The following is a 441182-nucleotide window of genomic DNA, read 5'->3' on the forward strand; positions in this document are numbered from 1 at the left end:
CCGGCGGCGTCGTCCTTGGCGCTGTTGATGCGCGAACCGGAGGACAGGCGCTGGATGGTGGTGGCCAGCGAGCTGCCGCTGGTGCTCAGGTTACGCTGAGCATTCAACGACATCGTATTGGTGTTGATGACTTGTGCCATGAGGAGAGGTCCTTGAGCGGTTGCACGTGAGTTGGGTTAGACGCCCCCGACGTGCCCCGGGGGCGGCTCATGTCAGCGCTGCAACAGGCTGAGCACGTTCTGCGGTACCTGGTTGGCTTGGGCCAGCATGGCCGTACCGGCCTGCTGCAGGATCTGGGTGCGGGTCAGTTCGGCGGTTTCCTTGGCGAAGTCGGTATCGCGGATGCGGCTGCGCGATGCGGACAGGTTCTCCGAGGAGGTCTGCAGGTTGGCCACCACCGAGGTGAAACGGTTCTGGATCGCGCCGAGGTCGGCGCGCACGCTGTTGACCGACTCGAGGGCCTTGTCGACGATCGACAGCGCCTTCTGCGCACCTTCGGCGGTGGTGACGTTCAGGTCCTTGACGAAGTTGGCCGTGGCGCCGGTCAGCAGACCGCCGTTGGTGCTGGTTTCGGTCAGGCCCAGGCCGGCGATGGTCGCGGCGGTGGCGCCGGCCGGCGGGGTTGCGGCACTGACGCCCAGGGTGAAGGTCTGGCCGTCCTTGACCGAGGCCAGGCTGATCACACCGGCATTGACCGAGGCCATGACGCCGGTTTCGCCCAGCTTGTTGTTGATCGCGGCAGAGGTGGCCGAAGTGATCGATTCGCCCGCCTTCACGGTGAAGTCGTTGATGGTGACCGTGGTGGCGGTGCCGCCCGGCGGGGTCACCGAGATCTGCAGGCCGGAGTAGGTGGTGTCGGCGGTGGCCTTGTCGGCGGCGGCCAGGCTGGTGCCGGTGTAGCCGTTGGCGAAGGTTGCCGCGCCCAACGAATCGGCCTTGGCGTTGACCACGCTGTTGATGGCGATGGCCTGGCCGGCGTTGGCGCCGACCTGGAACAGCTGGCTGGTGAAGGAGCCGTCCAGCAGCTTGGTGCCGTTGAAGTCAGCCTGCTTGGCCACGCGGTCGACTTCCGAGACCAGCTGGGTCACTTCAGCCTGCAGGGCCTTGCGGTCGCTGGCCGAGTTGGTGGCGTTGGAGGACTGCACGGCCAGTTCACGGATGCGCTGCAGGTTGTTGCCGACCTCGCTCAGCGAACCCTCGGCGACCTGGGCCAGCGAGATACCGTCGTTGGCGTTGCGGATGGCCACGTCCAGACCGCGGATCTGGGTGGTGAAGCGCTCGCTGATGGCCAGGCCGGCCGCGTCGTCCTTCGCGCTGTTGATGCGCAGGCCGGACGAGAGGCGCTGGATGGTGGTAGCGAGCGAGCTGCCGCTGGTGCTCAGGTTGCGCTGAGCGTTGAGCGACATCGTATTGGTGTTGATTACCTGTGCCATGGGGTCGTCTCCTCTTATATGGAACCCGTTGGTGAATGAAACGAAGCGCCGCCTGTTTTTTTGTGTGGCTGTGTGCTTCGCTGTTGCCAAATGAATAACGGCGCTTTGTCAACAACCTTTAGCCGTGAATTCCGTCGATGCTGAAATCCGGTGCCGGAGGCTGTTTTTCCCGGGTTTTCCAGCCCTGGCTGGGCGTGAAGGCGACCCCGGAAAGGGCGGTTGGGCATGCCCAACCAGCGCTGATGAAGGTATCGGCGGGGCAGGGCCGGGCTTGATGGGCAATCACGGAAAATGCGTGCAGCACGTTTCCGGTAGCGCCGGGCCACGCCCGGCGAGCGCGACGGAACGGGCAAGCAGAAACGAAAAAGGCCGCGATGCAGGGCATCGCGGCCTTTCAGGGGTGACGCAGGAGATGCGTCAGCGGATCTTGTTGAACAACGACATCGACTGCATCTGCGAGAAGATCGTCTGTGCCGCCTGCAGCGCGGTGCTCTGCAACTGGTACTGGCTCAGTGCATCGGCGTAGTCCAGGTCGCGCATCTGCGACAGCGTGGTCTTCAGGGTCACGCTGTTGGCTTCGCGCATGTCGGCGGCATTGTCCAGTGCCTTCAGCTGCGCACCGCCGGCCGCACGCGAATCGATCATCCGTTCCGACGCACGGGCCACATCGCGCAGGGCGCTCTGCAGTTCGTTCTGCTGCGCGCTCATCCTGGCGGTGGTGCCGGTGTCGGCATCCAGCGCGGCAATCAGCTTGTCCATGGTGTCGAAGATGTCGCGACTGGTTGCCGGCTTCACGTTGAAGCTGTCACCGGCAGCGGGTCCGCCGGTAATCTGCAGGCGGACACCGTTGACTTCCACGTTGTCACCGGCCTTGAACGTGCCGGTGCCGGTCACGTTGCCAGCACCGTCCAGTACCTGGTACTGGTCGGCGGCGGTGAATCGGATGCTGAAGGACTGGCCGTTCCAGCTGTCGCTGCCATCGCGGGTGATGTTGGTCAGCACGCCATTGCCGGTATTGCTGGCTGCGGCAACACCATCGACGAAGCCGTCGCCGGTAGGAATGCGCATGAAGATTTCGCTGCCGGGCAGGGCATCCCGCACATAGGTGTCGGGGCCGACTTCAATCTGGCGCTGGGTCTGGTCGCCACGGTAGACCACCTTGCCATTGATCTTGGCGAACGGCGGATCGCCATCGTTGGTGCCGCCGAACACGTAGCGGCCGGTGCCGTCGTCGGCGTTGGCCAGCGACAGCAGGCCCTCGCGGATCTGGTTCAGTTCGGTGATCAGCGTTTTCTTGTCGGCGGCGCCCAGTGCCGGATTGCTGGCCTGGATGGTCAGGTCGTTGACGCGCGCCATCAGGTCGTTGACCTGGGCCAGGGTGTTTTCCTGTACGCCCAGTCGGTTCTGCACGTTGCCGGCATTCAGTTTCATCCGGTCCAGTGCGGCCAGGCTGCGGTCAAGCCCGACCGCCGCACCAGCGGCAACCGGATCGTCCTTGGCGCTGACGATCTTGCTGCCGGTGGCGATCTGCTGCTCCAGGTGGCTGAGCTTGGCCTGCTTGGCCATCATCAGCGACACGGACTGGTTGAACATCATGCTGGTGGAGATACGGCTGCTCATCGACGGACGGCTCCCAGGATGGTCTGGAACATGCTGTCGGCGGTGGAGATCAGCTGCGAGGCTGCCTGGTAGGCCTGTTGCAGGCGCAGCATGTCGGCCGCCTCCTCGTCCAGGTTGACGCCGGATACTTCATCGCGTGCTTCCTGCGCCTTGTCATTGATCACCAGCTGCGCTTCCAGCGAATACTCGGCCGAGCGGGCGGCTGCACCGACCTGGGTGGTCAGGCCCCCCAGGGCGCCGTTGAGGGTGACCGTGCCGCTGTTGAATGCCTTGGCGCTCTCCACCTTGGACAGCCTGGAGGCGTTGCTGTTGTCCGACGAGCCCGCCGGAGTCGGGGTGATGTTGAAGGTGTCGCCAACCTTCGGCGCACCGTCCAGCACGAAGCTCCAGCCATTGGCACTGATGGTCTGGCCGGGGGTGTAGATCTGCGGCGGCCCCCCATCAATGGTGTAGGTGGTGGCCGAGGTGAACACGATCGCGGCCGGATTGCGCAGGTTGGCGTTGGTCGAATCGCTGACGGTGACACCGCTCAGCTTGCCGGTGCCGGTGTTGGACGTCGCCGCCGCGCCCTTCACTGCCGCAGCAGCGGCGATGCGCGACGGATCGGTGATCGCCACTTCCATGCTGCCAGCCACGCCTGCGGTCGGCTGCAGCAGGAAGCGGTCGTTGGCCGCCGGAGTACCGCCGACCACCAGCTTGACGCCGTTGATCACCAGTGGATCGGCGGCCGTACCGGTGCCGGTCAGCGGAACGTTGGCACCGGTGTCGGCACGACTGGCCTTCCAGTTGGTGCCATCGAACTGCAGCACCACGTTCTGCGCGTCCAGCTTGCCGAGGTCGCCGTAACTGGCGCTGAGGCTGGCGGTGCCGGTGTTGGCATTGTTGGCGGTGACGCGCGGGTTGCCGATGTTGAAGAAGTCACCCCCCAGCTGGCCATACAGGTCCACGCCCTGGTGATGCACCTGGTTGAAGCTCTCGGCCAGGCCTACCGCCAGCTTGCCCAGTTCGGCCTGGGCAGGCGTCAGCACGGTGTCGCGGAATTCCAGCAGGCCGCCGATCTGGCCACCGACCGCCTTCGGGTCGAGCCGGATGGTGTTGCCCTGCGTTTCCAGCGCCAGCTGCAGCCGCTCCGGCTGGTACGGGTCGGCCACGGTGGTGACCTTGGTCGCCGTGGTGCCCACCACCAGCGCGTTTCCGCCAGCGGTATAGACATTCATGATGCCGCCGTCCTGGATCACTGCGGTGCCACCGGTGTAGCCGATCAGCTGGGTGATCAGCTGGTCGCGGCGGTCGAGCAGGTCCGGTGCGGCGGTAGCGATGTTGGTGCCGATCGCACCGTTGATCTGCGCGATCTCCTGCGCCAGCCGGTTGACCTCGGTGGCGCCGGCCAGCAGGCCGTTGTTGACCTCGCTGTTGAGGTTGTTCAGGTGCGTGTTGAGCTGCACGAAGCGGTTGGCCAGCGCCTTGCCACCATCCAGCATGTTCTGGCGGTCGGCGGTGCCGGCGGCATTGGAGGACAGGCCGCTGACCGAATCGAAGAACTTCGACCAGACGCCGGACACGTTGGTTGCCGCGTCGGAGAACAGCGAATTGACCCGGTCGGCCATGCCGGAGAGCTGCTTCAGGCGCGCCAGCTCGCCGCTGCTGTCGAGCAGGCGCGAGATCGCCAGCTGGTCGGCGGTACGGCGGATGTCGGTGATGCGGGTGCCGTTGCCGACCGTGCCGTAGCCGTAGTTCTGGGGATCAGCCGTGGCGAAGTTGACCTTCTGCCGGCTGTAGCCGGGGGTATTGAGGTTGGCCACGTTGTGGCTGGTGGTCGCCAACGCACGCTGGAAGGCGAGCAGGGCACCGGTACCGGTGGAAAGTACGCTGGACATGGGGTTCCTCAACGACGGGTGATACCCAGCGCCGCGGTTGCGGTGCTGGCGAAGGTCTGGCCAAGGCGCGAGCCGGCATCGGCCACGGCGCTGACGGCGCGCTCGATGGTCGGTCCGCCGGCGATCGCGGCGATCTTGGCCGCGTAGCGCGGGTCGGTGGCATAGCCGGCGCGCTGCAGGCCACGGGCGAAGCCCTGCACGTCGGTGCCGGCCTGCAGGGCCTGCTGGTAGCGCGGGCTGGTCTTCAGCAGGCGCACGTAGTCGGCAAAGCTCTCGGCCGGCGAACTGTAGGCACGGAAGCTGGCGGTTTCGTTGCGGCGCACGCCATCGACGTACTCGTGGGTGCCGGCCACGGCGCGCTGGCCGTTCCAGCCATTGGCCTTGATGCCGAACAGGTTGTGCGAGGTGCTGCCGTCAGCATGCTTGATGTGGCGCTTGCCCCAGCCGGTTTCCAGCGCCGCCTGGGCGACCAGGGCGCGGGCATCCACGCCCAGTTCCTTGGCCGCACGCTGCGCGTGCTGCCAGATGCTGGCGACGAAGCCTTCCGGGGTGTGTTCGCCCAGCTGGGCGACGGCGGTGCGGGTCGCCATCGCATCGGCCGGGCTGATGGCCGTGCCGCGGTTGCTGGCGGTGGCCGACCACTGGTCGCTGTTGGCAGCCCAGTCCTCGCCTTGCAGGCCACCGATGTACGGATCCTCGGTACCCAGCGAGCGGTGCATGCTGCTGCTTTCGCGCCCGGCGATCAGGTCCAGCGCCTGTTCCATCGGTGCAACCGCCGCGTGTGCGCCGGACTGCGCGCCGGCGGCCATCTGCTGCAGCAAACGCACGGCCTGGCTACCGTCTTCCAGCGGCAGCGACGGTGCCGGCTTGGCCGGTGCATTGAGCTGATAGGCACGGCTGGCCTTGGCCGGGTCCACGCGGGTATCCAGCGCCGGGCCATCGACGGCCTGGCCGGACAGCTGCCGGCTGATCATGCCGGACAGGCCAAGGCCCTTGCCGCGGGTCATCGCCTCGGCAATCTTCTGGTCGTACATCTCGCGGAACATCTTGTTTTCGCCGGGGAACAGCGAGTCGCCGAAGCTGGCGTCACGCATGCTCTTGACCAGCATCTGCGCGAACTGGCCTTCCAGCTGGCGCGCGACCTTGTCGATCCTGGCCGGATCGTTCTGTTGTGCCGGGTGCAGATCGAATGCGGGATTGATGCGCATATCAGATCACCTCGAGCTCGGCACTCAATGCGCCGGCCTGCTTCAGGGCTTCCAGGATCGCGATGAGATCGCCTGGTGCTGCGCCCACGGCATTCACCGCGTGCACGATCTCGTCCAGGGTGGTGCCGCCGCTGAACTTGAACATGCGGCTGCCGTCGTTGGTGGCGGTGATGGTCGACTGCGGGCTGGCCACGGTGCGGCCGCCGGACAGCGCATTGGGCTGGCTGACGTTGGTGTTTTCCTGGATGGTCACGGTCAGCGAACCGTGCGAGATCGCGGCGGGTCCCACGCGCACCTGCTGGCCGATGACCACGGTGCCGGTACGCGAATTGACCACCACCTTGGCCGGAGCGCTGCCCGGGGTCAGTTCCAGGTTCTCGATGCGCGCCAGCAGGCCGATGCGTGCGCCCGGATCGGTCGGCGCGGTAACCGCCACGGTCACGCCGTCGACCGCACGCGCCGCACCGTCGCCGAACGCATTGTTGAGCGCAGCGACCATGCGCGAGACCGTGGTGAAGTCATTGTTGTGCAGGTTCAGGGTGATCTCGCCGCCGTTGGCCAGCGGATCGGGCAGCGCACGCTCCACGGTCGCACCGTTGGGAATGCGGCCGACGCTGGGCACGTTCACCGAGACACGGGAACCATCCTTGCCCTGTGCACCAAAGCCGCCCACGATCAGGTTGCCCTGGGCGATGGCATAGATCTGGCCATCGGCGCCGCGCAGCGGGGCCATCAACAGCGAACCGCCACGCAGCGAGACCGCGTTGCCGATCGAGGACACGGTGATGTCGATCGGCTGGCCCGGCTTGGCGAACGGCGGCAGTTCGGCGTGGATCGCCACGGCGGCCACGTTCTTCAGCTGCGGATTGACGTTCGGCGGAACATTCACGCCCAGCTCGCCGAGCAGGTTCTTCAGGCTCTGCACGGTGAAGGGTGCCTGGCTGGTGCGGTCGCCGCTGCCGTCCAGGCCGACCACCAGGCCATAACCCACCAGCGCATTGCCACGCACGCCTCCGACCTGGGCCAGGTCCTTGATGCGCTCGGCGCTGGCCGGGGCTGCCACGACCAGCAGCATCAGCGCGACGAACGACGCCACGCGGCGCTGCCAGGAAGAAGAGGAGAAGAGTTTCATGGCCATACTCAGAACGGCGTCAGGCCGGAGTTGAAGAAGCGGCTCAGCCAGCCCATCGCGTTGGACTGCGCGACCGGGCCGCGGCCGCCGTAGACGATGCGGGCTTCGGCCACGCGGCTGGACGGAATGGTGTTGTCCTGGCTGATGTCGCCCGGGCGCACGATGCCCTGCACCTGCACCAGTTCATCACCCTGGTTCAGGCGCAGGTTCTTCTGCCCCTGTACCACCAGGTTGCCGTTGGGCAGGCGCTGGATCACCGTGACCGTGACGCTGCCCTGCAGGCGGTTGCTCTGCGCGCTGTTGCCCTTGCCGGTGAAGTCACGCGCGCCCTTGGCCGTCGCACTGAGGATGTCCTTGCCGCCCAGGGTGACCGGCGCACCGAGGATGGACGGCGTGCCCAGGCTCAGGTTCGATTCCTTGTTGGTGGCAGTGTTGGCACTGGTCTGCGCGGTGGTGTTTTCCAGCAGGGTGATGGTCAGCAGGTCGCCGACATCGCGCGCGCGACGGTCCGAATACAACTGCAGGGTCGGGCCGGCCGCGTAGATCGCGCCGGCGGTCGGTTCGGCCTGCGGTGGCATGATCGGCTGGATCGGTGCCATTGCCGGATAGGGGCGCACATCGCCCGCGATCACGCAGCCACCGAGCAGGGCAGCCACGGTGCAGGCGAGGGCAGTGCGGGCGAAGTTGGAAATGGGCGACATGGCGGTTTCCCGGGTTGGCCGGTCAGAGCTTGTTGTTGAGGTAGCCGAGCATCGAATCGGTGGTGGAAATCGCCTTGGCGTTCATTTCGTAGGCGCGCTGGGTTTCGATCATCGACACCAGCTCTTCCACCACGTTGACGTTGCTGCCTTCCAGCGCGCCCTGCACCACGGTGCCGAGGCCGTTGAGGCCGGGGTTGCCGTTCTGTGCCGGGCCGGAGGCCGTGGTCTCGAGGAACAGATTCTCGCCACGGGCCTGCAGGCCGGCCGGATTGACGAAGTCGGTCAGGGTCAGCGCGCCGACTTCCACCGAGGCGGCGCCGTCGGCCATCTTCACGCTGATGGTGCCGTCGGTACCGATGGTTACCGACTGCGCGCCTTCGGGAATCTGGATGCCTGGCTGCACCGGGTAGCCGCTGTTGGTGACCAGCTCGCTGTCCTGGTTGATCTTGAACGAGCCATCACGGGTGTAGGCCGAGCTGCCATCAGGCATCTGAACCTCGAAGAAGCCGCGGCCATTGACCATCACGTCGAGGGCGCGGCCGGTCTGCTGCTGGCCACCCTGTTCAAAATTCTTGGCGGTGGCGACCACGCGCACGCCGGTACCCAGCTGCAGGCCGGTTGGCAGCTGCGTCTGTGCCGAGGAGGAGCCGCCGGGCTGGCGCACCTGCTGGTACAGCAGGTCTTCGAAGCTGGCACGGTCCTGCTTGAAGCCGGTGGTGTTGGTGTTGGCGAGGTTGTTGGAAACCACCGACATGCGCATCTGCTGCGCATCCAGTCCGGTTTTCGCGATCCACAATGCCTGGTTCATCTTCGGTGTCCTGTCTGGTGAAGCCGGCCGCGTGGTGCGGCCCTTGTATGCGGGTGTGCAAGCGGTGTGCCAGCGCCGCTGTCAGGCGGCGCCGGAATTCCGTCAGCTGCCGAGGCGCAGCATGCTGTTGGCGCTGCGCGCGTTGTCGTCGCCGTGCTTGATCACCTGAACCTGCATTTCGTACTGGCGCTGCAGCTGGATCATCTGCACCAGCGCGCCAGCGGCGTCCACGTTGCTGCCTTCCAGCTGGCCGCTGTGCACGGCCGTGCCCTGTGCCGGGGCGAACGGCTGGCGCGGGTCGGTGTTGCGGAACAGGCCATCCAGGCCACGCTCAAGGCGCTCGTCCGGCGCCTGCACCACCTTGATCCGGCCGATCTGCGCCATCGTCTGCGGGCCTTCGCCCTGCGGGATGATCGAGATCGTGCCGTCGGCACCGATCTCCATGGCCTGGTAGGGCGGAATGGCGATCGGGTTGTTGTTGTCATCCAGTACCGGACGGCCGCTGGAGGTCACCAGCTGGCTGTTCGGCGTCACCGACAGGGCTGCGCCACGCGTATACGCTTCGCTGCCATCGCTCGCCTGCACCGCCAGCCAGGTGCCGCTCTGCAGTGCAAGGTCCAGCGGTTTGCCGGTGATGTGCTGCGCGCCGGGCCGGCGGTTGAAGCCGGCGTCGACGTGCAGCGCATCCACCCGCGAGGCAAAGCCCGGACCCTTGATCGGGAAGGCTTCGGTGTTGGCCAGCGCTTCCTTGAAGCCAGGAGTGTCCGAGTTGGCGAGGTTGTGGCTGAGCGTTCCCTGCGCCTGCAGGGAGGCGCGGGCACCGGTCATCGCCACGTAAAGGGCTTTATCCATGCGGGGAGTTCCGTGACAGGGTCAGCAGCTCATCAACGGATGTTGATGACGGTCTGGGTGATCTGGTCCTGCGTCGTGATCATCTGCGCGTTGGCCTGGAAGTTGCGCTGCGCGGTGATCATGTTGACCAGCTGCTCGGTGAGATCGACGGTGGACGCTTCCAGCGAGCCGGCCTGGATCTTGCCGAGATTGGAGGTGTCCGGCATGCCGGTGCGCGGCGTGCCTGACTCGAAGGTCTCCACCCACAGGTTGTTGCCCTTCGATTCCAGTCCCTGGGTGTTGTTGAAGGTGGTCAGTGCGACCTGGCCCAGCGGCTTGTCGTCGCCGTTGGAGTAGCGCGCATAGACCACGCCCGACTCGGACACAGTGATCTCGTTGAGCTTGCCGGCGGCATAGCCGTCCTGCTGGGTGTTGCGCAGGGCGAACTTCTCGCCGTACTGGGTCGAACCGCTGATGTCCAGCGTCATGTTCAGCTGGCCAGCGCCCGTGGTCGGGGTGAAGGTGCCGAGGCCAACCTTGCCGTTGGCCGGGGCGGTCAGCTTGCCGCTGTTGTCGAAGGTGACCACGGTCGGGGTGCCAGCGGGCTGGCCATCGACATAGTTGTGCACGGTCCATTCGTTGGGGTTGGCGCCCTTCACGAAGTACGAGACCTGGATGTGGCTCACGCCCAGCGAGTCGTACACGGTGATGCCGCCGCTGGAGTGGTTGTAGCTGTTGGAGTCGGTCGGGTCGAACGTGGCCACGGTCGGCTGCTTGGCGTTGGCCGGCAGGGTGAAGCCCACCTTCACTTCGCTGGTCTGCTTCGGCGGGCTGTCGGTGGTCAGCAACTGCAGGTCGACCAGGCGGCCGGCGTCGAAGTTGGTGCCATCGGCATTCGGCGCGAACACCTGCAGGCGCGCGCCCTGCGGATTGACCACGTAGCCGGCCGAATCGGTCTGGAAGTTGCCGGCACGCGAGTACACACGCGAACCGTTCATGTTCATGGTGAAGAAGCCCTCACCGGAAATGGCCATGTCCAGGCTGCGCCCGGTCTGCTCGTTGTGGCCCTGGATGAACTGCTGGGCGACGTTGGAGACGCGCACGCCCGAGCCGGTCTGGTTCTTCGACAGGCCGTAGCTGGTGGAGGCGAACAGATCGGCGAACTCGGCGCGCGACTGCTTGAAGCCGGTGGTGTTGACGTTGGCGACGTTGTTGGCGGTGACGCTCAGGTCGGTGTTGGCGGCATTGATGCCGGACAGCGAGACATTGAAGCCCATGGGATGCTCCTGGTTGATGCGGGATGTGCGGCTCAGCTGACGCGGAGCACGTAGTCGATCGGGGCCGTGCCCAGGCCCTTGAGGTTCAGGTACAGGCCGTCGGATCCGACGGTCACGCTTTCCACCGGCGCCTGCACATAGGTGGACAGCTTGGTGCTCTTGCCGGCGGTATCGACGTGGTTGGCAACGATGGAATACTTGCCCGGCTCCATGCGCTTGCCGTTGGCATCCTTGCCGTCCCACTGGAACGCAGTCTCGCCGGCGGCCTTGGCTTCCACGCTCAGCGAGGTGACCTTGGCGCCGGTGGCATCGGTGATGTCGACGGTGATGACGCCGGCCGAGGGCGCGGCCACCGTGCCTTCAACGTTGCCTTCCTTTTCCAGCACCAGCTTTTCCGACGGCACCAGCACCTGGTGGCCGACCAGCGCCGCACCACGCAGCACCTGGTCGCTGGCCATCGATTCCTGGAAGCCCTTCACCGTCTTGTTCAGATCGGTGATGCCCTGCACGGTGGACATCTGCGCCATCTGCGCGACCATCTGCGTGTTGTCCATCGGCTTCAGCGGATCCTGGTGCTGCAGCTGTTCGGTCATCAGGCGCAGGAAATCGGCCTGGTCCAGCGTGTTCTTCTTCTTGGTGGCGTTGCTGTTCGGGGCGTTCAGACCGAGTGCGGTGTAGACGTCCTGGTTGGTCTGGTTGTTGACGGCGGTGGTCATGGCGGTATCCGGTACTGCGGGCCTCAGCGGCCCATGGTCAGGGTGGCCAGGGCCAGTTCCTTGGCGGTGGTCAGCATCTCCACGCCGGCCTGGTAGTTGCGCGAGGTCGAGATCAGGTTGACCATCTGCGCCACCGGGTCGACGTCGGGCTGGTAGATGTAGCCATCGCCATCGGCCAGCGGGTGGCCCGGCTCATAGCGCTTGATCGGCGCCGCATCGCTCTGGGTGATCTCCTTCACCTTCACCGAGGTGATGTTCGGATCGTTCTTGCTGGTGACGGCCTGGAAGATCGGCTCCAGCGGCTTGTACACCGCGTCGGCGGAACCGGCGACGGTATCGGCGTTGGAGAGGTTGGAGGCGATGGTGCTCATGCGCACCGACTGCGCCTGCAGCGCGGAGCCGGCGATATCGAAGATCGGCAGGTTGCTCATGGCTTATTGCCCCGTGATCGCGGTCAACATGGAACGCACCTTGCTCTCGACGAAGCTGAGCGAAGCGCGGTACTCGAGCGCGGCGCGGCCATAGGCCGCACGCTCGGCATCGGGATCGACGGTGTTGCCGTCCAGGCTGGGCTGCACGCCTTCGCGCGCGATCTGGAACGGGTTCAGGCCACTACTGATTTCGTAGTGCTGCTCATGGGTGGTGGCCATCAGGCCATTGGCATCCTGCCCCTGGGCATGGCGCAGGGCGGCGTCGAAGTCCAGGTCCTGGGCCTTGTAGCCGGGAGTGTCGGCATTGCCGAGGTTGCTGGCGATCAGCTTCATCCGCTGTTCGCGCAACGGCATGGCCTGGGCATGGACGCCCAGGTAGTCGGTAATCAGGTTGCGCACGGTGCACTCCCACGGGAACGTTGCCCGGGAAGCTGCAAGGGGTGTGCCAAATTCGAGAGGGTAGTGCCGGCCGCTGGCCGGCTCCCCGATGGATCTGCGGTTGCCGGCCAGCGGCCGGCACTACCGGATCAGTGGCCTCAGGCCGCCAGCGCCACCTTGCGCAGGCGGTCCAGCACGAAATCGGCCAGCTCGTGCGGCGAGTACTTGGCGACGAAGGCGTTGGCGCCCACGCGCTCGACCATGGCGTTGTTGAAGACGCCCGACAGCGAGGTGTGCAGCAGCACGTACAGCCCGGCCAGGCCCGGATGGCGCCGGATTTCCGTCGTCAGCGTATAGCCGTCCATGGCCGGCATCTCGATGTCCGAGATGACCATGGCATAGCGCTCGGCCGGGTTCTCGCCCGAGGCGTGGATCTGCAGCAGATGGTCCAGCGCCTGCTTGCCGTCCGAGAGCAGGGTGGCACCCACGCCCAGCTGGTCGAGCACGCTGCGGATCTGCTGGCGGGCAACGCGCGAGTCATCCACCACGAGCACCTGCAGCTGCGGGCCGTCGGAGGGCATCGCCATCGCCGGATCGAGCACCGCTTCGCCGCGCACCTGGGCGATGTCGGCCAGGACGCTTTCCACGTCGATCACCTGGATCAGTTCACCCTGGAAGCGGGTCACTGCGGTCAGGTAGCTCGATTCGGCGCCCAGTTCCGGCGGCGGGTGGATGTCTTCCACCGCGATGTTGACGATGCGCTCCACGCCGCTGACCAGGAAGCCCTGGATCGAACGGTTGAATTCGGTGACGACCAGATAGCCGGGCGAGGTGTCCGCATCGGGCTCGCGCTCGGGATGGCCGATCGCCAGCCCGAGGTCCAGCACCGGCACCGAACGGCCGCGCACGTCGGCCACGCCGGAGAACTGGCTGGGCAGCCCGGGCACCTGGAACAGTTCCGGGCGCCGCAGGACTTCCTGCACCTTGAAGACATTGACGCCAAAAAGCTGACGTCCGCCGAGACGGAACAGCAGCAGCGCCAGGCGATTGTGGCCGGCCAGACGGGTCCGCTGGTCGATCCGGTTGAGCAGGTCATGGGACATGGCTGCTGTATCGGCGGGGTAGGCGCCGAACTTGAGGGCGCTCTGCCGCCCACGCGCTCCACACCGCTTCTGTAGAATCGACTGTGAGTCGACTGCTCTTATAGTCGACTGCTCTTCGCGGTCGACTGCTCTTGTCCGATCGCGGGAGATCCCGCGCTTCGCGCGAAAGTCGACTAACGGTCGACTCTACACATCCCCATCCCGAGACCTCGTCTCTGGCACACACCTTGCACGCAGCTGGGCCAGGTCCCATCGACAGGAGGCGCCATGCGCCGGGTCACATCTCTATTGGCCATCGCGCTTGCTGTGGCCTCGCCGTGGGCGGCGGCCGCCGACTGGCAACCCGTAGCCAGCATCCGCACCGCAGCGTTGTCGACGCTGCCGGCCGGCAGCGAGGGTGAGGCCCAGGTGGCCGATGCGCTGCGCCTGCCCAGGTGTGGCGGCGCGCTGCAGGTGCAGCCTACCGCCAACACCACGGTGGAGGTCAGTTGCCCTGATGCGGGGGGCTGGCGCCTGTTCGTGCCGGTGAAGGTGCGGCGCAACCAGACCGTGCTGGTGCTCAATCGTGGAATCGGCACTGGAGAAACCCTCACCGCCGCCGATATCACCACTGCCCAGCGTGACGCTGCCCGGATTGCCGGTGCGGTGCTGGCCGATCCCAATGCAGCGATCGGCCGCATCGCCCGCCGTCCGTTGCAGGCCGGAGCCCTGCTGTCGAACAACGACCTGGTGGTTAAGCGTCTCATCAAGCGAGGAGACAATGTGGCCCTGGTGTCGCGTCGCGGTTCGGTCGAGGTCCGCATTGCCGGCCGTGCGATGGGTGATGCCGGTGAGAACGAGCGGGTCTCGGTCGAGAACCTGTCCTCGCGGCGGATCGTGCAGGGCACGGTCGATGCCGCAGGTGACGTAATCGTGGCGCGTTGAATTACCGCAAAATATCCCTAAAGATCACGGCCCTGCGGCCGTTATCCCTTGTGAACGGCAACTCCAGGACACCCCATGAGCCAGAAAATCGACGGCAACCTGCAGGTCCCCCAGGCACTGCGCAGCGTGACGACCCCGGCCAACAAGCCCGGCGTCAGCACCGATGCGGCAGCACGTCCGGTCGAAGCGGCCGACAGCCTGCGCCTGACCGGCGAGGCCACCAATCTGCAGGCCATCGAGCGTGAGCTGACCACCGCCCCGGCGATCGACGCCCAGCGCGTGGCCGCCGTGCGCGAGTCGCTGCAGAACGGCACCTACAAGATCAATCCGGACGCGATCGCATCGCGCATGCTCGATCTGGACCAGCAGCTGCACGGATGACCGCGGCGATGAGCGAGCCGCTGCAGCGCCTCGCCCAGGCCCTGGACGTTGAACGCCAGGCCCTGGTCGAGCACGACGTACACGCCTTGATCCGGGCCACCGGCGCCAAGCTGGAAGCGCTGCGTGCGCTGGAAGGCGCGCCGCCGGTGGGGCAGGGCGAGCAGCTGCAGGAACTGGCCGAGCGCAACCGCGCCAATGGCGTGCTGCTTTCGCGGCGCCGACGCGAAGTCAACTGGGCATTGCGCCAGTTGGGCCGTACCGAAGACGCCTCGGCCTATGACGCCAAGGGCCAGTCACACACCGTTACTGCCCGCCGCCCACTCGCCGTCGCCTGACGCGACGGCGGTCGCACTACCCACCCCCGCGGGCTGAAGCCCGCTGCGTGACCGCGTATATTGGGCGCCTGTTCGAACGTCCCGAGTCGCCGTGTCCGCTGCCAACGCCCTGGTTACCGCCCCCCTTCCGCCGCAGCCGGTGCTGCAGGCCCTGCTTGAGCGCCTGCGCGAAGGGCTGCTGCTGTTCACTGAAGACGGGCAGGTGGCGCTGGCCAATCCGGCCGCGCAGAACCTGTTGGCCGGTGGGGAGGACGGTGCACTGCCGCCGCAGCGGCTGCGTGAGCTGCTGCCACCCGATGCGCTGGAACAGGCGCGGCAGCATGGTCACTGGAACGGCAGCCTGCCGCTGGGGGAGGGGGTGGTCATCGCCCACCTCTACCACCACGGCCCGGTCGGCCAGGGGCACTTCCTGGCGTTGTTCCGCCATATCGAAGGGCAGGAAGACTACGAGCGCGAGCTGCAGCAGCGCCATGCCGAGCTGCGCCAGGCCTACCTGCGCCTCAACGGTACCCAGGAAAAGCTGCTGCAGTCGGAAAAGATGGCGTCCATCGGCCAGCTCGCTGCCGGCGTGGCGCACGAGATCAACAACCCGATCGGCTACGTGCACTCCAACCTGGGCAGCCTGCAGGAGTACCTGCGCAGCCTGTTCACGGTGATCGAAGCCTACGAACGCGCCCTTCGTGCGCCCGACCCGAAGGCATTGATTCCGGAAATCGACGATATCCGTGACCGCCTGGACATCGATTTCATCAGCCGCGACCTGCCGCAGCTGATGGCCGAATCGCGCGAAGGCATCGAACGGGTCACCCGCATCGTGCGTGACCTGAAGGACTTCTCGTATTCCGGCCGCGACGAATCGTGGAAGCTGGTCGACCTGCACGCAGGGCTGGAATCGACCATCAACATCATCTGGAACGAGCTCAAGTACAAGGTCACCCTGGTGCGTGAGTTCGGCCAGCTGCCGCTGGTGGAGTGCCTGCCGTCCGAGTTGAACCAGGTCTACATGAACCTGCTGCTCAACGCCGGCCACGCCATTGCCGAGCGCGGCACGATCACCGTGCGTACCGGTGTCGACGGTGACCAGGTATGGGTCGAATTTGAAGACACTGGCGGCGGCATCTCGCCGGAACTGCGCCAGCGCATCTTCGATCCGTTCTTCACCACCAAGCCGGTGGGCAGCGGTACCGGCCTGGGCCTGTCGATCTCCTACAGCATCATCAACAAGCACCATGGCCGCATCGACCTGGACAGCACCCCGGGCGTGGGCTCGCGCTTCCGCGTGGTGCTGCCGGTGAAGCAGCCGCGCTGACCCCTTCGGGTAGTGCCGGCCGCTGGCCGGCAACCCCATTGAACCGGACACCCAAGAGCAGCCGGCCAGCGGCCGTCTCTACCAGGGCTTGTCCCCCACCTGGGTTCGCGCTTCGGGTAGTGCCGGCCGCTGGCCGGCAACCCCATTGAACCGGACACCCAAGAGCAGCCGGCCAGCGGCCGGCTCTACCAGGGCTTGTCCCCGACCTGGATTCGCGCTTCGGGTAGTGCCGGCCGCGTTGAACCGGACACCCAAGAGCAGCCGGCCAGCGGCCGGCTCTACCAGGGCTTGTCCCCGGCCTGGGTTCGCTCTTCGGGTAGTGCCGGCCGCTGGCCGGCAATCCCGTTGAACTGGGCATCGAGAGCAGCCGGCCAGCGGCCGGCTCTACCAGGGCTTGTCCCCGACCGGGTTCGCGCTTCGGGTACTGCCGGCCGCTGGCCGGCAACCTCATTGAACCGGGCATCGAGAGCAGCCGGCCAGCGGCCGGCTCTACCAGGGCTTGTCCCCGACCTAGAGTCGCGCTTCGGGTAGTGCCGGCCGCTGGCCGGCAACCTCGTTGAACCGGGCATCGAGAGCAGCCGGCCAGCGGCCGGCTCTACCAGGGCTTGTCCCCGACCTGGAGTCGCGCTTCGGGTAGTGCCGGCCGCTGGCCGGCAACCTCGTTGAACCGGGCATCGAGAGCAGCCGGCCAGCGGCTGGCTCTACCAGACGGGATCGTTACCGCAGCGGGCGATCCTCGCCGCCATCCCCGCTCTCGGCAGGCGCCGGACCGGCGTTGCTGCGCCGCTGCTCCTCATAGGTGCGGAACGCCTGGTGGATGTGCTTGCGCAGCTCATCGTCGTTCCACGGCTTGGTCAGGAAGCGGTAGATCGCACCACGGTTGATCGCGTCGGTCACCGTGTTCAGATCGGTGTAGCCGGACAGCACCAGCCGGATCGTGTCCGGGTACAGCATCTTCACCCGGCCCAGGAACTCGGTGCCGCTCATGTCGCTCATGCGCTGGTCGGACAGGATCACCTGCACGTCGTTGATCGCCAGCAGATCGAACGCATCGCGCACGTTGCCGGCGGCCAGGATGCGGTAGCCATCGCGCCGGAACAGGCGCACCAGCGAGCGCAGCACGTTCTCCTCGTCGTCCAGCAGCAGCAGCGTGCGGTCCGGGCGGGTCTCGGCGAAGGCTTCCGGGCGCAGGTAGCGGCGGCGCAGGGTCATGCCGGCGGCATCGGCCGACATCGGCTCGCCGAACAGGTAGCCCTGGAACACGTCGCAGTCGTTGCGGCGCAGGAAGCCCAGCTGCGCCTGCGATTCCACGCCGTTGGCAATGACCGTCATGCCCAGCTGGTGGCCCATGGCGATGATCGCGCGTGCGATGGCCGCTTCGCGGTTGCCGGCTGGTGCACTCTTGATGAAACTGCGGTCGATCTTCAGCTTGTCCACCGGGTAACGCACCAGCGCACTGAGGCTGGAATCGCCGGTGCCGAAGTTGTCCAGGCTCAGGCTGATGCCTTCGTTGCGCAGGTTGGCCAGTGTCTCGTGCACGAAATTGACATTGTTGGTCAGCGCGCTTTCGTTGATCTCCAGCGTCAGCATCTGTGCCGGCACGCCCGCGGCCTGGATCAGGCCCATCACTTCAGCGAAGAAGTTCGGCCGCAGCAGCTGCAGGGTGGAGACGTTCACGGCAATGGTGAAGTCGTCGAAGCCCTGGTCGCGCCACAGGCGGGCCTGCTTGAGCGCGCCCTCCAGCACCCAGGTGCCGATCTGCACGATGATGCCCAGCCGCTCGGCGGTGCGCATGAAGCGCTCCGGCACCAGCATGCCCAGCGTGGGGGACTGCCAGCGCAGCAGCGCCTCCATGCCCACCACGTGGCCGTCGCGGGCACTGACCAGCGGCTGGTAGCGAAGCTTCAGCTCGCCGTTGGGGATCGCGTCGACGATCTGGCGCGCGATGATGCTTTCGCTGTGCGCGCTCGGCGGGGTATCCACTGCATGGATGCGCACCGCGTTTCCACCTTCGCGGGCTGCCTGGTACAGCGCATCCTCGGCGTGGTCGAGCAGTCGCGAGGCGTTACTGGCGTGTTCCGGGCACAGGCTCACCCCCAGCTTGCCGGTCATGAACAGCGTGTACGGCAGCACCGACAGGGGCAACTCCATCTGTTGCCGGATCTCCTCGGCGAAGTCCTCCGGCAGCGGCACGTCGGCGTTGCGCGGGACCGCGATCAGGAACTCGTCGCTGCCATGCCGCCACAGTTTGCCGCGACCGCGCAGGTAGGACTGCAACCGCTGCGCCACCAGCACCAGCGCCTGGTCACCCACCTCGGCGCTCATGTTCTCGTTGACGGAAGCGAAGTGGTCGATGTCCACGTGCATCAGCATCAGCGCGGTGCCGCCGGAGGCCGCTTCGGCGACCATCGCCTGCAGCTCGGGGTTGCCGGCACCGAGGCGATCGGGTGCATCATCGATGCTGACCGGCGGCTGGTTGGGATTCCACATAGGCTCAGTATTCCGGTGACTCAACGGCGGCCATGCTGGCCGCCTGGTAGGGGAGGTGAACGTCGATCAGGGTGCCTTCGCCCTGTGCGGACTCGATGCGCACATGGCCGCCGACACTCTGCGCGCGCTCGCGCATCACGATCAGGCCCAGGCCGCGCGGGCCGTCCGGGTCGAAACCTTCGCCGTCGTCGCGGATCTGCAGGTGCAGGCTGCGCTTGCCGATGTCGCGCAGCTGCAGGTGTACCTGGCTCGCGCGTGCGTGCCGCAGCACGTTGGTCAGGCTCTCCTGTGCGATGCGGAAGCAGGCCTGTTCGATGCTGTTGTCGGGGCGATGAGGCAGGGGCTCGATCTCGGCCAGCAGCTCCACCTGCGAAGAACGGAACAGGACCCGCGCCTGCCAGCTGAGGGCCGCTTCCAGGCCCAGCGCGTCCAGCTGCGGAGGGCGCAGCAGAGTGGAGATGTCGCGCAGCTTGGCTACCGTGGTGTCGGCCAGGCTGACGATCTGTGCCAGGTCCTCGGCGCGGCGCTGCGGATCGTGCTCGTCCTGCGCGGCATGGGCGGACAATTTGATCGCCGTGATCGCCTGGCCGATGTCGTCGTGCAGATCGCGCGAGATCGCGCGGCGCTCGTCTTCCTGCAGGGAGAACAGGCGGCCGGCCATCGCCTGCAGTTCGCGGTTGCTGGTTTCCAGTGCACTGCGCGTCCGTTCGGAATCACTGAGGTCGCGCACGATCAGCAGCTTGCAGTCGCGGCCACCATAGCGGACCTCGCCCACCGCCAGGCCGGCATGGAAGCTGCGGCCGTCGGCGCGCTGCATGGCCACCACGCTGCTGTGGCCGGGGCCCAGGTGTGGCTGTCCTGCACGCAGCTGGCCGCGGACGCGGGCCAGATCACCGGCAGCGACCAGCGCCGACAGCGGCTCACCCAGCAGGGTATGGCTGCCATAGCCGAACAGGCTGGCCGCCCAGGCGTTGGTGTACAGCACGTGCTCGTCGGAGAGGATCACCACGCCATCGGGCAGCACCCGCACCAGCTCTCGGAACTGTTCTTCGCGCTCGCGCAGCAGGCGTCGCGATTGCTCCCGCTCGGTCACGTCCTGCAGGGTGCCCAGTACGCGGCTGCGGCCGGACTCATCGACACCACTGGCGGCACGCAGGTGCACCATCAGGGCGCGTCCGTCCATCGACAGCAGGGGCAGCAGTACGTCGACCTGCACCGGATCACCCGAGCAGAGATCGGCCAGCAGCTGTTCAGTCTGGGTGGCGGTGGCAGGGTCGGCGGGAACCAGCAGCTCGTCGAAGCGGTGCCAGCGGCGGGCTTCCGGCGGCCGGCGGCCAAGCAGTCGGTAGACCTGGTTGGAATAGCGGCCCATGCCGGTGGACGGGTCCAGTTCCCAGGCGCCGATGCGCGCCAGTTCGTGGGCTTCTTCCACCCGCGCAAGCGCCTGGTCACGGCGCAGCTGGGCCAGGTCTTCGGCGGTGCGGTCGATGGCAATCAACAAGCGCGCGTTGTGGCCGTCATAGCTGATGGCGTTGGAGCGCAGTTCCATCTGCCGCAACGAGCCGTCACGCAGCTGCAGCTGGGTGCGCAGGATGCACAGTTCCTCCGGCGCCTCGCGGATCGCCTCCAGCTTGGTCTGCAGCGCCTGGTCCTGGCCTGGCGGCCACAATGCGTCGATGGTCTGCTCCAGCAGTTCGTCACGCTCCCAGCCGAAGGCGGTACAGGCAGCCGGATTCGCATCGAGGATCGCCAGCGTGTCCAGGTCGTAGACCAGGATCGGGCCGGGGTTGCCCTCGAACATCTGCCGCAGGCGCAGCTCCGAGGCCTGCTGGCGCGCATGGGTGTGCAGCACATGCTCGGCCAGCGGCCGCAGCAGCAGGTACAGCAGGCCGGCACTGGCCAGTGCGAAGAACGAGCCCTTCACGCTCTGCCACATCGCCGCCTGCTGCGGATCCGGCACCAGCGCCTGCACGGCACTGTCGGAAGCGATCATCCAGGCCAATGCCATCACCAGGTAGCTCAGGACCACCCGTCGCCGGTCGCGGCTCAGCGCCTGCGCCATCCGCGGATCGGGTACAAGGGCGGTGCCGGTCGGTTCTGCAGGCATGGACGGGCTGGTTGAAAGGGGCGCCGGCCATCTTACCGCGCAGGTGCGCCCAGACCACTCAATTATCCGCCGCAGGCGCCGTTAACCACTGCGTGCCCCGCTGACGGGCGTGTCATCCGGAGCAAGATCGCGTGGACCAAGGGATCATCGCCAGCCTGCTGCAGCACCCGCTTGCGTCGGCGCTGGTCATCGTCGACCGCACGGGTCGCCCGCTGGCGGCCAATCCGGCTGCGCGCGAGCATGGCCTGCCGGCCACCGTGGCTGCGTATGCGCCGATGCTGGAAGATCTGCGCCTGATGGCTGCCGATGGCGGCATCGTGGCCTGCACGCTGCCGGGTGGCCCGAACGGGCACTACGATGGCCACCTGCGCGCCGTGCACGATGGCGCCGGCAACCTGCTGGCCTTCACGCTGAGCATTCCCGAACCGGTGCCGCTCGGCGGCGGTGGGCGCTGGGAGCTGGCGCTGGACAGTGCCGGCCACAGCCTGTGGGACTGGGACATTCCCAGTGACCGTGTGGTGCGCACCCCGGCAGTGGGCGATGAAACCGCCATCGAGATGCTGGCCCGCGTGCACGGCGAGGACATCGCCCAGGTGCGGGCCGCACTGGACGAGCATCTGCGTGGCTTGAGCGAGCAGTACAGCGCGCAGTTCCGTTTCCGCCAGGCCGATGGCCAGTGGCGCTGGGTACTGGACCGGGGCCGCGTGGTCGCGCGCACCGCCGATGGCCAGCCGCTGCGCATGGTCGGTACCCATACCGATATCGAACAGCAGAAGCAGCTGGAAGGGCTGCTGCAGGAACAGCAGCTTCACCTGAGCGAGGCCCAGCGCATCGCCAGCATGGGCAGCTGGTCGTTCGACCCCAGCAGTGGTCATTTCTGGTGGTCGCCGGAGCTGCGTTCGATGCTTGCGCTGGAGCAGGGCGCCGTACCCGGCCAGCGGCGCTGGCTGAAGCAGCTGCACCCACGTTCACGTGGCGCATTGCGTGCGGCGTGGCGGCGGTTGTGGCGCGATGGCCGTGCCGCCAATCTCGAACTGGAACTGACCCGGGGCAACGAGCCGTCGCAGCACCTGCGGCTGTGGATGCAGCCGTTGCTGGACATGGACGGACAGCCCAAGCGACTGCTCGGACAGGTGCAGAACATCACCGAGCAGCACCAGACCGACGCGTTGATCCGCTGGCGCACCGAGCTGCTCAACCGCGTCTCCGCGCTGGGCCGCATCGGCGGCTGCGAGATCGAGGTGAAGACCCGGCACATGCAGTGGACCGAGGAGTGCTATCGCATTCACGGCCTGCGCAAGGAACCGATCACCCTCGACCAGGCGCTGGCGTTGTACACCGAGGACTCACGCAACGCCTTCGAAGCGGCGTTGGCGCGCATCGCCAACGGCGGGTTGCCCGAGCAGCTGGACCTGTGCTTCTACCGCCAGTCCGGCCTGCGCGTCTGGGTGCAGGTGCTGATCGAGCTGGACCGCCGTGACGGCCTGCCGCCGCGCTTCGTGGTGCTGTTCCGTGACATCACGCGTGAGCGCGAGGCCAACGAGCGCATCGAACTGCTGGCCCACTACGATCTGCTGACCGGCCTGCCCAATCGCGTGCTGCTTGGCGAGCAGACGGCAGAGGCCATCGAGGAAGCACGTGACCGTGGCACATCGCTGGCGATGCTGTTCATCGACCTGGATGGCTTCAAGACCATCAACGACAGCTTCGGCCACGCCACCGGCGATGCACTGCTGAAGGCCGCTGCGACGCGCCTGCACCAGAACCTGCGCAACAACGACCTGTTCGGCCGCTTCAGTGGTGATGAATTCATCGTGGTACTGCGCGACCTGGCCGAGCCGGAAGACGCCGGCCACGTCGCGCGCAAGCTGATCGCTTCGCTGGCCGAGCCGCTGCGTCGTGGCGAGACCACGTTGAAGGTCGGCGCCAGCGTCGGCATCGCGATGCTGGGCGATGCACAGACCGATTTCGATTCATTGCTGCGTGCCGCCGATGCCGCGATGTACGCGGCCAAGGAAGCGGGGCGCAACACCTACCAGTACTACAGCCAGGACGCATTGGCCCGCATCCAGCGCAAGCTGGAGCTGGAGCATGCCCTGCACGGCGCCATCGAGCGCGAAGAGTTCAGCCTGGCCTACCAGCCGCTGCTGCACGCCCACCACGGCGAGCCGCCGGCGATCGAGGCACTGTTGCGTTGGCACCGCCCCGGGATCGGCTACTGCAGCCCGGCCGAGTTCATCCCCATTGCCGAAAAATGCGGCGAGATCGTGCGGATCGGCGACTGGGTGCTGAATGAGGCCTGCCGCCAGGCAACCGCCTGGGACCGTGCCGGTCTGCGTTTCGACCGCATTGCGGTGAATGTTTCTGCGGTACAGCTGCGAGACCGCGGCTTTGCCGAGCGCGTGATCGAAATCTGCCACGCCCATGGCTGGCCACCGCAGCGGCTGGAGCTGGAACTGACCGAGTCGGCGTTGATCCGTGACACCGACATCCTGCGCCATTGCTTCGACGTGCTGGAACGGCACGGCGTGCCGCTGGCGGTGGATGACTTCGGTACCGGCTTCTCCAATCTCAACTACCTCAACCGCTTCCCGGTGGGGCGCCTGAAGATCGACCGCAGTTTCGTGCAGGGCATGCTGCACGATTCGGGTACGGCCGAAGTGACCCAGGCCATCGTGCACCTGGGCCACGTGCTGGGCATGAAGGTGGTGGCCGAGGGTGTGGAAACGCACCAGGAAGAGGACATGCTGCGCCGCCAGGGCTGCGACGAGATCCAGGGCTACCTGTACTCGCGCCCGCTCAGCCCGCGTGACCTGGCGCAGTGGCTGCGCCAGCCACAGCCGGTTTCGCTGCGCACCGATGCCAGTGGGGAAGTGATGCTGGTGCGGTGAGTAGATGATTCCTCAGTTGCGCATTATTTCATCAGCAGGATCGGGCGAGGATTGCGACGCGAAGAGTTTGCCTGTTCGCTTCCGGGAATGGATCGACGATCCTTCCCGAACTAGCGACATGCGCATGGTCGAGATGTTCGTTGTCGTCGCGCTCTGCACTTGGGGTGGGCTCAGTGAGCTTCAGGCACGGCTGCCGGAGGCGCGTTTCATCACGGCCGACGGTAGTTTCGCCAGCGCAATTGCGTCGTTGGTGATCAATTGCTACCTGGTTTTCTACCTCTTCTGCAGAAGAAACGTACATGGCGATCATTCGAAATGTGTGTTTGGAAGTCTCCTGATACTCAGTGCAAGCGTGAACTATCTGAGCTTCGAGCTGCTATCTGATCGGCTGCAGGACATTTCCAGGTGGTTACCTCCTACCGCGTGGCAACTGAACTTCGCGCTGCTCATATCGACCGTCAGGAATGTCATCGCTTTCGGTTTCGGCGCGATTGGCGCGGGGATTGTCTCGGGTGTTCTCAGTCGGCACGGAAAGGGTGTCTCGGATGCCTAAGCAGGCGCCGCATGGCGACCATCCATGCATGGCGTGGATCTACCGCAACCCGCTTTGGTGGGGGCCGACCGTTGGTCGGCACGGATGCCTGTGCCTCTCGATCATCCACGCATGGCGTGGATCTACCTCGGAAAATCCGCCTTCAACTGCATGCGCAATGCCTCGACAATGGCCGCATAGCGCCGCTTCTGGACCAGATAGCTGGCCAGGAACAGCGGAAGCACCAGCAGCATCGGCGCCACCACCGGGCGCATCGCCACCAGTGGCAACAGCAACAGCGACAGGATCGCCACGAACCAGCTGCACAGGCCGATCACCCGCACCTCGTGCCGTCGCGCGTTGAGTACGATGCGACCGCGCATCACCGGGAAGTAGCGCAGGCCGAAGCTCGGCGCGAAGCTCTCGCGGAACGCCACGCTGCCATCGGGCAGCGCATGGAAGGCCAGTTGCAGCCATCTGTCCTGGGGCAGGTCACGCTCCAGGCTGCCCAGCGAGAGCCGGGCCTGCATGGCCGGTGACGCCGCGATGCGTTCGTTGAACAGCGTGATGCCCCAGCTGAAATAGCTGGCCACCCACGCCATCAGAAGGACGGTCTCGATCAGCAGGAGTGCGATCAGGGCGATGGCCATCGGTCTTCCATGAACGGGATCGGTGGATCATGCCACAACGATTTCGCCACCCCGGTAGATCCACGTCATGCGTGGATGTTGCGGCGAGGGCCAGGCGTCACACCGGCGGATGAAAGCCGTCCACGCACGGCGTGGATCTACTTCAGCGCTTCCCCGTCCAACCCCAGGTCCCAGGCCAGTCCCAGCAGCGCCTCGTCCGCCCGCGACGGGGCAGAGCGCGCATCCGCCAGCTGCTGCAGCTCGCGGATCTCCTCGCGTGCCACATCCTCCAGCTGTTGCAGCTGCTCACGCACGCTCGCGTTGCGCGGGCGCTCGGTGTCGGTGAGGGCGGGCAGGGCGCGGATCAGGGTCATGGTGCGCGTACAGGATGCATCCAATGGCGGGTTACAGGCAAAGGCCCCGGACGAACCGGGGCCTTGCGGGCTGCCGGCGAGGGCAGCGGACATCAGGATCAGAACAGCTCGACGGTGCCGGCGCCCATGCTCTGCTGGGCAACCGGCTTGTGCGGCGGGCGTTCCCATTCGCTGCGCAGTTCGCGCAGGCGGTTGCCGGTGCGCTGCAGGGCGGTGGCGATCTCTTCGTCGAACACGCCGCCATTGCGGTGCAGCAGTTCCTGCAGCGCCACCGCTTCACGGTTGATCGCGGTCAGGCGGTCCAGGTGGGTGTGCACGCCGCCCAGCGCCTGGGTGGCGATGTCTTCGAACTGCAGGGCGCGCACGGCCTCGGCCACGCTGCCATCGATCGCACGGGCGCACTCGGACACTTCACGCATGCCGTCGCCGAGCGAGGCATTGATCTGCGCGACATTGTCGAGCATTGCCGCCGCTTCCTGGCGTGCTTCGCGGGAGCGGTCCATGTCACGCGAGGCCATGTGCGAAACCGTCTCGCGCACCTTGGCGATGGCGTCCTTGGAGCTGTGCGCCAGCTTGCGGATCTGCTCGTTGAAGGTGGTCGAGCGCTCGGACAGGTTGCGCACTTCGTCGGCGACCACCGCGAAGCCTCGGCCGGCTTCACCGGCACGCGCGGCTTCGATGGCGGCGTTCAGCGCCAGCAGGTTGGTCTGGTCGGCGATCGACTTGACGTCTTCCAGCAGCGCGAAGATGCCATCCAGGTGCTGCGCCATCTGGTCGATGTGCTGCACGGTGGTGCTGCTCTGGCCGCTGACCTGTTCCAGTGCTTCCACCAGCTGCTCCATGCGGTGGCTGGCGTGCTGGGCGAAACGGGCAACGTCGAGGCCGGCATTGCCTTCATCACCGGCGCGGTCGACGATGCGCGACAGGGCCTGGCTCTGCTGGCGCGACTTGCGGTTCATCGCATCGAAGCTGCCACCGAGGCTGGAGACGGCCTGGCGGATCAGGTCACGGGCGCGTTCCACTTCGCCGCGCGAACCCTCAATCTCGTTGCCGACGAAGTTGCGCAGTTCGGTCAGCAGCTGGTCCTGCTCACGCAGGACACGGGCATGTTCCGGGGAACGGTGCGCCTGGGCGCGGGTGGTCCACCACGCAAAGCCGAGCCAGCTCAGCGTCATCGTGGTCAGGATCGCCCAGCGCAGGGCGGCCGGCCATTCGAAACCGATGGCGAAGGGGAGCAGCAGGGTCAGAGCCAGGGGGGCGGCCAGACGGATGAAAATGCGTGAGTACATGGACGTTCTCGGGAGGTGCACGGAGGATGTATCGGCCGTACCCCCTTTCTCTTTAACGTCGATGTGCCTCGAAGTGCATTCTGAATGCGCCGGTTTTCCGGCGCCTTGGCGGCTTCGGGGTCAGAGTCCTTTCCGTGCCGGAAAGGGATCCGACCCCGCACCCTCAGGCCAGCTGCCGGTCCACGGCCTCGATCATCGCCTTGCGGCTGAACAGGAAGTCCCAGTAGCTGCCGCCCAGCTGCCGCCACAGCACCGCAGCGCGCACCGCGGCCAGCAGCAGGGCACGGATTTCGGCCACCACGCCAGCCTGGCCCAGGTAGTGTGGGTTGCCCTGCACCATGACCCGCGGCTTGAGGTGGCTGATGGTGTCGGCGTAAAGGCCTCCCAGATTGGCCAGCACGTCCGGGTGGCCGCTGTCGCCCAGTTCGGTGGCCTGGCGCTGGGCGCGCTCGATGCCGGAGGCGACCTTGTTCACGGTGGCGCCATCCTGAACGAAGCGGCGCTCCAGCTGCAGCACCGACAGGGCCAGCTTGGGCAGGATCGGGTCCTGGCCCTGGCTGCGGAAGTAGTTGTGCAGCAGGCGCAGGCCGGACTTCAGTGCATGGCGGTCACCGAACACCTCCTGCGGCGAGGACGCATCGACACGGAACACGCTGTCCACGGCGGTGCGCACGGCGGCGGCGTCGGAATGGCCGGTATCGGCGATGCGGCGTACCTGCTGCAGGGCCTGGGCAATGCCGGCCAGGGCCAGGACGCGGTCGTCGACAGTGAAACTCATGCAGCGATTACCTCAAAAGGGGAAGGGGTGGTGCGCAGGCGCTGTTCCACCGGCGCATCGGTGGCGGCGATCACCGCGCCACCCAGGCACACGTCACCGTCATACAGCACCAGCGATTGACCGGGGGTAACGGCGCGCTGCGGGCGCGCGAAGGTGACCAGCACGCTGCCATCGTCCAGCACCTGGACCGTACACGGCTCATCGGGCTGGCGGTAGCGGGTCTGGGCGGTGCATTCGAAGCGCCGTGCCGGCGGCGAACCGGCGATCCAGTGCGCGGTTTCCGAACGCAGGCGCTCGGACAGCATCCACTTGCTGTCGCGGTCCTGGTCCACGTACAGCACGTTGCTGGCCACATCCTTGCCGACCACGTACCACGGCGCGGCCGGGCGTCCACGCACGCCGCCGATGTTCAGGCCCTCGCGTTGGCCCAGGGTGAAATAGAACACGCCCGGATGTTCGGCGATCACGCTGCCGTCGGCCGGGTCGAGGATCTGGCCGGGCCTGGCCGGCAGGTAGCGGCCAAGGAACTCGCGGAAGTCACGCTCGCCGATGAAGCAGATGCCGGTGGAGTCCTTCTTGGCGTGGGTCGGCAGGCTGACGTCACGCGCGATCCGCCGCAGGTCGGTCTTTTCCAGGTCGCCGATCGGGAACAGGGTGGCCGCCAGCTGCTCCTGGCCCAGCTGGTGCAGGAAGTAGCTCTGGTCCTTGGAACGGTCGGCGCCGCGCAGCAGCAGCCACTGGTGGCCGCGCTGGGTCACCCGTGCATAGTGCCCGGTGGCGATGCGTTCGGCGCCCAGCTCGCGGGCGGCATCCAGGAAGTGCTTGAACTTCACTTCGCGGTTGCACAGCACGTCCGGATTCGGGGTGCGCCCGGCGGCGTACTCGGCCAGGAAGTGCTCGAACACGCCCTGCCAGTACTCGCTGGAGAAATCGCGGAAGTGGAACGGGATGCCGAGCAGGCCGCAGACGGCCACCGCATCGCGGCGGTCGTCCTCGGCGCGGCAGTCACCGCTGCCGTCGTCGGCCCAGTTCTGCATGAACAGGCCGGCCACGGCTTCGCCCTGCTGTACCAGGCGCCAGGCGGCGACCGAAGAGTCGACACCTCCGGAGACGCCCACCATCACGCGCGGCGTGCTCATGCGACCTCCCGGACCAGCGAAAGCGGATGGCGCTGGCCACCCAGGTAATCAGCCACCACCTGCCAGACCAGCGGGCTGCGCTGGCGCTCGCCGGCGGCCTGCAGTTCGGCCGGGGTCAGCCACAGCGCGCGGTCGATGCCGGTGTCCAGTGGCTGCGCCGGGTCGTGCGAGACCGGGCGCGCCGCGTAGCAGAATCGCAGGAAGGCGGTGCCGTCGCCGGCAGTCCACTGGTAGCAGCCGATGAAATGGGTCAGCTGCACCGTCCAGCCGGTTTCCTCGCGGGTCTCGCGCAGGGCTGCCTCGGCCAGGCTTTCGCCCGGCTCGAGGTGGCCGGCCGGCTGGTTCAGCACCTGCCGGCCATCGATGGTCTCTTCAACCAGCAACACGCGGCCGCCGTCGACCACCACCGTGGCGACGGTGGCGTGCGGTGCCCAGCGCGGGTCCGGCGTGGCGTTCAACTCAGAACTCGTCCTTCTTGGTCAGTTCCAGCTCCATGGCGTCGGCGGTGCGGATGGCCGCATCGATGGCGTCGCTGAGCTGCTCGGCAGTGGCATCGGCGTCGATCTTGACCACGAACATGGCGGTGGTGTCCTGCTTTACCCAGCCGCCCATCTTGGCATCCTGCGAATCTTCCAGCAGGCGGTTGGCCACGGCCACCGGGAACTGCTTGGTCTTGGCGTTGTAGGCCGGGGACCAGATCTCGCGGATGTTGTGGGTACCGAAATCTTCCACCGACGAACGCACGTAGACCATCTGGGTGCGGTCACCCTCGACGTCGAAGACCATGCGGTAGTCGCCGTCCTCATCGACTTCGTAGGTGTAGCCCAGCTTGTCCAGATGGCGGGCCACGGCCTTGTCGGCGTCTGCGGCGGCAGCGGAGCCGGTGGCAGCCAGAGCGATCAGGAAGGCGGGGAGAAGGGTCCTTTTCATGAAGATCCTGTGAAACAGTGTTGAGAGAGGGTGCAATTGTGACGGTGGGCGTGCGTGCCGTCCAATCTGCGGCAGGCCGACGCAGGCGCGCCCGAGCCTCTATAATGGCCCGATGCCCCATGAGTCTTCCCCCGATTCCCAGCACGAGCACGGCGTCGCCGTAGAGGCCGCGCGCCCGGAAGTGGCGCCGCCGCCGTTCTACCAGGTGATGCTGCTCAATGATGACTACACCCCGATGGATTTCGTGGTGGATGTGCTGCAGCAGTTCTTCAGCATGGACCTGGACAAGGCCACGCAGGTGATGCTGCACGTCCATACCCGCGGCCGCGGCGTGTGCGGGGTGTTCACCCGCGAAGTGGCCGAGACCAAGGTCGCCCAGGTCAACGAGTACTCGCGGATGAACCAGCACCCGCTGCTGTGCACGATGGAAAAGGCCTGACCAGCTGCCGATTCTCGTCCGGGCACATCGATCCCGGATGGGTGTGCCCACCAAGGTGGGCACCTACCAAGGCAGAAGCCCGTATCGATCATGGGTGGCGCGTGCCCACCAGGGTGGGCGCCTACGGGGTGGGTTTCACGCTTCCGCCAGCGCCTCCAGGGCCATCCGGGCGACTGTCTCGTCGATATCGGCCGGGTCGCCGTCATCCCTGAACCACACTGCCGACAGCGCAGTGCTGGCCGCGATCCAGCGCAGCAGGCGCGTGCGTTCCAGTTCGGCCAGCGCACAGACCTGCTCAAGGCGGATCGCAAACCGCTCGGGTCGCGTCGCAACGTGGATGCCCGGACCACAGAGGTCCGGGTTGCTGAACATCGTCGTGTAATCGAACGCACGGTCCCCCAGCAGTCGCTTCGGGTCGATCGCCAACCAGCCGCGCGGGCCGAAATCCAGCACATTGTCATGATGCAGGTCGCCGTGCAGCGGCCGGATCTCCTGTTCGTCACGCAGCAGCCCCTCCGCCAGTGATCTGCACTGTTCCAGCAGTGGCGGCAGCACAGCCCTTGGCTGCAGCAGGTCGGCGAACCATGTACGCAGGCAGACCAGTTCCGCTGGCGGCGCCCTCCGTGGCCGGTGCAGCCGCTGCAGGACCTGGCACAGGATCGCGGTGCAGGCGTCATCGTCGCCCTCGATCGAGCGTTGCCGCAGCGAGTCACCGCGGGCACGCTCGATCAGGATCGCAGGCCCCTCGTGGGCCAGCAGGCGGGCGGCGCCATCGCCGTTCCACCAGCGTAGCAGGCGATGGCTGTTCTGCTCCTCGGTCTCGCTGCTGATCTTCAGCATCGCTGGCTCGCCCGCAGCGGTCAGCACCGGCCAGAGCCGGGCGTGGGGCGTACGGATGGCCGGGCCATCACGCCGCAATCGCCAGCGGCTCAGGTAGGGTTCGCTCATGCTGGGTGGGCTGTCCTGGAGTGAATGAAGATCAAGCGATCTGTACTGCTAACGCCATCTGAACGCAGCAATCCGCTAGGGTGATGGAAATCGCGTAGTCAGGCCGCATATTGTCCCCATCTGCCGCCGGAGTAATCCATGTTCAGCAAAGACCTCGAACACACCATCGGCCAGTGCTACAAGCGCGCCCGTGAGGCCCGGCATGAGTTCATGACGGTCGAACACCTGCTGCTGGCACTGCTCGACAACCCGTCAGCCCAGGCCGTACTGAAGGCCTGTGGTGCCGATGCCGACCGCCTGCGCCAGGAGCTGGAGCAGGCCATCGAGGCCTCCGTGTCCCGCCTGGCGGAAGACGATGGCCGCGACACCCAGCCGACCCTGGGCTTCCAGCGTGTGCTGCAGCGGGCCGTGTACCACGTGCAGTCCTCGGGCAAGAAGGAGGTCACCGGCGCCAATGTGCTGGTCGCCATCTTCGGCGAAAAGGACTCCCACGCCGTCTATTACCTCAACCAGCAGGATGTGACCCGGCTGGATGTGGTCAATTACCTGTCCCATGGCATCGCCAAGCTGGGCGATGAAGGCGAGCAGTCTTCGTCCCCGGAGGGCGAGAGCCGCATGGAAGGCGGGGAGGGCGAGCCCAAGGGAGATGCCCTGACCGAATTCGCCAGCAACCTCAACGACCAGGCCCGGGCCGGTCGCATCGACCCGCTGGTGGGCCGTGCCGACGAGATCGAGCGCACCATCCAGGTCCTCTGCCGCCGCCGCAAGAACAATCCGCTGTACGTCGGTGAGGCGGGCGTAGGCAAGACGGCCATCGCCGAGGGCCTGGCCCGCCGCATCATCGAAGGCTCGGTGCCCGACGTGCTGGCCGACGCGGTGATCTACTCGCTCGACCTGGGCGCACTGGTGGCTGGTACCAAGTACCGTGGCGACTTCGAGAAGCGCCTGAAGAGCGTGCTGACCGCGCTGAAGAAGGTGCCCAACGCGGTGCTGTTCATCGACGAGATCCACACCATCATCGGTGCCGGTTCGGCGTCGGGCGGCACCATGGATGCGTCCAACCTGATCAAGCCGGCGCTGGCGTCGGGCGAGCTGCGCTGCATCGGCTCGACCACGTTCCAGGAATACCGCGGCATCTTCGAGAAGGACCGCGCGCTGGCGCGCCGCTTCCAGAAGATCGACATCGTCGAGCCGACGGTGGGCGAGACCTACGAGATCCTGCAGGGCCTGAAGTCCAAGTACGAGCTGCATCACGGTGTGACCTACTCCGACGAGGCCCTGCAGGCCGCAGTGGACCTGTCGGTGAAGCACATCGGCGACCGCCTGCTGCCTGACAAGGCCATCGACGTGATCGACGAGGCCGGTGCCCGCCAGCGCCTGCTGCCCGAGGACCAGCGCAAGGAGCTGATCGACGTCGAGGAGGTCGAGGCGATCGTGGCAAAGATGGCGCGGATCCCGGCCAAGCAGGTCAGTGCCACCGACAAGGATGTGCTGCAGCACCTGGAGCGCAACCTGAAGATGGTGATCTTCGGCCAGGACCCGGCCATCGAGACGCTGTCCTCGGCGATCAAGCTGGCCCGTTCGGGCCTGGGCAACCCGGAAAAGCCGATCGGCAACTTCCTGTTCGCCGGCCCGACCGGTGTCGGCAAGACCGAAGTGACCAAGCAGCTGGCGTTGCAGCTGGGCATCGAGCTGGTCCGCTTCGACATGTCCGAGTACATGGAGCCGCATTCGATCAGCCGCCTGATCGGCGCGCCTCCGGGCTACGTCGGTTTCGACCAGGGCGGCCTGCTGACCGAGAAGATCGTAAAAACGCCGCATTGCGTGCTGCTGCTGGATGAGATCGAGAAGGCGCATCCGGACATCTTCAACATCCTGTTGCAGGTGATGGATCGCGGTGTGCTGACCGATACCAACGGTCGCGAAGCGAACTTCAAGAACGTGGTGCTGGTGATGACCACCAATGCCGGCGCCGCGCAGGCCTCGCGGCGGTCGATCGGCTTCACCAAGCAGGACCATGCCACCGACGCGATGGAGACCATCCGCCGCAGCTTCACCCCGGAATTCCGCAACCGTCTTGACGCGGTGGTGCAGTTCCAGGCGCTGGGCTTCGAGCACATCCTGCGCGTGGTCGACAAGTTCCTGATCGAGCTGGAGATGCTGCTGCAGGACAAGCACGTCAGCCTGTCGGCCACCCCGACCGCGCGCGACTGGCTGGCCCATCATGGTTTCGACCCGCTGATGGGTGCCCGTCCGATGGCCCGCGTGATCCAGGACAAGATCAAGCGTCCGCTGGCCGACGAGCTGCTGTTCGGCAAGCTGGTCAACGGCGGCAAGGTCAGCATCGACGTGCGCGACGACGAGCTGGTGGTCGAGACCCAGGCCGAGCCGGAGCGGCTGCTGCCGGTCACGGTGGAATGAGCTGACGCCGCAGGCTTGGCGTGAAAGACTGGAAATGACAAGGGCGGCTTCGGCCGCCCTTGTCGCATGCACTGCAACTCAACGCCCCTGCTGCGCCAGCCGCCTGAAGGTCGCCGCATCGATCGGTTCGATCCGGGTCACGGTGCAGTGGTTGCTGTCGGTTTTCAGTGTGCTGCGGGCATCGCCGCAGATCCGTTCAGGGGTACTGGGCGTGAAGAAGACATAGCTGGCCGAGGCGGCAGCGCCCAGGCAGCGCTTCTGCAGGTGCACCCGATAGTGGTTGTCGCCGTCGCGCAGCAGCACCTCGCGTTCCGTGCTGGAGGGGCGGATATCGCGATTGGCGCCGAGGGCAATGCACTCGGACGCGTTGGAGGGCTTGCTGGGTTCAGCGGCGAATGCCGCCAGGGGGAGGCTGACCAGCAGAACTGCCGGCAGCAGGACGTGCGGGAGCAGGGCGTTCATGATCGGGAGGGGGTGGCGATCCGGACTGGATCGGATCCCACGATGCCGCGGCTGCTGCAGGCGCGAATCTGCCGCAAGCGGGGCTGACCGACGCCACGGTGAGCTCGGTCACGGTGACCTCCGGCAGGGCCGGATTCCGGGCATGACAAAAGGCCAGCAACCAGGGCTGGCCTTGTCGAGTGGCGCCAGGCGCCGACCGCTTACTTCATGCGGTAGGTGATACGACCCTTGGTCAGGTCATACGGGGTCATTTCAACCTTGACCCGGTCACCGGTGAGGATGCGGATGTAGTTCTTGCGCATGCGGCCGGAGATATGGGCGATGATTTCGTGCCCATTTTCCAGGCGAACGCGGAAAGTGGTGTTCGGCAGCGTCTCGCTGACGGTGCCCTCGAACTCGATGGAATCGTCTTTCGACATGTAGTCCTGTGCGGTTCAGAAAACGGCCACGCTGGGCCTAAGGCGCGGTATTTTACGCGTGACGGCGCCAGCTTGCAAAGTTTGTGTTAACCCCCGGCCAAACGCCGTGCTGGCAGGCGTCCAACCGCTTGGGTCCACGGGCCTTCCCGGCCGTCACCGCGCACGGCCCGGCGCACTTGCTGCAGGAATTCCTCGCGCGGCAGGTGCTCGGCGCCCATCCGCAGCAGGTGCGGATTCTCCACCTGGGCATCGATCAGTTCCCAGCCCCAACCATGCAGGGTGGATGCCAGGGCGGCCAGGGCGATCTTGGAGCCGCCGCTGGCACCACTGAACATGCTTTCGCCGAAGAACATCGACCCGATTGCCACCCCGTAGATGCCACCGACGAGGGTCTGCCGGTCCCAGACTTCAAACGAATGGGCGAAGCCCAGGTCGTGCAGCTGGCCGTAGGCCTCGACCATCGCCGGGCTGATCCAGGTGCCGTCCTGGCCGGGCCGCGGCGCTGCCGCACAGGCGCGCATCACGCGGTTGAAGGCGGTGTCGGCGGTGACCTCCCACGTACTGCTGCGCAGCTGGCGGCGGAACCGGCTGGACAGATGCACGCCCTCGGTGCGGAACACCATGCGCGGGTCCGGCGACCACCACAGGATCGGCTCGCCCTCGCTGAACCATGGAAAGATGCCGCCAGCGTAGGCATTGAGCAGGCGCACCGGGTGCAGGTCACCGCCGACGGCGAGCAGGCCGTCGGGCTGGCGCAGCGCGGTCTCGGCTGGAGGAAAGGGGGCGTCCGGCGCATCAGCCAGGCGCCAGGGCAGCTGGCGGGTCATGCCCTCATTGTATTCGCCGTGGTGACCGCTGATGTCTGGCACCATCAGTGTCCAACGGCAAGGAGCCCACGCATGAGTGACGCGATCACCGCCATCCTCGATGTGCACGACAACCCGCGCACGTGCAACGACAGCCAGAGCATGCTGCTGGCGCTGGCGACTGAGCAGCCGGGTCAGCTCGGTGCGCTGATGCGGCTGGCCCTTGCCCGGCGTTCACCCAGCTCGGCCTTTCTCGACATGACGCTGGATCTGCTGCCCGACGAAGCGGTTGCGCCGGTCTGTGCCGAGGCCTGGCGTCGCTATCGTGATGGTGAGCGCGGTGAGCTGCTGGCCAGCGTGATCGAATTCGCCAGCTACCAGGCGCCGCAGGTGCTGCAGGACGACTGGGAAGCCTTGCTGGCGGTGGCCATTGAAGATGAGCTGCAGCTGGCCTCGCAGGTGTGGCGGGGCCTGCCGTCTGCCACTGCCGTGCAGTGGGCGCAGATTCTGGCCGAAGCCGATGACGATCGCGAAATGGCGCGGGCCAGGGCGCTGCTGCTCGCGGCGCAGCCCGAGAGCTATGCCGTTGCCCGCGGCTACCTCGCTGACTGGGGCGCGCTGGATGCTGAGGTCTGGGCGCATTGGGCCGGCGTGGCTGATGGGCCGCTGCCGCGCCGCCTGCATGGGGAGCGGCCGCTGCACATCCGCTTTGGCCGCGAGCAGCATCGCGCGCAGCAGGCGGACGAACCGAGCTGGCGCAAGCGTATCTGGCGCCTGCACCCGACCTGGAATGGTGGGCGGGTGCACCATGCGGGGCAGATGGGAGGACCGCTGGAAGCGTTGTGTGGCAGCTGCCATGCATCGCTGCAGCGCCTGCTGCGAACCGACGCTGCCGCGCTGCAGCCGGGCGCGGCGGGTGAGATCACGCTGGGCCTGTGCCTGGACTGCTGCGGCTGGGAAGACCCGCCCGTGCGCTTCTATCGCCACGATGCCGTCGGCCTGCCCAGCTGCCACCCCAGCCAGCGTCTGGAGGTGCCGGCCACGCCGACCGACAGCGGTGACCTGATGCGTGCCGAGATCGGCCTGGTCGCCATGGATACCCTGCGGTGGCAGCAGCAGGACTGGGGCCAGTCCAACCATCGGCAGAACCTGTCGCGCGTGGGCGGCGCGCCCAGCTGGGTGCAGAGTGCCTGGTACCCGGCGTGCATCGATTGCGGCGAGGAGATGCCCTTCGTGATGCAGCTGGATTCGACGCTGCCCACCACGAGTGAGGGCACGCTGCTGTGGGGCAGCGGCGGCATGCTCTATACGTTCTGGTGTGCGAAGTGCCGGGTGAGCGGGCACTTCTGGCAGTGCACCTGAGCACAGCGCCCTCGCCATTGTCCTGATAGGTGCCAACGTTGGTTGGCGCGCCCCACTGCCCTGGTAGGTGCCAACCCTGGTTGGCACGCTTCTCGGTGCCGCGCCAGTCGAGCCAGCTCGGCACTACGGCTCTACGCGGAACGGCCCATGCCCCTGCAGCTCCCGCTGGTAGCGCCGCACATCGCGCCGTTCCTGCCGGCACCAGTCCTGCAGTGCTTCTGCGAAATCCGCATCAGCCACCCAGTGCCGGCTGCGCACCAGCGTCGGCAGGAAGCCCCGCGCCAGCTTGTGCTCGCCCTGTGCACCCGGTTCGAATCGGGTCAGCCCTTCGCGCAGGCAGTATTCGATACCCTGGTAGTAGCAGGCCTCGAAGTGCAGGCCGGGCAGGGTGGCGCCGCCCCAGTAGCGGCCGTACAGGGTGTCGCCACCGCGCAGGCACAGCGCGCCGGCAATCGGCTCGCCGTCCTGTTCGGCCAGGAACAGCACCAGCCTGCGGCCCAATGAAATGGCCAGATGGCGCAGGAAGGCCTCGGTGAGCGCCGGAGCGTTGCCGTACTCGAGGAACGTCTGCAGGTAGAAGCGATACATCGCCTGCAGGTCGGCACGGCTGGCTTCATCGCCGTGCACCACGCGGAAGGTGATGCCCTGGCGGGTGACCTTGGCCCGTTCCTGGCGGATGTTCTTGCGATGCTTGTGGTTCATCGCGCCAAGGAACTGCTCGAACGTGGCCCAGTCACCCGGGTTCTGCCACTGGAACTGCACGTCTTCGCGCAGCAGCCAGTCATCGCCGAACAGCGCCTCGTCCACTGCGGTGTGGAAGTTGATATGGGCCGAGGACACGTCCAGTGCCGGCAGCGCCTCGCGCAATGCCGACAGCAAGGTGGCGCGATCTGAATCGTGACGGGCCAGCAACCGCGGGCCGGTGACCGGTGAGTACGGCACCGCGCCCAGCCACTTCGGATAGTAGTCGCGGCCATGACGGGCATACGCGTTGGCCCACGCATGGTCGAACACGAACTCGCCGTGCGAATTGGTCTTCAGGTAGCCCGGAATGGCGCCGACCAAGCTGTCGCCTTCCCAGAGCGTGAAGTGCCGGGGCTGCCAGCCCCAGTCCTGCCGCAGGCAGCCGTGCTGTTCAAGGCCTGAGAGGAAAGCGTGGCTGACGAAGGGGTTCTGCCCGTCGTGCAGGGCATCCCAGTCGGTGGCGGGGATGGACTGCAGGGAGTCGAGGAAGCGGGGGGAAGGCATGAGGGAAGGATAGGGCAGATGAAACAGAAAGGCCGACGCACTGGCGTCGGCCTTTCATCCGGAGTCGGGCGTGGCTCGGCCCTACAGGAGCGGGTCAGCCTCTCAGCTGGCCTTGCCCTGCGCGTCCAGGTAGCGCTCGGCATCCAGCGCGGCCATGCAGCCGAAGCCGGCCGAGGTGATCGCCTGGCGGTAGTGCTGGTCGGCCACGTCGCCGGCGGCGAACACGCCTTCCACCGAGGTCTGGGTGGCATTGCCGCCCAGGCCCGAACGGATTTCCAGGTAGCCGTTGTTCATTGCCAGCTGGCCGTCGAACAGGGTGGTGTTCGGGTGGTGGCCGATGGCCACGAAGAAGCCGTGGGCGTCGATGTCGCGGGTGCTGCCGTCCAGGGTGGACTTCACGCGCACGCCGGTCACGCCGGCATCATTGCCCAGCACTTCTTCCACCTGGTGGTGCCAGACGGTCTCGATCTTGCCTTCGGCCACCTTCTTGAACAGCTTGTCCTGCATGATCTTTTCCGCCTTCAGTGTGTCGCGGCGGTGGACCAGGTAGACCTTGCGGGCGATGTTGGACAGGTACAGGGCCTCTTCCACGGCGGTGTTGCCGCCACCGACCACGACCACGTCCTGGTCGCGGTAGAAGAAGCCGTCACAGGTGGCGCAGGCGGACACACCGCGGCCCTTGAACTCGTCTTCGGTCGGGATGCCCAGGTACTTGGCGGTGGCGCCGGTGGCGATGATCAGCGCATCGCAGGTGTACTCGTGGCTGTCGCCGATCAGCTTGAACGGACGCTGCGACAGGTCGGCGGTGTGGATGTGGTCGAAAATGACCTCGGTCTCGAAGCGCTCGGCATGGGCCTGCATGCGCGCCATCAGGTCCGGGCCCATCAGGCCGTGGGCGTCACCCGGCCAGTTGTCCACCTCGGTGGTGGTCATCAGCTGGCCGCCCTGCTGCAGGCCGGTGATGACGACCGGCTTCAGGTTGGCGCGGGCGGCGTAGACGGCGGCGGTCCAACCGGCCGGGCCGGAACCGAGGATGACGAGGCGCTGGTGGCGGGAGGGCAGGCTGGTGCTCATGTAAACTCGCGAAAAGGTAGATGGGACAAGGCGCTGGCGATGTTTGCGCAGCATCCTTGGCTGGTCATAGAGTGGCGGCTGGGGCAGGGCGATTCAAGCCGATGAACGGAACGCCGTCATCCAGCAGTGGTTTCGGCCCCCGGATTGGCCTGCCGGACGTCGCGTAACTGAAAACTGACGCCGTCTCGTTTATTATCAATCACTAACAGCGCATTCCAAAGGTATGGTCTAAGGTGGCGAAGCAGGTCCCCGAACGCTCCAAGTCCGACGACAGCAAGGCGTCACGTCGCACGGCCGCGGCGGCGACGACCGACAATCCACGCCGCCAGCGTCTCTGGCGCGATCTGGGCCTGATCGCCATCGCGCCGGCCCTGCTGTACCTGGCGGCCAGTCTTTTCACCTATTCAGCGACTGATCCGGGCTGGTCGCATACCGGCAGTGTGGTCGCGCCAGTGCACAACCTGGGTGGCCGCGCCGGGGCCTGGATCGCCGACGTGCTGCTGCAGCTGTTCGGCTACATCGCCTTCCTGCTGCCGGTGGTGCTCGGCGCGCTGGGGTGGATCGCCATGTTCGGGCTCAAGCGCGAGAGCAAGGGCGAGAACGACCTGGATCCTGCGCTGCGCCTGGTCGGCCTGGTCGGTTTCCTCATCGCCGGCACCGGCTTCCTGCACGTGCGCCTGTTCAGTGGCGACGTCTCCAGCGCCGGCGGCATCCTCGGCAAGCTGGTGGGCAATTCGCTCACGGTGGGCTTCGGCGCGCTGGGCGCCAACCTGTTCGTGCTGGTGCTGCTGCTGGCCTCGATCACGCTCGCGACCGGGCTGTCCTGGTTCACGGTGATGGAGAAGATCGGCCGCGGCGTGATGTCGCTGGCGCCGTTGCTGGAACGCAAGAAGGAAGAAGTCACCGAGTGGAAGCAGACCCGGGTGATGCGCGAGGAGCGCCAGGAAGTGCGCAAGGCCGACGCCGAGGTGCGCGCCAAGCGCGAGCCGGTGAAGATCGAGCCGCGTCCGGAGCCGGTGATCGAGAAGAGCGATCGGGCCAAGCGCGATACCCAGATTCCGATGTTCCGCGGCGTCAACGGTGATGGCTCGGACCTGCCGCCGCTGGCGCTGCTGGATGATCCCAAGCCGCAGCCCAAGGGCTACGACGAGGAGACGCTGGAGACCCTGTCGCGGCAGATCGAGTTCAAGCTGAAGGACTTCCGCATCGATGCGCAGGTGGTCGGCGCCAATCCCGGCCCGGTCATCACCCGCTTCGAGATCGAGCCGGCACCGGGTATCAAGGTCAGCCAGATCAGTTCGCTGGACAAGGACATCGCGCGCGGCTTGTCGGTGAAGTCGGTGCGCGTGGTCGACGTCATTCCGGGCAAGTCGGTGATCGGCCTGGAAATCCCCAACGTCACCCGCGAGATGATCTTCCTGTCCGAGCTGCTGCGCTCGAAGGAATATGACAAGTCGGCCAGCGTGCTGACCCTGGCGCTGGGCAAGGACATCGCCGGTCGCCCGACCGTGGCCGACCTGGCGCGCATGCCGCATCTGCTGGTGGCCGGCACCACCGGTTCGGGCAAGTCGGTGGCGGTCAACGCGATGGTGCTGAGCCTGTTGTTCAAGGCCTCGCCGAAAGACCTGCGGATGCTGATGATCGACCCGAAGATGCTCGAACTGAGCGTCTACCAAGGCATCCCGCACCTGCTGGCACCTGTGGTCACCGACATGAAGGAGGCCGCCAACGGCCTGCGCTGGTGCGTGGCCGAGATGGAGCGCCGCTACAAGCTGATGAGCGCAGTGGGCGTGCGCAACCTGGCCGGCTTCAACAAGAAGGTGAAGGAAGCCCAGGACGCAGGACAGCCGCTGATGGACCCGCTGTTCAAGCCGAACCCGGAACTGGGAGAGGCGCCGCGCCCGCTGGAAACCCTGCCGTTCATCGTCATCTTCATCGACGAATTCGCCGACATGATGATGATCGTCGGCAAGAAGGTGGAAGAGCTGATCGCGCGCCTGGCACAGAAGGCACGTGCGGCCGGCATCCACCTGATCCTGGCCACGCAGCGCCCGTCGGTGGACGTGATCACCGGCCTGATCAAGGCCAACATCCCGACCCGTATCGCCTTCCAGGTCAGCTCCAAGATCGACTCGCGCACCATCCTCGACCAGTCCGGTGCGGAAACCCTGCTCGGCCACGGCGACATGCTGTACCTGCCGCCGGGCACCGCGCTGCCCGAGCGCGTGCATGGTGCGTTCGTGTCCGACGATGAAGTGCATCGCGTGGTCGAGCACCTCAAGGCGATGGGCCCTGCCGACTATGTGGACGGCGTGCTGGACGAAGTGCAGACGATGGGCGACGGCGTGGTCGTCGGCGCCACCGGCCTGCCCGAGAACAGTTCGTCCGGCGACGAGTCCGACCCGCTGTATGACGAAGCGCTGCGGGTGGTCACCGAGACCCGCCGTGCATCGATTTCCGGCGTGCAGCGCCGGCTGAAGATCGGCTACAACCGTGCAGCGCGACTGATCGAGGCCATGGAAGCGGCCGGCGTGGTCAGCCCGCCCGAGCACAACGGCGACCGCACGGTGCTGGCACCGCCGCCGCCGAAGTAAGACCCGACGTATCCCCCACGACGTCCAAGGAACCGACGCATGCTTCACCCCGTACCAAGCGCGCTGGCGCTGGCAGCCTTCCTGGCTGTCGGCCCGGCACTGGCAGACACCGCCACCTCCGCGCCCGCCACGGCGCCGCCTTCCACCAGCGGCGATACCGAAGCCAGCAATAATTTCAGCATTGTCCGTTACCGCGCCGACTACCAGGTGCGGCCGGATGCCGGCAATGTGCAGACCGAAACCTACGAAGTGCTGCTCAAGACCAAGGCCTCGGTCGAGCAGTTCAGCCAGGTGCGGCTGAGCTACAGCGAGAAGATGGAAACCCTGGAGGTGCTTGGCGCCTACACCATCACCGCCGACGGCCAGCGCCGCGACGTGCCGGCCGACCGCATCTACACCCAGGAAAGCTACTCCAGCGCCTCGGCGGCGATGTATGCCGACCGCAAGGTACGGGTGATCGTGTTCCCGAACCTGGCCCCGGGCACCCGCCTGTACTACCAGGTGCGCCGCACCCAGGCCACGCCGTACTTCCCGGGCTATTTCGGCCTGTGGGAGACCTTCAATGTGTTCACCGAGTACGAGGACGCCGAAGTCACCCTGAGTGCGCCGGCCAACCTGCCGATGTTCATCGACAGCCGCGGCGTGCAGGGCAGCGATCGGCCGACGGTGAAGAACGGCCAGGCGCAGTGGCGCTGGCGCTACCAGCGTCGCGAGGCGATGCCGGCGCAGAACTGGTCGGCGGCGGGCTGGGAGTTCGGCCCGAACATCATGGCCAGTACCTATCGTGACTGGTCGCAGATGGGTCGCGCCTACCAGCTCAAGGCGGGCCCGGCGGCCGAGGTGACCCCGGCGCTGCAGGCGCTGGCTGATGAGATCACCGCGGGTATCAGCGACCGCCGCGAGCAGGCTGATGCGCTGTACCGCTGGGTTGCGCAGAACATCCGCTACGTGGCGGTGTACCTGGGCAATGGCGGGCTGGAGCCGAACAGCGCGCAGAGCATCCTCGACAACCACTACGGTGACTGCAAGGACCACGTGACGATCCTGGAGGCGCTGCTGGCGGCCAAGGGGATCGCCAGCTCGCCGGTGCTGATCGGTGCGGGCGGTGGCCCGACGTTGCCGAAGATTCCGGTGCTGGGCCGCTTCAACCACGCCATCACCTACATTCCCGAGTTTGATCTGTACCTGGATTCGACCACCGCGTGGGCGCGCTTCGGTCAGCTGCCAGAGGGTGACCTGGGTGCACCGGTGATGCGTACCCGTGACGCCACGCTGGCACGCACCCCGGCCAACACGCCGGAGCGTAACGCCACCTCGATGGAAGTACGTTTCACCTTCGACGCCAACGGCAACCTGCGCGGAGAGACCATTCCGAAGCTGGGCGAGAACGCCGAGATCGGCATGCGTGCCCAGTTCTCCCAGCTCAACGCGCAGAACCGTGCGCGCGCTGAAGAGCAGATCATGGCCGCCTCCGGTTTCGATGGGCGAGGGCAGCTGCAGATCCAGGGCGTGCCGGTCGATCTGACCCGGCCGTTTGGCTATCGCATGGCGTTCCAGGCCGAGGACTACGCCGACTTCAGCGTGGCCGGCGGCATGGCCGTGCCGGACCCGCCGGGTGGCGAGTCGGTGCGTGGCTTGTACGCCACCGCCTCGGCGCCGGCCAACGAGACACCGTTCTACTGCAATGCCAGCCTGCGCGAGGAGACCTATCGCCTGCAGTTCCCGGCCAATGCGCCGATCATCGCCATCCCGGCCAGCCAGCGTTTCGCCAATGCCGCCGGCGAGTACCGGGTGGACTGGAGTCGCGAGGGGCAGGAGGTGATCGTGCGACACCGCTTGCAGCAGAATGCAGTGCGTGGGCCAGAGGCGTTGTGCCAGCCGCAGGACTATCCGGCGTTCCGCGCGCTGTATCGCGAAGTGCGGCGTGGCTTCCGCGGCCAGGTGCTGTACGGCAAGCTGCCGGGATCCGGTGGCTGAATCGCCGATGGACGTTCAGGGCGGCATAATGTCGCCCTGATCGCCCATTCATCTTTCCCCGGGCACACTGGCAACCACCTTTCCTGGCGCCCGCGCCCACAGGATTCCCGCATGAACTTCCGCTTCCGCCGTTTCCTTGCCACCACCACCCTGGCCGTGGCCTGTGCCGCCGCCGGCAGCGCCTGGGCTGGCGCCCGCGATGACCTGAAGGCCTTCACCAGCGGCCTGAAGGGCTTGGATGGCCAGTTCAGCCAGCAGGTGTTCGACAGTCGCGGCAAGGTGAAGGAATCGACCAGTGGCCGCGTGGCGCTGTCGGCGCCGCGCCTGTTCCGTTGGGAATACGTGCGCCCGCACGAGCAGTTGATCGTGGCTGACGGCAGGAAGGTCTGGATGTATGAGCCGGACCTGGAGCAGGCCACCGTGCGCGAGCAGGGCAAGGAAGAGCAGAACAGCCCGCTGACCGCGCTGATCAACCCGGCGCTGCTGGAGCAGCAGTACGACGTCAGTGAAGAGGCCGCGCAGCGTGATGGCCTGCAGTGGCTGTCGCTGTCGCCGAAGCGCGAGACCGAGGCCAGCTTCCAGTACGCCGCGCTGGGCTTCAACGCCCAGGGCCTGGCCAAGATGGAAATCACCGATGCGGTTGGCCAGCGTACCGTGATCAGCTTCAGTGGCTGGAAGCGCAACCCGGGCTTTGCTGCGGGCACTTTCAGCTTCACCCCGCCGAAAGGCACCGACGTCATCGGAAACTGATCTGTGGGCGGAGGCGCTTTGGTGGGTGTCAACCGGGACCGCCTTGGTGGGTGTCAACCTTGGTTGACATGCTTTTGATCTGCCGGCCAGCGGCCGGCACTACCACCCGTGCGGCCTGATCCGCCGGGCATGGCTTGGCCCTACCTGCTCTGGTGGGTGCCAACCGGCACCGCCCTGGTGGGTGTCAACCTTGGTTGACATGCTTTTGATCTGCCGGCCAGCGGCCGGCACTACCGAATCCTGTGGCCTGGCGCCAACTGCTCTGGTGGGTGTCAACCGGGACCGCCCTGGTGGGTGTCAACCTTGGTTGACACGCTGTTGATCTGCCGGCCAGCGGCCGGCACTACCAGACATCGCATCCCACCCGCCGGGCACGGCCCGGCGCTACCGTTTGGCGGCGCGGTACAATGACCGGGTGCCAAGACATCGCTCCACTTCATACCCCGGACCCGATCTGCTGAGCGTCGATCGGGAACACATGCGCCCGCTGGCCGAGCGCATGCGCCCGCGCACCCTGGACGAAATGGTCGGGCAGAAGCGCCTGCTGGCGCCGGACAGCGCGCTGCGCCGCGCGGTCGAATCCGGGCGGGTGCATTCGATGATCCTGTGGGGGCCGCCGGGCTGCGGCAAGACCACGCTGGCGCTGCTGCTGGCCGAGTACGCCGATGCGGAATTCCGCGCCATTTCTGCCGTGCTGTCCGGCCTGCCGGAAGTGCGCCAGGTGCTGGCCGAGGCGGCGCAGCGCTTCGCTGAAGGCCGTCGCACCGTGCTGTTCGTGGACGAGGTGCACCGCTTCAACAAGGCACAGCAGGATGCGTTCCTGCCGCACATCGAACGCGGCACGATCCTGTTCGTCGGTGCCACCACCGAGAATCCGTCGTTCGAGCTGAACTCGGCGCTGCTGTCGCGTTGCCGCGTGCATGTGCTGGAAGGCGTTTCGCCGACCGACATCGTCGAGGCGCTGCAGCGTGCACTGGGCGACCGCGAGCGCGGCCTGGGCGAAGAGGGCATCGAGGTCGCCCCCGAGCTGCTGCTGGAAATCGCTACCGCCGCCGACGGCGACGTGCGCCGTGCGCTGACCCTGTTGGAGATCGCCGCCGAGCTGGCGGGCGGGGAGGGGGGGCGTATCACCCCGCAGACCCTGACCCAGGTGCTGGCCGACCGCACCCGTCGCTTCGACAAGGGCGGCGAGCAGTTCTACGACCAGATCTCGGCGCTGCACAAGTCCGTGCGCAGCTCCAACCCCGATGCGGCGCTGTACTGGCTGACCCGCATGCTCGATGGTGGCTGCGATCCGTCCTATCTGGCACGGCGGCTGACCCGCATGGCCATCGAGGACATCGGCCTGGCCGATCCACGCGCGCAGAGCATGGCGCTGGAGGCCTGGGACATCTACGAGCGGCTGGGCAGCCCGGAGGGCGAACTGGCCTTCGCCCAGCTGGTGCTCTATCTGGCCAGCACGGCCAAGTCGAATGCCGGCTATGCGGCCTTCAACCGGGCCAAGGCCGACGTGCGCGAGCGCGGCACCGAAGAAGTGCCGCTGCACCTGCGCAACGCGCCGACCAAGCTGATGAAGGAGCTGGGCTATGGCGCCGAGTACCAGTACGACCATGATGCCGAAGGCGGCATCGCACTGGACCAGACCGGCTTCCCGGATGCGATGGGCGAGCGCGTGTACTACAACCCGGTGCCGCGTGGGCTGGAAATCAAGCTGAAGGACAAGCTGGACCGGTTGCGTGCCGAGCGCGAGGCGGCGCGGGCGGCAAAAGGCAGGTAGCCCGCATTTTCGTACTTGTTGCATGGGCAGCGTAGCCCCGGCGTGGGATAAGACATCCTTGTCTGTTTGCTGGAGGTCTCCATGCCGTTGCCGGGTTGCACGGGCCGATGCGGGTGCGGTCGGAAGGGGCGCAGCGTATCGAGCTGCACACCGGCCTGCCGTCTCCCGCGGTGGGCGTGGTTGCCGCTGTGGGCGCTGCTGCTGTTGGCCGGTAGTGCCACCGCCAGCGAAACCATTGCCGGCCGCTTTGCGCCGAAACTGGGCGAGGGCCGTCCGCGCGTGCAGTGGACCGAGATGAACCCCGCCAATCATAGGGGGCCGTGTAGTGACGGAGGCTGGCGTGTCGGCGCCACGCCGGAGGCCTGCCGGGCGATGGGCATGGCGACGCGTTCGTTTGCGGCCGGTCCCAACTACCAGAGCCCGGGCGTGGTGATCGGCCGGCAGACCCTGGTGGCGGGCAGTACCGTGCTCACCTCTCGCCCGCACATCGAGCTGGATACCGGTCTCCAGGGCGTATACCTGGCCCGCGAGAACGGCGAGTGGTTCAGGATTGAGGTCGAGCTGATCGGCGCAGCGGTGAGGTACCAGGTGGCGGAGGGGCGCAATCCGCGTGCCCGTGCGAGCGACAGTGGGGAATGCCGTACTTCCGATGTGGGAAGCTTCGGTCACGCCGGGCCGCGCAGCTGGAGCAATCTGTATGTGCTTGCCAGCGCAACGGGGCCGGCGCTCTGCCTTCCGCAGCCGATCACCGGCATCGGCGGCGAGTGGGATAACGTCGTGCCGGGAGATGAGATCGATGCAAGCGTCGAGCTGACCGCGTTGACGTTCCGCATGACTGCGCCTGGATTGGCTGGCGTGGGCAACGGCATCTATCGCGGCACGCGGCGCATCCAGGTCGGCCGTACCGGTGATATCGACGTGGGCGCGGACGGCGCGACGACACTCGAGGTGGAATTTGAAGTCGAGGTCGTCAACCAGGTGGTGGTCAGCTTCGGCGATGGCGCCGCCTCCGCGCAGGTCACCCTGGCCCCGCAGGGCGGCTGGCGTGCCAATCCGGCGCCCCAGCGCCTGTTGCAGGAGGTGCCGCTGCGCTTTGGCAGCACGGTGCCGTTGTCGATCAGGCTGCGCTGCGGGCTGTATGCCGGCGAGCGCTGCGCGATCGCGCCGGCGGGCGCCGGGCCGGCACCGGTACCCATCGACCTGAGCGTGAACCTGGCCGGCTACGCCCGGTATGAGGGTGGGCCGGTACACTACGCGCGTATCCCTGCCGAGGCCTCGTCAGGGCCGCCGCTGGTGGTCGAGCCTGATCGGTCGATGGGGGCGCAGCTGTCCCCGCATGCACGGTTGCGGGTGGAGACCGATGCCGAGGCCACCGCCGAGCTGTTGCGCCACCCCGGCACGCACTACCAGGGCAGCGTGACCGTCATCTTCGAGCCCTGGCAGCGTTGAGGCACTGCACGACGGCGCCGGGCCGTTGCCTGCTCGGGGCGTGTTTGGCAGACTGCGCGGCTTCTCTTTTCAAGGATCGATGCCGTGCAGGAAATGATTCTGCCGTTGAAGCGCTACGCCCAGTTCGAGGGCCGTGCCAACCGCCGCGAGTACTGGATGTACCAGCTGTTCCTGTTCCTGGTCGCAACTGCGGTGACGCTGCTGGCTGGCGTGCTGGCGATCCTGCTGCGCAATAGCCCCGATGCACTGGCCGCCATCCTGATCGGCATGGTGGTACTGCTGTGTGTGATGTGGCTGGCCACGATCGTGCCGCTGATCGCTGTGACCGTACGTCGCCTGCACGACTGCAACCAGTCGGGCTGGCTGTTCCTGCTGGCGCTGGTGCCGGGCGGTGGCATTGTGATCATGATCTTCTCGCTGCTGCCGGGCACGCCGCAGGAGAACGTGTATGGTCCGGTGCCTTCGGGGCCGTGATCTTGCATGCGTCGAGCATGGCTCGACGCAATAGAGGCAAAGAAAAGAAGCCGGCGTTTCGCCGGCTTCGTCTTTACTTGATGGCGCAATCGCCGAAGGACAGGTAGTCCGTGCCCGAGCTGAACTGCAGCGTGCAGCTGGCGGTGAACACGGCGCCTTCTTCCAGCGCGCTGAGCTTGGCGGCCTGCTGCGCATCGTCAGTGGTCAGCCGGGCCAGGACATTGCCCTGGTCGTCGCCGGCCTCAATGAGCGGTTCGCCCGCCAGGTTGCTGGAGACGCCCAGCGCCACAGCACTGAAAGTCACCGTCTGGTTGAGTTCTTCCATGCTCAGTGTCGAGTTGCCGGCCTCTTCATAGGCCTGGTAGAGCGTTGGCAGGTCCTGCGCGGCCTGTGCGGCCAGCGGGGCGAGCAGGCCGAGGGTAAGGGCGATCAGTGCGGTGTGCTTCACGGGTTCTCACAATCATGGGATCCAATCCCATGGCGGTCATGGCGCGGATGAACGCGACCGGACCGACGGCAGACTGCCCGCCTTCCGTGGCCGCGCTGTAAGCGGGGCGATCCAATGCCCCGGTGGCCGGCAAAATAGGGGAAATGCCGTGCCCAGCGCAACCGGTCGTCGCGCGCGTGATACACAGCGTGACGTTCGATCGATGTGATAATCATTCGCGTTTAAGGTAGACTGCGGTCCCCTGTGAACCGGCGGCCCTGGGCCGCTTCTGCCGCCGCTGATGAAGCATTTCGTCCCGCCTTTGCGCCGTGGTCCGCTGGCCTGCGGCGTGGCCGCCTTGATGATGGGTCTGCTCCTGGCCACCCCGTACGCCCATGCACAGCAGCGCAATCCGCTGCAGAAGATCGGCCACACCGTGCTCGACGAGCCCGCGGCCAGCTATCGCTTCGAGCATTTCGTGGTGGACAGTCCCGACCAGCAACGCCGTTGGCGGGTGAACCTGGCGATCCCGGCCAAGGCCGGCAAGGCGCCATTGCCGGTGCTGTACGCGCTGGATGGCAATGCCGTGGCCATGGTGCTGGATCAGCCGCTGCTGGCCGAACTGGCCGCGCGCAAGGCGCCGCCGGTGCTGGTGCTGATCGGCTACGACAATGACCTGCGCATCGATTCCAAGGCGCGCACCCGCGACTACACCGCGTGGATCGACCGCGCCGACGATGAGAGCGGTACGACCCAGGCGGTCGGCGGTGGTGCTGCGGCCTTCCTGGATGTGATCGAACGCCGCATCAAGCCGGAAGTCGAGCGTCGCGCACGCATCGATACGCAGCAGCAAGCGCTGTGGGGCCACTCGCTGGGTGGGTTGTTCGTGCTCAATGCGCTGTACACCCGTCCCGCCGCCTTCCAGTCCTACCTGGCGGCCAGCCCGTCGCTGTGGTGGAGCCAGGGCGCGGCGCTGGGTGATCCGGAACAGCAGTTCGTGCAGAACGTGCATGGCCAGCCGGCAAAGCTCTGGCTGATGCTGGGTGGCGCCGAGCGTGTTGGCGACCGTGGCAAGCGCGACATGAGCAATCCGCGCGTGGTCGCGCACCTGCGCCGCATCGGTGGCGCCACTCCGGATGCGGCGATGCAGCTGTCCGAGCGGCTGGCCAAGGTGCCGGGCATGAGCGTGCAGTACCGTGAGTTCGACGGTCTCGGTCACGGCCCGATGCTGCCCGCATCGTTCCATGCCGCGCTGCATGAGCTGTACGGCGTGACCGACCGCAGCGCCGGTGACGGTGCCGCCACGGGTGGTGACAACGCCGCCGAGTGAATCCCTTCGCACGCGATGTCGTGCGACCCCACTACCCAGGCGAGGCTGCCGACGTGCAGCGGCCCAGGCAACCGATGAATCCCGCGCTACGTGGCGCGGCCTACGTGTGCAAGGAGCCTTTCATGTCGTTCCGTCCGTCTTTCCGTCTTACCTCCCTCGCCGCCGGCCTCTTGCTCGCGGTGACTGCCACCGCTCAGCCGGTGTTCGATCAGCCGGCCAACGCCACCTTCAAGGGTGAGGTCGTCTCGCGCGGTGAGAACGTGGTTCCTGGCAGCACTGCCGACGTGGTCGGTCGCGGCTTCGTGCCGGGCCAGAAAGTCAGCCTGCTGCGTGGCGACAGCGTGCTCAACACGCAGCCGCTGGTGGTCGATGCCGATGGCAACTTCAAGACCCAGCTGAGCATTCCGGCCGACGCGGTGCCGGGTACCCACCCGGTGGTGGTACGCGCCAGCCAGCCGGCTGCAGCCACCGTGCTGAAGCTGCGCGTCTCGCCGCAGCTGCCGCTGTCCGGCCAGGCGCAGTTCGCCACCCAGTCCAACAAGCTGGTGCCGGGCCTGTACCAGTCCGCCTACAGCGCCGCCAGCAATGCCGTGTTCGTGACCTCGGCCGTGGGCCGCCCGCCGGTGACCCAATCGCAGCTGCTGAAGCTGGACCCGAAGTCGCTGAAGGTGACCAAGGCGATCACCCCGGCGCAGGTGCCGGGCAGCACCAATGGTGCGGTGTACGCGGTCTATGGCGTGGGCGTGGATGACACCAACGGCAATGTGTGGGTGACCAACACCCGCCAGAATTCGATTGCGGTCTATCGCCAGAAGGACCTGTCGCTGGTCCACCAGTTCCCGGTCGACGCCGTGCCGCATGCGCGTGACGTGGTGGTCGACGGCACCCACGGCAAGGTGTTCGCTTCGGCCACCGGCGAGGACCACTTGTCGGTGTTCGATGCGAAGACGTTCAAGGAACTGCCGCAGGTGACGCTGGAGTCCGGCGTGGATGATGGCAAGTTCACCCCGATGAGCCTGGTGCTGGACGAGAAGGGCGGCAAGCTGTTCACCGTCAGCATCGGCACCCCGGAGGCGGCAGTGATCGATGTGGCCAGCGGCAAGGTCGAGAAGGTCATCGATCTGGGCAATTCGATCAGTGCCTCGGGCGTGGCCTTCGACGCCGCGCGCAACCGTCTGTACGTGGCCTCGCAGGGCACCGACAACCTGCTGATCGTTGATGTGGCCGCCGGCAAGGTGCTGCACGATGTGCCGGTGGGCGCCGGTGCGCTGAACGTCGCTTTCGATGATGCCTCCGGTCTGGCCTACGTCAGCAACCGTGGCGCTGGCACGGTCACCGTGGTGAATGGTGACGGCAAGGTGGTCGCCAATCTTGATGGCGGCACGCTGCCGAACCACGTCCGCGCCGATGGCAAGGGCAACGTGTTCGCGGTGAACAAGTCGCGCGGCGCTGAAGACCCGAAGGGTGACCGCATCACCCGCATCACCCCGAAGCAGTAAGTCACAGGGCAGGGCGGCGTGCGCGTCGCCCTGCCAGCAAGGAGAATGTGCATGAACATCGCGTCCCGTCTGCGCCTGTGTGCGCTTCCGTTGGCTGTTTCGCTGGCGCTGGCTGCCTGTGGCGGCTCGTCGGCTCCCTCTGATGACAATACGCCTGCCGAGGCGCCCGCAGCAACGGCGGCCGCTGCGGAAGCCGCGCTGCCGGCAGGCTGGCAGCGCGTGGCAGGTGCCGAAATGCCGGCCGTGCACGGCCAGAAGGCGGTGCTGCCGGCCAAGGTGCATTCCGACGATGGCGCTGACATTGAAGTGGCCGATACCAGTCGCATCATCGCCGGTGGCGACGACGTCATCGCGGTGATCGAAGCACTGGGGCTGGGCAAGCAGGTCTTTGCCGCCCCGACCAACACCACCACCCAGGCTGGCCTGGCGGCGCCGCACCAGTTCCTGTTCAACCGAACCACTGGCGTGGAGGGCGTGCTGAGCCTGCAGGGCTCGCTGTTCCTCGGCAACAGCCTGCGCCGCCATACCGAACTGGCCAAGAAGCTGCGCGAAGTGGGCGAGCCGGCGGTGGTCATCGATGACCTGCAGCCGGCGCCGGACAAGGTGCGCAAGGTCGCCGCTGCACTAGGGCTGGCCGAGGCAGGGCAAGCACTGGCCACGCAGGTGCAGCGCCAGCTCGACGAGGCTGCAGCGATTGGCAAGGGCCTGGGCCATGCGCCACGACTGATCCACGTATCGGCCACCGGCGCCGGCGGCTCACCAACTGTTGCCGGTGCCGACAGCGCCTCGGCGCAGCTGATCGCGTTGGCTGGCGGCGTCAACATCGGCACCGAGGCGGGGGTGAAGAACTACTCGCAGCTGAGCAATGAAGGCGTGGTCGCCGCAGCACCGGAGGTGATCCTGGTGACCGAGCATGACCTGCAGCTGTTCGGCGGTGCCGAGGGCCTGTGGAAGGCGTACCCGACGCTGAAGCAGACCCCGGCTGGGCAGGCCAATCGGGTCTGGGTGATGCCGGACGTGCAGCTGAAGTACACCAGTGTCGGTTCCGGTGCTGGCGCGCTGGCGCTGGCCAAGGCCCTGGCGGCGTTGCCGAAGGCATGAGTCCGGCGGATCGGCGCCGCCGTCGCGGGCGGACGATGTTGCTGGTGGCGTTGCTGGCACTGCTGGGTGCGGTGCTGGCCTCGTTCGCTGTGGGCCCGTTGCGGCTGCCGCCGCTGGAGGTGATGCAGGCGTTGGCGGTGAAGCTGGGCCTGCTCGATCCGCAGGCGGTCAGCAGCCGCGACCTCGCCGTGGTCTGGCAGCTGCGTATTCCGCGTGCCTTGCTGGGTGCGATGGTCGGTGCGTCGCTGGCGATGGCCGGTGCCAGCCTGCAGGGCCTGTTCGGTAACCCGCTGGCCGATCCCGGCATCGTCGGTGTCAGCCAGGGTGCTGCGCTGGGGGCAGTGGCTGCCATTGTTCTCGGCGCTGCGGGCGCAGCCGCCTGGCTGGTGCCTGTGGCCGCGTTCGTCGGCGGTGCGCTGGCGATCGGCCTGACCTACGCGCTGGCGCGGCCCGGGAAAGGCAGTGGCAATGCCACGCTGCTGCTGGTCGGCATCGCGATGGCCGCGTTCTGCTCGGCGCTGATCGGTTTCCTCACCTACATCGCCAGCGAAAGCGAACTGCAGTCGCTGGTGTTCTGGCAGATGGGCTCGCTGGCGCGTGCCAACTGGGCTGATGTGGCGGCCGTGGTGCCGTTGTTCGCCATTGGCGTGTTCGCGTTGCAGCGGCTGGCTACGCCGCTGGACATGCTGGCGCTGGGCGAACGCCAGGCACAGCACCTCGGGCTGGATGTCACCCGCACGCGTCGCCGACTGGTGGCGTTCAGTGCGCTGCTGGTGGGTGCGGCGGTGGCATTTGCCGGTTCGATCAGCTTCGTTGGCCTGGTGGTGCCGCACGTGGCACGCCTGCTGGTCGGCCCCGGTCATCGCTGGTTGCTGCCGTTGTCCGGCCTGCTCGGTGCGCTGCTGATCGTGGTGGCCGACACCGCGGCCCGCACGCTCGATCCGCCCGCGGAGATTCCGCTGGGCCTGTTCTCGGCCGCACTGGGTGCGCCGTTCTTCCTCTGGCTGGTGCTGCAGCAGCGCCGCAAGGCGGCGCCATGAGCGTGCTGTTGAAGCTGCATGAGGTGGTGGTGCGCCGCCAGCAGCGCGAGATCCTGCATGGCATCTCGCTCGCGTTCGAGCCGGGTACCGTGACCGCGCTGGTTGGCCCGAACGGCGCAGGCAAGTCCACCTTGCTGGCGGTAGCGGCCGGCGACCTGCGCGCCGATGCGGGCGAGGTGAGCCTGTTGGGCAAGCCGCTGGCCAGCTACAAGGCCGGGCCGCTGGCGCGCGAGCGCGCGGTAATGCCGCAGGAGCACGGCGTTCGTTTCGCCTTCAGCGTAGAGGAGGTGGTGGCGATGGGCCGGTTGCCACACCCGCCGGACCCGGTCACGGACGAAGCCCGGGTGGAAGCGGCCATCGATGCCGCCGAACTGCAGGCGCTGCGCCTGCGCGAGGTGCAGCAGCTGTCCGGTGGCGAGTCCGCCCGCACCACGTTCGCGCGCGTGCTGGCGCAGGACACGCCGTTGCTGCTGCTGGATGAGCCGACCGCCGCGCTGGATCTGCGCCATCAGGAGCGCACGCTGCGCAGTGTGCGCGCCTGTGCCGAAGCCGGTGCGTGCGTGATCGTGGTGCTGCACGACCTCAATCTTGCCGCCGGCTATGCCGACCGCATCGTGCTGCTGGAACAGGGCAGGGTGGCGGCCGACGGCACGCCGTTGCAGGTGCTGACCGAAGACAACCTGCAGCGGGTCTACCAGCAGGATGTGGTGGTGCTGGAGCATCCGCGGCGCGGGGTGCCGCTGGTGGTGGTGACCTGAGCGAGGGCCCGCCAGGTTGCTCCGGGTATCATGATTGCTTCGTTTTCTTCAATGGACTGATGCCATGTTCCGCACCGTTACCTGCAGCGTGCTGCTCGCCGCAATGATTGCTTCCGCTTGCGCTGCCAATGCGGCTTCGACCGCTCAGGTTTCGCTGACCGACGCGGCCGAGAACGCCTCGCTGATCGAGACCCGGCATTCCAGTAGCGACGGTGCCGCTGTGACGTCGATGAAGACGCAGTACTTCGCCAGCGAGGAAATGTCGGTGAGCTGGGACGACCAGCAGGTGCTGGTGCTGTGCAGGGAGGCGGCGTACCTGAAGATTCCTGCGACCAAGCTCAAGGCCGGTGCGTTGACCTCCGAACAGCGGCAGATGATCGTCTATCAGGCGCTGATGTCAGGCCTGGGGGCTGTCGCGGGCGTCATCGGGCCGGCAGGCGAGGTGGTGACCGTGGCCGATGACGGCAGCGAGACCCGCAGCGTTGGCGAAAGCAGCTGGGCGTATGGTGTTGAGCGATACGAGGTGATCACCCAGCGGCTGCCGGACGGTGCACTTCGGGTCCGGACCCGCAAGACGGAAACCGTGAATACCACGCCTCCGGCGGGCCCGGACGACATGTTCAGTACCGAGGACGATCAGGCGGCACGCCTGTCGGAACTGGCGCCGGTGGGCAGCTGGACCGAAGTGGTGGTGCGCGGTGGCGCGCGCCAGCCGCATGTAGATCCGGCGATGTCGCTGCAGGGCTGGATCTCGATGGGGGATGACCAGGCTGCGACGGTGGCCGAGGCGCGCAAGCTGCACGGCTGCAAGTGAGGGCCGCCAGGGGTCAGATCCCTTTGCCAAGGGCAAAGGGATCTGACCTCGATCTTTGTTGGCCTCATCGTTCTATTTATGTTTGCAATATTCACTTGCGCGCCAGATTGGCAGGTCTAGAATGCGCGCCATGAACCGGATGCCGCTCCTGACGTTTTTCACCCTGACCCGCGCAAGCGCGGAGCGGGCGTGTCTGCCTGGAGCCCCACGAGGCCGTTGAGACGGCCATCGCTGGACCTTCGACAGAGCGCCCTCCGGGGCGCTCTTTTCGTTTCCGCAGTTCCATTTCCCATAACCCGCTGTACCGCAAGGAGAACGTGCCATGCACCAGATCGCCGAGACCGAACGCTAGCCGCGCACCCTGTCGCCAACCGGGGTGTGCGGCCCCTGAAGTTGGCTTTGCAGGAACCTCTTTATGAACACCCAAGTCCTTTCCCGCCGTCGCAACCTCGGCATCATTGCCCACATCGACGCCGGCAAGACCACGTTGACCGAACGCCTGCTGTGGAAAAGCGGCGAAATCCATCGCGTCGGTGAAGTGCACGACGGCAACGCGACCACCGATTTCTCGGCGATCGAACGCGAGCGCGGCATCACCATCGGCGCGGCCGCCGTGCAGGCGCAGTGGGCGCCGCGTGACCTGCCGCCGCATCGGCTGACCCTGATCGACACCCCGGGCCACATTGACTTCGCGATCGAAGTCGAACGTTCACTGCGCGTGCTCGACGGTGCCGTGGCCGTATTCTCGGCCGTGGACGGCGTGCAGCCGCAGTCCGAGACGGTGTGGCGCCAGGCGCGTCGCCATCGCGTGCCGCTGATTGCCTTCGTCAACAAGATGGACCGCGTCGGCGCTTCGTTCGAGCGTGTGCTGGAGCAGCTGCAGGACAGGCTGCGGGCGCGACCGTGGGCGCTGGGCGTGCCGTTGGGCAGCGAAAGCGGCTTCAACGGCTGGGTCGATCTGGTCGATGAGCGCGTGCTGCAGTGGCAGGATGGTGCCGCAACCATGGTAACCCCGTGGGACGACGCCGCGCGGGCCCAGTGGCAAGCCCAGCGCGATGCGCTGGTGGAGACCGTGGCTGATCACGACGAACAACTGGCCGATGCCTGGCTGGAAGGTCGCGTAATCGATGCCGGGATGCTGCGCGCGGCGATCCGACGGGCGACGCTGGCCGGTGCGGGCGTGCCTGTACTCGCCGGTGCGGCCTTCAAGGACAAGGGTATCGAGACGCTGCTGGACGCCGTGGTCGATTACCTGCCGTCGCCGCTGGATCGTCCTGCCGTCACTGCTGAAAGCGAAAGCGGTGAGGTGGTGCTGCCGCCGGATCCGGACGGTCCGCTGGCGGGCCTGCTGTTCAAGATCACCCACCAGCAGCACGGCGCACTGAGCTTCGTGCGGCTGTACTCGGGCAGCTTGAAGGTGGGCGACGCGGTGGCCAGTTCGCAGCATCCACAAGGGCGGCGTGTCAGTCGCCTCGTGCGGGTGCAGGCTGACCAGACCCACGACATCGAACAGGCCGTGGCCGGCGACATCGTGGCGGTGCTGGGCTGGAAGGATGCGGTCAGTGGCGAAACGCTGAGTGGCCGTGCGCAGCCGCTGCGCCTGGAGAACATCCAGGCCCAGGCGCCGGTGCTGGCGTGGCGGCTGGAGCCGGCGCGTGCGGCCGACCTGATCAGGATGGCGCAGGGCCTGGCCAGCCTGGCCCAGGAAGACCCGTCATTCCGCGTCGAAACCGATCGCGACACGGCGGAAACCCTGGTCTGGGGCATGGGCGAGCTGCACCTGGAGGTGATGGTCGAGCGCCTGCGCAGTGAGTGGAAGGTGGACGTGGGCGTAGGTGCGCCGCGCGTGGCCTACCAGGAAACACCGCTGCGCGCGATGTCCGGTGTAGTCGGGCGGCTGGTCAAGCAGACCGGCGGCCAGGGCCAGTTCGCGCACGTGGTGCTGGATGTGGCGCCGCGTGAGGACGACCAGGTGGTGTTCAACGACCGCATCGTCGGTGGCGTGGTGCCGCGCAGCTTCATCGCAGCGGTGGAGAAGGGCGTGCGTGCCGCGCTGTCGGAAGGTCCGCAGGGTCATCCGGTGGTCGGCATCGAGGTCAGTCTTGTCGATGGCCAGACCCATGCCAAGGACTCTTCGGAGATGGCGTTCCATCGCGCGGGTGCCGAGGCGATCAAGGCCGCGCTGGCTGAAGGTGGCACGCAGTTGCTGGAACCGGTGATGGCGGTGACGGTGCATTCGCCGTCGGCGTCGGTGGGCGATGTGGTCGGCGACCTCAACCGGCGCCACGGTCGCATTGCCCGCATCGAGGACCAGGACGGTCGCGCTGAGGTCAGTGGTTTTGCGCCATTGGCACAGCTGGTGGGTTACACCACGTCGCTGCGTTCGCTCAGCCAGGGGCGGGCGAGTAGCGAGGCGCACCTGCACGGCTACGAGCCGGTACGCGCTGCATGAGGAAAGGTGGGGAGCCCGTTCGCGGGCTCCCCTTTTTTGTGTTCGGGGCGCGCATCCACGCATGGCGTGGATCTACCGCGCGATCGGGTCGCGAGCTCTGCAGCAGATCCACGCCATGCGGGGATGGGGCCCTCGGGATGCGATTTTTTGCATTGCATCGCAACAAAACTGCAGAAAAGGCTGGATTAAAGTGATGCCTCACGATAAATTGCGCACCCCCCGTTGCTCGCCGCCGCCCGCACCCTTCTCATGCGTGATGACAAAGACCCCGGAACCCTGGAGCTGACCCTGCCGCGAAAGCGCGGCCGTCCGCCCAAGTTCGGGTACGCCATGAGTGACGCGCAACGGGCCGCGCGCTACCGCGCGCGCCGGGCAGGGCAGGCCAACCATGCCGACGTGCGCTCCTGCAGCGACATGGTGCTGCTGGACAAGATCCGTGCCGCGGTGAGCGCGCGCGACACCGAACTGGCTGGGTTCCTGGTCCACGTGCTCTGGCAGCGCTACCCCCTGCAACTGAAATAGGCCGTCGGTGGGGTGGCCGTTGTCATCGAGCTTGTTGATAATGCGGGATTCAGGTTGTTCCCGCTGGCGCGCCCGGGATGGCAGGCGCGCATGATCGAACGGTTCCCAAGATGACCACCACCAGCGACACCACCACCGAAGCGGCGCCGAGCGGCGCCCCCCTGTTCTACACCCGTCCGGTGCCGCTGCAGGCCGATGTGCACGCCGATCTGCGCATCCTGCCGGGCAGGCTCGAGTTTGCTGCTGGCAACAACGCCATTCCGCTGGTGCTCGGCGAGTTCTCGCTGGCGCTGCACCACTTCCCGATCCTGTTCGCTGGCCCGACCGCCGTGCCGATGGCCGCCGTTGGCGTATCCGACCAGAACCTGTTCATCAAGGACGGCCTGTGGGAAGACGAGGCCTATATCCCGGCCTACCTGCGTCGCCACCCCTTCATCTTCATCGACACCGGTGCGGACAACGACTTCCTGCTGGGCATCGACGAAGACAGCTCGCGCGTGGTCAAGGGCGGTGACGAAGGCCAGCCGCTGTTCGTTGATGGCAAGGCCACCGAGATGGTGCAGCAGGCGCTGGAGTTCTGCGGCCAGTTCACCCGTGAGCACGAGCAGACCCAGGCCTTCTCCAAGGCCCTGATCGACAACGGCCTGCTGGTCGAGCGCAACGCCACCGTGCGTACCCCGGATGGTCGTGAATTCAACCTCAATGGTTTCCAGGTCGTCGACGTCGAGAAGTTCGTCGCGCTGCCGGAAGCGACTGTGATCGAGTGGCACCGCAGTGGCTGGTTGGCGCTGATCCACCAGCACCTGATGTCGCTGGGCCGTTTCAACGACCTGACCCGTCGCCAGGTCGAGCGTCTGGCGGCCTGATCAGTCAGGCGGCATGGCTTCCGCAGCGCGGGAGCCATGCCAGCGCTGCAGTATCTGCAGCAGGCACCGCACATCAACCCGTCGGGTGCGGCGTCGTTCCCGAGCTCCCATGGATCGGCCGCGATTCCGACCTGATCGGTTGCACCGCAGAACTGCGGCGTGCCCTGCAGGCGGCGCGCGCGATCACGCAATGCCATCGCCGTGCTTTTCGATTGGCCTCGGCGATGCCGCTCGGCCCGCATTTGTTGTCGGCCAGATGGACCGGGGCCAGCGGCACGATGCGCCCGGGTCGGCAGCGGGGCGGAACCGGCCAGTGCCGGTGGCAACGGGCGCAACGACGGCGCAGTGGCCTCGCGCACCTCACGGCCGGCGGCCCACTGATGCGACTGCGCGTCCCCGGCCGAAGCGGCCGGCAGCAGAGGCAGGGCCGGCAGCAGGAGGGTGGGGGCGTGCGGCTGTGAGTGACGTGGCGGCCTCATGGTGCATCCGGCGGGCGCCGCAGCGCATAGATCTCCGCATCGTTGCGCAGCCCAAGCTTGCGCAGCACCGCGACTTTCTGCGTGCTGATGGTCTTGACGCTGCGATGGCGTCGCTGCGCGATCTCGGAGACGGTCAGGCCGGACAGCAGCAGGTCCAGTACTTCACGCTCGTTGCGGCTGAGCTCAGTGTAGTCCGCCGGGATGGAGTAGTCGGGCGGCAGCCGCTCCAGTCCCTGTGAAACACGAATGATCGCTTCGGACAGCATGGGAAGGGGCTCGGCTTTGCTGACGACGCCACTGATGCCGGCCATGAGCAGGTGGTGGAGACGGGTGCAGGGGGAGAGGGTGGCGAAGGCAAGCAGCGGCGTCTCCGGGAATGCCGCGCGCAGGAGGGGGATCAGCTCTGTGCTGCTGCGGTCGCCACGCGCCAGCGTCAGATCGATGACGGCGACATCCACCCGCGTCTGTTGCAGCGTCTGGATGAAGGCGTCGCTGTGCCCATGGCTGGCGATGATCCTGAAGCGGGCGTCCTGCGACAGGTGCAGGACGGTGCCACGACGAACGATCTCATGGTCGTCCAGAAGTGCCAGGCGCAGTCGGCGCGGTGCGGGATGTCCTTTCATGCGCGGGGAGGTGATCGGCGCCTGGGGGCGTGGCGATCATTCTGGCGCTGGCGCCCTGCTGATCATCGAATTTGCAGGTTTTTTGCGATTATTCCTAAGAATCGATGGATTGTGACCATCGATTAACACCGATTGATTGAACTGATGGATCGCCAGGCCAGCAGCAAGCGAGTCGCGGGCAGCACGTAGGCGCCCTGCTTCTGGATGAGCGGGCAAACAAGGATGCGTTGTCTCACAAAGAAACGTACTTGCGTGGTGAGGCGCATGTTCCATGCGAGCCGATGGCTTTTTGCATGGAAGTGAGGCGTGTCAGCGTGACGCGTCATGTCGGGCCGAGCGCCTCATGCACGGTTGCCATTCCTGTGCAGTGCACGCGCCATCTCACTGGTTGCCACCCAGCCCAACTCGGCATACAGCGGAGTCGCCTGGGCAGTGGCATGCAGGATTATGTAGCTCACCTTCCGTTCGGCGAACGCGTCATCGGCCAATTGCATCAGCCTGTGGGCGACGCCCCTGCGCCGATAGCCGGGGTCCACATAGACGTTGAGCACGTAGCCGCGCTTGTCCTGCAGGGGGTGGGCCGGGTGCGGCGGCCAGTCGATCAGCATCAGGCCGATGCCCGCGATGGCGCGCCCCTGGTCCGTGAGGGCAAACCCGAAATAGTCGCCGGAGGCCAGGCGCGGCGCGAGCCAGGCACGGAAAGGGCCGGCCATCTGCTCCAGCACCTCCGCGGGGCGACCACTCTCGCGGAACATCGCTTCGCGGTGGGCGCAGATCAGATCCAGGTCATCGGGGTACAAGGGGCGAATCGCAAGGCCGTCCCATGCCTGCGCGTCTGTCTTGTCGGGGTGTTCGCTCATCGTCCGCCTCATCCGTTTAAACCTTTCTGGCAACCCCTGCATCGTATCTGCATGGAGCATGGCGAACGCAGGGGGATGCACCTTCCATGATGGACTATTACCTGAAGCTGGCGCTGCACAACGCCAGGCGCAATACGATCATTACTGCATTGATGGTGCTGGCGGTTGCCGTGGGAATCGGCGCCAGCATGACCACGCTGACCGTCACCCACCTGCTTTCCGGAGATCCGCTGCCGGGCCGGAGCGATCGGATCTTCTACCCGCAGGTGGATGTCGATCCCGGATCGAAAGGGCGCGAACCCCACGACGTGCTCGACTATCGGACCGCGCACGATCTCTGGTCATCCGGCCAGGCGGACCGCCAGACCATGGTGGTGGTCAATCCGGTGAAGCTCCGTTCGGATCTGGCTGGGATGGCGCCGCTGATGGGATCTTCGATCTCGACCACGGCAGACTTCTTCCCCATGTTCGAGGTGCCCTTTCAGTATGGCCGCGCCTGGACAGCCGAGGATGACCAGCGTCGCGGCCGCGTCGCGGTCATCTCGGCCCGGTTGAACCAGCGCCTGTTCGGGGGCCGCGACAGTGTCGGACAGACCCTTCGGGTCAAGGACACCCATGTGCAGGTCATCGGCGTGCTGGATCACTGGCGGCCCTCTCCCTTGTTCTACAAGATCAGGGGAGGGCGGTTCTCGGGTGGCGAGACGTCAAGCTTCTACGCCGCGGCCGATGACATCTATCTGCCGATGTCGACCAGCCTGGATATCAACGAGGGCGACTTCCAGCCCTTTACCTGCTGGGCGATGCCCGAGACCCCTGGGGTACTGCAGAACTCGCCCTGCGTGGCGGTCGCGGTCTGGGTGGAGCTCGGCAGCCCGGAGAAGGTGGCCAGCTATCGTCGCTACCTCTCCAACTACGCGGGCGAACAACAGCGCCTGGGACGCATCCGGCACGCGGACAACACCCGGCTTCGTTCGTTGATGGAGTGGCTGGACTTCAATCAGGTGGTGCCAAGCGACGTGAAGGTGCAGACGGTGCTGTCCTTTGCGTTCCTGGTGGTCTGCCTGGCCAATGTTGTCGGGCTGCTGCTGGCGCGCTTCCTGCGCCACGGCGGAGAAATCGGCCTGCGGCGCGCGCTGGGCGCCAGTCGGCGTGCGGTATTCACGCAATGCATGCTGGAAGCCGGGCTGATCGGTGTCGCCGGAGGGGTGGGCGGGCTGCTGCTGACCCTGCTGGGTCTGTGGGTGATCCGTGCCCAGCCGGTTGCCTACGCGGACCTGATGCATCTGGACCTGACCATGTTCATGGCCATCTTTGGCCTTTCCCTGTTGGCCAGCCTGGCGGCAGGCGCGATTCCCGCCTATCGCGCCAGTTCGATCCAGCCTGTGGCGCAGCTCAAGCTGCTGTAAAGGAAACGATCATGCAAACCGGACTGATCATCGCAGCGCTGCGCAAGCACCGGCTGGCCACCCTGTTGATCGCAATGGAGATCGCGCTGGCCTGCGCCGTGCTGTGCAATGCCATCTTCATGCTCACGGAGAAGGGGCGTGCACTGAACCTGGACAGTGGTATCGCCGAGTCGTCGCTGGGCATCGTGCAGCTCTCCGGATTCGACGCCGCCCAAGCCGCCGATCTCACTGCCCGGGTGACCGGCGCACTGCAGGCGATTCCGGGCGTAACGTCGGTCGGCATCATCAGCGCCGTTCCGTTCGGTGAACCGGGTGTCCGCGCGGGCGTCCATACCGATGAGAGCGGCAAGGTCTTCGGTGGGGTCCTCGATTTCTACCTGGGTGACGCGGCGGCGATCCAGGCGCTGGATCTGAAGCTGTTGGCCGGGCGCTTGCCGGACGTCGCCGAGTACGCACCGATCGGGCAGCACGTGCCCGCCAATGCGCCGATCCTGGTAACGCGGCAGCTGGCGGAGCGCTACTGGCCCAATGCGCCGGCAGTCGGGCGCAGCCTGTGGTCGATGGACAGCCGCTTCACCGTTATCGGCGTGGTCGAGCACCTGGCCGTATCACAACCCGGTGGAGGGGAGGCGCTGGGGAATGACTGGTCCGTGCTGATGCCGGCCAAGCCAGGTCCGCAGTTGGCGGGGCGCTACCTGGTGCGGGCGGCGCCCGGAGCGCTGCCCCGGGTGATGGCCGGCGCACAGCGGGCGGTGGCCGCGGTGGCGCCCGACGTGGTGTTCGACCAAGCCGCCAGCCGTACCGTCGCCGAGCTGCGCGCGGACTATTTCCATGGCGCCAGGTTGATGATGGCGCTGCTGGCGGGCGTGATCGTCGCGCTGCTGGGAGCCACCGCGCTGGGCATTGTCGGCCTGGCCAGCTACTGGGTAGAGCAGCGGCGCAGACAGATCGGCATCCGCCGTGCACTGGGCGCAACCCGCCGCGACATCCTGCACTACTTCCAGCTGGAGAACTTCCTGGTCGTGAGCCTGGGTGTCGTCGTTGGTGCGCTGCTGGCCTATGCATTCAACCTCGGCCTGATGCGGTTCTACGAACTGCCACGGCTTCCACTGGCGTACCTGCCGATCAGTGCGCTGGCGCTGTGGCTGCTGGGGCAGGTGGCGGTGCTTGCACCTGCATTGAGGGCGTCCGCGATCATGCCCGTGCAGGCCATCCGGTCCGCCTGACTTCCGGTGCAGCATGCTCAGGACGCTCGACGAGGCATCGACATCGTGGGTTCGCGGCGTCAGGTTGGCGCGCAGTGTCGCCTGCATTCGCCGGTTTCTGGCGCGGGGGCATCATCGCACCGACTGCGGCACGCGTCTCAGCTTCTGGGTGTCATAGCCCATCGCGGCAATGCGTTGCACCGCCTGCTGGTAGTCACTGTCCGACACCTGCGGCGTACGCGCCATGTACCAGACATAGTCGCGCTTGCTGCGTGCCACGATGGTCTGGCGGTAGTCGTCATCCAGCCAGGCGATCACATACTCGGCCTGGATCGGCCAGATGAACTGCATGCCCCAGATCGCGCCATTACCCTCCTTCTCGACACGGCCAATGGGGTGCATCGACTTCTGCGGCGCATCGAAGCTGCCCTTGCGATAGGTGAAGGTGGTCTGGATGCGCCCGTCGGGCTTCAAGGCATAGCTTTCCACCGCATCGTAGGCATCGCGTTCGGGCCAGGACGGAATATGGGCGATCACGTACCAGTCGCCCATGAAGCGTGGCACATCCACCGACGGCGCACGCGGAAGCGGCCGGGTGTCGCTGGAGGAGCAGCCCGAGCCGAACAGGCCGACTGCGATCAGCGGAAGCAGCGAGAACATGCGCATGGGGCACCTCAGCGGGGTCGGAACAGATAGTGGGCGACCAGCCACTGCTGGCCGTCGTCGTAGCCGAACAGTTCGGCACATGCCATCCAGAACATCCGCCAGCGCTGCCACCAGACCTTCGCCGCAGCGTGGCCGTAGGTGGCGATCAGTACCGGCATCACCTGCTCGCGGGCGGCATCCTGGTTGGCCAGCCAGTGGTCGGCCGTGCGCTGGTAGTGGGTGCCGTCCAGCAACCAGCGTTGATCCAGGCGAAGGTCGCGCTGGAAATGCAGCAGCGTGTCGGCGGCCGGCATCAGTCCGCCAGTGAAGAAGTGGCGGCCCATCCAGTTGTCGCCACCCTCGGTCTCGAACGGGTACATCAGTGTGCGATGGGCGAAGATGTGCACGAACAACGCGCCATCCGGTTTCAGCCACCGTGCGATGCCTGCCAGCAGGCGCTCGTAGTTGCGTACGTGCTCGAACATCTCCACCGAGACACAGCGGTCGAACCGGGCTGTCGGCAGATCAAGTTGGTTGACGTCACAGGTCAGCACCTCGACGTTGTCCAGGCCGCGCGCCTGGCACTGCGCCATGATGTGCTGGCGTTGGCTGTGCGAGTTGGAGACGGCAGTGATATGCGCCTGCGGGTAGCGTTCGGCCATCCACAGGGTCAATGAGCCCCAGCCGCAGCCCAGCTCAAGAATCTGCTGGCCATCGGCCAGTCCGGCGCGCTGGCCGTACAGTTCCAGCATGGCGTCCTCCGCCTGGTCCAGCGTTTCGCGCCCGGTGGGGTAGTAGCAGCTGCTGTACTTCAGTCGCTTGCCCAGGCAGGCCTGGAAGAAGGCTGCCGGCACTTCATAGTGTTGGCGGTTGGCTGCGTCGGTATGCAACGCGAGCGGGCTGTCGGCCAGCTCGGCGATGCGCCGGCTGAAGCGTGCCGATTGGCCTTCGATGCCACCCTCGCTTTCCTCATGCAGGCGCTGCGCGCACAAGCGGCGGATGCCCGAACGCAGCGCCGCATCGGGGACCAGCCCGCGTTCGGCCCAGGCGATCAGCCCGGTTTCCGCATCTTGGGCTGGGTTCAGTGACGGGATCGCGCTCATGCGGAATGCTCCTTGGAAGAACGGGGAAACCAGGGAAAGAACATCGGTGTACTGCGCTGGTAGGCGCGATAGTCGTCGCCGCGGCTGCGCAGCGCCTGTTTCTCGGTGAATGGAATGCCGCTCAGATAGCGCAGGAACACGTACATCAGCAGCGGGCCGGCCCAGGCCAGCCACCACAGTGGCGAGCCGACCGCGAGCAGGACATAAGTGAACCAGTGCAGCCACTCGAAGAAGTAGTTGGGGTGGCGGGAATAGCGCCAGAGCCCAGCGCGGCAGGTGCGGCCCTTGTTCGCCGGGTCGGCGCGGAAACGCGCCAGCTGGCGGTCGGCCAGGCTTTCGCCGCCGACGCTCAGCAGCCAGGCCAGCGCTGCGGCCACCACCCACAGGGTCAGGTCGGTCCGAGGATTGGCAGCCACCGCCACGAAGGGCAGGGCGAACAGGACGATCAGCAACGCCTGCGCCATGAAGAAGCCGAAGATCTTGCCCTGGTGGCCGTGCCAGTATTGGCGCAGGTAGCGGTAGCGTCCGTCCTCTTCTTCGTGACGGACCCGGTGCCACAGATGCAGGGCGAGTCGACTGCCCCACAGGCCGCCGAGCACGCCCAGCGCGATCCGTGGCATCACCGCGCCGTCGCCCAGCAGCGCCAACAGCAGTGCCGAGGCACCCACGCCCTTTGCCCAGAGCACATCGACCACGCCAATGTTGTGGTGGCGGCGCTGCCAGGCCCAGCCCCAGCACATCACCAGCACGGCGTACAGCAGGACCCACATCAGATTGATCATGACGACGCTCCTGCGAAGGGCGGCTGCGGGATGTGCATGCCGCGACGGGCGGTCCGGCACAGCAGGGAAAGCGCAATGCTCCAGCCCGCGCCCAGCACCAGCAGTCCTGGCCATGCGGGATCCGCGAACCGCACTGCGTCGAAACCGCGTGCGGCAGAGAGATAGGCCAGCGGTGCCAGCAGCAGGCCGAACAGGGCCGGCAGGGCCGGGTGGTGCTGCAGGAAGCGCATCGACGTGGTCAGCGTCATCGCGAACGCGGCCCACAACGCCATGATCCACGGCGGTGGCGCCCAACCCAGTGGGGCCGCCGCGTAGCGCACCGTGCCGCTGGCGGCGGCACTGGCGTCGACCAGCCATGCGCAGGCCAGTGCCAACATCAACAGCCGCAGATCCAGCCGGGGGCGCGGTGAGGTCAACAGCTGGCTGCCGACGTAGAGCGAAGCGGCCAGTAGCGCGGGCCACTGCCAGCCGCGGCCCGCGCCGGCCACGGCACACAGCCAGACCAGCTGGTTGCCGAGCAGATTTGCCCAGAAGCGATGCATGTCAGTGGCTGCCGGTCGCAGCGAAAATGGGCCGGTGGTCCGGACGGGCCAGCAACAGATGCGAGACGCCGATCGAACGTTCCAGGAAGCCACCCTCGCAATAGGCCAGGTAGAATTCCCACAGTCGGCAGAAGCGCGCGTCAAAGCCCTGCGCCTGCACTGCCGGCAGCTGGGCCAGGAAGCGTTGGCGCCAGGCGCGAAGGGTCAATGCGTAGGAGTGGCCGAAATCCTGCTGGGCGATCAGCTGCAGGTCGCTGGAGCGCGTTTTGGCGGCCATGATCGCGTTGATGGACGGGATGAAGCTGCCCGGGAACACATAGCGCTTGATGTAGTCGACGCTGCGCCGGGCCTGTTCGTAGCGGTGGTCCTCGATGGTGATGGCCTGCAGCAGGGCAACGCCATCAGGCTTGAGCAGGCGCTGCAGCGTGGCCATGTAGGTGTCCAGGTATTCGGCGCCGATCGCTTCGATCATCTCGATCGACACCAGCTTGTCGAACTGGCCCTGCAGGTCGCGGTAGTCCTGCATCAGCAGCGTGACCTGGTCCTGCAGGCCTGCCCCCCGTACGCGCCGGGCGGCCAGCGCATGCTGTTCTGCAGAGATGGTGGTGGTCGTGACATGGCAGCCATAGTGCCGGGCGGCATGGACCGCGAAACCACCCCAGCCGGTGCCGATTTCCACCACGCGGTCGCCGGGTTTGAGCTGCAGCTGCTGGCAGATGCGGTCCAGCTTGCGTCGCGAGGCCGATTCCAGCGGCTCGGACTCACAGGCGAACAACGCCGACGAGTACATCAGGTCCGGCGACAGGAACAGGGCAAAGAAATCGTTGCCCAGGTCATAGTGCGCGGCGATGTTGCGGCGGCTGCCCTCACGGCTGTTCCGGCGCAGGCGGTTCCAGCCCCGCAGCAGCCAGCCACCCACGCGGGCCGGGCCACGCTCCATGCCGTCCAGTAGGTCGCGATTGCGTACCAGCAGCCGGATCAGTGCCACCAGATCATCACAGTGCCATTCGCCCTGGATGTAGCTTTCACCCGCGCCCACACTGCCTTGCGCTGCAACCTTGCGATAGAACCCCGGGTCATCGATGGTGACGGTGACGTGCAGTTCGCCACGGGCATCGCCCAGCCAGACCTCGCCCAATGCGTCACGCACGCACAGGCGACCATCGCGCATGGGGGCAAGCTGGGCCAGCAGGCGGCGGCGCAGGAACGCATCCAGGGCGCCGGGGCGCGGCAGGGCGACCAGAGGGGTCATCGAGTTCATCGTGGTTTCTCGGCAAGAGCAGGGTGGTCGTGCACGGGGTTGCGTTTCATCCACAGCCGAAGTGCATGCCAGTGGATGGCGGCCACCACCTGGGTGGTCATCAGCGGATAGCAGGCCAGCACCCGGGCCAGCCCACGGCCGTTCAAGGCATGTCGCTGCATGGCCTGGGTGGCATCAAACTGGCGCACCCCGTCGCGCCAGACCTGCATGTGCACGCGCAGGTCCTGGTCCGGGCGGTTGAAGCGCCAGTCGTAGCGGCAATCCATCGGCATGAACGGCGAGACATGGAAGCGCTTGTCGAACTGCCAGCGCAATGACGCCCCTTCGTGGAGGGCCGTGGCGACCGGCAGCACATAGGCGTGCCGTTCCTTCCAGGGGGTATTGGTGATCTCGGCCACGATGCAGTCCAGCGTGCTGCCGTCGGCCTGGTAGCAGTAGTAGAAGCTGACCGGGTTGAAGACATGCCCGGCAAAGCGGAGATGGGTGAGCAGGCGAACCGGACCGGTTGGCCGGTAGCCAAGCGTGCCTGCAGCGTGGTCGCGCACCGTATCGGCCAGCGGCCGCGCGGGATCACCGAAGTAGTCGCTGCGGCGGAACTCGGCCAGGTTGCGGCGATTGACCGACCACAACCAGCGCCCGGCGAACACCGTGTCGAGTTCATCCAGGTCAAGCAGCAGCTGCGCGATGGGGTAACGGAATGCATGCGGATGCGGCTGATGCCGGCGATGCATCACCTGCCCGATGTAGAGCGCGCTGGCACTCATGCCGCCACCTCATCCGAGGCGGATACGTTCCGATGCGGAGCGCAGGCCTGCAGCGCATCGACCACGTGGCGGGCACTGCGGATGCCATCCTCGTGGAATCCCCAGCCCCAATAGGCGCCTGCAAACCATGTGTGGCGGCGGCCCTGCAGTTCCGCCCAGCGCTGCTGTGCGCGCACTGCAGCGTGGTCGTGTACCGGGTGCGCGTAATGCAGGGTCCGCAGCACCTTGGCCGGATCGATTGCCTCGCTGCGGTTGAGGGTCACTACCAGGGGGATGTCGCCCGGCAGACCCTGCAGCAGGTTCATGCAGTAGCTGACCGTGCAGGGCGCCGCGCGATCCTGTGGTACGTGCGCGTTCCAAGCCGCCCACGCCTTGCGGTTGCGCGGCAGCAACGACGCATCGGTATGCAGCACCGCTTCGTTGGACTGATAGCGGATGGCGCCGAGGACCTCACGCTCGACGGCATCTGCGTCGGCAAGCAACGCCAGTGCCTGGTCGCTGTGGCAGGCCAGGATCACTTCGTCGAAGGCCTCCACGCCGGCGCTGCTGTGCACGCGTGCACCCCAGGGCATGCGCTCGACCCTGCTGACCGGACATTGCAGCCGCTCACGCACGCGCCAGCGGCGACGCAGCGCATCCACGTAGCGCGTCGATCCCCCGCTGACCACCCGCCAGCTTGGCCGCCCGGTCATCTGCAGCATCTGGTGATTGGCCATGAACTGGGCCAGGTAGCGCGCCGGGAACGCCTGCACGGTGGCCGTCGGCGAGGACCACAGCGCCGAGGCCATCGGCAGCAGGTGCTCGTCGATGAATGCCTCGCCATAGCGCTGGCTGCGCAGGTACTCGCCGAGCGTGGGACCGTCTTCTTCGGCCAGCAGTAACGGCGCGTCGCGATAGAACCGGCGCAGGTCGGCCAACATGCCCCAGAAACGCGGCGACACCAGATTGCGGCGCTGGCAGAACAGCCCATCCAGTGAGGTGGCGTTGTACTCCACGCCGCTGCGCTCACTGTGCATGGAGAAACTCATCGTGGTCGGTTGCGAGGCCACGCCCAACTCGTCGAACAGCGCCGACAGCAAGGGATAGTGCTGGGGATTGAAGACGATGAAACCGGTATCCACCGCCATGCCTCTGCCCGCCACCTGCACGTCGTGGGTATGGGTGTGGCCGCCGAGGTAATCGTTGGCCTCGAACAGCGTGACGTCGTGCTGGCCATCCAGCCACCAGGCACTGGCCAGCCCCGCGATACCCGAGCCGATGACCGCGATGCGCATCTCAGTACCTCGCCTTGGCCAGAACCCACCCGGGGATGGGCTTGAGCCCTTTGACCAGACCCAGCGCCGCCATCGCGCGCAGCCCGTACCAGGTCAGGTCCACTTCCCACCAGCGGAAGCCCTGGCGCACGGTGCCGGGGAAAAAATGATGGTTGTTGTGCCAGCCCTCACCGAAGGTGAGCAGCGCCAGCCACAGGTTGTTGCGGCTGTCGTCGCGGGTCTCGAAGCGGCGGCGGCCGAAACGGTGGGCCAGCGAATTGATGGTGACGGTGGCGTGGAACAGTACGATGGTGGAGATGAAGAAGCCCCACACCAGCAACTGCGGGCCCGTGGTGTGCAGGCTGGGCGCCCAGCGTTCCAGTGCTGCACCCAATGCATACAGTCCGATGGCCAGCAGCACGGGAATGGCGGTATCGAAACGATCGAGCCAGCGCAGTTCGGGGAAGCGCGCCAGGTCAGGTACCCGCGACAGATCGGTGGCGAATGCCTCGCGGGTGAGGAACCAGCCCATGTGGCTGCGCCAGAAGCCGCCTTCGCGCGGTGAGTGCGGGTCCAGCGGCTGGTCGGCATGCCGATGGTGGTGGCGATGATGGGCAGCCCACCACAGCGGACCGCGCTGCACGCTGGACGCGCCGATCACCGCGAACACGAACTGCACCGGACGCGATGCCTGGAAGGTGCGGTGCGAGAAGTAGCGGTGATAGAACGCCGTGATGGCGAACATGCGCACGGCGTAGAGCGCCGTGGCCACGACGACCGCCGTCCATGACACGCCCACCCAGATCACCGCGATGCAGGCCAGGTGCATCAGTGCAAAGGGTACCGCGCGCACCCAGTCGATGCGTCCTGGCTGTTCGCCGGTGGTCTCTGTGGCGTTGCTGGTGTCCACCCATCGCTGCAACGTACGCAGCAGGTGCAAGCGTCGACGGGGGAGGGGCGCTACAGAGGCCATGGCGGATCTCGGCGGGTGTCGTGTCTTCCTTTACGCAGCAGGGGGCGCAATGGATGCGCCACTTCGAACTGAATTTCGCTTCACCTGGGCGTCACGGCGCAACGCTCGGCCAGGGGTTGCGCCCACGCCTGTTGCCAGTCACCTGCCGGTCGCTCGGCAGCTGGCGACCGGAAGCGCACCGTCACCTGCGGATAAGTGCCGCGCGCATCTCGCAGGTTGCTGGTGCCGCGGAACTCCAGCAGACGACGGTCGGCCGTGGCGTAGACCAGGGCCAGGCGCGGCGCGATGCCGCCGTACCAGGTGTCCAGGCTGACCTCGATGGCCTGGGCGTCGATGCCCTGCCAGCGTACCGGGCCGATGCGCCGCACCTGCACCGGGAAGTAGCGCTGGCGTGCAGGCACCAGGAACGGCAGTGTGATGCGCTCGCCGCGCAGCAGCGCCGGCCAGTGCAGGCGTACTGCGGCATCAAACCCCGCATCGATCACCGCGTCCGGCGGCTGTTCAAGCCGGCGCCTGCGCAGCTCACTGGCGGCATCCTCCTTCCATGCAATCGACACCGAGTCGCCAGCGGCGTCGACCTCGGCGGTCTGGCCGCTGCGGCGGTCCTCCAGCGAATATCCCCGTGCCTGTGGGCGGGCGCTGGCGGGCAGATGCTTGCGGGCGAAGGGTTGGCCATCCGGGCACTGGTACAGCACCCAGCGCTCGGCGCCCTCCGTTGCCTCGCGTCGCCAGTGCACTTCACGGTAGAGGAGGTCGCCCTGCGCGGAGGTGGCCACGCCCTCGCTTCGCAACCAGGGTGCCGCCAGCGCGGCTTGGGGCAGGCACAGCAGCAGCCAGGCAGTGCGCATGGGTCTTCATCCGGAAGAGGAGGGCCCAGGTCATACGGCGGGGGCGGCCGGTTGGATGCGTCGTGCCGTCTGCATCCAATTGCTGCCCCTGCGCGTACAGAGGACAGACCTTCACCCGCCCGCCGCGAACCCAGATGTATCCTGACGCCGCCAGCACACTCCTCAACTTCGATAGCGCACGCACCGTGTCCAGTTCCCAGCAGCCGAGCAGCGAGCCGACGAACTGGGCCGGTGACATGGACGGCGTGGCGCGCCTGCGCGACCGCGACTGTTTCATGCGGATCTATGACTACTTCGTGCCGCGGCTGTGCGTGTACCTGCGTGGCCTGGGTGCACCCGACGGCGTCGCCGAGGAACTGGCCCAGGAATGCCTGCTGCGCCTGTGGCTGCGGGCCGCCGACTACGATGCAGCCCAAGGCGCCCTCAGTACGTGGCTGTACCGCATTGCGCGAAACCTGCATATCGATCGCATCCGTCGCGAGCGCAGCTGGATGCAGGTGCAGGCAGCGGTGGAGGACGCTGCAACACTGGATGTGATCGAGCGCAGCAGTGCCGAGCAGTTCGCCGACCAGGCGCGTCTGCGCCAGCGCATCAACGAACTGCCCGCGGTACAGGCGCGGCTGGTGCGGATGTCCTATTTCGAGGCCAAGAGCCACAGTGAGATCGCAGAGGCGCTGGGGATGCCGCTGGGAACGGTCAAATCGCACTTGCGCCGCGCCTTTCTGCAGCTTCAGGCCAAAGTGGGAGGTGCGCTGTGAACCCGCACCACCATCTGCACGAATCGACCCTGATGAGCTATGCGGCCGGCGCGCTGCCGGCGCCGTTGAGCATCGTCGCCGGTGCCCATCTGGAGCAGTGCTCGCATTGCCGTCAGCGCCTGCGCGACGCCGAAGCGATCGGCTCGGTGCTGCTGGAGCAGACCCAGCCACCTGCAGCGGAGACGCGACGCGAACAACTGCGCGAGGCGATGCTGATGCAACTGGCCACGGAAGCGCCGGTGCCCATGGCTGGGGTCGCACGCCCCGTGCCGAAGGAGCGCCCTGAGGCCAATCCGGACCATCTGCCTGCATCGCTGCATCCGTACTTCGGCGCCTCGCTCAGCGACCTGCGCTGGCGCTGGATGGCGCCGGGCGTGCACTGCATCCGTGCAGAGCAGATGCCTTCGCTGATCATGCTGAAGATCGCCCCGGGCAAATGCCTGCCCATGCACAGCCATGGCCGCAGCGAACTGACCCAGATCCTGCGGGGTTCGTACAACGATGCGCTGGGGTTGTTCGCACCGGGTGACGTGGCAGATCTGGACGAAGACGTGGAGCATCAGCCGGTGACTGCGCCCGGTGTCCCGTGCATCTGCGTGTCAGCGCTGGATGCGCCGCTGGTGTTCAGTGGCTGGCTGGCGCGGAAGATCCAGCGTTTCGTGAAACTCTAGCGGGGACGACGATGGCCGGGACGGGCGCATTACGGATTCTGTTGACCGGTGCCGCAGGCCTGGTCGGGCAGGGTGTGGCGTTGGCGTGCCAACGCTCACCACAGGTGTCCCGCCTGACAGCGCTGGTCCGCCACCCGGGAAGTCTGAGTGGTGCCGGCAGCGAACTGATCGTTCCGGACTTCCTGCGCATCCAGGACCGGTCGGATGAACTGGCCGGGTTCGATGCGTGCTTCTACTGTGCCGGGGCGCCACCGGTCGGCACGGCGGAGGCCGAGTACCGACGAGTGACCCTGGACACCACTCTGGCGGTGGCCCGTGCCTGGGCAGCTGCGAATCCCGAAGGGTGCTTTCTGTATGTATCCGGTGCCGGCGCGGACCCTCGGAGCCGGCTGATGCCGTTGAGGATCAAGGGCGAGACCGAGGTCGCATTGCAGGGCCTGCCGGTGCGCACCGTGATGCTGCGCCCGGGCGGTGTCAGGCCGGTCCCGGGCACCGGCACCCGTCATGCCCTGTTGAAGCCCCTGTACTGGGGCGGTGCGCCGTTGATGAAGCTGGCCAGCGCGATTGCGCCATCGCTGATGACCAGCAATCTGGCTCTCGGTCAGGCGATGATTGCACTGGCCGGCAGGGAGCATCCGCCGGCCACGGTGGAGTGCGCGGACATCAACCGGATCGCCGCTGGCGTAGGCGACCCGGCCTCCTGAGCTCAGTGTGGCGCGGCCTCCAGCGCAGTGCGTACCGCCAGCGCCAGGTCACTTCGCGTAAACGGCTTTGGCAGCAGGGCAACCGCGCGTCCCTGGCTGCCCGCCTGATCGTGGTCACGTGGATAGCCCGACGTGAACAGGACGGCGACTTCCGGCCAGCGTTCGCGGACTTGACGGACCAGCTCCCAGCCCAACATGCCGGGCATCACCACGTCCGAGAACAGCAGGTCCACCCTGGTATCGGGGCGCTCCAGCAACCGTAGCGCGGAGGGGCCATCGTGGGCTTCCAGTACGCGGTAGCCGAGCAGCCGCAGCGAATCCACCGTGTGGGCGCGGACATCGTCGTTGTCCTCGGCCACCAGAATGGTTTCCTCGCGCGGTGAGTAGCCGGCCAGGCCGGTCTGCGGGGTGCGTGTCTCGCGGGGCAGGGCCAGCGGCGAGCGCGGAAACATCATGGTGATGCTGGTGCCGCCGCCTTCCACCGAATCGATCAGCACGTGGCCGCCGGACTGTTTGACGAACCCATGTACCATCGACAGTCCCAGCCCGGTGCCGCGGCCGACCTGCTTGGTGGTGAAGAACGGTTCGAACACGCGGGCCAGGGTGGCCGCGTCCATGCCATGGCCGTTGTCGCGCACCCGCAACATCACGTACTGGCCTGGTGTTGCATCCGGGAACAGGGCAGCGTAGTCGTGGTCGAGGTGGCTGTTGTCGACCTCGATCACCAGCCGGCCGCCGTGCGGCATCGCGTCGCGGGCATTCACCGCCAGGTTCAGTACGGAGGCCTCCAGCTGGCTGATGTCGATCTCCACGCACCAGATGTCCTCGGCGCTGCGGATCTCCAGCTGCACCAGCTCACCCAGTGCACGCTGCAGCATGTCGTGCATGTCCAGCAGGCGCTCGTGGAGGTTGGCGGCCTGGCTGTGCAGCGGCTGGCGTCGGGCAAACGCCAGCAGGCGCTGGGTCAGGCTGGCGGCACGCCCGACACCCTTCAGCGCGTTGTCCAGGGCCCGGCTGACCGTCGCTCCGGCTTCGCCCGCGCGCTCGTTCAGCAGCATGGCGTGCTCGATGTTGCCGGAGATGACCGTCAGGATGTTGTTGAAATCATGCGCGATGCCGCCGGTGAGCTGGCCGACCGCCTCGATCTTCTGTGATTGGCGCAGTGCGTGTTCGGCCTGGAGGCGCGCCGTAGTTTCCACGGCCTCGGAGACCACGGCGGTGACCACGCCTTCGGCATCCAGCAACGGACGGAACGAAAAATCGAAGCTGCGCGGCCCGGTCGGGAGTTCCAGCTCCAGTGAATGCAGCGAACTCCGGCCCTGCACGGCTGCAGCGACGGCCCGATCGATCAGCGCGCCGATGCCATCGGTTGTGGCGAACCAGAGCGATTCACCGAAGCGTTGGCCAACGACGTCCTTCTTGTCCGCCAGTACTGCGGCCAGTGACGCGTCATTGGCATCCACCACGCGCCCGGACAGATCCAGCAGCATCTGATGCTGGAAGCTGGATTCGAAGATCGCCTGCAGGCGCCGCTTGCTGGCGCGCAACTCGGCCGTGCGCGACTGCACCTGCTGCTCGAGCAGCTGGTTGTCCTCGCGCAGGGCCAGCTCGGCCTGTTTCAGCTGCGAGACGTCGCTACCCAGGCAGATGTAGCCGGCCACGCTGCCATCGGCCGCATGCTCCGGCACGCAGTCCATCTGCACGAATCGTGATTGGCCGCTGCGGTGCACCAGTTCGACCTGGAAGCTGGTGCGTTCGCCCTGCAGCACCCGTTCCAGGCTCGGCAGGGCGTGTTCGAAGGCGGAAATGCCGCTGACATCGCGCGCTGTCCGGCCCAGCAACTCGGCCAGGCTGAATCCATGCCAGTCCAGGAACGCCTTGTTGGCGAACCGGTAGCGATGCGCGTAGTCGAGCTGGGCGATCAGCGCGGGCACGGCATCCGTCACCTGCTGCAGCTGCGCCTGGCTCTCATTCAGCGCAGCCTGCGCATGAAGCAGCTGGTTGCGCTCATGGGCTTCCTGACGGGCGCGACGGATCGCATCCGGCAGGCGCTGCAGGCGCTGCTTGACTACATAGTCGCGCGCGCCACGGGTCAGCGCCTGCACCGCCAGCTCTTCGGTCAGCGTGCCGGAGACGAAGATGAAAGGGGTCTGCGGAATCCGCTCGCGTGCCAGTGCGAGGGCCGCATCGCCATCGAACCCGGGCAGCACGTGGTCGGCGAGGATCACGTCGAACGCACGGCTGTCGATGGCCTCGATGAACGCGTTGCGGGTCCACAGGCGCTCGGCCTCGAAATCGAGGCCGGCACGCTGCAGCTGCGCGGTGATCAGCTCCGCATCAAGCGCGCTGTCCTCCAGCATGAGGATGCGCAGGCGCTCGCTGCGGCGCGATCCATCACGCATTGTTATGCTGCCCCGAGCCATTGGGCCGATGCGGTGGTGGCTGGTTGGTGATGCCCCAGAACATGCCCAGCCCCTGGATGGCGTCGAAGAATTCCTTGAAGTCGACCGGCTTGACCACGAAGGCATTCACGCCCAGCTCGTAACTGCGCACGAGATCCTGTTCTTCGCGCGAGGAGGTCAACATCACCACCGGCGTGCTGCTCAGCTGCGGGTCGCCACGCACCTGTTCCAGCACCTCCAGGCCATTGACCTTGGGCAGCTTCAGGTCCAGCAGCACCACCACCGGGCCGCCGTGCATGGCGCCGGCGAACTTGCCTTCGCAGCGCAGGTAATCCAGCGCTTCGGCGCCGTCGCGTACATGGATGACATCGTTCAACAGCTGGCAGCGCGCAAGCGCGGCCATCGTCAGCTCTGCATCCTTGGGGCTGTCCTCTACCAGGAGGATCGGCCGCAGGTCCCTCATGGGTGTTCTCCTGTGAAGCGGGGTAGGGTGAAATGGATCGTGGCGCCCTTGCCGGGCTCGCCCTCGGCCCAGGTACGGCCGCCATGGCGGCCGATGATGCGGCGGACATTGGCCAGGCCGATGCCGGTGCCTTCGAACTCTTCGACGTGGTGCAGGCGCTGGAACACGCCGAACAGCTTGTCCACGTAGCGCATGTCGAAGCCGCAGCCGTTGTCGCGCACGAAGAAGTGGTCTTCGTCGTCGTTTCTCTCGTGACCAACCTCGATCACCGCGTGTTCGCGCTCGCGGGTGAACTTGATCGCGTTGGCCAGCAGGTTCTGCCATACCAGGCGCAGCATCGTCGGATCGGCCTCGACCTCCGGCAGCGGTGCGAGCGTCCACTGCACGTCGCGGCCGGCGTAGTCCAGGGCCAGGCTCCGGCGCACATCCTCGGCCAGCGCGGTCATGTCCAGCCGCACGCGCCCCAGCGTGGAGCGCCCCATCTGGGAAAAGCTGAGCAGGTCATCCACCAGTGTTCCGGCGGACTTGGCCGATTCCACGATCGTGTCCAGGAATCGGCGCTCGGTATCGTTCAGGCGCTCGCCCGCCGAGCTGCCCAGCAGTTCGGAATAGCCGACAATGTGACGGAACGGAGCGCGCAGGTCGTGGCTGACCGAATAGGAGAAGGCTTCCAGTTCCTTGTTGCTGCGGAGCAGCTGCTCATTCAGTTCGGCCATTTCCTCGGCCTTGCGCAACACGATATCGACGATGGCCGTGCGCATCTCGTGTGCCGCGTCGCAGTCAGCGTCGCTCCACGGCAGACTGCGCTGCTGCACGGTCTCCTTCCAGGCCTCGAACGAGTTGCGCGGGGACAGCGCCACGCCCGGTGCTGCTTCCTTGCGGGGATCGCCACCCCAGCGCACGGTGCGCACCACTTCCGGGCGGAACCACATCAGGTAACTGTCATGCAGCTGCGAAATGGACACCGCCAGCAGGCCGCTGGCGACGTCGGCCAGGTGCGCGGCAGGCGACCAGTCGGCTGCCAGGTGATCGGTGCAGTAGGTTTCCTGGCCGGCCTGCTGCGTGGCCAGCCAGTTCGCCAGGGCCAGCACGTCGCTGGCGGAAGGGCACTGGCCGACACGCAGGCAATCGCCCTTGTGCACGATCGCCGCGCCGGCCGCGCCGGTCAGCGACAGCAGGCTGGCCTCGTCCTCGCGCAGGGCCGCCATGAAGTCCTCGTCGCCGGCCATGCGACCCAGTAGCTTGACCAGTATGGAACGACGGGCAACGCGCTCTTCGATCGCACGCGCACGCTCCTTCAACGCAATCTGCAGCGACAGGATCTGGCCCATGAACTCGCAGGCAGTGCGCACGTGGTAGGGCAGGCGGCGTGGCTGCACGGTGTGGCAGGACACCAGGCCCCACAAGCGGCCTTCATGCACCAGCGATACCGACATCGACGCGCCGGTCCCCATGTTGCGCATGTAGTGCAGGTGCACCGGCGAGACGCTGCGCAGCACCGCCATGCTCAGGTCGGTGGGCGGCGCGTCGCGTTGATCCTCGGCCCGCATCAGCGGGGCCGGGGTGTAGCTGTTGTCCGCGATCAGGCGTACCCGGTTGCGGCGGTAGAGTTCGCGGGCCTGTGCTGGAATATCCGATTCGGGGAAGCGCAGGTCCAGGTAGGACGGCAACAGGCCGTTGCCATCCTCGGCCACCACGATGCCGTTCCAGCCAGCATCGAACTGGTAGACCAGGGTGCGGTCGAAGCCGGTGAGCCGGCGCATGTGCGCGGCAGCCAGCTGGCAGAGGTCTTCCACGGTGCTGGCCGACTCGATGCCGGCCATCAGCTCGCGGATGGCCGGGTACAGCTCTTCCAGCGAGCCGGGCTGGCCCGGAACCGGTGCTTCCAGCTCGACCAGCAGATCGGTGGCGGAACGGTGCACCAGCAGCTGATGCCGGCCGTGGCCGTCCAGATGCACGGCACCGACATGGGCACTGCTGCCGATCACGGCCTGCTGGAACAAGCCCTGGAACGGCGCCAGCACGCCGCCGAACACCTCGCTGACGTGCCGCATCAACGGTTCGCCGAACTGCTGCAGCAGCCCGGGCTGGCTGATGGCGCGCTCGCGCACCTGCAGGGACTGCGGCTCAACGACCAGAAGCACACCATAGGGCTGGATCGCGCCGGGGGTGTGGATCGGTTCGCGCGCGCAACTGGACAAGGCAGTGTCGTGCGCGGACTCAGCAGAAGGCATCAAGGGCGGGACTCATCATTCGTGGATGGCTGGAAAGGCCCAGTGGTACATCCGGTACCCCTCAATGGTGAAGCAAAATCGTGCATTCGCCTACCAGTGTATGCGTGTGAAGCGTGCTTCTGTCCAAGCTGAATTCTTCATGTGGGGACGAGGTCGAGCACTTGCAGTTTTCGCGAAGAATACATATCCGCTGCACATCAGCTCGACAGGTCATTGCCTAGAGTGGATCCACTTCCCCGAGCGACCGCCCCGTGAACCTGCAGCCCGCGCCCCTGTCCCCGTACCGCATGCTGGCTGACAGCTGCCAGTTTGAACTGCTGGATGTGGATGCGCTGCAGGACCCGGCCAGTGGCCGGCTGCTGCACCTGTATTCGCTGGTTGCCCGCTGCCTGTCCTGCGAGACGATCTTCAAGGCCGAAGAAGGGCAGGGCCTGGTCAGCCATACTGCGGCGCGGGTGGTGCGATGCCCTACCGGCTGCGGGCAGCAGGCGTTCAAGCCGGCCCTGCTGCGGACCTGGCGCCCGCAGGCCGTTGCCCAGGCGTAAGCGGCGGAGATCACAGCAGCCCGGGGTTGGCTCGCCATACCGCGAAGTTGAGCGCCGAGGCGAACGAGATCCAGGCCAGATAGGGAAGCAGCAGCGCCGCCGCAATCGGACGGATGCACGCAAACGCGACGATCGCCGCGCAAACCAGCGCAATCAATACAAGAATGTCAACGAAGGCCAGGGCGCCCAGCTTCCAGCCGAAGAACAGCCAGCTCCACAGCGCATTGACGGCAAGCTGCACCAGATAGAGCATCAGCGCCGGTCGTGCCCCGCGCCAGCCGCGTTCGCGCCACACCAGCCACGCGGCAATCGCCATCATGGCGTAGAGCAAGGTCCACACCGGACCAAAGACACCGGCTGGTGGTGCCCACGGGGGAAGATCGAGGGTGGCGTAGAAGCTGGCCGCGGATGTGGACGCCCACGCGCCCAGGGCGGCTGCGACGAAGGTGATCGCCACCCATCCCAGCAGCCCGAAAACCTGCGAACTCCGCTTCATATCGTCCAGCTCCCTGATGCGCATGATCGCGTATACGCGCAGAGGCCGCGAATGGATGCAGGTCGCGGGCCTTCAGTCTGAAGATCCGGCGGCAGCCGATCCCTGGCTTGCTGGCAGCAGGGAAGGCCGTTGATCAAACCACTCGCGCGCCTTGGCCAGATGCCATTGGCGCTGATCGCCGTCCAGCTCGATGCCCGCACCCAGCAGCCCCCACCGGAGATAGAGATCACCGCGTTTGCGCTGTTCCAGCAGATCCAGCCGCGCGCGTACCGACAGCCGATCGTTCTCGGCCTGCAGGCCATCGATGACCAGATGGCCAGGGCGCCAGCGCAGCGTCGCCTGTGCCTGTACCTGTCCGGAATCCAGCAGGGACAAGGTCCAGCGCGGATAGTCGGTGCGCTCTGCGAACAGCGCCAGCAACGGTCGCGCATCGCTGAGATCCAGGTCCGTGGTGGCATCCACCTGGAAGGGAGACTGCGCATCGATACGGCCACGCTTGAAGGCGACGCGGCCTTTCCATGCCGTCGAGCCCTGCGTGTCCGCCACCTGCACGTTGCGCAGCTCGACCGTGGTGCCGGACAGATCGAAATGACGCTGGTTGAAGTCACCGCGGCGCAGCGTTGCGTTCACGTCGATATCGCCGCCCATGTCCAACCCTGCCACCTTTGCACTGGCGTTGCGCCCCAACAGCCGGGCCGTGCCATGGCCGACGCGCCCGTCGGTATCGAGGGTTGCATCACCGCTCACGGTGCCAGTGCCACGCAGCAGCCGCACCTGCGGTGAGCCGAGGTAGCGGTTGTAGGCGGTCAGATCAGGGATGGTGGCTTCACTGAAGCGCAGCTGCGCGCGGACGCCTTTGCGCAGTTCCTGCAGGCGGCCATCGCCGGTCAGGTCCAGGGCCAGATCCCGGCCGTCGAACAGGCGCACGCCCCTGGCATCGGTCGGCCGCGCAGTGAATCGCGGCAGCCGGACGGACAGCTGGGCCTGGCTGGGGCTGCCGGTCTTCAACTCGCCATGGGCGCTGGCCGTGCCCGCCAGGCGTACGCCGGCGACTTCGGCTACGGCCTCGGCAGCCGGAATGTCCACGGTGCTGCCTTCGATCAGTTCGCCATTGCGCAGGCGCAGATCCGCTTTCAGCGTGCCGCCGCCGTCCAGCTGCAGCCACGGCTTGCGGACGAACAGGGCAGGGATCCAGTTGAGCGAGGTGAACGTCCATTCGCCGCGCACTGTGCCGGAGCTGCGTTCCAGCAGCTGTGCGGGCTGCTGGAAGGGAATGTCCCGGCCACTGATATGCAGATCGGCATCCACCTCGCTACCTGAACCGGGCTTTGGTGGCAGGCGCGCCTGCAGGCGCAGGTCCTTGGCCACATTGAGCTGCAGTGCCAGCATGCCGCGATCGGGGGCGCCATCGCCCAGATGGAGCGGCACCTGCCACAGCGCGTGGTCACCGGGCTGCAGCTGGCTATCGATCAGGTGGAGCGCCAGCTGCAGGCGCCCGGGCACGGGCGCGCTGGATATCTTCGGCGTTGTGGCATCGGTGTCCATGCGCAGGCCCTGGCTGCGGGCATCCACCTCGAGCTGGGCATGCAGCAGCTTCAACTTGGCCAGGCCGGGCGCCTGGTCCCGATAATGGCGCGGATAGCTGAAGCGCGCGGTGAGATCCATGTCGCCCAACAGCTGCACGCCGTCAAAGCTGGTGTCTGCCTTGCTGAACGAGACCTCGGAATCGAACAGTTCGGATGGGCCGCCACGCAGCTGCTTCAGGAACCCCACGGTACCCTGGCCCTTGCCGATGATCAGCAGCTTGCCGAAGCGTGCGCTGCGGATGCTGTCGCTGTGGATGGCGTCGAAGCGCAAGGTCCAGCCCTGGTCGCTGCGCGGCGGTGAAGGGATGGCCTCTTCGACGCGGCTGATCTCGGCGGAAACCCCGGTGGCCTGCAGCCTTGGCACCCGCACCTCGCGCTGGAACAGGGGCAGCACCGCCAATCGGGCGCTGGCGCGGTCTGCATGCAACACGTAGACGGTGTGGTTCACGTGGCCGCGCATGTGCACGTTCCAGGCGATCACGTGGCCGGGCAACAGCGTAATGGCCGGCCCAGTGGTCATTACGAACTTGTGCGGCTTGCGGTTGGTGACCTGGTCGAACAGCGGGGTATTGAGGAAGATGTTGCCGGCCAGCAGATACAGCAGGTAGATGCCCAGCAGGACGTAGGCAGGAACGCGCCATCGACGAAGCCGGTGCGGGATGTGCGCGGAAACAGGGGGCATCTATTGCTCAAAAGGTTGGAATTTCCGCAACTATTACGGAGCGGATGGCGGTGGCGCGTGAAGCAGCTACGGGGCCGGAGCTCGATTCTGGTAGTGTGCGGCCTGGTCATGACCACAGATCTGCAGGAGACGCATGGAGATCCGGCCCGCCCGCGCAGGCGATTTCGACGTGATGTGGGGCATGTTCAAGACGGCCATTGCGACGCAGGATGCGCTGCCCTTTGCCGGCTCTTTCGCCGTCGAGACGTTTCGCGCGCATTGGTTCCAGGCCCAGGCGCCTCATGTAGCTGTGCTGGAGGGCCGGGTGGTGGGCATGTACAAGATGGGCCCGAACTTCCCTGATCTGGGGGCGCATGTGGCCAGCGCCACGTATGTGGTGGATGCGCCGGCACAAGGGCAAGGCGTGGGCCGGGCGCTGGTGCAGCACAGCCTGGAGCGGGCGAGGGCGGAAGGATTCCTGGCCATGCAGTTCAATTACGTGGTCAGTACCAACGGCCCGGCGGTGGCGCTGTACCGGAAGCTGGGGTTCGACGTGGTCGGGACGTTACCGAAGGCGTTCCGGCACGGTCAGTTGGGGTTGGTCGATGTCTTCGTGATGCACAGGTTCCTGTAGTGCCGTCGCCGGGCCGGTCGCCTCAATCAGCGTTCTTTGGGAGCGTGATGACGAATGAAGTGCGACCATTCCGCCATCGTCCCTGGACCGTGCCGCGGTGCGCGTGGCAGATTTCCCGCACCAGGAACAGGCCGAGGCCCAAGCTCGCGTGTTCGCCTTGTGACGCGTTGTGCGAGCCTCTGCGCAAGGGATCGAACAGATTGTTGAACGCTTCGTCCGATAGTTCGGCGCCGGTGTTGCTCACCGTGATCATGATCTGGTCGACGAGGCCCTCAAGGCTGATCCGCACATCGGTGCCGTGTTCGCCGTACTTTGCAGCGTTGGTCGTGAGGTTGTGAACCGCCTCGCGCAACGAAGAGGCATCGAAGCAACCGCGGGCATCGCCTTCAACCTCATACGTGATAGGGACGTGGGGCAGGGCAGCGCGAAGCAATTCGACTTCCTCGCCAAGCGATTGGGCAAGATCGCAGTCCACCGGATGAATGGCCATGCCATCGCCCAGCTTGCTGCGGCTGTAAGCCAGCAGGTCGTCGAGCAGCTTGTTCATGCGCATGCTGCCATTGATGATCCGCTCGGCCTGCCTGGACAATGCCGGATCCTGCAGCCCACTGGCCAGAGCGTCCGCCGAGAACATGACCGCTGCCAAAGGACCTCGGAGATCATGCCCGAGCGCTGCCAGGAAGATCTGCCGCCAGGATTCGACCTCTGCAGAGAACTGAGCAAGGGATTCGGCGACCGCCTGGTCGATGGCCTCATTGAAACGAAGGATGTCATCGATCGATGAAGCGATCAGCTGCTGGTCGGATGCCCATCGCCGAAGTACCGAAGCCCGGAGTGCTCGATACTCAGCCACCATCTGGTTGAGACCAAAGCCGGCGATGGCGCGGGTTCGGCCATGATAGGACGCGGCGGACTCGGGGCCGGGTTTCAACGGTGCAAGCCCGTGGGACTTTGCGAGCTGCTGGGAGGCTGTCTGCGGCGATCTGAGATCGTCTACAACTGCCTGAAGAATCTGGGGAAGATGATTCCGAAGTTGCTTTGCGCTGAACTCGACAGTATCGGGTGCCTGCGTCTTGGCGAATGCCACCGCGTCTTCCAGGATTTCCCGCGCATTCCGTTCGATAAAATCAGCCAGGCGCATCGCCAAACCCGTCCTTAAGTGGTGTGTCGAACCTACACCGGCGGGCCTGCATGCTGGGTGAGAAGTTGGCGCCGTGGAGCCTGGTTCTGCGGGCGTTGGGGGTTACTTAAAGGGGAGCAGCTTGCGGCCAGGACTGGACTGGTTGGGGTTCGTATGGGTAGACCTCTTGGTAACATAATATACATTATGCGAAATTTCATATCCGTCGAATCTGGGCCTTTGTTGGCTAAGTCCCCGGCTCGCCGGGTACACCGCGACGAGGGCCGTTAGTTGCAGGCGCAGCCAGGTGGTTGACGAAGCAGGTAAATCTGTTACCAAGCGCCAGGTAAAGGTGTTACGTGTTCGAACACAGCGCCTTTGGAACATGAGCCTTTGCTCATCATCCTACGATCCTATCCCGCCTGGCATGCCGAGTGCTTCAAGCCAAGATGTAGCCATGCTGCCCGCGCTTGGGCGGGCCCAAGCTAAGGATTCTTTCGAAAGAACTTCAAATGCAGCCATCGCGCCCGCACTTGCACTAAGAAGCGTCAGGTACCATGGCATAGACGCTAAGGCTCAACTTCCGAGACTCCCTCAATGAACGACACTGATCGAGAGATCATGCTGGTTGCCATGGTAATCGTCGGATTTGCGGTCTCATTCGTCTGTTGGGCTGCCTGGCTAGCTCGGAGAACGCGACTTGCGCGGAGTCAGCGGACTGGCCTCCGGCGCAAATGAAGCCGGCTCGTTCTTTCGTGTGCCCCGGAAGGCGGCACAGCGCTATTGTTTTGGGCGTCTGCGAGCCGCAGGCGGACGAACTTCTTTGGATCGCTTGAGCGCCACTTCCAGCTGCGCTGGCAAATTTCGAAGCCCTGAAAGTTGCCCCTCAAGCGCGTCACATTTGTCGCGCAGGATATCGGCAGACTGACTGGCCGTGGCGGCCGCTGATTGGGCGGCCTGAATGTCCTGACGCAGCTGCTTCTCAAAGGCGCTGTGTTGTTCGTATGCCTTGCTTTGCTGCACCTGGAGTTCCTTCACCTCCTGGCGGGCTCGATCCACATCGCTGAGCGCTCGATTCTCGACAGATCTGACGTACTCGGTCCAGTCCTCCCGCTCAGATTTCGCCGTCTCTAGGGCCTCGTGAAGCCGGATGTCGAGTTGCTGTCTCGCTGTCTCGGTTCGGTCGGCTCTTCGACGCTCGAGGTCGCGCTGCTCTGCAAGTTCAGAGATCTGTAGCTGAAGCTGGTCGACGAGGTGCTGTAGCTCTGAAGCTTGGGTCGTTGCAATTCTCTCCCCGGTGATTGCAACGTCACGCTCTGCACGCATTTGCGCCAGCTCTTCAGCCGCAAGTCGGGAACTGGCCTCCAGCGCATCACGCTCGGAAGCTAGGGCCAGCTCGGACGATGCAAGCTCTCGGCGGGCGGCCTCCTGGGCATGCTTCAGCGCCAACTCCCACCATTGCCCGGCGAGTTCCACCAACACCGCTGGCGCATCTTCCAGGTCCGGACGCGCTGGCTGCAGGCGCGTGCCAAGTCGGTTCCACCATGTTTCCAGCCAGCGGGTCACCGTGTTCGGCGAGCCGGTGCCCAGGTGAGCCCGGATCCGCTCTACGGTTGGGCGTTCTCCCTTGGCGACCAACTCGTCGGCGGCGGTATGGACGTCAGTTTCGGTGATGCCGCGGGCCATGCGAAGTCTCCTGTACTGGCACCCTACTCTGCTGATAACGTACTCGCGATAAATCTCCCTAATCCTAAGATTGGATAGCGGCTCCTCTGCCCTACCCGGTGGGCAAAGGTCCGCTCTCGGCCAGAGGCTGACATCCATCTATACGCCTGATGGCGCCGCCGTAAAGATCCCTGCAGGAGAACCTCTGCAAGGAGCAGAGGTTCTCGATTCCAGCGGAAACTGAGCCTAGCGGCTCAATCTCCGTCTACAGCACCCCTCACGTGCGGCGCTGCCAATCATCAAGCCATTACGACCGTCTTCGATTCCATGAAGGCAACCAGACCTTCAACACCGCCTTCGCGGCCAACGCCAGACTGTTTGAAGCCACCAAAACCAATGGAGAAGTCGGTGCGTGGGCCATTGTGGCCCACGGTGCCTGCACGAATCTTCCGGGCGACGTCAAAGGCCTTCTTCGGATCGTTGGTGAACACCGCCGCATTCAGCCCGAAGCGGCTCTCGTTGGCGATCCGGATCGCGTCTGCCTCGTCGTTGGCAGGAATGACGCAGAGCACCGGCCCGAAGATCTCCTCCTGGGCAATGGTGGACATGTTGTCGACATTGCCAAAGACGGTTGGCTCGAAGAAGAAGCCCTTCTCGATGCCTTCCGGTCGCTTGCCGCCTGCGGCCAGCGTCGCACCTTCGGCAACACCCTGGTCCACGAAGAGCTGCACCGTGTCACGCTGGCGTGCACTGGCCAGGGGGCCCGATCCGGTCCCTTCCGCAAGCGGGTCACCCAGGGTGATTCCCCGCGCAATCTTCGCTAGCGCTTCCACCATCTGATCGTGCTTGGCGCGCGGAACCACGATGCGGGTCAGGCTATGGCAGATCTGCCCGGTGTTGTAGGTGAAGTAGGAATTGCCAAGTATCTTTGCAGCCTCTTCGATGTCGAAGTCATCCAGGATGACCGCGGGCGACTTGCCGCCCAGCTCCAGCGTGACCCGCGCGACGCGATCCGAGGCGACGGCGGCGATGCGCTTGCCGGCACCAGTGGAGCCAGTGAAGGTGATCTTGTCCACGGCCGGATTGGCGACCAGTTCTTCGGATACGTCACGATCGGGGGTAACCACGTTGATCACGCCCGGCGGCAAGCCCACTTCCTCGCAGATCTCGGCCAGCATGTAAGCCGAGCACGGCGCTTCAGGCGAAGACTTGATCACCAGTGTGCAGCCAGCCAGCAGCGCCGGGGCGGTCTTGTAGGCCATCAGACCTGCCGGACCGTTCCACGGAATGATCTCTGCAACCACACCCACCGGCTCGTAGACGCGGTAGCCCAGGTTGCCGGTCACCGAGCGATGCTCTTCGGTAAACGGGAACGTAGACGCCATCTCTGCGTACTGGCGGAACGCGCCGCTGATGAAGAGCCCGATGCGAGGCTGAGCGACCTTGAAAACGATACCGGTCTCCAGGGACCAGACGCGCGCGAAGTCGTCATTTCTCGCTTCCAGGCGTGCGGCAATCTTCTCCAGGTAGCCTGCCCGCCCCTGCGGCGTCATACGCGCCCACGGTCCATTGTCGAAGGCATCACGTGCCGCGTCGACGGCGCGCTGCATGTCGACAGAGTTTGCCTTGGGTACTGATGCAATCACTTCTTCGGTAGAGCAGTCCAGAACGTCGAACGTTTCCTTCGAATCGGGGGCCACCCACTGGCCGCCAATGTAGAGGCGGTCCGGATGCTTGAGGTCGATAGTGCGTTTCATGTGCTTCTCCAGGTTTGATGAGTTCTGTTGAGTGTCGTTGAGGGGGTCAGAAAAGGAACACGCCTTTTCCACTGGCCTGTTTGTTGAAGTCGGCATAGGCCTCGGCAGCCTGTTCCAGGTGCCATTCGCTGGTGAAAAGGTCGTCGACCTTTACGCCATGGCTTGCAATGAAGCGCGCGCATTCGTCCATGGCCACCTCGGACAGCGTGAAGGAGCCGATGACGTTGCGCTGCTTGCCGATCAGATCCCGCATGACGTCGATCTTCAGTTCACCGCCAACGGCCACCAATGCGGTGCGGCCCCACGTGCGCGTGCTTCGAATGGCCTGCGCGCGGGGAATCGGCCCGCCGGCGCAATCAATCGAGCAGGACACGCCGCGCCCGGCCGTGAGCTTGTGGATCTCTTCAATGGGATCCGAAGCGCTCGCGTCGATGGCATGCGTCACGCCGAAGCGCTTCGACTGGGCAACGCGGTCTGCGTTGATGTCCACACCGAAGACTTCCACCCCCATGGCCGCGGCCATCTGTGCGACCGAAAGCCCCACCGGGCCCAGCCCGTACACGGCCAGCGTGTCTCTGGCACTGATATCCAGGCGCTGCAGCGCGCCGTAGGCGGTGCCGGTACCACAGGCGATCGCTGCACCAGCCTTGAAGCTGACATCGGCGGGCAGGTGCACCAGCGAGGTCACCGGCACCTTCATGTAGTTCGCGTGCCCACCATCACCCAGCACGCCGTAGATCTTTGCGCCCTGGTCGCAGAGCTGGGTCCACCCTGTCCTGCAGTGCTCGCAGGTGCTGCAGCCGTCGTAGTGGAAGACGATGACCCGATCGCCCTTGCGGAACGAGCCGCGTTCGCTGCCGGGGCCGATCTCTGCGATGACTCCGCAGGGCTCATGCCCACCGATGATGACGTCTGACGTCATCCTGCTACGCATGCCAAGCATGTCCAGCGCTTCGGCCATGCCATGGCGATAGTAGTGGAGATCCGTGCCGCACATCCCCGAGGCCTTGATCTCGATGATGGCCTCGCCTGGGCCCGGCACGGGGTCTGCGAAGTTCATAACTTCCACTTCGCAGTTTCCCTTGAATACCATTCCGCGCATTGCTCTGTTCCTCTTCTTCAGTGGATGAAGCGTTGGAGGTTTCCCATGCATGACGATGCTAGGCAGCTCCGGCGCTTCGAAAAAGACGGGCGGGATTGACGCAGTGTCAATCCGCAATTGCCAATTCGTTTTCTGAGGTTGCGTTGGGCCATCCCGTGCCGGTTTCTGGCACAGGTGTGTAAGGCTTTTGATTTCTGATGCGATCTAGCGAATCGATCTCTGCGCCAGGGCAAAGACTCCCGAGAACGCAATGACGATTGCCAGCAGCACGTAGCCGTCCTGGATGCTCAGGAAATCGACCTGCCGCATCAGCTCACGATAGATCTGTGCAGTGGCGTCCATCCTGGCCCACGCCAGATCGCCGCCATGAATAACCAGGCTGGTTGCCAGCCGGTCGAGATGTTCGTTGAAGTTCGGGTTATAGATGCTCACGTTCTCCGCAAGCCGCGAATAGTGAAGCTGCGATCGATGCTGTTCGAGCGCGATGAAGGTTGCCGTCGAGAACGACAGCGTCAGTTGCTTGACAACGTTCTTCAGCCTGTAGGCGTGACTGTAGTCATCGGCCTCGAACATGCTGAAGGTCACGGACGCCACGGGCAGCGCCATGGTCAGAAGCAGCGCGCCGCGGAAGAACAATGGCGGCACGAGCCAGTCCTGGCTCGTGTTCGGAGGAATTGCGGTAAACCAGGCGCAGACCAGGAATGCCACAACGTAGCCGGGCAGGATCAGCCATTTCTTCCGTGGCAGCAGCGGCGAGACGCGGAAGTAGATGAAGACCAGCGGCAGCGCAAGCAGTGCGGTTGCACCCACAAGTTGGCCGGCCTTGTCGACGGGGTAGCCGAGACCGCCTTCCAGGAAGCGCGAGGTGAGAAAGTTCAGCGCATTGTTTGCGTAGTAGAAGCAGACATACATGACCAGCCCGGTGCGGAAGGTCTGCTGCCGGACGGCATGGAGCCGCAGCAGCGGCCTTTGATGGTGCCACTGGTGATGCGCGAACCAGCTGAGCGCTGCGATCCCTGCCAGCGCGCTGACGACCAGTGACGGCGAGCTGGCAAACAGCTCGAACCGCACCTGCTGCATAGAGATCTGCAGCGCGGAAATGGCAATGGCGAAGAGAATGTAAGGGCCGGCATGGCTCTCGCCATGTTCCTCCTGGGGAAGAACGCCCAGGTCAGGCAGTGCGACGTAGGCCAATAGGGCAATCGGCATGGCGGCAACGGCGGTTGCGATGAACAACGCGCTCCAACCCGCCTGTACCACCAGATAGCCGCCGACCAGTGGCGCAAGTGCGCTTCCAAGAAGGATCAGGGAGAGGAACTTTCTCAGTCCTTTCGCCCGTTGGGGGCCTTCCGTGCCCCGCTGCAGTGCGATACGGCAGGCGCTAAGCATCGGGCCCATGGCATAGCCCTGAAGGCCACGCGCAAGCATCAGCTGGAAGGCAGACTCTGCGATGCCGGCGAGCGCCGCGGTGACGGCAAAGAGCAGCAGCGAGGCGGTGATGTAACGTCGATAGCCCAGCCGCTCCACCCACCATTGCTGCTGGACGATTCCCAACACGGAGGTGATGGCGTATGCACTGCTTGCCCAGACCAGCTCGGATGCGCTGGCACTGACGCCACCTGCGATGTGGCTGGCGAAATAGGTAAAGGCGGCGTGGTCGAAGTAGTCCAGCGCCACGGTCAGCGCCAGGGCCCACGTCATCCAAGCGGAGACCGATTCGCGCCTTGGTGACTCCCCGTCCTCAGACAGAGCAGCGTCCACAACTTATCCCTCCTGCCCTTCGCCCGCTGCCCTCTTGCTCCGGGCGAGAATCCGCTTGCCGCGCATTGCGTCCTGGCTCTGGCCAGCCAGTCGCTCGTTGACATAGTCCAGATCGTCATTCAGTTCGGTCCGCAGTGCTTCGGCCTCTTTCAGCTCCTTCCGTGCGGCCGCGATGCGCGCATCCAGCGCTGCCACCTGCTCACTGAGGCCCTGGGAGATCTCGCGAAGCGAGGCGTCCGCATAGATCGTGCTGCCGTCATCCAGCGTCTCCACTGGGCGCTTGAGCATCTCGGCGATGCCCTGCAGCGAGAAACCGAGGGAACGCAGGCGAAGAATCCGCGCCATGCGCGCGAGGTCTTCCTCGCTGTACAGGCGGTAGCGGCCGTCACTGCGCTGCGGAACGAGCAGGCCGCGCTCCTCGTAGTACTTCAGCGTCCTTGCGGTCACGCCGAGCCGTTCGGCTGCGTCTCTCACAGTGATCGAGGGCTGGGTATCGCTGCTGGTCATGACAATGGCCCGATGCAAGGTGCACGTAAACGTATACGTTCACGTACACCTTTGCAACGAGCGACGGTTCACACTTTGGATCCAGACAGCTTCGTGAGGGCCCTGCCCGGCGCTATGCCGCTCGCATTTCGACCAGCAGATCGATCAGCGCCCTGACCTTGGCCGGCATCTGGTCGCGGGAAGGGGCATAGATGTAGAAGCCAGGGAATGGCCGTGACCAGTCCTGGAGGACCGGGACCAGTCGCCTAGATTCAAGGTGACGGCGGAGTGCGATGTCCATGTGCTGAACCAAGCCGACACCCTGCAGTGCGGCATCGATCATGGCTTCGTCATCGTTGGTGATGAACGATCCCTGGGGTGAAACCGAAAATTCGTGGGACTCCGGCTCCGGGCTGGTGAACTCCCAGCCGTGAATCGCCCCGGTGGCCATGCTTCTGAACCCGACACAGTTGTGCGAAGCCAGGTCCGTGGGCGTTCTGGGAATGGGGTTGCGCTCGAAATAGGCCGGCGATCCTGCAACCACCAGCTCGATCTTGGGCGAAATGGGGACGGCGATCATGTGCTCGGCGAGGCTCTCACCCAACCGGATTCCTGCGTCGGCCCCCTCGGCCACGATGTTGGACAGACGATCGTCCATCATCAGCTCCAGCTTGAGCTCGGGATAGCGCCTGCCCAACTCCGCCAGATGGGGCTGAATCAGGTACTTGGCCGCCACGTGGGACGTGCTGATGCGCAGCAGGCCAGACGGCGCGCTGCCCGTAGCACTCAGTTCCCGAAGCGAGCGTTCGATGATGTCCAGCGCGGGGCTGACGCTGTCAAAGAGACGCTGCCCATCCTCCGTGAGGGACATATCACGCGTCGTTCGATACAACAGCTTGACGTCCAGTTGCCGTTCCAGCGTCTTGAGGCTTTGTGACAGCGCGGCCTTCGAAACGCCAGCCTCGTTGGCAGCCTTAGTGAAACTACGGTGCGTGGCGATGTGCGTAAACCATGCCAGGGCCGGGAGCAGCGAGGGATCCATTGAGACGTCTCTACTGTAAACAAATGATTGACTCTGCGGTCGGGATTACAGTCTTGTTCCGACTCAATCGCCTTCTTACTCTTTCCCTGCCGGCGACGCAATCCCTCTCGCCGAAGCGATGCAACGACCACAACGACGGCAGCCCCTACCTGAGGACTCACCATGGAAAGCGTAAAGATCCGCAACTCCGACATGTACTGGGATATCGCCGCTGATATCCACTTCCCTCCGGGCTTCGACAAGTCCAAGCGCTACCCCGCCATCATCAGTGCGCACCCGATCGGCAGCTGCAAGGAGCAGACCTCCGGCAACGTCTACGGCGCAGCCTTGGCCCAGGAAGGTTTTGTGGTCATCGCCTTCGATGCCAGCTTCCAGGGCGCCAGCGGCGGCGAGCCGCGCTTCATCGAGGACCCGACCCTGCGCGTGGAGGACTTCCGCCACGTGGTCGACTATCTCGTAACGCTCCCCTACGTTGACGACGCGCGTATCGGCGTCCTGGGAATCTGTGGCGGCGGTGGCTATTCGATCAACGCCGCGATGACCGAGCGCAGGATCAAGGTGGTGGGTACCGTGACCGGGGCCAACTACGGTCGCCTGTTCCGCGAAGGCTTCAGCAACTTCGATCCGATCGGTGCACTGGAAGCGATCGCCGCTCAACGCACAGCTGAAGCCCGCGGCGAAGCCCTGCGGGTTGATGATCTGCTTCCGCCGTCCGTGGAAGCAGGCCGGCAGGCCGGGATCAAGGACATCGACGTCCTAGAGGCGACGGACTACTACCGGACGCCGCGCGGCCAGAAGCCGCACGGGCTGAATCGATCGCTGTTCTCGCATCAGAGCGCAGCAGTGGGCTGGGATGCCTTCCATCTGGCCGAAGTCCTGCTGACTCAGCCTCTGATGGTGGTCGTGGGCGACAAGGTCGGTGGCTTCGGTGCCTACCGCGACGGCTGCGAAATCATCGGCCGCGCCGCCTCCAAGAAGAAGGAACTGGTTGTCGTCGAGGGCTGGTCGCACTACGACCTCTACGACAAGCCCGAGCCGGTCGGCCAGGCACTGGCCAAGCTCATCCCGTTCTACAAGGACAACCTGTAACGGGAACCGGCGAGCAGCGTTTGATCTCCGGCCAGGGCAGTGCTCAGGCCGGAGATCCGGACGGTGTCAGGCGCTTCGCAACGAGGCGCCGTAATCTGAATCCAGGAAAGAACACCCATGGCACGCATCGAACAAGATCGCCTTCACAAGGCGATGCAGCAGCTTGCCGCCATTTCGCCGGAAGACCACAGCATGGTCAAAGCGCTGGCGGGCATCATTCGACCCCTTCGCAGCTTCCTGCACAAGGATCCCTCGGACCACGGCATGACCGAGTGGGAGGATCTGTCGATCCCCTCCGAAGATGGAACGCCACTGGAGGCCTGGCTGATTCCTGCCAAGGGCGGCATGAGCGACAAGCTGATCATCTTCAATCACGCCTCGCCGATGTGCCGCTCCGGTTTTCCCGGCCATTTCGGGCCGCCTTGGAGCAACGTGGACGATGGCGAAATCGACTTCGTCCTTCAGTACAAGCATCTGACCGCTGCGGGCTACAACGTGCTGACCTACGATTTGCGCAACCATGGCAACAGCTCGGCTGCCAACAATGGTGTCAGCGGTCTGGGCCAGTGGGAGTGGCGCGATTGCGTGGGCGTGAAGCGCTTTGTCGATGCGCACCCGCTGCTCGGAAAGATGAAGGTGGGGCTCTTCAGCCAATGCCTGGGAGGCATCTCCCAGTACGTCGCCATCTCGAAGCACCCGGAACTGTTCGAGAACGTGCTGTGCATGTGCAGCCCGATGGTTCCCACGCCCGAAGGGCTGGTGAACAGGGCCACCGAACGAATGGGAATCGAAGGCTATCGAGAGCTAGTTGACCTTGAGTTCATCAAGATGGGCGGCTTCCCGGCCGCGGCGATGAGCCCTCGCCCCTACGCGCCGGACGTGCAGATGCCGGTGCTGATGTGGCAGCTGACCGACGATGCCTCAGCGCCCAATCCGCAGGATGCCCAGGGAACCTTTGACCTGATCGGCAGCCCTGACAAGCAACTCATCTGGATCGACGGCACGTCGCGTCGCTTCAAGGATGGCTATAACTGGTTTGGCCGGCACCCGGAACTCGTCCTCCAATTCCTGGGGAAGCACATGCGCTGAGGTATCAGTGCATGGGTTCCGGAACATTCCATACGAAAACGCGAGAGCAGAAAGCATGAACAACGTACTTGTACTGGGCGCTAGCGGCCAGATCGCTCGCTGGGCAGTGGAGATGCTGGGCCAGCTTCCGGACGTCGAGCAGACCCTCTATCTGCGCAACCCCAGGAACGTCACCGGCACTGAGCCCACCAACGCAAAGGTCGTCATCGGTGACGTGCTGGACAAGAAGGGCCTGGCCCTGGCAATGCACGGCAAGGACATCGTCTACGCCAATCTTGCCGGTGACGTGGACAAGCAGACCGAAACCATCATCTCGGTGATGAAGGCACAGGGCGTGAAGCGCCTGATCTTCGTCAATTCGCTGGGCATCTACGATGAAGTTCCGGGCGCCTTCGGTGAGTGGAACCGGAAAGAGATCGGCCAGTACCTGCCGCCTTATCGAAAGTCGGCTGACCTGATTGAAGCCTCGGGACTGGACTACACGATCATTCGTGCTGCGTGGTTGACCGACGAAGACGAGATTGACTACGAAACGACCGGGAAGAACGAGCCGTTCAAGGGCACGGTCATCTCCCGCAAGAGCGTCGCCGACCTGGTGGTGAAGATCATCCAGGATCCCGCGCTTTACAGCAGCGGCAACATCGGTGCGAACAAGCCTGGAACCGATGGCGACAAGCCCTACTTCATGTGAACGATCGCATCGCCCAGTCCTGCCGTTCGGGACTGGGCGATTGCGCCTGCCCAAGCGTGCAGCACTCCCAGGGACAACCCTATGCCCAGCACACTCCCCAAAGCTGCTGCGATCGGACTGCTGACCGCCGCCCTCCCCCTTGCCGCCCAAGCGGCCGAACAATGTGGCCCGGACGCGATGCGCGACCACCCGCCGCAGATCAACTTCCGCGTTGACAACGACCTGTTTGGTGGCCGCCACCAGGACCAGGGCTATACCAACGGCGCGCAGCTGACCCTGGTTTCGCCCAATCTGGTTGACTACACCGACGACCCGTGCCTGCCACGTCTGGCACGCTGGGTGAACAGCCATTTGGAGGCGCTGCACCCGGGCAAGTTCGAACAACAGAACATGATTTTCAGCATCAGCCAGGGCATCTTCACCCCGACCGACCCGACCCGCCGCGACCTGATCGAGGATGATCGCCCATATGCCGGCGTGCTGCTGGCCAGCTTCGGTTTCAACGCACGCAGCGGCGATCGCCTGCAGACCACCCAGCTGGCCGTGGGCGTGGTCGGGCCGTGGGCCCAGGGCAAGCAGGTGCAGAGCGCCGTGCACGACGCGCTGGGCGACGAGAAGTTCGAGGGGTGGGACAACCAGCTGCACAACGAGCCGGTGTTCATGCTGACCCACGAGCGCATGCGCCGCTGGCCCGCCGATGCCAGCGTCAATGCCGGCGGCTGGGGCTGGGATGCGATCACCCACTATGGCGGTGCGATCGGCAACCTGGAAACCAAGGCCAACGCCGGTGCCGAAGTGCGCTTCGGCTGGAAGCTGCCGGACGACTTCGGTAGCACGCCGCTGCGTCCGGCCGGCGAGAACACCGCGCCGACCCGTGGCGGCCGCCCCAGCGGCTGGTCCTGGCACCTGTTCGCGACCATCGACGCGGCATGGGTAATCCGCGACATCACCCTGGACGGCAATACCTTCCGAAACAGCCACAGCGTGGACAAGCGCCATGTGGTGGCCCAGGGTGGCTACGGCGTCGCGGTGACGCGCGGGCGCTGGAAGTTCGCAGTGGCGCGCTACCACAGCACCCGAGAGTTCAATGGCCAGCGCCAGGCCCCAGTGTTCGGCAGCTTCACCATCAGCCGCTCGCTCTGATGAGCGTTGGCCCATGATGCTCTGGACCAAGTTCGTCGTAGTTCTTATCGCGCTTGCTGCGCTGATCAAGGCCATCGACCTCTGTGCAACGCAGGTCGCCCGACGAAAGCTGAGGAAGCTGGAAGCGATAGAACCCCATGTTCCTCCAGCACCTGATCAAGCCAAGGTGCTCGTTGTCTACTTTTCCCGCAGCGGAAGCACCGCCCTGCTGGCGAGGCGCATTGCAAGCAGGCTGAACGCCGAAATGCTCACAATCGAATCGATCGACTACCCCTTGGGCATGGCCGGATGGTTAAACGCGATGGCGGATGCTGGAATGGACGACGCATGGATCACCCCGGCGCACGTGGACCTTGTTCGCTACGACACGGTTTACGTGGGGGTGCCCGTCTGGCGCGGCCATCCTGCACCGCCAGCCTGGGAGTTCGTCAGGAGCAACAGGTTCCCCGGGAAGAGAGTCGTACTCTTCACTACATCCCGCGGTGCATGGAGGCAAGCCCCCGTCGATCTTCTGCGCAGCGAAGTATTGCGACGGGGTGCACGCTCATTCGAGCATTGGCACCTGAAGGGCGGCGTCGTCGGCTTCCAGGGATCGGACCCTCAGCGGATCGACCCGCAGTGAGCTGGTGCCTCCATGTATCTCCTGCGGATCTGCCCACGCACACGAAATTGATGCATCTGAAGTTGCCGCAGCCACTGCCTGCGCGGCGCTCTCTGTGTGTGGTGGTCAAGTATTTTTGGACACTCCCAAAGGGAGTTCAGGCCACCTGCTCTTCACAAAGCGCAGGTGGCACAAGGCCGCCCCGAACCAGACAACGTTCGGGGCCGGCCCAGACCTTCAGGAGACTTCACCCGGTGGGCAGTGCCTTGGGGCGGCTGCCGTGTCGCTTCTTTGCGCGACGATCTTCGGCGACCACGCGCCTGCGCTGCGGAGAGGCCAGCTGCTCACGCCGCTCGACCAGGAAGTCCATCAGCGCCCGAACCTTCGCTGGCATCTGGGCGCGTGATGGGACGTACAGGAAGAAGCCGGGAAAAGGGCGGCACCACGGCGCCAGCACGCGCACCAGTGCACCACTGGCCAGGTGCTCACTGACGCACAGATCGATGTGGCGAATCAGTCCCACACCCTGCAGCGCGGCCCGGAGCATGCTGTCGTCGTCGTTGAACACCGCGTTGCCCTGCGGTTCGAAGACCAGCTTTCGGCCTTGGCCATCCGGTGCAGTGAACGTCCAGTGATCGATCGTCCCACTGGACGTGAACCGGTAGGCCAGGCAGTTGTGCCGGATCAGATCCGCAGGGCTCTTGGGTATACCGTGCTCCTCAAAGTAGGCCGGGGAGCCGACAATCGCCATCTCCAATGGGGGCGTGATGGGCACGGCCACCATGTGCTCGTCCAGGCTCTCGCCCAAGCGGATGCCGGCGTCCAGGCCGTTGGCCACAAGATTGGAGAAGCCGTCATCCATGATCAGTTCAAGCCGCAGCTTGGGATAACGTGCCAGGAACTCGCCCATGTGCGGCTCCAGCAGAAGTCGTGACGCGATGCGCGAAGAGTTCATGCGGATCACACCCGAAGGCTCTGCATGGACCTCCCCCAGTTCCTCCACGGCTTTCTCGATCGCCGTCAGTGCCGGCTGCAGCACGTCCAGCAGCTGCTGTCCTTCTTCGGTCAGCGACATGTTTCGGGTGGTGCGGTGCAGCAGCCTGACATCCAGCCGCTCCTCCAGTGCTTTGAGGTGCTGGGAGAGCGCTGCCCGTGTGATCTCCATCTCGGTGGCCGCCTTGGTGAAGCTGCGATGCCGGGCGATATGGGCGAACCAGGTCAGGGACGTTACGAGCGAGGGTTCGATGGGCATTGTTTAGTTCTTCTTACGGCTCATGTATCCGGAAGACTATTTATTGGACCCAATCCGGTCAATAGGATGGGCTCTGTCGGCAGCAGAGCCGGCCACCTCACACCCACACCGGAGCACGTACATGCGCAACGTCACGTTCAAGAATCTCAATGGCCAGGGCGTCACCACGGCGGCCACCCTGTACTTCCCGGAAGGCTTTGACGAAGCCCGAAAGTACCCGGCAGTCGTCGTGTCCCATCCCGGTGGTGGCGTGAAGGAGCAGACCGCCGGACTGTACGCCAGGAAGCTGGCCGAAGCAGGCCTGGTCACGATTGCCTTCGACCGTTCGTACCAGGGCGCGAGCACCGGCGAACCGCGGCAGCTGGAGAACCCCTATGTCAGCACCGAGGATGTGAGTGCGGTCATCGACTACCTAACCACCCTCCCCTACGTGGACCAGGACAAGATCGGTGCGATGGGTATCTGCGCCGGCGCTGGTTACAGCGCCAACGCCGCCATCAACGATCGTCGCATCAAGGCACTGGGCATGGTCAGTGCGGTCAACATCGGCCAGATGTTCCGCAATGGCTGGGAGAACACGGTCAAGGACGCCGATGCCGTGGGCTACCTGGACTTCGGCTCCAATGCGCGCACCACCGACATCGCTTCGGGCGAGTTCGCGACCATTCCTCTGGCACCGCTGCGCGAAGAAGACGCGCCCAATGCCGAGCTGCGCGAAGCATGGGAGTACTACCACACCCCGCGCGCCGAACATCCCAATGCCCCGGGCTTCGCGCTGACCCGCAACCTCAACCAGATCATCACCTACGACGCCTACAACAAGGCCGAGGCATTCCTGACCCAGCCGATCCTGGCGGTGGCCGGCAGCGTTGCGGGGAGCAAGTGGATGAGCGATGACCTGCTGGCCCGGGCCGCAAGCAAGGACAAGTCCCTGCATGTGGTTGAGGGTGCAAATCACATGTCGCTGTATGACGTACCGAAGTTCGTCGATGAGGCGGTTTCGGTCCTGGCCCCGTTCTTCCAGACCCGTCTGAAGTAATCCAGATGCCCGGTGAGGCGGCTACGGCAATGCCGGGCCGCCTGGGCATCCCATCGAATACGTGAGCAGAACATGACTACATCCACATCATCGAAGGACAAGGCACCTTCGGCGGCCCAGGCGGCCTGGGGCGATATCGCCCCCGCGCTGGCGGACTACACAGACCGCGTTCTCTTCGGCGACCTGTGGGAGCGGCCAGGCCTGTCCCCCCGCGATCGCAGCCTGATCACCGTGTCTTCGCTGGTCACGCTCTATCGCATCAACGAACTGCCCTTTCACCTCGGAAAGGCTCTGGACAACGGCGTGACACGGGAAGAACTGGTCGAGCTGATCACCCATCTCGCCTTCTACTCCGGCTGGCCGACCGCATCCACCGCTCTCGGCATCGCCCGTCGCGTCTTTGAAGAACGCGGCATCTGACCAGGAGAACGCCATGAGTTCCATTTCCATCAAGACTGTCAGCTATCAGAACCTGGGCTGGCAGACGGCTGCCGACCTCTACCTCCCGGCGGATTTCGACGAGAGCAGAAAGTACCCCGCCATCGTCAGTACCCATCCCATCGGCAGCTGCAAGGAACAGACGGCGGGCAATGTCTATGCCAAGGGCTTGGCCGAACAGGGCTTCGTGGTGCTGGTGCACGATGCCAGCTTCCAGGGCGCCAGCGGCGGGGAGCCTCGCTTCATCGAAGATCCGTCGATCCGCGTTTCGGATATCCGCTTCGCCGTCGACTACCTGCAATCGCTGCCGTACGTCGATGCAGGCCGCATCGGTGCCATCGGTGTCTGCGGTGGCGGTGCGTACACCATCCACGCTGGCATCACCGACCACCGCATCCAGGCGCTGGTGTCCATCACCGGCGTGAACTACGGCCGCCTGATCCGCGAGGGCTTCGCACAGTTCAAGCCGCGCGAGCTGGCAGCTAACATCGCCGCCATGCGCACGGCCCAGGCACAGGGTGCCGAGCGTGATGTAGCCAACCTGTTGCCGGATTCGGTTGAAGCGGGCAAGGCTGCAGGCATCACGGATATCGACGTACTGGAAGCCACCGAGTACTACAAGACGGCTCGCGGCCAGCAGCCCAATGGCGCCACCAGCCAACTGATGTCCTTCAGCGGTGCGGCGATGGGGTGGGATGCGTTCCTCAACGCCGAAGTGCTGCTGACCCAGCCACTGATGGTGGTGATTGGCGACAAGTTCGGTGGCTTCGGCGCCTATCGTGATGGCTGGGAGATCTACAGCCGCGCGGCCTCCGAGAACAAGCAGATCGTCGTCGCTGAAGGCTGGTCGCACTACGACCTGTACGACAAGCCGGAGCCGGTCGCGATTGCGATGGCCCAGGTGGTCCCGTTCTTCAAGGCCAACCTCTGACCGACCGGCAGGTCGTCCATCAGCAAGCAAAGGAAGTGAACATGAAACCCCTACTGTCTGGAAAGACCGCCATCATCACTGGCGCCAGCAAGGGCATCGGCCTTGCTACGGCCAAGCTGTTCGTCTCGCAGGGCGCGAATGTCGTTCTCACCGCTCTCAAGCAGGCCGACCTTGATGCCGTGGTGAAGGAGATCCAGGACGCCGGTGGCAATGCGCTGGGCATCGTCGCGGACTCGGCCGATCCGGCAGCGCCCCGGCTGGTGTTCGCCAAGGCAATCGACGCGTTCGGGCAGGTCGACATCCTGGTGAACAACGCCGGGTATGGCGACATGATGTCCATTGAAGAGTACACGGACGAGCACTTCGACGAAGTGGTGCAGGTGAACTACGCCGGCGTATTCCGCTTCTGTCGCGAGGCCGTCGGTCACTTCATGCCGCGAGGCACCGGCGCCATCGTCAACGTTACCTCCGTGAACGGATCACTGCCGCTGGGCGGCCTGGCGTACGTCTCCACCAAGGCCGCCGTGAACGCGATGACCACCAACATCGCAGTCCGCTTCTCGGGCACCGGCATCCGCTGCAATGCGGTGGCCCCGGGCAATACCGATACGCCGATGGCCCGTGACTGGGCGGCCGGCAAGCTCACCGGGGGATCGACGATGGTTCCCTACATCACCAAGCACACCGACCAGTCCCTGCCGTTCACGCAGCCTGAGGATCAGGCGAACGCCATCCTCTATCTGGCAAGCGACATGGCACGTGCCGTCACCGGGCGAGTTCTGGTGGTAGACAACGGCGCCTACATCGGTGCCTGACAACAAGGAGTCGTGATCATGAAGAACGTTCTCATTCTGGGCGCAAGCGGCCAGATCGCCCAATGGGTCATCAGATCGCTCGCTACAGAGAAAAACATCCAGCAGACCCTGCTTCTTCGTGACCCGAAGAAGCTGACGGGCAAAGAACCTGCCAACGCGAAGGTGGTCATCGGCAACGTCTTGGACAAGAAGCTGCTGAAGGATGCGGTCGCAGGACAGGACATCGTCTACGCCAACCTGACCGGCGAAGACCTGGACAAGCAAGCACAGGCGGTGATCGCCGCGATGAACGCCGCAGGCGTCAAGCGCTTGATCTTCGTCCTCTCGCTGGGCATCTACGACGAGGTCCCGGGCAAGTTCGGCGAGTGGAACAACGACATCATCGGCGAGGACCTCAAGCCGTTCAGGCGTGCAGCGGACGCGATCGAGGCCTCCGGCCTGGACTACACGATCCTGCGCCCGGCCTGGCTGACGGACGAGGACGAGGTGGACTACGAGACCACGGAAAAGGGCCAGCCGTTCAAAGGCACTGTGGTTTCCCGCAGGAGCGTGGGTGACCTGATCAGCCAGATCATCGTCGATCCGGCTCGCCACGCCGGTGAGAACCTGGGGTTGAACAAGCCAGGAAGCGACGGCGACAAGCCGTACTTCATGTAACCGCGACGGATCCCGGGCGCCCAGTGAGAATCCTGCACCTTGATGCCAGTGGTCGCCCGGGCCTGCGAGCCATGTGTCCTCCCGGCCATCATGGCTCCTACTCGCGTCGGCTCAGCAGACATTTCGTCGAATGCTGGTTGGATGCGTGGCCAGAAAGCGAAGTGGAGTACAGGGATCTGGGAGCGGCACCACCAAAACAGGTGGGTCCGCGCTGGATTCAGGCGGTGTGTGATGGCGGTCCGCTGTCACCCGCACAGCTCGACGCCGTGGCTGAGAGTGATCTGATGGTGGATGAGTTGTTCTGGGCAGACATGGTCGTCATTGGCACGCCGTTGTACGACCTGACGATGCCATCGTGCCTTAAAGCATGGCTTGCCAACGTTGTACATCAAAGCCGGACCGTGCCGGATGACGCAGAAAACGCCGACCCTCGACGAGCCTTCTGCGAGCGGTTCTTTCCCGTGGTCGTGCTGAGTGCACGCGGTGGCCACGGCATGGATGAAGGCGGCGAGTTCGCGCACCTCAACAAACTGGAGTCCAGCCTGCGCGCGGCGCTGGGCCGCATTGGAATCACCGAGATACATGCCATCGCGGTCGAGCATACAGCCGAGGGGGGAGAAGCACTGTTGCGATCCCTGGCCAACGCGATCTCGAGGATGGAGTGCCTGGCAGCCGCACTGCTTGATCGCTATCAGCACGATCGGCAGCAGATGACAACAACCCAATTCTAAAGAACGAAAGAGGCCAACCCATGGGACGTCCCCACATCATCTGTCACATGGAAACATCCATCAATGGCAAGGCCTACGGCCCGTTCATGGAGGTTCCGCTTCGCGCTGCATTGGCTCGTGCCTATGACGAGACGCATCTGAGCTTTGGCAGCCAGGCCTGGCTCTGCGGCCGGGTAACGATGGCGTACTTCGCCGGTACTGGGCCCCCCCGCTTTGATCCCAAGGCCCCCCGCGTGGCTCGACAGGACTACATCGGTGACGCTGGCGCGCGTGATTTCGTCGTCTCCATCGATGCTTCCGGAAAGCTCCCCTGGAACAAGAACACCGTCCAGTATGGGTTGCGGCCAGAGGCGCATCTGATTGAAGTGCTGACGGACCGCGCCTCTGATGATTACATCTCGTATCTCCACCAGCGAAAGATCTCGTACATCTTCGCCGGTGGCGATGAGCTCGATCTGGCCTTGGCGGTGCAGAAGCTGAAGGTCTTGTTTGGCATCCAGACACTGGTCGTATCTGGAGGCCCCATCGTCAATGGAAGCTTCCTCCATGCGGGACTGATCGACGAGATCAGCCTGGTGACCGTTCCTGCCCTGGATGATGCCAACGACACCCCGACCTCGTTCCAACGCCCGGCGAGCCTGAGCTCGCAGCCACCACGCACCTACACGCTGAAGTCAGCGCAGGTTCTTTCGGATGACGTGTTGTGGGTGCGCTACGTCACCCCCTTGAAACGGTCGAATCAATCCGGTTCGGCCCCTGAAGAGATGCTCTCGTGAAACTAAGTAGCATTGAAGGAAAGATCGCCGTGATCACCGGTGCCTCGAGTGGCATTGGCGAAGCCGCGGCGAGAGCACTGGTTGCAGAGGGCATGTCGGTGGTGCTGTCCGCGCGCCGGAAGGACCGCATTGAGGCCTTGGCGACCGAACTCGGACCGCAGGCACTTGCCATTGCAGCCGACGTAGCAGATCCAGACCAGGTGGCGGCCCTCTTCAGCGAAGTCCGCCAGCGATTTGGTGGCTTGGACTTGTTGTTCAACAACGCCGGCATGGGTATTGCGGGCCCTTTCGAAGGCAGTACTCCTGACGACTGGCGCCGCCAGATCGATGCAAATCTCTATGGCGTGCTCCACTGCACGCACGCCGCTCTGCCGCTGATGAAGGGCCGGCCCGGGGCAATGATCTCCACGGTCTCAAGTGTCGGTGGCAAGACGAGCGCCCCCAACTGGGCCGTGTATTGCGCGACGAAGTTCGCTGTCAGCGGGTTCTCAGATGGGTTGCGCCAGGAGCTTGCAGGGCAAGGCATCCGGGTCTCGCTGATTCATCCGGGTGCGGTGCACACCGAGTGGGGCCACAACGTGCCTTCGGACGTGATGCGGGAGCGTCGTGAAGCGATTGACGCACTTCTTCCGGAAGACGTCGCCAACGCACTGGTCTACACCTTCGCTCAGCCGCCAGGCGTGCTGCTGGACGACATCGTTATCCGCCCTACCCTGCAGCTGACCCTCTGAGCTTGGCGCTTCAGGAGAATTGACATGAACAGAATCTGGTTTATCACGGGTGCATCGCGAGGCATGGGTCTCGAGATCGCCAAGGCCGCGCTCGCAGACGGCGATAGTGTCGTGGCCACGGGGCGCAGCATTGAGCAGCTTCGTGCTGCCTACGCGGACGCGCCTCAGGATCGTATCAAGCTTCAGGTCCTTGACGTGAGAAGACAGGCGCACAACCCGCAGTCGATGCAGCCATTGCTCGCTTCGGGAAAATTGACGTGCTGGTCAACAACGCCGGCTTCTGCCTGCTGGGCCGCTTCGAGGAGGCAACCGCCGCGCAGATCGAGCAGCAGTTCGCCACGAATGTCTTTGGCATGGCGAATGTCCTCAGGGCGGTGCTGCCGGTGATGCGTCGTCAAGGCCGTGGGCGCGTAATCAACACCTCGTCCATTGCAGGCGTGAAGGCTGTTGCCAACGCAACCTTCTATTCGGCGTCGAAGTTCGCCGTTGAAGGAATGACGCTGGCGCTGGCAGACGAGGTGGCGCCGCTTGGGATCCAGGTCACCGCGATCGAGCCGGGCTTCTTCCGTACCCAATTCCTGAATGACCGATCCGCCAGGTACGGTGACGTGTCGATTGCCGACTATGCACCGTTTGGAAACGCCCGAAGCCTGCTGGCATCGGCAGATGGCCAGCAGCAGGGAGACCCGGCCAAGCTTGCACAGGTCGTCCTTCAGGTCGCCGGCATGGCGCATCCGCCGCGGCAGCTGCTCATCGGCAACGATGCAGTGGACTTCGTCATGCCGACGCTGGAAGGCCGAATTGCCGAGACGGGCAGGTTCGAGGAGCTGACCCGCTCCACTGACTTCTGAGCAACAGGAGGTGAGGCGCATGTCCTGGATCCAGATCATCGGCGCCTTGATCGCAGTGGCGTCCCTCGCGGCGCTTGCCGTCCTGCTTGCGGTAAGCGTCATCGAGCGACGGCAGGCCGGCGAGACTGCTGGGATCGAGCCCTACACGCCGAGCGCAGACGCGCGCGTATCCCGTGTTGCAGTGGTGTACTACTCCCGTTCCGGAAACACGGGTCTTGCAGCCCGGCATGTCGCCAGGCATCTACAGGCGCGGCTCTACGCACTGAATGTGCCCAACCATGAAATTGGTGTCGGCAGTCTGGTGGGGGCGTTGAAAGCCGCAGTGGCGTTGAAACGGGACGCAGGGGCGCTGCCGAGGACGTGGCCGAAGACCATTGACCTGGCGTCCTTCGACACAGTCTGGCTGGGCTCCCCGGTCTGGCTCTACAGCCCCGCTCCGCCCATCTGGTCATTCGTCGAGAACAACCGATTTGATGGCAAGCACGTGGTGCTGTTCAACACGTACAACAGCCACATTGGCGATGAATACATCTCGGCGTTCCGGGACAAGGTGATGAGCCGCGGAGCGCGCTCGTTCGAGCATCGGCAGCTGCTCCGTGGCCGTATGACACGGCAGCTGTCACCTGAAGAGATGCTTGGGGCGATCGACCGGGAATGGTTCGGAATCAACCCGGACTCGCCTCTTCAATACGAGTGGAAATTGAAACCATTGTGCGCCCCATCAGTGGGGTGCGCCAACCATGTGAACGCAATGATGAATGATCTACTGTTTGAACCCTATGTGTTCAGCAACGGCACGGTGCTGCGCAACCGAATCGTGATGGCACCGATGACAACCTGGTCGTCTAATCCGGACCAGACAGTTTCCGAAGACGAGCTGTCCTATTATCGTGCGCGCGTGAAGGGCGTGGGCCTTGTGCTGACGGGCTGCACCCAGGTGCAAGCCAATGGGGTCGGCTTCACCGACGAGTTCGCGTCCCATGATGATCGATTCATCCCAAGCTTGCGGAAGCTTGCACAGGCCGCAAAGAGCGGCGGCGCTCCTGCAGTCCTCCAGATCTTCCACGCGGGTAACAAGGCGGTGCCGTCGCTGATCCCGGAGGGTGAGCTGGTAAGCGCAAGTGCCATGGCCGCGCCGAAGGGGCCCTTCAACAATGGAGAAGTGGCCAGCCGCGCACTTGACCCTGATGAGATCCTGACTGTCATCCATGACTTTGGCGAGGCCACCCGTCGCGCGATCGAGGCGGGATTCGATGGCGTGGAGCTTCACGGGGCACACGGCTTCCTGATCCAGAACTTCCTGTCGCCGCTGTTCAATCAGCGCTCCGACGAGTGGGGAGGTTCGCTGGAGGCGAGGATGCGCTTCCCTCTGGAGGTCGTTCGCGAAGTGCGTCGCGTGATCTCGCTTCGCGCCCAGCGCCCCTTCCTGCTGGGGTATCGGATTTCGCCGGAGGAACCGGGTGACGGTGCGTTGCGTGTCGGGGATGCACTGGCATTGGTGGACACGCTGATTGAAGAGGGCAACCTCGACTACCTGCATGTATCGCTTTACAACGTCCTGGCAGGCAAGCCTCTGGATGCGGATGATGAGCAAACCACCGCCGAGCTGTTCATTGAGCGCGTTGGCGGACGCCTGCCATTGATGGCCGCAGGCGAACTACGACTGCCCCGGGATGCTCGCACCGCTCTGGACGGAGGGTTGTCTCTTGCTGCGGTTGGACGTGGCCTGGTGCTGGATCCGCAGTGGGTGGAGAAAGCGGTGGCGGCGCGCGAGGGTGACATCGTGACGGCGCTGGATCCTGACGCGGAGGCTGTTGGTTTGAAGATTCCGGCCAAGCTGTTCGGGGTGATCCGTTCGAATCCAGGGTGGTTCCCTGCGAGATCGGTTGCAACGCCGGAGGCGGCGTGCAGCTAAACGCGGCTCCGCACCCTCGTCGCGTAGACAGCTTGGCATCGCAGCGACCGATATTGCCCACTCATGTCATATGAGCCGTACCAGCCTAGCCTGCTCTGATGGGTTGGATACTACAGAGGTAGATGCCTCACGGGGCGATGCAGGCATGTGGATGGGGTCTTAAGCGGCTATCCGATTGGTGCATCGCGACCATGGGTGCTCCGGCACCCTATCCACGCCGCCGACCCGCGTCAACGCAGGTCAATCGCCTCCCCCCCGCGATGTCCGCTTTCGACCAGAAGTGGACACTCGCCCTACCCCCGATAAACATCCCTTATCGCGAGTCGCGCGGCGCGCGCGCTCAGCAGAATTTGATTCAATTAACGTGACGCGTCACGCCCGGTCACCCCGCCCATTGGCGCCCCACCCCTCCCCAACTATAGTTCCACCCCTCACAAGGACGAGGCGGCACACATGCCCTATATCGGAATCGGACTCCACGTACTGGCCGCCATCTACTTCGCGGTGCACGCCATCCGCTCGGGCCAGAGCCTCTACTGGCTCATCCTGCTCTTCTCGTTCCCACTGCTCGGCAGCGTCGTCTACTTCCTGGCGATCTACTTTCCGGAAGTTCGTCACTCGCGCGGCGCCCGGCAGGTCGTCCGTTCCGCCAAACAGCTCATGGACCCGGGCCAGGACCTTCGCAACGCCCGTGCCGAACTGGCGCGTACGCCCACCGTGCAGAACCGGGTTCGCCTGGGCATGACGCTGCTGGATGCCGGCCAGGCCGAGGAAGCCAGAACCCTGCTCGAGCAGGCAGCCAGCTCGCCGCTGGGCGACGATCCCTACATCCTGACCGGCCTTGCCCGTGCCCGCCTCGAGTCCGGGCACGCTGCGCTTGCGGTGGAGACGCTGGACGGCCTGTTCGCCCGCCATCCGGACGTGCGCCGCAAGCCGGAACAGACGCTGCTGTACGCGCAGGCACTGGCAGCTACCCAGGCGCCCGGCACTCGCGCCGCGTTCGAGCGCGCCGTCGAATGCGGAAACGATGCGGCCGCTCGCTGCCTCTACGCCGAATGGCTGATGGCGCAGCCGCAACCCGACGATCGCGAGCAAGCGCGCAGCCTGTTCGCCAGCATCATCGACGATGCCCAGCACTGGTCGCGCCACGCGCGCAGCCACAATGCCGCCTGGTTGGAACGGACCAAGGCGGCGTTGAAGGGCTACTGACGACCTGGAAGCAGGTGACAGGCTCGAACATCGGTACTTCCAGGAAACTATCGCAGGGGCCTAGCGCGAGCCCAGCTTGGGGAAGAGCAGCTTGGGGGTTCCGATAAACAGCAGCCATGCACCCAGGGCCGCTCCGTAGGCGAGCACCGTTCCCACAAGGAACGTGCCGAACAGATTGCCGGTGAACAGCTGATACAGCCCTTTGCCGCGACCTGCAGCGCTGCCTCCAACAGTCAGCACGATGACCGGCAGCATGATCATTCCGCTGCAGAGGACCAGGGAGAACGCGCCCAGCAACCAGCGCTTGAGTGGCGGGTTCCATGGCATGGGGTAGCCTGCGAGCAGTCGCCTCATCCAAAGAAACAGTACTGGAAAGGCGATCAGGTACATCAATGCCACATACAACCAGGTTCGAGCATCAGCGCTGCCCGCTTCGAAGATGGCTCGCGGGTATACCCCTGTGCGATAGAGCGTTTCTGCGCTTGCCGCCAGCGCCGCGCTAATAATCATCGCAGGCTTGAACAGGCGCGACACCTTGCCCCATTGCGCGTTGCGTAGTTGCTGCCCGTCAGTCATGCCAGACATGAAAACCTTCTTGGGCGGGTGCGTCCATTAGGTACCAAGGGGCATTGTGGAGATGATTCGTCCGCCACATGGTGACATGCAGCGCCTTGCTTCGCAGATTTCACCTATTAACGTGACGCGTCACACGCAATCGGCAGCGCATTGTTGGACGGCATGTCGCATCTGCCTTGCTCACAGCCCCACCGGGCGGATGCCGACAGCGCGCAGAGCTGCACCACCGACATGGTCGATAGCGTTGCAGCGCAAGGCTCCAGCTTCGTTGCGTCGTATGCAACGATTCTGAAAATCTTGAAAGTGGTGTCGGCATCGGCCTTACTGTATTGGCATCACGGACGACCGCGCGTATTCCTTTTCATGCCACCAATTCATCGGTGGCCGGGGCTCGAAATCCCGGTAACGCGACTGTAGTTTGCGCTTGCCAGCCGGCACCACGCCTTGTGGTGCCGGCTGGCAATCCGTCGGCCGGCTATGGCGGGCGGTGCGTGGGGGCCTTGTGCCCCCCGGTCATAGTCGCGTACCGGATTTCGAGCCACGCATCGTCCGCCACCTTTATCGGTGGCGGCTTCTGCATGCACGCAAGGAGCCCCGCCATGACCCAGCCCCACTCCCCTGCCCCGCACCCGATCCACGACGCGCCTGCGAATGGCCCTGCGCTGGACCCGAACACCCTCATCGCTCTGCTGCACAGCATCGGCTCCGGCGCCGCCTCCGATGGTCAGCCGTGGCCTGAACGCCATCAGATGCCCGGCCGGCGCATCGCCTTGGCGGACACCGACTGCTCGCTGGCCGGGCTTCGCGTGGTCCTGGAGATTCTGCTGGCCGCGCAGCGCGCCCGCGAGAACGGCGAGCTGGAGCAATACGTCGGCCCGCGCGTGATGGAGGGGCTGATCATGGCCGGAATCGGCCTTACCGCACACGCCAGTACCCGACTGCATCCGGAGGGCTGAGTGGCCTGGTGGCGCTGGGCGGCCACCGCGCTCTGTCTTGTGGTGGTGGTTGCGGCACAGACGCAGTGGCCGGCGCCGCCGGTGCCCTCGCCTGTCGCGTTCCAAAGCATCAACGATGATCGATTCTCACAACTGCGCCGCCAAGCCGTGCAGTTCGTGGAGGCTCGGCCACGACAGGGCTTCCAGTTCGTTGAGCGGCATCGAGATGCCGCGTTCCAGGTTCATTGCCGAGGCATACCCGTGCTGTGGCTGGAGAGGCGCCCGCAACATCTGCTGTTGCAGGTCTCACTGGACGCGAAGCTGCGGGCGCCTGCCGTTGTGCGGTTGCGGGCGCTCCTCCAATGGCAGTTGGAGCCGTTGGATTACCTGGAGCAGGTACTGGCTGGCGTGCCGGAACCTGTTCTGTTGGATCGGGTGCTGCAGATTCTTGCTGGTGATGTGCCTGATGGGGCGCGATGTGGCGTGCCGTAGTCGAGCATGGCCCGACTCTACAGGGTTGCGGGCAGCGAGGGTTCGGGCTGCAGCTCTGCCGCTCGTCACCTGCGCGACAGGCATTGACCCAGTGATCATGCGAGTCACCTCCCGGCATCGATCCAGCCCGCATCGCGCGCACGCGCAAGATCTTCTGGCGTATCGATATCCAGGCCCAGTTCCGGTGCCTGTAGGACATGCACCGTATCGACAGGAAGTTGCCGCAGGCGCGCTCCGAAGCCGCGGTCAACGGTTGCATACGCAGAGTTGAACCATGCACGCGGCACTACTGCAGGAATGCCAAGCGCGTCTCCATGATGGGTACCCGCGCACCCTGACGCTGAGACGCCGGCACCCGAAAGCAGCGCCTGCAGATGGGAGCGCTCGATTGCGGGCTGGTCGCATGCCACGACCATCACCGCAGTCACGGTGGGCAGCAGGTGTGCGCCGGCAACCTGCAGGCTGCTCGCCAGGCCGCGTTCCCAGTGCTGGTTGGTTACCGGAGTGGCATCCAGGCCGGCAATGCTGGATGTCACGGCCTGTGCGTTCGCGCCCACCACGACCAGCACCTGCGCTGGCGCGAGCTCCCGCGCCAACCGCACCACGCGATGTACCAGGGTCTCGCCCTGCCGGGTCAGAAGCTGCTTGGGCTGGCCAAGTCGGGTGCTCCCGCCGGCAGCCAGCACGACGACCGCATGCGCGTCAGTCACCTGCCGTGCCCGCTTCGCCATTGCTGCAGCTGCGCGGCGATGCTGAGCGAAATTGCCTCGGGCCCTCGGCCGCCGATGTCCAGGCCGACCGGTGATCGAAGTCTCGGGGAAAGGCGGTGGCGCTGATCCGGTGTCAGCAACTTGAACAGGTCCTCGCGCCTTCGCCGCGGACCCAGCAGTCCAATGAACATAACTTTGGTATCAGCCAGGGCCACCAGCGCCTCCCGGTCCAGTTCGAAATCGTGATGCATCACCAGTACCGCGTCGCACGGGTCGCCATGAAGGGCCTCGGCCGGGCTGGTCTGAAGATGCGCATCTGCGCACTGCCCGGCTGAGGCCCAGCGCGCTCGCCGTTCGGCCACGCTGACCCGCCACCCCAGGCCCCGCAGCAACGGAACGAGGAAGGGCGTTTCGGGGCCGCCCCCCAACACCAGGGCCCGCGGAAGCCGGAGCAACGGCAAACGCCACGCACCCTCGCCAAAGGGCTGCGTACCCTCCATCGGATGCAGCTGCCACGCCTGCTCGCGATGGCCGGCGCGGAAAACGACCTGCCCCGACGTGCGAAGGTCGCGCTGGAGTGACACGCCCTCGCGGAGCCAGGCCTCGATGACGTCGTCGATGCCGGCCATGGCACGCAACGGCAGGAGCGCAATCCGCAGCCGGCCGCGGCACCCGAGGGCGGACCCACTCAACAGGTCGTCGTCACTGCGAGTGTCGATTTCGATCCAGTCGACCTGCCCTGCCGCGCTCACCTGCTCCGCGCGTCGCGCGAGCTCGGGCTCCAGGCATCCGCCGCTCAGCCAGCCGACCTGGCTGCCGTTGCAGAACAGCACCATGTCGCCGGCACCGGCGTAAGTGGAGCCATCGGTTTCCAGCACCAGCGCGAGCACGGCGTGCTCCCCCGCGCGCACGCGCGTCAAGGCCGCCTCGAGTACGCCGCGCGGGCTGCCTTCGGCGAGGAAGCCCGGCGCTGCCGACAGGTGCTCGGCAAGATCGCAGGGCTCCCCTCCGCCTGCGGCGGACGCCTCCAGAGTGGGCGAGGCTGCGGGACGGTCCATGCGCAAGGGTCAGCCCACCTCGGGCAAGCCGGGCAGCAGCTTGTCCAGGGTAATGGGATAGTCGCGCACGCGCACGCCGGTTGCGTTGTAGACCGCATTGGCGATCGCGGCGCCGACCCCACAGATGCCCAGTTCACCCACACCCTTGGCCTTCATCGGCGAGATCACCGGATCCAGCGTGTCGAGGAAGACCACTTCCTGGTACGGGATGTCGGCATGCACGGGAACCTCGTAGCCGGCCAGGTCGTGGTTGATGAACAAGCCAAGCCGTTTGTCGACCACCAGCTCCTCCATCAGGGTCGCGCCCGCACCCATCACCATCCCGCCGATGACCTGGCTGCGTGCGGACAGCGGATTGAGGATCCGGCCGCCATCGCATACGGCAAGCATGCGGCGGATGCGCGTCTCTCCCGTGTAGGCATGCACGGCGACCTCGCAGAAATGCCCTGCATAGGTGCCGACGTCGTAGCCTTGCTTGAAGTCGCCGAAGGCAATGCCGTCCTCCGCCGACAGTGTCCCCGCCTCCGCCAGCTTGATCGTCCGCCCGCCCACCTGGATGCGGCCATTGGCGAAGTCTGCGGTGTCGCCGTCGAAGCCCAGTTTCTCGCCCACCTTGCGGCGCAGGCTGACGCACGCCGCGTACACGCCCGCGGTGGAGCTTGCTGCGCCCCACTGGCCGCCGGAACCGGCGGAGGCGGGATGACGGGAGTCGCCGAGGGTCACCTGGACCCGGTCCAGCGGCACGCCCATGGTCTCGGCTGCCGTCTGCGCGATGATTGTGTAGGAGCCGGTGCCGATGTCGGTCATGTCGGTCTCCACAATCACCCCGCCCTGGCCGTCAAGCCGGACCCGCGCCGCCGACTTCATCGTCGGTGCGCCGCGATAGCCCGCAGATACGCCCATGCCGATCAGCCAGTCCCCTTCCCTGACCTGCGCCGGCCTGGGGTTGCGCTTGTTCCAGTTGAAGCGCTCCGCGCCCTCGCGCAGGCAGCGCACCAGGTTGCGGTCGGAGAACTTCTTGGACGGATCGCCGGGCACGACCTCGGGCTCGTTGAGGATGCGGAACGCGATCGGGTCGAGACCCAGCTTCTCGGCCATTTCGTCCATCGCCACTTCCAGCGCCATGTGGCCCGGTGCTTCGCCCGGTGCGCGCATCGCATTGCCTTCGGGCATGTCGAGCGTGGCGATGTAATTGGCCACCAGGCGATTGGCGCCTGCATAGAGCTTGGGCGTCTGCAGGGTGCCGTTTTCGCCGTCCTCGCCGTTGATGTTGCCCGACCAGTTCTCATGGGCGATGGCGGAGATCCGGCCATCCTTTCCGCAGCCGATCCGCACGCGCTGGAGGGTGGCGTGCCGGTGCGTGGTGTTGTTGGGCATCAACGGGCGTTGCAGCGCGATCTTCACCGGCCGCCCGACCTGCTTGGCCGCCAGCGCGGCCAGCACCGCGTCGGCACGGATGAACAGCTTGCCGCCGAAGCCGCCGCCGATATAGGGCGAGTCCACGCGCACCTTGGCAGGATCGATGCCGAGGATCGCCGCCATGCCCTGCCTGGCCCAGTCGATCATCTGGTTCGCCGTCCACAGCGTGAGCGTGTCGCCCTCCCAGGCGGCGATGGTGGCGTGCGGCTCCATCATCGAATGACTTTCGTCGGAGGTGTGGTAGGTCTCGTCGAGCTTGACCGCCGCGCTCGCGTAAGCGGTGTCGAAATCGCCGAGCGTCTGCCGGTCGGGCTTGCCACCGCGCCCCTTTGCCAGCGGCGCGGACGGCGCCAGGGCCGTGAAATCGAAGCGGCCCTTGCTGCGTTCGTAGCGGGTGCGGATCAGCGCTGCGGCGGCGCGGGCCTGCTCGAAGGTCTCTGCCACCACGCAGGCGATGGCCTGGTGGTAGTGGGCCACTTCGGGTCCGCCGAACAGCGGCGCATTGTTCCAGTTCGATTTGCCGACCGGCTTGGTTTCCGGTGCGGTGATGACCGCCAGTACGCCGGGCGCGGCACGTGCGCGGGAGGCATCCATCGAAATGATTCGCCCCTTGCCGATGCCCGCACCGACGATGTAGCCGTAGGCCTGGTTCGGCGCCACGTCATGGCGCTCGTAGGCATAGGGGGCGGTGCCGGTGGTCTTGCGTGGACCGTCGATGCGCGGCGTCGACTTGCCGACGACCTTGGCCTTGTCGAACAGGTTGTCGCCGGCGGGGGCGTTGAATTCAAGGGGCATCAGCGCTCTCCTTCCGCCAGCACGGCTGCGAGGGTGCGCTCGGCGAGCGCGATCTTGAACGCATTCTCCCGCGTCGGACGGGCACCGGCGAACACCTGCCGGGCCGCGGCCTTTACGCCGTCGCGCAGCAGCGGTTCGGCTGCCTCGACGCGCCACGGCTTCGGCGCGACCCCACCGAAGGCAAACCGCGCCGAGCCGTCACGCTGCACGACCGCGGCGACCGACACCAGTGCGAACGCATAGGACGCGCGGTCACGTACCTTGTGGTACACGTGCCGACCGCCCAGGGGTTGTGGCAGCGTGACGTGGGTGATCAGCTCACCGCGCTGCAGCACGTTGTCCTGCTGCGGCCTGTCGCCGGGGGAACGATGGAAATCGGCAATCGGGATGCTGCGCGTACTGCCGTCGCCCCTGACGGTCTGGATCGAGGCGTCCAGCACCCGCAGGGCCACCGCCATGTCGCCCGGATAGGTCGCGATGCAGCTGTCCGAGGTGCCGATCACGCCCATCTGCCGGGAGGACCCCTCGAGTGCGCCGCAGCCGGATCCGGGCAGGCGCTTGTTGCAGGGCAGATTGGGGTCGTAGAAATACGGACAGCGCGTGCGCTGCAGCAGGTTGCCGCCGGTGGTGGCTTTGTTGCGCAGCTGCCCGGAGGCGCCTGCCACGATCGCGCGGGTCAGCACCGCGTAGTCGCGGCGCACGCGCTCATGCGAGGCCAGCGCGGTATTGGTGACCAGCGTGCCGATGCGCAGGCCGCCCTCGTCGGTGGGTTCGATCCTGTCCAGGCCGATGTCCTGCACATCGACCAGGTGCGCTGGCGTCTCGACCTCCAGCTTCATCAGGTCGAGCAGGTTGGTCCCTCCGGCCAGAAACTTCGCGCCCTCGGTACCGGCGACAGCCTTGGCGGCCTCGGCCGGGGATTTCGCGCGTTCGTAACTGAAGGCCCTCATGAGCGCCTCCCTGCAGAGGTGACGCCAGCGACCTCTTCCATCGCCTCGGCAATGTTGGAATAGGCCCCGCAGCGGCAGAGGTTGCCGCTCATGCGTTCGCGCATTTCCATGTTGGTGGCCCGGGGCCGTGCGCTGACGTCCGCCTGTACATGGCTGGGGACACCCCGCTTGATCTCGTCCAGTACCGCCACCGCCGAGCAGATCTGCCCCGGCGTGCAGTAGCCACACTGGTAGCCGTCATGCTTGATGAAGGCGGCCTGCATCGGATGCAGATCATCGGGGGTGCCGAGGCCTTCGATGGTGGTGATGGCATCGCCCTGGTGCTGCACCGCCAGGCTGAGGCAGGCATTGATGCGCTCTCCGTTGACCAGCACGGTACAGGCGCCGCATTGACCGTGGTCGCAGCCCTTTTTCGTTCCAGTCAGCTTCAGATGTTCGCGCAGGGCATCGAGCAGCGTGGTCCGGGTGTCCAGTTCAAGTTCCCGCCGCTTGCCGTTGACGGTCAACGCCACCGTGCTGATGACCGGCGGCCTGGGCGGCGGGGGCGTCGCCAGTTCGGCGGCGAGCGATGATGCCCCCGGTGCGGCGGACATTGCCACGGTCGTGACACCGCCGGCGATCACCTGCCGGCGCGTCAATTTCATTCCTTCATCACAACTTGGCACAGTGACCTCCTGGCGTTCGGGGAAACCCCGTGGCTGGATGGACGCGCTCACACTACCGAAGGGCCACTATGCCCATCTGCGGGGTACAGATCTGTGAAGTCGGCGAAATGTACGACCCTACCAACTTGGGCCATGCGTATGCCTCACTGGATGGCTCACAATCCTGTTTGTCCCTCAACATGAAGAACACGATGGGCCGACGCTACAAGGGCGTTGGCTGTGAGGGTTCGGGCTCGTGGATGGAGCCCTCCAACAAGGCAACGTAGGTATCGAGCCTGGTGCGAAGGCCGATCAGCATCCAGCCCAGCACGTACAGCAGCACCATGGCGAAGATGAGCAGTGTGCCTAGCAGGCCAACATCGAAAGCGCCCGCCCAGTCACCCCATTTCCATCCACGGAACTGCAGGTAGAGGGCAATCAACAGCGGGAATGGTCCCAGCCGCTGCAGGCCGCCATACATCATGCCCATGCGCTCAACCATGTTTGTGCGCAAGGTGCTGACGAACTTGAGTCGCCGCTCGCGCTGGACGCGCGGGAATCCGCGAAGCTCGGTCACCACCGCTTGCCAGTGAGCGAAGTCTTCATCCATCTCCCGGGCGTGCGAGAGCCGCGGCTGGCTGAACTGGCGAATGCCCCTGCGGGCGGCCAGGACGCCACCGACAATGAACCCTCCGATTTCGATTGCCAGGCAGGCAACCACCACCTGGAGCACTGCGCCAACAGGCAGCCATCGATCCGGAAGCTGACCAATGAGAATGCCGATGATCGCCGCACCCATGCCGATGCGGAACGCCCACGTCTCCACCCTGCCCGCCTTGGGGTAGATGCTGTGCTCAACCAGCCCCTGCACCCGCTGGTAGAGCCAGTGGAACGTGAGTTCTTGCGAATCGGTCTTCGCGGGCGGAACGAATCCGCCCCGTGCCTGCATGTCCATTGCGCCCCCTGCCCCGCCGGCGCGGATGCCGGCCGCCCCATCGTACCTGAGCGTGCTTCGGATGGCGCCTCAGCGGGAATCACATACCCAGCTCCGACAACCCCGGATGATCATCCGGGCGACGCCCCAGCGGCCAATGGAACTTGCGGTCGCTTTCCTTGATCGGCAGATCGTTGATGCACGAGAAGCGGCGCTGCATCAGGCCATCGGCGCCGAATTCCCAGTTCTCATTCCCATAGGAACGGAACCAGTTGCCGGAGTCGTCGTGCCATTCGTACGCGTAGCGGACCGCAATGCGGTTTTCGGTAAAGGCCCAGAGCTCCTTGATCAGGCGGTACTCGAGTTCCTTGTTCCATTTGCGTGCCAGGAACTGCCGGGCTTCCTCCCGGCCGTTGGTGAATTCGGCACGGTTGCGCCACTGGGTGTCGAGCGAATAGGCAAGCGACACCTTGTCGGCATCGCGGGAATTCCAGCCATCCTCGGCAAGACGCACCTTCTGGGTGGCGGATTCGAGGGTGAACGGAGGAAGCGGCGGACGGGGTTGTTCTGCGGACACGGGGAGACCTCCAATCGAAATGGATACACGGATTGCTTCAAAGAATCTGGCGTGCCCAGGCGCTAACGCTTGGCCTGTTCCAACAACAGCTTCGCGACATCCTTCGCGGTGTCTGCGGCGTCGTAATCACCCATCACGCGCGACAGGGTGATGGCGCCTTCCATCAGGACCAGCAGCTGACGGGCCAGGTCCGCCGGCTGCTCCACCTCCAGTTGTTCGGTAAGTTCCAACGTGTAATCGAGCAGCTTCTGCTTGTGATGACGCGCGATCTGCCGGATCGGATCAGCCGGGTCACCGATCTCCCCCGCGGTATTGATGAACGCACAACCGCGATAGCCCTCGGACTGGAACCAGCTCTTGAGCGCGGTGAACATTCCGAGGATGCGTGCTTCCGGGGTGTCCGCCTTGTCGCACTCATGCCGGAACCAGGCCAGCCAGCGCACATCGCGCGCCCTGAGCGCAGCAGCGGCCACCTCGTCTTTGTTCTGGAAATGGCGGTAGATGCTCTTCCGCGCCACGCCCGAGGTCCTCACCAGCAGGTCCATGCCGGTGGCGTGGATCCCGTTCTGGTAGATCAGTGCCTCGGCCGTGGCCAGGATCTTCTGTTGGGTGTCGGTGGTGGCCTTGCTCATGGCCACAAGGTAGAACGCTCATTCTCCCTCGTCAACAGGCGGTGGCGGGCGATTCGTGCGCGCACATCGGCGCAAGACGATCTATCAAGAAATCCGGACAGTGCATCACCCGGACGCCTGATTGCAGGCGCAAAGTACGTCTCACCACCCACCCATGAGAGTTCCCGCATGAATACCCTCGCCCGCTCACTGGCCGTTGCCGCCCTCGCCCTCTCGGTCCAGGCCGGCCTGTCCGCACAGGCCGTCGAGCCGGCCAAGCCGGCGGCGGTCACCGCCATCGCGCGCACCGCCAGCTACATCACCACCGCCGATGGCGTGCAGCTGTACTACAAGGATTGGGGTCCGAAGGACGGCCCGGTCGTGACCTTCAGCCACGGTTGGCCGTTGAATTCGGACAGCTGGGAATCGCAGATGCTCTTCCTGGCCAATCATGGCTACCGCGTGATCGCGCATGACCGTCGTGGCCACGGTCGTTCCAGCCAGCCGTGGGATGGCAACGACATGGATCACTACGCTGATGACCTGGCCACGGTGATCAATACGCTGGGCCTGCACGATGTGACCCTGGTGGGCTTCTCCACCGGTGGCGGCGAAGTGGCGCGCTACATCGGCCGGCACGGCACCGGGCGGGTGAAGAAGGCCGTGCTGATCAGCTCGGTGCCGCCGTTCATGCTGAAGACCGCCGCCAACCCCAACGGCCTGCCGATCGAAGTGTTCGATGGCATCCGCAAGGCACAGATGGACAACCGCGCGCAGCTGTACAAGGACATCCCGTCGGGCCCCTTCTACGGCTTCAACCGCCCGGGTGCGAAGGTGTCGCAGGGGCTGATCGATGCGTGGTGGGCGCAGGGCATGCAGGGTGGCCACAAGAACACCTACGATTCAATCGCCGCGTTCTCGGCCACCGATTTCCGCGCGGACCTGAAGAAGTTCGATGTGCCAACGCTGGTCATCCACGGTGACGACGACCAGATCGTGCCGATCGACATCTCAGGCCGCCAATCGGCAAAGCTGATCAAGGGCGCAAAGCTGATTGTCTACCCGGGTGCGCCGCACGGCCTGACCGACACCCACAAGGACAAGGTCAACCAGGACCTGCTGACGTTCCTGCAGGAAAAGTGAGCAACAAGGGGCTCCGGCACTGCGCCGGAGCCCGTTTCATCCTGCAGGGGCGGCCTCCATGCGGGCCTTTCGTTTCGGACATCGGTAGCCGGGCATGGCTCGGCTCCGCACAGGTCCCCGCAAAGACGAACTCAGTCCGCCCCGCCCCGCGCGTTGCGCCGCAGGGACTGCGGGGGCTGACCGAAGGCGCGCAGGAACGCTCTTCGCATGCGTTCGGTGTCAACGAAGCCCGTTTCGGCCGCGACTTCATCCATCGTGTAGCGGCTCTGCTCGATCAGCACGCGAGCGGCCTCCACGCGCAGGCTCTCCACCGCCTTCGCAGGGGATTGCCCGGTTTCTTCGCGGAACGCGCGACTGAACTGACGGGTGCTGAGATGTGCGGCCTGCGCCAGTTCTTCAACCGACAAGGTGGCGCGCAGGTTGCCACGCGCGAAGGTCAGCGCATTCTGGATGCGATCGGACCGGGCATCCAGCTCGAGCAGCACCGAATGCTGGGACTGCCCGCCTCCACGGCGGTGGTAGACCACCAGCTTCCGGGCCACCGCCCTGGACAACTCCGCACCGAAGTCGTTCTCGATCATGCCAAGCGCCAGGTCCAGTCCCGCGCTCATGCCGGCGGAAGTCCAGATCGGGCCATCGGTGATGAAGATGCGATCTTCCTCCACCTGCGCGGCGGGAAAGCGCTGCTTGAGCGCACGGGCGTGGAACCAGTGCGTGGTGGCGCGCCGCCCGTCCAGCAGCCCCGCTTCGCCAAGAATGAAGGCGCCTGTGCACACCGACGCTGTCCGGCGCGTGCGCGTGGCCGCCTGGCGGATCAGTTCGATCAGCGTGCCGGTGGACGGGGCTGGCTCCAGCAGGCCGGCCACGATCAGAGTATCCAGCGGCTGCTGCGCCAGCGGCGCCGTTTGCATGGCCATGCCAAGCGAGCTGGGCACCAGCCCGCCCTGTTCGGAGAGCATGTGCAGATCGTAAAGGCGCGCGCCTTCGGTGGCATTCGCCAGTTCGAAGGCGGACGCAGCCGCGATCGCCATGGTCTGGAACCCGGATGGCAGAACAAATCCAACACTGAGCATGGCGGTTTTTCAGGGATGGCCGTAAACGAGGTATATACGACATTTACGCCATTCACAAGCCGGCCTAGATTTGGCCCTGACCCCGGCGACGCCCGCCGCTTCGGACTGACCACCGTGAACAACCCTACCCCTCAAGGCACCGCTCTCATCACCGGCGCATCGTCAGGCATCGGCGCGGTCTATGCCGATCGCCTGGCCCGCGCCGGATACGACCTGATCCTGGTTGCGCGACGCGGCGACCGCCTGCGCCAACTGGCCGAAGCACTGGCCCGCAGCACCGGCCGCGCAGTGGACGTTGTCGCGGCCGACCTGACCACCTCCGACGGGCTTGCCGAAGTTGAGAGCGTCATTCGAGACCGAGCGGATATCCGACTGCTGGTCAACAATGCCGGCATCGGCGCCACGGCTCCCCTGCTGCAGTCGGATATCGGCGAGATGGAGCGCATGATCACGCTCAACGTGAACGCCGCGATGCGCCTGGCCTACGCCGCCGCCCCGGTGTTCGTGGCCCATGGCCAGGGCACGATCATCAACATCGCCTCCATCGTCGCATTGGCGCCCGAGTTGCTCAACGGCGTCTACGCAGGAAGCAAGGCGTTCGTTCTGGCGTTTTCGCAGTCGCTCCACCATGAGCTGGCCGACAAGGGTGTGCGCGTCCAGGTTGTGCTGCCGGGGGCCACCGCAACGGACTTCTGGCACCTCTCCGGCCTGCCGGTGGAGCACTTGCCGCAGGACATCGTGATGAGCGCCGAGGACATGGTGGATGCATCCCTGGCCGGGCTGGCGCAGGGCGAACGTGTGACCATTCCGGCGCTTCCGGACATCGCTGAGTGGGACGCCTTCGAGCACGCACGCAAGGCGATGGCGCCGGGGCTTTCGCGGGCGCAGCCGGCACAGCGCTATATGAGCAGGGTCTGACCGGCGAACGGGCTACAGACGCCCGGTGCAGGGGATGGAGCGATGGCCGGGCGGCGTCGCGTTGAGCGCTACGCTGCCCCGCCCTGCTGATTGTTAACGCGTGTTGCCTGAAGGTTTGACGCCACGTTGCCCCGCCCTTGATGGGGCCGCTCACAGCGCACTCCTATGCTGGGCCCGCCACCTGAGGGGTGGTGATCAACCTGGAGATTCACCATGCAACGCGATCAGAAAGACCTCCCCCACCCCGACGCGGAAGCGCAGCGCCCCGATCCTGTCAGCCCGCTGCAGGCAAAGCTGCACAACCACCGCAATCATGACGAAGCGCTGCAGGAGACCTTCCCTGCCAGTGATCCGATCTCCCCCTTCGTCGCCGCGCCAACGCCGGAAGAGCAGGCCAAGCGCCTGGGTGAGCGGGTCAGGCTGCCAGATCGTCGAACGGATGAGGAGGCCGCGGGAGGTGACGAGTGATCCGGCGCGGCTTCGCCCGGGTCGCGGCCGCGACGGCACGATTGTCCGGCAGCCTGGGCGCATTCGTCGCGGCGCTGGGGGTGATCATCATCTGGGCCGCCAGCGGGCCGGCCTTCCACTTCAATGATACGTGGCAGCTGGTGGTGAACACGGGAACGACCATCGTGACCTTCCTGATGGTGTTCCTGATCCAGCACACGCAGAATGCCGATACGGCCGCGCTGCACATCAAGCTGGATGAACTGATCCGGGTCAGCAAGGACGCCAACCAGGAGTTGTTGAACCTGGAGTCGATGGAACCGGCGCACCTTGAAGAGATTCGCCAGCGTTACGAGGCACTGGCGAAGACCGCTGCAGACATCAAGTCCAAGAAGGAACGCTGCATGCCCTGCGAGGCGGATGCGGCCGCCGAAGCCTGAGGGTCACCGCTGCAGCGGCTGCTCTGCCTGCAGCGGTTCTGGCGTGAGGCCCTGCCGGGCGGGGCCTTCCAGCAGCGCCCCGGTGGCGGAAAAGCGGCTGCCATGGCATGGGCAATCCCATGTGCGTTCATGGCCATTCCATTGGACAACGCACTTGAGGTGCGGGCACAGCGCCGACATCGCATGCAGTTGACCGTGCTCATCGCGGTAGACGGCGGTCCGCTTTCCATCCACGTCCAGCAGTGCGCCACAGCCACGGCTTAACTCGCTGGGCGAGTGCAACGGCGCAGCACCAAGGCGATCTCCCACCATGTGCCGTGCAACCGTGCCATTGGTACGGGCCCAGCCGGCCGCCGAACGCACTGGCGTGAAGCGCATGGGGCCTAGCAGCTTCTCGATCTCGCTGGTCGTGCCCATGATTCCCTCGGTGATCGCACGAGCGGCCACGCCCGCCCAGGTCAAGCCATCGGGACCATAGCCGGTGGCGACCCACACATTGTCGTGCGCGCTGCTGCCGATGTAGGGCAGCTGGTCGGCTGCACGGAACTGCTGCGCCGACCAGCACAGCGGTTCGCCCTGCACGGTGAAGTTGCGACGCGCGTCGGCGACCAGATGCTGTGCCGGATCCATCACCGGGGTTTCGCCGGTGCGATGTGTCTCGCCGACCAGCACCAGCCAGTCGCGGCCATCAGTACCGCGCACCCCGCGCAGCGAGCGGTGCCGATCGGCGATCCAATGAATACCTGCCGCTGGCGGATTGGCAACCGGCACCGCCACGCCGTACTCGCGGTGCACTTCCATCTCGGCCTGCACCAGGTTGAACCCTGCCGGCGAGTGGGTGGCGAGCACGAAGTGCCTGGCATGGATGCGGCCGCCAAGAGCGGTGGCAACGCCTGCTGAGGCCTCGATGCTGTTGATCTGGGTCCAGTCGTGGATGCGCACCCGGCCCACCAGGTGTCGCGCCAGCTCCCTGCAGAAGGCCGCCGGATCCAACTGCGCCTGATCAGGAACACGGAACGCGTGGCCCAATGCGAACGGTAGACCGGACTGCTGGTGTTCGCACTCCAGGCCCACGTGCTGATAGGCCTGCAGCTCACGCTCGAATCGCGTCGTCACCTCGCGCGTGCGCTCCTGCATGCCGTACTGCATGGCCACGCGTTCGAAGCCGCAACGCAGATCGTAGCGATGAACCAGCGTCTCGATGGCGCGCAGCGCCTGCTGCCGCCACTGCACGATGCGACTGGCCGTGTCGCCGCCCCAGCGCGAGACCAGTTCTGCCAGCCGGGAGACGGGCGCGTAAAGATTGCCCGTGGACATCACCGTATTACGCCCGCCGATCGGCCCCGCATCGACCACCAGCACATCCAGGCCGCTATCCGCCAGGCGGGCCGCTGTCAGCAGGCCGGTCATGCCGGCGCCCACCACCAGCACGTCCGCGCGCGTCGTGCCGGCAAGGGGGCGGAAGCAATGCGACTCGGTGTCAGCTGACCATAAGCTGGCGCGCGGGAACGGTTCGGACATGAAAGGGATCCTTGCAGCTTCAGCTGGGAGGCCTCTCTGATACGCCTTGCCGGGTGAAACGAGGGTGGCGCGGCCGTGCAGATGATGCTCACGCGCTGCGACGATCAACGCCATGGTCAAGGCCAGGTGAGCGCTGCGTGGGCAACACGCCTGTGTCGCCTCTGCGAACCGCAACTCTCTGCTTGCAGCGTGGTCGCTAACGTGCCTGGAAGGAGGATCAGGCAGTGAGCACGCACCTGGAAATCGATCTGATGATCGCGCAACTGGACGAACTGCTGCCGACCTGGGCAGCGTTCTACCCCGAGCAGCAGTTCGTCCGCATGCTTGCCGAGGCACTGGACTACATTGCTGCCAGTGCAGACCCGGAGGCCCGGCTGTATTGCGTGATGCGCACCGGGCACCTCAACGCGTGCAGCGGAGAGATTCCATGCGCGGCGCGCTATGGAGGCCGCTAGGCCGGTGGATCACGCCGCGACCGCGTAGGGTTCCACCAACCTGGCCAGGATATCCATCGCCGTCTCGGTTGGCGCATCGTCACCGCTGTGCTGGGCGAACCCTGACCAGTCCGCGCGGGCAAGAAGCTTCAACTGCTCGGGTTGGGTGGGCAGCCAGCGCATCGGCCAGAACGGGAGCCGCCGGTTGCCCACCCTGCCGCGCTGCAACTCGATGAGCCCGGTATGGCTGGAGGCGCCCATCACCCGCGAGTACGCCACCCTCAAGCCGTCTTCGGGCCCCTCCATGTACTGCAGGAAGCGGCTGCCGTCGAACAGCATGACGCCGGTGACGCCGGCACTGCGGTTGAAGCGGGCGGCATCATCGACCAGATCGTCGAGCTTTCCGCTGCCCAGGCCGAACGGATCACCAGCAACGGCTGGGCCCGCTTCGCTGACGTATGCGACTGCCCTGATCGGCATTAACTGCTCCTGTAGCGAATCCCCCCAGATTCCGTGGCCGTAGGATAGGCCACCTGCGCCCCGCAGTTGTTCCCATCATGTGCATTTTGTGAATCAGTTGGGTTCCAGCTGACAAACGGCATGCAGGACGCCTACACCGCCCATGCCGTGGATCGTTTACGCTTGGGCCAGATGACTCGGGAGCGCCCCATGCCCAATACCGGCCTTTTCCATGTTCTGGAGCTGGACGCTGTTTCCGGCGTGCAGGGTATTGAGCGCGTCAGGTCCATTCGCGTGCGCTGCAACACCTGCGGCGGGATTACACAGTTGTCGGGGGACGCGTTGGGGGCGGTGCCCGGTGGAACGACGCTGGTGTGCGGCGCTTGTCCTTCGCGCCAGACGGTCAGCAACGCGCGGCTGGTCGAATGCGATCATGTCCTGCCCGGCAGCGCGCAGGGATCCGACGCGTAGGCGCGGGCTACGGGTCTGCCTGCGCCCAGCGCGCCAGATTCTGTTTCACTTTCCCGATGCCGGCCCAGGGGTCTTTGCGCCGCCGCTTGAGCTTTGCTGGCACGTCCTTGATCGTGAACGCGTCTGCGCGCTTGAGTTTCGCCAGATCGCCCCAGGCGATCGGCAACGCGACCGGTGCGCCCGGCCGCGCCCGCAGCGAGTAGGACGCGACTGCCGTGGCACCGCGCCCGTTGCGCAGGTAGTCGACGAAGATCCGCTTGTTGCGGAGGCTTTTGGTGGCCGTTGCCAGGAATCGCTGGGGCTCGGATTGCGCCAGCGCATCGGCGAAGCCCTTCGCAAAGCGCTTGGTCAGGTCCCAGTCGCATCCCGGGTTGAGCGGCACCACCACGTGCAGGCCTTTGCCGCCGGATACCCGCAGGAACGATTCCAGCTGCAGCTGCGCCAGCAGTTTGCGGATGTCGGTTGCCGCCTTCTTGACCTCTGCAAAGGGTACGTCCGGTCCTGGATCCAGATCGAACACCACCCGATCGGCGTTGTCGGGCGCTTCTGCGTGGCTGCCCCAGGGGTGGAACTCCAACGCGTTGAACTGCACCAGTTCAAGCAGGCTGGCCGCGTCACGCACCACCAGGTAATGGGCGTTGATGCCGCTTTCCTCCTTCAGCCTTACCCGATCGACCAGTTCCAGCCCGGCTGTGTGGTGTTTCTGGAAGAAGCAGGGTTTTGCGGTGCCACTGGGGCATCGGATGATCGACAGCGGACGATCAACCACCTCGGGCAGGAGGTGCTCCATCACTGCTGCGTAGTAGTCCCATACCTCCTGCTTGGTGTAGCCATCGCCAGGAAACAGGATCTTGCCGGGGGACGAAAGCGCGGGCGGTGTGCGGCCGGTAGCGGGTGACTTTTTCGTATCGCGCGCAGGACGCGTGGATGCGGGCTGTCCACCAGAGGGCATGGCCGGTCCGGAGCGATCGGAATCTTCGAGATCGGCGATGTCCTTGTCCGCCCGTACCGCCTTCAGCGATGCCTGGCGCAACAGCTTCTGCCCGCCAATCCCGCGATAGAAGACCTCCACCACGAAACGCGGTGCGAACCAGGTCGCGGCGCGAAGGTCGGTGTCCTGGGTGGGCACGTGCGCCGTCGGCTTGCGGCCGCCGCCGCCTTCGATGCGCTTGCTGACTTCGCCGATCAGTTCGTCCGAGAACCCGGACCCGACGCGGCCGACGTAGAGCCAGCCATGTTTCAGGTCTGGCCTCGCCAGCAGCAGCGAGCCGAACCCGGTGCGGCTGCCCTTCGGCGCGGTGTATCCGACCACCGCGAACTCGTCGCTGGCCAGCTGTTTGGTCTTTCGCCAATCCTCACTGCGGCCGCTGTGGTAGCTGCGATCGGCGCGCTTGGAAATGATGCCTTCGAAGTGCTGCTCACCGGCCAGGCGATAGGCCTCGTCGCCATCCCCCTGCACATGCGAACTGAACGCCAATGGCCTGCCCTGCCCCTCCAGCACGGAGTGCAGCAGGGCCTTGCGTTCCAGCAAGGGCGCATCGGCGATGTCCACGCCATCAAGATGCAGCAGATCGAACAATGCATACGTCAGGACGCCCTGCCGCTCGCCGGAGAGCGTGGCCTGCAGCAGGTTGAAGTCTTCCTTGGTGCCGGCGCCGGCGATGAGCTCGCCGTCCAATGCCGCCGAGGTAAGGCCCAGTGCCGCGATCGCGTCACGTATTTCAGGCAGCTTGCCGGTCCATTCCAGTGCGTTCCGCGACCACAGCTGCACGTTGCCCTCAGCCACCGTAGCAAGGATGCGGTATCCATCCCATTTGATCTCATGCACCCACTGCCCGCCCTGGGGCGGCGTGTCGCCCAGCTTGGCCAACTGCGGCTCAAACGGCCCGGACGGCGCTGCCGCCTTTTTCGCCTTGCTGAGCGCCAGGGCCTTCTTCGCCCAGTTCTTTCGTCGGGTGCGTGTGGGGGGTACGACCGTGAGTTTCTTCTTCGCGCTCTTTCCGGCCCCGGCACGCTTCAGGTCCTCCGGGGGCGCTACAGCAACGTCCGCCAGCAGATCGTCTGCCTCGATGTCGCTGGCAAATTCATCGTCATCCTTGAACAGCAGCCACTGTGGCTGGCGCGCAGGCTTGCCGGAACGGACCAGATGCCATCCACCCTTGAGCTTGGCGCCGAACAACTCGAAGCGTAGATGGCCCTTGGCGAGCTGGGCTTCCGGGTCGCCCTGCGTGGCCCACACACCGTGGTCGAACTGGGCGACATGTCCGCCGCCATACTGGCCTTTGGGAATCTCGCCTTCAAATGCTGCGTAGTCGACGGGATGATCCTCCACCTCCACCGCCATGCGCTTGACCTTCGGGTCGTAGCTGGGGCCCTTGGGAACGGCCCAGCTCTTCAGCGCGTCACCCACCTGCAGACGGAAGTCGTAGTGCCTGCGGCTGGCATGATGCAACTGCACCACGAAAATGGCGCGTTGGCCTTCTGGCAGCGCCTTGCCCGGTTCGGGCTCCCTGGTCTGGTCAAAACGACGCTTGCGGCGGTACTCGACCAGTGACATGGCAGCTCCGCGCTACTTTCCCAGGTGCTTGCGTACAGCAGCGGCGGTGGGCCCGACCTCGGCGACCGCGGCCCGAAGCTCCTCGGCTGACACACCCAGCGTCGTGGTCCAGTACTGCAGTTCATAGTCTTCGTTGACGTTGATGCGATCCCGGTCCGGGCTGCCGGTGTTCTTCTTGTCATCGCTCATGGGAGTCTCCACACGTGATCGGGCGTGAAGTGACCGTACCGGCCGGCCCATGGGCACCAGGCGACGCCACCGTGAAGCGATGGCGAAGGCCTGCCGGTATCGGGACTGCGGCAGGCGGGCGACAGACGCCACCTCGTGAAGACAACGCGCAGGGCTCGCGTTGGCGTTCACATGCCGCCTTCACCTGGCCCCCGCCTGATCGCAACCGGGCGGGACCTACGCTGAGCGCTCCACTCACAGCGGAGCCCAGCATGGCTATCAAGACAGCGGAAGACCTGTTCATCCACGAACTCTCGGATATCTACAGCGCCGAAAAGCAGCTGACCAAGGCCCTCCCGCGCCTGGCCCGTGCGGCCGAGAACCCTGACCTGGCCACAGCGTTTGAAACGCACCTGGAAGAAACCCAGGGCCAGATCGAGCGCATCGACCAGGTGGTGGAGGTTCTCGGCATCCGGCTGAAGCGCATCAAGTGCGCGGCGATGGAAGGTCTGGTGGAGGAAGGCAAGGAAGTGATCGACAGCATCGACAAGGGCCCTGTGCGCGATGCCGCCCTGATCGGCGGCGCACAGAAGGTCGAGCATTACGAAATTGCGTCCTACGGCACCATCGCCGCGCTGGCCAAGCAGCTGGGCTACAAGGACGCCCTGCCGCTGCTGCTGGAGACGCTTGAGGAAGAGAAGGCCACCGACGAGAAGCTCACCCTGCTGGCCAAGGGCGGCGACAATGCCAAGGCGGCACAGGCCGCCTGATCGACGCGCGCCGAAGCCGGCCGCCATGGACGGCGGCCTCAGGGTTGGTACAGCACCTGGTCGTTCGGGCAGAAGAACGTGCGCCGCCGGGTGGTGCCCATGTAAAGCTTGCTGATCGGGCCGCCGCATGCCGGGCAGATCCTGCGCGTGTGTACCTGCCAGTGCTTCTTCAACTCGAAACGGCGCTTCCACTGCAGGAAATCAAAGCTGTAGGCGCGGGCCTGCGTGATCAGCGCGGTGAGCCTGCGCGGTGGCAGGTCGCCCAGCCGCGTGGCGGGGTGCACGCCTATACGGAACAGCACCTCGTTCTTGATGATGTTGCCCACGCCGGCAAAGACCGTCTGGTCCAGAAGCGCATCGCAAACCATGACGTCCGGCATTGCCTTCAGCTTGCGCTGGGCCAGCTTCGGATCCCATGCATCGTTCATCACGTCCGCGCGCCAGTCGTAGACCTCGTCCAACGGCTCGTCGATCAGCCGCACGGAACACGCATAGAAGTTCAGATCGCCATTGTCGAACCGCAGGGATACACGCGCCGGGGTTGGCTTCCGTTCGTCGATGCGCCAGCTGCCGAACATCATCAGATGGACGCGCAGCGTGTGGCGGCTGAATTCCAGCAGGAAGTGCTTGCCCCAGCTGCGGACCGCCTTGACCCTTCGGCCCTGCAGCGGCGACAGGTCGACCCGGCTGTTCCCGGAGACGGCGCGGACCACGTGCCCCTTGAAGTGGCTCGCTGCTTCGCGCAGCAGGACGATCGAAGGGCCTTCAGGCATGTTCCTTCTCCTGCAGCAGCGCCTGCAGGTGCAGGGCGTTGCCGGTGGCGTGACCCAGTGCGGTGTTGTCCAGTACGAACCAGGCGGGTCGTTTCGCGTCGGCCTCGGCCAGCAGCTGCCGCGCAAGGTGGGCAAGGGTGGGTTCGTCGTAGGCGCTGCGATAGATCTGTGGCTGGCCGTGCCAGCGCCAGTAGCTCCACGCGCGGTCACCGCCGGGCGTCGCTGCCGCCGGCACACGTGCCGGATCCGCGGCAACCCGTGCCACGCCATGCGCGCTCAGAAGCGCATCCACTTCTGGCGTGAACCAACTCGGGTGGCGCGGCTCGCACGCCATATCGGCTTGGGTGCGCGCGCGCAGGCCCCGCAGGAATGCTCTGGCCGTGGCCGTGTCGTACACTAGGCTCGGCGGCAACTGCAGCAGTAACGGCCCGAGCTTTTCACCCAGCTCCAGCACGCCTTCAAGGAACCGCTCGAGCGGTTGCATTGCGTCGCGCAGCCGACGCTCATGGCTGATCTCTCGCGGCAGTTTCACCGCGAACCGGAAGCCCTCCGGCACGCTCGCCGCCCATCGCGCATAGGTCCTGGCCTGGTGCGGTCGATAGAAGGATGAGTTGATCTCCACCATCGGCAGGCGTGTGGCGTAGCGCTGCAGCGCGCTGTCGCCCGCGCCGAACGCTTCCTGATCCGCGCGCGGCAGCGACCAGCCCGCACAGCCGACACGCAGTGGAGCGGATGCACGCGGGGCGGCCGCCGCCGTCATCGTACCAGCTGCCCGTACGGTTCCAGGGTCTCTCCCGCACCTGCATCCGTCTGCAACTGCGAGACCGACAGCAGACGATCCAGTGCGCTGGCGCCCGACTCCAGCGCCGACGCGCTGCGCACGAAGCCGGTCCAGTCGGAGATGGCGATCTTTCCCAGCGCGAGCTCATCCACCCGCACGCTGCGCATCCGCCAGTGCGGAAACTGCCGCCGCCCCACCCTGCCCCGGTTCAGCTCGACGATCCCACTGTGGCTGCCGGCCGCGAGAATGCGCGTGTACGCCGCATTGATCCCGGCCTCCGGGCCCTCCAGATACTGCAGGAAGCGCGAGCCGTCGAACAGCAACGTGCCGGTGACATCGACGGATTCGTTGAACTGCACCGCTTCGGCCACAAGCCGTTGCAGCCGCTCTTCGGTCAGGCTTCGGGAAGCTTCACTCACATAGGCAATCGCACGAAAAGGCATGGCACCACCGGATGTTGCAGACAGCTCTACCTTAGCGATGCGGGTCGTATGTGCAGTGAGGCCGGCGTAGAGGCTGCGTCGAGTTGAGGCGCGGGCCCGCCGCATCGCTTTGACACGTGCTAGAGCGCGGCGGGCGCGCCTGCGGGCGCACACGCGCGTGCACGACGTTTCGTGGAGAGCGGATGAGGAATCGTGGGCTTCCGGATGACGCCACGTTGGCGGTCATGCCACCGCCGTCTAGCGCCGGATCTGGAAGATGGTCCCTGCCGCCAGTCGGGCGGCTCAACCCAGGGAGACTTTCCATGGCCAACCAGAACCAGAACCAGGGCAACAGCAACCGCGGTTTCGCTTCGATGGACGAGGACAAGCAGCGCGAGATCGCCGCCAAGGGTGGACGTGCCGCGCACGAATCAGGCAACGCCCATGAATTCAGCTCGGAAGAAGCACGCGAAGCCGGCCGCAAGGGCGGCGAAGCGGTGAGCCAGGATCGACAGCACATGGCGGACATCGGCCGCGAAGGCGGCCAGAACAGCCGCGGGGGTGGAAACCAGGGCGGTAACCAAGGCGGGGGGCAGCAACAGCAGGAACGCGGCGGCGGCAACAACCGCGGTGGCCAGCAGCGCTGATCGCGGCTGAAGGCCGATGCACCTCTTCGTGGGCGGACGTGATGTCCGCCCACTTTCGTACGCCTTGACGCTGATCAAGGGCTTCGCCACTGGGGCGCCGCAGATGGGCGCCCCAGCTCTTTCACGGCTCGCGTGGTGGCAGGTCCAGTGCTCCCGCGCCCGGGCCGGCCCCCAGCTCGGCCCCGGTGGTCGGCCGCGCTTCCGGGTCGGAGAGTGTACGCAGGGCCATGGCCTGCACCGCCGCTTGTTCGCGCGCGTCCAGGCCCACCGTGCCGCCGCCGTCGCCACCATCCACAGCGGTCTGTGCCTCGCGGTCGCTGACCCGCTCCCATAGCTCGCCGCTGTTCCAGCTGCCCTGCAGGTCGTCGGCGCCGTCGCCCTGCGACATGTCCATGTACAGATCGGTGAACGCAGGGTCCCCCGGCAGCTTGCCCGGCGGGAAGTTGGGCTGGATGCTGTGCAGCGCCTTCTCGAATGACTTCATGTGCGCGATCTCGCGCGTCATCAGGAAACGCAGCGCATCCTTGATGCCGGGGTCGTCGGTGACGTTGATCAGGCGCTCATACACCAGCTTGGCGCGCGCTTCCGCAGCGATGTTCGAGCGCAGATCGGCGGTAGGTTCCCCGATCGAGTCGATGTAGGCCGCTGTCCACGGCACCCCGCTGGAATTGACCAGTGCCGGCCCGCCACCGTACAGGATCTGCTCGGTATGGCTGGTGCTGTTCTGCCCCAGCAGCCGCATATCCTCGGCCTCGGCAAGCCCTTCGGACTGAATGGCCTTCGGCCCGCGGTTGAGCATGGCGATGATGGTGCCGATGATCTCCAGATGGCTGATCTCTTCGGTGGCGATATCCATCAGCAGGTCCTTGCGGCCTGGATCGCATTCGCCGAGTCCCTGGGTGAAGTAGCGCATGGCGGCAGCAAGCTCGCCCTGCGGGCCGCCGAACTGTTCAAGCATGAGGCTGGCGAGCTGCGGGTTGGATTCGCGCACGCGCACGGTGTACATCAGCTTCTTGTGATGAAAGAACATGGGGTTTCTCCAATGGCTGGCTGTGCTGGCGTCGGGGTCAGCGCTTGGCTTGCGCGCCCGGCGTTTCGTCGCGATTGAGGAACGCACCGACCAGGCCGTCCTGGTGGTCCTCCAGCCAGCGCGCCATGGCGATCTCTTCCTGCAGGATCTGGCCACAGACCGCGGCGATGTCCGGCGCTGCGGCACGCTCGGCAGCAATCACCAGCGCCCGGTAGGTGGCGATCTCGGTGTTTTCGAAGCCGAACGAGAGCCCTACGCTCTTGACCATCTCGTCTTCCATCAGGCTTGTGCCGGCCGCGTGGAGAGCCGCAGTCATGCTGGCGAACAGTCCCTTGGCGGTCGGCACGCTTCCTCCAAGCGCTTCAATGCACTGGCGCAGCGAGGCTGCCTGCCCCTGCGTCTCCTGGACGTGCTGGGCGATCCGTGCAGCGAGGTGGGGATAGTTCTGGATCCGCGAAGCCATGGCCTTCATCATGGTTTCCGCCTCCTGCTCCATGGCGTAGGCGTCCTGCAGCCACTTCAACAGGCGCTCGCTTCGGGCGTTGTTCTGGTCTGCCATTTCGATCTCCGGTGCGGGGCGACATGCCTCCGGAGACCATGGTGGAGCGCCTGCAATCACCGCCCTGTCGGCCGGTGTGAGCCGTCGAAGGTGGGCGCTGCACGCAGTGGTGATGCGGCGATAACATCCGCAGCCCTGTGTTGCACCCAGGGGGTGCTCTCAGGTCGCCAGTGCGCTGGATACGCCCACGCCGGCTGCAGGTCGCTGGCGCCCGGCGTTCGAGGCGCACGCGCCGCCCGCCGCCATCACGGCCTGCATTACCCGATGTTGAGCACGATGCCCGCCACCATCCACGCCCACGACATAGACGAAGCGCCCATCGAACTTGGCCTGTGCGCCTTCCATGGCGTCGTCGGCCAGCAGTGCTCGCTTCAGCGACTTCATCCAGGCCCGTTCAGGCGCCCGGTCCAGCTCCACGACGATGGCGGCACCGCCGCAGTCGAGTGGCATGCACTCGACACGCAGTACGCCTGGAGCGACAGAATCGGTTCCGGATAGCGGCATGACAGAATCTCCGATGCGGGGGACGGCGGCAGTATCCACAGCGAGTGCCAAGACGCCGTCAACGAAATCCAGGGCGCCTTCCACACCTCCTCCACCCGGTTGGCGACGCGCTCGCGGGGGCTTCGCGCCGGGCTGACAATGCACACGCATGGCGTTGATGCGGCACAGCACAGACTGCAGTTCCCAGGACAACACAGGCGTGCACGTATGCAATCCGGAATGAGCCAGCGCAGATGCAACCTGCTGCTGGTGGAAGACCAGCTCGACCTGGCTGCGCTGATGGAACAGGCGCTGGAGGACGCAGGCGATCAGGTGACGCATGCCTACAGCGTGTTCGATGCGCTGGGGCTGCTGGACAACCAGCGATTCGACGGCGCCGTGCTCGACGTCGAGCTTCGCGACGGCGTGGTCTTCCCGGTGGCTGATCGCCTGACGGAACTCGGTATTCCGTTCCTGTTCGTATCCGCGGTCTATGACCAGTTGGTGCCGCAGCGTCACCGTCGCGCCGCTTTCGTGGCCAAACCGTTCCACGTCGGCGAGTTGCAGGAGACGGTTCGGCGCGTCATGGGGGATGTCTGCGTGCAACCGCCGGCGCATTGATTGCCATGGGGTGGTCACCCCAGGTGCGGGGCCACCACCAGGCTCAGCTGGCGCAGCGCGCCGCCACGGGAGAGCCCATCCCAGTTGCTGCGCGCCACGCTGCGGATCTCGGAGGCGTCAACCTACAGCAGCCGCATTGACCAGTAGGGAAAGAACCGGCCGGAAACCCTGCCCCGGCCCAGCTCGATCAGCTCGCAATGGCTGCGGGCACTGAGGATGCGGCTGTACACCACGTTGATGCTGTCTTCCGGTCCCTCGATGTACTGGAGGAAACGGAGCCCGTCGTAAAGAAGTACACCCGTAACGCCGGCTTCGAAGTTGAAGCGGGCGGCGGCCCTGGCGAGGTCATCCACATGGTCCATGGAAAGCCCCGATGTCGCCTCACTTGCGTAGGCGACTGCACGGAGGGGCACGTTCGTTCCTTCTGACGCAGGAAATTTCCTGCTCGTCCATCATCGCTTCGCGGAGGTAGGCAGGGATGAGGGCCTTCGTGGCCTGCGCTGTCCCAACGCTCTCCTCAACCGCACGCTCCGATAACACGGGGCGCTTGCGTGACGGTGTGGCTGACCCTCAGGTGATCAGGGCCGATGCTTCCGCGCCGGAGCGCTCGCCACCCAGCGCCGCCAGATAAGCGGAGAATCCGCCTGTAGCGCGCCCCTGCAGACGCGCACTTGTCATCACCACGGGAGCGCCGGCCCATCGCACCACCGCACCGCAGCGTTGCAGCGCTCTGACAAGCGCCACGTCTTCACTGCAGTGCAGGGGAGCAAAGCCGCCAACGGCCCGATAGGAACTGGCAGAGACGCCGAGGTTGGCACCGTGGATGCGCCCATGATGGTCGCCCCACTGCTGTCTTGCCTGGAATGCCCTGCGCAGGCGCCGTTCACCCTGGCAGGTCGTCGCTATGTCCACCAGTCCGCAGAAAGCGTCACAACTGCCCTGAACCTGTGCGGCCAGCCACTCGGCAGGCACCTCGCTGTCAGCGTCCGTGCTTGCCAGCCACCTGGCGCCCCGCCCCAGCAGTTCAGCAGCGGCTGCGGCCCGGGCGACACCGACGCAGCGTGCATCCAGCTGTACGCTGCCGACCTGGTGTTGGCGGCAGATGGTGCCCGTTGCATCCGTACACGCATCGAGCGCGACCATCACCTCCACTGCTTCGCCGCCGAGGCCCGGGTGAAGGGCCGCCACCCGGATGGATTGCAGGCAGCGCGCGATACTGTCCGCCTCGTTGTGGGCGGGTATCAGGACGCCTATCACCGCAGGCCCTCGTTGCGGGCCAATGACAAGAGGCCCCGTGTCCATCCCTGAAGCACGAAGTCCGCATCGCGGTAGTGGAAGGCTTCCTGCAGGCCTTCCCCCAGGCATCGATGCACCACCTCGGTCCGGCTCGCGCGTCCGGCGAACGAGGGCAACCAATGGCAGGCGACCAGCAGGCCGTCATCGCGAAGTGCTTCATCGATGCCACGGCGCAGCTCGCGCAGTGCGCCTGCCCCCAGGTAGTAGCCCATTTCGCCGCAGACGATCAGGTCGAAGCGTCCTGGCGGCCATTGCTCGGGATGGCTGGCGCAATGAACCTGCACGTGCGGCAGATGGGCCAGGTTGCGGCGCGCCTGGAACGCCGCACGTGGGCTGATGTCGGTTGCCAGCAGGCGTTCGCAACGTGCGGCCAGCGCCTCGGTCAGTACGCCGTTGGAACACCCCAGTTCCCAGCCGCGAGCGAACTGGCGCTGGCTGAGGCTTGCCAGCAGCAGCGCACGCTTGCGCTCTTCATACCACCGGCTGCGGTAGCCGAACGGGTCGTCCTGCTCATGCAGGTCATCGAAGTACGGTTGCGCGCTCATGCAAGGAATACCTCGTAGTTTCGGAAGAATCGGGCGAGTACATGTGCGGGCAGCACCGGCGGGCTGTTCAGGCCCGCCACGTCGCCGGTCTGCGTACGGAAATGCGCGATCGCGTTTCGCTTTGCGGACGCCACTGCTGAAATGTCGACCAGCTTCGGAACCTCCCACGCCATATGTGCGCAGGCAGGGTCAAGCCAGTGCCAGCCCCACACCGGGTACTCCAGCCGGTGGCAACCAACCGCCCGCGCGGCGCGGCAGGCAGCGCGTCCTGCCGCTTCGTGATCGGGGTGACCATCAAACCGCCATGGCGCCAGGACCAGGTCGCGCGGTTGCAGATACTGCTGCAGCCAACCTTCCAGCCCCTGCTCATGCGCGCTGACCGCGCCGTCGGCGATACCCAGGTGGAAGATGGAGCCGACCGGAATGCCGAGTTCGCCCAATGCCGCGGCAAGCTCCGCTCGGCGCGCTGATCGCAGGCGTTCGGGCGTCCACCACGGCTCGCCCGGGTAGCATGCTTCGCCGTCGGTCACGGCAACGACACTGACGTCGATACCCTGTCCCGCAGCGTGATGCAGCAGTCCGCCACAGCCGAGGATTTCGTCGTCCGGATGCGGCGCGACCACCACCATGCGGTCATGCCCGCTGCAGAGTGCGGTTGCCGATGTGGTCGGTTGCTGCCAGAGCCAATCGCAGTGCAGCCAGGCCTGCTCCTGGGTTCCTTGCCCTTGCAGGGGTGTCCTGGCTACAGCGCCCATGTTGCCTCCTGTGCTGCGCGCTGCTCGCCCAGCCATTCCCAATCGCGGTCGGCGTGGCTCTGGCGAAGGAACACGGTCAGGTCCGCGCAGCGCCGGGCATGGGCGTCCTCCAGGCACATCGGGCCCGGGCCCAGCGCCCGACCCGCCAGGTCCAGCACACGCGTTGCCGCGCGCTCAACGACACAGCGCACGCGCACTACATCTTCGCGATGGGCCAGTTCGGGCGCGGCGTCGATGTGCGCCGCCAGTTCGCGAAGCAGCGCGGCTGCCGGGCCCAGGGCGAGGTCCACTTCACCCAGCAGCCGCGCGCGATTTCCCTCGGTGCAGGCCGGTCGCATGCGCTCGGCCAAAGCGGCCGCTGCACCAAACCAGACCGACGCGATGCCTGCCCCGCCGTGCCAGAAGCCCGGGCGCTGCAGGTAGTCATCGCGCGTCCCCAGGATCACCATCGGTGCGCCGTCAAAGCGCACCGTGGTGGAAGGGATTGCGGCCATGCCCACAGCAGGCCATGGCTCGCCCGCAAGTGTGTGCCAGTGTTCCGCCGCTACCTGGCATAGCCACACGCCCTGCGGGTTGCGAACCGTTACCAGTGCCGCATCCACCCATGCGCTGCCGGAACACCAGGGTTTGTCACCGTACAACCCACCGCCGGCATCGATGCGAACGGTGTTGGCCGGACCCTCTGCAGCCCATACCGCCAGCAACGTATCTTGAGCAGGGATGGGCGCCCTCAACTCGGCAGCAATCGCCTGGGCGTCATAGTGGGCCTCCAGTACCTTGGCCAGGCAAAGATCCTCTGCCCCCCAGGCTGCCAGCGCCTGCCAACGCTGCAGCGTCTGGCCGCCACCGGGCAAAGGCAATGCCGGTTGCTGCACCAGCACCTGGCGTGCGCGATTGAACAGCGAAGAGGATGACGTCACATCCCGCATGGGTGGCAGACCTGCAATGGAGATACGCGATGAACGTAGGCGGCAGGCGGTCACATGTCTGTCTTGATGGCGTGGCGGGCACATGAATGCCCGGTACCATGATCCTCACGGACCCGTCTGCGTGCGCTGTCTTGCACGCACGCACTGCCGCAGTTCCCAGAGCCATGGCAGCACTACCAGGCCCAGCGCCGGCAGCAGGGCGAGCCACCAGACGTCCGGTGCTGCAGGCTTCACTTCGAGCGACCACCGCGGGTGGACCTGCCAGCCCACCCAGGCCAGCAGGACCCACGGCGCGGCATCCAGCACGCTGTGCACATGCTGTTCCGCCGGGCTGATGCGTCGACAGCCGTCCGCGCTGACGGTATCGAGATAGCCGGCGACCGCGTGTGCGATGACCAGACCTGCCAGAAGCGCGACCAGCGACAACGTGTTCTCCAGCAGGAGCCAGGCAAGCATGCCGCTGCCGATCAGCAGCAGCTGCACCCCATGCAGCAGGCTTTCGCGCATCGCGGAAGTGTGCGGAAGATCGGTGCGCCGGTGAAAATGGAAATCCAGCGATCCCGCAGCCAGCCACAGGGCGTAGACACAGGCGATGACAATCGCGCTCATGGCGGCACGCTCAGGGTGTCAATACGATCTTGCGGCAGTCATCGTCCTTGGCGTCGAACATTGCATAGCCTTGAGCTGCATCGGCCAGGCGCATCCGGTGCGAGATGATGTCACCCGGCTGCAGCTTTCCTTCCATGATTGCGTCGAGCAGTTCCGGCATCAGTCCCTGCACGTGGGTCTGCCCCATCTTGAACGTCAGCCCCTTGTCGAACGCATCACCCAGCAGAAAACCATGGATGAAGCCAGCGTAGACACCCGGGATGCTGACCACGCCGCCGCGGCGTGCTGCCGCGATGCACTGCCGGATCGCCACGCAGCTGCTGCCCTCCAGCTTCACGGCAGTCAATGCTGACTCCAGCGCGCTGCCCTCGGCCTCGAAGCCTACCGCCTCGATGCAGGCGTCCACGCCCCGCCCACTGGTCTGGGCAAGGATGTAGTCCGCCGGGTCTTCGATCTCCTTGAAGTCGATGGGCGTCACACCGTAGGTACGGCGCGCGTAATCCAGACGGTAACGAAGATGGTCGACCATGAAGATGGTTTCTGCGCCCAGCAGGCGGCAGCAGGCCGCGCTCATCAGCCCCACCGGGCCCGCACCGAAGATGGCCACCGTCGAGCCCGCCTTCACCCCTGCGTTCAGCGCAGCCTGGTAGCCTGTGGGGAGAATGTCGGACAGGAACAGCACCTGCTCATCCGCAATGCCTTCCGGAATGCGCAGCGGGCCTACATTCGCCTTCGGTACGCGCACGAATTCGGCCTGGCCCCCGGCCACGCCGCCATACAGATGGCTGTAGCCGAACAATGCGGCCGGAGGCAGCATGCCCTTCTGATTCAGTGCGGCGCCCTTGCCGGTATTGGTGGATTCGCAAGCGGCATACTCGGCCAGGCGGCAATGGAAGCACTCTCCACAGGCGATCACGAAAGGGATCACCACACGATCGCCCGGCTGCACCTGGGTCACGCCGCTGCCGACCTCTTCCACCACGCCCATGAACTCGTGGCCGAGCACATCGCCATCGTGCAGATCCGGAATCTTGCCGCGATACAGGTGCAGGTCCGATCCACAGATGGCGGTGGCAGTTACCCTCAGGATCAGATCATCCTCGGCCGCCAGTACCGGGTCCGGTACGGTCTCGACTCGCACATCCTTGCGGCCGTGATAGGTCAATGCCTGCATCGTGCTTCTCCAGGAGCTCGGGACGCCAGCATCGCAAGGCCGCCATCCCGCTTCGGTGACATCCCGGTGTGCACGGCGTTCATTCTAAGGGGTCATGGTGTTAACCCGGCCCGGTGCAGTCTTCGGTCTTTCGACGCAGGAGCTGCCCATGAACGACAAGCTGCCCTTCAATCCGACGACAGACGTGGACGATCAGTCGAAGGCGCACACGCCGGACAAGCGGCGCAACGATCGAGCCAAGTGGAAGGAGCACGACATGCCCGACGACGGCGATGGCCCCAAGGCCGTACCGGAAGACTACGAACGTCCTGATCCTGACCCGACCGGAAAGCGTTGAGTCCGCCTCACATTCTGGGTGCGCCGGATTCACGGGTCATGGCCTGCTACCCGCGCAAGCTTCGCGCACGGCCTCTGGAACAGACTGAACGAGGTGTTGCATGTGGAAACGCAACGGTCTCTCGCTGGTGCTGCTTGTGCTCACGCTTGTGTTCATCGTTGGGCAGGCGGTTGCCGGGCATCACGTGCACAACCAGGAACTGGTCGAGCACGGACGCGCGCCGATCGATCTCTGGCACTACCTCGCGACGGGGCACTTCGTCAGCGCCACGTTCGAGAACTGGGAGAGCGAGTTCCTGCAGATGGGGATGTATGTGCTCCTGACGGTCAGCCTGCGCCAGCGCGGCTCGGCCGAATCGCGGCCGCTGGACCCTGCGCAGGAACAGAATCGCGTCGAGCCGGGGCCCACGCCGTGGCCGGTAAGGCGCGGTGGTCCATGGAAGACGCTCTACGGTCATTCGCTTGCGATCGCGTTCGGGCTGTTGTTCCTGTTCAGCTTTACGCTGCATGCAGTGGGAAGCTGGCGCGCCGAGGAAGCCGAACAGCAGTTGAAGGGATTGCCGCCGCCAGGCTTTGTGGAGCACCTCGCCAGCAGCACATTCTGGTTCGAATCCATGCAGAACTGGCAGAGCGAATTCCTGGCCGTGCTATCCCTGGTGGTGCTGACGATTTTCCTGCGCCAGAAAGACTCGCCGCAATCCAAGCCGGTTGAAGCCCCACACGCGCAGACAGGTGATTGAGCCATGCGAGATGATCCATCGACGGCCCTGCTGATCATCGACATGTTCAGCCGATTCGACTTCCCTGGCGCTGAAAAGCTGGCGCCGGCGGCAGAGCGGGCGGCCCGGCAGATCCGGCGCCTGAGGGATCACTTCGACGAACGCGGTTGGCCGGTCATCTACGCCAACGACAATTTCTCGGAATGGAAGCGCGATTTCCGCCAGCAGGTGGAACAGTGCCGGCGCGACGGTGGCCCGGCGGGGCGAATCGCCGGCCTTCTCTCGCCTCTGCCAGGTCACTACTTCGTGCTCAAGCCCAAGCACTCGGCCTTTCTGGCCAGCCCTTTGCCGATTCTGCTGGCCAAACTGGGAGTGCGCCGCCTTTGGCTGTGTGGCATGACGGCCGATTCGTGTGTCCTGGCTACAGCGTTGGACGCCAACGCCAGGGAATTCCACGTGGTGTTGGCGTCGGAGGCCGTGGCGGGAATGCCAGCGCAGAAGCGGCGGGCACTGGCGCTGCTTGCTGGTTCGGGCGCAGCGCGGGTCGCGCGGGTTTCTTCGCTTGTCTCTGGGCAGGAGCGGGATGGCGCTGACGGCGACTCAGGCCCGGTCGGCTAAACCCTGTACACCTGAATGACCAGCGCAGTGTGCGCAGCAGAAGATCTGGCCGTTTCCTTCAACACCATGCCCGATAACAGCGCAATCGCAGTGTGCGCAGCGCGGTGCGAATGCGTGGATCGCGCATTCGAACGAGTCGAACGTGCCGCTGCGTCCGCCCTGCTGGAGGGTGAAGCTCTTGTCGTAGTTGTTGCCGCAGACATCACAGGTGGCCATGGGGCACCTCGTGCTGTGGAAGGAACATGCAGTGTGGACAGCGCGGGTGTCGGTGGCCGTGAATGCACCGTGTCGCGAGGGTGTAGGACGTTCGCGTCGTCACGCGTTGGGCGCGGCCTGTCCTATTCGTCTTTGCCGGGCTCGGCACTGCCACCCCGTGACGCGCCGCCACCACAGGGAAATGCGGTCCGCAGCGCTTCGGCAACCAGTGAAGACGCGCCCTGCTGCAATCGCTCGCGGGGCAACTGCCGGATATGGGAAGACACACGGTCGACCAGCTCATGCGGAAGAATCCTGCCTTGGCCACACCACTGGCCGTGGCTGGCATCGGCAACGCCCTGGATATAGACGCTGGCGCGAGCGCTGGACAGGTTCCGGCACTGCTCGCCGTCGCAGAACCCATCAGCGCCTTTGCCCTGCAGCAGGGTGATGAGTTCGGCTCCACTGACAAGCCAGGTGCGTGCCGGTTGCGTTGTTCCGGCGAGGGCGGATCCTGCCAGGGCGCAGAGGCCAAGTGCGAGGAGCCGACGCATCAGGCGGCGCGCCTTGGGTTCGTGATATCCATTCATGTCGGGGTCCTTGGCGCGTTCCTGTGGGGTGCACACAGCGTGGGTCAAAGTCGATCAAGCTGGTTGTGGACGGATGGCTTGTAACAGACAGGGGTTGGCCCGCCAACACCCGGGTGGCATTTCCAGGCTTCGCCGCGATCGGGCGCCGAGCTATCGCGCTGCTGTCGACCCTCTGACCACGCACCGGCCCGTCATTACGAGTCGGCGTACCGGCAGCTCCGGCGTGCGCAGGCGCTCAAGCAGCAGCGACATCGCGGCCCGCCCCATCTCCTCAACCGGTTGCTCGATCACGGTGATGCCCGGCTCGACCAGCTCGGTCCAGCGTTCGTTGTCGAAGCCGGCCAGTGCCAACGCCTCTGGAATCGCCAGCCCTGCGCCGCGGGCGGCTTTCAATGCGCCCATCAACAGCAGGCTGTTGCTGGTGACCAGTGCTTCGGGGCGGGATGGCGTAGCGAGCCACTGATCGACCGTCGCGATGGCGGCTTCGGCCGTGGGTTCAACCTCACGGTAGTCCGGCTGCAACCCATGCATGCGCATCGCAGCAAGATAACCGTCACGTCGCTCGGCCGCGGTGGTACTGGTGCTGCCGAACAATCCGCCGATACGCCGATAGCCGCGCTCGACCAGATGCTCGACCAGACCTGCCATCGCTGCCGGATTGTCGAGTACCACGCTGTCGATCGGACCGCCAGGCGCGGCACGGTCCACCAGCACCGTCGGATAGTCCAGCGTGAGCCGCTCGAGCCGGCCCACCGTGGTCCGGGTTGGCGCGAAGATCAGGCCACTGATGCGCTCTTCGTGCATCAATTGCAGATACAGCGCCTCCCGCTCGGGGTCCTCGTCGGTGTTGCAGAGGGTGACCCGAAGACCTTCGCGATAGGCCACCTCTTCCACGGCGCGGATCAGCGCCGTGAAGAACGGGTTGCGGATATCCGCCACGATCAAGCCGATGATGCCGGTGTGCCGGGAGCGGAGCCGTCTTGCCTGCAGGTTGGGTCGATAGCCGGTCTGGCGGATCGCCAGCTCGACCCTGCCGCGCACGTCCTCGCTGACCGGACCGCCCCCGAGCACCCGTGACACCGTGGATTTGGACACCCCCGCCACGCGTGCGACGTCGTTGATGCTGATGCTCATTGGAAACGTTCCCGAAAACGTACGCTGTTCATGGCCGGATGGCTGTTCAGGACAATGCTAACGCCAAAGGACTATTGGCTTTTTGTGCAGTGCACATTGAAATGTGCAGTGGGAACGTTCCCAATACGCCCCAGCCATCCCTCCCGGAGCCCGCTTTGTCGCCCCTGACCTCCCCTTCCCCCGTCAGCCGGGAACTGATCCGCCTGGACGCGCGGGCACAGGACAAGACCGATGCCATCGCCCAGGTGGCCCAGATGCTGGTCGCTGCCGGCTGCGTGGCGCCGGGTTACCAGGCCAGCATGGAACGCCGCGAAGCGCTGGCGAACACCTTCCTCGGCCATGGCGTGGCGATCCCGCATGGGCTCGGCGAGGACCGCCACCTGGTGCGTCGCGACGGCATTGCGGTGCTGCAGTTGCCGGAAGGCGTGGAATGGAACCCCGGCCAGGTCACCCGCCTGGTGGTTGGCATTGCCGCCCAGTCCGATACCCACATCACCCTGCTGCGCAGGCTGACCCGCCTGATCCAGGACGAGGCCACGCTGCAGCGGTTGTTCACTACCTCCGATGCAAGCGAAATCGTCAATGCGCTGGCCAGCGACGTCGCAGTCTCTGCCACTCACGTCCCAGTGGCGGACCTGGCCGAGCGTTTCGACTGGACCATTGCTTACCCCAGCGGACTGCACGCGCGCCCGGCCACGCGCTGGGCCGAGACGGCGCGGAGTTTTACGGCCCGCGCCCAGGTGCGCGCGGGCGATCAGGCGGCCGACGCCAAGAGTCTGGTGGCGCTGCTGCAGCTCGGGCTTCGCGAGGGCGATGCCGTGCGTGTTTCTGCCGAAGGCGCCGATGCCCCCGCACTGCTGGCTGCACTAAGCAAGACCATGGACGGGCTGGTCGCGCAGGAAAAGGCCGATGCGGAGCGTGCAGCACAGCGAAAGGCGGCGCCGGTCGCGGGCTGGAATCCGCCCGAAGCGCAGGCAGCGATCGTCGGCATCGGCGCCAGCCCCGGGCTGGCCATCGGTCCGCTGCATGTACTGGCCAGCGCGCAGGCCGATGTTGCCGATCGCCCTGCCCCGCTTGGCGAGGGCGGCGCGCGCCTGCAGGATGCACTCAGCCGTACCCGCCAGCAGTTGGCCGCGCTGCAGGACGACACCCAGCGCCGCCTTGGCGCCTCGGATGCGGCGATCTTCAGGGCACAGGCTGCGCTGCTTGACGACACCGACCTGATTACCCGCACCTGCCAGCTGATGGTTGAAGGTCATGGCGTCGCGTGGTCCTGGCACCAGGCCATCGAGCAGATCGCCTCCGGGCTGGCGGCGCTGGGCAATCCGGTGCTGGCCGGGCGCGCTGCCGACCTGCGCGATGTGGGTCGGCGCGTACTGGCGCAGCTTGACGCCTCTGCGGCCGGTGGCGGCCTGGCAGATCTACCGGCGCAACCGTGCATCCTGCTTGCCGCCGACCTGTCACCCTCGGATACCGCCAACCTTGACACCACCCGCGTGCTCGGCCTCGCCACCGCACAGGGCGGCCCCACGTCGCACACTGCGATCCTCTCGCGCACGCTCGGCCTGCCGGCGCTGGTTGCCGGTGGCGCCGAACTGCTGGCGATCAAGGCCGGCCGCGAAGCGATCATCGACGGCAGCAGCGGGCGGCTCTACCTGTCCCCTTCCGAGGCCGATCTTGCTTCGGCACGCGCCTGGATCGCCGAGCAGCAGCAGATCCGCGCGCGCGAAGCCGCACAACGCGCGCAGCCGGCGCAGACCACCGACGGCCATCGCATCGACATCGGCGCCAACGTGAACCTGCCTGAGCAGGTGCCATTCGCGCTGGAACAGGGCGCGGAAGGTGTCGGCCTGATGCGCACCGAATTCCTGTTCCTCGAACGCGGCAGCACGCCCAGCGAGGAGGAGCAGTACGCAACCTACATGGCGATGGCCAAAGCGCTGGAAGGCCGTCCGTTGATCGTGCGTGCGCTCGATATCGGTGGCGACAAGCAGGTCGCCCACCTGGAGCTGCCGCACGAGGAGAACCCGTTCCTCGGCGTGCGCGGCGCGCGCCTGCTGCTGCGCCGCCCGGATCTGCTTGAGCCGCAGCTGCGTGCGCTGTACCGCGCAGCCAAGGACGGTGCACGCCTGTCCATCATGTTCCCGATGATCACCTCGGTGCCTGAACTGGTCGCACTGCGTGCCATCTGCGAGCGCCTGCGCGCCGAACTCGAGGCACCCGACGTGCCGATCGGCATCATGATCGAAGTACCGGCCGCGGCCGCCCAGAGCGATGTGCTGGCGCGCCACGCCGACTTCTTCTCGATCGGCACCAACGACCTGACCCAGTACGTGCTGGCGATCGATCGCCAGAACCCGGAGCTGGCCGCAGAGGCCGACAGCCTGCACCCGGCCGTGCTGCGCGCGATCCGCACCACGGTGGACGGCGCACGCACGCAGGGGCGCTGGGTGGGTGTCTGCGGCGGCCTGGCCGGCGATCCGTTCGGCGCGATGCTGCTGGCAGGGCTGGGCGTGGACGAACTGTCGATGACCCCGAACGACATCCCGTCCGTGAAGGCACGCCTGCGTGGCAGCGCGCTGGCCGATCTGCAAACGCTGGCTGCGACGGCGCTGGACTGCGAAACCGCCGAGCAGGTGCGCGCCCTCGACGGAGCCCGCGCATGAACGCCCGCGCCGTCACCGTTACCTTGAACCCGGCGATCGACCAGACCGTGCGGCTGGCCAGCCTGCGGCCGGGCCATGTGCACCGCGCCCGCAGCAGCCGCGACGATGCGGGTGGCAAGGGCATCAACGTGGCCGCCTGCCTGGCCGACTGGGGCGTGCCGACCACCGCGCTGGGCGTGCTCGGTGGCGGCAACGACGTTGTGTTCGGCGCGCTCTTCTCCACGCGCGGCATCGTGGATGGTTGCCTGCGTATCCCCGGCAGCACCCGCACCAACATCAAGCTGGTTGACGAGGACAACGGCGAAACCACCGACATCAACCTGCCCGGCCTGGCCCTCGACGATACCGCTCTGGACGCAGTGTCGCGCAGGCTTGGCGCCTTGCTGCTGCCGGGCCTTCCGGTGGTGCTGTCCGGCAGCCTGCCGTCTGGACTGCCGTCCGATGCATGGGCGCGACTGCAGGCGCAGGTCGTCGCCGCCGGTGCGCGCGTGTTGCTGGACACCAGCGGCGACGCACTTGTGGCTGCATTGAGTGACACCGCCGGTGCACTGCCCTACGCGGTCAAGCCCAACCGCCAGGAGCTGGAGGCCTGGACCGGCACCCCGCTGCCGGACCGCAGCGCCCTGCGCGTCGCTGGCCAGGCCTTGGTCGAACGTGGCGTTGCGCTCGTAGCGATCTCGATGGGCACCGACGGCGCGCTGTTCATTGATCGCAGCGGCGCGCTGGTCGCACGACCGCCGCGACTGGCCCAGGGCAGCACGGTCGGTGCGGGCGACGCGATGGTGGCCGGCATCGCTGCCGCCCTGCTGGAGCCTTCCATCGATCTGGACGGCTGCGCGCGGCTGGCGACCGCGTTCTCGATGAGCCGGCTGCAAAGCGGTGACGCACGACGGCTGGACCCGGCGCAGGTACGCGGTTGGACCGGCGATGTACTGATCGAGCGGTTGGATTGACCCCCCTGCCGGGAGCACGGCGGCGGCTTCGGGCCGACCGCAGCGCTTTCGGCAAGCACGAGCCCGAAGAATTCCAGGAGTTTCCATGCACGCTTTCACCGTAGTCATCGCCGTCGGCGAACGCAGCATCGAGGCGGTTCTTGCCGCCGAAGCGCTGCGCCGCGCCGCCCGCCAGCGCGGGCTCGAGCTGATGATCGAGATCCGCAGCGACCAGGGCGTGACCGGCGCACTGTCTGCCTCGGACGCCGCCGCCGCGACGCAGTTGCTGCTGGTGGGTGAGGGTGAGGCGGACATCGCGCGCTTCGCCAATGCCGGGATCGTGCATGCCAGCCTGGGCGAGGTACTGGACGACCCGGTTGCGGCGCTCGCACCGCTCGCGGCCGCGGTGTCGGGCAACGCCGGCACGCATGCGGGCAAGCGCATCGTCGCCGTCACCTCCTGCCCCACCGGCATCGCCCACACCTTCATGGCGGCGGAGGGCCTGCAACAGGCCGCCAAGGCGCTGGGCCATGCAATCCGGGTCGAAACCCAGGGCTCGGTCGGCGCGCAGGACGCATTGAGCGACGAAGAAATCGCCGCCTCAGACCTCGTCCTGATCGCCGCAGACCGCGAAGTCGATCTATCGCGCTTCGCCGGCAAGCGCCTGTTCAAGAGTGGCACCAAGCCGGCGATCAACGATGGCCAGAACCTGATCCGCAAGGCGCTGGCCGAGGCCGGCGTGCAGGCCGGTACCGCGACTCCGGGCCGCACGGCCGAAAAAACCAGGGCCACCGGCCCCTACAAGCATCTGATGACCGGCGTGTCGTTCATGCTGCCGTTCGTCACTGCCGGTGGCCTGCTGATCGCACTGGCGTTCGCACTCGGCGGCATCTATGCCTTCGATGACGCGCACAAGGGCACGCTGGCCTGGTCGCTGTTCCAGATCGGCGCCAAGTCCGGCTTCATGTTGATGGTGCCGGCGCTCGCCGGTTACATCGCCTACTCCATCGCCGACCGGCCCGGCATTGCGCCCGGCATGATCGGCGGACTGGTAGCAGTGAACATGGACGCTGGCTTCATCGGCGGCATCCTGGCTGGCTTCATCGCCGGTTATGGCGTGCACTGGATCAACCGTGCGCTGCGCCTGCCGCGCAGCCTGGAAGGGCTCAAGCCGGTGCTGATCCTGCCGGTGCTGGGCACGCTGCTGGTCGGCCTATTGATGATGTACGTGATCGGCACGCCGGTCGCCGGGCTGCTGGCGTGGCTGACCGACTGGCTGCGCGGCATGCAGGGCGGCAGCGCGATCCTGCTTGGCCTGCTGCTGGGCGGAATGATGGCGGTGGACATGGGCGGGCCGGTCAACAAGGCGTCCTACGCGTTCTCTACTGCATTGATTTCCAGCCAGGTCTACACGCCGATGGCGGCGACGATGATCGGCGGCATGACGCCGCCGCTGGGTATTGCACTGGCGACATGGCTGTTCAGCAACCGCTTCACCGCCGAGGAGCGCGGCACGGCCGGTGCCGCCGGCGTGCTTGGCCTCAGTTTCGTGACCGAAGGCGCGATCCCCTACGCCGCACGTGATCCGCTGCGCACCATTCCGGCGCTGATCCTTGGTTCTGCCGTGGCTGGTGCAATCTCGATGGCCGCTGGCGTCGAGCTGAAGGTGCCGCACGGTGGTGTGTTCGTGCTGCCGATCCCGAATGCGGTCACTCATCTCGGCATCTACCTGCTGGCATTGCTGGCTGGCGTGGCCGTCACCGCAGTCGCGCTGCGCATCCTCAAGAAGCCGGTGACGGCCGCGGCCTGATCCCCCTGCCCTCACGGTCCTTTTGCGGTCCCTGCGCGCGTAGGGGCTCAACGACCTACGCCCTGCACACGGAGCCCCGCCCATGACCTCCCCTTCCCGCCGCCTGCTGCCGACAGCGATCCTGCTGGTCCTGCCGTCGCTGGCCGCAGCCGCCGACGCGAGCGATGTCCTCATCCCCAAGCTTGCCTACACCGGCGAAGCCGCCGCCACGCTCGACGGCGGCAAGCGCAGCGGTACGGCGTATGCCGGCCAGCTGATGTTCGGTGCCGACGTGGACCTGGACGCCGCGTTTGGCTGGAGGGGTGCGACGATCAAGGCGTACGGCATCAACCGCCACGGCACCAATCTCGCCAACAGCAGCACGGGCAACAGCACCTCGGTGCAGGAAATCTACGGTGGCCAGGGCACGCGCCTGGCCAACCTGACGCTGGAGCAGAAACTGCTCGACGACCGGCTGGTGCTGGAAGCCGGGCGCAGCGTCGCCAACATCCATCATCTTGGTTCGGAGCTGTGCCAGTACTTCCAGGGCAACTCGGCCTGCGGCAACCCGACCTATGTGTTCCGCACCAGCAGTTTCACATGGTGGCCGGTATCGAGCTGGATGGCCGATGCCACGGCCTGGGTGACGCCGGATGTCTACGTGCGCGTCGGCGCCTACCAGGTCGACCCGAGCCAGGCCGAGGACGGCCAGCACGGCCTGAAATGGAGTACGAACCAGGCCACCGGCTGGGTCGTGCCCTACACGATCGGCTGGCGCAGCCCCGCGTCGGCGCGCTTGAAGGCCCGCTACGAACTGGGTGGCTGGCAGGACAATTCGACCTACCACGACCCGCTGCGCGATGCCAACGGCATGCCGGCGCTGCTCAGTGGCCAGGAGTACGCGACCCGTCATGGTCGCTCCGGTGCGTTCGCCCGCTTCGAGCAGCAGCTCAGCAGCGATGGCAGCGGTCGTGGCCTGACCCTCTTCGGTGCCGCACTCAGGGGCACCTCCGGCCAGTTGATCGAGGATCACTTCCTGCAGGCCGGCCTGGTGCAGAAAGGCACGTTCGTCAGCCGACCGCAGGACAGCATCGCCTTCGTCGTGACCCAGCAGAGGTACAGCAGCATCGCGCTGGAGAACCTGCGCCTCGCCCGTGCCGCGGCGGGTGGCAGCGGTACCCCGCACGGGAGCCAGGTGATGATGGAGCTGAGCTATGGCATCCAGGTCACCCCGCAGCTTCGGGTCGCCCCCAACCTGCACTACATCGTGCATCCGGACCAGTTCAACGAACCCGCACGCCAGCGGGACCTGCCGAATGCGCTGATCGCCGGCCTGCGGGTCGATTGGAGTCTGTAGGAGAATCCGTTTTCGTCCACGCGATTGCCGCTCAACGGCTCATCAAGTCTCGAAGTGGGCTTTCAGCCAGTCGTCGACACCCTCCAGTTTCACGCCAATGCTGGCATTGAACGTCCCGTCCAGGCTCCAGGAGACGCCCCTGCCCTGGGCGAAGGCAGCACGGTACTTCCTGAACATGTTTGATGGGTCACTGGCAAGCTCCTCCATCAGCTGGGGAACGCTCCACACGATCAGCTTGAAGGGAACACCGAACTTTTCCTCAAGGATGGCGGGCAGCTGCTCATAACGGACCGTGTCTCCCGCAAGATAGACGATCTCGTTTCGAAGGGGGGGCGAGTGGAAGACAATCTGTGCAGTCATTGCACCGATGTCCTCTGGTGTGGTCAGCGTAACCGCATTGGAGGCTGTGCCAAGTGCATTGACCTTTCTGCCGGGAAGATCGATCACGCCAAACTCCGGCTCGAAGAGGTAGCTGGTGAACATGCCGGTGGAAATGACCACCCAGTCCATTTCGGCCTGTGAGCGGAGATAGTCGCGTACATCCAGCTGGGCGTCGAAAAGATCCTGTGGCCCGCCGCGTCCGATGGCGTCAAAGTCGACCCCGAATTGCCAAGGGAAGTACCTGGTAATGCCCGACTTCACGGCGGCGCGCGCTACCTTCATGGGAGTGTCGCGGCCAGCGGCGTAGCCGGTGCAGCCGATGACCGTGTCATAACCGGAAAATAGATCAGCCAGCTCATCGACCGTGGCAGTGACCAGGTCGCCAGGAACGAGGGCCACTCCCAGCGAGCGGATCTGGTCAATGACCGTACGCTTGTCCGGTAGTGTGGATTCAATCGACGCAGGCCTCAGCATCACGCTGATGGTTGCGTCATGCACAACCGCGAGCTGGGCCAGGTTGCGGATGACGGGCATTCCGAGTTCGCCGGCACCCAGGACCAGGATTGAGCGGGAAACAATCGGGGGAGACATTGAAACCACCATCTGTGTGTACGATGGCGGCGATTCTGCGCCCCTCCCTAGTTGCCACGTAAGAAGGCACACCGATGATACCGACCGCACCGTTCATGAGCACCGATGAGCTTCTGCGACATTCACAATCGATATGCGACGGCATGAGCGCGGACGACGACGGTCTGCGCCGCGAGGTGCTCGCGCATGCCGGCAGCCGCTGGTCGCTGGGCATCATTCACGCCCTGGGGGTCTACGGAACACTGCGTCACGCCGATGTGGCGCGGCGGATGAAAGGAGTCACGCAGCGTATGCTGACGCGTACCCTGCGTCAGCTTGAAAGGGACGGACTGATCCATAGGCAGGATTTCCGTGAGGTTCCGCCGCGCGTGGAGTACACCATCACTCCGCTGGGCAGGGAGCTGCTGGTTCTTATGATCCCGATGTGGACCTGGGTAGTGGGACACGCCGAGGAATTCCGCCGCTGCAGGGAGAATTTCGACACGCATCACGGCCCTCCCCCTGACTGACCCGGCCTGCATCCGGTGCATCCAGGCGCTCCCGCCAGCCGTATGTAGGATGCCCGCGCTGTGCGGGCATCCTATCGAGGAACGCACCGTGAACGCTCTTCAGCGCATCGCCGCCGCAGTCAGCTTCGCCGTACTCGTCTCAGCCGCTTCCGCCAGCTTCGCCGCAGATCCGGTAATGGTTGGCGGGGCCGAGATGTACCCGACCAGGACCATCGTTGAAAACGCCGTGAACTCCAGGGATCACACCACGCTGGTGGCAGCGGTCAAGGCCGCAGGCCTGGTCGAGACCCTCAATGGCGCCGGTCCCTTTACCGTCTTTGCGCCCACCAATGCGGCCTTCAACAAGCTTCCAGCAGGCACGGTCGATACACTGGTGAAGCCTGAAAACAAGGCGCAGCTCACCCGGATCCTCACCTACCACGTGGTCCCAGGACGGTTCAGTTCCGCCCAGCTCCTGGCCGATGCCAGGAAGCACGGTGGAAAAGCCACGCTGAAGACAGTGCAAGGCGAGCCGCTTACCGTGGCGCTCCACGACGGCAAGCTGTGGGTGATCGACGCCAAGGGTGGCAAAGCAGGCATCAGCATCGCCGACGTCAACCAATCCAACGGCGTCATCCACGTTGTTGATGCTGTGCTGATGCCGAAGTAGTGGCACGCCCTGCCACTCCGGCCAGCAGCATGAAGTAGCGGACGAGGATCCGGGCACAGGCCCGGCTCCTCCCTTCACTGAAGCGCCTGGGCCAGTTTGAGTACATCCGCCGGGAACGTCGCGTAGTCATCCAGGGGAACGCGATGCCGTCACGGACCGCGCCGCGCCAAGGCATTCGCTGGGCAGCCGGCACGGTATGATGCCGCAACCCCGGCACTTGCACTGATCGCAGCGGGCGCCTGCACGCCCATCACATGCGCCGGAGAACCGGCGACGCGGTCGATGGACGGCACCGCGCACGCCCCCTACCCCATGCTCGCTTCCCATTCTTCCCTCATCATCTGGATGGCGGTGGCCGTTGCCACTGTCGGCCTGCTGTTCCGTCCGTTCCGCATTCCGGAGTATGTGTGGGCGCTCGGTGCGGCCGCGCTGCTTCCGCTCAGCGGCACTGTGTCGTTCGGCACTACCTGGCACGCAGTCGCCGAGGGCCGCGATGTCTACCTGTTCCTGGTCGGCATGATGGTGCTGGCCGAGCTCGCACGCCGCGAAGGGCTGTTCGACTGGCTGGCGTTGTACGCGGTGCGGCACGCGGGCGGATCCGGGCGACGCCTGTTCGACCTGGTGTTCCTGGTCGGCACGCTGGTAACGGTGTTTCTTTCCAATGATGCGACAGCCGTGGTGCTGACGCCGGCGGTCTATGCGGCCTGCAAGGCGGCCCGGGCCAATCCCCTGCCGTACCTGTTCGTCTGTGCCTTCATCGCCAACGCGGCCAGCTTCGTGTTGCCCATCTCCAACCCGGCCAATCTCGTGGTGTACGGCCAGCACATGCCGCCGCTGCTGCAGTGGCTGGCGCAGTTCGCACTGCCCTCGCTGGCGGCGATCGGTGCGACCTATCTTGTGCTGCGCTGGGTGCACCGTCGCGAAATCGCACAGCCGCTGGTGGCCGCGCCGGTGCATCGCCCGTTGACCGACGGCGGCCGACTGAGCGCACTGGGCGTGCTGTTCACCGGCACGGTGCTGCTGGTGACGTCCGCCTTGAACGGGCCGTTGGGCCTGACCACGTTCTGCGCGGGCACGCTAAGCGTGGTGGCAGTGGCCATCCGCCAGCGACGCAGCCCGCTGCCGCTGCTGCGCCACGTATCCTGGGGGGTGCTGCCGCTGGTGGCTGGGCTGTTCGTGCTGGTGGAAGCGGTAGCGCAGACCGGTGTCATCCAGAGTTCGGCCGGCGCGCTGCAGGCGCTGGCGAAAACGTCGCCGCACCAGGCCAGCTGGCTGGCCGGCGGCGCCGCTGCACTGCTGAGCAACGTGGCCAATAATCTGCCGGTCGGCCTGGCGGCTGGTTCGTTGGGGCAGATGGCGGACCTGCCGGCGCAGACCCGTGCCGCATTGCTGGTCGGCGTGGATCTGGGCCCGAACCTGTCGGTGACCGGCTCGTTGGCCACGATGCTGTGGCTGATGGCATTGCGTCGCGAAGGCGAGCATGTCAGCGCGCTCGACTTCCTGCGCGTCGGCGCGCTGGTGATGCCACCTGCACTCATCGCAGCGTTGTTGCTGCTGTGACCAGAGTGCAGGCGGCGCCCCTGCCCTAGAAGACCAGCTGCAGGCGGGTATTGAAGGTGGTGCCTTCATCCCTGCCCATTGCACTGCCGCTGCGGTGACGGGTCTGCCAGCGCACGGCTTCGAACATCACGCGACTGAAATCGTTGAGGTACCAGTTCGCGCCCAGGGTCCACGCGTTACCCGTACCGCCACTGGGCAGCTCGGCATAGTCCACGTCTTCATAGCGGCCCTTCAGCTCCCAGGCACCGCCGCCGCCGCGCGTCACCGGATCGGCGACATTCACCTTCCCCCAGGTACCGGCCTTGCCCGAGTACGACGGCAGCGCCCCCGCCAGGAACCAGCCGGCAGAAATCGCCCACGCCGCGTGGTCGCGATCGTAGCGACCGCCGGCATCGGCCCCGCGCAGGCTTCGCGTACCCCACTCGCCCGTTGCCCACGCCGGGCCGAAGAAGCCGGCCAGTTCGGCACCGTAGGCGGTGCTGCGCTCGGCGCCCAGCAGTGTGCCCGGCGTGATCCTGACCAGATCGTTGAAATGCCCCGCGATGGCCGAACTGCGCACCACGCCGCTGGCCCCGGCGGGAATCTTCTCGTGGAACGCCCATGCGCCCAGATGCAACGTGGTACCAGCAGTGTCCAGCGGATTCCAGTGCACGCGCGCGGCCCAGGTCTGGCTGTCGCTGTCGGTGCCGGCGTTGTTGAGATCGTTGCCGGCCACCGACAGGCTGGCATGCCAGCCCTTTCCGTACACCCGCTCGGTCAGCCCGACACCGAACAGGCCGCGCTGCGGCAGCATCAACGTGCCGACCACGTTGCGTTCCTGGAACGGCGTGTTGGAGGTGCTGCAGGAGCCATCGATACCGCGATCGTTCAAGCGGTTGCCCATCGTGAGATCGGCCGGCAGGCCGAACAGGGTGTGGTCCAGCGTGGCGTAGACCGACTTCCAGGCCACCGCGTTGTCGGCGAAGTCACCCTCCACCACCCAGCCCAGGGTTGCGTAGCGTCCCTCGGCCCCCAGGCGCACCGAACGGACCTCGGTGCCCGAAACGTTGCGATCACCGACCGCCGAACCGTCCGTACTGGAGGCATCGACGAACAGCCGGCCGCGGGGACGGAACACCGTCGTGCCGTCGGCGCTGCTGAACTCGGGTGCGCCCTTGGCCCAAGAGACCTTGGGCTGCCTGGACTGGCCGGATTCCAGTGCGGCCACCCGCGTTTCCAGCGCGGGCGCGGGCGGCGCGGATAGTGCGGCCGCAGTACCCTGCCCGCCCTCGACGGCGCGTAGGCGCGCTTCCAATTGCTGGATCTGCAGCGCCTGCTGCTGCACCAGGCGTGACAGCTCGGCCTGGCTCAATGGCGCGGGCGGGGATGAAACAGACTGGGCGTCGGCGTGGCCACTGGCCAACAGCAGGCCGAGCGCGACCGGCAGCGCTGCCAGCGGCAGCACGGTGGAAGGGTTCATGGACTCTCTCTCCGGCCAGCCGGCCCCCTGGCCCGGCGCTGGCCTGTTGCGGTGGTGCGAGGGAAAATCGGGGGAGGAAGCTCGCGCCGCCGGATCGGACCGGCGGCGCGGCAGGCGGGCTCAGCCCGGCCCGGTCAGCTGGTGGCCTGTGCCTGGGCGTTGGGACGCCAGGTGATCAGCTTGTTCTCGACCACGTCCAGCAGGGCGTCGATGACCAGCACGAAGGCGGCCAGGATGATGATGCCGGCGAACACACCCACGGCATTGAAGTTGCCCTCGGCCTGCGCGATCAGGTAACCCAGGCCCGCCGAAGCGCCGAGGTACTCGCCGATGATCGCGCCGACCACGGCAAAGCCGACCGAGGTGCGCAGCGAGGACAGGATCCAGCTCGCCGCTGCCGGGAAGTAGACATGGCGCAGCAGGTCGCTGCGGCTTGCGCCCAGGATGCGGGCATTGGCCAGCACCACCGGATTCACCTCGCGCACGCCCTGCATGGCGTTGAAGAACGTGGTGAAGAACACCAGCGTGACCGCCAGCGCCACCTTCGACCACAGGCCCAGCCCCAGCCACAACACGAAAATCGGCGCCAGCACTACGCGCGGAATCGCGTTGAAGCCTTTGATGAAGGGATCGAGGATGCGCGCCGAACGGCGGCTCAGGCCCAGCCAGACACCGCCAGCCACGCCCAGGCCGGTGCCGATGATGTAGCCCAGCGCGGTTTCAGTAAGGGTAATGTAGACATGCTGGTAGAACGAGGTATCGGACAACCAGGTCCAGGCCTGCTGCACGATGGCCGTCGGCGAAGGGAAGAAGAACGGATCGATCACGCCCAGCGCGATACCGCCTTCCCAGCCGCCGAAAACGGCGACTACCAGGGCCAGCTGGATGAATTTGTCAGTCTTGGCGTGCATAGCTCTTCTCCACTTCGCCGCGCAGGCAGGCCCAGATGTCGCGGTACAGGTCGGTGAAACGGTCATCCAGCTTGATCTCGGCCACGTTGCGCGGACGTTCCAGATCCACGTCGAAGCTACGCACCACGCGGCTGGCTGGGCCGGAGGACAGCACCACCACGCGGTCACCCAGCGCGATCGCTTCTTCCAGGTCATGGGTAATCAGGATCACCGAGCGGCGATCCTCCTGCCACAGGCGCAGCAGCTCGTTCTGCATCAGGTGGCGGGTGTGGATGTCCAGCGCCGAGAACGGCTCGTCCATCAGGATCACCTTCGGCTCGACGATCAGCGCCTGCGCCATCTGCACACGCTTGCGCTGGCCGCCGGACAACTGGTGCGGATAGCGATGCTCGAAACCGGCCAGGCCGACCTTGGCCAGCCACGCGTTGGCCTTGGGCTTGCGTTCGGCTTCGGGCACGCCGCGGAAGCGCAGGCCCAGCTCGACGTTCTGGAGAGCTGTCTTCCACGGCAGCAGGGCGTCCTGCTGGAACAGGTAGCCGACCGACTCCTGCACGCCGCTGACCGTGCGGCCATCGATGGCCACGTCGCCCGAGGATGGCTTCAGCAGGCCCGCCACGGAATTGAGGATGGTGCTCTTGCCGCACCCGGTGGGCCCGACGATGGCGAGGAACTCGCCGTCACCCACCTGGATGTCGACATCGCGAACGGCGGTGAACTCGCCGAAGGACATGGTCACCTTGTTGATGGCGACCATGGTCTGTGCAGGCTCCAGCTGCGGCGCGCCGTTGAGTTGGCGCACGGTGGCATTAAGGGCCATGGGGTCACCTCCGCTTACGGTTGGGCAGCCGGCGCCGCAGCGTTGGCACGCTCGACGAAGGCATTGGTGTAGGTCCTGGACAGATCGATGTTGGCCTTGGCCACATCGGTATTGAACTCACGCAGCACCTTCAACGGCGTCTCCAGGTCGGCTGGCGTGAAGCGCCCATCGCGGGTGAAGATCGCGCGCGCGTTCTCCACCGCGCGGGCATAGGTGGCGCGGTCGCCGGAGACGTAGCTGTCCGGCAGCGCGGCAACGATCTCCTCGGCACTGTTGTCGGCGATGAACTTCAGCGCCATCTGTTCGGCACGGGCGATCTTCTCGGCCGCTTCGGGGCGCTTGTCCAGGAAGCTCTGGTTGGCGTACATCACCGAGGTCGGGTACAGCCCGCCATAGACCTGGCGGGCGCCTTCGTCGCTGCGCGCGTCAAGGATGATCTTCCCGACCTTGCGCTCGGTGATCAGGGTTGCAGCCGGATCGTAGTTGACCAGCAGGTCGATCTTGCCCTGCTCGAGCGCGGCGACTGCAGCAGCGCCGGAGCCGACGCCGATCAGCGAAATGCTGTCGGCCGGAATATCGTGCTGCGCCAGGAAGTGGCGGACGAAGAAGTCGGACGAGGAGCCCGGTGCGGTGATGCCGACCTTCTGGCCCTTGATGGACTCCGGTCGCGCAGGATCAAACGTGGCATCTTCGCGCCCGGCCATCACCAGGCCGGAATTGCGCGAGAGCAGCACGAAGGCCACCACGTCCTTGCCCTTGGCCTGCATCTGGATGGTGTGGTCGTAGAAACCGACCGCCACGTCGGTGGAATTCGCCACCAGGGCCTGCAGCACCTTCGAGCCACCCTGGGCGAAGTTCTCGGTTTTTACGTCCAGGCCGACGTCCTTGAAGTAACCCTTGGCATCGGCAATGAAGAACGGAAGGTTGTTGAGGTTGTAGGAGCCGACGCTGATGCGCACGGGTGCATCGTCACCGGTGCCGGTGGATGCGCCTTCCGCGCGCCCGCTGTTGCTGCAACCGGCCGCGGCCAGACCGGCCGCGCACAGCGCGGCCATGAAGAACTGCTTGTACATCATCCCTCCCAGGAGTGAAGCATCTACGTTGTAATGGCAGGCATGCGCGTCTGCACCGGCCCTGCCGGGTTCAGATCATGCCGCTGACGTCCATTGGCGGGCTTGGGTGGAACTGGCCATGGCAGGCACTGGCGTTGTCGCAAACACGCGACCTTCGAACAGTCGGCGTGCGGTGCGGACCACGCTGGCAATCACCGGTGCGTCATCCGAGCTGCGACTGAGGCCCACCTGCAGGTCCCCGCTCGGATGTTCGAGGGTAATGCTGCCGGGAACGGACAGGCACCCGACCAAAGTGTGGGCCAGCGTGCCCGGCGTGACGGCGGCGGTAGCCAGGCCGACCGCACCGGTGATCGCCAGTGCGGTGTGGCATTGGTGCGGCATGAAGTAACGCACCTGCAGATCGCCGCCGTGTTGCGGCGCCGACAGCAGCACCGGCTTGGGAATGACCTTGTTGCCGGCGTCGGCGATGCCCATGCGGGCGCCCGCCTCGATGCGCAGCGCTTCCAGCCGGCGCATGAACGCGGCATCCGCGTTCAGTTCGGCGGGCGAGGCATCACCGCGCACCTCCAGGTCCTCGGCACGCACCAGCATCATCGGCATGGCGCAGTCCACCAGGCTGACCGGCACGCCATCGATGGTTTCCCGGGCGTGGCCGCTGGGCAGCAGCTTGCCGGTGCGGGCGCCTGCGGCATCGAGGAAGGAAAGCCTGACCGGCGCGGCCGAGCCCGGTGCGCCGGCAATGCGCGTATCACCGCGGTAGACCACATGGCCACCCGGCGTTTCCACCGTGGCGATGATCAGCTTGCCGGTGTTGACGTTGTGGATGCGCACCTCGGTCTGCGGATCCTGAGCCTGCACCAGCCCCCGCTCGATGGCGTACGGGCCCACCGCCGCCAGCATGTTGCCGCAGTTGGGGGACGTGTCCACCACCTGCTGCTCCACCCGTACCTGGGCGAACAGATAGTCCACGTCGGCGTCTGCCCGGCTGGATCGGCCGATGATGGCCACCTTGCTGGTCAGCGCGTTGCCGCCACCGATGCCATCGATCTGCAGCGGATGGCCCGACCCCATTACTTCCACCAGCAGGCGATCGCGTTCAGCAATGTCCGCCGGAAGATCGCTGGCCAGGAAGAACGGGCCCTTGGATGTACCACCGCGCATGAGTACGCAGGGAATGCTGAGCAGATCGTTGGACATACGTGTGCTAGATTGATGCGTATAGGGGATGAATGACCCCTCTGTGATTCGATACTGGCATGGCCCCAATTGATCTGTGAATTGCTGATTTTTTGATGATTGATACCCAATGAGCATCAATTGCGAAATCCTGGATCTACGCGCGTTCCTGCTGGTGTCGGAGACGCGCAGCTTCCACCGCGCCGCGGAGATCCTGCACGTCTCCCAGCCGGCACTCAGCCGACGGATACAGAAGCTGGAGCAGGCTGTGGGTTCGCCACTGCTGGAGCGCACCACGCGCAGCGTCAGCACCACCGCCGTCGGCGAGAACCTGCTGCCGCTGGTGCGTCGCATGCTGGAGGAATTCGATGGGTCACTGTTCTCACTGCGGGGCCGGGACGATACGCGGGGCGCTACCGTCACCATCGCCTGCCTGCCCACGGCGGCGTTCTACTTCCTGCCCAGCGTGATGGCGCGTTTCCACGAAGCGCATCCCAACGTGCGCTTCCGGATCCTGGATATCCCGGCCACCGAAGGCCTGCAGGCGGTAGAGCGTGGCGAAGTCGAGTTCGGCATCAACTTCATGGGCGCCAACGATCCGAATCTCGATTTCGACGTGCTGGCCGAAGATCCCTTCGTGCTGGCCTGCCGACGCGATCATCCGCTGGCCCGCAAGCGCAAGGTTGAATGGGCGGATCTGGCCGAGCACCAGCTGATCACCGTGCATCGCACCAGCGGCAACCGCACGCTGCTGGATGGTGCCCTGGCGCGCGAGAACCTCAAGTTGAGCTGGCACTACGAAGTGACCCACCTGTCGACGTCACTGGGCATGGTCGAGGCCGGCATCGGCGTGTCGGTCCTGCCGAAAATGGCCACGCCGGACGGGGATCATCCGACCCTGGTGACGCGCACGATTGGTAACCCCGTGGTGTCGCGCACGATCGGCATCGTCCGTCGCCGGGGCGCCCTGCTCTCGCCTACTGCGGAACGCTTTCTGCAGATGTTGATGAGCCAGTGGCGCGGGGAGGCCTGAGCATCGTTTGCTGGACAGGCCACCCCCGGATCTGGCCGAGGGTGATGGCCGGGCATGGCTCGGCCCTATAGAGGAGCCAGTTCGCGCGCAAGGAAAGGCGCTGTCCTGCTTCCCCGCGCGCGGGCCACCTGTTGCGGCGTCCCCTTCGCCACGATGGTGCCACCCGCGCTGCCTGCGCCCGGCCCGACGTCAATCACCCAGTCCGCCTGGGCGACCGCCCGCATGTCATGCTCGATCATCACCACCGTATTTCCTGCGTCGACCAGCCGCTGCAGCTGAACCAGCAGCCTGTCCGCATCCGACGCGTGCAGGCCGGTGGTGGGTTCGTCCAGAACGTAAAGCGTGCGCCCGCGCTGGCTGCGCTGCAGTTCAGTGGCCAGCTTGATGCGCTGGGCCTCGCCGCCTGAAAGCTCCGTGGCCGGCTGGCCCAGCCTCAGGTAACCCAGGCCGATGTCCTGCAGCAGCTGCAACGGCCGGGCAATGACCTCTTCCGCCATGAAGAATGCATGCGCCTGGTCCACGGTCATCTGCAGGACCTCGGCGATGTTGCGGTCGTTCCACAGCACCTTCAGCGTGGCCTCGTTGTAGCGGGCGCCGTGGCAGGTGGGGCATGGGGCATAGACGCTGGGCATGAACAGCAGTTCGACGCTCACGAAACCCTCACCTTCGCAGGTCTCGCATCGGCCCTTGGCTACGTTGAACGAGAAACGACCCGCATCGAAGCGACGACGACGTGCGGCGTGCGTCGCCGCGAACAGTTTGCGCACGTGATCGAACAGCCCGGTATAGGTGGCGAGGTTGGAGCGTGGCGTGCGGCCGATCGGCTTCTGGTCGACCTGCACCACGCGCTGGATGGCGTCCAGATCACCGGCCAACTGCCCTCGCGTCGTTTCGATTACGGTAGGCCCGTCGGTCGGCGAGGCCTCGGCGCCATCGTCCGCAGGTTCATGCCCCAGATGCAGCAGCATCAGCTCTGGCAGCGCCTGAGCCACCAGGCTGGACTTGCCCGAGCCGGAAATGCCGGTCACTGCCGTGAGCAATCCCAGCGGCACCTGCGCGTCTACACCGTGCAGGTTGTGGCGATGGATGCCCTTCAGTTCCAGCCAGTTCGCGGCGCTTCGCTGGCGGCTGGCAGGCGCAGGCACCTGGTCGAACAGATACCGGGCCGTGCGCGAATCCTGCACCTGGCGCAGGCCATCGGGCTCGCCGCTGTAGAGCACGCGCCCTCCCCGCTCGCCGGCCTCCGGGCCCACGTCCACCAGCCACTGCGCGCGGCGCATCAGCTCCAGATCGTGCTCGACCACGAACACCGAATTTCCGCCATCACGCAGCCGGTCCAACGCGTCGTACAGCGCCTGGCTGTCGGCGGGATGCAGTCCGGCCGAAGGCTCGTCGAGCACGTACAGCACACCAAACAGCAACGAGCTGAGCTGCGTGGCCAGCCGCAGGCGCTGCAGTTCGCCGGCGGACAGCGTGGGCGTGGCGCGGTCCAGCGAGAGATAGCCCAGGCCAAGCTCGCGCAGTTGCCGTACCCGCCCCATGACTCCGCCCGCCAGCCGCTGTGCGGCCAGCCGCTTCTCTTCGGACAGGGCCGAGGTCAGGCGCACGTCGGGGGCGCCCTCGTGCGTCGCGCGGCCACTCGCGGCGCGCCGGGCACGATCGCGGGGTGTTGCATGCCTGCTGATAGGTGCACCCTTGCTGTGTGCGCCGAAATCACCTTCCGCGATGGGCTCCAGCAGATCCGCCAGTTGATCCAGGGGCAACCGCATGAACTCACCGATATCCACGCCCGCGAAGGTGACCGAGAGCGCTTCCGGCTTCAGGCGCTTTCCGTGGCAGGCCGGGCACAGCTTGCCTTCCATGTAGCGGGAAACCCGTTTGCGCATCAGCGCGCTCTGGGTGTTGGCGAAGGTATGCAGCACATAGCGACGCGCGCCGGTGTATGTACCCATGTAGCTCGGCTCGAGCTTTCGCTTGAGCGCAGCCCGGGTCTCGGCAGGCGTGAAGCCTGCATAGACCGGCACGGTGGGCGTTTCTTCCGTGAACAGGATCCACTCCCGATCCTTCTTCGGCAGCTTCTTCCACGGTACGTCGATGTCATAGCCGAGCGTGACCAGGATGTCGCGCAGGTTCTGGCCATGCCAGGCCGGCGGCCAGGAGGCGATGGCGCGCTCGCGGATGCTCAGCGACGGATCCGGCACCATCAAGGCTTCCGTCACCTCGTAGACGTGCCCCAGCCCGTGACAGGTGCTGCAGGCGCCCTGCGGGGTATTGGGCGAAAAGTCCTCGGCGTAAAGCATCGGCTGGTTGGCCGGGTATGCACCTGCACGCGAATACATCATGCGCACCAGGCTGGACAGCGTAGTGACGCTGCCCACCGATGAGCGCGCGTTGCTGGCGCCGCGCTGCTGCTGCAGGGCCACTGCGGGCGGCAACCCGTCGATGGCGTCCACATCGGGCACGCCGGCCTGGTCGATCAGACGCCGTGCATACGGCGCAACCGACTCAAAGTAGCGCCGCTGCGCCTCCGCGAAGATCGTGCCGAACGCCAGCGATGACTTGCCGGAGCCCGAAACACCGGAAAACACCACCAATGCATTGCGCGGGATGGAGACGTCGACATTCCTGAGGTTGTGCTCGCGCGCGCCGCGCACCTCGACGCAACCGCTGGCAGCGGCGGCACATGACGATTCACCAAAGGGGGGATTGGACATCTTCGCGATCCTGCGGGCAGTGAGCGGCGCGCGTAGGGGCGCGCCCGATGGTGCATTTTCGCTGCTGCGGGGTGAATGCGGGTGATGGCGCGGTCACACCACGGTGCGCCGATACGACTGATCGAGCGTAACGGTGCGAACCAGGCGGCCGCGATTGTAGAAATGCAGCACCGGCTCACTCAACGTCACGTCAGCCGGAACCAGGTTCATGCCTTCGTAGCCGACCACGACCGACCCCCCATCGTCCGACGGGAACAACCCGCGATGCCATCCGGGTATCAGCCAGGCATCCTGGCCCGATGCCTGTGGCGTTACCCGCGTTGAATTGACGGCTGGATCCGAATCGGTACAGAGATTTCGCGTGGAGGAGCATGCCGTGAACCTCTCTGGCGGCGGCAGCGGGGAATCGGCAAGCGCCGGGCCCGCAGCAAATGCGGCGATGAGCGTGATGAAAGCCTTCATGTCGCTGCGCATCTCAAAGGACGCGGCCGCCGAACCGCAAACTAAGCGGCGTGCACGTAGGGCTCAATCGCGGCGGCCAGCACATCGATTCCCCACGCGGAGCCTGCGATTTCCTCGGGCTGGCTTCTCTTGAAGCGTGACCAGTCGGCCCTGGCAAGCCTGCCGACCAGAAGCTGGTCGGCAGGAAGCTGGTGCATCGACCAATAGGGGAACTGCCGGGTAGAGACACGCCCCCGGGCCAGCTCCACCACATCCGTGTGGCTGGTCGATTGCAGCACCCGCTCGTAGACGCTGGCCACCCCATCTTCCGGCCCTTCGAAGTACTGCACGAATCGCGTGCCGTCATACAGCAGCACGCCTGTCACCCCTGCGAGCTTGTTGAACCTCGCGGCATCGGTGACGAGTGCTTCCAGGCGGTCAATCGAAAGGCCTTCAACGGCCTGGCTTGCGTATACAACGGCCCGGATGGGCATGGACTTCGCCTTGAAATGTGGGGCCACGTCGGCACCTGTTCACACTCTAGCACCCGGCGCAAGTCCGGGCCGTGATGCGTATTCTTAATTCTTCAGAATACGGTTCGCGCCTTGCGGCGCGGCAGGCGGCATGATGAACGCCCCCATACGTTCAGGGCTTTATTCATCTTCATGCGCGACATCGGACAGTTCTATGTAGACAGCGTCGAAGGAGTGGCGCGTGAGGATGGCACCCTGCTGCAGGTCACCCGGATCGATTGTTCCTGCCTGAAGTGTTCAAGGCAGTTCCGCGCCATTCCTGATCATGGTCTCGTCGACCTCAACGGCGCTGCTTCGCTCAGTTGCCCGGGCTGTGGCAACCACCAGTCCGTCAGCCGGGCGCGGCTGGAGGAGTTCGTGCTGCGTAGTGATCCATGAGCTGAAACGCGTCGTTTCTCGACACTGTGCCAAACCCTGTCGACACCTTCGCCTCGCATCTTCCCGTAGTGCACCCACAACGGCGTTCCAATGAGTCATACCGGCCTATTCAAGATCAGGGACCTCATCTACAGGTCAGGCGCGGAGGGCGATCTGGCCCGTGCCCTGCAGATCGAAGCCACCTGCACGGCCTGCGGTGCAACCAGCGTCTGGGGCGAGCAGGAAATGGAGCATGTGCGAGGAGGAACCGTGCTTGCGTGCCGGGCGTGCGGTACGCGCCAGGCCATCAGCAATGCGGGCCTGATCAGTACCCCGTCAGGGATACGCCACCGCCGGGGCTGAGCGGGGCGGCACCGGGCCATGCGCTGCCCGGCAGGCGTGATTGATGGCCTGTCAGCGGCGGGCAACCGATGGCAGCACCCGCTGCTGTTTGATCCAGTCCAACGACTGGGCAATTCCACCGAACGGAAAGAAGTGCGGGCTGACCAACCCGTGGGCATCAGTCAAACCGTCCGCCAGACGGTCCACGAACACCTCCGGGCCCGCGCTGCCCAGCAACCGGCCGATCGAGATGCCATACCGTGACAGCATCAATGCACTGGCCCCCACCCCACACATTGCGGCGTAACGTACCAGCCGCGCGATGCTTGCCGGGCCCGGCACGCCGACCAGCACCGGAACGTGGATGCCACGGGCACGCAGCGCGTGCAACCAGGCCAGGACGATGTCGGCATCGAAGGCGAACTGCGTGATGATCATTGGCGCCATGCCGCGCGCTTCGATGGACTGGCACTTGTGTTCCAGTACCTGCCAGCACGCGTCACTGCCCAGGACCGGATGGCCATCGGGGTGACCGCCGATGGCGACGACCTTGATACCGGCCCTCTCCAGAAGGCCGCTCTCGATGATCGAAGCGCTGTCAGCAAATGGGCCGGCGGGCGTGGCCAGATCGCCAGCGATCACCAGGCACTGCGCTGCTCCGGCCTCGTTGGCGGCGCGCTGCAGGAACCGTTCAAGCACCGTGCGCGACCCGATGCGGCGGGCCGAAAGATGCGGCATCGGCTCGAAGCCAAGCGCGCGCACCGTGCGCGCGGCAGCGAGGCGTGCGTCGTCATCCTCACTGGCCAGGTAGGGAATGGAGATCGTTGTCCCGCGCGGTATGCGGTCGGCCTCGGCGCGCAGCGCGGGCATGGACTTCGCGCTGACCTCCAGTGAAAAGGTGTTGATGAAGGCTTCCGCCCGCAGTGATCCAGGTGCAGCCATCAACGGGCTCCGCCTGCATTGCCGGCCAGCGGCGTGCTGTTCCGCGCCAGTTCGATGAAGGCCTGCAGGTAGTCGATGCTGGTATCGGCTTCGCGCGCACCCAGATAGATCTGTTTGGGAATGCCCTTCGCACCGAGGCGCACCGGCACCACGTCCATTCGGGTGGCGTACTCTTCCACCAGCCAGCGCGGCATGGCGGCCACGCCACGACCGCTGGCCACCATCTGCATCATGATGTCGGTGGTTTCAATGGCCTTGTGCCGTCGCGGCGTGATGCCAGCCGGCAGCAGGAACTGGTTGTAGATGTCCAGGCGCTCGAACGGCACCGGATAGCTGATCAGCACTTCCTGGCCGAGCTGGCGCGGCTTCACGTAATCCACCTTGGCCAGGGCGTGGTTGCTGGCCACCACCAGCACCTGCTCGTAGTCGAACACGGGAATGAACTTGAGGCCTGGCTTCAGCAGTGGATCGGGGGTAACCAGCAGGTCGATCTCGTAGCCGAACAGCGCGCCGATGCCGCCGAACTGGAATTTCTGCTTGACGTCCACATCCACATCCGGCCACGCGGCCAGGTACGGCGAGACGATCTTCAGCAGCCACTGGTAGCAGGGATGGCATTCCATGCCGATGCGCAGCGCGCCGCGCTCGCCCTGTGCGAACTGGCCCAACCGCTCCTCGGCCAGATCCAGCTGCGGCAGCACGCGGTTGGCGACGGCCAGCAGGTATTGCCCGGCCTGGGTCAGGCGCAGGCTGCGGCCTTCGCGCAGCCATACATCAGTGCCCAGCTGCTGCTCCAGCTTCTTCATGCTGTGGCTCAGGGCCGACTGGGTCAGGTTGAGTACGCCGGCGGCCGCGGTAAGCGAGCCCTGCTGCTCGACCTGCTGCACGATGCTGAGGTGGATCCGCTCCAGCATGACGATGAATCCTGCTCATGGATAGGTGAAGTAATACCATTTTACGTCATGGAACGCCGTGGCTAGCATCGGGTCATGCTTTCACCTGCCCGCCCCCTTCGAATCGTCGCCGTGTCCGGCGGATTGCAGCGCCCCTCCAAGGCCGCCACCCTGGCCGAGCATCTGCTGGGCCTGATCGGCGAGGACATCCACAGCGAGCAGCACCTGGTCGAACTGGGCGAACTGGCCCCGCAGCTGGCCGGTGCGCTCTGGCGTTCGCAGTTGCCCGACACCGTGGAACGCCAGTTGACCACCGTCGAGCAGGCCGATGTGCTGGTGGTGAGCACGCCGGTCTATCGCGGCTCGTACACAGGGCTGTTCAAGCATTTCTTCGACTTCGTCCACCAGGACGCACTGGTCGACACCCCCATCCTGCTGGCCGCGACCGGCGGCAGCGAGCGCCACTCGCTGGTGATCGACCATCAGCTGCGCCCGCTCTTCAGCTTCTTCCAGGCGCGCACCCTGCCGCTGGGCGTCTACGCCACCGACCGGGATTTCGCCGACGGTCGCGTGCACAACGACGCCCTGCTCGAGCGCGCACGGCTGGCGGTGCGGCGGGCCATGCCGCTGCTGGACCTGCCTCGCCAGCGCGCCGCCGACCTGGAAGCGGCCGCAGCACTTTGAATGCCGGATGCCCTCGCCCGCATCCGGATGTCACCCCGCACTACGGAACGCCACCCATGACGACCGACACCTTCACCTTCAGCATCACGCAGATCCCCTTCAACGAGGATTACCAGCCTGCTGACGGGACGCGCATCACCACCAATTTCGCCAACCTGGCCCGCGGCGCGTCCCGCCAGGAAAACCTGCGCAACACGATCAGCATGATCAACAACCGCTTCAACGATCTGGCGCACTGGGACAACCCCAGCGCGGATCGCTACGCGGTCGAGCTGGACATCATCTCGGTGGAGATGCACATCGGCAACAGCGATGGCGGTGATCCGTTCCCGCTGATCGAGGTGCTGCGCCCGACCATCGTCGACACCCGCACCGCCGCGCGTACCGAAGGCATCGTCGGCAACAATTTCTCGTCCTACGTGCGCGACTACGATTTCAGCGTGGTGCTGCCGGCCAGCAACGAAGGGAAGGCCACCTTTGGCATTCCGGAGGGCTTTGGTGACCTGCATGGCAAGTTGTTCAAGCATTTCCTGGAGTCCGAGGCCTACCGCGCCAACTTCAGCAAGGGGCCGGTAATCTGCATCAGCGTATCCAGCAGCAAGACCTATCACCGCACCGAGAACCACCACCCGATCCTGGGCGTGGAATACCGCCAGGGCGAGTTCTCTCCCACTGACCAGTACTTCGACAAGATGGGCCTGCAGGTGCGCTACTTCATGCCGCCGGGCAGCGTCGCACCGCTGGCGTTCTACTTCCAGGGCGACCTGCTGGGCGACTACTCGAACCTGGAGCTGATCGGCACCATCAGCACGATGGAGGCCTTCCAGAAGATCTACCGCCCGGAGATCTACAACGCCAACTCCGTGGCCGGCAAGGTCTACCAGCCCAGCCTGAAGCACCAGGACTATTCGTCCACCCGCATCGTCTACGACCGCGAAGAGCGCAGCCAGCTGGCGGTCAAGCAGGGCAAGTTCACCGAAGAACACTTCATCAAGCCGTATCGCGCCGTGCTTGAACAGTGGGCTGCCCGCTGATCCATCGATTTTCCATTCGCCCCCAGGAAACAAGACGCAATGTCGACGAAGAAACTGCTTCCCACCTCCACCGCCGGCAGCCTGCCCAAGCCGTCCTGGCTGGCCGAGCCCGAGAAGCTCTGGTCACCCTGGAAGCTGCAGGACGAAGGCCTGACTGAAGGCAAGCAGGATGCACTGCGCCTGTCCCTGCAGGAGCAGCAGCACGCCGGCATCGACATCGTCAGCGACGGCGAACAGACCCGGCAGCACTTCGTCACCACGTTCATCGAGCACCTCAGCGGCGTCGATTTCGAGAAGCGCGAAACGGTCCGCATCCGCAACCGCTACGATGCCAGCGTGCCGACCGTGGTCGGCGCCGTGAGCCGTCCGAAGCCGGTGTTCGTCGAGGATGCGAAGTTCCTGCGCCGCCAGACCACGCAGCCGATCAAGTGGGCCCTGCCCGGCCCGATGACCATGATCGATACGCTGTACGACGCGCACTACAAGAGCCGCGAAAAGCTGGCCTGGGAGTTTGCGAAGATCCTCAACGAGGAAGCGAAGGAGCTGGAAGCCGCTGGCGTCGACATCATCCAGTTCGATGAGCCGGCCTTCAACGTGTTCTTCGACGAAGTGAACGACTGGGGCGTGGCCGCGCTGGAGCGTGCGGTTGAGGGCCTGAAGTGCGAGACGGCGGTGCACATCTGCTACGGCTATGGCATCAAGGCCAACACCGACTGGAAGCAGACACTGGGCTCGGAATGGCGGCAGTATGAAGAATCGTTCCCCAAGCTGCAGACCTCCAGCATCGACATCATCTCGCTGGAATGCCAGAACTCGCACGTACCGATCGACCTGATCGAACTGGTGCGCGGCAAGACGGTGATGGTGGGCGCCATCGACGTAGCCTCCAATACGGTCGAAACGCCGGAAGACGTGGCCAACACCCTGCGCAGGGCGCTGCAGTTCGTGGATGCCGACAAGCTCTACCCGAGCACCAACTGCGGCATGGCACCGCTGGCGCGTGAAGTGGCACGCGGCAAGCTGCGCGCGCTCAGCGAAGGGGCCAGGATCGTGCGTGAGGAGCTTTCGGCGTAACCCTGGCTGGGGAGGTGTTCCCGTTTCGGTGCGGCGAGGATGGATTCTGGCCGGGTACAGACCAGGTTCCACCTCGTCCCTGCACCTCGGGCCTGGCGGCCATCACGCGCGGCCGTGGCGCCAGCGCTTCCTTGATCCGCCCCATCTCGCTTGCGCCGGCCTCGGCCAGGCGCCGGGCCTGCTGCCGCTGCTTTCGGGTCAATGGCGGCGCGGACACGGCGCCCGGTTCGGGCGCACTCTGCACCAGTCGGGCGACGGCGTCACGCAGTGGCAGTTGTGGGCAGAGCCGCGCCGCGCACCAGCGCTCGGCGTAGCGCTTCGCCTGCCGGGCGCTGGCGACGGACACGACCTTGCTCTGTGACATCCTGCGTGCGTCCAGTTTCAGGCGGAACCCGAGCACGGCATGCGGCACGATACTGGCCACCGAACGGCCGTTCCACCACAGATCCCAGCGCTCACCGCTCTGCACCCAGCCGGACGGCCGGGTGACGATCATGAAATCTGGACGGTGAAATGATGAGCCCATGATGGGAAGCATACGAACGCCCGTCTCACCGGCTGAGATCAGGGCAACGCCCCCCCTGCACTGCTACGCCTCCACGAAAAGCAATCAATGTGACGCGTCACGGCGGATGCTTTCGATCCAGTCGATGTAGCGCGATACGCGAACGTTGTAGACCACCTGGCCATAGAACCCCGCCTCGAGCGCATGCTCTGGAACCGCAGTGATCCACGAACCAAGCCCCACCAGCTGCGGCGTTCCGTGATCATCAATCACCAGCGGACCGCCGCTGTCACCGTTGCCGAGAACTCCCTCCAGCGGCAGGGCCCGCGGAGGCGGATCGAACCGATACCAGAGATACCGGTCGTTGCCGCCGGTAAGCGCGTTGTATGCACGCCGCAGGGTCGTGCGATGCGGGCCGCCTGGCACCAGCCCTACGGCGCCATTGCCAGTAGCCCCCTTTCCTATCAGGGCCGCGATCTGCGCGACTTCGGCAGCACCGCGATAGAGCGCTACGGGCTGTACATCCTTTACAGCAGTGGCAAGCCTGATCAGTGCGATGTCATCCGACGCTGCCAGGAACGCGTGGATCCTGGAGGGATTTCCCGTCGCCAGCGCCTCCTTGCCCAGGGCCTCCGGCATTCTTCTGAAACCGGGATGCACGAAGACGCGCTCGACCGCATAGGCGCGTCCATTGATGGAGATGGATTCTTCCATCCCTTCCATGGGTGCCGCATGCGCTGCGGTCAGCACCCAGCGCGGGGCGATGAGAACGCCATGTCCTTCGCCCGGCATGTCGGCCAGCGCCGGGAAGACAGAGGCATCGATCTGATACCGGGCGTCGTCAACGTCATCACGGATGACCACGGCACCGGCTGTGAACGGGAGCGCAGCAAGCGCCAGGAAAAGCCAGCGGTTCATGGGGTCGTCATCCCTGCGGTCGATCGCTATAGCCTAGCCGAGGGCATTGCCGCGGCGCAGACCATGCGACCAACGATGATATCCAGCGACGAACGCCAGGAATGCGAGCGCAAAGCCCTGCGGCCGACAGCCGCCGGGGCCGAGCAGTCTGTCCAGATCGGTTCCAGGCTTGTCCGACACGTCGTCCTGCGAAGCCACATTGGTGCACGGACCGGGCCGCGTGGGCCCGAGCCTCAGCGGGCGGTTCAACGCGCCGCGATTCTCCCGACCAGGGTATCGATCGCCGCCTCCATGGCACGCGCGGTCCGGTCGCCGCTCTGGTTGGTGATCACGAAGATGCCCAGATCGTGCTCCGGCATGATGTAGATGTAGCACTGCGAGCGTGGAACGCCACCGTGGTGGGCGTAATAGACACCCTTCTGGCGATCGCCAGCGACGATGTTCCAGAAATAGCCGATGCTGAACTCGTCGTCGAATCTGGCCAGAGTGCGATGCGATTCCTGCACCACCGGGCCGTTGGCCAGCTGGAACTGAAGGTATTTCACCATGTCGGGCACTGTTGCCTTGACGTTGCCGGAAGCGCCCCATGGCAACTGTGGCATCGGCGAGGTCGGCACCGGATTGTCGCTGTGGTAGCCGATGGCAAGACGGTCTTTTTCCGCATTCCCCAGCTTGATCCCGATGCTGGTCATTGCTGCGGCGTCGCTGAAGAAGCCATCCAGCAATGACGCGTAGTCGGTCTTGTAGACGCCTTCCAGAATGTGGGCCGTCAGCTCCGTCCCGGCACTGGAGTAGGCGTACTCTTTCCCGGGCATCCGTGGGATCCGCACGGCGTGCAGATCCCGCAGGAAATCCGGCTTGCCGTAATGCGCATAGAGGGCACTGAGTTCACCGGGCACGCGGTGATCGGTGAAGTCCTCCAACACGGTGTTCGCCCGCTCCGGCAGCATGTTCGGCAGGCCACTGGTGTGTGACAGCAGGTGACGGACCCGTATGGGATGGCCCTGGTACTGCAGGTTCGGATAGTCGCCCTGCAGGTAGCTGCGAACGTCATCCTCCAGGCCCACCCTGCCCTCAAGCACCGCACGGGCCATCAACGTGCCCGCCAGGGTCTTGCTCAGCGAGCCGATCTCATACAGCGTTGCGTCGGTCGGAACATCGGGCTTGCCGGCTACCATCTCGCCGCGGTGACGGATGAAGGTCTTGCCCCGGTACACCACGCCGATGGAGGCCGAGTGCAGCAAAGGCTGTTCGATCAGGGCATGGGCCGCCTCGTCGACCGCCGCCCCCACATCGTTCGGCGGTGCCTTCCTGCCCTCGCAGCCGACGGCAAGGAGCACTGCGGATAGCACGACGGCATTGAGCCATTGCCGGTTTCGGGCAGTCGTTGACATGGATTCCATGCGCCGGCGCTTGAAGGTCGTGGGAACGGGCGCTCACGATAATCGATTGCCATGAGCGGCTGAAGGTGCCATCCGGCACCTCCGGTCGCGCCCCTCCCTGGAAGGCCCCCTGCCCCCCGTCAGCGCTGGTAGTCCTTCAGGAACAACCAGGTGATCAGCGTGGCGTCCGGCCCCTTCGGGTCGGTGAATGGCAGGCCCGACTGGCTGCCGCTCCAGGCATGCCCCATGCCCTGCACCACGTAGTGCTGGACCAGCGTCCTGCCACCGTAGGCGTAGGTGTCGACGGTATACCCGCGGCCGCCCGGCACCTGTCCGTGATAGGTGCTGGTCGGCACGTATTTCACCGAGTCGTTGTCCAGGCCGTCGTCGGCCAGGTCATTGGTCTGCAGGAACTGGCGCACGGCCTGCTGGCCGTTCACCGGATTGACGGTGAGATCGGCGCTGCCATGGAACACCAGCACCGGCAGCGGTCGCGGCGACGGCGAACCCGAGCACTGCCACGCCAGGCGGCCATTGCTGTCCGGCGAATAGATGCTGCCGGCCAGCAGTGCGTAGGCGCTGCCGGAAATCGTGGTCGCGCCCTTGAACATGCCACCGGAGTGGATGGCGCCGGCAGCGAACACATCCGAATAGCAGGCCAGCATGATCGAGGTCATCGCACCACCTGCCGAAATGCCGGTGACATAGACCCGGCGCGGATCCACGCTGTAGTCCGCTTTCACCTTGTCCACGATGCCGGCCAGGATCGACGCTTCGCCGCTGTCGCGGGCCTGGTTGATCGGCAGCTGCCAGTTCCAGCAGCGGGCCGGATTGGAGGTGACGTTCTGCCGGGGGTAGACCACGATGAACCCTTCGGTGTCGGCCACATCATTGAAGCCTGACGCCTCCCCCATCAGGTTGGGCCCGTTGACGCAGCCGTGCAGCACCAGCAGCAACGGTAGCGGCTGCTGGTCGTCGTAGCCCGCCGGCACCCACACCTGGTACTCGCGGGCGCCGAACAGATTGCCGTACAGGCCAATGTCCCAATGCCCGGCCGGGCCTGCGGCAAGGGCACTGCCCGCCATCGCCAGCCAACTGCACAGCACCAGCAGTACAACCTTGATCGAATCGATTCCGGATTTCATGGCCAGATCCTCATGCGTGAGTCGTGGATGAAGTGGTACCGGGACGCGCTTCCGGCTGGGGGCGCGCCCAGTATCCGCATCCAGCGGCCGCTGCCGACTGGACCTAGGTCCACTCGCCGCTGCGTGATGACACCGCTAGCCTTGGCTGCAGGATGGCAATGGGCCATCTGCAAGCAGCTGCCTGGGGGAGGACCGAATGAAACGGAATTGCCTGAGTCTCATGATCGGCGCATTGCTGGCCTCCGGGCCGGTACTGGCACAGGAAACGCCCCAGGCCACGCCGACGGCGGCCAGGACTGCATCACCCACCAACCTGGACAGCATCAAGGTCACCGCGCGCAAGCGCGAGGAAACCCTGCAGGAGGTCCCGGTAGCGGTTACCGCATTTACCTCCGAAGCGCTGGACAAGATGAATGTCCAGGACATCAGCGACCTGGATGCGCAGGTGCCCAACCTGACCATCTACGCCGCCCGCGGTGCCAGCAGCACGGTCACCGCCTACATCCGTGGCATCGGCCAGTCCGACCCCACCTGGGGCGCCGATCCGGGCGTGGGCATCTACCTGGATGACGTCTACATCGCGCGCCCGCAGGGTGCGCTGCTGGATGTGTTCGATGTCTCGCGCATCGAGGTGCTGCGCGGCCCGCAGGGCACGCTCTACGGCAAGAACACCATCGGCGGCGCGATCAAGTACATCTCGCGCGGCCTGCCGACCCAGACCGAGGGCTTCGCCCAGGTCACCGTGGGCAACTACAGCCAGTTGGATGCCAAGGCAGCCATCGGCGGTCCGATCGGCGGTGCTGACAGCGGCCTGCGCGCCCGCGTGGCGGTGGCCAGCATGAACCACGACGGGTTTGGCGAGAACACTTTCAACGGCCAGCCGGTCAGTGACAAGCAGATCAACGCGGCACGCCTGAACCTGGGCGCGTATGCGGGCGACGACTTCGACGTGCAGTTCGCACTGGACTGGATCGACGATCAGTCCGGCATGCGCGGCTCGAAGATGCTGGCACCCAATCCGTTCCTGCGCGCCTACCCGCCGATGGACAGCCGCTATGACATCCGCTCGGGCATGCGCAACCTCAACAACGTGGAGAGCAAGGGCGCCTCGGCCACGGTGAACTGGCGGCCGAACGAAGACATCGCGCTGAAATACGTGGTCGCCAAGCGTGAATCGGACAGCGAGGCCAACATCGACTTCGATACCGCCCCGGTCAAGCTCGCCGACGTGGGTGGCACCTACCACGACGACCAGGTCAGCAACGAAGTGCAGTTGAACTACGATGCCGGCGGCCGGGTGCGCGGTGTGGTCGGCCTGTACCAGTTCAGTGGCGAGGCTGGCGGGCAGATCCAGAACAACTACTTCAGTGCCCAGTTCGCCGACAACCAGGGCAAGGTGCTGACCGACAGCATCGCGCTGTATGCGGACTGGACCTTCGACCTGACCAGCAGACTGAAGCTCGATGTCGGCGCCCGCTACACCGACGAGGACAAGCGCGCGATCGTGCTCAACCGCCTCTACGCCGACCCGGGCTTCAGCCGGCCGGTGGCGGTGACCGCCGATTTCGACAAGAAGACCAATTTCAGGAACGTCTCGCCCAAGGTCTCGCTGGACTACCAGATCACTCCGGACATCATGGTCTATGGCCTGGCGACGCGTGGCTTCAAGTCCGGCGGCTACAACATCCGCGCCAACGCGGTGGCGGTACCGCGCTCGGCGGAGCCGTTCGATGACGAGACCGTGGACAGCTATGAGGTCGGCAGCAAGATGGCCTTCCTCGACCAGCGCCTGTTCCTGAACCTGTCAGCGTTCTACAACAAGTACAAGGACATCCAGCTGTCGGTGTTCACCGGCCTGGATACCAATGGCGATGGCATCGATGATTCCTTCTTCGGTGATTTCACCAATGCCGGCGCCGGTACCGTCAAAGGCCTGGAAGTCGAGTATCAGTACCTGCCCAGCCAGCACTGGCTGATTTCCGGCAACTTGGCGTGGCTGGATACCAGATACGACGAGTACATGGACCGCGGCATCAACGTGGCCAGGCAGATGAAGTTCACCAATGCCCCGGATATCTCCGGTGCGTTCAACGTGGAATACCGCACCGACCTGGCCAACGGCAGCAACCTGTCGGCACGCGTGAGCTACAGCTACCAGAGCGAAGTGTGGCCGACCACCGACCTCAGCCCGGTGATCCGCCAGCAGGGTTACGGGCTGGTCAACGCCGGCGTCATCTGGCGCCTGGATGATGCGTGGACCTTCTCGTTGCAGGGCACCAACCTGGCCGACAAGGAATACCGCACTACTGGCTACAACATTCCTGCAGTCGGCACGCTGATTGGCTTCTATGGTCCGCCGCGCCAATATAGCCTCAGCGTCCGTTACGATTTCTAGCGCATCCGTTACGATCTTCAGGAAGCTTCTGCATGACGCAGTCTTACGACGACCTGTACTGGAACAGCGACGATGGCCTGCGCCTGCACGCGCGCGACCATGCAGCGGATGCCCGGCAGGCGCCCCGCGGCACCGTGGTCTGCATTCCCGGCCTGACCCGCAATGGTGCCGATTTCGATGCACTGGCCGAAACACTCACCGCCGAGGGATGGCGCGTGATCGCCGTCGACCTGCGTGGCCGCGCCGGTTCAGAACGTGCGCACGATCCGTCCAGCTACAACCCGCGCACCTACGCAGATGACATGGTCGCGCTGCTGCGCGCGCAGAACATCGACAAGGCGGTGTTCGTCGGCACCTCACTGGGCGTGCTGGTGACCATCACCCTCGCTTCGCGCGCGCCCGAGCGGGTCGCGGGCGCGGTGCTCAACGATGCCGGCCCCAGGGTGCCGCGTGAGGCGCTGGCACGGATCGGCAAGTACGCCGGCAAGCCGGTACCGCCGATGGACCTGGTGCAGGCCACGGCCTACGTGGAATCCATCGGCAAGGCTGCGTTCCCTCGCTTCAGCGCCGACGACTGGCGGCAGATGGCGGTGCGCACCTTCCGCCCGCGCAGCGATGGCCTGCTGGAACTGGACTACGACCCGGCAGTGATCCGAACCACCCGGCCATGGCTGCTGTGGCTGTTGCGTCCCCTGCTGTGGCGTGCGGTTCGCGGGCTGACCGCCCGGGTGCCGGTGCTGGTGGTACGCGGTGCGCTGTCCGACATCCTGCCGGCCGATGTGGCGCGGCAGATGGCGGCCACCTCGGAAAGTGCCCGTCTGGTGGAAGTGCCCGATGTCGGCCACGCTCCGATGCTGTCCGAACCAGAGGCGCGTGACGCGATCCTTGCCTTGCTGGAGCGTGTGGTGTGAGTGCGGACAGCGACCGGCCTCCCGCCCTGCAGGCGGTGCAGCAGTGGGCCGCCAGTGAGCGGCTGAGTGGCGTGACCTGCCTGGACCAGGCGCGCATCGATGCCTTTGCCGACGCGACCGGCGACCACAACTGGATCCATGTCGATCCAGCGCGGGCACAGGCGCAGATGCCGGGCGGGCGTACCATCGCACACGGCTTCCTGCTGCTCTCGCTGACGGTGGAGGACGATGTGGCTGCCCTGGCCGGCTTCCCCGGCATCGCCCATGTGCTCAACTACGGCTTGAACAAGGTCCGCTTCCTGGCGCCAGTGCCGAGCGGGTCCGAGGTGCGGGTACGCTCGCAGCTGGTGTCACTGGATGCGCGCCAGCCCGGCCAGTGGCTGCTGATCCAGCGCAAGGCCGTCGAGCGGGTCGCCGATGGCGAGCTGGCACTGGTCGCTGAGCAGCTGTCACTGATCGTGATCACGCCCTAGCACCACCCCGCCCGATTCTCTCCCTACACTGGAGCGATGTTGACGCCCTCCATCGTCCTCTTCGCCTGCATTGCATGGACCGCACTGCTGTTTGGCGTGGCGCTGTGGGGCGAGCGCCGGGGGCACCGGCTTTCGAAGGCATGGCCGCTCATCTATGCACTGTCGCTGGCCGTGCACTGCACCGCGTGGACCTACTACGGTGCGGCCTCGCAGGGGCGGCAATGGGGTTTCCCCATTCCACCCACCCTGGCCGGCATGGCGCTGATCTTCGCGTTCGGCCTGCCGTTCCTGCGCCGCCTCGGGCGGCTGGCCAAGCAGCACAACAGTGCCACCATCGCCGATCTGGTCGTTGCACGACTGCGTGCCGATCGCGGCCTCGGCTTCACCATCACCCTGGTGGCGCTGTTCGGCATCATTCCGTACATCGCACTGCAGCTGAAAGCCGTCAGCCAGGGGCTGGGCACCCTGCTGGGTGATGGGTTCGCGCCTGCCGGTGCGCAGCTGGACATGTCGTTCTGGTTCGCGCTGACGATGGCCGCGTTCACCCTGCTGTTCGGTGCACGCAAGGCCTCGGCCACCGAGCCCAACCGCGGCATCGTGGTCGCGCTGGGCCTGGAGTCCGTATTGAAGCTGGTGGCGCTGCTGGCCATTGGCCTGTATGCGGCGTTGTCCGTACACAAGGCCGGCACACCGCTGCTGGAGAAGATGGCGCAGCTGCCACCACCGGCCATCGTGCCGGACTATCTCACCATGGTCGCGCTGGGGGCGATCTCCGCGTTCACCCTGCCGCACCAGTTCCATGTTGGCGTGGTCGAGCTTCGCCAGACATCGGACCTGAAGACGGCACGCTGGATGTTCCCGGTCTACCTGCTGCTGATCGGCCTGCCGTCGGTGCCGATGGCATTGGCCGGCGCCGCGCAGCTGCCGGCCTCGGTATCGCCTGACCTGTACGTGCTGGCGCTGCCGCAGGCCGGCGGCCATCATCTGTTGGCGCTGCTGGCCTATCTGGGCAGCCTGAGCGCGGCCACCGGCATGATGATCCTGTCCGGGCTGACGCTGTCGATCATGCTGGGCAACCATGGATTCGGTTCGCGCCTGCTCGGTGGCATCGGGGGCGGCGTGGCCAATGCCGATCTGCGCCCGCGCGTGCTGGCGTTCCGCCGTGCCGGCATCCTCGCCGTGTTCCTGATGTCGTGGCTGTACAGCCGCGCGATGAGCGACACCGAGGCACTCAGCGATTTCGGCCTGATGTCCTTCACCGCCCTCTCGCAGCTGGCACCGGCTGTGCTGCTGGCGGTGTATCGCCCACGTACGCCCTCCGCGGCCATCATAGCCGGCATCGTGCTGGGCTCATTGGCCTGGCTGTGGCTGGTACTGCTGCCGATGGTGATCCCGGCCGCGACGCCGTCGGTCAGCGCCGACGGGCTGCACTGGTTGGCGGTGGTCTCGCTGCGCGTGCAGCCGGGGCATATCGCCATCAGCATGGGGGCCAGCCTGGCGGTCAACCTGCTGACCGTGGCCCTGGTGTCGCGGGCCGTGCGTCCGTCATTGCCGCGGAGGCGGGATGCGGTGGCTGCGGCGTCCCTGCGCAGGACCGCCGGACGCTTCCTTGGCCAGGAGCGTGCGCGCCAGCTGCTCGAGGGCCACGCCGGGCAGATGCTGGATGACGACCGGGTCACCGCCGTCGAGCGTGAGCTGACGGCCGTGGTGGGCGCAGGCATGGCACGGCTGCTGGTCGAAGCCGCACGCGAGGGCGGCGCCGCGCCGCTGGATGCGGTGACCCGCGCCGTCGGCGAAGCTACCCAGGTGCTGCGCTTCAACCAGCGACTGCTCGAAGCCGCGCTGGAGAACATGAGCCAGGGCATCAGCGTGGTCGATGCGCAGCTGCAGCTGGTGGCCTGGAACAGCCGCTACGCCGCGCTGTTCAAGTTCCCGCCGGAGCTGCTGCAGGTCGGGCAGCCGGTGGTCAACCTCACGGCGTGGGCACTGGGGCAGCTGAAGATCGGCGATGGCCCCGGCGACACGCCCACCAGGGCGTTGCAGCGCCGCGTCGCGCACATGCGCCGTGGCACGCCGCACCTGTCGGAACGGATATTTCCCGATGACACCATCGTCGAGATCCGCGGCAACCCGATGCCGGGCGGTGGCTACGTGGCCACCTTCACCGATGTCACGGCGTTCCGCCGCGCGGAGGATGCGCTCAAGCGCAGCAATGAAACGCTGGAACGCCGCGTACAGGACCGCACCGCGAGGCTGCAGCAGGCGGTCCAGGAGGCCGAGCGCGCGAACGCGGCGAAAACCCGCTTCCTGACGGCGGTCGGCCATGACCTCATCCAGCCCCTGCATGCGGCCCAGCTGCTGACCGAGGCGATGTCGCAGCACATCGAATCCGAGTTCCTCGACAGTTTCCTGCGGCAGATCCGCGGCGCACTGGATTCCACCGATGACCTGCTGTCCGGCCTGCTCGATATTTCGCGACTGGAAGCCGGTGGGTTGGTGGCCGATCCACGCCCGTTCGCGCTGTCGACGGTGCTGGATCCGCTCGCGCAGGAGTTCGCGGTGCTGGCGGCGGCGCGCGGCCTGCAGTTCCGCCATGTGCGGAGCCAGGCCTGGGTCCATAGCGATCCCCTGCTGCTGCGCCGGGTGCTGCAGAACTTCCTGGCCAATGCCATCCGCTACACCCGCCATGGCGGTGTGTTGCTGGGTGTGCGCCGCCAGGGGCAGGCACTGATGATCGGCGTGCATGACACTGGCCCCGGCATTGCTCAGGAGCAGCAGGCGGTGGTGTTCGAGGAGTTCCACCGGGTCGATCGCAGCAACGGCCAGGGACTGGGACTGGGCTTGACCATCGCCCACCGCATCGCCGATCTGCTGCATGCACCCTTGCACCTGCGCAGCGTGCCCGGGCACGGCTCGGCCTTCTCGATCAGCGTGCAACGCGCAGCACCGCCTGTGGCCCCGCGCAGTTCGGCACCGGCGGGTGGCAGCAACGCCCTCAAGGGTATCCGCGTACTGGCAGTGGACAACGACCCGGACGCGCTGGAGGCGATGCGGCAACTGCTGCTTTCCTGGGGCTGCGACGTCATCGCGGCAGGCAGCGCCGATGCCATCGGGGCCTCAGCGCACGAGGCGGCGCTGTGGCTGTTCGACTATCACCTGGATGACGGCGATACCGGTGTTGCGCTGTCGCAGCGGCTGGCGGACATGCATGGACCGCGGCCGACGGTAATCCTCAGTGCGGATACCGGCAGCGATACACGCGAGGCGGTGCGCGGCGCTGGGCTATCCCTGCTCAACAAGCCGTTCAAGCCGTTGGCGTTGCGCTGGGCGATCAACCACCTGCTGGCGGCCACTGCCACGCGCTGACCGTTCAGGGCTCGGGCAGCTCTTCGATCAGCCGGGACGGATCGGCCAACCCCATTTCGTGCAGCACGCGGATGGCCTGCGCACGGTTGCGCACGCCCAGCCGCTCCATGATGCGTGTCATGTGCGCCTTGACCGTGCGCAGCTGTACGCCCAGCCGGTCGGCAATCTGCTTGTTGAGCAGGCCCTCGGCCACCAGCCCCAGCACTTTGTATTGATGTGCGGACAGGCTGGCCAGGCGCGCGGCGAGGTCGGCATCCCTGCTGAACGGCGCTACCCGCGCCACCGGCTCGCGCAGCAGCGCCGGGATCCAGCGTTCGCCCTCCAGCACGGACTGCAGCGCGGACTGCAGCTCGTTCAAACCCGAGCTCTTGGGCAGGTAGCCCGCGGCGCCGAGGTCGATGGCGCGCCGGATCACCTGCGGCTCCTCGTTGGCGGAGACGATGATGATCGCCAGGCCCGGCTGCAGCGCACGGATGGTCGCCAGCCCGGCCAGCCCATGGTTGCCCGGCATGTGCAGGTCCAGCAGCATCAGGTCGATCGACTGGTTCTCGATCGCCTCCAGCACGCCGTCCAGTGAATCCGCCTCGCTGATCTGCAGATCGGCGACCGCCTCTTCCGCCGCGCGATGCAGTGCCGCACGGAACAAGGGGTGATCATCGGCGATGAGCAGGGTTGGCATGTCCTGGCGAGATTATCAAATCGGCTGCGCGCGGGAACAGGTACCTAGGTACGCTGGTACAGCAGGAAGGGCTTGATAGTGTGGTGCGGAGAAGGCCGGCGACCGCAACGCCGCCCACGAGGAAATGCCATGTCATCCGCCCCCACTCCCGATGCCCATGCCTATCCACTGCTGATCAAGCAGCTGCTGCTGATGCCGCTGGCGGTGAGTCCTGAACAGGAAGTCGTCTATGGCGATAGGGTCCGATTCGATTACCGCACCCTGCAGGCGCGCATCGGCCAGCTGGCCGGCCTGTTGACCTCGTTGGGCGTCGGCCACGGCGACACGGTGGCGGTGATGGACTGGGACAGCAACCGCTACCTGGAGGCCTACTTCGCGGTTCCGATGATCGGTGCGGTGCTGATGATGGTGAATGTGCGCCTGGCCCCCGAGCAGATCGCGTACACGCTGAACCACAGCGGCGCGCGGGTGATCCTGGCCAACCGCGAGTTCCTGCCGCTGCTGGACGCCATCGACGAGCAGCTGCCGGACCTGCGCACGCGCATCCTGCTGGACGATGCCGGTGGCCCGCTGCCGCCTGGCTTCGCCACCGAGTACGAAGCGGGGTTGCGCGGTGCCACGCCGGTCGTCCGCTTCCCGGACTTCGACGAGAATGCCCGTGCCACGGTGTTCTACACCACCGGAACCACCGGATTGCCCAAGGGGGTCTATTTCAGCCACCGGCAGCTGGTGCTGCATTCGCTGGCGGCGATGGCCGCGCTCGGCGGCGCACCCCGCCAGGGCCGCCTGCATCGTGACGATGTCTACATGCCCATCACCCCGATGTTCCATGTGCACGCGTGGGGCCTACCCTACGTGGCTACCGCGATGGGCATCAGGCAGGTCTATCCGGGGCGCTACCTGCCTGCGAAACTGCTGGCGTTGATCGCCCGCGAAAAGGTGACCTTCTCGCACTGCGTGCCAACCATCCTGCACATGCTGCTGGAGCACCCGGACGCGGCGCAGACCGACCTGGAGGGCTGGAAGGTGATCATCGGTGGTGCCGCCCTGCCCCGTGCCCTGGCGCAGCGCGCACTGGCGCGGGGCATCGACATCTTCGGCGGCTATGGCATGTCCGAGACCTGCCCTCTGCTCACCATCGCCCAGATCGACGTGGACAGCGTGACCGATGCCGACGAGGTGCTGTCACTGCGCACCAAGGCCGGCATTCCGGTGCCGCTGGTGGACCTGCGCATCGTCGACCCGGACATGGGCGATGTCGCCCATGATGGCATCGCCACCGGTGAAGTGGTGGCGCGCGCCCCCTGGCTGACCCAGGGCTACCTGCACGATCCCGAGGCTTCGGCAACGCTGTGGGCGGGCGGCTACCTGCACACCGGCGACATCGGCAACATCGACGAAGCTGGCTACCTGCGTGTCAGCGACCGCATCAAGGACGTGATCAAGACCGGGGGCGAATGGATCTCCTCGCTCGCGCTGGAAGACATCATCGCACTGCACCCGGCGGTCAGCGAGGTCGCGGTGATCGGTATCGCCGACACGAAATGGGGCGAGCGGCCATTGCCACTGGTGGTCAGGAAGCCGGGAAGCCATGTGGCCGAAGCGGAGATCATCGAACTGGTCGCGGCGCGCAGCCGTTCCGGAGACATCTCACGCTATGCGATCCCGGAGCGCGTGAGCTTCGTGGATGCAATCGAGCGGACCAGCGTGGGCAAGATCAACAAGAAGAAGCTGCGCGGGCTGCATGATCCAGTCCTTGGCACCGGCGGGCGATGACGGCCTCTGCCGGCACCGCTCAAGCGCGCGACGCCCCACCCTGCAGCAGCTGGACCCAGCTCTGGAATCCCTCCAGGAAGCGCTGCAGGCGCTTGCGCGTCGCCGCGTCGAAATCTTCCGCGTCATCGTCGTAGGCGGCCGCTGCTTCCGCCACATAGAGCTGTGGCGAGGCCATGGTCAATGCGCCCATGGCGGTCAGTGTATGGCGCAGCTGCGACTGTGCCAGTTTGGTGCCCCAGTGACCCGGCGTAGCGCCGATGATCGCCACCGGCTTGGCCGAAAGGACCGTGCGGTACTCGGCATCGTCGCGGGACAGCCAATCGAGCGTGTTCTTGAGTACGCCGGGCAGTGACTGGCTGTACTCCGGCGTGGCGATCAGCACGCCGTCAGCGGCCGTAATGGCCGCGCGCAGGCGCTTGACCCCGGCAGGGCCGGCCGGGTCGGCGGCTTCCAGGTCTTCGTCGAACAGCGGAATATCGGCGATGGTGTCATGCACGGTCAGCAGCAGGCCCGCAGGCGCGGCGCCTGCTGCAGCCCTGACCAGGCGCCGGTTGTAACTGTTGCTGCGCAGGCTGCCGGCAAACGCCAGGATGTTCAGCGGTGGAGGGTTGTCGGACATGCGGGATTCCTGGAATGAGTCGGTGCGGGGTCACGGGCCAGGCATCGACAACGCGGGTGGGCCAGGGCCAGACTGGATCTGCAGAGGATCTCGGTTCCGGCGGTGTAGTGCCTTCGTTCTTGCTGCTCCCTTTTCCAGGGCGAACAGGGCGCGGCGGGGCGATCCAGCACGTGCCACTGCCCGCGTTGCGGCCCCTGTCCTGCCACATCGTACGCCTACTGCACGGGCTGGCTGGCTTCAGTGATGGACACAGGTCGTGCCATGCTGTCGAACGTATTGACCTTCCAGATGTAGCGTACGCCATCCTGTTCGATGACCTTCTGCAACAACGGTATCTGCTTGGCTGCGATGATTCCGCTGGCACGCTGATATGCCGGTCGCCCGGCCAATGCCGGATAGCTGCCGGAAGCGTCAAGCTGATAGCTGAGGGTGGTGGCGCGGCCCGGCTGGACCGAGGAAAGCAGATAGCCTTCGTCCACATTGAATCGATTGCCAAAGGTGTGCCGGGTGGTGACACCCTCTGCATCCTTGACGTCCACCCACTTCGTGGCCGGCGAATTCGCCTGGCACAGTTCCTTGCTGCCGTCGGCATAGCACCCGTTGGCCGGGCCGTAACTGTAGGCCCACGTATAAGGCTGGTCGATGCCCGGCCCGGTGACTGTCCTGGAAACCAGCGACCACGTGTAGTACCTGGCGGGCGTGTATTCGATCGAGTCGAGGAACCCGCTACCGGTGCTGTCGGGCATATTGCAGCCATAACGCGCCCACGAGCGGCCATGCAGCGTCGGCTCGAAGCGATACTTCGCCACTGCACCACTGGGATGGCGGATCGAACCGGAATGGCCGTAGGTCACCACACCCGGATTCCGGCAGAAACCCCGCTCTGCGGGAACGGCACCGGCACCCATGGTGCCTACGTTGAACCCCGTAGTCTGCCAGTAGGACTGGTCCGGGAAGGTGACCTTGTAGCCACCCACCACGGTACCGTAGGTCCACGTCCTCCCACCCGCACGGACCGCGCTCACTTCGCTTGGCAGCGTGCTGGGCGATCCAGCCGTCCATTCGAGATCGACGGTGCGGCCATCGTTGGCTGCGATGCGCAGCAACTGCCGTGGATTTGCCGGATCCCACGTGTAGGTCACCGAATTTCCAAACCGGTCTCGGGCACTGGTCGGAAGAATATGGAACTCCTGCCGGAAAAGAACGAACTCGAACTCCGTAACCGAGCCGAAGTTTCCCCGCGAGTATCCCTTCTTGATCAATGGCGGTCCGCTACCAAGGCTGGCCATATGATTGAGCGTATAGGTGATACCGGCAGGCGTCGTGACTTCGAAGCCCTCGCCTGCCCCATCGTCCATGGCGACGCAGCGGATGACATTGCCGCTCTTGGTTCGCATCGGGTACGCATGGCCTGTACTCGGCACCGGCCATTCGCTGCTTTGCGCGAGTAGATCCTCGTCACCGGTCTCTGGCAGGTAGAGCTGCGTTCCATGCCAGAACTCGTCGGAGTTGAAGTACTCGGTGAATGTCCCCGGCCCTGTCGGCGTCTGTGCCTTCACCGTGACGATCTCGGTTGGAGGCGGGGTGAACTTCGAACAGCGGTTGAGCGGCTCGGCCACCACGTAATTCTTCCATCCCCCCTGGGTGCTGAACGTTCCATGCACCCTGGGCAGGGCCAGGTCCCACACCCCGAACATGCCCAATCCCTGCCGGCCCTGTGCACCTGCCACCAAGCGCCGCTTGATGCCCACCTCCAGCGCACTGTTGCCCGGCAGGTCGACGTCGGTCTGCAGAAATTCCACCGAGCCGGTAAACAGCCCGATCCTCTCCCCGAACATATCACCGGTATCCAACTGCAGAATCTGCCCGCGGGCATTCAGCGCCGCCGCGTAGTCCTCCATCACCGTCGAGCCGCGGTTGGCGCTCGACGCAGGCAGGGCCGTCATACACAGCAGCGCAGCTGCCGCGATCCTTGCGTACATGGTGTCCCCCTCGTCGACGAAGCAGAGCTTACTTCGCGCTCGTCGGCACCGGCAAGGATGATTCCCCGCACGTCACAGCGTCCTGACCCGCCCCGGCGGCCCTGGAAACGCCGTTACTCAGATACGCGTCGTGGCCATGAACCGTTCGCGGTCCTGCTGCGTGCGGCGGCGGATCTCCTCCAGCGCCTGGCTTTCGGTCGCCTGCAGCATGGCCTCGAACAGACGCTGGAAGTGATGGCGCATCGCATTGCGCGCGGCCACCGGATCACGCGCGCGCAGGGCTTCGAAGATCGCCATGTGCTCGTCGGCACGGCTGGCGCCATCATCATGGCAGACCCGTGCATAGACCTCGGTTACCCGCGGCAGTTCGCTGCGCATGCGCCAGATCTGCTGCACGAAGAACTCCACCACCGGGTTACCGGAAAGCCGTGCGATGGCCAGGTGGAAACGGCGGTCGTACTCGCCGGCTTCCGCGTCGCTCAGGTCGCGACGGCACAGCGCTTCGGCCAGCGCCTGCAGCTCGGCAATGCCGGCATCATCCAGATTGCTTGCCGCCAAAGCGGCGGCCTCGGCCTCGAATACCGCGCGGGCAGCGGTGAGGTCAAAGGCGCTGACATCCGGCAGCCCGCCGGGCGCCGGCGTCGGGCGCGGCTTTACATGCACGCCCGAACCGATGCGGATCGCGATCCAGCCCTGTGCTTCCAGTGCGATCTCGGCTTCGCGGATGGTGACCCGGCTGACACCGAACCGTTCGGCCAGTTCACGCTCGCCCGGCAGCCGCGAGCCCGGCGGGAATTCGCCGTCCTCGATCAGCTTGCGGAGCTTGGCAGCGATGGTCTGGTAAAGGCGGTTGGCGGACATGCGGCTGACCCTTGGCGATTCCTTCCCGGTCCCTGCCCTGCCACCGCGGCCGGCAAGGGTCCGGTTGGAGCGACGGCGCGACCACTGGCCGCGCCGCCCTGTTCAGAACTTGTATCGTACACCGAAATACGCACGCCGCCCGTAGGTCACCACTTCGCGGAAGTTCCCATAAAGCGGCTGGTAGGCCACGCGCGGCTCGTTGGTCAGGTTCATCAACTCCAGCGACAGCGACAACCGCTTGTTCACCCGGTAGCGCAGGCGCAGGTCCACGCTGGTGTTGTCATCGTAGTAGCGGTTCTGCTGTGCGGTGTTGCCGGTGAAGTCCTGGTAGTAGTGCGAGCGGAACTTGCCGATGGCCTGGATGTTGAAGCGCCCGACGTCCCAGTAGATCGAGCCGGACAGGACGTGCCGCGAGAAGCCGCTGAGGCCCGCCGGCGGCACGATCGCCGGAATGATCGTGCCGTCACTGGCCAGCTGCTCGCCCAGTCGCGAGTCCTGGGTCCGGTAGTCGGCATCGGCGTAGTTGTAACTGACCTTGAAGCCCAGTCCGTCGAACGGCTTGGGCAGGTACGACAGTCGATGGGTGGCGGTCAGCTCGAAGCCGGTCAGCGTGCTGTCCTCGTCGGTGGTTACCTGCTGGCGTACCGGCACGGTCACGCTCTGGCCGTCGATGGTGTAGGTCTCCGGCACCAGCGCAGTGGCGGTGCCGCCGTTGAACTGCTTCCAGTACACCGCGCCGGCCAGCATCGTGTCCGGGTTCGGGTACCACTCCAGTGACAGGTCGCCGTTCCAGGACATCAGCGGCTGCGCGGCGGGGTTGCCGCTGGCGCTGATGTCATCCAGCGCGTCGGCCAGATTGCCGTAGGTGGCATCACTGCTCACGTTGATGGTGCGCCCGGCACCCAGCGCGGCGATGTCCGGCCGTGACATCGCGCGGTATGCACCGACCCGCAGCAACACGTCCGGGCGCAGTTCGAAGGCCGCGTTGAGGCTGGGCAGCAGCTTGTCGTTGCCCGCCTTGAACACCTGCGTGCTGTACGCACCGGTGGGTTGCAGGCGGATCGTGCCGTCACCATTGTCCTCGATACGCAGCCCGGTACGCACGCCTTCGGAGCGAACGTCGGTCTTGACCCAGCGCAGGCCGAGGTTGCCGGTCACCGGCAAGCCGAACAGGCTGCTGCTGAACTCCCCCATCAGATAGAGCGCGCGTGTCTTCTCGGTGATATCGACATTGTTCGGATCCTGGAAACCCGGATCCAACCCACTGTCGAGGCTGCCACGGAACGACTGGTACAGGCAGTTCGGATCGAAGTACGCCCACGAGGAGATCGTGTTGCCGCTGGCGGCATCCATGAAGTCATCCTGTGGGAACGGCGCGCGGCAGGCCTGGTTGGCGGCGATGATCTTCGCCTTGTCGGCCGCCACGCGCTGGTCGTAATCGCTTACCAGGGTGTTGTCGCGCAGGCGGTAGTCCGCCTGGCTGGCACGCACGCCACCCTTGATACGGGTGAAGAAGCCGGACTCCGGCATGAAGCTGGCATCGAAGCGGCCGGCCTTGATCCTGTGGTCGTTCTCCGTTGCGCTGGAGGTGACGCGCGCCGCGCCGGTGTAGGCGTCCCAGTTGTTGGGGTCGAAGTTCGGCGCCAGCGCGACACTGGGCACTTCGCCGTGCCAGTCCCAGTCATAGTCCACGTAGCCGGTGGCACCACTGCTGATGCCCGGCACGATGGCATTGTTGACGTCGCGCTGGTTGGCACGAAGGCGGGTCATGCGCTCGCTGTCGAGGCGATTGGTGTGCGAGTACGAAAGATCGGTGGACAGTTCCCAGGCCGGGGTCGGTCGCAGGATCAGGTTCAGGCCACCCCCGGTGTACTCCTCGCCACGCCAGTAGCGGTTTGAAGTGGAATCAATCGAGGTGCTGCCATGCAGGTGGCGCACGATGCCGTCCTCGTCCACCTCGCGCCGGGTGATGCCACGGCGGGCGTTGGACAGGCTCAGGTCGCTGCGGTTCTCGTACCAGTTGCGCTCGGTGTGTTCGAAGTCGAGGTTCACTTCAACCACGTCATTGGGCCGCCACTGCAATGCGGCGAACTCGCTCTGCCGGTCGTTGCGCTCCTGCTTGAGCCGGTAGATGCGGCTGCTTGGCACCAGGTAGTACGGCGCGCCGTTGGCGATGGCCTGCGCGGACACTTCATTGCAGTTGGCATTGCCCACGTTCTGCGTGCCATCGCAGGCATACCAGGTGGAACCGCTGGTGATGCTCTCTTCCGGGTCGGTGCCGTCCAGGCGCTGGAAGCCCAGCGAGATGCCCAGCTTCTGCCCGTTGCCGAACTCGAACTGGTCGATGTAGCTGGCGGTGCCGCGATAGCCGATGCCGTCGTCGTCGCGGTACTTCTTGTCATACTCGGCCCAGCTGCCGCGCAGGTCCAGCTGCGCCGCACGCTTGCCGTACTCCAGTGGGCGCACTGTTTCCAGGCCGATGGTGCCAGCCACGCCGCCTTCGATGATGTCGGCGCGCTGGGTCTTGTAGATGGCCACCGTATTGATCAGCTCGGCGGGGAACATGTTGAAGTTCACCGAGCGGTCGCCGCTGCCGTTGGTGATCTCGCGGCCATTGAAGTTGGTGCTGCTGAGGAAGGCACCCAGGCCACGGATGGAGATTTCCGAGGCGCCGGTCTTGTCGCGGGTCGAAGCGGCGCCGGTCAGGGTCTCGATCGCATCGGCCAGCGAAGGCGCCGGCAGGTCGCCGATGTCATCGGCCGAGAGCACGTCGGCAATGACCGTGTCATCGCGCTTCTTGTTGATCGAACTCTGCATCGATTCGCGGATGCCGGTGACCTGCACCTGGTCCAGCGTGGTGGGATCCTGCCCTGCCGCGTCCTTGCCGGATTGCGCCTGGGCCGTGGGCAGCCCCGCCAGCACGGCGAGCAGCGCCACCATCAGGGGTGTGGGGGACAACGAGATGCTGTGCACTGCTCCGGCGGGTCGCCGCATGGTTTCCTCCTCCCAAACGATCGCCTGCATGCCAGGCGTGGGACGCAGCTTCGGCACGGCGACATGAAAATGTCAACCAATTGGTATGCGATTGTTCAAATGCCTTTGATCCATACCACTTGATCGCAATTTAATGTGCTCATGCAGCATGACTTTGCGCGAAAGCTGGCTTACAACAGACCCGAAAGTGGTATGCAGGCCCACCCTGAAACGACAGCCCGGCCGTCCCTGGAAGGATTTCATGCGCATTCACTCGCTCGCGCGTCACCGATCCAATGATTCATGGCTGTTTTGCCTGACCACTGGTCTGGCAATGTGCCTGACCACTTCAGCAGCAAGTGCAGCCAGCTGGCTCGTCCACGATGTCGCGGAGTTCACTAGCGCCGCCTCGGCGCTGCAGCCTGGCGATGAGATCGTGCTGGCTGACGGCACCTGGACCGATGCCCGGCTGCTGCTTAAGGGTCAGGGCACGGCAGCCGCACCGATCGTGCTGCGCGCGCAGACCGCCGGCAAGGTCGTCCTCAGCGGACGCTCGGACCTGCGCCTGGCCGGGAACTACCTGCAGGTGTCCAACCTGGTGTTCCGCAACGGCTATGCGCCGGGTGATGCGGTGGTGGCGTTCCGCGAGTCGAGCAAGGCAGTCGCCAGCAACAGCCGCGTCACCGGCCTGGTGATCGATGACTACACCAACCCGGATGCCAGCGACCAGGACTACTGGGTATCGCTGTATGGCAGCAACAACCGGTTGGATCACAGCCAGTTGCGCGGCAAGACCAACGCTGGGCCGACCGTGGTGGTGGTGCGCGATGCCACCCAGGGCCTGGACAACCAGCACCGTATCGACCACAACTGGTTCGGGCCGCGCCCGGCGCTGGGCGTCAACGGGGGCGAAACGATCCGCGTCGGCACCAGCGACAGCTCACTGAGCGATTCCAACAGCACGGTGGAGAACAACTGGTTCGAAGGCTGCGACGGCGAGACTGAGATCATCAGCAACAAGTCCGGCGGCAACACCTACCGCGGCAACGTGTTCTACCGTTCGGCCGGCGCGTTGACCCTGCGCCATGGCAACGGCAACCGGGTGATCGACAACGTCTTCCTCGGCGATGACAAGGCCGGCACCGGCGGCGTACGCATCATCAACGCCGACCAGACCGTCAGCAACAACTACTTCGAGCGGCTGGCCGGGTCCAGCAACCGCTCGGCACTGGCGGTGATGGATGCGCAGGCCAGTCCTCCGCTGTCCGGCTATGCGCCGGTGGTGAATGCCACGATCAATCGCAACACCTTCGTGGACGTGGCGAAGATCAGTTTCGGCGTCGGCCACGATGAAGCCAAAGGCATCCTGGTCGCCGCCAGCAGCAGCCGCTTCACCGGCAACCTGATCGTCAACCGCAGCAGCAGGAACCCGCCGAATGCCGCCAGTTCGCTGGCCGGCATCGACTTCAGCGGCAACGTGCAGTCGCCGGCAGCCAGCACCGTGTTCCCGGGTGGCGTAGAGGGCCGTGGCGTCAGCCTGCAGCAGGCTGCCAGCGGATTGTGGGTGGCCACGCCTGCCCTGCCCGCCGTGGGCGCCGATCCTGCCCTGGCGATGACCGCGCGCGAGGCGACCGGCGTCGACTGGTATCCCAAGGTGGGCGAAGTTGCCCTGTCACGCACCCGCAATGGAGTTGATCGATGAGGTTGCAGCCGCTGTTCGTTTCCCTGGCCCTGGCCGCCCCCTGCGCCCTGCTGCCGACCGCGTCGCTGTCCGCAGCGCCCGCTGCCGCCGCGCGGCAGGCCGACACCGCGCCGGTGCTGGTCACCGCTGCGCAGTGGCAGCAGATGGCCAGCGAAGGCCGCCGCTACCCGTGGTTCGCCAAGGAGCAGGCGCGCACCGAGGCAACACTGAAGAAGATGATGAAGGCCGGCATCGACGTGCCGGTGCCCAGGGACAAGGGCGGCGGGCGCACCCATGAACAGCACAAGCGCAACTACCAGGCACTGTTGGCGGCGGGCACGCTGTACCGGTTGACCGGCGACAGGGCCTACGTGGACTACGCGCGCGACATGCTGCTGCAGTACGCCCAGCTTTACCCCACGCTGGGCCCGCACCCGGAGGGTCGCGGCCAGATTCCCGGCCGCGTGTTCTGGCAGGTGCTCAACGATTCGGTATGGCTGGTCAACGCCATCCAGGGCTATGACGCGATCCGTGACGTGCTGTCCGCCGAGGACCGCAACACCATCGAATCGAAGGTGTTCCGGCCGATGGCCGAGTTCCTCGTCAGCGAGCCGAAGAACTACGACCAGATCCATAACCACGCCACGTGGGCGGTGGCCGCCACCGGCATGACCGGCTACGTGCTGCGCGACCAGGAACTGGTGGAGAAGTCCCTGCGCGGCAGCCAGAAGGACGACAAGTTCGGCTTCCTGCGGCAGATCGACCTGCTGTTCTCGCCCGATGGCTACTACGAGGAAGGCCCCTACTACCAGCGCTATGCACTGGCGCCGTTCCTGCTGTTCGGCAACGCCATCGAACGCAATGAGCCGCAGCGGAAGATCTTCGCGCGTCGCGATGGCGTGCTGCTGAAGGCGGTGGATGTGCTGGTGCAGTCCAGCTATGGCGGCCTGTTCTTCCCGATCAACGATGCGATCCTGGACAAGGGCATCGACACCGAAGAGCTGGTGGCCGGCATCGGCATCGCCTATGCGCGCACCGGTGATGACCGCCTGCTGTCGGTGGCCCAGCAGCAGAAACGCCTGCTGCTTTCGCCCGAAGGCCTGCAGGTGGCGCAGGCACTGGCCGCCAACAAGGCCAAGCCCTTCGACTACCGCCCGATGCTGCTGCGCGATGGCCCCGACGGCGACCGCGGCGGCCTGGCGATCCTGCGCATGAACGGCGAACGCGGCCAGGCACTGGTGCAGAAGGACACGATGCAGGGCATGGGACACGGCCACTTCGACAAGCTCAACTGGCTGTTCTACGACAACGGTAACCCGGTGGTGACCGATTACGGCGCCGCCCGCTTCCTCAACGTGGAAGCCAAGCGCGGTGGCATCTACCTGGCCGAGAACCGCAGTTGGGCCAAGCAGACCGTGGCCCACAACACCCTGGTGGTGGACGAGCAGAGCCACTTCAACGGCGACTGGAAGCGTGGCGAGGCGCATGCCCCGCAGGTGCGCTTCTTCCAGGCCGATGCCGATACCCAGATTGCCTCGGCAACGATGCGCGATGCCTATCCCGGCGTGGCGTTCACCCGCACCCAGGCGCTGCTGCGCCACCCCGACCTGGGCTTGCCGGTGGTGCTGGACCTGCTGCAGGTGCACGGCGACAAGGCCGCGCGCTACGACCTGCCGCTGCACTTCAACGGCCACATCGTCACCACCGGCTTCGAGGCCGAGCACTTCCCCAGCCAGCGCCCGGTTCTGGGCAAGGACAACGGCTACCAGCACCTGTGGCTGGATGCACGCAGCAAACCCGGCAGCGAGCCGCGGTCGCTGGCGTGGCTGCTGGACGGGCGCTTCTACACCTACCGCTTCGGCAGCAGTGCGCCGGCGCAGGCGCTGCTGGTGGAAAGCGGCGCGAACGATCCGGAATTCAACCTGCGCCGCGAGCCTGCCCTGCTGCAGCGCGTGGACGGCCAGAAGGACGTCACCTTCTTCAGCGTGCTGGAGCCGCATGGCGAGTACAACGGCACCGCCGAGTACGTGCATGGCGCCGACAGCCGCATCAGGGAGATCGTGCGTACCCGCGGCAGCGATGCCGAGGTGATCGAGCTGCGCCTGGCCAGCGGTGCACGCATCGCCTTGGGTGTCGCCGATAACAGCGCCACCACGAGCGAGCACAGCGTGACCGTCGACGGCCACGTCTACCGCTGGAACGGCAGCCATGCGCGCCTGGACCGCAGCAAGGGTGACGGCAAATGAACGGCCCTGCGGTGGTGGCCAAGCTGCGCAAGGTGCCGGTGCGTTCAGCCGTGCGCTGGCTGATCGTGGGCCTGATTGCCGTGGCCACGGTCATCAACTACATCGACCGCAACGCACTGGCGGTGATGTGGCCGGAAATCGCCAGGGAAGTGGGCGCGACCAAGGATGACTACGCCCTGCTGGTGACGGTGTTCATGCTGTTCTACGCCGCCGGCCAGTTCCTGTTCGGCCGCCTGTTCGACATGATCGGCACGCGCCTGGGTTTCGCCCTGTCGATCAGCGTGTGGTCGATCTCCATCGCCCTGCACTCGATCACCCATTCGATGCTGTCCTTCAGCCTGGTGCGGGCGATGCTCGGCATCAGCGAAGCAGGCGCGTGGCCGGGCGCGGTGAAGGCCAATGCCGAGTGGTTCCCGGCGCGCGAGCGCGCATTGGCGCAAGGCGTGTTCAACGCCGGCGCGTCGATCGGCGCGATCGTGTCCGCACCGGCCATCGCCGGCTTGTACCTGTGGCTGGGCTGGCGCGGCACCTTCGTGCTGGTCGGTGCAATCGGTTTCCTGTGGCTGCTGCCATGGCTGTTTGTCTACCGCGCCGGCCCGGACAAGCACCCGTGGGTGAGCGATGCCGAGCGCCGGCTGATCCAGGAAGACCAGGCCGGGCAACAGGCGGTGGTGGCGCCGAAGGCCAGCGTTCGTGAGCTGCTGGCCCACCGGCAGAGCTGGGGCATGCTCGCCTGCCGCTTCCTGCTGGACCCGATCTGGTGGCTGTTCGTGTCCTGGCTGCCGATCTACCTGGCTGAAACCTTCGGCTTCGACATCAAGCAGATCGGCCTGTTCGCCTGGGTTCCGTTTGTCGGCGCGATGCTGGGCAGCCTCAGCGGCGGCTGGCTCTCCGGGCGGATGATCCGCGCCGGGCACAGCGTGGACCGCGCCCGCAAGCTGTCCATAACGCTGGGCTGCGTGGTCATGGCTCCTGCCCTGCTGGGTGCCGTGCTGGCCAACCAGCCGCTGCTGGCGGTGCTGGCAATCGCTGCGGTGCTGTTCGGCTTCCAGGTGGCCATCGGCAACATCCAGACCCTGCCGGGCGACCTGTTCGACGGCCGCTCGGTGGGCACGCTGGCAGGCCTGGGTGGCCTGGCCGCCGTGGCCGGCACCTTGATCACCACCTGGCTGGTGCCGGTGCTGACCCGCCACTCCTATGCCCCGATCTTCATCCTCGTTGCCGCCCTGGTGCCGCTGTCGCTGGCCGCGCTGTGGTGGTGGACCGGCCCTATCCGGAAGCTCGACCGCCGCGGCGGTTGAGCCCACGTTTTTCATTCCCCCGCAAACCAAGGAGTTTTCCGCATGTCGTTCCAGGACAAGGTGGCCATTGTCACCGGCGGTGGCCGCGATATCGGTCGCGCCGTTTCGATCAAGCTGGCTGCCGCCGGTGCACGCGTCTGCATCAACTACGCCAATGACGAGGCCAGTGCCCAGGAAACGCTGGCACGGATCCAGGCGGCCGGTGGCCAGGCCATGGTGCATCGCGCCGACGTCACCGATGCCACGGCCGTCGCCGGCCTGGTCGCTGCGGCACAGGCCGCGTTCGGCGAGCGCATCGACCTGCTGGTGAACGTGGCCGGTGGCATGGTGCAGCGCCGGCCGCTGGCCGACATCGACCCGGTGTTCTTCCACACCGTGATGGACCTGAACCTGACCTCGACCTACCTCACCACCCACGCGGTGGTGCCGCACATGCGCGAAGGCGCGGCCATCGTCAACTTCGCCTCGCAGGCAGGTCGTGATGGCGGCGGCCCGGGCGCATCGATCTACGCCACCGCCAAGGCGGCGGTGATGACCTTCACCCGCGCCATGGCCAAGGAGCTGGGGCCGAAGGGTATCCGGGTGAACGCGCTGTGCTGCGGCATGATCGCCACCCGCTTCCACGATGAATTCACCAAGCCGGAAGTACGCACGGCCGTTGCCGGCGCCACCCCGTTGCGCCGCCAGGGCGCGCCGGACGAAGCCGCCGACGCTGCGGTGTTCCTGGCCTCGGATGCGGCGGCGTTCATCACCGGCGCGAATCTGGACGTCAACGGCGGCACCTACTTCTCCTGACACCTGACCGGACTCCTGCCCATGCAGCGCTGGACACTTCTGTTTTCATTGACGCTCTGCTCCGCCATGACGGCGCCCGCTGCGTGGGCCGCACCCGTGTGGGTCACTGCCTGGACGGCCGCGCCCGCGCCCGACCGCAAGGACGGAACGTCCGATGCGCCGGTACAGTTCGCCGCACAGACCGTGCGCCAGGACATGCGTATCGGCAGCCGTGGCGATGCGCTGCGGCTGCGCATCAGCAACGAGCTCGGCACGGCGCCCTTGCGGGTCGAGGACCTGCGCGTGGGAGTGAAGAACGGCAAGGCCGCACCGCTGCCGGTAACGGTGGATGGCCGCGCGGTCATCGAGGTGCCGGTCGGAGCCGCGCTGCTGAGCGACCCGGTGCGGATGCCGGTGGCGGCGCTGCAGGAGATCAGCGTGAGTGCCTATTTCCCGCAGCCCACCCGCCCCGCCGTGCGCCGCACCGAGCTGCGGGTCGCAGATGGCAGGCAGACAGCCGTCGCCGACAGCGTGCGGCTGAGTTACCAGCAGAACGTTTTCTCGGCAGTGATGGTGCAGCGTGATGATCGTCCCCAGGTAATCGTGGCGCTGGGCGATTCCATCACGGAAGGCGCCACCGCACGCCGCGGCAGCTTCAACCAGTGGCCGGAGCGATTGGCGCAGCGCCTGCAGCAGGCCTGCCCGAACCGGTTCGTGGTGCTCAACCAGGGCATCAGCGGCAACAAGCTGCTTGACCATGGCCGCAGCCACAGTGCGCTGTCACGATTGGATCGCGATGTGATCGCGGTGGCCGATGCCGATCAGGTGATCCTGTTCGAAGGCATCAACGACATCCGCCACGGCGGTGGCGCGCAGCCGCTGCCTGGACGCAGTGCGGCGGACATGCTGCTGGGCTATCAACAGGTTGCGGCGCGGCTGCATGCGCACGGCATCCGCGCCTGGCTGGGTACGCTGACCCCGTTCGGCGGTTCCGAGCGCTACGAGCCCGAGTCCGCCGCCACCCGCACCACGATCAACCAGTGGGCACGCGGCGGCAACAGCGGCTTCGACGGCATCATCGATTTCGATGCCGCGCTGCGTGACCCGAAGGCAGCCGAATCGCTGCCCAACGAGATCACCCGCGACCATCTGCATCCCAACGACGAAGGCTACCGGCGCATGGCCGATGCCATCGATCTGCGCATGCTGGGCTGCACTACCCCCGAGTGAGAGAGAACCGATGAGCCACGTCGTTTGTTTCGGTGAGTTGCTGCTGCGCCTGGGCGCACCCGGTCGTGAACTGCTGCTGCAGACGCCGCAGCTGCAGGTCCATGTGGGAGGCGCCGAGGCCAATGTGGCGGTCTCGCTGACCAGCCTGGGCCACGATGTGCAGATGGTCAGCACAGTACCCGGTAACGCGCTGGGCCGGCATGCCGTGGCCGAGCTGCGGCGGCATGGCGTGGGTGTGGCCGCCGTGCGTGAAGTGGAGGGTGACCGCATGGGCCTGTACTTCCTCGCGACCGGTGCGGTGCAGCGCGCCAGTGAAGTGGTGTATGACCGCGCCGGTTCTGCATTCGCAAACAGCAATGCCAGTGACCATGCGTGGCCCGCCCTGCTGTCCGGCGCGCACCTGCTGCATGTCTCGGGCGTCAGCCCGGCGCTGGGTGCCAACGTGGCCGAGTCGGTGCTGGGTGCCGTGCGTGCGGCTCGCGCGGCCGGTGTGCAGGTGTCCTTCGACGGCAATTACCGTTCCTCACTGTGGCGACGCTGGGATGGCGACGCAGCGGCGATCCTGCGTGAGCTGTTCGCCGAGGCCGACATTGTCTTTGCCGATCATCGGGACATCGAACTGATGCTGGGGCTGCACTTCGCGCAGGACGATGCGGTCGCCCGAACCGAGGCCGCTGCGGCCACTGCCTTTGCCGCGTTCCCGCACCTGCGGTGGCTGTCCTGCACCCAGCGCGAGGTGATCAGCGCCGACCATCACGTGCTCGGTGCGCTGCTGCTGGGACGCGATGGAACCCGCGCGCAGGCTGCTCCGAGGCCGCTGCCCGGCATCGTTGATCGCATCGGCGGTGGCGATGCCTTTGCCGCCGGCATCCTGCACGGATTGCTGTCCGGGCTCGACGCAGAAAGCACCGTGCGCTTCGGACTGGCTGCGGGCGCGTTGAAGCACGCCATTCCCGGCGACTTCAGCCCTGCCCGCGAAGCTGAAGTCCGGGCACTGATGGAGAGCCACCCGTTCGACGTTCGTCGCTGATCTCCCCCCGGGAGAATCCCGCTAGAATCCAACGGGCGCTGGAATCGCGCAGGAATCGCCCATGGATTACACCGGATACACGCGCAAGTTTCCCAACAACCGCCCACTGAATGCGTTTGATCGCGAGCACCGCCTGCTGCAGAAGAAGCGGCTGGATGTCGTGCCGTTGGCGCAGCTGTGCGTGGTGAAGATGAATTCGAACGGCCTGGTTTCGGTGGATCGCTGGTTCGCCGCGCGTGGCTTTGCAGCCCTGCTGGGCGCGATCGGCATTGCCTTCGGGCTGGGCGGCATGCTGATGCTGCTCTGGTTGCTGATCGTGAACAGGCTGCCCAACGAAAACGGCCTGTGGGAGGCGATATTCATCGGCATGGCGATGCTGGCCGCCTTCACTGCAGCGAGCATCTGGGTGGCTTGCCTCGAGCTGTTCCGCTGGACCTACTATCCGATCGCGCTCGATCGCAAGCACCGGCAGATACACGTGTTCCGGCTGGATGGCACCACCCTCAGCGTGCCCTGGGACCAGGTCTATTTCACGCTTGGCCGCGGAACCGGAACCTTCGGATGGTACAACTGGGATGTCCGCGGACTGATCCTGGACGCGGATGGCGTCGCAGTACGGGAGACGTTCGCGTTCTGCATCGCGACCTCTCGCATCGAGAACGCACATGCCCACTGGGAGTTCCTGCGGCGCTACATGGAAGAAGGACCGGCAGCCGTCGTGGACGCGGTGCACTACTGCATGCCGCTGGACGGCAAGCACGAGAGCTTCGCGTCCGGCAAGGAGCGCATCTTCGCCGAAGACGCGCAGCTCCCGGGTTTCATGTGGCTCACGATGCTGCCACTCAACTACCTGCACACGATCATGCGCTGGGTGGTGATGCAGACCAGCAGGATTCCGCAGTTTCCACCGGACATCGAGGCGCGCCTGACACCGGACGCCGGTGATCCCTGTGTCCGCGACGCTTCGATGAATCCACCGGACCTGCGCTGACCCAGCGGTGCGTCCGACAACGGCACGTGGGAATCCCGCGTCATGGGCAGGTGCGTCCTCACAGCGCCAGCAGCCACGCTTCCAGTGCGCGTGTGTCCCGCATGTCGCCGTCATAGCGACGATCCGGCACATGCGGTTCATTCGAACCACGCACCCGCCCCCGGAAAACCTTCATCGGCACCGAAATCCTGGCCAGCCCGCTTGGCAGCCGCTCCGGCCTGACATCCATGTAGAGGCTGTCGGCCGAAGTCTCGACGCCCACCTGCACCGCGCCCAGCCGTTTCCACAGATCCAGTGCATCGAGGCAGGCCGAGCCGCAGGAGGCATCGGCCACGATCACCACCCTGCCCCTGCGCAGCGGAGCGGCCGGGCCTGCGGTTGCAGCTGTATCTGCCCTGGCCTCGGATGGCTCGCGCCACACTGCCTCACCCCGGTCGCGCGCCTGTGCCATGCCCGCCGTCACCGATTCCAGCATGCGACGCAGCTCTGGCGACGCGTCGGGCGCCTGCACCAGCTTCTGCAGGAAGCCGCGCAATTGGGCGATGTTGGCCTCGGAGGTCCGCCACTCCACCCAGCTGGGATCGGACAGCGCGTCCACGGCGGCACGGCCCCAGATCAATCGCGCCAGTTCGATGCTCCACTGCGAAGCACCGTCACTGTTGCCACGCACATCCAGCACGACCGACCGTGCCTGCTGCAGTGCTTCGGCTTTTGGAGCAAGCTGCTCGAGCAGCGCGGTCAGTTCCTTGAAGTTCTGCTCCGTAGGGTCGGCATTGAAGCTGCTTGTGGTGATCCAGTAGCCGCCATTGGGCATCGTGTGCCAGCCATTGGCCGGTCGGAAGCTGCGCCGGGTGTCGGCCAGCCGCTCCTTGCGCTGTGCGGCCTGCAGCGGCTGCCACTGCAGCGCATAGGATTTCTCGCGTCCGTCCACCAGGAAAACGCAGGTGCGCAGTGCCGGCACGTAAGGATTGCCCTGCTCCAGCAATACCTCACCGCCGCCGTGGATGCGGCTCGCCTGCAGGTTCCAGCGCCCGCTGAAGTCCCCGATCCTGCGCGCAGCCAGCGTCTGTGCATCGATGCCATCACAGGACAGCAATCGTGCTCCAAGTGGCGGATGGCCTGGGCCACCGTCCACGGTCATGACCACCTGCGTGTCGCCATCGAAGCCGGTCAGGAAGCCGGGCCACCGCGTTGGCAGCTCGGGAGCCCCGGCAAGCGCATTGAGGCTGACATGACCATCGTTGAAAGAGGCTGCATAGCCCTTCATGGCCCACCAGTAGCCCGCGAAACTCTTAGCCTTTCCAACGCGGGAGCGTGCCAGTGCCAGGGCAGCGTCCAGCTGGGCGCCGAATCCGGGGTTCTGCCGATCAACGGCCCCGGGATGGCTGCCGCGCATCGCCGCATCGGCAGCCTCCAGATCCTTCTGCAGCGTACTCGGCCAGTCGATCGGCGCGTCCTGCGTGGCAGGTGCAGCCAGCACTGCACCCAGCAACAGCCATGCAATGGCCATGGATTCATCCCTCTACCGGACCGACCTGCAGTCTCGCAGCTTTCCGCGCTGGCGTACCGTGCCCGCCGCAACGGGCACGGCGCCACATCAATGCAGCGGCACCTTCAATACCGACGGCGCGTTCGCCGGTGAACTGAAGCTCACCGTGCCACCCAACTGGCTGATGCCCGCATAGCGCAGATCCACGGTATCAACCACCAGGGTCAGGCGGCTGCCGGCTGGAAGGTTCCAGCTGCTCGCTTCCAGCCGCAGGTCGAGCGTCTTCGGCTGGCCCGGCGTGGCACCGCGCAGCGTGTACGGCTTGTGGCTGATCAGCTGGCCGTTGCCCAGCACATCCTCGGCGTACAGGTAGGCATACAGCGTGGTATTGGCGCGGCTGGGCGTGACCGTCAGGCGCACTTCCGGCGTACCGTCCAGCCGTTTGGCGCTCCACTGGATCGGCCCCTGCCAGACGCCGGCAGCACTGCGGCCAACAAACGGCACGTAGGCAACCGGCGGCAGATTGATCATCTGCAGCGCGCCGGAGGCCATCGCCACGCCGGAATTGGCTGCGGTCAGCAGCCCGCTGCCGATGCGATAGTTCCAGCCAGTATTGCTGCCATTCTCGACCAGGCCACCGGTCGGCAGCAGCAGGCCAGAGGGTGCGGTCAGGCCGTAGCTGACCGCACCCTTGCTGGTCGCCTGCCAGTTCGCATACGTGCTCCAGCTGCCCTTCTGTGACTTCAGCTGCACCGCAGGCTGCCGGTCGATGCCATTGGCCACCCCCTTCAGGTAATGGTCGAACCAGTCGCCCACCGAATCGTAGACCTCGTTGGGAACACCCAGTGCGCCAAAGGCTTCGTTGAGCGCGTGATCGCCATGGCGCAACTGCAGCTGCTTGGGGCCCTTCAGGCGGTTGAAGAAATCGACCAGCTGGCCCGGCGGGAACAGGCTGTCGTTGAAGGCGTTGGCCAGGAACACCGCTGGCTGGTTGGCGTTGATCTCGTCGATGCTGGCCCCGGGGCTGCGCTGCGCCGCCACCGGCAACAACGAGTCCACCGCGCCCTGGTAGTTGCCGACCAGCACATTGCGATTGATGGTGGACAGCTCCGGTCCCGGGCGACCGGTGGCCAGGCCTGCGGCAACCAACAGCGCGATGCCCTGTGCGCTGGGGGTGTCGTTGCTGTACAGCGAGGCCTGCAGGTCGGCCCATCCACTCAGTGCAGCCACTGCCTTGATGCGCGGATCGCGTGCGGCCGCCAGCAGGCTGGTGCCGGCCCCATAGGAGATGCCCGATACGCCGATTCGTGACGGGTCGGTGCGGGTGTTGTCCAGCGCCCAGTCAATCAGTGCACTGACATCCTCCACCGTGGCCGGCCCGGCGATGTCGATGCTGCCGCCGGACTCCCAGAAGCCACGCGAGCTGTAGCTGATGACCACATAGCCGCGCCGGGCCAACGACTGCGCCACGCCCACGTACTCCACGCTGGGCACGGCCCAGCTGCTGGGCATCACCAGCAGCGGATAGCGTCCGCTGCCCGCGTCCTGCGGTTCGATGACGAAGGCCCCGAGAGGCGTTCCATCCCAGCTGGGAATGGTGCGATGGGTGGTCTTGACCGTGGCCGCCCAGGCGGTGGGCGCCAGCCCGGTCAGCAGCATCAACAGCAGCACTACCTTGCGCATCGTGTTCTCTCCCCATCGGTGGTGGTGCAACGGGTTGGACCGTACCAGTGCGAATGGTGGGTGGCACCTTGCGACGCAGCATGACCGTTGCTGCACTGTCGCAACCTTTGAATCGATGCTATGACGGGACCTTCCCAAGGACGGATGGATAATGAGAGCCCGGCCGCTTCCACTTGTCGCCCTGTTGCTGGTTGCCGTTGGCCCCGTGTCCGCGGAGGATCCTGCGCTGTCCGACGTGACCGCTGGCGCAGTCTTCGAAGAGGCGCAAACGCTGTGCCAGGCCGACAACGGCCGACTTTGGGGAGCGTCGCTGTGTGGGCCAATGATGCTGGTGGACAGGACCAGTCGCCGGGTCACGGCATCCCGTGCAGATGCACAGGGCAACCTGCAGGCACGTGGAGAGGTTTTCATCGGCCAGCTTCCGCCGGACGCGATCATCGCCAACACCGCCGTCGAATGGTCCGGCACCCGCTGGACGCAGCTGCTCTGGCCGCTGCCACAGGACGAAAGCCGGCGACGCACGCTGCTGGCCCACGAGATGTTCCACCGCCTGCAACCCGCGCTGTCGATCGCAGCGCCGGCAGAGGACGGCAATGAACACCTCGACACGCTTGAAGGACGCTACTGGCTGCAGCTGGAATGGCGCGCGCTTGCAGATGCCCTCACGGGCACCGATGCAGTGGCGCAGCACACTGCGGTGACCGACGCACTCGCATTCCGCGCCGAGCGCCACCGCCAGTTCCCTGCGGCAGCGCAGGAAGAAGCGGCGCTGGAATTGAACGAGGGCCTGGCCGAGTACACCGGCGTGTTCGTGGGCAACCCAACGCGCTCCACACGTACCCAGGCGGCGCTGCATGACCTTCGCGCGCACGTTGCTGATCTCAGCTTCGTCCGCTCTTTCGCCTATGCCACCGGTCCGGCCTATGGCCTGCTGCTGGACCAGGCGGCCCCCGGTTGGCGCAACGATCTCGCCCACCCCGCCCGGGACCTCGGCACGCATCTGGCCGAAGTGACCGGGACCCCGATGCAGCGGAATGCGACCGCGCTGCGAGCCGCTGCTGCGCGCTACGGCGGGCAGGCACTGCGCGAAGCCGAAACGCTGCGCGAACGGCAGCGCCTTGCGCAGCTGGAACACAACCATGCGCGCTTCGTGACAGGCCCGGTCGTGCGGTTGGATCTGCGCAGCATACGCATCCAGTTCAATCCCAACACGATGCAGCCGTTGCCGGGCCGTGGAACGGTATATCCAACAATGCGGCTGACCGATACCTGGGGCAGCCTGGACGTCACCGACGGAGCATTGATGCAGAGCGACTGGAAGGCCGTGTTCGTGCAGGCACCCGCAACTGCCGACCCGCCGCTACAGGGTCCAGGGTGGCCGCTGAGTCTGAAACCAGGATGGTTACTGGTGCCGGGAACACGCAACGGCGATTACGTGTTGAAGACGTCCCCCTGACAACACCCGCAGGCATCGCGATGCTCTAGCACGCGAGCGTTTCAGACACGCCCTGCACCATTTGACACATCTCCAGTGCTTGCGCGCTGTCACAGCTTCGTCTTTTCATCGTTGACCGAAAGACGACAGCTTGTGACGCTTACGACACCGCAAGGCCTCCACCGGCCTGTCATAGCGGCCACGTCCCACCGCAATCCGTAGCACCCGTCCCCGCAACGCCCTCCCATGACTTCGCCTCGGCCTGGTTGTGGCGGACGGCTGCGCCCTGAACTTCTGCTGGAGAACCGCAATGCGCCTTGCAACCTTCTTCTTCGCGTTCGTCCTCAGTGCCTTCGCCGGCGCTGCCCAGGCCCAGGTCGTCACCCTCAACAAGGGCGGCTTCGTGCTCACCTACGACTGCAGCATCCACAGCGCCACCCGCTACGAATACACCCTGACCGCAGACACCGGTTCGGCCGCGCGCCCGTCCAGCTTCTACAAGGATCCGGACCTGCCGGCAGGCTGCCTCGGCCAGACCAGCACCGCTTCCTACGCCAGCATCAAGTCTGGCTATGACCGCGGCCATCTGGTGACGTCCAACCACATGGACTACAACGCGACCTACATCCGCCGCGCCAACTACATGACCAACATCGTTCCGCAGGTGTCCAGCTTCAACCAGGGCATCTGGGTGAAGGCCGAGAACGTGGCCGAGTGCTACCGCGACATCGCGCCGGTGGATGTCTATGGTGGCGTGGTCTACGGCGACGCCTCCAACGACTACTTCCTTTCCAGCCACGGCATCCCGACGCCGGAGTTCTTCTGGAAGACCATCATCACCCGTGACCCGACCACCGGCACCGCCAAGGCGATCAGCTGGATCATTCCCAACGAAGCCAATCTGGGCAGCCTCGACAGCTATCTGGTGACCATCGCCGATCTGGAGGAGCTGCTGGGTGCGAGCTACGTGGCGATCAACGCACCGGCCTCGTTGAAGAACATGCTGCCGGCCACCACCTGGCCGCAGCCGGCGGGCTGTGACCTGGGCTGACCGGCCGGCCGGGAATGGGTGGCACCCAGTCCGGGTGCCACACAGGGATGGCTGTGGGAAAATGGCGGGCAATTGCACCACCGCATTGCCCCCTGGAGCTGTAGATGTCCCGTTTCCCCTTCGATGCCGTGCTGTTCGACTGCGACGGCGTACTCGTCGATTCCGAGCCGCTGGTCGCCCGCGTTCTCTCGGAAATGCTGACCGCACGCGGCTGGCCGCTGACCCCGGCGCAGGCGGGTGAAGTCTTCCTCGGCCAGTCCGTGGCCCATCTGGCAGGGCTGATCGCAGAGCGCACCGGCAAGCCGTTCACCGAGGAATGGCTGGAGGAGTTCCGCCATCAGCGCAACCGGGCACTGGAACGTGACCTTGAAGCGATCCAGGGGGCACCCGAGGCCGTGCGTGCGATCGCTGCAGCCACCGGCGGGCGGATCGCCTGCGCTTCCGGTGCCGACCTGCACAAGGTGAAGCTGCAGCTGGGCAAGGTCGGCATCCTTGATGCCTTCGGTGCCCATGTGTTCAGTGGCCAGGACATGCCGCGCACGAAGCCGCACCCGGACGTGTACCTGGCTGCAGCTGCAGCGCTGGGCGTCGACCCGACGCGCTGTGCAGTGATCGAGGACACCGTCACCGGCGCCACTGCCGGCGTTGCCGCAGGCGCCACCGTGTTCGGCTTCAGTGAGGGTGGCCCGCACCACAGTACACCTGAAGCCCTGCGCGCAGTCGGTGCAAAGGTGATTTTCCAGCGCATGGACCAGCTGCCGGGCCTGCTTGCCGCCTACGCGGTGGACGCCGTCACCTGACTCTGCTCAGCCCGCGGTGCCCAGTGCGGCGCTGCGGCGCTTTCCGGCGTAGTGCAGCGCGAACAGGTACAGGCCGGTGAACAGTTGCAGGAACAGCGGCGGCAGCGGCGAATAGGTGATCCACGCTGCAGGTTCGCCCTGCCCCAGCCCGCGAACGGCGAAGTTGGCGATCACCGCCAGGGTGAACACGATCGAGGTCCAACGATGCACGGGCCGTGCCCAGCCACCGCGGCTCATTGCCGGCGCCTCGCTTCGGAACGGGCTTCGATCATCTTCCAGCCATTGCCTGATGGGTCACGGAATCCGGCGTCGACGGCGCCATAGCGCTCGATCGGCTCCTGGGTGAATTCCACGCCCTGTGCCAGCCATTGCGTGTAGCGCGCCTGGCAGTCATCCACGGCCAGCACCAGCGGCGGCATTGCGCCCTTGGCCACCAGCTGCTGCAGCGAAAGCGCGGTAGCGGCGTCGTGGGTGGGCGGGCCTGGCACGAACAGGCCCAGCTGGAAACCGTCCTGGCCCGGGCTGCGTACCGTCAGCCATCGGTAGCTGCCATTGCGTACGTCGGTATGCACTTCGAAGCCGAGCTTGCCGACGTAGAACGCCAGCGCCTCATCCTGGTCGCGCACATACAGGCCGACTGTGTTCACAGTGTTCGTCATGGGACCTCCCTCAGGTGGGGTCCACGTTAGCAACCGCCTCGCGGCGGCGCTTCTCCAAAACTGCGATCTTCAGGTCCGGGCGCTGCGCGGCGCGTGCATGGCATTCCGGCACGCTGGCCGACGCCGCCTGGCCCGCACGCTCACGCTCACGCACATTGCCCGGGCTGTCACCGGTGATGTCACGGAAGATGCGGCCGAAGGTACCCAGGCTGCTCCACCCGGTCTGCGCGGCGATTTCGGTGACCGGCAACTCGGTGTCACGCAACATCGCCACGGCCCGTTCGATGCGCCGGCTGAGGAGATAGCGGTGCGGTGGCAGCCCGAAGGCCTGCTTGAACGAACGGGCGAAGTGCGCCGGCGACACCGCACTGACCTCGGCCAGGCGCGCGACCGGCCATTCCTCATGGCTGGCGCGGTCCATCCGGTCCTTGGCACGCAGCAGGCGCCGCAGCAGTTCGGGGCTCTGGTTCATGGCACCACCGCCTGGGCCAGGTAGTGGCGTGCCGCGTGCCGCGCCTCAGCGGCCTGCTCGACCAGCCAGTCACGCAATGCAATGACCTTGGCACTGCCATTTCGCGCCGTGGGTGCCACGAACCAGAAGCTGCGACCGTCGCTGGCGACGCCCGGATGCGCCTGCACCAGCCGCCCGCTGTCCAGCTCGGCCTGGAACAGGATCGGCGAGCCAATGGCGATGCCTTGCCCGGCGATCGCGGCGCCGACATCCAGATGCTCGACAGCAAAGGGCACGACGAAACTCTCCGGTGCCGGCGGTGGAATGTGCCCGTGCGCGGCAAACCACAGGGCCCACCAGTCCGGCCGCCCGAGCAGGGGAATCTCCAGCGCGCTGCTGCCCAGCCCACGCGCCTCGTGCAGCAGCGCCGGCGCACACAACGGTGTGAACACGCTGGGAAACAAGGGAGTTGCCTGAAGACCCGGCCATTCGCCCTGGCCATTGCGGATGGCGGCATCGAAGTGACCGGCGGCCAGATCCTGCGGCGCTGCCGACAGGTCCAGTTCCAGCACGAACTGCCGGTGGCGGGCGCGGAACGTGCCCAGCCGCGGCGTCAGCCAACTGGTGCCCAGCGTCGGCAGCACGGACAGGCGCAGTCGCGCCGCATCCCTGTCAGCGGCGCGCATGAAGCTGGCGCGCAGTGCATCGAATGCCCGGGTCGCCTCCTGGGCGACGCTGGCACCCGCCACCGTCAGTTCCACGTGCTGTGCGTGGCGCAGGAACAGGCAGATCCCGGTCTGGACCTCCAGCCGCCGCACGTGGTAGCTCACCGACGCCGCACTGGTGTCAAGCTCTTCGGCGGCGCGCGCGAAGCTGCCCAGCCGCGCCGCCGCCTCGAAGGCACGGATGGCGGCAAGCGATGGCAGCTGGCGTTGGGTGACCATAAGTGTGACTTAGCCTGAGCCCCGATATCTGCGTGGTCAATCCCCCTGGTACGCGCAACGATGGAGGCACCTTCGACAGGGGATCACGCACATGGATCGACGGCAGTTCCTGGCCACCCTGGCCGCCGCGGCGGCATCTACGGCGCTGCCCTCCGGGTGGGCCCTGCCCAGCCACAGCGAAGACTGGCAATGGTTGCAGGGCAACTGGCAGGTCCGGCACCGACGCCTGAAGGAGCGCCTGATCGGCGATACCCGTTGGGAGTCCTTCACGGGTTCCAGCGCGGTCTGGCTCACCTTGGGCGGACTCGGCACCATCGATGACAACGTCATGGCGCTGCCTTCGGGCGCCTACAGGGGCCTGGGCGTGCGCGCATTCGATCCGGTGTCTTCCACCTGGTCGATCTGGTGGATCGATGGCCGCAACCCTGCCCATATCGAAGCCCCTGTGCGCGGCGCTTTCAAGGGCGATGCCGGCAGCTTCCGCGGCACCGACCGGATCGACGGGCGCCCCATCGAGGTCTGGTTCCGTTGGCATGACATCCACGGCGAGGAGCCGTGGTGGGAACAGGCGTTCTCCGACGATGCCGGTGCGCACTGGGAAGTGAACTGGCGCAACTGGTTCCGCCGCACTGCTGCGGTCCCCTCTCCGCTTCCGAAGCTGCCGGATGCACCGGGCGATTTTGATTTCCTGGTGGGCCATTGGAACGTGCGCCATCGTCGCCTGCGCGCTCGGCTGGCAGGCAGCAATGCATGGGACGCGTTCAACGGCACCCTGCACAACTGGCCGGTCCTGGGAGGATTCGGCAACGTGGGTGACAACCTGATGGACATGCCTGAAGCGCCGCTGCGCGGCATGGGCATCCGCGCCTGGAATGCGGCGGAGCGGCACTGGCTGAGCTGGTGGCTGGATGGCCGGGAGCCAACCCGGATCGGCGCGCCACTGCGCGGTGGTTTCCAGGCCGGTGTCGGCCGCTTCTTCGGCGAAGACCAGCACGACGGTCGAACAATCCAGACACGGGTGATCTGGTCACGCATCACGCCGCGCTCGGCGCGCTGGGAACAGGCGGCCTCGACCGATGGTGGACGCAGTTGGGAAACCAACTGGGTCAGCGACTTCGAGCGACAGGCATGAAGGCGCTGCTGGCCATGATGCTGCTGGTTGCTGCGTCGCCTCCCGCGCCTCCATCCAGGGTGCTGCGGATCGTCGGCCCCGCCGAGCGCTTCGCCCCGGGCGTTGCATCCACGCAATACGACGAGATTCGACTGACCTTGAGCCCGGACGGTAGAACCGCACTGTGGTTCAGCCGCAACCGGCCCGGCGGTCCAGGCGGGTATGACATCTGGGTCTCCCGCAACGATGGGCAGCGCTGGCGGCCGGCGATGCCGGTGCCGTTCAACTCGCCGGGGCGCGACTTCGATCCCGCCTTTTCCGCCGATGGCCGCGTGGTGTATTTCTGTTCGGATCGCGCAGGCGGCCAGGGCGGCGACGATCTGTACCGGGTCAGCATGGGGAGCGACGGTCGATTCGGGGAGCCGGTCAATCTCGGCCCGGCAGTGAACAGCGCGGCCGATGAATTCGCGCCGATGCTCTCGCCCGACGCAGCCACGCTGCTGTTCTCCAGCGATCGCGCAGGCGGTGCGGGTGGCCATGACCTCTACGTCGCAGCGATGGTCCGTGGCATGGCGCAGCCGGCACGGCCGCTGCCGGGAGACCTCAATACCGCAGTGCAGGAGTTCGATGCCACCTTCCTGGGCGACGGCCGGGCGCTGGTGTTTGCCCGCGCCCTGGACTTCGGCAGTGCACCGGTACGCCAGTTCATTGCCTACGCGCGTGGAGGCCGGTATGACGCGGGCCTTGCATTGCCCTCCCCCTTGAACGAGGCCTCCGGCGACAGCTACGGCGCGATGCTGGATGGCTCGCAACCCGACACCTTGACCTATTCGGCGCGGCGCGCGGACGGTGCAGGGCTGGACCTGTACCGCATCCGCTATCGGATGATGCGCCCTTGAAGGCAGATGCTGTCGATTTTCGGCGCTCCGGTTCGTCGAGAGGATGAAACCCCAGGAGAAAACGCAGATGGCCTCACACCAGTCCCTTGCCTGCGCCTGCGGCCAGGTGCGCCTGACCGCCACGGGCCAACCCATTGCCACCGTCGAATGCTGCTGCGACAGCTGCCGCAAGGCCGGCGCCATGCTGCAGTCGATGCCCCGAGCGCCGGACGTCCTGGGCCCGGACGGGCAGACGCTCTTCGTAATGCACCGCAAGGATCGCGTCAGCATCGATGCCGGACATGCCATGCTGCGCGCGTTGCGGTTGTCCAGCAGGGGCGGCAGCCGCCGCGTCGTGGCGGGATGCTGCAATACACCGCTGTTCCTGGAGTTCAGCGGTGGCCATTGGCTGAGCCTGTATGGCCTGTTGTGGCCGGCGTCGGCAAGACCCGCCGTGGAGATGCGGACGATGGTCAGTGATCTTCCTGACCCGTCTGTCCTTCCGGACGATGTGCCGAACCTGAGAACCCACTCGCTGCGGTTCTACGCCCGCCTGATGGAGGCGTGGATCGCCATGGGCTTCCGCAGCCCGCGCATCGAAGTCGCGGGAGATACCCATGTCTGAACCCGAGCGGATCGAGATCGAGAGCATCACCACGCCCGGGCACATCCAGCGTGTGGATCGCGCCAAGTATCTCGCCATGCGCCATGCCTTGCTGCGGGCCCTGCCTTCGCAACCGCCCGGCCTGACCGTTGCGCAGGCAAAACAGGCACTGCTGCCACATCTGCCCGCCACCCTGTTTCCGGCAGGTGCCACCGCTGGCTGGTGGTTGAAGGCCGTGCAGCCGGACCTGGAAGCCAAGGGCGTGATCGAGCGCGTCGCGGGCAAGCCGTTGCGCCTGTTCAAGCACCTCGCGGCCGGCTGATCAGCGCTGCGCAGGCAGCTCCAGCCGGTGCTTGCGGCACAGGCGATACACCGTTACCCGCGATATCTGCATCTGCCGCGCACACTCGGAGACGTTGTAGCCGGTCTGGCGCAGGGTCTGCAGCAGCACATCGCGCTCGGCCTGCCCCCGTGCATCGTGCAGCATCGCCGCTGGCAGGACCGCCGCCGATGCGCCCAGCTCCAGGTCACGCTCACTGATCAGCTCGCCTTCGGCCATGATCGCTGCACGCTGCACACGGTTGAGAAGTTCGCGTACGTTGCCGGGCCAGTCGAAGCGCCGCATGGCCTGCACTGCGGCCGGTGCAAAGCCGCGTGCACGCACGCCGTGGCGCAGCCGGAAGCAGCGCAGGAAGTGCTCGGCCAGCAGCTGCACGTCGGCGCCGCGCTCACGCAGCGGTGGCATCAGCAGGCGCAGCACATTCAGACGGTAGTAGAGATCGCTGCGGAACCGCCCCTGCGCCACCGCGTGTTCCAGTTCGACGTGGGTCGCGGCAAGTACACGTACGTCTGCGCGCAGCGGCTGGCTGCTGCCCACGCGCTCGAAGGTTCCCTCCTGCAGCACGCGCAGCAGACTGGTCTGTGCCTCTGCCGGCAGATCGCCCACCTCATCAAGAAACACCGTTCCGCCATGGGCCGATTCGAACACGCCGATCTGCCGCTTGTCGGCACCGGTGAACGAGCCACGTTCGTGACCGAAAAGCTCCGACTGCACCAGATTGGCCGGAATCGCACCGCAGTTCACTGCAATGAAAGGCCTGCCGGCACGCCCCGACAGCGCATGCAGCGCGTGTGCGGCCAGTTCCTTGCCGGTACCGGTTTCACCGGTGACCAGCACCGGCAGCTCCACCGGCGCAAACTTGTGCAGCACCGTGCGCACCGCATGCAACGCGGCGCTTTCGCCAATCAGCGCGTGCGGTCCGTGCCCACCGCAGGTTGCGTCGACAGGCGGATCATCCGCGTCGAACTGCTGGCGCATTGCGCAGACCAGGTCCTGCAGGCCGAACGGCAGCGTGAAGCGCGCGCAGCATCGCTGCAGCAACGGCAGCCAAGCGGCGATGTGGGTCCGGCACCCGGTGGCAGTACCGCGAGCCAGGGTAGATGCTGGTGCTGCTCGATCCACGGCGCCAGCAGCTGCAGCGCGACCGCATCGAGATGGCGCAGATCGAGCACGGCGAGCAAACGATCGCGCCCACGCAGGCCAATCGCCATGGCGGGATCGGGATGGATGCTGCGCACATACCAGCCCGCTGCCGCCAGCGCACTGCGCTCGTTTGCCAGCGGCTCGCCAAACCAGAGCACGCAACGTGACGTAGAAGCCTCCGGGACCGCTGCCATGCTTCCCCCAGCATCCGGACACCGTCGGCGGACTGTCAGCCAATCACCGGCGTGCCGCCCCCCCGCCGGGACCTCTACGGCCACCGGGGTGGCCTTTGTTGGGCGGATCCTAGCGCTTCCCTAAACGGCGGCGCAATGAGCAGTGCGTCAAGAAATTCCTGGCTGAAGCGGCACCGTAGCAGACGGCGACGCCACCTGTAACACCGATGCGACAGTCGCCCGCAACCCTTGCCCTGCGGTGCCTGGCGCTTCGAAATCCCGACAATTCCGCGACGTGCCTGTAACAGCATGGCAGCAACCCGGCCAGGTGCTGCACGGTCACCCTGTTGGCGCGTGGGCGCTTCGAAGTTGGCACGGTTGATGCGTGGTTCCGCCGCACCCCATCGCGGGAGATCGGCATGGACGGCACCACCCTGATTCGCGGCTTGGCCGCAGCGCTGGCAATAGCCCTGCTGTCGGTTGGCACCGACGCGTCCGCATCGGGCGCCCGCCAGGGCGTGAAGGCACAACCGGGCGAAATCGTCCTGTTGCGGGACGTCTCCGCGCGGCCGGCCTATCGCATGGCACCACCGGGCATGGCGCTGATTGCCGACCCGAAGCCGCAGCGCGAGATCGCCGCCGCATTGGGTGTCGGCGGCACGACGACCGGCATGGACGAGTTGAGCGATGAGGACTATGCCGGCATGGGCGCCGGCCAGGCCGCGTCCATCGCGGCGCCGGGCGGAACCACCGTTGAACGGGTCACCCAGCAGGCCTTGGGCGGCACGCTGGGCCGCAGTGGCGACGGCATGGTCGGCAGCAGCCTGGGGGGCGCCATGAGTGGGCCGCTCGGTGCGGTCGGCAGCAGCACCCGCGGTATCGCCGATACCGTGCGCGGCGCACTGGCCCAGTTCCCGCTGCAGGGCACGGCCCCGGCAGGTGGAAAATGAAGCCCCTGCACGGCGTGCTTCTGCTGCTCGCTGCCGCGCCCTCGGCGACCCGGGCCGATGACTACAGCGGCATGCTCGCCTATCTCGACGTGGCCCGGATCGACGGCCACGCACTGGCCGGGGCGAATGGCGCCATCGCCGTGAACCAGGCCGCCGGCGACCTCAATGTGCAGGCCAACCTGCGGGGTATCGCCAAGGGCGATCGCGCCGACGTGGCGATCAATGCGCGGCAACTGCAGCAGGGCAACCGCGTGCTGTCCGGGCCGCTGCGGGCCACTGCATTCATTGGCGGTGACGCGCTGGCCGGTGCCAGTGGCATCGCATCCATCAACCAGGCCAGCGGCATCGCCAACACGACGCTCAACGTCGTCAGCGCGACGCTGGCCCGACAGGGCATACGCGAAACCGACGATACGGCCTTGGCCGCCGAGGGTTCCGCGTTGGCAGGGGGGCGGGACGACACCGGTCGCGGCGTCGCGACGGGCACCCGCAGCGCCGGTGTAGCCAGCACCGCGCTGCGGGGATTCGACGGGGTCCTGCAACTCAATCAGATCGCGGGCAACGGCAACGACACGGCCAACGTACTGGGCCTGGTCGTGCTGGACCGCCCGTGACAACCACCCAACCGATGCACCACCTGATGAGAGAGAGGGCACCATGAAAGCGACCGTCAAACAGACCATGCTCGCCATGGCGATTGCCACTGCCTCGACCGCCGCTGCGGCCAATGGCTGGGACAACCAGAACGCCAACGCGAACATCAACCACAACCACACCGTCAGTGAAACCCGCAACGATACGCACAACCACACCGACAACGACGTGCGCAACCGCACCGTCAACGTCAATGTGCAGAAGCACAGCAACATCCAGGCCGACGAACGCAAGGAGAAGAACAACCACGGCGTCGACGTGAACCTGGAGAAGGACCTGCGGATGAGCACCGACATCAATTTCTCCGGCGATCCGAACATCACCGGCGACATCGACCTCGACTCGGCGGCCATTGCCGTGATCGACAACCGCCAGTCGATCAGCAACAACGCCACCAGCAACAGCCTGGTCACCAACAGTGCGTCCATCGGTGACAGCGTGGGTGCCGGCGCATCGGGCAATCTCGGCTTCAACGTGGTCTCCGGCGACAACAATGCCCAGGACAATGCCGCGTCGTTGTCCGCTGCCGATGCGTCCTTCAGCTTCGGCATGGCTGACGCCGAGGTGTTCGTCAACCAGGCCGGCTTCGGCAACGCCACCATGAACTCCGGCGTCACCAACGCCGCAGGTCTTGGCGGCAACGCTTTCGGCGGCGCGTCCGGCAACATCGGCGTGAACATCGCCTCTGGCAACAACAACGAGCAGAAGAACGCGCTCGCGGCCTCGGTCGCGACCACGGCGGTGGCCCAGTCGAGCATCAGCTCCAACCAGGTCTCCACCGGCAACACGGTCAGCAACGCCGGCTTCGTGCAGTCCTACACCGATACCGTGCAGGTCGGCATGCGTGGCGGCGTCAGTGGCCTGACCCTGGCCTATGGCGCGGGCACCTACCGCGGTACCGGCAACGCCTACCAGATGGCCAACTACTATCTGGATACCTGGAGTGGCGAGCTGCCACACCCGGGTGGCAACAGCACCGGCCACATCGACCTGGACAACCAGATCCAGAACGCCACGATGAACCCCAACCGGCCGGGGGTGGGCGGCCTGGGCTTCGATACGCGTGAGAGTGGCACCAGCCAGTTCGTCGAACTGGGCGTGGCCGACCTGTATGCCAGCCTCAGCGGCACGGTCGGCACCACGCGCTGGGTGAACGTCAACGCGACCAACACCTCGGCATTGTCGGGCAGCGCCTTCTCCGGCGCCTCCGGCAACATCGGCGTGAACGTGGCTTCCGTCACCGGCAACCTGCAGGCCAACAGCCTGGCCCTGGCAGTCGCCCAGCCCAGCACCGGCGGCGGTGGTGGCAGCGGCGAGTAAGCGCAACACCCCGGCCGTCCGCCAATGGCCGGGTTCCCGGGAGCCCCTGTCCCTCCTCCCCCTTGGGGCAGGGGCTCCCCCCTGCTGCCGGAGACTGTGATGATCCGTTGCCGTCTTTCGATGTGCCTGCTGGCCTGCCTGTTGCTGCTGGCCACTGTTCCTGCGTGGGCGGGCGACGTGCGCTTCAGTGGCGTACTGCCCAATGGAGCGCTGCTGCAGCAGAAGGTGGAGAGCATGCAGGAGCGGCGCTACCGCAACGTGGTACGCCAGCACACCGACTACAGCTGCGGGGCTGCGGCGCTGGCGACCATCCTGCGCCACGCCTACCACCTGCAGACCGACGAGGCGACGGTGATTGAAGGGATGATGGGGGTGTCCGATCCAGCGCTGGTGGCCGAACGCGGCTTCTCCCTGCTCGACATCAAGCGCTACGTGGAATCGCTGGGCATGCGTGGCCGGGGCTACCGCATCGACGAAACACGACTGCGCACCCTTCGCGTGCCGGGACTGGTGTTGATGGACGTGCGCGGTTTCCGCCATTTCGTGGTGCTCAAGCAGGTGCGCAACGGCATCGTGGAAGTGGCTGACCCGATCCTCGGCAACCGCAGCCTGGCGCTGCCGGAGTTCCTGGCCGCCTGGCCATCGCGCGCGGTCTTCGTGGTGATCGGCAGCGACTTCGATCGCAACACCGCTCTTCTGCAACCCAGCGAACGGCCCAGTGCCCGCGCGCTCTTCGCGCGGCAAGGGCCGATCACCGATGCCGAACTGGTCGACTTCGGCTTCAGCCACGCCGACCTGTTCTGAGGAGGTACGACCATGTTCCGCCGACACGTATGGATGGCTCTGCTGCTGATGGCCCCTGCCCTGCCCCTGCAGGCCGCCGACGGCAGGACCGGGCGTGGCCTCACGGAAATCCCCGATCCGGAGCTGAGCCTGATGCGGGGGCGCTACACCGTGGGCGGCAACAACGTCGCCTGGTTCGGGGTCACCATGGTGTCGCAGTGGCAGGCCAGCAACGGCACGACCCTGCAGGGCCGCCTGACCCTGGGCATGGACTTCCGTGGCGGTGGCACGCCGAAACTCAGCTTCCAGCCCAGCGTGCATGTCACGGCAGCCGATGCGCCGCTGCCCGATACCCACGGACGCAGCATCGACAGCAGCGGCCTGGCCAACGCCAGCGGTCTGGTGCAGAGCGTGCAGGTGGCCGGCGAGGGCAATCTCGCGCGCAACGTCACCACGCTGACGGTTCGCGAGGGTGGCGTGCCGGCAGCTCTTTCTGATGGCGCAGGCAATGTCAGCGCGCAGCAGGGCGGCGCCAGCGCGACGGCGGTGCTGGAAGGCAACCAGGCACGCCTGCTGCTGCAGGTGGACGGCCAGGGATTGGTACAGCAGTGGATCCGCAATGGCAGCGTCGGCCAGGGCATCGCCCTCGCCGGTGACGGCCAGATCGCCAGCAACCAGTTGCGGCTGGAGCTGGTGCGCAACGCCGTGGGCGGCAATCTGCCGTTGAGCCAGAACGTGGCCCAGGCGATTGCGTTGAACCGCGGCATGGGGCCGGGCCAGTAGCAGGGCCCGGCATTGGGGGAAACGCTCCACAACGCAGGACACGGACATGCACACCCTGATGAGGATCACCCCGTTGGCGCTGGCGGCGCTGGCGGGCACCGCCCTTGCTGCACCGACGACGCCGGACGATGGCGCTGACGTGCAGGCCCTGGCCAACCAGCTGGAACAGCTGAAGGCCAACTACGCACAGGAAGTGCGGCGGTTGCGCGAACTGGACATGCAGGTGCAGGCCATGCAGGCGCGCCTGGGCGGGCGGGTTGGCCCAGCCTCGACCCCGCCGGCCGCGCCATTGGCGCAGGCAGCGGCCGCCGCGGTTCCACCGAGCAGCGAGGGTTACGCCAGTACCGCCGCAGAAGCACAACAGGCCAGGCAGGAGTCGCGCCGCAGCGTGGACGATGTGAAGCAGCAGCAATCGGCCCTGTTCTCGCGCCGCTTCACCATCGAGAACAGCCTCACCTACGCACGCTACGACCGCAAGCAGCTCACCCTCAACGGCTTCCTCGCGTTGGACGCCATCTTCCTCGGCAATATCGCCATCGAGAATGTGGAGTCCGACTCGCTGACCTACAACGTGGCGGCCCGCTGGGGCGTCAGCCCGAACTTGACGCTCAACCTGGATGTGCCCTACCTGGCGCGGCGCACCGTGTACCAGAAAGGCGGCGCCGGCGGTGCAGCAGCCGCCATCGCGCAGGAGCAGACCAACGGCAACGGCCTGGGCGACATTGGCCTGAGCGCGAACTACCGGCTGTTCGGCGAACGCGGCTGGCGCCCGGAGACCGTGCTCACGGCCGGCGTCACCGCCCCCACCGGACGCGCCCCCTACGGCCTGGACTGGAAGGTGATCGAGCGCGATGACGATGACTACATCCGCTTCGCCGTGCCGCGCGAGCAGCCCACCGGCAACGGCGTATGGCAGGCCAACCTCGGCCTGTCGATGGTGAAGACCGCCGACCCGGCCATCCTGTTCGCCAACATCGGCTATGTGCACTCCATCCCGCGCGGATTCAACGACATCGACAGCAATCCGGACACGGTCAATCCGGGCGACGTGAAGCTGGGTGGCTCGGTGTACTTCGGCGCAGGCGTGGCCTTTGCGTTCAACGAGCGGACCAGCCTGAGCCTGTCCTTCAGTGACCGCATCAGCGCCCGCGCCTCCACCCGCTTCCAGGGCGGCAAGTGGATGAAGGTGATCGGCAGTGATGCCAATGCGGCATCCCTGAACCTGGGCGTGACTTATGCGTTGAACCAGCACACCACGCTGGTGACGCTGCTGGGCATCGGGCTGACCCCGGATGCGCCGGACTTCACGCTGGCGTTCAAGATTCCGTACATGTTGTAGCTACTTGACCAGCTCGTCCCAGCCAGTCATCGGCATGGCTGGGCCGGCTGCCCTGCCCTCATTATCGGTATCGGCTGAATACACACTCCAGAAGTGTGTCCATCGGCTTTGAATAGTTTCCCTGCAGACTATAGAGGAGCTTCATCCGGCGAAAGCGCCGCTTGATCTCTTCATCAGAGAATTCAGGCGATCCCGATCGATTCGCGAGGAAGAATCCATCGATCACCGGACTCAGCACTGCCTCGACAAGCTTCACCGGATAACCACGTCCCAGAATGGGCCTGATCTCTTCCCGGAATCGGGCGTAGTCAGGGACGTCTTCAAGTGAGCACTCATCAAGCAGTGCATGGATGTCGTCTGCGAATGCATTGGCCTCGGCGGAGAACCGCACTTCGATGTCTGGCAGCAGATCAGCAGCCCTGGAGAACGCACTATCGATCAGATCTGCAACCAAGACGATCTGTTCGAACGCCGCGTCATCCTCACAGCAATCGCGCAGAGCCCTTCGCATCGCCGCAAGCCGATCGGGGAGAGCAGGATGAGTGCCGGCATCAGCCGCACGATCGCCCAGGCGTTCCAGCAAGGACCACGACTGCAGCGCGAACTCCGCAGCGGCATAGCTGAGCATGTGGAAATTCGGATCATCATCACGCGCCAAACTGGCGTGCATCGAGAGCTGCACCGCGATGTAGTCGCAGACAAGCTCCTCCTCCACGGCGCCGACGGCTTCTGGCCGCTCCTCTCGCAGCTTATCCTCGACGTCACACATCACATGCGCGAGTTCATGTGCAACCAGAAAACGCTGAGCACGCATGGCGAGCTCGCTGGCATAGATGCGCTGATGCTTTGAGATTTCGTAGTCAGGGCCGAAACTGCCCTCGCACTGCCACCAGACAATTTCGCTGAGAATGCGTGCCAGCTCGTCAAGCTCAAGCCCCATGGAAGGATTGCTTTCAAGACGAATGAGCGCACTGGAAAGAGGTCTTGCGACCCGATAGAGGTACTCGGGGAGCGCTGAGGTCATCACGATGCCGTAACTCCCGTCCTGGAACGTCTGGACGTATACGGCAGGGTTGTGCTCGCAGATCTCCGCAGCTGAGATCCGGCCATCGTCAAGGCGGCTGATGATGGACTCCGGAAGAAGCGGCCGCAGATCTCGAAGAACCATCTGAACCCGGCAGATGGCATCTGGCAAGCCAGTTGCCACAGGTAGTTCCAGCTCCTCGGCAATCTCAGCGATCAGTTCGGGACGCACTTTTCCGAGTGGGTGATCCTGTTCCTGCTTCCGACGTTCGATGAAACTGCTGGCTTGAGTACTCATCCCATCAGCCCTTCCGTTTGAGCTTGAGCTTGAGCCCCGCCTGGGTTCCGGCCGAGAACTTCCCGAGCAGTTCAACGCCGCCGCTTGCGGTTACGGCCAACGAAAGTTCGATTTCGTCCACAACGACTGAAGTCGACGCCAGAAAGCCATCCTCCAGCATCTTCGAGAAATGATCGGCCATCTTTCGGACACTATCGTCCATTTCCATGGCGCCTACTTCAACCACACGCGCCATGCCGGAGCGCATCGATGCCAGGCCGTTTCTTACATTGCCCTCGGAAGGCTCTTCAACCAGAACGCGAATAACATCCATGAATCCCCCTGTTCTTCCGTTGATACTCTGAAGTTGATATTGCCTCATTTGAGGCAGGCTGATTATGTCCCGGTGGTGCGCCTGAATGCCAGATCAATCTACTGCCCGGACGCGCTGAGCCGATCTCGGCGCAAGCGGTCGAAGGCACCGACGGCATTCACCCAACGGCACCACAGCCGCCCCCGGCCACTGCTATATTCAGTCCAGCTCGGCAGGCATGGTGCCTGCCCTCGAATCACAGGGAGTTGGACATGGGTCTGGTACAGGCGGTGAAGGGTGCGGTTGGCGGTGTGCTGGCCGACCAGTGGAAGGACTTCTACACCGTGCCGGCGGGCCTGCCGTCCACGGCCGCCCTGTTCGCGGCGGTGCCGCAGGGCACCAATGCCGGCCGCGGCTCCAACACCAGCGGCTCGTCCAACATCATCACCAACGGCTCGAAAATCATCGTGCCCGAAGGTTACGGCCTGCTGCTGTTCCAGGACGGCGCGATCACCGCGTTCGTCGCCGAACCGGGTGGCTACGAATGGCGTTCCGACGATCTGAACTCGCAGTCGATCTTCGCCGGCGACGGCCTGGTCAGCACCTTCATCAAGCAGAGCTGGGAGCGCTTCAAGTTCGGCGGCCAGCCGGGCGCGCAGCAGGCGGCCTACTTCGTCTCGCTGAAGGAATTGCCGGACAACCGCTTCGGCACCCAGTCGGAAATCTACTGGGACGACGGTTTCCTCAATACCCAGGTCGGTGCGATCACCCGCGGCTCGTACACGTTGAAGATCGTCGACCCGATCCTGTTCGTGAAGAATTTCGTACCGGCCAGCTACCTGCGGCCGGGCCAGGTGTTCGACTTCACCGATCTGGACAACGCCGCTGCCAGCCAGCTGTTCAATGAAGTGGTCGGTTCGCTGGCCCCGGCCTTCAGCCTGTATACCAACGATCCGGGCAAGGGCAACCGCATCACCAAGCTGCAGCAGGACTCGCTGGGCTTCGCGCAGAGCCTGTCGGCCGCCGTCGAGCAGGGTTACCAGTGGAAGTCCGACCGCGGCCTGGCCATCGTCAAGACCGCCATCGTCTCGATCGAGTACGACGCCAACACCCGCGAACTGCTGAAGACCGTGCAGCGCGCCGATGCGCTGTCCGGTTCGCGCGGCAATTCCAACCTGCAGGCCAGCGTCGCCCAGGGCATCCAGTCGGCCGGCGAGAACGGCGGTGCGGCGGGCCTGGTCGGTGTCGGCATGGCCTCGGGCATGTTCGGTGTCGGCGGCATGCAGCAGCCGGCCACCCCGGCTGCCGACGATCCGGTCGCCAAGCTGAAGAAGGCCAAGGAAATGCTGGACCTGGGCTTGATCACCCAGAGCGATTACGACGCGCTCAAGGCCAAGGCACTGGGCCTGTAACAGCAGGACGCACAACCGACATGTCCGATCCCCGAAACGGCCCACCGCCGCTGCCCGGATCCACGCCCGCGACGCCGCCGCCCTTGCCGGCGGCGTCGTTGGATGGGCCCGGTTCGCCGCAGGACGCCCCCCCCCTGCCCGGCAGCTTCCCGCTGGACACCTCGAAGCTGCCGCAGGCCATCCGCGATGAAGTGGAAGCGCCCGATCCCGTGGCCATCGATACCTCGGCCAGCGAGCTGAAGGACGGCCTCAACCGCTGCCCGAAGTGCGGCGCCACCGACATCCGGCCCAAGGCCGGCACCGACATCCTCGTCTGCCTGTACTGCCGTCACGAATGGCATGGCGCGCGGGTCGAGGAGGAATTCGGGCTGGGCGAAGCCATCGACCAGCTGCGCGGCACCGTCATCGCGTCCGGCGCACGCGACATCGATGCCGACACCTCGGCGTTGATGACGTTCAAGTGCACCGGCTGCGGCGCCGAAGTCACGGTCAATACCGAAAGCACGATGACGGCGCGCTGCCACTGGTGCCGCCACGTATTCGGCGTCAACGAACAGATCAGCAATGGCGCGGTGCCTGATGCAGTGCTGCCCTTCCATATCAAGAAGGACGACGCGGTCGCGCGCATCCGCCAGTTCGTCGACAAACGCCGCATGTTCGCGCTGAAGGCCTTCAAGGACCAGTTCACCCCGGAAAACGTGGTGGGCGTGTTCCTGCCCTACATGATCGTCGACAGCAATGTCAGCGCGGCCGTGGCCGGCAAGGGCGAGATCAAGACGCGCGAGTACACGGTGGGCAGCGAGAAGAACAAGCGCACCCTGTACGATGCCGATGTCTACCAGGTGGAGCGCCAGGTGGATTTCACCGTTGATGACCTGCCGCTGGAATCCTCGGCCGAGCGCGGGAATCTTGATATCCGCGCCAACACCAACAACATCATCAACACCATCCTGCCGTTCGATACCAAGAACGCGGTGAAGTGGAACGCGTCCTATCTGGCCGGCTTTACTTCGGAGAAGCGCAACCTGGATGTGGAAAAGCTGCGGCCGCGGCTGGAAGACCAGCTGCTGTCGATTGCCCGCGCGCAGGTGGAAGGTTCGGTGAAGCGCTACAACCGTGGCGTGCGCTGGGAGCAGGAACAGCTGGAGGTGCATGGCACCCGCTGGGTGTCGATGTACCTGCCGGTGTGGTTGTACTCGTACCACCAGCCCGGAAAGAACGGCGGCATGCTGCACTACATCGCAGTCAACGGCCGTACCGGCGAAACCATGGGCAGCGTGCCCGTGCAGCAATGGAAGATGCTGCTGGCGGCACTGGCCACCGGCACCGTCATTGAAGCCCTCGCAATTGCCTTCCTGGTGGCATCGACATGAGCGACGACAGTGGCCTCTGGCTGTTGGCGGCAGGTCCAGCCGGCGCAACCGCGCTGTACTGGGCGCTGTACCGCTATTACCGCAACACCGACAAATCACATTCCTTCGAGCACGAGACCGAAATCGAGGCACAGCCCGTGACCGGTTCGGACCAGCAGGTGGGCCGGGTCACCGGCACCGAGGAAAAGCGCATCCGCGGTGACAACGTGTATGAGTACCGGAAACGGGTGGTAAGGGTGAAACCCGACCCGTAGCGCCAGGCCATGCCTGGCTGCGGGAAGTGCCGGCCGCTGGCCGGCATTCCTTCGGTCTCTGGGCGTCAAAAGGGGAGCCGGCCAGCGGCCGGCACTACCCTTCAGCGGACAGCACCTGTTCTTGGCTGGCTTGCCTCAGGGCGCGCCCTCACACCGTCTCCCACCCCACCGGCTCGATACTCGCGCGATCCCCCCTTCCGAGGATCCTGCGATGGCTGCCGTGCTCGCCCGTACCTTCCTGTCCGCGTTGTGCTGCCTGGCCCTGCCCGCCCTGGCCCAGGACGCCTCGTTCGGCTTCGGCGAACAGACCACCCACACCGACCAGACCACGCAATCCAGCAGCACCCAGACCCAGAGCAGTGGCGCGGTGACCACCCAGACCACCACCAGCGGCAGCTCGCAGTCCGAGTCACGCAGCGAAAGCAAGGAGATCGACGTGGGCTTCGGTTTCCACGACGACAACGACGACTGGGGCCACGACCGCCACCGTGGCGGCCGCGATGTGCGCGACAGCGATCTGTTCGGCAGCTGGACGCTGGGCCAGGAGAACGGCAACACCTGCTCCATCGAGCTGAAGAACATCGAGTGGTTCGGCGGCTACAGTGCCTACGTGCCCGCCGGCTGCCCGGATGGCTTCTTCTCGGCCAACCGTTGGATACTGTCGGGCAATCAGCTGCTGCTCACCGACACCAGCAACACCGTGTTCGGGCGCTTCCGCGCGTCCGGCGGTGGGCGCTGGATGGGCTACCGTGAATCGGATGGGGCGCGTTTGTACCTCAATCCCAAGGGGCGCTGATCGCACCGTGCACACAGTAGGCACGCGCTGATCAGGAAGATCAGGAATCCGCCTCACCCCGCCGCCGAAATGTCTGCCCCCACCGGTTCCCGTCTGGTCATCTACGCCGCCCTCGCGGGCAACCTGGCCATCGCCATCGCCAAGTTCATTGCTGCCGGCATCTCCGGCAGCTCGGCCATGCTCAGTGAGGGCGTGCATTCGCTGGTCGACACCCTCAATGAGGTGCTGCTGCTCTACGGTCTGCGTCGAGCCGGCAAGGCGCCAGACCCCGTGCATCCGTTCGGCTACGGCCGCGAGCTGTACTTCTGGAGCTTCATCGTCGCCCTGCTGGTGTTCGCCGCCGGCGCCGGTGTTTCGGCCTACGAGGGCATCCAGCACATCCGCCGGCCGGAGCCGGCCACCAACCACGCGTTGAGCTACAGCGTGCTGGGCATCTCCATCCTGTTCGAGGGGGCTTCATGGTGGGTCGCGCTACGGGAGTTCCGGCGTACCAAGGGCAAACTGGGCTACTTCGAAGCCTTCCGTCGCAGCAAGGACCCGTCCACCTTCACCGTGCTGCTGGAGGATAGCGCGGCCCTGCTGGGCCTGGGTTTCGCACTGATCGGGCTCGTGGCCGCCCAGGTCCTGGACATGCCGGTGCTTGATGGTGTGGCGTCGCTGTGCATCGCCGGCGTGCTTGCCGCCACCGCCTTTCTTCTCGCACGCGAAACCAAGGGACTGCTGGTGGGTGAGCCGGCCCATCCGGCGGTGGCCGAGCGGATCATGGCCGTGGCGGAAACCGATCCGGACCTGCGCCGCGCAAATGGCGTGACCACCATGCAGATGGGCCCTGAACAGGTCGTGGCCATGCTCAGCGCCGAGTTCGAGGATGACCGGAAGACACCGCAGATCGAGGCGTGCATCACCCGCATCGAATCAGCCGTGAAGAGCGAGTATCCGGAACTGGTGGCACTGTTCATCAAGCCGCAGACACCCGAGGTCTATGCCTCCCGCCGCGCCGCACTGGCCGTTCCGCCTGCGCAGGAATGACACTGCGTCTGCGCCCGTTTCACCTGTCTGGTGGCACAGTGCCATCACCGTTTTCCCGAGCCTGCCTCTACCGTGCCGGATTGGTTGCCCGCCGCTCTTCAGATCCTCCCCCGCAGCTTCTACCGGCGCCCGCCCGTCGAGGTTGCGCCCGAGCTGCTCAACAAACTCCTCGTCCGTGACGATGGCCGGGCCGGTCGCATCGTTGAAGTCGAAGCGTACGCGGGCAGTGTCGATCCGGCCGCACACTCCTATCGTGGGCAGACCCCGCGCACGGCCAGCATGTTCGGCGAGGCCGGCCACCTGTATGTCTACTTCACTTACGGCATGCACTGGGGCAGCAACGTTGTCTGCGGCGAAGTGGGTGAAGGCGTGGCGGTGCTGCTGCGGGCCATCGAGCCGCTGGTGGGCCTGGAGCGCATGCGCGAACTGCGTCCCGCCGCGCGCCGCGACCACGATCTGGCCAGCGGGCCCGGCAAGCTCTCGCAGGCCTTCGGGCTGGACCGCAGCTTCGACGGCGCTGATCTGGTGACCGGCAACCACGGCATTGTCATCGCCAGCGACGGCGTGCCGCCGCCGGAGGATCCAGTGGTCGGGCCCCGCATCGGCATCACCCGCGCTGTTGATTTCCCCTGGCGTTGGCACATCCGTGATCATCGTCACGTATCGATCCAGCCACGTCGCGCTTCCGCCTCAGCGAGGAAACGATGATGACCCCGCTCGACAAGCCACTGCGCCGCGAACTGCACATCGACGGCCAACCCTACACTCTCACCGTGGCCCCTGACGGCCTCAAGCTGGTTGAGAAGGGGCGACGCAAAGGCATCACACTGCGCTGGCAGGACCTGGTATCCGGAGACGCTGCACTGGCCACCGCCTTGCAGGCATCGCTCCAACAGCACTGAGCCGGCGCGCCCACCTCACATCGGCATCACCCCGCCGTGGCGATACATAACGGCGCGCACACTAGCGTAGCGCCAGCCAGCCGCCGCAACCGCCCTCGCCACCCAGCCCTGAAAAGCGCCATGGACGAAGCCGAACGACTGCTCGAAATCGAACGACTGCACCTGTTGGATACGCCACCGGAGCCGGTGTTCGATGCCATCGTCGCCGCGGCCCGCGCCGCGACCGGACTGACCATGGGCCTGATCACCGTGGTGGCCGAAGACCGCCAATGGTTCAAGGCCAACATCGGCCTGGAGGGCGTCAGCGAGACCGCCCGCGAGATTTCCTTCTGCACCCATGCCATACGCCAGGACGAGCTGTTCGAGATACCCGATGCGCGCCAGGACCCACGCTTTTCCACCAATCCACTGGTCACCGGTGGGCCGCGCATCCGCCACTACGCCGGCATTCCCCTGGGATCGACGCACGGCGCACGCATCGGCACGCTGTGCCTGCTCGACCCGATGCCCGGTGTGCTGTCACCCTCCCAGCGTGAACTGATGGTGCATCTGGCTCGGGTCACCACCCAGGTGCTGGAACAGCGCAGCACCCTGATGGCGCAGGTTGGCCAGGCCAAGGCGCTGCATCGCGAGCTGAAACGCAGTGAGGACTTCCTGGAGCGTACCAACCGTGCCGCACGGGTGGGCGGCTGGGAGATGGACCTGCTGACCAACGAGGTGCGCTGGACACGGGAAACCAAGCAGTTGCATGGCGTACGCAGCAACTTCACGCCCACGTTGGAGACCGCACTCTCGTTCTATCGCGAGGACAGCCGCAACATCATCCAGGCAGCGGTACAGCGCTGCATCGACGAGGGGACATCCTGGGAAGTACAGCTGCCGATGACCACGGCCGACGGGCGCGCGATCTGGACCCGGGTGGTCGGCAGCCGGCAACAGGTCGACGGCCATCCGCGCCTGGTCGGGGCGATCCAGGACATCACGGACGAACGAGCCGCGCTGGACGCGCTGGAAGCGAGCGAAACCCGCTACCGTCGGCTGTTCCACTACAGCCTGGGCCTGATCTGCACCCACACGCTGGACGGCACATTGACCTCGGTGAATCCGGCGGCGGTGCAGTCACTAGGCTTCGAGGAAAGCCAGATGATCGGGCGCAGCCTGTGTGACTTGATGCCGCCGGAAAAACGCGAAGGTTTCAGGGCCTACCTCGCCCGGATCCAGGCAAACCACACCGACGCTGGCGTGATCGAGCTGATTGCCGCCGATGGTACGCGCCACTACTGGGCGTACCACAACGTGCTCGACAACGAAGCCAGCCCGCCCTACGTGCTGGGGCATGCACAGGACGTCACCGCGCTGAGGATGCAGGAGCAGCAACTGCGCGACATGTCCTTCAAGGATCCGCTCACGCAGTGCTATAACCGGCGTTACCTGCACCGGCTGGATGAACTGATTGACGAGCGCTGGGCCTGCGTGATGTTCGATCTGGACCATTTCAAGCACATCAACGACACCCAGGGCCACCGCCGTGGCGACGCCGTGCTGGTCGAGTTCGCCACCTTCCTGCGCTCGCCGCTGGGCAAGGACGAGACCGTGGTACGGCTGGGTGGCGACGAGTTCATGGTAGTGCTGGTCGCGCCAGCGAATGGCCGCCTGAGCGAACTCGAGCACTGGTACCAGGACCACGCCGCGCTTTCGCCCAGCGCGTTCTCGATGGGTGCGGCCATCAACACGGCCGGTGAGCCCGTGGCCGACACCATCCAGAAGGCGGACAGCCGCCTGTACCGAACCCGCGCGCGCGTGCGTCGGGAGCGACGCGAAGACCCTGCCGCGCGTTGATCACGCCCGTACCGTCACCCAAGCCGGCGCGTGGTCGCTGGCTTTTTCCTGCAGCCGCACCCAACGGTCGACGCCCGCATTCTTCAGTCGCTCGGCCAGTACGGGATTCAACAGCAGATGATCGATGCGCAGCCCACGGTCGCGCTCGGCATGCTGGCGGAAATAGTCCCAGAAGGTGTAGATCGTGGCGTCGCCGTGCACCTTCCGCAGCGCATCGGTCCAGCCCTGCGCCAGCAGTCGTTCAAAGGCTTCGCGCACCTCTGGCTGGAACAGTGCATCGCGCCGCCAGGCCTTGGGATCATAGACATCGGCGTCTGTGGGAATCACGTTGAAATCACCCAGCAGCAGCGCCGGGTGCGGCAGCTCGACCAGGCTGCGTGCATGCCGAATCAGGCGTTCCATCCAGCGCAGCTTGTAGTCGAATTTCGGCCCGGGCTGCGGGTTGCCGTTGGGCAGGTAGAGGGCACCCACGATGACGCCGTGCACCGCTGCCTCCAGGTAGCGACTCTGCGTATCCTTGGGTTCGCCCGGCAATCGGCGGCGGCTCTCGACCGGCATGGTGCCCCGGGCGAGCAGCGCCACACCGTTCCAGCGCGCCTCACCCTGCCAGAGTGCACCGTAGCCGGCCTCTTCCAATGCCGCAGCGGGAAACGCGGCGTCGGTCGCCTTCAGTTCCTGCAGGGCAACCACGTCCGGCGATTCCCTGCGCAGCCAGTCCAGCAGCTGCGGCAGGCGCGTGCCGATGCCGTTGACGTTGAACGTCGCAATACGAAGCGTTTTGCGGCGGGGCATGGATAAAGGTTCCTCGGCGCAGCGGGACGAGCATTCACTCTGCGCGCCCGGGCATGCACGGGCCGTGGATGCCACGTCATGATGCGGTGCCATTCGGTTCACGAACCGCTGCCACGGCGCACAGCAGGCTGGTCACCCGTGAACAGTGCCGGAGAAGCCCCATGGCGGTGCGTCCGCTGCGCGCGATCTACCAGGTCGACCCGTATCTGTTCCGCGACAGCCAAGGCCGCGGCTGGGGCACCCTGGATGGCATCACCGAAAAGCTGGACTACCTGCAGTGGCTCGACATCAGCCATGTGTGGCTGCTGCCGTTCTACTGCAACGCCGGCCGTGATGGCGGCTACGATGTCACCGATCACTACCGCATCGATCCACGCCTGGGCGACGAGACCGCCTTCCAGCGCCTGGTCGATGCGGCCGACGCGCGCGGCATCGGCATCATCGTCGAACTGGTGATGCAGCACACCGCCAGCGCGCACCCGTGGTTCGTCGCCGCACAGCAGGGCGACCCGGCCTGGCGCCGCTGGTACCTGTGGAGCGACCACATGCCTGACGACGGCCTGCAGCCTATGTTCCCGCCGATCGAGGCCGCTGTCTGGACATGGGATGCCGAGGCCGGCGCGTTCAACCGGCACATGTTCTACCGGCACGAGCCAGACCTCGACCTGGCCCATGCGCCGGTACGCGAGGAACTGCTGCGGGTAATGACGTTCTGGCTGCAGCGCGGCGTGGCCGGCTTCCGCGTGGACGCCGCTCCGTACATGGTCGAGCGCGCGCGCCACGCCGACCCGCGCGACGGTGGGCTGTGGCTGCTGGAGGCGATGCGCGCCACGGCAGACGCGCAGCAACCAGGGCTGCCACTGATCGGCGAAGCGGATGTCCGCGCGTCCCACTACGGTGACTTCCTGTGCCACGGGCGGCGGCTTTCGCACCTGCTGGATTTCCACCTCAACAACCATTTCTTCCTCGCACTGGCACGCGGCGATGCCAGCGAAGTGGCGCGGGTCATGGCCGAGTACGGCCCGCACGCGCCGCCGGACACACGCATTGCCTGGCTGCGCAACAATGATGAACTGGACCTTGAGCAGTTGGAGCCGGATGAGCGCGAAGCGGTGATGGAACGCTTCGCCCCTGAGCGTGGCATGCGCATCTATGGCCGTGGCATCCGCCGCCGGCTGGCACCGATGCTGGAGGGCGACATCGCATGGCAGGCCATGGCTTGGGCGGCGCTGCTGTCGCTGGGCCAGGTGCCGGTGATCCGCTATGGCGAAGAGATCGGCCTCGGTGATTGCCTGGAACTGCCAGAACGCAATGCCGTGCGCATGCCGATGCACTGGCATAACGGCCCAGGGGCCGGGTTCACCGACCAACCGCGGCATGCCTGGCGCGCGCCACCGGCAGACGGCCCCTACGGTTACTGCACGGTGAACGTCGAGGCGCAACGCGCGACGCCAGGTTCACTGCTGCTGCGGGTGCGCGAGCTGCTGCAGCAGCGCAATGCACATCCCGTGCTGCAGCAGGGTCCTCACACGCTCGACCCGCCCTCACCTGCGCTGCTGATGCTCCGCTACGGTGAGGCACCCCATCAGGCACTGGCACTGATCAACTTCGGCGACGAGCCGGTCGAGGTGGACGTACCCCTGCGCGGTCCGCTGAACACGCTGGTGGGCCACGGCGCCAAGCTGCAGGGTCGCCGCTGTTACCTGCAGGGCCACGGCTATACGTGGCTGGCTGCCGAAGGTGCCTGAGTGCGCAGCGCGGGCAGCACGTGTTCGGCGAAGTCATCGATGAAGCGTTCCTGCTCGCGGTTCACGTTGTGCAGGTAGATGCGATCGAACCCCATTCCCTGCAGCTCCTGCAGCCAGGCCCGATGCTGGCCCAGGTCTGCCGAGACATGCACGTGCTGGCGCACCGCCTCGGCGCTGACCGATCGGGCCTGTGCTTCGAACTGTTCGGGCTGGTCCAGGCCTTCGGCCAGTTCCGGCGACAGCACGTTGGCACTCCACTGCTCCATCGCACCTTCCAGCGCCGCCTGTTCGGCGCGCGCGTAGGAGAGCTTGGCCTGCAGGTACATCGGCTTGCCCCTGCCACCGCCTTCCTCGAACACCGCAACCACACGCCGCAACTGCGCCAGCGGTTGGCTGATGGTGATCAGGCCATCGGCCCAGCCCCCCATCCAGCGTGCGGTTTCCTCGGTGACGGCCGCCCCCAGCAGCGGCAGGGGAAGCGCCGGTCGGCTGTACAGGCGTGCCTTGCGCACCTGGAAGCCACCGTCGTGGTCGACCTGCTCGCCACCCCACAGCCGCCGCATCACCTCGGCCGCATCGCGCAGTGCCTTCTGCCGCTCCCGCTTGGCTTGCCACGGCTGGCCGGTGATCCGCTCGTTCAGGGCCTCGCCGGTACCCAGCGCCAGCCAGATCCGGCCCGGCGCCAACTGCTCCAGAGTCGCCGCTGCCTGCGCCACCAATGCCGGGTGCTGGCGCAGCATCGGGCAGGTCACCATGCCCAGGGTCAGCGCGCTCTGCACCGCCAGCGCGCCGGCCCACACCCAGCTGTGGCCGGACTGCCCTTGCGCAGTCGTCCATGGGTGGAAATGGTCCGAGCACATCACGGCCTCGAATCCCGCCTGTTCGGCGCGCAGCGCCAGGCCCAGCAAGGTGGCGGGCGGGAACTGCTCATGCGATGCGTGGTAGCCGATGGTCATCACGGATTCCGTGCGGGGACTGGACACGATGGCAACATCCCACCAGCTAAAACCGCGTCATGGAAACGAACGCTTCCTGCATCGGGCATCGACGCTGGGCTATCGCCGAGGGCTACATTCCAGCCTGGAGCAACGGCCCGTCACCGGAGATGCAGAGTCACGAAACCTGCTGCGTACTCAATGCCGGCGACGAGCCCGCGCATGTCACGCTGACCCTCTACTTCGAAGACCGTGATCCGGTGGGCCCCTACCGGGTCACCGTGCCGGCGCGACGCACCTGTCACCTGCGCTTCAACGACCTGCAGGATCCGGCGCCGGTGCCGCGCGGCACCGGCTTTGCCACCCTCGTTGAATCCGACCGGCCGATCATCGTCCAGCACACGCGGCTGGATTCACGGCAACCGGCCAACAGCATCATGACCACGATGGCCCATCCGTTGTGAAGTCTTCCGCGCAGGCGTCCACGCTGCAACGACACCGCGCCCTCCGGCCGTTTACCCGCATGGAGGGAGACTGGCCCCGGTTTCCTTCCGGAGAGTGACGATGGCCCTGCCCGACTACCCACGCCCGCCCTTCCCCGCCCAACAGCAATCCTTCCCCGGCAAGACCGCGCAGATGCAACCGCGTCCGGACCACGGCGAAGACAGCTACCGCGGCCATGGCTTGCTGCAGGGCAAAAAGGCACTGATCACCGGCGGTGACAGCGGCATCGGCGCAGCCGTGGCCATCGCCTTTGCCCGCGAAGGCGCCGACGTTGCCATCGCGTTCCTCGATGGTGAGCAGGACGATGCCCGCCATGTGCAGCAGCAGATCGAACAGGCCGGGCGCAAGGCCGTGCTGGTGCCGTGTGACATCAGCGACCCGGCACAGGCGCGCTCGCTCGTGGACCGCGTGGCCAGCGAACTGGACGGCCTCGACATCCTGGTCAACAACGCGGCGTACCAGCGCTACTACGAGCACTTCGACGACATCACCCTGGATGACTGGAAGCGGACGTTCGATACCAATGTCCATGCCGTGTTCAATCTGACCCGGTTGTGCGTCCCGCACCTGCGCGGTGGCGGCGCGATCATCAACACCGCATCGGTCAATTCCAAGCGGCCGACCCCGAACATCCTTCCGTACTCCGCGACCAAGGGCGCCGTCGCCAACCTGACGCTGGGGTTGGCGGGCCTGCTGGCCGAGCACCAGATACGCGTCAACGCGGTGCTGCCCGGCCCGATCTGGACGCCGTTCATTCCGGCAGGCATGGCCGCCGAGGAGGTCGAGCAGTTCGGCTCGCAGACGCCGTTCGGCCGCCCCGGCCAGCCAGCCGAACTGGCATCGGCCTATGTGATGCTGGCTTCGGACAGCGCCAGTTATACCTCTGGTGCACTGCTGACCATTTCTGGCGGCGCGGCGACGCTGTAGCCTCCATGACCGGATTGCCTGCATGGATCGAGGACTGGCTGACCGTGGTTGTGCCGGTGGCCGAGGTGCTGGCCATCCTGGGCGTCGCATGGGTGATGGTGCGTGCGCTGGCGTGGCTGCTGGTGCAGGCCCGGCAGCGCGGCAGGCTGGCTCCAGAGCTTCATGTGGGCCTGCGCCGCGGCGGTGCCTTGCTGCTGTATCTGGCGGCTGCGCTGCTGATACTGGAGCGGCTGGGCGTTTCGCGCTCGGTGCTGTGGACCGCGCTGACCGGGTTCATGGCGGTCGGTGCGGTGGCGTTCTTTGCCGCGTGGAGCGTGTTGTCCAACCTGTTCTGTTCGTTCCTGATCGTCGCCACGCGCCCGTTCCGCATCAATGACACCATCGAAGTGCTGGAAAGCGTGGACAAGCCGGGCCTGTGTGGTCAGGTGGTGGACATCAACCTGATCTACACCACGCTGAGTGATCGTGGCGAAGGCGCGCGCGGTTGCCTGCTGCGCGTGCCCAACTCGTTGTTCTTCCAGCGCATCACCCGGCACTGGGGCGACAGCGGCTATGCGCAGCTTCCAGCAAGCGTGCCGATCAAAGGCAAGGCGCGCTGAGTCGCTGTAGCGCCGAGCCCATGCGCGGCTCGCTGCGCGCGGCGCAGGGCGCATCGCGGTCTGAACGGAGTGCAGCCGAGCGTGGGCTCGGCTTTACACGTGCCATAGCAGGCGAGCCTACTCCGCCGCCAATGCCTGGATCGGGTCCAGCTGTGCGGCATTGCGGGCCGGGAAGTAGCCGAAACCCAGCCCGATTGCAGACGAACATGCCAGCGCGGCGAGCACCGGCCCAGGCGTGAACAGGAACGGCACGCCCAGTGACAGCAGACTGGACAAGGCTCCCACACCCAACGCGGACAACACGCCCAGCACGCCGCCGAACAGGCAGATCAATACGGCCTCGATCAGGAACTGGCGCAGGATGTCGCCCTGCCGAGCCCCCACCGCCAACCGCACACCGATCTCGCGCACGCGCTCCTTCACCGACACCAGCATGATGTTCATCACGCCCACGCCACCGACCACCAGCGCCACCGCCGCAATCGCCGAAACCAGTGCCGCCATCGTCTGGCTGGACTTCATCACCGCCTTGCGGATCTGGTCCGAGTTGTAGATGAAGAAATCGCGGCGCCCATGCAGCCGCTGCAGTTCCTCACCCAGCGAGGACTCAGCTGCACGGGTTGGTACGTCATCGCGCACGCGTACGGTGATGCTCTCCAGCCGCTGGCTGCCAAGCAGGCGCGAGGCCGCCGAGGTGTAAGGCACGTAGACCGTGGGCGTCGCGCCGCCTGCGAATGCACTGGCACCCACCACCCCGATGACGTCCACCGGCATGCCGCCCAGCAGCACCGTGCCGCCGATCGGATTGCCGTTGAACAATGCCTTGGCCGCCTTCTGGTCGAGCACGGCCACCGCGCGATGGGCATCCACCTCGACATCGGTGAAGAACCGGCCCGCCTTCAGGCGCAGCCCGCGCACGCGGGGTAGATCAGCGCCCACGCCAAGCACCTGTGTGTTGGCGCGCCGGTTGCCCTGCAGAGCGGCCACCGAACTGCTCAGGTTGGGGCTTACGCTGTCTACGTAACTCAATGCGGCCAGGTGATCGGCATCGTCCACGACCAGCGTTTCAATCTCGGCCGCGCGCGGGTCGCCGAAATCCGCACCCGGGAAGATCTCCAGCGTACTGGCACCCAGTTCGTTGATCTGTGACTCGACCTGCGCCTGTGCGCCCTTGCCCAACGCAACCACGGTCACCACCGCAGCCACGCCGATGATGATGCCCAGCATGGTCAGCAAGGTGCGCAGGCGATGGGCCAGCATCGAACGTACCGCCATCCGTGCAGCTTCCCTGGTCGCATCCAGGCGCGCGCGGCGTTCGGCGCCCGGTTCCGTGCTGCGCTCGGGCGCGACGGCCTTGCGTGCGACCGCGGGATCACCCGTACCACGGTCGGATACGACCCGGCCGTCTGCGATCTCGATCACGCGTGAAGCGTGCGCGGCAATCGCCGCATCATGGGTCACCAGGATCACGGTATGGCCCTGCGCATGCAGGCGCTTGAGTTCGGCCATCACCTGCCTGCCGCTGGCATGATCCAGCGCGCCGGTCGGCTCGTCGGCCAGCACGACGGCGCCGCCGTTCATCAGCGAACGCGCAATGGAAACGCGCTGCTGCTGGCCGCCGGACAGCTGGCTGGGCCGGTTCGCGGTGCGCTCGCCCAGGCCCAGCGTTTCCAGCAGCAGGCGGGCACGCGTGGTGCGCGCATCGGCCCCCACCCCGGCATAGACGGCGGGCAAGGCCACGTTCTCGGTAGCGCTCAGGTTCTCCATCAGGTTGTAGCGCTGGAAGATGAAACCGAAATGCTCGCGACGCAGGTGCGCCAGTTCATCGGGCGACATCTGCTCGGTTGCGGCGCCGTGCACGCGGTAGCTGCCTTCGGTTGGCCGGTCCAGGCAGCCCAGGATGTTCATCAGCGTGGATTTTCCCGAACCGGACGGGCCGATGATGGCGATGAACTCGCCCGCCGCGATGCGCAGCGACACGTCCTTCAACACCACCACCTCGCCGGCGGCCGAGCGGTAGGCGCGCGATACGCCATGCAGTTCCAGCAGCGCGTCGGCCATGCTCACATCCCCAGCAGGCGGGTGGGCTCGGCTTCCGCGCCACTGGGCGCCTGCCCGACCACCACGTTCTCGCCTGCCTTGAGGCCGGACAGGATCTGCACCGCAGTAGCGGTGCGCAGGCCGGTCGTCACGGCGCGCTCGCGGGCACGGCCCTTGGCGTCGATCACCTGTACGGTCGCGCGGCTGCCCGCCTTGTCATCGCTCTCGGACACTGCTGTCAACGGCACCTGCAGCGCGTTGGCGGCGCGCGCCAGCTGGATCGTCACCTTCACCGTCATCGACGGCTTCAGTTTCAGGCCCGGATTGGGTACGTCAAACAGCCCGGCGTAGTACACCGCCTTCGGCGTCTGCGCCGATCCACCGGTGTTGCCGGTGGCCACATCGGCAATCGACGATGGCGCAGGTTCAAGCTGCTGCAGATGCGATTCGTAGCGGCGTCCGCCCGGCCCCAGCGTAGAGAACCACAGGGGTTGGCCAGGCGCGATCAGCTCCACGTCGGCCTCCGCGATCTCGGTGCGAACCGTCATCGTGTCCATCTGTGCCAGCATTACGATGGTCGGCGTGGTCTGCATCGAGTTCAGCGTCTGCCCGGCCTTGGTGACGATGGCCACGATGTAGCCGTCGGAAGGTGAGACGATGCGGGTGTAGCCCAGGTTGATCCGCGCCGTTTCCACCTGGGTCAGCGCCTGCTCGATCTGGGCCTGCAGCGCTGCGACGTCAGAGCGCGCCGCTTCGCGCGCCACCCGCGCGGACTCGAAACCTTCCTGCGAAACCAGCCGCGACGCCACCAGCTGCGCCTGGCGCTCATGCACGCGGATGGCCTGGGCGTAGCGCGCCTGGCTGGCCGCGTGCTGGGCACGCAGCGTGTTGGCAGCCGCTTCGGCGCTGCGCAGGGCGATGCGCTGCGGCTGCGAATCCACTTCGGCAATCAGGTCGCCAGCGTGCACACGCTGGCCCAGCACCACATGCAGGCGCTTGACCTGGCCCGACACCTGCGCGCCCACCGCCACCAGTTCCTTGGGGTTGACCCGGCCAACGGCCTGCACGGTCTTTTCCAGGTCCGCCACCCTTGCCGGGGCCGTGATCAGCGCGGCATCATCACCCTCGGCAAACAGCCACCAGCCGGTGCCGCCTGCAAGAAGCGCAACGATTGCGGCAATGATCCAGGTCCTGCGGTTGTTCATCGGAAGGCTCGCATGCACGCAGCCACCGGATGTGACCGCAGAACCTGCAGTCTGGGAGGTGGTGGTGGATGTTTCTTGGAGCCACTGTGGAGATTGCATGGAGGCCGCACATCCGTTCAGTCACGGCGTCCGCTCCTGAACGGCACGGATCGCGTCCATGAAATCTCGACACAATCTCGACCAAGTCTCCATCAACGGCCCCTAGCCTTGTCGGCCTCGCCGACTGCGTCCCCGCCGTGTCCCTCCCGTTTCCAGACCTGCCTCCCATCGATGTCCGCCGCGCCTACCTCGCCTGGTGCGCGCCTTCGCCGTGGCTGATTGCACTGGTAATGGCGTCGACCGGCGCCTGGATGCTTGCCAGCTCGAACCCGGCGCCGCCCCTGCTGGCGGGCGCCGGTGCCGCCGCGCTGGTATGCTTCCGCAGCGAAGGCCCCGCCCATTCGGCGCGCACAGGCACCCTGGCGTCGCTGGTGCTGATCGGCTTCGCGGCCCGGTCCGCCTCCAGCGCTGGCCTGAGTCTCATGCCTGCAGGGATAGCGGCGGTCCTGGTGGCTGCGTTGCTTGCCCTGCGCCTGTGGGCCCTGGTCCGCATGGCCCGCCGCTTGCAGGACCGGGTGGACGCAACGGGCATGCAATCACGGTGGAGCAAGCTGCCTGCGGCCGTATCGGCCCTGCTCGCACAGCACCTGCGCGGGACCGCAACGCTGGCGCCCGCCCTTCAGCACACGCTGGTGCTGGCCACCCTCGCCTGGGCCGCCCACGAAGAAGCACAGACCCTGGAACGGCCACGATGACACCGCCGCCGGCACTCCCCATCTCGCACTTGAAACTGCAGCGTTCAATGAAGACCGATGCACGCACGCGCCAGGCGCCCCTGGTGCTGATTGCCGAGGATGAAGGCGAAATCGCTGACATTCTCGGCGCCTTCCTGACCCGCTCCGGGTTGCGCAGCGCCCGCGCCGCCGATGGCGAAGCCGCCCTCGCCAGCCACCGCCAGCTGCGCCCGGACCTGGTGCTGCTGGACGTGCAGATGCCGAAGTTGGATGGCTGGCAGGTCCTGAGTGAGCTGCGCCGGCGCGGCAACACACCGGTGATCATGCTCACCGCACTGGACCAGGACGTGGACAAGCTCACCGGCCTGCGCGTCGGCGCCGACGACTATGTGGCCAAGCCCTTCAATCCGGCCGAGATCGTCGCCCGCATCCAGGCGGTGCTGCGCCGTAGCGCAAAGCCCATGGCAGAAGAACCCAACGGGCTGATCCGGCAGGGCCCGTTCGAGATCGACCTGCGCAGCCATGAGGTCACCGTGCGCACTGATGACCATGTGCAGGCTTTGAATTTCACACTCACCGAGTTCCGTCTGCTGGTGCACATGGCGCGCGCACCGCGCATGGTGCACAGCCGGCTGGATCTTCTCCAGACCTGCCTGCCGGAAGGCGATGCGCAGGAGCGCACCGTGGACAGCCACGTCAGCAAGCTGCGCCGCAAGCTGGAGGACGTCGGCATCATCGGCATTCCCGCCACCATCCGCGGTGTCGGCTACCGCTTCCTGGACTGAACCGATGAACCGCAAAGGCAAGAGCATCGGGCGCCAGATCACGCTGTCCATCACGGTCGCATCGCTGTGCTCGACCGTACTGTCGATCAGCGGTTTCTACCTGTTCTATTACCTCATGGAGGTGTTCTATCCACGCTGGTATGACGAGCCGGAGACCATCATGCCGTCAGGGCTGGAGTGGCTGTGGATCGGCCTGACCGCCACCGTGGTGGTGGCACTGGCCACGTTGATCGCCTCGCGCCTGACCCGGCGCATCATCACCCCGCTGAACTCGGTGGCCGAAAGCCTGCGTCGCGTCGCCAGCGGTGATCTTGAGGCGCGTGCGCGCGGCGGCGACACCTCGATGACCGAGGCCGCCACACTGGTCAGCGACTTCAACTCCATGGCCGAGCGGCTCAGCCGGATGTCCGAGAACCGCGTGTTCTGGAATGCAGCGATCGCACACGAACTGCGCACGCCGATGACCATCCTGCGCGGCCGCCTGCAGGGCATCGCCGAAGGCGTGTTCGAGCCCGGGCCGGAGCAGTTCGACAGCATGCTCACCCAGCTGGAGGGCCTGACCCGCATCATCGAAGACCTGCGCGTGGTGAGCCTTGCCGAAAGCGGTCACCTGGATCTGCGCCTGCAGCGCAGCGATGTCAGCGTGCAGGTAGCGGCGGTGGTCGAAGCGATGTCCGATGCGCTGACCGAGAGTGGTTTCTCGGTGACCTTGGACGCACGGTCTTCGCTGGCCGACTGCGATCCGGCACGCATCCGCCAGGCGGTGCTGGCGCTACTGGAGAATGCGCGGCGCCATGCGATCCCCTGCCCACTGCGGGTCCGTGTCACGCTGGTCGAAGGCCATTGCACCGTGACCGTTGAGGATGGTGGCCCCGGTGTGCCGGACGACCTTCGCGACAGCATTTTCGAAGCCTTCCAGCGCACCGATGTGTCGCGCTCGCGGCAGAGTGGTGGCTCCGGGCTTGGCCTGGCGGTGGTGCGCGCGATTGCCGTGGCCCATCACGGAACGGCGCAGTGCCGCCCAACCGAGCGCGGCGGCAGTGCGTTCGAGATCCGCTGGCCGGTGCACGCGCGTCGTTGAGGACGCAGCATTGCGGAGGAGGTTGCTCCGGTAGCGGCCCACCTTGGTGGGCACCACGTGCGTGGCTGAACGCCGCCGGTTTCTCCACGCAATCTCCATCGTCCCTCCATGCCCGCTCCAAAGGACTGCAGATACTGGGCGCGACGTGGGAGATGGCAGGCATCCGTCCCCTGCCCTGTCTCCGACCCCCCCCAGGCATCCCATGAAACACCCCCACGATCCAGCGGCCGCCGCCGGCAGCATCGGCCAGCAGAATGCGGCCGCCACCCTTAAGGCCATCCTGCGCACCTACCCCTGGCAGCTCACCGGCACGTTCTCGCTGGTCGCACTGGAGAACGCACTGCTGCTGGCCTATCCGCTGTTCGCCGGCTTCGCGGTGGACGCGATCATCAGCGGCAACATCGGCCATGCCATCTCCTACGCCGGCGTGGTGCTGCTGTTCTGGTTGGTCGGTGCCGCCCGCCGCGCGGTCGATACCCGGACCTTCACCCGCATCTATGCCGATCTGGCAGTGAGCGTGGTGCAGGCGCAGCGCCGCCTGGGCCAGGCCACCTCCACTTCGGCGGCCCGCGTCGTTCTGGCCCGCGAGTTCGTCGACTTCTTCGAAAAGCACGTGCCGATCATCGCCACCGCACTGGTATCCATGTTTGGCGCTGCGATCATGCTGCTCGCAATTGAACCGCTGGTCGGTGGTGCCGCCCTCCTCGCGCTGTTCGGTGCTCTCCTGCTGCTGCCGTCGTTCGCGCATCGCAACGAGCAGTTGCATGGGCGCCTCAACAACCGCCTGGAACAGGAAATCCGACTGGTGGACCGGGTCAGTCCCTCGGTGCTGCGCCGTCACTACACCACGCTGTCGCGCCTGCGCATCCTGCTCTCCGATCGCGAAGCCAGCGCCGTGCTGGCCGTCGGCGCGACGGCAGCAGCCCTGTTCGCACTGACCATCGGCCGCCTTGCCACCACCGATGGCGTTACCCCCGGTCACGTCTATGCGGTGATGACCTATCTGTGGACCTTCGCCGGCAGCCTGGACGATGCGCCGTCAATGGTGGATCAGCTCGCGCGGCTGAAGGACATCGGCCGGCGAGTCAGCCCCGGCATGGACCATGCGGACCACAAGGACGCCGCTTGACCGGTAGATGCCCACCTTGGTGGGCACCGATGGAAGCCAGCGCCAGCCAAGGTTGGCGGCTACCAGGCCTGAGCGGCGTTGCTCTGGTAGATGCCCACCTTGGTGGGCACCGGCGGGAGCCCGCGCCAACCAAGGTTGGCGACTACCGGGCGCGATGGGTACCCATGCGCCGCTTAGCGCTACAGGAACCTCGCCATCCGCTGCAGTTCGTCGTCCAGCGCGCCACGAAATACCTTGTCGCGGGCCAGCGACCTGCCGGCATAGCCCACGTTCGACACCAACTCACCTTCGCGCATGCTCAGGTTGGCCCAGCCCACCACCTGGTCGTGCCACAGTACCGGCAACGCGTAGTAGCCGTATTGACGCTTCGGTGCAGGCGTGTAGGCCTCGAACTTGTAGACCCAATCCCACAGCAGCTCGAAGCGGCGGCGATCCCACACCACCGGGTCGAACGGCGCGAGCAGGCGCACCTGTTCGTCCGGTGCATGGCGGCGCGAACGCGGATTCTCGTCCGCCGGCCAGTACCAGGTGGTGCCGTCCAGCGTGCAGCTGGCCAACTGCTGCTTGGCCAACGCCAATGCCTTGCGGGTCTGCTCGGCCAGATGTGGTGCGCCATAGCCCAGCAGGCGCACCAGATAGGTCAGGCTGGCCGAAGGCAGCGGTGCGTACTTGCGCACCACCAGATCGATCAGGGCGGCAGCACGTTTGATCTGCGCCTGTTCGCTGGAATCGGGCTCGGCATGATCGGCCACCGCGTAGATGCGCGTACCGCTATCGCGCCGTTGCACGCGCAGCAGGCCGCGGTAGTGCATGCCGTCCAGCAGATGGGTACTGGCATTGCTGGTGCCGCCCCAGTAGTTGATCACCCGCCCATGCGCGAACGCCTGGTCGACCTCGCGTGGGTGCACGCTGCCGCGCTCGCGCACGAAGGCCAACACGTCGGCCGCACGGCGATGGGTCTCGGCGTCCCACTCGCGTTTTGAGACACGCGGGTGCATCAGTGCCAGATGCTCGCGCGGCAGGAACCCGTAGTTCACCAGGCAATCCTCTTCCACCGGCAGACGCGTGTAGCGCCGCTCAAGATCCCCTGCGCGGTAATCCTTCACGCGGTGGCGCAGAGTCAGGTCCTGCGCGCGTGCGGGTGCGCGGATCGGGTCGGCCTGCACGAAGCCCAACCGCCGGATCGCGGCCAGCAGCGTGGTCGGCTTGAACAGGGTGCGCGCCACCGCGTAGCGGCGAAGATCATCGAGAGTAGGCGTGGCAGGCATGGCCTCATTGTAGATCCACGTCATGCGTAGGTGGGGCCTTGGCGAACCGTGCAACGGCATCCACGCATCGCATGGATCTACCGAAGCCGCGATACCTCCAGAGAACCGATCACCAGCGCCCGCATGCCCTGCTTGAACTCGGTGATCACCTGCCCCTCCTCGTCATCCGCAATCGCGTAGACGGTGTCGGCGCCGGCGATGCAGTAGAACGCGATCGTGGCCAGCAGCCAGCGCGCCTTGTCCACCGGCAGGCCGAACACCTCGGCCACGTGCGCCTGGTGCGAGGCGATCTTCTCCAGCATCGGCGCGGTCGCCACCGTGCGCCGAAGCAGGTACGGCGGCAGCCCGGGATGCGCCTTCACCACCTCGCACAGCGACTCCACGAACCCCATCAGGTAGGCCTCCAGCCCACCCGGTGCGTCGACCGACGCGCGCGGAATCTGCCAGCGCTGGAACACCGCCTCCGCCACCAGGCGCTTCAACGCCTCTACGTTGGCCACGCGCTTGTACAGCGCCGCCTGGGTCACCGCCAGTTCGGCGGCCACGTTGGCCATGGTCAGATTGGGCAGGCCCAGACGGATGCCGATGTCGGCCAGGCGCTCCGGGGTGATGGTGGGCGGGCGGCCACGGATCGGCGCCGTTGGATCGGGGTGCGTGCTCATGCGGTGCCTGCTCTTACGGTGCGCGTCCATACCCTGCTGAGGGTGCCAGCAAAGGGACCCTCTTGTCCGCTTCGATTGATTTAGTTTATCTTACTCAACTAATTCGGAAGGCGCCCAGCACGCTGCCCGTGATCGAGCCCATGGCTCACCTCCCGCCAGGTCCCCACCCAGCCAACAACCCTGCGCTGCGCCCTCTCCCCGTGCTTGCCGTCGACAGCGCGCCAGGCGCGCTCGCGCCTGCGATTCACAGGACTCTGGCATGACCGTTTACAACTTCACTTCTGCACAGCATCGTGCTGCCGCATTCTCAGGCCTGATGCATCCGCCGGGCATGCCCCTGCGTTATCGGGTGTCCGCCTTGGCGTTAGGGCTGCTGGCCTCGTTTGCCGCCCTGGCCGACACTGCACCGTCCACCCTGCCCTCGGTGCAGGTGCAGGAACAGCGCCGGGTCACTGCAGACTATGCGGGCGGGCAAGTGGCTGCCGGCAGCCGCGTCGGCCTGCTCGGCGACAAGGACTTCATGGACACGCCGTTCAGTACGGTCAGCTACACCGAGTCCTTCATCCGTGATCGCCAGGCCAAGGACCTGACCGACGTCATCGCCGCCACCGACCCTACGGTGTTCAGCAACGGCGTCACCGGTTCGTGGAGCGAAAACTACGCGATCCGTGGCTTTGCCTCCAACACCAGCGACACCACCTTCAATGGCCTCAGCGGCATGGCGCCGTACTACCGCACTTCGCCGGAAGTGTTCGAACGCATCGAGGTGCTGAAAGGCCCCTCCGCGCTGCTCAACGGCATGCCGCCGGGCGGTTCGGTTGGTGGCAGCGTCAACCTGGTCCCCAAGCGTGCCGGCGATCAAGCGCTGCTGCGCGTCAGTGCCAACTTTGCCTCCGACGCGCAGTTCGGCACCCATGTGGATATGGGCCGTCGCCTGGGCGCCGACAAGCAGTTCGGCATCCGCTTCAACGGTGCCTACCGTGATGGCGATGGCGCGGTCGGCAAGCAGCGCAAGAAGGCCCAGCTCGGTTCGCTGGCACTGGACTGGCGCGGCGAACGTGCGCGGCTGTCGGCCGATCTGTACAGCGCCGATGACCGCGTGGACGGCCCGGCGCGCGGCGTCGGTTTGGCACCGGGCGTGGCCATTCCGCGGCCGCCGCGTGGCGATACGCTGATCAACCCGGACTGGGCCTACGTGGACAGCCAGGACAAGGGCGCGATGCTGCGCGGCGAACTGGATATCAACGATAGCCTGACAACCTACCTCGCGTATGGCTCCAGCAGGACCGACTACCGCTACAACGGTTCGATCAGCGCGCAGGTCCTCAATCCAGCCGGCGACTTCACCACGGTGATCGGCCAGCTCGCCTTCGATATCAAGAAGCAGTCCGCAGATGCCGGCCTGCGCGGCAGCTTCCGCACCGGCGTTGTCAGCCACCAGTGGGCCGCCAACGTGACCCACTACCAACACACCCAGAACGATTACGGCCGCCGCAGCGTGCCGGGCTGGGACTGGACCACCAATCTGTATAACCCGGTGTGGGGCCCGGCGGCACCGTTCGTAGCGCCGCACATCTCACACACCGAGCTGCGGCTGGACAGCCTCGGTTTCGCCGACTCCCTCGCCTTCGCCGATGACCGCGTGCAGCTGACCTTGGGCGTGCGCCGCCAGCAGGTGGTCAGTGAGACCTTCAACGTCGCTACCGGCGCACGCACCTCGCGCTACGACGAGAGCGCCAACACGCCGGCAGCGGCGCTGCTGGTGAAGGCCACCGAAAGGGTCTCCCTCTACACCAACTACATCGAAGGCCTCAGCCAGGGCGCCACCGCGCCGATGACCGCCGCCAACGCCGGCGATGTGTTCGCACCGTTTCGCACCAAGCAGAAGGAGCTGGGACTGAAGCTGGACCTGGGCAGCTTCGCGCACACCTTCAGCGTGTACGAGATCAAGCGACCGAGCAGCTACACCGACCCGATCACGAATATCTTCTCGTTTGGTGGCGAACAACGTAACCGCGGCGTGGAATGGGGCTTCTTCGGCGCACCGATGGACGGCGTGCGCCTGCTCGGTGGCGTGGCCTATGTGCAGCCGAAGCTGACCCGCACGGCCGGCGGCGTGAATGAAGGACGCATCGCCACCGCCGTGGCGCAGCGCCAGTCCAAGCTGGGCGTGGAATGGGATGTGCCGACCTTGCAGGGCCTCACCTTGACCGGCAATGCCACGGCGATGTCGAAGCAGTACATCAGTGCCGACAATGGCCTGTCGGTGCGGGGGCGTACGTTGTTCGACGTGGGCGCGCGCTACAGCACCACCGTGGCGGGTCGACCGCTTGCGCTGCGGGCCAGCGTGAACAACGTGACCAACAAGGCGTACTGGGGCATGCCGTTGCTTTCAAGCCTGGCGCTGGGTGCGCCGAGGACGGTGTTGCTCTCTGCGACGATGGATTTCTGAGCCGGACGACAAACTGTCAACGGGATCCACGCCTGGCGTGGATCTACCGACACAAGGCACGACCACGCACGCACTGATCACGAAAGCACGCGCGCCACCACCGCCAGCACCGCCAGATGCCCCACGTAGTACCCATAGAACACCCAGCGCCAGCGCGGCAGTTGCCACGGCACCCGCGTCGCCAGCACGACCACCGGAACAGCCAGCACTGCCCAGCCGTTGCGGTTGACCCCGCACACCGCTGCAAGCCCAACCAGCAACATCCACCACGCCCGATGCTGGAACGCGAGCCAGGCCAGCAGCACGGCGCCAACACCGGCCCACTGGTAGTCCACGAACATCGGCAGCACGCCGGCAACCAGCAACAGCAGCACAGGCCGATTGTTCGCAAGCGCATGCACGGCCACCACCGCCAGGGTGAAGGTGAGCAGGATGTCGAGCGGCAGCCAGGAACCGAACGCAAGTGCGTGCAACGGCTGCGCGATCAGCCCCCATAGCGCGAGCCGGCGAATCGATTTGCGCAGGTCGGCGCCCGGCTGGGCCAGGTTGCAGGCCATCACCAGCGCGAACAGCGGGAAGGCGATACGCCCCAGTTCGCTGACCACCGGCACGTAGCCGCCGAAGACCACCTTGGCCACGTGGTCGCCGGTCATGGCCAGCAGCGCGATCCACTTCAGCAGCTCGCGCGCGCCGCTGCCGAGGGTGAGGTTGAACGTGGACGTCCCGGTCGTGGTCGCTTGCATCGCGGAAGCTTATGCGCAACGGCCAGCCCATTTCCAGCGCCGCGCAGGAGGCCACCGCTGCAAGCCGCAGGTGGCGGCGCTATGCTGGCCGCCCCTGCTTGTGAGACACCCGCCATGCGCACCCTGTACCCGGCCATCGAGCCCTACCGCGAATTCACCCTGCCGGTGAGCGATCTGCACAGGCTGCATATCGAAGAGTGCGGCACGCCGGAGGGCATTCCGGTGGTGTACCTGCACGGTGGCCCGGGCGCCGGTATCTCGCCGACCCATCGGCGCTTCTTCGACCCGGCGCGCTACCGCATCGTGTTGATCGACCAGCGCGGCAGCGGCCGCTCCACGCCGTTCGGCGAGCTGCGCGACAACACCACGCAGGACCTGGTGGCCGACATCGAGAAGGTGCGTGAGCACCTGGGCATCGAACGCTGGCTGGTCTACGGCGGCTCGTGGGGGTCGACGCTGTCGCTGGCCTACGCGCAGGCACATCCCGAGCGCGCCACCGGCCTGATCGTGCGTGGCGTGTTCCTCGGCCGCGAAATCGAGAACCGCTGGTTTGCCGAGGCCAACGGCGGTGCACGCTGGATTTTCCCGGAGCGCTGGGACCGCTATGAGGCCTACATTCCAGAAGCCGAGCGTGGCGACATGATCGCGGCCTACTGGACGCGCATGAATGGCCCGGATGAAGCGACCCGCATCGAAGCCGCACAGGCCTGGCTGGGCTGGGAAGACAACGCCGCCACCCTGCAGCACGACGTGGATGCCGAATCCACCGACGATCCGCTGGACGTGCTGGCCAAGGCGCGCATTGAAGCGCATTACTTCCGCAACGGCATCTTCCTGGAGCCGGACCAGCTGCTGCGTGGCATCGATCGCATCCGCCACCTGCCCGGCGTGATCGTGCAGGGGCGCTACGACATCATCTGCCCACCACGCAGCGCATGGGATCTGGCCAAGGCCTGGCCGGAAGCCAGGCTGGAGATGGTGACCTCCGGCCACAGCGCGAACGAGTCGGCGACGGTGGATGCGCTGGTACGTGCCACAGACGCGTTCGCCGACCGCTTCTGAAGGCTTGGGGTAGTGCCGGCCGCTGGCCGGCATCCCAGCGATCGCCGGTAGAATCGTCTATCGCGCACACCCCGCGATTTCGGCTTCCCACCAAGTACAGTCTCAGGCTCGCTCTCCGCACGTCACGGATTGGCATCAAACACCACCGTCATGTTGCCCTGCCAATGCGAACCGGGTGACTTCAGCATCTCCGTCACCGCGTCACGCCCAGCAGTAAAGCGCAGCGTCGAACGCCGCTACACCAGATAGCCATCCGGCGTGAAACGTGGCGCCCGCGCATCATCCGGCAGCAGCGCTGCGTTCTGCGCAGGCCGTCCATCGCGCACGTTGCTCATGCCCGGAATGGTGACATCCAGGTCCACCGGCACCGCACCATCAGCGCCGGCGTTGCGGATACCGCATCGCCCGCCAGCCTCGAACTCACAGCGCAGCTTCACGCTGAAATCCATCGATGTGGTGAGGTGGAACGGAAGCTCCTGGCGCAACCATCGGGGGGCGCGACCGTGCCCACTCCATTGCGACCAGCCTCCCTCCGGCACCAACTGCACGCCAGGCTGCTCACCAGCAAAGTTGACCTGGAAATCATGGGCGACATGCAGCGTGAAGTTCAGGGAAAGAAGCCTGTCGGACACCACCGCGTTGTCACCGAAGTCAAAGTCTCCACCAGGCCCCATATCCAGGTCCAAGCGTCCCCTGTATATACCATTCTGCATCAACAGTGGATCTGGCGTAACCAGCTCATAGGAGAAGCTGAGCCCGCGGGAAATGCTCAGTTTCCCGGGGATGGCGTGGCGCGCACGCTTTACACAGCTGCCATCGTCAGCGAACTCCCATACGAACAGCGCGCTGAACGCAGTACCCATGATGGGGCCGCCGCGACCCCGGCAGGGTGCGGGCGGCAAGAACAGGCCCCAGCTGCCATCCCATAACGCATAGTGTGCATCATAGGCACCACTGGAAGGATCCGCGCCGACCAACTGCCTTACATCCGCGGGGAGGACGGCATCACCCGCCAGGATTCCAATGCGAATGGCAACCTCGGATTCATGCGAGCCATTGGAGACCTTCAGCGTTCTCTTCCTTGATGGAATTTTCAGATGGAACGATTGCCTGGCATCACCATCTGCAGGCACATCAAGAAAGCTGACATCGATTGGCAGCGCCAGCGAGAAGACACCGTGGGCCTTGCAGTTGTAGTAGCTCGCCCAGATGACAGAGGCCTGATTCCGGCGTTGTGTTCACGAAGCGGTCGTGCGAAGGATTGAGTGCGTTCGGGCGGAACTCCGCCATGATATCCAGCTCCAGCGACCAGGCGCATGGTATTGCCGCGGACAATCCAATGAAGATGGCGGACATGAGCGTGTAGCGCCAGGTGCTGCGATTCATTCGCATGCGTTCGTCCTTCTTTGTATAGACAGCCTCCACTTAGCCCCCAGCCTTCTGCGACGGACACCCCACTCTTCCCACCATCAATACATCCCCCTCGCGCGGATAGCGACCCTCCTCCATCGTCAGCACACAGCTGACCAGGTTCGGGTAGCGCAGCTCCACCACCGGCGCGCGCGCGCTGAGCTCAAGGGTGAAGAACCCTTCTTCCTGGCTGACGCTGCGCCCGGCGTGATTGATCACCTGCACACCGCGCATGCCGTTGCCCTCGGCATCGAGTACCTGACCCATTACGGTGAAGGTGCGCAGCACATCCACGGTGGTGTGCATGACCCCGCCCTTGTTCAGGTGGTAGCTGACGGTGGCAGGCTGCAGCGTGGCGGCGGGCGCGTTCCGACCCTGGAAGTCGAACTGCACATGGCCTGCCCGGTAAGCAGTAACCGGCACGAAGTTGCGCCCCGGCTTCAGTTCCACGCCGCCGCCCCGGCTGTCATCGGCACGCAACGCAATACCAGGGTAGTCGCTACGCACGTCAACGATGATGCCGGTATCCACGCTGCCGCTGCGCCCCTGGCCCAGCACCGCTGCATGGCCACCGCCGATCACCAGCGTACTGTCCAGGTTGGCGCTGCCACTGACACGGCCCGAGCCTGCGCCACGGTACAGTTGCAGGTCGCCCTCCAGCAGCGAGCTCTGCAGATAGGCACCCGCGGTGGCACCGACGCCGCTGCGCTCGGCACTGATCATGCCGTTCACGCTCTGCAGCAGCTTGCCGTCGACGCGTTGCGTCGCTGCCGCGCTGACATAGGTGTCGCGCTGGCCAGCCTCACCGGTGCGACTGCCCAGGCTGCCACTGTAGCTGCGGCGTTCACTGCCCAGCGACACACTGACGGTCAGATCGATACCGCGCTGCCTGCGATAGTGGGTGAAGCGGCTGCCGGGGCGGTCGTAGGCCGAGACCCGCCAGTTCACATCATGCTTGCCGAACAGGGTCTCGCGACGGCCATAGGAGACGTCAATGCCGGTGCCCTTGGTGAAGCCCGAGCTGCGGGCCACACGCAGGGTGGCGTTGTCGCGGTGGCTGAAACGATGGGTGATGGATACCGCCGTGGTGTCCTGCCAGCCGCCACGCGTTTCCCAGCGCGGTGCAGAACCGTCACCAGGCAGGACGCGCTGGCGCTGCTCGGCCCAGCTGCGCGCATGGTTGGCCACCACAGAACCGGCGCGGTAGCGGTACAGCCCCTGCAGGTCCATGCCACGCCCGGCATCACTGGAGGTATAGAAATTGGTGTAGGTGCTGACGCGGTCGTTTGCCTGCCAGTCCATCGACAGGCCAGTCGCACGCCGCGCGCCGATCTGCTGCACCGTGGCACCGGCCACCGCACGGGGATGCACCAGGTAATTGACCACCGCACCCGCGGCCAGCTTGCCCTCCTGCGTTGCGCGACCACTATCGAGCAGGCCGCGCTGTTGGCCGGCAAACACGCTGTAGCGCCAACGGCGGCTGGGGTCGCTCCAACGGCTGGGCTTGTGGATCGACGCAGTCTCACGGGAGGCCTCATGGCCATCTTCGACGACGCGCAGTTCCACGTCGTAGATGCCCCCCGGCAGGCGACGGGTGTCGATTTCCTGGATACCGGGCTTGACCGCCTGCGTGGACAGCAGATTGCCATCGCGCAGGATCTCCACCACGCCTTCGCGGCTCGCGGTGACGTAGACCGGGTACACGCTGTGGCTGCGCGTGTCGGCCAGCAGCACGTCCGACGAGCCGAGCATGAATCCCAGCGCGGTATCGTTCTGCGAACCCGGTGCACGCGGTTGGCGGATGATGCCCTCGAATGTGGGCAGAAAATACCCCGCGCGCACGAAATGGTCGCCCAGCTCGCGCTGCGCATACAGGGCGCTGAGATAGTGCTCGCGGCTGCCCGGTTGGGCATAGTACTGATAGCTGCCGACGGTACTCCAGCGCCCGACGCTCCCCCGCAGTTCGGCACTGTAGCGTGCAGTGGCCTGCTGCTCCTGGCCGCCATGCACAGCCAGGCTGTTGCGCACGATCAGGCCATGGCTGCCTCCCTCCGGCAACGCGACGTGGCGCCCTTCCTTGTGCGCGCCCGCCGGGGTCAACAGGCTGAGAAGGGAGTTGGACAGGCTATAGTGCAGCGCCGCGAGCCCACGGCATTGCTGAGGGCACACCCCGAGCAGCAACGGCTCGGCCAGCGCGTCAGCCCAGCGCGTACGTTCGCTCTCTGGCCACGTGCTCCCATGCGCTTCGCCGAATCCAATCAGCTGCACGCGATTGTCTTCGTGCAACAGAACTTCGGCGTCGCCCAGATAGTCCCCGTCCAGCTCCACCCGCACGGTCAGCGGATTGCCAAACAGGTACTCGCGGAACTCCGCTGGCATGCGCTCGCGCTGCTCCAGCAGGCTGGGCAGCTCGCCGAGCGCTAGGCCGGCGGCCTGGCTCGACGCGGCAAACACCACGGCGCCGATGCCAGCAGCCAGGCGCGCGAGGGCTGGAGATGCGGGACGGATGGGAAGTCTCATGGGCGGATCCCCGTGCCCTCCCTCCGCATCCCTGATGCGGAAGGGAGAGCACGAAGCTGCTTGATCGTCAGATGTCGCTCTCGAAGATCATGTGGAACTGGCCGCCGTAGCGGCCCTGCTTGTAGCCACCGGCCGGCGCAGTCGGGGCGATGGCAAACGCCAGCGACTTGCCGGCCGCCGCCTGCGATTCAGTGGCCACCTCGATCTTGGCTGCCGCGGTGGCCGGCACGACCTTGTTGTCCAGTTTGACGACCAGGTCCACCACGTCTGCCGCCGATGACATCTGCGCCGGCGCGGTGAGATAGGCACTGATGGCCGCCGGTGACTTCACGTTGATGACGCGGCCGGTCAGCTCAATCAGCTCCTGGCGGGCGGTGTCCCACGGCAGGTTCTGCGGCAGGCCTTCCCAGCCGTCCGGTGTGGACACCTGCAGGCCGGACGCGTTCGGCACGTCGGCGGTGACGTTGACGGTGATCGACTTGGTTTCGGGCGCTGCCAGGGCAACGGCCGGGGTGATCAGCAGGGCGGTCGCCGCTGCCAGCAAAGTGGTCTTCAGGGACATCGATGTACTCCAGGTTCAAGAGTGGATATCAAGGTGCCAGGCAAGGGCAATGCAGTCCCAGCGGGCGCCTGGCAGGCCCGTTCGGAACAGATCCATCGGTGGGAGTGCGTTCAGCGGCGTGAGTCGATGCTGCGCTGGCTCTCGCCTTCGAGAAGCTCGAAGCGCAGGAACTGGTGTTCGGCGGCCTGCAGCGCATAGCTGTTGCCGGGACGCACATGGGCGATGATTCCAGGTGTGCAGGTGTCTGGGCGGTCGCGCTCGCACTGGCGCAGGTTGTCCAGCACCACGGTGGCATTGCCACGATTGCGCACCTGTCGCGGCTCGATGAGCGTGTCGTAATGCGGGTTGTCCGGTGCGACGAAGAAAATCGTGCCGTAACCAGTGAACACGCGGATGGCCGAGGTCAGCTCCGACGCCTCACGGGCCTGTTCCTCGCTGAGCGAGAATTCCTCGGCCGTCGGGGCCACCGGAATGAAGCGCAAGCGGTAGTAGCGTTCCCGGTCACGCGCACCGCGATACACCAGGCGTGTGGCCTGCTGCCCGCTGCCGGCGATGATCAGGCGGCTGGGACTGGCGATGACGCCCTGTGCGTCCGGTGCATTGCGGACCAATGCTGTGGTATCCACCGGTGCCTCGCTGGCCTTTCCCTGCGCATCGAAGTGCATCTCGGTGACCTCCACGCGCACATAGGCCGTGGCATCACCGGTGTTGCGGATGCGCTTGAGCAGGTTGCTGTGCGCAGGTTGCAGGTAATCGAACAGCACGCCGACGTTGATCTGGGGTGTCGATGCACGTGCGGTGCCGGAAAGGAGGACCAGAAGAAGCAGTGAGAGAAGACGAGGCATGGTGAGCGCGCAGCAGGAGGCGAGCTCAAATTTTCACGACTGGATCACAAGTTCGATATGCAACAAGTTGCAAAAGTCGACATACGCCAGCTGCTTGAAACAATTCCGAGTCTGCACACCCGGGCACACCGGACCGACACGATGGCGATGAACCGCAAGGCACTTGCCTGCATGCCGGCCTGCATTTTTCGCGCGTCGCTTACGGATCGCTGCTGATGATTGCGTCAGGGTCGCCAGCGTGGCGATTTCCATCACAGGAGCAAGCCATGACAGGTTTCCGCTACCTTCCCGCCGCCCTCATCATGACCGCCGGCCTGCTGCTGGGCGCGTGCTCCAGAAGCCAGGAGGCCGGCAAGGCCACTGCCACCGATGAAGTGACCGAGGTAAAGCTCATCCCGGCCTATGCGGCACTGGACAAGGACAAAGACGGCGTCGTCACCCTGGCCGAGGTGGATGCGGTGGCGCCGGACTGGGCCGGGCGCCTGCACGCCTGCGATACCGACCGCGACCAGAAGCTGAGCCGCGGCGAGTACGACGTGTGCAAGCAGACCAGCACCTCGCACTGACGCAGTGATCAACCCTCGGCTGCGCCAACCTGTGTACGGCTATACCAAGGTATAGCCGGGCTAACCCACGGGCCTCTAGGACTGTCCCATTCAGGGGCGGACAATAGCACCACCGGCTAGGGCAACCCTGGCTGGCACCTTTCCCTCATGGAGACGCAGATGGACCCCGACCCTGCCGGGTGCGCCGCACCCCGGATCACCGCTTGTTGCCTGTTCCTGGCGCCTGCCCGCCTGTCCCTGCCTGCCTGAGTGACGGGGATCGCCAGGCGCCGCCTGCCTGGAGCTCGCCCCCGTGTCCTACAAGATCCTCTACATCACCCTGCGCCGCCTGATCGGCGAGCGCGATGTTGCCGCCCTGCGCAGCCAGCTGCTGCAATACGGCCCGGTCATGTTTGCCCGTTCGCTGTCGCTCGGTTCGCCGCGCGTGGTGGCCGACGCCTTGTCGCTGCTGCCGATCAGCGAGCGCATCGCTGTGCTGCGTCATCTGCCCTATCCCCTGCGCGATGCGATGAAGCCACTGTGCATCGGCGGCAGCCAGCGCCTGCACATGCAGCCGTGGTCACCGGCGGTGCTGGCGATGCGCCACGCCTGAACTGCTTCGTCCATTCCGTTCGTGTTCCGGCCCCGGCCGGCTCTGACATTCGAGGAGAGTCCCATGAGCCTGCTCAACGCCTGGTTCAACGCCTTCCTGCGCAGCCGTCGCGCAGGCAACCTGTTCCGCCGGCGCGCGATGCCCGAGGCCGGCTTCGGCCCGGGCAGTGCCGAAGCGGCGCCGTTCGCACTCACCACCGGCCTGGTCACCCTCGCCCAGCAGGGCGAAACCGAGCTGCTCGCCACCCTTGAATCGCATGCCGATGGTCTCAGCCCGCATGAGGCCGAGGAACGGCAGGCCACGCTTGGCCCCAACGAGGTGGATCACGAAAAGCCGCTGCCGTGGTGGCGGCACCTGTGGCAGTGCTACCGCAATCCGTTCAACCTGCTGCTGACGGTCCTGGCGGCAGTGTCCTGGCTGACCGAGGACATCAAGGCCACCGTGGTGATCGGTGCGATGGTGCTGCTGTCCACGCTGATCCGCTTCGTGCAGGAGGGCCGCTCCAACCGCGCTGCCGAACGGTTGAAGGCATTGGTGGGCAACACCGCGCGCGTACTGCGCCGCAATCCGGGTACCGAAGCCGCCGATGTGGCCGACCAGTACTTCGGCGCCCACCTGCACAGTCGTCGCCCGGCGCGCCTGCTGGACCTGCCGATCCGCGAGCTGGTGCCCGGCGACCATATCGTGCTGTCGGCCGGCGACATGATTCCGGCCGATTGCCGCGTGCTGACCGCCAAGGACCTGTTCGTGGCGCAGGCGGCAATGACCGGTGAGTCGCTGCCGGTGGAGAAGTTCGCGCACCCGGGCGACGGACTGGCCGGCCTGCTGGAACAGCACAACCTGCTGTTCATGGGTACCAATGTGGTGTCCGGCACGGCCACGGCCATCGTGCTGGCCACCGGCAACCGCACCTACTTCGGAACGTTGGCCCAGCGCAGCACCGCCACCGACCGCGCACCGACCGCCTTCCAGGCGGGGGTCAACAGTGTCAGCTGGCTGCTGATCCGCTTTGCGCTGGTGATGGTGCCGTTCGTGCTGCTGATCAACGGCTGGACCAAGGGCGACTGGACCGAGGCGTTCCTGTTCGCGCTGTCGGTGGCGGTGGGCCTCACCCCGGAGATGCTGCCGATGATCGTCACCTCCACCCTGGCCAAGGGCGCGGTGCTGCTGTCGCGGCGCAAGGTGATCGTCAAGCGCTTGGACGCGATCCAGAACTTCGGCGCGATGGAAGTGCTGTGCACCGACAAGACCGGCACCCTCACCCAGGACAGGATCGCGCTGGAGCGCCACACCGATGTGTTCGGCCACGATTCGGAAGACGTACTGAAGTTCGCCTATCTCAACAGCCACTTCCAGACCGGGCTGATCAACCTCCTGGACCGCGCGGTGCTGGAACACGTGGAGCTGCAGAGCTCGCTGCGGCTGTCGCAGGACTACCACAAGGTGGACGAGATTCCGTTCGACTTCGAGCGCCGCCGCATGTCGGTGGTGGTGTCAGAGCGCGAGGACCACCACGAGCTGATCTGCAAGGGCGCGGTGGAAGAAATGCTGGCGGTGTGCAGCACCGTGCGCGAGAACGGCCGGGACATGCCACTGGACGAGCACCGCCTGGCCCGCGTGCGGCAGACCACCGAGGAACTGAACGAACAGGGCCTGCGCGTGGTGGCGGTGGCGATGAAGGAGACCGCCGCCAGCCAGACCACCTATTCGCAGGCCGACGAGTGCGACCTGACCCTGGTCGGCTACGTGGCCTTCCTGGACCCGCCGAAGGAATCGGCAGCGCAGGCGCTGCAGGCGCTGGCCGCGCATGGCGTGGAGGTCAAGGTCTTCACCGGCGACAACGAACTGGTGACCGCCCGTGTCTGCGCACAGGTGGGGCTGGACGCCGACTCCATCCTGACCGGCCCGCAGATCGAGCGCATGGATGACGGCGCGCTGTCGCGGGCGCTGCACCACCACCGCGTATTCGCCCGGCTGACGCCGCTGCACAAGGAGCGCCTGGTACGCGAGCTGCGCGCGCAGGGCAAGGTGGTCGGCTTCCTCGGTGACGGCATCAACGATGCACCGGCGCTGCGCGCAGCCGACATCGGCATCAGCGTGGACAGCGCGGTGGACATCGCCAAGGAGGCGGCCGACATCATCCTGCTGGAAAAGAACCTGATGGTGCTGGAGGAAGGTGTCATCCAGGGCCGGCGCACGTTCAACAACATGCTGAAGTACATCCGCATGACCGCCAGTTCCAACTTCGGCAACGTGTTCTCGGTGCTGGTGGCCTCGGCCTTCCTGCCGTTCCTGCCGATGCTGCCGCTGCAGCTGCTGGTGCAGAACCTGCTGTACGACATCTCGCAGATCGCCATTCCGTTCGACAACGTGGACGAGGAGCTGGTGCGCAAGCCACTGAAATGGAATCCGGCGGACATCGGCCGCTTCATGGTGTTTTTCGGGCCGATCAGCTCGATCTTCGACCTGAGTTGCTTCGCGCTGATGTGGTACGTGTTCGATGCACGCACGCCGGCCGACCAGGGCCTGTTCCAGTCCGGCTGGTTCGTGGTCGGCCTGCTCACCCAGACCCTGATCGTGCACATGATCCGCACGCCGAAGGTGCCGTTCCTGCAGAGCATCGCCGCGCCGCCGCTTCTGCTGATGACCGGCCTGATCATGGCCATTGGCGTGGCTCTGCCGATGAGCCCGCTGGCCGGCTATTTCAAGCTGCAGGCGCTGCCGGCCGGCTACTGGCCGTTCCTGGTGGCGATCCTGTTCGGCTATGCGGTGCTGACCACTGCGCTGAAGCGGTTCTACATCCGTCGTTACGGCTGGCAGTAAGCGCCCGCCGCCTTGTCCAGGGAGAATTACAATGGACATCAATCCGAACCTGCCGGCGTTCAACGCCGGCGCAACCCTGAGTTCGCTGATCAGCCTGTCGGTGGCGTTCGTGCTGGGCACGGCCATCGGCCTGGAACGGCAGCTGCGCCAACGCACCGCGGGCCTGCGCACCAACACCCTGGTGGCGGTGGGAGCGGCGGTGTTCGTCGATCTGGCCGTGCGCTTCCATGATCTGTACGGCGGACCACCCTCACCACTGCATGTGGTTGCGTATGTGATCTCCGGCGTCGGCTTCCTCGGTGCCGGCGCGATCATGAAGGACGGCGCGCAGGTGTCCGGCCTGAACACCGCCGCCACCCTGTGGGGATCGGCGGCGGTGGGCGCCTGTGCCGGTATCAAGCTGCTGCCCGAAGCAGTACTCGCGGCGGTGTTCGTGCTGGCCGCCAATACCCTGCTGCGGCCGCTGGTGAACCGCATCCAGCGGCAGCCGCTGCCGGAAGCGTTCAGCGAGGCGACCTATGCGATCAACGTGGTCTGCCAGCGCGAGCAGCAGGCCGAGGTGCTGGACCAGCTGTTGCTGCTGCTTGAGCAGGCACAGTATCCGGTGCGCGCGGTGGACCAGCGCCCGTTCGGTGAGCGCGATGTGGAGATCGAAGCGGTGCTGTATGCCACCACGGTGGATGCCGGTGAGCTCGATGCCGTGCTGGCCACCCTGGCGACCACGCCCGGTGTGCTGCAGGGCTTCTGGAACGCCAGCCTGGAGGAGTAGTGCCGGCCGCTGGCCGGCAACCTCGTGATCTCCGAAGCACCGTGCAGTTGCCGGCCAGCGGCCGGCACTACCAGGCATCGCTCTGGTTTGTGCCGACCAACGGTCGGCACCCACCGCACGAGAGCACGCCGACCAAGGTCGGCGTCCACCAAAGCCGGCTTTGCTATCCTTTCCGCCCACGCCAGGGAACTGTCCCGATGCCATCGCTGTCGCCCCGCCGCCCGCTGGTGCTGCTGGCCCTGATCATCGTGATGGCGGCGATCTTCCTGATCGATACCGTCACCGATTACGCGGTCGCCGCCGCCTGCTTCTATGCGGCGGTCATCCTCGCCGCAGCGCGCGTACTGAGCGCGCGCGGGCTGATCTCCCTGGCCGTCGCCTGTATCGCACTCACCGGGCTGAGTTTCTTCCTCACCCGCTTCGGCACCTACCGCATCGGCCTGGTCAATTCGGTCATCGGCATGCTGGTGATCGGCATCACCACCTATCTCGCCCTGAACATGGAAGCGGCCAAGGCCGCCGTGCAGGAAGCGCAGGGCCGCCTGCTGCGGGTGGCACGCGCCTCCACCGTGGGCGAGCTCACCACCTCCATCGCCCATGAAGTCAACCAGCCACTGGCCGCCATCGCCAGCAGCGCCGAAGCCTGCCAGCGCTGGCTGGCGCAGGACCCTCCGAACGTGGACAAGGCCCGGCAGACCGTGGCCCGCATCCTGGCCGACGCGCACCGCGCCGGTGACGTGATCGCCCGCATCCGCGGCCTGACCCAGGGCGCGGCACCGGAACGACGCGCCTTCGACCTGAACCAGGCGGTGGAGGAAATGCTGGCGCTGTCGCGCAGCGAGCTGGACCAGCACGGCGTGGCGGTGGCGCTGCTGCTGGACGCCGACCTGCCGCCGGTACACGCCGACCGCGTGCAGGTACAGCAGGTGATCGGCAACCTGATCCTCAATGCGGTGGACGCGATGGAGCCAGTCCCTGCTGCGGACCGGCGACTGTCGCTGCTGACCCGGCGTGACGGTCAGCGGGTCAGTCTCAGCGTGCGCGACCGTGGTGTCGGCCTGCCCGCCGATCATCCCGAGCGAGTATTCGATGCATTCTGGACCACCAAATCACATGGGCTCGGCCTGGGCCTCAGCCTGAGCCGTTCGATGATCGAAGCCAATGACGGCCAGATCCGCGCCGAACGGCCGGCAGGCGGCGGTGCCTGCTTCGTGTTCGACCTGCCCATCGCCTCGGACGTTCAACATGCGTAAGCCCGCTGCCCCAGCCATCGACCCAGCGCCCATCGTCTACGTGGTCGACGACGATCCGTCGGTGCGCGCCGCACTGGAAGACCTGCTGGCCTCGATGGGCCTGCAGGTGCGGGCCTTCGCCTCCACCCAGGCCTTCCTCGAACACGACCTGGAAGACGCGCCAGCGTGCCTGGTGCTGGACGTGCGCATGCCCGGCCAGAGCGGCCTCGAATTCCATCGCACGATGGGCAGCCACGGCCTGCAGCTGCCGGTGGTGTTCATCACCGGCCACGGCGACATCGCGATGGGCGTCAACGCAATCAAGGATGGCGCCATCGAATTCCTGACCAAGCCCTTCCGTGACCAGGAGCTGCTCGATGCCATCCACAAGGGCATCGAGATCGACCGCCAGCGCCGCCGCGACGGCGAGGCACTCGGCGCACTGCAACTGCGCTGGGACACCCTCAACGCTGGCGAGCGCGAGGTGGTCGATGGCGTGGTGCGCGGCCGGCTCAACAAGCAGATCGCCGGTGACCTCGGCGTCAGCGAGATCACGGTGAAGGTGCGCCGTGCGCAGGTGATGCGCAAGATGGGCGCACGCACCCTGGTTGACCTCGTACGCATGTACGACCGCCTGCAGGCGGGGACGCCATGAACGCGTACGTCGCATTGCTGCGCGCGGTCAACGTCGGCGGCACCGGCAAGCTGCCGATGCGCGAACTGGTGGCAGTGTGCAAGGACGCCGGCTTTTCCGACACCCGCACCTACATCGCCAGTGGCAACGCGGTGTTCCGCAGCGGGCTTGATGAAGCCGCCGTGCGGGAGGCCCTCGCCCGACGGCTGAAGGCCTACGCCGGCAAGCCGGTAGGCGTGCTGGTGCGATCGGCCAGCGAGATCGCCGACGTGGTGGCGCGCAATCCGTTTCCGCAGGCCGCCGGTAACCGTGTGGTGGCATTGTTCCTCGATGCCAGCCTCCCCGCCGATCCGTTGGACGGCGTGACCGGCCGGCGTGATGAACAGCTTGCACTCGGCACGCGCGAGATCTTCGTTCATTACGGTGCTGGCATGGCCGACTCGCGCCTGCGGATGTCCTATGCCCAGCAAGGCACTGCCCGCAACATGAACACGGTAGGCAAGCTTGCAGCGATGGCCGCCGCGCTGGCCTAGCCTGCCAGCATTTCTTGTGCAGCGGTGCTGAAGTCGAGTGTCAATCGACTGCTCAGCGCTTGCGTTCGATCGCGGCTGGAGCGCTTTGCTGACGCAACGGATCACGCCCGCTTCAGGCGACGCTTCAACCGCGTATCCATCAAGCCCACGGCCAGCAGCACCGCACTGGTCAGCCAACCGGCGGCCAGCAGATGGGTGTGCGGCAAGACCACGCCCAACACGACCAGCGCCACGGCACCGAACAGATGCGAATACGGGGCGCGCCCGTACACAATGCGCTTGTACAAGGCGCTGCCCAGCAGATAGATCAACGGCCCCGCTACCAGCACCGTGGCGTAGACCGGGGTCACCGCCGCTTCCGGGTGATCCATCACCAGGTCGTTGCCCACCGCAGTGGCAATGATGCCGGCGATCAGCAGCGCATGCACGTAGTGGAAATTGGCGCCCATCCGCCCGGGGTCCTCGGAATGGGTGATCGCTGCGGTGGCGTCTCGGCTGGAGATGCCGAAATACAGCCACCACATGGCGATGGTGCCGGCGAAGGTGGCGAGCACCGCAGACACCACCGCAGCACTCCACTGCTCGACCTCGCTGAGCACGCCACCGGTAGCCAGCAGCGTCTCGCCGAGTGCGACGATGACGAACAACTGGCAACGCTCGGCCAGGTGCCCGCCTTCGATGGTCCACTCGCGGGTGTGCGACCGGCCCAGGCCCGGAAACGCGAAACCGAACATCGGCGAGATGTATTCGCAGGCCACCGCCACCGCCCACAACGCCAGGCGCAGATTGCCCTCGGCGGCGGCGCCTGCCAGCCAGAAGCAGGCCGACACGCTCACCCACGCCAGCATGCGTCGGAAATTGGGCGCCAACGGATGGCTGCGACCGACCTCCAGCAGCACGAACACCGTGCGCCCGACCTGCATGGTGGCGTACGCCCCCGCGAAGACCCAGGCGCGTTCAGCGAAGGCCTCGGGAATGGACGAGGACATCAACAGCGCCAGCAACATGGTGACGAACAGCAGGCTGCGGATGCGTGGCGCCTCGGGATCGAACCAGTTGCTGACCCAGCAGGCGTACTGCCAGCCCAGCCAGACCGCGAACCACAGCACCAGCGTCTGCATCACCCCGACCAGGTCCAGGTGATGCAGCAGATGGTGGCTGAGCTGGGTAACCGCAAAGACGTAGACCAGATCAAAGAACAGCTCTTCGTAGGTCACGCGGGCGTGGTGGCCATCGCGCTGGCGCAGGGCGGGCAGTCTCAGTCGTGTGCTCATGGCCGTCCTTCAGCGCGCCAAGCGCCAGTACAGCAGTCCAGCCAGCAGGGCCGGCACCACGAACACCAGCAGCAGGATCGGCAGTTCCTCCTGCACGGCGTAGCCGGCCTTGCTCACGCCCACCCACATGTTGGCCAGCGTCACCAGCAGCCAGGTGGCAATGAACGCGAGCAGGGCCGTGGGCAGCTGTGACTGGCCTACGCTCCACAGCCGCCCGAAGAGCAGGAATACCCCCAACAACAGCACCCCACCCACCATCACCAGAAGCACGTGCATGGTCCATCTCCTTGAGCCTGCTGGCAGGCTAGCCGCGGCCGATTCTGCGCGACAGACGATGATCGTGGTTTCACCTTCCAGTTCCGACGAACAATCCCGACCCGCGCCCCACATGGCAAACGCGAACGGTTCCCATTAGTATTGCGTCATCGCGCAGGGATGTCCTCCCCGCGCACGCCCCTTGCCCTTGCTTCCGGTCCGGATGTCCCAGCTGCCTTCCCTACCCCGTCCTGCGTTGCCGCTGGTGTCCTCGCTGGTGCGCCATTACGAGGAACTGGTGGAGTACCTGCGCCGCCGTTTCCGCTCGCCGGGGTTGGCCCGTGAGGTGGTGCACGATGTCTGCGTGCGCCTGCTGGAACGCCCGGCCGCCTACGATGCACGGCACCCCATCGCGCTGCTGCGGCGGATCGCGCACGATACGGCGGTGGATCGCTGCCGCGCCGAGGATCTGCGCCGGCACTGGGTGGAGGCGCGTGCCGAGCTGCCCGATGACGCCTGCCCGCGCCCCGGGCCTGAGCAGCAGGCGCAGGGACAGCAGGCACTGCAACGACTGGGCGCCACCATCGAACGCATGCCCTGCCGCCGCCAGCAGGTCTTCATCCTGCACAAGATCCACGAACTGCCACAGGCTGAGGTTGCCCGCCGCATGGGTATCGGCCAGAAGGCGGTGGAGCGCCACCTGCGCCTGGCCATGGCCGATTGCCAACAGTCGGCTGGCCTGCGATGAGCCCACAACCGCCGCCGTCCACACCGCAACCGCCGGTCCAACCCGCAACCACCGACCAGGTGCTGGACCAGCATCGCGATGCCCTGAAGGAACGCTTCCCCATGCCCAGCGCGGATGCGCTGCAGCGTCGTCGCGGTCGGCGTGCGGCGAAGATCGTCCTGCCGCTGCTGCTGATCACGGCCACGGGCGTGTTCATTGCCGACCCGGCATGGCAGGTGCACGACTATCGGAGCGCGGTGGGCGAACGCCGCGGCATCTGCCTGCCCGATGGCAGCCATCTGCTGCTCGACGCCGGTACCCATCTGCAGGTTCGCAGGCACATTCGCTCGCGGCAGGTGGTGCTGGTGCAGGGCCAGGCCCGTTTCCAGGTGCAGCACTCGACCTGGCGCCCGTTCGAGGTCGAGGCCGGGGCAGTGCATGTGCGCAACTACGGCACGGTGTTCGACGTTGACCGGCAGGGCAACCTCAGCGAGATAACCCTGTGGCGCGGCGAGGTGGGCGTGCGTGTGGACGGCGGGGGCGCCGAGCAGCGCCTGAAGCCGGGGCAGCGTGTGCTGGCCCAGCCAGGATCGTTGTCTCCGCCGGAAGCGGTGGACCCGGATCGAGCCGACTGGACCCGTGGGCGGCTGCAGTTCGACCGCATGCCGTTGGCCGAGGTGCTGCGCATTCTTCAGCGATATCACGACCGTCCCATCGTGCTGGACGACCCGGTACTGGGGCCGCTGCAGGTGTCAGGCGTCTTCGATGCCGACCGCGCCGAAACCGTACTCGCGCTGCTGCCCGAGATCCTGCCGGTACAGGTGCACACCGCTTCCGATGGCAGCCTGCATCTGCGCGCCCGCGATTGAATGCCACACCGAGGGTGGGTTGCGCGCCGTCCCATCCGGCAAGTGCTTGAACCCTTCCGAAGGACCCCCGCATGACCCGCCCTGTTCCGCCTGCCGCCCTGCGCCGGTTGGCCCCTACCCTGCTCGCTGCCTGCCTGTGTGCGGCCCTGCCCGCCATGGCGCAGACCGCTGCGTCCGCGCCCGTCGAGCTGCACGTGCCGGCCGGCCCGTTGCAGGCCTCGCTCACTGCGCTGGCGCGGCAGAGTGGCATCCAGCTGTTGTTCGCCGCCGACAGCGTGAGCGGCCGCAGCGCCCCGGCTGTTGATGGCCGCCACACCGCGCGTGAGGCCCTGCAGCGGCTGCTGGCAGGCCAAGGCCTGGCGATGCAGGAACGTTCGCCAGGGGTGTTCGTGGTGAGTGCCGCGCCAGCGCCGGCGAAGCCGCGTACCCCGGCCCGGGCCGCATCATCGGCGCCGTCATCCGCCACAACGACGTCGCTGGCCCGCGTCACGGTCTCGGCCTCGACCGCGCGCATGCCGCAGGGCGAGACCGCCATGCCCAATACCATCACGGTGCTGACCCGCGAGGACATCGCCCAGCAGCTGGCATTGGGCTCGGATGTGTCGCGGGTGCTGTCGTCGCAGATCCCGGCGTTTGCCCCGGCGCGCGAGAAGATGTCCAACTACGGCGAAACCATGCGCGGCCGCGGCATCCTGTACATGGTCGACGGCGTGCCGCAGTCCACGCCACTGCGCGATGGCTCGCGTGATTCGCACACCATCGACCCGGCGATGATCGAACGCATCGAGGTCATCCACGGCGCCAACGCGCTGCAGGGCATCGGCGGTACCGGCGGCATCGTCAACATCATCACCCGCGGTGCGCCCAGTGAGCCGGGCGCGTTCCTGCTCGACAGCAACGTCAGCTACAGCGCTGCCCTGCCCAGCCGCCACGACGACAATGGCCAGCGCGGCTCGGCCCTGGTGGGCGTGCGCGGCGAGCAGTTCGACCTGGTCGCTGGCTTGGCCTATGAGAAGCAGGGCCTGTATCACGACGGCGAGGGCCGATCGATCGGCACCAACGCGCAGGGCGAGCTGATGGACTCGACCTCATCGAACGTATTTGCCAAGCTGGGCTGGAACATTGCCGACGGCCACCGCCTGCAGGTCATGGCCAACCGCTACGAACTGCGCGGGCTGGACAACTACCTGGCCATCAACGGTGACTACCGGACCGGTCGCCCGACCATTTCAATCCCCGGCGATACGCCGCTCGATCCGCCGATGAACCGCTCGCGTTCGCTGACGGTGGACTACAGCGCCGCCGACCTGCTCGGCGGCCATTTCCAGGCGCAGGCCTTCGCGGTGGATTTCGAAGGCCGCTACGGTGCCAGCCAATGGGATCCGTGGGGCAACACCGGCGCCAATGCCGCCTGGGACCAGACCCAGAACGAATCGGACAAGCGCGGCTTCAAGCTGACCCAGAGCTGGAGCCGCATCGCCGACACCACGCTGGACGTGACCCTGGGCCTGGACGGCCTGCGCGACCGCACCCACCAGATGCTGCTGGCCAGTGGCATGAACTGGGTGCCGCAGACCACCTACCAGAGCCTGTCACCGCTGCTGCAGCTGCACTGGTGGCCGACCGATCAGCTGATGTTGTCCGGCGGCCTGCGTTACGAAAAGGGCGAGCTGGAAGTGGGTGACTACACCACCCTGCCCCGCTACGGCGCACGCAAGGTGGCCGGCGGCAAGCCGACCATGAGCGAGACCCTGCCCAACTTCGGCGCGGTCTGGTACATCAACGATCGCCTCAACGCCTACGCCTCGTATTCGGAAGGCTACACCGTGGCCGACGTCGGCCGCGTGCTGCGCGCGATCAACCGCGACGGCCAGCGCGTGGACAGCCTCATCGACCTGTCACCGGTGGTGTCGGACAACCGCGAGATCGGCCTGGAGTACGACAATGGCCGCTTCAGCGCTGACATTGCCTACTACACCTCCGAATCCAAGCTGGGTTCGGTACTGATCTACGATCCGGGTATCGATGCCTATGCGGTGCAGCGCCAGGCCACCCGCGTGGAAGGCTTTGAAAGCAACCTGCGCCTGCGGCTGGGCAACAGCCACCTCGGACTGGGCTATGCACGCGCCAACGGTCGCTACGACGCCGACATCGACGGTCGCCTCGACAGCGACCTGGCCGGCGTCAACATCGCACCGAACCGGCTGACCGCGTTCTGGGAACAGAGCTGGACGCCGCAGCTCAGCACCCGCCTGCAGGCCAGCCATGCCTTCGACCGCGACTTCGACCTGCGTGGCGCGCGGGTGGCTGAGTTCAAGGGTTACACCACCGTGGATCTGGTCGCGCGCTATACGCTGGACAAGCATGCCTTCACGCTGGGCGTGCAGAACCTGGCGGACAAACAGTACATCAGCTACTACTCGCAGACCACGCCGTCGAACCCGAGCTATTTCTCCGGCCGCGGCCGGGTGCTGACGCTGGGATGGCAGTACCGGTACTGATCCATGGCGTCCTTATGGGAGCCATGAAATCTATGCGAGACGCGATGAAGGAGGCCCATGCTAGTTTCTGGGCCTCCTTCAAGCGGACGTGGATCATGCGTTTTACCCTGCTCGCCTTCGCCCTCGCCGTCGCTCTTCCGGCCGCCCACGCCAGCGCCGCCGAGGCACCGCTGCCACAACTGCGGGCCTATACCGTGGATGCGTCCTGGCTGCAGCCGATAGCGCCGCTGCAGGTTGCCGACCACACCTGGCAGATCGGCACCGAGGACCTGACCGCGCTGCTGGTGCAGACCGCCGAGGGCGCAGTACTGCTGGATGGCGGCATGCCACAGATGGCCGGTCACCTGCTGGACAACATGAAGCTGCGCGGCGTGGCCCCGCAGGACCTGCGATTGATCCTGCTCAGCCATGCGCATGCCGACCACGCCGGCCCGGTCGCCGAGCTCAAGCGTCGCACCGGCGCGCATGTGGCGGCCAATGCAGAAACGGCGGTGCTGCTGGCGCGCGGCGGCAGCAACGACCTGCACTTTGGCGACGGCATCACCTATCCGCCGGCCAGCGCCGACCGCATCATCATGGATGGCGAAGTGGTCACGGTGGGCGGCATCGCGTTCACCGCGCACTTCATGCCAGGGCACACCCCGGGCAGCACCGCCTGGACCTGGACCGACACCCGCGATGGCAAGCCGGTGCGCATCGCCTACGCCGACAGCCTCAGCGCACCGGGTTACCAGCTGAAGGGCAATCCCCGTTATCCGCGCCTGATCGAGGACTACAAGCGCAGCTTCGCAACGGTGCGGGCGCTGCCCTGCGATCTGCTGCTCACCCCGCATCCGGGCGCCAGCAACTGGAACTACGCCGCCGGCAGCAAGGCCAGCGCCGAGGCACTGACCTGCAACGCCTACGCGGATGCGGCCGAGAAGAAGTTCGACGCGCAGTTGGCCAGGGAAACGGCCGGGACCCGCTGATTCTGTAGCGTCGAGCTTGCTCGACGGAGCCGCAGAGCAGTCGATCACGGCTCGACTCTGCAAAGAGCAAGTCGGCCGCGAGGAAAGGTGCCGGTCAGACCGACCGGCACCACCACGGGCTGTCAGCCACCTTGCCCGTGCTGGGCGAACGGTTCGGTGATGCCATCGTTGCGAACCAGCTCGACGGTGTACGGCTGCACGTAGCCATCCGGCATTTCCATGCCCGGCGAACCGGCCGGCATGCCGGGCAGCACCAGCCCGCGCGCGGCCGTGCGTTCGGCCAGCAGGCGCTTGATGTCCTCGGCCGGGATGTGACCCTCGACCAAGTAACCGCCGATCTCGGCGGTATGGCAGGAGGCCTTGCCGACCGGCACGCCCAAGCGGACCTTGATTGGATTCATGTCATCGGTGTCGCGCACATCGACCTGGAAGCCGGCGGCCTTCAGGTGGTCGACCCAGATGCCGCAGCAACCGCAGCTGGCGGTCTTGTGCACGATGGCGACCGGCAAGGCTGGATCGATCTTGGCCGGGCTGGCCTGGGCCGGTGCCGGTGCTTCGCTGGCGACCGGTGCCGCGGAGGATTCTTCGGCGGCACGAGCGCAGGCTGTCGTGGCCAGCACGGTGCCCAGCAGCAGGCCGAGGGAGAGAGTACGGTTCATTGAGTGATTCCTTTGCAGAGGCGGGCAACGTAGCCCGCCGCCCGCGCATCGAAGGCGCGGGCAGAGTCGAGAAGAAGTCGAGCAGCTACGGCAGGCGCGTGAGGCCTGCAGGAAATCACGCGATGGGGGGGCGCAACGGGTCGAGTCTCGGCGGCGGTGCGCGTTGCTGGGTATTGGCCGGAACAGGCGCCTCGCGCCAGGGCGAGGCCGGTGTTCCGTTCAATGTCGCCAGCATGCCAAGACAGGCCGGCGGGCATTCGCACTCACCGCTCTGGCAGGCCGCCGGGGCCGCATCATCGCAGCAGCCGGCCGCAGCCATCGCGGCTGAGTGCGGTGCAGCGCAATGCTCCCGGCTGGACGGGCCGCTGTACGGAGACGCAGCGAGCGCCAGCGCCGGTGCATTCAGCACCAGGGCAACAAGCAACATCCAACGCAGCAGCAGGCCAGGCAGGTTCACACGCCGATGATAGCCGATGCAGGCGCCCTCAGTGGGCTGGCAACGACCCTGACAGCTTGACAACCACGCGGTCGACTTGCGCGACGCCCCTTGCTATGGCGAGATGGCAATCGTGCCACCCTGCATTGCCACGCCCCTGCCCCCGTCCCCGACACGGAGTTTCCCTCATGAATGGATTCATGCGAACACTGCTTGTGGTGCTGCTGTTGTCGTGCGCGACCATCACGCACGCCGAAAAACCAAGCGAAGATGAAGCAAGCGAACGCGCTGAAGTCTCCCGGCAGGCACAGCAACTGCTGGAGAAGCAGGATTTCGCCAGACTGGAGCAACTCGCCAGTCGTTACCGGGATACGGATCGCTACTTCAGCAGTGGTGTCTGGAAGCTTTCGGCATACTACGTAGGCATCGGCTATGCCTTCAGCATGAGCAACCGTGACCCGGCCTACTGGCAGGGTCGCGAGAAGCTCGTGCAGGCGTGGATCTCGCGCTACCCCAGGTCGCCGTCGGCGCGCCTGGCCATGGCTGAGATGCTCAGCCGCCAAGGCTGGAGCATCCGCGGCCCCGGCTATGCAAATACGGTGAAGGAAGAGGACTGGGCACCGTTCAAGGCGCTGCAGCAGCAGGCCGTTGACTACCTGCTGAAATACAAGGACATCGCCAGCACGGACCCGTACTGGTACGAGTCGATGGAACACCGGGCGATCGAACAGAGTTGGGATGCAGACCGCTTCTTCGCATTGCATGACGAAGGCATCGCGCGCTATCCGGGCTACTTCCCGCTCTACTTTGCTGCCGTGCGCTATTTCGCTCCGAAGTGGGGCGGCGATCCAGCTGGCCTGGAAGCGTATGCACGCAGGGTCATGGCTGCGGCCCCACCGCAGGACCAATACATGCTGTACGCCCGTATCTACTGGGTCGCCTCGCAGCGGGAGTACGAGGACCGTTTGTTCACCGAGTCGAAAGTGAACTGGCCGACCATGAAACGCGGCTTCGAAGACGTGCTGTCACGTTATCCCTCGCCATGGAACCTGCAATCATTCGCGTACTTCGCCTGCCAGGCCAATGATCCCGTCAAGGCCCGTGAACTGCTGGCGCAGATCCAGGAACCGATCGTTGGCGCTTGGCGGGATACGGCCAACTATTTCCGTTGTTCCTTTGCTCTGGATGAACCCAACCCACATGCCGAAGGCCCATAGGACTGGATTCATCCACGCCTAGGCGACCGCCGCCATCGCCCGCATCCGTACCGGGATCGACTTGGCCGCCGGCGTGCCGCTGATGCGGTCGTAGTGGTCCAGCGGCAACAACGGGTTCAGTTCGGGGTAGTAGCCGGCCAGCGCGCCGCGCGGCATCGGGTAGTCCAGCACGGTCAGGCCCTCGACGCGCCGCTGCACGCCATCAGCGCTGATCGTCTCCAGGCTGACCCGCGCTTCCTTGTCCAGCCCGCGCGCCAGCCGGTCCTCGATGTTCATGAACAGCACCATGCGATCGTTGTACACGCCGCGATAGCGGTCGTTGTAGCTGTAGATGGTGGTGTTGTACTGGTCATGCGAGCGCACGGTGGCCAAGCGCAGCATGTCTGGGTCGTGCACGGGATCGTCCACATCCAGGCCGGGCATCACCAGGATGTTGGCCTTGCCGTTGGGCGTGGGCCAGACGCGGCGGCGCGGCGGGATGTCCAGATGAAAACCATGCGGCTGCTGGATGCGCTCGTTGAAACCGGTGTAGATCTCCGGGTACACCGCAGCGATCAGCTCACGGATGAGTGCGTAGTCGTGCATGCAGCCTGCCCAGTCGACCTTGCTGTGCGGCAGCGCGGCCATCGCCATGCGGCAGACAATCTCGACCTCGGGCAACACATCGGCGCTGACCGGTTCGAGCACGCCGCGCGAGGCGGTCACATTGGACATCGCGTCTTCGATGGTGAGGAACTGCTCGCCGGCCGGCGTGACGATGCGCTCCGAGCGCGCCACCACCGGCAGGATCAGCGCATCGCGGCCATGAACCAGGTGCCCACGGTTGAGCTTGGTGGCGATGCCCACGGTCAGGTCCAGGCCACGCATTGCCTCGTACGCGCGCGGCGTATCGGGCACGGCATGGATGAAGTTGCCACCCAGGCCGATGAACACCTTGGCACTGCCCTCCAGCATCGCCTCGATGGATTCGACCACATGGTGGCCATGCTCGCGCGGCGGGTCGAAACCGAACACCTGCTGCACGCGGTCGAGATAGGCCGGCTTGGGCTTCTCGTCGATGCCGACGGTGCGGTCGCCCTGCACATTGGAATGACCCCGGATCGGCCCGATGCCAGCACCGGGCTTGCCGAAGTTGCCACGCAGCAACAGCAGGTTGGCGACCTGCTGCAGCAGGCGCGAGCCGTACTGGTGCTGGGTCAGCCCCATGCCGTAGCAGATCACGGTGGCATTGGAGCGGATGTAGATCTCCGCACAGCGACGGATCTGCGCCTGCGAAATGCCGGACACCTGCACGATCTGGTCCCAGTCCTGCGCCATCACGTCTTCGCGCAGCGGCTCCAGGCCCACCGTGTGTTCGGCGAGGAATGCATGGTCGAGCACACGCTCACCCTGCGCCTCGCGCTCGAACATCACCTTCATCATGCCCTTGATCAGGGCCAGGTCGCCGCCGATGCGGATGTGCACGAACTCGCTGGTGATCTCGGTCGAACCGAACGTGGCCATCTGCACCATGTCCTGCGGCTCAGCGAAGCGGATCAGCGCGCGCTCGGGCATCGGGTTGACTGCCACGATCGGAATGCCACGTTTGCGCGCCTCGACCAGGTTGCTCATCATCCGCGGTGAATTGGTGCCGGTGTTCTGGCCGATCACGAAGATCGCCTCGGCGTGCTCGAAGTCCTGCAGCACGATGGTGCCCTTGCCCACCCCGATGGCCGGCGGCAGGCCGCGGCTGGTCGGCTCGTGGCACATGTTCGAGCAGTCCGGAAAATTATTGGTGCCGAACTCGCGCACGAAGATCGAATACAGGAACGCCGCTTCGTTGGGCGTGCGTCCGGAGGTATAGAACTCGGCCTGGTGCGGGCTGTCCAGCGCCCGCAGATGGCGGCCGATCAGTGCGAAGGCATCGTCCCAGCTGCACGGCACGTAGTGATCGGTGGCCGCGTCGTAGCGCATCGGCTCGGTCAACCGGCCCTGCATCTCCAGCCAGTAGTCGGTCTGCGCCATCAGCTCGGTAACGGTATGCCGGGCGAACAGCTCACGACCGGCACGGAACTGGGTGGCTTCCCAGGCCAGTGCCTTCGCGCCGTTCTCGCAGAACTCAAGCTTCTTGCGTTCGTCGGCATCGGGGAACGCGCAGCTGGGGCACTTGAAGCCACCGGGCTGGTTCATCGCCAGCAACGCCTTCGACCCCTTGCCGATCACACTCTGCTGCAGCAGCACCTTGGCGGTGGCTCCGGCGGCACCCCAACCACCGGCGGGCTGGTTGTAAGGCTTGTAACGCGGCGGCTTCTGCTCGGACATGTTCGGGAACCTGACGGGAGGAACGCAGCAACAATGGGCACAACGCGGTCCGGCGACGCTTTCGAACGCACAGCCAGCCCCACAGTCAAACACGGCCTGCACGGCTTCGCCAGTGGGTGCGCGCTGTTTTCAGCGCAGCCTGCCATGACAACGGTTACACCTGCGTCAGCGCATGGCCACTGCGCTATTCTCGATGGCGTGGGTGGTCCACCACCTGCGTATCTCCCTTGTCCGGACGCGCTGCATGCCTGATTCGACCCCACCGCACGCCCCGCCTGCCGGCACGGCCCAGCGCCCGTTGCAGCGCTGGCGCAGCGAGGGGCGACAGCCCCTGGTCGACGTGGTGGCCGAGGAAGTGCCGGTGGCGCTGCGTTACAACGGCGCCGCCTTCGCGGTGATGATGGCCACGCCCTGCGACCTGGAGGACTTTGCGCTTGGGTTCTCGCTCAGCGAGGGACTGATTGCTACGCCCTCGCAGCTGCTGTCGATCGACATCCGCCCACAGCTGGAAGGCATCGAACTGCAGATGACCGTGGCCGAGGAGGCACCCGGTGCCGGCCTGGACCCCGCCAATGGGCGCCTGCTGCCCGGCCGTGGTGGCTGCGGCCTGTGCGGCACGCGCCAGCTGGAGGAAGTGCTGCGACCGCTGCCGCAGATCCGCGAACGCCGCAGCTATTCCGCCACCGCCCTGCAGCGGGCGGTGGCGACATTGGCCCAGCACCAGCCGATGAATGCGGCAAGCGGTTCGATCCACGCCGCGGCCTGGGCCGACGCCAGTGGGCGCATCGGTTGGGTACGCGAGGACGTGGGTCGCCACAATGCACTGGACAAGCTGATCGGCGCCCTGCACCACAACGAACACGCCATCGAAGGCGGCCTGCTGGTGATTTCCAGCCGCGCCAGCTACGAAATGGTGAGCAAGGCAGCGCGTGCGGGAGCCAGCGTGCTGGCGGCGGTTTCGGCGCCGACCGCGCTGGCGATCGACCTGGCCCGCAGCGCCGGCCTGTGCCTGGTCGGGTTCGCACGGGAGAGCGGGTTCAATGTGTATACCCATCCCGAGCGGCTGCAGGCAGACGACATTTAGCATCGACTGGGTAGTCGTCGACTGGGTAGAGTCGACTGTCAGTCGACTGCTCTTCGTTCAGCCCCCCGAAAACCCCGCGCTGCGCGCGATAGTCGACTGACAGTCGACTCTACCCGGTCGGCTCCATTCAGACCGGCCCGGGCGACCACTGCCACCCGGGCCAGGCCAGATCTCAGCGCAGCGCGACCTTCGGGAAGTCCACCGGCACGTCGAACGCTACGTTGACATAGTTGGTGAACAGGTTGAGCGCGACGTGGGCGAGGATCTCAACGATCTGCTCATCATCGAAGCCAGCCTCACGCAACGCCTGCACATCGCCATCGGCAATCTGCGCTCGTTGCTCGACTACCTTCAGCGCGAAGTCCAGTGCCGCCGAGGTGGCCGGATCGCTGGACTGGCCGATCTGCGCGGCGGCCATCTGCTCGCCGCTGGCGCCGGCCCTGCGGCCCAGCGCGGTGTGCGCGGCCAGGCAGTACTCGCAGGCATTGCGGTTGGCGATGGCCACGGCGATCTGCTCGCCCAGCAGCGGCGACAGTCGACCGCCGCCCAGCGCGCCGAACGCACCCCACATGCTCTGCAGGGCGGCCGGCGAGTTGGCTACGGCACGGAACATGGCCGGGGTGGCGCCGAAGGCGGCGTGGACCTGGCCCAGCAGGGCCTGACGGTCGGCGGTGGTGTTGGCGGCATCGATCAGTGGGACACGGGACATGGTGGATCTCCTTGGGAAAGCGCCCGGGATTGGACGACCCGCTCATCCTAGGTAGACTCCCTGGACGAATCAGGCGCAATAAACCACACATGTTGTCCATTCATCCATGAGCGTGTCCGCCGACGCTTCCACACCCGACCGCCTCTCCTCTCTGCTGGAACGCTTCCGGGTGCAAGCCGCGCTGTTCCACAGTGGTCCGCTGTGCGGGCGCCACGTCTTCGAGCCGCAGCCCGGTCGTGCCTTCCTGCACATCCTGCGCCAGGGTGAAATGGAGGTCCGTCATCCCGGGGGCGATATCGCGCTGCCCCGGTTGAAGATCGACACACCCAGCCTGCTGCTGTATTCGCAGCCGCTGCACCATGTGTTCTTCAACGCACCGCTGGATGGCCCGGATTTCACCTGCGCCACGCTGGACTTCGATGGCGGCGCGCGCAATCCGATCGTGCAGTCGCTGCCACCGGTGATGGTGGTGCCGCTGGCGGCGATCGGCGAACTGGATGACACCCTGCACCTGCTGTTCGCCGAGGCCGATCGCCAGCGCTGCGGTTCCCGGCTGCTGACCAACCGCTTGTTCGAGGTGGCGCTGATCCAGATCCTGCGCTGGGTGGTCGACCACCCGGATGCGGCGGGCGTCAGCCATGGGCTGATGCGCGGGCTGTCCGATGCGCGGCTGGCCCGTACGCTGGTGGCGATGCACCAGGCGCCGCAGGACGAATGGGCGCTGCCGCGCATGGCTGCGACTGCCGGCATGTCGCGCAGCGCGTTCGCGGCCGTGTTCAAGGAGGTGATGCAGGCGACGCCGGCCGCTTATCTGCTGGACTGGCGGCTGAGCTTGGCCTGCGCGCAGCTGCGGGCAGGCGTGGCGGTCAAGCAGGTGGCGATCGAGGTCGGGTTTGCCGATACCGCCTCGCTGTCGAAGGCGTTCCGCAAGCGGCTGGGAGCATCGCCGAGGGCGTGGCTGGCCGCGGGCGCCGCGCAGGCTGGGCAGACGCGCGAGGGGTAGAGTCGACTGTCAGTCGACTATCGCGCGAAGCGCGGGATTTTCGTTGTCTGATTGAAGAGCAGTCGACTGACAGTCGACTCTACCGAAGCGCATTTTCGTGGCCTGACCGAAGGGCAGCCGACCAGCGGTCGGCTCTACCACGGGCGATGTCTGCGCGCCGGCTGGCCGCTCAACTGGACGTTCCGTCAGACTTCGCCAACAACCCGGCGATGCGCTCGGCAACACGGGCGCGCACGCCTTCGTCCAGCTGGCCTTCGTACATTGCCTCGTAGATCCACAGGCCATCGGCGGCCAGGCGCGCCACGAAATTGTCGAGCGTCGTTGGATCGACATTCCCAGCCTCCGGCGCGGATGGTGCCCAGCGCCGTACCGCCGGTCCCCACGGACGCTCATCGGCGTCCGGGTCCGCCGATTCCAGCATGAACATCAGTTCGGCACGGGTGGCACTCTGCGCCGAGACACGCACGAAGGTCTGGTAGCGCTCCAATGCCGTCGCTTCATCCGCGCGCTTGCCCAGCAGCGTTTCCATCGACGTTTCCCAGGCCTGCACCAGGTGCTCGTCGATGCCGCGCAGCAGTGCCTCGCGCGACGGGAAGTGGTACAGCAGGCCGCCGCGGGTCAGCTTGGCCTCGGCCGCCACCGACTCGAAGGTCACCGCTCGCACGCCATCACGATTGATCACGTTGACGGCGGCGTCGAGGATGCGGTCGCGCTTGCTGGTTCTCATCGTTTCATTTTACGCGATCGGCCGCGCCCTCGCGGCCGCCGACGCGGCCGCGCAGCAGGCGCGCGATGATCGCCGCGCCCACTGCCAATACCGTCGTGATCACCAGCAGCACGATCTGGTAGCCACGGTCATACGCGGCCGCAGCCAGTGCGAACCACTCACCCTGCCCGCTCTCGCGCGCGACATGCAGCGCCTGGGTGAAACCCTCGCGGGCAAGCACCGGCATATCGGCCGAGACCGGCAGGAACGCGCTGTACATCGCCGCGCTCAAGCTGCCCAGCAACGCCACCGCCAGCAGGCCACCAAATTCGTAGGACACCTCTTCGACCGACGAGGCCATGCCTGCGCGGTGTGCCGGCACATTGTTGAGGATGGCGGTGGATGCCACCGAGATGGCCGAGCCCATGCCGAAGCCGGTGATGGCCATACCAGCCACCACCCAGCCAAGGCCGTGCGGGAAGCCGAACGCCACCATGCCGACGCCCAGCGCACCTGCGGCCAGGCCACCACAGATCAGCGGGCGCAGGCCCACCCGGTGCAGGATGCTGCCGCCCAGCAGCGCGCTCGGAAGGCTGCCCATTGCCGCCACCGAGACCAGCAGACCCGCCTGCAGCGGCGTGAAGCCTGCCACCAGCTGGAAGCGCTGGGTGGTGACCAGCTGCAGGCCGGCCATCGCGAACAGGGTGAACACCGCCGACAGCGTGCCGGCCAGGAACGCAGGATTGCGGAAGATCGCAAAGTCCAGCAGCGGGTACGGCAGCTGTTGCTGGCGGCGCGCGAACGCCGCACCGCTGATGACGGCCAACAGCAGCGCGCCTGCGCCCAGCGCGTACGACGGCGGCGTAGCGATCAGCGACTTGATCGCCAGCACCAGGCCGGACAGTGCGGCCAATGCCAGCACCGAGGACACAAGGTCCCATGGCCGCGAGGTGTCACGCTGTCCTTCCGGCGCCAGCAGCAGCGTGGCCACGAACGCGACCACCACCACCGGCACGTTGATCAGGAACACCGAGCCCCACCAGAAGTGCTGCAGCAACCAACCGCCAATGATCGGGCCGAGCGCCGCACCGACGATGGCCACCGAACCCCAGATCGCGATGGCGATGTTGCGTTCGCGCTCTTCGTGGAAGCTCAGGCCGATCAGCGCCAACGTGGCCGGCATCATCGCTGCGGCACCGACTGCCAGGAGGGCTCGTGCGGCAATCAGCTGAGCTGCGGTGTCGGCGAACGCCGCGGCCAGCGAGGCGACGCCGAACACCACCAGGCCGATCAGGAACATGCGGCGATGGCCGATGCGGTCGCCCAGCGTGCCCGCACCCAGCAGCAGGCCGGCCATCACCAGCGGATAGGCGTTGACGATCCACAGCGCCTGGCCGGCACTGGCCGAGAGTTCCCCGGTCAGCGTAGGCAGTGCGGTGTAGAGCACGGAGTTGTCGAGCGTGACCAGCAGCAGGCCGGCGGCGACGGTAAACAACAGCGCCCAGCGACGGGCACGCGACAGGGCCGGAGCACCGGCCAGGGGCTGGGACAAAGCCATGGGGAAACCTGATGGGGAGCGGAAAACGGCCATAACTATACAGGATGTCCTGTATAGTTATGAAAACAGCGCCGCCGATTCAGATTGGGGCCCGGGCAATGTTCATGTTGTCGTGCCCTCATGCCGGGTCGTGCCCGGTGTCAGGGATCATCACCGACAGTCTTCCGGCAGCGCGGCAGCCGCCGATACCACCGCCGCCTGCATGCCCTTCCCCACAGCCATGTCCAGTTCCCCGCTAGTTCCGCCATGCTGGCGCCGCAGTTCGTCCTCGCACAGCCCGCGCACCCGCGCACGGGCCTGTGCGCGCAGGCTGCTGCACCGCCAATCGGTGTCGCCCAAAGGCAACACCGAGTACACCACGCTGTTGCAGGCATTGCCGGCGCGCTGCTGCAACGACAGCCCGCCGAAATCCCGCGGTTCGCTGCTGCGTTGCGGGTCGAAGTAGCTGTCCGGGAACGTGCGCGCGTACTGTTCGATGTCCACGGCCATGCGGCGTCCACCGGCCAACGGCATCTGCAGCGTCTGCCCGCACGGCGTCGCGTCGGCGCGATGCTGGATGTACTGGTAGATCGGCCGGTCCAGCGATGGATCCTGCTGGGTCACCGCGCTGACTGCCGCCAGCACCGGCAGCGATGCACGATTGACCATGCGCGCCAGCACTCCCGCCTGCGCCGGCTGGCAGCGGTCGCGCAATGTTGCCGCGAGCAGGAACAGCACGTCGTTGCGGAATGCGTGGTCGTCACCCAGGCGCTGTTCGATGCGCTGGCTGGCATTGGACGTCGGCGCCGGAAACGCGACCGCAGGCGGCGCGATGGGTGCGCGCTGCCGCTGCCACCACAGCAGCACCACCGCGCCCAGCAGCACCCCGGCAGCCATGATCCATCGCCTGCGCATCAGTTGCGGATCGCCGTCAGCGTGGCCGCAGCGGCATCGTAGGACGCGCTGGCGATGTCCGCGTCGAAACGCTTCACCCGCAGGCGGCCGGCAAGCCGGTACGGATCCCACAGATCGCCCAGCGCGATCGGCGTGGCCAGGGTCACGTGGATGATCTGGTTCGGTGGCGGCGGCGGCACGTGGATGCACGCGCCGTAGAACGGCACGAACAGCAGTTCATCCACCAATCCTGCATCGTTGGTGCCGAGTGGTACCACGTAGCCATCCAGATCCACCGCGCGACCATTGACAGCATCGACCACCCGCGAAGAGCCGAACTGTTTGGCGCGATCCGGGCTGGAATGGTCGATCTCCAGCCCCGGTGGCGTGCCCGAGCCGGTGTCGTCGATCAGGCCACCCACGCCGTCCATGCCATTGCGTGACAGGCCGATCTGCGGCGGCGGTCGCTGGTAGGTCATTTCGTCGGGTCGCAACGCGTCCCAACGGTCGATGGGGGCTTCGGCCGTGGCGGAGGGCGCCGGTTTGTCCTGCGGCGTGACCCCCACCGCATCGCCGCCAGGCGCCGTACAGCCCGCCAACCACAGGCATCCCAACGCCAGCAACAGGTGACTACGGTTCATAGGGCCTCAACTGTGCGTCACGCATGGTGTAGGCCGAACCGGCCAGATCGTCGTCCAAGCGTTCGGCACGCAGAGTGCCGGCCAGGAAGAACGGCGAGTACATGTCAGGCATGTCGATCGGGCGCGGCAGCACCACGTGCACGATCTGGTTCGGCGGCGGTGGTGGCACGTGGATGCAGGCGCCGTAGTACGGCACGAACAGGAATTCGGTCAGCCGCCCGTCCTGCGCGTTGGCCAGCGGTACCACGTAGCCCGGCAGGCGCACTGGCCGCTGCAGAACCGTGTCCACCGTGCGGAAGGTGCCGAACTGCGGCATGCGCCGGTTGCCGTTGTGCTCGACCTCCGGGCCCTCGCCGCGTTCCAGCGCGGCCAGCTCGTCCTTGGGCATCATCTGCAGCCAGTCCAGCTCCTGCTCTGCCGCATCCGCAGCGTCAGCGCGGTCGACAACCGGCGCGGGTGGCAGGGCCTGCACACCGGTATCCACCGGCCGCTCGCAGGCAACCAGGGCCAGTACCATCGGCAGCGACAGCATCCAGCGCATGCTCAGCCTCCCGGTGAAAGGCCATCGGCCAAGGTGCGCCGGTAAGCGAGCAACGCCGGGACCAGCCCAGCCACCGCACTGATCGCCAGCACGCCTGCCACCCAAGCCAGCTCACGGCCGTCCGGCCAGACATGGGTGATCGACAGACCGAAGGTGGCCAGGGCCCAGCCGCGCCCGGCAACGCTGGCGGCCACCAGAAGCACCAGCGCCAGCACGCAGGCCGCCGCGCTGGTCGCCACCGCCTCCACCACCAGCAGGCCGGCGATGTAACCCGGCCGTGCCCCGGTGGCACGCAGGATCGCCATCTCGCGCCGCCGCTCCTGCAGGGTCGAGACCAGCAGCGCCACCAGCGAGACCATGCCGAGTGCCACCACCATCGCGCTGATCAGCTGCAGTGCGCGCTCGGCGGTGCCCAGCGACTGCCACAGCTGCTGCAGGGTCACGCCGGGCAGGATCGCCAGCATCGCCTCGTCCGGATACTCGTTGATCCTGCGCTGCACCGAAAACGTGGCAATGCGCGAGTTCAGGCCGAGCATGAAGGCAGTGATGCTGGTCGGAGTCAGATCCAGATGACGCGCCTGCTCGGCGCTGACGCGCTGGCTGCGCAGCTGCACGCCCGATCGCCAGTCGACATGGATCGCCTCGATGGCCGGCAGCGAGACCAGTAGCGACGAGTCCACCGGCGTGCCGGTGCGCTGCAGGATGCCGACAACACGGAACGGCTTGTCGGCATGCGTGGCCAGGGTGACCGCACCGGTGCCGTGCGCCAGCACGATCTGGTCTCCCAGACCGACCTTCTGCGCGCGCGCCACCTCGGCACCGATCGCCACGTCATACAGATCATCGAACGGCCGTCCGTCCGCGAACGCAAGCGCGTGCCCGGCGCCGTAGCGGTAATGCTCGAAATAGCCATCGCTGGTGCCGACCACGCGGTAGCCGCGCCACGAATCGCCCAGCGAGAGCGGCACCGCCCACTTCACCTGCGGCAAGGCGGACAGCTCCAGGTAGGACTGCCAGGACACGTTGTTGGTCGGGTCGCCGATATGGAACACCGAGTACAGCAGCAGGTTCACCGGTCCCGAACGCGCACCGACGATCAGGTCGGTGCCCGATACGGTGCTGGCGAACCCCTCGTGCGCCTGCGTGCGTACACGCTCGACGCCCAACAGCAACACCACGCTGAGGGTGATGACCAGCACGGTCAGTCCCACACTCAACGCACGGCTGCGCAGGCTGGCCCAGGCAAGCTCAAGCATGGCCGGCACCTGCCTGGTTGATCTCGGACAGTGAAATGGTGCGGTCGAACAAGGGCTGCAGGCTGTCGTCATGGCTGACCACCAGCACCGTCGTGCCGGCCGCCTGGCACTGCGCGGACATCAGCTTCAGGAACGCGGTTGCCGCGTCGCGGTCGAGCGCCGAGGTCGGCTCATCGGCCAGCAGCAACGCCGGGCGGCCGATCAGGGCGCGTGCCGCCGCCACGCGTTGCTGCTGGCCAACACTGAGCGTGCCTGCGCGCCGCTGCATCAGCGCCGGATCCAGCTGCAGGGCCTGCAGCAGGCGGGCGATCTCGGCATCCAGCGGGCCGCTGATGCGCGCGCTGCGCAGGCGCGAGAAGCGCAGGCCCAGCGCGATGTTGTCGCGCACGCTGAGAAACGGCAGCAGGTTGAACTGCTGGAAGATCACGCCCAGGTGGTCGGCGCGGAAGCGGTCCCGCGCGGCACCGCGCATCGCCTGCAGCGCGTGACCGGCGACTTCGATGCGGCCCTTGCCGGGCAGCAGCACGCCCGCCAGCAGGCCCAGCAGGGTACTTTTGCCGCCACCGCTGATTCCGCGCAGCAACACGCTGCTGCCCTGCTCGACCCATAACCGCGGGATGTCCAGCACCCGCTGCATGCCGTAGCCGAACTGCACGTCTTCCAGCGAGATCACCGGTGCCGCGCTCACGGTGCCAGCACCACGCGCAGGTTGTCGGGCGTCAGCACGCTGCGATTCTGGCCATTGGCGGTTGCGCTGTTGACGATGACTTCGTGCAGGCCGGGGAAAAGTACGGGCAGGCGCACGACGATGGCCCGCAACTCGGCCGGCTTGGCGCACTGGTACCGCAGCGTTGCGCTGAACCCCGCGTGCCGGTGCTCACCTGATGGCGGTGCTGCAGCCGTCGCATCGAATCCCTCGGCCTTGGCATCGTTGCCTGAAAGGCGGCAGCCCGCGGCGGTGGGCAAGGTGACCCAGCTGCCGCCCTTCAGCACTGTCGTAGCCCGTGCCAGCGCGGCCTGCTCGGCTGCATTGGCCGGCGGTCGCTCGTAATCGAGGATGCCGATGCCGGGGGCCTGCAGGGCGAATTCCAGCGTCTGCTGGTCAAGCGCAACATCGACGGTCGCCTGGCCGTGCACGTGCGGTGCGTGCTGGCGGATGTCATGGGCCTGCGCGGCACTGGCAGCCAGCAGCAGGAAAAGAGCAGCAGAACGCTTCATGGGGGAGGCTCCAATTGTTACTATGTAACATTATGGACCACATCCCCACGACGCCCGCAAGGGCCCTGGCCCAGCCGCCAACTTCGGCACGCTGGCACCCCCGCTTCGATCTTGCCGGTGCCTGGCTGTCCATGGCCTGCGCCGCCCATTGCATCGCACTGCCCCTGCTGCTGGCCTTCGTGCCGGCCGCGATGATGGCGCTGCGCTCGTTCCAGCATCCCGGCCATGGCGCGATGACATTGCTGTTGATGATGTCGCGCTGGGAATGGCTGTTCGCGCTGCTGGCCTCGTCGCTGGCCTTGGCGAGTACCTCGGCCGGGGTGCACCGGCACGGGCGCTGGCGGCCTGTGCAGCTGGCCTGCACCGGCGCGATTCTGCTGCTGTCGGCCTCGCTGTACCTGCCGCTGAAGGAATCGCTGCTCTGGCATGGCGTGGCGACAGCCAGTGGTGGCGTGCTACTGGCGGCGGCGCACATCGGCAACCGGCGCGCGCTGCGCACCCGCTGACACCGGCCGCGGGTCGGCAGCCCCGGGGACCGGGCAGCCGGCCAGCGGCCGGCTCTACCCATCCATGCATGGGCCACGCATCAGGTGATACGCATTTGGTAGTGCCGGCCGCTGGCCGGCAGCTGCTGTGATCCGGCAGGTGGGGAAAGCCGGCCAGCGGCCGGCTCTACCCCTCCTTATTCGTCAAACGGACGCTGGCCGAGCGTCTGCGTCACGTGGTCGACGAAACAGGTGATGCGCGCGGCCAGCGCGGTGTTGCGGTAGTACACCGCGTTGATCGGCTGCCGCACTTCCTGCGTCTGCCTGGCGAACAGCTGCACCAGGCGGCCATCACGCCGGTCCTGGCGGGTCAGGAAATCAGACAGGCAGGCGATGCCCAGCCCGGCTACCGCCATCTGCCGCAGTGTCTCGCCACTGGATGAAGCGATGGCCGGCTCGATCACGAAAGGCCCGCCATCGGCATCCTGCAGCGGCCATTCGTTCAACGAACTGGGCTGGGTGAAACCCAGCAGGTCGTGCTCACGCAGCTGCTCCACGCGCGTGGGCGTTCCCTGGCGGCGCAGGTATTCGGGGCTGGCCACCACCCGGATGCGGCTGTGGCCGATCGGCCGCGCATGCAGGGTCGAGTCGCGCAGCACGCCAATTCGGAATGCTACGTCGGTGCGCTTCTCGATCAGGTCGGTGATGCCTTCATTGGAATTCAGCTCCAGCTCCACCTGCGGGTAGCGCTCACGGAACCCCTCAAGCAGCGGCACGATCACGTGCAGCATGAACGGCGTGGCGGCGTCCACGCGCAGGCGTCCGACCGGCTGCAGCCGCCGCGCGGCCATCTGTTCCTCGGCCTCGTCCACCGTGGCCAGGATCGTACGCGCGTACTCCAGGAACGCCGCGCCTTCCTCGGTCAGTTCCAGCCGCCGCGTGGTCCGTCGCAGCAGCGTGGTCTGCAGCTTGTCCTCCAGCCGCGCCAGGGTGCGGCTGGTGGCCGAGATGGTCAGTTCCAGCGCCTCGGCCGCCGCCGTGATCGAACCGCTGTCGACCACGGCCACGAAGGCCTTCAGCTCATCCAGGGTGGTTTTCATTTTTTACCTCGGCGCAAAAGCGTTTCCCGTATACACGGCTTAATCAACAAATGTAAAGCACCCACACTTCGCCCTGTCCCGGGCCCACCGGCTCTCAACGAAGTCCCTAGAGTCCATCATGAGCGTTCCTTCCTTTGGCGTCGGCACCTTCCGCCTGACCGGCCAGACCGTCATCGACTCGGTGCGCAACGCCCTCGAGGTTGGCTACCGTGCAGTCGATACCGCGCAGATCTATGGCAACGAAGCCGAAGTCGGCCAGGCCATCGCCGAATCCGGCGTCCCGCGCGACCAGCTGTTCCTGACCACCAAGATCTGGGTGGACAACTACGCCGCCGAGAAGCTGATCCCGAGCCTGCGCGACAGCCTGGCCAGGCTGCGCACCGACTACGTCGACCTGCTGCTGATCCACTGGCCGGCGCCGGGCAATGGCGTTGAACTGCGCGAGTACATCACCGCGCTGGCCGAAGCCAGGACGCTGGGCCTGACCCGCCAGATCGGTGTGTCCAACTTCAACATCGAGCTGACCCGGCAGGCCATCGAGGTGGTCGGTGCCGGCCAGATCGCCACCAACCAGATCGAACTGAGCCCGTACCTGCAGAACCCGGCACTGACCGCCTTCCTGCAGGACCAGGGCATCACCGTGACCTCCTACATGACCCTGGCCTACGGCAAGGTGCTGAAGGATCCGGTGCTGGCCGCCATCGCCGACAAGCACCAGGCCACCGTGGCCCAGGTCGCGCTGGCGTGGGCGCTGCAGCGGGGTTACTCGGTCATTCCATCCTCGACCAAGCGCGAGAATCTGGCCAGCAACCTGCTCGCCCAGGACCTGCACTTGGATGCCGATGACATGGCCGCGATCGCTGCACTTGACCGCAACGGCCGCGAAGTCGATCCGCCGGGCCTGGCCCCGGCCTGGGACTGAGGAGCCTGGCCATGGGCAGTGCGTTGGCGCGGCTGCAGGCCGGTGGTTTCAGCATTGGCATCGAAGCACCGCTGGACAATGACTGGACGCCGCTGGGCGAACAGGCACGACGCGCCGCGCGACGCCTGCCCGGCGAACCGGACCTGCAGCGCCATGCGGAACTGGCACGGTTGGCCGACCGCCTCGGCTTCCGTGCGCTGTGGGTACGCGACGTGCCGGTGTACGACCCGGCCTTCGGCGATGCCGCACAGGTGTTCGAGGTCTTCAGTTACCTCGGCTACCTGGCCGGCATCACCAATGACATCCTGCTGGGCACCGGTGCGGTGGTGCTGCCGATCCGTGAGCCGTTGCTGACCCTGAAGTCGGCGCGCAGCGTGCAGCGGCTGAGTGGCGACCGCCTGTTGCTGGGCGTGGCCAGTGGCGATCGCCCGGTGGAGTACCCGCTGTTCGGTCGCGACTTCGACAGCCGTGGCAGCCGTTTCCGCGAGCAGATCGCATTGCTGCGCGAAGGCGCCGCCGCGCACCTGCCGCAGGGCCTGGAGGTGCTGCCCGCCGATGGCCGGGCCCTGCCGTTGTTCGTGGCCGGCCTGGCCCAGCAGCAACCGGCGTGGATCGGCCAGCACATGGACGGTTGCCTGGCCTACCCGGGCACGCCACAGGACCATGCGCAACGCGTGGCGGCCTGGCGCGCCGTGGCCGGCAACAAGCCGTATGCCAGCTTCATCCACCTGGACCTGGTGGACGACGCCGATGCCCCCCTGCAGCACTGGCGCTTCGGCCTGCGCGGCGGCCGCAACGCACTGCTGGCCGAGCTGCACGCCATGCAGTTGGCCGGTGTCGACCACATCGGCCTGCAGTTCCGCCGCAACGAACGGCCGTTGGCCGAGACCTTCCACGAAATCGCCGAGTACGTGCTGCCGCACTTCCCGGCCCATGCCGGCGCCACCGCGACGGCCTGACAGTTACCGGAGCTTTGCCATGAAGATGAAGACCCTGGCCGCGCTTGCACTGGCCACCCTGCCGCTGTCCTTCCAGGCCACCGCCGAGGAGTGGTATCCCTCTGCCTACGGCGCCAACGACGAGATCGGCGCGGCCAACCTGCTCACCGCTGACGTGGTCAAGCACGCGGTCTCGCTGGTCAGGACCGGCAAGACCTATCCGCTGGCGGTACCGGTGGACAAGAACCTGCCCGCGTTCCGTCACCGCAGCTTCCGCCTGTACAACGTGCAGGTCGGCCAGCAGGCCGGCAAGTCGCTGGGCCCCAACAAGTTCACCTTCAACGATGAACTGGTGAACGCCTGGACCGGCGTTGGCACCCAGCTCAACGGCATCGGCCATATCGGCATCGACAATGTTTACTACAACGGCAACAAGGCCGCCGACTTCGTCACCGTGGACGGCGTGCGCAAGCTCGGCGTCGAGAAGGTACCGCCGATGGTCACCCGCGGCGTCGTGCTGGACATGACCGCGTACTACGGCAAGGCGATCGTGCCCGGCGGCACCGAGTTCACCGTGGCAGACATCCTGGCCGTGCTGAAGAAGCAGGGCCTGAGCCTGCGCAAGGGCGACGTGGTGCTGTTCAACACCGGTTGGCTGGAACTGATCGGCAAGGACGACACGCAGTTCCTGGAAGTGGAGCCAGGTATCGGCATGGAGGCCGCGAAGTGGCTGGCTGACCAGGGCATCGTCGCCTTCGGTGGCGACACCTGGGCCTCGGAGGTCTACCCGAACCCGAACGGTGCCGAGGAGTTCCCGATCAACCAGTACATGCTGGCCAAGCGCGGCATCTACAACCTGGAGCTGATCGACAGCCGTGCCCTGGTGCGCGACAAGGCCTGGGAATTCCTGTTCGTGCTCGGCCAGCCGCTCTACGTCGGCTCGACCCAGGTCAACATCAACCCGGTGGCGATCCGATGAACACTGCCCCTGCCTTGCCGTTGTTCGCCGGCCGCCGCTTCCGCGTCAGCTATGACGGCCTGGCCGCCGACAATGTCTACAGCGCCGATGGCCGCCACGTGCAGTACGCCATCGTCTCCGGCGCCTATGCCGGTGCGCAGGGCGAAGCCGCCTGCGAGTGGCAGCGGATCAGCGACGGGGTCTATGCCATTTCATGGCAGGGAGCCGATGGCGCTACGGTCGTGCATGTCGATGACTTCGTCGGCGGGCGTTCGCTGGCCTGGTTCACCGCCACCGACGGCAGTTTCCATCGCATGCAGGGGCCGTTGGCAGCGCTGTGATGCCAGCCAGCGGTCGGCACTACCCAAGCGCTACCCCACCTTGTTCGACCGGGCCCGGTAGTGCCGGCCGCTAGCCGGCAACCCCGGTCTGCTCGAACACCCCGGCCACCCAGTCGATGAACACCCGCAACCGTGGCGACGGCGTGCGGTTGCGCGGGTAGACCAGGCTCAACGGGCTCGGCGTCGGGGGCACCTCAGGCAACAGCTCGACCAGCTGCCCGCGCGCGATATACGGGTCCATCCGGTAGCGCGGTGCCTGGATGATGCCCAGGCCCGCCAACGCGGCCCCAAGGAATGCATCCGCGCCGGAAACACGCACCCGCGCCTGCAGCGGCACGTAGCGCACCTGTCCCGCCTGTTGGAACTCCAGAGGGATCAGCTGGCCGGTGGCGCTGGATCGGTAGCCGACCATCTGATGGCCTTGCTCCAGCGATTCAATGGTATCGGGCAGGCCGTGCGCCTGCACATAACCCGGAGCGGCCACCGTGACCTCGCGCAGCATCGTCAACCGGCGCGCCGCCAGATCGCTGTCGGCCAGCGTCCCCACCCGCAACGCCGCATCCACGCCTTCGCGCAGCAGGTCGACATAGCGGTCGCCTTCACTGACGTCCAGCTCGATCTCCGGGTAGCGCTGCAGGAATTCCGGCAGGTGCGGAAACAGCAGGTGCCGGCCCAGCGTGCCATGCACTTCAATGCGCAACGGGCCACGTGGCGGGGCATCACGGAACGCTGCCTCGGCATCGTCCATGTCGGCGATCAGGCGCAGGCAACGGCCATAGAAGGCCTCGCCTTCCAGCGTCGGCACCACCAGTCGGGTGGTCCGGTGCAGCAGGCGCACGCCCAGCCGCTGTTCCAGCGCCTTGATCGCGTCGGTCACCGTGGCCCGCGGCAGGCCCAGGTCCTCGGAGGCCCGGGTGAAGCTGCGGCGCTCGACGATGCGGACGAAGGCGCGCATGGCCGTGAAACGATCCAATGTTCGGCTGTCCGGATGATGTTGACGGATTATGCAGGATTATCCGAAAAGGCAATATCGCGAAGATGGCCCTGCGCCACTCCGGCGCGCCCGCTGGAACCGACCATGACCCTCTCCCCCGCCCGCTCTGTCGCCCTGGTCACCGGCGGCTCCCGTGGCATCGGCGCCGCCATCTCCCGCCGCCTGGCCGCCGATGGCCACGCGCTCGCGATCAACTATGCGGGGCGCCGCGACGACGCCGAAGCTTTGGCGGCCGAGCTCAGCGCAGCCGGCGCGCAGGCCATCGCCCTGCAGGCCGATGTCGCCGATCCTCAGGCGGTGCGGCAGCTGTTCGATGCCATCGAGGCGCGCTTCGGCGGTATCGACGTAGTGGTGAACAGTGCCGGCGTGCTGCAGTTGGCGCCGCTGGCCGACAGCGACGATGCCCTGTTCGAGCGGGTGATCGGGATCAACCTGAAAGGCGCCTTCAACGTGCTGCGCGAGAGCTCGCGACGGGTGCGCGACGGTGGCCGCCTGATCACCCTGTCCACCAGCGTGGTCGGCATCAGACTGGAGAACTACAGCGTGTATGCCGCCAGCAAGGCGGCGGTGGAGACGATGGGCGCGATCCTCAGCAAGGAGCTGCGCGGGCGCAACATCACCGTAAACGCGGTGGCTCCTGGTCCGACCGCTACCGACCTGTTCCTGGACGGAAAGTCGCCGGAACTGATCGAGCGGCTGGCGAAGATGAACCCGCTGGAGCGGCTGGGTACGCCGGAGGACATCGCCGGTGCGGTGGCGTTCCTGGCCGGTGCCGATGGCGGGTGGATCAACGGTCAGGTCCTGCGCGCCAATGGCGGGATGGTGTAGTTCGCGGCCATTGCGCACCGGTATTCGCCCACATTGGTGGGCGCCTCGCCGCGTGCCAACTAAGGTTGGCCTCTACCGGGCGCAGAACCGGACATCACCGTCAGCCCGTGCGTGCCTCGCGGCGGCGATGCACCCAGTAGTAAAGCGTCGGCAGTACCAGCAGGGTCAGCAGCATCGCCGACAGCAGGCCACCGATCACCACCACCGCCAGCGGCTTCTGGGTCTCGGCGCCAATGGCATGCGAGGTCGCCATCGGCAGCAGGCCGAACATCGCCAGCAGTGCGGTCATCAGCACCGTGCGCAGGCGCTGCAGCGAGCCCTGCACCACCGACTGCAGCAGGTCCATGCCCTGCTCGCGCAGCTGGGCAAAGCGACTGAGCATCACCACCCCGTTCAAGACCGCCTGCCCGAACAATGCGATGAAACCAATCGCCGCAGACACCGACAGCGGGATGCCGGTCAACCACAGGGCGAGGATGCCGCCAATCATCGCCAGTGGCACGTTGGCCAGGATCAGCGCCGCACTGCTGATGTCCTTGAAGGCATCGAACAGCAGCACGAAGATGATCAGCACCGACAGCGGGATCACCCAGCCCAGCCGCTTCATCGCACGCTGCTGGTTCTCGAACTCCCCGGACCATTCCAGCCGGTAGCCTTCCGGCAACTGCACGCTGGCGTCCACGCGCTTGCGCATGTCGGCCACCACGCTGCCCATGTCACGCCCGGCGATGAAGATGCTCACCGCCTTGACCCGCTGTGCGTTCTCGCGCGAGATGTTGATCGCGCCGCTGGCCATGCGGAAGTCGGCCACCTCGGACAACGTCACCGTGTGACCATCGCCGATGCCGACCGGCACCGTGCGCAGTCGTTGCAGGTCACGGTCGGCATCGTCCAGGCGCAGCGTGATCGGAAACCTGCGGTCACCCTCCCACAACTCGCCGACCTGGCGCCCGCCCAGTGCGGTCTCGATCACCTCGTCGATGTCGCGCACGTTCAAGCCATAGCGCGCAGCACGGTCGCGGTCGATTTCGATCTGCAGCTGCGGCAGTGAGCCGTCGCGGTCGATGAAGGCACTCTCCACGCCCTCCACGCTACGCACCTGGCCCAGGATCGCCTGCGCCTGCTGGTTGAGTACATCCAGATCCGAGCCGCTGACCTTGATCACCACCTGGCCCTTGATCTGCGAGATGCTCTCCAGGATGTTGTCGCGCACCGGCTGCGAGATCGAGAACTCCGGCCCCGGAATGCGCTGCTCCAGCGTGCGCTGCAGGTCGCTGACCAACTGCCGCTTGTCCACCCCCTTCGGCCATTCCTTCTCCGGCTTCAACGCCACCAGCGCCTCGATCTGGTTCGCGCCCTTGGCATCGGAGCCGTCTTCCGGGCGCCCCAGTTTGGCCACCACCGTCGATACCTGCGGGAAGGTGCCGACCAGCTCACGGATGCGCCGCGACTGCTGCTGCGCCTCGGCCAGGCTGGTGCTGGGGTCAAGCGTGGCGGTCAGCCAGATCGAGCCCTCGTCCAGCTCGGGCAGGAACTCCGAACCCAGCCGCGTGCCCAACGCGAGCGTGCCGACCAGCAGCGCAACCGCGGTCAGTACCACCGCACGCGGGCGAGCCAGAGCGCGCTCCAGGATCGGCCGGTACCAGCCGGTCAGGCGGTCCATCAGCGGATTGCCGTCGCGCATGCGGTCGCGCCGCAACCACCAGTAGCAGAACAGGGGCACCACGGTCAGCGCCAGGATCAATGCACCGATCAACGCCGAGGTCACCGAATAAGCCATCGGCGCGAACATGCGGCCCTCCTGGCGCTGCAGGGTGAAGATCGGGATGTGTGCGGCGATGATGATCAACATCGAGAAAAACGTCGGCCGCCCCACTTCCGACGCTGCCGAAAGAATGGTTGAAAACCGTGTCTTCCGGTCGGCCGCAGGGGGCAGCTTCGACAATCGCGAGACGATGTGCTCGGTCACGATCACCGCGCCATCGATGATGATGCCGAAGTCCATCGCACCCAACGACAGCAGGTTGGCCGGTACGCCCCACAGATGCAGGCCGAGGAAGGTCGACAGCAGCGCAAGCGGCATCATCGCCGCCACGATCAGTGCGGCGCGGGCGTTGTACAGGAACAGCCACAGCACCAGGAACACCAGCACCGCGCCTTCCAGCAGGTTGCTGAAGACGGTTTTCAGCGTGGTCGAGACCAGCCACGAGCGGTCGTAGAACGGCTCGATGCTGACCCCGTGCGGCAGCTGGTTGGCCTCGATCTCGGCGATGCGCGCATGCAGGGCGTCGAGCACGTCGGACGGATTCTCGCCCTTGCGCATCAGCACCATGCCGAACACCGCATCGTCATTGTCGTCCTGGCCGACCAGGCCCTGCCGTGGCAGGCCGGTATCGGCGATGCCGGCCAGGTCACGCACCAGGATCGGCGTGCCCCCGCGCTGCGCAACCACCACATTGCCGATGTCGGCGGGCGAGCGCATCAGACCGACGCCGCGGATCAGGAACTGCTGCTGCCCGCGTTCCACGTAGCCGCCGCCGGCATTGGAGCTGCCCTTTTCCAGCGCCTCGGCGAACTCACCCAGGCTGATGCCGCGGTCACGCAGCTTGTCCAGGTCCGGCTTGACCTGGAACGTGCGCGCGAAGCCGCCGAAGCTGATCACATCGGCCACGCCCGGCACGGTGCGCAGGCTGCGTTCCATCGTCCATTCCTGCACGGTGCGCAGCTGGGTCGGCGTCATGTGCGGGCCTTTGAGCACGTACCGGTAGATCTCACCCACCGCCGAACTCATCGCCTCCAGTTCCGGTGTCACCCCTTCCGGCAGCTCCACCCCCTGCAGGCGCTCCAGCACCTGCTGGCGCGCGAAGTAGTCATCGGCCTTGTCGTCGAAGGTCAGGATGATCATCGACAGGCCGAACTGGGTATGCGAGAACACCCGCACCGAATGCGGAATGCCGGACAAGGCCACTTCCAGCGGCATCGTCACTTCGCGTTCCACCTCTTCGGCGGCGCGGCCCGGGTGCAGCGACACCACCGTCACCTGGGTATCGGACACATCCGGGAAGGCCTCCACCGGCAGCACGCGGAATGCGGCGATACCGCCGCCGATGAACAACAGCAGTGCCAGCATCACCATCAGCGGCTGGCGCAGGCAGTAGGCAATCAGGCGATCGATCATGGGGCCGCGTGCCCCGTGCCGGTGCTGGCGGCGGCTGGCGCGCTGTCGACCAGCTGCTGCAACAGCAGGCCGCCCTCGACCACCACCCTGCTGCCAACCGCCAGGCCGTCACGCACCCACAGCCGGCCGTCACCCAGCTCCTCGGCGTGCACGGCATGGCGCACGTAGCGTCCCTTGTCCCTCTCCACGAACACCACCTGCTTGCCGTCGATCAGCAGCACGGCCGCATCGGGCAGCGAGACACCGCCCTCGGCCGGCAACGCCACCTGGGCGCGCACGTACTGCCCTGCCTTGAAGCCGCGTGCGCGGTTGTCCAGCTCGGCGCGCGCCTGCACCACGCGCCGTTCGCGGTCGACGAAGTCATCCACGTGCTGCAGGGTCGCCTGCAGCAGTTGGCCATCGGCACCAGGTACGCTCACCTGCATGCCCGCCTTCATGCGTCCGGCCAGGCTCTCGGGAACATCCAGCAGCAACCACAGGCGGTCCGGATCACCAATCATCGCCAACGGCTGTTCGCTGTCCGGGCTGACCGCCATGCCCGGGCTCATCCGTCGCTCCACCAGCACGCCATCGATCGGCGCGCGCAGCGGCAGGCGCTGGTCGACGCGCTGGCCATTGCCATATGCCTTGGCGAAGGCGGTTGCACGCGCATGATCGGCCTGGCTGCCGGCGAAGTTGGCCTCGGCCTCGTCCAGTTCGCGGCCCGACGCCACACCCGCCGCATGCAGCTCGCGGGTGCGCTCCAGCTCTTTGCGCGCCTGCTGCAGCTCGGCGCGGCCACGCACGCCCTCCGCCTGGGCCTGGCCGAACTCGGGCGAGGTGATCCAGGCAATCACTTGGCCGGCCTTCACTTTCTGGCCCGGCTGCGCCTCGATGCGCGCCACCTGCCCCGGCAACGGCGTGCGCAGTGCACTGGAACGGGTCTCGTCCCAGACCACCCGCCCCGGCAGCTGCAGGCTGGCGCTGGCGCCGGCGGTCACCGCCTCGCTGCGCAGCACGTCCAGCTGGCGGCTGCCGGCAGGAAACTGGATCTGGCCGGCACTGATCTGCGGCGCATCCTCGGTGTAGGACGCCGGCTCACGGCCGCAGCCGCCCAGCAGGGCCAGCGCCAGCAGGGCCGGCAGCACGGCGTGTCGCGCCCGCGGGCGATGGGCGACGGTGGACTTCATCGGGACTCTCCTTCAGCAACGGATGTGGCCGCTTCCCAGCGCGCCAGGGCAATGGCATGGTCGGCGCGCGCCTCGATCAGCGCGGCCTCGAAGTCGCGCCAGCTACGGCGCGCATCCAGCAGATCGGTCAGGCTGGCGGCGCCGCGCCGGTACGCCAGTTCGATGCCCTGCACCGCCTTGCGTGCGGCGTCGGACTGCAGTCCCTCATAGTCGCTGCGGCGCTGTGCGGCGGACTGCGCGCTGGCCTGCAGCTGGTCCAGCTCGGCGCGTGCTTCGCGCTGCAGTACCTGCAGCTCCAGCGCGGCGCTGTCACGGTCGGCCTCGGCACGCTGGATCGCGCCTCGTGCACGTGACGGGCCGCCGAGCGGAATGGTCAATGACACGCCCCAGGTAACACCGCTGATGTCGGTCGGCTCGCGCTCGGCCTCCACACCCAGCTGGATATCGCGATGGCGCTCGCTGCGCGCCAGAGCCACGCCCGCGTCGGCCGCAGCCAGGCGCGAACGCGCGGCACGCAGGTCGGCGCGCTGCTGCGGGTCGAACGCGCGTACATCGGCCACGCTGTTGGCATCCGGCCAGGGGTCATCTGCACTGAGGTCGCGGCTGTCATCGCGGCCGAGCAGCAGCCCCAGCGCATGCCGCGCGTCGCGCAGATCCAGGGCCGCCTCGCGCGCCGCGTCGGCTACGGCGAGATCGTCCACCGCCAGCCGCGCGCGATCCACCGGTGCCATCGCCCCTGTCGCGACCTGCTTGTCCGCCGCCGCCATCTGCTCGGCCGAACTCTGCCGGTTGGCATCAGCAATCCGCGCCCGCTCCTGGGCGCCCTTCAGGCCGAAATAGGTTTCATGCAGCGCCACCTGCTGGCGACGCCGCGCATCGAGCATCTCCAGCCCGGCCACTTCCAGCAGCGCGTCGGCCTGGCGGATGCGCAGTGCGCGCTTGCCGCCGCGCTCCCAGGTCCAGCCCAGGCCCACGGTGCTGTCCACCCGCTTGTCCTGCCAGCGTCCGGGGCCGATGCCGTGCTTGGGGCTGATCTTGCTGGTGCCGATCGACAGCTCGGTGGCCGGGCGCAATGCCGCCGTCTGCGCATCGCCCTGCACACCGCGCAGCTCCAGTGCCGCCGCGCGCAGGTCCGGGTTGTGTGCTTCCATTGCGCGCTGCGCTTCCTGCAGGGACAGCGCCGTAGCCGCAGGCGCGCACAGAAGCGTGGCCAGCACGGCCGCTAGACGAGAGGAGAAATTCATGCACGTCACGGTAAGGTGATGCACTTGCGCCAAACTTGCCCCAACCTTGCACGAAGCTTGCAATGCGAATCCTGCTGATCGAAGACGACGCCGCTCTGGCCGATGGACTGATCCGCGCCCTGCAGGGTGCCGGTCATCTGTGCGACCACCTCTCGCGTGGACTGCACGCGCCGGCGGCATTGGCCAGCGCACCGTATGACGTGATGGTGCTCGACCTTTCATTGCCCGACGTCGATGGCCTGGACCTGCTCTCGCGCCTGCGCAACGACGGCGCCACCCTGCCGGTGCTGATCCTGACCGCACGCGATGGTGTGGAGGACCGCATCCTCGGCCTCGACCGCGGTGGCGACGATTACCTGGCCAAGCCGTTCGCACTCGGTGAGCTGGAAGCGCGCCTGCGTGCACTGTCGCGCCGTCGCAGCGATGCACCGGCTCAGAAGCGATTGGGCCGGTTGTGCTTCGACAGCATCCGCAATGAAGTGCAGGTTGAAGGCCAGCGCATCGAGTTGACCGCGCGCGAGCTGTCGCTGGTCGAGGCACTGATGCAGCATCCCGGTCGCACCGTCACCAAGCAGCGCTTGTTCGATGCGCTGTACAGCTGGGACCACGAGGCCAACCTGTCGGTGATCGAGGTGCATGTCAGCCGCCTGCGCCGCAAGCTGGAACAGGCGCGTGCCGGCGTCGGCATTCGCATGCTGCGTGGGCTTGGATACCGGCTGGAGGCCGTGGGTGACTGAGCGCGTGCACAGCCTGCGTGGCCTGCTGCTCAGGCGCCTGTGGCTGCCGCTGCTGGTGCTGCTGCTGTGCAGCGCAGTGGGTTCATTTGCGCTGGCCCGGTTCTATGCCGGCCAGGTCTACGACCGCTGGCTGCTGGATTCGGCGATGTCGTTGTCCGAGCTGGTGACGGTGCAGGATGGCCGCGCTTCGATCGAGATCACCCCAGCCGTCTCGCGCATGTTCAGCTGGGACACCGCCGACGAAGTGCATGGCGAGGTGGTCGACTCGGCGGGTGCGCGTTTGTATGGCGACCTGCCCGAAGCACTGCCACGCCCCGCAATCGCATCGGGAAATGATGACGAAGCCGTCTACTACGATGCACGGGTGCGCGGTCAACCGGTGCGCATGGTCGAGGTGGTGGTCAGCGCCGGACCGGGCCATGACATCCGGCTGCGCGTGGCTGAGACGCTTCGCAAACGCCACCGGCTGGAGCGCAAGCTGCTGCTGACCAGCGTTCCCTTCCAGGCCGCGATCCTGACACTGGCGGCGTGGCTGGCCTGGTCCGGTACAGGCGCTGCCGCTCGCCATGCCAACCTGGTTGCGCGGAAGCTGGCCAGCCCGCGGCCGGATCCGTTGGCACCGTTGGACCCCGCGCAGGAGGCGCCGCGCGAACTGTGGCCGGCGGTGGAGGCCTACAACGCGCTGCTGCAGCGTCTGGACGCGATGCAGGATGCGCAGCGGCGCTTTGTCAGCAATGCCGCGCACCAGCTGCGCACGCCCTTGGCGGCGATGCAGGTGGAACTGGAGAGTTCATTGCGCCAGCACGACCCGCAGGCCCAGCAGTTGGCGCTGTCCGGCACGCTGGCCGGGCTGGCCCGCTTGCAGCATCTGGTCAACCAGCTGCTGATGCTCAGCCGCTCGGAAGATCCGCATGGCAGTGCACTGCCGCTGCAACCGGTGGACCTGGCTGCGTTGGCACGCGGGGTGGTGGAGCGCTACGCCGACCGTGCGTTGGCGGCGGGCGTTGACCTGGGCTACGAGGGGCCAGACGACGGCGTGCAGGTACAGGGCGATCCGCAGCTGCTGCGCGAAGCGTTGGGCAACCTGCTGGACAACGCGCTGCGCTACGGTGCCGTGCCCGGTGTAATCACCCTCGGCGTTCGGCAGGAGACCGAAGGCGTGCAGGCATGGGTTGACGATGACGGCGCCGGCATTGCCGAAGCCGAACGCACGCGCGTCACGGAACGCTTCTACCGGGCCAGCAGCGAAGGCGATGGCTGCGGGCTGGGGTTGGCGATCGTGGCCGAGATCGCGCAGCGGCATGGTGCGATGCTGAAGATCGAAACGGCGCCGCTCGGTGGCGCGCGGGTGGGGGTTCGGTTCCGTTCGCGTTGACGTCCTGCGTGCCAACCAAGGTTGGCACCTACCAAAAGCGCCGCGACCCACGGATTCCGGTAGACGGCCTACCTTGGTGGGCACCGTTGACCTCCCGCGTGCCAACCAAGGTTGGCACCTACCAGGTGCGGGGGTCAATGGCGGCGGCAGGACGGCGCCGCCCCGCATCACCGGCTCATCGAGTACGGCGCCTGCGCGCCCTGCCCCGGCCAGTCCTTGTTCGGCTCGGCCTGCATGCTGAAGCGCAGCTCGCCACCGGCCAGGATCTCGTCGTGGCGCAGGAAGGTGCGCTGCAGCGGCTTGCCGTTGAGGCTCACGCTGCCCACATAGGTGTGCCTGTCATCCAGGCCATCGGCCACGATGGTGAACGTCTTGCCGTTGGGCAGGCGCATCGCGGTCTTCGGCAGGAACGGGCGGCCCAGGATGTACTCGCCCGAGCCCGGTGCCACCGGATAGAAGCCCAGCGCGGTGAACACATGCCACGCCGACATCTGGCCGACGTCATCGTTGCCGGCCAGGCCATCCGGACGGTCGGCGTACTGGGTGTCCATGATCTGCTTCAGGCGCGCCTGGGTGCGCCACGGCTGGCCAGCGTACGAGTACAGGTAGGCCACATGGTGGCTGGGTTCGTTGCCATGTGCATACCAGCCGATCAGCCCGGTGATGTCTTCCATGTGCTCGAAGATGGACGGATCCACCTTGGCGTTGAACACCTCGTCCAGGCGCGCGAGCAGCTTGTCGCTGCCACCGTGCGCTGCCGCCAGCCCGGCCACGTCCTGCGGCACATACCAGGAATACTGCCAGGCGTTGCCCTCGGTGTAGTCGGTACCGTAGCCACTGGCGCTGGGGTCGAACGGGGTGCGGAAACTGCCGTCGCGCTTGCGTGCGCGCATGAAGCCGGTGTCCTTGTCGAACGCATTGCGCCAGTTGGCCGCGCGCTTGTCGAAGGTCGCCGCGATATCGCCCTTGCCCATCGCCTGCGCCATGCGTGCGATGGTCCAGTCATCGAAGGCGTATTCCAGCGTTTTGCTGGCCGCTTCACCTTCCTCGTCGATCGGCACGTAGCCCAGCTCGCGGTACTGCGCGATACCGTCATAGGGGCCGTAATTGGCGGTCTCGACCATCGCCTTCAGCGCCTTGTCGGCGTCGAAGCCACGAATGCCCTTCACGTAGGCGTCGGCGATCACCGGCACGGCGTGATAGCCGATCATGCACCAGTCTTCCAGGCCATGGAACGACCACACCGGCAGCATGCCGTAGGGGCTGTGCTCATGGTGGGCCAGCATCGAATTGACGAAGTCGCTGTTGCGCTTCTCCGGCTGCACCAGGGTCAGCAACGGGTGCAACGCACGGTAGGTATCCCACAGCGAGAACGTCGAATAGTTCGTGAAACCATCGGCCTTGTGCACGGCATTGTCCGAACCGCGATACTGGCCATCGGTATCCATGAACAGCGTCGGCCCCAACAGTGTGTGGTACAGCGCGGTATAGGCGCTGCGGCGAGCGTGCTCGGGTGCATCGATGTCGAGCACCGACAGCGCCTGCGTCCATTCCTGTTTCGCCTGCGCACGCACGCGGTCGAAATCGAAGTCGGCCACTTCCGCGTCGAGGTTGGCAATGGCGCCGGCCTCGCTGACCGGCGAGATGGCAACCTTGACCACCAGCGGTGCGTCCAGCTTGCCGAATGCGAAGGTACCGACCAGCTGACGGCCCTCGATCTGTGCGCGCTGGGACGGATCCTTCTCGCCCGGCGGCGGGAAGCCCTTGTAGACGATGTCCTGCTCGGTGTTGTGCAGCTCATGCCCGGCCAGCGGGCGCGAGAAGCGCATCGCGAAATACAGCTGGCGGCCCGGCGCCCAGCCGCGCGTCTCGCGGAAGCCGGTCACCGTGCCGTCGGCACGCACCCGCACCCGCGACCACAACACCTTGCCCGGGTAGTCGTACATGCTGGTGCGCATGTCCAGCAGCACCTTGGCGTCGGTGCCCTTGGGGAACGCATAGCGATGCACCCCCACGCGGGTACTGGTGGTCAGCTCGGCACGCACCTTGTAATCGTCCAACGTGACCGCGTAGTAGCCCGGCTCCGCTTTCTCGTCATCATGGCGGAAGCGGGAGGCATAGCCGCTGCGCGGCTTCTCGGGATCGCCACGCTCCAGGCCGGGACTGCCGGTGAACGGCATCAGCAGGATGTCGCCCAGATCGGAATGGCCAGTGCCGGAAAAATGGGTGTGCGAGAAGCCGACGATGCTGCTGTCGTCGTAGCGGTAGCCGGCCGCCCAACCGTAGGCCTTCTCGCGCGGCTGGATACGCGTATCCGGGCTGAGCTGGACCATGCCGAACGGTACCGTCGCACCCGGATAGGTGTGACCTTCGCCACCGGTGCCGATGAACGGGTCCACCGATGCATAGGCCTTGTCGGCGGCGGTTCTGGCAGGCGCGGCCGAAGCCAGGCCGGAAGCGAGCATCGCCGTGGCGGCGACAGCGATCAGGAGACGACGGTCCAGCGTGGGCATCGGCATTTGGATCGATTCAGGTGATAGCCGGATGCTAGCACCGGGCCTGTCACGCCGCATGCTGCAGTGCGACTGCCCCGGGTGCCACGCCCGGTTCACTCCTCAATCGGGAAGCGCGCCCTGCAACGACATGAGGTCCACGCTGTCCAGCGGCCTCACTACCTGCGCGACCTCTTCTCCATCGTGCAGCAGCACCACCGTCGGCCACAGCTTCACTTTGAACGCTCGGCCCAGAGGCCTGCCCTTGCCATCCTCGATCTTCCAGTGCGGCAGATCGTTCGCTTCGACAAAGGCCTGCAACGCGGGCTGCGCGGCCTGGCAGTGGCCACACCAGGGCGCGCCAAACTCGAGAAGCAGCCAGCCGACCTGCGCCTCCACATCCAATCGGTCGGGCTCCGCCGACAGGTGATCGCGCATGAATGGCATCCGTGCTACGCCGCCAGCGCCTTCTGGATATCCGCCAACGGCGCGTTGGTCAGGTCCTTGGCGATGTCGCCCAGCAGGCGGGCCTGCGTTTCCTTGTGCAGCAGCGGACGGATGCGTCCCAGCGTGGTCGGATCAGCGATCAACACCAGGTGTGCATAGCGGTTCTTCAACGCGTCCTCATTGAGCTGTTCCGCCACCTGCTTGGCGAACGTCGCCTCGTTGAGCTGGGATACCGACATGTCCTTCGGCACTGCACCCGCAGGCCCCTGCCCGGATACACCCTGCTCGCTGATGTCCTGCAGGCGCAGTTCACCTTCCTGCTTCAAGGCCAGCTGGTGATCGCTGCCGACATTGGTGAATACACGGGCCGAACTGCCATCGGCGACAACCACAAGCGTACCTTCGGGAATGCGACGGGTCATGCGATGCTCCTTCTCTGTTGCGTTCGCCCACAACGTAGAGGGCGGCATGTGAGCAGCACGACCAGATTCCGTTCAACGCACGTCATCATTGCTTTGCAGATGAACAGGCATGATGGAACACAGCGTGCAGACAACTGCGCTTCGCTGCACGCTCACGCGCGTGCCGTTATGATGAACGGATGATCGACACGACCCACTACGTGACGGGCGCACCTGTTACGTGGAAAGCACTGCCGACCGGCGCTCCGCTTGCCACGCATGTTCCTGCTCCGCCCGTCCATCGCCTCGCGCTGGATCCTGGCGGATGACGCCCGCAGGCACTTCGCCTGCATCCCCCCCCCGCATCGCTGTGATTCCCGGCCGCTGACAGCGCGGCCGTCGTGATCCCGTTGCCGTGCTTCCGCCGAAACGGCGGTGCCACGCCGTGCGCGTGCATCCACGCATGCCGCCGTTTTCTCCATTTCAAACCTCCCAGGGAGCCCCCATGCAGGACACACCCGAGGCACATGCCCATTTCGGCTGGTTCAAGCGCCGCCGTCACCTGAAGGTCGATGAGATCACCGTCGTCGACACGCCCATGCTCAAGCGCGCCGTCGGTGCCGCCGCACTGGGCAATGCCATGGAGTGGTTCGACTTCGGTGTCTACGGCTATCTGGCCGTCACCATCGGCCAGGTGTTCTTCCCGTCCAGCAACCCCACCGCACAGGTGATCGCCGCCTTCGCCACCTTTACCGTGGCGTTCCTGGTGCGTCCGCTCGGCGGCCTTGTATTCGGCCCGCTCGGCGACCGTTATGGGCGCCAGAAAGTGCTGGCGTTCACCATGATCCTGATGGCGCTGGGCACGTTTGCGATCGGCCTGATTCCGTCCTACGAGCGCATCGGCATCTGGGCGCCGGTGCTGTTGCTGCTGGCGCGCGTGGTGCAGGGATTCTCCACCGGTGGCGAGTACGGCGGTGCGGCCACGTTCATCGCCGAGTATTCCACCGACCGCAACCGTGGGTTGATGGGCAGCTGGCTGGAGTTCGGCACGCTGGGCGGCTACATCGCAGGCGCCGGTACCGTCACTGCGCTGCACATGCTGCTGAGCAGCGAGCAGATGCTGGACTGGGGCTGGCGCATTCCATTCCTGGTGGCCGGCCCGTTGGGCCTGCTCGGCCTGTACATGCGCATGAAGCTGGAGGAAACCCCGGCGTTCCGCGCGTTCGCCGAAGAAGCCGAGAAGCGCGAGCACGACCGGCCGGGGCTGGGCGCACTGTTCCAGGTGCATGGTCGCCAACTGCTGGTGTGCATGGGCCTGGTGCTGGTGTTCAACGTCACCGACTACATGCTGCTGACCTACATGCCCAGCTACCTCAGCGTCACCATGGGCTATGCCGAGAGCAAGGGCCTGCTGCTGATCATCATCGTGATGCTGGTGATGATGCCGTTGAACATCGTCGGCGGGTTGTTCAGTGACAGGCTGGGCCGCCGACCGATGATCATTGGTGCCTGCATCGCGCTGCTGGTGCTGGCCATTCCGTGCCTGCTGCTGGTCGGCAGCGGCAACGACGGGCTGATCTTCCTTGGCCTGATGCTGCTGGGCCTGGCACTGGTGTGCTTCACCAGTTCGATGCCGTCCACGCTGCCGGCGCTGTTCTATACGCCGGTGCGCTACAGCGCGCTGTCGATCGCATTCAACGTGTCGGTGTCGCTGTTCGGTGGCACTACGCCGCTGGTGACCGCGTGGCTGGTGGAGCGTACCGGCGACCCGCTGGTGCCGGCCTATTACCTGATGGGCGCGGCGGTGATCGGCCTGGTGACCATGCTGTTCGTGAAGGAGACCGCCGGCCTGCCGCTGCGTGGCTCACCGCCGGCAGTGGGCAGCGACAAGGAGGCCGCTGCGTTGTTGAAGAGCGATGTACCGGTAACGGTGGACCCGACCTTGCCACCACTGCCGGAGGCTGCGGAGCCTGAACAGGTGAAGCCGGCCTGAGGCTGGCCGCAGAACGCGGTCCCCGCTTGGCGTGGACCTACGGGGCCAGTGGCGCCGGGCGAATACGCCCGGCGCTCCCTGGCGCTACTTCTTGATGTGAGTCAGCTTCCCCGGCGTCCAACGCAGCGTCCATGTGTAGTTTCCGTCCGGCGGACAGACGTGGCGGTTCGGGCTCTTCCATTCGCAGACCGTCGCCCCGGCACTGACGGTGAAATCGACAACGATGCGATCACCCTGGATGCGGATGGCACGGATGGCGCCTGGAATCTGTTCAGCCGCGTCGTCAGCATAGCCATACCTGCGGATGGCGGCATAGTCCTCTGCTTCCACCGGCGATAGGCTGTTCGGGTTCTCCTGGCCGCGCGGATCGTTTGCCGTCAGCGCCGTCATCACCGCAACGACGTTGCTTTGGGCGAAGCTGCCGCCGGAATAGTCGGACGTGTAGAAATACACGACCTCGGCACGGCCATCGCCATCGAGATCGGCAACAGCGGTCCAAACCGGGCGGAAGTCGGATTCAATGTCGCCGCCGGGAATCAGCCGCAGGTTGGCTTCGGCGGCGTGGAAGGCCTGCACCAGGCTGGGCGGCGATGGTCGCTTGGCGGCAGGCGACGCTGCCATCGTCGGCATGCAGGACAGCGCCAGCGCGGCAAGCACCAGGCAGATAGAACTGGAGCGGAATGTCGCAGGTCCGTGCATGTCATCCTCCTTGAGTGTGCGGTCAGTCTAACCGCAGCTCCGGTGGCGCCCAGTCGGACACGGCGCGGTCTCGCGCGATGTGTGAAAGGTATCCACGTATGGCGTGGATCTAATCCGAGGTGTTCAATTCCATCGCACGCATCACGATGGGCTTGGCCCAATCCGGCGTATGCAGCAGCTCGGCCACCGAGACCGGGTACTGCAGTTGGCCATGCGCCATCGCCAGCACCGGCAGCGGCTCGACGCAGCCGTCGGCGTCGGCGGGAGCGCTGTTGTCGTAGACATGCAGCTCGGCCAGGTGTGGCAGCAGGTCCAGCAGGTTCTCGCGCGCCGAATCGAAGCGGGCGTGGATCTTCTCCACCGGAATATCGTGGCCACCGGCCGCTACCCGCGCAGCGACGCGGGCGATGTGCAGCTCGACGCTGGACAGGCCGCAGAACCATACCGCCACATGATGCTGCTCACAGGCCTCGCGCAGCAGGCCTGAAATGGTGTTGCCGCCCAGCGTGGTCTCGAAGGCGAAGTCCGTGCCATCAGCCATGGCCTGGCGCAGGCGGCGGGTGCCTTCCTGCCAGGCCTCCGCATTGGCATCGGGCAGCGGCCAGCCGGCCTCCACCAGGCGCCGGGTGAACGAATCTGGGTTGAACCAGCCCAGCCCTTCGGCTTCCAGCCAGGTACCCAGCAGCGAACTCTTGCCGGCGCCATTGACGCCGGCAAGCACCAGGATCCGCCCCATCGGTCAGAGCGGACGGCCGAGGGTGACCTTGCGACCGCGGCGGATCGGCTGGCCCAGCACCTTGCCCAGCCCCTCCCCGCGCTGCAGGCTGGCCAGGGTCTGGTCAAACTCACCGCGCAGGCGCAGCAGTTCTTCGCTGCGCTCACCGGCATCGCCGCCAGCGGCCTTGGCCAGCAGTTCCTGGTAGGTGCGGATGTCCACGATCACCGCTTCGGGGTGGTTGTGGTTGGTGATGACCAGCGCCTGCTTCTCGCGCACGGTGCGCATCAGGCTCGGCCAGCCACGGGTCTTCACCGACGACGCGGGGGCCTTTTCGAGGCCAGGCAGATCCAGCGGCAGGGTCATGGCACGGCTCCAGACGGGGACAATTGAGGCCATTATGCCCAATTTGGCCCAATTGGGGATAAATGGACCTCTACCTGCCGGAACCGCCCGCCGCCGCGCCGGGAGCATCGGTCTGCAGCAGGCTGTCTCGCTCGCGCAGCGGAAAGCGGATCCAGGCATCCAGGCCCTGCGGGCCAAAGCGCAGCTCGCCGCTGCCGGCGAGTTCGTAGGGCACGCGCTGCTCGATCAGCGCCCGGCCAAGGCCACGCTGCCGGGGCTGCTCCCAGTCCTCCACTTCGGCATGGCGCTCGCACCAGTGCAGGCCCAGCCATGGCTGGCCGGCCTGAACCTGCAGATCCCAGGTCACCTCGATCCGGCCATCCTCATGGGTCAGTGCGCCATGCCGCAGGGCATTGTTCGCCAACTCGTGGATCGCCAGGGACAGTACTTCGGCCGCCTTCGGCGGCAGCAGCACATCCTCGCCCTGCAGGCGGTAGGCCGCCGCTGCCGGCGTCTGCGCCGCGATCTCCTCATGGAGCATGCCACGCAGGCAGACCCCGGCATTGGCGCCGCGGGTCAGCAGGCTCTGCGTGCGCGCCAGCGACATCAGTCGCCCGCACAACCGTTCAGCGTATTCATCCACGCTGCTGACCGACTCGCGGGTCCGCCAGGCAATGGCATGGATGGTCGACATGATGTTGCGCACCCTGTGCTGCAGTTCGGCCAGCAATACAGACTGGCGCTCGGTGGCACGCTTGAGATCGTCGATGTCCACGGCGATGGCAAATACGCCGCTGACCTCACCGTCGCCATCGCGCAGGGGCGCGGCCGCGATCCGGGTCCAGCGCGCGCGCCCATCGTCATGCAGATACTGGAACTCCAGCCCCGGCACCACGGTCTCGCCGCGCATCGCACGGGCGATGGCGAAATCCTCCGGCCCGATGGCGCTGCCGTCCGCATGCCAGCCACGCCAGCGATGCAGGTTCACCTCATCCGTGGAGGGCACCATGCCGCTGGGCAGGTAGGCACGCATCTGGTCGTTGGACAGCTGCAGGCGCCCTTCGGTGTCGACAATGCAGACGCCCACCGGCAGCACCTTGAAGGCCAATGCCAGGCGCCGGTCCGCCTCCCGCCGCTTCTGCTCTTCGCGCTCGCGTGCCGATTGGGCCACATGCGCCGCTGTGGTCTCGAACATGGTCACGAGCACGCCGTTGATGCGCCCTTCCTCGCCACGGATCGGGCTGTAGGTGATGGTGAACCAGACATCCTCCAACCGCCCGCGACGCGCCAGGGGATAGAGTTTGTCCTCGTAGGTGATGGTTTCGCCCTGCCAGACGCGCTGGTAGATCGGTCCATTGATATGCCAGACCTCGGGCCAGCACTCGCGGGTCGGCTGGCCGAGCCCTCCGGGATGCTTGTCGGCCAGAATCTCGGCATAGCCATCGTTGTAGAGCTGCACCAGCTGCTCACCCCACAGCACGATCATCGGGAAACCATGGGCCAGCATCAGGTCGACGGTGGCGCGCAGGTGGGGCGGCCACTGCTCGCAGGCACCCAACGGCGTGGATGACCAGTCGTGGCGGGCGATGCGCGCGGCCATGCCATCGTGGCGCACATGCAGCTGCGGTGCAGGTGGCATCTGGCCACGCAGCCTGGCGGCGTGGATGTCTTCAGGACGGCGCGACATGCCGCGCAATCAGGCAATGCCCGCAGAGACCTGCGGCGCCGCCACCAGCGCGGCCAGCTGCTGCACCAGCGCTTCGATGTGATAAGGCTTGGTACAGCGCGGCGCGCTGGCAAAGCGGCTGGGCAGGTTGTCGTCGTAACCGGAGGTCAGCAGGAAGGGGATACCCGTCTCGGCCAGCCGATCGGCCAGCGGATAGACCTGCTCACCGCCCAGGTTGATGTCCAGCAATGCCACATCGATGGGATGGGTATCGACCAGCCGCCCCAGCGCCTGCAGGTCACCGGCAGGCCCCACCACCTGTGCGCCTTTCAGCTCCAGATAGTCGACCAGAAACATCGCGATGGCGAATTCATCCTCCGCCACCAGTACACGCAGCCCTTTCAGGCCCTCTGGTTTGTTGCCCGCTTCCAGCACGACCGGCGCTCCTCGATACACGCGGCCCAGCTCTGCCGCAACACCCGAAGGATGCGCGAAACGGGCTACAAGAGCGCGTGATGATGAATGAAGATCGCGGCCACGGCGCGTTCACCGTGGAGCGCAGCGGCGCGTTCAGAAGGCCCGTTCCCATTTCAGGCTGAGCAGGCTGCGGTCGTGGCTGTACAGCCAGCCGACGTTGCTGTCGATGCGCGCGTAGCGCAGGCTCAGGCTGGGCACCAGCCCGGCCACCGCCAGGCGCTCGCTGCGCACGACAGCAATCAGGTTCTGTTCGCTGTCCTCACGCCGCGCCTCCAGCAGCGGGCTCCACGCCTCGTAGTCGCGCTCGCGCAACGACACGAACACGGTGGCGGTGGTGCCCGTCCACTGGCGCGCCGCCCCCAGGCGCAGTCCACGCTGGCGGTAGCCGTTGGCCGGATTGGCGGCGCGGCTGTCACTCAGGTCCAGCCCGGCAAAGAGGGTCCAGCGCGGGTTGAGCGCACGGAACCAGGTGGCGTACACCGCGGCCAGCTCACCGTCGTAATTGCTGGCCAGGCCGCCCTGGCGATAGCGCTGGCGCTTCCAGTCGGCCTCCAGCCTGAGCAGGCTTCGCCCGTTCAATGCATATTGCCATTCGCCATGCAGCCCGCTGCCGCCCTGCAGGGCCCGGTTGCCCAGGCCCTGGTAGTCATAGCTCGGCGCGATCTGCAGGGTATGCCGAGCGCTGCGCCAGCTATAGCCCGCCTGCACGCTCGCATTGAGCTCGTTGTAGGCGCTGTGCCCGCGCCATGCCTGGCCGAACGCAAGCGCGCGCACATAGACGCCGTGATGACCGGCCAGTGCCCAGCGACGCTCCAGGTTGCCGTCGTAGTCCAGGCCGATGGCGCGCTGGGCATCGGGAAGATTGCGCTGGATGATGCAGGTGTCGCCCACTCCGAACAGGCAGGTGCGGCTGGCCGAGCTGCGGTTGATGTTGTCGCTCCATGCCGGGCCGGCTGCCAGCGCTCCTTTCCAACGCCTGCGCGCCTGCAGTGCGGCCAGGTAGGCGTCCACCCGTCCGCGTACACCCGCGGTAGTGGGGTCGTCGGCATTGATGCCACCGGCGATGGCCGTGAACAACGCCTCCGCATCGCGGTCGCGCTGGTCCTCGGCATGGACACGTGCAAGCTCAAGGCGGGCCGGCAGGAAATCCGGCTGCGCCGCCAGCAGTGCTTCGTACTCGTTGGCCGCGCGGTGGTGATTGCCGGCCACCCGCGCCAGGCCGCCCTGCGCGTAGTGGCGCAGCAACGGGTCGTGGCCGGGCAGTTCGATGTATTCGTCCAGGAAGCGCTGCGCTGCGCCCCATTGCTGATGCTGCAGCGACAGGTACAGCGCCTGGCCCAGATCGTCGACCGTGCGCTCCACGCGCAGGGTCTGGCCGTCGATGGTGATGGTCGGTCGCGCCGACTCGGCCTGCTGCAGGCGCTGCTGGTCCTGCTGCTGGTGGCGCAGCTCGCTGCCCTGCTCCAGCACACGACGAAGATCATCCTGCTGGGCGCGCACATCGGCAGCCGCCAGCAACAGGATCACAAGGAAGATGGGATGGCGCATGGTCGATCCGTGGCGGTGCATGCAGCGGGCCGAAGCAGGGACTGGCGGATCGCGGCTTGTCCCTGCCCTGCCCCGTCAGGGGCGTGGCAATCAGTTCTTGCTGCCGCCGAAGGCGGTGTCGTACTGGCTGTTGCCGGCGAAGGTGGCGATGCCGGCCAGGGTGGCCGCGTTGGCGCCGAAGAACTGGCCCTGGGTGGTGCCGTTGACGCTGCCATTGACGTTGGCCGAACCGGCGAACGATGCATCGGCACTGTTGATGTTGGCAACGATGGCCAGGGTCAGGCCATTGCCGGACAGCGCACCATCCAGGGTGCCGGCGCCGAAGTCGGCGTCGAAGGTGCCGCTCAGCAGGTTGCTGCCGTTGAACTTGTTCAGGCCGGCCACGGTGTAGGACGCCACGCCGGCGGGCAGCGTGGTGCCGGCGCGGTCGCCAACGAAGTAGACCTGGCGGTTGTTGAAGCCACCGGCAGCGCCATCCTTGGACCATTCGCCGAACCAGACATCGCCACTGCCGACCTTGACGAAGTTGAAGTGGCCCATGCCGGCGTGGCTGCCCGGTGCGCCGGTGATCGGCATGGCCAGGGTACGTACCGTCACGCCATTGACGGTGGTGGGTGCCGAGTAGGCGCTCAGGCCCTGGAAGTCCACCGGCTTGGCCTGGGACACGGTACCGACACCGATGCCGGCCTTGCCAGCGCGGTGCGGGCCGCCATTGACCTGCGATTCGCCAACCGCCACGTACAGCTCGGCATCGGTCCTGGCACTGGCGGCACCGACGATATCGGCAGCATGCGCGGCACCGACCAGAGCCAGCGAGGCGGCAACGGCGAGCACCGAACGGGAGATCATTTTCATGGTATTGCTCCTTGGTTGAGGGAACTACGGGTACAACGCGTGAAGGTGGGAGATCAGAAGCGCGCGGTGACGCCGAGCTTCAGGGTGCGACCCGGGGCCGGCAGCGTGGAGCGCGTGGCTGGATCGACGTAGTAGCGGTTGCCGAGGTTGCTGCCGACCAGCTCGACGCTGGCATGCTCGTTGAAGCGCCAGCGCGCATAGGCATCGACGGTGGTGATGTTTCCCCAGGTGAACGGCACGTTCTGCCAGAGCAGGCCGCTGCCACCGCTCAGCAGGCGCTCACGGTAGACCTGCAGGTCAGGGTTCTCGTGCCGCTGGTAGTGCACGATGCGGCTGCCCAGTTCCAGGCGCTCATCTGACAGGCGCGTGCCCAGCGACCAGTTGATCGACAGCTTTGGAATGGCCTGGGTCAGCAGGTAGCCACCGACGAAACCATCCTGCACGCAGTTCGGAACCAGGCCGCGGTTCGCGTCCAGGAGCACCGCCGTGCTCTCGTCACACACCTCGTTTTCCAGCGTGCGGGTGATGCCCAGATCGGTGAAGAAGCGCCGGTTGTCGAAGCGGGCCTGCAGTTCGATACCACGGATGGTCTGCTTGTCGATGTTGTCGAACAGGAAGTTGCCATCGCGTTCGATCACGTCACGGGTCTTGTGCACGTAGTACGCCAGCTTGACGTCGGCATCGGCGGTGTTGCCGAACAGGGCCGACAGGTTGTGCACGTAGCCCACTTCGTAGTTGTAGGCGTGCTCGGGCTTGAGCGCATGCAGCGGATTGAGGCTGCCGGAGAAGGCGATGGTGCTTTCGAACATGCTCGGGAAGCGCACCGCTTCGCTGTAACGCACGTAGGCACGGGCCGCCGGGGACAGGTGTGCGGTGGCCGAGAAGGTCGGCAGCCAGGCATGGTCGCGGCGGCGGCTGTTGCGTCCATCGACCGGCTGTGACTGTACGCTGTTGCCGATGTTGCAGACTTGGTCGCTGCCGGCGAACACCGGCTGCACGCCGGGAATGGCCGCCACTTCGCCATTGAGGCAGGGATTGGCGGCGCGGGTGTAGTTGCCATCGGCATCGGGCAGCCAGGGCCGCGTGTACCGGACCGGACGCGGCGTCTCGTACGGTGCCAGCAACGCACGGATGCTGTCGTCGATGAACCAGCCCATGCCGCGCTTTTCCCATACGGCGCGGCGTGCTTCCAACGCGTCGATGCGGGCCTGCAGATTGGCGGGACGGGGCGGCAATTCGTTCACGGTGTACTGCGCTTCCTTGCCACCTACGCCCTTGGTCAGCAGCTCGGGGTGCGCCTCGAGGAAATCGTCGAAGGCCCAGTAGCGGCTGTAGCGCACGCCTGCATTGAGGGTGAGGAAGTCGACCGGCCGCCACTCCAGGGTGAGGTAGCCTTCACCCTCCTGGCGGCGCCCGGCACGCGGGAACATGCGCCAGCCATCGGTGGTGCCGAAGTACGGATCGCGGGACCCCAGCTTCTCGTACTGCCAGTTGCCGCCCACGGTCAGGTCCAGGGTCGAATGCAGCGCGAAGCGGTTGCTCAGGATCAGGCCGGTGCGGTCATTGCGCGCGTTGGCCAGCGCGGTGTTGCGCAGGATCGGGCTGGCGTCCGGATTCCACGCCGGATCACCCACTGCGAAGTTCGGGAAGCCGCCAGCGCTGTAGGTATCGCTTTCCGTTTCCGTGCGCCACAGGTTGGCGTACAGGTCCAGCCAACGACTGCCAGCGGGCTGGAAACGGTACTCCAGGTTCCACGCATCCGAATCGACCCGGCTGAGCGGCCACTGGATGCGACCGTAGTCCGGGGCCGACAGGATGCGCGACGGCATGATCTCGCCGTAGTGCGACAGCGTGCGCCGCCAGGTCGCCTTCAACTGCTGGTCATCGTTGATCTGCCAGCTGCCCTTGACCAGCCAGGATTCCTGTTCGCTGGAAGTATTGGGCACTTCATCGCCTGGCTTGAAGTAGCGCGCCAGTGTGGTGATGTAGTCGATGCCCTGGTACTCGAACTGCTCGCGCCGGTCCTGGTCGTAGTAGGCGCTACCGTTGGACCCGGAGAAGTAGTTGCCGCGCTTGCGCCAGGCATAGGCGGCCATCAGGTCGACGTTGTTGCCACGCACGCCCAGCGCCAGGCGCCAGGCCTGGTCCTCGCCATCGAAGGGGTTGTTGCCACTACGCGATTTCACCGGCACCACCAGGGTGCGGTCGTCGTAGGGTGAGTTCGGCGAGCCCTGCGGGAAACCCGGCACGGTGCGGTAGTCCTCGCCGGTGTGCAGCCGCGGCAGGCGCGGTGCCACCGCATTGCTGCTGCCTTCGATCTTCAGCTCCCCGCCGAAGCGCTCGCCGGCAGCGACGACGTCATCGACGTCGATGGTCTTGATCACCAGCGCGCCACCGATCCCGCTGTGCACATCGCGCACCAGCCCTGGCCCCTTGATGACCTGGATGCCACCAATCAGGTTGGGATCGATGTAGTTGCGGTTGCTGACGCCGTTGTAGCCACGCCATACCGTGAGCGCCTGTTCGCCGCCGTCGATGCTGACCGGCACCCGCCCGGGCCCCTGGATGCCACGGATGTTGACGTCCAGCGCGCCGCTGTTGCGCGCATCGCCACTGAACACACCGACCAGATCCTTGACTACGTCGGCCGGATTGGAGCCACGGTAACGCTCCACCCGGTCGCGCCCCGAATACGCCGTGGTCATGTCCAGCGCGAACACATCGTCGTAGCCACGCCGATCGCGGGCCTCACCCCCTTCCGACTGAAGGCGACCGGCCACGTCCAGTGTTTCGGTCACCCGCACCCCTTCCCCTTCACCCGCCTCCGCTGCGGCCCGCAGGCTCCAGGTACCGTCCATGCCGCGCTGTGCACGCACGCCGCTGCCGCGCAACAGCTGCTGCAGCGCCTGCATCTGGCTGTACTCACCCTTCACTGCGCTGGAGCGGCGGCCGTCCACCAAGTCGCTGCGGAACACCACCTGCACATCGGCCTGGCGGCCAAAGGCGCGTACGGCATCAGCCAGTGGCTGCTCCGGAATGGTGTACTGGCGCAGCGGCGCGACGATCGCCGGCTGCGCCTGCACGGCCGGCACCCAGGCCAGCGGCAGCAATGCGGTGGAAACAGCCAGGGCCAGAGCGGTGGTGCGACGATGACAGGCGGATGCCGTGGACGGCATGGACGGGAACTCCTCAAGCGTGGCGGAACCACGGGCACATCCGGTGCCGGTGGCATGTCTGGCTTGAGGAGAAACGGTGTTTCGCTCTGGCTATACCTCTATAGACAGCGCGATGTGGCGATTGCCCACGGTTTTTTCATGTTTTTTTCATGCGACCGGTTCATCCGGGCAGTTGCGCGAGCCTCACCACACCACCAGCGCGCCGCCGGGCAAGCGCTGCACACGCAGCCCTGCCTGCGCGGCCACCGCATCGATGGCGGCCTCCGGTTGCTGCAGATGGAACAGACCACTGACCCGTACGTCCGCGCCCTGCCCGCCCAGTACCCAGACCGGTGCACGGCGGTAGCGCGCGAGATCAGCGATGGCCTGCGCGGCCGGCTGATCGTCGATCACTACCTCGCCACGCCGCCACGGCGCCATCGTCTCGAGATCTTCCAGTTGCACCGGCCGCAGCCAGCGACCGTCACGGAACACCCGTGCCTGCCCGGCATGCAGGCGCTGCACGCTGCCATCGCCGGGGCGCACATCGACCACGCCCTCGCTGACCTGAGTCACGACCGTGGTGTCCTGCATCGACACGCTGAAGGCGGTGCCGATGTCACGGATCTGGCCACCGCCGGCCTCGACCTGGAACGGTCGCTGTTCATGCACCACCTGGAACCAGGCCTGGCCGCGCAGCAGGTGCAGGCGCCGCCGCTGGCCATCGAACTCAACCGCCAATGCGGTGCCCGCATCGAGTACGGCGGTGCTGCCGTCCTCCAGCTGCACCACGCGCGGTGCATCGCTGCTGTGCAGGTCACTGCGTGCCAGCAGCAACGCCTGCGGTGCGGCCGCGACCACCAGTACCACGGAGGCGGCACTGGCCAACAGCCACGGCAGGCGGCGGCGCGGTGCGATCGGACGCAGCCCTTGGCGATCAGCCGTCAGCCCGGGCAGTGCGGCCAGCACCTCCGGCCCAGCGGCATCCAGCCCCTGCCAGAAGGCCTGCTGCTGGCGCCATGCCAGCGCATGGCGGGGATCGGCCTGCAGCCAGCGCTGCAGGGTTCGTTGTTGGCGTTCCGGCAGCGGGCCTGCACTGCACCGGATCACCCAGCGCAACGCCTGCCTGGCCTGACGCGGCGAGGGTTCGGACGTGTTCATGGTTGTGGCCTGCCGCACCCCGAACGGGTGCGCCTTCCTGTTGTGACAACGGCGGGCGCGATCTGCCCACGGCAATCGCAGCTCATCAATGCACTCCCTGCTGATGCTGCTGGATCAACAGCGCCGCGCGCAGCACATGCTTGCCGACCAGGCTCTTGGAAATACCCAGCCGGGCGGCGATCTCGCGCTCGCTCAGGCCCAGGTAGCGGTTGAGCACGAAGCACTCACGCACCTGGGCCGGCAGCGCGAGGATGGTCTGGGTGATCTCGCGCAGCTGCGCCTGGTCCAGCGCCTGCGCCTCGCCATCGCGACTCGCCTCGGCCATGTCGAGGGCGTACTCGGCCATCGCACGCCGCTCGCGGGCGTCGGACTGGCTGCGGTTGAGCGCGTGATGGTAGGCCATCCGGTACAGATAGCCGCGCGGCTCCAGGATGGGCGGATCGCCGGGCACGCTGCTGGCCTTCAGGTACAGGTTCTGCAGGGTGTCCTCGGTACTGGCCGGGTCGAGATAGCGCGCGATGAAGCGAGACAACGCACGGCGCTCGCGGATCAGCAGCTCGACCAGCGCCAGGGCATTGGGAGACATAGGTGCCAAGGCCGGACCGGGGAATGATGGGCGTGATGGCGACGGTCCGGACGTGGATTGTGGGCTGCACGGCCGCAGGCGGCAAGCCGCGGCCGAGAGCCTCATCCACGCATGGCGTGGATCTACCAAGGCGCAGGTCCAGTAGATCCACGCCATGCGTGGATGGAAGAGTTAGGGTTCCTCCAGCGCCTCGAAGCGTTCGGCGAGGTAATCGATCAGTGCACGCACCGCCGGCAACAGGCCGCGTCGCGACGGAAACACCGCGTGCACGATGCCATGCTTGGGCACCCACTCCGGCAGCACCGTCACCAGCGCGCCACTGGCCAGTTCGTCACTGATCATCATCCGCGGCAGCATCAACAACCCCACCCCGGCCACCGCAGCGGTGCGCAACGCGATCATGTCATCGCTGACCAGCCGCGGTCGATGGTGCACGCTGGCCAGCACGTCGTCCGGCCCGGTGTATTCCCATACATGCTGCTGGCTGGGCGATGCCAGATCGACGGTCGGCATCATCGCCAGGTCGGCCGGCACCTGCGGCGTGCCCAGCCGCTGCAGCAGCGCCGGACTGGCACTGGTACACCAGACGCGACGCGCCAGCACGCGTACCACCAGGTCGCTGTCCTCCAGTGGCGGCGGCCGCACCCGAATCGCCACGTCCACACCCTCGCCCACCACGTCGACGCGCCGGTTGGTGGCGTCCAGCTGCACCGTCACCTGCGGGTGCTGGGCCAGGAAGTCGGCCAGCATCGGGCCGATGCGCGCGTGCAGGATCGCGATCGGGCACGCCAGGCGGATCGTGCCGCGCGGCTCGGCGCGCGACATCGCAATCGCTTCTTCGGCTGCTTCGGCTTCGACCAGCATCGCCTTGCAGTGGCGGTAGTAGTCCTGGCCGACCTCGGTGACCGAGAAACGCCGGGTCGAGCGCTGGATCAGGCGCACGCCCAACCGTTCCTCCAGCAGCGCGATGCGCCGGCTCAATTTCGACTTCGGCATGGCCAGCGCCCGGCCGGCCTGCGAGAAGCCGCCGTGCTCGACCACCATGGCGAAGTAGAACAGGTCGTTGAGGTCGCAACGGCGGATATCAGCGATGAACACGGGGCGATCTCCTGTGGCGCAAGGCGCGCACCAATTGTTCACCAGATAGGACTATGACGGCAAATATTGGCGTCTACCGGCCCAATTGTCGCGGCGATATCGTCTCCTGCAACGAAGAACAGCGGCCGGCAGCCCCGGCCAGGAGATCGCCATGAAGCGTGTCACCGGTACCTACAGCGCCCCGCGCCCGCACTGGGTGGGCGACGGATTCCCCGCCCGCTCGATGTTTTCCTACAACACCCACGGCCAGCACCTGAGCCCGTTCCTGCTGCTGGACTACGCCGGCCCTTATACCTTCGCCCCCAGCGATACCCCGCGCGGGGTCGGCCAGCATCCGCATCGCGGTTTCGAGACCGTCACCATCGTCTATGAGGGCGAGGTCGCCCACCGCGATTCAACCGGCGCCGGCGGCACCATCGGCCCGGGTGACGTGCAGTGGATGACCGCGGCCTCCGGCATCCTCCACGAGGAGTTTCACACACCGGAGTTCAGCAAGCGCGGCGGCACGTTGGACATGGTCCAGCTGTGGGTGAACCTGCCGGCGCAGGACAAGATGGGTGCACCGGGCTACCAGACCCTGCTCGACGCACAGATCCCCTCGGTTGAACTGCCTGAAGGCGCCGGCCGGGTGCGTGTCATCGCCGGCCGCTTCGACGGTCATGCCGGCCCGGCCCGCACCCACACGCCGATGGATGTCTGGGACATCCGCCTGCGGCAGGGCCACCACGCCGAACTGCCGGTGGCCGATGGCCGCACGCTGGCGCTGGTGGTGCTGAAGGGCACGGTGCGGATCAACGGCGGCCAGCCGGTCGGCGAGGCACAGCTGGTCACCTTCGACCGCAGCGGCGAGGACGTGTTCGTCGACGCCGACAGCGACGCCACCGTGCTGCTGCTCAGCGGTGAACCGATCGACGAGCCGGTGGTGGGCTATGGCCCGTTCGTGATGAACAGTCAGGCCGAGATCGCGCAGGCGGTCAAGGACTTCAACAGCGGCCGCTTCGGCCAGATCGCGCACTGATCGTTTCAATGCGGCGGGCATTGGCCCGCCGCACCTTCCGGGCCATCGCCCACCTTCTCCAGGAGACTGACCATGAGTACCCCCGCCAACTTCAACGGTGCCCGCCCGGCGATCGATCCGGACAACGCCGCGATGCTGCTGATCGACCATCAGAGCGGCCTGTTCCAGACCATCGGTGACATGCCGTTCACCAGCGTGCGCGCCCACGCCACCGCGCTGGCGAAGATGGCCACGCTGGCAAAGATGCCAGTGATCACCACCGCCTCTGTTCCGCAGGGCCCGAACGGCCCGCTGATCCCGGAGATCCACGACGCCGCCCCGCATGCCCAGTACGTGGCACGCAAGGGTGAGATCAACGCCTGGGACAACCCGGAATTCGTTGCCGCAGTGAAGGCCACCGGCCGCAAGCAGCTGATCATTGCCGGCACCATCACCAGCGTGTGCATGGCCTTCCCGTCGATCGCCGCCGTTGCCGATGGCTACCAGGTGTTCGCAGTCATCGACGCGTCCGGCACCTACTCGAAGATGGCCGAGGAGATCACCCTGGCCCGCGTGGTGCAGGCAGGCGTGGTGCCGATGGACACCGCCGCGGTGGCCTCGGAGATCCAGCGCACCTGGAACCGCGACGATGCCCAGCAGTGGGCCGAGGTCTACACGAAGATCTTCCCGAACTACCAGCTGCTGATCGAAAGCTACCTGAAGGCGCAGGACGTGCAGAAGAACCACGAACAGCTGGATTCGCAGCGCAGCTGACGCCATGCGGGGCGGTGCGCCACAGTGCCGCCGCCCTGCTGTGTCTTTCCTTCTTCCATCCTGCACCGGAGGCGATCATGCGTTGGCCAGTTTCCCCTGCAGCGGGCATCGCGGCGCGTTCGATGGGCGCGCTTGCCGCCCTGTTAGCCGCTGCAGCCGGCGCGGAAGAGATCGTGCCGTCACCACCCGCCATCGATCCGTGGCGCTACAGCGAAGACTACCGCTACCTGCAGGATCCGGCCTTCCGTTCCGGCGCCTGGTGGGAGAAGGGAAAATGGATGCCGTTCGGTGCATCCGGCAGCCTGACCGTCGGCGCCGAGTTGCGTGCGCGCTACGAGCACTACACCAGTAATGAGTTCGGGCACGCACCTGTCAAGCGCGACGGCAGTGCGCTCTATCGTGCGCTGCCGTATGCCGATCTGAAGCTCAACGAGCATGCCAGGGTCTTCACCCAGCTCAACCTGAACCATGCCCGTCGCGACGACAGCACCATCGGCCCGGTGGACGATACCGGCGCCGAGGTCCTGCAGGGCTTCGTCGATCTTTCGCTGACCTCGCGCGACGCAGGTGCGACCTTGCGCGTGGGCCGGCAGGTACTGGCCTACGGCAGCGAGCGCCTGGTTTCGGTGCGCTATGGACCCAATGTCCTGCGCGCATTCGACGGTGGCCTGCTCGCGTGGCGGACGTCGCACTCCCGTACCGAAGCCTTCCTGCTGCGCCCGGTACGCAATGCCATGGGTTCCTTCAATGACCGTGGTGATCCGCAGCGGCGCGTGTGGGGCGTGTACACCACCTTCCAGGACCCCGGAAACCACCGCGATACCGGCCTGGATCTCTACTACCTGGGCCTGTCCAGCGATCGCGCCCGCTACGATCAGGGAGAAGGTGCCGAAACCCGCAATACGCTTGGCAGCCGTTGGTCGGGTCGTCGCAACGGATGGAGCTGGGACCTGGAGGGATTCTTCCAGTACGGCAGTTTCGCCGGCGCGCCGGTACGTGCGTGGTCGGTCGCCAGCGATGTGCGCCATCGCTTCGATGCGTGGCCGCTGTCGCCACGGCTCGGCCTGAAGGCCAACATCATCAGCGGCGACCGTGACCCCGACGATCGCGCGTTGCAGACCTTCAACGTGATGTTCCCGAAGGGCAAGTACTTCGGCGAAAGCGGCCAGGTCGGCCCGAGCAACCTGATCAACCTGCACCCCTCGCTGGAACTGGATCTGGGTGGTGGCTGGTCATTGGCCAGTGCAGCCGTCTTCTACTGGCGGCAGAGCGTGCGCGACGGCGTGTATGGCGCTGCCGGAAACCTGCTGCGGCCGGCGGGCAACAGCCGCGCCCGGTACATCGGCACGCAGGCGGATCTGGTACTGGGGCGCGAGATCTCCCGCCAGCTCAGCGTCGAAGCGGCCTATTCGATCTTCAGGCCGGGGCGCTTCATCCGGGACACCGGCCGCGCCGACACCGTCCATTTCATCGGCCTTGAGGCGCTCTGGCGCTACTGAGGCCGCGACGCCCCAACAACCCGCCGATGGCGGGTCCACATCACCGGGGAAGCACTGGATGCCCCAGCCACCCCAGCGCCCCGCGGCGATTGCCCCCTCCCCCCAGAGCGAGACACTTCCATGCGCGTACTGCTCCTCCTCTTCACGCTTGTGCTGCCAACCGTGGCGGCAGCGGCCGAGCCGGCCGACCTGGTGCTGCGCAATGGCCTGCTGTTGACCCAGGACAGCAATACGCCACGTGCCAGCGCGCTTGCCATCCGCGGCGAGCGAATCCTGGCGGTCGGCAGTGACCGCGCCATGCAACGTCATATCGGCCCCAGCACCCGGGTCATCGACCTGCAACGGCGCACCGTCGTTCCGGGCCTGATCGACACGCACATCCACGCAGTCCGTGGCGGCCAGACGTTCACCTTCGAAACCTACTGGTTCGACGCTCCCACGCTGTCCGAGGCGCTGCAGCGGCTGCAGCGCGATGCCCAGCGCAAGCCTGACGGGCAATGGGCCGCCGTGGTCGGTGCGTGGCATCCCGAACAGTTCGCGGAGGGCCGGGCCCCGACCCGCGCCGAGCTCGATGCCGCCCTGCCAGACAGGCCGGTCTACGTGCAGCATCTGTACGACTTCGCCCTGCTCAACCGTGCCGGCATCGCAGCGCTGGATCTGCAGGGCGAGCAGCCCCGCCTGCCCCCGGGCATCATCGTCGAGCGCGACAATGACGGACAGGCCACCGGCCGCCTGTCCGGTGGCATCGGTCCATTCAATGCACTGTTCGCGCAGATCAGTGCCAGCGCCGATCACGAAAAGAGCCTGCGGACCTTCTTCGCTGCCCTCAACGCGCAGGGCGTGACCGGTTTCATCGATCCCTCCGCCGGCCCACCATCGTCCTACGAAACATTGTTCAAGCTACGCGACCAGGGCGGGCTGACGCTGCGCGCCGGCTACCGCATTCCGGCCGGCACCCACGGTGATGAAGCCGAGTGGTTCCGCAACGTGATGGCGTTCCGCCCGAACCGGCACGACGATGGCGACATCGCCTTTCTCGGCCTGGGTGAGAACCTGGTCACCGCCATGAACGACGGCGTCCTGATGGGGCCTGGCTTCGATCCGCCGGCCGAGGCCCGGCAGGAGCTGATCGAGGTCGCCCGGCTGGCCGCGGAGCGGCGCATCCCGCTGGAGATCCACGCATACACCGATGATGCCGCCGATGCCATCCTGGACGCTTTCGAGGTGGTGGCGCGCGATCATGACCTGCGGCCGCTGCGCTGGGCGATCGCGCACCTGAACACCGGGTCACAGCGGACGTTGCAGCGCATGGCCCGGCTCGGGCTGGCCTACAGCGTACAGATGGGACCGTACTTCGAAACCACCGCGATCCATGCCGCCAACACGGCACAGGTTGCGGCGTCCAGCGCCCCGGTGCGGGCCGCGATGGCGCTAGGCATTCCGGTGGCGGGTGGCACCGACTCCACCCGCATCGGCGTGGCAGGCGTCTGGCAGGCCATCCAGTACCACGTTGACGGCCAGCCACTGGCAGGCGTGCGCCGCAGCGAGGACAACCTCATCACCCGCGATGCGGCACTGCGCCTGTTCACCCGCAATGCGGCCTGGCTGTCGTTTGCCGAAGACGAGCGCGGCTCTCTCACCGCGGGAAAGCTGGCTGATCTGGCTGTGCTCGACCAACCCTACCTGACCATGCCGGCCCGTCGCATCCACTCGCTGCGCTCGCTGCTCACCCTGGTCGGCGGCCGCATCGTGCACGACAGCGGCGCCCTGGACGCCGAATAGCCGCGTCCCCTGCCCTGCCATCCTGCCCCTGCCCGCCCCCGGGCATTCCCCCGCGGCCTCGCGCCGCTCCTGCAATGGAGACCCACCATGTCCAGTGAACCGATCCGCGACCCGGCCAGCGATCATCTGCTGACCCCGCAGAATTCCGCCTTCATCATCATCGACTACCAGCCGGTGCAGGTGAACTCCATCGCCTCGATGGACCGCCAGCTGCTGGTCAACAACATCGTCGGCACCGCCAAAGCCGCCGTCGCCTATGGTTTGCCGATCGTGCATTCGACGGTGAACGTCAAGACCGGCCTGAACAAGCCGCCAATTCCGCAGCTGCGCAAGGTACTGGGTGACTACCCCACCTACGACCGCACCACCATCAACTCCTGGGAGGACGTCGAGTTCCGCAAGGCGGTGGAAGCCACCGGCCGCCGCAAGCTGATCATGACCGCGCTGTGGACCGAGGCGTGCCTGACTTTCCCGGCCCTGGATGCGTTGAAGGAAGGCTATGAGGTGTATGTGGTGGTCGACGCCGTCGGCGGCACCTCGCTGGCCGCGCACGATGCGGCGTTGCGCCGCATCGAACAGGCCGGTGGCCAGCTGATCAGCGTGCCACAGCTGTTCTGCGAGCTGCAGCGCGACTGGGCCCGTTCGGAAACGGTGCCGGCCTTCATGAACCTCTTCATTGAAACCGGTGGTACGGCAGGCATCCAGTTCTCGTACGATCGTACCGAGTGATTGGATGGCGGCGCCGGTCCTGGCCGGCGGCGCCTTTTGGAGCAGTCGAGCATGGCTCGACGCCACAGACAGATGGAGAACGTGATGGCCTACGCACGCATTGTTTCAACCGCCGACAACTACCTGCACCACATCAGCAACGGCACATTCGCCGTGGATGCGGACGAGCCCGCCTCGTTGGGCGGTCAGGGCAAGGGCTTCGCACCGTTCGACCTGTACCTGGCCTCGCTGGCGGCGTGCACCGCCATCACCCTGCGCATGTACGCGCAGCGCAAGGGCTGGGAACTGGGCGAGTTCCATGCCGAGCTGCGCTCGGAACGTGACGCGGATGGTCGCTTCCATGTGCACCGCGTGCTGCATGCCAGCGCCGAGCTGAGCGATGCGCAGTGGCAGCGGTTGCTGGAGGTGGTGGAAAAGACCCCGGTGACCCTGGTGATGCGCGAGGGTGCGCGCATCACCAGTGAGCGTGGGGCTGCAGCGTAACCCCATCCACACATGGCGTGGATCTACTGTAGAGGCGAAAGCTCAGCGCCGTGAATGCAGCACGGTGCGCTGGCGCATCGCGTTGAATTCCTGCTCCACCTGCCGGATGTCTTCGGCCTGGAAACCGGCCGCATCCAGCAGCTGGTCGGCGGCAGCGGCGGCCAGCGGATCATCGTCACGCTGGCGCCAGCAGCGCGCCGGCAGGAAATAGCCCACCTCGCTGCGCCCGCGCATGATCACCACCGGCCGGCCTGCATACAGCAGGAACTCGGCCAGGTGCTGGCGCAGGCCCTCGACGGAAACATAGGCCGGCCCAACACCCAGCATCTGGCTGTACGGTTCGGGACTCTCGAACAGCTTGCGACGGCTCATCCACTCCTCCTTTTGAACAACGCGTGGTCTCCTTTCCTTAGACGGGCGCATCGCTGCGCCCCCGCCACGCACTACGTGATCCGCATCACGCCGCCACTCAGAAGCCGGTGTTGAACTCCAGCTGGAATACGTCGATCGACAGCGGCGCACCGGACACTTCCTTGGCCGCCATCCACTTGCCGCTGATCCAGCTGCGCGCGTCCAGCGCGTAGGCACCACCCACGTAGTAGCCGCGGGCGTTGGTACCGCCCAGGTGGAAGTTCGGATCGTTGTAGGCGTCCGGCAGCGCATCGGCCTCGATGTGCTTGTAGCCCAGCAGCGCCTGCCACTGACCCTTCTCCTTCAGCTCGGTGGCTCCGAAGGTGGCCTGCACCATCCAGGCGGTGTCGCCGCTGCGGAAGGTGTCGATGCTGGCGGTACCGCCGGCGCCGTAGTTGTTGACGATGCCGTTCTGGGCGCGGCTGAACATGGCCTGCTTGTCGTAGGCCAGGTTGCGGATGTAATCGCCGTCCAGGCGCAGACCGACGCCCTGTGCCAGCTGCGTGTCCCAACGCAGGTTCAAGGTAGCCAGGCGGAAGGCCGAGGCCAGGCCGACATACTGCGGGGTCGGCGTGTTGGCCGGGTCCAGCGGATTGCGCGCGATGTCGCGGATCAGCATCAGGGTGTTGCCCTTCTGCATGAACGCCGGGCGCGACCAGTCGGTGTCACAGCCCACCGCACCCGCGTACAGGGCGCACGGTGAGGACAGGCGGCCGCTGATGTTCTTGAAGTCGTAGTAGCCCAATGCAGCGCGCAACGTATTCTCGTCATTGAAGCGCCAGTTCACACCTACCTGCGCACCGGACAGCCACTTGTTCTCATTCGGGGTCTTGACCCGGCTCTGGCTGGGCGAGCTGTCGGAGGTGTACTCCAGCGGCACCACCGCGAGGTTGCCGAACAGATCGAGATCCCCGCCGTTGAAGTCGTACTTCAGGTTGGCGGCCAGGCCATCGAAGTTGAGGTCGTTGGAGAACAGCGTGTCACTGGTCCAGAACGGATTGCCGAAGCGGCCACCGCGCACCGTCACCCAGTCCGCCAGGCTGTAGGCCAGCCAGGCCTGGTCCAGCCACACGTCCTTCTTGCTCAGGCCGCCACCCAGCTGCTCGGTGGTCGACACCGGGCCATTGCTGCTGCCGCTGGCCAGGCGCACGCCGGCCGTGGTGTGCTGGCCGATGGTCGCCTCGATGCCCAGGCGCGCGCGGATGCGCCACAGGTTGCGGCGGTCCTGGCGGGTGTTCAGCAGCGGTGGCAGCTGCAGGTTGGTGTTGGTATTGGTGTCGAAGCCGTTGCCGGAATTGATCGACGACCAGTTGCTCACGATGTCGCTGTTGCGTTCGGAGAAGAAGCGCGACTCGCTGCGCACGCGCATGTCACCGGTGACCTTGATGCGCTTGGTCCACTCGGCCACTTCGTTCGGTGCCGCCCAGCCCTCGGACCTGGCCTGCGCCATCACGTCCTGGCGCACCTCGTCACGGATGCCGTCGCGCACGCTCTGCGGCACGTACGGCACGCGCACGTCACCGGCCTCCAGGGCCACACCACCGCTGGCAGTGGCGGGTGCGGTGGCTGCGGTGCGCTGTGCAGCCGCTGCTTCGGCCTCGGCCTGGACCAGCAAGGCCTGGCCGTCTTCGGGCTTCAGCGCACCGCTGGCGATCAGGCCCTTGATCAGCTTGACCATGGTCGTTTCGGCGGCCATCGCACCGGCCGGGGCGGCCAGGCTGAGCAGCACGGCACAGCACAGCAGCGCCCGTCGGGCCGGCCGCGGGCGGCGGGAGTCGGTTCGTGCGCGGACGTGGTCGTTCATCACGGTTCTCATCGAAAGAAGGGAAATCACGGAGGTCGGGAATCAGGCCCCGGGCCGGCGGCCCTGGATCAGCACGCGGGCGGGGAAATCGAGCGACGGCGGCGGTGCCTGGTCGACCTTGCCGATGCGTCGCAGCGCATCGAGCACGGCCGCGTCGGCCTCCTCGTTGCCACTGCCGCGCACCAGCTCGACCTTTTCCAGGCGGCCATCGTTGGCCAGCCACACATTCACCTGCAACTGGAACGCCAGGCGCTTGACCTTGTCATCGCGCGAGATCGCCTGCTGCATCAGGTAGCCGAGGTAGCGGCCGTAGGTAGCGTTGCCGGCGCCACCACGGCCAACGCCGGACGAACCGCCGCCACTACCGGACTGGATGCCGAAGTTGTCACCGCCGGCCTGCGCATCGGCGTTCATCGTCACCGGATCGGCATTGTCCGGCGTCGGCGTCGGCTCTTCGGCCGGCGTCGGTTGATCCAGCGGCTCCGGTTCGGGCATCGTCTCTTCTGGCGGCGTTTCCGGTTCCGGCGGCTTTTCCGGCGGCGGCGGTGGCGGCGGAGGGGGCGGCGGCAGCGCCAGCATCGGCGGCTGCACCACCGGCCGACGGGTGCTGGCAGTGTCCTTGAACAGCATCCACCACACGGCGATGCCGAGCACCAGCAACGCGGCCAGCACCAGCGCGACGGTCACCAGCAACTGGCGACCGCGCATGCCGGGCTCCGGCCGAGGGGGTTGATGGGCCGTCATGCCTCAGCCCTGCGCCTTGCCGGTGACCAGGCCGACCTGGGCCAACTCCAGCCGCCGCAGCAGGTCCAGCACCTCGACCACGCGGGCGTACTGCACCTGCGCATCACCGCGCACGATCACCGGGAAATCCGGCGTGGTCGCGCGCTCGGTGCGCAGCCGGTCTTCCAGTTCGGCCATCGTCACCGGGTAGGCGTCCAGGAACACCTGTCCACTGGGGTCGATGGTGATCGCCTTGGTCTTCGGCTTCTCCAGCGCGACGCTGTTGCTCGCCTTCGGCAGGTTGACCTCGATGCCGGGGATGGAGGCGTTGCTGGTCAGGATGAAGATCACCAGCACCACCAGCAGCACGTCGACGAAGGGCGTCACGTTGATGCCCTTCTCGCGCTTCTTGATGCCGAACTTCGCCTTCTGGCCCATGACGCGCCCCTCAGCCCTGGACCGTGGCCGGGCCGCGCCCGTCCTGCTCTTCGGCCAGGCGTGCGGCGAACTCGTCGATGAATACCGCCATGTCCGCGCCGATCGCCTCGGCGCGCGCGCCCAGGTAGTTGTAGCCGAACAGCGCCGGAATCGCGACACCAAGGCCGGCTGCGGTACACAGCAGCGCCGCGGCCATGCCCGGTGCCACCGAATTGATGTCCACCGCGCCGGCCATCGCCGCGACCACGAACACCAGCATGATGCCGATCACGGTACCGAACAGGCCCACGTACGGCGCACCTTCGATGGTGGTCGACAGCCAGTTCATGCGCCGCGCCATCGCTTCCTGCTCGCGCACCATCACCGCATCCATCGAGGCGCGGATCGCCGCAATGGTGGCACCACTGAGATAACCACTATTGCCGTCGCGCTGGTGGCGCTGCTGCAATTCATCGATGGCCACCTGGTAGATGCGCCACAGCGAACCGTCGTGCATCGCGGTGGGTGCCTTGCCCTGGCGGTCCATGTCGGACAGGGTGCGCAGCGGCACACCCGACAGCTTGCCGAAGCTCTCGGTGAACACCGCGTTGGCCTTGCTGGTACGGCCGAAGTGCCGCCCCTTGGCGATCATGATCGCCCACGACAGCAGCATCATCAGGCCGAGGATGGCGACCACCACCCAGGCGTCGAACGGCATCGCCTTGAGGATGAAGGCGAAGTGGCTCTGCCCGGCGGACTGCTCGTCGGCGCCGTAGCTGATCAGGCGCGAGTCGGCGCCCTGCGCGGTGGCATCGGCCAGCAGCAGCGCGGCCGGACGTGCCACGCGCGAGATACGCAGCTCATCCAGCGCGCCTTCGAAGCTGGCCAGCGGCTGCACCGCGCCCGGCGCATCGGCGCCCACCACCGGCGCGGTGGTCAGCGCCGGCAGCTCGCCGCTCAGCTGGGCGACCACGCGGCCATTGAGGTACAACTGCAGTGCGCCCTTCTCTGCGGTCAGCGCCACATGCGCCCACTGCCCTTCCGGAACCGGCTGCGCCGGCGTGCTGCGCTGGCCATTGAGCTGCACGAACGGCACGCGGTTCTCGATGCCCAGCACCAGTTCGGAAGCACCATCACGGCGGGCGTAGATTGCTTGAGCCGCATTATTGCTGCCCGGCTTGATCCAGGCCGAAACGGTGAGCGGCGCGCCCGCTTCCTGCGCCAGCGACGCGCTGGCCGGCAGCGGCAGCGGGCCGGCGCCCAGCTGCACGCCGCGGCCGATCACCGCGCCTTCCGACGGCGGCACCACCGCACCGGCATTGTTGCCATAAGCGGTGGTGTCGCGTGCCGGCGCATTGGCCTCGGCGAAGTGGTAGACCAGCGTATAGTCCGGATCGAACACCTGCTGGCCGTTGCCGCTGGCGGGGGCCTTTTCATTGCCGTAGTACATCCAGATCGTCTGCGGCGCCGCAGCGCTGACCGCCGGCACGTCCACCCAGACCAGCGCCAGGCCCAGCTTGGGATCGAACTGTTCGATCTGGTGGGCCAGCACGGTGCGGCCATCACCCGAGACAAAGCGCAGGTCGTTACCCGCATCCTGGGTGCCGTCGAAGCCGAAGTTGCCGGTATGCAGGCGCAGCAGCAGCGGGGTGCGACCCGGGTCACCGGCCAGGCCCGCGCCCTGCGGGCCGGCGTCGATGGTGATCGGCTTGCGGTACTTCCATTCGGCCTGCCACCAATTGGCATCGGCCGCAGCGGCCGGCAGCGCAACCAGCGCGGCCAGCAGCAACAACACTCGGGAAAGCAAACGGTCCATGCGAAGGGTCTCCGGAGAACGCATGTTCAAGGGAAGGGTCAGTAACTGGTGCTGATGTTGAAATGCAGGCGTGGGTCGTCCTTGCGCGTGACCGGGCCATCGGCGTAGGGCCAGGCGTAGTCCAGGCGCAGTTGCAGGTGTTCACCCAGGCGCAGCTGCGCGCCCAGGCCGACCGAGGCCAGGTTGTACTTGTCACGCTGTTCGGGCAGCGGCTGGCGCAGGCGCAGGTAGGCCGCGTCGGCAAAGCTGTAGACGCGCAGATCCGTGCCGCTCCACGGCGACCATGCCGGGGTGCGCCATTCCAGGCTGGCCAGGCCGCCGTAATCGCCGATCGCCTCGGCCGACAGATAGCCGCGCACGGTGTACATGCCACCGGCGGCGAACTGCTCGGCCGACACCAGCGGCGCATCGGTCACCTGCAACGAGCCGCGTGCATACCACTGCCAGTCGCTGCTGAACGTGTGGGTGTTGGCGACGTCCGCCTTGAACGCGACAAAACTGGGGTCTGCCCAGTAGCGCTTCTGCCCGAACCCGATGGCATCACTGCCATAGCCGAACAGCCGACGGGTACCGGCCACCAGCTGCGTATTGATACTCAACTGATCCTGCTCGCCCTGGCGCACACCGACAAACCCCAGGGTGATCGGCGCGTACTTCAACGGCGTCTTCAGGCTCTCCTTGCCCATCTGCGTGTCTTCCTCGGTGTCCTTGAAGTCCACGCCGAGGCTGAGCTGGCGCCACCACTGGCTGCTGCCGGCCAGTCGATAGTTGAGCTTGAGACCGATCGAATGGCCGTTGCCGATCACATTGGTTCCGGTGCCGGTACCGACCTGTCCGCCCGCGTTCAGCACGCGGCTGTCGGACTTGTAGCCGGAGGCTTCCAGGCTCCACGGCGTGCCTTCGAACGGCATCGTGTACGAGGCCGAGAACACCTTGGCCTGCTTTGTATCTTCCGGCGCCAGGTACACGCCGATGTTGGCGCTGTGCCCCCGCTTCCACAGGTTGTCGTAGGCCAGCGACGCACTCAGGCGCAGCTTCTCGGTGTCGGCGCTGTGGTCGTTGTTGATTGACGCGCTGGCACGCCACGGCGACTTCTCTTCGACCTGCAGGTCCACATCCATCGTGCCCGGCACCTGGCCTTCGCGCACCAGCGGCATCACCTGGCGACGCCCGCCCTCATTCAGTGCGGTCAGTTCCTTCTGCGCCTGGTCGAAGTCCGGCACCTTGCCCTCGGCAAGTGCCGGTACGCGTTCGCGGATGCGTTCGGGCGATTCGTGCTTCGTCCCCACGACCCGCAGCTGGCCAATCGGTGTCTGCTGTACCTTCAGCAGCACCACGCCACCGCTGACCTGCTGCTCGGGCAGCTCCACGTAGACCGACTGGTAGCCCGCCTGCTGGTACAGCGCATGGACGGCATCGCGTGCCTTCTCGACATCGGCCAGGGTCTTTCCCGGTCCGAGGAAGGGCTCGACCGCGCGTTCGATCTGGCGCGGATCGAGCACGGTGTTGCCGCGCACGATGTACTCATTGATGTTCACGCTGGGCGCGGGCGCCGCCTCCTGCGCGAACAGCGGCAGCGGCAGCGCCGCCAGGGCCAGCACCAGCGGATGCAGGCGCAGCGGGAGGCGGACGGCTCGGCACGGAACAGGAGTCATCGAAGGCATCGCGTCGTATCGAAGGAAAGGGCCATGGAGCGGCGCGTGGGTCTACCAACAGGACGTGTACGTCGCGTCAAAACCGCCAACAGTTTTGTGACAGCACTGTCATCTTTTGACGGCACCGCAACGCACGCAGGCGGACCCTGCCTTCTCCACACGTCTTCATTGCAGAACGTCGATTGCTGCGTAAGATTCGAGATGCGTGAATCACTGATGGTGGAACTGCGCGCTGCCCTCGCCCTTGCCTTGCTGCTGGTGTTGGCCCCGGTGCGCGCCGACGAGGCGAAGAAGCAGGAAGACGCCGCGCCCTGCATCGAAGTACAGGTCAATGGCGAGCGCATTCCGGCTTGGGACTGCCTGCAGCGCAAGTTGGCGCCGGCATCGAAAGCGGCGAAGTCACCGGCACTGCCGGAGGCCGAGCGGCTGATGCGGCAGCCGGGCAACCAGCTGATGCAGTACAACCTCGAAGGCACGCGACAGCGCATGGGCGATGCCTTTGGTCGTTCGGTGGTACCGCAGCGTCCGGCGCGATGAGCCTGCGCGGCCGCAGGGCCGAGCCCACGCTCGGCAGGATTTGAAGGGTCGAGCTATTGCTCGGCAGGATTCTGTAGAGTCGAGCCAGGCTCGACTGTTCTTCCAGACGCAGCCGAGCGTAGGCTCGGCACTACGGTGCCGCGGGCACGATGCCATCGCTCGGCACCGGCGGCAGCCCAGGCACCGGCAGGCTGCGCGATTGCCCGGCCTGGTTCAATTCGACCGCGCTGGCACTGATGCTGGCCAGCACCGTGCAGGGTCCGAGTCGTTGGCCGGGCGCATACGCTTCCGCCGGGCGTCCATCCACCGAAAGCAGCGCCAGCGGCGCGTGGTCGCCGGCCATCACGCCCAGCACGACCACCTCGGTCTGCACCGCACCGGGGGACAGCAACCGCACCAGCGGCAGGCTGGCCACTGCATCGAACAGGGGGCGTGCAGGGGCCTCTGCGTGCGTTTCGCTGGCCGCCGCCGTCGGTGCCACCGCAGACAGGGTCACGCCCCAATAGGCCACCACCGCCAGCAGCAGCGTCGCCGCCAGCAGGGTCAACATGCGATTGCGATCCCAGCGCCTGCCATCCATGTTCCGCACCATCGCCACGTTCGTGTCTGCCCACGCTAGCAGCTGCCGCTGACGCTTTTGTTTCATCATGCGGGCCTACGCTGGCAGGCATCGACCTGGACAGGAGGCAACGTCGATGCAGCACGTGCCGCGTGGTTTCACCCTGCTGGAACTGATGGTGGTGCTGGTGATCATCGGCATCTGCACGGCGGGCATCGGCCTTGGCTTGGGCAGCCTGCTCGACCCCGCGCGCCAGCTGCGGCAGGAAGCTGAACGGCTGGCGCAGCGCCTGCAGGTGGCGCGCGACGAGGCGCGCATCGATGGCCGCCCCCTGCGCTGGCAGGCCGACGCCGCCGGCTACCGCTTCAGCCGCCGCGAAGGCACCCGCTGGGTTGACGTGCAGCGCGATGACCTTCTGCGTCCGCAGCAATGGCAACCGGCGGGCATCGCGGTGCAACCGACCACGCCGATTGAACTGAGCCCGGAGTGGATCGGCGTGGCGTGGGAGCTGAGGCTGTCGTTGCAGGGCCGCCAGCTGCGTCTTCGTGATGATGGCAGCGGACAGTTGCAGGTCGTGCAGTGAAGCGGAACATGCGCGGGTTCACCCTGATCGAAGTGCTGATCGCATTGGCGCTCGTTTCGATTGCGCTGGCGGCGGTGATGCGTTCGGTGGCGGTGGCGACCGATGATCAATCGCGCCTGCGCGACCGTCGGCTGGCACTGATGTGTGCGCAGGACCGCTGGCAGGAGCTGCGCCTGGCCGGGCAGCCGCCGCAGGATGCACGGCAGCGCTGCGTGCAGGGGCGCAGCAGTTTCCTGGTGCTGCAGCATATCGGCACAGGGAGTGACGGACAGCCGCAACTGGAACTCAGCGTGGTGGCCGAAGATGCACCGCGGCAATCGCTGGCGCGGATGCAGTTGCCATGGACGGCGGCGCCGTGACGCGCGCTGCGCGGGGTTTCACCCTCATCGAGGTGATGATTGCGATCACCATCATGGGCGTACTGGCGCTGATCTGCTGGCGGGCGCTCGACAGCGTGGCCAGCAGCGACCAACACCTGCGCCGGGCCGATGCCGAGACCACGACGGCGCTGCGCGTGCTGCAGCAGTTCCAGCGCGACATCGAAATGCGCGCAGACGATGCGCTGATGAATGGCGCGGTGCGCCCGGCGGATCAGCCTCAGCGCCTGCTACCCCCTTCGCTGGTGAGCGAACGGCATCCGGATGGAAGCTTCGCGCTGGAGATCACCCGCAGCTTGGGCAGCGACGGGTTGCGCTGGCAACGTGTTCGCTGGTGGCGACAGGGAAGCACGCTATGGCGGGCCAGTGGCGCTGCGACGGATCGCTACCCCCTGCCCGCACCGGATCCGTCGAAGGGGATCGCGGTGGCGCAGGATGTGCAGCGCTTCGAGGTGCGGGCGTGGCAACTGGGTGCCGGGTGGGCGATGTTGCCCAGCGACGGCGAAGTGCTGCCGGCCACCGGGCTGGAACTGCGGTTGGGCCTGCGCGATGGGCGTGGGCCGTTGAGTTACCGGCGCGTGCTGGAGCTTTAGGATTCCTTCCAGGCAAAGCATCCATGCATGGCGCGGATCTACTGCCGAGCGGCTTCTACTGCCCGGCCTGCTTTGGTGGGTGCCGACCGTTGGTCGGCACTAAGGCTGGCCCAGCCATCCACGCATGGCGCGGATCTACTGCCGAGCCTGCCGCCGGGTGCTCTCCTGCACCCGGCGGCGCCGTGTCGGTGGTCCTCACCGCTGATGGCCGCTCCCTGCCTTCGGTGCCGTCCTGGCTGGGGCCGCTGCCGTTCCGTGGCGGCTGGCCCGATGCTGTTCGTTCTTTCGGCCCGGTCGCATCCACGCATGGCGTGGATCTACTGCCGACCTTGGTGGGCAGCAACGTGTGCCGACCAAGGACGGCACCTACCGGCGCTGCGTGCCCTCGTCGCGACTTGCCTGCGGGAACTGGAAGGCACTGTTGGCGTCATAGCCGCTGTTGGCAGTGTTGCCACGCGCCGGCGGATTGATGGTGCTGGTGCCACTGCCGAAGCCGAGGATCTGCACGCTGATCACCGACGGCTGGTTGCGCCGTGCCTCGTCCTGGCTCTTGCGCATCACATCCTGTGCCGCCTGGCTGGCGCTGTTGGCTGCCGCACTGGCCGAGGCCAGCGCATTGACGTTCACCGATGCCAGCACCGGCAGGCCCTTGCTCTCGCCCTGTACCTGGATGTTGGCGGCATTGAGCACCTGCAGCGCCGCCAGGTTGATGTTGCCCGAGACGCGGATACCGGCCTCGCCCGCGTCGATGGTGCCCAGCGGTGCGATCAGGTCGACGTCGCCCGGTCGTACTTCGGCGATGGGGTTAAAGGTCGCGATGCCGGCGCCACTGGCGGGAGCCTGCGGCGACAGGATCACATTGCCCCAGCCGTCATAGACGCGACGCGGTGGCGTGTACAGCAGCGTCGTCTGCGAACCGCGACCGGCATTGATGTCACCCTGCTCCGACCACGCCAGGATGTCGCCGCCGAACGTGGTCATCACCCGCGACAGGCCCAGCAGCACGCTGTCCTGGCTGAACAGGCGGATATCGCCCTGCCCCTGGGTGACAAGGCCGGCGCTGGCAGGTGGCACCACGCCCTGAACACCGATCACGATCTGCCCACCCGGTGCCATCAGCTCGATGTTGCCGCCCGCCTCGGTACGCACGCCGGAGCCACCGTACATCACGATGTCGCCGGTACGGTCGATCGTCGCACCGGCCGCATTCCTGTCTGGCATCAGCGTGGCGATGGCTTCGCGCCCGCGCAGGTAGGAGCCGAAGCGGGGCCCTTCTGCATCGGTATATTCCCGTCCACCTTCGCGCAGCTCGGCGTAATAGACCTGGCGCAGGAAGATGCGCTGCTGTTCCTGCGGCAGCGCATCGAACGCGGCCAGCGCCCCGTCGCCGTCGGCAGCCACGCCGAAGCGCTGCTGCAGCCACTGCTTCAGCTCCTGGTTGTAGACCTTGACTGCCTTGCCCGGCTGCGATGCAAGCGATTGCGCGGGATCGGCAAGGTTGACCGGGTCCAGATAACGGGCACGCAGGGCCGCGAAGTCGATCTGCTGGTTGCCGGCCGTCAGCGCGATGCTGGCGCCGGGACGGGTGTCGCCCTGCACGATGCCACCGAGGCTGACGATGCTGCCCGCATCCTCCTGGCGCAGCTGGCGGCCGGCACTGATCTCGGTGTTGCCGGGGCCAGCGATGGTCGCGTTCAGATGCACGATGTCGCGGCCTGCCGCCGCCACCGTGATGTCGGTGGGCGCGGTGTTCAACGCGGTCATCGACACCCCGAGGATGTCCCGGCCTGCCCGCAGTTGCACGGCGCCGGCGGCCTCGAACCAGTTCAACTGCGTGCGCTGCCCCGCGTTGGGATTCAGCGTGCGCCGGGCGCCGGTGGCCAGGCCGATAATGTCGCCCTGCACCGCGTAGAAACGGCTCGGCGCCAGGGCCGCAGACACGGAGGACAGCGGAGTATTCGGACCGAACGCAAACAGCGGAAGCGACGCGTCCGGCGATGCAATGTTGCCGTCGACCGACAGGTTGTGCCGCGTGCGGGCCACATTGCCTGCGGAATCCCCCTGCTCGGCCATGAATGCCGGGTCGAAGGGTCCCGGCAGGCGCGCGTCACTGGCCGAGCGCGCGATCTGGGTCGCGCCAGGCTGGGCGAAGATGCCGCCACCGGCCAGGACGTCCAACCGTCCTGTCGCCGAGGGTGCCAGCAGGATCACATCCTGCGTCCCCGGCGTGGTGCTGATCCGGTCCAGCTTGATGTCACCCTGCGCAGCAATCGCGCTGAAGCGCGAAGGATAGAGCCAGTAATTCAGCAGATCATCACCACCACGCACAACAAGCTGGACCTGCTCGCGCCACAGATTGCTGCCCGTCACGTTTTCCGGCCCGGCGAGGCCTGGCGCGAGGTCACCACCGGCACTGAACAGATCCACGGCCGTGTTGGCGGTCCACAGCGAGAACCACGTACTGCCTGCAGCGCGCGCGCCATCATCCAGCAGCACCGCGCTGTAGTTGGCCAGCGGAACCCGGCCGGCATCGGCGACGCCGCCGAGCACCACATCGCCCCGCGCCTGCAGCTGCGCGACCGCATCGCCCAGCACCAGCACCGGCCCGCCCATCGGGCGAGCGGCGTCGGCGGCGAACAGATCGGCCGCACGCAGCTGGCCCAGCGTCGCGTAGCTTTCCAGGGTGACGCCCATTGCACCGATGCGTCCCGCATCCAGCTGCAGGCTGCCACGCAGATTGCTGAAGGTACCGTTGAGGTCGAGATTCTGTCCCGCCCTGGAGGCATTGAGGCTGGAGAACGTCGCCCGCAGATTCGGATTCAGTGCGCCACCGATACGCAGTTGCAGGTCGCCGCCGCCGGTCAGGTGCAGCTGGCCATCGCTGACCCGGCCGGTCGATCCCACCGCCGCGATGATCGCTCCCGAGCGCGGTGCGATCGTCGAATCCAGCGCGTCACCTATCGCATCGCGCACGCCGGCGTCACGCCCGGCCTCCAGCGTCAGGTTGCCGCCGCCCAATGTGCCGAAACCGGTGAAGCCGACCATCCGCGGAGAGGCGCCAGCAGCAGCGGACACGTTGGTGTAGGCGCCAAAGTTCACCCACCAGCTGGTCGGCACCGGCTCCACGCCGGTGGTGCTGCCGGTTCCCTGCCGCCACAGCCAATTGCCGACCGCGGCACTGGAGTACAGCGCCCAGTCGCGCTCGCTGGTGCCCGACTCTGCGCGCGCGGTCCAGACGTCACCGACGATATCGCGCCCGGCTTCGACGCGCAGGTTGCCACCATGATCGGGATACCAGGCCCGGTAGCCGGCCAACGCAGCATCATAGCTGCCCGGCACCAGGTTCGGCCCCAGCAGTGCGGTGTTCCTGGGGGCTGCTGCACGGGGCGAATTGAAGGCAGCGTCGCGGCCCTCGCCCAGCGTGGTGGGAGTGCCCGCCGTGTACACACCGAAGCCGGACTTCATCACGACATCACCGGCAGCGAGCAGTTCCAGGTCACCCTTGCCGGTGCGCAGCACGCTCCAGGCCGGCGTGCCCGCGCGCTTGCCGTAGGTGGTCACTTCGGTCTGCGTGCCACCGCCGGCGCAGTAGGTGGGCGCCGTGCTGCAGAACTCGTCTTCGGTCATGCCGAACATCGCGGCAAAGTCCTTCGCAGGGGTGCCTACGTAGGACTCGTCGCCCCAGTAATCCAGCGAGCCCTGCGCGGCCACCTGGCGGGGGGCCGGGCCGCAGTAGTCGGCCGACATCGCGCAGAACTCGTCTTCGGTGAAGCCGAACATGTCGGCCAGCTCCGCGATCGGACGGCCTGCATAGGAGGTGTCGCCGATCCAGTCCAGCGATGCCCGCTCAGTCAACGCACGATCACCCACCCAGATGATTTCGGTCTTGACCGTACCGATCGAGCCCTGGTGGGTGTCGGCCAGCACCACGCTGCCTTCACTGCCCCAGCGCCGGCTGCGTGGGTCGGCTGCCCCGGTATCGGCACCGGCAACAACGGTCAGGTCCCAGGAGGTGGTGCCCTCGGCCAGCATCGGCGCCAGCGCCCAGTTGCGCCCCTGGTTGCCGCCGGCATCGGCCGGCCGCAGATTCACCGGCCCGTTGCCGGGCAACTCCACCTTGGTCAACGATGGGATGTACGCGCCCACCTTGAGCTCGACTTCCCGTGCCAAGCGCAACGCAACCGGCAGCGTCGCGCCGGCGGGCCATTCCTGTGCCGCCATCTGTACGGCACTGCGCAGGCGGAAGCCGGCCCCCAGGCGCGCACCGGCCGCCAGCACCAGCGGCTGCTGCAGCACGGTGCCCGCCGCCAGCGTCTGCCCGGAGTCGGTGGTCACCGCCGCACCCAGCACCGTGCCCGCTGGCAGGCGCAGGTTCTGCGAGATCACCATCGGCGCGGGCAGCACGGTACCGACCGGAAGCGTTACCGATTCGACCGGCACGTCATAGTTCAGGCGGGTGCCGGCCTGGAACTCGGTGCCGGGCAGCAGCTTCACTCCGTCCACCGGCACCACCAGGCCGCCGCCAAAGGGGGTTTGCCCCGCGCTGCCATTGCGACCCTCATACAGCTGCCAGCCACCCTCATCCGGCGTGGACGGCGGCGGTGCGAACCCATCGTTGATGCTGCCGTAGACGTTGATGTTGCCTTCGGCCCGCAGCACCAGCGAGGCCGATTCGCCGAAGCCACGCCGCGATGGATCGGCGCGGTTGGCTTCGGGCCCGTAGCGGTAGCCGGACAGATCGATGTCGCCGGCAATGGTCAGGTCGCCGTCCGGGTTGGCGTCGCTGCGCCGCGCCAGCACCTGCACGCCGGGACGAAGGCGGACATCGCCCAGCGCCCGCGTGCGCTGCTGCAGATCCGCGTTGTCCAGCGCAGCATCGATCCAGGCCACGCTGTGCGGATCGACCACCTGGTCCAGCCACTGCTGGGTGACCAGCTGCGCGCGGTTGCCGCGCACGTCAGCGGTGGCTGCCAGGGGCGCATCGTCGTAGCGGCGAACACCATTGAGCTGGATGTCGGCCGCGCCATCGATGCGCAGGCCGGTGGCCGCGGCAATCGCCGCGTCGTTGCTGCCCAGCCGCGGCACATCGATCTTCAGCGTGCCGCGCGGGGTGCCATCGTTCTGGCCAGGACGTCCACCGACGGTAACATCGCTGCCCGCACGCAGGTCCAGCTGCGCCGCGCTGCCCAGGCCGACGGCACCTTCGGCGCTGCCCAGCGTGATGGTGGCCCGGTTTGGACTGTCGATGATCTTGCCATGGCTGTCCACGCGCAGGCCGGTACCGTGCGCGTCCAGCGTGCCGTCCACCTGCAACTGATCGCGGGCGTACAGGCGGATGCTGCCGACCTGCTCGCCGCTGGCATCGATGCGGCCGGCCACGGTCAGGCTGCCCGCATCGACGCTGATATCGACCCGGCGCGCCTTCACTTCGTCGCCGATCCGCAGATCGCCCTCACCGATCTGGAAGCTGCGACCGCCGACGACGCCGCCGGCGGTCAATCGCTGGTTGAGGCCGGCGAAGTCCTGCAGCTGGCGTGCCCGCACCACCAGTTCACCACCGTCGTAGGGCACCAGCGTGCCACCGGCATCGTAGCGACCAGTGGCGGCACCCTGCAGAACACCGGCCAGATCGGCTCGGCCGGCCATTGCGGTGACCGTCAGGCGTCCGCCTCGGTTGTTGCGGGCGGAAACATCGATGCGGGAGGCCGCATCGGCGCGGATGTCACCCGTGTCGCTGGACAGCAGGACATCGCCGCCCCAGCTGAACTTGTCCACGTCGTACAGCGAGACCTTGCGTCCGGCCAGATCCAACGCGGCCCGGCTGCCAAGCGTGATGCCCTGGCGTGCGTTCGCCGACAGCCGTCCGGACGCCAGCGCGATCGTGCTGTCCAGCGTGATCCGGTTGGCGTCGATGCTCAGCTCACTGCCCAGTGCATCGCCACCCGCCTTGCCGGTGCCCCCCTGCAGGCGGAAGTCGCCGCCGGTGCGCACGCGCAGCCGCGCGGCGGGATCGGCCGTCAACAGCGGTGTATCGATACCCAGGCTGCCTCCGCTGTACTGCCAGCCCTTGTCGGCCAGATAGTCGCCGCGCTGCTGGAACACGTCCAGCGTGCCCTGCGCGGAGAACGACAGCTGCTCCGAAGCACTCAGGTTCAGCGCACTGAATCCGAGCACCTGCCGGTTCGCAGGTACTTCAGAACTGGGACGGCTGAATGGCGCCCGCCCCAGCTGCAGCTGGCGGGTAAAGATGTCCAGCTGCCCGGCGCCGAGCCGGTCCACCATCGGATCGGCCGGCGGCACCGACGCGTCACTGCCCGGCGCTTGGCTCGCCGCCAATGAGCCGTCCCAGACCAGCGTGTCCACCAGGATGCGCGCCCGGTCAGTCGCAGCACCGTAGCCGCGGATGGCCTGCGCACCAAGCACGAGCGTCTGCAGGCCACTGCGGCCGGTGGCACTGTCGCGCGCGTCCAGGTCGACGCTGCCGAACACGTTGACAGAGTCCCGCGCGACCAGGCTCAGCGTGTCCAGCGCCGGCGCGCCGGTGGCATCATTGCCGCGCAGCAGTTGCTGCAGCACGGACTGGTTCATGGTCATGCCACTGGGCAGCGCCCCTGCCGCAGCGGCCAGGGCGATCGCTTCGGCACTGCCGAGGTTCAGCGCCGCCATGCTCAGGCCGAGCTGACGGGTGCCATAGCTGGCCGAGTCGCGCATCTGCAGCGCGCCATCGGTCGCTACCGCGATGCTGCCATCGGAAACCAGCCGGGTCTGGCCGTCGCACGCCGTCTGGCACCCCCCGATGTCGATCGCCACTGGACCGGCCTCCACCCCGGTGGTGCCGGTGATCAGGTTCAGGCGCTGGTTGGACACCGCCAGCAGGCCGCCGGAGACCTGGTAAGGCAGGGTCGCGCTGGCATTCGCGTTGGCGGATGCGAACGGCAGTGTATCGAGGGTCGCACCGGCCTCGACCAGCACGCCGCTGCCACCGGAGGCCGCTGCCACCAGCACTTCCGGTGCGTTCAAGGTGACGCCGGAACGGATCGCCACGCTGCGCGCCTGGCCGGTCACCGCCACCTGCGAGGCCTCCTGGTTGAACTGCCCGCCGATCATCATCCGCGCCGGCAGGAAGGCATTGAGCGCGTCGTCGCTGAAGGTGGCACCGCGATCACGCGCCTGCGATGGCGCACCGCCGTCGACGATCTCCAGTGAACCGACCGCCGGGCTGGCCAACGTGGCTGTCAGCGTGCCGCCTCGCCCGTTGTCGGTGGCGGCGCCGAACCGCGCGGTGCCGGCGAAGCGGATGGCAGGCGTGTCTGCACGACCTGCGCCTTCGCCCAACGCAAGGGTCAACCCGAGCGCATCGATGGTCTGCCAGCCACGCGACTCGCCGCGGCGGTCGGCCACCGATTGCGCGAAGCTGTTGTAGGAGGTTTCGTTGTAGCCCGAGTGCCGGCGTACTACTGCGGCGGGGGTCAGCAGGATGTCGGTGAGCAACGGCGAGATTGCCGCGCCCAGCGCCGTGCGCTGCTGCCCGGACACACGCCAGGTGCCGGTACCGGTCGCGATGGGTTGCGCGATGCCCGAGGTGCCGGTGGCGCCCAGCTCAACCCGGAATGCACCGGGCTGCAGCGCATAGCTGGCCGGCATCAGCGTGTAGGTGCCTGCCGCCAGGCCGGGCACGCCCGCCGGCACGGTGATCTGCTGGCCCACGGCCGGTGCGGCGAATCCTTCCTCGCCGCTGGGGGCAAATGTCCCGGCGCGTCCCGGCACGATCGCATACACCGGGTTGCCCGACGCACTGAATTCATAGCGCGGATTGGCGTCGGCCAACGCCGTTCGCAGCACGTCGACAGAGCCACCGCGTCCTGACACAAAGGCGGCACCGGTCAGCTCACCACCGCCGGACATGTCCAGCAGGGCCCCCGGCGCCACCTCGATCTCATTCGCCTTCAGGGTCACCCCCATCGAGGAGATGCCGGCCGGCGTCAGCGAACCCAGGCTGCGCGTACCGACCCGCCAGTCGACACCATCGACGGTGCCACCATAGGGTAGCGACAAGCCGGCGCCACTGGTCGAGGTGACGCTGCCTGGCAGCAGTTCCACCCGGCTACCGACGGTTCCGTTCTGGATAAGGCCACCCAGCTGCAGCGTGCCCATCGGCGCCTGTACGTTGCCGCCCTGCTGCACCGTGGCGGCCACCAGGCGAAGCGTACCCAGCGCCGATTCCGGCGCCGGCTTCGTGTCCGCACCGGTGCCGTGGATGCGCAGCACGGCATCCGGATCGGCCCAGTAATCAGCGGTCTGCACGGTCTGCGCCGACGCGCCGGCCACCAGCGTGCCGACCGCGCCTGTGGTGGGGTACAGGCGCGCAGCGGTCACGTCCATCGAACCAGCGGTCATCAACGCGCTGGTGTTGCCACTGCTGGCAATGCCGTTGGTCAGGCGCACGTCACTGCGGCTTTCCAGCGCCACATGCTTGAAACCCGGCAGCCAGGTGTCGTCGCGGATGTCGATCAGCTGTGCCTGCACCGCCAGCGCGTGATCTTCCGGCCCGGACGAAGCGACCGCGGCGGTGCCCTGCAGGTTCTCGCCCGGCATCTGGCGCCAGCGTGCCTGCGCCAGGCGAACGTAGGGCGCACTCAGTCGCAGCCCAGACGATAGCCCGGCATCCACGGCCATGCCCAGGCTCGAAGTGCCCTGGCCGTGGATGCGCAGGCTCTGGGCCAGGCGCAGGTCGACGTCGCCGACCGCGCGGATGTCACCGAACACGGACAGGTTGTCGAAACCGCCGGCCTGCAGCTGCTCGACCGACAACGCGGCGTGGCCATATTCCAATGCGGCCGGCAGTGGCTGCGCCGGTGCGCTGTGCTGGCTGAGGCTGATCGCACGCGCTCGCAGTACCTCGTCGCTGGCGCCACGTGCATGGATGCTCCCGCCAAAGGCCAGGCCAAGCGTGCCGCCGCGTGCGCCGGCACCACCGGCGGCCGCGTCCATCCCGCCCTCCAGGTACAGCGCGTTGGCCGAACGCAGCACGATCTGCCCGCCGTCGCTGTCCACGCGCACGCGGCCCTGGCCATCGATGTCCAGTTCGGCCGACGCGCCCCGCGCCTGCAGGCGCGCACCGCGTTCGACCACCACGAAGGCTTCCGGTGGTCGGTTGTCGACGAATGCGGTGGTCTCCCAGTCCAGCGCCCCGCCAATCTCGATGCGCCCACCTGCGCGCACCTGCCCGCGCAGGCGGCCGCTGGAATCGGGCAGCGAAATCGCGTCTGCATCGGCATCCAGCAGCGCGCCTTCGGCGAAACGCCAGGTGCGTTCGGTGCGCTGCCCGGCGTACAGCGCGTTCTCCGGGCGCACATCGTCGATCAGGATGCGGCCGCCCTTCGCGCGCAGCGTGCCTTCAACATCGATGTTGCCTGCACCGAGCAGCGAGATCGTCTGCCCTGGATCAACCGCCACCAGTGCATCCTTGCCAACCCGAAGGTCACCGCCCACGCTGTTGCGCTCCGAACGCAGGCTGATGCTCGCACCCGCGCGCTGGCTGACGCGCCCGCTCGACGGATCGGCGCTGTACAGCGGCGCGTCCCACGCTGCCAGTGCGGACGCCCGGTCGGTCGCCATCCGCGCGTCCTGGGTCAGGCGCAGGCCTGGCAGGGTAGCGACCAGCCGCGCGCCATCGGCCACCTCCACACCTTGGTGGCCATTGATGTCGTACTGCGCGAAGCCACTGCCGAACAGGCCGGGGTCCAGTCGCAGCGATGTGCCCGCCAGGTCCGCATCGCCCAGCCGCACCTGGCCACCGGTCCCCAGCGAGAAGGAACCACCGCCCTGTCCTCGACCACTGAACCGGCTTCCGTCGCCCAGTTGCACCCGGCCACTGCCGTCGGTCGTCACCGTACTGCTGTTCGCCTGCAGGCTGACGCTGCCGCCTTTGCCGATATGGGCCTTGCCGCGCAGGTCCAGCGCAGCACCGGCCTCGACGTCAACCGTTGCCTTGGCGCCCACGGCCACGTCATGACTATTGCTCAAGCTCAGGCGGCCGCCATCCGTCCAGGCACCGCTCGCGTCGCGCGGCATCGCCAGTGACGCATTGCTCCATTCACCGGAGAGATCGATCCGCGTGCCGTCGGCGATGGCGGTGCGCGCGCGGCCATCGTGCAGCAGCGCCGTCGGCCGGCCCTGCACATCCAGCAGGTTGCCCGCCGACAGCTGGCCGCCGGCGATGCCGATGTCGCCTGCCAGTTCCACCTCGCTGCCGGTCAGGTTGAGCTGTCCGCCTGCCTGAAGCCGAAGGCTGCCGTCGATGCGGATGCGATCAGCGGTCGCCAGGTCGATCCGCCCCCACTGCTGGGCACTCAGCTCTGCGATATCCAGCCACACCGTGCCACGCCGCTCTTCGTTGACCGGGGCCAGCAGCGACCACGCGGCCTTCGTCCGAGCCTTGTCATCCAGGCGCACATCCGAGCCGAACACACCGCTGCGGCCCTGGCCGTCGTAGCGCCCCAGGTACAGCTGCGCATTGCGCGCGACCGCCGTCTGCGCCTGCGCATAACCCTCCAGCGCGGTATCCGGCCTGCGGTTCTGCTGCGCGCCCTGGAAGGTAGCCGTCTCAACCTTTCCATCCAGCACCGCGGTCGGTGCGGAGATGATCAGGCGTCCTGCATCGCGGCCGACCGTGTATCCGTTATCGACACGCTGCGCCGCGAATACAATCGGATCACGGAAGGTCTCGGTGATGCCCCAGCGCTCCTGCTTTACTTCATGGCCGCTGTACAGGCCATCGAAGAGCATCTCCGCCGGCGCGTCATCAAGGCGGTAGACCTGGCCATCGACGCCGCGCACCCAGCTCTGCCGGATCACGCCGCTCTGCACATCCAGGCTGCCACCGGCAAGGTTGATGCGTGAGCCGCCATGCGTGATCACTTCCCTGCCGCCCAGCAGGACGGTGCCTCCCTGCGCGGCCCATTCGCCGATCGAGTGCCCCTGGTTGTCAAGGTAGCCGCCCACTTCCAGCAGGCCACCCGCCGCGTACCAGCGCTCACCCGCATAGCCCCCGGTACCGGCCGGAACGTGGACCAGCCTGCGGCGGTCGACCCAGACCTCGCTGCTGGTCAGCTTGCCGCTGTCGCGGTTGTCCAGGGCATCGCGCAGTTCGTTGCCCTGCACCTTGACCTGGACATTGTTGCTTTCCATCGACACCTGTACGCCCACTGCGCCGGAAACATCCACGCGTGCCGCGTCGTCTGCGTAGCTGCGGGCTGCTGCGTCGGCGATGATCTGGCCGCCCGTGGCAACCGTCAGCGAATCCGCACTGAAATGGATGTTGCCACCCGAGACGATCTCCACCCGCGACTGGTCCCGGCGATCATTGTGCTGGGACAGATTGTCGAAGGTTGCCGAGCGCGCGCCGGCGCGGATCGCGTCCTGCTCTGCCGACTCCTTGATGAGGCTGTTGCGCTGCGTATCCAGCACCGTGGCCTTGCCATCGTCCTCGACCAGCACCGCCGTGGTGGCTCCATCGGCAAGCGTGACGCTGCTGCCGGCATCACTGGCCGAAGCCAGAAGATGCACGGTGCCGCGCTGCGCCAGCGTGGTGCTGGCCACGGCCACACCGGCCTGCTCGACGTTGCGCCCGGCCAGGGTCACGTCACCCTCGCGGGCGCGCAGCAGACCGGTGTTGCGCACGCTGCCCGCCGTGCTGCCAGCGACGAAGCGCGGCGCGATTTCATTGCCGCGGGTAGTGGAGCTGGTATTGGTCGCCGTACCCACGCCGCGCCGGATCACGAAACTGTCACCGGCAGCGAGCTGCACCTGGCCCTTGCGCGCCTCGATATGGCCAGCATTCTCCACGCTGTGCCCGGCCAGCAGCACGTAGCCACCGCCGCGCGTCGCGCTGGTCGGCTCATGGGTCGCGATGCGGGCACCCTGCTCCACCATCACCTTGCCAAATGCATCGCTGAGCGCGCTGCTGCTGGCGTCGGGGCTGTACAGGCCGTTGTCACGAAACTGCGCATCGCTGATCCGTGCTGCAGCCGCCAGCAGATTGCGTACATTGACCTGGCTGTTGTTGCCGAACACCACCCCGTTGCGGTTGGCCACGAACACCGTGCCATTGGCCTTCAGCTGGCCCAGGATCTGGCTGGGCCGCGCCTGCGGGTCATTGACGCGGTTCAGGACTGCCCAGTCAGGGTTCTGCAGGAAGTTCAGCGTGGTGTTGCCGCCGATATTGAAGGTCTCCCAGTTCAGGATCGCCTTGTCCGCGGTCTGCTCGACCGTAACCTGCACCCGCCCGTCGCTGCCCTGCGACTGGATTGCGTCGCGCGCATTGAGCCAGCCGCGGGTCAGCGGGTTCTGGTCGACGCTCAGGCCATCCTTGCCCAGGCCATCAGCAACGATGAAGCCAGCCTCGCGGCGCGCCTGCCGCGCCTGTTCCTGCAGGCGCTGCTGCAGGGCAATCGCCTGCGCCGCCGTACCGAGGTTGTCGATCGACTGCTGCAGCTTCTGCCGTGCTGCATCCTGCTGCTGGGCCGGCAACTGGAACTGGATCGGCACCCCGTTGGGCATCCGGCCGCTCTGTGCCGCGCTGCCCTGGGCCGCGCCCCGCTCGGCGAACCAGCCCGGGCTGAACGCCTGCTGCGCCTGGCTGGCCGGGGCCACCATGCTGCCCAGGGCGACCGCGATGGCCCACGCCATCGGATGATTGCGGCGCATCGGCGCGGCCGGACGAACAGCGGACGGGAGCGGGTGCGACATCGGAACCTCATCAACCTGGTGGGCCGCGGCTGCGGCGACGATCGGGGAGGCACGCGCAACGCATGCCCTGCCACTGATAGACGGTTCACGTGACACGAAGCCGACAGCGAAACACTGCGGCGGCCGCACCGTCGCGGAAATGGCGACGCCGGCCCAGGGGCCGGCGTCGGGTCAAGCAGGATTCAACCCGTGCTGCGGATTACAGCGGACGACCGATGCCGGCGCAGGTGCTGGGATTGTTCAGGCCGGCAGTGCTGCTGGCCAGCACGAAACGGTTGCGGATCGCATCGCGCCAGGCCTTGGTCAGCGGGATGAAGCCGTGGTCGGTGATCGACTTCTCATACGCGACGGTGTAGGTCGCCGGATAGTGGCGGGCCAGGAAGCCGCGCAGGCTGGTGGCGACGCTCGAATCCTTGTAGCACTGGCCGATCACCAGGTTGGTGTAGCCGGCGATCGGATAGCCGACCGACGGGTTGCCGAACACCGGCACCCAGTTGGCGGGGTCCTCGGCAGCGGTGCCGGTCGGCGGAGCGACGGTGTCCAGGGTGGCCTGCACACTCACCTGATCCGGCGAGAAGCCCTTGACCTTGGCGACCTTGGTCGCATCGGTCACGCTCGGGATCACGTCCGGGCCAACGTAACCGATACGGCCTTCAGCAGCGTAGACAGCGTTGTACAGCGAGGTGCCACCGGTGGCCGGCGCGGCCACCAGGAACGCCGGCAGGTTGCCGTTGGCATCGCGCTTGTACAGGTCGGCGAAGGTCGACTTGATGGCGAACTTGCCACCCACCAGGTTCGAGGTGCCAGCGTTCTCAGCCGCACAGGCCGCAGTCAGGAAGCGGCTGAACATTTCGCTGGTGCCGCTGCTTTCCGGGCGGTACACCACCTGGATCGGGCCGCTGCGGTTGGCATCGATGGTCGACCAGTCGCTGATCGCACCCGAGAACACGCCGCAGATCTGCGCCACGCTCAGGTCCACCGCCGAACCGGCCTTGTTGAACGGAATGGTGACCGACGTGGCCACCGACGGCACCTGGATCAGCGCGCCGTAGCGGTTGGCGTTGGTCGGCTGGTTGAAGTTGGTGGTGTAGGTGCTCAGCTCGGTGCTGCTCAGCACCGAATCGCTGCCGGCGAAGTGCACGGTGCCGGTAGTCGAGAACAGCAGCGAGTTGTTTTCCAGGAAGGCCTTCTTGCCGGTGCCCGAACCGGTCACGGCGTAGGTGAAGTTCGCTGGCAGGATGCTGTCGGACGAACCCTTGTAGAGGTCGGCCGGCAGCGAAGCACCGCCGCCGGTAACGGTCTGCGCGGAGGCGGCGCCAACGGTAGCGAGCAGCGCGGTGGCAACCAGCGCGGCCAGGGTCTTGTACTTGTTCATGATCTTCTCCTGAAGGGTTTACTGCGAAGGGAAACGCCAAGGGAGGAACGGTCACTACACGCCTGCTGCCGCCGAGGGCCTCCCAGCCCACTCTGCGGCGACGTGTCCATGCTGGTCCGCGCCGATGACAGGCCGCTTAAGAAACCTGTGGAAGATCGAAAAAAGGTCTGGAGGATTGTGTGGAGAATCGACCCATGCCACATTCCAACGACGCCGCCCGATCAACTGAGTTGAATCGACTGAATTGAATCGACTGAATTGAATCGACCTGATGGGATCGACCCGATGGGATCGACTGGGGAGAGTCGACTGTTAGTCGACTGCTTTTCGCACGCGGAAACGATCTGAATGCACTCGATCTCCGCGCTGGTCGACTAACAGTCGACTCTACCTGGGATGCGCGTTGCGCATGACTGCACCAACTGGTTCATTTCCATGATCGGCATCAGCACCGCCAACACGATCGTCAGCACCACGCCGCCCATCACCAGGATCATGGTCGGCTCCAGCAACGCAGTCAGTGCCATCGCGCGACGCTCGATCTCGCGCGAGATGGTCTGCGCGGCGCGATCCAGCAGCGGCGCCAGCGAACCGGTCTTCTCGCCACTTGCCACCAGATGCACCAGGATCGGCGGATACACCTTCTGTACCTTCAACGCAGCACCCAGCGCAGCACCTTCGCGCACGCGCGCGGACACATCGTCGGCACAGCGCGCCAGCAGCGCATTGCCCAGGGTCTGCCGCGCCGCCTCCAGTGCACGCAGCAGCGGCACGCCGGCATCCAGCAGGATCGCCAGCGTCGAGGCGAAACGCGCGCTGTTCACACCCAGCACGAAGCGCCCGACCATCGGCAGCCGCAACAGCATCGCATCCCAACGCAGGCGCAGCTCGGGCTTGCGCAGGGCCAACCGCCAGGTCACCACCAGCGCAGCGATGCCCAGCCCCACCCACACGCCCCAGCTGCGTACGAAAGCACTGGCCGCCAGCATCACCTGGGTCAGCATCGGCAGCGTCTGCCGCGCCTGCACGAACGCGGTCACCACCTGCGGCACCACGTAGCTGAGCAGGAAGATCACGATCGCCACCGATACCAGGCTGATCGCCGCTGGGTAGATGAAGGCGGTCAGTACCTTGGCCTGCAGCGCATTGCGTTCTTCGATGTAGTCGGCCAAGCGCTCCATCACCCGTGCCAGATCACCGGAGTCTTCACCTGCACCCACCAGTGCCCGATAGATCGGTGGGAAATCGCGCGGCCGCGCGGCGAGTGCGACGGTCAGGCGCTGGCCAGCACGTACATCCGCACGCACGGCAGTGAGTGCCTGCGCAACATGCGGGCGCTCGGCCTGCTCGATCACCGCACTCAAAGCACCTTCCAACGGCAGGCTGGCCGCCAACAGGCTGGCCAGCTGGCGCGTAGCCCAGGCCAACTCGCTGGCGGACAACCGGCGAGCGCCCCAGCCACTGCCGGCACTGCGCGCCGCACTCACCTGCATAGGGGTCAGCCCGCGCCCGCGCAGCAGTTGGCGAGCACCGCGCGGGCTGTCGGCATCCAACTGACCCTTTTCGATGCGGCCCTGCGCGTTGGCAGCCTGGTAGTCGAACAGTGCCATGCAGGCCTCAATCGTCGCCGGTGACGCGCAGGATCTCTTCCAGCGTGGTTACCCCGCTGTCGACCCAGCGCTGGCCGTCCTGCCGCAGGGTCCGCATGCCGGCCCGCCGGGCCGCCTCGCGTAGCGCAGGCTCGCCCTGCCCTTCATGGATCAGTGCGCGCACGCGGTCGTCGACCACAAACAGTTCATGGATGCCGGTTCGTCCCCGATAGCCGCTGTTGGCGCAGGCTGCGCAGCCCACCGCACGCCATACGGCACGGCCCTCGCCGTCCACCTCGGCACGTCGGCACTGCGTGCACAGCCGCCGCACCAGCCGCTGCGCCAGCACGCCACGCAGCGACGAGGCCAGCAGGAAGGGCTCCACACCCATGTCGGCCAGGCGGGTCACCGCCGAGATCGCATCGTTGGTGTGCAGCGAGGCCAGCACCCCATGCCCGGTCAGTGACGACTGCACAGCGATCTGCGCGGTTTCCAGGTCGCGGATCTCGCCGATCATGATGGTGTCCGGGTCCTGGCGCAGAATCGCACGCAGCGCGGTGCCAAAGCTCATGCCGATGCGCGCGTTGACCTGGATCTGGCCGATGCCGGCGAAGTCGTACTCCACCGGGTCTTCCACGGTGAGGATGTTGCTGGTGCTGCTGTCGAGCTGGCCAAGTGCAGCGTACAGCGACGTGGTCTTGCCGCTGCCGGTCGGCCCGGTGACCAGCACGATGCCGTGCGGCTGACGGATCAACCCGGTGAACATGGCCAGCGTGTCATCGGCCATGCCGAGGCGCTGCAGCTGCAGGCGGCCGGCATCCTTTTCCAGCAGGCGCAGCACAGCACGCTCGCCATGACCGGTCGGCACCGTGGAGACACGGATATCCAGCGGCCGCCCGCCCACGCGGATGGCGATGCGCCCGTCCTGCGGCAGGCGCTTCTCGGCAATATCCAGGTGCGCCATGATCTTGATGCGTGATACCAGCGCCGCATGCAGTGCGCGCCGTGGCTGCACCATGTCGCGCAGCGTGCCGTCCACGCGGTAGCGCACCACCGAATGAGTCTCGAACGGTTCGATATGCAGATCGCTGGCGCCATCGCGTGCGGCCTGCGCCAGCAGGGCGTTGATCATGCGGATCACCGGCGCATCGTCCTGCGCATCCAGCAGATCGGTGACCTCCGGCATGTCCTGCATCAGCCGGTCCAGATCGACTTCGCTTTCGGCGGCACCCACCACGGCAGCGGCATCGCCGCCGTCACGGTACTGCTCACCCAACCGCTGTTGCCACGTCGCAGCATCCAGCGCCTGGAACGGCAGCGGGCCATGCCGGCGGCGCAGCTCAGCCACAGCCCACGCTGCGGTGTCGGCGGTGCCCAGCAACACGGGCTCGCCGCCAACTTCGGACAGCATCACGCCATGGCTGCGCACCCAGGCGTACGGCAGCGGCGCGGAAGCGCTCACGGCCCGATTACCAGTTCCGGCGTGTAGCCCAGCCCGCGCAGCTGCTGCAGCGCAGGGTCCAGCGTCGCCGGATCGCGCGCCAATCGCACGCGCAGGCGTTGCCCGCTCTCGCCCGGCGTCGCTTCGGCATAGGCCTGCAGGCCCAGTGCCCGTACCTGCGCCACGCCCTGGCTGGCACGCGCCGGGTCCAGCCCCTGCGCGAACTGCACCAGCTGGGCATCGCCCTCACCGGCCGGATACAGCGCTGCCAGGCTGGTGTTCTGCAACGGCTGGCCCTGGCCATCGCGCGCATTGCCGTGCCCGAGCACAGACAGGTCCTGCGGCGGCAGCTGCGGTGCCGACAGCGCCGGCAAGGCCCAGCTCTGTACCGGCTGCGCGCTGGCCTGCGCGTTGCGCATGTAGTCGTAGCGGTCGCGGGTCAGGCGCTGGCCGGCGGCCGGGTCGCGCACCACGTGCGGGCGCAGGAACACCATCAGGTTGGTCTTGGAACGCTTGCGCGTATCACTGCGGAACAGCGCCCCCAGCACCGGGATCCTGCCCAGGCCCGGCACCGCATCACGGCCATGGCTGACGTTGTCCTCCAGCAGGCCACCGAGCACCATGATCTGGCCATCGTCCAGCAGCACGCTGGTATCCAGCGCACGCTTGTTGGTGATGATGCCGGCGGCACTGTTGGCACTCTGCGCATCGATGCTGCTGACTTCCTGGTAGATATCCAGCTTCACCGTGCCGCCCTCGGAGATCTGCGGGCGTACGCGCAGCTTCAGGCCCACGTCCTCGCGCACGATGGTCTGGAACGGGTTGTTGCTGCCACCGCCACCGTCGGTCACGTAGCGGCCACTGACGAACGGCACGGTCTGGCCGACCATGATGCTGGCCGCTTCGTTGTCCAGCGTCATCAGGTTCGGCGTGGACAGGATGTTGGCACCGCCCTTGCTCTGCAGCGCGTTGGCCAACGCCTTCATGTTGAGGATCTGGCCGACGCCGGGCAGGTTGATGGTGCCGTCGATCACACCGATCTTCAGGCCATCCTTGGGCAGCACGTCCAGGGTGGTGCGTGCGGTGGTGTTCAGCCCGCTGCCACCGGTGGTGCCGCCGAAGTGGGTGCCGCCGAAGGTGCGGCCATTGCCCAGCATCCACTGCACGCCCAGTTCGGCCGCGTCGGTCTGGTTGACCTCCACGATCAGGCTTTCCACCAGCACCTGTGCACGGCGCTGGTCGAGCTGGTCGATCACCCGGCGCAGGTTGCGGTACACCGGCTCGGGGGCGGAGATCAGTAACGTGTTGGTGGCCACGTCCGCCTGTACCGAGATGCCGTTCTGGCTGAAGCCGGTGCTTCCTGCCTCGATCGGGTCACGGCGGCTCGGATCCAGGCGCTGCGATTCCAGCGCATTGCCTCCGGGCTTGGCCTGCTGAGGCTGCGACGGCTGCGCGGGGGTGGAGCGGCTGGCGTCGCCGGGCAGTGGTGTGATGCCTTCGTTGCTGCCCATCGCCGGTGCATCGCTCTGCCCGGCCACCACGCCACGCAGCACACCCGCGAGCTGGTTGGCCTGGGCATTGCGCAAGTAGACCACATGCAGGTTGCCGGATTCATCCTGGGCACGGTCCAGCTTCTCCACCAGCTGCCTAGCCAGGCGGGTGCGCCCGGGACTGCTCGACCGCAGCAGCACGCTGTTGCTGCGCGGGTCGGCCATCACCACCACCTTCTGGGTGGGCTCGGCGCCCTGCGCATCCAGCAGCGGCGCGACCATCGCCGCGACGTCAACGGCAATGCCCTGCTGCAGCTTCACCACATCGGTGTCCATGCCGGCCGGTGTATCCACGCTGGCGATCACCCGCGCGATGCGCTCCAGGTTGTCGGCATAGTCGGTGACCACCAGGGTGTTGTTGCCCGGATTGGCAGTGATCGGATTGTCCGGGCTGATCATCGGCCGCAGCACCGCCACCAGCGCGGCCGCGTTCTCGTAGCGCAGCGCGAAGGTGCGCGTGGCGACCTCACCCCCCGCACCGCCGTTGCCAACGCGGCCACCGAGCAGCTTGGCATCGGCCTGCGGCACCACCCGGCTGACGCCGCCGTTCTCGACCACGGCGAAGCCGCGCATGCGCAGTGCGCCCAGCAGCAACTGGTAGGCCTGGGTACGGCTGACCGGGCCATCGGAAACCACTGTCATCTTGCCGGTCACCCGTGGATCGACCAGGAACTGGCGCCCGGTGAAGCGCGCTGCCATGCGCAGTACGCCACCGATATCGGTGTCGACCAGGTTCAACTGCACCGGCTCATCACGGGCGTCCTGCGCCAGTACCAGCGCCGGTGCGTGGGCCATGCACACGATCAGGGCCAGTGCGGTACTGCAGGCAAGGCTGCGCATCGCCCTCATGGATGGGCACCCGCGGTGGCCACCATCGCGATGTTTCCGGAAATCCGTGCCGCCGGCATGTTCGCATCCCCTGTGCGTGTCAGTTGCAGCTGCTGCAGTTCGATGGCCGGATCGGCCAGCACGGGCAGCAGCCAGTTCCACAGCGCGTCGGCGGGCACTGCCTGCACCTGCAGGTGCCAACGCCCGTCGCGCGCTTCGATATGCAGGCCGTCGGCAAGGCCGGCGGTCTTGATTCCATCGCGCAGCCCGGCCAGTGTCGGGTGCTGGCCCTGCGCCAGCTGCTGGCGCTCACGGGCGCGCAGCAGCGGTGCCAGTGCTCGGGACTGCGCCTGCAGCCGCGGCAGCTCGGCCTGCCAATACGAGCGCTGCTTCAGCAGTGGCTCAATCCACAACGACCACAGGCCCGCCACCAGCAGCGCCACCACCATCACCCACAGCATCAGCCGGTCGCGCGGTGGCAGGCGTTGCCAGCGCTGCTGCAGGCCCACCAGCCCCTCGCCCAGCCGTAGGGTGCGGGTCGTCACTGCCCAGCTCCGCTCACTCGCAGGTGTCCACCGGCTTCGCGCGCCAGCTGCAGGCCCTGTGCCTGAACTGCTTGCTGCCAGTGCTCAAGCCGCTGCGGATCGTCGGCCAATGCCTGGGCATCGGCATCCAGCTCCATGTCCAGCTGCCCGGGTTGGTAATGCAGGCTGCGCACTTGCCCGGCCAGCTCCGGAACAGCCTGCAGCGTGCTGGCAACCTGACGCTGCAGCGCCGGCAACGGCGGCGCCGGCAGCGGCACCGCAAGTGCTCGCCTTGCCTGCAGCACCGGGTCCACCACATCGGTGATCTCCGGGAAGCGCGCGCTGAACTGGCGCGCCATGTCCTGTTGCAGGGCCTCGCCCTCGATCCGCCAACGCGAGACCTGCAGCTGCAGGCCGAGTGCAGCCAGCAGCACTGCTGCCAGTGCCAGGCCGATCGCGAGCCGCGGTGCTTGCCGGCCTGCGCAGGGCAGCGGCAATGACCAGCCTGGCAAGGGGCCAGAGGTCTGCCGTTCATGCGTGACGGCGGTGGCCGGCAGGCTGTCCGGCCACGTTGGCGGCACACCATCGATCCACTGCACGGCCTGCACGCCGGCCTGTTGCAGGCGCACGGCCAGCGCCTGCATCACCGCACAGGCATCACGTCCGCCATACCATTGAACGAAACCCCGATCGCGCCCGCTGCGTACCAGCAGGTGCTCGCCGCTGACCTGCAGCGTGGCCTGGCCGTCCTGCCAGGGCAGCAGCAGTGGCGTCGGATACACCGCCTGCAGCCGCAGCGCACACGAGGCCAGCACCTGCTGCACCTGCGCGATGGCCTGCTGGCCAAGCCAGGCCACCGGAACCGTGCCGTCTGCTGCCTGCGCACCGTGGGCCAGCGCCACCTCCTGCAGGTCATCCAGCAGCATCGCCTCCACCTCACCCTGCAGCGCCGACTGCAGGCGGCGCCCGGACAACGGCGGCAGCTGCAGCTCCAGCAGGATCAGGTCGTTCGGATCGAGGCAGGCATGCACCGCGGCCTGCGGATGCCGCAGGCCAAGCGCCGCCAGCGTGTCGCGACCGTGAGTCAGCGTCTCACCCTTGTGCAGTTGCGCCCAGTCCACCGCGCTGTCCGCGTGCAGGCGCTCCAGCGCCGGCAGGCGCACCCGAAGCTGCACGTTCATGCGCCGATCCTCGTCCACACCCGTTGCACACGCACCCCATCGTCGCGGTACTCGCGCCACAGCAGCGCGCGAAAGTCGACCGCGCTGCCGTCAACCTGCACCCGGCCGACGGCCAGGAACCATTCGCTATGGATACCCAGGGGAAGCACGGCCATCTGTTCGTTGCTCAGTTGGAGTCGGTTGGCGATGTCGCCGCGATTGAGCAGCCAATGGCCAGCATCGCGCTCACCGAGCAGCGCCTGCAGCCGTGCCGGCTCGACGGCAGGCGTCACCGCCTGCAGGACCCGCAGGTCGCTGGTGTTGGCGTTGACCAGGGTCTGCGCCGGCAACACCACGGTGCGCCGCGCCAGCGCCTGCAACGCCACCGGATCGGCGCCAGGCAACGCCTGTTCGATCAGTGATTCGCGCGGCAGCGGCGCCTGCGCCTGCATGTCGCCATCGCGCAGGCGCGTCTGGATGTGGTCGGCGGCGGATGCGCAGGCGCCCTGGCCCAGCCCCTGCCCGGCACACAACGCGATGAACGCGCGCCGCGCCTCGGGGTCCGGCCTGCCATGCGCAAGAAGGTTGCGCAGGTTGAACATCGACTGGGCATCGACCAGCCGCAGTTGCACCGGCAACGGCGCCTGCAGCTCCAATGGGCGCGCCCAGCGCCCGCTGCGCACTGTGGTCAGCTGTTCCTTTACATCCTCACGCAGCTGCTGTGCCGCACGCTCCAGCGTTGCGTCCACCGCCATGCGTACCTGTACGCGCAGCTGGTCGCCACGCAGCGCACGCAGCTGGGCCGACTGCCGGGTCAGCAGTGCCGTGGCAATCACCGCCACCAGCGCCACCACCAGCAGGGCGACGATCACCGCCATGCCACGTTGGCGGACACTCGAAACAGAACGCATCCGGGCTGACATCGGCCTGCCTCACAGCTGCCAGGAGCCGATGTCCGCATTCCCGCCGTCGCCACCGGGCTTGCTGTCCGCGCCCAGCGAGAACACATCGATGTCGCCATGGGTTCCGGGAATCTGGTACTGGTACGGATGGCCCCATGGGTCGTTGGGCAGGTGATCCAGATAGGGCGTGACCGGCATCGCGCCACCGCCCTGCGGTGGCTTCACCAGCGCCTGCAGCCCCTGCTCGGCACTGGGATAGCGCCCGTTGTCCAGCTTGAACAGTTTCAACGCCTGCATCAATGCAGCGATGTCCTGGCGCGCCGCCACTACGCGCGCCTGGTCGGGGCGGTCCATCAACCGCGGCACGATCAGTGCGGCGAGGATGCCGATGATCACCACCACCACCATGATCTCGATCAGGCTGAAACCCTGCTGCCGAGCCCTGCGACCACGAACCTGCCTTGCCATTGTTCCGCCCTCGTCATCCTGGAAGAGACCGCTGCGCCATGGTCAGCGGTGCATGTGTCAGTACGATAAACAACCGCCGGAAATCCGCTGCGCGTGTGCCTGTGCAGGCGCAACACGTGCAGCCGGGGCACATGCAGACTCGAACAGGTGCTGCGGCACGCCGGCCAGCGCATCGTCGATGCAGCCGCGCAGCAACGGGTGCGCGCAGGCCTGCAGCAGGCGCACGCACTGCATCGGCGACCATGCCGTTCCATGATCGAGGCCGATGAACATCCGATAGGCCTGGTGATAGCGCAGGTCGTCGTACACGCGCTGGGCACTGTTCAGACCGCGCATGACCACCAGCAGAGCCGCGCGCTGCAGCAGCCGCGCATCGCCTGCATCAAGCGGTAGCGGGCTCATCGCCGCCTCGGGCCAGGGCCGCAGCTGCAGGTCGAGGGCTTTTCGCAGCGCCGCCAGTGGGTGCGCACTACCATCCAGTGCCGCCCAGCGCGCCGCATCCGCCCAGGCGTCGCTGGACAGCACCCAGACCCACGAGCGCCCATAGCGCTGCACGTTCAATGGTGCATGCCGTGCCTGCTCCAGTGACTGGCTCAGGTGACGATCCAGCTCCAGCATGCTGATCCTGCGACTGTCTGCCATCGGCGCCGCCCGTGCTCCACGACGCGCGGTGCGTCGTACTCTGGAGAAGACGTCAGCAAGGCAGGTGAAGCGACAGCGCGCATGCAGCTCTGTGCACTGCGTGGCGCTTCATCGACAACGTCATCGCAGCGTCATCTGCCTGCAGGCTTCGCGTTCCAGCCACGGCGCTTCGCCTCCACAACGCCGTGCCAGTATCGCCACGTCGCTGCGCGCGGCGAATGTTGCCAGCGCATTGGACATGTCCACGTCATCGAACCATGACGCCATCGCAACGCGCAGCGCCGGCAGCTGCCAGCCGTCCATCACACCATGGGTGCCTGCTACGAACCAATGCCAGAGGCGATGGTGAAGCACCTGGTCGTGCAGCTGTGCGAGATCCTCAATGCGATGCACGTCCATCAACAGCAGTGCGCGTGCAACCGCCGCGGGCGGCAACGCACCAGCTTCAGACAGCGGAAGCGACTGCTGCTGCAGGCGCAGCAGCATCGCCAGCGGGTGCGACTGCGGATCAAAGTCCAGCAGCACCGCCTGTTGCTGCCACTGCGCATCGGACACCACGCACACCCAAGGTGAGCCATAGCGATGCACCATCAATGGCCGTCGCTGCGTGGTTTCCAGCAGCGCCGACAGATTGCGACGCAGATCCAGCACACCGATGGTCTCGTTGCGCATCCTTGGCCTCTCCTCGCTTGCAACAGCCCTGCGCGGCGCGCACGGCCAGCGTCTTCATCTATCCAAGGACGGCAATGCCACCCGGAAAGCGACGCAGATCCAGCGACATCGTCAGTCGCAGCTGCTCCAGTGCCGCGTCTGGATCATCAATACGGAAGCGACCGCTGACCGGCGCGCGCGCCAACGCCGATTCTCCCAGCAGCACCTTGCCGCGGCGGTAGCGGTTGATCTCGTCCACCACCTCACGCAGCGGTGCGCGGCGGAACACCAGCATGCCCTCCGTCCAGGCACTCACTTCCGAGGCCACGGCCTCGGCCACCACGCCACTGAGGCGCTCGTCGTACTGGGTCTGCTGACCCGCCTGTAGCTGCAGCCGGCCCTGCGGGTGCTCGATGCGGGCGCTGCCCTGCAGGCAGGTCACCCGTACCTGGCCGTGGGTGTTGCGCACATCCAGGCGCACCGCGCCTTCATCGGCAATCACGCAACCCGGGCCCGCGAACAGCGCCAGGCGCAGGTCAGCCCCGGTTTCGATCGCGGCCTGGCCCTGCATCAGCTCGAAGCCTTCGCCCTGCGCGTCCGCGCGGCGGCGCAGGCTGCTCTGCGTATCCAGTTCGATCTTCAGCTGCGGCAAGGGCGCGATCTGCAGCCGTTCACCGGTGCCGGTGTGGAAATCGGCCGTCATCGCCGTCACCGAGGGCCACAATCCCAGCGGCGGGCGGATAGCCGCCACCACCACCAGGCTGGCCGGGGCGGCAATCGCCGCGCCCAGGAAGGCGCGCCGGCTCCAGCGCTGGGCCGGCGTCGGCGCCACCGGTTGGCGCGCGGCGGCGGGCAGCTGCTCGCCGGCCAGCCGTACCTGCTCCCATTGCCGGCGCGCACGGCCGAACGCCTCACGATGACGCGGATCCGACTCGCACCACGCACGGAACCTGCGCCCGTCGGCGGCGGTCGCCTCGCCCGAGGTCAGCCGCACCACCCACGCGTGCGCCTGACGCTCGACGGCATCCAGCGGGCGTTGCGGGCGATCGTCAGGATCCATGGGGGCTCATGCCGGACCCGCACGCTGCGGGGTTCTGCTCGGCGTCAAAGTGTAGACGGATGCCGCCGTTCAGAACCGCACCTGGCGCCCCTGCCCGCTGCGCTCGGCCAGGTAGTCCTGGGCCGCCTTCAGCTCACGCTGCACCAGCCGCAGCGACACACCGAGGTGATCGGCCACGTCGCGCTGCTGCAGGCCATCGACGCGGATCGCCAGCAGGATGCGGCGACGGCGCTCGGGCATGCGCTGCAGCAGGCCGACCATGTCTTCCAGCGCGAAGTCCAGTTCGGCCGCCTGCGCCGGGCCGGGTGCAGGGTCGGCCATGTCCATCAGCGTATCCACCTCCTCCAGGCTCAGCAGGCGGTGGTCTGCACGCTGGCGGTCGATCACGGTATTCATTGCCATGCGCAGCAGGTAGGCCGCGGGGTTCTGCACGGCATCCAGGCGGTCACGCCGCGCGCTCAGGCGCATCCACGTGTCCTGCAGCGCGTCGCCGGCCAGCTCCTCCGAGCCCAGCTTGCGCACCAGCCGGCGCTTCAGCTCATCGTAGGCACCCAGAAGGTGGTCCATCAGGTCAATTGCCCCAGCCGTACCGTTGCTCATGTTCGAATCCTTGAAGTCATGGAAGGGGCGCGCGCCGGCCACAGTCGTGGTCGGTGCCGGAAGGACGGATCTGCAGCGTCACCGGCTGCGGCAGCGCAGCGGCATCGGGCGCCAGCACCAGGCCCTGCAGCGCCTGCAGCAGGCGCGCATCGCGGCGGGCGCTGCCACTGCCTGACAGCAGCTCGGGCTCGCTCACCTGGCCCGCGCCGTCGATGCGGAAGCGCAGCGTCGCGGCATAGCGGCCGGGCGCGATCTCCGGGTCGTCACAGAACGCCGCACGCAGCCGCTGCTGCAGGCCGCCGTAGCGACGCCGACGTTCGGCCTCGGGAAGTTCGGCGCCAACACCGGGTTCGGCTGCCGAGGGCGCGCCCCGGCGCAGCACCACACGCTGCTCGCCGATCACCTCGGCCTCGATACCGGAGTCCTGCAGCAGCACCTGCAACGCAGGCAGCGGCGGCAGGCTGTCGCGCAGCGCGTGGCTGCTGCGGCCGGCGGCCAGGTCACCCGGGTACATCACTGACCACCCACTGATGACGCTGAAGCGCTCGACCGCCTGTTCCAGCGGCTGCGCAGGGATGTCGTAGGCATGAACAGCGTCCTGCGCGGCAGCGGCAAAGGACAGCAGCAGCCAAGCGGCGATGGCCACCTTCCAAGTTCTGACCGCATGGTGTCCATTCAGCCCCCTGACGTAGAACACATGACCCTCGGCAGCGACAGCAGCTGCAGTGGACGCGCGCCACCACCGGAACCCCGGCCCGCGCGCGACCCGCAAGCGGGCTCAAACCGTACCGGGCCCACATGTCATTGCGATGACCGCTGCCTACAGCCGACGTGAAGCCAGGCTCCGTAAACCCAGTCACCCATCAGGAATCAATGAATCGAACAGACCGCGCTATCTACACGGGGTCAGAGCCCGTTGCGCAGCAACGGGACCCGACCCCGTGCCGACCCAGACGTGTCGACCAAGGTCGACACCCACCAAGAGCAGCTCATGCCGTTCCACCAGATCGTGGAAATCTGTCGAAGGCGGGGTGGGTTTTACGGCGTCCCCTGCACCCGGACCCACCCCGCCGTCCCACGGAATGCACGCTGTTGCTTCTGAGGTTGCCGGCCAGCGGCCGGCACTACCCGCGGGTGCCGGGTGCAACCCGGCCGCAAACCCCATCCCTCAAAGCGGCAGCTGGGTCGTCTGCTTGATCCGCTGCATCGGAATCTCGGTCTTGGTGTTCTGCACCCCGGCAATCCGGTTCAGGTGCTGCATCTGGAACTGCCGGTAGGCATCCAGGTCGGCCACCGCCACCCGCAGCAGGAAATCGCAGTCACCGGCCATCAGATGGCATTCAAGCACTTCCGGGAACGACTTGATGCTGTTGATGAAATGATTGGTGGTGTCCTCGTCCTGCCCGCGTAGCCACACCCGCACGAACACCGTGAAGCCACGGGCCACCTTGGCCTCGTTCAACAAGGCCACATAGCGGTCGATGTAGCCGCCCTCCTCCAGCAGACGCACCCGGCGCAGGCAGGCCGACGGCGACAGCCCGACCAGGCGTGCCAGCTCCAGGTTCTGCAGGCGGCCGTCGCGCTGCAGGGCGTCGAGGATGCGCCGATCGAGGTTGTCCAGCTGGTACTGCATGGAATTTCACCTCTTTCACTTTTGACCGCATGAAATATCAATCATCCAGAATCAAGTGGTATCAACGCAACCCGATTTCGCGATTGGACCGCTAGCATGGGCCACCCCCACCTTGTTGTGCCGTTCGATGGACGCCCGTACCACCCTCCCCCTGCCTGACACCTGCGATACCGCGCCGCGTGCCGAATTCCTGCGCGGCCTGCGCGCCGCCGTGCCGGTGATGATCGGCTTCATTCCCTTCGCCCTGGTGCTCGGCGCGCAGGCAGCTCAGAAAGGCCTGAGCGCACTGGAAGTGCCGCTGATGACCGGCCTCAACTTCGCTGGCGGCTCGGAGTTCGCCGCCGTCGAACTGTGGACCTCGCCACCGCACATTGCACTGATCGTGGCCATCACCGCGCTGGTCAACAGCCGTCACCTGCTGATGGGCGCCAGCCTGGCCCCGCTGCTGCAGCACCTGCCGCGCCGCCGGGTGCTGCCGGCGCTGTTCTTCATGTGCGACGAAAGCTGGGCGATGGGCGTGGCCGATGCGCGCAGACGCGCGCTTGGCTTCAGCCTGGCCTACTACCTGGGCGTATCGGCAGGCCTGTACACGGTCTGGGTGGCCTGCACCGCGCTCGGCGCGATCGTTGGCCCGATGCTGGGCGACATCCACGCCTATGGTTTCGACATGGCCTTCCCCGCCGTGTTCCTGGTGCTGCTGCGCGGCATGTGGCAGGGCATGAAGGCCGCGCGACCGTGGCTGGTCAGCCTGGCTGTAGCCGCTGCTACCTACCTGCTGGTGCCAGGTGCGTGGTACGTGGCCAGCGGCGCACTGGCCGGCCTGGCCGCAGCCTGGCTGCTGGCGGAGGACGCAGCATGATCTTCAATGGCCTGATCCACTGGACCTCGGTACTGACCATTGTGCTGATGGCCGCCGCCACCTACCTGACCCGCATCGTCGGCTTCCTCGCGCTGCGCAACCGCACACTGAGCAAACGCGCAGTGACGGTGATGGAAGCCGCGCCGGGCTGCGTGCTGATCTCGGTGATCGCCCCGGACTTCGTCGCCGACAAGCCGGCCGACCTGGCCGCGCTGGCGATCACCCTGCTGGCCGCCACGCGGCTGTCGATGCTGCCGACCGTGCTGATCGGCGTGGTCTCGGCGGGTGTGTTGCGCTATCTGATGGGGTAGCTACCGGTCCGCCGGGCAATGCCCGGCGGTCCGTAGTGGCGCAGCAGTGCAATCACGCGCTGCTGCTTGCCGCCAGCAGGCACAGGCTGCGCGGCGGCAGCGTCCAGGCGCCTTCCTCATCCGGCTCCAACGGCGTTTCGTCGGTCTGCAGGAGTACGCGCCGGAACGACAGGGCGTCGTCTGACACACAGAACCGCTGCGGCTGCTCCCCGGCGTTCAACAGCAGGGCCAGGCTGACATGCCGCCCGGGCTCGCGCAGGCCACTGTCCGGACTGCGACCGTCCAGCACGATCGCCAGCGCACGCAGCCCTGCGTCATGCCAGTCCGCTTCCTCCATGCCGCGACCATCGGGATGCCGCCAGTCGATATCGCGCAGGCCCAGCGCCTCATCGTACTCGCCGCGCAGGAACCGGTTCCGGCGCAGCAGGCCGTAACGCCGGCGCAGTGACAGCGCCCGCCGCACGAACGCCACCTGCGCCTGTGCAGCCGGCAAGGCTGCGCGCTCCCAGTCGATCCAGCTCAGTGGATTGTCCTGGCAGTAGGCGTTGTTGTTGCCCTGCTGCGAATGGCCGAACTCATCGCCTGCCAGCAGCATCGGCGTCCCCTGCGCCAGCAGCAGCGTGGCCAGCAGATTGCGCATCTGCCGCGCACGCAACGAAAGGATCGCCGCATCATCGGTGTCTCCCTCCACGCCGTGGTTGCTGGAGAGGTTGTGCGAGTGGCCGTCACGGTTGTCCTCGCCGTTGGCCTCGTTGTGGCGATCGTTGTAGCTGACCAGATCGTGCAGGGTGAATCCATCATGCGCGGTCACCAGATTGATGCTGGCCGACGGTCGCCTGCCGTGGTGTTCGAACAGGTCGGCCGAGCCGGTGAAGCGCGTGGCAAACTCCGCCAGCTGCCCGCCATCGCCACGCCACAGCGCACGCACCGTGTCGCGGAAGCGGTCGTTCCACTCGGCCCAGCCCGGCGGAAACTGGCCCAGCTGGTAGCCGCCCGGGCCGATGTCCCATGGCTCGGCAATCAGTTTCACCTGGCTCAGGATCGGGTCCTGGCGTACCGCATCGAGGAAGCTGCCCGAGGCGTCGAAGCCATGCCGTTCGCGGCCGAGGATGGTTGCCAGGTCGAAGCGGAACCCATCCACCCGCATCTCGGTCACCCAGTAGCGCAGGGAGTCCATGACCATGCGCAGCGCACCGGCATTGGTCAGGTCGAACGTGTTGCCGGTACCCGTATCGTTGATGTAATAGCGGCGATCATCGGCCAAACGGTAGTAGCTGGCGTTGTCGATGCCCTTGAACGACAGAGTGGGGCCCAGCTCGTTGCCTTCGGCCGTGTGGTTGTAGACCACGTCCAGGATGACCTCGATGCCCGCGTTGTGCAGGCGCGCGACCATCTGCTTGAACTCGGCCACGGTGCCCAGCGACAGATAGCGTGCCTGCGGCGCGAAGAAGCCGATGGTGTTGTATCCCCAGTAGTTGCGCAGCCCGCGCTCGAGCAGCTGCTGGTCATCCACGTAGGCATGCACCGGCAGCAGCTCGATGGCGGTCACCCCCAGATGGCTGAGGTGGTCGACCACCGCATCGTGCCGCAACGCGGAGAAGGTACCGCGCTCGGCCTGCGGGACGTCGGGATGCTGCATGGTCAGTCCGCGCACGTGGGCTTCGTAGATCACGGTCCGGTCCCAGGGCGTGGCAGGCGCACGCTCCACGCCCCAGCTGAAGGCCGGATCGATCACGGCACAGCGTGGCATGTAACCGGCGCTGTCGCGGCGGTCGAAACTGAGATCGCCATCGCGGTGACCCAGGGTGTAGCCGAACAGGTGTGGGGCCCACTTCAGTTCGCCGACGATCTGCTTGGCATAGGGATCCAGCAGCAGCTTGTTGGGATTGAAGCGATGGCCCTCTTCCGGCGCATACGGGCCGTGCACCCGGTAGCCGTAACGTTGCCCGGGCCGCACGTCCGGCAGGTAGCCGTGCCAGATCTCGTTGGTGTACTCGGGCAGCGCGATACGCTCGACTTCACGGTTGCGCGCGTCGAACAGGCAGAGTTCCACCCGGGTAGCGTGCCGCGAGTACAGCGCGAAGTTCACACCCAAGCCGTCCCAGGTCGCCCCCAGCGGGAACGGCCGGCCTTCGCGCACCCGCGAGGTCTGCGTCCACTTACGGCTGGCCATCGGTTCCCTCCTCGTCGCGCGCAGCGGCAATCTCGGCTTCCACCAGGCGCTCGGCCATGTGCCAATGCCGCTGCTGCTGGTCGTCCGGGCGCCCTTCCGCTTCCCATATCTGATGGGCCAATGCCTCAATCCGCTGCCGTCGTTCCCTGCTGTCCATTCCTGTCCGTCTCCTCGTTGATCCATACCGCCAACGGGCTGCCAGCCAGAAGCCGTGCCGCGTCCTCGGTTGCCTTGAAATGTTCGATGCGCCCGTCCAGCAGGTTGCGCATGGGGCCTGTCGGCAGCCCGTGCAGCATCACGCCAGTGCCGACGTCGTGTGCTGCGTGCAGGCCGGGCCCGGGCACGGCGGTGGGCGAACCACGCCGCACGATCACCAGCAGCACCTGCGCCTGATGCCTGCGCGCGAATGCCAGCCAGGGCGAACGCGCCGGTACGGACAGCGGCTGCAGTTGGCCGTGCAGGAACAGCTGCGGGTGCCTGCGGCGGCACTCCAGCAAGCGCCTGAGCAGAAATGCCTTGATGCCACCGTCCCGCCAGTCCTCCAGCAGGGCGGGCCAACCGCGCGTATCGCGCAGCCACGCCTGCCGCACTGGATAGTCCACGGCACGCCGGTTGTCCGGGTCCACCAGGCTCAGGTCCCAGCCTTCTCCGCCCTGGTAGAGGTCGGGCACGCCGGGCAGGCAGTGCTGCAGGCACAGCTGTGCCAGGCCGTTGCAGGCGCCGGCCGGCGCAATGCGCGCCACGAACGTCGCCAGCGCCTCCCGCACCGGCTGCAATGGCGCTCCATCCAGCAGTGCGTGCAGCCACTGCGCGGCGGCCTCCTCCACCGCCACGTTGGGATCGGACCAGCTGCTGACCCGTTTGCCCTCGCGCAACGCCTTGGTCAGCCATTGCACCATCCTCGATGCGAAGTCGGCGCCCGGGTTACCGTGCATCGGCCACGCGGCCACGAGCGCCTGCCACAGCGCATAGGCCTCGGCACCCGGCAACGGCATCGGCGCGCCCGCGCGGGTCGACATCCGGCTCCAGCGCCGCACGGCGTCCCGCCACTCGACCGTGCAGGTGCTGAGAACCGCCAGCCGCGCCCGGCTGTCGGCCCCGCGCTTGTGATCGTGGGTCGCCAGCGCAAGCAATGCCCGCGGATGGCGCTGCAGGCGTCCCACTGCGTGTTCCAGCAGCTCCCGTCCCTCCATGCCCAGCCGCTGCGGATCACTTCCGACTTCGTTGCGCGACAGCAGCCTGAAGTAACGATAGAAGCCTGTGTCCTCCACCGACTTGGCATTCAACGGCGCGGCCAATTGCCCGAATCTCACCCGCAGCGCACGCTCCGCCTCCGCCTCGCCGGGAAGTGCCCGTAGCAGCAGATCCAGTGCCGCGTGTGCCGTACCGTCCAGTGCCTCGCGTGCTGCCACGGCAGCGTCCACCAGGGCCTTCCGTTCACCTGCATCCTGCAGCGAATAGGGGCGGTAGGTACGGTAGTGCCGCAGCAGCGCGGCCAATGCACGGGCCAGCGCAGCGGCGCCGATATCGGCTTCGGCCAGCCGGGGCTGCAGCACCCGCTGCGCGCTGCGCAGCAGTCGCTGGAAGTCGGTGTGAAGCGACGTGCGCAGCAGCATGCCGCGGGCATCCTGCTGCAAGTCGTCAAAGCTGCGCGCGTCGCCACTCGCCGCTTGCCAGGCGCGGGAGAGCGCGGGTGCAGCTGCCGGATCAATCAGCCACGCGCCAACCTGGTCCATGAAGTCATAGCCCGTCGTGCCGTCGCAGGCCCAGCCATCGGGCAGCTGTTCGTCCTCCGCCAGTATCTTCTCCACATGCACGCTCACTGCCTGTGGGTCGCGACCGCCGGCCGCGCAGGCCGCGTCGAGCGCCGCACGCAGGTGTTGCAGGTACGGCCCAGGTGACGACAGGCCATCCACATGGTCAATGCGCAGGCCGTCAACCCACCCCTCACGCACCAGCCGCAACGGCAGCACATGCACCGCCGCGAACACACCGTCGCGCTCTACCCGCAGTGCGGCCAGTTCGTTGATGTCGAAGAAGCGCCGGTAGTTCACCTGATCGCCCGCCGTGCGCCACCAAGCCAGCCGGTAGTGCTGACGCCGCAGCAGCGTGTGCAACCGTTCCACGCTGCGGTTGCAGCGTTCCGCCCATGCCGGCCACTGCGCGGGTGCCAGCGGATGGCTGCGCGGAGACAACGGCAATGCCAGCCCGTGATGACGCAGCGTCGGCCGCTCATCGTCCACTGCTACGCGCAACACGCCATCGCGCACGGCGTCGTGCAGTGGCCGGTCCAGCACTGGCAGCCAGAGCCGGCCCTCGCAGCCCGGCGCCTCCCAGTCAATGTCGAACCATCCGGCATGGGGACTTCTGCACCCGTGCAGCAGCACATCGTTCCACCAGGGCGTCTGCGGGGATGCCGCAAGATGGTTGGGTACGATGTCCAGGATCAGGCCCATGCCATGCGCACGCGCCGCTGTCGCCAGCCGCTGGAAGCCTTCTTCGCCGCCCAGTTCCGGATTGATGCGGGCCGGGTCGATGCCATCGTAGCCATGCATGGACCCTGGCATCGCAGCGCTGATCGGCGACAGGTAAAGGTGGCTGACGCCCAGCGCGGCGTAGTACGGCAGCTGCGCCGCAGCGGCCTCGAAGTTGAAGCCTGCATGCAGCTGCAGGCGTGCGGTGGCACGCAACCGGGTCATCGTCCCGCCTTGCGTCGCGTGGCGCTGAACCGGGCAATGCGCGCGTCGGCCGCGTCCGGATCCCACGCAAGCGGCAAGCGTCGGCGCCAGTTCGGGTGACCGTTGACGGTACCCGGCAGGTTCACCTGCGCGCGGCTGCCCAGCGCGTCTTCCAGCGGGAGCAGCGCCAGCCGTGAAGGTGCGTGCGCCACCAGTGACAGCGCACGCGCTTCCAGCGTCGCGCCCTCGCCCCGGGCGACTGCGGACAGCGCCTGTACCTCGCTGGCACGCGCGTGCAGCGCCGCGGGAAGCTCGGTCAGCTCACCCAGGCGTGCACGCCAGCGCAGGTCGCGCCCACGCAGCCAGCCGGCCAGCGGCGGCAGATCATGGGTGGAGGGCATGGCCACCGCATCGCGGCGCCACCGTGGCGCCGGCAGGAAGCGCTCACCGTTGCGGGCGAACGGCAGCACCTCAAGCCCCAGCACGCCACGGGCTGCCAGTCGCTGGCGGATACCCGGAGGAACCACCCCAAGGTCCTCACCGATCAGCACGCAGCGATGGCGCCACGATTCCAGCACCAGCAGGTTGATCAGATCATCGAACGGATAGCGCAGGTACACCCCCTGCCCGGCGCCTGCGCCACGAGGCAGCACCCACAGCCGCTGCAGGCCCAGGATGTGGTCGATGCGCAATCCACCGCGACCCGCCATCACGGCGCGCAACACGCGGATGAACGGTTCAAACCCCTCACGCTGCAACGCAGAGGGTGACCAGCTGGTGATACCCCAGGCCTGGCCCAGCGGATTGAACGCATCCGGCGGCGCGCCCAGCTCGAGGCCCTGCAGCAGGCGGTCGCCGCCGGTCCGGGCCTCGACGCCCTGCGGTGCGCAACCCACTGCCAGATCCGCGATCAGTCCGATCGACGCACCGTCGCTGCGCAGTCCCGCCTGCACCTGCGCCCAGCCTTGCCGCGCCAACCACTGCGCAAACGCATGGTCGTCGGCGCTTCCAGTGAAGCGATCGGCGGCGTGCTCGCAGTACTGCAGCAGGGGTTCGCCCTGCGCATCGCACCACGTCTGCAACTGTTCGTACTGTGCCGGCGCCTGCTGCCGCAGCCATTGGCGCCCTTGGCGCAGCCAGCGCCACTTCACTGCCGCCGAGTGCGGCCAGTCGATGCGGCGTGCTGCGGTAGCCGCTTCAACGGCCATCGCCAGTGCTTCGTCCTCGCGCAACACGCTGCTGGCGGCCTCCGGCAGAACCTGCGGCAGCGACACCTGCAGCGGGTCAAGCCAGCGCCGGTCGCTGGGTGAGTAAGGACTGTAGCCCGGACCCGGTGGCAGGCCGGCGTGCAGCGGACTCAACGCCAGTGCATCGCCGCCGTGACGGTGCAGCAGCTCGCGCCACCGCGCACAGCCGGCGCTGTCACCGATGCCGGCATCATCGGGCGCGCGCAGGCTGTAGACCTGCGCCGACAGACCCCAACCGCGCAGCAGGCCCTGCGGCCACCAGGCACGCTGCGGTGCCACCGCAACCGCCTGTTGCTGCCCGCCCTGGCGCCACTGCCAATAGCCTGGCTGATCCGGAACCCGCCAGCGCCCTTGCGCATCCGCACGTGCAGGCAACGCTGTGCCCTGCTCGTCCACCCAGCACGCCGCGCCCGTTGCCTCAGGCATGGCCAGGAGCTGACCACAGCAGGCGGTGAGCAACGGGTGGACCACCGGCACACCGTCGCACGCGAACTCCGACAGCACGGCGCGCAGCACGTCGGGCGCAACCTCGCGCTCTGCTCCGGCCACGTCGGTCCAGCGGACCAGCAGGCCCGCACGGCGAGCCGCCTCCCGCACCGCCGCATCCGTATTCATGCGGCGATCCAGCGCGCAAGCGCACCGCCGCCTGCCGGCAGCATCGCGGCCGCATCCGGCCCCACGACGCACTCGCCGGCCGGCATCGCGTGGGCCACCGGCGACGGACCCACGTTGATCGCGATCCACCACTGGCCCGATGGCAACTGCCAGCCCGCCTGCACCGCGCCATGGCCCAGCACGCGCGCGCCCAGCGACCGCGCCTGCAGCAGGCCAGGCTGCAGATAGCGCCTGCGCAGGCCGAGGAACTCACCCGTGCAGCGCAGCCAGTGCTGCGACCAGGGATCATCGCCGGGTGGCAGTGTGTACGAGGCCTGCAGGGTCGCCGGATCGTTCGGGTCCGGAATGCACGCGCGCGAGGCGACATCGGCAAAGGCGCTGAAACCCGCGAATTCACGGCGACGTCCCTCGCGCACGGCTTCGTCCAGCGGTGGCGCGTAGTCGGTGAAGAACAGGAATGGCGATTGCGCCTGCCACGGTTCGCCCATGAACAGCAGCGGGATCATCGGCGTCAGCAGGGTCAGGGCCAGCGCCGCGCGCAGCGGCGCAGGATCGGTCAGCATCGACAGGCGCTCGCCGAAGGCGCGGTTGCCCACCTGGTCGTGGTTCTGCGCGAATACCACAAAACGCGCAGGCGACAGGTCGACGCTGGGCTCGCCACGGGGATGGCCGTGCAGGTCCGGCTCGCCCTGCCAGGCGAATCCTTCGGCCAGGCACCGCGCCAGGAGTGCTTCGGCGCGACCGGCATAGGCCGCGTAATAGCCTTCCTGCTCGCCGGTCAGCATCACATGCAGCGCGTTGTGGAAGTCGTCGTTCCACTGCCCCTGATAGGCGCCGCGCAGCCACCGCGCCTGGTTGCGTTCGTTCTCCAGCACCAGGTGCGCCTGCGGCACCGCCGAGCGTACCTCATCGGCCAGCTGCTGCAGGAACCGGTCATCGTCAATGGCGTGCACAGCATCCAGGCGCAGGCCGTCGAAGCCGTAATCGCACAACCACATCAACGCATTGTCGATGAAGAAGCGCCGCACCCATGGCTGGCGGAAGTCGATGGCCTCGCCCCAAGGGGTGGTGCGGTCGTCACGGAAAAACCCCCGTGCATAGTCGCGCAGACGGTTCCCCTGCGGCCCGAAGTGGTTGTAGACCACATCCAGCAGCACCGAGAGCCCTGCATCGTGCGCCGCGTCGACAAAGGCCTTCAGCGCGGACGGACCGCCATAGGCCTGCGCGGGTGCATACGGGAACACGCCGTCGTAGCCCCAGTTGCGGCCACCGGGAAACTGCGCGACCGGCATCAGTTCAATGGCGGTGATGCCCAGGGCCCCCAGCATCGGCAGCTGCGCGGTCAACGCCGCGAACCCGCCGCCGGCCTCGATGTGCACTTCATAGATCACCAGGTCCTGCCAGGCATGCCCCTGCCAGGTGGGCTGTGCTCCATCCGTGCCAAGCACCACTGCGCTGTCACCATCGACGCCGTCCGGTTGCCAGCGCGAGGCGGGGTCGGGCACGTCCTGGCCGGACGGCAGGCGGAACCGGTAGCGGTCACCATGCGACGCCTGCGTCCGCAGCCAGTGGCAGCCGTCCGGGTCGCGGTGCATCGGCCGCAGCACGCCCTGCAGGCACAGCGCCACGGTGCCTGCGTCCGGTGCCCACACGCGGAACTCGACACCTTCACCGGCCACCGGCCAAGCGCCCAGGCGCGGCGCCACTGTGGTCATGCATCAACCTGCAGATACAGCGTGGACAGCGGCGGCAGGGTCAGCCGCAGCGACTGCGCGTGACCATGCATCGGCCTCGGCTCGGTATGCACTGCGCCGAGGTTTCCCGCATTGCCGCCACCGTAGTAACCGCTGTCGGTGTTGAGCCGTTCGGTCCAACACCCCGATTGCGGCACGCCGACCCGGTAACCGTCGCGACGTACCGGAGTGAAGTTGCTCACCACCAGAAGGGTGCGGCCGCTACCGGCCGGATCCCGGCGGATGAAGGCGTAGACGCTGTTGCGGCTGTCGTCGGCCACGCTCCAGTCGAAACCGCGTTCGTCGCGTTCGTCGCGATGCAACGCAGGTTCGGCGCGCAGCACGGCGTTGAGGTCGCCCACCAGGCGCGACAGGCCCTGGCCCTCGTTGCTTGCCGCCCGTGCCCAGTCCAGTGCCGCATCGTGCGACCACTCCTGTCCCTGACCGAACTCGCCGCCCATGAACAGCAGTTTGCTGCCCGGGTGCGCCCACATGAAACCGTAGTACGCGCGGAGCTGGGCCAGCCGCTGCGCCGGCTCGCCCGCCATCTTGGCCAGCAACGCTCCCTTGCCGTGCACCACCTCGTCATGCGAAAGCGGAAGCACAAACCGTTCGGAGAAGGCGTAGACCAGGCCGAAGCTGATCTCACTATGGTGATGCTGGCGATGAACCGGATCGCGCCCGAGGTACTGCAGGGTGTCGTGCATCCAGCCCATGTTCCATTTGTGGGTGAAACCAAGCCCGCCATGCTCCACCGGCGCGGTCACCCCTGGCCATGCGGTGGATTCCTCGGCGATCACCAGCACATCCGGGAAGCGCTCCCTCAGCGTCTGGTTCATCCGCCGTAGAAAAGCGACCGCCTGCAGGTTCTCGCGCCCGCCCTGCTCGTTGGGTATCCACTGGCCCTCGGCACGGCTGTAATCCCGGTACAGCATCGACGCCACGGCATCCACGCGCAGACCGTCGATGTGGAACCGCTCCACCCACTCCAATGCACTGCCGATCAGGTAGGCGGCCACTTCGTTGCGGCCATAGTTGTAGATCAGCGTGTCCCAGTCGGCGTGCACCCCTTCGCGCGGGTCGGCATGCTCGTACAGCGCGGTGCCATCGAACCCGGCCAGGCCATGCGCATCGTTCGGGAAGTGCGCGCTCACCCAGTCCACGATCACCCCTACGCCGGCCTGATGACAGCGGTCCACGAAGCGTGCGAAGGCCTGTGGCGTGCCATGGCGCGCCGTCGGCGCGTAGATCCCCAGTGGCTGATAGCCCCAGGAACCGCCAAAGGGATGCTCGCTGACCGGCAGCAGCTCGATGTGGGTGAAACCAAGCCCTGCCACGTACGGAATCAACCGGTCGGCCAAGGCATCCCAGTCCGGCGGCGAACCATCGTCGCTGCGCTGCCAGGAGCCCGCATGCACTTCGTAGATGGACAGCGGCGTGCAGGTTCCCGGCTGCCGCCGGGCCGCCAGCCATGCATCATCGTGCCACTGTATCGGCTCGGCCGAGGGCACCCGCGAGGCGGTGGCCGGTGGCAGCTCGGCCCAGCGCGCCATCGGGTCGAACTTGTCGGGCATCACCCTGCCGTCGGCGCCGACAATGCGGAACTTGTAATGGGCGCCGGCCTGCACGCCAGGCAGGAACAGCTCCCACACGCCGGCGGTGTGGCGCAGCCGCATCGGATGGCGCCGGCCATCCCACCCGTTGAAATCGCCGACCACGGCAACCCTCCGTGCGTTGGGGGCCCACACCGCGAAGCGCACCCCGTCGATCCCCTGTACCTGCATCGCTACTGCGCCCAACTGCCGCGCTGCATCAGCATCACCGGCATGGAAATGCTCCAGCAGCGCCTCATCCAGCAGCGGACCGAAGGAATAGGCATCGTGCACCTGCTCCACACCCTGCTCGAAATGCAGGGCGAGCAGCGGTACGGGCGCTTCACCTGCTGCACCTTCGAACAGGCCGGGCAAGGGGCCCGGTTGCAGGTCCCAGCGCCGATCCGGGCCCGCAATCACCTCCACGCGACGCGCGTGGGGCACCAGAACGCGCAGCTGGCGCTGGCCATCGGGCTGTTGGTGCGGCCCGAGCCAGGCAAACGCATCGGCCGGCCGCGCATGGACCAGGTCCTCCAGCGCCGACGCGATGCGCTGATCCAATCCCGTCTCCGGGATCGTTTCATCCTCCAGGGCGGCCAGATGCAGGCTGTCGTGACTCATGCGGCCACCTGGCAGGTCTGCTGGTACAGGGCCAGATAAGCGCGCCCCGCCGCATCCCAACCGCCCGGCCGCAGCATGGCCGCGCGGCGCATGGCCTGCAGCAGGCCGGGCAGGCGGAAGGTGCGCATCGCCCGTTCCACGCAGCGGCGCAGGCCATCGGCATTGGCGCCGTGGAACAGGAATCCGGTCACGCCATCCTCGACGGTATCGACCAGCCCGCCGGTCGCGTGCGCGATGGGCAGGCAGCCGAAGCGCTGCGCGTACATCTGGCTCAGCCCGCAGGGTTCGAAGCGTGAGGGCATCAGCAGGAAGTCGGCGCCGGCAAACATCTGGCGGGCCAGCGCCTCTTCGAAACCGATGAATGCGCCCACCCGTCCGGGGTAGCGCCGGGCCAGCGCCTGCACCTGCGCTTCCACCTGCGGCTCGCCGCCACCGATGATGCACAACTGGCCGCCGGCCGCCACGATCTGTGGCGCCACGTCGCAGGTGATGTCCAGGCCTTTCTGGTGCACCAGGCGGGAGACCACCGCGAACAGCGGGCCGGTCGACGGCGCCAGGCCGAACGCCTTGCGCACCGCATGCGCATTGGTGGCGCGCCCGGTCCACTCACCAATGCCGAAGTGGGCCTTGAGATGGATATCGCGGCGCGGGTCCCAGCTGGCGTCGATGCCGTTGACGATGCCACTCAGGTGTCCGCCGGCCGCGCGACGCGCCAACAGATCATGCAGCCCGCAGCCGTCATCCGGGGCGGTGATCTGCTGCGCGTAGCGCAGGCTGACCGTGTTCAGGCGCGTGGCGTTGGTGATCCCGCCCTGCAGGAACGACATCTGCCCGTGGAAGTGCAGTTCATCCAGGTGTTCGGCCGGTACGCCCAGCACCGGTGCAAGCGCGTACGGAAACAACCCCTGGTACGCCAGGTTGTGGATGGTCAGCAGGGTCGGCACGGTGGTCCGGTCCCAACGCACGTAGGCGGCCGCCATGGCCACCGGCCAATCATTCAGGTGCAGCAGCTGCGGCGACCAGTCCAGCCCGGCACGCCCGGCCGCAATCTCCGCCGCCGCGTGTGAGAGCGTGGCGAAGCGAACCGCATTGTCCTTCCACTCCTGGCCCTGCCCATCGACGTAGGGCGAACCTTCGCGCTCGTACAGCTCTGGCGAGAGCAGCACGTAGATCGGTAGGCCGTCGGCCTGCACTGCCATGCCGATCCCGCACGCAGGCAGGCCCGCCCTCGCGCTGACCTGTCCCACCCGCTGCAGCTGTGGCAGGCGCTGCAGTACCTCCGGGTAGCCGGGCAGCAGCACGCGCGAATCACAGGCGCCGCGTACCGCACGCGGCAGGGCTGCGGCCACGTCGCCCAGGCCCCCGGCCTTGATGAAGTCGGCCATCTCGGTCGCGACGAACAACACACGCTGTACCAGCTCCGGCAGCTGCAGTGGCTGCGAGTGGCCACGCCGGGTGCCGATCGGCACGAGCGAACCGGGAGAGGTCGCAACAGATGAAGCGGACTGGACAGCGCGGGCCATGGGAGGGTCTCTCGGGTATTTCAGGCAGACGGACGCCAGCGGCGCCCGGACGGGCGCTGATGCTGGGAAGGAAGTCGACGCAGGACGTGGGGGACGCCAGCGAGAGGCTCAGGACGACAATAGCCCTGCATGCGATCAATCAACCGTGAAGCCATGGCGATTTCTTTGTGACAAGGCGTCATGAGCTCAGTACACATGACAGGCGCCCGCCTCCCGCCCGTGTCTCCTGCCATGGGGCCGAGCCCACGCCCGGCTGCTGGCAATCCCGTTTGCCCCGTGAGCCGAGCATGGGCTCGGCTCTACAGAGATTCTTCCTGCGACACCCGGTCGCAGGCCATCGAGCGAAGCGCTTGACCAATGTCAAACCGCCCGCTCCCGTGCGGGCGTATCTCTACGCAGGACCCGAACACGCCGGCGTTACCGGCATCCACAAGGACCCTGCGATGAGCTACACCCCCGACAACACCCAGCTGCTGAACGCCATGCAGAACGTCATGGTGATCTCCACCACCGACCTGCAGGGCAACATCACCTATGCCAACGACCTGTTCTGCACGCTCACCGGCTTCGCCCGCGAGGAACTGATCGGCCAGCCGCACAGCATCGTGCGCCACCCGGATGTGCCCAAGGCGGTCTACAAGGACATGTGGGACACCATCAAGGCCGGCAAGACCTGGACCGGCATCGTGCCCAACCTCGGCAAGGGCGGCATGCTCTACGTGGTCGACACCACCGTGCAACCGCTGTTCGACGCCGACGGCAACATCACCTCCTACATCAGCATCCGCCGCGTGGTGAACGACCTGATGCAGAACTACGACCTGGTCGAGTTCAGCAAGGAAAAGTTCGACGACTTCTACGAGGCCGCGTGAACGCCCTCCCGACCAGTACGCCCTTCAGCCGCCTGCTGGTGGGTTTCGCGTCCGAGTCGGGCAATGCCCGCGCCCTGGCCCAGCGCCTGGGCGCGGACCTGCAGCCGCACGCGCCGCAGGTGCTCCCGTTCAACGACATCGAGGTGGCCAGTCTCGGTCACGGCGACGTGCTGCTGGCGATCTCCAGCTCGTTCGGCGATGGCGAACCGCCGGCCAATGGCGAACAGTTCTTCGAAACACTGCGCCAGACCCCGACGCTGGCTGGGCTGCGCTATGCAGTGTTCGGCCTCGGTGACACCGGCTACCCGAGCTTCTGCGGCTTCACCAAGGCGCTGGATGCTGCACTGAGCGAGCGCCAGGCGCAGCCGCTGCTGCATCGGGTGGACGCCGACCTGGGCTACGAGCAGTTCTTCCAGCAATGGCGGCCGGTGCTCGGCCAGGTGCTGGAGGGCGACCTCAACGCTGGCCAGGACCTGCGCCTGCAGGTCACCGCCTATGGCGATGACAATGCGTTTGCCGCCCCCATTCTCGAACGTCGCCGCTTGAACAGCAGCGACCCCGCTGCCTGGCACCTGCAACTGGACATTGCCGGCAGTGGCATGGCCTACCGCGCGGGGGACACCCTGCACGTGGTACCCGAGAACGACCCTGCCTTGCTGCAGGCATTGGCTACCTGGTACGGCGACACCGCCGCCGTGGCCGCCCTGCACGACCGCGAGCTGCGCCTGCTGAGCAAGGGCGTGCTGCGCGAACTGGCCAAGCTCGGCGGCAGCGAGGTACTGAAGGGCCTGTTGAAGGTCAGCCAGAAGCGCGAGCTGGAAGCCTACCTGCACGGCCTGGACCTGCTGGACGTGCTGCAGGACCACGCCACGCCGGACAGCGTGCCGCTGGCCCGGCTGCGCGAACTGCTGTCACCGCGGCTGCCGCGTGCCTATTCGATCGCCTCACACCCGTGCGACGACCAGCTGAGCCTGTGCATGCGCGAAGTGCGCTACCCCCTGCGCGGCCGCGAGCGCTTCGGCACCGCCACCGGCAGCCTGCTGCATGGCGGCGAGCACGCCCGTGTGTACTGCCGCTCCAACCCTGGCTTCCACCTGCCCGATACCGGCCAGGCGCCGCTGCTGCTGGTCGGCACCGGCACCGGCATCGCACCGCTGATGGGCCTGCTGCAGGAGCTGCAGGCCAACGGCTGCGAACGCGAGGTGCACCTGGTGTTTGGCGAGAAGCACCGCCAGCACGATTACCTGTATCGCGACCAGCTGCAGGACTGGCACACGCGTGGCGTGCTGGCCGGCCTGCATACCGCGTTCTCGCGCGATGGCGCTGAAAAGATCTATGTGCAGCACGTGCTGCAGCAGCGCGCCAGCGAAGTGCGCGACGTCCTGGCCCGTGGCGGGCATCTTTACCTGTGCGGCAACAAGCACCATCTGGAAGGCGCGGTGCGCGAGGCCATCGATGCCATCGGCGGCGAGGGACGCTGGGACGCGCTGCGCGGTGAAGGCCGCACGCACTGTGAGCTGTATTGATCGGTACCACTGGACTGCACGAATCCTGGACCGGTAGAGCCGGCCGCTGGCCGGCTGCCCAGTATCCCTTGGTTCCCGGCCAGCGGCCGGCACTACCAGAACATGTAGCCAATCATCGCCTGTGCATCACGGTAGAGCCGGCCGCTGACCGGCATTACCAGAATATGTAGCCAACCATCGCCCGTGCATCACGGTAGAGCCGGCCGCTGGCCGGCTGCTCAGGATACCGAGGTTGCCGGCCAGCGGCCGGCACTACCATCAGATGTGACCAACCATCGCCGGTGCGTCCATCACAGGTCAACCGCCGACAATGCGACCATCCACCATGCGCGCCACCTGCTGACCGAACATGGCCACGTCCTGTGGATCGTGGCTGATCAACAGCAGCGGAATGCCGGTCTTGTCCAGCACGGTCTCCAGCTCCTGGCGCAGATGCTGGCGCAGGTCATGGTCCAGTGCGGAGAACGGCTCATCCAGCAGCAGCGCCTGCGGCTGCGTCACCAGGGCGCGCGCCAATGCAGTGCGCTGGCGCTGGCCACCGGAGACCTGCGAGGGCAGCAGATCGCCCACCGTGTCGATGCGGAATGCGTGCAGCCACTGCTCCACCGCATCGAAACGCTGGCCGACCCGCGGATTCAGCCATCCTTTCTGCAGCCCGAACGCCACGTTCTGGCGCACGCTCAGGTGCGGGAACAACGCGTAATCCTGGAACACGTAGCCCAGCCGGCGGCGCTGCGGCGGCAGATCCACAGCGGTGGCCGCGTCGAACAGGGTCCGCCCCTGCACGCGCACATGGCCCTGGTCCGGCCGCAGCAGCCCGGCCACCGCCTTCAGGGTCAGGCTCTTGCCGGCGCCTGAAGGCCCGAACAGTACCACCTGCCGCTGCGTGCACTGCAGCGATACGTCCAACACGAAATCCTGGCCGGCCGCCTGCAGGCGGCGCTGCACCTGCAGGTCAAGCCACATCGCGCAGCTCCCGGCGACGCCCGCCCACCAGCCGCGCTGCCAGCAACAGGATCACGATGCACACCACCGAAGTCAGGATCACCAGCGCATTGGCCTTGCCATCCTGACCGGCCTGCACCGCCTCGTAGATGGCGATCGACAGCGTCTGCGTCCGGCCCGGAATGCTGCCGGCCACCATCAGCGTCGCGCCGAATTCACCCATCGCGCGCGCAAACGCCAGCAACAGGCCGGCCAGGATGCCACGCCATGCCAGCGGCAGTGTGACGCGGAAGAACACCGCTGCTTCGGACACACCCAGCGTGCGTGCAGCCTGTTCCAGCTGCCCGTCCACTTCTTCGAACGCCGCGCGTGCCGGCTTGAACACCAGCGGCAGCGAAGCCACCGCCGCGGCGATCACCGCGGCCTGCCAGGTGAACACCAGATTGATGCCGAACCACGACTGCAGCCACGCGCCGATCGGGCCGTTGCGGCCGATCAGCACCAGCAGGTAATAGCCCAGCACCGTCGGTGGCAGCACCATCGGCAGGGTCAGCAGCGAATCCAGCAGCTCGCGGCCGGGAAAGCGCCGCCGCGCCAGCAGCGCGCCCAGTGCCACGCCCAGCACCAGATTGATCGCGGTGGCCCAGCCGGCCACCTTCAGCGACAACCCCAGTGCGCTCCAGTCCAGATCCATGCGTCAGGGCTTGCCGAACCCGTGCTTGGCCAGGATCGCCTGGCCCTGCGCCGAACGCACGAAGGCGGTGAAGCGCCTGGCTTCGGCCGACTGCGCGCTGGCCCTGGTCACCGCCAGCGGATAGGCAATGCGCCCCGCCACCGGAACCGCGAAGGCACGGCGCACCCGGTCGGGCATCGCCTGTGCGTCGGTGGCATAGACGAAGCCGGCGTCCACTTCACCGCGCGCCACGTAATCCAGCGACTGGCGCACGTTCTGCGTGGTGATGGTCTTGCCCTGCACCGACGGCCAAAGGCCCGCTGCTTCCAGCGCGCCCTTGGCATAACGGCCAACCGGTACGCTGTCCGGGTTGCCCAGTGCGATGCGTTGCACGCCGGCACCGGCCAGGTCCTTCAAGGTACGCGGTGCAGCCTTGGCCTGCGGCGGTACCACCACCCACAGCGCGTTCACCGCGAACACCTCGCGGGTACCGGCCGCCAGCAGGCCCTGCTGCTGGGCCTGGTCCATCGTGGCTTCATCGGCCGACGCGAACACATCCACCGGCGCACCGCGGCTGATCTGCTGCAGCAGCACGCCGGACGCGGCGAAGTTGAAATCCACCTTGGTTCCCGGGTGTGCCTTCTCGTAGGCGGTGCCCAGTTCGCGGAAGCTCTCGGTCAGGCTCGACGCCGCCGACACCGTCAAGTCGGCCGACCAGGCCGGTACTGCAGCCACTATTCCCAGCACCAACAGCCCCGCTCGCATCATGGGTCGGCCCCTCGCTTGCCTGATCAGTCCAGTCCGGATTCCCGAGCCACGGCCAACGCCGCCAGCCGTTCGGGTTGCAGCAACAGCATCTCACGTTGGTTCACCGCAATCACACCCTCGTCGCTCAAGCGGCGCAGTACCCGGCTCACTGTCTCCGGCGCCATCCGCAGGTAGTTGGCAATCTCGGTACGGGCCATGCTCAGGTTGAAACGGGTGGCGGAGAATCCGCGCCGGGCATAGCGCTCGGAAAGATCCAGCAGGAACGCCGCCATGCGCTCCTCGGTGCGATGGTTGGCAGCCAGCGTGGCCACCTTGCCGATCTCGGCACTGAGCAGGCTGAACAGCCGCGCCTGCAACCCCGGCATGCGGGTGGCCAGCAGGCTCAATCGCGGGAACGAGATCCGGCACAGGTAGACGGTGTCCAGCGCCACGGCGTTGCAGGGAAAGCGCGCACCATGGATGGCATTGAGCCCGATCACCTCGCCCGGCAGGCTGAAACCCAGCACCTGCTCGTTGCCCTGGCTGTCATCGACAAAGGTCTTGACCATGCCCGCGCGGACCGCTGCGATCGAGTCGAACGGATCGCCCGCACGGAAAAGATAGTCGCCGGCCTGGAACGGGCCGACGTGATCGACCAGCACATGCAGTTCACCCAACGCGGCCTTGTCGTAACCCTGCGACATGCAGGCGTCGGAGAACGCACAGGTACTGCAGAAGTGCAGCGCGTCTCCGTCATCGGCCGCTGCCGGATTGGGCGTGGCCGGTCGGGACGCAGAGGGAGCGGAGGGGTCCAGGGGCATTGCAGCAACGCAGGAACGAAGGCCCCCATCATACGACAGCGCGCCACCCGGCCCTGCGCAACCTGCGCCTACTCCGGCGCAGGTTCAGCACGTCGTTGCGGGCCACGCTGGCGTACGCTGTCGCGCACGTCCACATCGAACTGCAGCTGAAGCATGCTGTCGTCATCCAACGCGATACCAAAGCCCAGCCCATCGCGGCAGGGCAGCCGACCCGCAAGCGACTCAACGGCCTGGCGCGGCAGTACCAACCGGCAGAATGTCCCACCATCGAGCAGCACGGCCTGGTCGCCGGCATGCAGCGACAGCGCCACGCCCCAGCCACCGCTGCCACCAAAGCGCGTCAGGTTCTCAACCGATTCACCGGCCAGCAATCGTGCCAGTTCTTCTTCATCCACGCGCAGGCGCATCGATTGCTGTTGCAGCTGGACCTTCATGCTGTGATGGACTCCCATTCCGACGGGGTATTGCAGTTGAGCAGCAACGCCTGATCCTCCGGCGCCAGTGGCAACCGTGTCACGCCCAGGCGTTCCTGCAGGGCGCGCAGTGAACGGCGCGCCGTCGGGGCATCGATCAAGGCCTGCAGCACGCGGCGGCAATGATCATCGATCTGCAACCGCATCGGCAACGGTTCATCGTCGAATACCGTGCAGGCGCGCGCTTGATCGGCCTGCAGGCGCTGCAACAGCGCGGGTGTCACCCGCGGCGTATCGACCGGCACCACCCAGGCGGGGCCATCGGGCATCTGCATCGCCACACTGTAGAGGCCGCCCAGTGGGCCGCAGCGTGCGACCCGGTCCGGGATGCCACCAAACGCCGGGTAGTCACCGCTCACCCACACCCGCCCGGCGCCCGCCTGCAGCAACAGCCCCCGCATGTGTTCCAGCAATGTACGGCCCTGCCAGGGCAGCAGTGCCTTGTCGCGGCCCATGCGGGCGGACAGGCCACCGGCCAGCACGATGCCGTTGATGGTCATCGCAGTAGAGCCACGCCATGCGTGGCTGCGCCGGCCGGATGCGCGGGAAAGGCCTCTTCCACGCATGGCGTGGATCTACTGAATCCCGCGCCCTGAAGGGCGCGGTCAATGCCCGTGGTCATGCGTATGGTCATGGGAGTGCGAAGGTTCACTTTCCGCATGGCACAGACTGCAACCTTCGCTCCACTGGCTGTCGCCGTCCTCGTAATGCTCCTGCTTCCAGATCGGGCACTGGTGCTTGACCACCTCGATCAACTGCCGGCAGGCCCGGAACGCTTCGTCACGGTGCGGGCTGCCGGCGGCCACCACCACCGCCACGTCGCCGATGCCAAGCCGGCCCTTGGCATGGGCCACGTACAGCTTCAGCGTCGGACCGAACGTCGACTCGACCTCGGCGGCCAGGCGCTTGAATTCGTTCAGCACCAGTGGTTCAAACAGGTCGTAGGTGATCCCGGTCACCCGCCGGCCCACATTGACGTCGCGCACCTTGCCGATGAACACATCGATGCCGCCGAAGCCCGGATCGGAAACCGCCGCGATGCCCTCGGCCGGATCGATTGCCGCCTGCGCGCGGTCCACCACCTTCGCGATGATCTTCTCGCTCATCGCTCAGCCCCCGCTCACCGGCGGCAGGATCGCCACCCGGCCATCGTCGGGCAGCGCCTCGTGGTCGCGCAGCACGCGTTGCTGGTCGGCGAACGCCGAATAATCCAGCAGGCCGGCACGGAAACCCGGCCAACGCACCGGCAGCAGCTCGCGCAGCGCCTGGCGCAGATCGGCCACGGTGCCACCGGCCACGTCCACGGCAATCTCGCGGCTGGCATCCAGATCGGAAAACGCACCGAACAATTGCACATTCACCTGTCTCATCACGGCTCCTGGCTCGCCAGCTGCACCGGGTCCTGATGACCCCAGCCCTGCACGCGCACCGGCGTGCCGGCAGCGGCCACGCCGCCCTCGCCTTCCAGCACCACCCAGGCATTGGCCTGCAGCATGGACATCAAACGGAACGACTCCTGCCCGGCCAGCACGCGCGCACTCAGGCGGCCCTGCGCGTCCACTTCCACCCGGGCCCGCGCATGAAAGCGCAGGCCCGGCGGCGTGCACACGTCGGCCTGCAGCGGCAACGTCAGCATCTGCTCGGGTGCCAGCCCCAGCAGGCGGCGCAGCACCGGCTCGACAAAGAAGCGCTGGCCCACGGCAGCGGAGACCGGGTTGCCCGGCAGGCCGAAATACAGCGCGCCATTGGGCAGCACCGCGAACAGCAACGGCTTGCCGGGGCGGATCGCCACCTTGTGGAACACGATGCGCGCCCCCCGGCCGCGCAGCGCGTCGGGAATGAAATCGTAGCGGCCGGCCGACACCGCGCCCGTGCTGATCAACAGCTGCGCACCCGCGTCCAGCGCTGCATCCAGCACCGCATTGAACGCGGCCACGTCATCGCCCACCGTGCCCTGCCAGACCACCCCGGCACCGGCGGCCTGCAGGCGGCCGACCAGGTACGGCCGGTTGCTGTCACGGATCTGACCGGATTCCAGCGCCTGCGCCGCCTCGGTCACCAGCTCCTTGCCGGTAGCAATCACCGCCGCCTTTGGCCGCGCCACCACCGCCACCTCGCCCACGCCGATGGCATGCAGCAGGGTGCGCGCGTTGATGTCCAGCACCTGCCCGGCCTGCAGCACGCGCTCGCCGTCGCTTACATCCTCGCCGCGCAGGCGCACGTTCTGGCCCGGCTTCACCAATGCCTTCAGGGCAATGCGGCTCGGGCGGCCATCCTCGCTGGCGAGGATCTCCACGTGCTCGACCGGTACCACCGTATCCAGCCCGGCCGGCATGCGCGCACCGGTCATGATTTCCCAGGCCCCCTCCCCGCCTTCGGCGCCAGCATCGCCGGCCGCCTGCCAGCCCTGCACCGCGAATTCGGTACCGGCCTCGAACGCCGTACCGTTGGCGCGCAGCGCGAAGCCGTCCATCGCCGAATTGTCGAACGGCGGCAGCGACTGCGCGCTGTGGATGTCGCTGGCCAGAGTGCGGCCGCCAGCCTCATGCAGCGGCAGGCGCTCGGCCGGCAGCGGCGAGGCCGCGACCAGCAGGTGCTGCAAGGCTTCGCTGTAGGGGATCATGCGTGGCCATCCCCCTCGACCATCGCCAGGGCGTGGCCCAGTACCGGCGCCAGGATGTCCAGGCACTGCGCCGCCGCCTTCGGGCTGCCCGGCAATGCGAACACCAGCATCTTGCCCAGCTGCACCACCTCGGCGCGGCTCAGCCAGGCCATCGGCGTGTGCTGCGCACTCAGCGCCCGCACCATCTGCGCCAGGCCATGCACCGGCCGCGCGTTCAAGGAACGCAGCGCCTCCGGGGTCAGGTCACGCGGGCCCAGCCCGGTACCGCCGGTACACAGACACAGGCGCACGCCGTCGGCGGCCAAGGCCCGTAGGCGGCCGGCCAACGGCTCGATGCCATCGGGCAACACTTCGGCGGCCACCACCTCTCCGCCCAGTGTGTTCAACCCGGTCACCAGGGTCGGGCCAGAGAGATCTTCATAGGTGCCGTCGCTGGCGCGGTCGCTCAGCGTGATCACCGCGCAGGCCGCGCCCTCCAGGCCCTTCGGCGCACGCGGCTTGAAACGCGCGCGCTCGGCCTCGTCCATGCCGTCCGGGTGCAGCCAGACACCGCGCTTGCCCCCCTCCTTGAACAGCAGGCGGATGCCTTCGATGCGCAACGCCGGCTCCACCGGCTTGCTCAGGTCGTACAGGGTCAGCAGCGCCGCGTTGACGCCAGCCAGCGCCTCCATCTCCACGCCGGTGCGCGCCTCGCTCGCGCACTCGCACCACACGCGGATCGCCTGCCGTTCCGGCACCGGCGCGCAGAACACCTGCACCAGCTCCAGCGGCAGCGGATGGCACAGCGGCATCAGCATCGACGCCATCTTGGCGCCCTGCAGGCCGGCAATCTCGGCCATCACCAGCGCATCGCCCTTGGGCAGGCGGCGCTCGACGATCAGCGGATAGGCCACCGGACCGGCATGCAACTCGCCCACCGCCACCGCACGGCGGCGGGTAATGCGCTTGTCGCGGACATCGGCCATGTGGAAGGCCGCATTCAATTCCCCACTCATCGTGTTGCTCATCCTCCGATGGAGGCCAGGTGCGGGGTCAGCCCGGTCTGGCCCTGGTGCAGTCCATGCCCGGCCGCTTTCAGGCCAAGCTGGGTGGTGATGCGTGCCAGCAGCGCGTCATGGTCATCGTCGCTCTGCAGCAGCGGGCGCAGCGGCACGCCGAACTCGCCGAACAGGCACAGCCGCAGGTCGCCCTTGGCGGTCACCCGCAGGCGGTTGCAGCCCTTGCAGAAGTCACGCGAATACGGGGCGATGATGCCGATGCTGCCGCGATGGTCGGGGTGACCGAACTCGCGCGCCGGGCCGGCGTCGGCCGCGCGCGGACGCTCTTGCCAGCCCGCGGCAAGCAGCTGCTCGACCACCACGTCGGCGCGCAGGTGGTGGCGCTGGAAATAGGCTTCGTTGTCGCCGGTGCGCATCAGTTCAATGAAGCGCACGCTGAAGGGGCGGTCACGCAGGTAGTCCATCCACCGCGGCAGCTCGTCGTCGTTCAGGCCACGCAGCAGCACCGCGTTGAGCTTGATCGCCGGCAGGCCCAACGCCTGCGCCAGCGCCAGGCCCTGCTGGATCTCCGGCAGGCGGTCGTGCCCGGTGATGGTCTTGAAGCGTTCGCGCTGCAGGCTGTCCATGCTCACGTTCAGCGCGGTCAGGCCGGCCCGGTGCCAGCCCGGCAGACGCCTCGGCAACAGCGTGCCATTGGTGGTAATGGCCACCTTGCGGATGCCCGGCACCGCCGCCACGGTGGCGATGATCTCGTCCAGATCCTTGCGCAGGCTGGGCTCGCCGCCGGTCAGGCGGATCTTGCTCATGCCCAACGCCGCGAAGGCCCGCACCAGGCGGCCGATCTCATCCACCTGCAGGAAACGCGGGCGGCCGTCGGCCTGGTAGCCGTCGGGCAGGCAGTAGCTGCACCGGAAGTTGCAGGCTTCGGTGAGCGACAAGCGCAGGTACGGAAAGCTGCGTCCGAAGCTGTCGGTGAGTTGGCTCATGGCTGTTCCGCCTCCTGGTACCACCCTGCAGCCCTGCCCCTGAACGGGTTGTCGACCCCAACCCGCAGAGTGCGCTGGGGAGTTGAAAGCGTCAACCCGGGACAGCCCGCAGCTGAATTGGCAACGCCTGTCGTGATAGGCCCTCCCGGCCCGTCCCGTTCGCCGTGACAACCTCGACACCTGTCGCAGATTGCGCGTTGCGGGCGGATCACTACGCCAGCCAGCACTGGCGGGACTTAACAGCGTAGGACAATGTCAAAAGCGTCTCCAATCGAGTGATGTTTGCAACTCTTCTGATTGGCATTGCACAGCGCCAGGGGCTCAGATGGCGTGCCACCGGAAAAGGGTGGCCGGGCTTCGAACACCCGAGTTGATGTTGATGTATGCGCTTGCCAGCCGGCGCCACCTTAGCGTGGCGCCGACTGGCAATCCGTCTGCCGGCTATGGCGGGCGGTGCGTGGGGGCCTTCGGGCCCGCCGGACTGACATCAACCCGGTGTTCGAACCACGTACCGTCCGCCACTTTTATGGGTGGCGGCTACCGATTGCCCTGCACGGAGCCTTGCCATGAACGAATCGGACTTCCCGCATCTGCACGCCTACCGCAGCACCGCCGGCGACGACGGTTCGCCACAGGCTGCGCCAACAGTGGACAGGAACACCTTCATTGCCAATCTCCACCGCATCGGCTCCGGTGCGGCGGCTGATGGGCAGCCGTGGCCGGAGCGGCATCAGCTGCCCGGGCGCTGCCTGGCCCTGGCCGATGCCGATTGCGCGTTGAGCGGGTTGCGGGTGGTGCTGGAAATGCTGCTGGCGGCCGAACGCACCCGGCAGAACGGCGAACCCGAAGAGTACGTGGGCGACCGAGTGATGGAGGGGTTGGTCATGGCCTGCCAGTCGTTGTGCGCGCAGGCGGTGGGGCGCTTGCAGCCCGAAGGGTGAAGGCGATGCGCAACGCCCTTCAGCTTGGATCGCTTTCAGCAGGCGTCAGTGCTCGCTGAAAGCGCTCCTCAGATCGACGCCGATGATCGGCGAGAAGTCCACCTTGCACAGCTCCAGCTCGAAGAGCTGATCCTGATTGTCCAGGCACAAGGTGACCCTCACCGGCACGCCGTCGGCATCGGCAAGCATGGCCGTGGCAATGTCACTTCCGAAGACCTGAGTCGTGCTGGACAGGAACACCACGCCCCCGAATCCGACGACCTCCACGTCCTCCACCTGGGCGAGTGCCAGATCCTTCAACAACCGTTCGGACAGCTCGGTCGTCTCGGGCAGAAGCCTGTGGATGAGGGAGACCTCGTCCGGGGTGAGGAATCTGGGCACGGAATGTCCTTCAGGGCACTGCATCCGCCATCAGCAGATGCTCGATCCGCCATGTCCTGGCGTAGATCAGAATGACGCTTCCGGTCGAGCTGGTCTCGATACGGAAACACTTCAGACCGGACAGCGGATAGCCGACCGCCTTCCAACGATCAAGAAGATGAGCAAGTCCCGGCTCGTCATCGTCCACCATGGCGAACTCTATTCCCTCCTCCCCCAGTACGCCGAAGTTCATGAGCGCGGAGCAACCGTAGGCTTCCGGGAAGCAAACGATTGACTCCCGACCATCCGGCCAGCGCACCCGGACCTTTACCTCATCGCACACACCAGGATTGCTCCTGTCAATGTTGAAGGCCAGCAACGTGGCGTCACACCATTCAAGGGAGTTGAAATCTTGGTTCATCTACTGGAATCCGCCAGATGCATACGACGGAGGTGCGCCCCCGGTCGCCCCTTCCTCTCTCTCACCACTCCTGAAGCTCCCCAAGGTTGAGGTCCCGGGCATAGGACCGCCGACTACTGATCCGTACTTCCTTGGATGCGAACCTTCGACCGTCCCTGCATTCGACTGCGAATTGGTAGCTTCTGGGTTCCGGCCCTGCAACGACCATCATGGGGACCGAGAATGTGCTTCCAACCGGTTTCGACGAAACTACACCTTCGCCCTCCCCGAGCATGCTCAGCTCACAATCGAGAGCGCGAACGTCACCCTGACCTGGCGGCACGCTTCCCGAGACGCGCACGATCATATCGCCACCCGATGTTGCACAGCCGGCCAGAACCAGACCGGCAATGACAGCTGCGGCATACCTCACCTTCGCCCCTTCTTCGCATTGTTAATGCACCTGTTGAACGCACTGACGTTCGCATTCACCACGGTCAACAGTTGCCGGATGGTGTAGCTGGCGGTACCTGCCGAGGTGACCAGCGCGATGCGATTACCTATGACGTCATAATCTCAAGCTCCCTTGCAAAGAGGTGGTTGAGAAGGCCCGCTATTCCGGGGACCCGTCTGCAAAATGCCGCTTTCTCCTAAAGGCAACGAGAACGAAGGCTGTCGCAGCCAGGAAGGCACCAAACGCATCCCAGATTCGGCCCAGCCACAGCATCAAAGCGGAAATGGCCAGCCACATTACAGATAGTGCAAGAAACCATCCGCGCGTCAGCTTCATAGGGCTCAATACACAGTTTGAGTTCCAACCATAGCGCAGACGATAGCCAATGCAACCTAATAGATTGCCGGCATCCCTTCCTCCAAATGCTGCAACGCCGGCGACAATGGGCAAAAGCAGCGTCAGATCCGACGCACCAGATGCCGGCAAGGTCAGCCGCGTTGATAGGCGGGCGGAACAACCCGCAGCACAGGCGCAGCGACCTCATGCACCATGACTTCCTACACAGGGATTAGGTGTTATACCTCACTACATTACCAGCACGACCTGTCGCGAGGTCGGCAGGCTGTGGCACTCCGCTGCAGACCTGGCCCATCGGAAGGGCTGGCACGCGTCACGGCCCAAGGGAATGGCAATGAAAAGCAGCCGAGTGACGTTGTGGGCGCTGGCTGCCATGATGGCCGCAGTGGGCACCGCGCACGCAGGGGAAATCCAGGTGGATCGAGGCGCTTACACACTGCAGGCCAAGGAGATGGGGGCCGGCCCGATCACCGTGGTCTTTGAATCCGGTTTCGGGCAGGGCGCGGGGGCCTGGAAGGAGGTGGTTGCCGGTCTGGGGCGCGACTACCACAGCATCACCTACGCCCGTGCGGGACTCGGCAAGTCCGGCAGCGACGGTCACCCCAAGCGCATCGATGCGCATCTGGCCGACCTCACGGCCGTGATCGATACGCTCGCCCCCGGTCGCCGCGTTGTGCTGGTGGGTCACTCCTATGGCGGCCTGCTGGCCACGGAGTTTGCACGCCGCCATCCGGAGCGCCTGCAGGGCCTGGTGCTGGTGGACCCGGCCACGATGGGTCAGCGCCATGCGTTCAAGCAGGCCGACAGTGCCCGCGTGCAGGCAGATGTTGCCCAGCTGCGGGCGATGCTGCCGCCAGCCATGGCCGCCGACTACGCCGTGCTGACCGAACAGCTGGATGCACCCGGTGCGGAAACCCCGCGCACGATGCCGGACGTGCCGGTAGCGCTGCTGACTGCAACGCAGCTGGCTGCCGAACCGCTGTTCTTCGAGGAAACCGCAGCGGGCAAGGCGCTCTGGAAGGCGCAGCACGCCCTGCTCTTCTCGGGGTTCACGCGCGGCTCGCACCGCTACCTGGCAACCGGCCACACCCTCCAGCGCGAGGATCCCGCTGCGGTGGTGGCCGCGATTCAATCAGTCTCCGGCACCTTGAAGTAGCCGTTCCAGGCAACGGCCTCCCCCGTTGTTCCCGGCTACTGCCCACGCAGGCGCACCGCAAAGTACCGCGCCGGGGAAAGGCCAAGCGCTTTCTTGAACATCGTGATGAAGGCCGTCACCGACTCATAGCCCAGCGTCTCGGAAACGCGTTGTACCGGTGCACCGGCGGCGAGTTCACGAATGGCGATGAGCAGGTGCAGCTGCTGCCGCCAGCGCCCGAAGGACAATCCCGTTTCCCGTTCGATGAGGCGGGTCAACGTGCGCTCGCCCAGGGCCAGGCGCACGGCCCACTGGCCGATGGTGCTGCGGTCTGCCGGATCCGCCGACAGCGCCGCCGCCAGCGCACGCACCTTCGGGTGATGGCTGACCGGCAGCGACAGATGCTCGGCCGGCATCTGTACCAGCTCGTCCAGCAACACCCGCGCCAGCCGGTCGGTGTGGCTGCCATGCGGATAGTCCAGCGGCGCGTCGGCCAGGTGCAGGATCATCTCGCGCAGCATCGGCGAGATGGCCAGCGTCACGCACTGCGCCGGCAGGTCGACGATGCCGGGCTCGACGAACAGGTAGCACAGGCGCGCGTTGGCGGTGGCGCGGTTGCTGTGCGGCATGCCGCCCGGAATCCAGACGCCACACTGGGGCGGCACGATCCACAGCGCATTGGCCACTTCGCAGGTCACCGCCCCATGCAGCGCAAGAATGAGCTGACCCTTTCGATGCTCATGCACCGGAATTTCCGCGTCGTGCTCGGCCACCTGCAGGCGGCTGGCAACCGCCGGGCGATCGGTCTCGTCCGGGTCCAGGTCAAAGCCGGGGAGCGAAATGCGAGCCATTCTCACATTGACCGGTTTTAGTGATTGATTGTCATTGTAGCGAAATTCGCCAGTGCGGCCGGTCACTAGCATGAGCTGCATGCACTCCCCCAGCCCGCTCCGCCCCCACCTGCTCCAGGCATTTGCGCGGTTTAAAAGCCCTGCCGTCAGGACCGACCAGGAGGCGGTGCTGTTCTCGCTCAAATGCCTGCTCGCCGCGTCGCTGGGGCTCTATGTCTCTCTAAGGGTCGGCCTGAACCGCCCGTTCTGGGTGATCGGCACGGTCTATCTGGTATCACAGCCTCTTTCCGGGGCAACGCTCAGCCGCGGCCTGTTCCGCCTGCTCGGTACCGTGGGCGGGGCCGTCGCCACCGTCGCGCTGGTGCCACGCTTCGCCAATGCGCCCTTGGTGCTGAGCGCCGCGCTCGCCACCTGGATGGCGCTGTGCCTGTACCTGGCGATGCTCGACCGCACGCCACGTGCGTACGCGTTCCTGCTGGCCGGCTATACCACCAGCCTGATCGGGTTTCCTGCGGTGATGGTGCCGGGAGAGGTGTTCACCATTGCCATCACGCGGGTGCAGGAAATCGCCATCGGCATCCTGGCCGCCACGCTGGTACATGGGCTGGTGCTGCCACGCCGGGTCTCGATGCGCGTGCACGCACGGGTTGCTGCCGTGCTGGAAGATGCGGAACGATGGACACGCGACATGCGCGCCAGTGCATCGGACACGGTGCTGGCGACGGACCGCTCGAAAGTGGCCGCCGACCTGCTCGAGCTGCATGTGCTGTCGATCCACCTGCCCTTCGACAGCGCCCACGGCGTCGCCCAGGTGCAGATCCTGCGTGCCCTGCATGACCGGATGCTGGACGTACTGATGCTGTCCAGCGCGGAGGAAGATTCCATCGCTCCGCTGCGTTCACCGCAGGCCGGCACAATGGATGCAAGCGGCTGGCGCGATCTGCTGCAGGCCAGCCTCGCCGCTCAACAGGCCGAGCTCGACCTCGCCCACTCCGACTGCCGCGTGCTGCAGGCACAACTGCACACTGCCCGCCCCGACTGGCGCCTGCATGTGCCTGACCGTCTTGCGCGGAATGTGCAGGGCGCAGTGATTCACCGGGATCACAGGAACGCCGCGCGCAGCGCGCTGGGCGCGTTCGTCGGCATCCTGCTGAGCTGCGTGCTGTGGATCGTTACCGGCTGGTCGGAAGGCGCCACGGCGGTGTCCATCATCGGCACAGCGTGCGTGCTGTTCGGCACGATCGAAGCGCCGGCACCACATGTCATGCGCTACCTGGTGGGATCGTGCATCGGCGTTGCCGTCGGCCTGGTCTACGGTCTGCTGATCTTCCCCGCGCTGTCCGATATTGTCGGCCTGATGGCCGCGCTGGCGCCTGCGCTGCTGCTATGCGGATCGTTCCTGGCCCGGCCGCCCTTCATCATGGCTGCGCTGGGCGTGGTGCTGACGTTTCCGCTAATCGCCGGCCTGGGCGCGACCAATTCGACCAACATCGTCGGCGCGCTCAACAACAGCGTTGCGTTGTTCATCGGTACAACGGTGGCACTGTGCAGCATGCAGCTGTTCCAGACCGCCGATGCGGGCCGCAACCGCGCACGGCTGGAGCGTTCGATCCGTCGGGATATCGCACGACACGCCGCCGGACAAGGTGATGTGACCCGCGCGTGGCTCAGCCGCATGCTGGATCGAATCGGGCTGCTCGCTCCCAGTTTGCAGGGCCGTTCCAGCGCCGCGCACGACCTGCGGGCGTTGTTTGCGGACGTTCGTGCGGCACGTGCATCCAGCCAACTCCGCGCGCTGGAAAAGCGGCTGCACAACCCGCAGGTTCGGGCGCTTCATGCTGCGCTGGTCGAACGCATCGCTGCACATTTCGGGGTTCGCGCCCACACGGCACGCAGTGTCGACATCCATCTTCTGGAACTGCTGGACCGCATGCGCGAGGCAGCTGCGGCCAGCACCGGGGCTGATCGTGAGCATCTGTCGCACCTGCTCAGCGGGTTGCGCCGCGACCTGCTGGCATCCCCGCTTAACCATCGGCACTGACCACATGCTCTCTGATCTTTCCATTGATGGCGTGCTCATTCCCGGCCTGCTCGCCGTGGCCGCCGCCGCGCTGGCGCTGTCGATGCTGACCTCACGCCTGCTCGCCAGCCTCGGCCTGTACCGGTTGTTCGCCGCGCGGCCCTTGGTGGGCCTGTCCCTGTTCGTGACCCTGGCGGAGCTGATGATCCGGCTCTCGCCCCTGCTCGAGAAATGAAATGAAACACCTGCTTGCCGTCATCGGGCGCTGGAGCGCTACGCTGGTTGTATTCGCGATTGCTGTCGTCGCCGCACTGTGCATCTGGAAGCGTTACGAAATGCGCCCGTGGACGCGGGATGGGCGGGTGCGCGCCGATGTGGTGCGCGTTGCATCGGACATGGGGGGGCTGGTCACCCAGGTGCTGGTGCACGACAACCAGCGGGTCAGCGCCGGACAGCTGCTGCTGGTGCTGGATCAACCGCGCTTCGCTGCCGCGCTTGAGAAGGCCGATGCAGCGGTCAGCAGCGCTCGCGCCACGCTGGCGCTGGCCCGCCGCGAATCGACACGGGACAACGCACTTGGCAACCTGGTCGCCTCGGAGACACGCGAACGCAATGCCGCCAAGGTCGATACCGAGTTGGCAGCGCTGGCGCAGGCACGGGCCGAACAGCGCGTCGCCCAGCTCAACGTGCAACGCACCGAGGTGCGCGCAACCACCGACGGCATCGTCACCAACCTGGACCTGCACGCGGGCGACTACCTGCAACCCGGTGCGCAGGCACTGGCGCTGATCGACACCCACAGCCTGCGTATCGAAGGCTACTTCGAGGAAACCAAACTGGCCTGCATCACCGAGGGCGATGCCGCCGTGGCCCGGCTGATGGGCGACACCCGCGATGTCCGCGGACGCGTTGACAGCATCGCCGCCGGCATTGCCGACGATCAGCGCTCAAGCACGCACAACCTGCTGCCGGCCGTGGCGCCGACCTATACCTGGGTGAGGCTGGCACAGCGCATCCCGGTACGCATCCGTATCGATGATGCGCCGCCGGATACCCGCCTGATCGTAGGTCGCACCGCAAATGTGACCATCACGCCCTCGGCACTGGGAGCCTGCAAGTGAGCGTGCGGACAGTACGTGGTGGGCTGCTTGCCGTGCTGCTGCCCCTGACAGCCTGCGTGTCCGGCCCCGACTATCACATGCCTGGGAATGCCGTCGCAGCCTCCCCACGGGCGGCGCGGGCGTTCGTCTCGGGCCAGGACGCATCGTTCAGCCACGACGCGCCACCGGATCGATGGTGGCAACTGTATGGCGACCCCCAGCTTGACGCCTACGTACGCGAAGCACTGGCGGCCAATACCGACCTGCGCGCCGCCGATGCCAACCTTCGGCGCGCCAGCGCGACCGTGCTGGAGTACCGCGCGCGGTGCCGTGCAAGGGGACGTGGATGCATCGGGCACGCTCGTCCATGCCGGTGGCTACACCCAGGCGTCGGCCGCGCCGCAGTCGTACGCGCTGGGCCTCCACCTCTCCTATCCGCTGGATCTCGCAGGTGGCATCCGCCGCGGCATCGAAGCCGCCAACGCGGACACGGAGGCGATTGCTGCGGCACGCGACCAGGTTCGCGTGGTCGTCGCTGCGGCCGTCACCCGTGCCTATCTCCAGGTGTGCACAAGCAATCACACGCTCACTGCAACCCGGCAGGTGCTGGCGATACAGCGCGCCACGCTGGAGGCAACCCGACGCCTTGCTGCCGGCGGGCGCGGAACGGACTTCGATGTCAGCCGTGCCGGTGCCGCCGTCAATCGCAGCGCGGCGGCGATACCGCACCTGCTGGCGGAACGGCAGGCCTCGCTGTTCGAACTGGCCGCATTGATGGGCAAAGTCCCGGCAGACTATCCCAGGGAAGCAGAAAGGTGCCCACAGCCCCCTGAGCTGCAGCAAGCATTGCCGATCGGTGACGGCTGGCAGCTGCTCCAGCGGCGCCCTGACGTACGCGCAGCCGAACGCAGCCTGGCCGCCGCGACTGCAATGATCGGTCTCGAGACGGCGGCTCTCTATCCGCAGATCACCCTGGGCGCCTCTTCGGGCGTGGCCGGCACACCGGCGCATCTGCTGTCTGCCGACGGCTTCGGTGCGAGCATCGGCCCCATACTGTCATGGCACTGGCCCAACCGCCGCGTAGCCAAGGCCCGCATCGCGGCGGCCGGTGCCAATGCGGAGACCGCTCTCGCTTCCTTTGACGGCATCGTGCTGCAGGCACTGCGCCAGACCGAGACCGCGCTTTCTGCCTGCACGCAGGAGCTTGAACGCGAGCGCAGCCTGGCGCACGCGCGTCGGGACGCAGCCCGGGCCACCGAACAGGCACAGCAACTCTACCGCTTCGGCAGGATCGATTTTCTCGACGTGCTTTCGGCCCAGGCCGAGCTGGCAGATGCGGAGTCCGCGTTGGCCGCCTCGCGCGCGGAGCGCATTGACCGGCAGATGGATCTTTTCCTGTCGTTGGGCGGAGGCTGGGCCGCAACGGATTCGGCCCCGGGCGCGGTCCAATGACCCGCTGCCTGGCGACGACTTCAGGCCCCGCCGTCTGTTCAGGAAATTACCGCCTACACCCGCATTCATTCACATGGATTGCCCTATATTCCCGCCACAGCGCCGCATGCTGCGGCCATGACGGAGGCATCCCCATGAAGACCACACGTTTGCTTGCCATCGCATTGAGCGCAGCCACCGCGTTGGCCGCGGTCCCCGCCTTCGCCGATCCGCCGCACCACGCCCGAGGCAACGGCCCGCCGCCGCACGCAGGCGGCCCGCACCACCGCGATGCGCCGCCGCCGGGCTGGCAGAAGAAGGCCTGGCGACGTGGCGAGCGCCTGCCGTGGGCCGAAGTGGACCGCCGCTACTGGGTAGACGATTACGCGCGCTATGACCTGCGCGAGCCGGGCCGCGACCGACGCTGGGTGCGCCAGTCCGATAACGAGTACCTGCTGGTGGAGATCGCCACCGGCTTGATTGTTGACGCGCTGCATCGTTGAATGCGGAGCGCGCCGGGGCCCTGTAGCCGTGGCCCTGGCGCGCTCCCACCACACTGCGGCCGACATGAATGATGCGAACCACCGGATTCCAGAGCGCGTTTCTCATTGTTGGCCTCATCGCAGGCCAGCCGGCCCACGCTAGCCAGCAACCATCAGCGGCGGATGTAAAAGCGATCGAACAGGTGGTCGAAGCGTTCCGCACCTCGCTGATCAACAAGGACAAGCCGACCTACATGGGCCTGTTCTTCTCGGACAAACCAGAAGACATCGGCTGGCAGTTCGTTTCCGAGGACGCGCGCCTGCAGGACATCCGCAAGGCCAAGCCCGATGCAATCAAGGCGCGGCAGATTCCTGCAAACAACTTCATCGCGCTGATCGACGGGGCGGTGGCCTCGCCGAAGCCGAAGGAAGAGAAGTTCTCCAACACGAAGATCGAGACGGATGGTGATGTGGCTTCGGTCTCGTTTGACTACAGCTTCCACGACGATGGGGTGAAGACCAACTGGGGCAAGGAGATGTGGCAGTTGATCCGCACCGAACAGGGCTGGAAGATCTTCTCGGTAATCTACTCGGTCCGCGATTCACGCAGCCCGGCCGATTGAGCAGGGCTTGATGCGGGCGCCCTCACCCGCGATCCATTCAGCAAGGGCATTGGCATTCGGCCAGCGATCGGGCAGAGTTCAGCCACGCGCAAGGACGCATGCCATGACCCGCCTGCTGATCATCGAAGACAACCCCGAGCTGGTTGCCAACCTGTATGCCTTCTTTGAACCGCTGGGTTACGTACTGGACGACGCCCGCGACGGCGCCAGCGGACTGCGCCGGGCCACGCAGCACGACTACGACGCCATCCTGCTGGACCTGATGCTGCCGCGGCTGGACGGCATGACGCTGTGCCAGAAGCTGCGCCAGGAGTTCCAGAACCCGGTACCGATCCTGATGCTGACCGCGCGCGATCCGGTCGAAGACCGCGTGCAGGGCCTGGCCTTGGGCGCGGATGACTACCTGGTCAAACCGTTTTCGCTGATGGAACTGGATGCGCGGATCAAGGCCCTGGTGCGCCGGGCACAGGGTCGCCAGGTCCAGAGCGTGCTGGCGTGGAAGGACCTGCAGGTGGACACGCGCTCGCCACAAGCCTGGCGGCAAGGCCGCTGCATTGCGCTGACGCCCACGTCGCACAAGCTGCTGATGTGCCTGGTGCGTGCGGCGCCGGCCGTGGTGCGCAAGCAGGAAATGGAGTACCTGGTCTGGGGCGACGAGCCACCCGACAGCGGCGCGCTGCGAACCCACATCCATGAGCTGCGCCTGCAGGTGGACCGCAGCTTCGACACCGCGCTCATCACCACGGTGTACTGCGTCGGCTGGCGCATGCAGGCGTGACCCGTGCCTCCCTCTACCGCCGCCTGAGCCTGCGCACCCGCATCACGATCTCGTTCGTGCTGTTGATGGCCGGTGCCATGGGCTTCATCGTACTGGCCGAACAGGTGGACTACGACCAGGTCCGGGCCGCTGTCGTCGCGCGGACCCAGGACAATGAAGTACGCCGCCTGCAGGACGAACTCGCCCGTGGTCGGCGTCCCGACCTGCCCTCCGGCAGCGCACTGTTCGATGCCCAGGACGTGCCTGTCGTGCTGCGCCAATATGGCCCGGGATATCACGGCGAAGCAGCACCCAACGAGTGGCACCTGCGCGTCTTCGACAGTGCCGGCCAACGTTACTACCTGCTGCAGGACGCAGCCCCCTATGGCTATCTGGAATACCTGATCAATGCCTTTGCGGCACTGGTCATTTCGATCTGCGTGCTTGGCGCCTTCCTGATCGGTCGCAAGGTAGCGACCCACGTCATCGCGCCCATCACACGATTGGCCGATGCGGTGCAGGACGGCCACAAGCCCTTTCCCTACCAGGACGCACGCGATGAGATCGGCGTGCTCGCGCGCGCCTTTGCCCGCCATAGTGACGAGCTCGAACGGTTCCTGCATCGCGAGCAGTGCTTCAGTGGCGATGCCAGCCACGAGCTGCGCACGCCGCTGGCCATCATCGGTGGTGCTGCCGAGACGCTGGCCTGCCAGCTTCCGGCCGACAGCCACCTGGTTCCCAGTGCCGAGCGCATCCTGCGCACCACCCAGGAGATGCAGCGCCAGCTGACCTGCCTGCTGCTGCTCTCTCGCGCCCCCAGCACCGTGCCACGCAACGAGGTGGCCCTGCGTGCGCTGATTGAATGCTGCATGGATCGCTGCCAGCCCTGGCTTTCCAGCAAGCCGGTGATCGTTGCGTTTGATGCCCTGCATGACACCGTGCTGCACACCAACGCGGATCTTGCGCGCAGCGTGATCTGGAACCTTCTGCGCAACGCCTGCCAGTACACCGAAAGCGGCGAAGTCCGGATCACCCTCCACGACGCCGCACTCATCGTCGCCGACACGGGGCCCGGCCTGCCCTCCAGTATCGATCCACAGCTGTTCCAGCGCTTCGTACCCGCTAGCGTGCACAGCGGCGAGGGGCTGGGGTTGTCGATCGTGCAGCGCATCGTCGAGCACCTGGGTTGGAGGATGACGGTGCATTCATCGCAGCAGGGATGCCGGTTCAGCCTGGAGTGGCCCCTCTGACGATTTCCTGACGCACGCGCGCACATGCTGGGAATTGCTCACTTCACGGCGGAAAACCGCATGCAGCACCCCAAGGACAGCGGCAAGTACCCGCACGGGAAGACCGGCCTGAGCCGCATCTTCCACACCCTCATCCATTCGCGCGATGGATTCGTCGCCACCTTCCGCGGCGAGGCAGCCTTTCGTCAGCTGCTGCTTCTGCACGCGCTGTTGATCATTGCAGCGTTCGTACTGGACATCAGCGCGGTCGAGCGCGCGATAGTGCTGGCGGTCTGCTTCATCAGCCTGCTGGTGGAACTGCTCAACTCGGCGATCGAAGCGGTGGTTGATCGCATCTCCCTGGAACAGCATCCCCTGTCAAAGAACGCCAAGGATATGGGCAGCGCCGCGCAGACCACCGCACTGTTGATGGTGGGCGCGGTGTGGGGCGTGATCCTGCTGGGCTAGTCCGCCCAACCTGACAACTTCCTGATAAAGCGGTTTCGATACTGCGCGCACTCCCGCTCCACGGAACCTGCTCGTGCGTCAATGCCGCCGTTTTCCACGGCCCCATCCGATCGTTCTGGTCTGGGCCGTCGCACTGTTCTTCACCACGATTGGAAACATCGCCCTCTGGAAGACGCTGTGGGGGCTGGTCGACCTCAACAGCGTGCGCAGCGTGCTGTTCCTGGTCAGCCTGCCGGTGGTGCTGTTCTGCCTGTTCAACCTGATGCTGATGCCACTGCTGGCACTGCCATTCCTGCGCAGGCCGCTGCTGGCGCTGCTCGTTGTCGTCAGCGCCGCCTGCAGTTACTTCATGCTGCACTACAACGTGCTGATCGATCGCAGCATGGTGCAGAACGTGTTCGAGACCAACCAGGCCGAACTGAACGCCTATCTGTCGCTGCCACTACTGTTGACCCTGCTGGCGCTGGGCGTGCTGCCTGCTGCCGGGCTCGCCCTGGTGCGCACCACCAGCGGGGCCGGTTCGATACGTTCGCTGCTGGTGTGGCCGGCCAGCGCTCTGGCGTCATTGCTGGTACTGCTGGCAATCGGCTTCGCGTTCTACAAGGACTACTCCTCGCTGCTGCGCAACAACCGCTATCTCCGTGACCAGGTGCTGCCGTTGAATGTCGTGCGCCATACCCACGATTATCTGAAAGGCCTCTACAGCGCCCGCCAGCAACCCTTGCGCCCGATCGGCATGGACGCACGGCGCGTACCGGGCCCGCGTCCGAAGCTTGTGGTCATGGTCGTCGGCGAGACCGCGCGATCACAGAACTTCCAGCTCAACGGCTACCCACGCGCGACCAATCCCCGGCTCTCGCGCAAGGAAGGCGTCATCAGCTTCAGTGATGTTTCCTCATGCGGAACCGCAACAGCGATCTCGGTGCCGTGCATGTTCTCGCAGATGACCCGCCGCCAGTATGACGATGTACGCGCAGCGACCGAGGAGAACGTGCTCGACATCCTGCAGCGCACCGGCATCAGCGTGCTCTGGCGCAACAACAACAACGGGGGCTGCAAAGGCGTGTGCGAACGCGTGCCGACCGAGGACATGCCCGCGCTGAAGGTGGCCGGCCAATGTGTCAATGCCGACGGCACCTGCTATGACGAGGTGCTGCTGCATCAACTCGGTACCCGCATTGATGCCATGAACGGCGACGCCCTGGTCGTGCTGCACCAGCTTGGCAGCCACGGCCCGACTTACTTCGAACGCTACCCGGCACAGTCGCGGGCATTCAGTCCGACCTGCGACAGCAACCAGATCCAGCAGTGCAGCAACGAGGCGCTGGTCAACACCTATGACAACACCCTGGTCCACACCGACCGCATGCTTGGCAAGACCATCGACCTGCTGCAGGGCTATTCGGACCAGCGTGATGTCGCGCTGATCTATGTGTCCGACCATGGCGAGTCGCTCGGCGAACGTGGCATGTACCTTCACGGCACGCCTTACTTCATCGCGCCGCGCGAGCAGACCCAGGTGCCGATGGTGATGTGGTTCTCACCGGAGTTCAGCCGCAACGCGGGCGTGGACCTGGCCTGCCTGCGCGGGAATGCCCTGCACCGGGCGCACAGCCACGACAATGTCTTCCACTCACTGCTGGGCCTGTTCGGGGTCAACAGTACGGTTTACCGGCGCGATCTGGATGTCTTCGCCGGCTGCCGCGCGTCGGCTTCGCCGGCTGTGGCCACCTCGCCAGCCAAAGAACGGCGCCGGTTGATGCCGGTCGCTGCCCGGAACGTGGCGCGCTACTGCGCCGCCAGGGCGAAATCCAGGCCCGCACACACCGCCGCCACCTGGGCGTCGTTGCATTCCTGCGGGTTGGTGCGCGGGCTGTCCGGGTAGACCTCGGTGGTGGTGGCAAAGCGCGCGTCGGTGAAGCCGGCGCAGGCGCCGATCGAACGCGATTCACCCCAGACCACGCCCGGCGACTGCAGCGGCAGGCCGACCAGGTTGCCTTCGGCATCGGCCGGGGCGATATGGGTGACCGGGGCCACGGCGGTGATCAATGCCTTCTGGAACTCGGCCTGCGGATCTTCGCTGTTGCCGATCACGTAGAAGCCATCCGGAATGGTGTCGCGCTCGAACGGCTTGCCGTCGCGGGCACAACGCGCCGGATCGAACTCCTGCAGGTCGCTGTCGGTGGTCTCGTGCAGGTCCAGGTGCACCAGCAGGTTCGGCTTGCGCTCGGCCACCCAGGCCATCAGCGCGGCGGCTTCCACGATCTGGCCGCCGTCACGGAAGCTGCGGTTGGGGTCGATGGCGTCCGGGTTCCAGCGCTGGATGCGCTCGTAGCCCCACGGGCTGACGCACGGCGCCACGATCAGGTTCAGCCGGCCCAGGTAACGCTCCGCCTGCTGCTCCAGGAACTGCAGGGCACCGTGCACGCCGCTGGTCTCGTAGCCATGCACGCCACCGGTGATCAGCGCGGTCGGCAGCGCCGGGTTCCAGTCGTGGTTGACCACGGCGAACAGCGGGTAATGGTCCGGCGCATAGTCCAGCTGGCCGTACTGGATCACATCGAAGCTGTCGTCCAGGCGCTCGAGCGCGGCCACCACGTCGTCGTGGTAGCTGCGCCGGCGCTGCTGGCGGGCCCGCCACTGTGCGCGTTCCGCGTCGCCCCAGGGCTGTCCGGGGGTGCCGATCGGGTAGAACTGCGCAACGGTCATTGGGGAACTCCAGGGGTCGAACGGGATGGGTGCAGCCGGACATTCTAAGCCTTGTCGCGCCTGCGGGCGCCCCCGCCCCGCCCCGCCTTCATCCAGCCGGGGTCATCTGGTTGTAAAATCAATGGTTTTTGGCCCCTCACCCCTTGATGGCGAACGCAGCGCAGCCGGTCCTGGGTGGACCGGAGTTCCTCCGCCTGCTCGCCCGTCTCAGCGACGGCGCGATGCCGGCCACCAGTCCCGCCCTGACCGATCGCCTCGGCCAGTGGGTGGACTGGAGCCGTGCCGTGGTCCTGTCCGGGGCGCTCGGCGGACGCCTGCCCGAGCCGGGTGAGGCCACCGAGGCGGTCGAGGATGTGCTGGCCGACTGCGCGCAGGCGCACGCCAGCCTGCTGGCCTCTATACGTGAGGATGCCGAAGCCGAGCGCCTGCTGGACCTGGCCGAAGCCGCCGCTGCACCCAACTTCGCCTCGCTGCGCCAGCGTTACCGGGTACTGCAGCAGGCCATCCAGACCGCCACCGGGCGCCTGCGCGGCCGCCTGCGCGACCAGCTGGTGCAGGTTTCGCCCGAGCTGGCGCGGCTGGCCGAGGTCGATGCGGTGATGGAACAGACCCTCACCCCGCGCGAGCACAGCCTGCTGGCCACTGCGCCGGCCGTGCTCGGTGCCCGTTTTGAACGCGTGCACGGCCAGCCCGGCTGGCGCGCGGCCTTCCGCCATGACATGCGCACCCTGCTGCTCGCCGAGCTGCAGCTGCGCTTCCACCCGATCGAAGGGCTGCAAGACGCCCTGCGCTCCCACTGACCGGAACACCATGTCCAGAACTGCTTTCCATGTCGTTGTTTTCCTTGTCGGCCTGCTGGCCGTGTGCTGGATCGGCATTGGCTATGTTTCGGTGCATCCGCTGGGTGCAGCGGTGGCGGCGATCATCGCGGCCTGCTACATCGCCGGTGGCGTGGAGCTGTACCGCTACCGCCAGGCCAGCAACGGCCTGCGCAGTGCACTGAACGACCTGTCCAGCGCGAAGGAGAGCCTCACTCCCTGGCTGGAGCGCGTACCGGCAGGCCTGCGCAATGCCGTGCGCCTGCGCGTGGAGGGCGAGCGCACTGCCCTGCCCGCTCCGGTGCTGACCCCTTACCTGGTCGGCCTGCTGGTGCTGCTGGGCATGCTCGGCACCCTGCTGGGCATGATGGACACGCTGCGTGGCACCGGACTGGCCCTGCAGAGCGCGACCGACATGGCCGCGATCCGCGGCTCGCTGGCCTCGCCGGTGCAGGGTCTGGCGGTGGCATTCGGCACCTCGATCGCCGGTGTGGCCAGCTCGGCCATGCTCGGTCTGCTGGCCGCGCTGCTGCGTCGTGACCGCCTGCAGGCCGTGCAGCAGCTGGACCGCGCCATTTCCGGCGACCTGCATCCGTACTCGCAGGCCTGGCAGCGCGCCGAGTCGCTGCGCCTGCTGCAGGCACAGTCCGCGGCGCTGCCGGCGCTGGTCGACCGCCTGCAGGCGATGACCAGCACCTTTGAACAGCACAGTGCGGCCGCCAATGAGCGCTTGCTGGCCGGCCAGGCCGAGTTCCTGACACAGAGCCAGGCCCTGCAGGAACGCCTGGCGGTCTCGCTGCAGCAGTCGCTGCGCGAAGGTGCCGAAGCCAGCGCCGCCGCCATCGGTGGCGCGCTGCAACCGATGGCCGAGACCACCCTGGCTGGCCTGGCCCATCACGGCGAAGCACTGCATGCCCGCGTCGAGCAGGCCGTGCAGCAGCAGCTGGCCGGCCTGAGCGACGGTTTCGAACGCAGTCGCGTCGCGACCGAGGCCAGCTGGGCCAAGGTGGTGAGTGAACAGACCCAGGCACAGCAGGCACTGGTGAGCGACCTGCGCCAGCACCTGCAGGCCTTCAGCGATGGCCAGGCCACGCATGCCGAAGCGCTGGTCACACGTATCGGCGAGCGCCTGCAGGCCGATGCACAGGACAATGCGGAGGCCTTGCGTGCTGGCGCCGAACAGCAGCAGGCCCTGAACAGCGCACTGGTCGAGCGCCAGCAGCAGGCGCTGCTCGCAGCTGGTCAGCAGCTGAACGAGCACGCGCAGGCGGTGCTGCAGGCACTGGAGCAGCAGCACAGCGCCAGCCAGTCGTTGCTGCAGGATCACGAACTGCAGCGTTTGCAGGATTGGCAGGCCGCGCAGGCCGCCGCTGCCACCGCGCACGCCGAACTGCAGGCCAGCCTGGACAGCCGCGAGCAGCAACGCCAGGCGCGCTGGGACGCGGTCAGCGCCGAGTTGCAGCAGGCCCACGCCGCCCTGCAGGCGCAGCTGCAGGCCGGCGACGAACAGCGCCTGCAGCGCTGGAGCGATGCTCTGCAGCACGTTTCCACCGGGCTGGCCGAGCGCCTGCAGGCCAATGGCGAACGCCTGGCCGCGCAGCAGCAGCGCGTCTGCGACACGCTGGCGGAGACCGCGCAGCAGATCGGCGAGAACGGTCGCGCACAGGCCAGCGCCACGCTGGCCGAAGTGTCCACCCTGCTGCAGACCGCCGCCGCCGCGCCCAAGGCCGCAGCCGACGTCATCAACGAGCTGCGCAGCACGCTGTCCGAGAGCCTGGTGCGTGACAACGCGATGCTGGAGGAGCGCGGACGCCTGCTGGCCACCGTGCAGACCCTGCTGGATGCGATCAACCATGCCTCGCACGAACAGCGCACCGCTGTGGACGCACTGGTCGGTGGCTCGGCCGAGCTGCTGGAACGCGTTGGCAACCGCTTCACCGACCATATCGCTGCCGAGACCGGCAAGCTGGACGGTCTCGCCGCAGCGCTCCACGGCAGCGCCGGTGAAGTCGGCCAGCTGGCCAGCCGCTTCGGCGAAGCGGTCGCGCAGTTCGGCAGCGCCTCCACCGAGCTGTCCGGCCGCCTGGAACAGATCGGCGGCGCACTGGATGCCTCGCTGGCCCGCAGCGACGAGCAGCTGGCCTACTACGTGGCGCAGGCGCGCGAGGTGGTCGACCTCAGCCTGCTGTCGCAGAAGCAGGTGATGGAAGAACTGCAGCAGCTGGCCGCGCGCCGCGGCAAGGCCGGCAGCGCATGAGCGACGAGCTGGAGGTCGACGGCGGTTCGCACGCCCCGATCTGGGCCGCCTTCGGCGACCTGATGTCGGTGCTGCTGGGCGCGTTCGTGCTGATACTGGTCGGTGTGGTCGCGGTGCAGCTGGAGCTGTCGCAGCGGCTGGACCAGGAAGTGAAACAGCGCCAGGCCGAAGCCAAGCGCCTGCAGACCCTGGAACAGGCGTTGGCTGTACCGCTGGCCGCCGGCCGCGTGACGCTGGTGGATGGCCGCATCGGCATCAGCGGCAGCGTGCTGTTCGCGCTGAACTCCGACCAGCTGCAGCCGGAAGGCCAGGAGCTGCTGCGCAGTCTGGCCGCACCGCTGGCCGCCTACCTGGGCAGCCGCGAAGAGATCCTGATGGTCAGCGGCTTCACCGATGACGCACCGGTGCGCGAAGGCAATCGGCGTTTCGCCGACAACTGGGAGCTGTCCGCGCAGCGCTCGCTGACCGTGACCCGCACCCTGATCGCCGATGGCGTACCGGCTGACGCCGTGTTCGCCGCCGCGTTCGGCAGCGAGCAGCCGGTCAGTTCCAATGCCAATGAGGAAGGCCGCGCACGCAACCGCCGCGTGGAAATCGCGCCGATTCCCAAGCCCAAGGCCCCGGATGCCAAGTAAGCTTTCAGCGCTCGAAGGCCTGCGCGCACTGGTGCGCGACCTCGATGCGGGGTCGCGCTCGCTGCCGCATTACCCGCAGGTGCCGATGCTGCAGCAGGTGCAGCGCGAGTGGTCGGAGCTGCGCAGTGAACTGCAGGTCCGCCGCTCACTGCGCACCGAGGCCCCGGCCGACGGCGGCCCGCTGAACTCGGCGGTGCTGGTGCAGCGCATGCTGGACACGATGCAGGCCACCAGTCCCGGCTACCTGCGACATTTCATCGACTATGTGGATACGTTGTCGTGGCTGCAGGCGCTGCAGGACGGTGCCGTGAGCAGTGGTGACACCGCAAAGCCGAAGCGCACGCGCAAACCGCGTAATACGGGTTGATCGCGCGTTGACGCCGCCTTCGTTCGGCGCCCCTGGATACGACACTCCTGTTCCGCGCTCCTGTATACGACGCTCCTGATGCGCGCGCCTGGTAGACGCCAACCTTGGTTGGCGCTTTTCGGTTCCCAGCCGCACTGCTGTCCAATCGACGCCGAGTGCCAACCACGTCATTGATTGGCTACTTTGGCCTGTATGGACCACCTTGCATTGACGTCGGATGGTGAATCCAGCCAATGTCCGGCTGCCTGACTCCCTCACCCGCGAGCTCCAACCTCTGTAGATGCAGCCTTCAGCTGGAACCAGACTTCTTAAACTCCGCGCGAACCTCGATGAGGCCGAGATGTACCTTGGCCCTCCACTCGGACGTTCTGGCATCGAATCACTTCAGAGCTTGGCGCTTTCTACGCTAGGCACCGCCCTGCCAGAGTCTTATCTGGACTTCCTTTCAAGCCACGACGGTCTGGTAACAGAGGGAGTCTTCCTTTACTCGAGCATTCCACGCCCCTATCCCGGTGGCGGGACAGCCCATGCGCTGGTGGAAATGAATCTCCTTGCACGCGACCAGGGATTCATGGACGGCTATGTAGAGCTCGGAGAGAGTGATATGGACTGCTATGTCTTCGAGTTCATAACCAGCCTGTACCATGTTCGCGACAAAGTGGCGTTCGACAACGTGTATCACGAATTCGTGTCCTTCGACGGGCTTCTCTCCCACATACTCGATCTGGTCGAACAACACTGCTGACGGCAATCTGGGCGAGAGCTCTTCCAACAGGGTGGCGCAGCATTCATTCGGCGTCGCGCATGCCAACCAAGGTTGGCATCTACCAGTGCATGCGTCGGCATGCCACGCGTGTAGCGGTGTCACCAGACAGTCATCTGTCTAGCGCACCATTTTCACGTTGACCCACGGCGCCCGCAGCGCCTGCAGTCGCATCGCTTGTCTCCCCTTTTCAATTCCATGAGCTCCGCGCCAGCGCGGTGGCTCGTGCCTGCCTGAGTGTCTGCAACATGACGAAGACTTTGTTGGCCGCCGCGCTGTCGATCGCGCTTGCTCCCGCGGCTTGGGCGCAGGATGCTGCCCCGACCTCCCATGGCACGCCCGCCACCGACCTCGATGCGGTTTCGGTGATCGGCAGCGGTGAAGCGCGCCAGGTGCAGCGCATCACCCGCGAGAACCTCGACATCCTGCCGCCGGGGACCAGCCTGCAGAAGACCCTGAACCTGCTGCCGGGCGTCAACGCGCAGTCGGCCGATGCGCTGGGCACCAACGAGCAGTCGATGACACTCAGCCTGCGTGGCTTCAACTCCACCCGCCTCGGCTACACGCTGGATGGCGTGCCGCTGGGCGATGGCGCGTACAACAACTACAACGGCCTGACCATCAACCGTGCGCTGATCAGCGAGAACATGGCCGGCGCCGAACTGGCCGTGGGTATCGGCAGCCTCGGCACGCCGTCCACCAGCAACCTCGGTGGCACCATCTCGTACACCTCCGACCGCCCGGCCCAGGAACTCGGCGGCCGCGTGGTGCAGACCTTCGGCAGCGATGCCAACCGCCGCACCTTCGTGCGTGTGGACAGCGGCGGATACAACGGTTTCTCCGGCTATATCTCCGGCATGAATGCCGTCTCCGATCTGTGGAACAACCAGACCGCCTACAACAGATCCACCACCAAGCAGTTCAACGCCAAGGGCGTGTGGAACTTTGGCCGCGGCCAGATCACCGGCTTCGTCGATACCTCGCGCACTACCCAGGCGGACTACTTCTACCTGTCCAAGGACGAGATGTCGCGCGGGCTGGGCTGGGACTGGGGCGGCTATGCGCCGGACTGGAACAAGGCCGTGGCCAAGGCCTACTGCAATACCGCCAGCTTCAACGCGAAGAAGTGCGACAGCAGCGGCCCGGACAAGGATGCCGACGGTGCGTTCACCGCCGGGCAGATCCTGCGCGATGACAACCTGTACTACCTGGCCGGCGATTTCTTCCTGGCCGATGGTTTCAGCCTGCGTGCCCTGGCCTACCACCACGACGACCGCGGCGAAGGCCACAACTGGAACAGCGGCGCGTGGTCGAACAAGGGCACCGCGCAGGAAATCCCGATCATCTTCCGCAACACGATCTATACCATCGACCGCGATGGCGGCACGCTGTCGTTCGATTGGGAACTGGGCGCGCACCGCATCGAGGGCGGCGTCTGGTACGAGCGCAACACCAGCAGCGCCGAGCGCTACCAGACCGCCGTGGACGGCCCGCGCGATCTGAGTGGCATGAACACCCTGCCCTCCGATGTCGGTGTGTTCGCCCAGCGCACGCGCTGGAAGACCCACCAGTTCTTCCTGAAGGACACCTGGCGCCTGCTCGATGATCGCCTGACACTGGAGTTCGGCGCCAAGAGCCCACATGCCACCTCCGATGCGCAGGCCCTGCCGGGCGACGCGAAGGCACCGATCTCGCCGGCCTCCAACAACCAGTTCGCCACCGGCTCGCTGAAGGCCAGCAAGAACTTCCTGCCCAGCATCGGCGCCAACTTCCGCCTGGCCGAGCATCACGAAGTGTTCGCCAGCTACGCCGAGAACATCGCCATGTTCCAGGGCGGCTTCAAGCTGGGCCCGCAGGCAGTCAGCCAGGCCACCTGGAACGCGCAGGGCAACCTGAAGCCGGAAGAATCCCGCTCGCTGGAGGCCGGCTACCGCTTCGTCACCGATACCCTGCAGGCCTCGGTCGCGGCCTACAGCGTGCGCTTCGACAACCGCCTGCTGCAGTACAACCCCTGCGACTCGCGGCAGCCGGTCGGCCCGACCTGCGGCAACCGCTTCTACAACGTGGGCGGCGTCGACAGCCGTGGTGCCGAGCTGACCGTGCTGTGGACCCCGAACGAGCACTTCAGCTGGTACACCTCGGCCTCGCTGAACCGCTCGACCTATGCGTCGAACTACGTGCAGGCCGGCGTCGAGCAGCAGATCAAGGGCAAGATCCAGACCGATACACCCAAGCAGCTGCTGGCCACCGAGATCACCTGGCGCGACAACGGCTGGTTTGCCAGCCTGCGCGGCAAGTACACCGGCGAACGCTTCTACACTTACACCAACGACCAGGGCTTCGGCGGCTTTACCGTGTTCGATCTGGCCGGTGGCTATGACTTCGGTCAGGTCGGCTTCGCCAAGGGCATGCGCGTGTCGTTCAACGTGACCAACCTGACCAACAAGCGCTATGCCAGCAACCTGGATTCGAGCGTGTTCGCCCCGAGCGACCCGGCCGGCAAACTGTACGTGTTCCATGCCTCGGCACCGCGCCAGGTGTTCGGTACGATCGACCTTCGCTTCTGATTAACCGCCCGGAGTCCACCGATGCTCACGACCGCCCTGCTGCTGGCCACTCTCTCCGCCAGCGGATACTCCGCTCCGCATGAGGCGACGGGCGCAGCGCCGTGCACCCTGCAGCTGGGCGGTCGCAGCTATGTGGACAAAGGCCTGGTCGCCGCCGGGCGGCTGTCGGCGGGCACGGTGGACTTCCTGGGCGACACGCTGGGATCGTTCTCGTCGCTGGCGGTGCAGCCCGGCACCTGGAAGCGCACTGCCAACGGCTACGAAGGCGTGTTGTGGACCCTGCCCGACCGCGGCCGCAACGATCCCGGGGCTGGCCTGTTCTACGACTACACCGGCCGCGTCGAGCGCATGCGGCTGCGCATCGACGTTTCCCCGGGCAAGTCCGAGCTTGGCACGCTGGCGATGGCGCCCGACAAGGGTGTGGTACTGAAGGATTTCAACGGGCAGCCGTTCACCGGTGCCGACCCGGGCGACCACACGGTCACCCAGCGCCAGGTGGTGCTGCCTTCGCCGGCCAGCGGCGCTGGTGCGGGCAAGGTCTCGCTGGATGCTGAGTCACTGCAGTTCACCGCAGATGGCCACTTCTATATCGGCGACGAGTACACCGCCAACGTCTACTACTTCGATGCGCAGGGCCAGGTGCAGGATGTGATCGTGGCACCACCCGCGATCCGTCCGCAGCGCGACGGCAAGCCGGCGTTCGGTTCGCTGGCGCCACCGCAGACCGGCCGACGCAACAACCAGGGCGTGGAAGGCATGGGCCTGTCACCCGACGGCAGCCGCCTGTTCGTCGCCCTGCAGAGCGCGACGCTGCAGGACAGGGCGCAGGGCAACGCGGCGGGCCGCATCAACACCCGCGTGCTGGTCTACGACGTGACGGCCTCGCCAACGCCACAGCAGCCGATCGGCCATTACGTGATGGCTTTGCCTGCCTACGCGCACGACGGCAAGGGCAAGCTGGACCGAACCGCGGCGCAGAGCGAGCTGCGCGCGCTGGATGGCCATCGCTTTCTGCTGCTGGCCCGCGACGGAAACGGGCTGGGCAAGGACGGCGACGACCCGATCGTCTACAAGTCGGTGCTGCTGGTCGATGTGGCCGATGCCACCAACCTGGCCGAAAGTGCCTATGAAACCGGCACGGCCTCGGTTCTGGCCGACCCGACCGACACCGCGCTGAAGCCGGAGATCATGCCAGCACGCAGCGACGAACTGCTGAACCTGCTGGACCGCCCGCAGTTGGCCCGTGCCGGGCTGGACCTGGACACAAAGCGCGGCCCACATGCCGGACTGCTGTCAGAGAAGTGGGAAGCCATGGACGTGCTGCCGGCGCTCGACCCGCAGCACCCGAACGACGTACTGCTGCTGATCGGCAACGACAACGACTTCATCGCCCGCCACTGCCGCATGCAGGGCCAGGCCTGCGACAGCCCGTACGACAACGACAACCGCGTGCTGGTGTACCGCCTGACCCTGCCTTGAATCGTCGCCGGTCTTGGCCCGCCGCTACCGGATCAACCCGCTGTTTGTTGTAGGGCCGAGCCCATGCTCGGCTGCTTTTCCTTCAGGCATCCGTATCTCTGAAGGAACAGCCGAGCATGGGCTCGGCTCTACAAAAGCTCACCCACGCAGGGTGGCGCCGCCGTCCACATACAGGTCGCTCATCGCCACATGCCCGGCCTGGTCGGAGAGCAGGAACATCACTGAGTGCGCAATGTCCTCGGGGGTGGCCAGCTTGCGCAGTGGAATGCCGGCCTTGTAGGTCTCCAGGCTGCCGGCGATCACCCGCTCGGCACCGTGCGCGTCCTGCCACATGCCGGTCTGCATCGGGGTCAACGTGGACCCCGGGGCGACGATGTTGCAGCGGATGCCCAGCGGCGCCAGCTCCAGCCCGAGGCAGCGGGTGAACATGGTGGCGGCGGCCTTGGACGCGGCATAGGCGGCCATGCCGTGCCGCGGCACGCCGGCGGCATTCGAACTGACGGTGACGATCGCGCCCCGCCGGCGCGGCGACATCACCCGCGCCAAGGCACGCCCAACGTGGAATACGCCATCGGCGTTGACCGCGAACACCCGGCGCCAGTCGGCGTCGCCGGTCTCGGCGACGCTGCCCACGTGCAGCACGCCGGCCACGCTGGCCGCCAGCGTGATCGGCCCGATGCTGGATTCGACCTGATCCACCAGGGCGTCCACCGCTGCGCTGTCGGTCACGTCGAGTGCGAACGACCTGACCCGCGTATCGGCCACGTGTGGCGCCTCACGATCGGTCGCCACCACCGTGCAGCCGGCCTCGGCCAACAGCCGTACCAGTGCCTCGCCGATGCCGCCGGCGGCACCGGTCACCAACGCCACGCGGCCTTCAAAGCCGGTCAACTGCATGTTGCGATCTCCTGTTGCTCGTCCCATTGGCGCAGTCGCGCCGACAACCACGGCGCCAGCTGCGCCACCGCATCGCGGCCGGTCAGCTCGGCGTGCAGGAACGGCAGTTCCAAGGCCTGCACCTTGCGCGCGTGGGTCCGCCACAACGCCGACTGCAGCTGTGGTCGCGCCTGGTGATCCCGGCCCGCGCGGACGTGCACCAGCGTGCCATCGAACGGTTGGTGGATGTGTTCGCGGATCAATCGATTGGTGCCGGTCACCGCGCGCACCACGCCGTCGAGCACCACATCCGGCAGGCTGCCGAGTGCACTGCCACCACGCCGCAGGAACGCCAGAATGCGTTCACGGCTGTCCAGTTCCGGATGCGCATCCGGGTCATGACCGGCAATCGCCAGCAGTGCCCGCAATGCAGCGATGGCATCGGGTTCCGGCTCGGCCCGCCAGCACTCGCTGGGATAAGCGTCCAGCAGCACCAGCTCGCCGACTTCGCGCCCGATCTCGTGGAGGCGCACCGCCATCGCCTGGGCGAGGATGCCACCCACCGACCAGCCCAGCAGATGCACCGGCCCCTTCGGCTGCAATGCGACCACGCGCTGTACGTAGTCGTTGGCCATCGCCTCGATGCTGCTTGGCAGCGGCAGCCGCGCGCCCAGGGCCGGCGACTGCAGGCCATACACCGGGCGTGCCGGCTGCAGTGCCCGGGCCAGGGTGCGGTAGTTCCAGGCGATCCCCCCGGCCGGGTGCAGCACGAACAGCGGCGTGGGCCCGGCAGCGTCGGTCGCGGCCAGCGCGATCACTGGCCCCAGTGCGTGATCGGCCAGCGCGGGCGGCTCGGCAATGCGAACTGCCAGCGCGGCCACGGTGGGCTGGGCAAACAAGGCACCCAGACCCAGATCGCAGCGCCAGCGCTGCTCGATCGCCAGCAGCAGGTGCACCGCCGACAGCGAATCACCGCCGAGACTGAAGAAATCTGCATCCACTGCCACCGGCGCCTCACGCCCAAGCGCCTGTGCGAACAGCAACGCCAGTTCCTGTTCCAACGGCGTGCGCGGTGCCAATCCAGCGACCTCATGCTGTGGTGGTTTCGGCAAGGCGTTGCGATCGAGCTTGCCGTTGGCGGTCACCGGCCAGTGGTCCACGCCGACAAACGCCGAGGGCACCATGTAGTCCGGCACACGCGTGGCCAGGTGGCTGCGCAGCGTTACGGCATCGGCAAGCGCCGCTGGCACATAGGCCACCAACCGAGCATCGCCGGGCGCGTCCTGGCGCAGCAGCACTTCCACCCGCTCCATGCCAGGCAGCTCGCGCAGTGCCGCCTCGATCTCGCCCAGCTCGATACGCAGGCCGCGCAGTTTCACCTGGTGGTCGCTGCGGCCCAGGTACTCGACCGCACCATCGCGCCGCCAGCGTGCCACGTCGCCGGTGCGGTAGATACGCTCGCCCGGCAGGAAAGGATCGGCAAGGAAGCGCTCGGTAGTCAGGTCATCGCGACCGAGATAGCCGCGTGCCAGTTGCACACCACCCAGGTACAGGTCACCGGCCACGCCCACCGGCACCGGCTGCATCCGGGCGTCCAGCACGTACAGGCGGGTGTTCCAGACCGGGAACCCGATCGGCACCGGCCGCGAACGATCCTGCGCCGACGCCGGCCAGTAGCTGACGTCCACCGCAGCTTCGGTCGGGCCATACAGGTTGTGCAGCTCGGCGTGCACACGCGCGTGGAAGCGGTCGCGGGACGAAGCATCCAGCGCCTCGCCACTGGTGAACACCCGTCGCAGCTGCAGCCCTTCGGAGGCCGGTGCAGCGAGGAAGGCATCCAACATCGATGGCACGAAATGCGCCGTGGTGATGCCATGCTCGCGGATCAGCCGCGCCAGTTCAGTGGGATCGCGATGCCCGTCCGGCCCGGCGACGACCAGCGTGGCTCCACACAGCAGCGGCAGGAAGAACTCCCAGACCGAGACATCGAAGGTGGCCGGGGTCTTCTGCAGCACGCGGTCGTCGGCACGGATGCTGTAGTGCTCGCGCATCCACAGCAGGCGGTTGACGATGGCACGATGTTCGATGACCACGCCCTTCGGCTCGCCGGTCGAACCGGAGGTATAGATCACATACGCCGCATCGCTGGGCGCCGGATCGGCCCATGGCGCGGCGAAGCTCAGCGCGGTCCACTGCTCCGGCGCGAGCACCGGTACGCCGGCCATGCGCGCCGAATCCTCGGCCACAGCCAGTACGCACACAGGCTGTGCCGAGGCGAGAATACGCGCCAGCCGCTCATCGGGATGGGCAAGGTCCAGCGGAAGATAGGCCGCGCCTGCGCGCAGCACCGCGACCAGCGCGATCACCAGCTCCAGCGAGCGCGGCAATGCCACCGCCACCACGCTGCCCGGGCCGACATCCATCGCCCGCAGCTGCGCCGCCAGCGCGAAACTGCGCGCTTCCAGCGTTGCGTAATCCAAAGCAGCGTCGCCGAACACCAGCGCAGGCGCGTGTGGGTCCCGATCCATGCCCTGCTGCAGCAGCTCGACCAGGGTCGTCTCCGGCAGCGCGTGCGCGGTGGCATTGAATTCCTGCAGCACCTGCTGCGCCTCCTCGGGCGTCGCCAGGGGCACGGCTGCGATATCGTCAGCCTGCAGCGCCGCCGATACGAAATGCAGCAGCCGCGCCGCGTGCGCCTCGACATCCTCGCGACTGTACAGCGCGGGATTGGCCTCGATTTCCAGATCCAGCAGCGCCTGGCCATCGCCACGGAAGCCCAGCGTCAGGTCATCCACCGGCCCGGTGCACAGCACCTCCGGCGTCGCCTGCACGCCGGGCAGCGCCAGCGCCTTGTAGAACGGCTGCACATTCACCAGCGGACCGTGCAGGCGCTGCTGCGCGCCGACCAGGCCCAGGTCCCGGCGCAGCTGCTCACCGCGGTAACGGCCGTGCTTGCGCCCCTGGCTGAGCTTCCGGCCCAGGCCGCGGGTGAAGGCCTCGACGCTGCCCTCGCCGGCCGCTACGCGCAGCGGCAACACATTCATCACCATCGCCGGCACCCGCGCCGACGCGTTGCCGAGCCGCCCCATGTAGGGCACGCCCAGCACCACTTCATCGGCCGCGCTCATCCGCCGCAGGTACTCGGCCGACAACGCGGCCAGCACATCCGGCCAGGGCTGCAGCCAACGCACCGAGGCCTGCAGCAGCTGCTCACGGAAGGCCGCATCGAGCGGCTGCACCCAGCGCAGCGCGTCGTCACTGGCCGCGAGCGTGCCGGCCAGGCCCACGCCTGCCGGTGCGCCCTGCATGTGCTCACGCCACCACTGCCCGGCCAGCGCGCGGCGCGGATCGGCACGATAAGCGGCATCATCGGCCAGCACGCCCGCCAGCCCCGGCAGTGGCTCACCCATGCGGCCGGCGTACAACGCGCACACGCGATCGGTGAACAGCGCCATGCCATAGCCATCGGCCGCCAGATGATGCACCCGCAGGTACCAGACCCAGCGCTGCCCGCCCAGCTCAAGCAGCACCTGTTGGCTGATCCGGTCGCGGGCGGGGTCGACCGGGCTCAGCCGGTCGGCGTGCATCAGGCTGCGTGCCGCAGGGGCTGGATCAGCCTCGACGGACACATCACGCACCGAAAGCAGCGGCACATGTGCCGGGTCGTACCACTGCAGCGGCTGGCCATCGGCCCCTTCGGCAAAGCGCAGCGCAAAGGCCTGGGCTTCGCCCGCAGCCTGGTCTGCCGCTGTGACGAACGCGGTCACGTCCAGCGGGCCATCGATCCACACCGCGTGCGCGGTATTGAATGACGGATTGTCCGGCGCCAGCCGCTGTGCAAACCACAGTCCGGTCTGGGCCTCGGTCAATGCCACCGGCGTGGCCAGCGCAGCGGCGTTCATGCGTTCTGCGCGGCCTGCAGCGTCTGCACCACGTTCCACCACTGGCGCAGCGTGGTGTGCTCGGCCAACTGCGAGAACTCAATCGGCAGGCCGGTGTTGCCCCAGGCCAGGACCAGGCCGAGCATGCGCATCGAGTCCAGGTCCAGGTCGATCAGGTTGTCGTCGTCACCGATCTCGGCCGGCGTACATTCCAGAATGCGTGCCACGTCGGCACGCATCCGCTCCAGATCCAGCACCTCAACGGTGGCAGCCATCACAGCACCTCCAGCAACTGGTCGGTGGTCATCGGCACGCCACAGGTGCGTGCGATCCAATGCAGCGCCTGATCGTGATCGGCGCGCGAGAAGTCCGCCACGGCATCGGCGGCAATGAAGGCCTCGATATCACGCTGGAACGCTTCGACCACGGTCGCGGTGCAGCCGATATGGGCGTACACGCCGGTCACCAGCAACTGGTCGCGGCCACGCACCCGCATCAGCGTCTCCAGGTTGCTGCGCTGGAACGCGCTGTAACGGTGCTTGACCAGCACGTGCTCGCCCGGCTGCGGTGCCAGCGCGTCGATGATCGGTTCATGGTCGGCGCTGCGGCGCATGCCCGGTCCCCACAGGTCGGCCTGCAGGCCACGGTCACGGCGATCCTGGTCGCCATGCTGGGCGGTGTAGAACACCGGAATACCGCGCGCGCGGCAATACGCCAGCAGGCGTGCGATGTTGTCCACGGCCGGCCGCAGCGGTGCATTGCCGGCGTCGAATGCGGCCAGGAAGTAGCGCTGCATGTCGTGCACCAGCAAGGCGACACGATCGCGCTGCGGGCGCCACGGGCCGCGTGCCTGCGGCAGTTCGGCGGCGGTCGGCAAGGGGTAATCGGTGATACGGGGCAGCGCCATCAGCGCGTTCCTCCTGTCTGTTGCAGATGACGCGCACGCAACTGCGCGCGCAGTTCGCGGCGGCTGATCTTGCCGACCGCGGTGGTATCGAAACTGTCGACGAACACGACCTGGTCGGGCACCTTGAACGCCGCCAGGCCGCGCCCGCGCATCCAGGACTTCAGCGCCGGCGCCTTGAACGGTTCGCCCTGCGGAATCACGAAGGCACAGCTGCGCTCGCCCAGGTACTCGTCGGGAATGGAGACCACGGCCGCATCGAACACACCGGGGTGGGCCAGCAGGTGATCTTCGATCTCTTCGGCGGAGATCTTCTCGCCGGCACGGTTGATGTGGTCACCGGCGCGGCCCTGCACCACCAGGTAGCCTCCGGGCAGCTGCTGCACACGGTCACCGGTACGATAGAAGCCGTCATCGGTGAACGAGCGCGCATTGGCCACCGCGTCGTTGTGGTAGCCGCGGATGGTGTACGGCCCACGGGTGAGCAGATGCCCCACCTCGCCTTCGGCCACCGGCTGGTCATGGTCATCGACCACGCGCACTTCATCATCCGGACTGATCGGCCGGCCCTGGCAGGCCACGATCAGCTCCTCCGGGTCATCCAGCCGCGTGTAGTTGACCAGGCCTTCGGCCATGCCGAACACCTGCTGCAGCGTGCAGCCAAGGCCATCGATCACCCGCCGTGCGGCTTCCGGCACCAGTTTGGCGCCGCCTACCTGCAGTACCTGCAGGCTGGACAGGTCATGCTTGCTGGTGGCGGCGGCCTGTGCCCACAGCAACGCCAGCGGCGGCACCAGCCCACAGCAGGTCACCTGCTCGCGGGCGATCAGCGGGAAGGCCGCATCCGGACCGGGGCCTGGACTGAGCACCACGCGGGCGCCGGCATACAGTGCGCCGAAGAAGCCCGGCGAGCTCATCGGGAAATTGTGCGCGGCCGGCAGCGCGACCAGATAGACGCTGTCGCGGTCGATGCCGCAGAGGTCATTGCTGGCGCGGAACGAGTAGATGTAGTCGTCGTGGGTACGAGGAATCAACTTGGACAGCCCGGTGCTGCCTCCGGAAATCTGCAGGAACGCCACCGACTGCGGGTCCGGATCGGACGGTAGCTGGCTGCGATCGCCGTGCAGTGCCTCCAGCGCGATGAATTCCGCCGCATCGCCGTCGATCACCACATGGCGAACCGCCGGCACTTGGGCCTGCAGCGCCCTTGCCAACCCGCGATGATCGAAGCCATCGTGCAGTGCGGTGGTGATGTAGGCACTGGCTTCCGCCTTGCTGGCGAAGTGGACCAGCTCGGTGATGCGGTGCGCCGGCAACGCATACACCGGCACCAGGCCGGCGCGGAACAGGCCGCAGACCGTGGTGATGAACCCGGCGGTATTGCCCAGCTGCACCAGCACCCGTTCGCCAGGCTGCAGGCCGAGCGCCAGCAGGCCCGCACCGATGCGGCCTGCCTCATGCCACAGCTGCGCATAGCTCAGGCGTACGTCGCCGGCGACTACCGCGATGTCATCGGCGTAGCGTTCTGCACGCTCGCGCAGGAAACCCGGGAAGGTCTCGCCACGCCAGTGACCGGCTTCGCGATAGCGCGCCACCAGCGTGTCGGGCCACACCTGCTGCAGCGGCAGGCGGGAAGAGTCAGTGGAGGTACTCATGCGGCAGGCTCGATGGCGGGCGCGGATTCATGGACACCCAGCGCGTTCAACAGGGCAGCGAACTTCGCTGCGGTTTCGGCCACCTCGGCCTCGGGGTGTGACTCGGCGACGATGCCGGCACCGGCATACAGGCGCAGCTGCGTGCCCTGCAGGCGCGCGCAGCGGATCGCCACGTACCAGTCGCCGTCACCCTGCGCGTCCAACCAGCCCACGGCACCGGCGTAGAAGCCGCGCGGCACCGGTTCCAGCTCGCGGATGCGCTGCAGCGCCGCCAACCGTGGCGTACCGCAGACTGCCGGCGTGGGGTGCAGCTGCGCCAGCAGTTCGGCGGCAGACGCCTGCGGATCCTTCAGGGTGGCGTGGATGCGGGTGCCCAGGTGCCACATGCTGGCGGTGGCATGCAGCACCGGGCGCGGCTGCGCATCGATGTGGCTGCAGTACGGTGCCAGGCCCTCGACGATGGCTTCGACCACGTGGCGGTGCTCGTCGTGGTCCTTGGTCGAGGCCAGCAGCGCCTGCGCCGCACGCTCGTCCTCGGCGGCATCGGCGCTGCGCCGCGCGGAACCCGCCAGGGGATGCGACAACAGCTCGGCGCCGCGCTTGCGCAGCAGCAGTTCCGGCGTCGCCCCCACCAGCCAGGCCGGTGCCTGACCCGGTTCCACCGGCAGCGGAACCGCATAGGTCGCCACCGAAGGATCCGCGCCCAGGCGTGCCAGCAGCACCTCCGGGGAAAGTGACTGCCGCGTGCGTGCCAGCAGGCTGCGCGCCAGCACCACCTTCTGGAGGTTCAGTTCGGGCGCGCGCAGTACCTGCACCGCCGCGGCAACCGCTGACGCATAGTCCTGCGGCGCAGGCTCGGCCTTCAGGGCACCGTCCAGCGGCGGTGCGGCCTGCGGCTGCAGTGCCAGCGCCGGCAGCAGGCGCTCGGGCTGGAATAGCGCATCGTCCGCACGCGGTTCGAACGGCACTGCGCCAACCAGCAGGCCCGGGCCGCCACGCTGCCGGGCAAAGAACGCCGAGACGCGTTCTGCCAATGTCGCCAGTGCACCGGCCGGCAGCGTGGCGCGGCAGCCGCGTGCATGCACGTGCTGGCCGGCATGCTGCAGCAGGAACAGCGACGCGTCGTCGGTGCTGTCCAGTGGCGCTGGCGCAGCCTCCGGCCACGCGCCCTGCATCAGGGAATCGTTCATGGGGTCTCCTTCATCCGATGCGCTGCAGCCAGCGCGCACAGCAACAGCAGCAGCGCACCGACCAGCAGGTAAGGCAGGCTTGGCCCGCCGCGATACAACAGCGTGCCGAGCATCGGCCCGGCCACCATGCCCAGCCCCTGCGCGGCAGCGACGGTGCCGGCGGCGGCGCCCTGCTCGTGCGCCCCCACCGCATCGGCGGCCAGCGCCTGGAACGAGGGGAATACGAAGCCCATGCCAAACGCGGCCAGCGCGTACGCCGCCGGCAACTGCCAGCCCTGCTGCACGCCCGCCACCGAAGCAAAGCCAATGCCGGAAATCAGGGCGCCAAGGACGATCCAACGGCGTGGATGTACCTCCAGCTTCATCACCAGCGCCTGCGCCAGGATCAGGCCGACACCAACGGCGGTAAGTGCGATGCCGGCCATGCGTGCACCGGCCGCCGCATCCAGGCCCAGGCGATCAATCGCGAAGAAGCCGACCGTGACCTGCGCGATGGTCACCGAGACCATCGCGATGAACGCTGCCAGCTGCGGCAGGCGCAGGCGCGCGTCGAGACGGCTCATCGGCGCACGGCGCTGTGCGGACGCGCCCACCACCGGTGGTGTAGCCGGCAGCCGCCAGGCCAGCAATGCCAGTGCCAGCAACGGCAGCAGCGCGGCCACGTACAGCGCCAACGACAGGTTCGTATAGGCCAGCCAGCCCGCGGCGGCCGGGCCGAGCACCATGCCCAGCGCGTTGGCGCTACCCAGGCGGGCGAGGAACTTCGCACGTTGGCCGGTCGGTGCCTTGTCGGCGATGAGCGCGGCTGCGGTAGGAGGCACCGCCGCGTAGAACAGGCCGATCAGGCCACGCGCGCCGACCAGCACCAGCACCGACACCAGTACCGGCGGCACCGCCTGCAGGGCGACGTCGATGAACACCGCCAGTGCGATGTAGACGGCCGTATAGGCACTCATCGCCAGGATCAGCACGCGCTTGCGCCCAATGCGGTCGCTGAGCTGGCCCCAGGGGCGCGCGGCCAGCATCCACAACACGCCTGCGGCGGTGACCGACAGGCCGGCATGCCACTCGGACAGGCCGAGCATGCGGACCACCGGGCCGATCACGGCGACGAAGGACATCATCGCCATGGTGCCGATCAAGGCAGCCAACACCAGCGCCGGCAAGCCGGGAACGACGGGACGCGCGTGCATGGAACACCAGCCGTAACAGGAAGGGATGGCCGGGCACGCCTGCGCACCCCGCCCGGCACCGGCCCTGCTCAGGACCGGATGCCACCTTTAAATGATAACGGCTCGTATTTGCATTTGATACCCATTCTCTTGAATGGGCGCGCAACAGTGGGTTCAGCGCATTGCACGCGGGCCGAGCAGGCCACGGCGCTTGAACGACCACTCCAGCGGCAGCGTCACCAGCGGCGGGATGGCTGCCAGGAGGGCCAGGGCACTGGCCCACCACGGCCAGCGCAGGCGCACCGCCGCAAACAGGGTGACTGCCACATAGACCAGGAAGGCCACGCCGTGCAGCGGCCCGAACACCTTCACCAGCGCCACGTTGGCCATCGGGCCGTACTTCATCCACATGCCGATGAGCAGGCCGGCCCAGGTCACGGCCTCGATGAAAGCGACAATTGCGAACAGGCGTCCGGTCGGGTGCATTGGGGAACGTTGGGTCACGCGGGGCTCCGGCATCGGGGTATCAAATGCGAATGATACGCAGATGCGAACGCCATGTAGAGTCGAGCCGTGCTCAACTGCTGGAGCGTGTCCACCAAGGTGGACACCTACCGGAGCGTGTATGGCAGAACGTGCTCACCAATCTCGCGCAGCACCAGGTCCATCGGCCGCCCGTTGTCGACCAGGTTGAACATCACGTGCGCCACGCCCTGCGCATGCACGCGCAGCAGATAGTCACGCAGGCCATCGCGGCCGACCTTCAGGCCCAGCGGCAGCGGCTCGGCTGGCGCCTGCGGATCGGCCTGCAGATCCAGCAGCATCGACTGCACGAACGGCTTGCCTGGCCCACCACGCTGCGCCAGCGCCTGCTGCCACAGGCCGATGCGCCCTTCCTGTGCGGCCTCCTCGCGATGATAGGTGGCCCAGCCTTCAGCCTCGCGCGCGATCCACTGCAGGCTCTGCCGCGCGGTACCCACCACCAGCATCGGGATGCGGGTTGCCGGCGCCGGCAGCACGTCGAAGCCACCCGTCGCCTGCAGTACGGCGGTCCGCTCATCGGCCTCCGGTGACAGCGCCGCGCGCAACAAGGTCCAACGCGCACGGAAGGTCGCCGCCCTGCCCTCCAGATCCTCGCCGAATGCGGCGAACTCTTCCGGGCGGTCCCCCGAACCCAGGCCCAGCACGAACCGTCCGCCGCTGATCCGGTCCAGGCTCAAGGCCGACTTCGCCACCTGCAGCGGCTGCCGCAATGGCAGCACGATGGCCGCGCTGCCTACCACGATGCGTCCGGTCGCGGCAGCCAGCATGCCCAGCCACAGAAACGGGTCATCCAGCGCGCTTGCTGTCGCGTCCGGACCCTGCGGCACCATCAGTGGTACATCACGCGTCCACAATGCAGCAAAGCCCAGATCATCGGCCAGTCGCGCAATGCGCCGCGCCTCATGCGGATCGGCCAGTCCATGCGCGGCGACAGGCGTCATCAGGCCCAGGCTCAGGCCCTGTTGCGGAAACAAGGCAGCGTAAGCAGGATTGAAATCACTCATGCCGCCAGCTTAGCGTGCAGGCCTGCGGCAACGATGACGTGCCGCCCACTACCGGAAGAACACTGCATGCCGACGATCCGCCCTGCCCACGTCGATGACCTGCCCGCGATCAGTGCGGTGTGCCTGGCTGCGTTCACTGCGGCGGTCGCGCCTTCGCTCAGCGCGGCCGGCATCGCCACCTTCGGCAGTGTCGCCGCTGCCGAAGCATTCGGCGCGCGCCTGCAGGGCGACAACCACATCCTGGTGGCAGAGCAGAACGGCCGTGTCGTCGGCGTGATCGAACTGAAGGAGGGCCGGCACCTTGCGATGCTGTTCGTCGATCCCGCCTGCCAGCGCCAGGGCATTGGCCATGCTTTGTTCGAGGCGGTGCTTCCACAGGTGCGCGAGCCGGTCCTGACCGTGCGCGCTTCGCTCAATGCAGTGCCGACCTACCTGCGCTATGGCTTCGCGCTGGACGGTGACGTCGGCGAGTTCAATGGGTTGGTGTATCAGCAGATGGTGCGGGCAGCGGCCTGAAGGCAACCGCCCGGCGTTGCCCGGCAATGCCCGGCAATGCCCGGCAATGTCCGGTGGGCGTTATGCCCTGCAGCACGCCCGTCATGAGCAAACTGAATCAGCGGGCTCCCCGGCGGTTCCTACAATGGCCTGTCACCCTGCCCTTCGAGATGCTGCTGATGCGCGTCGCGCTTTCCGTGTTGCTGCTGGCTTCGGCGCTGAGCGCCTGCACCCCGGCCCCGGTTTCCACCGCCAACTCCGCCGAGGCACCTGCGCCGGCCAAGGGAATCGCCTGGCGCCAGGGCGATGTGGACGATGCCTTCGCCGAAGCCGCCGACAGCGGCAAGCCGGTGCTGCTGTACTGGGGCGCGGTCTGGTGCCCGCCGTGCAACCAGCTCAAGGCGGGCCTGTTCAAGGACCCGGCCTTCATCGCGCTGACCAGCAAATTCGTGCCCGTCTATCTGGATGGCGACGAGGAAGGAACGCAGGCCTGGGGTGAGCGCTTCGGCGTACGCGGCTATCCGACCCTGATCGTGCTGGACCCACAGCGCAACGAAATCACCCGCGTGGCCGGCGGCAACGACGCCGCCGAACTGACCCGTGCACTGACCGTTGCCGCAGGCCGCCGCAGTGCCGTCGCCGCCACCTTGGCCACCGCGCTGGCGACGCCGGACCGCCTGGCCGCCGAAGACTGGCAGGTGCTGAGCGACTACGGCTGGGAAGTCGACGCCAACCGCCTGGCCGACGAGCGCAAGAGCCAGGATGTGCTGCGCCAGCTGTCCAAGGCGGCACCGGATGCCGCCCTGCAACGCCGCTTCGCCCTGCTCGCCCTGGCAACGGCTGAAAAGCCTGATGCCTCGCCTACCGAGGTACGTGAGCTGCTGCAGGCAGTACTGGCGCAACCGGCGGAAGTCCGTCGCAACCGCGAACTGCTGGGCTACGCGGGCGCCTCGCTGGTCAAGCAGGCCAGCGCCGGCCCAGCCACCAGCAACACGCTTGGGCAGCAGCTGCTGGTCGCACTGGAGCGCGCAGATGCCGAGCGCGGTGACCGCGCCGACGACGCGTTGTCGCGTGCGCTGACCGAAGTATCGCTGGCCCGCCAGCAGCAGCCGAAGGGCGCACTGCCCGTGGCCCTGGTTGATCGGGTCAAGCAGCGCGTGGCCGCTGCCGATGCCGCCGCCACCGATGCGCATGCACGCCAGGCCACGATCAGCAGCGCGGTTTATGCCCTGCGCGAGGTCGGCGACGACGCGGGCGCCGAAGCGCTGTTGCTGGCCGAGCTGAAGCGCAGCGAACAGCCGTACTACTACATGCCCGAGCTGGCCCAGCTGGCCGAACAGCGCGGCGACACCGCCGGGGCACTGGAGTGGCTGAAGCGTGCCTACGATGGCGCGCAGGGCCCGGCCACCCGCGTGCAGTGGGGCGTGCTGTACGTGGAGGGCCTGCTGAAGCTGGCGCCGGACGACGCACCACGCATCGAGCAGGCCACGGCCTCGCTGATCGCCGAACTGGAAGCGCAGCCGTCGGGCTACCACCAGCGCACCCGCCAGCGCTTCGAGCGCCTGGCCGGGCAGTTGAAGACGTGGAGCGGCAAGCACCAGGGCGCCGAAACACTGGCGCGACTGCAGCAGCGGATGCAGCAGGCCTGCGGCGATCAGGTGGATGGCGCGTGCAAGGATTGGTTGAGTTGATGAAAACGCTGGCGGCGGGCACGTCACCGCGCCGGTGAGGATTCGAAAAGCGGGTTCTGGTAGTGCCGGCCGCTGGCCGGCAACCCGACCTTCGCTGATTGCCGGCCAGCGGCCGGCACTACCATGCCGCTCCTGCTCCCTTTCACGCATTTCCTCCCCCCGCCCCTTGACCTCAACCAATGTTGAGGTGCGATAACAGTCTCCCCACGGCCAGCCCTCTGGCCTTCCCCACGGAGATTGCTTCGATGTCGTACTCGCTTCCCCCGCTCCCCTACGCCTACGACGCCCTTGAGCCGCATTTCGATGCGCGCACGATGGAAATCCACCACAGCAAGCACCACCAGACCTACGTCAACAATCTCAACGCCGCCATCGAGCAGGCTGGCATCGCCGAGCAGCCGGTCGAGGCGCTGATCGCCAACCTCGATGCCGTGCCCGAGGCCCAGCGTGGCGCGGTCCGCAACAACGGCGGTGGCCACGCCAACCACAGCCTGTTCTGGACCGTGCTCAGCCCCCACGGTGGTGCACCCGATGGTGAGCTGGCCGCCGCCATCGACCGCGATCTTGGCGGCTTCGATGCCTTCAAGGACGCCTTCACCAAGGCGGCTCAGACCCGCTTCGGCAGCGGCTGGGCCTGGCTGACCAGCGATCGCGATGGCCGCCTGCAGGTGGAAAGCAGCGCCAACCAGGACAGCCCGTTGATGGGTGCAGCCGTGGGCCTGTCGGGCAACACCCCGATCCTCGCACTGGATGTCTGGGAACACGCCTACTACCTGCACTACCAGAACCGTCGCCCGGACTACATCGGTGCGTTCTTCAACATCATCAACTGGGCCGAGGTCGGCCGGCGCTACCGCCAGGCCAGGGCCTCATGAGCGGCGAGACACTGCCGTACGCCGGGCCGTGGGCGGGAGTATTCCCCGCCCCGGCGCCGGTGCCGTCGGTCGAGATGCCGCCGCGCGCACTGCGGCGGCTGCTCGGCCACTTTCCTACCGGCGTGGCCATCGTCTGCGCACGCGATGCGCAGGGCAAGCCCATCGGCCTGACCATCAATTCGTTCGTGCCGGTGTCATTGCAGCCGCCCCTGGTGCTGTGGAACCTGGCATTGCACGCGCAGAGCCTGTCCACCTTCCAGCGCGCCACCCGCTTTGCGATCAGCGTGCTGGCGGCCGACCAGGAAGCGCTGGCCCGGCGCTTTGCCGATCCGCAGGTGCGCAACCGCTTCGATGGCCTGGCATTGCTGGATGACGACGAGGACGCACCACCGCGGATCGCCGGTGCGGTCGCCCATCTCACCTGTACCCGCCACGCACAGTGGCCGGTGGGCGATCACCTGCTGCTGGCCGGCCGCATCATCGAAGTGCACGAGAACGGCGGCGCGCCGCTGCTGTTCCATCGCGGCCGCTTCCAGCCCGGCCCGGCCGAGCTGCTGGTGGAGGTGCGCTGATGAACATCGAAGCTCTGGAATGCATGCTCGCCGCCGGCAAGGACGGCGCGCTGCTGCGCTTCGGCCTGGGCAAGGGCTGGCTGGACGCCGGCAACCCGGTGCGCGCGGCCACCCATCTGGGCCGTTGCGTGGTGCTTGATCCGCAGTACTCGGCGGCGTGGAAGCTGCTGGGCAAGGCCTGGCTGGCCAGTGGCCAGCCGCAGGCGGCGCGCGAAGCATGGCAACGCGGCCTGAGCGTGGCCGGCAGCAAGGGCGACCAGCAGGCACGCAAGGAAATGCAGGTGTTCCTGCGACGCCTGGACCGCGAGCAGGCGGACCTGGCGAAAGCGGGCTGAGTCGATCAGCCCGCGTTGGCCGATGCCGGTGCGGACATGATGTCCGACATCGGCAGGCGGCGCGGCTTGCTCGGGAACGCGTGGCGCAGGATGCGCCAGACCACCTGGCCGAACTGGCGCGGCAGCGAGCCGTTGTTGTAGTGCTGGCCGTAGCGGCGGCAGATGTCTTTCACTTCCTTGGCGATGGCCGCATAGCGGTTGGCCGGCAGGTCCGGGTAGAAATGGTGCTCGATCTGGTGACTGAGGTTGCCCGACAGCACGTTGATCAGGAAGCCGCCACTGATGTTGGACGATCCACGCAGCTGGCGCAGGTACCAGTGGCCGCGCGATTCATTGCGCAGGCATTCCTTCGGGAAGGTTTCCGATTCGGCGGTGAAGTGGCCGCAGAAGATGATCACGTAGGTCCAGATGTTGCGCAGGCCGTTGGCCACCATGTTGCCCAGCATCACGGTGAGGAAGAACGGGCCGGCCAGCAGCGGGAAGAACACGTAGTCCTTCAGCACCTGGCGGGCCATTTTCCGCGCCACCGGGCGGGTCTGCATCCACATCGCACGGCCGCTGATGCGGCCCTTCAGCCAACGGCCCAGGCGCAGGTCCTGCGCGGCAACGCCCCACTGGAACAGCAACGCGAAGATCGGCGCAATGATCGGCTGCAGCAGGTAGAACGGCTTCCAGCGCTGTTCCGGGAAGATGCGCAGCAGGCCGTAGCCGATGTCATCGTCCATGCCACGCACGTTGGTGTAGGTGTGGTGGCGGAAATTGTGGGTCTTGCGCCAGTTGTCGGCGGTGGCAACGATGTCCCACTCGTAGGTGTTGCCATTGAGCTTGGGGTCGCCGGTCCAGTCGAACTGGCCATGCATGACGTTGTGGCCCAGCTCCATGTTCTCCAGGATCTTCGACAGCGCCAGCAGCAGCGTGCCGGTGATCGCAGCCGGCCACAGCAGCGGCATCCAGAACAGCGGCGAGAATGCCGCAAGGAACAGCAGGCCACGGCCGCCCACGCCGAACCAGCGCACGGCGGCAGCCACCCGGCGGATGTAGCGGGTATCGGAGGCGCCGAGGCTGCCGATCACACGGTCGCGGATCGCGTCGAGTTCCTCACCGAAGGCATGCATCTCGGCAGTACTCAGGGCACGGTCGGTAGCGCGGGTCATGGCAGGCGTCCTCAGAGATCCAAAGTCAGGTCGGTGGTCGGTGCGCTCACGCAGATCCGCACCGGCTGTGCCGATTCGGACTGCAGGTCGCCGGTGCGCAGATGGCGGGTGGCGCCACTGACGCGATCACAGGTGCAGGTGTTGCAGATGCCCATGCGGCAACCATGCTTGGGCTTGATGCCATGGGCTTCCAGGCTTTCCAGCAGCGAGCGGCCACGCGGCACGCTCAGCTGGCGACCACTGCGCGCAAGCGTCAGCGACACCTCGCCTTCGCTGCTGGCATCGCGCAGCGGCGCCGGCGGGGTGAAGGCTTCGGCCTGGAAGCCAGCCACTTGGTGCGCCAGGCGCTCACGCGCGGCAGCAACGAAGCCGTCCGGGCCGCAGGCCAGCACATGGCGCTGCGCCAGCGGCGTGTCATCGCCGGCCACCTGCAGATCATGGGTATCGATTCGCGCTGCCGGCACCTCACCCTCGCGGGTGGTCAGCAGGTGTACGCGCAGGTTCGGATGGGCCGCGGCCAGCGCCTGCAGTTCATCACGGAACTGCAGATGGGCGGCGGTGCGCTCCCAGTAGAACAGGTCCACCGGCGCTGCCAGCGGGCGCTGGCAGGCGTCGCGCAAAAGGCTGCGCATCGGCGTGATGCCGCTGCCGGCAGCCAGCAGCAGCACCGGCGCCGCGGCCGGCATATGGAACTCGCCGAAGGCGGCATCGAGGCGGAACAGTTCGCCCGGCTGCGCGTGGTTGACCAGATGCTGGCTGACCCGGCCGCCGTCGATCGCCTTGACGGTGATCGCCAGCTCGCGCCGCCCCAGTGCGGTGGGGCTGTAGCTGCGCTGCCACAGGCGTCCTTCAATCTCGACGCCGAGGGTGACGTGCTGGCCAGCGCGCATGCCGGCCCAGTGCCGGTTGGTGCGCAGGACCAGGGTCGCCGCGCCCTCGCCCGCCGGCTCACGCCGGACCAGGCGGGCCACCGGCTCGCGCAGGGTCCACAGGGGATTGAGCTGGCCCGCCCAGAAATCGAACAGCGACGGCGAGACCCAGCGATACGGAGAGAACAGGGACGGACGGACGACAGCGCTCATGAGCGAACTATACGGGCGCACATACACCTGTGTATACATGTGTATATTGAACCGGATTGGGTATGATTCAGCCTCGCCCCACCGGAACCCCCATGGCCGCCGCCACCGCCTTGTCGACGCCCGAAGATGCCAACAGCCCGGCCCGCCGTACGGTGAGCCGCGAGGATCTGCTGGCCGCCGCCCTGAAACTGATCGGGCCGCACCGCAGCCTGTCCACGCTCAGCCTGCGCGAAGTGGCACGTGAGGCAGGCATCGCGCCGAACAGCTTCTACCGGCAGTTCCGCGACATGGATGAACTGGCCGTGGCGCTGATCGATGCCGCCGGCCGCTCGCTGCGCACCATCATCGGCGAGGCCCGCCAGCGCGCCACCTCCACCGCCACCAGCGTGGTGCGGGTCTCGGTGGAGACCTTCATGGAGCAGCTGCGCGCCGACGACAAGCTGCTGCACGTGCTGCTGCGCGAAGGCGCGGTCGGCTCGGACGACTTCAAGCACGCGGTCGAACGCGAGCTGCACTACTTCGAAGAAGAGTTGCAGCACGACCTGGTGCGACTGGCCGCACTGGATGGCGCCGTACTGCATGCCCCGGAACTGGTGGCCAAGGCCATCACCCGGCTGGTGTTCGCGATGGGCGCGACCGCCATGGACCTGCCGCCGGAGAAGGATCCGGAACTGGTCGAGCAGATCTCCACGATGATCCGCATGATCATCGTCGGCGCCCGCACCCCCGCCGCGTTCCGCCGCGGCTGACGATCGGCCCCGGGGCCGGGTCGCTTTCCTCAGGAAAGGGCACTGCCCCCGTCTCCCTGCCCCAAACGGCAACTCCAACTTCCGAACATGACGACCGGCAGGGTTGCCGGTCTTTTATGTAATGTTATAACACCGTCATGATCTGACTCGACCAGCGCTCCACTCGGAATTGCTGCGGCTTCCTTGTATAGCACTTGCTATATTGATGAGCCGCTGCTTTTATATGCGTCAGCCAGGTCGCCCTCGCCGCCTTTCTTCCCCCAAGGACCACGCCCTCATGCCCGTTGCCACCCCCTTCTTCCATCGGCTGCCCCTGGCCGCCGCCATCGCCCTGACGCTGCCGCTGCCCGCACTGGCCGCCACACCGAAGCCAACCGAGCTGGACCGCGTGCAGGTCAAGGTCAGCACCGCCACCCGCAGCGAACGCCTGCTGTCCGATGTCCCGATCCGCACCGAAGTGCTGCGCAAGGAAGACATCGCGCTGCGCGCGGCCACCGACTTCTCGCGTGCCGCCGAGCTGATCAACGGCCTGCGCGTGGAGAGCAACTGCCAGAACTGCAACACCAGCGAAGTACAGCTGCTGGGCCTGCCCGGCGCCTACAACCAGCTGTTGTTCGATGGCATCCCGCTGCTGTCCACGCTGGGCAGCGTGTACGGCCTGGAACAGATTCCTGCCGGGTTCGTCGACCGCATCGAAGTGGTCAAGGGCGGTGGTTCGGCGCTGTATGGCCCGGGTGCGGTTGCCGGTGTGATCAACCTGATTCCGCCGCTGCCGGCGCGCAGCGGTGGGCATGTCCAGGCCGGCGTGGATGTCCTGAAAGGCACGCCGCAGAAGAGCGCCGATGCGCGGCTGGACCTGGTGGCCAAGAAAGCAGACGCCGGCCTGTCGGTGATTGCCCAGCGCAACTGGAACAGCGGCATCGACTACAACGGTGACGGCTACACCGAGATCACCCGCAAGAACCTCAAGGTCGGCGGGCTGCAGGCCTGGTACGCCCCCACGCCGGGCACGCGGCTGCGCCTGGACCTGCAGGTGACCGATGAAACCCGGCGTGGCGGCAACCGCTTGGACCAGCCGGAATACCTGGCCAACATCGCCGAATCGCTGGATACGAAATACCGCCGCGGCAGCGTGTCGTGGGACCAGGAAGTCAATGCCAACGTCGATTTCCGCCTGGCCTACGCCTTCGCCGACATTGACCGCGACAGCTTCTACGGCGGTCTGGGCGACGTAGTCACCGATCCGTCCGCGCCCGGCTATGACCCATCGCAGCTGGACCCGAATGTGGCCGGCAGCGCGGCCTCGCGTTCGTGGCGCCAGTACGGCCGCACCCACAACCCGCTGCACTACATCGACAGCCAGTTGAACTGGCGGTTCGGTGCGCACGCGCTGGCCTTCGGCGTGCAGTACAAGCACGAGGCGCTGCGCGACGACAATCGCACCGGTGACGGCCAGCGCCTTGCGGTGCTCGAGGACGCCACCTTCCACAACCTGGGCGCCTTCATCCAGGACGAATGGAGCCTGCGTGACAACGTCGACCTGGTGCTGGGCGCCCGCGTGGACAAGAGCTCGGAGCTGGACAACGCGGTGTTCTCGCCGCGCATCGCGCTGGCCTGGCAGGCTAACCCGAACCTGAAATGGCGCGCCGGCATCGCTACCGGCTTCCGTGCTCCGGAGATCTTCGTCGAGGACGTGCACGTCGATACGCTCGGCGGCGAACAGGTACGCGTGCGCAATACCGATGGCCTGAAGGAAGAGCGCGCATTGACCACCCTGTTCGGCTTCGACTGGCGTTCGGACCCGGCCAATCCGGTGTGGAGCTGGGATGCTACGGCCTCCTATGCACGCATTCGCGATACCTTCGCGCTGGGCGAGATCCAGCGCGGCGATGACGGCCAGCTGAGCCAGCTGCGCTACAACGCTTCCGGCTCGAATGTGATGGGCGCGGAAACCAACCTGGGCTGGCAACCCTCACCGCAATGGCGCCTGACCGCCGGTGCCTCGTGGTATCGCTCGCGCTTCCGCGAACCGCAGCGCATCTTCGACGACAGCGGCGACGGTGGCGACACCGTGATCGAAAGCCGCGACTACCTGAAGACCCCGCGCTGGACCGGCCTGGCCCAGCTCAGCTGGATGCCGGCCGAACCGTGGGAGACCTTCGTCGCGCTGCGCCATACCGGGCCGATGTCGGTGCTGAACAACCGGCTGGGCGAGCTGCACCGCACGCGGTCATTCCTGGTCACCGACCTCGGGGCGCGCTGGCACCGGCATCTGGGGGCGCAGGCGCAGCAGGAAGTGTCGGTAGCCGCAGGCGTCAAGAACGTGTTCGATCAGCGCCAGAAGGATCTGGAAGTGGGCGCGCTGCGCGACAGCGACTATGTCTACGGGCCGCGTTTCGCGCGCTCGTGGTACGTCAACCTGCGCTATGCGTTCTGAGCTGCTGCGAACGTTGTCGCTGGTCAGCGCCCTGCTGCTGGGCGCACCCGCAATGGCCACGGACCTGCACGCGCAGGTTTCGGCCTCGCTGATGCGGCCGGAACAGCGCTCGCTGCGGCCGATGCAGTGGACACCGCCGCCGCGGCTGGTGGCGCTGTACTTCGGCGGCGACTGGTGCGCACCGTGCCATGCCTTTGTACCCACCTTGCGCAGCGTACGCGACGCTTTGCGCGAGGCCGGCGCCGATACCGAAGTGGTGTACGTCAGCCTGGATGAGAGCGAGGCTGCATTGCGCCGCTACATGTACACGCAGGACATGCCGTGGCCGGTACTGGACCCGCGCCGCGCCGCGCGAATGCCGGCACTGCAGGCATTGGCCGGGCTGGCACCGCCGAATCTGGTACTGATCAATGCCGACGGCCAGGTGCTGGCCAATGGCTGGCAAGGCCGGCGCTATGAAGGCCTGCAGCCGGTGTTGAAGGAATGGACGAAACGGGCGTGCGCGCAGGAACAGGCACGCTGCCCGCCTGGATTGTAGGGTCGCGCGAAATGCCGCCGGGCATGGCCGGCGCTACCGTTACGGCGCCCCGCCCTCGGCCTTGCGCACGAACGCTTCAAACAACGCCAGCGTCTGCTCGCTCACATGGTGCTCGATGCCCTCGGCATCGCGCCGCGCGGTATCCGCGTCCACGCCCAGCGCCAGCAGGAAACGCTCCACGGTCTGATGACGCTGGCGGCTGGCATGGGCCAGCGCCTCGCCTTCCGGGGTCAGGAACACGCCGCGGTACGGCCGCTGCACCACCCAGCCATCGCGGGCCAGGCGCCGCAGCATCTTCGCCACGGTGGGCTGGGCCACGCCCAGGCGGGTGGCGATGTCGACCTGGCGGGCCTCGCCGCCGTCGGCCAGCAGGTCCGAGATCAGCTCGACATAGTCCTCCACCAGCTCCATCCGGTGCGCCTCGCGCACTTGCCGGAAGCTCTCGACCTGGCGCTCGGCCTCGATCAAGGGGGTGCTTTTCAGCGATGTCGAATCGTCGGTCTTGCCCACGCCTGCGCCTGTCCTTCCGGGGTGATCCGGTGTTGAACCTGAATTCTGGACCAGTAACGCGATAAAGACGATTGTTTCACATTGCTAATGACTATAGCAGGAGCTATATTCGGACCCATGAACACCCTGGCACCCCGCGACCCTTCGGCCTCCACTGCGGCCAGCCTGGGCGCGCTCAACGCCTCGGTCGCGGTGCCCGACAAGGGCCATTGGTGGTTCCGCTTGCTGGCCTTCCTCGGCCCGGGCTACATGATCTCGGTCGGCTACATGGACCCGGGCAACTGGGCCACCGACCTCGCCGGCGGTTCGCGCTTCGGCTACGTGCTGCTGTCGGTCATCCTCGTCTCCAACCTGATGGCGGTGATCCTGCAGGCGCTGTCGGCGCGGCTCGGCATCGCCACCGGCATGGACCTGGCCCAGGCCTGCCGCGCGCGTTACCCCAAGCCGGTGAACCTGGCGCTGTGGGCGCTGTGCGAGGCGGCGATCATCGCCTGCGACCTGGCCGAGGTGATCGGCACCGCGATCGCGCTGAAGCTGTTGTTCGACCTGCCGCTGCTGTGGGGCGCGGTCATCACTGCCCTGGACACACTGCTGGTGCTGCTGCTGATGAACCGCGGTTTCCGGGCGCTGGAAGCCTTCGTGATCGCACTGCTGATGGTGATCTTCGGCTGCTTCATGGTGCAGATCGCGCTGGCCGCACCGCCGGTGATGGACGTGCTGGGCGGCTTCATTCCGCGCGCGCAGGTAGTGACCGATCCGCACGCGCTGTACATCGCGATCGGCATCATTGGTGCCACGGTGATGCCGCACAACCTGTACCTGCATTCGTCGATCGTGCAGACCCGTGCCTACCCGCGCACCGATGAGGGCCGTCGCAGCGCGCTGCGCTGGGCGGTGACCGACAGTACCCTTGCGCTGACCCTCGCATTGTTCATCAACGCCAGCATCCTGATCCTGGCGGCGGCGGTGTTCCATGCCAATGGCCATTTCGACGTGGAAGACATCGAACAGGCCCACCAGCTGCTGGCGCCGATGCTGGGGGTGGGCGCGGCGGCGACGTTGTTCGCGGTGGCCCTGCTGGCGTCGGGCCTGAATTCGACAGTGACCGCCACGCTGGCCGGCCAGATCGTGATGGAGGGTTTCCTGCACCTGCGCCTGCCGCCGTGGCTGCGGCGGCTGATCACGCGCGCACTGGCAATCATTCCGGTGGTGGTGGTGATCCTGCTGTTCGGCGACCAGGGCGCGGTGAAGCTGCTGGTGCTGAGCCAGGTGGTGCTGTCAATGCAGCTGCCGTTCGCGATCATCCCGCTGGTGCGGATCGTGACCGACAAGGTGACGATGGGGGCGCTGGTGGCACCGCGCTGGCTAGGCGCGATCGCCTGGGTGATCGCGCTGGTGATCGTGGTGTTGAACGTGAAGCTGCTGGTGGATACCTTCAACGGCGCATAGCGTGAAATGCCAGGGCGCCGTTGAAGAGTCGAGCCATGCTCGACTCATCGCACCCGGCACGAACAGCAGCCGAGCATGGCTCGGCTCTACAGATGCAGCGCGATCGCGGCCTCGATCTGCTGCGGCGACTGGAACCCGGCCAGGCGCGTGCGTTCGTTACCATCACGGAACAGGGACAGCGTCGGCGTCTGCCGCAGCCCCAGCTCCCTGAAGAACGCCTCACCCAGCACTTCCAGCTGCACGCGCAGCAGGGTCGTGCCCTGCCCCGCCACGCTGTTGGCCACCCGGTGCAACGACATCTCCAGCATCCGGCACCCCGGGCACTGGCCCTTGTGGAAATCCACCAGCACCCGCGGGTGCTCGGCCAGCAGCTGCCGGAACTGCTCAGGCGTGGTGGCGTCGATGATCTGCATCGGTGTTGCTCCAATAGTGGGCCAGGACCGCGTCGGTCCAGGCCTCGATGGCCCCGGCATGGCGTTGACCATGCGGCATCTGTTCGATTTCCAGCGGCGGATAGTCGCTGCGGAAGTAGCGGATCAGGCGGTGCACGGCGCCGCAGTAGTACTCCTGCCCCCACTGCGTTTCGCCGGTGCCGAACACCGCCAGCTGCCGCGGCCGCTCGCCGCGCTCGGCGATGCCGGCCACCCATGCCTTCATCTCCGACGGCGTGCGGCCGGCGTTGTCGGTCCAGCAACCCAGCAGCACCAGGTCAGCCTCGTCGGCCGCCAGCGGCGGCGCCTGGCGCAGGTCGTCAGCCTCCTGCCAGTGAACCTAATGACCTGCGGCGCGGCAACGCTCGGCGATCTGCCGGCCGAGCTCGCGGGTGTTGCCGCTCAACGAGGCGACCACCACCAGGATGCTCAGCGCGGCGCCGGACTCACAGGTCGTCGAAGCCGTTGTCGACGTTGGTCTTCTTGTAACTTGCATTGCGCATCTCGAAGAAGTCGGTCTTGGTTTCGGTGAAGTTGTCGGCGTAGGCCTTGATCCACGGCATCACGTTGTCGGTGGTGTCGCTGTACAGGCGTTCGATGCCGAGCATGCCGGCCATCTTGTTGGCGCGGTACTTCACGTAGCGCACCATCTCGTCCACGTCGATGCCGTCGATGCCACCCAGCACCTCCGACGACCACTGCGTCTCCAGCTCGATGGCATGCTCGAACGATTGGTGTACGTAGGCGGTCAGCTCGTTGGTCTGCAGCTCGGGGTTCTCGCCGATGATGGCGCGGATCAGCTCGCTGATGAACTTGGTATGCGCCAGCTCGTCGCGGTTGATGAAGCTGATGATCTTGCCGGTGCCGTTCATGCGGTTCTGCCGCACCATGTTGTAGAAGTACGCGAACCCGGAATAGAAATTAATGCCCTCCAGGATCGAGGACTGGATCAACGACTTGAGCAGGGTCTCGGCGGTCTTCTCGCGCATGAAATCGTCATACGCCCCCATGATCGGCGCATTGCGCCTGATGATGGTCGGGTGGGTGCGGGCGATCTCGAAGATGCGGTTCTGGTTGGGCAGGTCCGTGATCGAGGCCAGCACGTAGCTGTAGCTCTCGTTGTGGATCACTTCCTGCTGCCCGATGATCGCCGCATTGGCGTGCGCGGCCGGGTCGGTGATGTACTCGGCCACGTTGTAGATGAAGCGGGTCTGCGGTGAGTCGAGCGTGGCGAGCAGGCCGATGATCGAGTCGTAGGCGTTCTTCTCGCGCGCGTCGAGCTCGCCGTACTGGCGGGCGTCCAGCTTCATGTCGACCTCGTCGGGAATCCAGAAGTTGGTCGACAGCTCCTTATAGGCCCGATAGAACGACGGGTACGGGATGTCGTTCCAGTTGAGGATGCCGCTGGTGCGGCCGTTGATGATGCCGGTGCTGCGGTTGGGATGGCGCGGCTCGAGGATCTTGATGCGGTCGAGGGGAGTTGCCATGGTTTTCTGCCTTCGTTCTCTTTCTATCGTGCTGCCGGCCAGCGGCCGGCACTACCGAAGATCGCGGGGTTGCCGGCCAGCGGCCGGCACTACCGTGGGTCGCCGGTGATCAGCTGGAGCACCACTCGCATTCGCTGATGTCGATGTCGTTGGAGCGCACGTAGTAGGTGGTCTTCAGGCCTTCGCGCCAGGCGCTCAGGTGCAGCTCCAGCAGGGTGCTCGCGCGGATGGTGCTGGGCACGTACAGGTTGAAGCTGATCGACTGGTCGACATGGCGCTGGCGGCGCGCGTTCTGGCGCACGCTGGCGAACTGGTCGACCTTGTAGGCACCCTTCTCGTAGTACGGCCAGGTTTCCAGCGACAGGCCCGGCGCCGCCACCGGCCGCCGGAAGTCCTTCTTTTCCTCGTAGTAGAACGCGCTGTAGATCGGGTCGATGGAGGCCGTGGAGCCTGCAATCTGCGCGGTGCTCATGTTCGGCGCCACCGCCAGCAGCCAGCCGTTGCGCAGGCCGTGCGTGGCGACCTCGTGGGCCAGGCTGTCCCACGCGGCGCCACTGTAGTCGCGGTCACGGAAGTAACGCCCGTTGTGCCAGTCACTGCCCGCGAACATCGGGTAGCTGCCCTTCTCCTTCGCCAGCTGCGCGCTGGCCTGGATGGTCAGGAAATTGATGCGTTCGTAGAGCCGGTCGGCCAACGCCTCGGCATCCGGTGATTCCCATTGGATTGCCTGCTGCGCCAGCAGGTGGTGCCAACCGAACGTGCCCAGGCCGATGGCGCGATACTTGCGATTGGTGATCGTGGCCTGCGGCACCGGCAACGCATTGAGGTCGATCACGTTGTCGAGCATGCGCACCTGGATCGGGATCAGGCGCTCCAGCACGTCGGTGGCCAGCAGGTCATCCGGCGCACTGATCGCCCGGCCGAGGTTGATCGAGGACAGGTTGCAGACCACGAAGTCACCGGCGCGGCGTGTCGTGACGATCTGGTCGCCGCTGACGATCTCCTGGATCATCCGCGTCGGGCTCATGTTCTGCAGGATCTCGGTGCACAGGTTGCTGGAATAGATCATGCCCGCGTGCTTGTTCGGGTTCCGGCGATTGACCTCGTCGCGGTAGAACAGGAACGGGTTGCCGGTTTCCAGCTGGCTGAGCATGATCCGCTTGAACAGATCGATGGCCTTCACCGTGCGGCGGCTGATGCGCTCATCGGCCACCAGTTCGGCGTAGCGGTCGCGGAAGCTGCCTGAGCCGCGCTTCTCGTCGTAGAAGTCCTGCAGGTACCAGCCCTTGGCCTGCTTCACCTCGTGCGGGTCGAACAGGTACCAGTCGGCGCGGCGCTCCACCGCTTCCATGAACAGGTCGGGCACGCACACCGAGGTGAACACATCGTGCGCGCGCAGGCGCTGGTCGCCGTTGTTGAGGCGCAGGTCCATGAAGGCTTCGATATCGCGGTGCCAGATGTCCAGGTAAACCGCCACCGCGCCCTTGCGCTGGCCAAGCTGATCAACCGACACCGCGGTGTTGTTGAGCTGCTTGATCCACGGCACCACGCCGCCAGAGGAATTGGCCACGCCACGGATCGGTGCGCCACTGCTGCGCACATAGCCCAGGTAGGCGCCAACGCCGCCGCCATGCTTGGACACACGGGCGATATCGGTGTTGGAGTCATAGATGCCCTGCAGGCTGTCATCCACCGTGTCGATGAAGCAACTGGACAGTTGCCCACCCACCTTGCCGGCATTGGCCAACGTTGGTGTGGCGACCGTCATGTACAGATTGGACAGCGCCCAGTACGCCTCGCCGACCAGCTGCATGCGCCGCTCACGCGGTTTTTCTTCCTGCATGAGGTACAGCGCGATGGTCAGCCAACGCTCCTGCGGCAGCTCGTAGACCTCGCGGCTGCGATCGCTGGCCAGATAGCGCGTGGCCAGCAGGTACAGGCCGTTGTAGGCGAACAGTCGGTCGCGCTCCGGATCGATCATCTCGCCGGCCTGCTGCAGCTCTTCCTTCGAATAGCAGCGCAGGATGTCGTTGCTGTAGATCCCGCGGTCGGCCAGGCTTTCCTGCAGGCCCACATACGAGCCGTACTTCAGGCCGACGTCGTAGAAGCGGTTGCGGCTGGCGCGCTTGTACAGGCGGCGCAGGTAGATGCGCGCGGCAAACTGTTCCCACTCGGGTGCGACCAGGTCCACCCGCGACTCGGCCTCGCGGATCAGCAGATCGACCAGGTCATCGGCGCTGATGCTGGGCTTGCGCTCGACCATCGCCTGCACCACGCGGCGGTAGTCGCTCACGTCCAGCTGCGGGAACTCGGCATGCACGGCGTCGATGCTGCGCTGCAGGCGTTCGGCCTCGAACGGCAGGCGGCGGTTGCCGGCCTCCTTGGTGATCCAGGTCGGCACGCGCTCGCCACCGGCGCGCAAGGCGTCGCCAGCGCCGGCCAGATCGGCCACGCGGAAGGTACTGTCGGTCATGGTGGTGAAACTCCAGGCTCGCGCGCGCGTTGGCGGTCGATGCCATGGCGGCCCTGAACGCGATACCGGCGCACGGGGCGAACGGGTGGATTGCCAGGGCACGGGAACGTAGGTCGTCGGCATCTGCCTGCGCCTGCGGCCGGTATCCGGGCCGTGGGGGCGACCTGCGTCCGCACGATGGCGGCCGCGTCGACACGGCAAGCCTCAGGGGCGGGCCGCGGGACGTTTGCTGCATGTCCGGCGACGGCGGCTGACCGGGAGTGACAGCCACAACATAGTGGGGATATCCAAACCCGTCAACACAAGATGCGGTAATCAACACATGTCGCGACGATCAGTCGCAGGATGCCGTGTTGCACCTGCGGCGCCTTGTCGACAGCGCCTGCGTCCCCAGTTCGGTACAACATCAACTTTCCCCGGAACACCGCCCATGCGCGCTGCCCAGTACCCCTCCTTCGGCGATCCGGCCGACGTCCTTGCCATCGCCGACGCCGCCCTGCCCGAGCCCGGCCCCGGCGAGGTGCGCATCCGCACCGTGCTGGCCTCGATCCACAACCACGACCTGCTGACCGTGCGCGGCCTGTACGGCTACAAGCCGACCCTGCCGGCGATCGGTGGCAGTGAAGCACTGGGCGTGATCGATGCACTCGGCGATGGCGTCGACGGCCTTCAGGTCGGCCAGCGGGTGGCCGCTGCCTCGGTGCACGGCACCTGGGCCGAAGCGTTCATTGCGCCGGCACGCATGGTGATTCCGATGCCGGAGGCGATCCCGGACGAAATGGCCGCGCAGCTGATTGCCATGCCGCTGAGCGCGTTGATGCTGCTGGAGTTCCTGCACGTCGAGCCGGGCCAGTGGATCGTGCAGAACACCGCCAACGGCGCGGTGGGCAAGTCGCTGGCGATGCTGGCGCGGGCGCGTGGCGTGCATGTGGCCAACCTGGTGCGCAATGCCGATGCGGTCGCGCAGCTGCAGGCGCTGGGCATCGCTCATGTATTCGACACCTCGCTGGGCGGCTGGAAGGATCGCGTGCGTGAGGCGACCGGCGAAGCACAGGCTGCGGCCGCGGTGGATTCCATCGGCGGCGACGCCAGCGGTGACCTGGTCGACCTGCTCGGCCACCACGGCACCCTGGTGTCGTTCGGAGTGATGAGCGGCGAACCGATGCGCATTCCCGCCGGCGGCCTGATCTACAAGGAAGCCACGGTGAAGGGTTTCTGGGGCAGCAAGGTCAGCCAGGCGATGGCGGTGGAGGACAAGCGCCGGCTGGTTGGCGAACTGCTGAAGCGTGCGGCGAGCGGCGAACTGACCCTGCCGGTGGAGCAGATCTTCGCACTGGACGACATCGCCCAGGCAGCGAAGGCTGGCGCCGGTTCGGGCCGTAACGGCAAGGTGCTGCTGCGGCCTTGATGCCTCAGCGGATGGCGCTGTCCCGGTGGTGGCGCAGTCCCGGTAGTGGCGCAGTCCCGGTAGTGGCGCAGTCCCGGTAGAGTCGACTGTCAGTCGACTCTCGCGCGTAGCGCGGGGGGTATGAGGCTTCTTTCCACAGGGAAAGGGCTGTGACCCTCCAGGGGTGTGCGGACCAACGGTCCGCACCCACCAAAGATCGGTCCCGCACCCACCGAGTGGGTCTGCTCCAACGGAGGCACCGACTTTCGTTAAGAACCTGTGATGTATAACTGAATGCGCTTTCGTCATTGGAAGGCGCACGTGCCTGCGTGCGGTACTGACGGCTCCTCCCCCGTTCGGCGTTGTCGCTTCCATGTACCGCACCACCCTGAACCTGCTTGCCGGCGCGATCGCGCTGGGCCTCACCGCCGGCGCAGCCGGCGCCGCTGAATCCGCCGACACCGGCAAGGACAGCACCACCCTCGGCGCCGTGCAGGTGACCGGCTCCAACATCAAGCGCAGCGATACCGCCGGGCCGAACCCGGTGCAGATCGTCAGCCGCGAACAGATCGAGCAGACCGGCCGCTCCACCCTCACCGACGTGCTGCGCAACCTGTCGGCCAATGCCGGCAACAGCTTCGACGAACAGTACACCGGCAGCTTCGCCGCCGGCTCGGCCTCGATCGGCCTGCGTGGCCTGTCTCCGAAGAACACGCTGGTGCTGGTCAACGGCTACCGCGTCTCCAACTTCGGTTTCGCGCTCAACACCCAGGACACCTTCGTCGACCTCAACGCGCTGCCGATCAGCGCAGTGGAACGCATCGAAGTGCTGAAGGATGGCGCCTCGGCGGTGTACGGTTCCGATGCCATCGCCGGCGTCATCAACATCATCCTGCGAAAGAACTTCCAGGGCGTGGAAGTCGGCGGCGGCTTCGGTACCGCCACCCAGGGCGGCGTCGATGAGCACAAGGCCAACCTGCTGGCCGGCTTCGGTGATCTCGAACAGCAGGGCTGGAACGTGCTGTTCGGGTTGGACCTGCTCAAGCGTGATCGCCTCGACGCCGACCAGCGTGCCTACACCCGCAGCGGCGATTTCCGCGACAAGCCCGGCGGTCGCCTGGCCGGTTGGTCCACCGCCGGTGGCAACTGGCTGTCCAACCCGCGCGCACCGCAACCGTTCGCCAACTGCCCGGATGGCAGCCAGCTGCGCCCGTACAGCGATTTCGGCAGCACCCTGCCCGGCCAGGCCTGCGCCTTCAACGCCCAGCCGTTCAAGACCCTGCAGCCCGGCGCCGAGCGCCTGCAGGCGTCGTTGAGCGCGACCTACCGCTTCAACGACAGCGTCGAGGCGTTCGCCGATGTGCTGTACAGCCACAACAAGGCCGACCAGATCTTCAGCGCGCCGCTGACCGTCGGCCCCGGCCTGCGTGCCTACAACCCGGCCACCGGCACCCTGATCGACGTGCCGGCGGTGCTGCCGGTCGGCCACCCGAACAACCCGGGCAGCGCGCCGCTGCCGTTCGAGTACACCTTCTTCGATCTCGGCCCGCGCCTGAAGGACAACACCCAGGTGTTCTACCGTGCGCTGGCCGGCGTGCGCGGCAGCGGCGAGCGATGGGACTGGGAAGTGGCGGCGCTGACCTCGCAGAGCGCGCAGCGCGAATACGTCGACAACTTCGTCAACCGCTACGCGTTCGAGCAGATCCTGCGCGATGGCAGTTACAACTTCCTCAACCCGTCCGCCACGCCGGGGGCACTGGATGCACTGCGCCTGCAGACCAAGCGTCCGGGCTGGTACAAGCTGCATTCGTTGAACGTGAAGGCCTCGACCTCGCTGTGGGAGCTGCCGGCCGGTGCGGTCGGCTTCGCCTGGGGTGCCGAGTTCCGCAAGGAATCACTGGACGCGCGCACCAGTGCGCAGGTGCTGTCGGGCACCGAACTGCGCCCGGCCATCAACGTGGTCAACGGCGAGCGCCAGGTCAGCGCCGCCTACGCCGAACTGAGCGTGCCGCTGCACCGCACGCTGGAGCTGCAGGTGGCCGGTCGTGGCGACCACTATGACGACTTCGGCAACGCGTTCTCGCCGAAAGTAGCGCTGCGCTGGCAGCCGCTGGACAGCCTGCTGCTGCGTGGTTCGTTCTCGCGTGGCTTCCGTGCACCGTCGCTGCCGGAGATCGCGCCGGGCCAGACCGTCAGCTACGGCTCGGTGATCGATCCGCTGGATCCGTTGCAGCCCGGTGGCAGCCGTGGCGTGACCAACATCCGCACCGGCAATCCGGACCTGAAGGCCGAACGCTCGCGCAACTTCAACGTGGGCGCGGTGTGGTCGCCCGATGGCGATACCAGCATCGGCCTGGACTGGTACCGCATCGAGCAGGACAACCTGGTCAAGCCGGACAGCGCGCAGTTCATCGTCGACAACCCGACACTGTTCCCCGGACGCGTGCAGCGTGATGCACAGGGGCGCATCCAGTTCATCACCAACCAGTACGCCAACCAGGGCGAGCTGACCACCTCGGGTCTGGATCTGGAAGCCAACCGCACCTTCCGCACCGAGGGCTGGGGCAACTTCACCGTGGCCGGCAGCTGGACCCACCTGCTCAGCTTCAAGCAGCCGCTGGTGGCCGGCCAGGCACCGTATGAAGGGGCCGGCAACAACCGCCACGGCGCACTGCCGCGCACCCGCGGCACCACGTCGTTGAACTGGGCAGTGGGCGACTGGAGCAGCACGCTGAGCCTGCAGTACGTGAGCGGCTATGACCAGCGTGTGGCGACAGCGACCAGCAACCCGGGCCTGCGCGACCGCATCAAGCCGTATCACCAGCTGGACCTGTACGTGGCCTACGAAGGGATTCCCAACACCACGCTGTCGCTGTCGGTGCTGAACCTGACCGACAAGGACCCGCCGTTCGACCCCGCCGGTGGCTCCAACGGTTTCGACATCAGCCAGTACAACCTGCGCGGGCAGTTCGTCTCGCTGGGGGCGCGCTACCGGTTCTGATGGTCGCTGTAGAGCCAAGCCATGCTCGGCTCTACAGGGTGTGCGGACCAACGGTCCGCACCCACCGCATCACCGGCTCAGGTGCAGGAACTGCAGGTGCCGTTCGTACTGGCTGATGATGTCGTTGATGATCTGCTTGCGGCTGTAGCCGACCAGGTCGTAATCCTGGCTGCCTTCGAACAGGTGCACCTCGGCGCGGTAGTAGCGCTGGTTGCGCAGCTGCTGCGCGGCGAACGACGGGGTCAGGTAGCCGCTGAGGATCACCCGGTACAGGAAGTCCTGCTGCTCGCCATGGTTGACCGTCAGCTCCATGTCGCCCGCTTCGAAGCGCGTCGCCACATCCCAGCCCTGCCCACGCAGCTGCTCGGCCACCGCCTCCATCGCCGGCTTCACCGTGTCATCCATGAAGCGGTAGACCTGGTCGCGTACCGGGAAGTGCATGGCCTGGCTCAGGCGCTGGCGCCAGCCCTGGTGGTGGCGATCGTCTCCGATCAACGGCGACGGCCGGTACTGCAGCGCGCGCTTGCGGTGCGACTCGTCACTGAAGGCGCGGGTCAGCCCCCACATCATCAACAACAGGATCGCCGAGAACGGCAGCGACGCCAGCACCACCGCGGATTTCAGTGCGTCGATGCTGCCGGCCAGCAGCAGGCCCGCCGTCAGCACTGCGATCACGGTGCCCCAGAACACCCGCAGCCAACGTGGGCCGTCGTCCTCAGGTGCGCCGCCATGCGAGGACAACGTGGACAACACCACCGCGCCCGAGTCGGCCGAGGTCACGAAGAAGATGAAGCTGACCAGTACCGTCACCGTGATCACCGCGCGGCTCCAGGGGTAGCCGTCCAGCAACGCATACAGCACCGTCGGTGGATCATCCACCGCCAGCTGCGCCAACTGTTGCTGGCCGTGGTGCAGCACCTGGTCCAGCGCGCTGTTGCCGAAGATCGACAGCCACGCCAGGGTGAAGCCGAGCGGGATCAGCAGCACGCCGAACACGAATTCGCGGATGGTGCGGCCACGCGAGATACGTGCAATGAACAAGCCCACGAACGGTGCCCAGCCGATCCACCACGCCCAGTAGAACACCGTCCAGCCACCCAGCCATTCGGGGCGGCCGCCGTAGGCATACACATCGAAACTCTTGCCTACCACGCTGCCCAGGTAGTCGCCCAGGTTCTGCATCAGCGTGCTGAACAGGTACTGCGTCGGCCCGGCAAACAGCATGAACAGCACCAGCGCGATCGCCAGCAGCATGTTGATGTTGGCCATCCAGCGCACCCCCTTCTCCACCCCAGAGACGGCCACGGCCACCGCCGCACCCATCATCGCCACCACCAGGATGATCTGCACCAGGTTGGAATGCGGGATGTTGAACAGGTGTGCCAGGCCGGCATTGAGGTGCAGCACGCCGAAGCCCATGTCGGCGCCGATGCCGAACACGGTGGCGACGATGCCCAGCGCATCCACGGTGTAGCCGATCGGGCCGTTGATGCGCTTGCCGATCAGCGGGTACAGCGCCGAGCGCAGCGCCAGCGGCAGGTTGTGGCGGTAGGCGAAGTAGGCCATCGCCATCGCCGCCAGCGCGAACACGCCCCAGCCATGCAGGCCCCAATGGAGGAACAGCAGCTGCATGGCCTGGCGCGCACCGGCCTCGCCCGCAGCCGGATCGCCCTGCGGCGGCTGCAGGTAGTGGGTCAGCGGTTCGGAAACGCAGAAGAAGAACAGCGTGATGCTGATGCCCGCCGCGAACAGCATGCCGGCCCAGGAGAGGTAACTGAACTCCGGTTCGTCATGGTCGGCGCCGAGCTTGATGCCGCCGTACTTGGACAGCGCCACGCCAACCACGAATACCAGGTACAGGGTCATCGCCAGCAGGTAGTACCAGCCCACATTCAGTGCGGCCCAGTCCTGTGCCTTGACCAGAAGGCGGCCCGCACCGAGCGGGAACAGACTGACGAACAGCGCGAACGCCACGACAACGATCGCCGCGAAGGCGAACACAGGCCGAAGGGTGCGCACCGGGGATTGTTGCGGCTCCAGTACATCCATGGGGCGGCGTTCTCCGGTAGATCAAGGAATTAGCCGACCGATTCTGGCTGAACCGCAGTGGACAGAGCATGAAGTTGCGGCCTGTGGTCACAGGCCCGGCCCGCCATTCCGTGTTATCACGCGCGCGCCGAAGCGTACCTGCGAGCGCAGCCGCGCGCGGACCGCGTGCATCGCGGCCACGCGCGTACTGTCCAATCACGACATCACATGCACCACATGCACCGCGCACAGCTTGTTGCCGTCCGGGTCGCGCAGGTAGGCCAGGAACAGCTGGCGCCCGGCCATGCTGCGGATGCCAGCCGGGTCTTCGATGGCCGTACCGCCATGGGCCACGCCAGCATCCTGCCAACCGCGCACGGCCTCGGCACTGTCGAGGGTGAAACCAATGGTGCCGCCGTTGGCATGGCATGCAGGCTGCCCATCGATGGGCGCGGTGACGCCGAACATCCGCCCATCCTTGAAGTACAGCAGCCGACCCTTTTCGTCGAACACACCCGGACGTGCCCCCATCGCGGCGAACAGGGCATCGTAGAAGCGGCGCGCGGCATCCATGTCGTTCGTTCCTACGGTGATGTGGCTGAACATGCGGGCACTCCTTGTGGAAAGCCGCAGTGTCGGCGAGCACGCCGGGCATCGCAAATCCGGCGATCTCTCCTGCTGCGGCATGCGCAGGATTTGTCGTGCGCCGCCCGATCGCCCTATAATGGGAATCATTCTCATTAATGACCCGTGCCGATGGCCGTGCCCGCCGCCTCCAGCACCGCGCTGGCGGGGTTCTACCGCGAACACCATGGCTGGCTGCTGGGCTGGCTGCGCCGCCGCACCCACAACGCCGACTGCGCCGCCGACCTGACCCAGGACACCTTCCTGCGCCTGCTCAGCCGGCGCGTCGATCCGTCCGAACTGCGCCTGCCCCGCGCCTATCTCAGCACCATCGCGCACGCGCTGCTGGTCAATCACTGGCAGCGCGCGGACCTGGAGCGCGCCTATCTGACCGCGCTGGCCGCACAACCGGAGCCGGTGCATCCCTCTGCGGAGGAGCGCACGCAGGCGCTGCAGCTCCTGCATGCCATCGCTGACATGCTGTCCGGCCTGGCCGAGCGGCCACGGCGTGCCTTCCTGCTGGCCCGGCTGTCCGGACTGGGCTATGCGGAGATCGGCCAACAGCTGGGCGTGTCCGAGCGCATGGTCAAGAAGTACATGGCGCAGGCGATGCTGCATTGCCTGCGCCTGTCCGGCGACGCGGCGGCATGAGCGCGGCAGTGGCCGGCCCGGCGCTGGAGCAGGCGGCAGAGTGGTTCGCGCTGCGCCAACAGGGCTGGAGCGACGACGACCAGCAACACTGGCGTGCGTGGCTGCAGGCCGACGCCGGTCACGCCGACGCCTGGCGCCGGGTCGAGGCGGTCTGGCAGTCGTTCGCCCCGCTGTCGGCACCGGCAGCAGCAACGGCGCTCGATGCCGCCGGCCATCGCCGCCGCCGCGCACTTCGCAGTCTCGGCGGCGCGCTCGGCATCGGTGCGGTCTCGCTTCTCGGCCTGCACGGGCTGCAGGCGCAGCGCCACCTGCAGACGCAACGCACCGCTGCCGGGCGCACCGGTCATTGGACGCTGGCCGATGGCAGCCAGTTGTGGCTCAACGCCGGTAGCGAAGTGACCGTCGACATCGGCAACGGCAACCGCGCCCTGCATCTGCTGCGCGGCGAACTGCTGCTGCAGACCGGCCACCACCCAGCATTCACCGGGTTGCCCCTGAGCGTGCATGTACCCGGCGCGCGCCTGCAGCCGATCGGCACCCGCTTCGCGGTCGGCCGCGAAGCCCAGCACAGCCGGTTGGACGTGTTCGAGGGCGTGGTGCGGTGCCTGCCGACGTTCGGCGCGGCGCTGGATGTGCCTGCGGGAAGTGCGCTGCAGATCGGACCGATGGGGGGACTCACAACGGTCGCTGCCGATCCTCTGCGCGGCGACTGGCAGGACGGACGCCTGCAGGTGCAGGACACGCAACTGATCCGGGTGATCGACGAACTGGCCCGTCACCATCGGGGCTATCTGGGCTGTGATCCGGCACTGTCCGCATTGAATGTCACCGCGGTATTGCCGCGCCTGGACAGCCTGCAGGCCCTGAAACTGCTGGCGCGCGCCCTGCCGATCCGCATCGAGCAGCGCTGGCCATGGTGGACCGTTGTGCGTCCGCGTTGAAATCGCGGTTCCCTTTCTGCGCGCTCGGCGGGCACTACAAGGGAACCCATTGCGGATGTCGCCGCCCCCATGAAACTACCCTGCCCTTCCCCTCGCCCGCTTGCCATCGCGCTGTGCCTGGCCCTGGCCACGCCGTGCCTGTTGCCGGCCGCCGCCCACGCACAGGATGCTGCCGCCGCCGTTCGCTGGCAGATCCCGGCCGGTCCGCTCGACCAGGCCTTGACCGCGTTCGGTCAGCAGTCCGGCCTGTCCATCGCTGCCGATGCGCGCCTGACCCGCGGCCGGCACAGCGGTGGCGTGCAGGCCTCGCTCAACACCGAGGCCGCGCTGGCACAGCTGCTCACCGGCACCGGCCTTTCGTTCCAGCGTGATGCCAGCGGCGTGGTGCTGCAGGCCGCCCCGGCCACCGACGCCGGCGTACGCCAGATCGGCACCCTGCGCGTGGCCGGCCAGGCCAGCGAAGGTGCTTCGCCGTGGGGGCTGGCCGATGCCGACGCCGTCTACCGCGACAGCGGCTCGCGCGTGCATCTGGACCACCAGCAGCTGGAACGCTTCCGCGGCCAGTCGATCGGCGATGTGCTGGCCGGCGCAGTCGGCGTGCACACCGGAGACGTACGCAATGGTGGTGCGCTGGACGTCAACATCCGCGGCCTGCAGGGTCAGAACCGGGTGCCGGTGATCATCGACGGCGGCCAGCAGGCCATCGACGTGTACCGCGGCTATGCCGGCGTGCAGCAGCGCAGCTACCTCGACCCGGACCTGATCAGCGCGATCAGCATCGAAAAGGGACCGAGCCTGGCCGCCAATGCCGCCAGCGCGATCGGTGGCGTGGTCTACATGGAAACGCTGAAGGCCGAGGACATACTCGATGACGGCCAGGCCTGGGGACTGCGCGTGCGCGGCGGCGTGGCCGACAACAGCATCGACCGCACCCGCACCTTCAGGCAGATCGCGCGCGGCAGCGACAACCGCAACAGCCTGCGCGACCCGCGCGACTGGAACGGCAGCGTGGCCTTCGCCCAGCGCGGCGAAGACTGGCAGCTGGTGGCCGCCTACGCGCGGCGCCGCCAGGGCAACTACTTCGCCGGCAGCAACGGCGCGCACCGCTACGACGACCAGCACCTGTCCAGCGGCGGTACCGGCATGTCCAGCCAGGCGGTTTCGGACATGTACCATCCGGGCGATGAGGTGCTGAACACGCACACCGACAACGAATCGGCGCTGCTGAAGTTCACCTGGACGCCCAACCCCGACCAGCGGCTTGAGCTGAGCCACCGTTACTTCAACTCCAGCTTCGGCGAGATCATGCCGTCGGCGATCGGCCGTGTCGGCGAGTCCAACGAATGGGTGACCTATGTGGACAAGGCCAACACCATGTTCCAGTTCGAGCCCGGGAAGATGCGGCTCAACGCCACCTCGCTGCGCCACCGCTACCGGCCCGAGGCACACCCGTGGCTGGACCTGAGCAGCACGCTGTGGTTCACCACCGCCACCAGCCGCATGTTCAACAGCAACATCGCCAACACGCCGCTGTTCAAGGACGTGCCCAACGACCAGATGCCGGACACGCTGGGCGAGACCTATGGCCCGGGTCTGCAGTCGGACGTGAAAACCCGGCGCTGGGGCGTGGACAGCAGCAACACCACCCGCTTCAACAACAGCCTGGGCGACTGGACGCTGCGCTATGGTGCTGCGTTCCAGCACGAGGACACCGCACCGAACTCACCGGTGCTGCCGGTGGACTACAACAACAACCGCTACCTGCGCTCCGGCACGCGCCGCGAAGCCAGCGTTGTGGCGTCGCTGCAATGGCAGCCCTGGGACTGGCTGTCGCTGACCGCTGGCGGCCGCTTCATCGACTACCGCACCCGCGACCGCAATCGGGTCGCCTTCGTCAGTGAATCGCGCGACCTGCGCTATACCTTCGCGCGCCTGAGCAAGGGCGGCCAGCTGCTGCCGGGCTGGTACAAGGAGTGGTACCCGGATGCACAGGGCAACTACACCTACGACTCGCTGCGGGCCACTCCCTACGGCGACAGCACGCTGGGCCAGAGCTACGACTTCGATGGCTTCATTCCCGACCCGCGCGGCGCCAACGGCTTCCATACCAAGCAGATTCCTACCGCATGGGGCTACAAGCCGGCGATCCGCCGTTCCGGCCACGGCTTCGCACCGTATGCCGAGGCCCGCTTCAACTTCGACGAGGACATGTTCTTCTACGTGAAGTACGCGCAGGGCTGGAAAATGCCCAGCCTGTTCGAATCGACGCTGGGCAACAGCACTTCGGCACCGGTGGCCGACCTGAAGCCGGAGAAGAACCGTTCCTGGGACATCGGCTTCAGCCTGCTCAAGCAGGACCTGTGGCGCGATGGCGACCGCCTGGCATTCAAGGTGGCCTGGTTCAAGAACGATATCGACAACGCGATCACCCGTCGCTTCGACTCCAGCAACTGGGCGTTCTATGTCGACAATGTCGACAACTACACGGTATCCGGCTACGAGCTGCAATCCGGCTATGACGCCGGCATCGCCTACCTGGACCTGTCGGCCAGCTATTACCAGCGGGCGCGCACCTGCGATGCGGCCACTGCCAAACGCCTGCGCGAAGACCCGTATGCGAAGTGGAGCAAGCTGGACACCACACCGGACTGCGTGGAAGGCGGCTTCGGCACCTCGTTCGTCAACGCGCAGAACCCGCCGAAGTACTCAATCCACAGCACGCTGGGCTTCCGCCTGTTCGACAAGCGGCTGGATACCGGCATCCGCCGCACCTACAACAGCGGCCCCACCCATGAACTGGACAAGCCCTGGAACACCACCGGCTCGACCGGCCTGCAGAACATCTACCTGCCGACCGCGATCTATGACTTCTATGCGCGCTGGCAGTTCACCCCGAAGGCCGAAGTGGAACTGGTGGTCAGCAACCTGCGCAACACCTACTACATGGACACGCTGGCGATGAGCCTGATGCCGGGCCCGGGCCGCACCACGCGGCTGAACTTCACCGCACGGTTCTAACTGCTGCAGAAACAGCAACGCCCCGGAGAGATCCTTCGGGGCGCTTGCCTGCGGCGGCTCACGCTCTGGCAGGTGCCAACCTGGGTTGGCACAGCGCTTCCGCACCGGTAGATGCCAACCTTGGTTGGCACGGCGACGCGTTACTTCGCGGTACTCAGCAGCAGTACCGCGACGGTCACCAATGCGATGCCGACCCAACCGATCGGACGCAGGCGATTGCCGAACAGCAGGCGGCCGCAGGTGGCGGTACCGATCACGCCGATTGCCCCCCACATCGCATAGGCGGTGGCCAGGTCCATGTAACGCACGGCCTGGCCCAGCAGGGCGAAGGCCATCCAGACCATGACGATCGCACCGACGCCCCAGCGCCAGCGGCGGAAGCCCTCCGACTTGGCCACCATCATGTTGGCGGCGACGTCGATCAGCGCCGAACAGATCACGAAAAGCAGGGCCAGGGTGTTCATCAGTGTGCCTCCCCGAGAGTGACGCAGACGATGCCGACCACCGCCAGCACCAGGCCGGCCAGCTGCTGCAGCGACAGGCTTTCACCGAAGACGGTGAGGCCGACCACGGTCAGCAGGGTCAGGCCCAGGCCTTCCCATACCGCGTAGGCCACGCCCACCGCGATGCGGCGCACCGACTGCGCCAGGAAGAAGTAGGACAGCGCCAGCGCGCCGGCCATGACCAGATAGCCGGTCCAGCCGCCATCGCGGGCGGCGTGGGCCATGAACGAGGTGCCGACCACTTCGGCGACGATCGCCACGGTCAGGCAGGCCCAGGCGACCAGCGCGCCACGGGCGGGAACAGTACGGGACATGTGAAGCTCCTTGCAGGGCGGGGACCACGCCGCCTCATCAATGGATCCACGCCGAGCGTGGAGGGTCCGGAACGCCCCGCAGACAGGGGCGACGGCGGCCAGTATCATCGCCTTTTACGGTGGAATCAAAATGGATTCCATCGACAGGAGCGATGGATATATGCCCTACTCCCCTGAATCCCTGCAGGCCTTCGTGGAAGCCGCGGCGCTGGGCTCGTTCTCGGCCGCCGCGCGACGGCTGCGCAAGACCCAGTCGACGGTCAGTACCGCCATTGCCCACCTGGAAACCGACCTGGGTGTGAGCCTGTTCGATCGCAGCGGGCGCTACCCGCAGCTGACGGAGGCCGGGCGACAGGTACTTGGCCACGCGCAGGAGATCCTGGCTGCCGATGCGCGCCTGCAACAGTTGAGCGTGCGCCTGGCCGCACCGGTCGAGCCGCGCCTGACCGTGGTGTTTTCCGATGTCTACCAGCTTGATCCCGAACAGCGGATCCTGCAGCGCTTCTCCGAGGCGTTCCCAGAGATCGAACTGGAATGGCTGGATGCGGAGGGTGAGGACGTGCTGGAGCTGGTCGGAAGTGGTCGCGCCGCGCTGGGCCTGCTGCCCAGGCAGGAGCACTATCCCGATGGGCTGGTGGCGCGGCCGCTGGCGCATCACAGCGAACTGTCGGTGTACGTGGCGCGCGAACACCCGCTGGCCAGTGCCGGGCGTCGCGACGCCGCTCAGCTGGCGCGGCATCGGCAGGTGCGCCTGAGCGCGGAAGTCGATCAATCGCGCGTGGTCACCGGCCTGGCCTGGACCGCCACCGACTACCTGATGGTGATGGAGATGGCCGAGGACGGCATCGGCTGGGCCGAACTGCCGCGGGCGCTGGTGCAGCGCTATGACCGCGGGCGGCTGGTGGAACTGGTACTGCCGGGCTGGCCGCGGCGCATCCACAGCGACCTGCTGTGGCGCCGCGACACGCTGCCCGGACCGGCCGCACTGTGGTGGGTCGACGCACTGGGATGAGGTAGTGCCGGGCGCTGGCCGGCAATCCAGTGTCCCGTGGTTGCCGGCCAGCGGCCGGCACTACCGATCAACGATGGGCGAGCGCGTAGTCCAGCGCCGAGCACACCGCCGCCACCTGCGCGTCGTTGCACTGCTGTGGCGTCGCGACATGCCGCCGGGACCGGCCGCACTATGGTGGGCCGACGCGCTTGGATGAGGTAGTGCCGGCCGCTGGCCGGCAATCCCAGTGTCCCGTGGTTGCCGGCCAGCGGCCGGCACTGCCGATCAATGATGGGCGAGCGCGTAATCCAGCGCCGAACACACCGCCGCCACCTGCGCGTCGTTGCACTGCTGTGGCGTCGCGACACCCCGCCGGGACCGGCCGCACTGTGGTGGGCCGACGCGCTTGGATGAGGTAGTGCCGGCCGCTGGCCGGCAATCCCAGTGTCCCGTGGTTGCCGGCCAGCGGCCGGCACTACCGATCAACGATGGGC

At 66.5% G+C, this 441182-nt stretch carries 403 protein-coding genes and 4 pseudogenes; 187 read left to right on the plus strand and 220 right to left on the minus strand.

Annotated elements, in window-relative coordinates; translation table 11 throughout:
• The 14 genes from AC5P60_RS04045 to AC5P60_RS04110 form a co-directional block, all read right to left on the minus strand.
• A partial coding sequence (locus AC5P60_RS04045; RefSeq protein ID WP_482995120.1) for a flagellin N-terminal helical domain-containing protein occupies positions 1–140 on the minus strand: 140 nt, incomplete at its 3' end.
• A 72-nt stretch (positions 141–212) separates the two neighbouring features.
• Entirely contained in the window at positions 213–1433 is a 1221-nt protein-coding gene (locus tag AC5P60_RS04050; RefSeq protein ID WP_005413267.1) for a flagellin, read from the minus strand.
• A 417-nt stretch (positions 1434–1850) separates the two neighbouring features.
• Positions 1851–3053 (minus strand): flagellar hook-associated protein FlgL, encoded by a 1203-nt coding sequence (gene flgL / locus AC5P60_RS04055; protein ID WP_483692720.1) that lies wholly within the window; start codon positions 3051–3053, stop codon positions 1851–1853.
• Positions 3050–4930 (minus strand): flagellar hook-associated protein FlgK, encoded by a 1881-nt coding sequence (gene flgK, locus AC5P60_RS04060; RefSeq protein ID WP_483692719.1) that lies wholly within the window; start codon positions 4928–4930, stop codon positions 3050–3052. Before flgK ends, flgL begins: the two co-directional genes overlap by 4 nt.
• Before the next feature lie 8 nt (positions 4931–4938).
• Positions 4939–6138, minus strand: coding sequence for a flagellar assembly peptidoglycan hydrolase FlgJ (flgJ, locus tag AC5P60_RS04065; RefSeq protein ID WP_111172861.1), 1200 nt, complete (start codon positions 6136–6138; stop codon positions 4939–4941).
• 1 nt (position 6139) lies between these two features.
• Entirely contained in the window at positions 6140–7276 is a 1137-nt protein-coding gene (locus AC5P60_RS04070; protein ID WP_483692718.1) for a flagellar basal body P-ring protein FlgI, read from the minus strand.
• A gap of 2 nt (positions 7277–7278) precedes the next feature.
• Entirely contained in the window at positions 7279–7971 is a 693-nt protein-coding gene (gene flgH / locus AC5P60_RS04075) for a flagellar basal body L-ring protein FlgH (protein WP_005409570.1), read from the minus strand.
• Between the two features lie 22 nt (positions 7972–7993).
• Positions 7994–8779, minus strand: a complete 786-nt coding sequence (gene flgG / locus AC5P60_RS04080) for a flagellar basal-body rod protein FlgG (RefSeq protein WP_005409571.1) — start codon at positions 8777–8779, stop codon at positions 7994–7996.
• A gap of 102 nt (positions 8780–8881) precedes the next feature.
• Positions 8882–9631 carry a flagellar basal body rod protein FlgF gene (locus tag AC5P60_RS04085; protein WP_495201681.1) on the minus strand — a complete coding sequence of 250 codons (750 nt, stop codon included), beginning with the start codon at positions 9629–9631 and terminating at the stop codon, positions 8882–8884.
• A 32-nt stretch (positions 9632–9663) separates the two neighbouring features.
• Positions 9664–10887, minus strand: coding sequence for a flagellar hook protein FlgE (flgE, locus tag AC5P60_RS04090; protein WP_483692716.1), 1224 nt, complete (start codon positions 10885–10887; stop codon positions 9664–9666).
• A gap of 32 nt (positions 10888–10919) precedes the next feature.
• The gene (locus tag AC5P60_RS04095; protein ID WP_483692715.1) at positions 10920–11603 is read right to left on the minus strand and encodes a flagellar hook assembly protein FlgD; all 684 of its coding nucleotides are present in this window, start codon (positions 11601–11603) and stop codon (positions 10920–10922) included.
• A 23-nt stretch (positions 11604–11626) separates the two neighbouring features.
• A complete protein-coding gene (gene flgC / locus AC5P60_RS04100) occupies positions 11627–12034 on the minus strand; it encodes a flagellar basal body rod protein FlgC (RefSeq protein WP_005409575.1) in 408 nt (135 codons plus the stop codon).
• 3 nt (positions 12035–12037) lie between these two features.
• Complete coding sequence (gene flgB / locus AC5P60_RS04105) at positions 12038–12433, minus strand: flagellar basal body rod protein FlgB (protein WP_005409576.1); 396 nt, start codon at positions 12431–12433, stop codon at positions 12038–12040.
• Positions 12434–12570: 137 nt separating this feature from the next.
• Positions 12571–13515: a chemotaxis protein gene (locus tag AC5P60_RS04110; RefSeq protein WP_008267639.1), complete on the minus strand. Its 945-nt coding sequence runs from the start codon at positions 13513–13515 to the stop codon at positions 12571–12573.
• Positions 13516–13782: 267 nt separating this feature from the next.
• Here AC5P60_RS04110 and flgA point away from each other — a divergent pair, with 267 nt between their 5' ends.
• The 4 genes from flgA to AC5P60_RS04130 all read left to right on the plus strand — a co-directional run bounded on the left by flgA (position 13783) and on the right by AC5P60_RS04130 (position 16464).
• Positions 13783–14439, plus strand: a complete 657-nt coding sequence (gene flgA, locus AC5P60_RS04115; RefSeq protein WP_495201682.1) for a flagellar basal body P-ring formation chaperone FlgA — start codon at positions 13783–13785, stop codon at positions 14437–14439.
• Positions 14440–14514: 75 nt separating this feature from the next.
• The gene (gene flgM, locus AC5P60_RS04120) at positions 14515–14820 is read left to right on the plus strand and encodes a flagellar biosynthesis anti-sigma factor FlgM (protein WP_005409579.1); all 306 of its coding nucleotides are present in this window, start codon (positions 14515–14517) and stop codon (positions 14818–14820) included.
• Positions 14817–15155 carry a flagellar protein FlgN gene (locus AC5P60_RS04125; RefSeq protein ID WP_005409580.1) on the plus strand — a complete coding sequence of 113 codons (339 nt, stop codon included), beginning with the start codon at positions 14817–14819 and terminating at the stop codon, positions 15153–15155. The genes flgM and AC5P60_RS04125 overlap by 4 nt, the downstream gene beginning before the upstream one ends.
• A 91-nt stretch (positions 15156–15246) precedes the next feature.
• The gene (locus AC5P60_RS04130; protein WP_005409581.1) at positions 15247–16464 is read left to right on the plus strand and encodes an ATP-binding protein; all 1218 of its coding nucleotides are present in this window, start codon (positions 15247–15249) and stop codon (positions 16462–16464) included.
• A gap of 717 nt (positions 16465–17181) precedes the next feature.
• Here the strand turns inward: AC5P60_RS04130 and AC5P60_RS04135 are convergent.
• Together AC5P60_RS04135 and AC5P60_RS04140 are read right to left on the minus strand one after the other, a co-directional pair.
• Positions 17182–18954, minus strand: coding sequence for an EAL domain-containing protein (locus AC5P60_RS04135; RefSeq protein ID WP_005409582.1), 1773 nt, complete (start codon positions 18952–18954; stop codon positions 17182–17184).
• 4 nt (positions 18955–18958) lie between these two features.
• Positions 18959–21061, minus strand: coding sequence for a sensor histidine kinase (locus AC5P60_RS04140; protein ID WP_049403810.1), 2103 nt, complete (start codon positions 21059–21061; stop codon positions 18959–18961).
• Between the two features lie 131 nt (positions 21062–21192).
• Between AC5P60_RS04140 and AC5P60_RS04145 the strand changes: the two genes are divergently transcribed.
• The gene (locus AC5P60_RS04145) at positions 21193–23952 is read left to right on the plus strand and encodes a bifunctional diguanylate cyclase/phosphodiesterase (RefSeq protein ID WP_495201683.1); all 2760 of its coding nucleotides are present in this window, start codon (positions 21193–21195) and stop codon (positions 23950–23952) included.
• Positions 23953–23956: 4 nt separating this feature from the next.
• Complete coding sequence (locus tag AC5P60_RS04150; protein WP_141097855.1) at positions 23957–24505, plus strand: hypothetical protein; 549 nt, start codon at positions 23957–23959, stop codon at positions 24503–24505.
• Positions 24506–24627: 122 nt separating this feature from the next.
• On the opposite strand, the gene AC5P60_RS04155 is transcribed toward AC5P60_RS04150, so the two are convergent.
• From AC5P60_RS04155 to AC5P60_RS04185, 7 genes are all read right to left on the minus strand, one after another.
• Entirely contained in the window at positions 24628–25134 is a 507-nt protein-coding gene (locus tag AC5P60_RS04155; RefSeq protein ID WP_111172849.1) for a hypothetical protein, read from the minus strand.
• Between the two features lie 137 nt (positions 25135–25271).
• Positions 25272–25487 (minus strand): hypothetical protein, encoded by a 216-nt coding sequence (locus tag AC5P60_RS04160; protein ID WP_483693049.1) that lies wholly within the window; start codon positions 25485–25487, stop codon positions 25272–25274.
• A gap of 98 nt (positions 25488–25585) precedes the next feature.
• Positions 25586–26776, minus strand: a complete 1191-nt coding sequence (locus tag AC5P60_RS04165) for a methyl-accepting chemotaxis protein (protein ID WP_033835503.1) — start codon at positions 26774–26776, stop codon at positions 25586–25588.
• 163 nt (positions 26777–26939) lie between these two features.
• A complete protein-coding gene (gene hflD, locus AC5P60_RS04170; RefSeq protein ID WP_005413279.1) occupies positions 26940–27554 on the minus strand; it encodes a high frequency lysogenization protein HflD in 615 nt (204 codons plus the stop codon).
• Positions 27551–28693 (minus strand): tRNA 2-thiouridine(34) synthase MnmA, encoded by a 1143-nt coding sequence (gene mnmA / locus AC5P60_RS04175; RefSeq protein ID WP_495201684.1) that lies wholly within the window; start codon positions 28691–28693, stop codon positions 27551–27553. The genes hflD and mnmA overlap by 4 nt, the downstream gene beginning before the upstream one ends.
• On the minus strand, positions 28690–29151 hold the full coding sequence (locus AC5P60_RS04180; protein ID WP_005409590.1) for an NUDIX hydrolase: 462 nt from the start codon (positions 29149–29151) through the stop codon (positions 28690–28692). Before AC5P60_RS04180 ends, mnmA begins: the two co-directional genes overlap by 4 nt.
• A gap of 1 nt (position 29152) precedes the next feature.
• Positions 29153–29623, minus strand: a complete 471-nt coding sequence (locus AC5P60_RS04185) for a hypothetical protein (RefSeq protein ID WP_033835504.1) — start codon at positions 29621–29623, stop codon at positions 29153–29155.
• Between the two features lie 112 nt (positions 29624–29735).
• Here AC5P60_RS04185 and clpS point away from each other — a divergent pair, with 112 nt between their 5' ends.
• Complete coding sequence (gene clpS / locus AC5P60_RS04190; protein ID WP_005409592.1) at positions 29736–30062, plus strand: ATP-dependent Clp protease adapter ClpS; 327 nt, start codon at positions 29736–29738, stop codon at positions 30060–30062.
• A 135-nt stretch (positions 30063–30197) separates the two neighbouring features.
• Here the strand turns inward: clpS and AC5P60_RS04195 are convergent, their stop codons facing one another.
• Positions 30198–31010, minus strand: a complete 813-nt coding sequence (locus AC5P60_RS04195) for an APH(6) family putative aminoglycoside O-phosphotransferase (RefSeq protein ID WP_445950259.1) — start codon at positions 31008–31010, stop codon at positions 30198–30200.
• 138 nt (positions 31011–31148) lie between these two features.
• On the opposite strand from AC5P60_RS04195, the gene clpA reads away from it, so the two are divergent.
• Positions 31149–33431, plus strand: a complete 2283-nt coding sequence (clpA, locus tag AC5P60_RS04200) for an ATP-dependent Clp protease ATP-binding subunit ClpA (RefSeq protein ID WP_033835506.1) — start codon at positions 31149–31151, stop codon at positions 33429–33431.
• A gap of 78 nt (positions 33432–33509) precedes the next feature.
• On the opposite strand, the gene AC5P60_RS04205 is transcribed toward clpA, so the two are convergent.
• The 3 genes from AC5P60_RS04205 to aat all read right to left on the minus strand — a co-directional run bounded on the left by AC5P60_RS04205 (position 33510) and on the right by aat (position 35139).
• On the minus strand, positions 33510–33893 hold the full coding sequence (locus AC5P60_RS04205; RefSeq protein WP_032966709.1) for a hypothetical protein: 384 nt from the start codon (positions 33891–33893) through the stop codon (positions 33510–33512).
• Between the two features lie 200 nt (positions 33894–34093).
• A complete protein-coding gene (gene infA / locus AC5P60_RS04210) occupies positions 34094–34312 on the minus strand; it encodes a translation initiation factor IF-1 (RefSeq protein WP_005409596.1) in 219 nt (72 codons plus the stop codon).
• An 86-nt stretch (positions 34313–34398) separates the two neighbouring features.
• On the minus strand, positions 34399–35139 hold the full coding sequence (aat, locus tag AC5P60_RS04215) for a leucyl/phenylalanyl-tRNA--protein transferase (protein ID WP_495201685.1): 741 nt from the start codon (positions 35137–35139) through the stop codon (positions 34399–34401).
• A 72-nt stretch (positions 35140–35211) separates the two neighbouring features.
• Between aat and AC5P60_RS04220 the strand changes: the two genes are divergently transcribed.
• The gene (locus tag AC5P60_RS04220) at positions 35212–36480 is read left to right on the plus strand and encodes a hypothetical protein (RefSeq protein ID WP_049430580.1); all 1269 of its coding nucleotides are present in this window, start codon (positions 35212–35214) and stop codon (positions 36478–36480) included.
• 123 nt (positions 36481–36603) lie between these two features.
• On the opposite strand, the gene AC5P60_RS04225 is transcribed toward AC5P60_RS04220, so the two are convergent.
• Positions 36604–37728 (minus strand): GNAT family N-acetyltransferase, encoded by a 1125-nt coding sequence (locus AC5P60_RS04225; protein ID WP_033835508.1) that lies wholly within the window; start codon positions 37726–37728, stop codon positions 36604–36606.
• A gap of 102 nt (positions 37729–37830) precedes the next feature.
• Positions 37831–38802 carry a thioredoxin-disulfide reductase gene (gene trxB / locus AC5P60_RS04230; RefSeq protein WP_005409600.1) on the minus strand — a complete coding sequence of 324 codons (972 nt, stop codon included), beginning with the start codon at positions 38800–38802 and terminating at the stop codon, positions 37831–37833.
• 233 nt (positions 38803–39035) lie between these two features.
• Between trxB and AC5P60_RS04235 the strand changes: the two genes are divergently transcribed.
• The 6 genes from AC5P60_RS04235 (at position 39036) to AC5P60_RS04260 (ending at position 47823) form a co-directional block, all read left to right on the plus strand.
• Complete coding sequence (locus AC5P60_RS04235; protein ID WP_049452652.1) at positions 39036–41396, plus strand: DNA translocase FtsK; 2361 nt, start codon at positions 39036–39038, stop codon at positions 41394–41396.
• Between the two features lie 39 nt (positions 41397–41435).
• Positions 41436–43373: a DUF3857 domain-containing protein gene (locus AC5P60_RS04240; protein WP_483693053.1), complete on the plus strand. Its 1938-nt coding sequence runs from the start codon at positions 41436–41438 to the stop codon at positions 43371–43373.
• A 111-nt stretch (positions 43374–43484) separates the two neighbouring features.
• On the plus strand, positions 43485–44123 hold the full coding sequence (lolA, locus tag AC5P60_RS04245) for an outer membrane lipoprotein periplasmic chaperone LolA (protein ID WP_445950257.1): 639 nt from the start codon (positions 43485–43487) through the stop codon (positions 44121–44123).
• Positions 44124–44601: 478 nt separating this feature from the next.
• Positions 44602–45900 carry a replication-associated recombination protein A gene (locus AC5P60_RS04250; RefSeq protein WP_229295565.1) on the plus strand — a complete coding sequence of 433 codons (1299 nt, stop codon included), beginning with the start codon at positions 44602–44604 and terminating at the stop codon, positions 45898–45900.
• 180 nt (positions 45901–46080) lie between these two features.
• Positions 46081–47349 (plus strand): hypothetical protein, encoded by a 1269-nt coding sequence (locus AC5P60_RS04255; RefSeq protein WP_146110217.1) that lies wholly within the window; start codon positions 46081–46083, stop codon positions 47347–47349.
• Positions 47350–47433: 84 nt separating this feature from the next.
• Complete coding sequence (locus AC5P60_RS04260; protein ID WP_104920771.1) at positions 47434–47823, plus strand: DUF805 domain-containing protein; 390 nt, start codon at positions 47434–47436, stop codon at positions 47821–47823.
• A gap of 73 nt (positions 47824–47896) precedes the next feature.
• Here AC5P60_RS04260 and AC5P60_RS04265 read toward each other — a convergent pair whose 3' ends face one another.
• A complete protein-coding gene (locus AC5P60_RS04265) occupies positions 47897–48271 on the minus strand; it encodes a hypothetical protein (RefSeq protein ID WP_033834965.1) in 375 nt (124 codons plus the stop codon).
• A gap of 280 nt (positions 48272–48551) precedes the next feature.
• On the opposite strand from AC5P60_RS04265, the gene AC5P60_RS04270 reads away from it, so the two are divergent.
• The 9 genes from AC5P60_RS04270 to AC5P60_RS04310 all read left to right on the plus strand — a co-directional run bounded on the left by AC5P60_RS04270 (position 48552) and on the right by AC5P60_RS04310 (position 58632).
• Positions 48552–49580, plus strand: a complete 1029-nt coding sequence (locus AC5P60_RS04270; protein ID WP_033834966.1) for an alpha/beta hydrolase — start codon at positions 48552–48554, stop codon at positions 49578–49580.
• Between the two features lie 122 nt (positions 49581–49702).
• Positions 49703–51079 carry a YncE family protein gene (locus AC5P60_RS04275; RefSeq protein ID WP_033834967.1) on the plus strand — a complete coding sequence of 459 codons (1377 nt, stop codon included), beginning with the start codon at positions 49703–49705 and terminating at the stop codon, positions 51077–51079.
• 51 nt (positions 51080–51130) lie between these two features.
• A complete protein-coding gene (locus tag AC5P60_RS04280) occupies positions 51131–52180 on the plus strand; it encodes a heme/hemin ABC transporter substrate-binding protein (RefSeq protein ID WP_445950256.1) in 1050 nt (349 codons plus the stop codon).
• Entirely contained in the window at positions 52177–53220 is a 1044-nt protein-coding gene (locus AC5P60_RS04285) for a FecCD family ABC transporter permease (protein WP_495201686.1), read from the plus strand. The genes AC5P60_RS04280 and AC5P60_RS04285 overlap by 4 nt, the downstream gene beginning before the upstream one ends.
• Positions 53217–53978: a heme ABC transporter ATP-binding protein gene (locus AC5P60_RS04290; RefSeq protein ID WP_087803521.1), complete on the plus strand. Its 762-nt coding sequence runs from the start codon at positions 53217–53219 to the stop codon at positions 53976–53978. Before AC5P60_RS04285 ends, AC5P60_RS04290 begins: the two co-directional genes overlap by 4 nt.
• A 64-nt stretch (positions 53979–54042) precedes the next feature.
• Positions 54043–54792 carry a hypothetical protein gene (locus AC5P60_RS04295; RefSeq protein WP_322534749.1) on the plus strand — a complete coding sequence of 250 codons (750 nt, stop codon included), beginning with the start codon at positions 54043–54045 and terminating at the stop codon, positions 54790–54792.
• Between the two features lie 415 nt (positions 54793–55207).
• Positions 55208–57244 carry an elongation factor G gene (gene fusA / locus AC5P60_RS04300; RefSeq protein WP_231522846.1) on the plus strand — a complete coding sequence of 679 codons (2037 nt, stop codon included), beginning with the start codon at positions 55208–55210 and terminating at the stop codon, positions 57242–57244.
• Between the two features lie 249 nt (positions 57245–57493).
• Positions 57494–57766 carry a hypothetical protein gene (locus tag AC5P60_RS04305; protein ID WP_005409616.1) on the plus strand — a complete coding sequence of 91 codons (273 nt, stop codon included), beginning with the start codon at positions 57494–57496 and terminating at the stop codon, positions 57764–57766.
• 110 nt (positions 57767–57876) lie between these two features.
• Positions 57877–58632: a SapC family protein gene (locus AC5P60_RS04310; protein WP_033834972.1), complete on the plus strand. Its 756-nt coding sequence runs from the start codon at positions 57877–57879 to the stop codon at positions 58630–58632.
• Positions 58633–59107: 475 nt separating this feature from the next.
• Here AC5P60_RS04310 and AC5P60_RS04315 read toward each other — a convergent pair whose 3' ends face one another.
• Together AC5P60_RS04315 and AC5P60_RS04320 are read right to left on the minus strand one after the other, a co-directional pair.
• Positions 59108–59734, minus strand: coding sequence for a response regulator transcription factor (locus AC5P60_RS04315; RefSeq protein ID WP_049452886.1), 627 nt, complete (start codon positions 59732–59734; stop codon positions 59108–59110).
• 341 nt (positions 59735–60075) lie between these two features.
• Positions 60076–60594 carry a GNAT family N-acetyltransferase gene (locus tag AC5P60_RS04320; RefSeq protein WP_033835790.1) on the minus strand — a complete coding sequence of 173 codons (519 nt, stop codon included), beginning with the start codon at positions 60592–60594 and terminating at the stop codon, positions 60076–60078.
• A gap of 86 nt (positions 60595–60680) precedes the next feature.
• On the opposite strand from AC5P60_RS04320, the gene AC5P60_RS04325 reads away from it, so the two are divergent.
• Positions 60681–62000 carry an ABC transporter permease gene (locus tag AC5P60_RS04325; protein ID WP_049402998.1) on the plus strand — a complete coding sequence of 440 codons (1320 nt, stop codon included), beginning with the start codon at positions 60681–60683 and terminating at the stop codon, positions 61998–62000.
• 11 nt (positions 62001–62011) lie between these two features.
• Positions 62012–63226 (plus strand): ABC transporter permease, encoded by a 1215-nt coding sequence (locus AC5P60_RS04330; protein WP_033835151.1) that lies wholly within the window; start codon positions 62012–62014, stop codon positions 63224–63226.
• Positions 63227–63337: 111 nt separating this feature from the next.
• Here AC5P60_RS04330 and AC5P60_RS04335 read toward each other — a convergent pair whose 3' ends face one another.
• The 9 genes from AC5P60_RS04335 to AC5P60_RS04375 all read right to left on the minus strand — a co-directional run bounded on the left by AC5P60_RS04335 (position 63338) and on the right by AC5P60_RS04375 (position 71376).
• A complete protein-coding gene (locus AC5P60_RS04335; protein ID WP_111108586.1) occupies positions 63338–63871 on the minus strand; it encodes a lipocalin family protein in 534 nt (177 codons plus the stop codon).
• Positions 63872–63879: 8 nt separating this feature from the next.
• Positions 63880–64953 carry an SAM-dependent methyltransferase gene (locus AC5P60_RS04340; RefSeq protein ID WP_445950255.1) on the minus strand — a complete coding sequence of 358 codons (1074 nt, stop codon included), beginning with the start codon at positions 64951–64953 and terminating at the stop codon, positions 63880–63882.
• The gene (locus AC5P60_RS04345) at positions 64950–65735 is read right to left on the minus strand and encodes a DUF1295 domain-containing protein (protein WP_242899316.1); all 786 of its coding nucleotides are present in this window, start codon (positions 65733–65735) and stop codon (positions 64950–64952) included. Before AC5P60_RS04345 ends, AC5P60_RS04340 begins: the two co-directional genes overlap by 4 nt.
• Complete coding sequence (locus AC5P60_RS04350) at positions 65732–66277, minus strand: DUF2878 domain-containing protein (protein ID WP_049452874.1); 546 nt, start codon at positions 66275–66277, stop codon at positions 65732–65734. The genes AC5P60_RS04345 and AC5P60_RS04350 overlap by 4 nt, the downstream gene beginning before the upstream one ends.
• A 1-nt stretch (position 66278) precedes the next feature.
• Positions 66279–67538 carry a class I SAM-dependent methyltransferase gene (locus AC5P60_RS04355; RefSeq protein WP_445950253.1) on the minus strand — a complete coding sequence of 420 codons (1260 nt, stop codon included), beginning with the start codon at positions 67536–67538 and terminating at the stop codon, positions 66279–66281.
• On the minus strand, positions 67535–68302 hold the full coding sequence (locus tag AC5P60_RS04360; RefSeq protein WP_242899315.1) for a DUF1365 domain-containing protein: 768 nt from the start codon (positions 68300–68302) through the stop codon (positions 67535–67537). The genes AC5P60_RS04355 and AC5P60_RS04360 overlap by 4 nt, the downstream gene beginning before the upstream one ends.
• Positions 68299–69576, minus strand: a complete 1278-nt coding sequence (locus AC5P60_RS04365; protein ID WP_242899314.1) for an NAD(P)/FAD-dependent oxidoreductase — start codon at positions 69574–69576, stop codon at positions 68299–68301. Before AC5P60_RS04365 ends, AC5P60_RS04360 begins: the two co-directional genes overlap by 4 nt.
• Before the next feature lies 1 nt (position 69577).
• The gene (locus AC5P60_RS04370) at positions 69578–70528 is read right to left on the minus strand and encodes an acyl-CoA desaturase (protein WP_242899313.1); all 951 of its coding nucleotides are present in this window, start codon (positions 70526–70528) and stop codon (positions 69578–69580) included.
• Positions 70529–70608: 80 nt separating this feature from the next.
• Positions 70609–71376 (minus strand): hypothetical protein, encoded by a 768-nt coding sequence (locus AC5P60_RS04375; protein ID WP_065183793.1) that lies wholly within the window; start codon positions 71374–71376, stop codon positions 70609–70611.
• Between the two features lie 134 nt (positions 71377–71510).
• Here AC5P60_RS04375 and AC5P60_RS04380 point away from each other — a divergent pair, with 134 nt between their 5' ends.
• Genes AC5P60_RS04380 through AC5P60_RS04390 form a run of 3 tightly spaced genes read left to right on the plus strand, consistent with a single transcriptional unit; the run spans position 71511 to position 73509 of the window.
• Positions 71511–72134, plus strand: coding sequence for a sigma-70 family RNA polymerase sigma factor (locus AC5P60_RS04380; RefSeq protein ID WP_495201687.1), 624 nt, complete (start codon positions 71511–71513; stop codon positions 72132–72134).
• Positions 72131–72805, plus strand: coding sequence for a ChrR family anti-sigma-E factor (locus AC5P60_RS04385; RefSeq protein ID WP_033835161.1), 675 nt, complete (start codon positions 72131–72133; stop codon positions 72803–72805). Before AC5P60_RS04380 ends, AC5P60_RS04385 begins: the two co-directional genes overlap by 4 nt.
• An 11-nt stretch (positions 72806–72816) precedes the next feature.
• A complete protein-coding gene (locus AC5P60_RS04390) occupies positions 72817–73509 on the plus strand; it encodes a Rossmann-fold NAD(P)-binding domain-containing protein (RefSeq protein WP_242899312.1) in 693 nt (230 codons plus the stop codon).
• 2 nt (positions 73510–73511) lie between these two features.
• On the opposite strand, the gene AC5P60_RS04395 is transcribed toward AC5P60_RS04390, so the two are convergent.
• Genes AC5P60_RS04395 through AC5P60_RS04405 form a run of 3 tightly spaced genes read right to left on the minus strand, consistent with a single transcriptional unit; the run spans position 73512 to position 78608 of the window.
• The gene (locus AC5P60_RS04395; protein WP_483693061.1) at positions 73512–75911 is read right to left on the minus strand and encodes a response regulator; all 2400 of its coding nucleotides are present in this window, start codon (positions 75909–75911) and stop codon (positions 73512–73514) included.
• Positions 75904–76374, minus strand: coding sequence for a response regulator (locus tag AC5P60_RS04400; protein WP_005409633.1), 471 nt, complete (start codon positions 76372–76374; stop codon positions 75904–75906). Before AC5P60_RS04400 ends, AC5P60_RS04395 begins: the two co-directional genes overlap by 8 nt.
• Positions 76371–78608, minus strand: coding sequence for an ATP-binding protein (locus tag AC5P60_RS04405; RefSeq protein WP_483693063.1), 2238 nt, complete (start codon positions 78606–78608; stop codon positions 76371–76373). Before AC5P60_RS04405 ends, AC5P60_RS04400 begins: the two co-directional genes overlap by 4 nt.
• Before the next feature lie 251 nt (positions 78609–78859).
• Between AC5P60_RS04405 and AC5P60_RS04410 the strand changes: the two genes are divergently transcribed.
• Positions 78860–79153 carry a hypothetical protein gene (locus tag AC5P60_RS04410; protein ID WP_033835164.1) on the plus strand — a complete coding sequence of 98 codons (294 nt, stop codon included), beginning with the start codon at positions 78860–78862 and terminating at the stop codon, positions 79151–79153.
• Between the two features lie 10 nt (positions 79154–79163).
• Here AC5P60_RS04410 and AC5P60_RS04415 read toward each other — a convergent pair whose 3' ends face one another.
• A complete protein-coding gene (locus tag AC5P60_RS04415) occupies positions 79164–79649 on the minus strand; it encodes a TspO/MBR family protein (protein ID WP_483693271.1) in 486 nt (161 codons plus the stop codon).
• Positions 79650–79721: 72 nt separating this feature from the next.
• Entirely contained in the window at positions 79722–81917 is a 2196-nt protein-coding gene (locus AC5P60_RS04420; RefSeq protein WP_033835165.1) for an AsmA family protein, read from the minus strand.
• A gap of 133 nt (positions 81918–82050) precedes the next feature.
• Between AC5P60_RS04420 and AC5P60_RS04425 the strand changes: the two genes are divergently transcribed.
• Entirely contained in the window at positions 82051–82530 is a 480-nt protein-coding gene (locus tag AC5P60_RS04425) for a GNAT family N-acetyltransferase (protein ID WP_483693064.1), read from the plus strand.
• Between the two features lie 22 nt (positions 82531–82552).
• Here the strand turns inward: AC5P60_RS04425 and AC5P60_RS04430 are convergent, their stop codons facing one another.
• The 7 genes from AC5P60_RS04430 to AC5P60_RS04460 all read right to left on the minus strand — a co-directional run bounded on the left by AC5P60_RS04430 (position 82553) and on the right by AC5P60_RS04460 (position 91463).
• Complete coding sequence (locus tag AC5P60_RS04430; RefSeq protein WP_088470521.1) at positions 82553–83671, minus strand: sensor histidine kinase; 1119 nt, start codon at positions 83669–83671, stop codon at positions 82553–82555.
• A gap of 759 nt (positions 83672–84430) precedes the next feature.
• On the minus strand, positions 84431–85336 hold the full coding sequence (locus AC5P60_RS04435) for a DNA-binding protein (RefSeq protein WP_483693066.1): 906 nt from the start codon (positions 85334–85336) through the stop codon (positions 84431–84433).
• 278 nt (positions 85337–85614) lie between these two features.
• Positions 85615–87072: an aldehyde dehydrogenase gene (locus tag AC5P60_RS04440; RefSeq protein WP_495201688.1), complete on the minus strand. Its 1458-nt coding sequence runs from the start codon at positions 87070–87072 to the stop codon at positions 85615–85617.
• Positions 87073–87118: 46 nt separating this feature from the next.
• A complete protein-coding gene (locus AC5P60_RS04445; RefSeq protein ID WP_414610514.1) occupies positions 87119–88132 on the minus strand; it encodes a zinc-dependent alcohol dehydrogenase family protein in 1014 nt (337 codons plus the stop codon).
• A gap of 246 nt (positions 88133–88378) precedes the next feature.
• Positions 88379–89875, minus strand: a complete 1497-nt coding sequence (locus AC5P60_RS04450; RefSeq protein ID WP_483693069.1) for an MFS transporter — start codon at positions 89873–89875, stop codon at positions 88379–88381.
• 63 nt (positions 89876–89938) lie between these two features.
• Positions 89939–90442, minus strand: a complete 504-nt coding sequence (locus AC5P60_RS04455) for a MerR family transcriptional regulator (protein ID WP_414610516.1) — start codon at positions 90440–90442, stop codon at positions 89939–89941.
• Between the two features lie 112 nt (positions 90443–90554).
• Positions 90555–91463, minus strand: coding sequence for a LysR substrate-binding domain-containing protein (locus AC5P60_RS04460; protein ID WP_483693071.1), 909 nt, complete (start codon positions 91461–91463; stop codon positions 90555–90557).
• A gap of 162 nt (positions 91464–91625) precedes the next feature.
• Here AC5P60_RS04460 and AC5P60_RS04465 point away from each other — a divergent pair, with 162 nt between their 5' ends.
• The 5 genes from AC5P60_RS04465 to AC5P60_RS04485 all read left to right on the plus strand — a co-directional run bounded on the left by AC5P60_RS04465 (position 91626) and on the right by AC5P60_RS04485 (position 96097).
• Positions 91626–92552: an alpha/beta hydrolase gene (locus AC5P60_RS04465; RefSeq protein ID WP_414610518.1), complete on the plus strand. Its 927-nt coding sequence runs from the start codon at positions 91626–91628 to the stop codon at positions 92550–92552.
• Positions 92553–92669: 117 nt separating this feature from the next.
• Positions 92670–93641 (plus strand): alpha/beta hydrolase family protein, encoded by a 972-nt coding sequence (locus AC5P60_RS04470; protein ID WP_414610519.1) that lies wholly within the window; start codon positions 92670–92672, stop codon positions 93639–93641.
• A gap of 55 nt (positions 93642–93696) precedes the next feature.
• A complete protein-coding gene (locus AC5P60_RS04475; RefSeq protein WP_483693074.1) occupies positions 93697–94332 on the plus strand; it encodes an SDR family oxidoreductase in 636 nt (211 codons plus the stop codon).
• A gap of 81 nt (positions 94333–94413) precedes the next feature.
• Positions 94414–95475: a lipid A deacylase LpxR family protein gene (locus tag AC5P60_RS04480; RefSeq protein WP_483693076.1), complete on the plus strand. Its 1062-nt coding sequence runs from the start codon at positions 94414–94416 to the stop codon at positions 95473–95475.
• 13 nt (positions 95476–95488) lie between these two features.
• The gene (locus AC5P60_RS04485; RefSeq protein ID WP_483693077.1) at positions 95489–96097 is read left to right on the plus strand and encodes a flavodoxin family protein; all 609 of its coding nucleotides are present in this window, start codon (positions 95489–95491) and stop codon (positions 96095–96097) included.
• A 226-nt stretch (positions 96098–96323) separates the two neighbouring features.
• Here the strand turns inward: AC5P60_RS04485 and AC5P60_RS04490 are convergent, their stop codons facing one another.
• Positions 96324–97328: a LysR family transcriptional regulator gene (locus AC5P60_RS04490; RefSeq protein WP_483693078.1), complete on the minus strand. Its 1005-nt coding sequence runs from the start codon at positions 97326–97328 to the stop codon at positions 96324–96326.
• 121 nt (positions 97329–97449) lie between these two features.
• Here AC5P60_RS04490 and AC5P60_RS04495 point away from each other — a divergent pair, with 121 nt between their 5' ends.
• The 11 genes and pseudogenes from AC5P60_RS04495 to AC5P60_RS04545 all read left to right on the plus strand — a co-directional run bounded on the left by AC5P60_RS04495 (position 97450) and on the right by AC5P60_RS04545 (position 107421).
• Positions 97450–98367 carry an alpha/beta hydrolase gene (locus AC5P60_RS04495; RefSeq protein WP_100442035.1) on the plus strand — a complete coding sequence of 306 codons (918 nt, stop codon included), beginning with the start codon at positions 97450–97452 and terminating at the stop codon, positions 98365–98367.
• A gap of 72 nt (positions 98368–98439) precedes the next feature.
• On the plus strand, positions 98440–98787 hold the full coding sequence (locus tag AC5P60_RS04500) for a carboxymuconolactone decarboxylase family protein (RefSeq protein ID WP_253134777.1): 348 nt from the start codon (positions 98440–98442) through the stop codon (positions 98785–98787).
• Between the two features lie 13 nt (positions 98788–98800).
• Complete coding sequence (locus tag AC5P60_RS04505; protein ID WP_483693080.1) at positions 98801–99736, plus strand: alpha/beta hydrolase; 936 nt, start codon at positions 98801–98803, stop codon at positions 99734–99736.
• 41 nt (positions 99737–99777) lie between these two features.
• A complete protein-coding gene (locus tag AC5P60_RS04510) occupies positions 99778–100551 on the plus strand; it encodes an SDR family NAD(P)-dependent oxidoreductase (protein WP_483693272.1) in 774 nt (257 codons plus the stop codon).
• Positions 100552–100569: 18 nt separating this feature from the next.
• Positions 100570–101208: an SDR family oxidoreductase gene (locus tag AC5P60_RS04515; RefSeq protein ID WP_414610529.1), complete on the plus strand. Its 639-nt coding sequence runs from the start codon at positions 100570–100572 to the stop codon at positions 101206–101208.
• A 23-nt stretch (positions 101209–101231) separates the two neighbouring features.
• Positions 101232–101939 (plus strand): FMN-dependent NADH-azoreductase, encoded by a 708-nt coding sequence (locus tag AC5P60_RS04520; RefSeq protein WP_483693084.1) that lies wholly within the window; start codon positions 101232–101234, stop codon positions 101937–101939.
• A gap of 47 nt (positions 101940–101986) precedes the next feature.
• Complete coding sequence (locus AC5P60_RS04525) at positions 101987–102715, plus strand: dihydrofolate reductase family protein (protein WP_495201689.1); 729 nt, start codon at positions 101987–101989, stop codon at positions 102713–102715.
• Between the two features lie 29 nt (positions 102716–102744).
• Positions 102745–103446 carry an SDR family oxidoreductase gene (locus AC5P60_RS04530; RefSeq protein WP_483693087.1) on the plus strand — a complete coding sequence of 234 codons (702 nt, stop codon included), beginning with the start codon at positions 102745–102747 and terminating at the stop codon, positions 103444–103446.
• 63 nt (positions 103447–103509) lie between these two features.
• Positions 103510–104297, plus strand: a pseudogene (locus AC5P60_RS04535) (SDR family NAD(P)-dependent oxidoreductase).
• Between the two features lie 19 nt (positions 104298–104316).
• Positions 104317–106212 carry a flavodoxin gene (locus tag AC5P60_RS04540; protein ID WP_483693088.1) on the plus strand — a complete coding sequence of 632 codons (1896 nt, stop codon included), beginning with the start codon at positions 104317–104319 and terminating at the stop codon, positions 106210–106212.
• Positions 106213–106665: 453 nt separating this feature from the next.
• On the plus strand, positions 106666–107421 hold the full coding sequence (locus AC5P60_RS04545; protein WP_483016967.1) for a tetratricopeptide repeat protein: 756 nt from the start codon (positions 106666–106668) through the stop codon (positions 107419–107421).
• A 60-nt stretch (positions 107422–107481) separates the two neighbouring features.
• Here the strand turns inward: AC5P60_RS04545 and AC5P60_RS04550 are convergent, their stop codons facing one another.
• Positions 107482–108006 (minus strand): transporter, encoded by a 525-nt coding sequence (locus tag AC5P60_RS04550; RefSeq protein ID WP_483693090.1) that lies wholly within the window; start codon positions 108004–108006, stop codon positions 107482–107484.
• Between the two features lie 590 nt (positions 108007–108596).
• Here AC5P60_RS04550 and AC5P60_RS04555 point away from each other — a divergent pair.
• Positions 108597–108953: a hypothetical protein gene (locus AC5P60_RS04555; protein WP_010485758.1), complete on the plus strand. Its 357-nt coding sequence runs from the start codon at positions 108597–108599 to the stop codon at positions 108951–108953.
• On the plus strand, positions 108954–109424 hold the full coding sequence (locus tag AC5P60_RS04560) for a hypothetical protein (RefSeq protein ID WP_111190986.1): 471 nt from the start codon (positions 108954–108956) through the stop codon (positions 109422–109424). It begins immediately after the preceding gene.
• A 104-nt stretch (positions 109425–109528) separates the two neighbouring features.
• Here AC5P60_RS04560 and AC5P60_RS04565 read toward each other — a convergent pair whose 3' ends face one another.
• The 8 genes from AC5P60_RS04565 to AC5P60_RS04600 form a co-directional block, all read right to left on the minus strand.
• Positions 109529–110155, minus strand: coding sequence for a nucleotidyltransferase family protein (locus tag AC5P60_RS04565; protein ID WP_483693092.1), 627 nt, complete (start codon positions 110153–110155; stop codon positions 109529–109531).
• A complete protein-coding gene (locus tag AC5P60_RS04570) occupies positions 110131–111192 on the minus strand; it encodes an XdhC family protein (protein WP_495201690.1) in 1062 nt (353 codons plus the stop codon). Before AC5P60_RS04570 ends, AC5P60_RS04565 begins: the two co-directional genes overlap by 25 nt.
• A gap of 9 nt (positions 111193–111201) precedes the next feature.
• On the minus strand, positions 111202–113406 hold the full coding sequence (gene paoC, locus AC5P60_RS04575; protein ID WP_483693273.1) for an aldehyde oxidoreductase molybdenum-binding subunit PaoC: 2205 nt from the start codon (positions 113404–113406) through the stop codon (positions 111202–111204).
• A complete protein-coding gene (locus AC5P60_RS04580; protein WP_483693095.1) occupies positions 113406–114356 on the minus strand; it encodes an FAD binding domain-containing protein in 951 nt (316 codons plus the stop codon). The genes paoC and AC5P60_RS04580 overlap by 1 nt, the downstream gene beginning before the upstream one ends.
• Complete coding sequence (gene paoA / locus AC5P60_RS04585) at positions 114353–115000, minus strand: aldehyde dehydrogenase iron-sulfur subunit PaoA (protein ID WP_014647154.1); 648 nt, start codon at positions 114998–115000, stop codon at positions 114353–114355. The genes AC5P60_RS04580 and paoA overlap by 4 nt, the downstream gene beginning before the upstream one ends.
• 223 nt (positions 115001–115223) lie before the next feature.
• A complete protein-coding gene (locus AC5P60_RS04590; RefSeq protein ID WP_033834191.1) occupies positions 115224–115955 on the minus strand; it encodes a hypothetical protein in 732 nt (243 codons plus the stop codon).
• A 79-nt stretch (positions 115956–116034) separates the two neighbouring features.
• Positions 116035–116511, minus strand: a complete 477-nt coding sequence (locus tag AC5P60_RS04595; RefSeq protein WP_033834192.1) for a nuclear transport factor 2 family protein — start codon at positions 116509–116511, stop codon at positions 116035–116037.
• Between the two features lie 62 nt (positions 116512–116573).
• A complete protein-coding gene (locus AC5P60_RS04600) occupies positions 116574–117143 on the minus strand; it encodes a TetR/AcrR family transcriptional regulator (RefSeq protein ID WP_445950216.1) in 570 nt (189 codons plus the stop codon).
• A 168-nt stretch (positions 117144–117311) separates the two neighbouring features.
• On the opposite strand from AC5P60_RS04600, the gene AC5P60_RS04605 reads away from it, so the two are divergent.
• A complete protein-coding gene (locus tag AC5P60_RS04605; protein WP_033834194.1) occupies positions 117312–118265 on the plus strand; it encodes an alpha/beta fold hydrolase in 954 nt (317 codons plus the stop codon).
• Positions 118266–118396: 131 nt separating this feature from the next.
• Here the strand turns inward: AC5P60_RS04605 and AC5P60_RS04610 are convergent, their stop codons facing one another.
• The gene (locus tag AC5P60_RS04610) at positions 118397–119224 is read right to left on the minus strand and encodes a GlxA family transcriptional regulator (protein WP_239501104.1); all 828 of its coding nucleotides are present in this window, start codon (positions 119222–119224) and stop codon (positions 118397–118399) included.
• Between AC5P60_RS04610 and AC5P60_RS04615 the strand changes: the two genes are divergently transcribed.
• The 3 genes from AC5P60_RS04615 (at position 119225) to AC5P60_RS04625 (ending at position 121143) form a co-directional block, all read left to right on the plus strand.
• Entirely contained in the window at positions 119225–120256 is a 1032-nt protein-coding gene (locus AC5P60_RS04615) for an SDR family NAD(P)-dependent oxidoreductase (protein WP_242898806.1), read from the plus strand.
• A gap of 213 nt (positions 120257–120469) precedes the next feature.
• Complete coding sequence (locus AC5P60_RS04620; protein ID WP_005409683.1) at positions 120470–120724, plus strand: hypothetical protein; 255 nt, start codon at positions 120470–120472, stop codon at positions 120722–120724.
• Positions 120721–121143, plus strand: a complete 423-nt coding sequence (locus tag AC5P60_RS04625; protein ID WP_033834197.1) for a low affinity iron permease family protein — start codon at positions 120721–120723, stop codon at positions 121141–121143. Before AC5P60_RS04620 ends, AC5P60_RS04625 begins: the two co-directional genes overlap by 4 nt.
• Before the next feature lie 3 nt (positions 121144–121146).
• Here AC5P60_RS04625 and AC5P60_RS04630 read toward each other — a convergent pair whose 3' ends face one another.
• Positions 121147–122664 (minus strand): FAD-dependent oxidoreductase, encoded by a 1518-nt coding sequence (locus AC5P60_RS04630; RefSeq protein WP_242898805.1) that lies wholly within the window; start codon positions 122662–122664, stop codon positions 121147–121149.
• A gap of 224 nt (positions 122665–122888) precedes the next feature.
• Between AC5P60_RS04630 and AC5P60_RS04635 the strand changes: the two genes are divergently transcribed.
• The gene (locus tag AC5P60_RS04635) at positions 122889–123119 is read left to right on the plus strand and encodes a hypothetical protein (RefSeq protein ID WP_024956843.1); all 231 of its coding nucleotides are present in this window, start codon (positions 122889–122891) and stop codon (positions 123117–123119) included.
• A gap of 9 nt (positions 123120–123128) precedes the next feature.
• Here AC5P60_RS04635 and AC5P60_RS04640 read toward each other — a convergent pair whose 3' ends face one another.
• A complete protein-coding gene (locus AC5P60_RS04640; RefSeq protein ID WP_483693099.1) occupies positions 123129–123578 on the minus strand; it encodes a BLUF domain-containing protein in 450 nt (149 codons plus the stop codon).
• Between the two features lie 189 nt (positions 123579–123767).
• Here AC5P60_RS04640 and AC5P60_RS04645 point away from each other — a divergent pair, with 189 nt between their 5' ends.
• Complete coding sequence (locus AC5P60_RS04645) at positions 123768–124028, plus strand: hypothetical protein (RefSeq protein ID WP_224482002.1); 261 nt, start codon at positions 123768–123770, stop codon at positions 124026–124028.
• 7 nt (positions 124029–124035) lie between these two features.
• Here the strand turns inward: AC5P60_RS04645 and ligD are convergent, their stop codons facing one another.
• Entirely contained in the window at positions 124036–126585 is a 2550-nt protein-coding gene (ligD, locus tag AC5P60_RS04650; RefSeq protein WP_242898804.1) for a DNA ligase D, read from the minus strand.
• A gap of 12 nt (positions 126586–126597) precedes the next feature.
• Positions 126598–126774, minus strand: a complete 177-nt coding sequence (locus AC5P60_RS04655) for a DUF3606 domain-containing protein (protein WP_005409690.1) — start codon at positions 126772–126774, stop codon at positions 126598–126600.
• Positions 126775–127025: 251 nt separating this feature from the next.
• Between AC5P60_RS04655 and AC5P60_RS04660 the strand changes: the two genes are divergently transcribed.
• Positions 127026–127523, plus strand: coding sequence for a YciE/YciF ferroxidase family protein (locus AC5P60_RS04660; RefSeq protein WP_150359842.1), 498 nt, complete (start codon positions 127026–127028; stop codon positions 127521–127523).
• 38 nt (positions 127524–127561) lie between these two features.
• Here AC5P60_RS04660 and AC5P60_RS04665 read toward each other — a convergent pair whose 3' ends face one another.
• Genes AC5P60_RS04665 through AC5P60_RS04675 form a run of 3 tightly spaced genes read right to left on the minus strand, consistent with a single transcriptional unit; the run spans position 127562 to position 129520 of the window.
• Positions 127562–128296 carry a DNA-formamidopyrimidine glycosylase family protein gene (locus AC5P60_RS04665; protein WP_483693100.1) on the minus strand — a complete coding sequence of 245 codons (735 nt, stop codon included), beginning with the start codon at positions 128294–128296 and terminating at the stop codon, positions 127562–127564.
• Positions 128289–129056 (minus strand): DUF72 domain-containing protein, encoded by a 768-nt coding sequence (locus tag AC5P60_RS04670; RefSeq protein ID WP_266192679.1) that lies wholly within the window; start codon positions 129054–129056, stop codon positions 128289–128291. Before AC5P60_RS04670 ends, AC5P60_RS04665 begins: the two co-directional genes overlap by 8 nt.
• Complete coding sequence (locus AC5P60_RS04675; protein ID WP_088470611.1) at positions 129053–129520, minus strand: BLUF domain-containing protein; 468 nt, start codon at positions 129518–129520, stop codon at positions 129053–129055. The genes AC5P60_RS04670 and AC5P60_RS04675 overlap by 4 nt, the downstream gene beginning before the upstream one ends.
• A 302-nt stretch (positions 129521–129822) precedes the next feature.
• Here AC5P60_RS04675 and AC5P60_RS04680 point away from each other — a divergent pair, with 302 nt between their 5' ends.
• A complete protein-coding gene (locus AC5P60_RS04680; protein WP_005409695.1) occupies positions 129823–130146 on the plus strand; it encodes a KGG domain-containing protein in 324 nt (107 codons plus the stop codon).
• Positions 130147–130267: 121 nt separating this feature from the next.
• On the opposite strand, the gene AC5P60_RS04685 is transcribed toward AC5P60_RS04680, so the two are convergent.
• From AC5P60_RS04685 to AC5P60_RS04695, 3 genes are all read right to left on the minus strand, one after another.
• On the minus strand, positions 130268–131176 hold the full coding sequence (locus tag AC5P60_RS04685) for a manganese catalase family protein (protein WP_088436490.1): 909 nt from the start codon (positions 131174–131176) through the stop codon (positions 130268–130270).
• Between the two features lie 37 nt (positions 131177–131213).
• Positions 131214–131735, minus strand: coding sequence for a ferritin-like domain-containing protein (locus AC5P60_RS04690; protein WP_049452453.1), 522 nt, complete (start codon positions 131733–131735; stop codon positions 131214–131216).
• A 159-nt stretch (positions 131736–131894) separates the two neighbouring features.
• Positions 131895–132185, minus strand: a complete 291-nt coding sequence (locus AC5P60_RS04695; RefSeq protein ID WP_231914653.1) for a hypothetical protein — start codon at positions 132183–132185, stop codon at positions 131895–131897.
• Positions 132186–132446: 261 nt separating this feature from the next.
• Here AC5P60_RS04695 and AC5P60_RS04700 point away from each other — a divergent pair, with 261 nt between their 5' ends.
• On the plus strand, positions 132447–132839 hold the full coding sequence (locus AC5P60_RS04700; protein ID WP_005409699.1) for a response regulator: 393 nt from the start codon (positions 132447–132449) through the stop codon (positions 132837–132839).
• Positions 132840–132961: 122 nt separating this feature from the next.
• Here AC5P60_RS04700 and AC5P60_RS04705 read toward each other — a convergent pair whose 3' ends face one another.
• The 7 genes from AC5P60_RS04705 to AC5P60_RS04735 all read right to left on the minus strand — a co-directional run bounded on the left by AC5P60_RS04705 (position 132962) and on the right by AC5P60_RS04735 (position 138147).
• Positions 132962–133252, minus strand: coding sequence for a BLUF domain-containing protein (locus tag AC5P60_RS04705; RefSeq protein ID WP_483693101.1), 291 nt, complete (start codon positions 133250–133252; stop codon positions 132962–132964).
• A gap of 157 nt (positions 133253–133409) precedes the next feature.
• Positions 133410–134096 carry a glycosyltransferase family 2 protein gene (locus tag AC5P60_RS04710; protein ID WP_495201691.1) on the minus strand — a complete coding sequence of 229 codons (687 nt, stop codon included), beginning with the start codon at positions 134094–134096 and terminating at the stop codon, positions 133410–133412.
• On the minus strand, positions 134093–134680 hold the full coding sequence (locus AC5P60_RS04715; RefSeq protein WP_483693103.1) for a class I SAM-dependent DNA methyltransferase: 588 nt from the start codon (positions 134678–134680) through the stop codon (positions 134093–134095). The genes AC5P60_RS04710 and AC5P60_RS04715 overlap by 4 nt, the downstream gene beginning before the upstream one ends.
• Positions 134677–135435 carry a PIG-L deacetylase family protein gene (locus AC5P60_RS04720; RefSeq protein ID WP_483693104.1) on the minus strand — a complete coding sequence of 253 codons (759 nt, stop codon included), beginning with the start codon at positions 135433–135435 and terminating at the stop codon, positions 134677–134679. The genes AC5P60_RS04715 and AC5P60_RS04720 overlap by 4 nt, the downstream gene beginning before the upstream one ends.
• On the minus strand, positions 135423–136364 hold the full coding sequence (locus AC5P60_RS04725; RefSeq protein ID WP_266192685.1) for an acyl-CoA dehydrogenase: 942 nt from the start codon (positions 136362–136364) through the stop codon (positions 135423–135425). Before AC5P60_RS04725 ends, AC5P60_RS04720 begins: the two co-directional genes overlap by 13 nt.
• 105 nt (positions 136365–136469) lie before the next feature.
• The gene (locus AC5P60_RS04730; protein WP_483693105.1) at positions 136470–136973 is read right to left on the minus strand and encodes a hypothetical protein; all 504 of its coding nucleotides are present in this window, start codon (positions 136971–136973) and stop codon (positions 136470–136472) included.
• Positions 136974–136983: 10 nt separating this feature from the next.
• Positions 136984–138147 (minus strand): zinc-dependent alcohol dehydrogenase, encoded by a 1164-nt coding sequence (locus AC5P60_RS04735; RefSeq protein ID WP_495201692.1) that lies wholly within the window; start codon positions 138145–138147, stop codon positions 136984–136986.
• A gap of 148 nt (positions 138148–138295) precedes the next feature.
• Between AC5P60_RS04735 and AC5P60_RS04740 the strand changes: the two genes are divergently transcribed.
• The 3 genes from AC5P60_RS04740 (at position 138296) to AC5P60_RS04750 (ending at position 139820) form a co-directional block, all read left to right on the plus strand.
• Entirely contained in the window at positions 138296–138484 is a 189-nt protein-coding gene (locus AC5P60_RS04740; protein ID WP_005409707.1) for a hypothetical protein, read from the plus strand.
• 100 nt (positions 138485–138584) lie between these two features.
• On the plus strand, positions 138585–139223 hold the full coding sequence (locus AC5P60_RS04745) for a DUF6766 family protein (protein WP_005413480.1): 639 nt from the start codon (positions 138585–138587) through the stop codon (positions 139221–139223).
• A 3-nt stretch (positions 139224–139226) separates the two neighbouring features.
• Positions 139227–139820: a cysteine hydrolase family protein gene (locus tag AC5P60_RS04750; RefSeq protein ID WP_149501109.1), complete on the plus strand. Its 594-nt coding sequence runs from the start codon at positions 139227–139229 to the stop codon at positions 139818–139820.
• Here the strand turns inward: AC5P60_RS04750 and AC5P60_RS04755 are convergent.
• The 3 genes from AC5P60_RS04755 to AC5P60_RS04765 form a co-directional block, all read right to left on the minus strand.
• Positions 139803–140036 carry a metallothionein gene (locus tag AC5P60_RS04755; protein WP_005409710.1) on the minus strand — a complete coding sequence of 78 codons (234 nt, stop codon included), beginning with the start codon at positions 140034–140036 and terminating at the stop codon, positions 139803–139805. The genes AC5P60_RS04750 and AC5P60_RS04755 overlap by 18 nt on opposite strands.
• 122 nt (positions 140037–140158) lie before the next feature.
• The gene (locus AC5P60_RS04760; RefSeq protein ID WP_495201693.1) at positions 140159–140605 is read right to left on the minus strand and encodes a Rap1a/Tai family immunity protein; all 447 of its coding nucleotides are present in this window, start codon (positions 140603–140605) and stop codon (positions 140159–140161) included.
• A gap of 150 nt (positions 140606–140755) precedes the next feature.
• Complete coding sequence (locus AC5P60_RS04765; RefSeq protein WP_483693109.1) at positions 140756–141739, minus strand: LacI family DNA-binding transcriptional regulator; 984 nt, start codon at positions 141737–141739, stop codon at positions 140756–140758.
• A 155-nt stretch (positions 141740–141894) separates the two neighbouring features.
• On the opposite strand from AC5P60_RS04765, the gene ptsP reads away from it, so the two are divergent.
• From ptsP to AC5P60_RS04785, 4 genes are all read left to right on the plus strand, one after another.
• A complete protein-coding gene (ptsP, locus tag AC5P60_RS04770) occupies positions 141895–144405 on the plus strand; it encodes a phosphoenolpyruvate--protein phosphotransferase (protein ID WP_483693111.1) in 2511 nt (836 codons plus the stop codon).
• Positions 144402–145358 (plus strand): 1-phosphofructokinase family hexose kinase, encoded by a 957-nt coding sequence (locus AC5P60_RS04775; protein WP_483693112.1) that lies wholly within the window; start codon positions 144402–144404, stop codon positions 145356–145358. The genes ptsP and AC5P60_RS04775 overlap by 4 nt, the downstream gene beginning before the upstream one ends.
• Positions 145359–145443: 85 nt before the next feature.
• On the plus strand, positions 145444–147147 hold the full coding sequence (locus AC5P60_RS04780) for a PTS fructose transporter subunit IIC (RefSeq protein WP_483693114.1): 1704 nt from the start codon (positions 145444–145446) through the stop codon (positions 147145–147147).
• Between the two features lie 82 nt (positions 147148–147229).
• Positions 147230–148483 carry a carbohydrate porin gene (locus AC5P60_RS04785; protein WP_033834218.1) on the plus strand — a complete coding sequence of 418 codons (1254 nt, stop codon included), beginning with the start codon at positions 147230–147232 and terminating at the stop codon, positions 148481–148483.
• A 42-nt stretch (positions 148484–148525) separates the two neighbouring features.
• Here AC5P60_RS04785 and AC5P60_RS04790 read toward each other — a convergent pair whose 3' ends face one another.
• Entirely contained in the window at positions 148526–149455 is a 930-nt protein-coding gene (locus AC5P60_RS04790) for an aromatic alcohol reductase (protein ID WP_483693116.1), read from the minus strand.
• A gap of 95 nt (positions 149456–149550) precedes the next feature.
• Between AC5P60_RS04790 and AC5P60_RS04795 the strand changes: the two genes are divergently transcribed.
• The 3 genes from AC5P60_RS04795 (at position 149551) to AC5P60_RS04805 (ending at position 152173) form a co-directional block, all read left to right on the plus strand.
• Positions 149551–149964 carry a winged helix-turn-helix transcriptional regulator gene (locus AC5P60_RS04795; protein ID WP_024956822.1) on the plus strand — a complete coding sequence of 138 codons (414 nt, stop codon included), beginning with the start codon at positions 149551–149553 and terminating at the stop codon, positions 149962–149964.
• Positions 149965–150013: 49 nt separating this feature from the next.
• Positions 150014–150613 carry a fasciclin domain-containing protein gene (locus tag AC5P60_RS04800; protein WP_483693118.1) on the plus strand — a complete coding sequence of 200 codons (600 nt, stop codon included), beginning with the start codon at positions 150014–150016 and terminating at the stop codon, positions 150611–150613.
• 282 nt (positions 150614–150895) lie between these two features.
• Positions 150896–152173, plus strand: coding sequence for an arsenic transporter (locus AC5P60_RS04805; RefSeq protein ID WP_080353410.1), 1278 nt, complete (start codon positions 150896–150898; stop codon positions 152171–152173).
• A 25-nt stretch (positions 152174–152198) separates the two neighbouring features.
• Here the strand turns inward: AC5P60_RS04805 and AC5P60_RS04810 are convergent, their stop codons facing one another.
• The 5 genes from AC5P60_RS04810 to AC5P60_RS04830 all read right to left on the minus strand — a co-directional run bounded on the left by AC5P60_RS04810 (position 152199) and on the right by AC5P60_RS04830 (position 157630).
• The gene (locus AC5P60_RS04810; RefSeq protein WP_495201694.1) at positions 152199–153632 is read right to left on the minus strand and encodes an OprO/OprP family phosphate-selective porin; all 1434 of its coding nucleotides are present in this window, start codon (positions 153630–153632) and stop codon (positions 152199–152201) included.
• 134 nt (positions 153633–153766) lie between these two features.
• On the minus strand, positions 153767–154543 hold the full coding sequence (locus AC5P60_RS04815) for an ABC transporter permease (RefSeq protein WP_005409726.1): 777 nt from the start codon (positions 154541–154543) through the stop codon (positions 153767–153769).
• Positions 154527–155360: an ABC transporter ATP-binding protein gene (locus AC5P60_RS04820; RefSeq protein ID WP_483693121.1), complete on the minus strand. Its 834-nt coding sequence runs from the start codon at positions 155358–155360 to the stop codon at positions 154527–154529. Before AC5P60_RS04820 ends, AC5P60_RS04815 begins: the two co-directional genes overlap by 17 nt.
• A 14-nt stretch (positions 155361–155374) precedes the next feature.
• Positions 155375–156433, minus strand: a complete 1059-nt coding sequence (locus tag AC5P60_RS04825) for an ABC transporter substrate-binding protein (RefSeq protein ID WP_407625474.1) — start codon at positions 156431–156433, stop codon at positions 155375–155377.
• Positions 156434–156508: 75 nt separating this feature from the next.
• A complete protein-coding gene (locus AC5P60_RS04830) occupies positions 156509–157630 on the minus strand; it encodes a 4-oxalomesaconate tautomerase (RefSeq protein ID WP_483693123.1) in 1122 nt (373 codons plus the stop codon).
• Positions 157631–157739: 109 nt separating this feature from the next.
• On the opposite strand from AC5P60_RS04830, the gene AC5P60_RS04835 reads away from it, so the two are divergent.
• Entirely contained in the window at positions 157740–158642 is a 903-nt protein-coding gene (locus AC5P60_RS04835) for a LysR family transcriptional regulator (RefSeq protein WP_059034473.1), read from the plus strand.
• Between the two features lie 65 nt (positions 158643–158707).
• On the opposite strand, the gene AC5P60_RS04840 is transcribed toward AC5P60_RS04835, so the two are convergent.
• From AC5P60_RS04840 to AC5P60_RS04850, 3 genes are all read right to left on the minus strand, one after another.
• The gene (locus AC5P60_RS04840) at positions 158708–161356 is read right to left on the minus strand and encodes an excinuclease ABC subunit UvrA (protein ID WP_483693125.1); all 2649 of its coding nucleotides are present in this window, start codon (positions 161354–161356) and stop codon (positions 158708–158710) included.
• 93 nt (positions 161357–161449) lie between these two features.
• Positions 161450–161818, minus strand: a complete 369-nt coding sequence (locus tag AC5P60_RS04845; RefSeq protein WP_483693127.1) for a hypothetical protein — start codon at positions 161816–161818, stop codon at positions 161450–161452.
• Positions 161819–161859: 41 nt separating this feature from the next.
• Positions 161860–162291, minus strand: a complete 432-nt coding sequence (locus AC5P60_RS04850) for a BLUF domain-containing protein (protein ID WP_495201709.1) — start codon at positions 162289–162291, stop codon at positions 161860–161862.
• A 171-nt stretch (positions 162292–162462) separates the two neighbouring features.
• On the opposite strand from AC5P60_RS04850, the gene AC5P60_RS04855 reads away from it, so the two are divergent.
• Entirely contained in the window at positions 162463–162708 is a 246-nt protein-coding gene (locus AC5P60_RS04855; RefSeq protein WP_049452434.1) for a hypothetical protein, read from the plus strand.
• Positions 162709–163101: 393 nt separating this feature from the next.
• Here AC5P60_RS04855 and AC5P60_RS04860 read toward each other — a convergent pair whose 3' ends face one another.
• Together AC5P60_RS04860 and AC5P60_RS04865 are read right to left on the minus strand one after the other, a co-directional pair.
• The gene (locus AC5P60_RS04860) at positions 163102–163971 is read right to left on the minus strand and encodes a methylenetetrahydrofolate reductase (RefSeq protein ID WP_231522304.1); all 870 of its coding nucleotides are present in this window, start codon (positions 163969–163971) and stop codon (positions 163102–163104) included.
• Positions 163971–164885 carry a LysR family transcriptional regulator gene (locus tag AC5P60_RS04865; RefSeq protein WP_231522303.1) on the minus strand — a complete coding sequence of 305 codons (915 nt, stop codon included), beginning with the start codon at positions 164883–164885 and terminating at the stop codon, positions 163971–163973. The genes AC5P60_RS04860 and AC5P60_RS04865 overlap by 1 nt, the downstream gene beginning before the upstream one ends.
• Positions 164886–164960: 75 nt before the next feature.
• On the opposite strand from AC5P60_RS04865, the gene msuE reads away from it, so the two are divergent.
• From msuE to AC5P60_RS04880, 3 genes are read left to right on the plus strand one after another with little or no spacing between them, the layout of a single operon-like run.
• Positions 164961–165548: an FMN reductase gene (gene msuE, locus AC5P60_RS04870; protein ID WP_049452430.1), complete on the plus strand. Its 588-nt coding sequence runs from the start codon at positions 164961–164963 to the stop codon at positions 165546–165548.
• Positions 165549–165604: 56 nt separating this feature from the next.
• Entirely contained in the window at positions 165605–166582 is a 978-nt protein-coding gene (locus tag AC5P60_RS04875) for a DUF1852 domain-containing protein (protein WP_483693130.1), read from the plus strand.
• A 39-nt stretch (positions 166583–166621) separates the two neighbouring features.
• On the plus strand, positions 166622–167656 hold the full coding sequence (locus tag AC5P60_RS04880) for a methionine synthase (RefSeq protein WP_461291144.1): 1035 nt from the start codon (positions 166622–166624) through the stop codon (positions 167654–167656).
• On the opposite strand, the gene AC5P60_RS04885 is transcribed toward AC5P60_RS04880, so the two are convergent.
• The 4 genes from AC5P60_RS04885 to AC5P60_RS04900 form a co-directional block, all read right to left on the minus strand.
• Positions 167613–168182, minus strand: coding sequence for a hypothetical protein (locus tag AC5P60_RS04885; RefSeq protein ID WP_423166517.1), 570 nt, complete (start codon positions 168180–168182; stop codon positions 167613–167615). The genes AC5P60_RS04880 and AC5P60_RS04885 overlap by 44 nt on opposite strands.
• Before the next feature lie 84 nt (positions 168183–168266).
• Positions 168267–169079 (minus strand): S1 family peptidase, encoded by an 813-nt coding sequence (locus AC5P60_RS04890; protein ID WP_483693132.1) that lies wholly within the window; start codon positions 169077–169079, stop codon positions 168267–168269.
• 245 nt (positions 169080–169324) lie between these two features.
• Complete coding sequence (locus AC5P60_RS04895) at positions 169325–170482, minus strand: serine hydrolase domain-containing protein (RefSeq protein ID WP_495201695.1); 1158 nt, start codon at positions 170480–170482, stop codon at positions 169325–169327.
• A 119-nt stretch (positions 170483–170601) separates the two neighbouring features.
• Positions 170602–171606 carry an extracellular catalytic domain type 1 short-chain-length polyhydroxyalkanoate depolymerase gene (locus tag AC5P60_RS04900; protein WP_043033419.1) on the minus strand — a complete coding sequence of 335 codons (1005 nt, stop codon included), beginning with the start codon at positions 171604–171606 and terminating at the stop codon, positions 170602–170604.
• Positions 171607–171802: 196 nt separating this feature from the next.
• Here AC5P60_RS04900 and AC5P60_RS04905 point away from each other — a divergent pair, with 196 nt between their 5' ends.
• Genes AC5P60_RS04905 through AC5P60_RS04920 form a run of 4 tightly spaced genes read left to right on the plus strand, consistent with a single transcriptional unit; the run spans position 171803 to position 178751 of the window.
• Positions 171803–174001 carry a TonB-dependent receptor gene (locus AC5P60_RS04905; RefSeq protein ID WP_224119211.1) on the plus strand — a complete coding sequence of 733 codons (2199 nt, stop codon included), beginning with the start codon at positions 171803–171805 and terminating at the stop codon, positions 173999–174001.
• A 32-nt stretch (positions 174002–174033) separates the two neighbouring features.
• Entirely contained in the window at positions 174034–174912 is an 879-nt protein-coding gene (locus AC5P60_RS04910) for an alpha/beta fold hydrolase (protein ID WP_005413510.1), read from the plus strand.
• The gene (locus tag AC5P60_RS04915) at positions 174909–175385 is read left to right on the plus strand and encodes a MaoC family dehydratase (RefSeq protein WP_005413511.1); all 477 of its coding nucleotides are present in this window, start codon (positions 174909–174911) and stop codon (positions 175383–175385) included. Before AC5P60_RS04910 ends, AC5P60_RS04915 begins: the two co-directional genes overlap by 4 nt.
• Before the next feature lie 36 nt (positions 175386–175421).
• The gene (locus AC5P60_RS04920) at positions 175422–178751 is read left to right on the plus strand and encodes a hybrid sensor histidine kinase/response regulator (RefSeq protein WP_483693136.1); all 3330 of its coding nucleotides are present in this window, start codon (positions 175422–175424) and stop codon (positions 178749–178751) included.
• A gap of 4 nt (positions 178752–178755) precedes the next feature.
• On the opposite strand, the gene AC5P60_RS04925 is transcribed toward AC5P60_RS04920, so the two are convergent.
• Positions 178756–179430 (minus strand): response regulator transcription factor, encoded by a 675-nt coding sequence (locus AC5P60_RS04925; protein ID WP_483693137.1) that lies wholly within the window; start codon positions 179428–179430, stop codon positions 178756–178758.
• A 129-nt stretch (positions 179431–179559) separates the two neighbouring features.
• Here AC5P60_RS04925 and AC5P60_RS04930 point away from each other — a divergent pair, with 129 nt between their 5' ends.
• Entirely contained in the window at positions 179560–181206 is a 1647-nt protein-coding gene (locus AC5P60_RS04930; RefSeq protein ID WP_483693138.1) for a fatty acid--CoA ligase, read from the plus strand.
• Positions 181207–181225: 19 nt separating this feature from the next.
• On the opposite strand, the gene AC5P60_RS04935 is transcribed toward AC5P60_RS04930, so the two are convergent.
• The 4 genes from AC5P60_RS04935 to AC5P60_RS04950 all read right to left on the minus strand — a co-directional run bounded on the left by AC5P60_RS04935 (position 181226) and on the right by AC5P60_RS04950 (position 187662).
• The gene (locus tag AC5P60_RS04935; protein WP_483693140.1) at positions 181226–181825 is read right to left on the minus strand and encodes an NADPH-dependent FMN reductase; all 600 of its coding nucleotides are present in this window, start codon (positions 181823–181825) and stop codon (positions 181226–181228) included.
• A gap of 215 nt (positions 181826–182040) precedes the next feature.
• The gene (locus tag AC5P60_RS04940; protein ID WP_111196977.1) at positions 182041–183807 is read right to left on the minus strand and encodes a wall associated protein; all 1767 of its coding nucleotides are present in this window, start codon (positions 183805–183807) and stop codon (positions 182041–182043) included.
• A 117-nt stretch (positions 183808–183924) separates the two neighbouring features.
• On the minus strand, positions 183925–184668 hold the full coding sequence (locus AC5P60_RS04945; protein ID WP_033834238.1) for a FadR/GntR family transcriptional regulator: 744 nt from the start codon (positions 184666–184668) through the stop codon (positions 183925–183927).
• A gap of 102 nt (positions 184669–184770) precedes the next feature.
• The gene (locus AC5P60_RS04950) at positions 184771–187662 is read right to left on the minus strand and encodes a TonB-dependent receptor (RefSeq protein WP_483693142.1); all 2892 of its coding nucleotides are present in this window, start codon (positions 187660–187662) and stop codon (positions 184771–184773) included.
• A 241-nt stretch (positions 187663–187903) separates the two neighbouring features.
• On the opposite strand from AC5P60_RS04950, the gene AC5P60_RS04955 reads away from it, so the two are divergent.
• The 7 genes from AC5P60_RS04955 (at position 187904) to AC5P60_RS04985 (ending at position 196894) form a co-directional block, all read left to right on the plus strand.
• The gene (locus AC5P60_RS04955; protein ID WP_483693143.1) at positions 187904–189343 is read left to right on the plus strand and encodes a polysaccharide lyase 6 family protein; all 1440 of its coding nucleotides are present in this window, start codon (positions 187904–187906) and stop codon (positions 189341–189343) included.
• Positions 189340–191568 carry an oligoalginate lyase gene (locus tag AC5P60_RS04960; RefSeq protein ID WP_483693145.1) on the plus strand — a complete coding sequence of 743 codons (2229 nt, stop codon included), beginning with the start codon at positions 189340–189342 and terminating at the stop codon, positions 191566–191568. The genes AC5P60_RS04955 and AC5P60_RS04960 overlap by 4 nt, the downstream gene beginning before the upstream one ends.
• Positions 191565–192869: an MFS transporter gene (locus AC5P60_RS04965; protein ID WP_197613733.1), complete on the plus strand. Its 1305-nt coding sequence runs from the start codon at positions 191565–191567 to the stop codon at positions 192867–192869. Before AC5P60_RS04960 ends, AC5P60_RS04965 begins: the two co-directional genes overlap by 4 nt.
• Positions 192870–192911: 42 nt before the next feature.
• On the plus strand, positions 192912–193664 hold the full coding sequence (locus tag AC5P60_RS04970) for an SDR family NAD(P)-dependent oxidoreductase (protein ID WP_005413520.1): 753 nt from the start codon (positions 192912–192914) through the stop codon (positions 193662–193664).
• A 21-nt stretch (positions 193665–193685) separates the two neighbouring features.
• Positions 193686–194873 carry a GDSL-type esterase/lipase family protein gene (locus AC5P60_RS04975; RefSeq protein ID WP_483693147.1) on the plus strand — a complete coding sequence of 396 codons (1188 nt, stop codon included), beginning with the start codon at positions 193686–193688 and terminating at the stop codon, positions 194871–194873.
• A gap of 10 nt (positions 194874–194883) precedes the next feature.
• Positions 194884–195903 (plus strand): sugar kinase, encoded by a 1020-nt coding sequence (locus tag AC5P60_RS04980; protein WP_483693148.1) that lies wholly within the window; start codon positions 194884–194886, stop codon positions 195901–195903.
• Between the two features lie 160 nt (positions 195904–196063).
• A complete protein-coding gene (locus AC5P60_RS04985) occupies positions 196064–196894 on the plus strand; it encodes a DUF6708 domain-containing protein (protein WP_483693149.1) in 831 nt (276 codons plus the stop codon).
• A gap of 58 nt (positions 196895–196952) precedes the next feature.
• Here AC5P60_RS04985 and AC5P60_RS04990 read toward each other — a convergent pair whose 3' ends face one another.
• Both AC5P60_RS04990 and AC5P60_RS04995 read right to left on the minus strand, forming a co-directional pair.
• On the minus strand, positions 196953–198404 hold the full coding sequence (locus tag AC5P60_RS04990) for a S41 family peptidase (protein ID WP_483693151.1): 1452 nt from the start codon (positions 198402–198404) through the stop codon (positions 196953–196955).
• Positions 198405–198491: 87 nt separating this feature from the next.
• On the minus strand, positions 198492–200066 hold the full coding sequence (locus AC5P60_RS04995; protein ID WP_483693152.1) for a S15 peptidase family protein: 1575 nt from the start codon (positions 200064–200066) through the stop codon (positions 198492–198494).
• 205 nt (positions 200067–200271) lie between these two features.
• Between AC5P60_RS04995 and AC5P60_RS05000 the strand changes: the two genes are divergently transcribed.
• The 3 genes from AC5P60_RS05000 (at position 200272) to AC5P60_RS05010 (ending at position 203352) form a co-directional block, all read left to right on the plus strand.
• Positions 200272–201522 (plus strand): hypothetical protein, encoded by a 1251-nt coding sequence (locus AC5P60_RS05000; RefSeq protein ID WP_483693153.1) that lies wholly within the window; start codon positions 200272–200274, stop codon positions 201520–201522.
• A 289-nt stretch (positions 201523–201811) separates the two neighbouring features.
• Positions 201812–202552 (plus strand): DNA/RNA non-specific endonuclease, encoded by a 741-nt coding sequence (locus AC5P60_RS05005; protein ID WP_111108917.1) that lies wholly within the window; start codon positions 201812–201814, stop codon positions 202550–202552.
• Between the two features lie 104 nt (positions 202553–202656).
• Entirely contained in the window at positions 202657–203352 is a 696-nt protein-coding gene (locus tag AC5P60_RS05010) for an HAD family hydrolase (protein WP_483693155.1), read from the plus strand.
• Between the two features lie 6 nt (positions 203353–203358).
• Here AC5P60_RS05010 and AC5P60_RS05015 read toward each other — a convergent pair whose 3' ends face one another.
• From AC5P60_RS05015 to AC5P60_RS05030, 4 genes are read right to left on the minus strand one after another with little or no spacing between them, the layout of a single operon-like run.
• On the minus strand, positions 203359–203589 hold the full coding sequence (locus AC5P60_RS05015; RefSeq protein WP_033834252.1) for a hypothetical protein: 231 nt from the start codon (positions 203587–203589) through the stop codon (positions 203359–203361).
• Complete coding sequence (locus tag AC5P60_RS05020; protein WP_049450762.1) at positions 203586–204011, minus strand: VOC family protein; 426 nt, start codon at positions 204009–204011, stop codon at positions 203586–203588. Before AC5P60_RS05020 ends, AC5P60_RS05015 begins: the two co-directional genes overlap by 4 nt.
• A 10-nt stretch (positions 204012–204021) precedes the next feature.
• Positions 204022–204483, minus strand: a complete 462-nt coding sequence (locus AC5P60_RS05025; RefSeq protein ID WP_005409769.1) for a helix-turn-helix domain-containing protein — start codon at positions 204481–204483, stop codon at positions 204022–204024.
• Positions 204480–205406: a LysR substrate-binding domain-containing protein gene (locus AC5P60_RS05030; RefSeq protein ID WP_049403750.1), complete on the minus strand. Its 927-nt coding sequence runs from the start codon at positions 205404–205406 to the stop codon at positions 204480–204482. The genes AC5P60_RS05025 and AC5P60_RS05030 overlap by 4 nt, the downstream gene beginning before the upstream one ends.
• A 91-nt stretch (positions 205407–205497) precedes the next feature.
• Between AC5P60_RS05030 and AC5P60_RS05035 the strand changes: the two genes are divergently transcribed.
• The 4 genes from AC5P60_RS05035 (at position 205498) to AC5P60_RS05050 (ending at position 208321) form a co-directional block, all read left to right on the plus strand.
• Positions 205498–206538, plus strand: a complete 1041-nt coding sequence (locus AC5P60_RS05035; protein WP_483693157.1) for a hypothetical protein — start codon at positions 205498–205500, stop codon at positions 206536–206538.
• Positions 206535–207416: a TolB family protein gene (locus AC5P60_RS05040; protein WP_483693159.1), complete on the plus strand. Its 882-nt coding sequence runs from the start codon at positions 206535–206537 to the stop codon at positions 207414–207416. Before AC5P60_RS05035 ends, AC5P60_RS05040 begins: the two co-directional genes overlap by 4 nt.
• Before the next feature lie 67 nt (positions 207417–207483).
• Positions 207484–208020, plus strand: a complete 537-nt coding sequence (locus AC5P60_RS05045; protein ID WP_483693160.1) for a GFA family protein — start codon at positions 207484–207486, stop codon at positions 208018–208020.
• A complete protein-coding gene (locus AC5P60_RS05050) occupies positions 208013–208321 on the plus strand; it encodes a DUF6958 family protein (RefSeq protein WP_483693162.1) in 309 nt (102 codons plus the stop codon). The genes AC5P60_RS05045 and AC5P60_RS05050 overlap by 8 nt, the downstream gene beginning before the upstream one ends.
• Here AC5P60_RS05050 and AC5P60_RS05055 read toward each other — a convergent pair.
• Positions 208322–209676, minus strand: a pseudogene (locus AC5P60_RS05055) (sigma-54 dependent transcriptional regulator).
• A 398-nt stretch (positions 209677–210074) separates the two neighbouring features.
• Between AC5P60_RS05055 and AC5P60_RS05060 the strand changes: the two are divergent.
• The 6 genes from AC5P60_RS05060 to AC5P60_RS05085 all read left to right on the plus strand — a co-directional run bounded on the left by AC5P60_RS05060 (position 210075) and on the right by AC5P60_RS05085 (position 215484).
• A complete protein-coding gene (locus tag AC5P60_RS05060) occupies positions 210075–210605 on the plus strand; it encodes a FapA family amyloid fibril periplasmic chaperone (protein ID WP_033834313.1) in 531 nt (176 codons plus the stop codon).
• Positions 210602–211219 carry a FapB/FapC family functional amyloid domain-containing protein gene (locus AC5P60_RS05065; RefSeq protein ID WP_033834261.1) on the plus strand — a complete coding sequence of 206 codons (618 nt, stop codon included), beginning with the start codon at positions 210602–210604 and terminating at the stop codon, positions 211217–211219. Before AC5P60_RS05060 ends, AC5P60_RS05065 begins: the two co-directional genes overlap by 4 nt.
• Positions 211220–211262: 43 nt before the next feature.
• Positions 211263–212579 carry a FapB/FapC family functional amyloid domain-containing protein gene (locus tag AC5P60_RS05070; protein WP_495201696.1) on the plus strand — a complete coding sequence of 439 codons (1317 nt, stop codon included), beginning with the start codon at positions 211263–211265 and terminating at the stop codon, positions 212577–212579.
• A 99-nt stretch (positions 212580–212678) separates the two neighbouring features.
• A complete protein-coding gene (locus AC5P60_RS05075; protein ID WP_012480358.1) occupies positions 212679–213383 on the plus strand; it encodes a C39 family peptidase in 705 nt (234 codons plus the stop codon).
• A 12-nt stretch (positions 213384–213395) separates the two neighbouring features.
• Entirely contained in the window at positions 213396–214145 is a 750-nt protein-coding gene (locus AC5P60_RS05080) for a hypothetical protein (protein ID WP_483693165.1), read from the plus strand.
• A 46-nt stretch (positions 214146–214191) separates the two neighbouring features.
• Complete coding sequence (locus AC5P60_RS05085) at positions 214192–215484, plus strand: transporter (protein ID WP_033834264.1); 1293 nt, start codon at positions 214192–214194, stop codon at positions 215482–215484.
• Positions 215485–215545: 61 nt separating this feature from the next.
• Here the strand turns inward: AC5P60_RS05085 and AC5P60_RS05090 are convergent, their stop codons facing one another.
• Both AC5P60_RS05090 and AC5P60_RS05095 read right to left on the minus strand, forming a co-directional pair.
• The gene (locus AC5P60_RS05090; RefSeq protein WP_049433519.1) at positions 215546–216805 is read right to left on the minus strand and encodes a phage exclusion protein Lit family protein; all 1260 of its coding nucleotides are present in this window, start codon (positions 216803–216805) and stop codon (positions 215546–215548) included.
• Between the two features lie 4 nt (positions 216806–216809).
• Positions 216810–217118 (minus strand): Pepco domain-containing protein, encoded by a 309-nt coding sequence (locus AC5P60_RS05095; RefSeq protein ID WP_049433520.1) that lies wholly within the window; start codon positions 217116–217118, stop codon positions 216810–216812.
• A gap of 251 nt (positions 217119–217369) precedes the next feature.
• Here AC5P60_RS05095 and AC5P60_RS05100 point away from each other — a divergent pair, with 251 nt between their 5' ends.
• The 8 genes from AC5P60_RS05100 (at position 217370) to AC5P60_RS05135 (ending at position 224702) form a co-directional block, all read left to right on the plus strand.
• Entirely contained in the window at positions 217370–218509 is a 1140-nt protein-coding gene (locus AC5P60_RS05100) for an SPFH domain-containing protein (protein ID WP_005409782.1), read from the plus strand.
• A 20-nt stretch (positions 218510–218529) separates the two neighbouring features.
• Positions 218530–219882, plus strand: coding sequence for a TFIIB-type zinc ribbon-containing protein (locus AC5P60_RS05105; RefSeq protein ID WP_483693166.1), 1353 nt, complete (start codon positions 218530–218532; stop codon positions 219880–219882).
• Positions 219879–220136, plus strand: a complete 258-nt coding sequence (locus AC5P60_RS05110; protein ID WP_005409784.1) for a hypothetical protein — start codon at positions 219879–219881, stop codon at positions 220134–220136. Before AC5P60_RS05105 ends, AC5P60_RS05110 begins: the two co-directional genes overlap by 4 nt.
• 211 nt (positions 220137–220347) lie before the next feature.
• Positions 220348–220932, plus strand: a complete 585-nt coding sequence (locus AC5P60_RS05115) for an AprI/Inh family metalloprotease inhibitor (protein WP_483693167.1) — start codon at positions 220348–220350, stop codon at positions 220930–220932.
• A 69-nt stretch (positions 220933–221001) separates the two neighbouring features.
• The gene (locus AC5P60_RS05120; RefSeq protein ID WP_483693168.1) at positions 221002–221961 is read left to right on the plus strand and encodes a cation diffusion facilitator family transporter; all 960 of its coding nucleotides are present in this window, start codon (positions 221002–221004) and stop codon (positions 221959–221961) included.
• 72 nt (positions 221962–222033) lie between these two features.
• Entirely contained in the window at positions 222034–222669 is a 636-nt protein-coding gene (locus tag AC5P60_RS05125) for a DNA-3-methyladenine glycosylase (protein ID WP_033834315.1), read from the plus strand.
• Positions 222669–222863: a hypothetical protein gene (locus AC5P60_RS05130; RefSeq protein WP_049433525.1), complete on the plus strand. Its 195-nt coding sequence runs from the start codon at positions 222669–222671 to the stop codon at positions 222861–222863. Before AC5P60_RS05125 ends, AC5P60_RS05130 begins: the two co-directional genes overlap by 1 nt.
• Before the next feature lie 120 nt (positions 222864–222983).
• Positions 222984–224702 (plus strand): sensor domain-containing diguanylate cyclase, encoded by a 1719-nt coding sequence (locus AC5P60_RS05135; RefSeq protein ID WP_005413551.1) that lies wholly within the window; start codon positions 222984–222986, stop codon positions 224700–224702.
• Here the strand turns inward: AC5P60_RS05135 and xth are convergent, their stop codons facing one another.
• A complete protein-coding gene (xth, locus tag AC5P60_RS05140; RefSeq protein WP_483693169.1) occupies positions 224703–225494 on the minus strand; it encodes an exodeoxyribonuclease III in 792 nt (263 codons plus the stop codon).
• Between the two features lie 161 nt (positions 225495–225655).
• Here xth and AC5P60_RS05145 point away from each other — a divergent pair, with 161 nt between their 5' ends.
• Positions 225656–227242 carry an alpha-amylase family glycosyl hydrolase gene (locus tag AC5P60_RS05145; protein ID WP_033834275.1) on the plus strand — a complete coding sequence of 529 codons (1587 nt, stop codon included), beginning with the start codon at positions 225656–225658 and terminating at the stop codon, positions 227240–227242.
• Here the strand turns inward: AC5P60_RS05145 and AC5P60_RS05150 are convergent.
• On the minus strand, positions 227212–228198 hold the full coding sequence (locus tag AC5P60_RS05150; RefSeq protein ID WP_483693170.1) for a TIGR03885 family FMN-dependent LLM class oxidoreductase: 987 nt from the start codon (positions 228196–228198) through the stop codon (positions 227212–227214). The genes AC5P60_RS05145 and AC5P60_RS05150 overlap by 31 nt on opposite strands.
• Positions 228199–228257: 59 nt before the next feature.
• Here AC5P60_RS05150 and AC5P60_RS05155 point away from each other — a divergent pair, with 59 nt between their 5' ends.
• The 3 genes from AC5P60_RS05155 to AC5P60_RS05165 all read left to right on the plus strand — a co-directional run bounded on the left by AC5P60_RS05155 (position 228258) and on the right by AC5P60_RS05165 (position 230207).
• The gene (locus AC5P60_RS05155) at positions 228258–228641 is read left to right on the plus strand and encodes a sensory rhodopsin transducer (RefSeq protein WP_483693171.1); all 384 of its coding nucleotides are present in this window, start codon (positions 228258–228260) and stop codon (positions 228639–228641) included.
• Positions 228642–228741: 100 nt separating this feature from the next.
• Positions 228742–229608: a glucose 1-dehydrogenase gene (locus tag AC5P60_RS05160; protein WP_012480369.1), complete on the plus strand. Its 867-nt coding sequence runs from the start codon at positions 228742–228744 to the stop codon at positions 229606–229608.
• Positions 229609–229613: 5 nt separating this feature from the next.
• Positions 229614–230207 carry a mechanosensitive ion channel domain-containing protein gene (locus AC5P60_RS05165; protein ID WP_033834277.1) on the plus strand — a complete coding sequence of 198 codons (594 nt, stop codon included), beginning with the start codon at positions 229614–229616 and terminating at the stop codon, positions 230205–230207.
• 117 nt (positions 230208–230324) lie between these two features.
• On the opposite strand, the gene AC5P60_RS05170 is transcribed toward AC5P60_RS05165, so the two are convergent.
• Positions 230325–232268 carry a MacB family efflux pump subunit gene (locus tag AC5P60_RS05170; protein ID WP_495201697.1) on the minus strand — a complete coding sequence of 648 codons (1944 nt, stop codon included), beginning with the start codon at positions 232266–232268 and terminating at the stop codon, positions 230325–230327.
• Between the two features lie 2 nt (positions 232269–232270).
• Complete coding sequence (locus AC5P60_RS05175) at positions 232271–233452, minus strand: efflux RND transporter periplasmic adaptor subunit (protein WP_483693175.1); 1182 nt, start codon at positions 233450–233452, stop codon at positions 232271–232273.
• A gap of 329 nt (positions 233453–233781) precedes the next feature.
• On the opposite strand from AC5P60_RS05175, the gene AC5P60_RS05180 reads away from it, so the two are divergent.
• The 4 genes from AC5P60_RS05180 to AC5P60_RS05195 all read left to right on the plus strand — a co-directional run bounded on the left by AC5P60_RS05180 (position 233782) and on the right by AC5P60_RS05195 (position 237220).
• Positions 233782–234246 (plus strand): hypothetical protein, encoded by a 465-nt coding sequence (locus tag AC5P60_RS05180; RefSeq protein ID WP_483693274.1) that lies wholly within the window; start codon positions 233782–233784, stop codon positions 234244–234246.
• A 47-nt stretch (positions 234247–234293) separates the two neighbouring features.
• Positions 234294–235010, plus strand: a complete 717-nt coding sequence (locus AC5P60_RS05185; protein ID WP_483693176.1) for a response regulator — start codon at positions 234294–234296, stop codon at positions 235008–235010.
• A 4-nt stretch (positions 235011–235014) separates the two neighbouring features.
• Positions 235015–236091 (plus strand): ATP-binding protein, encoded by a 1077-nt coding sequence (locus AC5P60_RS05190; protein ID WP_483693177.1) that lies wholly within the window; start codon positions 235015–235017, stop codon positions 236089–236091.
• A gap of 202 nt (positions 236092–236293) precedes the next feature.
• On the plus strand, positions 236294–237220 hold the full coding sequence (locus tag AC5P60_RS05195) for an ABC transporter six-transmembrane domain-containing protein (protein ID WP_483693178.1): 927 nt from the start codon (positions 236294–236296) through the stop codon (positions 237218–237220).
• Positions 237221–237399: 179 nt separating this feature from the next.
• On the opposite strand, the gene AC5P60_RS05200 is transcribed toward AC5P60_RS05195, so the two are convergent.
• Both AC5P60_RS05200 and AC5P60_RS05205 read right to left on the minus strand, forming a co-directional pair.
• Positions 237400–238512 (minus strand): DNA glycosylase AlkZ-like family protein, encoded by a 1113-nt coding sequence (locus AC5P60_RS05200; protein WP_231522273.1) that lies wholly within the window; start codon positions 238510–238512, stop codon positions 237400–237402.
• Between the two features lie 53 nt (positions 238513–238565).
• On the minus strand, positions 238566–239150 hold the full coding sequence (locus AC5P60_RS05205; protein ID WP_033834288.1) for a TetR/AcrR family transcriptional regulator: 585 nt from the start codon (positions 239148–239150) through the stop codon (positions 238566–238568).
• A 259-nt stretch (positions 239151–239409) separates the two neighbouring features.
• Here AC5P60_RS05205 and AC5P60_RS05210 point away from each other — a divergent pair, with 259 nt between their 5' ends.
• Complete coding sequence (locus AC5P60_RS05210) at positions 239410–241602, plus strand: TonB-dependent receptor (RefSeq protein ID WP_483693179.1); 2193 nt, start codon at positions 239410–239412, stop codon at positions 241600–241602.
• Between the two features lie 77 nt (positions 241603–241679).
• On the opposite strand, the gene AC5P60_RS05215 is transcribed toward AC5P60_RS05210, so the two are convergent.
• Entirely contained in the window at positions 241680–242345 is a 666-nt protein-coding gene (locus tag AC5P60_RS05215; protein ID WP_353949924.1) for a TraX family protein, read from the minus strand.
• A gap of 114 nt (positions 242346–242459) precedes the next feature.
• On the opposite strand from AC5P60_RS05215, the gene pip reads away from it, so the two are divergent.
• Positions 242460–243407: a prolyl aminopeptidase gene (gene pip, locus AC5P60_RS05220; protein WP_088470419.1), complete on the plus strand. Its 948-nt coding sequence runs from the start codon at positions 242460–242462 to the stop codon at positions 243405–243407.
• A 236-nt stretch (positions 243408–243643) separates the two neighbouring features.
• Here pip and AC5P60_RS05225 read toward each other — a convergent pair whose 3' ends face one another.
• The 4 genes from AC5P60_RS05225 to AC5P60_RS05240 all read right to left on the minus strand — a co-directional run bounded on the left by AC5P60_RS05225 (position 243644) and on the right by AC5P60_RS05240 (position 248744).
• Positions 243644–244270: a hypothetical protein gene (locus AC5P60_RS05225; RefSeq protein WP_483693180.1), complete on the minus strand. Its 627-nt coding sequence runs from the start codon at positions 244268–244270 to the stop codon at positions 243644–243646.
• Positions 244271–244832: 562 nt separating this feature from the next.
• On the minus strand, positions 244833–247337 hold the full coding sequence (locus AC5P60_RS05230; protein ID WP_495201698.1) for a TcfC E-set like domain-containing protein: 2505 nt from the start codon (positions 247335–247337) through the stop codon (positions 244833–244835).
• Positions 247338–247404: 67 nt separating this feature from the next.
• Positions 247405–247899 carry a CS1 type fimbrial major subunit gene (locus AC5P60_RS05235; RefSeq protein WP_483693182.1) on the minus strand — a complete coding sequence of 165 codons (495 nt, stop codon included), beginning with the start codon at positions 247897–247899 and terminating at the stop codon, positions 247405–247407.
• Between the two features lie 110 nt (positions 247900–248009).
• A complete protein-coding gene (locus AC5P60_RS05240; protein WP_033834295.1) occupies positions 248010–248744 on the minus strand; it encodes a hypothetical protein in 735 nt (244 codons plus the stop codon).
• A gap of 266 nt (positions 248745–249010) precedes the next feature.
• On the opposite strand from AC5P60_RS05240, the gene AC5P60_RS05245 reads away from it, so the two are divergent.
• The 7 genes from AC5P60_RS05245 (at position 249011) to AC5P60_RS05275 (ending at position 255893) form a co-directional block, all read left to right on the plus strand.
• Positions 249011–249310 carry an EF-hand domain-containing protein gene (locus tag AC5P60_RS05245; RefSeq protein WP_033834296.1) on the plus strand — a complete coding sequence of 100 codons (300 nt, stop codon included), beginning with the start codon at positions 249011–249013 and terminating at the stop codon, positions 249308–249310.
• 292 nt (positions 249311–249602) lie between these two features.
• Positions 249603–249902: a hypothetical protein gene (locus AC5P60_RS05250; protein WP_483693183.1), complete on the plus strand. Its 300-nt coding sequence runs from the start codon at positions 249603–249605 to the stop codon at positions 249900–249902.
• Between the two features lie 63 nt (positions 249903–249965).
• Positions 249966–252725 carry a magnesium-translocating P-type ATPase gene (gene mgtA, locus AC5P60_RS05255; protein WP_049433539.1) on the plus strand — a complete coding sequence of 920 codons (2760 nt, stop codon included), beginning with the start codon at positions 249966–249968 and terminating at the stop codon, positions 252723–252725.
• Positions 252726–252756: 31 nt separating this feature from the next.
• Positions 252757–253494 carry an MgtC/SapB family protein gene (locus AC5P60_RS05260; protein ID WP_033835009.1) on the plus strand — a complete coding sequence of 246 codons (738 nt, stop codon included), beginning with the start codon at positions 252757–252759 and terminating at the stop codon, positions 253492–253494.
• Positions 253495–253691: 197 nt separating this feature from the next.
• The gene (locus AC5P60_RS05265) at positions 253692–254747 is read left to right on the plus strand and encodes a sensor histidine kinase (RefSeq protein ID WP_033835010.1); all 1056 of its coding nucleotides are present in this window, start codon (positions 253692–253694) and stop codon (positions 254745–254747) included.
• Complete coding sequence (locus AC5P60_RS05270; RefSeq protein WP_033835011.1) at positions 254740–255381, plus strand: response regulator transcription factor; 642 nt, start codon at positions 254740–254742, stop codon at positions 255379–255381. Before AC5P60_RS05265 ends, AC5P60_RS05270 begins: the two co-directional genes overlap by 8 nt.
• Positions 255378–255893: a DUF1697 domain-containing protein gene (locus AC5P60_RS05275; protein ID WP_111108903.1), complete on the plus strand. Its 516-nt coding sequence runs from the start codon at positions 255378–255380 to the stop codon at positions 255891–255893. The genes AC5P60_RS05270 and AC5P60_RS05275 overlap by 4 nt, the downstream gene beginning before the upstream one ends.
• Positions 255894–255994: 101 nt before the next feature.
• Here the strand turns inward: AC5P60_RS05275 and AC5P60_RS05280 are convergent, their stop codons facing one another.
• The gene (locus AC5P60_RS05280) at positions 255995–257167 is read right to left on the minus strand and encodes a low temperature requirement protein A (RefSeq protein WP_033835013.1); all 1173 of its coding nucleotides are present in this window, start codon (positions 257165–257167) and stop codon (positions 255995–255997) included.
• A gap of 9 nt (positions 257168–257176) precedes the next feature.
• The gene (locus tag AC5P60_RS05285; protein ID WP_033835014.1) at positions 257177–257443 is read right to left on the minus strand and encodes a hypothetical protein; all 267 of its coding nucleotides are present in this window, start codon (positions 257441–257443) and stop codon (positions 257177–257179) included.
• Between the two features lie 202 nt (positions 257444–257645).
• On the opposite strand from AC5P60_RS05285, the gene AC5P60_RS05290 reads away from it, so the two are divergent.
• The 4 genes from AC5P60_RS05290 (at position 257646) to blaL1 (ending at position 262487) form a co-directional block, all read left to right on the plus strand.
• On the plus strand, positions 257646–258170 hold the full coding sequence (locus tag AC5P60_RS05290; protein ID WP_049403342.1) for an RNA polymerase sigma factor: 525 nt from the start codon (positions 257646–257648) through the stop codon (positions 258168–258170).
• Positions 258167–259018 (plus strand): FecR family protein, encoded by an 852-nt coding sequence (locus tag AC5P60_RS05295; protein ID WP_049454161.1) that lies wholly within the window; start codon positions 258167–258169, stop codon positions 259016–259018. The genes AC5P60_RS05290 and AC5P60_RS05295 overlap by 4 nt, the downstream gene beginning before the upstream one ends.
• A 71-nt stretch (positions 259019–259089) precedes the next feature.
• A complete protein-coding gene (locus tag AC5P60_RS05300) occupies positions 259090–261519 on the plus strand; it encodes a TonB-dependent receptor (RefSeq protein ID WP_049454163.1) in 2430 nt (809 codons plus the stop codon).
• A gap of 95 nt (positions 261520–261614) precedes the next feature.
• Positions 261615–262487 (plus strand): L1 family subclass B3 metallo-beta-lactamase, encoded by an 873-nt coding sequence (gene blaL1 / locus AC5P60_RS05305; protein ID WP_049454169.1) that lies wholly within the window; start codon positions 261615–261617, stop codon positions 262485–262487.
• A 122-nt stretch (positions 262488–262609) separates the two neighbouring features.
• Here the strand turns inward: blaL1 and AC5P60_RS05310 are convergent, their stop codons facing one another.
• Entirely contained in the window at positions 262610–263146 is a 537-nt protein-coding gene (locus AC5P60_RS05310) for a DUF411 domain-containing protein (protein WP_080353466.1), read from the minus strand.
• A gap of 651 nt (positions 263147–263797) precedes the next feature.
• Between AC5P60_RS05310 and AC5P60_RS05315 the strand changes: the two genes are divergently transcribed.
• Positions 263798–264799: a DUF4034 domain-containing protein gene (locus tag AC5P60_RS05315; protein ID WP_495201699.1), complete on the plus strand. Its 1002-nt coding sequence runs from the start codon at positions 263798–263800 to the stop codon at positions 264797–264799.
• 18 nt (positions 264800–264817) lie between these two features.
• On the opposite strand, the gene AC5P60_RS05320 is transcribed toward AC5P60_RS05315, so the two are convergent.
• Entirely contained in the window at positions 264818–267100 is a 2283-nt protein-coding gene (locus tag AC5P60_RS05320) for an FdhF/YdeP family oxidoreductase (RefSeq protein ID WP_495201700.1), read from the minus strand.
• 244 nt (positions 267101–267344) lie between these two features.
• On the opposite strand from AC5P60_RS05320, the gene fdhD reads away from it, so the two are divergent.
• Positions 267345–268184 (plus strand): formate dehydrogenase accessory sulfurtransferase FdhD, encoded by an 840-nt coding sequence (gene fdhD, locus AC5P60_RS05325; protein WP_049403346.1) that lies wholly within the window; start codon positions 267345–267347, stop codon positions 268182–268184.
• Positions 268185–268356: 172 nt separating this feature from the next.
• On the opposite strand, the gene AC5P60_RS05330 is transcribed toward fdhD, so the two are convergent.
• A complete protein-coding gene (locus tag AC5P60_RS05330; protein ID WP_033835021.1) occupies positions 268357–268893 on the minus strand; it encodes a carboxymuconolactone decarboxylase family protein in 537 nt (178 codons plus the stop codon).
• A gap of 106 nt (positions 268894–268999) precedes the next feature.
• Between AC5P60_RS05330 and AC5P60_RS05335 the strand changes: the two genes are divergently transcribed.
• Complete coding sequence (locus AC5P60_RS05335; RefSeq protein WP_495201701.1) at positions 269000–269896, plus strand: AraC family transcriptional regulator; 897 nt, start codon at positions 269000–269002, stop codon at positions 269894–269896.
• Between the two features lie 169 nt (positions 269897–270065).
• On the opposite strand, the gene AC5P60_RS05340 is transcribed toward AC5P60_RS05335, so the two are convergent.
• The 8 genes from AC5P60_RS05340 to AC5P60_RS05375 all read right to left on the minus strand — a co-directional run bounded on the left by AC5P60_RS05340 (position 270066) and on the right by AC5P60_RS05375 (position 276689).
• Positions 270066–270623 (minus strand): TetR/AcrR family transcriptional regulator, encoded by a 558-nt coding sequence (locus AC5P60_RS05340; RefSeq protein ID WP_005409827.1) that lies wholly within the window; start codon positions 270621–270623, stop codon positions 270066–270068.
• A gap of 4 nt (positions 270624–270627) precedes the next feature.
• Positions 270628–272160: an MFS transporter gene (locus tag AC5P60_RS05345; RefSeq protein WP_483693188.1), complete on the minus strand. Its 1533-nt coding sequence runs from the start codon at positions 272158–272160 to the stop codon at positions 270628–270630.
• 150 nt (positions 272161–272310) lie between these two features.
• Positions 272311–273054, minus strand: coding sequence for a hypothetical protein (locus tag AC5P60_RS05350; RefSeq protein ID WP_483693189.1), 744 nt, complete (start codon positions 273052–273054; stop codon positions 272311–272313).
• Positions 273054–273674 (minus strand): DUF3299 domain-containing protein, encoded by a 621-nt coding sequence (locus tag AC5P60_RS05355; protein WP_483693190.1) that lies wholly within the window; start codon positions 273672–273674, stop codon positions 273054–273056. The genes AC5P60_RS05350 and AC5P60_RS05355 overlap by 1 nt, the downstream gene beginning before the upstream one ends.
• Positions 273664–274215 carry a DUF3299 domain-containing protein gene (locus tag AC5P60_RS05360; RefSeq protein ID WP_033835026.1) on the minus strand — a complete coding sequence of 184 codons (552 nt, stop codon included), beginning with the start codon at positions 274213–274215 and terminating at the stop codon, positions 273664–273666. Before AC5P60_RS05360 ends, AC5P60_RS05355 begins: the two co-directional genes overlap by 11 nt.
• Before the next feature lie 2 nt (positions 274216–274217).
• On the minus strand, positions 274218–275471 hold the full coding sequence (locus AC5P60_RS05365) for an ABC transporter permease (RefSeq protein ID WP_483693191.1): 1254 nt from the start codon (positions 275469–275471) through the stop codon (positions 274218–274220).
• Positions 275464–276159, minus strand: a complete 696-nt coding sequence (locus tag AC5P60_RS05370; protein ID WP_033835028.1) for an ATP-binding cassette domain-containing protein — start codon at positions 276157–276159, stop codon at positions 275464–275466. The genes AC5P60_RS05365 and AC5P60_RS05370 overlap by 8 nt, the downstream gene beginning before the upstream one ends.
• Positions 276156–276689 carry a ZrgA family zinc uptake protein gene (locus tag AC5P60_RS05375; protein ID WP_049452327.1) on the minus strand — a complete coding sequence of 178 codons (534 nt, stop codon included), beginning with the start codon at positions 276687–276689 and terminating at the stop codon, positions 276156–276158. The genes AC5P60_RS05370 and AC5P60_RS05375 overlap by 4 nt, the downstream gene beginning before the upstream one ends.
• A 32-nt stretch (positions 276690–276721) precedes the next feature.
• Between AC5P60_RS05375 and AC5P60_RS05380 the strand changes: the two genes are divergently transcribed.
• Positions 276722–277195 (plus strand): MerC domain-containing protein, encoded by a 474-nt coding sequence (locus AC5P60_RS05380; RefSeq protein WP_033835030.1) that lies wholly within the window; start codon positions 276722–276724, stop codon positions 277193–277195.
• A gap of 176 nt (positions 277196–277371) precedes the next feature.
• Here the strand turns inward: AC5P60_RS05380 and AC5P60_RS05385 are convergent, their stop codons facing one another.
• Positions 277372–278274, minus strand: a complete 903-nt coding sequence (locus tag AC5P60_RS05385; protein ID WP_005413602.1) for a LysR family transcriptional regulator — start codon at positions 278272–278274, stop codon at positions 277372–277374.
• A 118-nt stretch (positions 278275–278392) separates the two neighbouring features.
• Here AC5P60_RS05385 and dkgB point away from each other — a divergent pair, with 118 nt between their 5' ends.
• Genes dkgB through AC5P60_RS05405 form a run of 4 tightly spaced genes read left to right on the plus strand, consistent with a single transcriptional unit; the run spans position 278393 to position 281433 of the window.
• Positions 278393–279196 (plus strand): 2,5-didehydrogluconate reductase DkgB, encoded by an 804-nt coding sequence (gene dkgB / locus AC5P60_RS05390; protein WP_483693192.1) that lies wholly within the window; start codon positions 278393–278395, stop codon positions 279194–279196.
• Between the two features lie 11 nt (positions 279197–279207).
• Positions 279208–280155 (plus strand): TIGR03571 family LLM class oxidoreductase, encoded by a 948-nt coding sequence (locus AC5P60_RS05395; protein WP_483693193.1) that lies wholly within the window; start codon positions 279208–279210, stop codon positions 280153–280155.
• Positions 280156–280174: 19 nt separating this feature from the next.
• The gene (locus AC5P60_RS05400) at positions 280175–281113 is read left to right on the plus strand and encodes a cyclase family protein (RefSeq protein ID WP_483693194.1); all 939 of its coding nucleotides are present in this window, start codon (positions 280175–280177) and stop codon (positions 281111–281113) included.
• Positions 281110–281433 carry a MoaF-related domain-containing protein gene (locus AC5P60_RS05405; protein WP_266192593.1) on the plus strand — a complete coding sequence of 108 codons (324 nt, stop codon included), beginning with the start codon at positions 281110–281112 and terminating at the stop codon, positions 281431–281433. The genes AC5P60_RS05400 and AC5P60_RS05405 overlap by 4 nt, the downstream gene beginning before the upstream one ends.
• A gap of 70 nt (positions 281434–281503) precedes the next feature.
• Here AC5P60_RS05405 and AC5P60_RS05410 read toward each other — a convergent pair whose 3' ends face one another.
• Positions 281504–282406 (minus strand): LysR family transcriptional regulator, encoded by a 903-nt coding sequence (locus AC5P60_RS05410; RefSeq protein WP_483693195.1) that lies wholly within the window; start codon positions 282404–282406, stop codon positions 281504–281506.
• Positions 282407–282511: 105 nt separating this feature from the next.
• On the opposite strand from AC5P60_RS05410, the gene AC5P60_RS05415 reads away from it, so the two are divergent.
• A complete protein-coding gene (locus AC5P60_RS05415) occupies positions 282512–283255 on the plus strand; it encodes an SDR family oxidoreductase (protein WP_033835036.1) in 744 nt (247 codons plus the stop codon).
• A gap of 100 nt (positions 283256–283355) precedes the next feature.
• On the opposite strand, the gene AC5P60_RS05420 is transcribed toward AC5P60_RS05415, so the two are convergent.
• The 3 genes from AC5P60_RS05420 to AC5P60_RS05430 are packed head-to-tail and all read right to left on the minus strand — an operon-like array spanning position 283356 to position 288846.
• On the minus strand, positions 283356–286433 hold the full coding sequence (locus AC5P60_RS05420; RefSeq protein ID WP_353949918.1) for an efflux RND transporter permease subunit: 3078 nt from the start codon (positions 286431–286433) through the stop codon (positions 283356–283358).
• The gene (locus AC5P60_RS05425; RefSeq protein ID WP_483693196.1) at positions 286430–287602 is read right to left on the minus strand and encodes an efflux RND transporter periplasmic adaptor subunit; all 1173 of its coding nucleotides are present in this window, start codon (positions 287600–287602) and stop codon (positions 286430–286432) included. The genes AC5P60_RS05420 and AC5P60_RS05425 overlap by 4 nt, the downstream gene beginning before the upstream one ends.
• On the minus strand, positions 287599–288846 hold the full coding sequence (locus tag AC5P60_RS05430; RefSeq protein ID WP_231522261.1) for a TolC family protein: 1248 nt from the start codon (positions 288844–288846) through the stop codon (positions 287599–287601). Before AC5P60_RS05430 ends, AC5P60_RS05425 begins: the two co-directional genes overlap by 4 nt.
• 62 nt (positions 288847–288908) lie before the next feature.
• Between AC5P60_RS05430 and AC5P60_RS05435 the strand changes: the two genes are divergently transcribed.
• Both AC5P60_RS05435 and AC5P60_RS05440 read left to right on the plus strand, forming a co-directional pair.
• Positions 288909–289583, plus strand: coding sequence for a response regulator (locus AC5P60_RS05435; protein ID WP_005413615.1), 675 nt, complete (start codon positions 288909–288911; stop codon positions 289581–289583).
• Complete coding sequence (locus AC5P60_RS05440; RefSeq protein WP_049432910.1) at positions 289576–290958, plus strand: sensor histidine kinase; 1383 nt, start codon at positions 289576–289578, stop codon at positions 290956–290958. The genes AC5P60_RS05435 and AC5P60_RS05440 overlap by 8 nt, the downstream gene beginning before the upstream one ends.
• 167 nt (positions 290959–291125) lie before the next feature.
• On the opposite strand, the gene AC5P60_RS05445 is transcribed toward AC5P60_RS05440, so the two are convergent.
• The 3 genes from AC5P60_RS05445 to AC5P60_RS05455 form a co-directional block, all read right to left on the minus strand.
• Complete coding sequence (locus AC5P60_RS05445) at positions 291126–293477, minus strand: GH92 family glycosyl hydrolase (protein ID WP_483693197.1); 2352 nt, start codon at positions 293475–293477, stop codon at positions 291126–291128.
• A 96-nt stretch (positions 293478–293573) separates the two neighbouring features.
• Positions 293574–293897 (minus strand): thioredoxin family protein, encoded by a 324-nt coding sequence (locus AC5P60_RS05450; RefSeq protein WP_483693198.1) that lies wholly within the window; start codon positions 293895–293897, stop codon positions 293574–293576.
• Between the two features lie 5 nt (positions 293898–293902).
• On the minus strand, positions 293903–294319 hold the full coding sequence (locus AC5P60_RS05455; protein ID WP_483693199.1) for a baeRF12 domain-containing protein: 417 nt from the start codon (positions 294317–294319) through the stop codon (positions 293903–293905).
• Between the two features lie 484 nt (positions 294320–294803).
• Between AC5P60_RS05455 and proP the strand changes: the two genes are divergently transcribed.
• Positions 294804–296291, plus strand: coding sequence for a glycine betaine/L-proline transporter ProP (gene proP, locus AC5P60_RS05460; protein ID WP_049403365.1), 1488 nt, complete (start codon positions 294804–294806; stop codon positions 296289–296291).
• A gap of 84 nt (positions 296292–296375) precedes the next feature.
• Here the strand turns inward: proP and AC5P60_RS05465 are convergent, their stop codons facing one another.
• The 11 genes from AC5P60_RS05465 to AC5P60_RS05515 all read right to left on the minus strand — a co-directional run bounded on the left by AC5P60_RS05465 (position 296376) and on the right by AC5P60_RS05515 (position 308596).
• The gene (locus AC5P60_RS05465) at positions 296376–296990 is read right to left on the minus strand and encodes a hypothetical protein (protein WP_049454632.1); all 615 of its coding nucleotides are present in this window, start codon (positions 296988–296990) and stop codon (positions 296376–296378) included.
• A gap of 109 nt (positions 296991–297099) precedes the next feature.
• Positions 297100–297726 carry an ATPase gene (locus AC5P60_RS05470; protein ID WP_483693200.1) on the minus strand — a complete coding sequence of 209 codons (627 nt, stop codon included), beginning with the start codon at positions 297724–297726 and terminating at the stop codon, positions 297100–297102.
• A 3-nt stretch (positions 297727–297729) separates the two neighbouring features.
• Positions 297730–298071, minus strand: a complete 342-nt coding sequence (locus AC5P60_RS05475; RefSeq protein WP_005413623.1) for a type II toxin-antitoxin system prevent-host-death family antitoxin — start codon at positions 298069–298071, stop codon at positions 297730–297732.
• Positions 298072–298141: 70 nt separating this feature from the next.
• Positions 298142–299737, minus strand: coding sequence for a sensor histidine kinase (locus tag AC5P60_RS05480; protein WP_495201702.1), 1596 nt, complete (start codon positions 299735–299737; stop codon positions 298142–298144).
• Between the two features lie 9 nt (positions 299738–299746).
• Positions 299747–300151, minus strand: coding sequence for a response regulator (locus AC5P60_RS05485; protein ID WP_024956513.1), 405 nt, complete (start codon positions 300149–300151; stop codon positions 299747–299749).
• 135 nt (positions 300152–300286) lie between these two features.
• Positions 300287–301741: a surface lipoprotein assembly modifier gene (locus AC5P60_RS05490; protein ID WP_483693202.1), complete on the minus strand. Its 1455-nt coding sequence runs from the start codon at positions 301739–301741 to the stop codon at positions 300287–300289.
• A 90-nt stretch (positions 301742–301831) separates the two neighbouring features.
• Entirely contained in the window at positions 301832–302596 is a 765-nt protein-coding gene (locus AC5P60_RS05495; protein ID WP_024956511.1) for a Slam-dependent surface lipoprotein, read from the minus strand.
• 53 nt (positions 302597–302649) lie between these two features.
• Positions 302650–305772 (minus strand): TonB-dependent receptor, encoded by a 3123-nt coding sequence (locus tag AC5P60_RS05500; RefSeq protein WP_483693203.1) that lies wholly within the window; start codon positions 305770–305772, stop codon positions 302650–302652.
• Positions 305773–305955: 183 nt separating this feature from the next.
• Positions 305956–306912: a FecR family protein gene (locus AC5P60_RS05505; protein WP_049450891.1), complete on the minus strand. Its 957-nt coding sequence runs from the start codon at positions 306910–306912 to the stop codon at positions 305956–305958.
• A gap of 85 nt (positions 306913–306997) precedes the next feature.
• Positions 306998–307498 carry an RNA polymerase sigma factor gene (locus AC5P60_RS05510; RefSeq protein WP_049450892.1) on the minus strand — a complete coding sequence of 167 codons (501 nt, stop codon included), beginning with the start codon at positions 307496–307498 and terminating at the stop codon, positions 306998–307000.
• A 171-nt stretch (positions 307499–307669) separates the two neighbouring features.
• Positions 307670–308596, minus strand: coding sequence for a LysR family transcriptional regulator (locus tag AC5P60_RS05515; protein ID WP_049450893.1), 927 nt, complete (start codon positions 308594–308596; stop codon positions 307670–307672).
• Between the two features lie 151 nt (positions 308597–308747).
• Between AC5P60_RS05515 and AC5P60_RS05520 the strand changes: the two genes are divergently transcribed.
• From AC5P60_RS05520 to AC5P60_RS05545, 6 genes are all read left to right on the plus strand, one after another.
• Positions 308748–309614, plus strand: coding sequence for a pirin family protein (locus AC5P60_RS05520; RefSeq protein ID WP_049450894.1), 867 nt, complete (start codon positions 308748–308750; stop codon positions 309612–309614).
• Between the two features lie 72 nt (positions 309615–309686).
• Entirely contained in the window at positions 309687–310367 is a 681-nt protein-coding gene (locus AC5P60_RS05525; RefSeq protein WP_483693204.1) for a hydrolase, read from the plus strand.
• Between the two features lie 77 nt (positions 310368–310444).
• Entirely contained in the window at positions 310445–311866 is a 1422-nt protein-coding gene (locus AC5P60_RS05530; protein ID WP_483693205.1) for an alginate export family protein, read from the plus strand.
• A 120-nt stretch (positions 311867–311986) separates the two neighbouring features.
• A complete protein-coding gene (locus tag AC5P60_RS05535) occupies positions 311987–313648 on the plus strand; it encodes an amidohydrolase (RefSeq protein WP_108269783.1) in 1662 nt (553 codons plus the stop codon).
• Positions 313649–313735: 87 nt separating this feature from the next.
• Entirely contained in the window at positions 313736–314377 is a 642-nt protein-coding gene (locus AC5P60_RS05540) for a hydrolase (protein WP_005409869.1), read from the plus strand.
• 84 nt (positions 314378–314461) lie between these two features.
• A complete protein-coding gene (locus tag AC5P60_RS05545; RefSeq protein WP_005413631.1) occupies positions 314462–314860 on the plus strand; it encodes an OsmC family protein in 399 nt (132 codons plus the stop codon).
• Positions 314861–314902: 42 nt separating this feature from the next.
• Here AC5P60_RS05545 and AC5P60_RS05550 read toward each other — a convergent pair whose 3' ends face one another.
• From AC5P60_RS05550 to AC5P60_RS05575, 6 genes are all read right to left on the minus strand, one after another.
• A complete protein-coding gene (locus AC5P60_RS05550; protein WP_495201703.1) occupies positions 314903–315232 on the minus strand; it encodes a hypothetical protein in 330 nt (109 codons plus the stop codon).
• Positions 315233–315329: 97 nt separating this feature from the next.
• Positions 315330–317075: a putative porin gene (locus AC5P60_RS05555; RefSeq protein WP_099604691.1), complete on the minus strand. Its 1746-nt coding sequence runs from the start codon at positions 317073–317075 to the stop codon at positions 315330–315332.
• A gap of 42 nt (positions 317076–317117) precedes the next feature.
• Positions 317118–317783 (minus strand): cell envelope integrity protein TolA, encoded by a 666-nt coding sequence (gene tolA, locus AC5P60_RS05560; RefSeq protein ID WP_049450905.1) that lies wholly within the window; start codon positions 317781–317783, stop codon positions 317118–317120.
• A gap of 39 nt (positions 317784–317822) precedes the next feature.
• Positions 317823–318236: an ExbD/TolR family protein gene (locus tag AC5P60_RS05565; RefSeq protein ID WP_005409874.1), complete on the minus strand. Its 414-nt coding sequence runs from the start codon at positions 318234–318236 to the stop codon at positions 317823–317825.
• A gap of 10 nt (positions 318237–318246) precedes the next feature.
• Positions 318247–320031: a DUF2341 domain-containing protein gene (locus tag AC5P60_RS05570; RefSeq protein ID WP_483693206.1), complete on the minus strand. Its 1785-nt coding sequence runs from the start codon at positions 320029–320031 to the stop codon at positions 318247–318249.
• Between the two features lie 38 nt (positions 320032–320069).
• Positions 320070–321686, minus strand: coding sequence for a ShlB/FhaC/HecB family hemolysin secretion/activation protein (locus AC5P60_RS05575; protein WP_049450908.1), 1617 nt, complete (start codon positions 321684–321686; stop codon positions 320070–320072).
• 201 nt (positions 321687–321887) lie between these two features.
• Between AC5P60_RS05575 and AC5P60_RS05580 the strand changes: the two genes are divergently transcribed.
• Positions 321888–322223: a hypothetical protein gene (locus AC5P60_RS05580; protein WP_049396083.1), complete on the plus strand. Its 336-nt coding sequence runs from the start codon at positions 321888–321890 to the stop codon at positions 322221–322223.
• 130 nt (positions 322224–322353) lie between these two features.
• On the opposite strand, the gene AC5P60_RS05585 is transcribed toward AC5P60_RS05580, so the two are convergent.
• Complete coding sequence (locus tag AC5P60_RS05585) at positions 322354–322815, minus strand: general secretion pathway protein (RefSeq protein WP_176425426.1); 462 nt, start codon at positions 322813–322815, stop codon at positions 322354–322356.
• Between the two features lie 103 nt (positions 322816–322918).
• Between AC5P60_RS05585 and gspH the strand changes: the two genes are divergently transcribed.
• The 3 genes from gspH to AC5P60_RS05600 are packed head-to-tail and all read left to right on the plus strand — an operon-like array spanning position 322919 to position 324335.
• Entirely contained in the window at positions 322919–323365 is a 447-nt protein-coding gene (gspH, locus tag AC5P60_RS05590) for a type II secretion system minor pseudopilin GspH (protein WP_024956497.1), read from the plus strand.
• An 8-nt stretch (positions 323366–323373) separates the two neighbouring features.
• The gene (gene gspI / locus AC5P60_RS05595; RefSeq protein ID WP_242898737.1) at positions 323374–323724 is read left to right on the plus strand and encodes a type II secretion system minor pseudopilin GspI; all 351 of its coding nucleotides are present in this window, start codon (positions 323374–323376) and stop codon (positions 323722–323724) included.
• On the plus strand, positions 323721–324335 hold the full coding sequence (locus AC5P60_RS05600) for a prepilin-type N-terminal cleavage/methylation domain-containing protein (RefSeq protein ID WP_341353724.1): 615 nt from the start codon (positions 323721–323723) through the stop codon (positions 324333–324335). The genes gspI and AC5P60_RS05600 overlap by 4 nt, the downstream gene beginning before the upstream one ends.
• Before the next feature lie 366 nt (positions 324336–324701).
• On the opposite strand, the gene AC5P60_RS05605 is transcribed toward AC5P60_RS05600, so the two are convergent.
• From AC5P60_RS05605 to AC5P60_RS05675, 15 genes are all read right to left on the minus strand, one after another.
• Positions 324702–337085, minus strand: coding sequence for a filamentous hemagglutinin family protein (locus AC5P60_RS05605; protein WP_495201704.1), 12384 nt, complete (start codon positions 337083–337085; stop codon positions 324702–324704).
• A 199-nt stretch (positions 337086–337284) separates the two neighbouring features.
• Entirely contained in the window at positions 337285–338460 is a 1176-nt protein-coding gene (locus tag AC5P60_RS05610) for a substrate-binding domain-containing protein (RefSeq protein WP_483693209.1), read from the minus strand.
• A gap of 374 nt (positions 338461–338834) precedes the next feature.
• On the minus strand, positions 338835–340070 hold the full coding sequence (gene gspF / locus AC5P60_RS05615; protein WP_495201705.1) for a type II secretion system inner membrane protein GspF: 1236 nt from the start codon (positions 340068–340070) through the stop codon (positions 338835–338837).
• Positions 340071–340077: 7 nt separating this feature from the next.
• A complete protein-coding gene (gene gspE / locus AC5P60_RS05620) occupies positions 340078–341511 on the minus strand; it encodes a type II secretion system ATPase GspE (protein WP_049454592.1) in 1434 nt (477 codons plus the stop codon).
• The gene (gene gspD / locus AC5P60_RS05625; RefSeq protein ID WP_049432860.1) at positions 341508–343889 is read right to left on the minus strand and encodes a type II secretion system secretin GspD; all 2382 of its coding nucleotides are present in this window, start codon (positions 343887–343889) and stop codon (positions 341508–341510) included. Before gspD ends, gspE begins: the two co-directional genes overlap by 4 nt.
• Entirely contained in the window at positions 343886–344413 is a 528-nt protein-coding gene (locus AC5P60_RS05630; protein WP_049432856.1) for a type II secretion system protein M, read from the minus strand. The genes gspD and AC5P60_RS05630 overlap by 4 nt, the downstream gene beginning before the upstream one ends.
• Entirely contained in the window at positions 344410–345573 is a 1164-nt protein-coding gene (gene gspL, locus AC5P60_RS05635) for a type II secretion system protein GspL (protein ID WP_483693211.1), read from the minus strand. The genes AC5P60_RS05630 and gspL overlap by 4 nt, the downstream gene beginning before the upstream one ends.
• Positions 345570–346475: a type II secretion system minor pseudopilin GspK gene (gspK, locus tag AC5P60_RS05640; RefSeq protein ID WP_483693212.1), complete on the minus strand. Its 906-nt coding sequence runs from the start codon at positions 346473–346475 to the stop codon at positions 345570–345572. Before gspK ends, gspL begins: the two co-directional genes overlap by 4 nt.
• A 9-nt stretch (positions 346476–346484) precedes the next feature.
• On the minus strand, positions 346485–346922 hold the full coding sequence (gene gspG / locus AC5P60_RS05645; protein WP_483693213.1) for a type II secretion system major pseudopilin GspG: 438 nt from the start codon (positions 346920–346922) through the stop codon (positions 346485–346487).
• A gap of 57 nt (positions 346923–346979) precedes the next feature.
• On the minus strand, positions 346980–347540 hold the full coding sequence (locus AC5P60_RS05650; RefSeq protein WP_249335765.1) for a hypothetical protein: 561 nt from the start codon (positions 347538–347540) through the stop codon (positions 346980–346982).
• 144 nt (positions 347541–347684) lie between these two features.
• Positions 347685–348236, minus strand: a complete 552-nt coding sequence (locus AC5P60_RS05655) for a hypothetical protein (protein ID WP_049451119.1) — start codon at positions 348234–348236, stop codon at positions 347685–347687.
• A gap of 58 nt (positions 348237–348294) precedes the next feature.
• Positions 348295–349275, minus strand: coding sequence for a FecR family protein (locus AC5P60_RS05660; RefSeq protein ID WP_483693214.1), 981 nt, complete (start codon positions 349273–349275; stop codon positions 348295–348297).
• Between the two features lie 69 nt (positions 349276–349344).
• Positions 349345–349875: an RNA polymerase sigma factor gene (locus tag AC5P60_RS05665; RefSeq protein ID WP_032967204.1), complete on the minus strand. Its 531-nt coding sequence runs from the start codon at positions 349873–349875 to the stop codon at positions 349345–349347.
• 16 nt (positions 349876–349891) lie between these two features.
• Positions 349892–350572 carry a TonB C-terminal domain-containing protein gene (locus tag AC5P60_RS05670; RefSeq protein ID WP_336621948.1) on the minus strand — a complete coding sequence of 227 codons (681 nt, stop codon included), beginning with the start codon at positions 350570–350572 and terminating at the stop codon, positions 349892–349894.
• Positions 350573–351043: 471 nt separating this feature from the next.
• Positions 351044–351508, minus strand: coding sequence for an Lrp/AsnC family transcriptional regulator (locus AC5P60_RS05675; RefSeq protein ID WP_049403394.1), 465 nt, complete (start codon positions 351506–351508; stop codon positions 351044–351046).
• A 127-nt stretch (positions 351509–351635) separates the two neighbouring features.
• On the opposite strand from AC5P60_RS05675, the gene AC5P60_RS05680 reads away from it, so the two are divergent.
• Together AC5P60_RS05680 and AC5P60_RS05685 are read left to right on the plus strand one after the other, a co-directional pair.
• Positions 351636–352367 carry an AzlC family ABC transporter permease gene (locus tag AC5P60_RS05680; protein ID WP_108269769.1) on the plus strand — a complete coding sequence of 244 codons (732 nt, stop codon included), beginning with the start codon at positions 351636–351638 and terminating at the stop codon, positions 352365–352367.
• A complete protein-coding gene (locus tag AC5P60_RS05685) occupies positions 352364–352678 on the plus strand; it encodes an AzlD family protein (RefSeq protein ID WP_005409898.1) in 315 nt (104 codons plus the stop codon). Before AC5P60_RS05680 ends, AC5P60_RS05685 begins: the two co-directional genes overlap by 4 nt.
• A gap of 52 nt (positions 352679–352730) precedes the next feature.
• Here the strand turns inward: AC5P60_RS05685 and glgX are convergent, their stop codons facing one another.
• The 7 genes from glgX to glgA are packed head-to-tail and all read right to left on the minus strand — an operon-like array spanning position 352731 to position 364860.
• Positions 352731–354851: a glycogen debranching protein GlgX gene (gene glgX / locus AC5P60_RS05690; protein WP_242898732.1), complete on the minus strand. Its 2121-nt coding sequence runs from the start codon at positions 354849–354851 to the stop codon at positions 352731–352733.
• A complete protein-coding gene (locus AC5P60_RS05695; protein ID WP_005413658.1) occupies positions 354838–355008 on the minus strand; it encodes a DUF2934 domain-containing protein in 171 nt (56 codons plus the stop codon). The genes glgX and AC5P60_RS05695 overlap by 14 nt, the downstream gene beginning before the upstream one ends.
• Positions 354977–357550: a malto-oligosyltrehalose synthase gene (gene treY, locus AC5P60_RS05700; protein ID WP_483693215.1), complete on the minus strand. Its 2574-nt coding sequence runs from the start codon at positions 357548–357550 to the stop codon at positions 354977–354979. The genes AC5P60_RS05695 and treY overlap by 32 nt, the downstream gene beginning before the upstream one ends.
• Positions 357547–359391, minus strand: coding sequence for a 4-alpha-glucanotransferase (locus AC5P60_RS05705; RefSeq protein ID WP_242898730.1), 1845 nt, complete (start codon positions 359389–359391; stop codon positions 357547–357549). The genes treY and AC5P60_RS05705 overlap by 4 nt, the downstream gene beginning before the upstream one ends.
• Entirely contained in the window at positions 359388–361106 is a 1719-nt protein-coding gene (treZ, locus tag AC5P60_RS05710) for a malto-oligosyltrehalose trehalohydrolase (protein WP_483693216.1), read from the minus strand. Before treZ ends, AC5P60_RS05705 begins: the two co-directional genes overlap by 4 nt.
• Entirely contained in the window at positions 361103–363337 is a 2235-nt protein-coding gene (locus AC5P60_RS05715) for a 1,4-alpha-glucan branching enzyme (protein ID WP_483693217.1), read from the minus strand. The genes treZ and AC5P60_RS05715 overlap by 4 nt, the downstream gene beginning before the upstream one ends.
• A complete protein-coding gene (gene glgA, locus AC5P60_RS05720; RefSeq protein ID WP_483693218.1) occupies positions 363334–364860 on the minus strand; it encodes a glycogen synthase GlgA in 1527 nt (508 codons plus the stop codon). Before glgA ends, AC5P60_RS05715 begins: the two co-directional genes overlap by 4 nt.
• Before the next feature lie 443 nt (positions 364861–365303).
• Here glgA and AC5P60_RS05725 point away from each other — a divergent pair, with 443 nt between their 5' ends.
• On the plus strand, positions 365304–365732 hold the full coding sequence (locus AC5P60_RS05725) for a PAS domain-containing protein (RefSeq protein ID WP_242898727.1): 429 nt from the start codon (positions 365304–365306) through the stop codon (positions 365730–365732).
• A complete protein-coding gene (locus AC5P60_RS05730) occupies positions 365729–367258 on the plus strand; it encodes a diflavin oxidoreductase (protein ID WP_495201706.1) in 1530 nt (509 codons plus the stop codon). Before AC5P60_RS05725 ends, AC5P60_RS05730 begins: the two co-directional genes overlap by 4 nt.
• A gap of 297 nt (positions 367259–367555) precedes the next feature.
• Here the strand turns inward: AC5P60_RS05730 and AC5P60_RS05735 are convergent, their stop codons facing one another.
• From AC5P60_RS05735 to moaA, 11 genes are all read right to left on the minus strand, one after another.
• A complete protein-coding gene (locus AC5P60_RS05735) occupies positions 367556–368224 on the minus strand; it encodes a sulfate/molybdate ABC transporter ATP-binding protein (protein ID WP_111172371.1) in 669 nt (222 codons plus the stop codon).
• On the minus strand, positions 368214–368897 hold the full coding sequence (gene modB / locus AC5P60_RS05740; protein WP_005409908.1) for a molybdate ABC transporter permease subunit: 684 nt from the start codon (positions 368895–368897) through the stop codon (positions 368214–368216). The genes AC5P60_RS05735 and modB overlap by 11 nt, the downstream gene beginning before the upstream one ends.
• A gap of 3 nt (positions 368898–368900) precedes the next feature.
• Entirely contained in the window at positions 368901–369644 is a 744-nt protein-coding gene (gene modA / locus AC5P60_RS05745; RefSeq protein ID WP_049454394.1) for a molybdate ABC transporter substrate-binding protein, read from the minus strand.
• Between the two features lie 23 nt (positions 369645–369667).
• A complete protein-coding gene (locus AC5P60_RS05750) occupies positions 369668–370444 on the minus strand; it encodes a helix-turn-helix domain-containing protein (protein ID WP_049403405.1) in 777 nt (258 codons plus the stop codon).
• A gap of 68 nt (positions 370445–370512) precedes the next feature.
• On the minus strand, positions 370513–370878 hold the full coding sequence (locus tag AC5P60_RS05755) for a hypothetical protein (protein ID WP_049454398.1): 366 nt from the start codon (positions 370876–370878) through the stop codon (positions 370513–370515).
• Positions 370875–371417 carry a molybdenum cofactor guanylyltransferase gene (gene mobA / locus AC5P60_RS05760; RefSeq protein ID WP_483693220.1) on the minus strand — a complete coding sequence of 181 codons (543 nt, stop codon included), beginning with the start codon at positions 371415–371417 and terminating at the stop codon, positions 370875–370877. Before mobA ends, AC5P60_RS05755 begins: the two co-directional genes overlap by 4 nt.
• Before the next feature lie 105 nt (positions 371418–371522).
• Positions 371523–372023 (minus strand): molybdenum cofactor biosynthesis protein MoaE, encoded by a 501-nt coding sequence (locus AC5P60_RS05765; protein ID WP_088470636.1) that lies wholly within the window; start codon positions 372021–372023, stop codon positions 371523–371525.
• A gap of 3 nt (positions 372024–372026) precedes the next feature.
• On the minus strand, positions 372027–372287 hold the full coding sequence (locus AC5P60_RS05770) for a MoaD/ThiS family protein (RefSeq protein ID WP_049432830.1): 261 nt from the start codon (positions 372285–372287) through the stop codon (positions 372027–372029).
• A complete protein-coding gene (locus AC5P60_RS05775) occupies positions 372287–373540 on the minus strand; it encodes a molybdopterin molybdotransferase MoeA (protein ID WP_483693221.1) in 1254 nt (417 codons plus the stop codon). The genes AC5P60_RS05770 and AC5P60_RS05775 overlap by 1 nt, the downstream gene beginning before the upstream one ends.
• Complete coding sequence (gene moaCB / locus AC5P60_RS05780; RefSeq protein WP_049452505.1) at positions 373537–374535, minus strand: bifunctional molybdenum cofactor biosynthesis protein MoaC/MoaB; 999 nt, start codon at positions 374533–374535, stop codon at positions 373537–373539. Before moaCB ends, AC5P60_RS05775 begins: the two co-directional genes overlap by 4 nt.
• A gap of 8 nt (positions 374536–374543) precedes the next feature.
• The gene (gene moaA / locus AC5P60_RS05785; RefSeq protein WP_231522986.1) at positions 374544–375524 is read right to left on the minus strand and encodes a GTP 3',8-cyclase MoaA; all 981 of its coding nucleotides are present in this window, start codon (positions 375522–375524) and stop codon (positions 374544–374546) included.
• 566 nt (positions 375525–376090) lie between these two features.
• On the opposite strand from moaA, the gene AC5P60_RS05790 reads away from it, so the two are divergent.
• On the plus strand, positions 376091–376465 hold the full coding sequence (locus AC5P60_RS05790) for a hypothetical protein (protein WP_044570359.1): 375 nt from the start codon (positions 376091–376093) through the stop codon (positions 376463–376465).
• A gap of 45 nt (positions 376466–376510) precedes the next feature.
• On the opposite strand, the gene AC5P60_RS05795 is transcribed toward AC5P60_RS05790, so the two are convergent.
• Together AC5P60_RS05795 and AC5P60_RS05800 are read right to left on the minus strand one after the other, a co-directional pair.
• Positions 376511–376846 (minus strand): DUF6984 family protein, encoded by a 336-nt coding sequence (locus AC5P60_RS05795; RefSeq protein ID WP_231522985.1) that lies wholly within the window; start codon positions 376844–376846, stop codon positions 376511–376513.
• 10 nt (positions 376847–376856) lie between these two features.
• Positions 376857–377246, minus strand: coding sequence for a hypothetical protein (locus AC5P60_RS05800; RefSeq protein ID WP_231522984.1), 390 nt, complete (start codon positions 377244–377246; stop codon positions 376857–376859).
• Between the two features lie 1124 nt (positions 377247–378370).
• Here AC5P60_RS05800 and AC5P60_RS05805 point away from each other — a divergent pair.
• Complete coding sequence (locus AC5P60_RS05805; RefSeq protein WP_483693222.1) at positions 378371–379192, plus strand: alpha/beta fold hydrolase; 822 nt, start codon at positions 378371–378373, stop codon at positions 379190–379192.
• A gap of 35 nt (positions 379193–379227) precedes the next feature.
• Here the strand turns inward: AC5P60_RS05805 and AC5P60_RS05810 are convergent, their stop codons facing one another.
• A complete protein-coding gene (locus AC5P60_RS05810) occupies positions 379228–380022 on the minus strand; it encodes an AraC family transcriptional regulator (protein WP_014647399.1) in 795 nt (264 codons plus the stop codon).
• Positions 380023–380188: 166 nt separating this feature from the next.
• Between AC5P60_RS05810 and AC5P60_RS05815 the strand changes: the two genes are divergently transcribed.
• The 10 genes and pseudogenes from AC5P60_RS05815 to eptA all read left to right on the plus strand — a co-directional run bounded on the left by AC5P60_RS05815 (position 380189) and on the right by eptA (position 390017).
• Positions 380189–382063 carry an FUSC family protein gene (locus tag AC5P60_RS05815; RefSeq protein ID WP_483693223.1) on the plus strand — a complete coding sequence of 625 codons (1875 nt, stop codon included), beginning with the start codon at positions 380189–380191 and terminating at the stop codon, positions 382061–382063.
• Positions 382064–382067: 4 nt separating this feature from the next.
• Positions 382068–382277: a DUF1656 domain-containing protein gene (locus AC5P60_RS05820; RefSeq protein WP_483693224.1), complete on the plus strand. Its 210-nt coding sequence runs from the start codon at positions 382068–382070 to the stop codon at positions 382275–382277.
• Position 382278: 1 nt separating this feature from the next.
• Positions 382279–383163 (plus strand): HlyD family secretion protein, encoded by an 885-nt coding sequence (locus tag AC5P60_RS05825; protein ID WP_483693225.1) that lies wholly within the window; start codon positions 382279–382281, stop codon positions 383161–383163.
• Positions 383160–384594, plus strand: a pseudogene (locus AC5P60_RS05830) (efflux transporter outer membrane subunit). Before AC5P60_RS05825 ends, AC5P60_RS05830 begins: the two are co-directional and overlap by 4 nt.
• A 134-nt stretch (positions 384595–384728) precedes the next feature.
• Entirely contained in the window at positions 384729–385076 is a 348-nt protein-coding gene (locus AC5P60_RS05835) for an RcnB family protein (protein WP_049432801.1), read from the plus strand.
• Between the two features lie 68 nt (positions 385077–385144).
• Entirely contained in the window at positions 385145–385678 is a 534-nt protein-coding gene (locus AC5P60_RS05840) for a Cif family virulence factor (RefSeq protein WP_414497965.1), read from the plus strand.
• Positions 385679–385781: 103 nt separating this feature from the next.
• Entirely contained in the window at positions 385782–386456 is a 675-nt protein-coding gene (locus tag AC5P60_RS05845; protein WP_414489781.1) for a response regulator transcription factor, read from the plus strand.
• Positions 386453–387685 (plus strand): sensor histidine kinase, encoded by a 1233-nt coding sequence (locus AC5P60_RS05850; protein ID WP_235650016.1) that lies wholly within the window; start codon positions 386453–386455, stop codon positions 387683–387685. The genes AC5P60_RS05845 and AC5P60_RS05850 overlap by 4 nt, the downstream gene beginning before the upstream one ends.
• 60 nt (positions 387686–387745) lie before the next feature.
• Positions 387746–388132 carry a diacylglycerol kinase gene (locus AC5P60_RS05855; RefSeq protein WP_005409934.1) on the plus strand — a complete coding sequence of 129 codons (387 nt, stop codon included), beginning with the start codon at positions 387746–387748 and terminating at the stop codon, positions 388130–388132.
• Between the two features lie 73 nt (positions 388133–388205).
• A complete protein-coding gene (eptA, locus tag AC5P60_RS05860; RefSeq protein WP_483693227.1) occupies positions 388206–390017 on the plus strand; it encodes a phosphoethanolamine transferase EptA in 1812 nt (603 codons plus the stop codon).
• Here eptA and AC5P60_RS05865 read toward each other — a convergent pair.
• Complete coding sequence (locus AC5P60_RS05865; protein WP_043396360.1) at positions 389921–390841, minus strand: M14 family metallopeptidase; 921 nt, start codon at positions 390839–390841, stop codon at positions 389921–389923. The genes eptA and AC5P60_RS05865 overlap by 97 nt on opposite strands.
• Before the next feature lie 146 nt (positions 390842–390987).
• Between AC5P60_RS05865 and AC5P60_RS05870 the strand changes: the two genes are divergently transcribed.
• The 7 genes from AC5P60_RS05870 (at position 390988) to AC5P60_RS05900 (ending at position 399727) form a co-directional block, all read left to right on the plus strand.
• On the plus strand, positions 390988–391641 hold the full coding sequence (locus AC5P60_RS05870; RefSeq protein WP_483693228.1) for a DUF3348 family protein: 654 nt from the start codon (positions 390988–390990) through the stop codon (positions 391639–391641).
• Between the two features lie 10 nt (positions 391642–391651).
• Positions 391652–393916, plus strand: coding sequence for a DUF802 domain-containing protein (locus AC5P60_RS05875; protein ID WP_483693229.1), 2265 nt, complete (start codon positions 391652–391654; stop codon positions 393914–393916).
• Entirely contained in the window at positions 393913–394551 is a 639-nt protein-coding gene (locus AC5P60_RS05880) for an OmpA family protein (protein WP_049403425.1), read from the plus strand. The genes AC5P60_RS05875 and AC5P60_RS05880 overlap by 4 nt, the downstream gene beginning before the upstream one ends.
• Positions 394475–394918, plus strand: a complete 444-nt coding sequence (locus AC5P60_RS05885; RefSeq protein WP_483693230.1) for a DUF2894 domain-containing protein — start codon at positions 394475–394477, stop codon at positions 394916–394918. Before AC5P60_RS05880 ends, AC5P60_RS05885 begins: the two co-directional genes overlap by 77 nt.
• A gap of 280 nt (positions 394919–395198) precedes the next feature.
• On the plus strand, positions 395199–395663 hold the full coding sequence (locus tag AC5P60_RS05890; protein WP_483693231.1) for a YrhA family protein: 465 nt from the start codon (positions 395199–395201) through the stop codon (positions 395661–395663).
• A 266-nt stretch (positions 395664–395929) separates the two neighbouring features.
• Complete coding sequence (locus AC5P60_RS05895; RefSeq protein ID WP_483693232.1) at positions 395930–398248, plus strand: TonB-dependent receptor; 2319 nt, start codon at positions 395930–395932, stop codon at positions 398246–398248.
• A 21-nt stretch (positions 398249–398269) separates the two neighbouring features.
• Positions 398270–399727 (plus strand): esterase-like activity of phytase family protein, encoded by a 1458-nt coding sequence (locus tag AC5P60_RS05900; RefSeq protein ID WP_495201707.1) that lies wholly within the window; start codon positions 398270–398272, stop codon positions 399725–399727.
• A gap of 138 nt (positions 399728–399865) precedes the next feature.
• Here AC5P60_RS05900 and AC5P60_RS05905 read toward each other — a convergent pair whose 3' ends face one another.
• From AC5P60_RS05905 to AC5P60_RS05945, 9 genes are all read right to left on the minus strand, one after another.
• Positions 399866–400624 (minus strand): 2,3-dihydro-2,3-dihydroxybenzoate dehydrogenase, encoded by a 759-nt coding sequence (locus AC5P60_RS05905; protein ID WP_483693234.1) that lies wholly within the window; start codon positions 400622–400624, stop codon positions 399866–399868.
• The gene (locus tag AC5P60_RS05910) at positions 400615–404505 is read right to left on the minus strand and encodes an enterobactin synthase subunit F (RefSeq protein ID WP_495201708.1); all 3891 of its coding nucleotides are present in this window, start codon (positions 404503–404505) and stop codon (positions 400615–400617) included. The genes AC5P60_RS05905 and AC5P60_RS05910 overlap by 10 nt, the downstream gene beginning before the upstream one ends.
• Positions 404502–404759, minus strand: coding sequence for a phosphopantetheine-binding protein (locus AC5P60_RS05915; protein ID WP_483693236.1), 258 nt, complete (start codon positions 404757–404759; stop codon positions 404502–404504). Before AC5P60_RS05915 ends, AC5P60_RS05910 begins: the two co-directional genes overlap by 4 nt.
• Positions 404759–405391 carry an isochorismatase family protein gene (locus tag AC5P60_RS05920; RefSeq protein ID WP_231523037.1) on the minus strand — a complete coding sequence of 211 codons (633 nt, stop codon included), beginning with the start codon at positions 405389–405391 and terminating at the stop codon, positions 404759–404761. Before AC5P60_RS05920 ends, AC5P60_RS05915 begins: the two co-directional genes overlap by 1 nt.
• On the minus strand, positions 405391–407043 hold the full coding sequence (locus AC5P60_RS05925) for a (2,3-dihydroxybenzoyl)adenylate synthase (protein WP_483693237.1): 1653 nt from the start codon (positions 407041–407043) through the stop codon (positions 405391–405393). The genes AC5P60_RS05920 and AC5P60_RS05925 overlap by 1 nt, the downstream gene beginning before the upstream one ends.
• Positions 407040–408233, minus strand: coding sequence for an isochorismate synthase (locus AC5P60_RS05930; RefSeq protein WP_483693238.1), 1194 nt, complete (start codon positions 408231–408233; stop codon positions 407040–407042). The genes AC5P60_RS05925 and AC5P60_RS05930 overlap by 4 nt, the downstream gene beginning before the upstream one ends.
• Entirely contained in the window at positions 408230–409426 is a 1197-nt protein-coding gene (locus tag AC5P60_RS05935; protein WP_049452228.1) for an MFS transporter, read from the minus strand. Before AC5P60_RS05935 ends, AC5P60_RS05930 begins: the two co-directional genes overlap by 4 nt.
• A 153-nt stretch (positions 409427–409579) precedes the next feature.
• On the minus strand, positions 409580–409891 hold the full coding sequence (locus tag AC5P60_RS05940) for a DUF3817 domain-containing protein (RefSeq protein ID WP_483693275.1): 312 nt from the start codon (positions 409889–409891) through the stop codon (positions 409580–409582).
• A 125-nt stretch (positions 409892–410016) separates the two neighbouring features.
• Positions 410017–410952 carry a TIGR03571 family LLM class oxidoreductase gene (locus AC5P60_RS05945; RefSeq protein ID WP_049452230.1) on the minus strand — a complete coding sequence of 312 codons (936 nt, stop codon included), beginning with the start codon at positions 410950–410952 and terminating at the stop codon, positions 410017–410019.
• A 66-nt stretch (positions 410953–411018) separates the two neighbouring features.
• On the opposite strand from AC5P60_RS05945, the gene AC5P60_RS05950 reads away from it, so the two are divergent.
• The 5 genes from AC5P60_RS05950 to AC5P60_RS05970 all read left to right on the plus strand — a co-directional run bounded on the left by AC5P60_RS05950 (position 411019) and on the right by AC5P60_RS05970 (position 414920).
• Positions 411019–411468 carry a GNAT family N-acetyltransferase gene (locus AC5P60_RS05950; RefSeq protein ID WP_483693239.1) on the plus strand — a complete coding sequence of 150 codons (450 nt, stop codon included), beginning with the start codon at positions 411019–411021 and terminating at the stop codon, positions 411466–411468.
• A 149-nt stretch (positions 411469–411617) separates the two neighbouring features.
• Positions 411618–413138 (plus strand): thioredoxin family protein, encoded by a 1521-nt coding sequence (locus AC5P60_RS05955; RefSeq protein WP_495201710.1) that lies wholly within the window; start codon positions 411618–411620, stop codon positions 413136–413138.
• A gap of 245 nt (positions 413139–413383) precedes the next feature.
• Positions 413384–414013 (plus strand): superoxide dismutase, encoded by a 630-nt coding sequence (locus AC5P60_RS05960; protein WP_012480516.1) that lies wholly within the window; start codon positions 413384–413386, stop codon positions 414011–414013.
• Complete coding sequence (locus AC5P60_RS05965) at positions 414010–414585, plus strand: flavin reductase family protein (protein WP_033833194.1); 576 nt, start codon at positions 414010–414012, stop codon at positions 414583–414585. The genes AC5P60_RS05960 and AC5P60_RS05965 overlap by 4 nt, the downstream gene beginning before the upstream one ends.
• Positions 414585–414920 carry a tetratricopeptide repeat protein gene (locus tag AC5P60_RS05970; RefSeq protein WP_005409958.1) on the plus strand — a complete coding sequence of 112 codons (336 nt, stop codon included), beginning with the start codon at positions 414585–414587 and terminating at the stop codon, positions 414918–414920. Before AC5P60_RS05965 ends, AC5P60_RS05970 begins: the two co-directional genes overlap by 1 nt.
• Positions 414921–414925: 5 nt before the next feature.
• Here AC5P60_RS05970 and AC5P60_RS05975 read toward each other — a convergent pair whose 3' ends face one another.
• Together AC5P60_RS05975 and AC5P60_RS05980 are read right to left on the minus strand one after the other, a co-directional pair.
• Complete coding sequence (locus tag AC5P60_RS05975) at positions 414926–416074, minus strand: fatty acid desaturase family protein (protein ID WP_005413710.1); 1149 nt, start codon at positions 416072–416074, stop codon at positions 414926–414928.
• 11 nt (positions 416075–416085) lie between these two features.
• Entirely contained in the window at positions 416086–417156 is a 1071-nt protein-coding gene (locus AC5P60_RS05980; RefSeq protein WP_033833196.1) for a ferredoxin reductase, read from the minus strand.
• Positions 417157–417248: 92 nt separating this feature from the next.
• On the opposite strand from AC5P60_RS05980, the gene fabR reads away from it, so the two are divergent.
• The 3 genes from fabR (at position 417249) to AC5P60_RS05995 (ending at position 420880) form a co-directional block, all read left to right on the plus strand.
• The gene (gene fabR, locus AC5P60_RS05985; protein WP_005409961.1) at positions 417249–417905 is read left to right on the plus strand and encodes an HTH-type transcriptional repressor FabR; all 657 of its coding nucleotides are present in this window, start codon (positions 417249–417251) and stop codon (positions 417903–417905) included.
• A 277-nt stretch (positions 417906–418182) separates the two neighbouring features.
• Complete coding sequence (locus tag AC5P60_RS05990; protein WP_483693240.1) at positions 418183–420342, plus strand: TonB-dependent receptor plug domain-containing protein; 2160 nt, start codon at positions 418183–418185, stop codon at positions 420340–420342.
• Complete coding sequence (locus tag AC5P60_RS05995; RefSeq protein ID WP_483693241.1) at positions 420332–420880, plus strand: thioredoxin-like domain-containing protein; 549 nt, start codon at positions 420332–420334, stop codon at positions 420878–420880. The genes AC5P60_RS05990 and AC5P60_RS05995 overlap by 11 nt, the downstream gene beginning before the upstream one ends.
• Before the next feature lie 39 nt (positions 420881–420919).
• Here AC5P60_RS05995 and mntR read toward each other — a convergent pair whose 3' ends face one another.
• Entirely contained in the window at positions 420920–421390 is a 471-nt protein-coding gene (gene mntR / locus AC5P60_RS06000) for a manganese-binding transcriptional regulator MntR (RefSeq protein ID WP_005413716.1), read from the minus strand.
• Between the two features lie 117 nt (positions 421391–421507).
• On the opposite strand from mntR, the gene AC5P60_RS06005 reads away from it, so the two are divergent.
• Complete coding sequence (locus AC5P60_RS06005) at positions 421508–422839, plus strand: Nramp family divalent metal transporter (RefSeq protein WP_483693242.1); 1332 nt, start codon at positions 421508–421510, stop codon at positions 422837–422839.
• An 86-nt stretch (positions 422840–422925) separates the two neighbouring features.
• On the opposite strand, the gene AC5P60_RS06010 is transcribed toward AC5P60_RS06005, so the two are convergent.
• The 4 genes and pseudogenes from AC5P60_RS06010 to AC5P60_RS06025 form a co-directional block, all read right to left on the minus strand.
• Positions 422926–423252: a thioredoxin family protein gene (locus AC5P60_RS06010; protein ID WP_483693243.1), complete on the minus strand. Its 327-nt coding sequence runs from the start codon at positions 423250–423252 to the stop codon at positions 422926–422928.
• Positions 423224–423691 (minus strand): annotated as a pseudogene (locus AC5P60_RS06015) (flavodoxin). Before AC5P60_RS06015 ends, AC5P60_RS06010 begins: the two are co-directional and overlap by 29 nt.
• Positions 423692–423716: 25 nt before the next feature.
• Entirely contained in the window at positions 423717–424757 is a 1041-nt protein-coding gene (locus AC5P60_RS06020) for a ribonucleotide-diphosphate reductase subunit beta (RefSeq protein WP_483693244.1), read from the minus strand.
• 109 nt (positions 424758–424866) lie between these two features.
• On the minus strand, positions 424867–427230 hold the full coding sequence (locus AC5P60_RS06025) for a ribonucleoside-diphosphate reductase subunit alpha (RefSeq protein WP_414489877.1): 2364 nt from the start codon (positions 427228–427230) through the stop codon (positions 424867–424869).
• Positions 427231–427660: 430 nt separating this feature from the next.
• On the opposite strand from AC5P60_RS06025, the gene AC5P60_RS06030 reads away from it, so the two are divergent.
• Both AC5P60_RS06030 and AC5P60_RS06035 read left to right on the plus strand, forming a co-directional pair.
• Positions 427661–428638, plus strand: a complete 978-nt coding sequence (locus AC5P60_RS06030) for a zinc-binding dehydrogenase (RefSeq protein ID WP_049452563.1) — start codon at positions 427661–427663, stop codon at positions 428636–428638.
• Between the two features lie 352 nt (positions 428639–428990).
• On the plus strand, positions 428991–431618 hold the full coding sequence (locus AC5P60_RS06035; protein ID WP_483693245.1) for a TonB-dependent receptor: 2628 nt from the start codon (positions 428991–428993) through the stop codon (positions 431616–431618).
• Between the two features lie 69 nt (positions 431619–431687).
• Here AC5P60_RS06035 and betT read toward each other — a convergent pair whose 3' ends face one another.
• Positions 431688–433667 carry a choline BCCT transporter BetT gene (gene betT, locus AC5P60_RS06040; protein WP_106550530.1) on the minus strand — a complete coding sequence of 660 codons (1980 nt, stop codon included), beginning with the start codon at positions 433665–433667 and terminating at the stop codon, positions 431688–431690.
• 195 nt (positions 433668–433862) lie between these two features.
• Positions 433863–434252, minus strand: a complete 390-nt coding sequence (locus AC5P60_RS06045; RefSeq protein WP_005413725.1) for a VOC family protein — start codon at positions 434250–434252, stop codon at positions 433863–433865.
• Positions 434253–434402: 150 nt separating this feature from the next.
• Here AC5P60_RS06045 and AC5P60_RS06050 point away from each other — a divergent pair, with 150 nt between their 5' ends.
• From AC5P60_RS06050 to AC5P60_RS06060, 3 genes are all read left to right on the plus strand, one after another.
• Entirely contained in the window at positions 434403–434921 is a 519-nt protein-coding gene (locus tag AC5P60_RS06050; protein WP_005409975.1) for a sigma-70 family RNA polymerase sigma factor, read from the plus strand.
• Positions 434918–435862: a FecR family protein gene (locus AC5P60_RS06055; protein WP_184013527.1), complete on the plus strand. Its 945-nt coding sequence runs from the start codon at positions 434918–434920 to the stop codon at positions 435860–435862. Before AC5P60_RS06050 ends, AC5P60_RS06055 begins: the two co-directional genes overlap by 4 nt.
• Before the next feature lie 69 nt (positions 435863–435931).
• A complete protein-coding gene (locus AC5P60_RS06060; protein ID WP_111172502.1) occupies positions 435932–438880 on the plus strand; it encodes a TonB-dependent receptor in 2949 nt (982 codons plus the stop codon).
• Positions 438881–439020: 140 nt separating this feature from the next.
• Here AC5P60_RS06060 and AC5P60_RS06065 read toward each other — a convergent pair whose 3' ends face one another.
• Together AC5P60_RS06065 and AC5P60_RS06070 are read right to left on the minus strand one after the other, a co-directional pair.
• Positions 439021–439344: a DMT family transporter gene (locus AC5P60_RS06065; protein ID WP_111172503.1), complete on the minus strand. Its 324-nt coding sequence runs from the start codon at positions 439342–439344 to the stop codon at positions 439021–439023.
• Positions 439344–439697 carry an SMR family transporter gene (locus AC5P60_RS06070; RefSeq protein ID WP_005409979.1) on the minus strand — a complete coding sequence of 118 codons (354 nt, stop codon included), beginning with the start codon at positions 439695–439697 and terminating at the stop codon, positions 439344–439346. The genes AC5P60_RS06065 and AC5P60_RS06070 overlap by 1 nt, the downstream gene beginning before the upstream one ends.
• 160 nt (positions 439698–439857) lie before the next feature.
• Here AC5P60_RS06070 and AC5P60_RS06075 point away from each other — a divergent pair, with 160 nt between their 5' ends.
• A complete protein-coding gene (locus AC5P60_RS06075; protein ID WP_483693246.1) occupies positions 439858–440709 on the plus strand; it encodes a LysR family transcriptional regulator in 852 nt (283 codons plus the stop codon).
• Positions 440710–441182: the final 473 nt, after the last annotated feature.

This window comes from Stenotrophomonas sp. YJH_SMC_120, assembly GCF_059368675.1.

Coding starts and splice junctions, on each gene's coding strand:
- AC5P60_RS05210 (WP_483693179.1), top strand. CDS start 239,410: ATGACCGTTTACAACTTCACTTCTGCACAGCATCGTGCTGCCGCATTC.
- flgJ (WP_111172861.1), bottom strand. CDS start 6,138: ATGCGCATCAATCCCGCATTCGATCTGCACCCGGCACAACAGAACGAT.
- AC5P60_RS06010 (WP_483693243.1), bottom strand. CDS start 423,252: ATGCAGATCATCGACGCCACCACGCCTGAGCAGTTCCGGCAGCTGCTG.
- AC5P60_RS04555 (WP_010485758.1), top strand. CDS start 108,597: ATGACCCAGCCCCACTCCCCTGCCCCGCACCCGATCCACGACGCGCCT.
- AC5P60_RS06065 (WP_111172503.1), bottom strand. CDS start 439,344: ATGAACACCCTGGCCCTGCTTTTCGTGATCTGTTCGGCGCTGATCGAC.
- AC5P60_RS04420 (WP_033835165.1), bottom strand. CDS start 81,917: ATGCCCCCTGTTTCCGCGCACATCCCGCACCGGCTTCGTCGATGGCGC.
- AC5P60_RS04765 (WP_483693109.1), bottom strand. CDS start 141,739: ATGAGCATCAGCATCAACGACGTCGCACGCGTGGCGGGGGTGTCCAAA.
- AC5P60_RS05980 (WP_033833196.1), bottom strand. CDS start 417,156: ATGAGCGCTGTCGTCCGTCCGTCCCTGTTCTCTCCGTATCGCTGGGTC.
- AC5P60_RS05110 (WP_005409784.1), top strand. CDS start 219,879: ATGAGCGACGACAGTGGCCTCTGGCTGTTGGCGGCAGGTCCAGCCGGC.
- AC5P60_RS05395 (WP_483693193.1), top strand. CDS start 279,208: ATGGGCAGTGCGTTGGCGCGGCTGCAGGCCGGTGGTTTCAGCATTGGC.
- flgM (WP_005409579.1), top strand. CDS start 14,515: ATGAGCCAGAAAATCGACGGCAACCTGCAGGTCCCCCAGGCACTGCGC.
- AC5P60_RS04680 (WP_005409695.1), top strand. CDS start 129,823: ATGGCCAACCAGAACCAGAACCAGGGCAACAGCAACCGCGGTTTCGCT.
- AC5P60_RS05505 (WP_049450891.1), bottom strand. CDS start 306,912: ATGAACACGTCCGAACCCTCGCCGCGTCAGGCCAGGCAGGCGTTGCGC.
- AC5P60_RS04565 (WP_483693092.1), bottom strand. CDS start 110,155: ATGGCGAAGCGGGCACGGCAGGTGACTGACGCGCATGCGGTCGTCGTG.
- AC5P60_RS05885 (WP_483693230.1), top strand. CDS start 394,475: ATGAGGAAGGCCGCGCACGCAACCGCCGCGTGGAAATCGCGCCGATTC.
- flgL (WP_483692720.1), bottom strand. CDS start 3,053: ATGAGCAGCCGTATCTCCACCAGCATGATGTTCAACCAGTCCGTGTCG.
- AC5P60_RS04280 (WP_445950256.1), top strand. CDS start 51,131: ATGAACATCGCGTCCCGTCTGCGCCTGTGTGCGCTTCCGTTGGCTGTT.
- proP (WP_049403365.1), top strand. CDS start 294,804: ATGCAGGACACACCCGAGGCACATGCCCATTTCGGCTGGTTCAAGCGC.
- AC5P60_RS05155 (WP_483693171.1), top strand. CDS start 228,258: ATGGAAACGAACGCTTCCTGCATCGGGCATCGACGCTGGGCTATCGCC.
- AC5P60_RS04790 (WP_483693116.1), bottom strand. CDS start 149,455: ATGTCTCCCCCGATTGTTTCCCGCTCAATCCTGGTCCTGGGTGCCGGC.
- AC5P60_RS04465 (WP_414610518.1), top strand. CDS start 91,626: ATGGAAAGCGTAAAGATCCGCAACTCCGACATGTACTGGGATATCGCC.
- AC5P60_RS05805 (WP_483693222.1), top strand. CDS start 378,371: ATGAAAAGCAGCCGAGTGACGTTGTGGGCGCTGGCTGCCATGATGGCC.
- AC5P60_RS04995 (WP_483693152.1), bottom strand. CDS start 200,066: ATGCGCAAGGTAGTGCTGCTGTTGATGCTGCTGACCGGGCTGGCGCCC.
- AC5P60_RS04910 (WP_005413510.1), top strand. CDS start 174,034: ATGACGCAGTCTTACGACGACCTGTACTGGAACAGCGACGATGGCCTG.
- AC5P60_RS04450 (WP_483693069.1), bottom strand. CDS start 89,875: ATGACGTGGGCCCTGGCGCTGACCGTGGCGCTGGACTACTTCGACCAC.
- xth (WP_483693169.1), bottom strand. CDS start 225,494: ATGCCCCGCCGCAAAACGCTTCGTATTGCGACGTTCAACGTCAACGGC.
- AC5P60_RS05935 (WP_049452228.1), bottom strand. CDS start 409,426: ATGCACGCGCGTCCCGTCGTTCCCGGCTTGCCGGCGCTGGTGTTGGCT.
- AC5P60_RS05580 (WP_049396083.1), top strand. CDS start 321,888: ATGCGTGAATCACTGATGGTGGAACTGCGCGCTGCCCTCGCCCTTGCC.
- dkgB (WP_483693192.1), top strand. CDS start 278,393: ATGAGCGTTCCTTCCTTTGGCGTCGGCACCTTCCGCCTGACCGGCCAG.
- AC5P60_RS04485 (WP_483693077.1), top strand. CDS start 95,489: ATGATGCTCTGGACCAAGTTCGTCGTAGTTCTTATCGCGCTTGCTGCG.
- AC5P60_RS05080 (WP_483693165.1), top strand. CDS start 213,396: ATGTTCCGCCGACACGTATGGATGGCTCTGCTGCTGATGGCCCCTGCC.
- AC5P60_RS04975 (WP_483693147.1), top strand. CDS start 193,686: ATGCAGCGCTGGACACTTCTGTTTTCATTGACGCTCTGCTCCGCCATG.
- AC5P60_RS05925 (WP_483693237.1), bottom strand. CDS start 407,043: ATGAGTACCTCCACTGACTCTTCCCGCCTGCCGCTGCAGCAGGTGTGG.
- AC5P60_RS05330 (WP_033835021.1), bottom strand. CDS start 268,893: ATGTCCCGTGTCCCACTGATCGATGCCGCCAACACCACCGCCGACCGT.
- moaCB (WP_049452505.1), bottom strand. CDS start 374,535: ATGAGTGGGGAATTGAATGCGGCCTTCCACATGGCCGATGTCCGCGAC.
- AC5P60_RS04610 (WP_239501104.1), bottom strand. CDS start 119,224: ATGCTCTCCGAACAGGGCGGGCTGGTGCCCAGCTCGCTTGGCATGGCC.
- AC5P60_RS04865 (WP_231522303.1), bottom strand. CDS start 164,885: ATGCTGGAGCGGATCCACCTCAGCATCGTGCAGCAGGTCGAGCAGCAG.
- AC5P60_RS04395 (WP_483693061.1), bottom strand. CDS start 75,911: ATGCGTGATGGATCGCGCCGCAGCGAGCGCCTGCGCATCCTCATGCTG.
- AC5P60_RS04095 (WP_483692715.1), bottom strand. CDS start 11,603: ATGACCACCGCCGTCAACAACCAGACCAACCAGGACGTCTACACCGCA.
- AC5P60_RS04845 (WP_483693127.1), bottom strand. CDS start 161,818: ATGAAGGCTTTCATCACGCTCATCGCCGCATTTGCTGCGGGCCCGGCG.
- AC5P60_RS04880 (WP_461291144.1), top strand. CDS start 166,622: ATGTCGACGAAGAAACTGCTTCCCACCTCCACCGCCGGCAGCCTGCCC.
- AC5P60_RS04840 (WP_483693125.1), bottom strand. CDS start 161,356: ATGTCCAATCCCCCCTTTGGTGAATCGTCATGTGCCGCCGCTGCCAGC.
- AC5P60_RS05810 (WP_014647399.1), bottom strand. CDS start 380,022: ATGGCTCGCATTTCGCTCCCCGGCTTTGACCTGGACCCGGACGAGACC.
- AC5P60_RS05755 (WP_049454398.1), bottom strand. CDS start 370,878: ATGAAGGTCCAGCTGCAACAGCAATCGATGCGCCTGCGCGTGGATGAA.
- AC5P60_RS05975 (WP_005413710.1), bottom strand. CDS start 416,074: ATGACCCGCGCTACCGACCGTGCCCTGAGTACTGCCGAGATGCATGCC.
- AC5P60_RS05070 (WP_495201696.1), top strand. CDS start 211,263: ATGAAAGCGACCGTCAAACAGACCATGCTCGCCATGGCGATTGCCACT.
- AC5P60_RS04270 (WP_033834966.1), top strand. CDS start 48,552: ATGAAGCATTTCGTCCCGCCTTTGCGCCGTGGTCCGCTGGCCTGCGGC.
- lolA (WP_445950257.1), top strand. CDS start 43,485: ATGAACTTCCGCTTCCGCCGTTTCCTTGCCACCACCACCCTGGCCGTG.
- AC5P60_RS05260 (WP_033835009.1), top strand. CDS start 252,757: ATGGACATCAATCCGAACCTGCCGGCGTTCAACGCCGGCGCAACCCTG.
- AC5P60_RS04335 (WP_111108586.1), bottom strand. CDS start 63,871: ATGCGCATGTTCTCGCTGCTTCCGCTGATCGCAGTCGGCCTGTTCGGC.
- AC5P60_RS04505 (WP_483693080.1), top strand. CDS start 98,801: ATGAGTTCCATTTCCATCAAGACTGTCAGCTATCAGAACCTGGGCTGG.
- AC5P60_RS05060 (WP_033834313.1), top strand. CDS start 210,075: ATGGACGGCACCACCCTGATTCGCGGCTTGGCCGCAGCGCTGGCAATA.
- AC5P60_RS05275 (WP_111108903.1), top strand. CDS start 255,378: ATGAACGCGTACGTCGCATTGCTGCGCGCGGTCAACGTCGGCGGCACC.
- treZ (WP_483693216.1), bottom strand. CDS start 361,106: ATGACCACAGTGGCGCCGCGCCTGGGCGCTTGGCCGGTGGCCGGTGAA.
- AC5P60_RS05190 (WP_483693177.1), top strand. CDS start 235,015: ATGAACCGCAAAGGCAAGAGCATCGGGCGCCAGATCACGCTGTCCATC.
- AC5P60_RS04810 (WP_495201694.1), bottom strand. CDS start 153,632: ATGAACCCTTCCACCGTGCTGCCGCTGGCAGCGCTGCCGGTCGCGCTC.
- AC5P60_RS05160 (WP_012480369.1), top strand. CDS start 228,742: ATGGCCCTGCCCGACTACCCACGCCCGCCCTTCCCCGCCCAACAGCAA.
- AC5P60_RS04605 (WP_033834194.1), top strand. CDS start 117,312: ATGAATACCCTCGCCCGCTCACTGGCCGTTGCCGCCCTCGCCCTCTCG.
- AC5P60_RS04340 (WP_445950255.1), bottom strand. CDS start 64,953: ATGAGCGCGATCCCGTCACTGAACCCAGCCCAAGATGCGGAAACCGGG.
- AC5P60_RS04780 (WP_483693114.1), top strand. CDS start 145,444: ATGCACGCTTTCACCGTAGTCATCGCCGTCGGCGAACGCAGCATCGAG.
- AC5P60_RS05165 (WP_033834277.1), top strand. CDS start 229,614: ATGACCGGATTGCCTGCATGGATCGAGGACTGGCTGACCGTGGTTGTG.
- AC5P60_RS04675 (WP_088470611.1), bottom strand. CDS start 129,520: ATGCCTTTTCGTGCGATTGCCTATGTGAGTGAAGCTTCCCGAAGCCTG.
- AC5P60_RS05565 (WP_005409874.1), bottom strand. CDS start 318,236: ATGGGCCAGAAGGCGAAGTTCGGCATCAAGAAGCGCGAGAAGGGCATC.
- AC5P60_RS05065 (WP_033834261.1), top strand. CDS start 210,602: ATGAAGCCCCTGCACGGCGTGCTTCTGCTGCTCGCTGCCGCGCCCTCG.
- AC5P60_RS05020 (WP_049450762.1), bottom strand. CDS start 204,011: ATGACGAACACTGTGAACACAGTCGGCCTGTATGTGCGCGACCAGGAT.
- AC5P60_RS05960 (WP_012480516.1), top strand. CDS start 413,384: ATGTCGTACTCGCTTCCCCCGCTCCCCTACGCCTACGACGCCCTTGAG.
- AC5P60_RS05500 (WP_483693203.1), bottom strand. CDS start 305,772: ATGCCGTCCACGGCATCCGCCTGTCATCGTCGCACCACCGCTCTGGCC.
- AC5P60_RS04755 (WP_005409710.1), bottom strand. CDS start 140,036: ATGGCCACCTGTGATGTCTGCGGCAACAACTACGACAAGAGCTTCACC.
- paoA (WP_014647154.1), bottom strand. CDS start 115,000: ATGAAATTGACGCGCCGGCAGGTGATCGCCGGCGGTGTCACGACCGTG.
- AC5P60_RS04480 (WP_483693076.1), top strand. CDS start 94,414: ATGCCCAGCACACTCCCCAAAGCTGCTGCGATCGGACTGCTGACCGCC.
- gspK (WP_483693212.1), bottom strand. CDS start 346,475: ATGTCAGCCCGGATGCGTTCTGTTTCGAGTGTCCGCCAACGTGGCATG.
- AC5P60_RS05470 (WP_483693200.1), bottom strand. CDS start 297,726: ATGGGGCGGATCCTGGTGCTTGCCGGCGTCAATGGCGCCGGCAAGAGT.
- AC5P60_RS04350 (WP_049452874.1), bottom strand. CDS start 66,277: ATGCATCGCTTCTGGGCAAATCTGCTCGGCAACCAGCTGGTCTGGCTG.
- trxB (WP_005409600.1), bottom strand. CDS start 38,802: ATGAGCACCAGCCTGCCCTCCCGCCACCAGCGCCTCGTCATCCTCGGT.
- msuE (WP_049452430.1), top strand. CDS start 164,961: ATGCTTTCACCTGCCCGCCCCCTTCGAATCGTCGCCGTGTCCGGCGGA.
- AC5P60_RS04195 (WP_445950259.1), bottom strand. CDS start 31,010: ATGAGCGAACCCTACCTGAGCCGCTGGCGATTGCGGCGTGATGGCCCG.
- AC5P60_RS05800 (WP_231522984.1), bottom strand. CDS start 377,246: ATGAACCAAGATTTCAACTCCCTTGAATGGTGTGACGCCACGTTGCTG.
- AC5P60_RS05135 (WP_005413551.1), top strand. CDS start 222,984: ATGGACGAAGCCGAACGACTGCTCGAAATCGAACGACTGCACCTGTTG.
- AC5P60_RS04815 (WP_005409726.1), bottom strand. CDS start 154,543: ATGCACGCCAAGACTGACAAATTCATCCAGCTGGCCCTGGTAGTCGCC.
- AC5P60_RS04730 (WP_483693105.1), bottom strand. CDS start 136,973: ATGAGCGCGATTGTCATCGCCTGTGTCTACGCCCTGTGGCTGGCTGCG.
- mnmA (WP_495201684.1), bottom strand. CDS start 28,693: ATGAGCACGCCGCGCGTGATGGTGGGCGTCTCCGGAGGTGTCGACTCT.
- AC5P60_RS06030 (WP_049452563.1), top strand. CDS start 427,661: ATGCGCGCTGCCCAGTACCCCTCCTTCGGCGATCCGGCCGACGTCCTT.
- mgtA (WP_049433539.1), top strand. CDS start 249,966: ATGAGCCTGCTCAACGCCTGGTTCAACGCCTTCCTGCGCAGCCGTCGC.
- AC5P60_RS05215 (WP_353949924.1), bottom strand. CDS start 242,345: ATGCAAGCGACCACGACCGGGACGTCCACGTTCAACCTCACCCTCGGC.
- AC5P60_RS04900 (WP_043033419.1), bottom strand. CDS start 171,606: ATGAAATCCGGAATCGATTCGATCAAGGTTGTACTGCTGGTGCTGTGC.
- fdhD (WP_049403346.1), top strand. CDS start 267,345: ATGCCTGATTCGACCCCACCGCACGCCCCGCCTGCCGGCACGGCCCAG.
- AC5P60_RS05995 (WP_483693241.1), top strand. CDS start 420,332: ATGCGTTCTGAGCTGCTGCGAACGTTGTCGCTGGTCAGCGCCCTGCTG.
- AC5P60_RS04185 (WP_033835504.1), bottom strand. CDS start 29,623: ATGAAAAGGACCCTTCTCCCCGCCTTCCTGATCGCTCTGGCTGCCACC.
- AC5P60_RS04760 (WP_495201693.1), bottom strand. CDS start 140,605: ATGAATGGATATCACGAACCCAAGGCGCGCCGCCTGATGCGTCGGCTC.
- AC5P60_RS05530 (WP_483693205.1), top strand. CDS start 310,445: ATGCGTTGGCCAGTTTCCCCTGCAGCGGGCATCGCGGCGCGTTCGATG.
- AC5P60_RS04980 (WP_483693148.1), top strand. CDS start 194,884: ATGAGCCACGTCGTTTGTTTCGGTGAGTTGCTGCTGCGCCTGGGCGCA.
- AC5P60_RS05650 (WP_249335765.1), bottom strand. CDS start 347,540: ATGCTGGAGCTGGATCGTCACCTGAGCCAGTCACTGGAGCAGGCACGG.
- AC5P60_RS05525 (WP_483693204.1), top strand. CDS start 309,687: ATGAGTACCCCCGCCAACTTCAACGGTGCCCGCCCGGCGATCGATCCG.
- AC5P60_RS04140 (WP_049403810.1), bottom strand. CDS start 21,061: ATGCCTGCAGAACCGACCGGCACCGCCCTTGTACCCGATCCGCGGATG.
- AC5P60_RS04425 (WP_483693064.1), top strand. CDS start 82,051: ATGGAGATCCGGCCCGCCCGCGCAGGCGATTTCGACGTGATGTGGGGC.
- AC5P60_RS04370 (WP_242899313.1), bottom strand. CDS start 70,528: ATGGCCTCTGTAGCGCCCCTCCCCCGTCGACGCTTGCACCTGCTGCGT.
- AC5P60_RS05900 (WP_495201707.1), top strand. CDS start 398,270: ATGCTCACGACCGCCCTGCTGCTGGCCACTCTCTCCGCCAGCGGATAC.
- AC5P60_RS04640 (WP_483693099.1), bottom strand. CDS start 123,578: ATGCCGATCAGGGCAGTCGCATACGTCAGCGAAGCGGGCCCAGCCGTT.
- AC5P60_RS05265 (WP_033835010.1), top strand. CDS start 253,692: ATGCCATCGCTGTCGCCCCGCCGCCCGCTGGTGCTGCTGGCCCTGATC.
- AC5P60_RS05770 (WP_049432830.1), bottom strand. CDS start 372,287: ATGAGACAGGTGAATGTGCAATTGTTCGGTGCGTTTTCCGATCTGGAT.
- AC5P60_RS04155 (WP_111172849.1), bottom strand. CDS start 25,134: ATGGCCATCGCCCTGATCGCACTCCTGCTGATCGAGACCGTCCTTCTG.
- AC5P60_RS04110 (WP_008267639.1), bottom strand. CDS start 13,515: ATGTCCCATGACCTGCTCAACCGGATCGACCAGCGGACCCGTCTGGCC.
- AC5P60_RS04700 (WP_005409699.1), top strand. CDS start 132,447: ATGCAATCCGGAATGAGCCAGCGCAGATGCAACCTGCTGCTGGTGGAA.
- AC5P60_RS05535 (WP_108269783.1), top strand. CDS start 311,987: ATGCGCGTACTGCTCCTCCTCTTCACGCTTGTGCTGCCAACCGTGGCG.
- AC5P60_RS04330 (WP_033835151.1), top strand. CDS start 62,012: ATGCAAACCGGACTGATCATCGCAGCGCTGCGCAAGCACCGGCTGGCC.
- AC5P60_RS05120 (WP_483693168.1), top strand. CDS start 221,002: ATGTCTGCCCCCACCGGTTCCCGTCTGGTCATCTACGCCGCCCTCGCG.
- mobA (WP_483693220.1), bottom strand. CDS start 371,417: ATGACCATCAACGGCATCGTGCTGGCCGGTGGCCTGTCCGCCCGCATG.
- pip (WP_088470419.1), top strand. CDS start 242,460: ATGCGCACCCTGTACCCGGCCATCGAGCCCTACCGCGAATTCACCCTG.
- AC5P60_RS05555 (WP_099604691.1), bottom strand. CDS start 317,075: ATGAACGACCACGTCCGCGCACGAACCGACTCCCGCCGCCCGCGGCCG.
- AC5P60_RS04365 (WP_242899314.1), bottom strand. CDS start 69,576: ATGCGCATCGCGGTCATCGGCTCGGGTATCGCGGGGCTGGCCAGTGCC.
- AC5P60_RS05300 (WP_049454163.1), top strand. CDS start 259,090: ATGACCCGCCCTGTTCCGCCTGCCGCCCTGCGCCGGTTGGCCCCTACC.
- AC5P60_RS05695 (WP_005413658.1), bottom strand. CDS start 355,008: ATGGACAGCAGGGAACGACGGCAGCGGATTGAGGCATTGGCCCATCAG.
- AC5P60_RS05090 (WP_049433519.1), bottom strand. CDS start 216,805: ATGAGTACTCAAGCCAGCAGTTTCATCGAACGTCGGAAGCAGGAACAG.
- AC5P60_RS05130 (WP_049433525.1), top strand. CDS start 222,669: ATGACCCCGCTCGACAAGCCACTGCGCCGCGAACTGCACATCGACGGC.
- AC5P60_RS04325 (WP_049402998.1), top strand. CDS start 60,681: ATGATGGACTATTACCTGAAGCTGGCGCTGCACAACGCCAGGCGCAAT.
- AC5P60_RS04720 (WP_483693104.1), bottom strand. CDS start 135,435: ATGGGCGCTGTAGCCAGGACACCCCTGCAAGGGCAAGGAACCCAGGAG.
- AC5P60_RS05100 (WP_005409782.1), top strand. CDS start 217,370: ATGGGTCTGGTACAGGCGGTGAAGGGTGCGGTTGGCGGTGTGCTGGCC.
- fusA (WP_231522846.1), top strand. CDS start 55,208: ATGAACACCCAAGTCCTTTCCCGCCGTCGCAACCTCGGCATCATTGCC.
- AC5P60_RS04160 (WP_483693049.1), bottom strand. CDS start 25,487: ATGACCCTGATCCGCGCCCTGCCCGCCCTCACCGACACCGAGCGCCCG.
- AC5P60_RS05040 (WP_483693159.1), top strand. CDS start 206,535: ATGAAGGCGCTGCTGGCCATGATGCTGCTGGTTGCTGCGTCGCCTCCC.
- AC5P60_RS06050 (WP_005409975.1), top strand. CDS start 434,403: ATGGCCGTGCCCGCCGCCTCCAGCACCGCGCTGGCGGGGTTCTACCGC.
- AC5P60_RS04715 (WP_483693103.1), bottom strand. CDS start 134,680: ATGAGCGCGCAACCGTACTTCGATGACCTGCATGAGCAGGACGACCCG.
- AC5P60_RS05195 (WP_483693178.1), top strand. CDS start 236,294: ATGAAACACCCCCACGATCCAGCGGCCGCCGCCGGCAGCATCGGCCAG.
- AC5P60_RS04925 (WP_483693137.1), bottom strand. CDS start 179,430: ATGCCAACCCTGCTCATCGCCGATGATCACCCCTTGTTCCGTGCGGCA.
- gspF (WP_495201705.1), bottom strand. CDS start 340,070: ATGGCACTGTTCGACTACCAGGCTGCCAACGCGCAGGGCCGCATCGAA.
- AC5P60_RS04830 (WP_483693123.1), bottom strand. CDS start 157,630: ATGTCCAACGATCTGCTCAGCATTCCCTGCGTACTCATGCGCGGTGGT.
- AC5P60_RS04800 (WP_483693118.1), top strand. CDS start 150,014: ATGCCCGCGCTGTGCGGGCATCCTATCGAGGAACGCACCGTGAACGCT.
- AC5P60_RS05890 (WP_483693231.1), top strand. CDS start 395,199: ATGCAGCCTTCAGCTGGAACCAGACTTCTTAAACTCCGCGCGAACCTC.
- AC5P60_RS04660 (WP_150359842.1), top strand. CDS start 127,026: ATGGCTATCAAGACAGCGGAAGACCTGTTCATCCACGAACTCTCGGAT.
- AC5P60_RS05715 (WP_483693217.1), bottom strand. CDS start 363,337: ATGAGTCACGACAGCCTGCATCTGGCCGCCCTGGAGGATGAAACGATC.
- AC5P60_RS05310 (WP_080353466.1), bottom strand. CDS start 263,146: ATGAACCGTACTCTCTCCCTCGGCCTGCTGCTGGGCACCGTGCTGGCC.
- AC5P60_RS04855 (WP_049452434.1), top strand. CDS start 162,463: ATGCGCGACATCGGACAGTTCTATGTAGACAGCGTCGAAGGAGTGGCG.
- AC5P60_RS04540 (WP_483693088.1), top strand. CDS start 104,317: ATGTCCTGGATCCAGATCATCGGCGCCTTGATCGCAGTGGCGTCCCTC.
- gspL (WP_483693211.1), bottom strand. CDS start 345,573: ATGAACGTGCAGCTTCGGGTGCGCCTGCCGGCGCTGGAGCGCCTGCAC.
- AC5P60_RS05820 (WP_483693224.1), top strand. CDS start 382,068: ATGCTCTCTGATCTTTCCATTGATGGCGTGCTCATTCCCGGCCTGCTC.
- AC5P60_RS04685 (WP_088436490.1), bottom strand. CDS start 131,176: ATGTTCTTTCATCACAAGAAGCTGATGTACACCGTGCGCGTGCGCGAA.
- AC5P60_RS05735 (WP_111172371.1), bottom strand. CDS start 368,224: ATGTGGCTTGACCTGCAGGTGCAGCGCCGCCTGCAGGCGGCCGGCCAG.
- AC5P60_RS05400 (WP_483693194.1), top strand. CDS start 280,175: ATGAAGATGAAGACCCTGGCCGCGCTTGCACTGGCCACCCTGCCGCTG.
- AC5P60_RS05030 (WP_049403750.1), bottom strand. CDS start 205,406: ATGGTCACCCAACGCCAGCTGCCATCGCTTGCCGCCATCCGTGCCTTC.
- flgE (WP_483692716.1), bottom strand. CDS start 10,887: ATGGGCTTCAATGTCTCGCTGTCCGGCATCAATGCCGCCAACACCGAC.
- AC5P60_RS04405 (WP_483693063.1), bottom strand. CDS start 78,608: ATGCCTTCTGCTGAGTCCGCGCACGACACTGCCTTGTCCAGTTGCGCG.
- AC5P60_RS05905 (WP_483693234.1), bottom strand. CDS start 400,624: ATGCAGTTGACCGGCTTTGAAGGCCGCGTGGCGTTGGTGACCGGTGCC.
- AC5P60_RS05945 (WP_049452230.1), bottom strand. CDS start 410,952: ATGAGTGATTTCAATCCTGCTTACGCTGCCTTGTTTCCGCAACAGGGC.
- AC5P60_RS05230 (WP_495201698.1), bottom strand. CDS start 247,337: ATGAGACTTCCCATCCGTCCCGCATCTCCAGCCCTCGCGCGCCTGGCT.
- AC5P60_RS05375 (WP_049452327.1), bottom strand. CDS start 276,689: ATGAAGCGTTCTGCTGCTCTTTTCCTGCTGCTGGCTGCCAGTGCCGCG.
- AC5P60_RS04375 (WP_065183793.1), bottom strand. CDS start 71,376: ATGCGCACTGCCTGGCTGCTGCTGTGCCTGCCCCAAGCCGCGCTGGCG.
- AC5P60_RS05360 (WP_033835026.1), bottom strand. CDS start 274,215: ATGCGCTGGATGCTGTCGCTGCCGATGGTACTGGCCCTGGTTGCCTGC.
- AC5P60_RS05655 (WP_049451119.1), bottom strand. CDS start 348,236: ATGCGCAACGAGACCATCGGTGTGCTGGATCTGCGTCGCAATCTGTCG.
- blaL1 (WP_049454169.1), top strand. CDS start 261,615: ATGCGTTTTACCCTGCTCGCCTTCGCCCTCGCCGTCGCTCTTCCGGCC.
- AC5P60_RS04295 (WP_322534749.1), top strand. CDS start 54,043: ATGTTCCGCACCGTTACCTGCAGCGTGCTGCTCGCCGCAATGATTGCT.
- AC5P60_RS04905 (WP_224119211.1), top strand. CDS start 171,803: ATGAAACGGAATTGCCTGAGTCTCATGATCGGCGCATTGCTGGCCTCC.
- AC5P60_RS04970 (WP_005413520.1), top strand. CDS start 192,912: ATGTCGTTCCAGGACAAGGTGGCCATTGTCACCGGCGGTGGCCGCGAT.
- AC5P60_RS04785 (WP_033834218.1), top strand. CDS start 147,230: ATGACCTCCCCTTCCCGCCGCCTGCTGCCGACAGCGATCCTGCTGGTC.
- AC5P60_RS05610 (WP_483693209.1), bottom strand. CDS start 338,460: ATGAACAAGTACAAGACCCTGGCCGCGCTGGTTGCCACCGCGCTGCTC.
- AC5P60_RS04935 (WP_483693140.1), bottom strand. CDS start 181,825: ATGTCCGACAACCCTCCACCGCTGAACATCCTGGCGTTTGCCGGCAGC.
- fabR (WP_005409961.1), top strand. CDS start 417,249: ATGGCCGCCGCCACCGCCTTGTCGACGCCCGAAGATGCCAACAGCCCG.
- glgA (WP_483693218.1), bottom strand. CDS start 364,860: ATGGCCCGCGCTGTCCAGTCCGCTTCATCTGTTGCGACCTCTCCCGGT.
- AC5P60_RS05350 (WP_483693189.1), bottom strand. CDS start 273,054: ATGCGCAGGCGATGGATCATGGCTGCCGGGGTGCTGCTGGGCGCGGTG.
- AC5P60_RS04455 (WP_414610516.1), bottom strand. CDS start 90,442: ATGACCAGCAGCGATACCCAGCCCTCGATCACTGTGAGAGACGCAGCC.
- AC5P60_RS04400 (WP_005409633.1), bottom strand. CDS start 76,374: ATGAGGGACCTGCGGCCGATCCTCCTGGTAGAGGACAGCCCCAAGGAT.
- AC5P60_RS05930 (WP_483693238.1), bottom strand. CDS start 408,233: ATGAACGATTCCCTGATGCAGGGCGCGTGGCCGGAGGCTGCGCCAGCG.
- AC5P60_RS05675 (WP_049403394.1), bottom strand. CDS start 351,508: ATGCAGTACCAGCTGGACAACCTCGATCGGCGCATCCTCGACGCCCTG.
- AC5P60_RS05050 (WP_483693162.1), top strand. CDS start 208,013: ATGTCTGAACCCGAGCGGATCGAGATCGAGAGCATCACCACGCCCGGG.
- AC5P60_RS04875 (WP_483693130.1), top strand. CDS start 165,605: ATGACGACCGACACCTTCACCTTCAGCATCACGCAGATCCCCTTCAAC.
- AC5P60_RS05845 (WP_414489781.1), top strand. CDS start 385,782: ATGACCCGCCTGCTGATCATCGAAGACAACCCCGAGCTGGTTGCCAAC.
- AC5P60_RS04470 (WP_414610519.1), top strand. CDS start 92,670: ATGGCACGCATCGAACAAGATCGCCTTCACAAGGCGATGCAGCAGCTT.
- tolA (WP_049450905.1), bottom strand. CDS start 317,783: ATGCGCGGTCGCCAGTTGCTGGTGACCGTCGCGCTGGTGCTGGCCGCG.
- hflD (WP_005413279.1), bottom strand. CDS start 27,554: ATGAGTTTCACTGTCGACGACCGCGTCCTGGCCCTGGCCGGCATTGCC.
- AC5P60_RS05450 (WP_483693198.1), bottom strand. CDS start 293,897: ATGCCATTCATGCGCGATCACCTGTCGGCGGAGCCCGACCGATTGGAT.
- AC5P60_RS04135 (WP_005409582.1), bottom strand. CDS start 18,954: ATGTGGAATCCCAACCAGCCGCCGGTCAGCATCGATGATGCACCCGAT.
- AC5P60_RS05570 (WP_483693206.1), bottom strand. CDS start 320,031: ATGGACCGTTTGCTTTCCCGAGTGTTGTTGCTGCTGGCCGCGCTGGTT.
- AC5P60_RS05495 (WP_024956511.1), bottom strand. CDS start 302,596: ATGAAAATGATCTCCCGTTCGGTGCTCGCCGTTGCCGCCTCGCTGGCT.
- AC5P60_RS05290 (WP_049403342.1), top strand. CDS start 257,646: ATGTCCCAGCTGCCTTCCCTACCCCGTCCTGCGTTGCCGCTGGTGTCC.
- AC5P60_RS05205 (WP_033834288.1), bottom strand. CDS start 239,150: ATGAGCACGCACCCCGATCCAACGGCGCCGATCCGTGGCCGCCCGCCC.
- AC5P60_RS05355 (WP_483693190.1), bottom strand. CDS start 273,674: ATGAACCGTAGTCACCTGTTGCTGGCGTTGGGATGCCTGTGGTTGGCG.
- AC5P60_RS05245 (WP_033834296.1), top strand. CDS start 249,011: ATGACAGGTTTCCGCTACCTTCCCGCCGCCCTCATCATGACCGCCGGC.
- AC5P60_RS04285 (WP_495201686.1), top strand. CDS start 52,177: ATGAGTCCGGCGGATCGGCGCCGCCGTCGCGGGCGGACGATGTTGCTG.
- AC5P60_RS04545 (WP_483016967.1), top strand. CDS start 106,666: ATGCCCTATATCGGAATCGGACTCCACGTACTGGCCGCCATCTACTTC.
- AC5P60_RS04960 (WP_483693145.1), top strand. CDS start 189,340: ATGAGGTTGCAGCCGCTGTTCGTTTCCCTGGCCCTGGCCGCCCCCTGC.
- flgK (WP_483692719.1), bottom strand. CDS start 4,930: ATGTCCAGCGTACTTTCCACCGGTACCGGTGCCCTGCTCGCCTTCCAG.
- AC5P60_RS05920 (WP_231523037.1), bottom strand. CDS start 405,391: ATGGCGCTGCCCCGTATCACCGATTACCCCTTGCCGACCGCCGCCGAA.
- AC5P60_RS05420 (WP_353949918.1), bottom strand. CDS start 286,433: ATGATCGATCGCCTGATTGCCTACTGCCTGCGCCAGCCGCTGATGGTG.
- AC5P60_RS04390 (WP_242899312.1), top strand. CDS start 72,817: ATGGCCGGGACGGGCGCATTACGGATTCTGTTGACCGGTGCCGCAGGC.
- AC5P60_RS05680 (WP_108269769.1), top strand. CDS start 351,636: ATGGACGCCCGTACCACCCTCCCCCTGCCTGACACCTGCGATACCGCG.
- AC5P60_RS05790 (WP_044570359.1), top strand. CDS start 376,091: ATGAACGAATCGGACTTCCCGCATCTGCACGCCTACCGCAGCACCGCC.
- AC5P60_RS04580 (WP_483693095.1), bottom strand. CDS start 114,356: ATGAGGGCCTTCAGTTACGAACGCGCGAAATCCCCGGCCGAGGCCGCC.
- AC5P60_RS05345 (WP_483693188.1), bottom strand. CDS start 272,160: ATGGCTTTGTCCCAGCCCCTGGCCGGTGCTCCGGCCCTGTCGCGTGCC.
- AC5P60_RS05855 (WP_005409934.1), top strand. CDS start 387,746: ATGCAGCACCCCAAGGACAGCGGCAAGTACCCGCACGGGAAGACCGGC.
- ligD (WP_242898804.1), bottom strand. CDS start 126,585: ATGTCACTGGTCGAGTACCGCCGCAAGCGTCGTTTTGACCAGACCAGG.
- AC5P60_RS05025 (WP_005409769.1), bottom strand. CDS start 204,483: ATGAACCAGAGCCCCGAACTGCTGCGGCGCCTGCTGCGTGCCAAGGAC.
- AC5P60_RS04150 (WP_141097855.1), top strand. CDS start 23,957: ATGATTCCTCAGTTGCGCATTATTTCATCAGCAGGATCGGGCGAGGAT.
- flgC (WP_005409575.1), bottom strand. CDS start 12,034: ATGAGCAACCTGCCGATCTTCGATATCGCCGGCTCCGCGCTGCAGGCG.
- AC5P60_RS04890 (WP_483693132.1), bottom strand. CDS start 169,079: ATGAACCGCTGGCTTTTCCTGGCGCTTGCTGCGCTCCCGTTCACAGCC.
- AC5P60_RS05240 (WP_033834295.1), bottom strand. CDS start 248,744: ATGCCTCGTCTTCTCTCACTGCTTCTTCTGGTCCTCCTTTCCGGCACC.
- AC5P60_RS04655 (WP_005409690.1), bottom strand. CDS start 126,774: ATGAGCGATGACAAGAAGAACACCGGCAGCCCGGACCGGGATCGCATC.
- AC5P60_RS04415 (WP_483693271.1), bottom strand. CDS start 79,649: ATGAAGCGGAGTTCGCAGGTTTTCGGGCTGCTGGGATGGGTGGCGATC.
- AC5P60_RS05445 (WP_483693197.1), bottom strand. CDS start 293,477: ATGCCGATGCCCACGCTGGACCGTCGTCTCCTGATCGCTGTCGCCGCC.
- AC5P60_RS05180 (WP_483693274.1), top strand. CDS start 233,782: ATGGCGTCGACCGGCGCCTGGATGCTTGCCAGCTCGAACCCGGCGCCG.
- gspI (WP_242898737.1), top strand. CDS start 323,374: ATGCGCGGGTTCACCCTGATCGAAGTGCTGATCGCATTGGCGCTCGTT.
- AC5P60_RS05750 (WP_049403405.1), bottom strand. CDS start 370,444: ATGCCCCTGGACCCCTCCGCTCCCTCTGCGTCCCGACCGGCCACGCCC.
- AC5P60_RS04125 (WP_005409580.1), top strand. CDS start 14,817: ATGACCGCGGCGATGAGCGAGCCGCTGCAGCGCCTCGCCCAGGCCCTG.
- AC5P60_RS04805 (WP_080353410.1), top strand. CDS start 150,896: ATGGACGGCACCGCGCACGCCCCCTACCCCATGCTCGCTTCCCATTCT.
- modA (WP_049454394.1), bottom strand. CDS start 369,644: ATGATGCGAGCGGGGCTGTTGGTGCTGGGAATAGTGGCTGCAGTACCG.
- AC5P60_RS04345 (WP_242899316.1), bottom strand. CDS start 65,735: ATGATCAATCTGATGTGGGTCCTGCTGTACGCCGTGCTGGTGATGTGC.
- infA (WP_005409596.1), bottom strand. CDS start 34,312: ATGTCGAAAGACGATTCCATCGAGTTCGAGGGCACCGTCAGCGAGACG.
- clpS (WP_005409592.1), top strand. CDS start 29,736: ATGCCCCATGAGTCTTCCCCCGATTCCCAGCACGAGCACGGCGTCGCC.
- AC5P60_RS05955 (WP_495201710.1), top strand. CDS start 411,618: ATGCTGCTGATGCGCGTCGCGCTTTCCGTGTTGCTGCTGGCTTCGGCG.
- AC5P60_RS04600 (WP_445950216.1), bottom strand. CDS start 117,143: ATGAGCAAGGCCACCACCGACACCCAACAGAAGATCCTGGCCACGGCC.
- AC5P60_RS05340 (WP_005409827.1), bottom strand. CDS start 270,623: ATGAGAACCAGCAAGCGCGACCGCATCCTCGACGCCGCCGTCAACGTG.
- AC5P60_RS05540 (WP_005409869.1), top strand. CDS start 313,736: ATGTCCAGTGAACCGATCCGCGACCCGGCCAGCGATCATCTGCTGACC.
- AC5P60_RS05685 (WP_005409898.1), top strand. CDS start 352,364: ATGATCTTCAATGGCCTGATCCACTGGACCTCGGTACTGACCATTGTG.
- flgH (WP_005409570.1), bottom strand. CDS start 7,971: ATGTCGCCCATTTCCAACTTCGCCCGCACTGCCCTCGCCTGCACCGTG.
- AC5P60_RS04695 (WP_231914653.1), bottom strand. CDS start 132,185: ATGCCACTCGACTGCGGCGGTGCCGCCATCGTCGTGGAGCTGGACCGG.
- AC5P60_RS04820 (WP_483693121.1), bottom strand. CDS start 155,360: ATGGCCCTTAATGCCACCGTGCGCCAACTCAACGGCGCGCCGCAGCTG.
- AC5P60_RS04860 (WP_231522304.1), bottom strand. CDS start 163,971: ATGGCTGCACCTGGATCACTGCGGGCGGAAGCCTTCATCAACACCTTT.
- AC5P60_RS04795 (WP_024956822.1), top strand. CDS start 149,551: ATGAGCACCGATGAGCTTCTGCGACATTCACAATCGATATGCGACGGC.
- AC5P60_RS05365 (WP_483693191.1), bottom strand. CDS start 275,471: ATGCTTGAGCTTGCCTGGGCCAGCCTGCGCAGCCGTGCGTTGAGTGTG.
- AC5P60_RS05915 (WP_483693236.1), bottom strand. CDS start 404,759: ATGGCTGCCACCGTTGAGGTGCTGGATCTGGAGCGGATGCGTGCCGAC.
- AC5P60_RS04495 (WP_100442035.1), top strand. CDS start 97,450: ATGCGCAACGTCACGTTCAAGAATCTCAATGGCCAGGGCGTCACCACG.
- AC5P60_RS05285 (WP_033835014.1), bottom strand. CDS start 257,443: ATGCACGTGCTTCTGGTGATGGTGGGTGGGGTGCTGTTGTTGGGGGTA.
- AC5P60_RS04920 (WP_483693136.1), top strand. CDS start 175,422: ATGTTGACGCCCTCCATCGTCCTCTTCGCCTGCATTGCATGGACCGCA.
- AC5P60_RS05665 (WP_032967204.1), bottom strand. CDS start 349,875: ATGAGCAACGGTACGGCTGGGGCAATTGACCTGATGGACCACCTTCTG.
- AC5P60_RS04220 (WP_049430580.1), top strand. CDS start 35,212: ATGAGTGACGCGATCACCGCCATCCTCGATGTGCACGACAACCCGCGC.
- AC5P60_RS04430 (WP_088470521.1), bottom strand. CDS start 83,671: ATGCGCCTGGCTGATTTTATCGAACGGAATGCGCGGGAAATCCTGGAA.
- AC5P60_RS05335 (WP_495201701.1), top strand. CDS start 269,000: ATGAGCGTGTCCGCCGACGCTTCCACACCCGACCGCCTCTCCTCTCTG.
- AC5P60_RS05145 (WP_033834275.1), top strand. CDS start 225,656: ATGGCGGTGCGTCCGCTGCGCGCGATCTACCAGGTCGACCCGTATCTG.
- AC5P60_RS05940 (WP_483693275.1), bottom strand. CDS start 409,891: ATGCACCCGACCGGACGCCTGTTCGCAATTGTCGCTTTCATCGAGGCC.
- AC5P60_RS05430 (WP_231522261.1), bottom strand. CDS start 288,846: ATGAATTTCTCCTCTCGTCTAGCGGCCGTGCTGGCCACGCTTCTGTGC.
- AC5P60_RS04070 (WP_483692718.1), bottom strand. CDS start 7,276: ATGGCCATGAAACTCTTCTCCTCTTCTTCCTGGCAGCGCCGCGTGGCG.
- AC5P60_RS05005 (WP_111108917.1), top strand. CDS start 201,812: ATGCGCCTTGCAACCTTCTTCTTCGCGTTCGTCCTCAGTGCCTTCGCC.
- AC5P60_RS06075 (WP_483693246.1), top strand. CDS start 439,858: ATGCCCTACTCCCCTGAATCCCTGCAGGCCTTCGTGGAAGCCGCGGCG.
- treY (WP_483693215.1), bottom strand. CDS start 357,550: ATGACCCGGTTGCGTGCCACCGCACGCCTGCAGCTGCATGCAGGCTTC.
- AC5P60_RS04315 (WP_049452886.1), bottom strand. CDS start 59,734: ATGAAAGGACATCCCGCACCGCGCCGACTGCGCCTGGCACTTCTGGAC.
- AC5P60_RS04440 (WP_495201688.1), bottom strand. CDS start 87,072: ATGAAACGCACTATCGACCTCAAGCATCCGGACCGCCTCTACATTGGC.
- AC5P60_RS04725 (WP_266192685.1), bottom strand. CDS start 136,364: ATGCGGGATGTGACGTCATCCTCTTCGCTGTTCAATCGCGCACGCCAG.
- AC5P60_RS04835 (WP_059034473.1), top strand. CDS start 157,740: ATGAGCATCAATTGCGAAATCCTGGATCTACGCGCGTTCCTGCTGGTG.
- AC5P60_RS04570 (WP_495201690.1), bottom strand. CDS start 111,192: ATGGACCGTCCCGCAGCCTCGCCCACTCTGGAGGCGTCCGCCGCAGGC.
- AC5P60_RS04435 (WP_483693066.1), bottom strand. CDS start 85,336: ATGGCCCGCGGCATCACCGAAACTGACGTCCATACCGCCGCCGACGAG.
- AC5P60_RS05605 (WP_495201704.1), bottom strand. CDS start 337,085: ATGTCGCACCCGCTCCCGTCCGCTGTTCGTCCGGCCGCGCCGATGCGC.
- AC5P60_RS05415 (WP_033835036.1), top strand. CDS start 282,512: ATGACCCTCTCCCCCGCCCGCTCTGTCGCCCTGGTCACCGGCGGCTCC.
- AC5P60_RS04225 (WP_033835508.1), bottom strand. CDS start 37,728: ATGCCTTCCCCCCGCTTCCTCGACTCCCTGCAGTCCATCCCCGCCACC.
- AC5P60_RS05405 (WP_266192593.1), top strand. CDS start 281,110: ATGAACACTGCCCCTGCCTTGCCGTTGTTCGCCGGCCGCCGCTTCCGC.
- AC5P60_RS04320 (WP_033835790.1), bottom strand. CDS start 60,594: ATGAGCGAACACCCCGACAAGACAGACGCGCAGGCATGGGACGGCCTT.
- AC5P60_RS04825 (WP_407625474.1), bottom strand. CDS start 156,433: ATGTACAAGCAGTTCTTCATGGCCGCGCTGTGCGCGGCCGGTCTGGCC.
- AC5P60_RS05705 (WP_242898730.1), bottom strand. CDS start 359,391: ATGAATACGGATGCGGCGGTGCGGGAGGCGGCTCGCCGTGCGGGCCTG.
- AC5P60_RS04500 (WP_253134777.1), top strand. CDS start 98,440: ATGACTACATCCACATCATCGAAGGACAAGGCACCTTCGGCGGCCCAG.
- AC5P60_RS05970 (WP_005409958.1), top strand. CDS start 414,585: ATGAACATCGAAGCTCTGGAATGCATGCTCGCCGCCGGCAAGGACGGC.
- AC5P60_RS05950 (WP_483693239.1), top strand. CDS start 411,019: ATGCCGACGATCCGCCCTGCCCACGTCGATGACCTGCCCGCGATCAGT.
- AC5P60_RS06045 (WP_005413725.1), bottom strand. CDS start 434,252: ATGTTCAGCCACATCACCGTAGGAACGAACGACATGGATGCCGCGCGC.
- AC5P60_RS05480 (WP_495201702.1), bottom strand. CDS start 299,737: ATGTCGCGCCGTCCTGAAGACATCCACGCCGCCAGGCTGCGTGGCCAG.
- gspG (WP_483693213.1), bottom strand. CDS start 346,922: ATGGCAAGGCAGGTTCGTGGTCGCAGGGCTCGGCAGCAGGGTTTCAGC.
- AC5P60_RS05660 (WP_483693214.1), bottom strand. CDS start 349,275: ATGGATCCTGACGATCGCCCGCAACGCCCGCTGGATGCCGTCGAGCGT.
- AC5P60_RS04740 (WP_005409707.1), top strand. CDS start 138,296: ATGAACGACAAGCTGCCCTTCAATCCGACGACAGACGTGGACGATCAG.
- AC5P60_RS06035 (WP_483693245.1), top strand. CDS start 428,991: ATGTACCGCACCACCCTGAACCTGCTTGCCGGCGCGATCGCGCTGGGC.
- AC5P60_RS04275 (WP_033834967.1), top strand. CDS start 49,703: ATGTCGTTCCGTCCGTCTTTCCGTCTTACCTCCCTCGCCGCCGGCCTC.
- AC5P60_RS04750 (WP_149501109.1), top strand. CDS start 139,227: ATGCGAGATGATCCATCGACGGCCCTGCTGATCATCGACATGTTCAGC.
- AC5P60_RS04475 (WP_483693074.1), top strand. CDS start 93,697: ATGAACAACGTACTTGTACTGGGCGCTAGCGGCCAGATCGCTCGCTGG.
- AC5P60_RS05295 (WP_049454161.1), top strand. CDS start 258,167: ATGAGCCCACAACCGCCGCCGTCCACACCGCAACCGCCGGTCCAACCC.
- AC5P60_RS04930 (WP_483693138.1), top strand. CDS start 179,560: ATGTCATCCGCCCCCACTCCCGATGCCCATGCCTATCCACTGCTGATC.
- AC5P60_RS04510 (WP_483693272.1), top strand. CDS start 99,778: ATGAAACCCCTACTGTCTGGAAAGACCGCCATCATCACTGGCGCCAGC.
- AC5P60_RS05380 (WP_033835030.1), top strand. CDS start 276,722: ATGGACCACATCCCCACGACGCCCGCAAGGGCCCTGGCCCAGCCGCCA.
- AC5P60_RS04310 (WP_033834972.1), top strand. CDS start 57,877: ATGACCACCACCAGCGACACCACCACCGAAGCGGCGCCGAGCGGCGCC.
- flgG (WP_005409571.1), bottom strand. CDS start 8,779: ATGAACCAGGCATTGTGGATCGCGAAAACCGGACTGGATGCGCAGCAG.
- modB (WP_005409908.1), bottom strand. CDS start 368,897: ATGGATCTGGACTGGAGCGCACTGGGGTTGTCGCTGAAGGTGGCCGGC.
- AC5P60_RS05965 (WP_033833194.1), top strand. CDS start 414,010: ATGAGCGGCGAGACACTGCCGTACGCCGGGCCGTGGGCGGGAGTATTC.
- AC5P60_RS04460 (WP_483693071.1), bottom strand. CDS start 91,463: ATGGATCCCTCGCTGCTCCCGGCCCTGGCATGGTTTACGCACATCGCC.
- clpA (WP_033835506.1), top strand. CDS start 31,149: ATGTTCAGCAAAGACCTCGAACACACCATCGGCCAGTGCTACAAGCGC.
- AC5P60_RS05990 (WP_483693240.1), top strand. CDS start 418,183: ATGCCCGTTGCCACCCCCTTCTTCCATCGGCTGCCCCTGGCCGCCGCC.
- AC5P60_RS05765 (WP_088470636.1), bottom strand. CDS start 372,023: ATGAGCGAGAAGATCATCGCGAAGGTGGTGGACCGCGCGCAGGCGGCA.
- AC5P60_RS04305 (WP_005409616.1), top strand. CDS start 57,494: ATGCGTGATGACAAAGACCCCGGAACCCTGGAGCTGACCCTGCCGCGA.
- AC5P60_RS05320 (WP_495201700.1), bottom strand. CDS start 267,100: ATGTCCGAGCAGAAGCCGCCGCGTTACAAGCCTTACAACCAGCCCGCC.
- AC5P60_RS06020 (WP_483693244.1), bottom strand. CDS start 424,757: ATGGCAACTCCCCTCGACCGCATCAAGATCCTCGAGCCGCGCCATCCC.
- AC5P60_RS05435 (WP_005413615.1), top strand. CDS start 288,909: ATGCGAATCCTGCTGATCGAAGACGACGCCGCTCTGGCCGATGGACTG.
- AC5P60_RS05225 (WP_483693180.1), bottom strand. CDS start 244,270: ATGGGTACTGCGTTCAGCGCGCTGTTCGTATGGGAGTTCGCTGACGAT.
- AC5P60_RS05175 (WP_483693175.1), bottom strand. CDS start 233,452: ATGAACAACCGCAGGACCTGGATCATTGCCGCAATCGTTGCGCTTCTT.
- AC5P60_RS05575 (WP_049450908.1), bottom strand. CDS start 321,686: ATGACTCCTGTTCCGTGCCGAGCCGTCCGCCTCCCGCTGCGCCTGCAT.
- AC5P60_RS05775 (WP_483693221.1), bottom strand. CDS start 373,540: ATGATCCCCTACAGCGAAGCCTTGCAGCACCTGCTGGTCGCGGCCTCG.
- AC5P60_RS05280 (WP_033835013.1), bottom strand. CDS start 257,167: ATGAGCACACGACTGAGACTGCCCGCCCTGCGCCAGCGCGATGGCCAC.
- AC5P60_RS05235 (WP_483693182.1), bottom strand. CDS start 247,899: ATGTCCCTGAAGACCACTTTGCTGGCAGCGGCGACCGCCCTGCTGATC.
- AC5P60_RS05425 (WP_483693196.1), bottom strand. CDS start 287,602: ATGAAGTCCACCGTCGCCCATCGCCCGCGGGCGCGACACGCCGTGCTG.
- AC5P60_RS05490 (WP_483693202.1), bottom strand. CDS start 301,741: ATGCGCCATCCCATCTTCCTTGTGATCCTGTTGCTGGCGGCTGCCGAT.
- AC5P60_RS05520 (WP_049450894.1), top strand. CDS start 308,748: ATGAAGCGTGTCACCGGTACCTACAGCGCCCCGCGCCCGCACTGGGTG.
- AC5P60_RS04380 (WP_495201687.1), top strand. CDS start 71,511: ATGTATCCTGACGCCGCCAGCACACTCCTCAACTTCGATAGCGCACGC.
- AC5P60_RS04940 (WP_111196977.1), bottom strand. CDS start 183,807: ATGTACGCAAGGATCGCGGCAGCTGCGCTGCTGTGTATGACGGCCCTG.
- glgX (WP_242898732.1), bottom strand. CDS start 354,851: ATGGCCAGCCGTAAGTGGACGCAGACCTCGCGGGTGCGCGAAGGCCGG.
- AC5P60_RS05895 (WP_483693232.1), top strand. CDS start 395,930: ATGACGAAGACTTTGTTGGCCGCCGCGCTGTCGATCGCGCTTGCTCCC.
- AC5P60_RS05085 (WP_033834264.1), top strand. CDS start 214,192: ATGCACACCCTGATGAGGATCACCCCGTTGGCGCTGGCGGCGCTGGCG.
- AC5P60_RS04050 (WP_005413267.1), bottom strand. CDS start 1,433: ATGGCACAGGTAATCAACACCAATACGATGTCGCTCAACGCTCAGCGC.
- AC5P60_RS04620 (WP_005409683.1), top strand. CDS start 120,470: ATGCAACGCGATCAGAAAGACCTCCCCCACCCCGACGCGGAAGCGCAG.
- AC5P60_RS04945 (WP_033834238.1), bottom strand. CDS start 184,668: ATGTCCGCCAACCGCCTTTACCAGACCATCGCTGCCAAGCTCCGCAAG.
- AC5P60_RS04630 (WP_242898805.1), bottom strand. CDS start 122,664: ATGTCCGAACCGTTCCCGCGCGCCAGCTTATGGTCAGCTGACACCGAG.
- AC5P60_RS04950 (WP_483693142.1), bottom strand. CDS start 187,662: ATGCGGCGACCCGCCGGAGCAGTGCACAGCATCTCGTTGTCCCCCACA.
- betT (WP_106550530.1), bottom strand. CDS start 433,667: ATGGATGTACTGGAGCCGCAACAATCCCCGGTGCGCACCCTTCGGCCT.
- AC5P60_RS05825 (WP_483693225.1), top strand. CDS start 382,279: ATGAAACACCTGCTTGCCGTCATCGGGCGCTGGAGCGCTACGCTGGTT.
- AC5P60_RS05075 (WP_012480358.1), top strand. CDS start 212,679: ATGATCCGTTGCCGTCTTTCGATGTGCCTGCTGGCCTGCCTGTTGCTG.
- AC5P60_RS04955 (WP_483693143.1), top strand. CDS start 187,904: ATGCGCATTCACTCGCTCGCGCGTCACCGATCCAATGATTCATGGCTG.
- AC5P60_RS05510 (WP_049450892.1), bottom strand. CDS start 307,498: ATGTCTCCCAATGCCCTGGCGCTGGTCGAGCTGCTGATCCGCGAGCGC.
- AC5P60_RS05725 (WP_242898727.1), top strand. CDS start 365,304: ATGAGCTACACCCCCGACAACACCCAGCTGCTGAACGCCATGCAGAAC.
- AC5P60_RS05105 (WP_483693166.1), top strand. CDS start 218,530: ATGTCCGATCCCCGAAACGGCCCACCGCCGCTGCCCGGATCCACGCCC.
- AC5P60_RS05150 (WP_483693170.1), bottom strand. CDS start 228,198: ATGACCATCGGCTACCACGCATCGCATGAGCAGTTCCCGCCCGCCACC.
- AC5P60_RS05035 (WP_483693157.1), top strand. CDS start 205,498: ATGGATCGACGGCAGTTCCTGGCCACCCTGGCCGCCGCGGCGGCATCT.
- AC5P60_RS05865 (WP_043396360.1), bottom strand. CDS start 390,841: ATGACCGTTGCGCAGTTCTACCCGATCGGCACCCCCGGACAGCCCTGG.
- AC5P60_RS05475 (WP_005413623.1), bottom strand. CDS start 298,071: ATGACCCTGCCGCTGGATCTGCCTGGCCTCGAAAAGGCCCCCGCGTCG.
- flgA (WP_495201682.1), top strand. CDS start 13,783: ATGCGCCGGGTCACATCTCTATTGGCCATCGCGCTTGCTGTGGCCTCG.
- AC5P60_RS04165 (WP_033835503.1), bottom strand. CDS start 26,776: ATGTACTCACGCATTTTCATCCGTCTGGCCGCCCCCCTGGCTCTGACC.
- AC5P60_RS06025 (WP_414489877.1), bottom strand. CDS start 427,230: ATGACCGACAGTACCTTCCGCGTGGCCGATCTGGCCGGCGCTGGCGAC.
- AC5P60_RS04665 (WP_483693100.1), bottom strand. CDS start 128,296: ATGCCTGAAGGCCCTTCGATCGTCCTGCTGCGCGAAGCAGCGAGCCAC.
- AC5P60_RS04590 (WP_033834191.1), bottom strand. CDS start 115,955: ATGGACATGCAGGCACGGGGCGGATTCGTTCCGCCCGCGAAGACCGAT.
- AC5P60_RS05870 (WP_483693228.1), top strand. CDS start 390,988: ATGGCGAACGCAGCGCAGCCGGTCCTGGGTGGACCGGAGTTCCTCCGC.
- AC5P60_RS04850 (WP_495201709.1), bottom strand. CDS start 162,291: ATGCCCATCCGGGCCGTTGTATACGCAAGCCAGGCCGTTGAAGGCCTT.
- AC5P60_RS06060 (WP_111172502.1), top strand. CDS start 435,932: ATGAAACTACCCTGCCCTTCCCCTCGCCCGCTTGCCATCGCGCTGTGC.
- AC5P60_RS05585 (WP_176425426.1), bottom strand. CDS start 322,815: ATGGTGCGGAACATGGATGGCAGGCGCTGGGATCGCAATCGCATGTTG.
- AC5P60_RS05015 (WP_033834252.1), bottom strand. CDS start 203,589: ATGAGCCGCGGTGGCTGGGCACGGCCCGTGCATCGTTGGACCTCGATC.
- AC5P60_RS05840 (WP_414497965.1), top strand. CDS start 385,145: ATGATGCGAACCACCGGATTCCAGAGCGCGTTTCTCATTGTTGGCCTC.
- AC5P60_RS04085 (WP_495201681.1), bottom strand. CDS start 9,631: ATGGATAAAGCCCTTTACGTGGCGATGACCGGTGCCCGCGCCTCCCTG.
- AC5P60_RS04690 (WP_049452453.1), bottom strand. CDS start 131,735: ATGGCAGACCAGAACAACGCCCGAAGCGAGCGCCTGTTGAAGTGGCTG.
- AC5P60_RS05010 (WP_483693155.1), top strand. CDS start 202,657: ATGTCCCGTTTCCCCTTCGATGCCGTGCTGTTCGACTGCGACGGCGTA.
- AC5P60_RS05465 (WP_049454632.1), bottom strand. CDS start 296,990: ATGCACGGACCTGCGACATTCCGCTCCAGTTCTATCTGCCTGGTGCTT.
- AC5P60_RS04965 (WP_197613733.1), top strand. CDS start 191,565: ATGAACGGCCCTGCGGTGGTGGCCAAGCTGCGCAAGGTGCCGGTGCGT.
- AC5P60_RS05045 (WP_483693160.1), top strand. CDS start 207,484: ATGGCCTCACACCAGTCCCTTGCCTGCGCCTGCGGCCAGGTGCGCCTG.
- AC5P60_RS05095 (WP_049433520.1), bottom strand. CDS start 217,118: ATGGATGTTATTCGCGTTCTGGTTGAAGAGCCTTCCGAGGGCAATGTA.
- AC5P60_RS05835 (WP_049432801.1), top strand. CDS start 384,729: ATGAAGACCACACGTTTGCTTGCCATCGCATTGAGCGCAGCCACCGCG.
- AC5P60_RS05910 (WP_495201708.1), bottom strand. CDS start 404,505: ATGAACGCCGCTGCGCTGGCCACGCCGGTGGCATTGACCGAGGCCCAG.
- AC5P60_RS05200 (WP_231522273.1), bottom strand. CDS start 238,512: ATGACGTGGATCTACAATGAGGCCATGCCTGCCACGCCTACTCTCGAT.
- AC5P60_RS04645 (WP_224482002.1), top strand. CDS start 123,768: ATGCCCAATACCGGCCTTTTCCATGTTCTGGAGCTGGACGCTGTTTCC.
- AC5P60_RS04205 (WP_032966709.1), bottom strand. CDS start 33,893: ATGAACGCCCTGCTCCCGCACGTCCTGCTGCCGGCAGTTCTGCTGGTC.
- AC5P60_RS05170 (WP_495201697.1), bottom strand. CDS start 232,268: ATGGCCGACGCGCTGCTGGAACTGCATGGCGTATCGCGCGCCTACCGC.
- AC5P60_RS04250 (WP_229295565.1), top strand. CDS start 44,602: ATGCGCCCGCTGGCCGAGCGCATGCGCCCGCGCACCCTGGACGAAATG.
- AC5P60_RS06005 (WP_483693242.1), top strand. CDS start 421,508: ATGAACACCCTGGCACCCCGCGACCCTTCGGCCTCCACTGCGGCCAGC.
- AC5P60_RS04550 (WP_483693090.1), bottom strand. CDS start 108,006: ATGTCTGGCATGACTGACGGGCAGCAACTACGCAACGCGCAATGGGGC.
- AC5P60_RS04775 (WP_483693112.1), top strand. CDS start 144,402: ATGAACGCCCGCGCCGTCACCGTTACCTTGAACCCGGCGATCGACCAG.
- AC5P60_RS05270 (WP_033835011.1), top strand. CDS start 254,740: ATGCGTAAGCCCGCTGCCCCAGCCATCGACCCAGCGCCCATCGTCTAC.
- AC5P60_RS04885 (WP_423166517.1), bottom strand. CDS start 168,182: ATGGGCTCATCATTTCACCGTCCAGATTTCATGATCGTCACCCGGCCG.
- AC5P60_RS04895 (WP_495201695.1), bottom strand. CDS start 170,482: ATGGAATCCATGTCAACGACTGCCCGAAACCGGCAATGGCTCAATGCC.
- AC5P60_RS04240 (WP_483693053.1), top strand. CDS start 41,436: ATGCTTCACCCCGTACCAAGCGCGCTGGCGCTGGCAGCCTTCCTGGCT.
- AC5P60_RS04670 (WP_266192679.1), bottom strand. CDS start 129,056: ATGACGGCGGCGGCCGCCCCGCGTGCATCCGCTCCACTGCGTGTCGGC.
- AC5P60_RS04745 (WP_005413480.1), top strand. CDS start 138,585: ATGTGGAAACGCAACGGTCTCTCGCTGGTGCTGCTTGTGCTCACGCTT.
- AC5P60_RS04525 (WP_495201689.1), top strand. CDS start 101,987: ATGGAAACATCCATCAATGGCAAGGCCTACGGCCCGTTCATGGAGGTT.
- aat (WP_495201685.1), bottom strand. CDS start 35,139: ATGACCCGCCAGCTGCCCTGGCGCCTGGCTGATGCGCCGGACGCCCCC.
- AC5P60_RS05550 (WP_495201703.1), bottom strand. CDS start 315,232: ATGAGCCGTCGCAAGCTGTTCGAGAGTCCCGAACCGTACAGCCAGATG.
- paoC (WP_483693273.1), bottom strand. CDS start 113,406: ATGCCCCTTGAATTCAACGCCCCCGCCGGCGACAACCTGTTCGACAAG.
- AC5P60_RS04735 (WP_495201692.1), bottom strand. CDS start 138,147: ATGCAGGCATTGACCTATCACGGCCGCAAGGATGTGCGAGTCGAGACC.
- AC5P60_RS06070 (WP_005409979.1), bottom strand. CDS start 439,697: ATGTCCCGTACTGTTCCCGCCCGTGGCGCGCTGGTCGCCTGGGCCTGC.
- moaA (WP_231522986.1), bottom strand. CDS start 375,524: ATGAGCCAACTCACCGACAGCTTCGGACGCAGCTTTCCGTACCTGCGC.
- gspD (WP_049432860.1), bottom strand. CDS start 343,889: ATGAGGGCGATGCGCAGCCTTGCCTGCAGTACCGCACTGGCCCTGATC.
- AC5P60_RS04515 (WP_414610529.1), top strand. CDS start 100,570: ATGAAGAACGTTCTCATTCTGGGCGCAAGCGGCCAGATCGCCCAATGG.
- AC5P60_RS04360 (WP_242899315.1), bottom strand. CDS start 68,302: ATGAGTGCCAGCGCGCTCTACATCGGGCAGGTGATGCATCGCCGGCAT.
- gspH (WP_024956497.1), top strand. CDS start 322,919: ATGCAGCACGTGCCGCGTGGTTTCACCCTGCTGGAACTGATGGTGGTG.
- AC5P60_RS04990 (WP_483693151.1), bottom strand. CDS start 198,404: ATGGCCATTGCATGGCTGTTGCTGGGTGCAGTGCTGGCTGCACCTGCC.
- AC5P60_RS05545 (WP_005413631.1), top strand. CDS start 314,462: ATGGCCTACGCACGCATTGTTTCAACCGCCGACAACTACCTGCACCAC.
- AC5P60_RS05455 (WP_483693199.1), bottom strand. CDS start 294,319: ATGACCCGTCGCATTCCCGAAGGTACGCTTGTGGTTGTCGCCGATGGC.
- AC5P60_RS05115 (WP_483693167.1), top strand. CDS start 220,348: ATGGCTGCCGTGCTCGCCCGTACCTTCCTGTCCGCGTTGTGCTGCCTG.
- AC5P60_RS05385 (WP_005413602.1), bottom strand. CDS start 278,274: ATGAAAACCACCCTGGATGAGCTGAAGGCCTTCGTGGCCGTGGTCGAC.
- AC5P60_RS06055 (WP_184013527.1), top strand. CDS start 434,918: ATGAGCGCGGCAGTGGCCGGCCCGGCGCTGGAGCAGGCGGCAGAGTGG.
- AC5P60_RS04290 (WP_087803521.1), top strand. CDS start 53,217: ATGAGCGTGCTGTTGAAGCTGCATGAGGTGGTGGTGCGCCGCCAGCAG.
- AC5P60_RS05875 (WP_483693229.1), top strand. CDS start 391,652: ATGTCCAGAACTGCTTTCCATGTCGTTGTTTTCCTTGTCGGCCTGCTG.
- AC5P60_RS04355 (WP_445950253.1), bottom strand. CDS start 67,538: ATGAACTCGATGACCCCTCTGGTCGCCCTGCCGCGCCCCGGCGCCCTG.
- AC5P60_RS05880 (WP_049403425.1), top strand. CDS start 393,913: ATGAGCGACGAGCTGGAGGTCGACGGCGGTTCGCACGCCCCGATCTGG.
- AC5P60_RS04445 (WP_414610514.1), bottom strand. CDS start 88,132: ATGAACTTCGCAGACCCCGTGCCGGGCCCAGGCGAGGCCATCATCGAG.
- AC5P60_RS05185 (WP_483693176.1), top strand. CDS start 234,294: ATGAAGACCGATGCACGCACGCGCCAGGCGCCCCTGGTGCTGATTGCC.
- AC5P60_RS04490 (WP_483693078.1), bottom strand. CDS start 97,328: ATGCCCATCGAACCCTCGCTCGTAACGTCCCTGACCTGGTTCGCCCAT.